Below are 461373 nucleotides of genomic sequence, written 5' to 3'. Positions count from 1 at the left end.
GGAAGAGTACACCGTCGATAACACCACCAAATGCTCGGTGTTCCGCACCTTCCAGGGCTGGACGGCGCTGTCGGATATGATCCCCGGCCAGGGGCTGCTGCACGTGGTGCCGATCCCGGAGGCAATGGCTTACATTCTGCTGCGTCCGCTGCTGGACGACGTGCCGGAAGACGAGCTGTGCGGCGTGGCGCCGGGGCGCGTGCTGCCGATTTCTGAGAAGTGGCACCCGCTGCTGATCGAAGCGTTAACCAGCATTCCGGCGCTGGAAGCCGGTGATTCCGTGTGGTGGCACTGCGATGTGATCCACTCCGTCGCGCCGGTGGAAAATCAGCAGGGCTGGGGCAACGTGATGTACATTCCTGCCGCGCCGATGTGCGAGAAGAATCTCGCCTATGCGAAAAAGGTCAAGGAAGCGCTGGAAACCGGCGCGTCACCGGGCGATTTCCCGCGCGAGGATTATGAGAAAAGCTGGCAGGGCCGCTTTACCGTGAACGATCTCAACATCCACGGCAGGCGCGCGCTGGGCATGGCTTAACCGTCATACAGCCCTTCCCGCTCAACGGCGGTGCGTCGTTTCCCCTGACGTATCCGCCGTACCGACTCCCGCACGGTCAGCGTGCCGTTTAGCAGCAATGTTCCCACCGGCGCATCCGGGCGCATCAGCCGCTGCTGGAGCATATGCACCGCTTCCGTTCCCAGCTCATCACGCGGAACATGTACCGCGGTTAAGGGCACATCCTGAATCGCCGCGAGATTAAAGCCGTCGATGCTCATCACCGAGACATCATGCGGCACGCGCAGACCGTGGTTTTGCAGCGCGCTGATGGTCCCCGCCGCCATAAAATCGCCACCAACCAGGAACGCCGTCGGCAGGTCCTTCCCTTTCTGCTGGTGAAGCCACTCGCTTACCAGCTGCTCCGTCTCTCTGGCGCTGAAGCTGGACACCATCAGCAGGTCGCGCCTGTCGCTGAACCTGAGGTTATGACCGTGCCACGCGTCGCGGATCCCGGACAGGCGCAGCTCCATGGTGTAGCGACGCAGGCACAGCACGTTCATCACCTCCCGGTGCCCCATCTCGAACAGGTACTCCGCCGCCCGCTTGCCAATCGCGCGATGATCCGGCGCGACGGCGGGCAGGCGCATGTGGCGGTCCCGGCAGTTAATCAGCATACAGGGTTTGCCCACGTCTACCGCCAGATCGTGAATATGCGGATCGTCGATACCGAGGAGGATCGCCGCCTGGGTGTCCACTTCGTTCATGCGGGCCAGAAACAGCTGGGCATCGCTGTCGTTCTCCTCCAGCGCACAGTAACGCAGGCGAACTTCGTGCGAGGCCAGCCCTTTGCTCACGCTCTGGATGACGCGGTAGTAAAAGATGTCGGACCGCTCGTCAAACGCCCGCTGCGGGGCAAACACCACCAGGCTGTTAAGCAGCAGACGCCCCGCCGCCATGCCGTCCATTACCCCCAGCTCCCGCGCGCACGCCAGCACCTTTGCCCGTGCTTTTTCGCTGGTGTTTGCCTTCCCCGCCAGCACGCGAGAAACGGTGCTGATGGAGAGCTGCGTCCGGGCGGCGATTTCGGTGATTTTAAGCCTTTTGTCCATTTTGTGATCTGGCTCCGGATGTGAAATGAAAAAATTTTCACAACTTGTTTATCAGGTAATAACTTGCAAGAAGGCCATAATGCCGAAAATTAAACCTCGGTTATGAGAAAGTTTGCACAAAATACACTATTCCCTGCCCAATTTCTTTCTTAAGGTGAACCTGTCACACAACTTCCATACTAGTTGTATAGCAGCTTAGCGCTCTAAAACAGATAACTTTCAAACGCCTGACGCTGTGTGACACCTGAACCTTTGTCCCCTTACCGTCCGTCTTGTGGAGAAGAAAATGAGTCAGGACATCAATAACACCGTAGCGACAAGCAAAACACGTCGCGTCATCAGGAACCTGCGCTGGTACGTACTGGTGCTGTTTCTTCTCGGCGTGACCGTTAACTACATCACCCGTAACTCGTTAGGTATTCTCGCCCCTGAACTGAAAGAGAGCCTCGGGATCACCACCGAGCAGTACTCCTGGATCGTCGGCGCGTTCCAGATCGCCTACACCATTTTCCAGCCCCTGTGCGGCTGGCTGATTGACGTTATCGGCCTGAAAATCGGCTTTATGGTCTGCGCCGGGATCTGGGCGCTGATGTGTATCTTCCACGCGGGTGCCGGAAGCTGGCTGCACCTGGCGATTCTGCGCTTCTTTATGGGTGCGTCCGAAGCCGCCGCCACGCCAGCGAACGCCAAAACCATCGGTGAATGGTTCCCGAAATCAGAGCGCCCTGTTGCCGCAGGCTGGGCGGGGGTAGGCTTCTCCATTGGGGCCATGCTGGCCCCGCCTATCATCTACTTTGCTCACGCGTCGTTCGGCTGGCAGGGTGCGTTTATGTTTACCGGCGTGCTGGCGCTGCTGTGGGTGATCCTGTGGTGGGCGTTTTATCACAACCCGGAACAGCACCCAAACCTGAGCCGCGATGAGCTGGCGTTTATCAAGCAGGATAACGAACCTGCGCCGGTCAAACTGCCCTTCCTGACCGCGCTGAAAACCGTCTCGAAGAACAAACGGTTCTACGGTATCGCCATCCCGGCCTTTATGGCGGAACCGGCCTGGGCCGTGCTGAGCTTCTGGGTGCCGCTGTACCTCGCCAAAGAGCACGGTATGGATTTGAAACAGATCGCGATGTTCGCCTGGCTGCCGTTCCTGGCCGCCGACCTCGGCAGCGTGGCGAGCGGCTACCTGACCCGGCTCTACACCCGCTGGTTTGGCTGCACCCGCGTTAACTCGGTGGTAGCCAGCTCCGTCACCGGCGCGTTTCTGATGATTTCTCTGGCCGTCGTGGCCGTGACCCGCGACCCGTATATCACCATCGTGCTGATCTCTATCGGCGGCTTCGGGCACCAGATCATCTCCTGCATGCTGAGCGCCCTGGTCGTGGAGTCGTTCGACAAAGGCCAGATGGCGACCGTCAACGGCATGCGCGGCTCGGCGGCGTGGATCGCCAGCTTCCTGTTCTCACTGTTAATCGGTGTGACCGCCGACAAAATCGGCTTTAACCCGCTTTTTATTGCCATGGGCTTCTTTGACCTGATTGGCGCTGTCTTCCTGGTAGCATTTATTGCTGAACGTCGCGCCAAGCGCGCCTGATAGTGGATGTATTGCATATGAAAACCCTGAAAAACTGGACCGTAGATAAGCAGTCAGCAAACCATCTGGAACTGCTGATCGATAATCAGCACCGCCTGTGTCTGTATGTGCTGGAAGAGAATCTGTTCCGTGTGCTGATCAAACGTAAAGGCGAGCTGGCGCTGAACCGCACCTGGAGCATCGCGCCGGAACAAGATGTGCCGTGGGAAGGCCGCCGTCGTGACGATGTCAGCGGCTTCACCTGCCCTGCCTGGACGCTGACGCAGCAGGACGACACGTTAACCGTAGCGACTGAACAGCTGCGCGTCACCGTCCACCAGCCGCTGTGGCTGGAGTGGCACTACCGCAATGAGGCGGGCGAGTGGCAGCCGCTGGTCAATGACCGCCCGACCAGCGCCTACCTGCTGAACGCCCACGGTGACGGCGTGGCGCACTATCTTAGCCGTCGTAAGGATGAACGTTTTTACGGTCTGGGTGAGAAAGCGGGTGATTTACAGCGCAACGGCAAACGCTATGAGATGCGTAACCTGGACGCGATGGGCTATAACGCGGCCAGCACCGATCCGCTTTACAAGCACATCCCGTTCACCCTCACCCGTCGCGATGACGTGAGCTACGGTCTGTTCTACGATAACCTGAGCAGCTGCTGGCTGGATCTGGGTAACGAGATCGACAACTATCACACCGCCTACCGCCGCTGGCAGGCGGAAGCGGGCGATATTGACTACTACCTCTTCACCGGCAAGCGCGTGCTGGACGTGACGAAAGCCTTCGTGCGCCTGACGGGGAAAACGCTGTTCGGACCGAAGTGGAGCCTGGGCTACAGCGGCTCGACCATGCACTACACCGACGCGCCGGACGCGCAAAACCAGCTGATGAACTTCATCCGCCTGTGCGATGAGCATGCCATTCCGTGCGACTCGTTCCAGCTCTCCTCCGGCTATACCTCGATTAACGGCAAGCGCTACGTCTTTAACTGGAACTACGACAAAGTGCCGCAGCCGAAGGTGATGAGCCAGGCGTTCCACGACGCGGGGCTGCGGCTTGCGGCCAACATCAAGCCGTGTCTGTTGCAGGATCATCCCCGCTACAGCGAAGTGGCGGAACGCGGCCTGTTCATTCGTGATTCAGAAACCGATGCGCCTGAACGTTCCAGCTTCTGGGATGACGAAGGATCGCATCTCGACTTCACCAACCCGCAGACGGTGCAGTGGTGGCAGAACGGCGTGACCACGCAGCTGCTGGAGATGGGCATCGACTCCACCTGGAACGACAACAACGAGTATGAAGTGTGGGACGGGGAAGCGCGCTGCTATGGCTTCGGTCAGGAGATCGCCATCAAGCACATTCGCCCGGTGATGCCGCTGCTGATGATGCGCGCCTCGCTGGAAGCGCAGCAGCGCTTTGCGCCGGAGAAACGTCCGTATCTGATCTCCCGCTCCGGCTGTGCCGGGATGCAGCGCTACGTTCAGACCTGGAGCGGCGACAACCGCACCAACTGGGACACCCTGCGTTATAACATCCGCATGGGGCTGGGCATGAGCCTGTCCGGATTGTTCAACGTCGGTCACGACGTCGGCGGTTTCTCCGGCGACAAGCCGGATGCCGAGCTGTTCGTGCGCTGGGTACAGAACGGCGTGATGCACCCGCGCTTTACCATTCATTCGTGGAACGATGATCACACGGTGAACGAGCCGTGGATGTACCCGGGTGTCACGCCTGCGATTCGCAGCGCCATTGAACTGCGCTACCGCCTGCTGCCGTACCTCTACACCCTGCTCTGGCAGGCGCACGCCGACGACGAGCCGATGCTGCGCCCGACCTTCCTCGATCATGAGCACGATGCGCAGACCTTTGAAGAGTGCGACGACTTCCTGCTGGGCCGTGACCTGCTGGTGGCCAGCGTCGTCGAAGCCGGGCAGCGCGAGCGCCGCGTCTGGCTGCCGGATAACGAAACGGGCTGGTACGATTTTTACACCCACGCGTGGTATGCGGGCGGCCAGGCGATCGTCCTTGATGCGCCGCTGGAAAAGCTGCCGCTGCTGGTACGCGCCGGGGCCGGTTTGCCGCTCAGCGAACGCATCCGTCACGTGAGCGCCGATAAAGACGATACCCGTGAGCTGAAACTGTTCCCGGTGAAAGGCGTCGGCACCACCGCCGGGCTGCTGTTTGAGGATGACGGCGAAAGCTGGGGCTACCAGAACGGCAACGCGCTGTGGGTGGAATGGGAGATGGAGTGCGACGGCGCAAGTATCAACCTGAAGGTGAATGCGCGCGGCGACTATCGTCCGGCATGGAAGGCGCTGAAGGTGTCATTACCGGCGGGGGAAAAACGTACGTTGCGGGTGAACGGAGTTGAAGGGGGCGAGTGGGTGGTGTAGTGCGGCCTGTTGCCCTCACCCTAACCCTCTCCCACAGGGAGAGGGGATAGAACGTAGGCCGGGTAAGGCGAAGCCGCCACCCGGCTATTTTTTTAACTCTCGATACCTTTACTGCGCAGGTAATCTTCGTAGTTACCGGTGAAGTCCACCACGCGCTCTGGCGTAATTTCGATCACGCGGGTCGCCAGCGAGCTGACGAACTCCCGGTCGTGAGAGACGAAGATCAGGGTGCCCTGATACATCTCCAGCGCCATGTTCAGCGACTCAATAGATTCCATATCCAGGTGGTTAGTCGGTTCGTCCATCACCAGAATATTCGGTTTTTCCATCATCAGCTTGCCGAACAGCATACGGCCCTTTTCACCACCGGAGAGCACTTTGGCGGGCTTTTTGATGTCGTCCTGGCTGAACAGCAGACGCCCCAGAATGCTGCGTACCGCCTGCTCGTCGTCGCCTTCCTGCTTCCACTGGCTCATCCAGTCGAAGACGGTCAGATCGTTTTCAAACTCATATTCATGGTCCTGCGCGTAGTAACCAATCTGCGCGTTTTCAGACCATTTCACGGTACCGTTATCCGGTTGCAGTTCACCCACCAGGGTTTTCAGCATAGTGGATTTACCCACGCCGTTGGCGCCGAGGATGGCAATCTTCTCGCCCACTTCCAGCAGCAGGTTGAAGTTTTTGAACAGCGGGCCTTCATCGAAGCCTTTGGTGAGGGCTTCCACTTCCAGCGCGTTACGGAACAGCTTCTTGTCCTGCTCGAAGCGGATGAACGGGTTCTGACGGCTGGAGGCTTTAACCTCTTCCAGCTTGATTTTGTCGATCTGACGGGCACGCGACGTTGCCTGGCGCGATTTAGAGGCGTTGGCGCTGAAGCGGCTGACGAAGGATTGCAGGTCAGCAATCTGCGCTTTCTTCTTGGCGTTGTCGGCCAGCAGACGCTCGCGCGCCTGGGTTGCCGCCGTCATGTACTCATCGTAGTTGCCCGGATAAACGCGCAGCTCGCCGTAGTCCAGATCCGCCATGTGGGTACACACCATGTTCAGGAAGTGACGGTCGTGCGAGATGATGATCATGGTGCTGTCGCGATCGTTCAGCGTCTGCTCCAGCCAGCGGATGGTGTCGATGTCCAGGTTGTTCGTCGGTTCGTCGAGCAGCAGGATGTCCGGGTTAGAGAACAGCGCCTGTGCCAGCAGCACACGCAGCTTCCAGCCTGGCGCGACTTCGCTCATCGGGCCGTAATGCTGTTCAACCGGAATACCGACGCCCAGCAGCAGTTCGCCCGCACGCGCTTCCGCAGAGTAGCCGTCCATTTCGCCGTATTGCGTTTCCAGGTCGGCCACTTTGTAACCGTCTTCTTCGCTCATCTCAGCGAGACCGTAGATACGATCGCGCTCCTGCTTCACTTCCCACAGCTCCGCGTGCCCCATGATCACGGTGTCGAGCACGGTGAACTCTTCGAAGGCGAACTGATCCTGACGCAGCTTACCGATGCGCTCGTTAGGGTCGAGCGACACGTTACCGAGCGTTGGCTCCAGGTCACCGCCGAGGATCTTCATAAAGGTGGATTTTCCGCTACCGTTGGCACCAATCAGGCCGTAACGGTTGCCGCCGCCAAATTTGACGGAAATGTTTTCGAACAGCGGCTTACTGCCAAACTGCATAGTGACGTTGCTGGTAACTAACACGGAGAGATTCCTGCGAAAAGTGTGATAAACGCGGCATTATGCCACAATTCCGAATTGAGATCCCCTGTTGCGGTAATCCACTAAACTTTAACAAAATCGAAAAAAATGTGATTTCGTACACATCTGAATTCCCAGTTAACGGGAATGCACATATAATGCGCTCCCATTACCGATTCAGACTTATCAACTCATCGCCAGAATGGCTTAGATACCTCGCATAACATGAACATGAAATTAACAACGCTTTTTGCGGCGGCGTTAGCCGTAGTAGGTTTTTGTAAGACCGCGTCTGCGGTGACGTATCCCCTGCCGACAGACGGAAGCCGTCTGGTGGGTGAAAACCAGGTGGTGACGGTGCCGGAAGGGAACTCTCAGCCGCTGGAATACTTCGCGGCGCAGTATCAGCTCGGTCTGTCGAACATGCTGGAGGCGAACCCGGGCGTTGACCCGTATCTGCCGAAAGCGGGTACCGTACTCAACATTCCACAGCAGCTGATCCTGCCGGATACCGTGCACGAAGGTATCGTGATTAACAGCGCCGAAATGCGTCTGTATTACTACCCGAAAGGCACCAACACCGTGATCGTGCTGCCTATCGGTATCGGTCAGCTGGGTAAAGACACTCCGCTGAACTGGACCACCAAAGTGGAGCGTAAGAAAGCGGGCCCAACCTGGACGCCGACCGCCAAAATGCACGCTGAGTACATTGCTGCCGGCGAACCGCTGCCAGCCGTTGTGCCTGCCGGCCCGGATAACCCGATGGGTCTGTACGCGCTGTACATTGGACGTCTGTATGCCATCCACGGTACTAACGCCAACTTCGGTATCGGCCTGCGCGTAAGCCACGGCTGCGTGCGTCTGCGTAATGAAGACATCAAATTCCTGTTCGATAACGTGCCGGTCGGTACGCGCGTGCAGTTCATTAACGAACCGGTGAAAGCGACGTCAGAGCCGGACGGCAGCCGTTACATTGAAGTGCATAACCCGCTGTCCACCAGCGAAGATCAGATCAACAACAACGAAATCGTACCGATTAAGCTGACCAGCGCGGTGCAGTCTGTCACCTCTCAGGCGGATGTTGACACGACCATTGTTGACCAGGCGATTCAGAACCGTTCCGGTATGCCGGTGCGTCTGAACTAATCGTGAGAATAAAAAAAGCGGGCCGCGGGGCCCGCTTTTTTTTATCCGTTATTCACGATAACGATGCCGCCATGGTCATAGCGATAGTGACAATGGGCGTACTCCAGCGGCGTACCATCTTCAAGATAGATCACCTGCTCTACCTCCAGCACCGGGTCGGTTGGCTCGCAGACAAGGTGTTGCATATCCAGCGCACTGGGCTTCAGCGCCCGCACCACCCGATACGATCCCATGATCTTCAGCCCCAGCGTCTCCTGTACATACCGGAATACCGAACTTTCAAGATGGGTTTTGTTCAGACCGGGCACCAGATTGAGCGGCATTACCGTAGCGTCCAGAGACATCGGCTCACCGTTCAGTAAACGCAGACGGATAAAGTCATAGATCGGCGTATCCGGATTTATCATCAGCGATGCCTGCTCTTTCTCGTTCGGGAAGCGCAGTTCGAAGTGCACCACCTGACTCGTCACCGTGCCTAAATGTTCCCAGGTTTTGGTCGCCCCGAAGTAGTCGCTGCCGGAGAGATCCCACTGGGAAAGCTGGAGGAAATTTTTGCGGATGAACGTGCCCTGCCCCTGTCGGGTATAGACCAGCCCTTCTACGATCAGCTGACGCATCGCCTGCTGAATGGTCATCCGGCTGGTGCTGAACTCCGCCGCCAGCGCAAACTGGTCCGGCAGAGGTTCATTGGCGGCGTACTGCTGGGTGATAATGCGTTTCTTAATTTCCCGCGCTATGGTGATGTACTTCGCCGCCATCGTCCTTCCTTAAATTAGTGTTCTGTCCCGCTGTTTTTCAACGCCACTCGCTCGGCAACTTTGAGGAAAGGCAGGTAGAAGAATACACCAAATACGATGATTGCCAACTGCACCACCACCGCCCGCCAGTCCCCCGCCGTTGCCAGCCAGGCGCTGAGGATCGGCGGGGTCGTCCACGGGATCATCACCACGCAGCGCGACATGAGCCCCAGCGTGGTACAGAGCCACGCAAAGTAAATCCCGATAGCGGGCAGCAGCACAAACGGGATCATTAGCGGCAGGTTAAAGACTATCGGCAGGCCGAAAATCACCGGCTCGTTGATGTTAAACAGACCCGGCGCCAGCGACAGACGCGCCACCTGCTTCGCTGATTTCTGTCTTGAGAAGATGAAGATAGCAATCAGCAATGAGATTGTGCTGCCCGTCCCGCCCACCATGCCAAAGGTCGGCACAAAGATGTTGTTGATGATGTGCGGGATCGGCTGGCCGTTGGCAAAGGCCAGCATATTCTCATTGGTATTGATCAGCAGGAATGGCTCCAGCACCACGCTGTTGACCACCGACTGATGAATACCGAGCGTGAACAGGAAGTTACCGAAGCTGTAAATGAAGATCGTCCCGGGCAGGCTGGTGTTGATCAGCCGCAGCGGCTGCTGAATAAATGTCGTAATGAGATGGATCAGATCCGTGTGCAGCACGTTCGCCAGTATAGCCGCCAGCACCGCAAACAGGGAGAGCGTGAGGATCGTCGGGATCAGCGCGGTAAAGGATTTGCTCACCGCTGGCGGTACGTTCTCCCCCAGCGAAATGTGCAGCGCCTTCAGCCGTGAAATGGCGATAAACAGCTCGGTTGAGAGCAGCCCAATCAGCACCCCGGCGAAAATCCCGGTGGAGCCGATATTGGCGAACGTCAGCACCTGGGTAACGTTTACCGTGGCGTCGCTGCCGACGGGGGTAATCTGTAAGCGCATCGGCATCATGATGATGAAACTGCTGACGGCGATAACCACTGCCGAGACCGGATTGTCGAAATCTTTGTTGCGCGCCAGCGACCAGGCGATCATCGGCGCCAGCAGCAGCGCGGCGATGTTCAGCGTGCCGTTGATGATCGCCTCGCCCCACACCTTAAACTGCGTGAGCGTGTCGCCCTCTAAGATCCAGGGGAACACCACGTTATTCACCAGCACAGCCAGACCGGCGAGGATGAAAATCGGCATTACCGTGGCGAAGGCATCGCGCAGGGAGCGAAGATGCACCTGGTTTGCCAGGCGCGCCGAGAACTCAACAAATTTATCGACAAAAGACTGCATGTGCGGTGTTATTTTTGTTTCAGACATAGCGGATAGTTCCCATCAATCAGTCACAAAAACGGCCCGGCAGCGTACGGCTTACATCTCGCGTCCGTTGGTATGGATAACCTGTTTTAACCACGCATAGCTCTTCTTCGGCACGCGCTTCAGGTCTTTCAGGTCGTGATTTTCACGGTTGACGTAGACCACGCCGTAGCGCTTGCGCATGTCACCCTGGGAGCTGAGAATGTCAATCAACCCCCAGCCGAGATAGCCCAATACCTCTGCCCCGTCCTCGAACATCGCCTCTTTCATGGCCTCGATATGCGCCCGGTGGTAGTCGATGCGGTAGGTATCCTCTATGGGGTTTACGCCATCCCAGGACTCAATCACCCCAATGCCGTTCTCAATCGGGAATACTGGCATCCGCCAGTCGTTGGCATAGCGGGTGATGATGGTGCGAAAGCCCAGCGGATCGATCTGCCAGTTCCACTCGGTGGCCTTCAGGTACGGATTGTTTTTCTCGCCGTGCAGCAGGTAATAGCTCACCGGCGTGCCTTCCGGGATGGCATCGCTGTCCAGCGTTTTGCTGGCGTAGTAGCTGAAGGCCATAAAGTCGTTCTTCGTTCGCGCAAACAGCGCGAGATCGTCTGCGCGGTAGATATCGCCGAAGCCTTCCTGCTCCACCACCGCCATCACCGCCGGGCTGTAGCCCTGGCCCGCGAAGACGCGCAGCAGGTTCTGGTTGAGGAATTCGTCGTACTGCTGGGCGCAGAAGATGTCACGCGGTTTGCAGGTGGCCGGATAAATCAGCTGGTGCGCCAGCATGCCGCCCATCAGCTTGCCCGGCTTAGTCTGGTGCAGGTACTCGGTCAGCGCCATGTGCGCCACCATGGTGTGATGCTGCACTTCGTACAGCTCGCGCAGGGTTTCCTCCCCCTTCATATAGCCGGAGATGCGAAAGGCTATCGGCATGTGGAAAATATTCTGCTCGTTAAAGGTCAGCCAGTACTTCACCCGGTCACCAAAGCAGTCGATCATCTTTTTGCCGTAGCGGATAAACGCCTCCACGACGCGACGATCGTTAAATCCGTTGTACTCCTGCGCCAGCGCCAGCGGCATATCGAAGTGGTAGAGGCAGACCATCGGCTCGATACCGCGGGCGATCAGATCGTCGATAAAACGGTCGTAAAAGGCGATACCCTCGTCGTTAAAATCGCCGTCACCCTGCGGGCAGACGCGGCTCCAGGAGATCTGGAAGCGGTAGCAGTTCATGCCCAGATCCTGCATCAGGTCGAAATCTTCCCGGTAGCGGTGGTAGGAGTCGGTGGCCACTTTCCAGTCAGAGATATTTTCACCGGCTTCGCGAATGTCGTACACCGACATCCCCTTTCCGCCCTCATTCCAGGCCCCTTCCGTCTGCATGCTCGACACCGAGTTGCCCCATAAGAAGTTGGCTGGCAGTGATTGATTCATGGTTGCCTCCTATATGACTAGTCATTTAAATGATATGACTAGTCATATAGCCGGAGATGAAATTTCGATCAAAGGGGAGGAACGATTTTTGTGAGATGGGTTTGAATAATGACGAGGGATGTCTTGCGAACTGCGCCCTGGCAGCAAGTCATATTGCTGCCAGACGTAAATGAGTCTGCGCAATTCAGGGGAAAGATACCGAACCGCCGAACTCCATATAGATTTTTGCCAGATTATTTAACTGGTTAAAGCGATTTTCATACAGTGCCAGTTCGGCCTGACGGCGTTTCTCCTGAGCATCAAGCCAGAAAGAAATTCGCACCGCGCCCTGGCGATAGCGAACTTCGTTTAGCCTCTCTGATTTTTTCGCCAGTTCCAGGCCTTCACGTAGAAGCGTCTCCTGTTCCAGGAGTTGATGACGCAAAGCAAGCGCATCTTCTATGCTACTCATCGCCTTGTAAAGTTCCTGTTTAAACTCCAGAACCCGTTGCTCGTAGTCGTTTCGGGCAATCTTCACGTCCATGCCCCTTTCTCTCCATTCCAGGAACGGCAGGGTCAGGTTTGCTCCAACAGAGCCTACAGGATTTTCCAGGAAGGCCATAAGGCTGCTGCTGCTGGTGCCAAGCGAGCCGGTCAGACTAAACGCTGGATAAAATGCAGTACGCTGGACATCAACGGTGGCCAATGCTTCCCGTACCCGCCACTCTTTAGCGCTGATATCGGGTCGATGCCGCAGCACGTTGACCGGGATCTTTCCACTGACCTGCGGCAGTGGTCCCATTGGTAACGCTTTCGGTTCGACTATCGCGCTGCCCGGCGCGGTTCCAAGCAAAACGGCTTGCTGATTGAGCGCCTGTAAACGTTCATTCTTCAACGCCGCCAGCCTGTTTTCCTGCGAAAGCACGCCCTGCTGAGCATCCACAACATCCAGAGAGGAGGCACCGCCCGCGGCATAGCGCGCGTTAGCCAGGCGCAGCGTCTCTTTTGCATAGTCGATGCTTTGTTGCAGGACAGACAACTGCTGGTTAATAAAGCCTAAGCGCCAGTAATTATTACTGGCATTTGAAAGCAGCGTCAGGCGTGCAGAACGCAGATCCTCTTCCGAGGCAAAACGTGCCCACGCCTTCGCATCGCGCTGCCGCGCTATTTTGCCCCACAGATCCAGCTCATAGCTGGTATTAATACTGGCAACGCTGCCCCTGCTCCAGTGGGCTGAGCTGTTCAGCTGTTTTTTACCGTCAAGCGCGAGCGAACCTTTTAGTCCCGGATCGTTTGTGATGCCAATCCGCTCTTCTTCCAGGCGGGCGCGATAAACACGCAATACCGCTCCAGCGACATCGTTATTGCGCACCATCACCTGCCGCAGCCAGCCGTCGAGGTCTGGATCGTTAAAGGCCTGCCAGTCGAACGGCATCCTCTCCTCCGCAGCATCCGCCTGATACCAGTTGGCAGGGTATTTCACCTCAGGAGGCTGATAGTCGCTTTTCAGAGAGTCGGCGCAGCCAGCACTAAGCAGGACAGCAAGGCATACCGTTAAAGGGGATAATATTTTCATGGGTTACTCGCTGGCCAGTGAAACGACCGGATCCATCCTTGCTGCCTTGCGGGCAGGGAGATAACCAAAGATCATGCCGATTAAAGTTGAGCAGAAGAATGCGGCAGCAGCGGCCTGCCACGAATAAATGGCGGTGAAAATGCCCCCTGCCAGCGCGGTGAACAGCGCTCCGGCGGCATACGACAGTGCAATACCTAACACTCCTCCTATTAGACATACCAGCACAGCCTCAATCATAAACTGCTGCATGATATCGCCCTGACGCGCACCGACCGCCATTCGTACGCCAATCTCATGGGTCCGTTCCGTGACCGACACCAGCATGATATTCATCACCCCAATGCTGCCGATCATCAGCGAGATGCAGGCCACCATCAGAATCAGGATGCTAAAGGTCATTGAGGTCCGTTCGATTGATTGTCGAATCTGCTCGAAATTATAAAGCTGGAAGTCTTTCACGCCGTGGCGTTGAGTGAGAAGCTGAGAAATAGCGCTGACCGCTGCCTCGTTGGCAACATCATCCTTAAGCCTTACGCTGATGCTGGTCAACACCGGTTTTCCTGTCATTCGATACATCACCGTGCTGTAAGGCATCCAGACGTTAATGCGATTAGGCGCATAGCTTCGGCTGTTCCCTTTGGCGATGCCGACAACCCGTGCAGGCACGGAACCCAGAAAAACGATTTGCCCAAGTGCCTTGAGTCCCGCATCGTCAAATAACGCCTTGCGGGCGTTTTCATCAATGATGACTTCCTGCGAGGCATTTCGATCGTCCTGGAAAGTTGATCCCTGCAACAGTTCAATACCGTTTACGCGAAAATGATCGCGCCCAACGCCATTGATCGTGGCGGTAGCGGATTTACCCAGAAAGCGAATGTTGTCGGAAGCGTTAACTTCGGGGCTGACGCTGTCAACAAACCCCTGCTTTGCTAATGCTTCGGCGTCTGCCGGGACCAGTGTACGAATGGCTTCAGTGCTGTCGTCAAAGAAATCCCTTCCCGGGTAGATGCTCACCACGTTGGTTCCAAGCTCCTTGATATTATCAAGGGTTCGCTGTTTCGCGCCTTCTCCCAGTGCCACCACCGTAACAACCGCGGCGATACCAAAAATAATGCCCGTCATGGTTAACGTCGTGCGCAGGCGATGCGCATTCATCGCTTTTAACGCCATGTGCAGGGATTCACGGGTACGGTCAACAATACTTTGCACCAGCTTTGCTGAACGCTGTCAGGTCGTTTAAGGGCAACCCCGGAGGTAACACGACTGCCGGTATCAGAAATAATTTCACCGTCACGCAGCTCAATAATACGGTTAGCATGCTGCGCTACCTTCATATCATGTGTCACCATAACCACGGTATGGCCACGCTGATTCAGTTCACTGAGTATTGACAGTACCTCCTGACCGGACTGCGTATCCAGCGCGCCGGTGGGTTCATCCGCCAGAATGATTTCACCGCCGTTAATCAGCGAGCGGGCAATACTCACACGCTGCTGCTGGCCGCCTGAAAGCTCTCCCGGTTTATGATGTTCACGACCTTCCAGCCCGAGTCTTCCAAGCAATGTCGCCGCGCGCAGACGGCGCTTTTCGCGCTCACTATTGGCATAAATCGCCGGAATTTCAACGTTACTTAACGCGCTCAGGTCGGGCATTAAATGATAACGCTGGAAGATAAAACCGATGTGCTCACGGCGGATCCTTGCCAGATCGTCAGGTGAAAGCTGGGCGGCATTTTGACCGCTGATAAAGTAATCGCCACAATCAGGGACATCGAGACAGCCCATAATATTCATCAGGGTTGACTTACCGGAACCGGAGGCGCCGATGATCGCGACCATCTCCCCAGCAGCGATAGTCAAATCAATCCCTTTAAGCACGGTGAGCTCCTGTCCACCGTTCCTGTAGGTGCGGCTGATGCCCTTGAGTTCTATGATATTACTCAAGATACAAACCCTTCCCCGGGCGCTTTTTCACCCGGCTGCGATAACACAACATGTTCCCCGACTTTTACACCGTCCAGGATCTGGATATCCACACTGTTAGTAATGCCGGTTTTGACCTCACGGGTTTCCAGCCGGTTATCACTGGTCAATATCTGCACCTGCTGTTTGTTGCCACTCACCTTGTGCACAGCCTGAATCGGCACCAGTAACGTATTTTTAGCTTCTCCAGCCAGCAAGGTCACCTGTGCTGTCATGGCAATTCGCAGTCGATTTTCTGGATTGGGGACATCCAGCAGCGCGTTGTAGTACACCGAAGCATTTGACGTGCCTGACCCTGAGGCTGAGCTACTGCTGGCAAGGCTATCATCTTTCATAACCGACTCAGGTGCCAGTTCAACGGTACGTAACGTGGCGTCATAATGCTTATCCGGCTCAGAGAAAATGGTGAATCTGGCTTTCTGTCCCGGTGAAATTCGCGTGATATCCGCCTCAGAGATCTGGGCTTTAATTGTCATCACGTCCAGACGTGCGAGTTTGATAATGGTCGGCGCACTTTGGCTGGAGTTAACCGTTTGGCCCTGTTGGGTGACAACGGCAATAACAATGCCGTCCATGGGAGCAACAACTTTTGTATAACCCAAATCGACCTTTTTCTTGTCGACATCAATTTGCGCCTGGACGAGTTTGGCGTTCAGTGCCGATAGCTCAGCGCGGGTACTGGCCAGCGTGGTTTCAGCCGTTTCGAAATCTTCTCTCGAGCTGGCATCCTCATTTAACATCTGGCGCTGGCGCTTAAAACGCAATGAGGCTTGCTTCAACTGCGCCTGCTTAGCCTGAAGGTCCGCTTTTACCACGTTGAGAGCAGCTTCTGCGTTGCGTAAATCATTCCGCTGCGGCACGTCATCAATTTCAGCGATGAGCTGTCCTTTAGTGACACGATCGCCTAACTTCACCTTCAGCGACTTAACCTGGCCAGAAACCTGTGCCCCAACGTTGACCCGCTCAATCGCATCAATTCGACCGGTAGCAAGTACGGCGTTTTCAATATCGCCGATGCGTACTGGAGCGGTAACATACTCAGGAACCTCGGGGCTTCTCAGGAAGAAGAACAAGGCGATGCTAAAAATAATTAGCAGAGCCGCAGCACAGGTCATTACGCGTCGGGGAGGGAATTTTGTTAACATTACGCAGGTTTTCCATAACGATAAACAGCAGTGAATCAGGCATCATAGTAACATCGCCAGTATTTACGGGAGGTAAACCCGCGCTATTTGGTGAAGTAGCGTCATCGTAGACCCCCGCCATCAATTACACAGAATCACCAGGTCCGCCTGTAAACCGCCGCAAGCGTGGGATTTTGTGCCTAAATCCACAGAGTCCCCTTTTGCTGAGCCCCACCTGCGATTTTTCCCATAATCGATTCATTGTGCATTAAGTGCTTAATTATAGTTGCAACTCACATATGATAATAGTAATTATTATCATTAGCATTTGCACTGATGGTTTATCTGGCAAGGTATACAGAGGTATCAGGAAACAAGCCTCTCCAGGTTTGTTGAACGGTCTCACACTCAACAAATGCATCTGAACACCGCGGCGTGGCATCACGACGCCGCCTGGGCTGTTCAAAAGGACAACGGCGCGTAAGCGTTAATGGAAGCCGGGACAAGGAATTCCCGATTCACCAGCCTACGTCACGGAATAGTCAGCGACAGGACCGTTCGTAAGGCTGATGAAACTCAAAAAGGACGCAGCGTCTGTCAAAGCAGGCTTAACGAAAATTAACGTCCTGCTGCTGGCATATGACTGCGTCGACTTCCTGATTTAGTTCGTCAAGCGGAGAGGGATTTTCTCATGCGTATTTTGTTTGTAGGCCCGCCTCTCTATGGGCTGCTGTATCCTGTGCTGTCTCTGGCACAGGCGTTTCGCGTTAACGGCCATGAAGTGCTGATCGCCAGCGGAGGAAAATTCGCCCAAAAAGCGGCAGAAGCAGGGCTGGTGGTATTTGACGCCGCACCCGGTTTTGATTCTGAAGCTGACTATCGCCGCCGCGAGGCACAGCGAAAAGAAAGCAACATCGGCACAAAAATGGGCAACTTCTCATTCTTCAGCGAAGAGATGGCCGACCACCTGGTGGAGTTTGCCGGACACTGGCGGCCCGATCTCATCATCTACCCGCCGCTCGGCGTCATCGGGCCTCTGATTGCCGCCAAATACGATATACCGGTCGTAATGCAAACCGTCGGCTTCGGCCATACGCCCTGGCATATCAAAGGCGTAACGCGTTCGCTCGCGGACGCCTATCATCGCCACGGCGTTGGGGCCGCACCGCGCGATATGGCCTGGATCGACGTAACACCACCGAGCATGAGCATTCTTGAAAACGACGGAGAACCCATTATTCCCATGCAGTACGTCCCGTACAACGGCGGCGCGGTGTGGGAACCGTGGTGGGAGAGGACGCCCGACCGTAAACGTCTGCTGGTGAGTCTCGGTACCGTCAAACCGATGGTCGACGGCCTTGACCTGATCGCCTGGGTGATGGATTCCGCCAGTGAAGTCGATGCCGAGATCATCCTGCATCTTTCGGCCAATGCGCGGTCGGATCTGCGCTCACTGCCCTCAAATGTTCGCCTGGTCGACTGGATACCCATGGGAGCCTTCCTGAACGGCGCAGATGGCTTCATTCATCATGGTGGCGCGGGCAATACCCTGACGGCGCTGCACGCCGGTATTCCACAGATCGTCTTCGGCCAGGGTGCCGATCGCCCGGTAAATGCCCGCGCTGTTGTCGAACGCGGCTGCGGGATCATCCCCGGCGACGACGGCCTGTCGAGCAGCATGATCAATGCTTTCCTCGACAATCGCGCGCTTCGCGACGCCTCTGAAGAGGTAGCGGCGGAAATGGCAGCGCAACCCTGTCCGAGCGAGGTGGCGAAAAGCCTGATCGCGAGGGTACAGAAAGGGTAGCCACTACGCCGTCATGACGATCATACGCCAGCACGCATCCAGGAGATACGCCCGTAACAATGCGGGACCGGATCGGGCTGGCGCTTTTTTTTGCACAGCGATCCGACATGGATCCTATTGTTTACAGACGGAGGAGGCTTAATGCCTGCGACTCACTCTCCCACTCCTGCGCGGTCCTGGATAGTTCGCCTGGCACGCGTGTGCTGGGAACGTAAGAAACTTAGCATCATCGTAGTGGTAGCGTCGGTCTCGACCATTCTGCTGGCCGCGCTGACGCCGTTGCTGACAAGGCAAGCGGTGAACGACGCGCTGGCGGGCAATCCGACTCGTCTGCCGTGGCTGGCCTGCGGGCTATTGCTGATTGCCTTTTTTGATTTCATCGGTAACTACGTGCGCCGCGGTTATGCCGGGGAGCTCTCGCTCTGGGTGCAGCACACCCTGCGAGGACGGGCATTCGACAGTATTCAAAAACTTGACGGCGCAGGCCAGGACGCACTGCGCACCGGGCAGGTGATTTCACGGACCAACAGCGATCTGCAGCAGGTGCATACCCTGCTACAGATGTGTCCGGTGCCGCTGGCGGTGTTCACTTATTACATTGCCGGCATTGCCGTGATGCTGTGGATGTCACCCGCCATGACGCTCATCGTCGTGTGCGTACTGGCATGCCTGGCTATCACTGCGCTGCGCGCGCGTCGCCGGGTCTTCGCGCAAACCGGGCTGGCCTCGGACCGACTGGCAAATCTCACCGAACATATGCGCGAGGTGCTGGCGCAGATCTCAGTGGTAAAATCCTGCGTGGCGGAGCTGCGTGAAACGCGCTGGCTGGATCGCCAGTCGCGGCAGATGGTGCGGGTACGCATCGGCGCGGCCATCTCGCAGGCGATGCCAGGTGCCACCATGCTGGCGCTACCGGTGCTCGGGCAAATCGTCCTGCTGTGCTACGGCGGCTGGTCGGTTATGCACGGGCGCATCGATCTCGGCACCTTCGTGGCGTTTGCCAGCTTCCTCGCGATGCTGACCGGGCCAACCCGTGTACTGGCATCGTTTCTGGTTATCGCCCAGCGCACCCAGGCGTCCGTGGAGCGCGTGTTTGCTCTGATCGACACCCGTTCGCAGATGGAAGACGGGACGGAGGCGGTTAACGGTCAGGTTATCGGGCTGCAACTGGAGAATATGAGCTTCGAGTACCGTGGCGGCAGACGCATCCTCAGCGATGTCTCCTTTTCCCTGCACGCCGGTGAAACGGTGGCGGTAGTGGGCGCATCGGGTTCCGGGAAATCCACGCTGCTGATGCTGCTGGCGCGTTTTTACGATCCCAGCGCCGGAGAGATATGGCTCAACACCAGCGCAGGCCGACAGAACCTCCGCGATCTCAGGCTGGAGGCGCTTCGTCGTCGGGTAGGCGTTGTGTTTGAGGATGCTTTTCTGTTTGCCGGTACGGTGGCGGAAAATATCGCCTACGGGCACCCTCAGGCAACGGCGGACGACATTCGCCTCGCGGCGAGGGCAGCAGGAGCCAGCGATTTTATCAACGCCCTGCCGAAAGGCTTCGATACCCAATTAACCGAACGCGGTAAGAATCTTTCCGGCGGACAGAGGCAGCGAATCGCGCTGGCGCGGGCGCTCATTACCGCGCCGGAAGTGTTGATCCTCGATGACACCACCTCTGCGGTCGATGCCGGTACTGAAGCGGAGATCAACACCGCGCTGAGTCGCTATGCTGACGAAAAGCATATGCTGCTGGTGATTGCCCGACGCCGTTCGACGCTTCAGTTAGCCAGCCGGATTGTGGTGCTGGATAAGGGCCGGGTGGTGGACACCGGAACCCAGGCAGAACTTGAAGCGCGCTGTCCGGCGTTCCGCGCGCTGATGACCGGCGACGGCGATTTCCTCGCGCCTTCCCACAGTGGGCCTAACGGATTGTGGCCGACCGTACCAGCGGCACAAGACGATGCGGCGCAGACGGGGGATAAAGGCTTTGTCGCCCGTATGACGCGCGTGCCGGAAAATGCAGTACAGCAGGCGCTGGCCGGTAAAGGCCGCAAAGTCACGTCGCTGCTGAAGCCCGTGGCGTGGATGTTCGTCATCGCCGCCCTGCTGATCGCCCTCGATTCGGCGGCAGGCGTCGGGGTACTGATACTGCTGCAGCGCGGCATTGACTCCGGCGTTGCCACAGGCGATATGTCGACTATCGGCCTCTGTGCCCTATTCGCCCTGTGCCTGGTGGCCGTGAGCTGGTGCTGTTATTCACTACAGACTGTCTTCGCCGCCAGAGCGGCAGAGTCAGTCCAGCATACGGTGCGCTTGCGCAGCTTCGGCCATATGCTGCGTCTTGGTCTCCCCTGGCATGAAAAGCATGTCGATTCACGTCTGACCCGCATGACCGTAGATGTGGACTCTCTCGCCCGCTTTCTGCAAAACGGCCTTGCCGGTGCAGCCACCAGCCTGGTGACAATGTTCGCCATCGCCGCCGCCATGTTCTGGCTCGACCCGCTCCTGGCGCTGACGGCATTAAGCGCGGTGCCAGTGGTCGCACTGGCAACCTGGATTTATCGCCGCCTCAGCTCCCCTGCTTATGCGCAGGCGCGGCTGGAAATAGGCAAAGTCAACAGCACCCTGCAGGAGAAAGTCTCCGGCTTGCGCGTTGTGCAATCGCATGGCCAGCAGGAACAGGAAGCCGCCCGGCTGCGCGCGTTATCGGATCGGTTCCGTGCGACCCGCGTACGTGCGCAAAAATACCTTGCCGTCTATTTCCCGTTCCTGACCTTCTGCACCGAGGCCTCCTATGCCGCCGTTCTTCTGGTGGGTGCATCGCGAGTCGCCGAAGGCGAAATGACCGCCGGGGTGCTGGCGGCTTTCTTCCTGCTGCTGGGGCAATTCTATGGGCCAGTGCAGCAGTTATCAGGAATTGTCGACGCCTGGCAGCAGGCGACGGCCAGCGGCAAACATATCAATGAACTGCTGGCGACCGAAGGCACAGAGAACATCGAGCCCTCTTCCGCACCGCCCGCCACCGGCGCGCTGCATCTTGATGAGGTCACGTTCAGTTATCCCGACAGTCCTCAACCCGCGCTGAACAAACTTACCCTGACAATCCCTGAGGGAAGGGTCGTCGCGGTCGTTGGTCGCAGCGGTGCGGGTAAGTCAACGCTGATTAAGCTGATCGCCGGATTGTATTCCCCCACCCACGGCAGGATCAGCATTGGCGATCGGATAATTGATGATGCCTCGCTTGCCGATTACCGTCGCCAGATTGGGCTGGTCGATCAGGATGTGGCGTTGTTTAGTGGTGATATCGCGGAAAACATTCGTTATTCACGGCCATCCAGTACCAATGACGACGTTGAGATTGCCTCTCAACAGGCAGGGCTGTATGAGACGGTGCGCAATCTGCCGCAGGGATTCCGCACACCGGTGAATAACGGCGGTGCCGATCTGTCCGCAGGTCAGCGCCAGCTGATTGCGCTGGCCCGCGCACAACTGGCGAATGCTCACATCCTGCTGCTCGATGAAGCCACGTCACGCCTGGATCGCACATCCGAAGAGCGATTGATGTCATCGTTAACAGACGTCGCGCACACCGGGAAGCACCTGGCGCTGATTGTGGCGCACCGTCTGACCACCGCGCAGCGCTGCGATCTGATTGCCGTTATCGATAAGGGGCAGCTTGCGGAATACGGCACCCACGAACAGCTGTTAGCGGCCGGCGGCCTCTACACCCTCTTGTGGCATGACAGCGTCGGCAGCTCTGTTCCCCATCGCCAGCACGACATCACGGGGGAAATCGTGGAAGAGTAATTGCGCACGTAAGACATTACAAAACACGCGCTAAAGCGGCTGTTCCCGGAATAGCCGCTTTAGCTATTTATACTGACACCCTTCATATTCAAAGAGAGTGAATGCTGAACATGCAACAACATCCCTCTGCTATCGCCAGGCTGCGCAGCCAGCTGGCAGCAGGCCACATTGCTAACCTTTCTGACTTCTGGCGAGACGCTGAGTCGCTAAATGTACCGCTGGTGACGCCAGTCGACGGAGCGAAAGACGAGCGTGATGTGACATTTCTGTGGCGCGCCAGGCACCCTCTACAGGGCGTTTATCTGCGTCTGAATCGGGTGACGGATAAAGAGCACGTGGCGAAAGGGATGATGACCGCCCTTCCCGCGACGGATATCTGGACTCTGACACTGCGTTTACCCGCAAGCTACTGCGGCTCCTATTCGCTGGTGGAAATCCCCCCCGGCACCCCGGCCGAGACGATTGCACAGTCCGGAGGCCGCTTTGCTACCCTCGTCGGGCACGCCGATCCGCTAAACAAAACGCCGGGGATCAACGTTCGGGGAAGCACACAGGAGTCGGTGCTGGCGCTTGATAAAGCCCCCGCCCAGTCCGAATGGCGCGGCGGGTCACCCAGCGGGCAATTGCTTACCTCGGCGCGCACTCTCGCCGGGGAATCGCGCCGGGTTCGGCTCTATCTGCCGGACGTTGATGTTTCGCAGCCCCTCGGCCTGGTGGTACTGCCCGATGGTGAAACCTGGTTCGATCACCTTGGCGTATGCGCGGCAATTGACGCCGCCATAAACAACGGACGCATCGTGCCTGTGGCTGTACTTGGCATCGACAATATCGATGAACACGAGCGAACTGCGATACTCGGCGGGCGCAGCGAGCTGATAAAGGATATCGCCGACCAGTTGTTGCCGACGATCCGCGCCGAACACCCGCAGCGGCGGTGGGCAGACCGTTCGCGCACCGTGCTGGCCGGACAGAGCCTCGGCGGGGTCAGCGCGCTCATGGCCGCTCGTTACGCACCGGAAACGTTCGGGCTGGCGCTCAGCCACTCCCCTTCGATGTGGTGGACGCCAGAGGGTGCCAGCCGGCCAAACGTGTTCAGCGAAACCGATACGTCATGGGTGAGCGAACATCTGCTTTCTGCCCCGCCGCAGGGTGTGCGCATCCGCCTGTGCGTGGGATCGCTGGAAGGTTCGACGGTACCCCACGTTCAGCGGCTGCATCAGCAGTTGCTTACCGCTGGCGTCGACAGCCATTGCGCAATGTATACCGGGGGTCACGATTACGCATGGTGGCGCGGCGCACTGATTGACGGGCTTGGTTTACTCCAGGGTTGACTTGACCCGCGAACACTTTCAGGCAACTGTACAGGCTTCCTGAATAAAGAAAATGTCACCTGCGGAAAAGGAATAAACATCAGATGTATGCCCGCGAGTATCGCCCAACACGCTCACGCAAGGCGCTTGTCACTCTTCTTTCTGGTCTCACCCTTATCTGGAATGCGCACGCTTTCGCAAAGCCGGATATGCAGCCACTGGGGCCGAATATCGCCGATAAAGGCTCTGCGTTTTACCATTTCAGCGTCAACTCGTTCGACTCCGCCGATGGCAGCCGCCATTATCGGGTATGGACGGCCGTGCCAAATAAAGCCGCACCGGCGTCGGGCTACCCGATTTTATATATGCTCGACGGCAACGCAGTTATGGACCGCCTGAACGACGACCTGCTCAAACAGCTGGCAGAAAAATCACCGCCGGTGATTGTGGCTGTCGGGTATCAGACCAACCTCCCCTTCGATCTCAACGGCAGGGCCTACGACTATACGCCAGCAGCAGAAAGCGGCAAAACGGATACCCGCAGCCGTAAGAGTGGGGGTAGCAACGACTTCCGCCAGTTACTGGAAACGCGTATAGCGCCAAAGGTGGAACAGGGATTGAATATCGATCGGCAGCGTCGCGGCCTGTGGGGGCACTCCTACGGCGGCCTGTTCGTGCTGGATGCATGGCTGTCTTCCCCTTATTTCCGGACGTATTACAGCGCCAGCCCGTCGTTGGGCAGAGGCCATGATGCGCTACTGAGCCGCATCACGGCGGTTGAGCCGTCGCAATACTGCGCCAGGCGCCTGATGATAATGGAAGGTTCGGCGACACCGGGCGATAACCGGGAAACGCATGCTGCCGGAGTGCTGACGAAAATTCATGCCACCCTCGCCACGCTGGAAGATAAAGGCGTCAATGCCGCCTTTTGGGATTTCCCAAACCTGGGACACGGGCCGATGTTCAACGCCTCCTTCCGCGGAGCGCTGTTAGATATCAGTGGTGAAAACGCAGGTAACACAGCAGGCTGTCATTCATTAAGCCGCTAAACACTGCCCGCCTTGACGCGGGCAGTACACCTGTAACACTACGATCAAAATGACGCGGTAACACCGGCATAATAAGCCCGGCCAGGCTCGTTATAGGTATTCGCCCCTTCGGAAGATCGGTAAATCTGTTTATCTAAGATATTGCTGACACCAACGTTAAGACGCAGATTTTTATTAATATCGTAATTGAAGTTCGTCCCCACCAGCGAATAAGCGCCCAGCTCTTTACCTGACAGACCGCCAGTATCTTCACTACGAGTTTCCGAATGAGTACGCGGTTTTTGTCTGCCGTATAACGTCCAGTTGACGCTGGCAGAGAACGCCTGGGTGATGGTCCAGTCAAGCGAGTTATTAATGGTGTATTTCGGGATGATCGACAGCGGATTACCGGTGTCTTTTTGCTCCGAGGTGATCATCCAGGTGGCATTGGTATTCCAGTTCAGACGATCTTTCACCAGCGGGAACGCCATGCTGGCTTCGATACCGTCCACCAGCGCTTTCCCGCCGTTCTGCCACTGGAGAATATATGCGCCGGAAGCGGTTTGCCCGATAACATTATCGCCGGCCACGATCTTATTCTGGTAGTCATTGCGGAAGTAGGTCACGCTGGCATGGTAATCTTCCCAGGCGAACTCCAGCCCAATTTCTTTATTGATGCTAATTTCCGGATCGAGATCTTTATTACCGATCAGGTAGCAGCCGCCCGATGTAATATCTTTTGGACAACCGTTGCCTTTCGAGTAGAGCAGATAACCTTCGCTGGATTGATACAGGTTTGGTGCTTTAAAGGTTCGGGCAATCCCCGCTTTGACTTTGAAGTAATCGCCCAATTCCTGCGAGAGGTTCAGGCTGGGGCTGAAGTTACCGCCGGACTCGTTGAGATAATCAAAGCGCAGGCCGGGAATGATATTCGTGCCGGGAACCGGCTCAATATTATCTTCAATATACAGCGCACTGATTTGGGAATGGTTTTTACTGCTGCGATCCGCAGCCGAGCCAGAAATGCCGCCGATATCACTGTCATCCACGGTCAGGCTGGTAGAGGAAGGATCGTCGAGCTCATCGCGGCTCCACTCCGCACCCACGGTCAGCGTTTGATCGACCAGCGCATTCAGCGGAATATTAAGCTCGCCGCTGGTTCGCCAGGAGCTCAGGCGATTGGTCGTGAACTTTTCATCCGCCGAAATACGCCCTTCACCGCCACCGGATAATCCTTCATTCATGCGGGTGTTATTGGTTTTCTCATAATAGACACCAAAACGGCTTTGACCCCAGTCCCAGATACCATTATGTGTAATGCCATAATTCTGCCGGTACAGGCGGTTCGTCTCTTCGCCGGATTTCGCCAGGCTTTCAGTGACGGCACTGGAAGAACTGTTTTGCGTATCGCCTGCATAGATATTCCCCTGGCGGCTATATCCGGCTTCGAAATCGATAATTTGCTGCGGATTTAATTTCCACGAGACAACGCCGTTAATATCTTTGTTGCGCACCCCTTCATGCCCGGCCGCGTTTTTCGTACCGGCCGAGGAGTTAATATCCCAGCTGTCGGCATCGGTTTTATTCAGGTTTCCGTACAGGCGCATGGTCAGCGCATCGCCAGCCAGCGGCCCGCTAAGGCTGAAGTTGGCGCGACGCGTAGCGCCTTCGTCGCTGCTTTCCGGCTGGTTGGTGTATAACGACAGCGAACCGTGCCAGTCGTTGGTAGGGCGTTTGGTAATGATGTTCACCACCCCGCCCGCTGCGCCCGAACCGTAGCGTGCCGCCGCAGGGCCGCGGATCACTTCAATACGCTCAACCTGTTCCGGTGGCACCCAGTTGGTGTCGCCGCGGGTATCACGCTCTCCACGCCAGCTATAACGCACGGCGTTGCGCGACGTCACCGGCACACCATCAATTAAAATTAAGGTGTTCTCCGGCCCCATGCCGCGAATGTCGATCTGGCGGTTATTACCACGTGTACCCGAGGCGCTGTTGCCGGTCAGATTGACACCGGGCATTTTGCGAATAATATCGGAGAGATCGTTGACCGGAGGGTTCTTTTTAATATCTTCGCTGGTAATAATCGACACGCCCGGCTGCTGTTTGAGTACCTGCTCAGCGGTGGCTTCCACCACCAGGGTCTCGTCGTTATCATCGGAGGATTTTGCCAGTGATACCTGACTGTTCAACCCTGCCAGGAGCGCAGTGAGCGGCCAGAAGATCTTGATAATTCTCATACCCATTCCCTAATACATGCCTAACGTAAAAGTGATCGATCGTTAAGCTCACATCCTTGCCAGATATTTTAAACTGCCATTATTTTTATAATAAGAATGATAATTAATATCATTTGGAGAGGATTAAGGCAATCCTTAATACACGGATGCGCGCATTAATGAAACGCACGCATTGGCCCGGAGTGATTCTTCCCGGGTACCACCCTGTGCGTTCGTAAAGCTGGCATACTGAAACAGCGGAAGAAGAGAACAGCCCATTGGTATTTCGTGTAGTGACATAACGTTAATATGTCATTACAAGGGAACGCAGCCCCGGTAAGCGCAAGCGCCACCGGGGAAAGAAAGGTTATTGTTGCGCTAACTGATTGCGACGGTACTCGCCCTGGCGCTCCAGCATCCAGCCAGGATACTCGCGCGGCAGCGCGCTGACCGCATCCAGCTGTTTCAGCTCATCATCGCTCAGCTGAATGCCGGTTGCGGCAATGTTGTCATCCAACTGATCGACCCGTTTCGCCCCGATGATGACGCTGGTCACCGCTTTCTGGTGCAGCAGCCACGCCAGCGCGATTTGCGCCACGGAAACGCCTTTACTTTCGGCGATGGTACGCATCACGTCCACGCAGTCGAAGGCGCGATCTTTATTCACCGGCGGGAAGTCGAACGCCAGGCGACGACTACCGGCCGCGCTCTGCCCGTCGCGATCGTATTTTCCGCTCAGCAGACCACCCGCCAGCGGGCTCCATACCATCAACCCGACGCCTTCGCTCTGCATCATCGGCACCAGTTCGCGCTCAAGGTCGCGCCCGGCGATGGTGTAGTACGCCTGCAATGAGGCAAAACGCGCCAGCCCCAGACGCTCAGAGATGCCGAGCGCTTTGGCAATCTGCCATGCCGCCCAGTTCGAGACGCCGATATAGCGTACGTGACCGTGCTGCACAAGATTATCCAGCGCGTAAAGCGTCTCCTCGATGGGGGTCGCGGGGTCGAAACCGTGCAGCTGATAGAGATCGATATGATCCAGCTGCAAGCGACGCAGGCTCTCCTTCACGCCGCTGATGATGTGATAGCGCGAGCTACCGCGCGAGTTCACCCCCGCTGTGCCGGTTTCACCGAACACCTTGGTGGCAACGACCATGTTTTCGCGCGGAATTTTCAGGTTCTTCAGCGCCTGCCCGGTGATCTCCTCTGAACGCCCTTCCGAGTAGACATCTGCCGTGTCGATAAAATTGATCCCGGCGTCCAGCGCGCGGCCCACCAGCTGCTCGGCGTCGCTTTGCTGAAGCTGACCAATTTTGCCCCACATGCCGCCTTCACCGCCGAAGGTCATGGTGCCGAGGCAGAGTTCAGAAACAAACAGTCCGGTATTGCCCAGTTTTTGATAACGCATAACGCTTTCCTCGCATGTCGATTGGATGTCTGTTAGTTATACCCGCCCCCCAGCCATCGCGAATGTGGCGTTCCTGTCCGTTTCTTGCCCAATCCTCTGAATCTATCCGCGTGGGGCGTCGCCAAAGACGCTGTAGTCTGGCAGCCGCACCTGCTGATACGGCTCCCAGCCGCCGCCGAGGGCTTTGTAGAGCGCCACCAGGTCAAGCGCGCTCTGCACCTGCGCCTGCGCCCGCTGCTGTTCGGCCTGAGCGAGCTGACGCTGGGCGTCCAGCACGTCAATAAAGCTGGCGATCCCCTGCCGGTAGCTGTCGCTGGCGAGATCAAAGGCGTTTTGCAGCGCGTCGATGGTTTTCGCCAGGCCCGCTTCACGCTGCTGGTCGGTGCGATAGCTCACCAGCGCGTTTTCAACGTCGCCGAGCGCCGTCAGTACCGTCTGGCGATAGTCCAGCACTGCCGCCCCCTGCTGCGCGCGCGCCACCTTGACGCTGGAGACCAGCCGACCGCCCTGGAAAATCGGTATGAAAACCTGCGGGCCAAAGCTGTAGAAGTGGCTGCTCCAGTCGGTCAGCCAGTTAGATTCACTGTTGCGCAGGCCAAACTGTCCGGAGAGGGTAAAGCTCGGGAACAGTTCTGCCACCGAGACGCCAATCTGCGCCGTGGCGGCATGGAGATTCGCCTCGGCTTCGCGCACGTCCGGGCGACGGCGGGCCAGCGTCGACGGAATACCGGTCTGCACAATATCTGGCAGGGCAGGCATCGGCTGCACGGATTGCAGTTCGGCATCCAGCGCGCCCGGAGGTTTGCCGAGCAGGATCGCCAGCCCGTTCATCGCCTGGCGTTCCTGCGCCTGATACTGCGGCAGCTGCGCTTCAAGATTGCCCAGCTGCGCCCGGGCGTTCTCCACGTCCATCTGCGGCGACAGCCCGCCCCGCTGGCGGCTTTCGGTCAGATCCAGCGTCTGCTGTGCGCTTTCAATTTGCGTATTAAGCGTGGCAATGATGCTCTGCGCCCCACGCAGCTGTAGCCACGCCCGCGCCACTTCGGCTTCCAGCGAGACCAGCGCATCGTTACGCTGCTCGATCGCCGCCCGCTGCTGCGCCTCAGCCGCTTCTACCTGACGGCGCACCTTGCCCCACAGGTCGATTTCCCACTGGGCGTCGAAGCTGCCCTGATAGAGGTTTATCGGCTGCGTCAGCGGGCCTAACGCGCCCCGCAGTTCAGGATCGACATTATTCAACTGGTCATACACGCCGTGGGATTTCAGCTCCCCTTCCAGCCCAAGCTGCTGGCGCGTCGCCTGCACATTGCCATTCACCGACGGGAAAAACGCCCCGCCGGCCTGGTTAATCTGTTCGCGCGCGCCGGCAATGCGTAATACCGTTTGCTGTAGCGTCAGATTCCCGGCGATGGCGCGTTCAATCAGGCTGTCGAGCTGCGGCGAGCCGAAGGTTTTCCACCAGCGCGGGTTAGTGGCCGCGGAGGAAGTTTGCGATTTCACCGCGCTGTCGCCCTTATCGTTCCAGTGCGTGGTGGCGGGCGGTGCAGGCTGTTGGTAGTCCGGCCCGACGGCGCAGCCCACCAGCAGCATCATTATCATCAGAGGGTGTAAACGTCTGTGTATCATCAGTGTGCTCCTGCACTCCCCTCGCTCTTAACCGGCGAGAGCAACAAACAAAACGGAATCAGTAATAGGGCCACCGCGCTCAGAATGGTGAAGACGTCGATGTAGGCCAGAAAGCGCGACTGCTCGATCATCGTCTGGTACATCCGCCCGGTGGCAATGCCGGTCGGATCGCCCACCTGAGTGGTGAAGTTCTGGATCGCCTGGGCGCTTTCGCGAATCGCCAGCTGGAACTGCTCGTTAAACGGCGAAGCGTGGTAAGCCAGATGCGCGCTGTGCGCCTGCGAGCGCTCGGTGATCGCCGCCGTCGAGAGCGAAATCCCAATCGAGCCGGCCACGTTGCGGAACATGGTAAACAGCGCCGCCGCGTCGGCGTTAAGCCGCCTCGGGATCGAGATAAAGGCGATGGTGGTGAGGGGCACAAACAGGAACCCCAGTCCAATCGACTGGGCGCTGCGGAACAGCACCAGCGTTTCGAAGTCGATATCCGGCGTCAGCGTGCGGGACCAGAAGAACGACACCGCCAGGCAGGTAAAGCCGAAGGCGATGATCCAGCGCGTCTGCACCACCGGCATCAGCTTCAGCACCAGCGGGATGGTCAGCACAATCAGCACCGCGCCGGGCGAGAGCACCAGCCCGGACCAGGTGGCGGTATAGCCCAAATCCTGCTGCGCCAGCTGCGGAATAACCACCGAGCTGCCGTACAGGATCATCGCCATCCCCGCCATCAGCAGGCTGGAGATCGCAAAGTTGCGGTCCTTCATACAGTGCAGATCCACCACCGGCTTTCTGGCATACATCAGCCAGTAGATCGCGCCGATAATGCCGACCAGCGTCAGTACTGCGAAGGTGCGGATAAAGTTCGAATAGAACCAGTCATCATCTTCGCCCCGGTCGAGCATCACCTGCAAACAGCCAAGACCGAGGGCGATCAGGCCGATCCCCGTCCAGTCGACGGTGAGCTTCTCTTCCGACTTTTTCTCCCACGGCGGATCTTCCAGCAGCTGATAGATGGCCAGCACCGTCACAATCCCTACCGGGATATTGATAAAGAACACCCAGCGCCAGGAGTAGTTATCGGTGATCCAGCCCCCCAGCGTGGGACCGAGTACCGGCGCGACGATAATGGCAATGGATGAAAGGCCAAAGGCTTTGCCCCTGTCCTCCGGCTTGAAGTAGTCGAGTAGCACCGACTGCTGGGTAGGCTGCAATCCGCCGCCAAAGAACCCCTGCATCACGCGGAACAGGATGATTTGCCATAGCTCGGTGGCGATGCCGCACAGGAACGAGCAGATGGTGAACATCACAATGCAGATCAGGAAGAACTGCTTGCGACCAAACAGACGGCTCAGAAAAGCCGAAATTGGCAGCACGATGCCGTTCGCCACCAGGTAGCTGGTGAGCACCCAGGTGGATTCGTCATAGCTGGCCGAGAGCGACCCTGCGACGTGGGGCAGCGCCACGTTGACGATGGTGGTGTCCAGAATTTCCATAAACACCGCCAGGGTGACCACAATCGCCACCGCCCACGGGTTACTGGCGGGCTTCCAGTTATCGTGGCTGTGATCCGTCATTCCACGGTGACCTTCGGTTCAACCGACAGCCCCAGCGGCAGCGGCTTGTTCGGATCCAGCCCTTTATCAATGACGATTTTCACCGGCACGCGCTGAACGATCTTCACAAAGTTACCGGTGGCGTTTTCCGACGGGAAGGCGGAGAAGCGCGAGCCGCTGCCCTGCTGGATGCTGTCGATATGGCCTTCCAGCTCCATATCCGGCCAGGCATCGACGGACACGGTCACTTTGTCGCCCGGCTTCATGCGCTCAAGCTGCGACTCCTTGAAGTTCGCCACCACCCACACGTTCGGGGAAACCAGCGAGAACAGCGCCGTACCTGCCTGCACCAGCGTACCGGGCTGGACGTTGCGTTTGGTGACAAAACCGTCGAACGGGGCGCGGACTTCGGTATAAGAGAGGTTAAGGTTGGCGGTTTCCAGCTGCGCTCTGGCCTGATCGACCTGCCGTTCGCGGGCTTCGACGTTGGTCTCCTGCTGGCGGATTTGCAGCTGAACCTGCTCCGCCACTTCCAGCTGCGCCTGCGCGCTGGCCAGACCCGCCTGGGCACTCCGCAGTTGAGCGTTCGCGGCATCGATACTTTGTTGCGTGGTCGCGCGCGGGTCAACGCCGCGCTGACGGCGGTACTCCGCCTGCGCGTTGGCCATATCCGCCTGAGCTTTCAGTACCTGGGCTTTGGCTTCATCGCGCTGGGCGGGATATTGCACCTTCGAGAGCGCCAGCTGCGCCTGCGCCTGGTGCAACTGCGCAACCGCCAGCCCAAGCTGGGCCTGGGCCTGATCGCGCTGGGCGGTGGTATCACGCGGATCGATCACCACCAGCACATCCCCTTTCTTCACGCGCTGGTTATCCCGCACGCGAAGTTCGGTGACGTAGCCTGCCGTTTTTGGGGCAATGGTCACTACGTCGCCGTCGGTGAAGGCGTCGTCGGTGGTCTCTTCGTTACGGGTTAAAAACCACCAGACCAGCGCCACAATCACCATCACGATGACCACGATACCAAGGATAATTAACGGTTTTTTCCCCGGGCGCTTGCGCTCGTTATTGTTTTGATCCTGCTCGTCAGCAGGTGGGTTTTGATCTTCTGCCATAGTTCAGCAACGGTCCTGTCAGTGAGCGGCATCACACTATGCCGTTCACTAAAGCTAGGACGTTGCTATACATTTGCCAGGAAAAACTGACAAATTGCGCACTATATGAGAAGGAATAGTCCGAAACCCACCGCCGCTGACCAGAGCAGCATCGGGATTGACCATAAATGGAAGCGCCACCAGATGCGGCGATCGTTGGCCATCCGCAGGGCGATGAGGTTAGCCAGCGAGCCAGGCAGCAACCCAAAGCCGCCGACGTTGACCGCCCACGCCAGCAGTACCGTTGGGGGAACATAGTTAAGCAGCAAAATGGTGGACGGCACGTTACTGATCACCTGCGAGAGACCAATCGCCGTCAGCCATAATCCCGGCTGTGACAGACCGCTGACGCTATGGAGAACGTTCTGCAATACAGGGAGCTGGATCAGGAGATGGACGTCAATAAACATCGCCATAAACACCAGCAGCAGCGTCCAGTCAACGCTCACCAGCACCCGCCGGGCGAGGAACAGGAAGCCGCACGCCACCAGCAGCGCGCCCGCCAGCGCCTGGTTTAACTCCAGCGCGATAAGGAAAACGATATACAGCCCCAGGCAGCTCCAGACGAGACGCGGCTGCCACTGGGGGCCGGTTGTACCGCTGTGGTACTGCAACGATTTATTCGGGAAAGCAAACCAGCCCACCGCCAGCAGCGACGCCACGATCGCCAGCGCCAGCGGCGCCATCTGCCCGGTAAACGCGGTAAACGACAGGCCGGAGCGTCCCCACAGCAGAATGTTCTGCGGGTTACCGATAGGCGTGAGCAGCGAGCCCGCATTGACGGCCAGCGCTTCAAAGATAATCAGACGGGTAACCGGTATTTCGCACAGCTTACGCAGCGTGAGCGTAAGCGGCACCACGATAAAAAGCGCCACGTCATTAGTGAGAAACGTCGACAACAGCGCCGCCGAAAAGACCATAAACAGGGCCAGCTTGCGCTCGGTGGCGAAGCGGCGCACCATTTTGCGCCCCAGCACGTCAAAATAGCCGCTCAGCTCCACGCCTTTGGTGAGCATCATCAAACCGCTCAGAGTAATAATGGTGCGCCAGTCTATGGCCGCCGGCCAGGTGTGCGGCGTGAAGGGCACAAAGACGCTGAGCCCAACGCCAGTGATCAGTAAAAGATGGAAAAAGCGATCGCGTTTCAGGGCCTGCAAGCCGGGGATGTTCATTCAGCGGAGGGACCGTATTTGAGCGTAAACTCGCGGAACTTCAACAGCGTCTCTTCACTGACGTGGTGTTCCATACCTTCGGCATCCCGACGGGCAATTTCCGGGCTGACGCCCAGCACCAGTAAAAAATTCTCGACGATCTGGTGGCGCTCGCGGCTCTCCTGCGCCAGCTTTTCGCCCTCAGCGGTGAGAAACACCCCGCGCCAGGGGATCATCTCGATCAGCCCGACCGACGCCAGACGTTTTAACATTTTTGCAACGGTTGGCTGCGACACCCCAAGGCGTGCGGCCATATCCACCTGGCGCGCTTCTCCAACCTCACGGATCAGATCAGAGATCAGTTCGACATAATCATCAATCAGCTCCCGGCGGTGCGCCTCACGCACCTGGCGGAAGCCTTCCACATGCTCTTCAACGTTCACCAGTTGCGTCGTTTTTTTTGTTGTTGGCTTACCTGCGCGACGGTTCATTGTGCTTCCTCAATGGGGTTGACGCTTCCAGCGCCCTGTAACGGAGCGCACATTGTAAACCATAGCTCTACAAGCACAAAAAATTAACGAATTAGCCATAGCTATACAATATAGCCTGTGCTATATCTGTATGTAATGCAGTCACCCTTCACGGATCGAAGGGATCATGAATCAGGAGGTCTTATGAATGAATTCAAGAGGTGTATGAACGTGTTTACCCACTCTCCTTTTAAAGTGCGCCTGATGCTGTTGAACATGCTGTGCGATATGTTTAACGCCAAACCGCAGCAGGACGACAATTCTTCCCACTAAGCGGCGTCGCGGTACGCCGCTTCATTTTCCCGTCACACTTACGTTGTAAACTGGCCTGTTCCCGATTATTTTTGCGGATTTGCAGCCCCCTTCGCAAAACATCTGTTTAGCAACTGTTGACCTTAATTCACGCTCGCACTATCTTCTTGCAGCCCTGCACAATTTGCGGCTCGCTGAAGCGGACCTCTCATTCCCTTTCCACGCACTGTCCGGCAGGCTTTGACCCTTGACGCCAGGGTGAGCACATGGCGTTTTCGTGATAGTGATCTATGAACGTAACCCTGATTGATACACTTGTTACCCGCAGCCGGGCCTTAAGCCCGTGGACGGGATTCTATTTTTTGCAATCGCTGTTGATTAACTTTGCTCTTGGCTACCCCTTTAGCCTGCTTTATGCCGTCGGATTCACCTGTATTCTTCACCTGCTCTGGCGAAGCGCACCGCGCGTGCAGAAAGTGCTTATCGGGATCTGTTCTCTGATTGCTGCCGCCTATTTCCCGTTTGGCCAGGCCTATGGCGCGCCGAACTTTAATACTCTGCTGGCGCTCCACTCCACCAATATGGAAGAGTCCACAGAGATCCTGACGATCTTTCCGTGGTACAACTACGTGGTTGGCCTTTTCATTTTTGCCCTCGGCGTGATTGCGGTTCGTCGTAAGCCCGTCGGGAAAAAGGCATGGGGTAAAATTGAAAGCCTGTGCCTGGCCTTTAGCGTGGTGACGTTTTTTGTTGCACCGGTACAAAATCTGGCCTGGGGCGGCGTGTTTAAGCTTAAAGATACCGGGTATCCGGTGTTTCGCTTCGTCAAAGACGTGGTGGTGAATAACGAGGAAGTGCTCGACGAGCAGGCGCGTATGGCCGAGCTTTCCACCATGAAAGACACCTGGAATGTGCTGGCGGTGAAACCGAAGTATCACACCTACGTGGTGGTGATCGGTGAAAGCGCGCGTCGCGATGCGCTCGGCGCGTTTGGCGGTCACTGGGATAACACGCCGTTTGCCAGCGCCGTTAACGGTACGCTGTTTACCGACTACGTGGCGGCCAGCGGCTCGACGCAGAAATCACTCGGTCTGACGCTCAACCGCGTGGTGGATGGAAAACCGCAGTTTCAGGATAATTTTGTCACCCTGGCCAACCGGGCAGGTTTTCAGACATGGTGGTTCTCTAACCAGGGACAGATCGGCGAGTATGATACCGCCATCGCCAGCATCGCGAAGCGTGCCGACGAGGTACAGTTCCTGAAAAGCGGTGATTTCGAAGCCGATAAAAACACAAAAGATGAAGCGTTGCTAAAAATGACGGCGCAGGTCTTTGCTACTCAGCGCACCCAGCCGCAGCTGATTGTCCTGCACCTGATGGGGTCACACCCGCAGGCATGCGATCGTACCGGGGGAAAATATGCGGAGTTTGTGCAATCCAAAGAGACCTCGTGTTATCTCTACACCATGACGCAAACCGACGATCTGCTCAGCAAGCTGTACGCACAGCTGCGCAACAGCGGCGACAGCTTCTCGATGGTCTATTTCTCTGACCACGGTCTGGCATTTAAGGAGCGCGGTAAACAGGTGCAGTATCTGGCACACGATGACAAGTTCCAGCAAAACTTCCAGGTACCGTTTATGGTGCTGTCGAGTGATGACAAAACGCATCGCATCATCAAAGCGCGCCGTTCCGCGAACGATTTCCTGAAATTCTTCTCACAATGGACGGGGATTAAGGCGAAAGAGATAAAAAATGATTACCCGTTTATCTCCGGGAAGAAGGGCCCGCCAGTTTACATTACCAACTTTAAGTTACAGAAAGTCGACTATAACCATCTTGGGACGGATATTTTCGATATTAAGAGTAAGTAATTTCTGCCGTTTCGTGCGGGCTGATGCCCTCACCGGCCCTCTCCCACGGGGAGAGGGTACAAACAAAAAAAATCCGCCACATTGGGCGGATTTTTTACTGGCTCACCGAAGTGATTAGAAGCGGTAACCTACGCCCGCGATCCAGGTGCCAACGTCAACGTTGCGGATACGGCTCTGCTCATAGGAGAAGTCCAGAGCAACGTTTTCGATTGGGTTGAACTGCATACCTGCGCCATAGGAGAAACCATAGTCGCTGTTGCTTGCAGTACGGTTCAGACCCTGGTTTTCGGTCTGCTGGAATTTACCGTAGCCAACACCTACAACACCGTAGATGCTTGCCCAGTCATTCAGGCGGTAAGCAGGACCCGCGGTGATGCCGTAGTACTGACCTTTATTGTAAGAGCCATTTTCAGTACGATCTTTCTCGGTGTAAGTGAAAGAACCGATCACACCCAGCGGGTTGTTGTCTTGCTCGTAACGGTACTTCAGGTTGAAACCGTTGGTTTTGTTCATCACGCCCTGCATATCGCTCTGAGCGTAACCACCGGTTACAGTAGAAGTTGCCGCTACAGCGGTACCTGCGGAAACAGCCAGAACAGCTGCCAGTGCTGAAAGACATGCAATTTTTTTCATAACCACCTCAAATGTGCTTCAAGTAAGTCCGTAAGTTTTAAATATATCAAAAAATTCTGTGAAACTCTTTGTCATTCACGATGTCTAATGCGACCTTTCCTGTAACAGAACATTTCCAGCACCAGCTATCTCGTTCAAATAACTCCAGATTTTCACCTGTAAATGCTAATAGTGCGCGTCATCGCCATTTAGTTCATCCAGATTATTCCTAATCTTTCGGGCGATAAAATCATCAACGTTTTCTCATTTTACGGATTTTCCCTGGATTTTTTTCAACAGTAGCTCAACCGTTGCAGCTTATTTCCATTACACTGCGACTTTTACCTCATTTGACATAAATTGACAGGAGAAAGGATGCCAGGTTTACCTCGTAAATCGTCGGTCTGGATGCCGGTGGCAGTCATACTTATCGCGATGATGTCCATACAAAGCGGCGCGTCGCTGGCAAAATCGCTGTTTCCGCTGGTTGGTGCGCCCGGCGTCACGGCGCTGCGTATCGCATTAGGCACCCTGATCCTCGTGGTTGTTTTTAAACCCTGGCGGCTACGGTTTAAAAAGGAGCAGCGACTGCCACTGCTTTTTTATGGGCTGGCGCTGGGAGGGATGAACTACATGTTCTATCTCTCTATTCAGACGATCCCGCTGGGGATCGCGGTCGCGCTTGAATTTACCGGCCCGCTGGCGGTTGCCCTCTTCTCTTCTCGTCGTCCGGTAGACTTTATCTGGGTCGTACTGGCCGTGCTGGGGCTATGGTTCCTGCTGCCGCTCGGGCAAAGCGTTTCACAAATCGATCTGACAGGGGCAGCTCTGGCGCTGGGCGCGGGGGCATGCTGGGCGGTGTATATTCTCACTGGCCAGCGTGCGGGGGAAGAGCACGGCCCCGCGACGGTCGCCTTAGGCTCGCTAATTGCCGCCGTTATCTTTGTCCCGATTGGAATGGCACAAGCGACAGACTCAATATGGCAATGGTCAATCCTGCCGGTTGGGCTGGCGGTTGCCATTCTCTCCACGGCGCTGCCCTACTCTCTGGAGATGATCGCCCTGACGCGCCTGCCCACACGCATTTTTGGTACGCTCATGAGCATGGAGCCCGCGCTGGCCGCCATCTCAGGAATGATTTTCCTCGGTGAAACCCTGACCCTGGTACAAACGCTGGCGCTCTGTTCCATTATCGCGGCGTCAATGGGCTCCACCCTGACCATGCGTCCGGAACCTAAAGTGGAAAAAATAGACCTCAACTAAGCCTTAAATTCTGCATGGCTAACCCGCCATGCAGAATATACGCCACGTCAGTAGCTCAAATAATTTCTTACAAACTCTCTCATATTGCCAAAATATTTCACCTGCTCGCCTTCCGGGAAAACGAATTAAGATTGATCTGCATCAATTTAAATAAAACACTTATTTTTCAAAGGATTGAGAATACAACCTTCCTTTCACTATTAAACCAATAGGCAGAGCCAAATCGCAGAGAAAAAATCCGGTGCTATACTTAGTCCCGTAATTACCTGGGACACAAACATCAAGAGGATATGAGATTATGAGTACCGCTAAACTGGTGAAAACGAAAGCGTCTAATCTGCTTTATACCCGTAACGATGTATCGGATAGCGATAAAAAAGCGACCATCGAGTTGCTGAATCGCCAGGTGGTCCAGTTCATCGATCTTTCGCTGATCACCAAACAGGCCCACTGGAATATGCGCGGTGCAAACTTTATTGCCGTTCATGAAATGCTGGATGGCTTCCGCACAGCACTGGTGACTCACCTGGATACCATGGCCGAACGCGCCGTACAGCTCGGTGGCGTGGCACTGGGTACCACACAGGTGATCAACAGCAAAACGCCACTGAAAAGCTATCCGCTGGATATCCATACCGTTCAGGATCACCTGAAAGAGCTGGCGGATCGTTATGCGATTGTGGCGAACGATGTTCGTAAAGCGATTGGCGAAGCCAAAGATGAAGATACCGCTGATATCTTCACTGCCGCATCACGCGACCTGGATCAGTTCCTGTGGTTCATCGAGTCCAACATCGAATAATCCCTGCGGATTGTCCGAATAACCCTCGCCCCTGGCGGGGGTTTTGCACATTTATGGTGCGCACTTTTGCCCGCAATGGCCGCAAAAGTGAATAAAATGTAATTATCACCTCACACAACCGTTAACGGAAGATTGTTTTTTCGTCAGATTCTGCGCTAAATATCCCCCTGTCAGAAGACCTTAACGAAGCGCACCAAAACGGTGCTCCATTCTGGTGCAACCTGGCAGAATTGCCACGCTTTTTGTGCAATGCGTGACATCATCCCCTTTGCAAAACAACAGCTTGTAAAATTGGCACGATTTTTTCATTGTGCCTGAGGTTCTCGCAGGGGATCGCCCCGTGGATATAAAAGGAAATGCTATGAAGTCTGTATTAAAAGTTTCACTGGCTGCACTTACCCTGGCGTTTGCGGTGTCCTCGCAGGCTGCCGACAAACTGGTTGTGGCGACTGACACGGCGTTCGTACCGTTTGAATTCAAACAGGGTGATAAATACGTTGGTTTTGACGTGGATCTGTGGGCCGCTGTCGCAAAAGAACTCAAACTGGATTACACCCTGAAGCCAATGGATTTCAGCGGCATTATCCCGGCACTGCAAACCAAAAACGTTGACCTGGCGCTGGCAGGCATCACCATTACCGAAGAGCGTAAAAAAGCCATCGACTTCTCTGACGGCTACTACAAAAGCGGCCTGCTGGTGATGGTGAAAGCGGATAACAACGACGTGAAAAGCGTGAAAGATCTCGACGGTAAAGTGGTCGCCGTGAAGAGCGGCACCGGCTCCGTTGATTACGCGAAAGCCAACATCAAAACCAAAGACCTGCGTCAGTTCCCGAACATCGACAACGCTTACATGGAACTGGGCACCAACCGCGCTGACGCGGTGCTGCACGACACGCCTAACATCCTTTACTTCATCAAAACCGCCGGTAATGGCAAGTTCAAAGCGGTAGGTGATTCCCTGGAAGCTCAGCAGTACGGTATTGCGTTCCCGAAAGGCAGCGACGACCTGCGTAACAAAGTTAACGGCGCGCTGAAAACCCTGAAAGAGAACGGCACCTATAACGAAATCTACAAAAAATGGTTCGGTACCGAGCCTAAATAATTTCACCTGACTTCAGGTTTGTAACGCCCGGTGGCGCTTCCGCTTACCGGGCCTACGTTTTTTGTTTTTCACCACGGTATACAGGAATACATCATGCAGTTTGACTGGAGCGCCATCTGGCCTGCCATTCCTCTCTTGCTTGAAGGCGCTAAAATGACCCTGTGGATTTCGGTCCTCGGTCTGGTTGGCGGGTTGATTATCGGTCTGGTGGCCGGTTTCGCCCGCACCTACGGCGGCTGGATTGCAAACCACATCGCACTGGTTTTCATCGAAGTGATCCGCGGCACCCCCATTGTGGTGCAGGTCATGTTCATCTACTTCGCCCTGCCGATGGCCTTCACCGACCTGCGCATCGACCCGTTCAGCGCCGCCGTTGTCACCATCATGATCAACTCCGGCGCCTACATTGCGGAAATTACCCGCGGTGCGGTGCTGTCGATTCATAAAGGCTTCAGCGAAGCCGGCCTGGCGTTAGGTCTTTCCCGTCGCGAAACCATTCGTCACGTGATCCTGCCGTTGGCGCTGCGCCGCATGCTGCCGCCGCTGGGTAACCAGTGGATCATCAGCATTAAAGACACCTCGCTGTTTATTGTTATCGGCGTGGCCGAACTGACCCGTCAGGGCCAGGAGATCATCGCGGGTAACTTCCGCGCTCTGGAAATCTGGAGTGCGGTCGCCGTTGTCTATCTGATTATCACGCTTGTCCTGAGCTTTGTTCTGCGTCGTCTTGAAAGAAGGATGAAAATCCTGTGATTGAATTTAAAAACGTTTCCAAGCACTTTGGCCCAACCCAGGTGCTGCACAATATCGATTTGAACATCAGGCAGGGCGAAGTGGTGGTGATCATCGGGCCGTCCGGTTCCGGCAAATCCACCCTGCTGCGCTGCATTAACAAGCTTGAGGAGATTACCAGCGGCGATTTGATCGTCGATGGTCTGAAGGTTAACGATCCGAAAGTGGACGAGCGCCTGATCCGCCAGGAAGCGGGCATGGTGTTCCAGCAGTTCTACCTGTTCCCGCACCTCACGGCGCTGGAAAACGTGATGTTTGGTCCTCTGCGCGTGCGCGGGGCCAGCAAAGCGGCAGCGGAAGCGCTGGCAAAAGATCTGCTGGCGAAGGTTGGTCTGGCGGAGCGTGCCCACCACTATCCTTCCGAGCTTTCCGGCGGCCAGCAGCAGCGCGTGGCCATTGCCCGTGCGCTGGCGGTGAAGCCAAAGATGATGCTGTTCGATGAGCCAACGTCGGCACTCGACCCGGAGCTGCGTCACGAAGTGCTGAAAGTTATGCAGGATCTGGCGGAAGAAGGCATGACGATGGTGATCGTTACCCACGAAATCGGCTTTGCCGAAAAGGTGGCGTCCCGTCTGATCTTCATTGATAAGGGCCGTATCGCGGAGGACGGGAATCCGCAGGCGCTGATTGCGAACCCACCAAGCCAGCGCCTCCAGGAGTTCCTGCAACACGTCTCCTGATAGCCACACCCAGAGCCGGGCATGCCCGGCTTTTTTACGCCGGATTGTTCCCAAAAACTCCCCTCCGCTCCCCGCGCTCTATACTTATCATTTTGCACGATATTTTTGTCGGAGGACGCCGTGCCGTGGATCCTGTTGCTACTGTTTAGCCTGTTTAGCGCGCCATCACTTGCTGTAACCCTTCCCGGCGTTACCACCGGAGCCACCGCCACCCAGCAAAATGCGCCGCCAGAGCCAGACGCTGAAAAGAAAAAAGCCGCCTACGGCGCGCTGGCCGACGTGCTTGAGAACGACACGTCCCGACAGGAGCTGATCGATCAGCTGAGGAAGGTGGCCGCCACGCCGCCTCAGGATCCGGTTCCTGCTATTGCGCCGCCGGAAGCCGAAGAAGAAAAAACGGTGCTGGAAAACGTCACCGACATCAGTCGCCGCTACGGGGAAGCCCTGTCGTCGCGTTTTGCCCAGCTCTATCGCAACCTGGTTGGCACCTCACATAAGCCTTTTAATCCTCACACCTTTTCCGCAGCCGCCACCCAGTTTGCTATTCTGGCTGGCGCCGTCTTCATTTTTTACTGGCTGTTGCGCCTGTCTGTCTGGCCGCTTTACCGGAAAATGGGCCAGTGGGGACGCAAAAAGAATCAGCATAAAAGCAGCTGGCTGCATCTTCCGGCAATGATTACCGGGGCGTTTGTCATCGATTTGCTGCTGCTGGCCCTGACGCTGTTTGTCGGCCAGATGCTGGCCGACCGACTTAATACCGGAAACAAAACCATCGCGTTTCAGCAGGCACTGTTCCTCAATGCCTTTGCCCTGATTGAGTTCTTTAAAGCCCTCCTGCGGTTGATCTTCTGCCCGCGCGTGCCGGACCTTCGCCCCTTCGCCATTTCGGATCAGAGCGCCAAATACTGGGCGGTGCGGCTCAGCGTGCTGAGCGGGTTGATCGGTTATGGCCTGCTGGTTGCCGTGCCGATTATTTCCAACCAGGTTAACGTGCAGTTCGGGGCGCTGGCGAACGTGCTGATCATGCTGTGCATTACCGTCTGGGCGCTGTACCTCATCTTCCACAATAAAAAAGCGATCACCGACAGCCTGCTGCACCTGGCCGATCGCTCCCTCTCCTTTTTCAGCCTCTTTATTCGCGCCTTTGCGCTGGTGTGGCACTGGCTGGCCAGCGCCTATTTTATTGTGCTCTGTTTCTTCTCCCTGTTCGATCCGGGCAATAGCCTGAAATTTATGATGGGGGCGACGTTCAAAAGCCTGGCGATTATCGGCATCGCGGCCTTTGTCTCTGGCCTGCTTTCCCGCTGGCTGTCGAAAACGATCACCCTGTCGCCGCAGGTTCAGCGTAACTACCCGGAACTGCAAAAGCGGGTAAATGGCTGGATGACGGTATCCCTGAAGGTGGCGCGTATTCTGACGGTCTGCGTGGCAATTATGCTGCTGCTGAACGCGTGGGGGCTGTTTGATTTCTGGAACTGGCTGCATAACGGCGCGGGGGAAAAGACCGTTGATATTCTTATTCGTATCGCGCTGATCCTGTTCTTCTCCGCCGTCGGCTGGACGCTGCTGGCAAGCCTTATCGAAAACCGTCTGGTGTCGGATGTCCACGGCAGGCCGCTGCCGAGCGCCCGCGCCCGCACGCTGCTGACCCTGTGCCGCAACGCGCTGGCGGTGATCATCAGCACCATCACCATCATGATTGTACTGTCGGAAATCGGCGTGAATATCGCCCCGCTGCTGGCGGGTGCCGGTGCCCTGGGGCTGGCGATCTCCTTTGGTTCGCAGACGCTGGTGAAGGATATTATCACCGGCATTTTTATCCAGTTTGAGAACGGGATGAACACCGGGGATCTGGTGACCATCGGACCGCTCACCGGCACGGTGGAGAGGATGTCCATTCGCTCCGTCGGCGTACGTCAGGATACCGGCGCGTACCACATTATTCCGTGGTCATCGATCACCACCTTTGCCAACTTTGTGCGCGGCATTGGTTCGGTGGTGGCGAATTATGATGTCGATCGTCATGAGGATGCAGATAAGGCGAAGCAGGCGCTGCGGGATGCGGTGAGCGAACTGATGGAGATGGAGGATATTCGCGGGCTGGTGATTGGTGAACCGTCGTTCGCGGGCATCGTCGGGCTAACGAACACTGCCTTTACCCTGCGCGTGTCGTTCACCACCCAGCCGCTGAAGCAGTGGACGGTGCGCTTCGCCCTCGACAGCATGGTGAAAAAACACTTCGATCTGGCGAACGTGAGAGCGCCGGTGCAGACGTATCAGGTATTATCGCCGCCCGCTTCGCCGCTCCCTCCGCAAGAGCCGACGCTGTAACCGAGCCGGGTGGCGGCTTCGCCTTACCCGGCCTGCGATGGGGGGCTATTTGCGGCGTTTGTTATCGTCCATAAAGGTCCAGGCGATAAAGCGGCTCTGCTTCTGGCCCTGCGCCATCTCTTTTTTGATTACCTTCACCGCGCCGACGTCGGTCAGCGCGCGGTAAAGCGGCGGCAGGTTATCGCCGCGGGAGACCAGCGTGGTAAACCATTTCACCTGACGACCGAAGCCCTTACTCTCGGCAATCATGCGCAAAATAAATGCCACTTCCCCTCCCTCGCACCACAGCTCCTGCTGCTGGCCGCCAAAGTTCAGCGCGCCGTCTTCAGCCTGGCCCAGGTTACGCCGCTTGCGTTCACTTCCCGCACGTGCGGAGGCGGCGGAGTCGTGGAAGGGCGGGTTGCACAGGGTGGCATCATATTGTTCGTTCTTGTGAATAATGCCGTTGAAAATAGCAGCGGCATCCTTTTGACGACGCAAACGAACGGCCCGGCTTAACCCCGGGTTAGCGTTGATAATGGCCTGCGCGCTGGCGAAGGCTTCGGCGCCGATCTCGCTGCCGGTAAACCGCCACTGGTACTCATGTGCGCCTATCAGGGGGTAGATCAGGTTCGCGCCCGTACCGATATCAAGCACGGTGGCCTGTTTCGGCACCACGCCGCCATTGTCATCCGCCAGCAGATCGGCAAGATGATGGACATAATCCGCACGTCCTGGCACCGGTGGGCAGAGAAAGCCATCCGGGATGTCCCAGTGCGTAACGCCATAAAAATGGGCCAGCAGCGCTTTGTTCAGCGTCTTAACCGCCAGCGGATCGGCAAAGTTTACCGACGGTTCACCGGCTGGTGTCTGAACGATAAAATCCTGCAATTCCGGGCAGCTCAGGCACAGGGCTTTCATGTCGTAGCGGCTACGGTGGCGGTTACGCGGGTGCAATCCCGGCTTTTGGGAAGTCATGGCATTCTCCTTTAGACAGCCGCGTAAGATACCCTGTGACGGCGCGGGGGTAAATATCTGTCTGCGCTGCACAAAAAACCGACGAAAATCAGCAACCTGTATGTCTATGATCTGTCAGCAAATTGTCAGAATTTATCGTTCAAAAAATAAGCAGATCATCATCAAATTTTTGCGCTAAATCACGCGCGTCAGGCTTCTAAACTTAAGAGGAATCACCTGTTGTTTCCCCTGAGGATGTGATTATGAAAAAGTATCTGACCTTTATTATTGCGGGTGCGCTGGCAGGCGCATCGTTCTCAGCCTGGTCCGTTCAACCTCTGACCGACAGCAACGACACCAGCCAGCTACGTGCGGCCGGGACGGTCTCTGTCAGCCGGGCAAGCAACCTTGATGACCTTCAGGACAAGCTGGCCGAAAAAGCGCGTCAGGAAGGGGCTAAAGGCTTCGTGGTGAACGCCGCCGGTGGCGATAACCATATGTACGGCACCGCGACCATCTATAAATAACGCCCTCTTTTCCCACACTGCATCTGCCAGGCAGATGCAGTTCTCATTTCCTTCCTTCGCCTTGACTGTGCGTTTTTTAACCCCATATTAAGATGAATGGCTTAAACAGATCAGGAGAACATGATGGCTTCCGGCTGGGCGAATGACGACGCCGTTAACGAACAGATCAACAGTACCATTGAAGATGCGGTCGCGCGTGCTCGCGGTGAAATTCCGCGCGGCGAAAGTTTGACGGAATGCGAAGAATGCGGGGATCCGATTCCTGAAGCACGGCGTAAAGCCATTCCTGGCGTACGGCTATGCATTGCCTGTCAGCAGGAGAAAGATTCAAAAAATGCGGCACATTCAGGATATAATCGTAGAGGATCGAAAGACAGCCAGTTACGTTGACTTTCCTTTACCGAAGTTAACCGCGCCAGCCGTTTACTTTACGCTCACGACTTTTAGCGAAACGCGTAGCAAAACGTGCCCTTCCGATGGCTTCTGTAAAGCGCATCCCCAAGAAATGTCAATTGCGCTTCTGAATTTATTAATAATCAATAAGTTATTTGTCATTCAATTTTTTTGAGCAACCACGTCAATTCTCTTCGATTTTATCTTCCACTAAAAACCGTGATACTTATCACATCGACGGAACATCGTCCCCTTAACAGAATAACCTGCGAGAATTGACCTATGAAAACCATCAAATATGCTGTTGCCGCTGTTGCCCTGTCCGCTCTGTCTTTCGGCGCTTTCGCCGTAGAGCCAGTCTCCTCTACTCAGGCACAGGATCTGAACAAAATCGGGGTGGTGAGTGCTGAAGGCGCGACCACGCTGGACGGTCTGGAAGCCAAACTGGCGGAAAAAGCTGCCGCTGCCGGCGCAAGTGGATACACCATCACCTCCACTAACGGTAATAACAAACTGAGCGGTACTGCGGTTATCTACAAGTAATCGAACGAATTATGCTCCACCCTCACCCTACCCTCTGGTGAGATGCTCCAACCCTCATTGACCCTGTTGTTGTTACCCTTGTTTGCCCGTCCGCCACTGGACGGGCTTTTTTTTGCTTAAAAAGACTGCGCCACGCGCTGCAACCCGGCGTCCACAGACGCCACTTCCCCTGCCGCCAGCAGACAGCAGGCCATTTGCAGCTTGATAGACTGCGGAACCGGCACCTTTCCGGCCAGACACTGTACGATCCAGTGCGCGGTGACTTGCGGATCTTTCGACTCAGGCAGGATCACATCGCTGTTCTCTTCCCCACGTTCCAGCACGACCCGCGTCCCGGCAGGCTCAATTAGCATCAGCTGTGGACAACGCTGCGGGTTGGCGTAAACCTCCCCTTCAGTCCCGTGCATCAGCAGCGCTCGCCCGCCGATTTCGGCAAAGAATTGACCGACCCGCGTCACGTACTCCGGATGGGAGACGCTGGAAAGACGCAGCGCGGCGTCTTCGGCAAACGGCGTCGCCAGCTTCGCCAGGGTATGGGCGCTGTTACGTACCCCCATGCGCCAGCGCATGCCCAGCTGCTTTTCCAGCGGCGGGCAGAGCGCGCGCACGGGAATATAGACCGGCTGGTTCCCCTCCAGCTTTGCCTGCGCCTGGCCAGCATGGAGAGTGGGTTCGATGCCTAATAATTCCAGAATGGTTTCTGTCAGCACGCGCGTCGGATCTTCGCTCACGCCATGCACCACCACCGGGAAACCGAGTTTCTGCAACAGAATAGCCAGCAGCGGCGTGAGGTTTGCCTGCTTACGCGCGCCATTGTAGGTCGGGATCACAATCGGCATCGGCTTCGTGACGGGCGGGGTTAAACGCATCGTCTGCGACTGCATGGCCTCATAAAAACCGCGCATCTCCGCCTCACCTTCCCCTTTGATGCGCAGCGCAATCAGAATGCCGCCCATTTCCAGATCCGGCACGTCGCCATTCAGCATATGCGTGTACAACGCACGGGCCGTTTCCTGATCCAGATCGCGAGCATGGTTTTTCCCACGCCCTACCTCTTTGATAATTTTGCGGTAATCCACGACATTTCTCCTGACAGCATCATCTTGTTAACAATATAGCCCGATGAACACGCACCCGATAGTGTTTTGTGATCATTATCAACCTGCTGTTTTCAGGTAAAAAAATAAACTCAAGCACTATTTGCATTATTTGTGATTGGAACTAAAGATTCGTACCTGCCCTTTTTTTGATTAAATAAACATCGGAAAGTTATTAAGGGTCAACGGTAAAAACTTCCAGGCAACGTTTTTGCCAGTAACACATTGGGATTTACTATGAACAAGGTTGCATTAGGGTTGTTTATCGCCACAACGGTGGGATGTTCTGCATCCGCATTTGCGGCAACCAACGGTGAAGGGCAGATTAATTTCACCGGAGAAATTATCGATTCTGCTTGCCAGGTCGTGAATGGATTAAGTAATCCATTAGATGTTCAGTTAGGAAAAGTATCTAAAACGGTATTTACCGGCGCAGGCTCTACCAGCACACTCACGAAGTTTGATATTAAGTTAACCAATTGTCCGGAAACCGTAACCTCGGCTGCGATTAACTTCGGTGGTACCCCGGATGCGGATAATAATGCCACGCTGGCATTAACGCCCGATACCGATGCGGCTACTGGTGTAGCTATTCAGCTAATGGATGCTTCCGGGCAGCCTGTCACTCTGTATACCCCTTCGAAGCAATATCCTTTAGCCTCCGGAACGGAGGTTAACGACCTGGAGTTCGGTGCGCGTTATATTCAAACTCAGGCGGCAGTTACTGCGGGCCCTGCTAACTCTGTATCGACCTTCACCGTTATTTATAACTGATCTTATCAATCCTGAGATATTAATGCTCTTGCGGGCATTAATATCTCATCTTTTTATTGAGAAATCTTTATGCGCCACGGTTATTTACTGAGCACTCTTTTACTGGTAGCAGCCTCGGCACAGGCGGGTGTCGTGATCAATGGCACCCGTCTGGTCTATCAGGGAGATAAAAAGGAATCATCTCTTGGTCTTTCAAACCCAGATACCACGGATTATCTGGTGCAGTCCTGGGTCGATTCCGGCGGTAAAAACCTGGCCAAAGCCCCGTTCCTGATCACCCCGCCGCTTTTCCGACTGGATGCGAAAGAAGATAACGTACTACGCGTGGTGCGTACGGGAGGAAATTTACCGGAAGACAGGGAATCTCTGTACTGGCTGAATATTAAAGCGATCCCTTCCTCAAAGCAGGTTGAAGGCGTAAATACGCTGCAAATTGCCATTAACACCCGAATTAAATTGCTCTATCGCCCGTCAGCGGTAAAAGGCAAACCAGAAGATATGGCCGATAAACTTGAATGGCATCGCGAAGGGAATGATTTAGTGGTGAACAATCCCACGCCTTTCTATATGAATTTTCAGGCCGTCACCCTGAATGGTCAGAAAATCACGAAAGCCACCTGGGCTGTGCCGAAAACTGAAACGCATTTTGCTTTACCTGGCAATGTCGGAGGCTCGACCGTCGTGTATTCCATTATTACGGATTACGGCAGCATCAGCCAGACATGGTCTAAACCCGTTCATTAATAATATTGCCCGGTAATAAAATCATCATGTACCGCCATAAAAAGCCGTTCACCTGCCGATTTTCGTCATTGCTGATGACTTTTTGTTGCCTGGCAATGGCGATCTTTGCGCAGCAGGTTTTGGCTGATGATTATTTTAACCCTGCCCTGCTGGACATTGATAACCCGCAGCAGGAAAAGACCGATCTGTCTGTCTATGAAAAAGGTCCCGGTCAGGCGCCAGGTAAATATCAGGTCGCGGTATTTATCAATAACAATAAAATTGATACCCGTGACGTGACCTTTAACGTAGTTAAAGATCCGCAGGGCACCAGCACGCTTCAGCCTTGTTTTACACTGGACGAATTAAAGAGCCTCGGGATCAAAACGCAAAAATATCCGCAGCTGAGGGCAGAAGGTCAATGCGCCGATCTACACGCCATCCCTTCGGCATCCGCGACCTTTCGCGTGCGCAATCAGCAGCTGCTGCTGAGCATTCCGCAAAAGGCGCTCGGACAGGTGCCACGCGGTTACATCGACCCGAAAGAGTTTGACGAAGGGATCAACGCGGGCCTGCTTAATTACAGCGTCAACGCCAGCCAGAGCCATGCGCGCCAGCAGGGTGAAGAGGATAGCAGCAGCCAGTACGTTAACCTGCGTCCCGGCTTCAACCTCGGGGCATGGCGCGTTCGTAACTACTCCACCTGGAATCGCAGCACCACGGGCCACGAGGAGGAACAGAAATTCACCTCCGTTTATACCTATGCGCAACGCGATATTGTGGCAATGAAAAGTGACGTGACGGTGGGCCAAAGCACCTCACCTTCCGACGTTTTTGACAGCGTCCCCTACACCGGCGTGGAGCTGAAATCCGACAACGACATGCTGCCGGACAGCGAAAAAGGCTATGCCCCTATTATTCGCGGCACCGCCCACAGTAACGCGCTGGTGATGGTCCGCCAGAACGGGTACGTGATTTATCAGAACACGGTCGCGCCGGGCGCATTCGAAATTAACGACCTCTACCCCACCGGCAGCAGCGGCGACCTCCAGGTCACGGTGAAAGAAACTGACGGCAGCGAAAGTCATTTCGTGGTGCCGTTTGCCTCCGTGCCGGTATTGCAGCGTGAAAAAAACCTGCGCTACAGCGTAACCGCCGGGCGTTATCGCTCTTATGACAAAGACGTTGAAAAGACCCCGTTTGCCCAGGGAAGCGCCATCTACGGTTTACCTCACGGCTTCACGGCCTACGGCGGCGTGCAGCAGAGCAGCCACTATCAGTCCCAGGCGCTCGGCGCCGGGAAAAACATGGGCGATCTCGGGGCGTTCTCCATTGACGTGACCCGCGCCAGAGCCCTGCTGAAAAAACAGCAGACCAGCAAGGGCCAGTCGTGGCGCGTACGCTACAGCAAAGATTTCGCCGGTTCAGGCACCAACTTTTCGCTTGCGGGCTATCGCTATAACAGCAAGGGGTTTTATACCCTGGACGACACTATGGAGTCGTATACCCGCGCCGACGACTGGTCTGCTCCCCAGCAGCGCCGCGCCCGTACAGAAGCCACCATTGACCAGACGCTGCCAGAAGGTTGGGGGTCGGTGACGCTGAGCATGGTGAAGGAAACTTACTGGAGCCAGAGCCAGAACATGACCTCCCTGAGCGTCAGCTACAACAACAGCTGGCACGGCGTGAGCTACAGCCTCAGCTACAGCATGAACAAAAACACCCACGACAGCGATGAAGACGGTAATGAGGTAACAAACGACAACCAGTTCTCGCTGAGCGTTTCGGTTCCGCTGGATCGCTGGATGCATAACACCTGGGCCACGTACAACCTGAACAACACCAAAGATGGCACCACGCAGAACATCGGTCTTAACGGTACGGCCCTGAAAGAAGACAACCTGAACTGGAATATCCAGGAAGGGCTCAGCAGCACCGGCAGCGGTAACTCCACCAGCATCAACGCCGATTACAAAGCGACCTACGGCGAAGTGAGCGCAGGCGTCAGTCAGGATAAGTATCAGCAGACCCTGAACGTCGGTTTGCAGGGCGGCGTGGTGGCCCACGCTAACGGGGTAACCCTGAGCCAGCCGCTCGGTGAAACCATCGCGCTGGTGAAAGCGCCAGGTACGCACGGCACCCATATCACCAACCAGACAGGCGTGGAGACTGACTTCCGCGGCTATACCGTCGTGCCGTTCGTGACCGCGTATCGCCATAACACCATCGCACTGGATACCGAAACGCTGCCGGAGGATGCCGACGTCACCCACGCGGCGCAGATCGTGACGCCGACCCGAGGGGCCGTGGTGCGCGCCAGCTTTACTACCCGCGTGGGTAATCGCGTCCTGATGACGCTTACACAAAATGGTAAACCGCTGCCCTTCGGCGCAACGGTCACCACCGGGGATAAGGACAGCGAATTTATTGTCGGAAATGACGGCCAGACTTACCTCTCGGGTCTTCCACAGCAAGGGCATCTCAACGTTTCCTGGGGAAAGGAGGTGAGCGAGCACTGCGTCGCTGACTATGCGCTAACGGATGAGAAAGAGAAAACCAGCATCATTAACGCTGCCGCGCAGTGTCATTGATTACCGTTCAGGCTAACGATTATGCAAATGATTAAACAGTGCTTTTTCTTACTGGTTCTGGGAACCGCCGCGTTATTTATGCCGCATGCGAAGGCGACCTGCACCACGCCGGATCTGCCCAAAATGATTAACGTGGCCTCCATCTCTGTCCCCACGACGCTGGCCGTTGGCGCAACTATCCCGGGTACAGAGCAAAGCGTTCATGTTGCCGGGCACTGCGATCAGAGTATCGACAGCGGTCTGGAAATTGTTTCCTGCTACTACGGCACCGGCGCGGAAATTCCTGGGCTCAGGGGCGTTTATGATTCCGGCGTACCGGGAATTGGGGTCGCACTAATGAACGATCAGGGTCAGCGAATCAGCGGAGCCGGCGGAGTACAGTGCGATTCACGCGGAACGCCTGTTGCCTATGTTTCTACCGATGGCACACAGTCGTTTAACTTTGACGTCACGCTTGAACTGGTGAAAACAAGCGACGCCGTGACATCCGGCACGCTGGTGCAGTCTCAGACCGAATTCGGCATTGGCGTTTTTGGCCATGAAGGGATCGGCAGCCCTAATCATATTGCGTATGCAGGTAACGTCATTTTGCATCAGGTCACCTGCTCTGTTTCGCCAAAAAATCTCACCGTTAATTTGGGCGATTTTCCCGTCAGTGATTTTATGAGCGTGGGGTTTTTATCCAGCCCCGCTCAGACGTTTAATATCACCGTTAACTGTGACACAACCGTTCAGCCTGAGCTAAAAATCACCAGTGCTAACGGGTACGAAACGGCATTTGAGGGAGTGATCAAACTGACGAAGCAGACGGGCATGGCAAGGGGCGTCGGGGTAAGAATGCTGTTTGATGACCATATCGCGACCTTTGACTCCTACGTCAACACCCAAAGCCAGGCCGTTGCCAATGAAACGCTGGATATCCCCTTTCAGGTTCGCTACGAGCAGACCAGCGATGTGGTGACGCCCGGCCCCGCCAACACCGTAGCAACCATCACTCTCGCCTATAAGTGACAAACATGAAAAAGACAATCGCGTTTCTGGCGGTGGGCTTACTGGCCCGGGCTCACGCAGACGACATTCAGATCCAGATGACGGGAAATATTTACGCCAATACCTGCGTTATTGACAGCGCCAGCCGCAACCTGACGGTGGACTTAGGCCAGGCGGTGTCGGGCAGTTTTAGAGACGTGGGGGATACCGGCGAGTGGAAAGACTTTTCCCTGTCAGTATCGCACTGCCCAGCCACGCTGGCGCTTGCCACGGCCTTTTTCTATGGCCAGGCAGACAGCGTTCATCCGACCAAATTTGCCAATATCGGTAGCGCAAAGGGACTGGCGCTGGAGCTGGCAGACCGACAGGACAAAATACTGATTGCCCCGCAGGCCGCCTTTAACGCCGCCATCAATCCGGGCGACCACACGGCAACCTTTCCTCTGTCCGCACGCTACTACGCCACCTCAATGCCCGTCACTGCCGGGACGTTCAGCAGCGTGATTCAGGTGACATTCACTTACCAGTAGGACCGCGCCTCTTTGCACGGATGCTTTTTGTACGCCCGGCAGAGGGTTTTGCCGGGCGTTTTTTTACCTCCGGCACTTCTGGCTGCTCAATCGGGAAGATCGGCAGCGCATTCAGCAGCCGCTGGCCATAGTTTTTGGTAAGCAGGCGTTTGTCATAAATCACCACCTCGCCCCAGCAGCCGTGGCTACGGATCAAGCGCCCGACCTGCTGGATCAGGTTAAACGACGCCGCAGGCAGGCTTTGCACTTCAAACGGATAACGGTTAAGGCTTTTCAGCCATTCGCCTTCGGTGATCACCACCGGGCTGTCGATGGGCGGGAAGGCAATTTTATGGATATGCACCTGCGTCAGGTAGTCGCCTTTTAAATCCAGCCCTTCCGCAAAGGACTGTAGCCCCACCAGCACGCTACGCTCGCCGTTATCAATGCGTTTACGGTGGGTTTCCACCAGCCGATAGCGCGGCTGATCGCCCTGCACCAGCAGGAGTAAGCGCAGATCGGTGACGTGCTCCAGAAAGCGTTGCATCGCGCGGCCGCTGGCAAACAGCACCAGCATACCGGGGTATTTTTTACTCTCAACCTGCTCGCGGAAGTAGGCCGCCATTTCCGCAATATGCTGCTCTTCGTTATCGATAAGCGGCTCATAGTTCATGCGCGGGATCACCAGCTTGCCCTGCTCACAGTGGTTGAACGGCGAGTCCAGGGCCACAAAACGGTCCCCCGCTTTCTCTTTCAGGCCGCTCATTTCCTGCAACCTTGAGAAGCTGTTCAGTGAACGCAGGGTCGCCGACGTCACTACCACGTGCGGCACGCTGCGCCAGATCAGCTTTTCCAGCTGATCGGCCACGCGGATGCCCACGCAGTGGAAGAACAGATGTACCTGCCCGTCTTGCACTTCGCGGGTGGCCCACTTTGTCACTGGCGCCCCGGACGCCTGCGCCATCGAGGCCAGCCGCCAGAGTTTGCTCTGCGCCTCAAACATGCCCAGCGCGCGGTTCATTTGCAGCAGAATGCGGTGCAAGCGCACCACGTCATGGGTACCGGTTTTCTCGCTGAGATCGTTGAGGAACATCTCCGCCAGCCCGCGCAGCTTTTCAAGGTGCTTCGCCAGCTGCTGGCAAATCTCCATCACTTCCTGTGGCAACTCACCCATCGCAAAGCGGTGTTCCGCTTCCTGGGTGGCGGGGAGATACAGGTTGAGAATGTTATTCAGCGAGGCGATGAGGCCGTACACCTCTTCACAGTGCTCGCTCAACCGCTCCGGGACCGCCAGCGGCGGCGTGGTTTTCGGGCGGAACTGCTCCATGCAGGTTGCCACCAGCTTGCAGAACAGATCGAGTTGCAGGCGAAACCACGGGGCGGTAATTTCCGCACTCATCTCCAGCGCATCCCGCGCCACGTCGGGCAGATGATGACCTTCATCCAGCACCAGCAGCAGGTTTTTGGGCTCCGGCAGGACCGCTTCACTCTCCAGGGCAGCCATCACCAGCGCATGGTTGGCGACAACCACCTCCGCTTCCTGAATCTCACGCCGGGCGACAAAGAACGGGCACTCGCGATAGTAATGACAGTTGCGGTTCAGGCAGCTCGCTTTATCGGTGCTGAGCCTGCGCCACAGGTCGTCGCCGATCGCCTGGCTGGTGTGATCCCGCAGGCCGTCCCACCTGTAGCCGTCGAGATCGGCCTTTAGCTTTGCGCACTGCTCCTGCTCCGCCTTGTTGTTTGGCGTCAGCTCGTCATCAAGAAACGCGAGCAGATCCTGCTGGGAGGGTTCACTGCTGGCCAGCGCCGCCAGATTGCGCGGGCAGACGTAGCGCCCGCGACCAAAGGCGGCGGTGAACCGTAAATCGGGGATAATTTTGCGCAGCAGCGGCAAATCTTTGCTGAAGATCTGATCCTGCAAGGCCACGTTAGCGGTACTGACCACCAGCGTTTTGTCTTCTTCCCGCGCGATGGCAATGCCGGGAATGAGATACGACAGGGTTTTCCCGACGCCGGTCGGGGCTTCAATCGCCAGATGTCGTCCGTCGTCCCCGGCGAGCGTTTTGGCCACGTCGGCAATCATCTGCCGCTGCGGGGCTCGGGGGATAAAGTCGGGGATCTGCTGTTGTAGCGCCTTATACCATGCGCCAATTTGCGCCTTGAGCGCAGCGGTTAAAGCCATCGGAAAACCTGAAATACTGTATAAACAGCCACTATTGTGGCACTTTCTCTCCGCTGCCGCAAAAAGAAAAGCCCGGCTTTACGACCGGGCTTCCAGATTACTGCGGGTTAGCAGGTTTACGCGGGCGGCGTCGGCGCTGCCCCTCGCCTGCCGGTTTCCCTTCGCCGCTACGCCACGGGTTTTCACCGGCTGGTTTGCTGTCGTTATTACGACGCGGCGGTTTGCCCGAAGATTTCGGCGCGCCACCTTCGGCACGACGCGGCTGCTGACCGCGACCGCCGCCGCCCTGACCGCGACCGCCGCCCTGACGACCGTTCTGAATTGGCTCGGCTTTGATCGACGGATCCACTTCATAACCCGGGGTCTCAATGCGCGGGATCTCTTTCTTCAGCAGGCGTTCGATGTCGCGCAGCAGCTTGTGTTCATCCACGCAGACCAGAGAGAGCGCTTCCCCGGTTGCCGCCGCACGGCCGGTACGGCCGATACGGTGCACGTAGTCTTCCGGCACGTTTGGCAGCTCGTAGTTCACCACGTGCGGCAGCTCTTCAATGTCCAGGCCACGGGCGGCGATGTCGGTTGCCACCAGCACACGTATGTCGCCGGATTTAAAATCAGCCAGCGCGCGGGTACGCGCACCTTGACTCTTGTTGCCGTGGATCGCCGCGCTGCGAATACCGTCTTTATTGAGCTGTTCCGCCAGGTGGTTAGCGCCGTGCTTGGTGCGGGTAAAGACCAGTACCTGCTGCCAGTTGCCCTGGCCGATCATCTGGGAGAGCAGTTCCCGCTTGCGCTTCTTATCCACAAAGTGCACGTGCTGCGTCACCTGCTCGGAGGCGGTATTGCGGCGCGCGACTTCCACTTCCAGCGGGTTATGCAGCAGCTTTTCCGCCAGTGCCTTGATCTCGTCGGAGAAAGTCGCGGAGAAGAGCAGGTTCTGACGACGCGTCGGCAGCTTCGCCAGCACGCGGCGAATGTCGTGGATGAAGCCCATATCCAGCATACGGTCGGCTTCGTCCAGCACCAGAATTTCGATGTTATCGAGCTTCACCGCGTTCTGGTGTTCCAGATCCAGCAGACGCCCCGGCGTTGCCACCAGCACGTCCACGCCGCCGCGCAGCTTCATCATCTGTGGGTTAATGCTTACCCCGCCGAAAACCACCAGCGAACGAATGTTGAGGTAGCGGCTGTATTCACGCACATTCTCGCCAATCTGGGCCGCCAGTTCGCGGGTTGGGGTGAGGATCAGCGCACGCACCGGACGACGGCCTTTGGCGTGCGGCTGGTTTTTTACCAACAGCTCCAGCAGCGGCAGGGTAAAGCCTGCGGTCTTACCGGTACCGGTCTGCGCGCTTGCCATCAGGTCACGGCCCTGCAAAACGGCCGGAATGGCCTGCTGCTGGATAGGGGTTGGCTCAACGTAGCCCTGCTCTGCGATGGCGCGCAGAATTTCCGGGTTCAGACCAAGGGAATCAAAAGACATAAAAACTCCGAACCGCCCCGACCATCACAGGTGTAGTTTTCAGGGAGATATAGCGAATAGAAGGACAAAAACCACAATGTCGCGAAGGTGCGGAGTGTAGCAGCTTTTGTGACGTGGCGCATAAAATATCCCCGGCGATGACTCGACGCAGGCAGGAATCAGGCATAATCTTAATCAATCGATTGATTAATTTTTAGTGCTGCTATGAATACAACCCCAACGACAACCAAAGGCGAACAGGCGAAAAGTCAGCTTATCGCCGCTGCGCTGGCGCAGTTTGGCGAGTATGGTCTGCATGCCACCACGCGGGATATCGCCGCTCAGGCCGGGCAGAATATTGCGGCCATCACCTACTATTTTGGCTCAAAAGAGGATTTATACCTCGCCTGTGCCCAGTGGATCGCGGATTTTATCGGCACCAGCTTCCGCCCGCACGTGGAAGAAGCCACCGCGCTGTTCAGCCAGCCAGAGCCGGACCGGGCTGCCATCCGCCAGTTGATCCTTAACGCCTGTCACAACATGATCCGCCTGCTGACGCACGACGATACGCTGAACCTGAGCAAATTTATCTCCCGCGAGCAGCTCTCCCCCACTGCCGCGTACCAGCTGGTGCACGATCAGGTGATCGCCCCGATGCACAGCCATCTGACCCGGCTGATCGCCGCCTATACCGGACGGGACGCCAGCGATACCGACACCATTTTGCATACCCACGCCCTGCTGGGCGAAGTGCTCGCCTTCCGTCTGGGGCGTGAGACCATCCTGTTACGTACGGGCTGGACACAATTCGATGAGGATAAAGCCGCGCAAATTAGCCAGGTCATTACCTGTCACGTTGATCTGATCCTGCAAGGCTTAACGCAAAGGAGCCAGAAGTCATGAAAAAACCTGTCGCCATCATTCTGGTGGTTGTTGTGTTACTTGCTGCGGGAATCGGTGGCTGGCTGTGGTATCAGAGCCAGCAGGATCGTGGCCTGACGCTGTACGGCAACGTGGATATCCGCACCGTGAACATGAGCTTCCGCGTCGGCGGACGGCTGGCCTCGCTGAACGTTGACGAAGGCGATGCCATCAAAGCCGGGCAGACGCTGGGAATGCTGGACAAAGCCCCGTTTGAGAACGCGCTGATGCAGGCAAAAGCAGGCGTCTCCGTCGCACAGGCGCAATACGACCTGATGCTGGCGGGCTACCGTGACGAAGAGATCTCCCAGGCGGCCGCTGCCGTTAAGCAGGCAAAAGCCGCCTATGACTATGCGCAGAATTTCTATAACCGTCAGCAAGGCTTATGGAAAAGCCGTACTATTTCCGCCAACGACCTGGAAAACGCGCGCTCATCCCGCGACCAGGCACAGGCGACGCTGAAATCTGCCCAGGATAAGCTAAGCCAGTACCGCACCGGTAACCGTGCGCAGGACATTGCCCAGGCGAAGGCCAGCCTTGAGCAGGCACAGGCGCAGTTAGCCCAGGCGGAGCTGGATCTGCACGACACCACGTTAGTCGCCCCGTCTGACGGCACGCTGATGACCCGCGCCGTGGAGCCGGGCAGCATGCTCAGCGCGGGCAGCACCGTGTCAACGCTCTCCTTAACCCGTCCGGTGTGGGTGCGCGCTTACATTGATGAGCCAAATCTGGGCCAGATGCAGCCGGGCCGCGAACTGCTGCTCTATACCGACGGTCGCCCGGACAAGCCGTATCACGGCAAAGTGGGCTTCGTCTCCCCTACCGCCGAGTTCACGCCAAAAACCGTTGAAACCCCGGACCTACGTACCGACCTGGTGTATCGCCTGCGCATCATCGTCACCGATGCGGACGACGCGCTGCGTCAGGGCATGCCTGTTACCGTGACTTTAAACGACGGGGAACGACATGAATGATGCGGTTATCCAGCTCAACAATCTGGTCAAACGCTTCCCGGGAATGGCTAAACCGGCGGTCGCGCCGCTGAATTGTACGATTCAGAAAGGCTATGTGACCGGGCTGGTGGGGCCGGACGGCGCGGGTAAAACCACGCTGATGCGGATGCTGGCGGGATTGCTGAAGCCGGATGAAGGCAGTGCCAGCGTGCTTGGCCTCGATCCGATCAAAGACGACGCGGCGCTCCACGGCATGCTCGGCTATATGCCGCAGAAGTTTGGTCTGTACGAAGATCTGACGGTAATGGAAAACCTCAACCTGTATGCCGATCTGCGCAGCGTTACCGGCGAAACCCGGCAGAAAACCTTCCAGCGTCTGCTGGCGTTTACCTCCCTCGGCCCGTTCACCGACCGGCTGGCGGGCAAACTTTCCGGCGGGATGAAGCAGAAGCTGGGGCTGGCCTGCACGCTGGTGGGCGAACCGAAGGTGCTCTTGCTGGATGAACCCGGCGTGGGTGTGGACCCGATTTCCCGCCGCGAGCTGTGGCAGATGGTGCACGAGCTGGCGGGTGACGGCATGCTGATCCTCTGGAGTACCTCTTACCTTGATGAAGCAGAGCAGTGCCGCGACGTGCTGCTGATGAATGAAGGCGAACTGCTCTATCAGGGCGAACCCACCGAGCTGACGCAAACCATGGCCGGGCGCAGTTTTCTGCTGCACAGCGCGCAGGAGTCCAACCGCAAGCTGCTGCAACGGGTACTGAAGCTGCCGCAGGTGAGCGATGGGATGATTCAGGGCCGTTCGGTGCGCGTGATCCTCAAAAAAGAGACTACCGCCGACGATATCCGCCGTGCGCAGGGTATGCCTGAGATCGACATGACAGAGACCGCGCCGCGCTTTGAAGATGCGTTTATCGATCTGCTGGGCGGGGCGGGAACCTCAGAATCACCGCTTGGCGCCATCCTGCACACGGTGGAAGGCACGCCGGGCGAAACGGTCATTGAAGCAAAATCGCTCACCAAAAAATTCGGCGATTTCGCCGCCACCGATAACGTCAATTTTGCCGTGAAGCGCGGCGAGATATTTGGCCTGCTCGGGCCGAACGGCGCGGGGAAATCCACCACCTTTAAAATGATGTGCGGCCTGCTGGTACCGACCTCCGGCAAAGCGCTGGTGCTGAACATGGATCTCAAAGTCAGCTCCGGCAAGGCGCGCCAGCACCTGGGCTATATGGCGCAGAAGTTTTCGCTCTACGGCAACCTGACGGTGGAGCAAAATCTGCGATTTTTCTCCGGCGTCTACGGCCTGCGGGGACGGGCACAGAATGAGAAGATCGGCCGCATGTGCGACGCCTTCGGCCTGACCGATATCGCCTCACACGCTACCGAAGCGCTGCCGCTTGGCTTCAAACAGCGGCTGGCGCTGGCCTGCTCACTGATGCACGAGCCGGATATCCTGTTTCTTGATGAACCGACTTCAGGCGTGGACCCCCTCACCCGCCGAGAATTCTGGTTGCATATCAATAGCATGGTGGAAAAAGGCGTGACCGTGATGGTCACCACCCACTTTATGGACGAGGCAGAGTATTGCGACCGCATCGGGCTGGTCTATCGCGGCAAGCTGATTGCCCACGGCACGCCGGATGACCTGAAAGCGCAGGCCGCCGACGACGCGCAGCCAGACCCGACCATGGAGCAGGCGTTTATCACCCTCATCCAAGACTGGGATAAGGAGAATACTCATGCGCAGTAACACCCTTTCCTGGCGCCGGGTGCGCGCCCTGTGCGTCAAAGAGACGCGGCAGATTGTGCGTGACCCCAGCAGCTGGCTGATTGCGGTGGTGATCCCCCTGCTGCTGCTGTTTATTTTCGGCTACGGGATTAACCTCGACTCCAGCAAGCTGCGGGTCGGGATTTTGCTGGAGCAGCAGAGCGAAGAGGCGCTGGACTTCACCCACGCCATGACCGGCTCGCCCTACATCGATGCCACCATCAGCGACAACCGGCAGGAACTGATCCAGAAAATGCAGGCCGGAAAAATTCGCGGTCTGATCGTCATTCCGGTCGATTTTGCCGCCAATATGGCACGCCCGGACGCCGATGCGCCAATTCAGGTGATCACCGACGGCAGCGAGCCGAACACCGCCAACTTCGTGCAGGGCTACGCGGAGGGTATCTGGCAGCTCTGGCAGATGCAGCGCGCCGAAGACCGGGGGGAGGAGTTTGAACCGCTGATTGACGTGCAGACGCGCTACTGGTTTAACCCCGCCGCCATCAGCCAGCATTTTATTATTCCGGGGGCGGTCACCATCATCATGACGGTGATTGGCGCGATCCTCACCTCGCTGGTGATCGCCCGCGAATGGGAGCGCGGCACCATGGAGGCGCTGCTCTCGACCGAAGTAACGCGCGTCGAGCTGCTGCTCTGCAAGCTGATCCCCTACTACTTCCTCGGCATGCTGGCGATGCTGCTCTGTATGCTGGTCTCGGTATTTATTCTTGGCGTGCCGTACCGCGGCTCGCTGGTGCTGCTGTTCTTTATTACCAGCCTGTTTTTGCTCAGCACGCTGGGGATGGGGCTACTCATCTCCACCATCACCCGCAACCAGTTTAACGCCGCGCAGGTGGCGCTTAATGCCGCCTTCCTGCCGTCGATTATGCTCTCCGGCTTTATCTTCCAGATAGACAGTATGCCGGCGGTGATCCGCGCCGTGACGTACATCATTCCGGCGCGCTACTTTGTGAGCACCCTGCAAAGCCTGTTCCTGGCGGGAAATATTCCGGTGGTGCTGATTATCAACACCCTGTTTTTGCTGGCGTCGGCGGTGATGTTTATCGGGCTGACGTGGATGAAAACGAAAAGAAGATTAGATTAGCCATCGGATTTTGTAGGTCGGGTAAGCGCAAGCGCCACCCGACAGGAGGACGACGCGATGTTTCACCGTTTATGGACATTGATCCGCAAAGAGCTGCAATCCTTGCTGCGCGAGCCGCAGACCCGCGCCATTCTGGTGCTGCCGGTGCTGCTTCAGGTTGTACTGTTTCCGTTTGCCGCCACGCTGGAGGTCACCAACGCCACCATCGCCATTTACAACGAAGACAACGGCAAGCATTCCGTCGAGTTGACGCAGCGTTTCGCCCGCGCCAAAGCCTTTACCCATGTCCTGCTTCTGGAAAGCCCGCAGGCGATCCAGCCCACCATCGACACGCAGAAAGCATTATTGCTGGTGCGCTTCCCGGCGGACTTCTCCCGCAACCTGGACACATTCCAGACCGCGCCGATGCAGCTGATCCTCGACGGACGTAACTCCAACAGCGCCCAGATTGCGGCGAACTATTTGCAACAGGTGGTGAAGGATTACCAGCAGGAGCTGATGGCAGGCAAACCCAAACCCAACAACAGCGAGCTGGTGGTGCGCAACTGGTACAACCCGAACCTGGACTATAAATGGTTTGTGGTGCCGTCATTAATCGCCATGATCACCACCATTGGCGTGATGATTGTCACCTCGCTGTCCGTGGCGCGCGAACGTGAGCAAGGTACGCTGGATCAGCTGCTGGTCTCACCGCTCGCCACCTGGCAGATATTTGTCGGCAAGGCGGTGCCGGCACTGATTGTCGCGACGTTCCAGGCCACCATCGTGCTGGGAGTGGGAATATGGGCGTACCAGATCCCGTTTGCCGGATCGCTGGCGCTGTTTTACTTCACGATGGTAATTTACGGCCTGTCGCTGGTGGGGTTTGGGCTGCTGATTTCCGCGCTCTGCTCAACGCAGCAGCAGGCGTTTATCGGGGTGTTTGTCTTTATGATGCCGGCGATCTTGCTTTCAGGGTACGTTTCGCCAGTGGAGAACATGCCGGTGTGGTTACAGGATTTGACGTGGATAAACCCGATTCGTCACTTCACGGATATCACCAAGCAAATCTATCTGAAGGATGCGAGTCTGGATATTGTATGGGGAAGTTTGTGGCCGCTACTGGTCATCGCGGCCACAACGGGCTCAGTGGCCTATGCGATGTTTAGACGAAACATCGCGTAGTTTTTTCTCTTTGGTGAGCAATGACACCACCGCAGGCCCTGCGAGGATAGCCAGACCCGCCAGGGCCAGCAGCAGGTTGTTTTGCAGCACGCGTGACAACAGCCACAGGACGATCATTGCCGCACCAAAATACCAGGTGGTGGTGAGCTCTTCGAGCACATCACCCACTTCACGCCAGCGCGCGTCGTGGTGACGCTGTAAAAACAGCATCGACAGCACGGTCACGCCGTAAACCACGCATAACCCTAAGCCGACACGCACCAGCGTGCCGCTCATCCAGCCCATCACCAGTACGGCCACGACCAGTAAATGCAACATTATCTGCCAGCAACTCAAACCGGTTGCGACACGAACGCGTTGTTGCCACTTCATGGCTTCTCTCCTGAAGGATTTTTCTCTGCTAATTCAGACTACCGCACTTTACGGAAAATTCCGTAACGCCGCATCTTTTTGTGACGCCTACTACACTTTATTTTCATCGGGATAGTCACCCAGGAAGGTGTTTATGAGCAAAAAAACGCAGCATTTCTCGCTTAAGGTGCTGACGATAAACATTCATAAGGGCTTCACAGCATTTAACCGCCGCTTCATTTTACCGGAGCTGCGCGACGCGGTGCGCACCGTCAGCGCCGATATTGTCTGCCTCCAGGAGGTCATGGGCGCGCACGAAGTGCACCCTATGCATTTCGAAAACTGGCCCGACACGCCCCACTACGAGTTTCTGGCGGATACCATGTGGAGCGATTACGCCTACGGGCGCAATGCGGTCTACCCGGAGGGGCATCACGGTAACGCGGTGCTGTCGCGTTTTCCTATCGAGCATTATGAGAACCGCGACGTCTCCGTTGGCGAGAGCGAAAAACGCGGGCTGTTATACTGTCGTATCACCCCCCCGGCGCTCGATTTTCCCATTCATGTGGGCTGTGTTCATCTTGGCCTGCGTGAAGCCCACCGTCAGGCCCAGCTACAGATGCTGGCAGACTGGACCAATGCGCTGCCGGAGGGCGAGCCCGTCGTGGTGGCCGGTGATTTCAACGACTGGCGACAGCGGGCCAACCATCCGCTGAAGGTGAAGGCGGGGCTGGAGGAGATCTTTACCCGCTCACGCGGTCGTCCCGCGCGGACGTTTCCGGTGCGCTTCCCCCTACTGCGCCTTGACCGCATTTACGTAAAAAATGCCCACGCCAGCAGCCCGACTGCGCTGGCTTTACTCAACTGGCGACATCTCTCCGACCATGCCCCACTCAGCGCGGAGATTCACTTATGAAATGCACATGGCAGGAAGGTAACCGTATTACGCTGCTGGAAAATGGCGATAACTTTTATCCGGCGGTTTTTGAGGCGATTAGCCACGCACAGCAGAAAGTCTTTCTCGAAACGTTTATCTGGTTTGAAGACGATGTGGGCAGGCAGTTGCACAGCGCACTGCTGCATGCCGCCCGTCGCGGTGTAAAAATCGAGGTTCTGCTCGACGGATATGGTTCGCCGGATCTCAGCGACGAATTTGTTAACGAGCTCACCGCCGCAGGTGTGGTGTTCCGCTATTACGATCCCGGCCCGCGTCTGTTCGGCATGCGCACCAACCTGTTCCGCCGAATGCACCGCAAAATTGTGGTGGTGGATGAAACGGTGGCCTTCGTTGGCGGCATTAACTACTCCGCCGAGCATATGTCGGATTACGGTCCCGAAGCTAAACAGGACTACGCGATCCGTATCGAAGGACCGGTGGTTCAGGACATCCAGCTGTTCGTGCTGGAAAACTTACCCGGCAAAGAGGCCGCTCGCCGCTGGTGGCGACGCCGTCATCGCCCGGAAGAGAACCGCAAGCCCGGCGAGGCGCAGGCGCTGTTCGTCTGGCGGGATAACGAGGAGCACCGGGACGATATCGAGCGTCATTACCTGAAGATGCTGGCGAATGCGAAGCGTGAGGTGATTATCGCCAACGCCTATTTCTTCCCCGGTTACCGGATTTTGCACGCCATGCGCAACGCGGCCCGACGCGGCGTGAGCGTGAAGCTTATCGTGCAGGGTGAGCCCGATATGCCGATTGTGAAGGTCGGCGCGCGTCTGCTCTATCGCTATCTGGTCAAAAGCGGCGTGCAGATCTATGAATATCGCCGCCGCCCGCTGCACGGCAAAGTCGCCGTGATGGATGACCACTGGGCGACCGTTGGCTCCAGCAACCTCGATCCGCTGAGCTTATCGCTCAATCTGGAAGCGAACCTGATCATCCACGATCGCCAGTTTAATCAGACCCTGCGCGATAACCTTCAGGGACTTATCAATAAAGACTGCGTGCGTGTGGATGAGTCTATGGTGCCAAAACGGAGCTGGTGGAACGTGGGCATCGGCGTGGTGGTGTTCCACTTCCTGCGCCACTTCCCGGCCATGGTGGGCTGGCTGCCCGCGCATACGCCGAAACTGGCGCTGGTGGATCCGCCTGTGCAACCCGAAATGGAAACCCAGGACCGCGTAGAGGCGGAAGATGGAGGGAAAACCTGATGTCGAAATCTCATCCTCGCTGGCGGCTGGCGAAAAAAATCCTGACCTGGCTGTTCTTCATTGCCGTCGCGGTCCTGCTGGTGGTGTATGCCCAAAAGGTGGACTGGGAAGAGGTGTGGAAAGTTATTCGCAACTACAACCGGACAGTCCTGCTGGGGGCCGTTGGGCTGGTGATTGTGAGCTACCTGATGTACGGCTGCTATGACCTGCTGGGACGTGCCTACTGCGGACATAAGCTTGCCAAACGGCAGGTTATGCTGGTGTCATTCATCTGCTATGCCTTTAACCTGACGCTGAGCACCTGGGTGGGCGGGATTGGTATGCGCTATCGCCTGTACTCCCGCCTTGGCTTACCGGGCGGCACCATCACGCGTATTTTCTCCTTAAGCATCACCACCAACTGGCTGGGGTATATCCTGCTGGGCGGGGTGATTTTCACCATCGGCGTGGTGCAGCTGCCTGCGCACTGGTACATCGATGAGGCTACCCTGCGCATCCTGGGCATCGTACTGCTGCTGATCATCGCCGCCTACCTATGGGCCTGCGCCTTTGCCAAACGTCGTCACATGACCATTAAAGGCCAGAAGCTGGTGCTGCCGTCATGGAAGTTTGCCGTCCTGCAAATGGTGGTTTCCAGCGCTAACTGGATGGCGATGGGGGCCATTATCTGGCTGTTGATTGGCGAAGATGTGAACTACTTCTTCGTGCTGGGCGTGCTGCTGGTAAGCAGTATTGCCGGGGTGATTGTGCATATTCCGGCGGGTATTGGCGTACTGGAGGCGGTGTTTATCGCGCTGCTTGCGGGGGAGCATGTGTCTCACGGGACGATTATCGCCGCCCTGCTCGCGTACCGCATGATCTACTACTTCCTGCCGCTGGCGCTGGCAACGGTCTGTTATCTGGTGCTGGAGAGTCGGGCGAAGAAGCTGCGCGCGAAGAACGAGAGGATGTTGGCGAAGTGAGTTGTGTCGGGTAGCGCTGCGGTCTGATGCCCTCACCCCGGCCCTCTCCCACGGGGAGAGGGAGAAAAGCCCGCACCGTGCAATCCCCTCTCCCTGAGGGAGAGGGTTAGGGTGAGGGGGAAATAACTAGCGACGGTTGCCGAAGATACGCAGCAGCATCAGGAACAGGTTGATGAAGTCCAGATAAAGCGTCAGCGCGCCCAGAATCGAGTATTTGCGCAGATTTGAACTGTCGCGAACATCAATTTGTTCACCGATGTTTTTCAGCTTCTGGGTATCGTAAGCGGTTAAGCCCACGAAGATCACCACCCCGATATAGGTCACCGCCCACATCAGCGCGTCACTCTTCAGCCACAGGTTCACCAGCGACGCCAGCACAATCCCAATCAGCCCCATAAACAGCATGTTGCCGAAGCCGCTCAGGTCACGTTTGGTGGTGTAACCGTACAGGCTCATCACACCGAACATCCCGCCGGTCACCACAAACGTGCTGGCGATGGAAGAGTAGGTGTAAACGATGAAAATACTGGAAAGCGTCAGCCCGGTCAGCGCCGAATAGAGCATAAACAGCGTGGTCGCCATACCCGCGCTGAGCTTGTGCACCAGCCCGGAGAGCACGAACACCAGCGCCAGTTGCGCAATAATCAGCCCAAAGAAGGTGATTTTGCTTGAGAAGATAAACATCATCAGTTCAGGCGTATTTGCCGCATACCACGCGATAAACGCGGTAAGCAGCAGGCCAACCGTCATCCAGCCATACACCTGAGCCATGTAGGTTTGCAGCCCGCTACGGGTCTGCTGAACTATCGAATCGGAACGCGGAAATCGGTCCATGATTCACTCCTGATTAAGTAAACACACACGTTAAGAGTAACACATCCGCGTAAACCAACTACCAACGGCTGGCGGCATGTTTATCGCTGTCGCGTGATTCCACCCAGCGCTCACCTTCCGGCGTCGCTTCACGCTTCCAGAACGGCGCTTTGGTTTTAAGGTAATCCATGATGAACTCCCCCGCCGCAAAAGCACTCCCGCGATGGGCGCTGGTGACGCCGACAAACACAATCTCTTCGCCGGGCCACATTTCGCCGATGCGATGGATAACCGTAACGCGCCCTAGTGGCCAGCGGCCTCGCGCCTCTTCCACAATGGCCGCCAGCGATTTTTCGGTCATTCCCGGATAGTGCTCCAGCGTCAGCGCTTTTACGCTGTCGCCGAGATTATGATTACGCACTTTCCCGGTAAACGTCACGACCGCGCCGTCTTGGTCGCGCCCGGCCAGCCAGTCATATTCCGTGCCCACGTTAAAAAGCTCATGGCCGACCAGAATTCGGGTTTCCGTCATCTTAACCCCCTGTGACCGGCGGGAAGAAGGCCACTTCGTCCCCATCGGCCAGCGGGTGGGTCAACTCCACCAGCGTCTGGTTCACGGCGGCCAGCAGTTTGCCTTCGTCCAGCGCCAGCGCCCAGCGGTCGCCTTGCGCCGCCAGATGCGCACGCAGGGCGGCGACATTTTCGAAAGAGCCGTCCAGCGTCAGGCTGTCGGTATTGACCAGCTCACGGACCTGGGCAAAAAAGAGCACCTTAATCATGGCTTTCCACCTTAAAATCACCGGATTTGCCGCCGCTTTTTGCCAGCAGACGCACCGGGCCAATCACCATATCTTTCTGTACCGCTTTACACATGTCGTAGATGGTCAGCGCCGCCACGGAGGCCGCCGTCAACGCCTCCATCTCCACGCCGGTTTTCCCGGTTAAGCGGCACAGGGACTCGATACGCACACGGTTATGCGCCGGCTGCGCCTGCAAATTTACCTCCACTTTGCTGAGCATCAGCGGATGGCAGAGCGGGATGAGGTCCCAGGTACGTTTAGCGGCCTGAATACCGGCGATGCGGGCGGTGGCAAACACGTCACCCTTGTGATGGCTGCCGTCGATAATCATCGCCAGCGTCTCCGGCAGCATGGTGACGAACGCTTCAGCACGCGCCTCGCGCACCGTTTCGGCTTTGGCGGAGACATCCACCATATGCGCTTCGCCAGCGGCGTTTATGTGGGTCAGTTGTGACATAGCTTATTTCTTTAAATGGGGATGAAAATTACACGGACGGGTACGGGCATCCAGCTGCGGGGCAATAATGTTTTCCCACGCGGTGCGGCAGGCTTTGGTCGACCCCGGCATGGCGAAGATCAGCGTCTTATTCGCCACCCCCGCGACGGCACGGGACTGAAGCGTAGAGGTGCCAATCTCTTCAAAGGAGAGCATGCGGAACACTTCGCCGAAGCCTTCCACTTCGCGATCGAACAGCGGGAGCAGCGCTTCCGGTGCCTGGTCGCCTGCGGTAAAGCCGGTGCCGCCAGTGATCAGCACCACCTGGACGTCATCACCCGCAATCCACTGTGAGACCTGAGCGCGAATGGCGTAACGGTTTTCTTTGACGATCGCTTTATCAACAATCTGGTGTCCGGCTTCGTGTGCCGCCTCGCGCAGCCAGTGGCCAGAGGTATCATCCTCTTCACCACGACGTTCGGAAACGGTAAGAATAGCAATGCGTGTCGGGATAAATTCCGCGCTTACCTGACTCATCTTCTGGTTCCTTCTAAAGCCTGATTACCCGCCGATATAGGACAGGTTCTGAGTAATGCCGGTGTTGCCCTGATGCAGGAAATGGGTCTGCTTTTTGTGCGTCAGCGCCTCGGAAATACGTGCTTCAAGCGCGTCCTGCTGGGCGTCATCTTCCAGCAAATCGCGTAGATCGACGCCGCCATCCCCGAACAGGCAAAGATGGAGCTTGCCGACGGAGGAGACGCGCAGGCGGTTGCAGCTGGCACAGAAGTCTTTTTCATAGGGCATGATCAGGCCGATTTCGCCTTCATAATCCGGATGACAAAAGACCTGCGCCGGGCCATCGCTGCGCTGGCGGATCTGGTGGATCCAGCCGCGTTTCAGCAGTTCGTCGCGCAGAACCATGCCGGAGATATGATGGCGACGGAACAGCTCGCTACCCTCCCCGGTCTCCATCAGCTCAATAAAACGCAGTTGAATGCGGCGCGGTTTGATCCACGCCAGGAAAGTGTCCAGCTGATGGTGGTTCACATCACGCATCAACACGGTATTGACTTTGACCTTGTCGAAACCGGCGGTGAACGCGGCATCGATGCCGTCCATCACCTGCTGGAACTTATCCTGGCCGGTAATGGCGTGGAACTGACGGGCGTCCAGGCTATCGACGCTGACGTTGATCGCCGTCAGCCCCGCATCGCGCCAGTTCGCCACGTCACGCGCCATGCGGTAACCGTTGGTGGTCACCGCGATCTGGCGGATACGTTCGTTTTCACGCACGGCGGCAATGATGTCAGGGAAATCACGGCGCAGGGAGGGCTCTCCCCCGGTAAGACGCACTTTTTCCGTGCCAAGTTCAGAGAACGCGCGCGTGACGCGGCGTACTTCATCCACGGAGAGAAAGCCATTATTGGTGACGCTGCCCGGCTTGTAGCCATCGGGCAGGCAGTAGGTGCAACGGAAGTTACACACGTCGGTAATCGACAAACGTAAGTAGAAAAACTTACGCGCGAAAGCATCAGTAAGTTGTGAAGCCATGTACACCTTTCCAGATCGGGAGGCACAGTCATTTCTTTCTGTACCCTGGTGGCAAATCCGCCACGGCCAGGGCGCCATATCTCTCGACACAGGCGCCAGGGCTAGAGTGTATGTTTTCAGTTTTGAAAACGGGGTTATGGCGATAGTAGCGTGGAAATCGCCACTTCGCCATTGTCGCTTTTCGCTATATAAATTTATATATAACGATGTTATCGTGCATTTTCACTACAGAATACGCAAAAACAGCGCTTTCGCATTGATATACGTCATTATGGTTTGTGAGAGGCATCGTCTTTTAGGAGTAGTTGCGTTACTGTGACGCAAGCTTAACAGGATAAGGAATAGGTATGCGCAATCGCACTTTTGCGGATCTGGACCGTGTGGTCGCTCTTGGCGGAGGTCACGGTCTGGGACGAGTGATGTCGTCGTTATCGTCACTGGGCTCGCGCCTGACGGGCATCGTGACAACAACGGACAACGGCGGCTCAACCGGGCGGATCCGACGTGCTGAAGGCGGGATAGCCTGGGGTGACATGCGCAATTGCCTCAACCAGCTCATCACGGAGCCAAGCGTGGCCTCGGCAATGTTTGAGTACCGTTTTGGCGGAAATGGTGAACTTTCAGGCCATAACCTTGGAAATCTGATGTTAAAGGCGTTGGATCACCTGAGCGTGCGCCCTCTGGAAGCGATCAATTTAATTCGTAACCTGTTAAAGGTGGATGCATTCCTGATCCCGATGTCCGAACAGCCGGTGGATTTAATGGCGATCGATGCCGACGATCACGAAGTGTATGGTGAAGTGAATATCGACCAGCTTCTTCTTCCGCCAAAAGAGCTAATGACCTACCCCAGCGTACCCGCAACGCGTGAAGCGGTAGAAGCGATTGCCGAGGCCGATCTGATCCTGATTGGGCCGGGAAGTTTTTATACCAGCCTGATGCCGATCCTGCTGGTGAAAGAGCTGGCGCAGGCGCTGCGCAGAACGCCTGCGCCCATGGTCTATATCGGTAATTTAGGCCGCGAACTCAGCCCGGCGGCGGCAAGCCTGTCGCTGGCGGATAAGCTGGACCTGATGGAACAGTACGTTGGTAAGAAAATTATCGATGGTGTCGTGGTCGGGCCGAAAGTGGATGTATCGGGGATTGGCGATCGCGTGGTGGTGCAGGAGCCGCTGGAAGCAAGCGATATTAAATATCGCCACGACCGCCATCTGCTGCGCGAGGCGCTGGAGAAGGCGATTCAGGCATTAGGTTAGGTTCGTTTTGTGCGGCCTGATGCCCTCACCCCGGCCCTCTCCCACAGGGAGAGGGAGAAAACGCCACCGGGCAAAAAACTACGATGCCGCAATAAACAGATCCCGCAGCTGATGCAGCTGATCGCGGATTTGCGCGGCCTCTTCGAACTCCAGGTTCTGCGCGTGCTGCATCATCTGCCCTTCCAGCTCGTGGATCTTCTGCTGCAACGCTTTCGGCGTCAGCGCGACGGTATCCTCTTCCACCACTGAACGGGCCTTGCTGCGGCCTTTCGCTTTGGTCTTCGCAATGTTCTGACCCAGCGCCAGGATATCCACCACCTTCTTGTTCAGCCCCTGCGGCGTGATGCCGTGCTCTTCGTTGTAGCGCTGCTGCTTCTCGCGACGACGTTCCGTTTCGCCAATCGCTTTGGCCATCGACGGGGTGATTTTATCCCCGTACAGGATCGCCTTCCCGTTGACGTTACGCGCGGCGCGGCCTATGGTCTGGATCAGCGAGCGCTCGGAACGCAGGAAGCCCTCTTTGTCCGCGTCCAGAATCGCCACCAGCGACACCTCAGGCATATCCAGCCCTTCTCGCAGAAGGTTAATACCGACCAGCACGTCGAACTCGCCCAGACGCAGATCGCGGATGATCTCCATACGCTCCACGGTATCGATATCCGAGTGCAGATACCGCACCTTCTCACCGTGTTCTTCCAGATACTCCGTCAAATCTTCCGCCATACGTTTGGTGAGCGTGGTAACCAGCACGCGCTCGTTGATGGCGGAACGGGCACGTATTTCCGAGAGCAGATCGTCCACCTGCGTCGCCACCGGACGAACCTCGATAATTGGATCCAGCAGCCCGGTCGGACGCACCACCTGGTCCACCACGTCATCACCGGATTTTTCCAGCTCGTAGTTGCCCGGCGTCGCCGATACGTAGATGGTCTGCGGAGCAAGCGCCTCAAATTCTTCAAACTTCATCGGACGGTTGTCCAGCGCTGACGGCAGTCGGAACCCGTACTCCACCAGCGTCTCTTTACGCGCGCGGTCACCGCGGTACATCCCGCCGATCTGGGGGATCGTAACGTGGGATTCGTCGATCACCAGCAGGCCGTCCGCCGGAAGGTAGTCAAACAGCGTCGGCGGCGCTTCGCCCGGCCCGCGCCCGGAGAGGTAGCGCGAGTAGTTTTCGATGCCGGAGCAGTAGCCCAGCTCGTTCATCATCTCCAGATCGAACTGGGTACGCTGGCTCAGGCGCTGCTCTTCCAGCAGCTTATTGTTCGCCAGCAGCACCTTACGGCGGTCCGCCAGCTCGGTTTTGATCTCTTCCATCGCCTGCACAATACGCTCGCGCGGCGTTACATAGTGCGTTTTCGGGTAGATGGTGAAGCGCTGGATCACCGACTCGACGTGACCGGTCAACGGATCGAACAGCGACAGGCGTTCAACCTCTTCGTCGAACAGCTCCACGCGCAGCGCCATATCGTCCGACTCCGCCGGGAAGATATCAATCACCTCGCCGCGCACGCGGAAGGTCCCGCGCTGGAACGCCTGATCGTTACGGGTGTACTGCAACTCCGCCAGACGGCGCAAAATCGCACGCTGATCGATGATCATCCCCTGCGTCAGGTGCAGCATCATCTTGAGATAGAGATCCGGATCGCCCAGGCCGTAGATCGCCGACACCGAGGCCACCACCACCACATCACGACGCTCCAGCAACGCCTTGGTCGCCGACAAACGCATCTGCTCGATATGTTCGTTCACCGAGGCATCTTTCTCGATAAACGTGTCGGAGCTGGGAACGTAGGCTTCCGGCTGGTAGTAGTCGTAGTAGGAGACGAAATACTCCACCGCGTTTTCCGGGAAGAACTCTTTCATCTCACCATACAGCTGCGCCGCCAGCGTTTTGTTCGGCGCGAGAACCATCGTCGGACGCTGGAGATCGGCAATGACGTTGGCAATGGTGAAGGTTTTGCCCGAACCGGTAACCCCCAGCAGGGTCTGGTGCGCCAGCCCGTCCTCCAGCCCCTCTTCCAGGCGACGAATAGCCTCGGGCTGATCCCCGGAAGGACGGAAAGCAGAATTCAGTTTAAACGGTTTACTCATGGGCGACGACCTGATGACAGAATAAGCGGCAGGTGAGTAATTTTACTCGTTGTGGCCAGGATTGCCAGTAAAAAACACTGGATGAAAAACCAGTAGCGTGTCAGGATATTTAGCGTAGCGCAGAGAGGATTAGTGCGTTCGCGAGCCAAATTTCGACTGTGACAAAATAAAACACCAGCCTCAGGGGGTTATCCCCAGAACTATTACTTTTTTAACATTTGTCAAGGGCGGTTATGAAAGTTTTATGGCAACAGGTCTCGCTGGCGTTGAGGGAATTGCTTTTATCTAATTCGTTAAAAAATAAAGACTAATTTATTAAGCCGCGTTTCGCATCAATTTGGTTGTAACCCGCGTATTCTCTCGCTTATCGCGGGTTTTCTAACTCTAATGCACAAGGTTATCCACAGGAATAGTGGATAACTGCCTCCAGCCCGTACAGCATGCACTCCAGCAAATTCCCGGTTTTTCCCACGAAGCGGCAGTAAAAAATTTTTATCACTCTTTTTTGCCTGGAAAACGTTCATTTTTTCATAAGCGGCTGGCGAGATCTTAATCACAATTCTGTCATTTCTCCTGCACCACGATTCGACATACGCAGCACCGGGAGTGTGCAATTCGTATAAACGTTCAGCTTTTGGTAGAGAGTTATTCCTAAAAATGGCCTTTTTTTAATCATTATGAAGTTCCTGGCAGGCGTTTTGCAGACATCACTCTGTGCATCACCCCACACATTTTTAAGGAGAGAAAGATGTTGAGTCTGCGTGCTGTAAATCAGTTTTACGGAAGCCAACATACGCTATGGAACGTGAATATCGATTTCCCGCAAGGCATCTGTACGGGCATTGTTGGCCTGCCTGGCATGGGCAAATCCACGCTTATGAACTGCATTACCGGAAAGGTGCCCGTCGAGAGCGGCACCATCATCTGGCATGAGGCTGGCGCGCCGCCGCATAACTTGCTCAACCCTGCGTCAGCATTCCCGGCGCCGCCGACGATAGGCTACGTCCCGCAGGATCGGCGAATATTTTCCCAGCTCACCGTCGATGAAAATCTGCATATCGCTATGCGGGCGACGGGGAAACCCGACCCGGCATCAAAAAGTGACGTGTATGCCCTGTTTCCGGAGCTCTATCCGCTGCGACAGAGCCGTGCCTCTGCGCTGTCCCCTGACGACCAGTATCAGCTGGCCCTCGCCAGTGCGCTGGTTAATCGTCCGCGCGTGTTGATTCTGGATGAGCCCATGCATGGCGCAGGGCACGGTTTCGCGCGCAGGCTGGGGCAGTTGCTGGTGCGGTTGAATCGGGAGCTGGGAATGACGGTGCTGTTAGCGGAGCAACAGCTGTCGTTTATCCGCCGGGTAGCGGATCGTTTCTGCATGCTCTATCGCGGACGTAACGTGGCACAGGGCCACGTTAACGAGCTGGATGACGACCTTATTGCGCACTGGATGGCGCGGGACATAAGGCGCTGAGGTCGAGATAGCGTCCGGTTTCCGCCTGCTCTGCGCCGTCGGCAAGCCACGGGATCTCGCCGAGAAACGGCGCAGGCAGCACCCGCTTCAGCGTCGCCAGATACTCAGCATGACGTTTACCCGGCGCTACCACGTCATTGGCAATCCACCCTGCCAGACGCAACCCGGCCTGCTGCACGGCCTGGGCGGTCAGCATGGCGTGATTGATACAGCCAAGCTTCACGCCAACCACCAGAATGACCGGAAGCTGCTCGGCCTGCACCCAGTCAGCAAATGTCTGCTCGTCGGACAGCGGGGTAAACCAGCCGCCAGCCCCCTCCACCAGCACCCAGTCGGCCTGCGTTTCCAGGACGCGTAACCCGGAAGAGAGCACCGAAAAATCAATCGGACGATCTTCATCGACGCTGACGATGTGCGGCGAGGTGGGTTCAGCAAAGGTATAGGGGTTCACCGCAGAATAGGCCAGCGTAAGGCTGCTGTTACGCTGTAGCGCCAGCGCATCGGTATTACGTAAGCCTTCCGGCGTCATCTCGCTGCCGGAGGCTACGGGCTTATACCCGGCCGTAGTTTTCCCCAGCAGACGCGCCGCCTGCAACAGCGCGGCGCTGGCAACCGTTTTACCGACTTCAGTGTCCGTGCCGGTAACAAAATAACGTTCAGTCACGTTCAATAATCCCATGAAAAAGATGATAAGAGAGCGGGAACCGGCCCCGCTCCTGCGGCCAGGCCAGCTCGAGACGCTGGAGTTGGCCACGGGTAAGGGGTTTCTTCTCCCGTCCGGCGTGCAGGTGCGTCGCGCCTATGCCCTTAAGCGATCGCATGGCGCTTAACGCATCGCTAAATTCGAGGGTGACGGTCTGGACCACGCTGCGATAGCGCCAGCCTGCCAGCGCCTGAGTGACCTGTACGTGCGAGAGAAACCGGTTGGCGTGCGGCTGCGCATCCACTGCCCTCCACGCCTGATTCAACTCTGGCAACGAACTTTCCAGCAGGGTGGTAAAGGCCACCGCTCCGCCGGGCCGCGCCACGCGGTACAGCTCGCGTAGGGCCTGCGGCAGGCTGGCGCACCACTGCACCGCCAGATGGCTCCAGACAAGGTCAAACAGCGCATCCTCCAGCGGGATGGCCTCGATATCGGCCACCAGATAACGGTCTGCTGACTGCTGCTGGCGGGCCTCATCCAGCATCTGCGCGGATAAATCCAGCGCCGTGACGTGGCTACCCGTTGCGCGCCAGTAGCGGCTATTGCCGCCAGGCCCGCAGCCAGCGTCGAGCACCTGCGCAAAACGCCCCTCACCGAGCGCGGCCAGCAGCCCGCGGGCGCTCAGGCGTTGCAGCTCATCGTGCTGTGAATAGCTTTGCGCAGCCCGGCCAAACGCGGCGGCAACGGCCTGTTTATTGACGGGAGACATACAGTGCCTCCAGAAGCGTATCGATATCCTGCGGCTCGTGCGCTGCCGTGAGCGTCAGACGCAAGCGCGCGGTGCCTGGCGGCACGGTGGGTGGGCGGATCGCCGTGACCCACTGCCCGCGTTCTCGTAGCGCCTGTGCCAGCATCAGCGCCCGATGGTTTTCACCCACAATCACGGGCTGAATGGCGCTGTGCGAGTCGGTAAGCCGGTAAGGCAGTGCGCTTACCCCCCGGCGAAAACGCTGAATATGGTCGGCCAGGCGCGCCCGGCGTTCAGCGCCGTCTTCGCCGCGGATCACCGCAAGCGACGCAGAGAGCGCCACGGCCTGCGCCGGGGGCATGCTGGTGCTGTAGATCAGGTGCCGGGCGAACTGCACCAGGTAATCGGCCACCGGCTCGCTGCACAACACCGCGGCGCCGCTGACGCCGAAGCCTTTGCCGAAGGTGACCACCAGCAGTTCCGGCCTGACGCGTTGCTGGTGCGCGCTTCCGCGCCCCTCCTCGCCGGTGACGCCAATGCCGTGGGCATCGTCGACCAGCAGCCAGGCGTTCTGCTGTTTTGCGACGTCATGCAAAGTGGCAAGCGGCGCGCTGTCGCCGTCCATGCTGAATACCCCTTCCGTCACCGCCAGCTGAAGCCCTGAACAGGGTTTACCCAGCAGGACGTTCAGCTGAGAGGCATCGTTATGGGCAAAACGCCGCAGCTGCGCCGGGCTGAGACTGGCCGCTTCAAGCAGGGACGCGTGGCTCAGGCGGTCCGCGATGATGCGGTCGTCTTTGCCCATCAGGGCGGTAATCACCGCCTGATTCGCGGCAAAACCGGAGATAAACAGCAGCGCCCGCGGGTAGCCCAGCCAGTCGGCCAGCTCTTCCTCCAGCGCCTGATGCGCCGTGGTGTAGCCGCTGACGTGCCCGGAGCCACCGCTGCCCACGCCGTAACGATCCGCGCCCTGCTGCCAGGCGCGAACGATCTGCGGGTGCTGGCTCAGGCCCAGATAATCGTTGCTGGAGAAATTACAGAACCGCTCTCCTTCCCGGGAGAGAAAACGGCCTGCACCGTTTTCCACTACCCTGCGCACCCGAAACGCATCCGCCGCCCGCCGCTCGTCGAGCGCGGTCCTGATACGTGCCTGCCAGGTCATACGGCTGCCGCGTTGTAGAACTGGTCGGTGTCGGCGTTAAAAATCTGCTGCTCCAGCTGCTGCTGTTGCTCGTTATCCCCCGCCTGTACCTCGGTCTGGTGTGGGTTCAGCCCCAGCTTACGGAACAGCTGGACATCTTTGTCCTCTTCCGGGTTTGGCGTGGTCAGCAGTTTGCAGCCGTAGAAGATGGAGTTGGCCCCGGCCATGAAGCACATCGCCTGGGTCTGCTCGCTCATCTGCTCGCGACCGGCAGAGAGGCGAACGTAAGAGGTCGGCATCATGATGCGCGCCACCGCGATGGTGCGGATGAAATCGAAGGCATCCACGTCCTCGTTATCCGCCAGCGGCGTCCCTTTTACCTTCACCAGCATGTTGATGGGCACGCTTTCCGGCGGGGTCGGCAGGTTTGCCAGCTGTAACAGCAGGCCGGCACGATCTTTTACCGTCTCGCCCAGTCCCACGATCCCGCCGGAACAGACCTTGATCCCCGCATCACGCACTTTATCCAGCGTGTCCAGACGCTCCTGATAGGTGCGCGTGGTGATGATGTTGCCGTAGAACTCCGGCGAAGTATCGAGGTTGTGGTTATAGTAATCCAGCCCCGCCGCCGAGAGACGCTGCGCCTGCTCTTCGTTCAGAGTACCAAGGGTCATGCAGGCTTCAAGCCCCATCTCCTTCACCCCCTTCACCATCTGCTCCAGATAGGGCATGTCGCGGTCATGCGGATTTTTCCACGCCGCGCCCATGCAGAAGCGGGTCGAGCCAGCGTTTTTGGCCTTGCGCGCGGAGTCGAGCACTTGCTCGACTTCCATCAGGCGCTCGGATTCGAGACCGGTTTTATAGCGCGCGCTTTGCGGGCAATATTTGCAGTCTTCCGGGCAAGCCCCGGTTTTGATCGACAGCAGCGTGCTGACCTGAACATGACGCGGATCGAAGTGCTGGCGGTGCACCTGTTGCGCCTCAAACATTAGCTCCAGGAAAGGTTTGTTGAATAATTCAGTGACTTGCGACATCGTCCAGCGTGCGTGGTGAGCCATCGGGCTTCTCCAAAGGGTTTTGTTAATTGTCGGTTCGGTTTATACTTGTAAACCTAAAACTTTTCAAAATGGTTTACAAGTCGATTATGACCCAGGACGATCTCGCCTTCGACAAGCAGCATATCTGGCACCCTTACACCTCCACGACCCGCCCCCTTCCCGTCTATCCGGTAGCCTCGGCCCACGGCTGCGAGCTGCATCTTGCCAGCGGCGAGCGGCTTGTTGACGGGATGTCCTCCTGGTGGGCGGCGATCCATGGCTACAACCACCCGCGACTGAACGCGGCGATGAAAGCGCAGATTGACCAGATGTCACACGTGATGTTTGGCGGGATCACGCATCAGCCCGCGGTGGATTTATGCCGTCGCCTGGTAGCGATGACGCCTGAATCGCTGGAGTGCGTTTTCCTGGCCGACTCCGGCTCGGTGGCCGTGGAAGTGGCGATGAAAATGGCGTTGCAGTACTGGCATGCGAAGGGCGAAACGCGCCAGCGGTTCCTTACCTTCCGCAACGGCTATCACGGCGACACTTTCGGCGCGATGTCGGTATGTGATCCGGACAACTCCATGCACAGCCTGTGGAAAGGCTATCTGCCGGAAAACCTGTTTGCGCCAGCCCCGCAGAGCCGCTTCGACGGCGAATGGGACGAGATGGACATGGTGGGCTTCGCGCGGCTGATGGCGGCCCATCGCCACGAGATTGCCGCCGTTATTCTCGAACCGATTGTGCAGGGCGCGGGCGGAATGCGGATGTACCATCCCGAGTGGCTGAAGCGCATTCGGAAGATGTGCGACCGCGAAGGGATCCTGCTGATTGCCGATGAGATCGCCACCGGCTTTGGCCGCACCGGGAAATTGTTCGCCTGCGAGCATGCGGGGATCGCGCCGGATATTCTGTGCCTGGGGAAAGCGCTCACCGGCGGCACCATGACGCTCTCCGCCACGCTTACCACCCGCCAGGTTGCCGATACCATCAGCGACGGCGACGCGGGCTGCTTTATGCACGGCCCGACGTTTATGGGCAACCCGCTGGCCTGCGCCGTGGCAAGCGAAAGCCTCGCCATTCTGGAAAGCGGCGCATGGCAGACGCAGGTGGCGGCGATTGAGGCGCAGCTGAAGCAGCAGTTAAGCGCGGCGGCGGAGGCGGAATACGTCGCGGACGTCCGCGTACTGGGCGCCATCGGGGTAATCGAGACAACGCATCCGGTGAACATGGTCGCGTTGCAGCGCTTCTTCGTTGACCAGGGCGTGTGGGTGCGACCTTTCGGTAAGCTGATTTACCTCATGCCGCCGTACAGCATTTCTGCGGATCAGCTCCGCAAGCTGACCGGGGCAGTGGTTGAAGCCGTTAACACTTCAGCGCATTTCGCGATTTAACCCCATGCGTTACACTTTCTGAATGAGTGAGTAACGAGGGAAATCGGATGAAAATCATCAGTAAAGATTTGCGCGACGGCGAAAAACTGCCGGAACGTCACGTGTTTAACGGGATGGGTTATCAGGGGGATAATATCTCTCCCCATCTGGCGTGGGACGATGTGCCAGCGGGAACCAAAAGTTTTGTCGTGACCTGCTACGATCCGGATGCGCCAACCGGGTCGGGCTGGTGGCACTGGATCGTGGCAAACCTGCCCGCCGACACGCGCGTGCTGCCGCAGGGCTCCGGTTCCGATCTGGTTGCTCTGCCTGACGGTGCGATTCAGACGCGCACTGACTTTGGCAAAGCGGGCTACGGCGGCGCGGCGCCGCCAAAAGGGGAAACGCACCGCTATATCTTCACCGTGCACGCGCTGGATGTGGACAAGATTGAGGTCGACGAAGGGGCGAGCGGCGCGATGGTAGGCTTTAACGTGCATTTCCATTCGCTGGGCAGCGCGTCGATTACGGCGATGTATTCGTAAAAAAAGCCGGGTGGCGGCTACGCCTTACCCGGCCTACATTTCGCACTCGTAGGCCCGGTAAGCGCAGCGCCACCGGGCATAAAATCACAGCACCGAAGGTAACAGCCCCACCAGCCGACCTTCCTCCAGAAGCTGCATCGCCTTATCAATATCCGGCGCAAAGAAGCGGTCGTCATCGTAGTGCGTAACGTGCTCGCGCAGTTCCTGGCGCGCCTGCTCCAGCAGCGGGCTGGATTTTAGCCCTTCGCGCAAATCAATACCCTGACACGCCGCCAGCCACTCCACCGCCAGCACGCCGCGGGTGTTAGAGGCCATCTCCCAGAGGCGACGCCCGGCAGCCGGGGCCATCGAAACGTGATCTTCCTGGTTGGCTGAGGTTGGCAGGCTGTCCACGCTGTGCGGATGCGACAGGGCTTTGTTCTCGCTTGCCAGTGCCGCGGCGGTGACCTGGGCTATCATGAAGCCCGAGTTCACGCCGCCGTTGCGCACCAGGAATGGCGGCAGCTGGGACATGTGCTTATCCATCATCAGCGCGATTCGACGCTCAGACAACGCCCCGATTTCGGCAATCGCCAGGGCGATATTATCTGCGGCCATCGCCACCGGCTCGGCGTGGAAGTTACCGCCAGAAACCACCTCGTTTTCCTGAGCAAATACCAGTGGGTTATCGGACACCGCATTGGCCTCCACCAGCAGCACTTCTGCCGCCTGGCGCAGCTGCGTCAGGCATGCGCCCATCACCTGCGGCTGGCAGCGCAGGGAATACGGATCCTGCACCTTCTCACAGTTGTGATGCGAATCGGCAATGTCGCTGGTATCGGTAAGTACGTGGCGGTACATGGCAGCGGCATCAATCTGCCCGCGCTGGCCGCGCACCTCGTGGATGCGGGCATCGAACGGACGACGCGAGCCGAGCACCGCCTCAGTGGTCAGTGCACCGCACACCACCGCCGAGGCGAACAGATCTTCCGCTTCAAACAGACCGCGCAGCGCGAAAGCGGTCGACGCCTGCGTGCCGTTGAGCAGCGCCAGCCCCTCTTTTGCCGCGAGGGTGATCGGCGTTAAGCCAGCTTTTTTCAGCGCCTCTTTCGCAGGCAGCCACTCCCCTTGCCAGCGCGCCTGGCCTTCACCCAGCAGGAGCAGCGACATATGCGCCAGCGGCGCCAGATCGCCGGAGGCGCCGACGGAGCCCTTCGCCGGGATCCACGGATAAACTTCCGCATTGACCAGCGCCATCAGCGCCTGGATCACGCTCAGACGAATGCCGGAAAACCCACGCGCCAGGCTGTTGATTTTCAACACCATCATCAGGCGGACGATCTCATCGTCCAGCGGCTGGCCAACCCCCGCCGCGTGCGACAGCACCAGCGAACGCTGTAAATTCTCCAGATCGTGCGTGGCGATGCGGGTCTGCGCCAGCAGGCCAAACCCGGTGTTGATGCCGTAGGCGGTGCGCCCCTCCGCCACAATCGCCTCCACGCAGGCCACGCTGTCGTTAATGGCACGGTGGGCGCTTTCATCAAGGGAGAGTGTCACCGGATGACGCCAGACGTGACGCAGCTGTTTGAGCGTCAGCGAGCCGGGAGTAAGTGTTAACGCGTTCATGCAGGCTTTCCTTGTGTGGCGGGGATCATCGGCAGGTTCAGGCCCTGCTCTTTGGCACAATCAATGGCAATCTCGTAACCCGCATCCGCGTGACGCATCACGCCGGTTGCCGGGTCGTTGTGCAGCACGCGAGCGATACGCGCGGCCGCTTCATCAGTTCCGTCACAGACGATGACCATCCCGGAGTGCTGGGAGAAGCCCATCCCGACGCCGCCGCCGTGGTGCAGCGACACCCAGGTCGCGCCGCTGGCGGTGTTCAGCAGGGCATTCAGCAGCGGCCAGTCGGAGACCGCATCCGAGCCGTCGCGCATGGCTTCGGTTTCACGGTTCGGACTGGCGACAGAGCCGGAGTCCAGGTGGTCGCGGCCAATGACGATCGGCGCGGAGACTTCGCCGCTGCGCACCATTTCGTTAAAGGCGAGGCCGAGTTTTTGCCGCCACTCCAGCCCGACCCAGCAGATACGCGCCGGCAGGCCCTGGAAGTTAATGCGTTCGCGCGCCATATCCAGCCAGCGATGCAGGTGTTCGTCATCGGCGACAATCTCTTTCACTCTGGCGTCGGTTTTGTAGATATCCTCCGGGTCGCCGGACAGGGCAACCCAGCGGAACGGCCCGATGCCGCGGCAGAACAGAGGACGAATATAGGCGGGCACGAAGCCGGGGAAGTCAAAGGCGTTATTCACCCCCATCTCTTTCGCCATCTGGCGGATGTTATTCCCGTAATCAAAGGTCGGAATACCCATCTTACTGAAGGCCAGCATCGCGGAGATGTGTTCCGCCATGGCGCGTTTAGCCGCCAGTACCGTGCCCTCAGGATCGGTTTCCGCTTTTTGCTGGTAGTCTTCCCACGTCCAGCCTTTTGGCAGATAGCCGTGGAGCGGATCGTGAGCGCTGGTCTGGTCGGTGACCAGATCCGGACGCACGCCGCGCGCCACCAGTTCCGGCAGAATATCCGCCGCGTTGCCGCACAGGGCAACCGACACGGCTTTGCCTTCAGCGGTGTACTTTTTGATGCGCGCCAGCGCGTCATCGAGGTTGTCGGCCTGTTCATCAACATAGCGGGTACGCAGACGGAAATCGATGCGGCTCTGCTGGCACTCAATGTTCAGGGAGCACGCGCCCGCCAGCGTCGCGGCCAGCGGCTGCGCGCCGCCCATGCCGCCCAGTCCGGCGGTGAGCACCCAGCGGCCTTTCAGTGATCCGTTATAGTGCTGACGGCCCGCTTCCACGAAGGTTTCATACGTGCCCTGCACAATCCCCTGGCTGCCGATGTAGATCCAGCTACCCGCGGTCATCTGGCCGTACATGGCCAGCCCTTTTGCGTCCAGCTCGTTGAAGTGTTCCCACGTCGCCCAGTGCGGCACCAGGTTGGAGTTGGCAATCAGCACGCGGGGCGCATTTTTATGGGTTTTGAATACGCCAACCGGTTTGCCGGATTGCACCAGCAGCGTTTCGTCGTTTTCGAGATTCGTCAAAGACTCAACAATCGCGTCATAGCACGCCCAGTTGCGCGCGGCGCGGCCAATGCCGCCGTAGACCACCAGCTCGTGGGGATTTTCTGCTACCTCAGGATCAAGGTTGTTCATCAACATGCGCAGCGGTGCTTCGGTGAGCCAGCTTTTTGCGGTGAGCGTGGTGCCGCGCGCGGCGCGGACATCCTGCTTGCGGTATTTATCTGACGACATTGTGTGTTCCTCATAAGGGACAGGTGATGCATTTAGATATACTTGTATAGACAAGCACACACAAGGTCGTATTTAACAAAAAAGATACAATTTTGCTATATTGCGTTAGCGATCACGCTTATAAAACTTATGACATAAAGTGGCCCTGCAACCGGTAGCGATTCCCCGGGAATAGCAGCTTCGCATGCGACACAATTTGCGAGGACGACCAGGTACGACGGCGGATCAGCAGACAGGGATCGTGCTCTTTAATACGCAACAGCTCGCACTCCTGCGGCGTGGCGCGCACGGCTTCCACGATATGCTCCCCTTCCGTCAGCGGGGCGACGAGCGAGAGATACGCATGCGGTGTGGTTTGGGTGTAATCCTGGCTCAGGTAATCCGGTATCCGCTCCGCGTTGACGCAGCGGTCTTCAATCTGGACCGGAATGTCGTTCTCATAATGCACCATCACCGAATGGAAAATCCGGGTGCCCTCGGTAACGTTCAGCTCGATGGCCTGTTCGGCGCTGGCCTGCGTCTCTTCAAGCACCAGCACCTCGCAGTGGTGCTGATGCTTGCGGGCGGCAATTTCATCGGCAATGCTGCGGATTTCAAACAGCGCCGACTGTCCTTTTGGCTCGGCGACAAAGGTTCCGACACCCTGTAAACGCACCAGCAACCCTTCATCGGTCAGTTCACGCAGTGCGCGGTTGATGGTCATTCGGCTAAAGCCAAACTGCGCCACCAGCTCGGCCTCGGACGGAATGCGGTCGTGCGGGCGCCAGACGCCGGCGGCGATTTTTTCGCTGATCGCCTGCTTCACCTTTTCGTAAAAAGGCGCGGGAGGGCTCGGCTGCGGCAGGGGCGAGCGTGAAAACATCATGACTCCTTGAATGTTGTTATGCCCACCAGTGAGCAATTTGCCAGGCCAGTCGGGCGGCGAGCTTAGCGCCCTGACCGTCCCGATCGTAGTGCGGATTGAATTCCACCAGATCCGCCGCCTGTAGTTTACCGCTTCGGCAGATACGCTCAATCACCGGGAACAGATCCAGCGCCGGGATCCCCAACGCCGCAGGGGCGGACACGGCGGGCATTTCTGCGGCAGGCAGCACATCAAGGTCAACGGTGAGATAAACCCGGTCTGCCTGCGCAAGCACGCTATCCAGCGCGGATAGCGCATCCCGGCGAAAATCGAGATCTTCAACCAGCGTCACGTTCAACCGCTCAGCTTCCTCCCACAGCGCCTGAGTATTCGCCGCACGGCTTACCCCCAGGCAGGCGTAGTGAAACACCCGCGACTGAGACGCGCAGTAGTGCGCCAGCTGGCGGAACGGCGTGCCGGACGTTGCCCGTTCGGCCTTGCGTAAATCGAGGTGCGCATCCAGGTTGATCACCGCAAGGCGATCGTTCGGAAAGGCGTCCAGCACGCCGCGCCCGTGCGCCCAGGCGGTTTCATGTCCACCACCGAAAACCAGAGTACGCATCCCGGATTGCTGGCACGCGGTTATGGCCTCGCTCAGCGCCTGCTGTGCCGCCTCCAGCGCGTGGCCTTCAACATAAATAGCGCCCATATCCACGAGGCGCGCATGCCCCTGATGGCTCGCCATATTCGCCAGCGCGCCACGCAACACATCGGGCGCGTGTGCAGCACCGGGCCTGCCCTGGTTACGCTTAACCCCTTCATCACATTCAAAGCCCAGCAGGGCGATGCCTGACGGCGCGGGAGAAAAGTGTTCGCGCTGCTGTATGGTCTGGAAGAGACGTTTCGCGGTGCTGGACTCGGCGCTGTCGTCACGACCCTGCCAGACCTGCGGAGAGACGGGATGCCACAGTTTCATGCTACCTGCCCCCGAAACACGCGTTGATACATAGGATTCCGCCCCGGCTCGTAAACCATCTCAACCGGATGATTCGCGTCCCAGACGACGAAATCAGCCACATAACCGGGCTTTAACTGCCCGTGCGTCGCACCACGTCCTAGCGCCTGCGCCGCATGCCGCGTCACGCCAGCCCAGGCCTCTTCCGGCGTGAGGCCAAACTGGACGCAGGCCATGTTCATTGCCAGATGCAGGCTGGCAAACGGGCTGGTGCCCGGATTGTAGTCGGTAGCCACCGCCATCGGCACGCCCTGCTCTCTCAGCTGCGCCACCGGTGGACGCTGGCGCTCCTGAAGAAAATAGAACGCGCCGGGGAGCAATACCGCCACCGTGCCGCTTTGCGCCATCGCCTGAATACCTTCATCATCAAGATACTCAATATGATCGGCCGACAGCCCTTTATACTGGCTGACCAGCGCCGCGCCGCCGAGATTCGACAGTTGTTCTACATGCCCTTTTACCGGGATCCCGAGCGCGGCGGCGGCCCGGAACAGGCGCTCGGTTTGCGCCGGGGTAAAGCCGACGTTTTCACAAAACACGTCCACCGCTTCAAATAACTCTTTTTGCCACAGCGTGGGCATGATCTGCTCACAGACCAGCGCCAGATAGGCATCCGGATCCTGTCGGTACTCGGCAGGAACGGCGTGCGCGGCCAGCAGCGTCGGGCTGATATCGACCAGATTATTCAGGCTGAGCTGGCGGGCAACCAGCAGCATTTTCTCTTCGGCTTCGGCATTCAGTCCGTATCCCGATTTGATTTCAACGGTCGTTACGCCTTCATTCATCAGCCGCTGGAGTCGCTGCTGCGCCACCGTCAGGAGCGTTTCCGGCGAACTGTTGCGGGTGGCCGTGACCGTGGCGTTAATTCCGCCGCCCTGCGCGCTAATGGTCTGATATGACACGCCGTTAAGCCGTTGCTCCCATTCCGCTGCGCGATCGCCGCCGAACACCAGATGGGTGTGGCAATCGATCAGGCCGGGGGTAACCAGACGCCCGTCGAGATCGACACACTGACGATGCCCGGAGGGGATCTCGGATTCAGGAATAATGGCCAGAATCGTCTGGCCGCGCACAACGAGGGCATGTTGTTCTCTCAGGCCGTAGGGCTCCGCCTCCCCTGTCGCCAGGGTTGCCAGTCGCGCATTTCGCCATATCACATCATCGGGATGAAGCTGCTGCATGTGCCTTCCACTTGTCATGGGTTGTATAGACATTTATTTTCATCTGCCGCCTGCTGTCAACCGCATTGGGGGAAAATGTTATTTATTTGTGATGACTTTCCCGTCGCCTGCGGGCAAAAATGCAACTTTTCCGGTTTTTATCTTCCCGTTTCGCTCAACTTAGTATAAAAAAGCAGGCTATTTCGTCTATCCAGATAAGACTTGCATACCCAGGAGCATTACCTTGAATATTTCCAGGATTTCCCGTCTGGCGTTGGCACTCGCCTTTGGCGTGACTTTATCCGCTTGCAGTTCAACACCACCGGATCAGCAACCTTCTGAGCAGGTTGCTCCGGGCACCGCTTCCCGTCCGATCCTGTCAGCGGCTGAAGCGAAGAACTTCACCCGTGCGCACTATTTCTCGGCGATGGATCCCAATGCAGCCCCGTGGACGCCTTCTTCTATTAACCTGCCGAAACAGCCAGACTTCGTTGTCGGCCCGGCCGGGGCAGAGGGCGTTACACACACCTCTATTCAGGCAGCCGTTGATGCCGCAATTACCAAACACAGCGCATCTCGTCAGTACATTGCCATCCTGCCGGGTGAATACGAAGGAACCGTTTATGTTCCGGCGGCACCGGGAAGCATTACGCTTTACGGCCTGGGCGAAAAAGCGGTCGACGTAAAAATTGGCCTGGCGATTGATTCAGAGATCGACAGCACCACCTGGCGCCATCTGGTGAACCCGGCCGGTAAATACATGCCAGGTAAACCGGCGTGGTATATGTTTGATAACTGCCAGCGCAAGCGTGCCGCCACCATTGGCGTGATGTGTTCAGCGGTATTCTGGTCACAGAACAATGGCCTGCAATTGCAGAACCTGACCATTCAGAACACCCTGGGCGACAGCGTTGACGCAGGTAATCATCAGGCCGTGGCGCTGCGTAGCGATGGCGACAAGGTACAGATTAACAACGTCAATATCCTGGGCCGCCAGAACACCTTCTTCGTGACCAACAGCGGCGTGCAGAATACCCTTCAGAACAACCGTCTGACGCGTACTTTGGTCACCAACAGCTACATTGAAGGCGACGTGGATATGGTCTCTGGCCGCGGCGCGGTGGTATTTGATAACACCGACTTCCGCGTGGTGAATTCACGTACGCAGCAGGAAGGTTACGTCTTTGCCCCGGCCACGCAGTCTAACCTGTTCTATGGCTTCCTGGCCGTGAATAGCCGCTTTACTGCTGCTGGCGATGGCGTGGCGCAGCTTGGTCGCTCTCTGGACGTGGACTCCGCCACTAACGGCCAGGTCGTGATCCGCGACAGCGTGATTAACGAAGGCTTTAACATGGCAAAACCGTGGGCGGATGCGGCGATCTCGAAACGTCCTTTCTCCGGCAACACCGGCACGGTGGATGAGAAAGACAACGTGCAGCGTAACCTGAATGACGCTAACTTTAACCGCATGTGGGAATATAACAACCGCGGTCTGGGTAGCAAAGTGGTTGCTGAGCCGAAGCAGTAAAATGCCTGCTGCCGGGTGGCGGCTGCGCCTTACCCGGCCTACCTCATGCATTAACCGCGCATAAAAAAACCTCGCATTTGCGAGGTTTTTTTTCGTCTACGGATCAATGAGCGTTAATCACAACCCACATCGGCCCTTGTCCGACCGCATAGCGTCCTTTCTCTTCCAGTAGACCCTGCACGCCCTGGATTTCATAGAGCGCAATGTGGTGGGATTTCTGCCCCGCCGCAATCAGGTATTTGCCGCTGTGATCGACATTAAAGCCGCGCGGCTGGGTTTCTGTCGGCTGGAAGCCTTCAACTGCCAGAACGCTGCCGTCTTCAGAGACGCTGAAGATGGTGATCAGACTGGAGGTACGGTCACAGGCATACAGGTGACGGCCATCCGGCGTAATGTGAATGTCTGCCGCCCAGCGTGTGTCGGAGAAATCAGATGGCATCATGTCCAGCGTCTGTACGCACTCGATCTGTCCGTTAGGATCGTTCAGCTCCCACACGTCTACCGAGCTGTTCAGCTCGTTAACGACATAGGCATACTGCTGATTCGGGTGGAAGACCATGTGGCGCGGGCCTGCGCCTTCCACGGTGGTGACTTCCGCCGGGCTCTGCGCGACCAGATGGCCGTCATCGCTCAGGGTGAACAGGCAGATGCGGTCCTGCTTAAGCGCTGGCACCCACAGCGTGCGGTTATCCTGCGAAATGTTGGCGGAGTGGCAACCTTCTAGCCCTTCTACCACGTCGACGGTTTCAACGGGAATACCGTCTTCCAGGCGGGTGACGCTCACGCAGCCTGCATTGTAGGAGCCGCTGAAGATAAAGTTGCCTTTATGGTCAGTGGAAATATGGGTCGGGCTGCCCGGCAGCGGGGCTTCTGCGGTATAGGCCAGCGCGCCGTCATCCGGGGAGATACGGTATGCCAGTACGCGGAATTCCGGGCGTACGCCGACATAAAGAAAACGTTTATCCGGGCTGACGACCATCGGCTGCACCTGGCCTGGCACATCAACAACCTGAACCAGCGTAAGCGAACCTTCTGTATTCAAACGCCAGACATGGATCTGCTGACTTTCAGGACTGGCGGTATAAACGGTTTGTTTCATGAATACTCCTGATTATTTTTAACGGTGAATGCTGAATTGTAGTCCGGGATTTTGCAGGGTTCCGCTCTCGGTGTACCATCCCGACAGACCTTAAATTCAACATTAACCCGGAAGAAAAAATGACCTCGCGAGTGATTGCCCTGGATTTAGACGGAACACTGCTTACCCCTCAGAAAACCCTGCTCCCCTCTTCTCTTGAGGCCCTCAAACGAGCCCAGGAAGCGGGGTATCAACTTCTCATCGTAACGGGTCGACATCACGTAGCCATTCATCCTTTTTATCAGGCACTGGGCTTAGATACACCTGCAATTTGTTGTAATGGCACCTATTTGTATGATTATCAGGCAAAAAAGGTTTTAGCCTCCGATCCGCTTCCCGTTACGCAGGCGCTGCAATTAATTGATTTACTGGATGAGCACGCCATTCACGGCCTGATGTATGTGGATAACGCCATGGTGTATGAACGCCCTACCGGCCATGTGATCCGCACCAGCAACTGGGCTCTGTCTCTGCCGGAAGCGCAGCGTCCGGTGTTCACTCAGGTTTCCTCCCTGCGCCAGGCGGCGGAAGACGTCGACGCAATCTGGAAATTTGCCCTGACCGATGAAGACACCGCCAAACTGAATACCTTCGCAAAACATGTCGAGCATACGCTGGGTCTGGAATGTGAATGGTCCTGGCACGATCAGGTGGATATCGCCCGCAAAGGCAACAGCAAAGGAAAGCGTCTGACCCAGTTCGTTGAATCGCAGGGCGGATCAATGCAGGACGTGATTGCTTTCGGCGATAACTATAACGACATCAGTATGCTGGAAGCGGCCGGAACGGGCGTGGCGATGGGTAATGCCGATGACGCGGTGAAAGCGCGCGCTGACGTGGTGATTGGCGATAACACCACCGACAGCATCGCGCAGTATATTTATACCCACCTGCTGTAATCAGGCGGTGATGGAGACGCTCTTGATTTGCGCGTAAAGCCACAGGCCAGGCTTGATGCCCAGCTCATCCCTGGCCCACGGGCTGATGCGCGCCCACAGCGTTCTGCTGCCCACTTCCAGCTGCACTTCCACCTGGCCGTTATCATCAAAACACTGCGCTACTTTTGCGCGCAAAATATTGCGGATACTGGTTTGCAGCGGCGGTTGCAGGACCAGAGAGACATCCGACGCCTGAATGCGGATCCGTAACGTGGACTGAATCGGCGTATCGATTTTATTCACCCACAAATGCTGATCGCCCAGCGCCAGCGCAGTCATCGCGTAGTGCGGATGGTGCTCCAGCACGCTCACCTTCAGAATGCTGCTCTGCTGCTCCTTTGGCAGCCATGGATGCATAACGCTGCTGCCCCACACCTCCTCCAGATTGCCGAATGCCTTCACCCTGCCCGCTTCCAGCACCAGCACTTTGTCGGCCAGATGTAAGATCTCATCCAGCGAATGGCTGACGTAGAGCATGGGCACGTTGATTTCCCGCGCCAGACGTTGCAGATACGGCAGCAGCTCGCGCTTGCGCGGAATATCCAGCGAGGCCAGCGGCTCATCCAGCAGCAACAGTTCCGGCGCGGTTAACAGGGCGCGGCCAATCGCCACGCGCTGTTTTTCACCACCCGACAGCGACGACGGCAGACGATCCAACAGCGGTTCGATGCCCAGCAGCGCCACCAGCTTATCGAACTGTCCGGCCATGCTTTTTGCCATGCCGTAACGCAGGTTCCCGCGTACGCTGTAGTGCGGGAACAGGCGCGCATCCTGAAACACATAGCCGATGCGACGTTTGTCCGGTGACAGGCAGACCTTCTTCTCCGCGTCATTCAAGACGCGGTTATTTAACACAATACGGCCAGACTGGGGACGCGTCAGGCCGCTAATCGCATTAATCAGCGACGTTTTCCCCGCCCCGGACACGCCAAAAATGGCGGTGATACCGCTGGCAGGCAGCGTTTCGTTCAGCGTCAGCGTGTGGCTGCCCAGGGTTTGCGTAAAGTTGAGTTCCAGCATCACGGTTTCCCCATCCGTTCACGGCTGAGGCGCGCCAGCCACTCAGACACCAGCAGCGAGACCAGAGCGAGCACAATTGAAATAATACACAGCCGGGCCGCCGCACCTTCGCCGCCTGGGGTCTGAATCAGGGTATACATGGCCGACGGGATGGTCCGCGTCTCGCCGGGAATGTTCGACACAAAGGTGATGGTCGCGCCAAACTCACCCAGCGAGCGGGCGAAGGCTAACACCGTACCGACGATAATGCCCGGTAACGTCAGCGGAAGCGTAATGGTCAGGAATACCCGCCAGCGGCCTGCGCCCAGCGTGCGGGCGGCCTGTTCTAACCGAGTATCCACCCCTTCCAGCGCCAGACGGATAGCGCGCACCATCAGCGGGAAGGACATCACCGCCGCGGCCAGAACCGCGCCGCGCCAGCTGAAAGCAAAGGTCAGGCCGAACCAGTCGTACAGCCATTCGCCGATAAAGCCGCGTCGACCCATGGAGATCAGCAGCAGATATCCGACCACCACAGGCGGTAAGACAAGCGGAAGATGGAGAACACTGTCGAGCAGGGCTTTGCCTGGAAACTTCACGCGAACCAGTAACCAGGCAAAGAACACCCCAAAGGGCAAACTCAGCGCAACCGCCAGGGAAGAGACTTTCAGGCTCAGCAGCACGGCCTGCCATTCAGGTTCGGTCAATATCATTCGTGAGTCGTAAATCCGTAACGTTTAAAGATCGCGGACGCTTCCGGCCCCTTCAGGTAGTCAACGAAGGCCGTCACGCTCGCATTTTTATGTCCATCAACTATCGCAACAGGATATTCCACTTTCTTATGCGAGTCTTCCGGGAAGGTGCCTACCACCTTCACACCTTTACTGGCGACGGCATCGGAGCCGTAAACGATCCCGAGTGGCGCTTCGTTACGCTCCACCAGCGCCAGCGCGCCACGCACATCTTCTGCGGGAGCCAGCTTCGGCGATAAGGTCTCCCACGCGCCCAGTTTTTGTAGCGCTTCTTTCGCATAAATCCCGGCAGGAACATGCTCCGGATCGCCTACCGCCAGACGGCCACCGTTGAGCAGCCGGGTCCAGTCCGTCTGTTTGTTGATGGCGATGTCGTCCTGCTTGCTGTTTGCGGGCGCGACCACCACCAGGCTATTTCCCAGCAGCGTTTCGCGGGTAGCCGTATCAACAGCTTTTTTCTCCACCGCGTAATCCATCCATTTCTGATCGGCAGAGATGAACAGATCCGCGGGCGCCCCCGCTTCAATCTGGCGGGCCAGCGTGGATGAGGAGGCAAACGACGAGACCACCTCGACGTTTTTCTCTTTTTTGTATACCGCAGCAATATCCTGCATCGCGTTAGTCAGCGACGCCGCCGCAAAGACCGTGATTTTTCCTTCATCCGCCAGCGCGTGGCCGGTGAGTGAGAGAGTCAGCGTGGCCCCTGCGAAAAGGCGTACCCATGAACGTGCCATTTGAAGCTCCTGTGCGCATCGTTATATACAAATAAATATAACGACATATCGCAGGCGTTCCTAGCGCTAAATCGTACCCATTAATGCGTAAACTCAAGGAACGTTGTAAAAGATATCGGCGGGAGAGGAATAAACTTGAGAGCAAAACGCCCGGGCTGGCCGGGCGTTTTGGAGGAAATCATTGCTGCTTTTTAGGCTGGTCACGACGATGACCAATGTTCGAAAAGACGTTGAACACTTCACCCAGGCCGTAGATGGCACCGAGGATGATAGCCATCACTACTGGCACCATGATTACCGCGAATACCAGACTTTTCAACAACTCTAACATGGTTTTCTCCAGATCTTGTGAACGGCTTATTCTACCCTGAAAAGTAAGAAAAACATCCCCTTTTGTGCGGTGCGCTTTCCGCCCCCGGGCATTTGGGTCACAATAGCCTTTTTGCCGGGACACTGTTATGCAGGCCGAAATTCTCCTCACCCTACGACTTCAGCAGAAGCTTTTCGCCGATCCGCGACGTATCGCCCTGTTAAAACAAATAGAACAAACTGGCTCGATTAGCCAGGGAGCTAAAAACGCCGGCATCAGCTATAAAAGCGCCTGGGATGCAATTAACGACATGAACACCCTGAGCGAACACACGCTGGTTGAGCGCGCCACCGGCGGGAAAGGCGGCGGCGGCGCCGTGTTGACGCGTTACGGGCAACGTCTGATCCAGCTCTACGATTTACTGGCGCAGATCCAGCAAAAAGCATTTGATGTGCTGAGCGATGACGACAATCTGCCGCTGGACAGCCTGCTGGGCGCCATCTCCCGTTTCTCTTTGCAGACCAGCGCCCGCAACCAGTGGTTTGGTACGGTGACGGGGCGCGATCATTCGCAGGTGCAGGAGCATATCGAGATCCTGCTCGCGGACGGTACGACGCGTCTGAAAGCCGCCATCACCGCGCAAAGTGGTCAACGCCTTGGGCTGAACGAAGGTCAGGAGGTGCTGGTATTACTCAAAGCGCCCTGGATCAGCATCGCACTCAACCCTGAGCAGGCCGCAGAGGCCGACAACCAGCTACGCGGGCGTATCAGCCACATCGAGCGCGGCGCAGAACAGTGTGAAGTGCTGATGACCCTGCCGGATGGACAGTTGCTCTGCGCCACCGTTCCGGTGAACGACGCGACCGAATTAGACGAAGGTGCTGTGGTGACCGCATATTTCAATGCAGACCGGGTAATTATCGCCACATTGTGCTAAGCGCATTGACAACCCCGTTAACACTGAGTATCCCTGACATCTCTTGCTGCAAAAAATGGGATAACACATGTCATCATTGCATATTTCGCAAGGCACGTTTCGTCTTAGCGATACCCGTACCTTATCGCTGCCAGAGTTAACCCTTCGCGCCGGAGAAAGCTGGGCGTTTGTGGGCACGAATGGCAGCGGAAAATCCGCGCTGGCCCGCGCCCTGGCAGGCGAATTAACCCAACTGAAGGGTGAACGTCGGTGCACCTTTACCCGGCTGACGCGCCTTTCCTTCGAACAGCTGCAAAAGCTGGTCAGCGATGAGTGGCAGCGTAACAATACCGATTTGCTCAGCCCCGGCGAAGAAGATACCGGCCGCACGACGGCGGAAATTATCCAGGATGAGATAAAAGATCCTGCCCGCTGCCAGCAGCTGGCGGAACAATTTGGCATTACCGCCCTGCTTAATCGCCGCTTTAAATACCTTTCAACCGGTGAAACGCGCAAAACGCTGCTGTGTCAGGCGCTGATGAGCGAGCCGGAACTCCTGATCCTGGATGAACCGTTTGACGGACTGGATGTGCAATCCCGCGCGCAACTGGCAGCGTTGCTGGCGTCGCTTAACCAGCAGGGATACACGCTTGTGCTGGTTCTTAACCGCTTTGATGAGATCCCGGATTTCGTACATTATGCGGGCGTGCTGGCGGACTGTAGCCTGACCGAAACCGGCGAGAAAGCCGTACTGCTTCGGCAGGCGCTGATTGCGCAGCTGGCGCACAGCGAGAAACTGGACGGTATTGCCCTGCCGGAGCCGGATGCGCCTTCAGCACGCCACGGGCTGGAGCCTGACCAGCCGCGCATTGTGCTGCGCGATGGGGTGGTTGCTTACGACGATCGCCCTATTCTTAATCACCTCAGCTGGACGGTTAATCCTGGTGAGCACTGGCAGATCGTCGGCCCCAACGGGGCGGGTAAATCCACGCTGCTGAGCCTGATCACCGGGGATCACCCGCAGGGATACAGCAACGATCTCACCCTGTTCGGCCGTCGCCGCGGCAGCGGGGAAACCATCTGGGATATCAAAAAGCACATCGGCTATGTCAGCAGCAGCCTGCACCTGGACTACCGGGTGAGCACCACGGTGCGAAACGTGATCCTCTCTGGCTTCTTCGACTCCATTGGTATTTATCAGGCGGTATCCGACAAGCAGCACAAGCTGGCGCAGCAGTGGCTGGATATTCTGGGTATGGATAACCGGGTCGCCGATGCGCCATTCCACAGCCTGTCGTGGGGGCAGCAGCGGCTGGCATTGATCGTCCGCGCGCTGGTCAAGCACCCTACGCTGCTGATTCTTGACGAACCGTTGCAGGGGCTGGATCCGCTCAACCGTCAGCTGATCCGCCGCTTTGTGGATGTCCTGATTAGCGAAGGTGAAACCCAGCTGCTGTTTGTGTCCCACCATGCTGAAGATGCCCCGTCCTGCATCACCCATCGGCTGGAATTTGTCCCTGACGGCGAGCAATACCGCTACCTGCTGAGCAAAATCGATTAACACATGGAGGGCGCTGCCCTCCGCTTTTCAGACAACCTGCAACAATACATCTCTATCTCTTTGATCTACAATGCACTCAGTCTGTGAAAAAGCGCGTGTGAAAACCAGTGTAAACGATACCACTATTTTATCCCATGTCACACTTTTCGCGTCTCTGATATGCTATGGTTAATTCATACCATAAGCCTAATGGAGCGAAATATGCGAGTTCTGGTAACAGGTGGTAGCGGTTACATAGGAAGTCATACCTGTGTGCAACTGCTGCAAAGCGGCCACGATGTCGTCATTCTTGATAACCTGTGCAACAGTAAGCGCAGCGTGCTGCCGGTCATTGAACGCCTTTCGGGTAAACAGCCGACTTTCGTGGAAGGCGACATCCGCAATGAAGCGTTGATGACTGAAATCCTTCACGATCACGCGATTGAAACCGTTATCCACTTCGCGGGCCTGAAAGCGGTTGGCGAATCGGTGGCAAAACCGCTTGAGTACTATGACAACAACGTTAACGGTACCCTGCGTCTGATCTCCGCCATGCGAGCGGCCAACGTTAAAAATTTTATCTTCAGCTCCTCCGCGACCGTCTACGGCGATCAGCCAAAAATTCCTTACGTTGAAAGCTTCCCGACCGGTACGCCGCAAAGCCCGTATGGCAAAAGCAAGCTGATGGTAGAGCAGATCCTGACCGACCTGCAAAAAGCCCAGCCTGAGTGGAGCATCGCATTGCTGCGCTACTTCAACCCGGTTGGCGCGCATCCGTCAGGGGATATGGGCGAAGATCCGCAGGGCATTCCTAATAACCTGATGCCGTATATCGCGCAGGTTGCCGTAGGGCGCCGCGATTCCCTGGCGATTTTTGGTAACGATTATCCCACCGAAGATGGCACCGGCGTGCGCGATTACATTCACGTCATGGATCTGGCCGACGGCCACGTGGCGGCGATGCAGCAGCTGGCGGATAAACCGGGCGTGCATATTTACAACCTCGGCGCCGGGATCGGCAGCAGCGTGCTGGACGTGGTGAATGCCTTCAGTAAAGCCTGCGGCAAGCCGGTGAAGTATCACTTCGCTCCCCGCCGTGATGGCGACCTCCCGGCTTACTGGGCCGATGCCACCAAAGCGGATAAAGAGCTTAACTGGCGTGTCACCCGCACGCTTGATGAAATGGCACAGGATACCTGGCACTGGCAGTCACGCCATCCGCAGGGTTATCCGGATTAAGGATTTGTCATGACGCAATTCAATCCCGTCGATCACCCGCATCGTCGTTTTAACCCGCTCAGCGGGCAATGGATTTTAGTTTCACCGCATCGCGCCAAGCGCCCCTGGCAGGGGGCGCAAGAGACGCCTGCCAAACAGACGCTGCCGCAGCATGATCCGGACTGTTTCCTCTGCCCGGGCAATACGCGCGTGACGGGCGATAAAAACCCGGACTACCAAGGCACCTTCGTGTTTACTAACGACTTTGCCGCGCTGATGACCGATACGCCAGACGCGCCGGAAAGCCATGACCCGCTGATGCGCTGCGAAAGCGCCCGCGGCACCAGCCGCGTGATCTGCTTCTCGCCCGATCACAGCAAAACGCTGCCGGAGCTGAGCGTGGAGGCCCTGAAAGAGGTGGTCAGCACCTGGCAGGCGCAAATCGCGGAGCTGGGGCAGAGCTATCCCTGGGTGCAGGTGTTCGAAAACAAAGGCGCGGCGATGGGCTGCTCCAACCCGCATCCGCACGGTCAGATCTGGGCGAACAGCTTCCTGCCGAATGAAGCCGAGCGTGAGGACCGACTGCAAAAAGCGTATTTCGCCCAGAACGGTTCGCCGATGCTGGTGGATTACACCCAGCGTGAGCTGGCGGATGGCAGCCGTACCGTGGTGGAAACCGAGCACTGGCTTGCGGTGGTCCCTTACTGGGCGGCGTGGCCGTTTGAGACGCTACTGCTGCCGAAAGCCCATGTACAGCGCATTACCGAACTCAGCGACGCCCAGCGTGACGACCTAGCGCTGGCGCTGAAAAAACTGACCAGCCGCTACGACAACCTCTTCCAGTGCTCCTTCCCCTACTCCATGGGCTGGCACGGCGCGCCGTTTAACGGCGAAGAGAATCAACACTGGCAGTTACATGCACACTTCTACCCGCCGCTGCTGCGTTCTGCGACGGTACGTAAATTCATGGTGGGCTATGAAATGCTGGCGGAAACCCAGCGCGACCTGACGGCGGAACAGGCGGCAGAACGTCTGCGTGCCGTTAGCGACGTCCATTACCGCGAATCAGGAGTCTAAAAATGAGTCTGAAAGATAAAACACAATCCCTGTTTGCTGAAAAATTTGGCTACCCTGCCACCCATGTTATCCAGGCGCCAGGCCGCGTTAATCTGATCGGCGAGCACACCGACTATAACGACGGTTTTGTCCTGCCGTGTGCCATCGACTACCAGACGGTGATCAGCTGCGCGAAACGCGACGATCGTCAGGTGCGAGTGATGGCCGCGGATTACGGCAACGAAATTGACGAATTTTCCCTCGATGCGCCGATCGTGACCCACGACAGCCAGCAGTGGTCGAACTATGTTCGCGGCGTGGTGAAGCACCTGCAAAAGCGTAACAAGAATTTCGGCGGGGCCGATCTGGTGATCAGCGGCAACGTGCCGCAGGGGGCGGGATTAAGCTCTTCCGCATCGCTGGAAGTGGCGGTCGGCACCGTGTTCCAGCAGCTTTATCATCTGCCGCTGGACGGGGCGCAAATCGCCCTCAACGGTCAGGAAGCGGAAAACCAGTTCGTAGGCTGCAACTGCGGCATTATGGATCAGCTGATTTCCGCGCTGGGCAAGAAAGAACATGCTTTGCTGATTGACTGCCGCTCCCTCGGGACCAAAGCGGTTCCGCTGCCTAAAGGGGCGGCTGTGGTGATCATCAACAGCAACTTCAAACGCACCCTGGTGGGCAGCGAGTACAACACCCGTCGCGAACAGTGCGAAACCGGCGCGCGCTTCTTCCAGCAGCCAGCCCTGCGTGATGTCTCACTTGATGAATTTAACAAGGTTGCCCACGAGCTGGACCCGGTTGTCACGAAGCGCGTGCGTCATATACTGACGGAAAATGCCCGTACCGTAGAAGCCGCCTCCGCGCTGGCAAAAGGTGACCTGAAGCGGATGGGCGAGCTGATGGCCGAATCGCATGCCTCCATGCGTGACGATTTCGAAATCACCGTGCCGCAAATCGACACCCTGGTTGAAATCGTGAAAGCCACGATTGGCGACAAAGGCGGCGTGCGTATGACCGGCGGCGGATTCGGCGGGTGCGTCGTCGCCCTGGTGCCGGAAGAGCTGGTCCCTGCCATTCAGGACGCGGTGGCTAAACAGTACGAAGCCAAAACGGGCATCAAAGAAACTTTCTATGTCTGTAAAGCATCACAAGGAGCCGGACAGTGCTAAACGAAACACCGACACTCGCACCGGATGGTCTGCCGTATCGCCTGTTAACCCTGCGCAACAGCGCCGGGATGGTGGTTACGCTGATGGACTGGGGCGCAACGTTACTTTCTGCCCGCGTACCGATGCCTGACGGCAGCGTGCGCGAAACCCTGCTTGGCTGCGCATCGCCGGAGCAGTATATCGAGCAGACTGCTTTTCTGGGCGCATCCATAGGCCGCTACGCTAACCGCATCGCCAGAAGCCGGTTTACGCTGGACGGCGTAACGTATTCCCTGCTTGCCAGCCAGGGCGAAAATCAGCTGCACGGCGGCCCGGAAGGGTTTGATAAACGTCGCTGGAAGATTGTGCAGCAAAATGACGGTGAGGTCTGGTTCTCTCTGGACTCCCTCGATGGAGACCAGGGCTTCCCGGGCAATCTCACCGCAACCGCGCGCTTCACCCTGACCGAAGATAATCGCATCGCCATTGAGTACCGCGCGACCGTCGATAAGCCGTGCCCGGTCAACCTGACTAACCACGCCTATTTCAACCTTGACGGTAATCAGACCGATGTCCGCAGCCACAAACTCCAGATCCTGGCGGATGAGTATCTGCCGGTCGATGAGATGGGTATCCCTTATCAGGGGCTGAAACCAGTAAGCGGAAATAGCTTTGATTTCCGTCAGCCGAAAACCATTGCTCAGGATTTCCTGAGTGATGACGATCAGCGCAAGGTGAAAGGCTACGACCACGCGTTCCTGTTGCAGGCGAAAGGCGATCTTTCTCAACCTGCCGCACAGGTCTGGTCTGCTGATGAGAAGTTACAGATGACGGTCTACACCACCGCCCCTGCCCTACAGTTCTACTCCGGTAACTATCTGGAGGGTACTACGGCGCGTGAACATGACGCCTACGGCGCCTGGCAAGGACTGGCGCTGGAGAGCGAGTTCCTGCCGGACACGCCTAACCATCCTGAATGGCCGCAGCCGGACTGCGTGCTACGTCCGGGTGAAGAGTACGTAAGCGTCACCGAGTATCATTTCATTCCGCGCGCTTAATGTCCGGCGGCGCACGGGCCTACGAATATAGGCCTGATAAGCGAAGCGCCATCCGGCAAAAAAGACTGGCCCTCATCGCGAGGGCTTTTTTATCTCCGCCTTGCTGAAAATAGCGGCGATCGCAGACAAAATCATAACCCTGGATTCACATGCATCTTACACTCTCGAACTATTTTCGCTATGGTTAGGGTTAAGCGTTGCTGCTGGCACAGTCACAGCAATATAATGAGAATTGTTATCATTCAAAATGCTTGAGGAGTAAGAAATGGCTAATACTAAGCTTGTCCTGGTGCGCCACGGCGAAAGCCAGTGGAACAACGAAAACCGCTTCACCGGTTGGTATGACGTTGATCTGTCCGAGAAAGGCGTGAGCGAAGCAAAAGCGGCAGGTAAACTGCTGAAAGAAGAAGGCTTCACCTTTGACTTTGCTTACACCTCTGTGCTGAAACGTGCCATCCATACCCTGTGGAACGTTCTGGACGAGCTGGATCAGGCCTGGCTGCCGGTTGAGAAATCCTGGAAACTGAACGAGCGTCACTACGGTGCGCTGCAAGGTCTGAACAAAGCGGAAACCGCAGAAAAATACGGTGACGAGCAGGTTAAGCAGTGGCGTCGTGGTTTTGCGGTCACGCCTCCAGAGCTGAGCAAAGATGACGAGCGCTACCCGGGCCACGATCCGCGTTACGCGAAGCTGACTGAGGCTGAACTGCCGCAGACCGAAAGCCTGGCGCTGACCATCGACCGCGTTGTGCCTTACTGGAACGAAACCATTCTGCCACGCCTGAAAAGCGGCGAGCGCGTCATTATCGCTGCTCACGGTAACTCCCTGCGTGCGCTGGTGAAATACCTGGACAACATGGGTGAAGATGAAATCCTCGAGCTGAATATCCCTACCGGCGTGCCGCTGGTGTACGAGTTCGACGAAAACTTCAAGCCAGTTAAACATTACTACTTGGGTAACGCCGACGAAATCGCTGCAAAAGCGGCGGCCGTGGCGAACCAGGGTAAAGCGAAGTAATATTCGCCGGACATAAAAAAAGCGTGGAGCAATCCACGCTTTTTTATTGCCCGGGACAAACTTAGCCGCGACGCGCTTTAACCGCATCCGCCAACTGACGCAGGATCGCATCGGTATCGTCCCAGCCAATGCAGGCATCCGTCACGCTCTTACCGTAGACCAGCGGCTCACTGCCCTCCAGGTTCTGGTTGCCTTCCACCAGATGGCTCTCAATCATCACCCCAATCACTGCGCGTTCACCGCTGGCGATTTGCTGACACACATCTGCGCCGACTTCCATCTGCTTTTTGAACTGTTTGCTGGAGTTGGCATGGCTGAAATCGATCATCACCTGCGGTGCCAGACCCGCTTTCTCCAGCCCTGCTTTTACCTCCGCTACGTGTTTAGCACTGTAGTTAGGCTCTTTACCGCCGCGCAGTATAATATGGCAATCGCCATTACCGCTGGTATTCACGATAGCGGAGTGGCCCCACTTGGTCACCGACAGGAAGCAGTGCGGCGCGCCAGCCGCATTAATGGCGTCAATAGCGACTTTAATGGTGCCATCAGTGCCATTTTTGAACCCCACCGGGCATGACAGGCCAGACGCCAGCTCACGGTGAACCTGAGATTCCGTCGTACGCGCGCCAATAGCGCCCCAGCTCATCAGGTCAGCCAGATACTGCGGGGTGATCATATCGAGGAATTCTCCGGCAGCAGGCAGCCCGCTGTCGTTGATCTCCAGCAGCAGCTTACGCGCAATGCGCAGGCCGTCGTTGATCTGGAAACTGTTGTCCATATGCGGATCGTTGATCAACCCTTTCCAGCCCACGGTGGTACGCGGTTTTTCGAAATAAACGCGCATCACGATTTCCAGTTCGCCTTTCAGCTCTTCACGCAGGGCGAGCAGACGGGACGCATACTCTTTGGCCGCAGCAGGATCGTGAATGGAGCACGGCCCAATGACCACCAGAAGACGATCGTCGCTACCTTTCAGGATCTTGTGGATCGCCTTGCGGGCATGAGACACCGTGTTGGCGGCATTTTCGGTGGCGGGGAATTTTTCAAGGAGCGCTACGGGAGGTAATAACTCATTGATCTCTTTAATGCGTAAATCGTCGTTCTGATAATTCATCTTCTTTCCGGCTCTGCCATATCTTTAGTAATGAAAGCAATCCTTTCAATCTAACTTGTCGGCCACGAAGTGTAAACGGGCTTTTACACTTCGCGCAGATAATTCCTGGAATTCGCCTAAAATACACAACAAAATAGCGAAAAATGAGATCTGGCCTAAGCTTTTTACTTGTAACGACTGTTTTTAAATATTTATACGCGATTCCATCCTGACATAAATCAGGAAACTGGGATCTTTCGCCACTGAACAAGATGCACTGTTGGAGAATGTTATCCAGCGTAACGATAAGAACAGGAGCACCATGATGAAAATGACGAAACTGACTACGCTTTTCCTGACGGCAACCCTTACTCTGGCAAGCGGTAGCGTACTGGCTGCTGACGCAGGCTCATCCGGCAGCAACGGCGACGCGAATGCCGCTGCCGAAGCAGGCCAGGTTGCGCCGGATGCAAAACAGAATATTGCGCCAAACAATGTTGATAACAGTAATATCAACACGGGCAATACCAACACCGGCGGGACGAGCACAGGCACGATGAACCATGAGGGTATGACCACCGACGAGGTTCATAAAAACTCTGTGTGTAAAGACGGGAAATGCCCGGACCCGAATGACAAAGTAGGCAGCGATGCCAATACCAAAACGGACGGTACTACCCAGTAACCTTCCGTAAGGTAAAACAGGGAGAGCGAATGCTCTCCTTTTTTATTTAAGCTCTTAAAAACGCTACACTAAAAATAATAATAAATCAGGAACGATACCATGGCGCACTCCCACTCCCATTCCCACTCCACTGGCGATGAAAATGCCAAACGGCTTCTGCTGGCTTTTGGCGTCACTGCCACCTTTATGATAATTGAGGTAACAGGCGGGCTGATATCCGGATCGCTGGCGCTGCTGGCCGATGCCGGGCATATGCTGACCGACGCTGCCGCGCTCCTGTTTGCTCTGCTGGCCGTGCAGTTTGCCCGTCGCCCTCCCAATACTCGCCACACCTTTGGCTGGCTCAGACTGACCACGCTTGCCGCCTTTGTGAATGCGATTGCACTGGTGGTCATTACTCTTCTTATCGTCTGGGAGGCTTTTCAGCGCTTTCGGCATCCACAACCGATAGCCGGGACGACAATGATGGTTATCGCCATTGCCGGGTTGGTCGCCAATATTCTGGCGTTCTGGATATTGCACCGCGGCAGCAGTGAAAAAAATCTGAACGTACGGGCCGCGGCGCTTCATGTGCTGGGCGATCTGCTGGGTTCCGTAGGGGCCATCGTAGCCGCGCTGATCATTATGGGCACGGGCTGGACTCCCATCGACCCGATTCTTTCCGTGCTGGTATCGTGCCTTGTATTACGCAGTGCCTGGCGGCTGTTGAAAGAGAGCGTCAATGAGCTGCTGGAAGGCGCTCCCACGTCGCTGGATATTGGCGAGCTAAAACGCAATCTGTGTCGTTCCATTCCTGAAGTCCGTAACGTTCACCACGTTCACGTCTGGCTGGTGGGTGAGAAACCGCTTATGACGCTGCACGTTCAGGTTATTCCGCCCCACGATCACGATGCGTTGCTTGAACGTATTCGGCACTTCCTTGAGCATCACTACGAAATTGCGCACGCCACCATCCAGATGGAGTATCAGCCATGTAACGGGCCAGACTGTCACCTGAACGAGGCGCAGTCCGGCCACTCACACGCCCATCACCATTAACGGGAAAGCGCGCGCGAGCCACGCTCACGCGCGCTGTTAATCCACATGCGGCTACCGTTCAGGGCAATGACCGTCAGCAGCATGTACTCCAGCGACATGGCATAAACACCCTGGCGGGCAAAAATCACCACGCTAATGACGTTGATGACCACCCACAGCAGCCAGTTCTCAACGTATTTACGGGTCATCAGGATCATTGCGGCAATCGACAGTACCATCATGCAGGAATCCCAGAACGGGAAGGCATCCGGCTGAAGCTCAGCCATCGTCACGTTTAATCCCAGACCCGACATGACCGAGACCGCCACGCGCGTCAGGAAGGCAAATACCGGATCAATAAAGACGGTCATAAAGCCGATAGCTACCACGCAGGCCGCGAACCAGGTGATGGCTTTTGGCAACGGCAGCCAGCGGATTTGCAGTTCCGCCTCCTGCTGACTGTTTTGCCGAGACCAGGCGTACCAGCCATAGATATTGGCTGCGAAGAAGAACAGCTGTAGAAGCAGGCTGGCGTAGAGCTGGATCTGGAAAAAGATGATCGCAAACAGCGTGACGTTTATCAGCCCGAACGCATAGTTGCTGATCTTCTCAAGGCTGGCCAGCCAGATACAGAGTAAACCGGCCAGCGTACCCACCGCTTCAATCCACGACAGGTCATAGCCGCCCGCACCAATCGGGATATGAACCAGGATGTTCTGTGTGCTAAAAAAATCCATTTTTTCTCCGGGGCGTAATAAGTTAAGTACGTAGTGTAGCCGCAAAATCCAGCATACGGTTAAGTGGAATTAACGCGCCTTCACGCAGAGCGGCATCCACGTGGATCTCATGCGCTGCGCCACCGTTTTCCAGCCCCTCCGCAATCGCTTTGAGCCCATTCATCGCCATCCACGGGCAATGCGCGCAGCTTCGGCAGGTCGCCCCTTCTCCGGCGGTCGGCGCTTCGAGCAACGTTTTTTCCGGCACGGCCTGCTGCATCTTGTAGAAGATACCGCGATCGGTCGCCACAATGAGCTGCTTGTGTGACAGGGTTTTCGCAGCATGAATGAGCTGGCTGGTTGACCCGACGGCATCCGCCATGTCGACGATGGACTGCGGGGATTCCGGGTGCACCAGAATCGCGGCGTCTGGGTATAACCCTCTCATGCGCGTCAGGGCCTGGGTCTTAAACTCGTCGTGAACGATACAGGCGCCCTGCCAGCACAGCACATCCGCACCGGTTTGTTTTTGTACATAGTTTCCCAGGTGACGATCGGGCGCCCAGATGATTTTCTCCCCCAGGCTGTCCAGATGCTCAATCAGCTCAACGGCGATACTGGAGGTCACTACCCAGTCTGCCCGGGCTTTCACCGCCGCAGACGTGTTGGCATAGACCACCACGGTACGATCAGGGTGGGCATCACAGTAGGCGGTGAACTCATCAATCGGGCAACCGAGGTCAAGGGAGCATTCGGCATTCAGCGTCGGCAACAGTATGGTTTTTTCCGGGCTGAGAATTTTTGCCGTTTCGCCCATGAAGCGCACACCTGCAACCAGCAGCGTGGAGGCAGGATGTTTTGCACCGAAACGCGCCATTTCCAGGGAGTCTGAGATACAGCCGCCCGTCTCTTCTGCCAGCTGCTGAATTTCCGGGTCGGTGTAGTAATGCGCCACCATCACCGCATCACGCTCTTTAAGCAGGCGCTTAATTTTTTCACGATAGAACTGTTTTTCATCCCGGCTTAGCGGAGCGGGCTTCGGCGGGAAGGGATAGATTGCGGTTTCGGGATCAAACATCACACTCATTATGGCTTCTCGTTTTACTGGCTTAACAATATTGCCTTTGTTTTGCATGAGATAACAAAAATGAGGCAATGGTGTTTTGTATACTAAACAAGATAGCGAATTTGAGGGGGAATGTCATCGGGAATTGATGCCGGTAGCATCTGTCGGGTGGCGGCTTCGCCTTACCCGACCTATAAGGCACTGGCGAACGACAGATAGCAAAAAGGCGCCTTTAGGGCGCCTTTCAACACTGGTGGGTCGTGCAGGATTCGAACCTGCGACCAATTGATTAAAAGTCAACTGCTCTACCAACTGAGCTAACGACCCCTTGCGGGATGTACTTCAAATCTATTCAGGCTGGTGGGTCGTGCAGGATTCGAACCTGCGACCAATTGATTAAAAGTCAACTGCTCTACCAACTGAGCTAACGACCCGTTCGGGTGTTGCCTGAATTATCACTCGGAACCAATAAAATTGGTGGGTCGTGCAGGATTCGAACCTGCGACCAATTGATTAAAAGTCAACTGCTCTACCAACTGAGCTAACGACCCGAGTGGTGGGTGATGACGGGCTCGAACCGCCGACCCCCTCCGTGTAAAGGAGATGCTCTACCAACTGAGCTAATCACCCACTCTGTACTGCCAGAACTGCTTTAAGTGGTGGGTCGTGCAGGATTCGAACCTGCGACCAATTGATTAAAAGTCAACTGCTCTACCAACTGAGCTAACGACCCACTTTTGCGCTGCTTTCACGTTGTTTGATATCCCGTGGCAACGGCGGCATATATTACTGATTTAAGAATTCTGCGCAACAAAAATTTCGATGAAGATCACTTAACTGCTTAGGAATCATGCTGCACGACCAGAAATGACGCGATTTCTGGTCATGCGATAATCAACCCATCGAACTTAAACGTTTTTGCGCTTGTTTGGCGCCGTCTGTACCCGGGAATTTTGCAACCACCTGCTGATAAACCGCTTTGGCTTTTGCAGTGTCGCCTTTGTCCTGCATGATCACGCCGACTTTATACATCGCATCAGGCGCTTTCGGTGATTTCGGGTAATTTTTCACCACAGAGGCAAAATAAAACGCCGCATCATCCTTTTTACCCTTGTTGTAATTCAACTGACCCAGCCAGTAGTTCGCATTTGGCTGGTAAGTGGAATCAGGGTACTTCTTAACGAAGTTCTGAAACGCAACGATAGCATCGTCCTGGCGCGATTTGTCCTGCACCAGGGCAATGGCCGCGTTGTAGTCCGTATTCGCGTCACCGCTCTGTACAGGCGCACCAGACGACGCGGAGGCATCTGCCGCAGGTGCAGGCGTTGCCGCACCGCTTTGATCGCCTGCTGCTGGCTGTGCTGCTGCTCCGCCGCTGTTAAGGCTATCCATCTGCAACAAAATTTGCTTCTGGCGCTCCACAACCTGATTAAGCTGATACTGACTCTCCTGGATCTGACCACGAAGGGAATCAATATCATTCTGGTTATCGGAAAGCTGCTGCTGGAGTTGAGTTAAAAGCTGGCTGTGAGCGTTAGAAATACGCTCGAGTTGAGTGACCCGGTCTTCTACCGAGCCTGAGCCGACACTACTGATTGGTGCCTGAGCAAAAGCGGCCCAGGGGGCCGCTATTCCAACCAGTAACGACAGACTCATCAGATGATGTCTGAAGTTACTGCTCATGCAATTCTCTTAGTAAACGAGTACGGCACGACGGTTTTTGGAGTAAGCCGCTTCGTCGTGACCCAGTACTGCTGGTTTTTCTTTACCGTAAGAAACGATGGAGATCTGGTCAGCAGAAACGCCTTTACCCTGGAGGTACATTTTAACAGCGTTTGCACGACGTTCACCAAGGGAGATGTTGTACTCCGGAGTACCACGTTCGTCCGCATGACCTTCTACGGTGACTTTGTAAGACGGGTTGCTACGCAGGAAGTTTGCGTGCGCATCCAGCATTGCAGCGAAGTCAGAACGGATGTCGTATTTATCCAGATCGAAGTAAACGATGTTGTTCTGCTGTAACTGCTGCATCTGAAGACGCGCTTGCTCTTCAGAAGACATATTGCCATTGCCGTTAGCGTCCATACCGGTGCCGGCACCCATCATGCCTTCGCCGCTCTGGTCATTGCTTGCGTTCTTGTTAGAAGAACACGCTGCGATTGCCATAACAGGCAGAGCGATCATCAGCCCCTTCAGCACTTTGTTCAGTTGCATTTCTAAGATTCCTTTAGTAATCAATTAATTATTATTACAGATACGGCGACCAGGCAGGTGATTTTACCTGTCCATCAGTTGCCGGAAGACGCGCTTTGAAACGCCCATCTGTAGAAACCAGATTCAGCACGGATCCCATCCCCTGAGAAGAGCTGTAGATTACCATGGTGCCGTTAGGTGCCAGACTTGGCGTTTCATCCAGGAACGTTGACGACAGTACTTGTACGCCCCCCGTTACCAGATCTTGTTTGGCAATGTGCTGCTGACCACCCGCAGTACTGACCATTACCATTGTTTTACCATCGGCACTGACGTCAGCATCCTGGTTCTGAGAACCTTCCCAGGTAATACGCTGCGCTGCTCCGCCGTTGATATTCACTTTATAAACTTGTGGACGACCTGCCTGGTCAGACGTAAAGGCCAGATTCTGGCTGTCCGGGAACCAGGTTGGCTCAGTGTTGTTGCTACGACCATCCGTGACCTGACGGATCTGACCAGAACCAATATCCATCACGTACAGGTTCAGGCTACCGGTTTTAGACAGGGCAAACGCCAGTTTGGTACCGTCCGGAGAGAACGCAGGCGCACCGTTGTGACGCGGGAATGACGCAACCTGACGCACAGCACCGTTAGAGAGCGTCTGGATAACCAGCGCGGAACGGCCGCTTTCGAAGGTCACGTACGCCAGCTTAGAGCCGTCCGGAGACCATGCCGGAGACATCAGCGGCTGTGGTGAACGGTGTACGGTGAACTGGTTGTAGCCATCGTAATCAGAGACGCGCAGCTCATAAGGGAACTGGCCGCCGTTGGTCTGTACTACGTACGCGATACGAGTACGGAACGCACCTTTAATACCGGTCAGCTTCTCAAACACTTCGTCACTCGCCGTATGGCCTGCGTAACGCAGCCACTGCTTGTTCACCTTATACGTGTTTTGAGCCAGAACGGTACCCGGCGCACCGCCGGTATCCACCAGCTGATAAGCGACGTTATAGCCGCCGTCTGGCGCAGGAGTAACCTGTCCGACAACCACGGCATCAATACCCAGTGCAGACCATGCAGCAGGTTGAACTTCCTGAGCGGTACCCGGCTGCTGCGGCAGACGAGAACGATCTAAGGGGTTAAATTTACCGCTGTTACGCAGGTCAGCTGCAACAATGCCGCCAATGTCTTCAGGCGCAGCGCCCGGGCCTGCCCACTGGAACGGAACGACACCGATTGGACGCGCTGAGTCGTTCCAGTCGGTAATGTCGATGCTTACTGTGGCATGCACTGCTGACGTCAACAGTACTAAAAAACCAAAAGCTAATCGTAATGCCTGCTTCATCATATCTCCCTTATCCGAACAATAAGTCCTGGATAATTTAGCAGAAGGTTAACAAACTCAAATACACAAAACTATCAGAACCCGATAACCGCAGCTCTGCTTATGGCTTAAAGTTCAGCGAAGCGTCTTTGAACACTTCATAGACAGCCTGTGACGGAGGTTTTGGCAGTTTTGCCTGATTCACTGCCACAAGTGCAGCCTGGCATAATGCGTCATCGCCTCCTTCAGACTCAACGCTCAGCACGGTACCATCAGTATGCAGTTTAATATGCAGTCTGCATGTTTTCCCTGTATACAATGATTTATCGTTAAGCCTGCTGGATATAGCCGCAGCAATCTGGTTCTTGTAGTCGTTAATCTCAGCGCCAGAAGCACCGTTGTTCTTAGTGTTACCGCTTCCCGCCGGGGCTGCATTACTCCCTTTTGCCCCACCGCCAGTTTTCGGCGCATTCTTACCAGAACTCAGGTCGCCAATGATATCGTCAGCGGTGGCTGCTTCAGCGGCAGCTTTTTCAGCAGCGGCCTTCCTGGCAGCGGCTTTTTCAGCGGCAGCTTTCTTGTCGGCTGCGGCTTTTTCGGCAGCAGCTTTTTTATCAGCCGCAGCTTTTTCAGCGGCAGCCGCTTTTTCAGCCGCAGCCTTCTCGGCAGCAGCCGCTTTCTTCGCAGCATCGGCAGCAGCTTTCTTCTCTGCTTCCTGAGCGGCTTTCTTCGCGGCTTCTGCTTCCGCTTTCTTCTGGGCATCAGCAGCGGCTTTCTTCGCAGCTTCTGCTTCCGCTTTCTTCTGGGCATCAGCAGCGGCTTTCTTCGCAGCTTCTGCTTCCGCTTTTTTCTGAGCATCAGCAGCGGCTTTCTTCGCCGCGTCAGCCGCTAATTTCGCCTGTGCGTCAGCCTGCGCTTTTGCATCAGCCGCGGCTTTGGCTGCCGCCTCTTCCGCCTGCTTCTGCTGTTCCTGCGCCTTCTTCGCAGCGGCTTCAGCCTGCTTCTGCTGCTCTGCCTGCTCTTTCGCCGCTTCCTGCGCCTGCAAACGCTCTTTCTCTAGCTGCTTCAGACGTTCCTGCTCAGCGGCCTGCTTTTCACGCAGCTCTTCCGCCTGCTGTTGCGCCTGTTTTTCTCGCTGCTCTTCAGCACGTTTAGAGCTCGCCTGCTGCTGTTGCTGACGATTATAGTTCTGAACGATCGCACCAGGATCCACCATAACGGCGTCGATGGAGGACCCCCCACCGCCGCCTGATGCATCAAGGTGCTCATCGAACGAACTCCAGATCAGCGCTGCAAAAAGAATTACGTGCAGCACTGCGGAGACGATTATCGCTCGCTTAAGCTTGTCGTTCTGTTCGGTTGCCTTTGACACTATCGGTTCCCAAAAACTACGCAGATGATCAAATAGGCTGAGTCATTAAGCCAACTGACTTAACGCCCGCGCTATGTAGCAAGTTCAGCGCTTTGATAATTTCATCATATGGTACGTCTTTCGCACCACCGATTAAGAAGACCGTCTTCGGATTTGACTCCAGGCGTCGTTGCGCTTCAGCAATAACCTGCTCTGGCGGAAGCTGATCCATACGATCTTTCTCTACCACCACGCTGTACTGCCCTACGCCGGAAACCTCAATGATGACCGGAGGATCGTCATTGGTGCTTACCGCCTGTGATTCTGTCGCATCCGGCAGATCAACTTCCACGCTCTGGGTGATGATGGGCGCCGTCGCCATAAAGATCAGCAGCAGCACCAGCAGCACGTCCAGTAACGGAACGATATTGATTTCGGACTTGAGCTCGCGACGACCTCGTCCACGCGATCTGGCCATGGTTTACCCCTTGTTGCTCTCGGTGCTGGTAAACGCCTGACGATGCAGAATCGCGGTGAACTCTTCCATAAAGTTGTCGTAGTTCAGTTCCAGTTTGTTCACGCGCTGGTTCAGACGGTTGTACGCCATTACCGCCGGAATTGCGGCGAACAGACCGATTGCGGTCGCGATCAGTGCTTCTGCGATACCCGGCGCAACCATCTGCAACGTTGCCTGCTTCACCGCCCCAAGGGCGATAAAGGCGTGCATGATCCCCCACACCGTACCAAACAGGCCGATATACGGGCTGATGGAGCCAACGGTTCCGAGGAAAGGAATATGCGTTTCAAGATTTTCCAGTTCGCGGTTCATGGAGATGCGCATCGCACGCGACGCTCCTTCTACCACGGCTTCCGGCGCATGGCTGTTAGCGCGATGTAAGCGAGCGAACTCTTTGAAACCGCTATAGAAAATTTGTTCGGAGCCTGAAAGGTTATCACGGCGTCCCTGGCTTTCCTGGTACAGACGAGAAAGCTCAATACCCGACCAGAACTTATCTTCAAACGCTTCGGCTTCGCGGCCAGCGGCATTGAGGATACGCGTTCTCTGGATGATGATGGCCCAGGATGCGATTGAAAAACCAATCAAAATCAACATGATAAGTTTAACCAGAAGGCTTGCCTTCAGGAACAAATCAAGGATATTCATGTCAGTCACTGCTTAAACTCCGCGACAATAGACTTAGGAAGCGCACGAGGCTTCATTATGGTTGGATCAACACAGACAATCAGGACTTCAGCTGAGTTCAGTACCGTATTCTCTGCATTGACTATCCGCTGCGTGAAAACCAGTGAAGTTCCGCGCATTGATGTAATTTCTGTTTGAACTTCGAGCATATCGTCGAGTCTGGCAGGCGCAAAATACTCAAGCGTCATCTTGCGTACCACGAAGGCAACTCGCTCAGCCAACAGCACCTGTTGACTAAAGTGATGATGGCGCAGCATCTCTGTGCGTGCCCGTTCATAAAAAGCAACGTAGCTGGCGTGGTAGACCACACCACCGGCATCAGTATCTTCGTAATAGACACGTACCGGCCATCGAAACAGCGTTGTATTCACTTTACATCCCGGTAATACAAGAAAAGTTGGAGCTTTCAAACTTCGCTACTATACGCGCGGGAATGATGGTTTGGAATGGGGGAAAGTAAACGGAGAGTAAATTTTTATGGGCCAGGGTAAGCCCATAACGTTAACGGACATTTCTTATTCAGAAGAAGAAGAAAATCAAACCGGCGAGGAGAACCAGATCGGCAATCAGTGGGCAGAAGATGCCCTGCCAGTGAAGCGCTTTCGGACGAAAGCCGACACCGTGAATCACGCCTGCGCACACCGCCCACATAATCAGGAAGCCGTGCCAGATTTCAAGCTCGCTGGTTTTCGCCGCGAAGCGCGACGGGTCCCAGAAGATACAGCCTGCCAGCAGTAATGCCATAATGAGGGAAAGCGCCCTCAAGGGGCGCTTATCCATTACCGCATATAACGTTGCGATAATATTCATTAGTGCTTTTCTTCACCTGCTTTGGTCGCTTCTACATGCTCAAGCGCCAGGGCAGTGATGACACCAAACGCACAGGCAAGAAGCGTCCCTAAAATCCATGCGAAATACCACATATTCAGCTCCTTACTTAGTACATAGAGTGGGTGTTGCTTTCGATATGTTCTTTAGTGATACGACCGAACATTTTCCAGTAACACCAGATGGTGTAAGCCAGAACAATCGGAACGAACACGCAAGCAACATAGGTCATTAAGTTAAGCGTCATATGGCTGGACGTTGCATCCCACATGGTCAGGCTGGCATTCATCATGGTGCTGGATGGCATCACGAACGGGAACATCGCAATACCGGCCGTCAGGATGATGCACGCCAGCGTCAGGGAAGAGAATACGAACGCCAGAGCGCCTTTCTCCAGACGAGACGTCAGCACGGTCAGCAGTGGCAGCAGCACACCCAGAGCCGGGATAGCCCACAGCACAGGGGTATTGTTGAAGTTCACCAGCCATGCACCGGCCTGACGCGCCACCTCTTTGGTCAGCGGGTTAGACGGCGCAGCATGGTTGATAGCAGACGTCACCACGTATCCATCAATACCATACACCACCCACACGCCTGCCAGCGCGAAGCAGACCAGCGTCACCAGCGCCGCCACCTGAGCGGTAGCGCGGGAACGCAGGTGCAGTTCACCTACGGTACGCATCTGGAGATAGGTTGCGCCCTGGGTGATGATCATCGCCACGCTCACCACGCCTGCCAGCAGACCAAACGGATTCAGCAGCTGGAAGAAGTTACCGGTGTAGAACAGACGCATATATTCGTCGACGTGGAACGGTACGCCCTGCAACAGGTTACCAAACGCCACACCAATGACCAGCGGTGGAACGAAGCTACCGATGAAGATGCCCCAGTCCCACATGTTACGCCAGCGGGTGTCTTCAATCTTGGAACGGTAGTCGAAACCCACCGGACGGAAGAATAAAGAAGCCAGCACCAGAATCATCGCCACATAGAAGCCGGAGAACGCAGCCGCGTAGACCATCGGCCAGGCAGCGAACAGCGCGCCGCCTGCGGTGATCAGCCACACCTGGTTACCGTCCCAGTGCGGGGCGATGGAGTTGATCATGATTCGACGCTCGGTGTCATTACGACCGAGGAAACGGGTGAGCATGCCCACGCCCATGTCGAAACCATCGGTGACCGCGAAACCAATCAGCAGAACACCGATCAGCAGCCACCAGATAAAACGCAATACTTCATAATCGATCATTTGATGACTCCTGTCTTAGCGTGCCGGCTGAGTAGTCGCAACAGACTGCTCGTAGTGGTAGCGACCGGTTTTCAGGCTGCTTGGGCCAAGGCGCGCGAACTTGAACATCAGGAACAGTTCAGCCACCAGGAACAGGGTGTACAGACCGCAAATGAGCAGCATGGAGAAGATCAGGTCGCCTGCGGTCAGGGAGGAGTTTGCTACCGCTGTTGGCAGCACCTCACCGATCGCCCACGGCTGACGGCCATATTCCGCAACAAACCAGCCGGACTCGATAGCAATCCATGGCAGTGGGATACCGTACAGCGCGGTGCGCAGCAGCCATTTTTTCTCACCGATACGGTTACGAATGACTGACCAGAACGAGGCCGCGATGATCAGCAGCATGATAATGCCGCAACCCACCATGATGCGGAACGCGAAGTACAGCGGCGCAACGCGTGGAATAGAGTCTTTGGTTGCCATCTGGATCTGCGCTTCCGTCGCGTCGGAGACGTTCGGGGTATAGCGTTTCAGCAGCAGACCGTAACCGAGGTCTTTCTTCACGTCGTTAAATTGATCGCGAACGGCCTGGTCGGTAGAGCCGGCGCGCAGCTGTTCCAGCAGCGAGTAAGCTTTCATCCCGTTACGGATACGCTCTTCATGCTGCACCATCAGATCTTTCAGGCCAGTCACCTGTTTGTCGACGGAGCGCGTGGCGATAATACCCAGCGCGTAAGGAATTTGAATGGCGAAGCGGTTTTCCTGCGCTTCCTGGTCAGGCACACCGAACAGGGTAAACGCTGCCGGTGCCGGCTGGGTTTCCCATTCAGCTTCAATTGCGGCGAGTTTGGTTTTCTGCACGTCGCCCATTTCGTAACCGGATTCATCACCCAGAACAATAACGGACAGAATCGCGGCCATACCGAAGCTTGCTGCGATAGCAAAAGAACGCTTGGCAAAGGCGAAGTCGCGGCCGCGCAGCATATAGTAGGAGCTGATGCCCAGCACGAACATCGCGCCGCACACATAGCCAGACGCCACGGTGTGAACGAATTTAACCTGAGCAACCGGGTTCAGGACCAGCTCAGCGAAGCTGACCATCTCCATACGCATGGTTTCGAAGTTGAAATCAGATGCGATTGGGTTTTGCATCCAGCCGTTCGCCACCAGGATCCACAGTGCGGACAAGTTGGAGCCTAATGCCACCAGCCAGGTTACCGCCATATGCTGGACTTTACCCAGACGGTCCCAACCGAAGAAGAACAGACCTACAAAGGTGGATTCGAGGAAGAAGGCCATCAGACCTTCAATGGCCAGCGGCGCACCGAAAATATCCCCCACATAATGGGAATAGTAAGACCAGTTTGTCCCGAACTGGAACTCCATGGTCAGACCGGTTGCCACGCCCAGCGCAAAGTTGATACCAAACAACTTGCCCCAGAACTTGGTCATATCTTTATAAATCTGTTTGCCGGAGAGGACGTAAACCGTTTCCATGATGGCCAGCAGGAACGCCATACCGAGCGTCAGCGGCACAAACAGGAAGTGGTACATCGCGGTCAAGGCAAACTGTAAGCGCGACAGTTCGACTACGTCTAACATTATGACTCCTTGCTCATCGCATGAAGACTCCGAGAGTGAACCCCGTTAGATAAGGATCCACACGCATGCCCCAATACAAAGTTATCTGCTTCCCTTCTTCGTTGCTTATTCTCTTCAGGAGGAAAAAGCAATGATGAAAGGTTACAAATACGTTAAGAAAAAACCAAATTGATCCCGTAAATATAATACGCTGCAAAACCCTTACAATAAACAGGTTTTTATTCGAACAGATTTACGTTTTTCGACGGCGATCAATTTATAGCAAAATTACCACTTTTCGGCCATTTTGATCGGGAACAATTTAACGCCTTTCGAAGCCTTTTTCCAAGTATTAAACATTGATTTAAATCAAAAACAGTCAGAGCTGTTAATGATGTTTCTTTGTGGTGCGGATAGTAAAAACCTTGTTAACAATATGTATATTTAAAGGCGTTATTGGTTATAAAAGCCAGAAGATAATATAAACAGTTGTGATTTTTATTAACGCGCAAGAAAAAACGCATTTTGCCGGAAGATAAACATATAATGTTATCTGCTTCACAGTATTTTTCTTTCGCTTTGCTACCCGCCGAAGCGATTACATTTCATTCACCTTTAATAATCTTAAAATTAACACCCTTTCGTGACTATTTGATGAAATAAAGGCCGCATTCCTGCGGCCTTTATTTTGTTCGGAGGATTACCTTTCAATTTTTATGCTAAAGGTGCGTGACTGGCATGGCCGGAACGACCCCGTAATGGCTGACCCCTCCTCCCCTTGCGCCTTGCGCACCTCATTCATGTCCGTTTCGCAACAGGCCTGGACCTCACGGTTCACAGACAAAGCCACGTCACCGGAGCGGGTCTCCGCAGGGTTGTACAGACGAAGAATCATCTCGTCACGATCCTCCGCTTTTTTCAGCGCACTGAGTACGCATCCGTTAGGCGCCAGCGTTAACAGGCTATAGCTACAAGGGGTGGTGAAAGAGGCGCGGTTAAGCTTCATCGCATCCCACGGGATTTTGTTATAGCAGTGCACTGGCGTTAACCACGACTTCGCCTGCTGCGCAACGCCAGCACTGACGGGCGTACCATTAAAACTGAACAGGCTAAAGCGACAGGTTAACTGGCCCCGCATCTGCGAATCAGGCACCGGCATTTTGATCCCGGACGGTCTGCCGGGGCGCAGCAGTAAATCTTCCTTCCCAAGCACCCCCACGCCGCGAAGCAACGTCAGGGCAAACGTTTTTTGACGCTCGCCAGTCACTTCAAATTCGCGCAACCCTTCGGTAAACAGCGCCATCCCGTTACGCCGTTCCTGGAGCACAGCGTAGTTAAGCAGATTCCACACCGGCAGCGGCGCTTCCTTCCAGCCCTCCTCCTGCCAGTTCGCCATCGCTTCATCCTGTACAGGACGCGTCAGCGAACCGAACTGGGTATCGGCTAACACCGTGTCTGTGGTAAATGGCGTCGGGATCAGCACCCGCACACGGTGGTCATCCGCGTGATTTCCGAGACGCGCCTCAACGTCGATACGTCGGCTGTTATGGCTGAGCGTGACCGTGAGTTCTGCCTCAAGCGTTCCCGTCTGCTGACGCGCAGAACGTTCGGCGAGATCCGCCGGCACCGCCATGCGATGGCGGATCACCGCCCTGCTCTGCCAGGCCTCGTGGATCACCTCAACCTCATGCTCGCCCTGAGCGGAAGTGAGTCTCCACTCTTCCCGTGAAGGCGAGTAGTCGTACTCATCGCCATCATCCGAGCTCTCTTCTATTTCCAGCGCGCGGTCATAGATAAGCCCGGACGCTTTATCGAGCAGACGCAGGGTGCCGTCGTCGTTTAACGTTATTTCCCAGAAAGCATTTTCCAGCAACGCCTCCGACGATTTTTCTGCCGCCAGCAGCTTGCCGGCCACGTGCGGCTCGATATAGAGCGTGCGGTAACCCATTGATGGCAGGATCTGATTGAGCTGGATATCAAACTCCATAAAGGGATCGTAGTTGCCGTAATGCACAATTTGCCGGTCAATCAAGCCGGGGTCGATTTCACGCGCGCTGCGCAGGCAGTAAGGGATTTCATTCCCCCTATCGTCCAGCAGGCGGAACTGGCTGGCGCGCAGACGTATCGTGGTGTTAATCACTTCCTCACGCGGCCAGGGCGTGAGGTTAAACATCACCAGTTTGTCTTCCTCGCTCTGCGGCATGTTGTCGACAATCTTGCGCATATAGAAGCATGTCAGGTTATCGGCCATGTCTTCCGCCAGCTCGAAGCGTGACATCACCTCACGATGCACTTTGTCACTACAGCAGCAGCCGATACTGTCGTGGGCGTGATTCTTGAGGATCTCTTTCCACATTTTTTCCAGCAAGCCGTGGTGATACTCAAAGCCCAGCGTCCAGGCAAGCGTGGCCAGCGGCTCAAGGACGTTGACGATTTTATTCTCTATCCGGGCGTGGGCGATTTTGATATCCATCCGCGTGGAGCCTATCGTCCGGTGCACTCGCATATATTTACCGTCAATAAACTCCCCTTTCAGCGTCGCCAGTTCATCGCGGTGCGCGTCAATGTGGTCAAACACCTCCTCGAAGCGGCTCATCACAAACTGACGCTGCGGATAGATTTCGCGCAGCTTATCCATCACCGCAAAGATGTTCTGCTGGAGCGGCATCTGATCATGGCCGTTAGGCAGTAAAATTTCTTTCGTCACGGAGGCTTTTTCCAGCACCTCGAAGTACGTGTCGAGCCGTTTGCGCAGCCCGGCCTCATCCTCCGGTAAGTACTTACCAATCGCGTAGCCCAGCGGCAGCACCTGTGCCGTCACTTCGCTGCCGTCCTGGCTTTGCCAGAGAAATTCGGTTTTATCGGTACCGTGCCGCTCGGAACACCCGCGCCAGAACATGGTGCGCGTGATGCCAAAACCGTTGTAAATGTGCGGCAGCTGGGAAGACATGCCGAAGGAGTCCGGCAGATAGCCAATTTTCATCGGCTCGCCAAAGGCCAGACAGTCGCGAATACCGTACATCAGATTTCGGACAATCGACTCGCCGGAGACAAGGGTGGTGTCCGTCTGGGTATACCACGGCCCGATAATCAGCTTCCCGGCCGCCACCAGCGCCTTCACGCGTGGCCTGTTTTCCGGTTTCACGGCAAAATAATCTTCCAGCACCGCCGTCTGGCCGTCGAGAACGTAGTATTTATACTCTGCGTCCTGCTCAAGACGGGTGAGGATCTCTTCCATATTATTGACCAGAAGAATACGTGACGCTTCGGTGGTGAAGTACCACTCCCGGTCCCAGTGCATATGTGGCGTGATATGAACGCGAGATACAGCTTTCATCTTCGTTTCCTGTCAGTGCGTGTTTACGATGGTATGTCTTCAGTCACGTAGGTGCCGCTCTTCACGGCCTGGCGTCGCCAGAGCAGTAAAATGAGCGTAGAGATTGCGGCGCCAGCCAGCGCGGCGCCAAACCAGCCGACAGCGGCCATCACGCCGCCCAGCCCGGCATCATGCAGTAAGAAGAGCGAGAAAATGCCCGCGCCGGGGGTGGATAGCCCAATCCCCATCGCCCCGACAATCGCTCCGGTCACCATTGACCCCAGAACAAATGAGCCAATGACCCGCAACGGATCCTCGATAGCCATCGGAATTGCCCCTTCGGTGATGCCCGCCAGCCCCAGCAGCCAGGTGGACTTGCCGGTTTCAATTTCGAACTGTTTGAACAGGTTCGGAGCCAGCATCGTTGATGCCGTCACGGTAAAGGCCGATACCATTTTGACGGAGGCAAAAATCGCATAAGGCCCGTATACGCCATTGGCCATCGCTCCCAGACAGAACGCGTAAGAGGCTTTGTTGACCGGACCGCCCAGATCGAACGAGCACATAAAGCCCAGGATCGCCCCCAGCAGCAGCGCATTCGCGCCGGACAGACCGTTAAGCCAGGCGGTCAGGGCGTTATTGATCCAGGCCACCGGTTCGCCGATCACAAACAGCATCAGGCTGCCTGCGCCCAGCACGCCAATCACCGGATAGAGATAAAAGGTCAGAAAGCCGTTGTAGCGGCTACTCAGCCGGATGTGGTTTTTCACCCAGCGCATCAGGTAGCCCGCAATCAGCCCGCCGACGATGGCCCCGAGAAAACCAGAGCCGATCATATTGGCGGCAAGACCCGCCGCAAAGCCCGGCGTTAGCGCAGGTTTATCCGCCAGCGAGTAAGCGGTATAGGCCGCCAGAACAGGCACCATCAGAATACCGAGCATCCCGCCGCCCAGTTTGCGGTACATCCACAGCCACGAGTTTTCCTGATCGAACAGATGCTGCAAGCCCAGGATTTGCGCAAGCAGTACCGACACCGCCAGCACCGTACCGCCGGCGACAATCAGCGGTACCGCAAAGGAGATACCGCTGAGCAGCGCCTGCTTGAGTTCGGTTTTAACGCACTTTTTCGCGTCCGTGTCGACGTGCGCAGGACGCGCATCGGATACAGGCTGTAGCGCCAGCGCACGCTCAATGAGCGCTTCCGCATGGCGTAAGGGTTCCGCGACGGGCACGGAAATGGCGGGCATCCCCTGAAAACGCTCACGCTCTTTGATCGCCACTTCCGCCGCGAAGATACACGCTTTTGCCTCCTGCAACTGCTGCGCGGTGATGCGCCCCTCAATACCATTTGCCCCCTGCTTTTCGACCACCACATTGACGCCGAGCTTACGTCCCGCTTTTTCGAGATACTCCGCTGCCATGTAGGTATGGGCGATCCCGGCCGGACAGGCGGTAACGCAGACGATCGTCGGGGCATTCTCCGCAACGGCGGTTTCTTGTGTGTCAGGCGCTGTTTCCAGCGCCGCAAGCACCGCTTCCGCGCTGGTCGCCGTCATCACGCGCGCCCTGAGCTCGTCATCCGCCAGGCGAGACGTCAGTTCCGTCAGGACCTGAATATGCGTTGATCCCGCTTGTGCGGGAGGAATGGCGAGCAGAAAAATCAGCTCGACCTCCTCCGGTCCGTCCACACCTTCCCAGGCCAGCGGCTCACGCAGTGTGGCCACGGCAAAAGCCGCTTCGTTTACCGCCACTGATTTACCATGAGGTACGGCCAGCCCCTCGCCCAGCGCCGTCGGGCCAAGCGATTCCCGATGGAAAACGTCTGCCAGAAACGTATCGGCGTTGGCTATTTTGCCCAACGCCACCAGCCGCGTCGCAAGCTGACGGATTGCCTCATCACGGCTGGTAAACTGCGCCTGCACGCAGACAGCACGGGGGTCGGTCAGAGTCGTCAGGTTCATAAGATCCTCACCTATCCAAAGTTATTGTCTGGGCAGGATTGTGGCAGACCGGATAATACATTTATGTGATCATTTTCACTAACACCGATATTTGTATCTTATTTGTATTATTTACAAATTTACCACTGAAGGCATAATTCCCTGAAAACGTATTAAAAAGGCGCGACACAATGGGCAATAAACCGATGTACCGGCAGATCGCCGATGCGTTCCGCGAGAAAATTAATGCCGGTGAGTTAAAACCTGGCGACGCGCTGCCGACGGAATCCAGCCTTCAGCAGGCGTTTAGCGTCAGCCGGGTCACCGTGCGGCAGGCTTTGAAGCTGCTCGCCGACGAGCAGATCATCGAAAGTATTCAGGGCAGCGGCTCGTATGTAAAAGAGGAGCGGGTGAATTACGATATTTATCAGCTCACCGGTTTTTACGAAAAGTTAGCGGATCGCAACGTCGATACGCACAGCGACGTCAGCGTCTTCGAAGTGGTGAAAGCCGATGAGCGGCTCGCGGCAAAACTTGCGCTCAATCCGGATGATAAGGTCTGGCACGTCAAGCGCGTACGCTTCATCAGGGAAAAGCCGGTGAATCTGGAAGAGACATGGATGCCGCTGGCGATGTTCCCCGACCTCACCTGGGAAGTGATGGAACAGTCGAAATACCATTACATTGAGCAGATCAAAAAGATGGTGATCGATCGCAGCGAGCAGGAGCTGGTGCCAGTCATGCCATCGGATGAGGCGATTGCCGCCCTGGCGCTCGATCCGGCAAAACCGATTCTGGAAAAAGTCTCTCGTGGCTTTCTGAAAGACGGCCGGGTATTTGAATACAGTCGCAACGTGTTTAACACCGACGACTATAAATTCACTCTGGTGGCTAAACGCAGGCAATAAAAAAAGGCCGCTTTACAGCGGCCAACCATGTCGAAACGGACATTTTTTTATACTTCAACGCGCCCCATTCGGGGAGCAGAGAGGACTTACTTAATGATGGATTTCAGTGCTTCACCGATATCCGCCAGGCTGCGAACGGTTTTCACGCCTGCGGCTTCCAGTGCTGCAAATTTCTCATCAGCCGTACCTTTACCGCCTGCGATAATCGCGCCCGCGTGACCCATACGTTTGCCTTTCGGCGCGGTCACACCCGCGATGTAACCCACCACCGGCTTGGTCACATGATCTTTGATGTAAGCAGCCGCTTCTTCTTCCGCGCTACCACCGATCTCACCGATCATCACGATCGCTTCGGTCTGTGGATCTTCCTGGAACAGCTTCAGGATGTCGATGAAGTTAGAGCCCGGGATCGGGTCACCGCCGATGCCCACGCAGGTGGACTGGCCGAAACCGTAGTCGGTGGTCTGCTTAACCGCTTCATAGGTCAGGGTACCGGAACGGGACACGATACCCACTTTGCCTGGGCGATGAATGTGGCCCGGCATGATACCGATTTTGCATTCGCCTGGAGTGATAACGCCTGGGCAGTTCGGGCCGATCATGCGCACGCCTGCTTCGTCCAGCTTCACCTTCACGGTCAGCATATCCAGCGTCGGGATGCCTTCGGTGATGGTGATGATCAGCTTAATGCCTGCGTCGATCGCTTCCAGAATAGAGTCTTTGCAGAACGGCGCCGGTACGTAGATCACGGTCGCGGTTGCGCCCGTCGCTTCTACCGCTTCACGCACGGTGTTGAACACCGGCAGGCCCAGGTGCGTGGTGCCGCCTTTACCTGGCGTTACGCCGCCAACCATCTGCGTACCGTAGGCAATCGCCTGTTCGGAGTGGAAAGTCCCCTGGCTACCGGTGAAGCCCTGGCAGATAACCTTGGTATCTTTATTAATTAAAACGGACATTATTTCCCCTCCACTGCGGCAACAACCTGCTGAGCTGCATCCGTCAGACTTTTCGCTGCAATAATATTCAGGCCGCTGTCAGCCAGTTTTTTCGCGCCGAGTTCAGCGTTGTTCCCTTCCAGACGTACAACAACCGGAACGTTAACGCCCACTTCTTCTACCGCGCCGATGATACCGTCGGCGATCAGGTCGCAACGTACGATACCGCCGAAGATGTTCACCAGAACCGCTTTCACGTTGCTGTCAGAGAGAATGATTTTGAACGCTTCGGTTACGCGCTCTTTGGTTGCGCCACCGCCCACGTCGAGGAAGTTCGCTGGCTCACCGCCGTGCAGCTTAACGATGTCCATGGTGCCCATTGCCAGGCCCGCACCGTTAACCATGCAGCCGATGTTGCCATCCAGCGCCACGTAGTTCAGTTCCCACTGTGCAGCCTGCGCTTCACGCGGATCTTCCTGAGACTGGTCGCGCATTTCGCGCAGATCGGACTGGCGGAACAGCGCGTTGCCGTCAGCGCCCAGCTTGCCGTCGAGGCAGATCAGGTCGCCCTGGGTGGTGATCACCAGCGGGTTGATCTCGATCAGCGCCAAATCGCGCTCCAGGAAAATGGTCGCCAGACCCATGAAGATCTTGGTGAACTGCTGAACCAGCTTGCCTTCCAGACCAAGTTTGAATGCCAGCTCACGACCCTGGTAAGGCATTGGGCCCGCCAGCGGATCGATAGCCACTTTGTGGATCAGGTGCGGGGTTTCTTCCGCCACTTTTTCGATTTCCACGCCGCCTTCGGTAGACGCCATGAACACCACGCGACGGGAGCTACGGTCTACGACTGCGCCGAGGTACAGTTCTTTCGCGATGTCGGTTGCCGCTTCAACCAGGATCTGGTTAACCGGCTGGCCGTTCGCATCTGTCTGGTAGGTTACCAGACGCTTGCCGAGCCAATGTTCAGCAAACGCACGGATCTCTTCTTTGCTCTTAACAACCTTCACACCGCCCGCTTTACCACGGCCACCAGCGTGAACCTGACATTTAACTACCCACGGGCCGGAACCGATTTTAGACGCGGCTTCTTCTGCTTCACGCGGGGTAGTACAGGCATAACCCACCGGAGCCGGTAAGCCATACCGGGCAAACAGCTGTTTGGCCTGATATTCATGTAAGTTCATGTGTTCTATCCATCCTTCAGGTAATCGTTAGGTAGTGCTTTTGTAGGCCCGGCAAGCAACGCGCCGCCGGGCAAGACTGCAAAAAACTAGACGTCCAGCAGCAGACGCGTTGGATCTTCCAGCAGCTCTTTAATGGCAACCAGGAAGCCTACGGACTCGCGGCCGTCGATCAGGCGGTGATCGTAAGAGAGCGCCAGGTACATCATCGGCAGGATCTCAACTTTACCGTCTACCGCCATTGGACGATCTTTAATGGCGTGCATACCCAGGATCGCGCTCTGCGGCGGGTTGATGATCGGGGTAGACATCAGCGAGCCGAACACACCACCGTTGGTAATGGTGAAGTTACCGCCAGTCAGGTCCTCAACGGTCAGCTTGCCGTCGCGGCCTTTCACGGCCAGCTCTTTGATTTTCTTCTCGATGTCAGCCATACCCAGGGTATCCACGTCACGCAGAACCGGGGTAACCAGGCCGCGCGGGGTAGAAACCGCCATGCTGACGTCGAAGTAGTTGTGGTAAACCACGTCATCGCCATCGATAGACGCGTTCACTTCCGGGTAGCGTTTCAGCGCTTCAACTACCGCTTTCACGTAGAAGGACATGAAGCCCAGACGGATACCGTGACGTTTTTCAAACGCGTCACCGTACTGCTTGCGCAGATCCATGATTGGCTTCATGTTGACTTCGTTAAAGGTGGTCAGCATCGCGGTGGAGTTTTTCGCTTCCAGCAGACGCTCGGCCACGCGCTTACGCAGGCGGGTCATCGGCACGCGTTTTTCGCTACGTGCGCCCAGAGCGGGCTGTGCCGCTGGTGCTGCCGCAGGGGCTTTCGCTTCCGCTTTCGCCTCAGAAGGCGCTTTTGCCAGATGCTTGTCGATGTCTTCGCGCGTCAGACGGCCACCCACGCCGGTGCCTTTGATGGCTGCCGGATCGAGGCTGTGCTCAGCCAGCAGGCGACGGATCGCCGGGCTGAGCGCGTCGTTGGTCTGATCGGACAGAGACGCCTGCTGGCGCTGGGCCGGGGTAGACGCTTTTTCTTCAGATTTGGCGCTGGACTCTTTGCCCGCGCTATTGCCTTCACGCAGGCGACCCAGGATCTGGCGAGAAGTGACGGTCGTACCTTCATCTTCCAGGACTGCATCCAGAATGCCATCCGCTGAAGCCGGTACTTCCAGTACCACTTTGTCAGTTTCGATTTCTACCAGCACTTCGTCACGGGTTACCGCGTCGCCTGGTTTTTTGTGCCAGGTGGCGACGGTTGCATCTGCTACGGACTCAGGCAGGTCGGGAACAAGAATATCTACGCTACTCATTATGTATCCTTTAATTAATCGACGTTCAGCGCGTCATTGACCAGATCTTGTTGCTGCTTCTGGTGAACGGACATATACCCTACCGCCGGAGAGGCGGAGGCCGGGCGACCTGCATAACGCAGGGCAGACCCAAATGGAATCACTTCACGGAAATGATGCTGGCTGCAATACCATGCGCCCTGGTTGAGCGGCTCTTCCTGGCACCAGACAAAATCATGAACGTGAGCGTACTGTTTCAGCACTTCCTGCATCGCCTGATGCGGGAACGGATAAAGCTGTTCGATACGCACGATGGCGACATCTTTCTGATCGTTCTTACGGCGCTGTTCCAGCAGGTCGTAATAAACCTTACCAGAACACATTACGACACGCTTAACGGCCTGCGGATCCAGCTCGTCAATTTCACCGATGGCCGGCAGGAAGGTGCCGTTTGCCAGCTCTTCCAGGCTGGAGACCGCCAGTGGATGGCGCAGCAGGGATTTTGGCGACATGACCACCAGCGGACGGCGCATACCGCGCAGCGCCTGACGACGCAGCATGTGGTAAACCTGAGCCGGAGTGGACGGCACGCAAACCTGCATATTCTGCTCGGCGCAGAGTTGCAGATAACGCTCCAGACGCGCGGAGGAGTGCTCCGGACCTTGTCCTTCATAGCCGTGCGGCAGCAGCATCACCAGACCGCACATACGGCCCCACTTCTGCTCACCGGAGGAGATGAACTGGTCGATGACGACCTGCGCACCGTTGGCGAAGTCACCGAACTGCGCTTCCCAGATGGTCAGGGTGCGGGGTTCTGCGGTGGCGTAGCCGTATTCGAAGGCCAGAACCGCTTCTTCTGACAGCACGGAGTCCCAGACCTTGAACTGGCCCTGACCGTTATGCACGTGCTGAAGCGGAGTGTACGTTGAACCGTTAGACTGGTTGTGTACAACCGCATGACGGTGGAAGAAGGTGCCACGACCCGCATCTTCACCGGACAGACGAACCGGAATACCTTCGTCAACCAGCGTCGCATAGGCCAGCGTTTCCGCGCCGCCCCAGTCGAACAGCTTCTCACCCGCCGCCATTGCCTGGCGATCGCCATAGATCTTGGCCACGCGGGACTGCATCTCGATCGCTTCCGGCACGGTGCTGATGCGTTTAGCCAGTTCCTGCAAACGCTTCATCTCAACCTTGTTCGGGTAGCTCTCGTCCCACTCGTGGTTGAGATACGGCGACCAGGTAAAGGAGTGCATGTTCATTGGGCGCAGCTCTTTCACTACGCATTCACCCGCATCCAGCGCGTCGCGATAAAGATTGACCATCTCGGTCGCATCTTCCAGCGTCGCCACTTTTTCGCTTTCCAGCTTGTCAGCGTAGATTTTACGCGGCGTCGGGTGTTTTTTGATTTTCTGGTACATCAGCGGCTGGGTTGCACTTGGCTCATCCGCTTCGTTGTGGCCGTGACGGCGGTAGCAGAAGAGGTCAATGAACACGTCGCGCTTGAAGGTGTTACGGAAGTCCAGCGCCAGACGGGTAACGAAAGCAACGGCTTCAGGGTCATCCGCGTTAACGTGGAAGATGGGTGCCTGAACCATTTTACCGATGTCGGTGCAGTACGGGGTGGAACGCGCATCCAGCGGGTTAGAGGTGGTGAAGCCCACCTGGTTGTTGATTACGATGCGAACGGTACCGCCCACTTCATAACCACGCGCTTTCGACATGTTCAGGGTTTCCTGAACCACGCCCTGCCCTGTGACCGCCGCATCACCGTGAATGGTGATTGGCAGCACTTTATTGCTGCTCGGCTCGTCCAGACGATCCAGACGCGCACGCACGGAACCGATAACCACCGGGCTGACGATTTCCAGGTGCGACGGGTTAAACGCCAGCGCCAGGTGAACCTGACCGCCCTCGGTTTCGATATCTGACGAGAAGCCCATGTGGTACTTCACGTCACCGGTGCCGAGGTGCTCTTTATGTTTACCCGCAAATTCGTCGAACAGATCCTGCGGCTTTTTACCCAGCACGTTAACCAGCACGTTCAGGCGACCACGGTGCGCCATGCCCAGCACCACTTCGCGCGTGCCGCTCTTACCGGCATGACGAATCAGCTCTTTCAGCATCGGGACTAACGCATCGCCGCCCTCCAGTGAGAAGCGTTTTGCGCCAGGGAATTTCGCGCCCAGATAGCGCTCAAGGCCTTCCGCTGCGGTCAGTTCGCTGAGGAAACGTTTTTTCTCTTCTGCTGAGAAATTCGCGTGGCCTGCCACGGATTCGATACGCTGCTGGATCCAGCGTTTCTCTTCGGTGGAGGTAATGTGCATATATTCCGCGCCGATGGAGCCGCAGTAGGTTTGCTTGAGCGCGTCAATCAGATCGCCCAGCTTCATCGTGTCTTTGCCGATGGCAAAGGAACCTACGTTAAAGCTTTCCTGGAAATCGGCCTCGGTCAGATCGTGATAAGCCGGATCGAGATCCGCCACACGTTCCTGCTGCCACAGTCCCAGCGGATCGAGATTCGCATGCTGGTGACCACGGAAGCGATAAGCGTTGATAAGTTGCAGGACTTTAACCTGCTTCGCATTGGTGTCAGGGTCGGAAATCGCAGAAGAGTAACGTGAGGCATCCTTCGCCAGACGACGGAAATAATCACGTGTTTTTGAATGGAATTGATCCGGTTTGACCCCTGTACCAGGCAACTGCTGGAACATGGAACGCCAGTTTGCGTCCACTGAGTCAGGATCGGTTAAGAAGTCTTCATAGAGCTGTTCTATCCAGCTCTGGTTTGAACCAGAGAGGTAAGAAGAGTCCAGCCAGGCTTTCATTGCGCCGTTCTGCATCGTGATCCCTTAAGCATTTTTATGCTTACTTTCGCCGTAGAAACTACCACGCACACCACGTGTACGTGCCGGGGTTCACCTGCGAGCTCTTTGTGGCCCGCGAAGGAACCTTTAGAAACTGTCTAAATAATCTTCGTCGTTCCGGCTGCGACTGCGTTGCGGCTTTCACTCACCCCAGTCACATAGTCAACTATGCTCCAGGGGATTCGTTCAACCGCGCCTTGTCTCGCGCTGAACGTCTCGATTATTTACTTATCTGGCAGTTTTTAAAGGTTTCTGCAATTTGCCCGGTGGCGCTACGCTTACCGGGCCTACTGTTACGTAGGCCGGATAAGCGCAGCGCCATCCGGCGTTGTTACTTACGCACTGCGCTGCAACAACATCGACTTAATATGGCCGATGGCGCGCGTCGGGTTCAGCCCCTTAGGACACACACTGACGCAGTTCATGATGCTATGGCAGCGGAATACGCTGAAAGCGTCACTTAGCCCTTCCAGACGATTCTCGGTTTCGGTATCGCGGCTGTCGATCAGGAAGCGATAGGCAGCCAGCAGACCCGCAGGGCCGATAAATTTATCCGGGTTCCACCAGAAAGACGGGCATGACGTTGAACAGCATGCACAGAGAATACACTCGTACAACCCATCGAGTTTTTCACGCTGCTCAGGAGACTGTAAGTGCTCGCGAGCGGGTGGATTTTGCCCATTATTCAATAAGTAAGGCTTAATCTTCTCATATTGTGCATAGAATTGCCCCATGTCCACCACCAAATCACGCACGACCGGCAGGCCAGGCAAAGGACGGATCACAATTTTCTGGCCAGAACGCTGTAGCGCTGAAATTGGCGTAATACAGGCCAGACCGTTTTTGCCGTTCATGTTTACACCGTCAGAGCCACACACCCCTTCACGGCAGGAGCGGCGGAACGACAGCGTAGGATCTTTCTCTTTCAGCTGGATTAAGGCATCCAGCAGCATCATGTCACGACCTTCTTCCGCTTCGAGGGTGTAATCCTGCATACGCGGAGCATCGTCTACATCCGGGTTATAACGATAAACTGAGAATTCGAGTTTCATTATCCTGTCTCCGCATTAGTAGGTACGAATCTTCGGCGGGAACGCCGGACGCAGTTTCGGTTCCATGTTAACGCTACGACGCGTCATGGTTTCCGACTCTGGCAGATACAGGGAATGGCACAGCCAGTTTTCGTCATCACGATCCGGGAAGTCGAAGCGGCTATGGGCGCCACGGCTTTCGGTACGGAAGTTTGCCGACATCGCAGTGGCGAACGCGGTTTCCATCAGGTTATCCAGCTCCAGGCACTCAACGCGCTGGGTGTTGAACTCGCTTGAGGTATCGTCCAGACGGGCATTCTTCAGACGCTCACGGATCGCTTTCAGCTGCTCAAGCCCTTTGGCCATCGCGTCACCTTCACGGAATACCGAGAAGTTGTGCTGCATACACTCCTGCAACGCCTTACGGATCTCCACCGGATCTTCGCCGTTACGATTACCGTTCCAGCGATTGAGGCGCTCAAGAGAGGCATCTATTTCGTCATCGGTCGCATCACGCAGCGCGCCCTGCTCGGCAATAGATTCCTGGAGATGCAGCCCCACCGCACGACCAAATACCACCAGGTCCAGCAGGGAGTTGCCGCCCAGACGGTTTGCGCCGTGCACGGATACGCAGGCAATTTCGCCTACCGCGAACAGGCCAGGGATGACCACGTCTTCGCCCTGCTCGTTCACGGTCAGCGCCTGACCGGTCACTTTGGTCGGAATACCGCCCATCATGTAGTGACAGGTTGGGATAACCGGAATTGGCTCTTTCACCGGGTCGACGTGCGCGAAGGTGCGGGACAGCTCCAGAATGCCCGGCAGACGGGATTCCAGCACTTCTTTACCCAGATGGTCGAGTTTCAGCTTCGCGTGTGGACCCCAAGGGCCGTCACAGCCGCGGCCTTCACGGATTTCGATCATGATGGAACGCGCCACCACGTCACGGCCCGCAAGGTCTTTTGCGTTTGGCGCATAACGCTCCATGAAGCGCTCGCCATGTTTGTTCAGCAGGTAACCACCTTCACCACGGCAGCCTTCTGTCACCAGTACGCCTGCACCGGCGATACCGGTTGGGTGGAACTGCCACATCTCCATGTCCTGCACCGGCACGCCAGCGCGGATCGCCATCCCAACGCCGTCACCGGTGTTGATATGGGCGTTGGTAGTGGACTGATAGATACGGCCTGCGCCGCCGGTCGCCAGCACGGTTGCGCGGGCTTTGAAGTAGACCACTTCACCGGTTTCGATGCACAGGGCGGTACATCCCACCACGGCGCCATCGGCGTTTTTCACCAGATCCAGCGCATACCACTCGGAGAAAATTGTGGTGTGGTTTTTCAGGTTCTGCTGATACAGCGTGTGCAGCAGCGCGTGGCCGGTACGGTCAGCCGCCGCTGCGGTACGTGCCGCCTGCTCGCCGCCGAAGTTTTTCGACTGGCCGCCAAACGGACGCTGATAGATGGTGCCATTTTCCAGACGAGAGAACGGCAGACCCATGTGGTCCAGCTCCAGAATCGCTTCCGGGCCGGTTTTACACATATATTCGATGGCATCCTGGTCACCGATGTAATCGGAACCTTTTACCGTATCGTACATATGCCATTCCCAGTTATCTTCATGGGAATTACCCAGCGCAACGGTGATACCGCCCTGCGCAGACACAGTGTGGGAACGGGTCGGGAATACTTTAGAGAGCAGCGCACAGGTCTGGCCGCTCTGGGAAATTTGTAGTGCGGCGCGCATACCTGCGCCACCCGCACCAATCACAACAGCATCAAATTCTCTGACTGGCAGTTTCATTACACACCCCACACCACAACAAATCCATAAATGACGTAAACCAGCAGAGCAACAACAATAATCAGTTGCAGCGGAAGGCGAATCGCCAGCGGTTTAACGTAATCGGTCAACACCTGCCACATGCCAATCCAGGCATGAATAAGGATGGAGAACAGGGCCAGCAGGGTGAACACTTTGGTGAAGGCCGATCCGAAGAAACCACTCCAGATTTCCCACGTCAGCGTGCCGCTGGTCGCGAAGAAACCGATCATATAGATGATGTAAAGGGTGAGAACGATGGCGGTAGCACGGACCAGGATGAAGTCATGTACGCCGTTGCGTCCTAATGCGGAGGCGTTGCTTACCATACGAGAACTCCTGCGAGAAGTGAAAGCACGACAGTGATCACAAATGAAATGTTAGCGGTACGTTTACCGGCCTCGAACGTCTCTTCCAGGTAGCCAAAGTCCATCAGCATATGGCGAACGCCGCCAACCACGTGATAGGCCAGCGCGGTCAGAATGCCCCACATGATAAATTTCACGAAGAAGCTGTTCATAATGGCTGAGGCCTGGAGGAATCCTTCAGGGGATGAGAGGCTGGTTCCCAGTAACCACAGCAAGATACCGACCGCCACAAACGTAATCACACCAGAAACACGGTGCAGAATGGACGCTATTGCTGTTACAGGGAATCGGATCGTTTTCAGATCCAGATTGACAGGTCTTTGTTTTTTCACATTTCTTATCATGAATAACGCCCACATGCTGTTCTTATTGTTTCCTTCCTCCGGACTGCGATGCGGGTCAGACAGCGTTCCTTTTCTATAACTGCGCGTCATGCAAAACATTGCTTCCAAATGCTAAAACGACACGTTACAACGCTGGGTGGCTCGGGATTGCAGGGTGTTCCGGAGACCTGGCGGCAGTATAGGCCGTTCACAAAATCATTACAATTAACCTACATACAGTTTGTTGGGTTTTCTCTGGAACAGTGATCGGGGTCACGATAACAACATCTTTTTAATTTTTAATCATCTGATTTGACAAATGTTAAACAATATTGTTACAAACGTCATCAGAAAAGGCATATAATGCGCAAAAGTTATGAGGTCTCTCTTTCACCTGACAAATAGTTATGTAACAGTGTGATGGTATTGACCGAAGTTATCAGGACAGTTATTAGTGATATACAGGTTTGAATAATTCGGACTGCAAAAACGCTGATTTGCTGTTGTTTCACTGATATTTCATTCGTTTACCTGCAAGGCGCCATAGCTCTGTACCCTGGTTTCTCCTCGTGAGCTGAGCGGTAAGCCAAATAACAATCTGGTAACGATGATTAACAGCTGAAAGCAAATCCGGTAAAGCGCAGTCTTAAGCATAAGGCGCTAAGGAGACCGTAAATGGCTGATACAAAGGCAAAACTCACCCTAAATGGTGATGATGCTATTGAACTGGATGTGCTAAAAGGCACGCTCGGTCAGGATGTTATTGATATCCGTACGCTGGGTTCCAAAGGGGTATTCACCTTTGACCCTGGATTCACCTCCACCGCATCTTGCGAATCCAAAATCACCTACATTGACGGTGACGAAGGTATCCTGCTCCATCGCGGCTTCCCCATCGATCAGTTAGCCACCGAATCCAACTATCTGGAAGTGTGCTACATCCTGCTGAACGGCGAAAAACCGACGCAGGCCCAGTACGATGAATTTAAAACCACCGTGACCCGTCACACCATGATCCATGAGCAGATTACCCGTCTGTTCCATGCGTTCCGTCGTGACTCTCATCCGATGGCGGTCATGTGCGGTATTACCGGTGCGCTGGCGGCGTTCTACCACGATTCTCTGGACGTGAATAACCCACGTCACCGTGATATCGCGGCGTTCCGTCTGCTGTCTAAAATGCCTACCATGGCGGCGATGTGTTACAAATACTCTATCGGTCAGCCGTTTGTGTACCCACGCAACGACCTCTCCTACGCGGGTAACTTCCTGCGTATGATGTTCTCCACGCCGTGCGAAGAGTACGAAGTGAACCCGGTGCTGGAACGCGCGATGGACCGTATTCTGATCCTGCACGCTGACCACGAACAAAACGCCTCGACCTCTACCGTCCGTACCGCGGGCTCTTCCGGCGCGAACCCGTTCGCCTGTATCGCTGCGGGCATCGCCTCCCTGTGGGGACCGGCGCACGGCGGCGCGAACGAAGCGGCACTGAAGATGCTGGAAGAGATCAGCTCCGTTGAGCACATTCCTGAGTTCGTGCGTCGCGCGAAAGACAAGAATGATTCTTTCCGCCTGATGGGCTTCGGTCACCGCGTTTACAAAAACTACGACCCGCGCGCGACCGTCATGCGTGAAACCTGCCACGAAGTGCTGAAAGAGCTGGGAACGAAAGATGATCTGCTGGAAGTGGCGATGGAGCTGGAACACATCGCGCTGAACGACCCGTACTTCATCGAGAAGAAACTCTACCCGAACGTCGATTTCTACTCTGGCATTATTCTGAAAGCGATGGGTATTCCGTCTTCCATGTTCACCGTAATCTTCGCCATGGCCCGTACCGTGGGCTGGATTGCGCACTGGAACGAAATGCACAGCGAAGGCATGAAGATCGCCCGTCCTCGTCAGCTGTATACCGGCTACGAGCAGCGTGATTTTAAGTCTGACATTAAGCGCTAAAAAACACGCCCGGCGGCGCTTCGCTTGCCGGGCCTACAAGTGCGAGATGTAGGCCGGGTAAGGCGTAGCCACCACCCGGCTTTTTTACATCTGGCACCCAGGACACCAGTAAAACGGCCTGGAAGAGATCGTCGCCTTCTCAATCACCCCGCCGCACCGCTCACACTTTTTACCTGCCCGATGAAACACCCTGAAGCGGAACAGCGCCCCGTGATGCTTGTTCTCATCCACCACGCCGCGCGTGTTGTACGACAGCCGTGGAAGATCCAGTAACGCGTGCGACAGCGCCTCCAGCTGTTCATCGCTCAGCTGCGACGCTTTGCGCTGCGGCGCCAGCCCCACTTCCCAGAGGATCTCCACCCGCAGGTAGTTTCCCAGCCCCGCCAGAAATGCCTGATCGAGCAACAGCCCGGAAAACTGCCGGTTGCGGAATGTGGCGGATAACAACCGGGCTTTCACATCGCTTGCCGTCAGACGCATGTCGAGCACGTCCGGCCCGACCCGCTGTAAGAACGGATGCGTCAGCAGCTGCTCCGGCGTTAACATTTCGATATCAGAGGCGCTGTAAAGCAGGATCGCCTTATCCGCCGTTTGTAGCCGCACGCGCAGCACGCGGGTCGTTTGCGGCTGCTCGTCCGCCTCCACCACCCGCCAGACACCGTAAAGCTGATTATGGCTGTATAACGTCAGGTTATGGGAAAAGTGGGTGAGTAACGCCTTGCCGCGCGTTTCAATGTGGGTCACCGTCTGCCCCACCAGCTGCGATTCAAACGGCTTGAGTTGAGGAAAGGCAAACCAGACGTGTGTCAGAGGTTTGCCCTTTATCGCCGCCTCCAGGCTATCCGCCGCGCGGCGGATCTCCGGACCTTCTGGCATGTTATTGTCCTTTCATGATTATTCTGCGCTGACAACAATGCCCTCTTCCGAGAACGCCGCCCGCAGGCGTCGCGCAAACTGGAGCGCATGCTCGCCGTCACCGTGTAAGCACACCGTATCAGCCTGAACGTTTGCCGTTGTCCCCTCCGTTGAGGTTACTCGCCCGAAGCGCACCATCTCCAGCGTCTGCGCCAGTGCTTTACCTTCGTCGGTGATCAGCGCACCGGCCTGCGTACGCGGAACCAGACTACCGTCCGGCAGGTATCCCCGATCGGCAAACACTTCCTGCCGCGTAGTCAGCCCCAGCCGTTCTCCGGCACGAATAAGCTCGCTGCCCGCCAGGCCTACCAGAATCAGTTGCGGATTACAGTCCCGCACCGCGCGGGCAATGGCGTCTGCCAGCACCGGATCTTTCGCCGCCTGGTTATAGAGCATGCCGTGCGGCTTGACGTGGCGCAACACGCCATTCTCAGCGCGCACTATCGCCTCCAGGGCGCCGATCTGGTAGAGCATTTGCGCGTAAACCGTCTCAGGCGGCAGAACCATCACCGTGCGACCAAAGTTTTCCCGGTCGGGAAAGCTGGGGTGAGCGCCAATCGCCACGCGGTTTTTCATGGCATTGCGCACGCTCGCCAGCATGGTCTGCGCATCGCCGGCATGAAACCCGCAGGCGATGTTCACCGAGGAGACCAGCGTCATCAGCGCCGCATCGGCGCTGCTGCCCTCCCCCAGATCGGCGTTTAAATCAATCTTTACCATCGAGCCTCCACGCCAGCTGATCGAGATAACGCTGCTGATCCTGCCGGGCTTTCAGCGCCTCCTCCAGCGAACACTGCACAAAATGAATGGGCTGACCTAGAGGAATTTGCGCCAGATGGTAGCGATCCGCTTCGATAATGCAGGCAATACGCGGATATCCCCCCGTGGTTTGCGCATCGTTCATCAGTACGATGGGCTGCCCGTTGCCCGGCACCTGAATCACCCCGGGCAACAGACCATGGGAAAGCAGTTCCCGGTCAGTCGTGCGGGTCAGCGGCTGCCCCTGAAGCCGGTAACCCATGCGGTTACTCTGCGGGCTGATCTTCCACGGCGAGCGCCAGAAAGACTCTTTCGCGGCTTCATCAAACTCATGGTATTCCGGTCCTGGTAAGGCGCGGATCACGTTCCCCCACAGCAGCTGTTTCACGCCCTGCGTGGTGGTGAAATGGCGCGTTGAGGTCTTTATCCGCAGACGATCGCCGTCACGCAGCAGCCGTCCTTCATGGCCGCCCATTCCCGCTTTCTGGTCGGTGCTGGATGAGCCCAACACCTCCGGCACGTCGATCCCCCCCGCCACCGCAAGATAGCTGCGCACGCCGTGCAGAGGACGCTTGAGCGTCAGACGCTGCCCGGCCTTCGCCCGCAGGCGCCAGCCGGTCCACACCGCTTTGCCGTCCAGCATCGCGTCACAGCCCGCGCCGGTTAAGGCAAACCAGGTTTCCTGACCAAACTCAATCACGCACTGACCCAGCGTAATTTCTAACGCCGCCGTGCTGCCTGCGTTACCTACCAGCAGGTTGGCAATCTCCAGCGAAGGGCGATCGAGCGCACCGCAGTAGCTTACGCCCGACTGACGCAACCCAAAACGCCCGGCATCCTGTACCGAGGTGTAAAGCCCTGCGCGAATAAGCGTTAACATACCCCCTCCTTCTGCGGGATAAAGCGCAGGGTATCCCCCGGACGCAGGAGTATGGGCGCGTCCTGGCCTGGTTCAAATAACGGCGTGGACGTGTGCCCAATCAGCTGCCAGCCTCCCGGTGAGGCGAGCGGATAAATTCCCGTTTGCTCGCCACCAATCGCCACGCTGCCCGCCGGTACGCTCAGGCGCGGCTCAGCCCGGCGCGGCGTATGCAGCTGGGGCGATAACCCGCCCAGATAGGGGAAACCCGGCTGAAATCCCAAAAACCAGACAACATAGTCGACTGAGCTATGCAGCTCCACAACCTGCTTCTCCGTTAATCCACAGTGTTCGGCCACCACGCCAAGGTCGGGACCTCCCTTGCCGCCATAGACAACCGGGATCTCAATCGTCCGCGATTCCGGCTCCAGCGCCTCGCTCTCCTCCCACCAGCGTTGCAGACGCTCAATGGCATCCAGCGCCCCCGTGTGCGGATCACGCAGCACCACGGTGATATTATTCATACCCGGAATAGCTTCAACCACGCCGGGTAGCTCGGGCAGTCGCTGAGCCAGACGCCAGATACGCTTTTGCGTGGCAAGCGTCACCGGAGGCTCAAGCTCCAGAACTACCGCGGTTTCACCCAGAAGATAACAACGCGCTCGCTGCACTTAACTACCTCTCATCAGGCCGGATTAGGGATATCAATAAACGTCACATCCAGATCGGTATTTTCCGTCAGCCACTCGCTGAGGGCGCGGATGCCGCCACGCTCGGTGGCGTGATGGCCCGCCGCGTAAAAATGCAGGCCTTGTTCACGGGCTGAGTGAATGGTCTGCTCGGAGACTTCGCCGGTAATGAAGGCGTCGACACCAAAACGCGCCGCGCTGTCAATAAAGCCCTGGCCGCCGCCGGTGCACCATGCCACGCGCTTCACGGTATCCGGCCCGGTGTCGCCGCACCACAGCGGACGACGCCCCAGGCGCGCTTCGATCCACGAAGCCAGCTCCAGACCCGGAACCGGCATCGACAGTTCGCCCCACGGCACCAGAGGTTCAATTTCGCCCATCACGGTAATCCCCAGCAGCTGCGCAAGCTGAACGTTATTTCCCAGTTCAGGATGCGCATCGAGCGGCAGGTGATAGCCGTACAGATTGATGTCATTCGCCAGCAGCGTTTTGAGTCGGTTGCGCTTCATGCCGCGAATAATCGGTGATTCGTTTTTCCAGAAATAACCGTGGTGGACAATCACCGCATCGGCTTCCTGACGCACCGCCTCATCCAGCAGCGCCTGGCTTGCCGTCACGCCGGTGATGATTTTTTGCACCGCCTCGCGCCCCTCCACCTGCAAGCCATTCGGGCCGTAGTCGCTAAACGAAGCCGTGTTGAGTTTTTCGTTAATCAGGCGTTCCAGTTCACTGTTTTTCATCATCATTCTCTCAAACTTTTCGGGCGGCTTCGTACGCCGCCAGCGTGGCGACGCGCGCCTGTTTATGGTCGACAATGGGACGGGGATAGTTCAGGGTAACACGCTGTTTATCCGCCCATACCCAGGGCTCATGAATGGCTTTGGCCGGGACATCCTTTAGCTCAGGCAGCCAGCGACGGATAAACTCGCCGTCGGCGTCAAATCGTTGTCCCTGCGTGGTCGGATTGAAGATCCGAAAATAGGGAGCCGCATCCGTTCCGGTGGAGGCCGCCCACTGCCAGCCGCCGTTATTCGCCGCCAGATCGCCATCGATCAGCTGAGAGATAAAATAACGCTCTCCGGTTCGCCAGTCGATAAGCAGATCCTTCACCAGGAAGCTGGCGGTAATCATACGCAGGCGGTTATGCATCCACCCGGTTTCATTGAGCTGCCGCATAGCCGCATCAACAATCGGGAAGCCGGTGAGCCCACGCTGCCATGCTTTAAGCAGCTTCTCATTCGACTGCCACTGTACCTGTTCGGTCCAACGAATAAAGGGCCGATGTTTACACAAATCAGGATGATACGTCATCAGATGGCGATAAAACTCACGCCAGATCAGTTCGTTCAGCCACACTGCGCCCGCCCCCCCGTCTAAGGCCTGAGGCTGTTCCGCCAGCAGGCGATGTAAACACTGGCGCGGAGAGAGCGCGCCCAGCGCTAAACAGGCCGACAAGCGGCTGGTGCCTTCAGTCGCTGGAAAATCCCGACGCGCCTCGTACTCTGCCGCCCCCTGCGTGCAGAACTGACGCAACCGGTCAATAGCTGCTTTCTCACTGGCGGGGAATACTGTTTCATCGAACGACTGCTGGGGATAATTCAGCCTGATCGCCGGCAGATCCGTTATCGTTTCCCCTCTCACGGTCGGGGCGGTAACGCACTCAGGTAGTCCCTCTTTCAGGCGTTTGATAAAGGCATTTTTAAACGGCGTGAAAACTTTATACATTTCGTGGCTACCGGTCATTACGCTGCCCGGCGCGAGCATCACGCTGTCATCAAAGCCTTCACAGACCACGCCCGCAAGGGTTTTCTCCAGCTGACGATCCCGCTGTTGCTCGTTGAATTCATACTGATAGTTGTAATAAAGATGCGTTACTGCGTGCTGCTGGCAGATTGCCTGCACCGTCTGGCGCTGCGCGGCAAAATCATGGGCCTCTTTATAGATCAGCGGAATGCCTTTTTCAGCCAGTGAATGTTGCAGGTCATTCAGATACGCGCTGAGTAGTGCCGCTTGCCGGGGCGCCATGTCGTGCTGCCGCCACTGTTCAGGCGTGGCGATAAACAGGGCCAGCACATTCGCGTCTTTAGCGCGGCAGGCCGCCGCGAGAGCGAAGTTGTCGTGAATGCGTAAATCCGCGCGAAACCAAACCAGATGGGTGGGCATAAAACTCCAGGCAATTGTCCATTATGTCCGTAAGGGCATGCCGTAAAAGGAAAAAGGCATGCATTGAACTACTTTGCCATGAAGTGTAGACGGGATGAAATAAAAAAGGCCGCCCGAGGCGGCCTTAACGCTACTTGTCCTGCGCTATCAGGGTAAAGGCAATAAACACATCCGGTTTATCACTCTTTACAACGAGTGCGCTGGCGACAATGAACGCGATGCATAAATAGCGTTTCACTATGCGGTCCCTGCTGCTAACCGCTCCACCTATCACCACCGGTGATAAATCGGTGGACACAAGCTCTGTGTGGAGCCTGACTCACGGTTGTGGTAACACCTTTCCCGGGACCGGTGCCCATTTGCGAGATGGCGGAAAGGGACGCTGCATAGTAGGCATCACGTGAGCAAAACGTCATCCATTGAACCTGTTTTTAAGAATTTATTTAGGAGTGAAGCGTTTGCTTATTAAACCAGCAGAAGTATGCTTGTAAGCCTCTGTGTGAGAGCTTGAAAACTACCCAACGGACCGCGAATCCCGAGGGACAAAAAAACCGCCACATTGCTGTAGGCGGTTTTTTTATGGCTACGATGTCACACCGTATCAGTAGAAATCGCAGGTCGCTTTCTCGGCCTGATCCATCCACACCGGCTTCTCGCTGGTTTTCGCCCAGACGCGGTGCAGGTAACTGTAGAAACGTGCGCGATCTTTCCAGAACAGCATCACCGGCAGGGCCAGCACGCCAGCCACTACGGCGAAAGTGCGACGCATGAAAATGATATGAGCCGGAAACTCTTTATAAAGATCCATAATTTTCTCCCCTGTAGTTGGCCGGAAACCGTCTCCGGAAAATGTGAAATCTGTGACCTGGTTAAAATAATACCGCTTTGTTTGTAATTTTACTACTCATCCGACCACTTATTTTCATTCATTTCGTGAATATTTACATTCCCGCCTGTAATTAAGTTACAAAAAAGTTAACGATTTACTTACCAATAGTTAAATTGTGGTCTTTCCCTTTTTATACTTTTTTTACACCTGCCCTTCTGATTTTTGCGAAATCTTTGCGCCATAAATCCTACCGTTTGTACAACAACAAAAGTCACCCGGAGGTGGATTGTGAGTGCAGGTCTGATTGCCGGCATCGTGCTGGTGTTCCTGTTATTGGGTTATCTGATTTATGCCCTGATTAATGCGGAGGCATTCTGATGGCTGCTCAGGCGTTTTTGCTTATTGCCAGCTTTTTACTGGTGCTGTTTGTGCTCGCCAGGCCGCTGGGAACAGCGCTGGCGCGTCTGATAAACAACGTGCCATTGCCGGGCACGCGAAATATTGAAAACGTGCTCTGGCGCATTTCAGGTATCAGCGATCGGGAAATGAACTGGCGCCAGTACCTAATGGCGATACTGCTTCTGAATATCCTGGGGCTTATTGCCCTCTTTACGCTGCTGATGCTCCAGGGCAGTCTGCCGTTGAACCCGCAGCAGTTACCGGGTTTATCCTGGCATCTGGCGCTGAACACGGCGGTCAGCTTTGTCACCAACACCAACTGGCAGTCTTACGCTGGTGAAACCACGCTCAGCTACTTCAGCCAGATGGCCGGGTTAACCGTGCAAAACTTTCTTTCTGCGGCCAGCGGTATCGCGGTGATCTTCGCCCTGACGCGCGCGTTTGCCCGTCAGAATGTCAGCACCCTCGGCAACGCCTGGGTTGATGTCACGCGCATCACCCTTTGGATCCTGGTGCCTGTTGCGCTGATTATTGCCCTGTTCTTTATTCAGCAAGGCACTCTGCAAAACCTGCTGCCTTATACCCCTTACACCTCGCTTGAAGGGGCCAGGGAACTCCTTCCTATGGGGCCGGTGGCGTCGCAGGAAGCGATCAAGATGCTGGGCACCAACGGCGGCGGCTTCTTCAACGCCAACTCATCGCATCCGTTTGAAAACCCAACGGCATTAACCAATTTTGTACAGATGCTGGCGATCTTCCTGATCCCCGCCGCGCTCTGCTTCGCCTTTGGCGATGTGGTTAACGATCGCCGCCAGGGACGTACGCTGCTGTGGGCGATGTCGTTGATCTTCGTGGTCTGCGTAGCACTGGTGATGTGGGCCGAATGGAACGGCAACAGCCACTTCATGCAGCTGGGGGCTAACAGCAATATCAACCTGGAAGGCAAAGAGAGCCGCTTCGGCATTCTTGCCAGCAGCCTCTATGCGGTGGTCACCACGGCGGCCTCCTGCGGGGCAGTGAACGCCATGCACGACTCTTTTACCGCGCTCGGCGGCATGATCCCGATGTGGCTGATGCAGATTGGCGAGGTAGTTTTCGGTGGGGTCGGTTCGGGGCTGTACGGCATGCTGTTGTTCGTTCTGCTCGCCGTGTTTATCGCCGGGCTAATGATCGGTCGCACGCCGGAGTATCTCGGCAAAAAAATCGACGTCCGCGAAATGAAATTAACCGCGCTGGCAATTCTGGTCACCCCCACCCTTGTGCTGCTCGGTACCGCGCTGGCGCTGATGACCGACGCCGGGCGCAACGGCATCTTTAACACGGGCATTCACGGCTTTAGCGAAGTGCTTTACGCCGTTTCGTCTGCCGCCAACAACAACGGCAGCGCCTTTGCAGGATTAAGCGCCAACTCGCCGTTCTGGAACTGTTTGCTGGCGTTCTGCATGTTCATCGGACGTTTCGGCGTGATTATTCCCGTCATGGCGATCGCTGGAACACTGGTGAATAAGAAGATCCAGCCGACCACCACCGGTACGTTACCGACTCACGGCGCGCTGTTCGTCGGCCTGCTGATTGGCACCGTTTTGCTGGTGGGTGCCCTGACCTTTATCCCCGCCCTCGCGTTAGGCCCGGTTGCGGAATATCTCTCTTTACGCTGATTTTGCGGAGAATTTGTCATGAGTCGTAAACAACTGGCCCTGCTCGAACCGACGTTAGTTCGTCAGGCCCTCATGGATGCGGTAAAAAAACTGAGCCCGCGCGTGCAGTGGCACAACCCGGTGATGTTTATTGTCTGGACTGGAAGTTTACTCACCACCGCACTGGCGATTGCCATGGGAACGGGACAGCTTTCAGGGAATGCAACCTTTACCGGCGCCATCAGCCTGTGGCTGTGGTTTACCGTGCTGTTCGCCAACTTTGCCGAAGCGCTGGCGGAAGGCCGCAGTAAGGCGCAGGCCAACAGCCTGAAAGGGGTAAAAAAAACCGCCTTTGCGCGCAAATTACGCGAACCTAAATACGGCGCGCAGATGGACCACGTTCCGGCGGATGAACTGCGCAAAGGTGACGTGGTGCTGGTGGAAGCTGGCGACATCATCCCCTGCGACGGTGAGGTGATCGAGGGCGGCGCGTCGGTAGACGAAAGCGCCATTACCGGGGAATCCGCACCGGTGATCCGTGAGTCGGGCGGAGATTTCGCCTCAGTTACCGGCGGAACGCGCATTCTTTCCGACTGGCTGGTGATCCAGTGCAGCGTTAACCCGGGCGAAACCTTTCTCGACCGGATGATCGCCATGGTGGAAGGCGCACAGCGTCGTAAAACGCCGAACGAGATCGCCCTGACCATTCTGCTGGTGGCGCTCACCATTGTCTTCCTGCTGGCAACGGCGACCCTGTGGCCCTTCTCCGCCTACGGCGGTACAGCGGTTAGCATCACCGTACTGATCGCCCTGCTCGTCTGTCTGATCCCCACCACTATCGGCGGCCTGCTTTCCGCGATTGGCGTGGCGGGGATGAGCCGGATGCTGGGCGCGAACGTCATCGCCACCAGCGGACGCGCCGTTGAAGCGGCGGGTGACGTAGACGTGCTGCTGCTGGATAAAACCGGGACCATCACCCTGGGCAATCGTCAGGCCTCTGACTTTCTACCTGCTCCCGGCGTGGATGAAAAAACGCTGGCTGACGCGGCGCAGCTTTCCTCGCTGGCCGATGAAACGCCGGAAGGCCGCAGTATCGTGATCCTCGCCAAGCAGCGCTTTAACCTGCGCCAGCGCGACGTTCAGAGCCTGCACGCCACGTTCGTGCCCTTCACAGCGCAAACCCGAATGAGCGGAATTAACATTCAGGACCGGATGATCCGTAAAGGGTCCGTTGATGCCATTCGCCGTCATATTGAAGCCAATAATGGACACTTCCCCCCGGAAGTCGACCACCTGGTGGAAAGCGTGGCGCGTCAGGGAGCAACCCCGCTGGTGGTGGCGGAAGGTGCAAGCGTTCTGGGGGTTATCGCCCTGAAGGATATCGTTAAAGGCGGTATTAAAGAGCGTTTCGCCCAGATGCGTAAGATGGGCATTAAAACAGTGATGATCACCGGGGATAACCGTCTGACTGCGGCGGCCATTGCCGCCGAAGCGGGCGTGGATGATTTCCTTTCCGAAGCGACGCCGGAAGCGAAGCTGGCACTCATTCGCCAGTATCAGGCGGAAGGCCGTCTGGTGGCGATGACCGGCGACGGCACCAACGACGCCCCGGCGCTGGCGCAGGCCGACGTGGCGGTGGCGATGAACTCCGGTACCCAGGCGGCAAAAGAGGCGGGCAACATGGTGGATCTCGACTCGAACCCGACCAAGCTGATCGAAGTGGTACATATCGGGAAGCAGATGCTGATGACGCGCGGCTCGCTGACCACGTTCAGTATCGCCAACGACGTGGCGAAGTATTTCGCCATCATTCCGGCGGCTTTTGCGGCAACCTACCCGCAGTTGAATGCCCTGAACGTGATGCACCTGCACTCTCCGGCCTCGGCCATTTTGAGCGCGGTGATCTTCAACGCGCTGATTATTGTCTTTCTTATTCCGCTGGCGCTGAAAGGGGTGAGCTATAAGCCGCTGACGGCCGCCGCCATGCTGCGCCGTAACCTGTGGATTTACGGTCTGGGTGGGCTGGTGGTGCCCTTTATTGGGATCAAGGTTATCGACATGCTGTTAACGCTGTTCGGGCTGGTTTAAAAGGTGGATCCAATGACGATGTTACGTCCCGCTATACTGTTGTTTATTCTGCTGTCTCTGATTACCGGCGGGCTTTACCCGCTGATGACTACCGCGCTGGGCCAGTGGTGGTTTAAAGATCAGGCCAACGGCTCGCTGATTATCCAGAACGGTGAAAACCGCGGCTCGCGTCTGATTGGGCAGAACTTTACGGACCCGCGCTACTTCCAGGGACGCCCTTCCGCCACTGCGGAAAGCCCGTATAATCCAATGGCCTCCGGCGGCAGCAATCTGGCTGGCAGTAATCCTGACCTGGACAAAGCCGTTGCTGAACGCGTTGCCGCCCTGCGCGCCGCGAATCCGCAGGCCAGCCGTGAGGTGCCGGTTGAGCTGATCACCGCTTCCGCGAGCGGGCTGGATTACAGCCTGACGCCGGATGCGGTGGTGTGGCAGATCCCACGCGTGGCAGCCGCCCGTCAGCTGACCGTCGAGCAGGTGAGCCAGCTGGTCGCAGAACATACGCAAAAGCCGCTGGTCAGCTTCATCGGCATGCCGGTAGTGAACATTGTTGAGCTGAATCTGGCGCTGGACGCGCTAAGGAAGAACTAAATGACCGACGAGCCCATGCGCCCGGATCCGGACAGGCTGCTTGAACAGACGGCTGAAGCCCACCGCGGCAAGCTGAAAATTTTCTTCGGCGCCTGCGCGGGCGTCGGGAAAACCTTCGCCATGCTGACGGAAGCCCAGCGGCTTCGGGCGCAGGGGCTTGATATTCTCATCGGCGTGGTGGAAACCCACGGTCGCAAAGAGACGGCTGCGCTGCTGAAGGGGCTGGCGACGCAGCCGCCCCAGCGTATCAGCCATCGCGGGCGGCTGGTCACGGAGTTTGATCTTGATGCCGCCCTCGCCCGCCGCCCTGCCCTGATCCTGATGGACGAACTGGCGCACAGCAATGCGCCAGGCTCCCGCCATCCGAAGCGCTGGCAGGATGTTGAGGAGCTGCTTGAGGCAGGCATTAACGTCTTCACCACGGTGAATGTTCAGCATCTGGAAAGCCTGAACGACGTAGTGAGCGGCGTAACCGGTATCCAGGTGCGGGAAACCGTCCCCGATCCGTTTTTTGATTCTGCCGATGAAGTCGTACTGGTTGACCTGCCGCCGGACGATCTACGCCAGCGCCTGCACGAAGGCAAAGTGTATATTGCCGGCCAGGCCGAACGCGCCATCGAACATTTTTTCCGCAAAGGAAACCTGATTGCCCTGCGCGAGCTGGCCCTGCGCCGCACCGCCGATCGCGTTGATGACCAGATGCGCGCCTGGCGAGACCTACAGGGACAAGAGCGCGTCTGGCACACGCGGGACGCCATTCTGTTATGCATTGGTCACGGCAGCGGCAACGAAAAACTGGTTCGCACCGCCGCCCGGCTGGCAGCGAAATTTGGCAGCGTCTGGCACGCGGTCTACGTCGAAACGCCGCAGCTGCATGGCCTGCCAGAAAATCAGCGTCGCGCCATTTTGAGCGCGCTGCGGCTGGCGCAGGAGCTGGGTGCCGAAACCGCCACCCTTTCCGAACCGCAGGAAGATAAAGCCATTCTGCGCTACGCGCGCGAGCACAACCTGGGCAAGATTGTCATTGGACGTCGACAGCATCGCCGCTGGTTTAGCCGCGAATCTTTTGCCGACAGGCTGGCCCGCCGCGCGCCGGATCTTGATTTAGTCATCGTCGCGCTGGATGACAAGCCCGCCCCTCTGCCCAACCGTACGCCGGATGCTCGCACCTTTGGCGATAAATGGCGCATTCAGATCCGGGGTTGCCTGGTGGCCGTGGTCCTTTGCGCCCTGATTACGGTGATTGCCAGCCAGTGGCTCATCGCCTTCGACGCCGCCAATCTGGTCATGATTTATCTGCTCGGCGTCGTTGTGGTCGCGCTCTTTTATGGCCGCTGGCCGTCGGTGCTGGCAACGGTGATCAACGTCATCAGCTTCGACCTTTTTTTTATCGCTCCGCGCGGGACGCTTGCTGTCTCGGACGTGCAGTACATTCTGACCTTTGCCGTGATGCTTACCGTCGGGCTGGTGATCGGGAATCTGACGGCAGGCGTACGCTACCAGGCACGCATTGCCCGCTATCGCGAGCAGCGCACGCGCCATCTGTATGAAATGTCAAAATCGCTGGCGGTTGGCCGCACGCAGCGGGATATCGTGCAGACCAGCGAGCAGTTTATCCGTTCGACCTTTCATGCCAGTAACCTGATTTTGCTCCCCGACGAACAGGGGCGCCTTCGCCCGCTGACCTCCCCTTCGGGGATGACGCCCTGGGATGAAGCGATTGCCCGCTGGAGTTTCGATAAGGGGTTACCTGCCGGCGCCGGCACCGACACGCTGCCCGGCGTGCCTTACCAGATCCTGCCGCTGCGCAGCGCGGATAAGAATCACGGGCTGGTCATCGTCGAGCCGTCTAACCTGCGTCAGCTGATGATCCCAGAGCAGCAGCGCCTGCTGGAAACCTTCACCCTGCTGGTCGCCAGCGCCCTTGAACGGCTGGCGCTCACCGCCAGCGAAGAGCAGGCGCGGCTGGCAAGCGAGCGCGAAAGTATTCGCAATTCGCTGCTGGCAGCGCTGTCTCACGATTTGCGCACCCCGCTTACCGTGCTGTTTGGCCAGTCCGAAATTCTGACGCTGGATCTGGCAGCGGAAGGATCAAAGCACGCGATGCAGGCCAGCGAAATTCGCCAGCACGTGCTGAATACCACGCGCCTGGTGAACAACCTGCTGGACATGGCGCGCATTCAGTCCGGCGGGTTTAACCTCAAAAAAGAGTGGCTCACCCTTGAGGAGGTTGTCGGCAGTGCGCTGAAGATGCTGGAGCCGGGTCTCGGCGGGCGACATATTGAGCTGGACATGCCGGAACCCCTGACGTTAATCCATGTGGATGGCCCGCTGTTTGAGCGCGTGCTGATTAATCTGCTGGAAAACGCGGCTAAATACGCCGGGACAAAGGCCCGGCTGGGGATTGCTGCCAGGGTGGATAAACGTGTGCTGCGGCTCGACGTCTGGGATAACGGGCCGGGTATTCCGGCCGGTCAGGAGCGCGCCATATTCGAAAAATTTGCGCGCGGTAATAAGGAATCCGCCATTCCGGGCGTTGGGCTGGGTCTGGCGATCTGCCAGGCGATTGTCGACGTGCATGGTGGCACCATTTCCGCAGAGAACCGCCCGGAAGGTGGGGCACGCTTTTGTGTTACACTTCCTCTTGAAACCCCACCAGAACTTGATGAATTACCAGAGGATTTGTGATTAACGTTCTGATTGTTGAAGATGAGCTCGCTATCAGCCGATTTCTGCGTACCGCGCTGGAAGGCGACGGCTTGCGCGTGCATGAAGCCGGTACGCTTCAACGGGGGTTAATTGAAGCCGCCACCCGCAAGCCAGATCTGGTGATCCTGGATCTGGGACTTCCGGATGGCGACGGCATCGATTTTATTCGTGAGGTGCGTCAGTGGAGCCAGATGCCCATTCTGGTGCTCTCTGCCCGCACCGAAGAGACGGATAAAATCGCCGCGCTGGATGCCGGAGCGGATGATTATCTGATCAAACCGTTTGGCATTGGCGAGTTACAGGCCCGGCTTCGTGTGGCGCTGCGTCGACACAGTGCCACGTCCCCTTCCGATCCGGTGTACGCCTTTGGCGATATCCGCGTCGATCTTGCCGCCCGCCGCATCGTGCGTGGGGAAGAAGAGATCCACCTTACGCCTATCGAATTTCGTCTGCTGGCCGTGCTGCTCAATAACCACGGAAAAGTGTTAACGCAGCGACAGCTGTTAAGCCAGGTCTGGGGACCGAATGCTGTCGAGCATAGTCACTATTTACGCATTTATATGGGACACCTTCGCCAGAAACTTGAAGCCGATCCCGCGCGTCCTCGTCATTTATTAACAGAAACCGGTATCGGATATCGGTTTATGATCTGAATAAGTATTCACTTTAATTTTAAATAAAAAACATACCAGCCTTAATATAGCTATGAAAATAACGATGAGTTTATTTTCATAGCTATACCCGCCCTCTTTAAACACAATTAAAACATCAATTTAACACCGAACCAACAAAACAGCATTTTGATCTGCGTTATTCACTCAAAACGACTAATTATTTCTGAAATGATCGGTTATTGGTGATCTGTTTCACAGTTAATCCCTTTCTCCTGGATAAAATGACCATGCTTTCAATTACTGAAAGGAAACTGAACATGGAAAACAATAATCGTTTAATGCCCCATATAAGGCGGACAACACATATCATGATGTTTGCCCACCGTAACTGTTTTGACTTTCATCTCTTTAACGCCCGGTAGTCCTTCGACTTCTGGCGCATCTGCTTACAGGTTATCCTGAAAAACGCTATTTTACAGGCTGTTGCCTGTGAACACCTGCGCTCATTCCTTGTGATTCAGATTCTCCGCAACCGGGCGGACTGAATTCTACTCAGCAAAAAAGCAATTAACTGATTTCGTATCAGCGGACACGCTTTGCTTTTTTTTCCGGAAATAATCGATTTCTTTACCGCAAGAAGTCGAGGGCCCCATATTGCCTGAAATAAAGAGATAAAGATGAAAACGTTAAAAATTGCCGTCAGCCGTGCCTGCCCTGAATGCTTTACCACTTCGCGCGACATCGTGGATATCACCGCATCAGATTATATTGATGTGGCAGCCGTGGTTCTGGCCGTCAGCGATATTTTCAATGGCGCCATAGAAGAAATAGAAGCCACGGGATTCGGCATCCCGGTGTTTATTGCCACGCATAAAGAAGAAAGGGTTCCGGCTGAATTTCTGTCGCGTATTCACGGCGTTTTTGAGTACTCCGACACCAGCAATGCGTACTACGGACGCCAGCTTGAAGCGGCTGCGCAGAAGTACGAAACCCAGCTCCGCCCGCCGTTCTTCCGCGCGCTGGTCGATTACGTCCAGCAGGGGAACAGCGCGTTTGACTGCCCCGGACATCAGGGAGGCCAGTTCTTCCGCCGCCATCCGGCCGGAAACCAGTTTGTCGATTTCTTTGGCGAAACGCTTTTCCGCGCCGATCTGTGCAATGCCGACGTGGCAATGGGCGATCTGCTGATCCACGAAGGCGCGCCATGCATCGCCCAGCAGCATGCGGCAAAAGTCTTTAATGCGGATAAAACCTACTTCGTGCTGAACGGCACCTCCTCTTCCAACAAGGTGGTGCTCAATGCCCTGCTCACGCCAGGCGATCTGGTGCTGTTCGATCGCAATAACCATAAATCTAATCACCACGGGGCGCTGTTACAGGCGGGCGCGACGCCGGTGTATCTGGAAACGGCGCGCAACCCGTACGGATTTATCGGCGGTATCGACGCACACTGTTTCGACGAGAGCTACCTGCGGGAGCTGGTGTCAGAGGTCGCGCCTGGCCGTGCGCGGGATGAACGTCCGTTCCGTCTGGCGGTGATCCAGCTGGGCACCTACGACGGTACCATTTATAACGCCCGTCAGGTGGTGGATAAGATTGGTCACCTGTGCGATTACATTCTGTTTGACTCCGCCTGGGTGGGTTACGAGCAGTTTATCCCGATGATGGCCGACTGCTCGCCGCTGCTGCTGGAGCTGAACGAAAACGATCCGGGCATTCTGGTGACCCAGTCGGTGCATAAGCAGCAGGCGGGCTTCTCGCAAACCTCGCAAATCCATAAGAAGGACAGCCACATAAAAGGCCAGCCGCGCTATGTCCCGCATAAACGCCTCAACAACGCCTTTATGATGCACGCCTCCACCAGCCCGTTTTATCCGCTGTTTGCCGCCCTGGATATCAACGCCCGCATGCACGAGGGGCAAAGTGGGCGCAACATGTGGATGGACTGCGTGGTGACGGGTATTGAAGCGCGGAAACTGATCCTTCAGAACTGTCAGTTTATTCGTCCGTTCGTGCCGGAGACGGTGGATGGCCGTCCATGGGAAAGCTGGGATACGGCAGAGATTGCTACCGATCTGCGCTTCTTCCATTTCGTTCCGGGCGAACGCTGGCACGCCTTTGAGGGATATGCCGAGCATCAGTATTTTATCGATCCCTGCAAACTGCTGCTGACTACGCCGGGCATCAACGCCCGCACCGGTGAGTACGATGATTTCGGCGTGCCCGCCACCATCCTCGCCAACTTCCTGCGTGAAAACGGTATCGTGCCGGAAAAATGCGACCTCAATTCCATTCTGTTCCTGCTCACCCCGGCGGAGGACATGGGCAAATTGCAGCAGCTCGTCGCCCAGCTGGTGCGCTTCGAAAAACTGCTCCAGAGCGATGTGCCGCTGAAAGAGGTTCTGCCCTCTCTTTATAAGCAACATCCGGAACGTTATGCGGATTATACCCTGCGTCAGATTTGTCAGGAGATGCATGACCTCTACGCCCGCCATAACGTGAAGCAACTGCAAAAAGAGATGTTCCGCAAGTCTCACTTCCCACGCGTCATGATGAACCCGCAGGAGGCGAACTATGCCTATCTGCGCGGTGAGGTCGAGCTGGTGTCCCTGCGCGACGCGGAAGGCCGTATCGCCGCGGAAGGCGCGCTGCCTTACCCACCGGGGGTGTTGTGCGTGGTGCCGGGAGAAGTCTGGGGCGGTTCCGTGCTGCGCTATTTCGCCGCGCTGGAAGACGGGATCAATCTGCTGCCGGGTTTTGCGCCGGAGTTACAGGGGGTTTACGTCGAGGAGTGTGACGGTCGCAAACAGGTGCGCTGCTACGTCATCAAACAACCTGCCGCTCAGCCATCGCTGCTGAAAGGAGAAAAATTATGAGTAAGGCCAACAAGATGGGCGTGGTGCAACTCACTATTCTCACCATGGTGAATATGATGGGTTCGGGGATCATCATGCTCCCCACCAAGCTCGCTGAAGTGGGGACGATTTCGATTATCTCCTGGCTTGTTACCGCCGTGGGTTCGATGGCGCTGGCGTGGGCGTTTGCCAAGTGCGGTATGTTCAGCCGCAAGTCCGGCGGCATGGGCGGCTATGCCGAATATGCGTTTGGTAAGTCCGGTAACTTTATGGCGAACTATACCTATGGCGTGTCGCTGCTGATCGCCAATGTGGCGATTGCCATTTCCGCTGTCGGTTACGGCACAGAGCTGTTTGGCGCGACGCTGACCCCGGTGCAAATTGGGCTGGCGACCATCGGCGTGCTCTGGATCTGCACCGTCGCTAACTTTGGCGGCGCGCGCATCACCGGACAGCTCAGCAGCATCACCGTCTGGGGCGTCATCATCCCGGTTGTCGGCCTGTGCATCATCGGCTGGTTCTGGTTCAGCCCGACGCTGTACGCCAATTCCTGGAATCCGCATCACGTACCGTTCTTCACCGCCGTGGGATCGTCCATCGCCATGACGCTGTGGGCCTTCCTCGGGCTGGAGTCGGCCTGTGCGAATGCGGAAGTGGTGGAAAACCCGGAGAAAAATGTGCCGATCGCGGTACTCGGCGGGACGCTGGGGGCGGCGGTGATCTATATCGTCTCAACCAACGTGATTGCGGGAATTGTGCCCAACATGGATCTGGCTAACTCCACGGCGCCGTTCGGACTGGCGTTTGCGCAGATGTTTACGCCGGAGGTAGGGAAAGTGATCATGGGACTGATGGTGATGTCCTGCTGCGGCTCGCTGCTGGGCTGGCAGTTCACCATCGCCCAGGTATTCAAATCTTCCGCTGACGAAGGTTATTTCCCGAAAATCTTCTCCCGCGTCACCAAAGCGGATGCGCCGGTGCAGGGTATGCTGGCGATTGTGATTTTCCAGAGCGGTTTGTCGCTGATGACCATCAGCCCGTCACTGAACAGCCAGTTTAACGTGCTGGTCAACCTGGCGGTGGTGACGAACATCATTCCGTACATTCTGTCGATGGCGGCGCTGGTGATTATTCAGAAGGTGGCGAAGGTGGATCCGCGCAAAGCCCGGGCGGCCAATATCGTGGCGCTGATTGGGGCGATTTACAGCTTCTATGCGCTCTACTCGTCCGGTCAGGAGGCGATGCTGTATGGGGCGATGGTGACCTTTATGGGCTGGACGCTGTACGGTCTGGTGTCGCCGAGATTTGAATTGAAGAACAAACATAGCTAAAAAAAGCCCGGTGGCGCTAACGCTTACCGGGCCTACGATCGCTGTTGTAGGCCGGGCAAACGCAGTGCCGCCCGGCACACAAACCGCACTTACGCGTTTTTCAGCACTTCGCTGACAATCTCTACCGCTTCTTTCTCAATCTGCTGACGGTGCTCAGCGCCGAGGAAACTTTCGCAATAGATTTTGTACGCATCTTCCGTACCGGATGGACGCGCGGCGAACCAGCCGTTTTCGGTCATCACTTTCAGGCCGCCGATGGATGCGCCGTTACCCGGCGCCGCCGTCAGACGCGCGGTGATCGGGTCACCTGCCAGGGTACTGGCACTGACCATCTCCGGAGAGAGTTTTGACAGAGCTGCTTTTTGCGCAGACGTGGCGCTAGCCTGAATACGGTTATAGCTTGGCGCACCAAAACGTTCCGCCAGCTCGTTGTAATGTTCCTGCGGGTTCTTACCGGTGACCGCGGTGATTTCCGCCGCCAGCAGGCACATGATGATGCCGTCTTTATCGGTTGACCATGGGGTGCCGTCGAAGCGCAGGAAGGATGCCCCCGCGCTCTCTTCACCGCCAAAGCCGAAGCTGCCGTCGTGCAGACCATCAACAAACCACTTAAAGCCCACCGGCACTTCCACCAGCTTGCGACCCAGCGCGTCGACCACACGGTCAATCATAGCGGAAGAGACCAGCGTTTTACCCACCGCGACCTCTTTGCCCCACTGCGGACGGTGCTGGAAGAGATAATTGATTGCAACAGCCAGGTAGTGGTTCGGGTTCATCAGCCCTGCCGGGGTGACGATACCGTGGCGGTCGTAGTCCGGGTCGTTGGCAAACGCCAGATCGAACTTGTCGCGCAGCGCCAGCAGGCCAGCCATTGCGCATTCGGAGGAGCAGTCCATACGGATCGCGCCGTCTTTGTCCAGGTGCATAAAGCGGAAGGTCTGATCGACGTGATCGTTCACGATGGTCAGATCCAGCTTGTAGTGCTCGGCAATGCGTTTCCAGTATTCAATACCGGAGCCGCCCAGTGGATCCACGCCCAGCTTCAGACCGGCTTTCTGGATAGCGGCCATATCGACGATATCCGCCAGCCCTTCCACGAACGGCTGCACCAGATCCTGCTCTTTCACGTGGCCGGAGGCCATGGCTTCATCCAGCGAGATGCGTTTCACACCGTTCAGACCGTTAGCCAGTAACGCGTTGGCACGATCTTCCACCACTTTCGTGACGTTGGTATCCGCCGGGCCACCGTTAGGTGGGTTGTACTTGATGCCGCCATCTTCCGGTGGGTTGTGGGACGGGGTGATCACAATGCCGTCAGCCTGCGCGCCACCTTTTTTGTTGTGTACCAGAATAGCGTTAGAAACCGCTGGCGTTGGCGTAAAACCGTTGTTCTCCTGAACAATCACGTCTACGCCGTTCGCCGCCAGCACTTCCAGCACGGAGATAAAAGCAGGTTCAGACAGGGCGTGGGTATCTTTCCCTACATAGCACGGACCGGTGACGCCATTTTTGGCGCGCTCTTCCGCGATGGCCTGAGCAATGGCCAGAATGTGCGGTTCGTTAAAGCTGTGGCGCGCCGCACTACCGCGGTGGCCAGATGTACCAAACTTCACTGCGTGTTCTGCGTTGCCCACCACCGGCTTCAGCACGTAGTACTGCGCGGTCAGTTGAGCGACGTTAATCAAATCGCGTTGTTGTGCAGGTTGTCCTGCACGGCTGTGATTTGCCATTGCCTGGTCCTTCTGATGCAAGGGTTAAATTGTACCGCAAACCTTTTCGATCAATTCCGCCGGGAACTGCATGGACTGCATGATATGTTCGATCATGCTGCACTTACGGCCCGTATTGGTGTTGGTGATCACCCAGTATGGTGTACCGGGAACGTGTTTGGGTTTGGTTTGGTTGCCATTTTGCAGCAGGGTCTGCTCGTCGCCTGCGAAGTAAACGCGCGTGCGACCGTGCAGCGACTCTGTCGCTTCTGCAAATGCGTTGTTATCCAGTGAGTAAAGTGTAGACAGCACCAGCATAAAGCGGTTAACCGCCTTTTTCTGCTCGGCATATTCATCGGACAGCAGCAGCTCGCGCATCGCTCGCACTTTGTCTTTTGCCGGCATGACGGCAGGTTTTACTTGTGCAACAACGCTCGGCTGAGACACGACATCTTTAGTGACAGGAGTGGGCTGTGAGGCGGCGGAAATTTTGAGCATGCGCCGTAAAATGTCGGACGCGCTCTCCCCAATATGCCGCGTCTGGCTGGCAATATACTGATAGAGTTCGTCATCAACTTCGATTGTTTTCATCTTAATCCAGTGCGATATCTTATCTGAATACAAGTCGTTGAGATTATAAGGTCAAATCCCAACAGCGGATAGCGTCAAACCAGGTTGGCGGCAAAAGTCAGATTAAACTGGATCCTTGCCCCCGGGCGGCAGAATGGTCAACATGATACCCTAACCTGACAAACCTAAAAAAAGAACTTTGCCATGAAATTGAATACCCGAGCGCAAACTGCACAATCGCCGAACAATAATTCTCCCATCGTACTGGTTCACGGCCTGTTTGGTAGCCTGGATAATCTGGGTGTGCTTGCGCGCGATTTAGTGGCCGATCACGCGATCCTCCAGGTTGATATGCGCAATCACGGTCTTTCTGGGCGCTCGGAGGAGATGACCTACGCAGCCATGGCGCAGGATCTGCGGGACACCCTCGATGCGAATAATATCCAGAAAGCGACGCTTATCGGGCATTCAATGGGCGGCAAAGCGGTGATGGCGCTCACTGCGCTGGCCCCTGAGCGAATTTCCGGGCTGGTGGTCATCGACGTTGCGCCCGTCAATTACGACGTTCGCCGTCACGATGAGATTTTTGCCGCCATCAATGCGGTCACCGAAGCGGGTGTCGCAACCCGCCAGCAGGCGGCTGCCGTTATGCGTGAGCATCTTGATGAGGAAGGCGTGGTCCAGTTCCTGCTGAAATCGTTTGTTGACGGACAATGGCGCTTTAACGTCCCGGTATTGTGGGATCAGTATTCGCATATTGTGGGCTGGGAAACCGTCCCCGCCTGGCCGCACCCTACCCTTTTTATTCGCGGCGGCAACTCCCCTTACGTCACTGATGCATACCGTGACACGCTGCTGGCGCAATTCCCGCAGGCTCGCGCTCACGTTATTGCGGGTGCCGGGCACTGGGTACACGCGGAAAAACCGGATGCCGTCCTGCGCGCCATTCGCCGCTATCTTACTGATACAGCGAATTGATTAAAAAGCCAGCGACCGGAAGACGACGGGCTTCCAGTCGTTGGCGTGTGGATTTGGGTGATGTATGATGGCGCGCTTATCGCCCGGGCATTAGCAGGGCGGCGTGTTTCCCCCGAAGTCTCAGAATCATGGCCAAAGAACAAACGGACCGTACGACACTAGATCTGTTCGCGAATGAGCGTCGACCGGGACGACCGAAAACGAATCCGCTTTCGCGCGATGAACAGCTGCGTATCAATAAACGCAACCAGCTTAAACGCGATAAAAATCGTGGGCTTAAGCGTGTCGAACTGAAGCTGAATGCCGATGCCGTCGATGCGCTTAACGAGTTAGCTGACGCGCGCAACATCAGCCGCAGCGAACTGATCGAAGAGATGCTGATCGCCCAGCTTGAGACGTTACGCGGCAAGGCGTGAGTCAGAAAATCCCCAATATTACCTTTTTCATGTAGCACAGAGTGCAGTCCTGCGTGATAGCTGTTTCCGCAGGGTTGCCTGTTCTGCTATTATTGCCCTTATCCGTGGACAATTTGCGCCACCATACCATTAAGTTTCAAGAGGTTATTTTACTCATGGCAATCATCGGCATTTTCTTTGGCAGTGATACCGGCAATACTGAAAATATCGCAAAAAACATTCAAAAACAGCTCGGTAAAGACGTTGCTGATGTGCATGACATCGCCAAGAGCAGCAAAGAAGATCTCGAGGGCTATGACATCCTGCTGCTGGGCATCCCGACCTGGTACTACGGTGAAGCACAGTGTGACTGGGACGATTTCTTCCCGACGCTGGAAGAAGTAGACTTCAACGGCAAGCTGGTTGCCCTGTTTGGCTGTGGCGATCAGGAAGACTATGCTGAGTATTTCTGTGATGCGCTGGGCACTATTCGCGACATCATTGAGCCACGCGGTGCGGCGATCGTCGGTCACTGGCCAACGGCGGGTTACCATTTCGAAGCGTCCAAAGGTCTGGCAGATGACGATCACTTCGTTGGCCTGGCCATTGATGAAGACCGTCAGCCAGAGCTGACCGCTGAGCGTGTAGAAAAATGGGTTAAGCAGGTTCGTGAAGAGCTGAACCTGGACGATATCCTTAACGCCTGATATCCCTGCGGCGCAACTCCGGTTGCGCCCGTTTTCCAGGTAAAACCGATTAAATTAATTGCTACAAACTTTTAACTTTTTCGCCCAGACCTGTACAATATCCCCCTGGTAAAAAGTGGGTGCCATCGAACAAGTTTGTTGGTGATACCACGTTTTTATAAGCATACTTTGCTTGAGACTTGCAGTTTTCATTTAGCCATGGCAGTTCTATAATGAGACGCATTATCCCAAGTGCATTTTCTGTCACTTCTTCTTTTGAAGTGAATCGTTTAGCAACAGGACAGATTCCGCATGACTGACAACAATACCGCATTAAAGAAAGCTGGCCTGAAAGTAACGCTTCCTCGGTTAAAAATCCTTGAAGTGCTTCAGGGGCCAGACAATCACCATGTCAGTGCGGAAGACCTTTATAAGCGTCTTATCGATATGGGTGAAGAGATTGGGCTGGCAACCGTCTATCGTGTGCTGAACCAGTTTGATGACGCGGGCATTGTTACTCGTCATAATTTCGAAGGCGGTAAATCCGTGTTCGAGCTGACTCAGCAGCATCACCACGATCACCTGATCTGCCTCGACTGTGGCAAGGTCATTGAATTTAGCGATGATTCCATTGAATCACGCCAGCGTGAAATCGCCGCCCGTCATGGCATCCGCCTGACCAACCACAGCCTGTACCTGTACGGTCACTGCGCTGAAGGCGATTGCCGCGAAGACGACCACGCGCACGACGCGAAATAATATCGTGTTCATACTCTGAGCCAGCCGTAAGGTTGGCTTTTTTTTGCCTGAAAAAAGTCCGGTGGCGCTGCGCTTACCGGGCCTACGGGCTGTGACACCGTTGTAGGCCCGGTAAGCGCAGCGCCACCGGGCATAAAGCAACTTATTTATTGTTATTGCGAATCTCGTCCCAGATCTTATCGCAACGCTTCGCCACTTCCTGATCGTTACCGCTTTTCCGCGCCTGGATACAGGCCTGGTAATCCATCACGCGAACATTTTCCTGCGTCGCAAACTGCTCATGCGCTTTCTCTTTTTTCAGCACATTCAGCACGCTCTGGCAGGCTTCAATCTTCTCTGGCGATCCTTGTGCTGTATTGATGCAGGCGCTATACGCCTCCTTCAGACGGGAGTCTTCTTTCTGCGCCTGATCCTGCGCACACGCCACCAGCCCCGATGCCAGCAGCGCAACGATTACCATTTTTTTCATCATATGCAGTCTCCATGCAGGCGGGATTTCGCCCGCCTGCGTATTCATCAGAAGATTGTGAATGGCGCAATGACCATGAATTTCACGTCACGTTCATCCTGGAAGATGTTGCCGTAACCGCCCGCGTAGCTCGGGATATCGGAGTGGTTGTCATACTGGGTGAAGTGCAGTTTGAACATCGTGCCTTTCGCACGGCCCTCCTGAAGGGTGTAAATCGCATCCAGACTGTATGAAGACTCTTTCAGACGGTAATTCGGATCGTAGTAGGCGTCTGGCGTAGCCATATCTGCTGGCTTCGCGTCCCAGGCGTACGCGTAGGACGCACCCACTGCCCAGCCAGGCAGGTTCCAGTTCTTCAGGTCATACATTGCGCCGAAGAAGACCGCCTTTTCGCCGTCGGCGTTGAAGTCAGAGCGGTTATCCCACCAGATATCCAGACGACCATTGGAAGAGGCGTAGGTTGGCGTCATACGTTGCAGGAAGTAGCCCTGCTGCCCTTCTGCCTTGACCCATGTTCCCTCCAGACGTAAATCAACCTGACCTACCTTGTAGCCGAAGGTCAACGCCTGTAACCACGCGGTGCCGTCATAGATATCATTTACGCTGCCATCACTGACTTTGTCGCGCGTACCGTAGAACTGATAGCTGGTGCTCAGCGGGCTACCCGCGATATCAAATTTGTAGCTGGCTTTAGCAAAGTACTGATCGATATAGCCTTCAGCCTGACCAAAAGCAGCTTCCAGCACCAGATCGTTTTTGAAGTCGTACTTCGCCCCCAGCGAGTGGAGATAATCAACTTTGGTTTTTTTATCATTCTGATAGAACTTGTCCATCTCAATGTGCCACGGCGCTTTGTACTCGTTGGTCCACATATAGGAGAAGCTCAACGCCCCCGCATCGCCGTAGTCAAAATTAGCACCGGCTTCCGCACCCTGATAGGTACCTGGCATAAAGCTCCAGTGCGGTGCTAACAGCGTCTGGCCGGTTGGCTGGATATAACCTCCACGCGCCCAGACCGGACCATATTTGAATTTTGCAGCCGCTTTATACAGGCTGATTCCGCTTTTATCGCCGGACCAGTCTTCGTCGTAGGCTTTATTGCTGGAGGAGAACGCAATTTCGTTCGGATGGCCGCTGTCGCCATTTTCGGCCATTTCAATTGCGGTGAACGCTGCAATATCGATCCCGAACATATCGGCGGCATATCCCGACTGGAAATCAAGGTTAGCGTTCCAGGTCGAGTGAGAAAGGTTGGTTTTGTATTTATCTTCAGTGACGTCTTTACGGTCACGCTCACGCTGCCAGTAATAAATACCGCCCGTGAGGGTGGAATCTTCGATGAAACCTGCTGCTTTTGCCTCTGGCGCAACCACCAGGCCCGACATTGCTGTCACACCGGCGATAGCCAGCGCCAGCGCACTACGTTTGCCACTGAACGTACGCATAGATTATTCCTCTTTGACGAATTAAAACGCCTTAAACGGCGAAAAACAGAAAAGACCAAGTGGTCAGGGGGTAGTCAGAAATACCCTCGAATTAACTACCGTCTTTAGGTTATTTTTCGCGACGCGAATTATCAATGCTTTTAATCAGGCAAAAGTCAGGATTATGACGAAGAGCACATATTTCGTAGTGCTTTGTAACATTTACCGGGAAGCAAGTACTGGCGGGGGAATACGCTAATTTTCAGTAAGTAACATTGATATTGTGAATATATTTTTCAGCGTTTCTGTTTTTGGAAAACAACAAACTTTTTTAAATAAAATAAGTAGCACCACATTGACCTGGAATGTTGGCTTTAATTCATCATCCCGATGCTTAACGACATGATCGTTAAATAAAAAAACGCCGCATTATGCGGCGTTTGTTTCTCATTGACCATGCCAGCGTGATTATTCGCCGATCTTAGTCCAGGTATCACGCAGACCGACGGTACGGTTAAATACCGGTTTTTCCGCCGTGCTGTAACGGCTGTCCAGGCAGAAGTAACCCTCACGTTCAAACTGGAACGCTTTACCGGCTTCAGCGGCTTTCAGAGACGGCTCGGCATACCCCTGCTTGATAATCAGCGACTCAGGGTTGATAACCGCCAGGAAGTCCTCCGCAGCGCCTGGGTTAGGTACGCTGAACAGACGATCGTAGAGACGGATCTCAACCGGCAGCGCATGCTGCGCGCTCACCCAGTGGATCACACCTTTCACTTTACGGCCATCCGCCGGATCTTTACTCAGCGTCTCTGCGTCGTACGTACAGAAGATGGTCGTGATGTTACCTTCCGCATCTTTCTCTACGCGCTCGGCTTTGATCACATAGGCGTTACGCAGACGCACTTCTTTGCCCAGCACCAGACGCTTGTACTGCTTGTTCGCTTCTTCGCGGAAGTCGGCGCGATCGATCCAGATTTCACCGCTGAACGGCACGTCGCGGGTGCCCATTTCCGGTTTGTTCGGATGGTTAGGCATCGAGACCAGTTCGCTTCCACCCTGCGGATAGTTTTCGATGACCAGTTTCACTGGATCGATCACTGCCATCGCGCGCGGCGCGTTTTCGTTCAGGTCTTCGCGAATGCAGGATTCCAGAGACGCCATTTCGATGGTGTTGTCCTGCTTGGTAACGCCAATACGTTTGCAGAACTCACGAATGGACGCCGAGGTGTAGCCACGACGACGCAGGCCAGAGATGGTCGGCATACGCGGGTCGTCCCAGCCTTCAACGTGCTTGTCGGTGACCAGCAGGTTCAGCTTACGCTTGGACATCACGGTGTATTCCAGGTTCAGACGAGAGAATTCGTACTGACGCGGATGCACAGGAATGGTGATGTTATCCAGCACCCAGTCGTACAGACGACGGTTGTCCTGGAATTCCAGCGTGCACAGAGAGTGCGTAATGCCTTCCAGCGCATCGCTGATGCAGTGGGTGAAGTCGTACATCGGGTAGATGCACCACTTGTTACCGGTCTGGTGGTGTTCAGCGAACTTAATGCGGTACAGCACCGGATCGCGCATCACGATGAACGGAGACGCCATATCGATTTTGGCACGCAGACACGCTTTACCTTCTTCGAAGCCACCGGCACGCATTTTTTCAAACAGCGCCAGGTTCTCTTCCACGCTACGATCGCGGAACGGGCTGTTTTTACCAGGCTGAGTCAGCGTACCGCGGTATTCACGGATTTCGTCACCAGACAATTCGTCGACGTATGCCAGACCTTTGTTAATCAGTTCAACCGCATAGGCATACAGCTGATCGAAATAGTCTGAGGAGTAGCAGATATCGCCAGACCAGTTGAAGCCCAGCCATTGCACGTCGTTTTTAATCGACTCAACGTATTCGATGTCTTCTTTTACTGGGTTGGTGTCATCGAAACGCAGGTTGCACTGCCCCTGGTAATCTTGCGCAATACCAAAGTTCAGGCAGATCGATTTGGCGTGACCAATGTGCAGGTAGCCATTTGGCTCCGGCGGGAAACGCGTGTGGACTGTGGTGTGCTTACCACTGGCCAGATCTTCATCGATGATCTGACGAATAAAGTTACTCGGGCGGGCTTCTGCCTCACTCATCGTGGATTCCTCAAAGCGTAAACAACGTATAACGGCATATGATCTTATAAGCCGGACGTAGTGACAACCCTTAAAACGTCCCGGAAGAAAATAATGGGGGCAATTGCTGCAAAAAAAAGCGGCGGAGGATATCCCCCGCCGCTAAAGGCATAACTCTACTCAGGAGCGATTACTTGCCTTTAATCTCATACAGTGGCGTCTGGCCTGCAACCACCTGCCCCTGCGCCTGGATCACCAGACCGCTGAAGTCGTCGATGTTGCTGCACACGACCGGGCTTATCATGGAGCGCGCGTTGGCGTTCAGGAAGTCCAGATCCATTTCCAGAATCGGCTGACCTGCCGCCACTTCAGCACCCTCTTCCACCAGACGAGTAAAGCCCTGACCGTTCAGCGCAACGGTATCGATACCCATATGGACAACGATCTCCGCGCCTTTTTCCGTTTCCAGGCAGAACGCGTGGTTGGTGTTGAAGATTTTCACGATAGTACCGGCAGCCGGAGAGACCACGGTTTTGTCCGTTGGTTTCACCGCCACGCCGTCACCGACCGCTTTGCTGGCGAACGCTTCGTCAGGCACCTGCTCAAGCGCAACAACGTCACCTGTCACCGGAGAAACCAGCGCAGCGATGGTCACCGCGTTTGGCACAGCCTGCGGTTTTGCAACCGGCGCGTCAGCCACTGGCGCGTTATCCGTTGAGGCGGCAGCGACCGGCCCACGGGCAACCACTTTTTTCATTTCATCGCCGATAGATTCGGCTTTCGCACCCACGATAACCTGGATGGTTTGTTTGTTCAGTTTCACCACACCAGACGCACCCAGGCGTTTGCACATTGCATCGCTCACGCGCGCGGAGTCACCTACGGTCAGACGCAGACGGGTAATACAGGCATCGATCGCTTTCAGGTTGTCGGTGCCACCCACAGCGGCAATGTAGTTGGTTGCCAGCTGGGTTAAACCCTCTTCGGTATTGCTGTTGGCTTCACTGGTCACAACATCATCTTTCGTATCTTCGCGGCCCGGCGTCTTCAGGTTAAACATACGAATAACCGCGCTGAACAGAACGAAGTAGATAACGAAGAAGATCAGGCCCATCACCATCAGGATCCAGACGTTGCTGCTTGCCGCCGGCAGGTTGTACATCAACACATAGTCGATGGCGCCTGCGGAGAAGGAGAAGCCAGCATGGATACCCAGAAGGGTGGCGACGAACAGACTGATACCGGTCAGGATCGCGTGCATCAGATACAGCAGCGGAGCCAGGAACATGAACAGGAATTCCAGTGGCTCGGTCACGCCGGTCAGGAAGGCGGTGATCGCAACGGACAGCAGCATCCCGCCAACCATTGAGCGACGCGCTTTCGGCGCAGCCAGGTACATTGCCAGCGCCGCGCCAGGCAGACCAAACATCATGATTGGGAAGAAGCCAGACATGAACATGCCCGCGGTGCCGTCGCCTGCGTAGAAGCGGTTGATATCACCGTGGAATACCGCGCCGGCCGCGTTGGTGAACTCACCAATCTGGAACCAGGCGATGGTGTTCAGTACCTGATGCAGACCGGTTGGGATCAGCAGACGGTTAATGAAACCGAAGATGCCCGCGCCCATTGCGCCCGCAGACACGATCCACTCGCCACCCGCATGGATAGCATGCTGCACCGGTGGCCAAACGTAGCCAAAGATGGCGGCGAGGATCAGACAGAAAAAGCCCGTCGCAATCGGCACAAAACGTTTACCGCCGAAGAAGCTCAGGAAGTCAGGAAGTTTGATACCTGCCCAACGGTTGTACACGGCGCCACCCACCAGGCCGGTAATGATACCTGCCAGCACACCCATATTGATTTCAGGGTTGATGGTTACCATCGCTTTCGTGAGGATGAAGTAACCGACAGCCCCTGCCAGTGCCGCGGCACCAGCGCTGTCTTTTGACCAGCTTGACGCCACACCGATGGCGAAAATCAGCGCCAGGTTGTCAAAAATTGCGCCGCCTGCCTGGGCGATAAACGGCACGTTAAGAAGATCGGGTTGCCCGAATCGCAGCAGCAACGCTGCAACCGGTAGCACGGCGATAGGGAGCTGCAAAGCCCTACCGAGGCGCTGGAAAAAACCTAAAATATTCATCCTATTCCCCCTACGAGACCCTTTGTTAAGACTCGCGCATAAACTATGTTTTTATTGTGTCACGAACGATAGATACAGTTGATGATTCACTGGCAGTGTGAGTGTGTGAAAAATTAATTCGTATCGCAAATTAAACACCTATTTTTTGTGATTATTGTCACCAAATATCGTATTAAACCCTCCCTTTCACTGGCTAACGACGAAAACTTATTTTATCATTCAAAAAATCAAGACGGATTGATCCGGCCTGAAAGGTTCCAGGTTACGCTTAGTTCAGGTTGCACTAATCATCCGCCCACTTTTACTTAAACTTTAGAGGTGAATAATGAGACTGATTCCCCTGGCAACAGCTGAACAAGTCGGAAAATGGGCTGCTCGTCATATCGTTAACCGCATCAACGCGTTCAAACCAACAGCCGATCGTCCTTTCGTTCTCGGTCTTCCAACCGGTGGCACGCCCCTGACCGCGTATAAAGCTCTGGTTGAAATGCACAAAGCGGGCCAGGTTAGCTTTAAACACGTTGTGACCTTCAACATGGACGAATATGTCGGCCTGCCGAAGGAACATCCGGAAAGTTACCACAGCTTTATGCACCGTAATTTCTTCGATCACGTTGATATTCCGGCTGAAAACATTAACCTGCTGAATGGAAACGCGCCTGATATTGACGCAGAATGCCGTCAGTATGAAGAAAAAATCCGTTCCTACGGTAAAATCCACCTGTTTATGGGCGGCGTAGGCAACGATGGTCATATCGCGTTCAACGAACCGGCATCTTCACTGGCTTCCCGTACCCGTATTAAAACGCTGACCCATGATACGCGCGTGGCTAACTCCCGCTTCTTTGACGGCGACGTCAATCAGGTGCCTAAATACGCGCTGACCGTAGGCGTGGGCACGCTGCTGGATGCCGAAGAAGTGATGATTCTGGTGCTGGGCGCGGTGAAAGCGCAAGCGCTTCAGGCTGCCGTTGAAGGCAACGTGAACCATATGTGGACGATCAGCTGCTTACAGCTGCATCCAAAAGCGGTTGTCGTGTGTGACGAACCGTCCACCATGGAGCTGAAAGTGAAAACGCTGAAATACTTCAACGAGCTGGAAGCTGAGAACATCAAAGGTCTGTAATTGAATAACCGCCTCTTTTATCCGAGGCGGTCGCTTTTTTTAACCGGGGGTCGATATGTACGCTTTAACCCACGGTCGGATTTATACCGGCCATGAAATTCTGGATGACCATGCGATTGTAATCGCCAATGGCCTGATTGAACGTGTTTGCCCGCTGGCGGAACTGCCGCCGGAGATCGAACAGCGTTCCCTCAATGGAGCAGTAATCTCCCCCGGTTTCATCGACGTACAGCTTAACGGCTGCGGCGGTGTCCAGTTTAACGATACCGCAGAGGCGGTATCGGTTGAAACGCTGGAAATCATGCAAAAAGCCAACGAGAAATCGGGCTGCACCAGCTATCTGCCAACGCTGATCACCAGCAGCGATGACCTGATGAAACAGGGTATCCGCGTCATGCGCGAATACCTGGCAAAACATCCGAATCAGGCGCTGGGCCTGCACCTGGAAGGACCATGGCTGAATATGGTCAAGAAAGGCACCCATAACCCAAACTACGTGCGCAAACCGGATGCCGAGCTGGTGGATTACATGTGCGCCAATGCCGATGTGATCACCAAAGTAACGCTGGCCCCGGAAATGACCGGCACGGACGTTATCAGCAAACTGGCCGCCGCCGGGATTGTGGTGTCTGCGGGCCATTCGAACGCGACGCTGAAAGAGGCGAAGGCCGGTTTCCGCGCAGGCATTACGTTTGCCACACACCTTTATAACGCGATGCCCTATATTACTGGCCGCGAACCGGGACTGGTTGGCGCCATTCTGGATGAACCAGACGTCTACTGCGGCATTATCGCCGACGGCTTGCATGTCGATTACACCAACATCCGCAACGCCAAACGCCTGAAAGGCGACAAGCTCTGCCTTGTGACGGATGCTACCGCTCCGGCAGGGGCGAATATTGACCAGTTCATTTTTGCTGGTAAAACAATATACTACCGGAATGGACTGTGTGTGGATGAGAACGGCACGCTGAGCGGTTCTTCTCTGACGATGATCGAAGGGGTACGTAACCTCGTTGAACATTGCGGCATCGCGCTTGAGGAAGTGCTGCGCATGGCCACGCTTTATCCGGCGCGCGCCATTGGCGTCGATAAACAGCTCGGCGGTATTGCGCCAGGTATGGTTGCAAACCTGACGGCGTTCACACACGATTATAAAATTATTAAGACCATCGTTAATGGTAACGAGGTCGTCACTGAGTAAGTAAAAGTATGACACCAGGCGGACAAGCTCAAATCGGTAATGTCGATCTCGTTAAACAACTTAACAGCGCGGCGGTTTATCGCCTGATTGACCAGCACGGGCCAATCTCACGCATTCAGATAGCCGAACAAAGCCAGCTTGCTCCCGCCAGCGTGACAAAAATTACACGTCAGCTCATTGAGCGCGGCCTGATCAAAGAAGTCGATCAGCAGGCCTCCACCGGGGGCCGCCGCGCGATTTCCATCGTCACGGAAACCCGCAATTTTCAGGCCATTGGCGTTCGCTTAGGACGTCATGACACCACGCTTACGCTCTACGATCTGAGCAGCAAGGCCATTGCCGAAGAACACTACCCCCTTCCTGAGCGCACGCAGGAGACGCTTGAACACGCGTTGCTGAATACCATTGCGCATTTCATCGAAAGCTGTCAGCGCAAGATCCGTGAACTCATCGCCATCTCGGTGATTTTGCCCGGCCTGGTTGACCCGGAAAGCGGCGTTATTCGCTACATGCCGCATATTAAGGTAGAGAACTGGGGGCTGGTTGAGGCGCTGGAAAAGCGCTTCAAGCTGACCTGCTTTGTTGGTCACGATATTCGCTCGCTGGCGCTGGCGGAGCACTACTTTGGTGCGAGCCAGGACTGCGAAGACTCTATTCTGGTGCGCGTTCACCGTGGTACAGGTGCGGGCATCATCTCGAATGGCCGCATTTTTATTGGCCGTAACGGTAACGTAGGCGAGATTGGTCATATCCAGGTGGAACCGCTTGGCGAGCGCTGCCACTGCGGTAACTTTGGCTGTCTTGAAACCGTTGCCGCCAATGCCGCCATTGAACATCGCGTTCGCCATCTGCTGGAGCAGGGTTACCAGAGCCGCGTCACGCTGGACGATTGTAAGATCGGCGCCATCTGCAAAGCGGCAAACAAAGGCGATGCGCTGGCCTGCGAAGTGATCGAACAGGTAGGACGCCACCTGGGTAAGACCATCGCCATTGCCATCAACCTGTTTAATCCGCAGAAAGTGGTGATTGCCGGCGAGATCGTTGAAGCCGAAAAAGTGTTACTGCCCGCCATTGAAGGCTGCATCAATACCCAGGCGCTGAAGGCATTTCGCCAGAATTTGCCGGTGGTGCGATCTACGCTCGATCACCGCTCGGCAATTGGCGCATTCGCCCTGGTAAAACGTGCCATGCTCAACGGGATCCTGCTGCAACATTTGCTGGAATCCTGATCGGACCTTATAGTAACGCCTTCTTTTTTTGATGTCGGATTGTCCATGACCATTAAGAATGTAATTTGTGATATCGACGGCGTGCTGATGCACGACAACGTTGCCGTGCCGGGTGCTGCGGAGTTTCTTCACCGCATCATCGACAAAGGAATGCCACTGGTTCTTCTCACGAACTACCCTTCACAGACTGGTCAGGATCTGGCAAACCGCTTTGCTACCGCAGGCGTCAACGTCCCGGACAGCGTGTTCTATACCTCTGCGATGGCGACCGCGGATTTCCTGAAGCGTCAGGAAGGCAAAAAAGCCTATGTCGTTGGTGAAGGTGCGCTGATCCACGAGCTGTATAAAGCGGGCTTCACCATCACCGACGTGAACCCGGACTTTGTCATCGTGGGCGAAACGCGCTCCTTTAACTGGGAGATGATGCATAAGGCAGCCTACTTTGTCGCCAACGGTGCGCGTTTTATCGCCACCAACCCGGACACGCACGGTCGTGGTTTTTATCCCGCCTGCGGTGCGCTTTGCGCCGGTATCGAAAAAATCTCGGGTCGTAAGCCGTTTGTTGTCGGTAAACCGAGCCCGTGGATCATCCGCGCCGCACTGAATACGATGCAGGCACACTCAGAAGAAACCGTCATTGTGGGCGACAACCTGCGTACCGATATTCTGGCTGGCTTCCAGGCGGGGCTTGAAACCATCCTGGTGCTTTCTGGCGTTTCACAGCTTGATGACATTGATACGATGCCGTTCCGGCCAAGCTGGATTTACCCTTCTGTCGACGAAATCGACGTTATTTGATTCAGAACCACGCCTAAGGGCGTGGTTTTTCATTTCTGCCGTCTGAAAACATCACTTCATCTAACGAAATCAGCCCTTCATTGAGAAATCATCAATAGAATTGCTTAAGACATACTCTTTTTTTAAGATTCGGCAATCGCCATTGCACTTTTTACGTTTTCATCGGTAAAACGCTTGCGCCCCCTCCCCCTTTTACGGCATTTTCATAAGCAAGCAACATCACAACGCAACAGGGTTAACGGAGAAGGTTATGTGTTCTATTTTTGGCGTACTGGATATTAAAACTGACGCGGGCGAACTGCGTAAAAAAGCACTCGAATTGTCCCGCCTGATGCGCCATCGCGGTCCGGACTGGTCAGGCGTATACGCCAGCGATAAAGCGATTCTGGCTCATGAACGTCTCTCCATTGTTGATGTCAACGCTGGCGCACAGCCGCTGTATAACGAGAAAAAAACGCACGCGCTGGCTGTTAACGGTGAAATTTACAACCATCAGGCGCTGCGCGCCGAGTACGGCGATCGCTACGCGTTTCAGACCGGCTCAGACTGCGAAGTGATCCTGGCGCTGTATCAGGAGAAAGGCCCGGAGTTCCTCGACGATCTGCAAGGTATGTTCGCCTTCGCGCTGTACGACAGCGAAAAAGACGCTTACCTGATTGGCCGCGACCATATCGGTATTATCCCGCTGTACATGGGACACGATGAGCACGGCAACTTCTACGTTGCCTCAGAGATGAAAGCCCTGGTGCCGGTGTGCCGCACCATCAAAGAGTTCCCGGCAGGTAGCTACCTGTGGAGTAAAGACGGCGAGATCCGCCCGTACTACCAGCGCGACTGGTTTGATTATGAGGCGGTGAAAGACAACGTGACGGACAAAGCCGAACTGCGTCAGGCCCTGGAAGAGTCAGTGAAAAGCCACCTGATGTCAGACGTACCTTACGGCGTACTGCTTTCCGGCGGTCTGGACTCCTCCGTGATCTCCGCGATCACCAAGAAATTCGCCGCACGTCGCGTGGAAGATCAGGAGCGCTCTGAAGCCTGGTGGCCGCAGCTGCACTCCTTTGCCGTGGGTCTGGAAGGGGCACCTGACCTGAAAGCCGCCCAGGAAGTGGCAAATCATCTCGGCACGGTGCACCATGAAATTCACTTCACCGTACAGGAAGGTCTGGATGCGATCCGCGATGTGATCTATCACATTGAAACCTATGATGTGACCACCATTCGCGCCTCCACACCAATGTATTTGATGTCGCGGAAGATCAAAGCGATGGGCATCAAGATGGTGCTCTCCGGCGAGGGTTCTGACGAAGTGTTTGGCGGTTACCTCTATTTCCACAAAGCGCCAAACGCCAAAGAGCTGCATGAAGAAACGGTGCGTAAGCTACAGGCGCTGCACATGTTTGACTGCGCGCGCGCCAACAAAGCGATGTCCGCCTGGGGTGTGGAAGCCCGCGTGCCGTTCCTCGATAAGAAATTCCTTGATGTGGCGATGCGCATCAACCCGCAGGACAAAATGTGCGGCAACGGCAAAATGGAGAAACATATCCTGCGAGAATGTTTTGAATCCTACCTGCCGGCGAGCGTGGCGTGGCGTCAGAAAGAGCAGTTCTCGGATGGCGTGGGTTACAGCTGGATCGACACCCTGAAAGAGGTGGCGGCGAAACAGGTTTCTGATCAACAACTGGAAACTGCGAGCTTCCGTTTCCCGTACAACACGCCAGCCTCGAAAGAAGCGTATTTGTACCGTGAGATCTTTGAGGAGCTGTTCCCGGTTCCAAGCGCAGCAGAGTGCGTACCGGGTGGCCCATCGGTCGCCTGCTCTTCTGCTAAAGCCATTGAATGGGATGAATCATTCAAAGCGATGAACGATCCGTCAGGACGCGCGGTGGGCGTTCACCAGTCTGCCTATAAATAATGTTCAGAGTATCATCAGGCCCTCCGGGGCCTGATTTTTTTGCCTCTCTTTTCTCCGCATAAAATCGATTAATAACCAATAATTGTCGAATATTCGGCCTCGCTGTTCGCAACCTAACCAAACAGTCACATTCCGGCTATTTTCATTGAAAAAGGTGTTGACGCTGCAAGGGTCTATACGCATAATGCGCCCCGCAACGCCGATAAGGTAACGCGAAAAAAAGATGGCTACGTAGCTCAGTTGGTTAGAGCACATCACTCATAATGATGGGGTCACAGGTTCGAATCCCGTCGTAGCCACCATCTTTTTTGCGGGAGTGGCGAAATTGGTAGACGCACCAGATTTAGGTTCTGGCGCCGCAAGGTGTGCGAGTTCAAGTCTCGCCTCCCGCACCATTCCCAGGTAAGCGTTGCACGGATGGGGTATCGCCAAGCGGTAAGGCACCGGTTTTTGATACCGGCATTCCCTGGTTCGAATCCAGGTACCCCAGCCATATTTCTTCGATTATGCGGTTCTCCGCGGTATTGGGGTATCGCCAAGCGGTAAGGCACCGGTTTTTGATACCGGCATTCCCTGGTTCGAATCCAGGTACCCCAGCCATCGAAGATTGCAGTACTGGCTACGTAGCTCAGTTGGTTAGAGCACATCACTCATAATGATGGGGTCACAGGTTCGAATCCCGTCGTAGCCACCATATTTATGTTATCGAATACGATTCGGTAAACTGAACATTGTTGGGGTATCGCCAAGCGGTAAGGCACCGGATTCTGATTCCGGCATTCCGAGGTTCGAATCCTCGTACCCCAGCCACTTTAAAGTCGTTAAGCAGTTTGTTTAACGCAATTGGGGTGTCGCCAAGCGGTAAGGCTCTGGTTTCTGATACCAGCATTCCGGGGTTCGAATCCCTGCACCCCAGCCACTTAAAACAAACAAGCCCGCTCTGCGGGCTTTTTTGTTTTTGTTGCTCAGAATAGTGCGGCCTGATGCCCTCACCCTAACCCTCTCCCACGGGGAGAGGGAATAAAGATCAGAGTCCGAGGGCATATTTCAGGGCCTGACGCTTCAGACCACCGGCACGCTCCGCCGCCATCAATCCAATATTGCGCACTATACGCACCGGACCAACATCATTGCTGAACCCGGCATAGAACAGATCCATCCCCGACTGCATAATGAAGTTATCCGCCATACGGCGCGTCTGGTAGCGCTTCAGTACCTGATGGCTGGCCCAGGCTTCCGCGTGGGCGCGAGCGTTACCCAGCACATCCAGTAACGCATCGACGTCACGGTATCCCAGATTCACCCCCTGCCCCGCCAGCGGATGAATGGTGTGCGCCGCGTCCCCCACCAGCACCAGTCCTTCACGGGCATACTGTAACGCATGGCGTCGCATCAGCGGGAATGCGCCGGCGGCAACCGGGGTCACGTTACCCAGACGACTCGGGAAGTGCTGGCGAATTTCGCGCTGCAACTGATCCATGGACAGCCCCTGCAACTGTCGAATGCGCGCCGGTTTGTCGTACCACACCAGCGAGGCCCAGTTATCAAACAGCGGTAAGAATGCATGCGGGCCGTTCGGCGTAAAATGCTGCCAGGTGCTTTCGCCCGGCGCGTTTTCTGACTGAACGGTGATCAGCATGCAGGACTGCTGGTACTGCCAGGCATGGATCCCAATGCCTGCCATCTGCCTGACCTGCGAGTTCGCGCCATCCGCCCCCACCACCAGCTTCACGGCCAGCTCATCGTCGTTGTCCAGCGTCAGGAGATACCCGCCATCATGACGATGCAGGGCTTTCAGCGAGTCCGGAACGCGCAGCGTCACCTTCGGGTGCGCCTCCAGCGCCTGCCAGAGTGCCTGCTGGAGCACGTTGTTTTCCACCATATAGCCCAGGCGCGGCAGTTTCAGCTCGGCGGCATCAAACGACACGTGAGCATTTTCCCACTCCCAGGTTTCAAGACGGCTGTATGGGTGCGCGCGCATCGCCAGCACCGCCTCCCAGACGCCCAGCCCGCGAAGCAGATCAACAGAGGCCGCGCTGATGGCGGAAATACGCACGTCCGGTTGGCTGGCAGGATCGAATGCCGGCGGAGCCGCCTGTTCAATAACGGTTACGTCAAATCCCTGCTGCGCCAGCCCCAGCGCCAGTGCGCCGCCGACCATACCGCCGCCAACAACGGCAACTTCGGTGTTCAGGAGTGTCATGGTCACTATTCCTTATTGAAGAATACCTTAAGTTTACCGGATTTTTGCGGCCCTGAGGTTGACAACCTTCATACTGGTCACAACCGCACCAAAGCATTACAATACGCGGCTTGCAATCCTGAGCTGAGCAAGTCGATGACTAAAAAACTCCATATAAAAACCTGGGGCTGTCAGATGAACGAATACGATTCATCGAAGATGGCCGATCTGCTGGATACCACCCACGGATACCAGCTGACTGAAAATGCGAAAGAAGCCGATGTGCTGCTGCTGAACACCTGTTCAATTCGTGAAAAAGCACAGGAAAAAGTTTTTCATGTGTTAGGCCGCTGGAAGCTTCTCAAACGGAAAAATCCGGACCTGATTATTGGCGTGGGTGGCTGCGTCGCATCGCAGGAAGGTAAGCTGATCCGCCAGAGAGCCCCCTATGTGGATATCGTTTTTGGCCCTCAGACCCTGCACCGCCTGCCAGAGATGATTAATCAGGTTCGCGGCAGCCGTAGCCCGGTGGTTGACGTGAGCTTCCCGGAGATCGAGAAATTTGACCGTCTGCCAGAGCCGCGCGCTGATGGCCCGACCGCCTTCGTCTCCATCATGGAAGGCTGCAACAAATACTGTACTTACTGCGTGGTGCCTTACACCCGCGGTGAAGAAGTGAGCCGCCCGGCAGACGATATCCTGTTTGAAATCGCGCAGCTTGCCGCGCAGGGCGTTCGTGAAGTGAACCTGCTGGGTCAGAACGTGAACGCCTGGCGCGGGGAAAACTACGACGGTACCACCGGCAGCTTTGCTGAACTGCTACGTCTGGTGGCGGCGATTGACGGCATCGACCGCATTCGCTTTACCACCAGCCATCCGATGGAATTTACCGACGACATTATTGACGTCTATCGCGATACGCCAGAGCTGGTGAGCTTCCTGCACCTGCCGATCCAGTGCGGTTCTGATCGCGTGCTGAACCTGATGGGTCGTCCACATACGGTGCTCGAGTATAAGTCCACCATCCGCAAGCTGCGTGAAGCGCGCCCGGATATCCAGATTAGCTCCGACTTTATCGTCGGCTTCCCTGGCGAAACCGCTGATGACTTTGAGCGCACCATGAAGCTCATCGGCGAGGTGAATTTCGACGTCAGCTACAGCTTTATCTTCTCTGCGCGCCCGGGCACCCCTGCGGCCGATATGGTTGACGATGTGCCGGAAGAAGAGAAAAAGCAGCGTCTGTATATTCTACAGGAGCGTATCAACCAGCAGGCCAACGCCTGGAGTCGTCGTATGCTCGGTACTGTCCAGCGTATTCTGGTGGAAGGCACCTCCCGTAAGAGCGTCATGGAACTGTCTGGTCGAACCGAAAATAACCGCGTGGTGAATTTTGAAGGCACCCCGGACATGATCGGTAAGTTTGTGGACGTCGAGATTGTCGAAGTACTCACGAACTCGCTGCGCGGGAAGGTGGTACGCACTGAGGACGAAATGGGTCTGCGAATTGCACAGACTCCGGAATCCGTTATCTCTCGCACCCGCAAAGTCAACGACTCTGGCGTGGGTATTTACCAGCCTTGATCCTTCTGGCCTGCCTGTCCGGCAGGCCTTGTATTTCCTCTCATCACCCCCAATATCTACCGCAACGCTTGCGCCTTTATTGTGTGGCGTGAATAATTTCGGTAATGACCGTTTTATTACGCCGTGTGGCGGCGAGTCAGTTAACTACTCAAAGAGGAACAGTTTGAACATAGATACGCGTGAAATTAGCCTTGAGCCAGCAGACAACGCTCGCCTGCTGAGCCTGTGCGGGCCGTTTGATGACAACATCAAACAACTTGAGCGACGTCTGGGTATCGAAATCAATCGTCGCGATAACCATTTCAAACTCACCGGACGCCCAATCTGCGTCAACGCCGCGGCGGATATTCTCCGCAGCCTGTATGTTGATACCGCCCCGATGCGCGGTGAGATCCAGGATATTGAACCTGAACAGATCCACCTGGCCATTAAAGAGGCGCGCGTGCTTGAGCAGAGCGCGGAGAGCGTGCCGGACTATGGCAAAGCCATCAACATCAAAACTAAACGCGGCGTGATTAAGCCTCGTACCCCGAACCAGGCGCAGTACATCGCCAACATTCTCGACCACGACATCACCTTCGGTGTAGGCCCGGCGGGTACGGGTAAAACCTATCTGGCGGTTGCCGCTGCGGTTGATGCGCTCGAGCGTCAGGAGATCCGCCGTATCCTGCTGACCCGCCCTGCTGTTGAAGCCGGTGAAAAACTGGGCTTCTTGCCGGGTGATTTGAGTCAGAAAGTAGATCCCTACCTGCGTCCGCTGTATGACGCGCTGTTCGAAATGCTCGGCTTCGAGAAAGTTGAAAAGCTCATCGAGCGTAACGTGATTGAAGTTGCTCCGCTGGCCTACATGCGTGGCCGTACGCTTAACGACGCGTTCATCATTCTGGATGAGAGCCAGAACACCACCATCGAACAGATGAAGATGTTCCTGACGCGTATTGGCTTTAACTCGAAAGCGGTTATCACCGGTGACGTCACCCAGATTGACCTGCCGCGTAACACCAAATCGGGTCTGCGTCACGCCATCGAAGTCCTGGCCGAGGTAGAGGAAATCAGCTTTAACTTCTTCCACAGTGAAGACGTGGTACGCCATCCGGTCGTCGCGCGTATCGTTAACGCTTATGAGGCCTGGGAAGAGGCAGATCAGAAGCGCAGGGCCGAACTGGCCGCAGAACGTAAGCGCGAAGCGCAGGAGCATGAACAGAAATGAGTCAGGTGATCCTCGATTTACAGCTGGCCTGTGAAGATAATTCCGACATGCCAGAAGAGGCACAGTTTCAGAAATGGCTGGATGCCGTTATCCCCCAGTTTCAGGAAGAATCAGAGGTCACGATTCGCCTGGTGGATGAAGCAGAAAGCCATGAGCTCAACCTGACCTACCGCGGGAAAGATAAGCCGACCAACGTGCTCTCTTTCCCGTTCGAAGCCCCTCCGGGCATTGAGATGCCGCTGCTGGGCGATCTGATCATCTGCCGTCAGGTGGTTGAGCAGGAAGCCAAAGAGCAGCAAAAGCCGCTGGAAGCGCACTGGGCACACATGGTGGTGCACGGTAGCCTGCATCTTCTGGGTTACGACCATATTGAAGATGACGAAGCGGAAGAGATGGAATCCCTCGAGACAGAGATAATGCTTGCTCTGGGCTATGAGGATCCGTACATTGCCGAGAAAGAATAGTCAGTCACTGACTACCATGCCGCCGCGCAGGGACATAGCGCGGCGGTTAACATTGAACTAACAAGAGAACCCTTAACAAACGCCATGAGCGACGACAATTCACACAGTAGCGACACGACAACCACTAAAAAGGGATTTTTCTCCCTCATTCTGAACCAGCTTTTCCACGGCGAACCGAAAAACCGTGATGAACTGCTGGAGCTGATTCGTGATTCCGGGCAGAACGACCTTATCGACGAAGATACACGCGAAATGCTCGAAGGGGTGATGGACATCGCCGACCAGCGCGTCCGCGACATCATGATCCCCCGCTCGCAGATGATTACCCTGAAACGCAACCAGACGCTGGACGAGTGCCTCGATGTGATTATCGAATCGGCTCACTCACGTTTCCCGGTCATCAGCGAAGACAAAGATCACATTGAAGGGATTTTGATGGCGAAAGATCTGCTGCCGTTTATGCGCAGCGATGCCGAAGCCTTCAGTATGGAAAAGGTGTTACGCCCGGCCGTGGTTGTGCCGGAAAGTAAACGTGTGGATCGGATGCTGAAGGAGTTTCGCTCCCAGCGCTATCACATGGCGATTGTTATTGATGAATTTGGTGGCGTTTCCGGTCTGGTCACAATCGAAGATATCCTTGAGCTGATCGTGGGCGAAATCGAAGATGAGTATGACGAAGAAGAGGATATCGACTTCCGTCAGCTGAGCCGCCACACCTGGACCGTGCGCGCGCTGGCCTCCATTGAAGACTTCAACGATACCTTTGGCACCAGCTTCAGCGATGAAGAAGTGGACACCATTGGTGGTCTGGTGATGCAGGCCTTCGGCCATCTTCCGGCCCGCGGTGAAACCGTTGACATCGATGGTTACCAGTTCAAGGTCGCAATGGCTGACAGCCGACGTATTATTCAGGTTCACGTCAGAATGCCGGACGACTCACCGGTGCCAAAACTGGAAGATTAATGTAAATGGCATTTGCCCCACTCTTTGAACGCCAGCGCGTCCGTTTGCTGCTGGCGCTGTTACTCGGAGCCAGCGGTACGCTGGCTTTTTCTCCTTACGATATCTGGCCGGCCGCTATTCTCTCCCTGATGGGGCTACAGGGTCTTACCCTGAACCGTCGTCCGGTACAGGCCGCGGCCATTGGCTACTTCTGGGGGCTGGGGCTGTTCGGCTCTGGTATCAACTGGGTCTACGTCAGTATCGCGCAATTTGGCGGAATGCCGGGGCCGGTTAACGTCTTCCTGGTTGTGCTGCTCGCCGCCTATCTCTCACTCTACACCGGCCTGTTCGCGGGCATCCTGTCTCGCCTGTGGCCAAAAACGACCTGGCTGCGCGTGGCGATAGCGGCACCCGTTGTCTGGCAAATCACCGAATTTCTGCGCGGCTGGGTACTGACCGGCTTCCCGTGGTTGCAGTTCGGCTATAGCCAGGTAGACGGCCCGCTGAAAGGCCTGGCCCCGGTCATGGGCGTGGAGGCGATCAACTTCCTGCTCATGGCGGTCAGCGGCCTTCTGGTGCTGGCTCTGGTGACACGTAACTGGAAGCCGCTGGTTGCCGCGTTGATCCTGTTTGCCCTGCCCTTCCCGCTGCGTTATATCCAGTGGTTTACGCTGGAGCCCGCGCGCGCCACGCAGGTTTCTCTGGTACAGGGCGATATCCCGCAGTCCCTGAAATGGGATGAGAATCAGCTGCTGAACACGCTGAAAATCTACGCCAACGCCACTGAAAAGGTGATGGGCAAATCGCAGCTCATCATCTGGCCTGAGTCTGCGATCCCGGACCTGGAGATCAATCAGCAGCCCTTCCTGAAGATGATGGACGATCTGCTGCGCGCGCGCGGCAGTACGCTGATCACCGGAATTGTGGATGCGCGTCTCAATCAGCAGAACCGCTATGACACGTACAACACGATCATTACGCTCGGTAAGGACAGCGAATACAGCTATACCTCCACCAATCGCTACAACAAAAACCACCTTGTACCGTTTGGCGAATTTGTTCCGCTGGAGTCTATTTTGCGCCCACTGGCACCGTTCTTTGATTTGCCGATGTCCTCATTCAGCCGGGGCCCTTACGTTCAGCCGCAGCTGCATGCGCACGGTTTTGCCCTGACGGCCGCCATTTGCTACGAGATTATCCTCGGCGAGCAGGTGCGCGATAATTTCCGCCCGGACACCGACTATCTGCTGACCATCTCAAACGATGCGTGGTTCGGTAAATCGATTGGCCCGTGGCAGCACTTCCAGATGGCGCGAATGCGTTCTCTGGAGCTGGCACGTCCGTTGCTGCGCAGCACCAATAACGGCATTACCGCCGTGATTGGTCCGCAGGGTGAAATCCAGGCCATGATCCCGCAATTTACCCGTGAGGTGCTGACTACTAACGTCACGCCAACTACCGGGCTTACGCCTTACGCGCGCACCGGGAACTGGCCGCTGTGGATTTTGACCTTGCTCTTCGGCTTTGGCGCAGTACTGATGAGCCTGCGTCAGCGTCGTAAATAACCTTACCTTCTGTTGCCGGGTGGCGGCTACGCCTTACCCGGCCTACTCTCCGCCGCCCCCACCCGACAATTTCCTCCCAAACTTCAATTCTGGCACGCCTGTTGCTTTGTTTATTCATATCAACGCTGTCTGGCTTAACGTGCAACTTTGTCGCACAAGCGTAGATCATCGGTAGCACCGAAACGGTGCAACGAGGGATTATTGCCTCTGAATGGTGCGGCGCGCTTCGCAAAAATAAACAATAACGCAGCAAAATCTTTACATTAAGCCAGACTAAATGTTAACAAGCTTGCATAACACTGCACTCGCATTGCGCGAGATATAACAACATCACAATGGGTATCTATGCGTCACTGGCGCTGATAAGAAAGGAGTTGGGTATGCAATTACGTAAACTGGCCACAGCAATGCTGGTTATGGGAATGTCTGCGGGGGTTGTCCACGCTGAAGACGCTCCGGCAGCAGGAAGCACTCTCGACAAGATTGCCAAAAACGGCGTGATCGTGGTCGGCCACCGTGAATCTTCTGTCCCGTTCTCTTACTACGACAACACGCAAAAAGTCGTGGGCTATTCACAGGATTACTCCAACGCCATCGTTGAAGCCGTGAAGAAAAAGCTGAACAAACCTGACCTGCAAGTGAAGCTGATCCCCATCACTTCACAGAACCGTATTCCTCTGCTGCAAAACGGCACATTTGATTTTGAATGTGGCTCAACCACCAACAACCTTGAACGTCAGAAACAGGCCGCTTTCTCGGACACCATCTTCGTTGTGGGCACCCGCCTGCTGACGAAGAAAGGCGGCGACATCAAAGATTTTGCTGACCTGAAAGGCAAAGCGGTTGTCGTGACCTCCGGTACCACGTCCGAAGTGCTGCTGCACAAGCTGAACGACGAGAAGAAAATGGACATGCGCATCATCAGCGCGAAAGACCATGGCGACTCCTTCCGTACCCTGGAAAGCGGCCGTGCTGTCGCGTTTATGATGGATGACGCCCTGCTGGCGGGCGAACGCGCGAAAGCGAAGAAACCAGACAACTGGGAAATCGTCGGTACCGCCCAGTCGAAAGAAGCCTACGGCTGTATGCTGCGTAAAGGTGACGAGGACTTCAAGAAACTGATCGATGACACCATCGCTCAGGCGCAAACCTCCGGCGAAGCGGCAAAATGGTTCGACAAATGGTTCAAGAACCCAATTCCACCAAAAAACCTGAACATGAACTTTGAACTGTCTGACGACATGAAAGCGCTGTTCAAATCACCAAACGACAAAGCTCTTAACTAATTAGAACGACAGGGGCGGGATCTCCTGCCCTCTCGATTGTCGGGAAGCATGGACAGACTATACGTTGAGTGGTCGTTCCCCACTCAGCGCAAAAATTGAGCTTCTCACCAATCTTCGAGGGTAGCGCTGCTACCCTTTTTTTTCTGGAGTTTACTATGTCAATTGACTGGAACTGGGGCATCTTTCTGCAACAAGCCCCGTTCGGCAACACCACCTATCTCGGCTGGCTGTGGAGCGGCTTTCAGGTTACCGTTGCGTTATCGATAACGGCGTGGATTATCGCGTTTCTTGTCGGTTCGCTGTTCGGTATTCTGCGTACCGTCCCTAACCGTTTTCTCTCTTCGATTGGCACGCTCTATGTGGAACTGTTCCGTAACGTTCCGCTGATCGTGCAGTTCTTTACCTGGTATCTGGTGATCCCGGAACTGCTGCCGGAAGATCTCGGCATGTGGTTTAAGGCCGAGCTGGATCCTAACGTACAATTTTTTGTCTCCTCTATGCTGTGTCTGGGGCTGTTCACCGCTGCGCGCGTCTGCGAGCAGGTACGTGCCGCCATACAGTCACTGCCGCGCGGGCAAAAGAATGCGGCACTGGCAATGGGCCTGACTCTGCCCCAGGCCTACCGTTACGTACTGCTGCCTAACGCTTACCGCGTCATCGTTCCGCCGATGACGTCCGAGATGATGAACCTGGTAAAAAACTCGGCTATCGCCTCAACCATCGGTCTGGTGGATATGGCGGCACAGGCGGGCAAACTGCTGGATTACTCCGCTCACGCCTGGGAATCCTTCACGGCGATCACGCTCGCCTATGTTCTGATTAACGCTTTCATCATGCTGGTGATGAACCTGGTTGAACGCAAAGTACGCCTGCCGGGCAATCTGGGGGGCAAATAAATGTACGATTTTGACTGGAGTTCCATTGTTCCCTCCATGCCCTATCTGCTGGATGGACTGGCAATCACCTTAAAGATCACCGTTATCGCCATTATCGTCGGTATTGTCTGGGGCACCCTGCTGGCAGTGATGCGCCTGTCGAGCTTTAAGCCGCTCGCCTGGTTTGCCACGGCTTACGTTAACGTATTCCGCTCCATTCCACTGGTCATGGTGCTGCTGTGGTTTTATCTGATTGTTCCCGGCTTTTTACAGAACGTACTGGGACTGTCGCCAAAGACCGATATCCGCCTGATCTCTGCCATGGTGGCGTTTTCCATGTTTGAAGCCGCCTACTACTCAGAGATCATCCGCGCAGGTATTCAGAGTATCTCTCGCGGGCAGTCCAGCGCTGCGCTGGCGCTCGGTATGACGCACTGGCAGTCCATGAAGCTCATTATTTTGCCGCAGGCGTTTCGCGCCATGGTTCCGCTGCTGCTGACGCAGGGCATCGTCCTGTTCCAGGATACCTCCCTGGTCTACGTGCTGAGTCTGGCAGACTTCTTCCGTACCGCCTCCACCATTGGCGAACGTGACGGAACGCAGGTTGAGATGATCCTCTTCGCGGGCGGGGTCTATTTTGTGATTAGTTTAAGCGCATCGCTGTTGGTCAGCTGGCTGAAGAAAAGGACGGTATAATGATTTCCCTGAAAAATGTTTCTAAATGGTATGGGCACTTTCAGGTGCTGACCGACTGCTCAACGGAAGTGAAAAAAGGCGATGTGGTGGTGGTATGCGGCCCGTCCGGTTCCGGTAAGTCGACGCTTATCAAAACCGTTAATGGGCTGGAACCTGTCCAGCAGGGCGAGATTGTCGTTAACGGTACCAAAGTAAATGACCGCAAAACCAACCTTGCCCAGCTTCGCTCTCACGTAGGGATGGTGTTCCAGCATTTTGAGCTGTTCCCTCACCTGTCCATCATTGAGAACCTGACGCTGGCGCAGGTCAAAGTGCTGAAGCGCGACAAAAAAGCGGCGCGCGAAAAGGGGCTGAAGCTGCTGGAACGCGTCGGGCTGTCTGCGCATGCGAATAAGTTCCCGGCCCAGCTTTCGGGCGGCCAACAGCAGCGTGTGGCAATCGCGCGTGCGCTGTGCATGGATCCGGTGGCAATGCTGTTTGATGAGCCGACGTCCGCGCTCGACCCTGAGATGATCAACGAAGTGCTGGACGTCATGGTGGAGCTGGCGCACGAAGGGATGACCATGATGGTGGTGACGCACGAAATGGGCTTCGCCCGTAAAGTGGCCAACCGCGTGATCTTCATGGATGAAGGGAAAATTGTTGAAGACTCACCAAAAGAAGAGTTCTTCGCAAATCCTAAATCTGAACGTGCAAAAGACTTCCTCGCCAAAATCCTGCATTAATCTTTTTAGTGCGCAATCTGCGGATTGCGCACTGCTTCACGCTTTAGATCTCTTTTTCTATTCGGCGTCACATCGCAGCGTTAACCTTGTCACAAATAATGCTGAGAATGGAGAACGCTATGGCACAGCCAATTATTCTCGACTGCGATCCGGGTCATGATGACGCGATCGCACTCGTCCTTGCTCTTGCTTCCCCTGAACTGGACGTAAAAGCTGTCACCTCCTCCGCCGGGAACCAGACGCCGGATAAAACCTTGCGAAACGTGTTGCGCATGTTGACGCTGCTGAAACGCACCGATATTCCGGTCGCAGGTGGCGCCGTTAAGCCACTGATGCGCGAGCTGATCATTGCGGATAATGTTCACGGTGAGAGTGGGCTGGATGGCCCGGCGCTACCGGAGCCGAATTTCGCACCGCAAAACTGCACTGCCGTCGAGCTCATGGCGAAGGTGCTGCGTGAGAGCGCAGAGCCCGTGACGCTGGTGGCGACCGGCCCGCAGACCAACGTTGCGCTGCTGCTGAACAGCCATCCTGAACTGCACAGCAACATCGCCCGTATCGTCATCATGGGCGGGGCAATGGGGCTGGGGAACTGGACGCCAGCAGCAGAGTTCAACATCTTCGTTGACCCGGAAGCCGCGGAAATCGTCTTCCAGTCGGGCCTGCCGATTGTGATGGCGGGGCTGGACGTGACGCATCGGGCACAGATTATGACAGACGATATTGAACGCTTCCGCGCCGTGGGCAACCCGGTTGCAACGACCGTGGCCGAGCTGCTCGACTTCTTTATGGAGTATCACAAAGCCGAGAAGTGGGGCTTCCACGGCGCCCCGCTGCATGACCCATGCACCATCGCCTGGCTGCTGAAGCCGGAAATGTTTACCACGGTCGAGCGTTGGGTTGGTGTGGAAACACAGGGGAAATATACCCAGGGAATGACGGTGGTGGACTATTACTCGCTGACGGGAAACAAGCCGAATACCACGGTAATGGTGGATATCGATCGGGAAGCGTTTGTGGATTTGCTGGCGGAGCGGCTGCCTTATTATTCTGCGGCCTGATGCCCTCACCCCGCCCCTCTCCCACAGGGAGAGGGTGCAAACAGTTTTGCTTTTACCTACGGCTCAAATGGCCGACGCTGGAACTGGTCGTGCCCGCACTTCGGACACAGCGACAGCACCTCCGGCGTATAAACGGCGATATGGTGGTGGCACTTCTCACACACCAGGTTCCCCAACCCCACTACTTCGCCGCTGTGATAGACACCGTGGTGGTTTAAATCCTGAAACACCTCACGCCATTCCAGCTGAGTTTTATCGGTAATATCCGCCAGCTCCTGCCACAGGCTCTCTTTGATGACCCGCATAAAAACGCTGTCGGCGATCTCGTCCTGGCTCTCTTCATAGCTTCGCGCGAACTCCTCCAGGTCACGGCGCACGGCGCGCGTCACCTCTTCCACTTCGGTTCGCGTTAACTCACCCGTTTGCGTCACGCGTGCGCGTGCCTGTTCGACCAGCGCGTCGATATCACGCTCGCCGTTACGCAGCCGTTCCGTCAGAGTCGCTACCAGTTCACGGTAAAATTGAGCAACCTTGTTCATCATTTTGCCTCCCGGGTAAGTAACTGTCTCTAATAATAGACCTTATTTCGCCGCCGCTTTGTCAGGTGAAGCACAGACCCGGTAAATTCCTGCAAAGTGCATTTGCGTGAAAGGCTGTTTTGACGCGGGCGTTTGGGCTATGCTATGCGGATCTGAATTACCACATCCATTGGCTACATTTGTAGCTGTATTGAACACAGGACCACTGGCTGCCATGCAAGAGCAATACCGCCCGGAAGAGATAGAATCAAAAGTCCAGCAACACTGGGACGAGAAGCGCACCTTTGAAGTAACCGAAGACGAGAGCAAAGAGAAGTATTACTGCCTGTCGATGCTTCCCTATCCTTCTGGTCGACTACACATGGGCCACGTGCGTAACTACACCATCGGAGACGTGATTGCGCGCTACCAGCGTATGCTGGGCAAAAACGTTCTTCAGCCTATCGGCTGGGATGCGTTCGGCCTGCCTGCTGAAGGCGCGGCGGTGAAAAACAACACGGCACCGGCTCCGTGGACGTACGACAACATTGCGTACATGAAAAACCAGCTGAAAATGCTGGGCTTTGGCTATGACTGGAGTCGCGAGCTGGCAACCTGTACCCCGGAATACTACCGCTGGGAGCAGAAATTCTTTACCGAGCTGTATAAAAAAGGCCTGGTGTACAAGAAGACCTCTGCCGTTAACTGGTGCCCGAATGACCAGACCGTTCTCGCGAACGAACAGGTTATCGACGGCTGCTGCTGGCGCTGCGACACCAAAGTAGAGCGTAAAGAGATCCCGCAGTGGTTTATCAAAATCACCGCCTACGCTGACGAACTGCTGAACGATCTGGATAATCTGGACCACTGGCCAGATACCGTTAAGACCATGCAGCGCAACTGGATCGGCCGTTCCGAAGGTGTGGAAATTACCTTCAACGTTGAGAACTACGACCAGACCCTGACCGTCTATACCACCCGTCCGGACACCTTCATGGGCGCGACCTACCTGGCCGTGGCCGCAGGTCACCCGCTGGCGCAGAAAGCGGCAGAAAACAATCCGGAACTGGCGACCTTCATCGACGAATGCCGCAATACTAAAGTGGCCGAAGCCGACATGGCGACGATGGAGAAAAAAGGCGTTGATACCGGCTTTAAAGCCATTCACCCGCTGACGGGCGAAGCGATCCCTGTCTGGGCAGCCAACTTCGTACTGATGGAATACGGCACAGGCGCAGTGATGGCCGTGCCGGGTCACGACCAGCGCGACTACGAATTTGCCACCAAATACGGCCTGACCATCAAGCCTGTTATTCTTGCCGCTGACGGCTCTGAGCCCGATCTCTCTGAGCAAGCGCTGACTGAAAAAGGCACCCTGTTTAACTCCGGTGAGTTCAGCGGCCTGAGCTTCGAAGAAGGCTTCAACGCCATCGCCGACAAGCTGGCCTCCCTGGGCGTGGGCGAGCGTAAAGTGAACTACCGTCTGCGCGACTGGGGCGTTTCCCGTCAGCGTTACTGGGGTGCGCCAATCCCAATGGTGACTCTGGAAGATGGCACCGTGATGCCAACGCCGGAAGATCAGCTGCCGGTGATCCTGCCGGAAGACGTGGTCATGGACGGCATCACCAGCCCGATCAAAGCCGATCCTGAGTGGGCGAAAACCACCGTCAACGGTCAGCCAGCGCTGCGTGAAACCGACACCTTCGACACCTTTATGGAATCCTCCTGGTACTATGCGCGCTACACCTGCCCGCAGTACAAAGAAGGCATGCTGGATTCCGATGCAGCAAACTACTGGCTGCCGGTAGACATCTACATCGGTGGCATTGAACACGCCATCATGCACCTGCTCTACTTCCGCTTCTTCCACAAACTGATGCGTGACGCAGGCCTCGTCAACTCCGACGAGCCGGCAAAACAGCTGCTGTGTCAGGGTATGGTGCTGGCAGATGCGTTCTACTACGTTGGCGCGAACGGCGAGCGTAACTGGGTTTCTCCGGTTGATGCGATTGTGGAGCGCGACGAGAAAGGCCGTATCGTGAAGGCGAAAGACGCCGAAGGTCATGAACTGGTGTATACCGGCATGAGCAAGATGTCCAAGTCGAAAAATAACGGTATCGACCCGCAGGTAATGGTTGAGCGTTACGGCGCTGACACCGTGCGTCTGTTCATGATGTTCGCCTCCCCGGCAGATATGACGCTGGAATGGCAGGAATCCGGAGTTGAAGGGGCAAACCGCTTCCTGAAACGCGTCTGGAAACTGGTGTACGAGCACACCTCTCAGGGTGATGCGCCAGCGCTGAACGTGGCTGCACTGAGCGAAGATCAGCAGGCGCTGCGTCGTGATGTTCATAAAACCATTGCGAAAGTCACCGATGATATTGGTCGTCGTCAGACCTTCAATACCGCAATTGCGGCTATTATGGAACTGATGAACAAGCTGGCGAAAGCCCCGCAGGACGGCGAGCAGGATCGCGCCTTAATGCGTGAAGCGCTGCTGGCGGTCGTTCGCATGCTTAACCCGTTCACGCCGCACGTTAGCTTCACCCTGTGGCAGGAGCTGAAAGGCGAAGGCGATATCGACAACGCGCCGTGGCCAGTGGCGGATGAATCCGCTATGGTGGAAAACACCACGCTGGTGGTGGTGCAGGTTAACGGTAAAGTGCGCGGTAAAATTACCGTCGCGGTCGACGCAACCGAAGAACAGGTTCGCGAGCGCGCAAGCCAGGAGCATCTGGTCGCGAAATACCTTGAGGGCGTTACCGTACGTAAAGTGATCTACGTACCTGGTAAACTGCTGAATCTGGTCGTTGGCTAAGCGCGGGAGGAAACGTGCGACAACTGGCAACAATACTCTTATCTCTGGCGGTGCTGGTCACCGCTGGCTGCGGCTGGCACCTGCGCAACACCACGGCAGTGCCTGCTCAGATGAAAACAATGATCTTCGACTCATCCGATCCGAACGGACCGCTGAGCCGGGCCATTCGTAACCAGCTGCGTTTGAACGATGTTGAGCTGATCGAGAAGGGAACCCTGCGTCAGGATGTTCCTTCGCTTCGCGTCCTGAAATCAACGCTGTCACAAGATACGGCCTCGATCTTCCAGGATGGGCGGACGGCGGAATATCAGATGGTGCTTACCGTTGATGCGGCCGTCTTGATGCCAGGTAAAGATATTTACCCTATCAATACCAAAGTCTACCGCTCGTTCTTCGATAACCCGCAGACGGCGCTGGCAAAAGACGCCGAACAGCAGATTATCATCAAAGAGATGTACGATAAGGCCGCGGAACAGCTGATCCGCAGACTGCCTGCCATTGCCGCGTCGACGAAAAAAGGCGCTGACGTCATCGAAACACCGGATGCCAGCACGCCGGATATGCCAACGTCTCTGGGTAACTGATGATCAGGTTGTATCCTGAACAACTCCGCGCGCAGCTCAACGAAGGGCTGCGCGCGGCCTATCTGCTACTCGGCAATGACCCCCTGTTACTTCAGGAAAGCCTTGATGCGGTTCGCCATGCGGCAGCCGCGCAGGGTTTCGATGAGCATCATACGTTCCAGATCGATAACAGTACCGACTGGAACGCTATCTTCTCGCTTTGTCAGGCCATGAGCCTGTTTGCCTCTCGTCAGACAATCCAGATCCTGCTGCCAGAGAATGGACCTAACGCTGCTATCAATGAACAGCTGGCCATGCTGGTAAGTTTGTTACACGACGATCTGCTGCTTATCGTACGCGGCAACAAACTCACAAAAGCGCAGGAAAACGCGGCCTGGTTTACCCGGCTAGCCCCCAGTGCGGTGCTGGTCACCTGCCAGACGCCAGAGCAGGCGCATCTGCCAAAATGGGTTGCCGCGCGAGCAAAGCAGCACAATTTGCAGCTGGATGAGGCCGCCAGTCAGCTCCTGTGCTACTGCTACGAAGGCAACCTTCTGGCACTGGCGCAGGCGCTGGACAGGCTCGCCCTGCTGTGGCCCGATGGTAAGCTGACGCTGCCGCGCGTGGAACAGGCGGTGAATGATGCCGCGCACTTTACCCCCTTCCACTGGGTTGATGCGCTGCTGTCGGCGAAAAGTAAGCGTGCCCTGCACATCCTGCAACAGCTGCGCCTGGAAGGGAGTGAGCCGGTCATCCTGCTCCGTACGCTCCAGCGCGAATTACTGCTGCTGAACAACCTTAAACGCCAGTCAGCACACACGCCCCTGCGCGCCTTATTCGACAAACATCGCGTCTGGCAAAACCGTCGGGCGATGACCACGGAGGCGATAAACCGCCTGAGCCAGGAGCAGTTGCGTCAGGCAGTACAACTTCTGATGCGCGCCGAACTGACGTTAAAACAGGATTACGGCCAGTCTGTCTGGGCGGAGCTGGAGAGCCTCTCTTTGCTGCTCTGCCATAAGGCGCTGGCAGACGTATTTATCGATGGGTGATATGCATTCTTTACAGGCAATGTATGGCGGGACCTTCGACCCGGTACACTATGGGCATCTTAAGCCGGTAGAAATCCTCGCGAATTTGATTGGGTTGCAGCGGGTAATCATCATGCCCAACAATGTTCCGCCGCACCGTCCTCAGCCAGAAGCAACCAGCGAGCAGCGTAAAGCGATGCTCGCGCTGGCTATCGCCGATAAGCCTCTCTTCACGCTGGATGAGCGTGAACTGCGCAGGGATACCCCTTCCTGGACATCGCAAACGCTGCGGGAGTGGCGCGCTGAGCAAGGGCCCATGAAACCGCTGGCGTTTATTATCGGCCAGGATTCCTTGCTCAACTTTCCCAGCTGGTACCAGTACGAAACCATTCTGGAAAACAGTCATCTGCTGGTCTGCCGCCGTCCGGGCTACCCGCTGACCATGCGCGACGCACAGCATCAGCAGTGGCTTGACGCGCATCTGACGGACAATATAGAAGACCTGCACAGTCTCCCCGCCGGGAAAATTTATCTCGCTGAAACGCCGTGGTTTGATATTTCCGCAACCCTCATCCGCGAGCGTCTCCAGCAGGGTTTAGACTGTGACGATCTCCTCCCCTCGCCCGTGCTGGCCTATATCCACGCACACGGTCTGTATCAGAAAAGTACAGATGTCTGAGCATCGCCGGCGAAATTGTCCGTTAATGATTATCCTGCCTTGACAGGCTAAGCCATACTGATATCCTCCGCTGCCAGACTTTCCCGCCGATCGCTGCTTTACAGAAATTGTTTTACAAAAATGGCGATGCAATATCAGGCGGAGGGTGGGATGATACCCGCCTTCAAAAGCCGGGCGGTGACATTTGTCCCGCGACTGGCGTCAGTTCAGGTATACTGACTGACCACGAATTCATAGTTGTACAATCTCATTCACCCAGGGGGAAAACTTGCAGGGTAAAGCACTCCAGGATTTTGTTATCGACAAAATTGATGACCTGAAAGGTCAGGACATCATCGCTATCGACGTTAAGGGTAAATCCAGCATCACCGACTGCATGATCATCTGCACCGGGACCTCAACTCGTCACGTTGTTTCGATTGCTGACCATGTTGTTCAGGAATCGCGCGCGGCAGGGCTGCTTCCGCTGGGCGTTGAAGGTGAAGCGACCGCTGACTGGGTGGTTGTCGATCTCGGCGATGTGATTGTCCACGTCATGCAGGAAGAGAGCCGTCGCCTGTATGAGCTGGAAAAACTCTGGGGTTAATGCGTGAAGTTGCAACTGGTCGCCGTCGGCACCAAAATGCCGGACTGGGTACAAACCGGTTTTACTGAGTATCTGCGTCGTTTTCCAAAAGATATGCCGTTCGAACTGGTGGAGATCCCAGCAGGAAAGCGCGGCAAGAACGCAGATATCAAACGTATTCTCGATAAAGAGGGAGAACTGATGCTGGCTGCCGCAGGCAAAAACCGCATCGTGACCCTCGATATTCCGGGCAAACCCTGGGATACGCCGCAGCTGGCGCACGAACTGGAGCGCTGGAAGCAGGATGGTCGGGACGTCAGTCTGTTGATTGGCGGACCAGAGGGGTTATCTCCCGCCTGCAAAGCGGCAGCAGAACAAAGTTGGTCACTCTCGGCGCTGACGCTGCCCCACCCGCTTGTACGGGTTCTCGTGGCAGAAAGTTTGTATCGCGCATGGAGCATCACTACCAACCACCCTTATCACCGCGAGTAATGACTGACCAGGGTAATTTAAGCAGCGGATGAAACTACAGAATTCTTTTCGCGACTATACAGCTGAGTCCGCGCTGTTTGTGCGCCGGGCGCTGGTCGCCTTTACGGGGATTTTGCTGCTTACCGGCGTGCTGATCGCCAACCTCTATAATCTGCAAATTGTCCGCTATACCGATTACCAGACCCGCTCAAACGAAAACCGTATCAAGCTGGTGCCCATCGCGCCCAGCCGCGGCATTATCTACGATCGTAACGGCACGCCGCTGGCGCTTAATCGCACCATCTACCAGATAGAGATGATGCCCGAGAAAGTGGATAACGTGCAGGATACGCTGAACGCGCTGAGAAGCGTTGTCGACCTGACTGATGACGATATCGCTGCGTTCAAAAAAGAGCGCGCACGTTCTCACCGCTTCACCTCCATTCCGGTAAAAACCAACCTGACGGAAGTGCAGGTCGCCCGTTTTGCCGTTAACCAGTACCGTTTCCCCGGTGTGGAAGTCAAAGGCTATAAACGCCGCTACTATCCTTACGGCTCCGCGCTGACGCACGTCATTGGTTACGTCTCCAAAATCAACGATAAAGACGTCGAACGCCTTGATAAAGACGGCAAGCTGGCTAACTACGCCGCAACCCATGATATTGGCAAGCTGGGGATCGAACGTTATTACGAAGACGTGCTGCACGGTCAGACCGGGTATGAAGAGGTTGAAGTTAACAACCGTGGCCGCGTGATCCGTCAGCTGAAAGAGGTTCCCCCGCAGGCGGGGCATGACGTCTATCTGACGCTCGACCTGAAGCTACAGCAGTATATCGAGACGCTGCTGGCGGGTAGCCGTGCTGCGGTTATTGTGACCGACCCGCGTACCGGCGGCATTCTGGCGATGGTTTCGATGCCAAGCTACGATCCGAACCTGTTCGTGGATGGCATCTCCAGCAAGGATTACTCCGGCCTGCTCAACGATCCAAACACGCCGCTGGTGAATCGCGCGACGCAGGGGGTTTATCCTCCAGCTTCAACGGTTAAACCGTATGTCGCCGTGTCTGCGCTAAGCGCGGGCGTCATCACCCGCAATACCAGTCTGTTTGACCCCGGCTGGTGGCAGTTACCTGGCTCTGAGAAACGCTACCGCGACTGGAAAAAATGGGGCCACGGCCATCTGAACGTGACCAAATCACTGGAGGAGTCGGCGGATACCTTCTTCTATCAGGTCGCCTACGACATGGGTATTGATCGTCTGTCTGAATGGATGAGCAAATTCGGCTACGGGCATTACACCGGTATAGATTTGGCGGAAGAGCGTTCCGGCAACATGCCAACCCGCGAATGGAAGCTGAAGCGCTTTAAAAAACCCTGGTATCAGGGTGACACCATTCCGGTAGGGATCGGCCAGGGCTACTGGACGGCAACGCCGCTGCAAATGAACAAGGCGATGATGATCCTCATTAACGATGGCGTTGTGAAAGTGCCGCACCTGCTGCAAAGCACCGTTGAAGACGGCAAAAAAGTGCCGTGGATACAGCCGCACGAGCCGCCGGTGGGTGACATTCATTCCGGCTACTGGGAAATCGCGAAAGACGGCATGTACGGTGTAGCCAACCGTCCTAACGGGACGGCGCACAAATATTTCGCCGGCGCACCGTATAAGGTTGCCGCGAAATCAGGTACGGCTCAGGTCTTCGGTCTGAAAGCGAATGAAACTTATAACGCACATAAAATTGCCGAACGTCTGCGTGACCACAAGCTCATGACGGCGTTTGCCCCTTATGATAACCCGCAGGTTGCGGTGGCGATGATTCTTGAGAACGGCGGCGCAGGCTCGGCGGTGGGTACCATCATGCGTCAAATCCTCGACCACATCATGCTGGGTGACAACAACACCGAACTGCCAGCTGAAAACCCGGCAGCCGCTGCGGCGGAGGACCAATAATCATGACGGATAATCCGAATAAAAAATCGCTGTGGGACAAGATCCACATCGACCCTGCCATGCTGCTGATCCTGCTGGCTCTGCTGGTCTATAGCGCCCTCGTTATCTGGAGCGCCAGCGGCCAGGATATCGGCATGATGGAGCGTAAAATCGGCCAGATCGCCATGGGTCTGGTCATTATGGTGGTGATGGCGCAAATACCGCCGCGCGTGTACGAGGGCTGGGCGCCCTATCTCTATATTTTCTGTATCATTTTGTTGGTGGCAGTAGATGCTTTCGGCGCCATCTCGAAAGGGGCGCAACGCTGGCTGGATCTGGGGATTGTCCGCTTCCAGCCGTCGGAAATCGCCAAAATCGCCGTCCCGCTGATGGTGGCGCGCTTTATTAACCGCGACGTCTGCCCCCCGTCGTTGAAAAATACCGCCATTGCGCTGGTGCTGATTTTCCTGCCGACGCTGCTCGTGGCCGCACAGCCGGACCTCGGTACTTCAATTCTTATCGCCCTCTCCGGCCTGTTCGTCCTGTTCCTGTCCGGCCTGAGCTGGCGTCTGATCGGTATCGCCGTGGTGCTGGTTGCCGCGTTTATCCCCATCCTCTGGTTCTTCCTGATGCATGATTACCAGCGTCAGCGCGTTATGATGCTGCTCGATCCCGAGACCGATCCGCTGGGCGCAGGCTATCATATTATTCAGTCGAAGATTGCGATTGGCTCCGGCGGCCTGCGCGGTAAAGGCTGGCTGCACGGTACGCAGTCGCAGCTCGAATTTTTACCGGAACGCCACACCGACTTTATCTTTGCCGTTCTGGCTGAGGAGTTAGGGCTGGTTGGCATCCTGGTGCTGCTTGCACTCTACGTGCTGCTGATCATGCGAGGTTTGTGGATTGCCGCGCGCGCGCAAACCACCTTTGGTCGCGTGATGGCAGGCGGATTAATGTTGATTTTGTTCGTTTATGTCTTCGTAAATATTGGTATGGTGAGTGGTATTCTGCCGGTTGTTGGCGTACCGCTGCCGCTGGTGAGTTACGGGGGCTCGGCACTGATCGTGTTGATGGCCGGGTTTGGTATCGTCATGTCGATCCATACCCACAGGAAAATGTTGTCCAAAAGCGTATAAAAATAAGGGGATCGCAATGCGTAAGCAGTGGCTGGGGATCTGCATCGCAGCAAGTTTACTTGCCGCCTGTACAAGTGATGATGGTCAGCAACAGGCAACCGTCGCGCCGCCGCAGCCTGCGGTCTGTAATGGCCCGATTGTTGAGATTAGCGGTGCCGATCCCGTTTATGAACCGCTGAACGCCAGCGTGAATCAGGATTATCAGCGCGACGGTAAAAGCTATAAAATCGTTCAGGATCCTTCCCGTTTCAGCCAGGCTGGCTTTGCTGCCATCTATGACGCTGAGCCCGGCAGCAATCTGACCGCGTCGGGTGAAACCTTCGATCCGATGCAGATCACGGCGGCACACCCGACGTTGCCTGTCCCGAGCTATGCACGCATCACTAACCTGGCGAATGGCCGAATGATCGTGGTGCGTATCAACGATCGCGGTCCTTACGGCACCGATCGCGTGATCTCCCTGTCCCGCGCGGCTGCCGACCGTCTGAACACCTCAAACAATACTAAAGTGCGTATCGACCCGATTATCGTGGCGCAGGATGGTTCACTGTCTGGCCCGGGCACGGCCTGTACCACGGTCGCGAAACAGACCTATGCCCTGCCCGCTCGCCCGGATCTGAGCGGTGGTATGGGGGGCGCTTCAACGCCGGCAGAGCCCGCACAGCCGCAGGGTGAAGTGCGTGCTATCAGCAACGATACGCTGCAAAGTGAAGACGCGACAGGCGCCCCGGTGAAAAGCAGTGGTTTCCTTGGCGCACCCACCACGTTAGCGCCGGGCGTGATTGAATCAAATGAACCTGCCCCAGCGCCTGCGCCCGTCGCTGCTGCACCCGCTACACAACCCGCCCCGGTGACCGCGCCTGCTGCTACGCAGACGGCGGCGCCTGCGACGGCGAGCGGCAGCTACGTGGTTCAGGTTGGCGCCGTCAGCGATCGGACCCGTGCAGAGCAATATCAGCAGCGTTTAAGCAAGCAGTTTGGCGTGCCAGGCCGCGTTGAGCAAAACGGTGCGGTATGGCGTATCCAGATGGGTCCATTTGCCAGCAAATCGCAGGCAGCGTCCCTGCAACAGCGTTTGCAGAGCGAGGCGCAGCTCCAGTCGTTTATCGCTGTTGCAAAATAATTATTCGGTGGTATCCGAAATGTCAGTTTGTGTAAAGCACGTTAACACTCTCATGATGAAAGTCGGATGCCTGCCCGTATAGCATTTGCTATAGTAAGGCACTTTTTTTAATTCCATCACGGATGTCGTAGTTCTGACCATGAAGACCACTTTTTCTGCTCGTTTTGTGCAGCGCATGGCGCTGACCACGGCCCTTTGCGCTGCTGCGTTCTCCGCAGCTCACGCGGACGACCTGAACATCAAGACCATGATCCCTGGCGTTCCGCAGATCGACGCGGAATCCTACATCCTGATTGATTACAACTCCGGCAAAGTTCTGGCAGAACAGAACGCCGATGCCCGCCGCGATCCGGCCAGCCTGACCAAAATGATGACCAGCTATGTTATCGGCCAGGCCATGAAAGCAGGCAAATTCAAAGAAACCGACCTGGTGACTATCGGTAACGATGCGTGGGCAACCGGCAACCCGGTGTTCAAAGGTTCATCGCTGATGTTCCTGAAGCCAGGCATGCAGGTTCCGGTCTCTCAGCTTATCCGTGGCATCAACTTGCAGTCCGGTAACGACGCCTGCGTGGCCATGGCCGATTTTGCAGCGGGCAGCCAGGACGCGTTTGTGGGCCTGATGAACAGCTACGTCTCCGCCCTGGGCCTGAAAAACAGCCACTTCCAGACCGTTCACGGCCTGGACGCCGAGGGTCAGTACAGCTCCGCGCGTGACATGGCACTGATCGGTCAGGCGCTGATCCGCGACGTGCCAAACGAGTACTCTATCTACAAAGAGAAAGAGTTCACCTTCAACGGCATTCGTCAGACCAACCGTAACGGCCTGCTGTGGGACAACAGCCTGAACGTCGACGGCATCAAAACTGGCCACACCGATAAAGCCGGCTATAACCTGGTGGCCTCCGCCACTGAAGGCCAGATGCGTCTGATCTCTGCCGTGATGGGGGGACGTACGTTTAAAGGCCGCGAAACGGAAAGCAAAAAGCTGCTGACCTGGGGCTTCCGCTTCTTCGAAACCGTGAACCCGCTGAAAGCCGGTAAAGAATTTGCCTCTGAACCTGTCTGGTTTGGCGATAACGACCGCGCTTCCCTGGGCGTGGACAAAGATCTCTATCTGACGATCCCACGCGGTCGTATGAAAGATCTGAAAGCCAGCTACGTGCTGAATACCACCGAGCTGCACGCCCCGCTGCAAAAGAATCAGGTCGTGGGTACCATTAACTTCCAGCTGGATGGCAAAACCATCGATCAGCGCCCGCTGGTGGTGCTGGAGGAAATTCCTGAAGGCAATTTCTTCGGCAAAATCATTGATTACATTAAGCTGATGTTCCATCACTGGTTTGGTTAAAAATTGAACACTTGAAAGTGTGATTTTGATCCCCATATACTACGTATCAGTAAAACTCCCGCCCCGTGGCGGGAGTTATTATTTTTTATACACACGCCGGAGCTGACATGAAAACCAAACTTAACGAACTGCTTGAATTCCCTACCCCTTTTACTTACAAAGTAATGGGTCTGGCGAAACCTGAGCTGGTTGATCAGGTGGTTGAAGTGGTACAGCGCCATGCGCCGGGTGACTACTCTCCATCAGTCAAACCGAGCAGCAAAGGTAACTACCACTCGGTCTCAATCACCATCACTGCGACACACATTGAGCAGGTTGAGACGCTGTACGAAGAGCTCGGCAATATCGAAATTGTTCGTATGGTGCTGTAGTCCCCCTGCGGTTACCCGGTTTGCCGGGTAACCCACTTCCCCGCTGTGATATACTCCCCGTTACCTATTCTCCCTTGTCTTCGGAGACGTCCTTTTGTACCAGGATAAAATTCTTGTCCGCCATCTTGGGCTACAGCCTTACGAGCCAGTCTCTCAGGCTATGCATGAATTTACCGATATGCGCGATGACACCACCCCTGATGAAATCTGGCTGGTTGAACACTTGCCGGTGTTTACTCAAGGCCAGGCAGGAAAAGCCGAACATTTATTGATGACGGGTGATATCCCGGTGATCCAGAGCGATCGCGGTGGACAGGTAACCTACCACGGCCCGGGCCAGCAGGTAATGTATGTCCTGCTTAACCTGAAACGCAGAAAGCTGGGCGTGCGTGAGCTCGTGACCTTACTGGAACAAACCGTGGTGAACACGCTCGCTGAGTACGGTATCGATGCTCACCCTCGCGCCGATGCCCCGGGCGTCTATGTTGGAGAGATGAAGATCTGTTCGCTGGGGCTGCGTATCCGTAAAGGCTGCTCGTTCCACGGGCTGGCGCTGAATATCAATATGGATCTGACCCCTTTCCAGCGCATCAACCCATGCGGGTATGCCGGTATGGAAATGACGCAAATGCGCCAGTGGGTCGATACCGCCACCCCTGAGAATATCCGCCCCGTGCTTCTGAAGAAGTTTTTAGCGCTGCTTAACAATCCTGACTACGAATATATTGCTGCTTAACACACTTCCGGCAGTGGTTCGGTTATTTGACCAGCCACTGCTTAATTGCCGCATTTACGCTTTACAATAAACCGCATATTCTATATTTTCGAGTCGCCCATATATTAGCGTCCCATATTAATTAGAACCTTAATAGTACCATCACCGGGTATCGTGTAACGTGCGTGATAATCACCCAACTGCTTGTTTTCGATAAACAAGGGAAACTTGCGAAACACTTTACGAATCTCTGCAAGCATAATAAATAAATTCAACTATCATTCATATTGTGAATGGATACGGAGTAAGAGCGTGGAGCCTACTAATTTACCAGCCAAACGCCTGAATGAAACCAGCGGCGAAGATAAGCCGCAAATTTTCCGGACTTTACGTAATATTGATCTCAATTTATTGACTATTTTTGAGGCGGTATATGTCCACAAAGGTATCGTTAATGCTGCGAAAATTCTTAATCTCACGCCCTCCGCTATTAGCCAGTCAATTCAAAAATTGCGCGCGATATTTCCCGATCCCTTATTTATTCGTAAAGGCCAGGGCGTAACCCCCACCGCGTACGCCACCCATCTGCATGAGTACATCAGCCAGGGTCTGGAATCGATTCTGGGCGCGCTGGATCTCACCGGCAGTTACGATAAGCAACGAACCATCACCATAGGCACCTCTCCCTCTGTGGGCGTTCTGGTCATGCCCGCTATTTACCAGGCTGTTAAACAGCATGCGCCACAGCTGCTGATCCGCAACGTGCCCGTTAACGATCCGGAAACTCAGCTGGCACAATTCCAGACGGACCTGATCATCGACAGCAACAGCTTCGCGGCCAGGGCATTAGGGCATAACGTTCTCTATACCGACTCTCTGGCGCTCGTGTGTCGTCAGAATCATCCTGCATTGGGCGCAGCTTTGACGCCTGAAAATTTGCGTCATTACGAACATGCAACCTTTATGTCCGAGGGACAGGGTCCGGATCCGCTGCGCCAGCGTATTGACGAACTGTTCCCGGACCGTCTGATCAGCTTCAGCAGTTACAATATGTTTACCCTTGCGGCCCTGATTGGCAGCAGCGATTTGCTCTGTATTATGCCTGTGCGTCTCTTCACTCTGCTTCAAAAGTGCTGGCCGCTGGAGAGCATTCCATTGAGTCAACTTACGACGGAATCTGTTGAAATCTCACTGCATTACAACAAGCTAAGCCTGCGCGATCCGGTGCTGGAAAACGTCATTAACGTGATCCGCCAGGCGTTCTGATCCCGCCTTTCAGCACAAGCCCCTGCCGCAAGCGGGGCAAAAGGCACAAAACAACAACTATTTTACAAATTGGCGACCTGGCAGGCTGCTTTATCGCCCCTTTAAATGATATACTGCCTGTCGTTCGTTCAAAAATAGTTGATAATTACAACATTCCCTTGAATTGAAACGCTTTCCTTCGATATTCGCAACTGGAACACGCACGCTATGAGTAAACCCATTGTGATGGAACGCGGTGTTAAATACCGCGATGCCGATAAAATGGCCCTTATCCCGGTTAAAAACGTGGCTACAGAGCGCGAGGCGCTGTTAAGAAAACCGGAATGGATGAAAATCAAACTTCCGGCCGACTCTTCGCGTATCCAGGGGATCAAAGCGGCGATGCGCAAAAATGGCCTTCACTCTGTCTGTGAAGAGGCCTCCTGCCCTAACCTTGCTGAATGTTTCAATCACGGTACCGCGACATTTATGATTCTGGGTGCCATCTGCACCCGCCGCTGTCCGTTCTGTGACGTTGCCCATGGCCGTCCTGTTGCGCCTGACGCAAACGAACCGCAAAAACTGGCGCAGACGATTGCCGATATGGCGCTGCGTTATGTTGTTATCACCTCCGTTGACCGTGACGATCTGCGCGATGGCGGTGCTCAGCATTTTGCTGACTGTATTACCGCCATCCGCGAAAAAAGCCCGAACATTAAGATTGAGACGCTGGTGCCGGACTTCCGTGGCCGTATGGATCGCGCGCTCGATATCCTGACCGCGACGCCACCAGACGTATTCAACCACAACCTGGAGAACGTACCGCGTATCTACCGTCAGGTACGTCCCGGTGCAGACTACAACTGGTCGCTGAAGCTGCTGGAACGCTTTAAAGAAGCCCATCCGCATATTCCTACCAAGTCTGGCCTGATGGTCGGCCTGGGTGAAACCAACGCTGAGATCATTGAAGTGATGCGCGATCTTCGCCGCCACGGCGTCACCATGCTGACGCTGGGCCAGTACCTCCAGCCAAGCCGTCACCACCTGCCTGTACAGCGTTACGTGAGCCCGGATGAGTTCGATGAAATGAAAGCCGAAGCGATGGCGATGGGCTTTACCCATGCCGCGTGCGGTCCGTTTGTTCGCTCCTCTTATCACGCCGATATGCAGGCGAAGGGCGAAGAAGTGAAATAAAGCTGTAAAATTTATTTACAGTAAAACAAAAAACCGGCCTCGTGAGCCGGTTTTTTATGCAAGCCTTGCAGCATTGCCATTACTCTTTGTGTGAAAGCTTCTGTGCAGTGATGTCATCTTCGGCACTTTTCTTCGCTGCCGCGTCGTCATCGTTCATTGCTTTCTTAAAGCCCTTAATGGCAGCACCCAGGTCTCCACCCAGCGTGCGTAACTTCTTGGTACCGAACAGCAGGACGACCAGTGCGGCAACCACCAGCAGTTTGGTAATACTAATCTCACCCATAAATACCTTCTTTACATGAAACAGGCTGCATTCCGCCAAAAAACCTGAACGTATTAACGGTCATTTGGCGCGTGCACACAATAGCAATCTGTAACAAGGTGAATCAAGCATTGTTGAAAAAAACATCACATTAATTGCGGTGGCGCAAACCTGCGGTTGCGCAGAACAGGTAATTGCTGACGCGCAAGCGCTATTCGGGCGGAAATTATCTCCGTCAGCAATAACGCAGGCGTCTCCGCTGCTGCCGCAACCGTCACCCCCAGCGGATCGACAACCCTGCTCTGCCCGATATTTTTGTTACCACATTCACCCGCGGCTACCACGTAACAGGTGGTATCCAGCGCACGTGCTGCCAGCAGCGTCGCCCAGTGATGCTCCTTAAGCGGTCCTTTGACCCACGCGGCGGGCAGAACCAGCACCTCTGCCCCCTGCAATGCCAGGTTCAGCGCCAGCTCGGGAAAACGGATATCGTAGCAGGTCATCAGGCCAATCTTAACACCCTCGACCTCAATCAGCGGCGGAATTACACTCCCCGGATCGACCAGGCGCGACTCCTGAACGCTGAACGCATCATACAGATGAAGTTTGGCGTAGCTCGCGACGATGGCACCCTCACGTATCGCCACCAGCGTGTTTACCGCGCGCCCCGGCGAGGACGGAATATGGACCGTCAAGATGGTGGTGAGCGTGTTGCCAACGCTTTCGGCCAGCAGTCGTTTCAGAAACGCCCCTTCCAGCGTTTGCGCAGACTTTACCGACAGGTCTGGATCGCCATCATCACGGGCCAGTAACGCCTCAGGAAGTACCAGCAACGACGCCCCTTTTTGCTTCGCCTGATGCATCAGGGAGACGCATTTTTCCGCGTTTTCATTCCAGTCCGGCGTCACCGCGAACTGCCCTACTGCAACATACATAATTGTCTCCCGGTTAAAAACAGCGTTACACTCGACGCACTTACACAGCAAATAGCAGGTATTGACAGTGTTACAACTACTTATAGCCGTTTTTATTGGTGGAGGCACGGGTAGCGTTGCGCGGTGGCTCTTAAGCATGCGGTTTAACCCCCTGCATCAGGCCATTCCGATGGGGACACTGGCGGCAAATCTGATCGGGGCGTTTATTATTGGGATGGGGCTGGCCTGGTTTAATCGCATGGCCAACATCGACCCTATGTGGAAGGTTCTGATTACAACTGGTTTCTGCGGCGGCTTAACAACGTTTTCTACCTTCTCTGCGGAGGTAGTATTTCTGTTTCAGGAAGGCCGGATGGGCTGGGCGCTGACCAACATTGCCGTTAACATGCTTGGCTCGTTTGCGATGACTGCGATCGCATTCTGGTTATTTTCCTCCGCCAGCGGACATTAAGCGCGGCAACCTTAATGTTGGCTTAATTTTTCTCTGTCACTCTTGGCTCAATATTGAACGAGGGTGATAGCATGAAAGAAACTCTGTCAGGCGTGGTTATGGTATTGCTAAGCGTCGCGATTGTCGCCAGCTTCCTGAAGATCTATCTTATTGGTTGATTCAGAACGAAAAAAACCCGCTCATTGAGCGGGTTTTGAAATTCTTGCTGACGCGTCTGAATTACAGAGCGATTACGTTAGCAGCAGAAGGGCCTTTGGCACCGTTAGTGATTTCGAACTCTACGCGCTGACCTTCAGCCAGAGTTTTGAAACCATTAGACTGGATTGCAGAGAAGTGTACGAACACGTCTTTGCTGCCATCTTCAGGAGTAATGAAACCGAATCCTTTGGACTCATTAAACCACTTAACGTTACCTTTAATCTTAGACATCAAAATTACCTTTACATTAAAAAACGACACAAATGCTGTGTCGGGTATCAGTACAACAATTGTGAGGCGTTTTGTCCAGCGGATCTTTGATAAAAAGTGACAAAAGTCGCGTTAATTTTCGCTGTTCGATTTTTATCCTTTACATTTCAATGTCTGTGCGTTTTTTGGCCGATTTAGCAGAAAAATTCAGTTAAAACTGAAACCGCATCCAGGCAAAGTAAACGTTACCGTTGTTATAGGTACCCGGTATGTAGGTCATTTGAAACGTTGCCGGACCATAGCCGATGGAGGCAAGCGGCAGCAGTACCGGAACAGGAATGTATTTCCAGTTATCACGCGCCGTGAACCCTGCCGTATAGCCCAGCCCCAGACGGAAGTTGTCGTCTGATAACGGACGCCAGGTTTTTTCCCAGCCGTAGCCACCAATAGGCTCCCATTTATTGTAGGAGTCCTTAAACGCCATCAGGTACAGGCCATGCCAGTTACCTTTTTCATCCCAGCGAGACTGACCGAAGCCGGCCCCCCACGGACGCTCGTTATAACGGTCAGTTTTTTCTTTATCGTAGGCAAAACGTGCATGCCACGTAATGGCCGGAATATAGAGATCGTAATGCTCAGGCTCATTCCATGTTTGCGCGACGTTATCCGTGAAGGTGGTGAACCAGCCTTTATCCGCTGTATTGCTGTCTGCATTAACCGCAGACGCAAACGATAACTGCCCAATAATAAACAATAAAATCAGGGGAAATTTAATTCGTACAATCACAATGCCATTACCATATTTAGTATTCGGTGCAGACCTTAACACAGAATACTTGAATGAACGCTTAACAGCATGGGTGTTATTCCTAATTACCATCCCGTTCCTGGGAATAATCTGAGGATACATAAACTGCATGCCTCAATAAGCACATGCAGTTGACATATTTAACGTTGATGTAACAATTTGTAGAGTGCGGGAATAACTAACATCGACAATAACGGTGCCGTTACCATGCCACCAATCATCGGCGCGGCAATACGTTGCATCACCTCCGAGCCACTCCCACTCCCCCACATGATGGGCAGCAGTCCTGCCATAATAGTGGCGACCGTCATCACCTTCGGACGCACGCGCAGCACGGCACCTTCGTGGATCGCCCGCATCAGCACCGTATTTCCCCCTTCTGGCTCCAGCCTGTGATATTTATCGAGCGCATGATTCAAATAAAGAACCATAATTACGCCGAATTCTGCCGCCACTCCGGAAAGGGCGATAAAGCCAACGGCCCCCGCCACTGACAAATTATATTCAAGCAGCCACAGTAACCACACGCCCCCAATAAGCGCGAACGGCAATATCCCCATTATTATCAGGACATTTGATATCCGCCTGAAGGTTAACCATAAAAGGACGAATATAATCATCAGCGTGACAGGTAAAACTATTTTGAGCGTCGCGGTCGCCCGTTTCAGATATTCAAACTGCCCGGACCAGGAGAGAGACACGCCCTGCGGCAATACCACCTTCTCCTCCACCCGTTTTTGCATTTCATCCACGGCGGACTTCAGATCGCGCCCGCGCAAGTCCACGTAGATCCAGCTGGAAAGGCGCGCGTTTTCACTTTTTAGCATCGGTGGGCCTTCCGTCACGACGATATCGGCCAATTCCCCCAGCGCCACTTGGCTACCGCTGGCGGTCACTACCGGCAACACCCGCAACGTGTCGACGTTATCACGCAAATCGCGGGGATAACGCAGGTTGATGGGATACCGCTCGCGTCCCTGGATCACCTCGCCAATGTTTTCACCCCCGACCAGCGTGGAGACCAGGCTTTGCAGTTCATCGACGGAAACGCCGTAGCGCGCGGCTTTTTGCCGGTCGATACGAATATCCACGTAGCGTCCGCCTTCCAGACGCTCCGCCAGCGCAGAGGAGACGCCAGGAACGTCCTTCACCACCTGCTCAATCTGCCGGGACACGCGCTCAATGTCGGCAATATTATTGCCGTTCACCTTAATGCCGACCGGGCTTTTGATCCCGGTTGCCAGCATGTCCAGGCGGTTACGGACAGGCGGCACCCACACATTGGCAATACCCGGCAGCGACACGGTTTTATCAAGCTCCTCCACCAGCTTTTGCGGCGTCATTCCTGGCCGCCACTGCTCGCGGGGCTTAAAGTGAATGGTTGTTTCCAGCATGGTTAATGGCGCGGGATCGGTTGCCGACTCCGCGCGACCGGCTTTGCCAAACACGCTCGCGACCTCCGGTACGCTTTTGATCAAGCGGTCCGTCTGCTGAAGCAGCCGCGATGCCTCGCGAGCAGAGATCCCCGGCAGCGTGGAGGGCATATAGAGTAAATCCCCTTCATCCAGCGGCGGCATAAATTCGCTTCCCAGGCGGCTCAGCGGCCAGAGCGTGGCGATCAGCAGCAGACATGCCAGTGCCAGCGTCATTTTCGGGAAGGTCAGTACCTTGTCCAGCAGCGGCTCATACAGGCGGATCAGGAGGCGGTTGATCGGGTTTGCCTTCTCATCCGGGATTTTCCCGCGAATGAAAAAGCCCATTAGCACCGGCACCAGGGTGATCCCAAGCCCGGCGGCCACGGCCATCGACCAGGTTTTGGTGAACGCCAGCGGCGAGAACATTCGCCCCTCCTGCGCTTCCAGCGAAAAAACCGGTATAAATGACAGCGTGATGATTAACAGGCTGCAAAACAGCGCTGGTCCCACTTCAACCGCCGCCTTTTCCGCCAGACGCCAGTATTCCCCCGGCGCGGGCTCCTTGCCCGGATTATCATGCCGCCACTGCTCCAGCACCTTGTGCATGTTTTCAATCATCACAATTGCCGCATCCACCATCGCCCCGATGGCAATGGCGATCCCGCCGAGCGACATCATATTCGCGTTAATGCCCTGATAGTGCATCACCACAAAAGCACCGAGGATCCCCAGCGGCAGAGAGACCATCGCCACCAGCGCGGAGCGCAGGTGGAACAGGAACAGCGCGCACACCAGTACCACCACGGCAAACTCTTCGAGCAGCTTGTGCGTCAGCGTTTTGACCGATTCCTCAATCAGCGTGGAACGATCGTAGACCGGAACAATCTCGACGCCCTGCGGCAGCGTTTTTTGCAGCTCGCTCAGTTTCGCTTTTACCGCACGAAGCGTTTCCAGCGCGTTCTGCCCGTAGCGCATCACGATCACGCCGCCAGCGACCTCCCCTTCACCGTTAAGCTCCGCCACGCCCCGGCGGATCTCCGGGCCAATGCCAATGGTGGCGACATCTTTCAGCAGGACAGGTACGCCATCGCGGGTGGCGATCACCACATTGCGAAAATCCTCCAGCGAGCGCAAATAGCCCGTTGTCCGCACCATATACTCCGCTTCGCCCATCTCCAGCAGGGCGCCGCCGCTCTCTTTATTGGCGGCCTGCACCGCGCCGGATAGCTGGCTGTGGGTAATATTCAGCGCGCGCATCTTCGCCGGGTCCGCCACGATCTGATACTGACGCACCATTCCGCCAATACTTGCCACTTCAGATACATTCGGTACCGTCTTAAGCTCGAACTTAAGCGTCCAGTCCTGAAGGGCCCGCAGATCTGCCAGGCTGTGTTTTCCACTACGGTCGATCAGCGCATATTCGTAGATCCAGCCCACGCCCGTCGCATCTGGCCCCAGCGACACCTTCACGCCCGGCGGAAACTGCGCCTGTACCTGGCTTAAATATTCCAGTACCCGGGATCGCGCCCAGTAGAGATCGGTGCCATCCTCAAACAGCACATACACATAAGCGTCACCAAACATTGAAAAACCACGCACGGTTTTAGCTCCCGGCACAGACAACATGGAGGTTGTCAGGGGCCAGGTCACCTGATCTTCAATCACCTGCGGCGCTTTTCCGGGGTAACTCGCTTTGATAATGACCTGCACATCAGACAGATCGGGCAACGCGTCCAGCGGCGCGCGCTGCACCGCCCACCAGCCCCAGCCGGCCATCATCAGCGCAGCCAGGATCACCAGCAGGCGGTTACGCAACGAGGCGCGAATCACAGCGGCAATCATGGCGTCACCTCCGGCATCACGCTACGCAGGCTGGCTTCGGAATCAATGAGGAATTGCCCGGACGTCACCACCTTATCGCCCTCTTTGACCCCGGACAGGATCGCCGTCCAGCCCTGCGCCGTCAGGCCGGTTGTCACCGTCACAGGCTGGAAATAACCGTCCCCGGTGGCCAGCAGCAGACGCGCAGACTCTCCGCTGTTAATCACCGCCTCTTCCGGCACCGCCAGCACCGGCGGGCCTTTCATCTCTTCCGCACGCCTGACGGAGAGGTACATGCCTGGCTTCAGCTTATGTGCGGTATTTTCCAGCACGATACGGGCTTTCAGGGTTCGCGTGGTCGCCTCCATCTGCGGCAGCAATTCGCTGACCGTGCCGTGGAATTGCTCCCCCGGCCAGCTTTCTGACGTTGCTACCACGTTGCTGCCCACTGCCAGAGACTGCGCCTGGGTTTGCGGGTAATCGACCACCAGCCAGACCGGATCGAGGCTGGCGATCTCAAACAGCGGCGCCGTTGCGGTGATTTGCGCCCCTTCCCGCACGTCCAGCTTCACCACATAGCCCGCCCGGTCAGCGCGCAGGGTGAGCGTGGTCTGCGGCTTACCGCTACGCTCCAGCAAACGAATGACCTCTTCCGGCATAAACTGCAACGCCAGCCGCTCGCGTGCGGCGCGGGTCAATGCGGCATCGCCAAGCTGACGAACCGCGAGATACTCCTGCTGGGCGGTGGTCCATTGCGGGATCCACAGTTGCGCCAGCGCCTCTCCGGCTTTCACCTGCTGCTGTGGCGCATTAACAAACAATTTTGACACCACGCCATTGGCCGGGGCTGACACCACCGAGACGTTACGTTCATCCGTTGCAACCGTGGCAAAGGCCGAGAACGGCGAAACCAGCTGGCGCATCTCAACGTTGGCGGTTTTCATCCCCAGGTTTTGCTGCTGTTGAGTGCTGATGGCCACGCCCGACGCCGCCTGTGCTTCATCGGCGTAGCGCGGGACCAGATCCATATCCATAAAGGGGGATTTACCCGGCTTATCGAAGCGCTGACCGGGCACCATAGGGTCGTACCAGTAAAGCACCTTACGTTCAGAGGGTTGTGCAGCCGCAGCCGGCTGATGCGTCTGCTTCTTTCCGACAAAATAGCCGCCAGCGGCAGCTATCGCGATGGCAATCGCCATTAACGTTGTTTTTTTCATTGCGCCAGCTCCTGCGGGATCAGCCAGTTCACGGCAGCCCAGGTTCGCGCCATTTCGCGCTCCGCCTGGTTCACCGCCAGTTCCGTATCCAGTACGCCACGACGCGCCTCCAGCAGGGCCGGAAGCGCCGACTGTCCAGAGCGATATTGCGCCGTCAGTACCGCCAGCCGTTGACGCTGCAACGGTAGTACCTCGTCCCGCTGTCGCTGCCACACCGTTTGCGCAGCCTGATACTGCGCCACCAGCGTTTGCACCTGGGCAATGTGTTCACGTTTGAGCAGCGTCAGTTGATCCACCGCCTGCATTGAGCGGGAAACATCGGCGGCGTAATCCTTGTCCTGACGTTTTGACTGGAACAAAGGCAGATCCACGCTGAACATCACGCCAGCCATATCGTCATAGCCTTCGGCGCGGTGGGCGTAATAGACCTCCACATCCACATCGGGTATCGCCGCCACGGCAGATTGCGCTGAACGCGCTTTCGCGGTCTCGGCTTCACGTCGTGCGGCCTCCACTTCCGGGTGCCTGACGATCCCCTCCTGCAACGTTTTTTCATCGGCAGGAAGACGCTGATAGCGCGGCAGCGGACCGCGAACCGCCGTAATCGCGTGCCCCGTAAGCTCCAGCAGACGGCTTTGCGCCAGCTGCACATCCCGCTGCGCCAGCGTCTCTTTGTCGCGCATGGCGCTGAGGATCATTTGCAGGGCCAGTACGCTGTCCGGCGTGGCGCTTCCCGCCCCGACGCTCGCCTTCTGCACGCCCCGCTGGCGTTCCGTTTCGCGGACCAGCGTTCTGGCCGTGTTCAGCGCCTGCTGGGCCAGCGCCAGATCCAGCCAGGCCTGGGCGGTATCACGCTGAAGCGCGGCGCGGACGGCCTCGGATTTTGCCAGCACGCTTCGCGCCTGCGCCTGAAAGGTCTGCGCTTTACGTTCCCGCTTCTCTGAGCTGACGTAGCTTTGCATGATGCCAACCTTCTGCATGGTCATCCCTTCGCGCGTCAGCCGCCGATCGTTGCTGCCCTGTACCGGCACGTTTTCGATACCGAACTTCAGTTTTGGGTCAGGTAATTGCGTGGCGGAATCCGCCATCGCATCCAGCGCCTGCGCTTCATTACGGCTGGCAGAGAGTTCTGCCGAGTAGCGCTGGGCTTCGGTCAGGGTGTGTTCGAGCGTCCACGGCTCCGCCTGCGCGGCGGAGGTTAACAGGCCGAACAACACCCCACCGAGCCACAGGCTCAGTGTGTGTTGTTTCATGGTGACCTCGCTTAGCGTGCTGGCGTCAGCGAGATAATCTGGAAACCGTCACCCGCACGCTCAAGCGTGAAGGTCACTTCATCCCCTGGTTTGGCGTCATTCAGCGTGGCGCCGGCAGATAAAGTAAACGGCATGGTCATTGCTGGCCATTTTAGTTCCGGTATGGCCTCGTGCCGGAGCATGACGGCGCTGTCAGAGATCGACTGAACCACGCCGTGGCCCTGCCAGGTCTGGTTTGCCTGAACGGTATAAGAAGCGAAAGAGACGGACGCGCCAACCAGCGCGGAAAGGAATATAGTACGCATGAAAAAACTCCTGTTAAACGTTAAGTAAATGAAAATAAACGAATTAACAGGTTTTTACTCCCGAAACCGGCAGTAGCGGATCGTTGCCGGCGGCCCCACAGCAGGAGGGGTAACGGACCACGCAGAATGGCTTGCAGACGAGCACTCTGGGGTCGTTAAGGTCAGGGTCATGGCGGCAGGCAGCGCCACCAGATGCGGCTGGGCAGGATCTTTTTGTACCTGATCCGGCACACAATGTTTTTCACACAGCGGTGAAGCACCGGCAGCATAATGCGGCCCCGGTTGCGCCATCATCTCCATATGCTGGATGGTGGCCACCTCGCCGCGCAAATCCATTGAACATTGATGGGAGGCGACGGCCACCTGACTCTGGATCAACAGCCAGCCAAACGCCAGCAAAAACATCAGCAGATGTTTTTTGATAAAGCGCAGGCGATATGTCCAGCTGGCGTGCATATTCAGATCGTCGGATAGGGTAAAAGTGAACCGAGTATAAGCAGGCAAAAGAATGAAAGAGAAGTGGTTTTAAAGAGATTTACGTTTTAAATCGATTGTCGGCAAGTAATACTCAAAACCTTAACACTTCACCATCATTTTAATGACATATAATATCTATTCATCAGGTCAATAACGTCTTAATATAAATGACGCAGGGTTAGCAAAAATATCGTCATCAGTGCCTTTAGTAGTCTCTTTCTTGATTTTAATCAGCAAGGACTGGACATTTATTCGGCACATTTCAGCTTCTTTTTTATTGATTATTTGTCTCTCGGGCAGCAAGGATACAGGGGAAATCATGCTTACTTTTCTCGAACTCCTCATTGGAGTCGTGGTCATTGTTGGTGTAGCACGCTACATCATTAAAGGTTACTCAGCCACCGGCGTGCTATTTGTCGGCGGCCTGACGCTGCTGATCATTAGCGCGCTAATGGGTCATCAGGTTTTACCCGCCAGCGAAGCCAGCACCGGATATACCGCTACCGATATTGTGGAATATATAAAAATTCTGCTGATGAGCCGCGGCGGCGATCTGGGCATGATGATCATGATGCTCTGCGGATTTGCTGCCTATATGACCCATATCGGCGCGAATGATATGGTGGTAAAGCTGGCTTCTAAGCCGCTGCAATATATTAATTCCCCCTATCTGCTGATGGTCGCGGCCTATTTCCTGGCCTGTCTGATGTCATTAGCCGTTTCCTCAGCAACGGGCCTTGGCGTGCTGTTAATGGCAACGTTGTTCCCGGTAATGGTTAACGTCGGGATCAGCCGTGGCGCAGCGGCGGCTATTTGCGCCTCTCCGGCGGCGATTATTCTCTCCCCTACTTCCGGTGACGTAGTGCTGGCCGCAAAAGCCGCGGAAATGTCGTTGATTGACTTCGCCTTCAAAACCACACTGCCGATCTCCATCACCGCTATTCTCGGCATGGGCGTGGCGCATTTCTTCTGGCAGCGCTATCTCGATAAGAAAGAGAACGTCAGCCACGAAATGATGGACGTCAGCGAAATCACCACTACCGCCCCGGCGTTTTATTCCATCCTGCCCTTCACGCCGATTATTGGCGTGCTTATTTTCGACGGCAAATGGGGCCCGCAGCTGCACATCATCACTATCCTGGTGATCTGTATGCTGCTGGCGGCCATCTTGGAGTTCGTTCGTGGTTTTAATACCCAGAAAGTGTTCACGGGTCTGGAAGTTGCCTTCCGCGGTATGGCGGATGCCTTCGCGGGCGTGGTGATGCTGCTGGTTGCCGCGGGGGTGTTTGCCCAGGGGCTGAGCACCATCGGCTTTATTCAGAGCCTGATCTCTATCGCCACCTCGTTCGGCTCGGCCAGTATTATCCTGATGCTGGTGCTGGTGGTGCTGACCATGCTGGCGGCGATGACGACCGGCTCCGGTAACGCGCCGTTCTACGCCTTTGTTGAGATGATCCCTAAGCTGGCGCACTCCTCCGGCATCAACCCGGCTTACCTGTCCATTCCGATGCTTCAGGCCTCCAACCTGGGCCGTACCATTTCTCCGGTATCGGGCGTGGTGGTTGCGGTTGCGGGGATGGCGAAAATCTCTCCGTTTGAAGTGGTAAAACGCACGTCAGTGCCGGTGCTGGTTGGCCTGATTATCGTTATTATCGCCACCGAAGTGCTGGTTCCCGGCGCTGCCTAAGCGAAATTCCTGATTTCCAAAAAGCGCCTGCGGGCGCTTTTTGTGCTTTAATAACCCCCAGAAATTAATCGCGCCCAACCAATCAGGAAAGCAAATGTTCAGGAAGGATATCGTTATCCCGTCTGGCGCAGTAGCGCTTGCACTCTGTGTCTTCTCAATTCAGGCAGATCCGCTTAAGCCAACCCAGTACGGCGATTTCGATCGCTACGTTCTGGCCCTTTCCTGGCAAACCGGATTTTGCCAGAGCATGGTCGAACGTAACCGTGACGAACCGGAAGAGTGTCGCCTGCAAAAAGAGAGCAGCAACAAAACCGATTTTCTGACCGTCCACGGCTTATGGCCCGCGCTGCCGAAATCTATTGCCGCTCGCGGAGTGGATGAACGCCGCTGGATGCGCTTCGGCTGTGCCACTCGTCCGGTTCCGAATATGCCGGAAGCAAAAGCCAGCCGCAAATGTGACGCCGCAGAGACCGGACTATCGCTAACCGGCGCGGCGAAGCTGAACAGCGTGATGCCCGGCGCGGGCGGCAACTCCTGCCTTGAACGTTATGAATACGCGAAACACGGCGTCTGCTTTGGTTTTGATCCCGACGCTTACTTCGGCACCATGGTGCGCATGAACCAGGAAGTGAAGCACAGCGCGGCAGGAAAATTTCTGGCGGAAAATTATGGCAAAACCGTCCGCCGCAGCGACTTCGATGCAGCCGTGGCCAAAAGCTGGGGGAAACAGAGCGTAAAAGCGTTCAAGCTTACCTGCCACGGCAATCCGGCTTATCTGACCGAGATGCAGATCTCGCTGAACGCCAGCACCATCAACAACCCGCTCTCTGCCGGCTCCTTTGCGCCACAGCCGCATCCGGGCAACTGCGGCAAACAGTTTGTCATTGATAAAGCCGGTTACTGATGCTGCGCCGGGCACCTTTTTGCCCGGTTTTTCATTGATTTCCGTGATATGACGATTAACCTCACACTTCCGCTCACACGCATCATTTTTCCAGCTAAAGCATTATTAATCCGGTAAACATCACTGAAACCTCCCCGCCATAATCATGGCGTTATCTACAGGAGGAATTTCACATGGCTAAAAAACTGATTGCACTGTGCGCCTGCCCGATGGGCCTGGCACATACCTTCATGGCAGCCCAGGCGCTGGAAGACGCAGCGACGGAAGCCGGTTATGAGGTAAAAATTGAAACCCAGGGCGCGGACGGGATCCAGAATCGCCTGACCCCACAGGATATTGCCGACGCTGACATTATTATCCACGCCATCGCGATCACCCCGGAAGACAATGAGCGCTTCGAAACGCGCGACGTGTATGAGATTACGCTTCAGGACGCCATTAAAAACGCGGCAGGCACCCTGAAAGAGATCGAAGAGATGATTGCAGCAGAACAATAATAATCCTCACACCCAGGGGTTTTCGTCATGGCTATTAAAAAACGCAGCGCGGTTCGCCCGGACAGTCACGAGGGTGACACACTTGCCATCAAATCCGCACCGGTTGCCGCCAGTGCGTCTTTCTGGAAAGAGCTTCCACAGCACATTATGTCGGGGATATCCCGCATGGTGCCAACGCTTATCATGGGCGTGGTTATCCTCGCCATTTCACAGCTCATCGCCTACGTCTGGCTGGAGATCCCGCCTGACACCGGTATTCTCGACGCGCTTAACTCAGGCAAATTCACCGGTTTCAATCTCTCGGTATTGAAATTTGGCTATCTGACCGAATCGTTCGGCGGGCTGCTGTTCAGCTTCGCCATCCCGATGTTTGCCGCCTTTGTTGCCAACTCTATCGGCGGAAAGCTGGCCTTCCCGGCCGGGTTTATCGGTGGCCTTGTCGCCACGCAGCCGACGCTGGTGCTGAACTTTGATGCGGAAAAACTGACCTGGCTTGCCACCAAACCCGTGCCCTCCACGTTTATTGGCGCGCTGATTATCGCCATAGCCGCAGGCTATCTGGTCAAATGGCTGAATAGCCGTATTAACGTACCGCAGTATCTGCTGGCCTTTAAAAGCACCTTTCTGATCCCAATCCTCTCGGCGCTGTTTGTGATGCTGGCGATGTATTACATCATCACGCCGATTGGCGGCTGGCTGAATGCAGGTATGCGGACCGTACTGCTGGCGGCGGGTCAGGCGGGCTCCATGATGTACGCCATCGGGATGGCGGCGGCCACGGCGATCGATCTCGGCGGCCCCATTAACAAAGCGGCGGGATTTGTTGGCCTGGGGCTGACAACCGATCATGTCCTGCCCATCACCTCCCGCGCCGTGGCGATTGTTATTCCGCCCATTGGTCTGGGGCTGGCCACGCTGATTGACCATCGTCTGACCGGCAAACGCCTGTTTAGTCCGCAGCTTTATCCGCAAGGCAAAACGGCCATGTTCCTCGCCTTTATGGGCATCAGTGAAGGGGCCATCCCGTTCCTGCTGGAAAATCCGCTTGCGACGCTGCCGGCGTATATGGCGGGTGCGATCGCGGGTGCGATGACCGCCACCGCGCTCGGTGCCGTGCAGTGGTTCCCTGAATCGGCGATCTGGGCGTGGCCGCTGGTCACCAATCTGGGGGCGTACATGCTCAGTATTGTGGTCGGGGCGGCGATCACCGCGCTGTTGGTCGTGATTATTCGTAACAGTCTGCACAAGCGCGGAAAACTCGCTATCGACACGCTGTAACGGGGTGAACCATGGAATTACTGAGAAGGCTTCATGCCTGGCTGGCTGCGGAAAAACTGGACGGCGTGCTCATCTCTTCGCGCCAGAATAAACAGCCGCATCTGGGCATTTCAACCGGTTCGGGATATGTGCTGGTGACACAAACCGCGGCACATATCCTGGTGGATTTCCGTTACTACAGCGATATCGCTTCACGAGCGGCGGGCTATGAGATGCACCTGCTTAACACGGAGAACCCGTTTGCGCAGGCGGTGAATCAGATTATTGCGAAGGAAGATCTCACCCGTCTTGGCTTTGAGGGTGAATACGTGAGCTGGCAAACAGGCGTGCTGTGGCACGATACGCTAAATACCAACCTTTGCAGCACCTCGCTAGACGCGCTGCGGCAGATAAAAACCGCTGACGAAATCGACCGTATCCGTGCAGCGTGCGGCATTGCCGACCGCGCCGCACAGCACATCCGGCGTTTCATTCAGCCCGGTATGCGCGAGCGTGAAGTCGCTGCCGAGCTGGAGTGGTTTATGAAGCAGGAGGGTGCGGACAAGCCCTCTTTCGACACCATTGTCGCCAGCGGGCCGCGCGGTGCGCTGCCCCACGGCAAAGCCTCTGACAAAGTGATTATGCCTGGCGAGATGATCACCCTTGATTTCGGCGCCCAACACCAGGGGTATTGCTCGGATATGACAAGGACCTTTCTTGTCGCCGGGCAAAACACGCCGCCGGAGGAGCACCCTCTCTATGCGGTGTACCAGATCGTTCTGGCGGCACAACAGGCGGCCATTGATGCCATCCGCCCCGGCGTTTCCTGTCATCAGATCGATAGCGCCGCACGTTCCGTGATTGAACGTGCAGGTTACGGTCCGCAGTTCGGGCATAACACCGGTCATGCCATTGGTATTGATGTCCATGAAAATCCACGTTTTTCCCCTACCGACCGCACCCCGTTGCAGCCCGGCATGGTGCTGACCGTTGAGCCGGGGATCTACCTTGAACACCAGGGCGGGGTACGAATTGAAGATGTGGTGCTGGTGACGGAAACGGGCGCCGAGGTGCTTTATACCCTCGACAAACGGCTATTGCTGACGGGAGAACAAGAGTGGACAGAGATTTACTGCACGCCCTGAGCGAAGCAGACGCCATTGCGGCCTCAGAGCAAGAGGTGCGCGACATCCTGCTCAGTGAGGCGCAAAAATACCATAAAGAGGTTCAGTTTGATGGGCTGGGTTCCGTGCTTATCCGCGTCAACCAGAGCCGGGGCCCGAAGGTGATGGTCTGCGCCCATATGGATGAAGTCGGTTTTATGGTGCGTAGCGTCTCGCGCGAAGGGGCCATTGATGTCCTGCCCATCGGCAACGTGCGCATGATGGCCCGTCCCCTTCAGCCGGTGCGCATCACCACGCGTAACGGGGAAAAAATACCGGGCCTGCTGGATGGAGATCTGAAAGGAGAAAACGTTGACAATTTGCGTGTCGACATTGGCGCGACGTCGGCGGAGGAGGTGTTCGCCGCCGGTATCGACGCAGGCGACCGCGTGACGTTCGATACACCCTTTCAGACCCTTCCCCACAATCGGGTGATGGGTAAAGCCTTCGACGATCGTCTCGGCTGTTACCTGCTGATTGCGCTGCTGCACGAGCTGCACCAGACGCCGCTCGACTGCGAGCTTTGGCTGGTGGCCAGCTCAAGTGAAGAGGTCGGCCTGCGCGGCGGCCAGACCGCCACGCGCGCCATTCATCCTGATATCGCGCTGGTGCTGGATACCGCCTGCTGGTCAAAAAATTTCGATTATGGCAGCGCCAACCATCGCCAGATCGGTGCGGGCCCGATGCTGGTGCTGTACGACAAAACGCTCATCGCCCCAGCCAAACTGATTGCGCTGGCTGAGACGATCGCGCGCTCGCAAGGGATCCCGCTGCAAAAAGACATGTTCAGCAACGGCGGAACGGACGGCGGGGCGATCCATCTCTCCGGCACTGGCGTGCCGACTCTTGTGCTTGGTCCCCCGACCCGACACGGGCACTGCGCGGCATCCATTGCCGACGAAAAAGACATTCATCACACCCAACAACTGCTTGTCGCGCTTGTGGCATGCATGAACCGTGAGACCGTGGATCATCTGACGGACTTCAGATGCTGATCTCACGCGGCCAGGAGGAAGTATGCTTTCAATTGAATTTTTCTGCCCACTGCCCAACGGCCTGCATGCGCGTCCGGCCTGGGCGTTAAAAGAGCAGTGCAGCGCATGGCGCAGCGACATCCGTTTTATCAACAGAAGGCTTAACACTCACGCGGATGCCAAAAGCTCGCTGGCGCTGATCAGTACCGGTACGCTGTTTAATGACAGCTGCGTGCTGGAAATTAACGGCAGCGACGAGGAGCAGGCCCGACGCGTGCTGGAGGCGTATCTCACCGGCGCGTTTATCGACAGCGACAGTATTCCCTCCGGCGACGCGCCGCACGTTGCGCATCCCCTGCCCCGTTCGCTTGTAAGGCTTGCTCCCCACCTTCAGCACGGCATTACGCTCGCCAGTGGCATCGGGGCTGGCACTCTGCGAGGCTGGCAGAGCGATAACCTCAAACGTTATTGTCAGATCCCCGCCTCGCCGGAAGATATTACCCGCCTGGAACACAGCCTGGCGACGCTGGCTGAACAGCTCAACCACCGTCTGCGCGGGCTGGACGGCGAGAGTAAAACCATTCTCAGCGCGCATCTTTCGCTGATCCAGGATGAGGAGTTTGGCGGCACCATACGCCGACTGATCGCCGAGGAGCGGCTAAGCCTTGCGGAGGCGATCATTCGTAACATGGAGCTGATCTGCGACAAGCTGTCGCTCTCCGCCAGCGACTACCTGCGTGAACGCGTCAGCGATATTCGCGACATCAGCGAGCAGCTTCTTAACATTACCTGGCCGGAGTTACAGCAAACCTCCGCATTCACCCTCAGCGCCCCCACCATTCTGGTGGCGGAAGATCTGACGCCCAGCCAGTTTCTCAGCCTCGACACGCAGTACCTGAAAGGCATGGTACTTGAAAAAACAGGCCGGACGTCGCACACGCTGATCCTGGCACGCGCGGCCTCCGTGCCTGTGCTGAGTGGTTTAACGGTCGCCTCGCTGGCGCCGTTGATGGGAAAAGAGGTCATTCTGGACGGCATCTGTAGCGTGCTGGTCGTTGAACCCAACGACGCGGTGAATGATTACTACAGCGTGGCGCAGCGCCTTGCCGACCGACGCCACCAGCAGCAGATCAAAGATGCGGGTCTTCCAGCGCTCACCCGCGACAACGTACCGGTAGAGATTGCCGCCAACATCGGCAGCGCGCTGGAAGCGCCCGGGGCGTTTACCTGCGGCGCGCAGGGTATCGGGCTGTTTCGCACTGAAATGCTGTATATGGACAGAGACTCCGCGCCGGACGAGCAGGAGCAATTCGAAGCCTATCAGCAGGTGCTGCTCTCCGCGCAGGGCAAGCCGGTCATCTTTCGCACAATGGACATCGGCGGCGATAAGCAGATCCCTTACCTGAACATACCCCAGGAAGAAAACCCGTTCCTCGGCTATCGTGCCGTTCGTATTTATCCTGAATTTGCCGATCTCTTCCGCACCCAACTGCGCGCGATCTTACGCGCAGGTGCCAGCGGCAATGCGCTGTTGATGATCCCGATGGTGCACAGTCTCGATCAGATTTTATGGATCAAACAGGAGCTGCAAAACGTTCGTGACGCCCTGGCCTCACAGGGGTTACGTCACACCGCGCACCTGCCGCTGGGGATCATGGTTGAAGTGCCTTCAGTCTGCTTTATCATCGATCACTTCTGCGAAGAGGTGGATTTCTTCAGTATCGGCTCGAACGATATGACTCAGTATCTCTACGCTGTCGATCGCAACAACCCGCGCGTTTCGGCGCTGTATAACCCCATCACACCATCTTTTTTACGCATGGTTCGCCAGATAGTCACCGCAGCGCATCGTCACGGGAAATGGGTCGGCATTTGCGGGGAACTTGGCGGAGAGCAGCGCTACCTCCCTCTTCTGCTTGGTCTGGGCTTAGATGAGTTCAGCATGAGCGGGCCGCGCATCCCTGCGGTAAAAACCCAGCTGCGTCAGCTGGACATGGCGGCCTGCCGGGCGCTGGCAGATAAGGCCTGCGACAGCCGCAGCGCAGAGGAAATTGAAGCCCTGCTGGCGGATTTCACACCGGAAGCGCCGCCGCGTCCCTTGCTGGCGCTGGAGACTATCGTGGTCAATGAGCCGCTGACCTCAAAAGAGCAGGTGCTTCAGTTCTTATGCGGAAATCTTGCGATTCATGGCAGGACCGAAAACCCGCTGGAGCTTGAAGAAGATCTCTGGCAGCGCGAAGAGATTGTCACCACCGCCGTCGGGTTTGGCGTGGCGATCCCTCACACCAAATCGCAATGGATACGCCACTCCAGCATCAGCATTGCACGCCTGGACAGGGCGATTGACTGGGAGTCGGATTTGGGCGACGTCGAGCTGGTGATCATGCTGACGCTCGGCGCTCAGGAAGGGATTAATCACGTGAAGGTCTTTTCCCAGCTGGCGCGGAAGCTGGTCAATAAAACGTTTCGCGAGTCGCTGTTTGCAGCAACGACGCCGCAAAGTATCCTGGATCTGCTGAACGCTGAAATCACGTTCTGACTGTCACTGAAAGCGTGCGCGATACTCCCCCGGCGTCAGGCCAAACTGGCGCCGGAACAGACGGCTAAAATAGTCGCTATCGGCATAGCCGCAGCGCTTCGCCACTTCCCCCACCGGCAGGTGGTATTTTTGCAGGATGGTTCTCGCCTTCGCCATACGCACCCAACGAACGTAATCCACAAAACTCATCGTCCCCTGTTGGGAGAACAGGCGTGACAGATGGTTAGCCGAAATATTAAACAGCGCGGCGACGCTGTCCCGCGACAGGGATTCAGCATAGTTTTCCTGCACCCAGTTACAAATGCTCTGATAGAGGAAATCCCCGCGCGACAGTCCCGGTTCAGGCAGCGAAGACACCACTTTCCGGCACCAGTGCAGCAGGCTCAGCACCAGCGGTTGAATAATGGCCTGATCCTGCGGGGAAGCGCTCAGGTGCGTCAGGGCCATCAGCATCGCAGCACATTCGCCTCGTTCAGGGTGAGGAAGCTCAACGTGTCGCTGTGCAGGCACCGATTGGCCGTGACGGGAATCATGAAACACCAGCCCCAGCCACGACGGCGCAAAAAGGATGCTCAGCAGCATGACCGGTCGTTCAAACACCGGGACGCTGGCGGCCTGGGCGGGAAGGAACAGCATTTCCCCCTGGCGGAGGGTCTGCTGCCCGGCAACCAGTCTGTTGCCATATTCCCCGCGAAGAACGACGTCAAGCCGTGGCCAGTCGCGGCTCACGCTTCCGACAGCGTCAGACGCGCCACGATGAGCAAACCAGACTCGCCCCAGCTGCTGTGGGTTGAGCACCAGGCCGCTCAACAGATCGGCAAAAAACTGCTGATCGGCGGGCAACAGGGTTGCGCGCATATCACCCCCTGCGCGCATCCGGGCGTACCAGGTCGAAGCGATGGCTGTCACTGATGGCGTAGTAGGCCGTCGGTCCACCCGCACGCAGAATGGGCTGCGCTTTCGCGGTCTGGTAAATCCCCTCTTCCAGCAAACTTTCGGCGATATGGACGCCCACGACTTCGCCGAGCACCAGCCAGGTATCAATCGGCGTCCCATCCGCGCCGGTAAGCTGAATGCACTGTGACAATCGACACTCGAAATTCACCGGGCTTTCCGCCACGCGCGGCGAGCTCACAAGCTGGCTGGCTACGGGCGTCAGGCCTGCAAAGGTAAATTCATCCTCGCCATGAGGGAGCGTGGCGGAGGTTTCATTCATCGCCTCGGCCAGATCGCGCGTTGCGAGGTTCCAGACAAACTCCCCCGTTTCGGTAATATTCCGCACGCTATCCTTCCAGCCGTTGCTGGAAAAACCAATGATCGGTGGGCGATAGTTAAAGCAATTAAAGAAGCTGTACGGGGCAAGGTTCAGTTGACCGGCCTTATCACAGGATGAGATCCAGCCAATCGGACGTGGACCGATAATGGCGTTCAGCGGGTCGTGCGGCAGGCCGTGCCCCTGAGACGGTTGGTAAAAGTACATATCGCTCTCTCTACGCTGGGGCTGCAACGCGCATTGCCCGGGTTCAGTTTTTCCAGCGTAACGAAATTTCCGTTCAGCGTGAATCGGGACGCCGGGTTTATTGCCAAAAATTCATATGGCGCATGATTGTGACCTTCATCACTTCAAACTTACGGTTTCAGACAGTATCATCAGATAAGTTAAACCCTCGCTGCCAGACGGCGAGGGTTTTCTTTTGGATTGGTTTCTGCGTTACACGCAGCATTAACGACATGGAGTAAAAATGTCCAGACCTACGATTATCATCAATGAACTCGACGCAGAACGTATTGACCGACTGTTGGAGAAACCAGAATTCGCCTCGCTGCCGGTAGCCGATGCGCTGAACGAAGAGCTCGACCGGGCGCAGATGTGTACGCCTGAGACCATGCCGCATGATGTGGTCACCATGAACAGCCAGGTGAAGTTCCGCAACCTGACCACCGGAGAGGAGCTCACTCGTACGCTGGTCTATCCGGCGCAGATGACCGATAGCAGCACGCAACTGTCGGTGCTGGCACCCGTGGGCGCAGCGCTGCTTGGACTGCGCACGGGCGATACCATCCACTGGGAACTCCCGGGCGGCGCCTCAGCTCACCTGGAAGTGCTTGAGCTGCTCTACCAGCCCGAAGCCGCTGGCGATTACCTGCGTTAATCCCTTCTGAACAAGCGACCCCGCTTTGCACAGAGGATGCACCCGCATCCTCTTTCCGCAAATTCACCCTATTGTGCTATACCGGACAAAAACCGCTTAATCCACGCTTAGTCTGTTGTAGTGCCGTGGGGACGGTCATGGGTGAGATACTTGTTATCACACTGGTTTTTCTCATCATCCTGGCGATCCTCGTCGTGGCGGTGCTGTATCTTGAGCGCCACTGGTGAGTGAGGAACCTCACACAACGCCGCCGGGGAAGGCATTCACCAGTCCCTTCACTTTCTGCTGCGCTGCCTCCGGGGTGTCTGCGCCAGGCACCAGGATCACCTTGCGGCACTCCTCCTCCCGTTTTTCGAAGATCTTATAGGCGCGTTCCGCATCAGCCAGCGGAAGATAGTGGGTCACAATATCTTCTGGGGTAAGCAGCCCTTTTTCGATGAGCGGCAGCAGCTCTCCCAGCCAGGCATGGACGTGGGTCTGCCCCATCTTAAAGCTCAGCCCTTTATCGAAGGCATCGCCAAACAGGAAGCCGTGAATAAAACCGGCGTACACGCCCGGCACGCTGACCACGCCGCCGCGCCGCACCGCAGCAATGCACTGGCGCAGGGCTTTGCCGCTGCTGCCTTCAATTTTCAGGTTACTGAGGATCGTTTCCGTGGTGCTGCCTTTGGCCTCAAACCCGACGGCATCAATCACCGCATCCACTCCGCGCTGTCCGGCCGTTTGCTCAATGATTTTCTCCGCCGCGTCGTTATCGTCATCAAAGTTAATCGGGATCGCGCCGTAGCGCTCCTGGGCAAACCGCAGTCGATAGGGATGATGGTCAACCACGAAAATCTGCTCTGCGCCGAGAAGCCGCGCGCAGGCAATGGTCAGTAACCCCACCGGCCCGGCCCCGAATACGGCGACGCTGGAGCCTTTCTGGATCTGCGCATTTTTTACCGCCTGCCAGGCGGTAGGCAGAATATCTGACAGGAAAAGCGCTTTGTCGTCAGACAGCAGCTGGGGCACTTTAAACGGCCCCACGTTGCCTTTCGGGACGCGCACATACTCCGCCTGTCCGCCCGGCACGCCGCCGTAAAGATGGCTGTAGCCAAACAGCGCGGCAGGGGCGGGAATTTGCTTTTTGTTCAGCGCCGCGCCCTGCCCGCGATTCGTGTTTTCGCAGGCCGCGTACTGTTGCATCTGGCAAAAGAAGCAGTCACCGCAGGCAATCACAAACGGGATCACCACCCGGTCACCTTTCTGCACGTTTTTCACTTCGCTCCCGCACTCCACCACCTCGCCCATAAATTCATGACCAAAGATATCGCCGTGCTGGACCTTGGGAATTTTTCCGCGATAAAGATGCAAATCAGAACCACAGATCGCCGTGGCCGTTACGCGCAGGATGATATCGTCAGGCTGTTCGATGCCCGGATCGGGGACATTATCGACCCGAACATGATGTGGACCGTGATAGGTGAGAGCTTTCATGCAACCTCCGAAAGGGTGTGGGTAAGCTTATAAAAGGGTAGCTACCTCTCGGGATCTGCCCCGGAATCCGGCTGTTTTGAGATTTATCCTGGCGAGATAAAAAAGTGCTGTCGGGATTACAGAAACCTTTTATATTTTGTGGTTGAATGATTACAGCGTTTATAAACAAGGAGAAACGGTTATGTATCAAACAATCATTATGCCGGTTGATGTTTTCGAAATGGAACTGAGTGATAAGGCTGTACGTCACGCGGAATTTCTCGCGCAGCAGGACGGAGTTATTCATCTTCTGCATGTTTTACCGGGCTCTGCCAGCCTGAGCCTGCATCGTTTCGCTGCTGATGTGCGTCGTTTTGAAGAGCATTTACAGCATGAAGCCGAGACACGCCTGCAAACCATGGTCGGGCACTTCAGCATCGATCCTTCCCGCATCAAAACCCACGTCCGGTTCGGTAGCGTGCGCGACGCCGTTAATGAGCTGGCGGGGGAATTAAATGCCGACGTGGTAGTGATTGGTTCACGTAACCCTTCCATCACCACTCACCTGCTGGGGTCGAACGCCTCCAGCGTGATCCGCCACACCCACATTCCGGTGATGGTCGTGAGATAAAAAAAGAGGCCACCTTTTGGTGGCCTCTGGCATTGCAGGTGTCGTCTTGCTTTCTTTTATTATGCGGTTTTGGTGCGGATCAGATAATCAAACGAGCTCAGCGACGCTTTCGCACCTTCGCCAGTGGCGATGATGATCTGTTTGTACGGCACGGTGGTGCAGTCGCCCGCCGCAAATACGCCCTTCACGCTGGTTTCGCATTTCGCATCAATGATGATCTCGCCCATGCGGTTGCGCTCAATCGCGCCTTCCAGCCAGGTGGTGTTTGGCAGCAGGCCAATCTGAACAAAGATCCCTGCCAGCGCCACGCTGTGAATATCGCCACTCACGCGGTCACGGTATTCCAGACCGGTCACTTTGCTGCCGTCGCCTTTCACTTCTGTCGTCTGGGCATTGAGCACAATATCGACGTTATTCAGGCTACGCACCTTATCCTGCAACACCTGGTCCGCTTTCATCTCCGGGGCGAATTCCAGCAGGGTAACGTGTTCAACAATTCCCGCCAGATCGATAGCCGCTTCCACGCCGGAGTTACCGCCGCCGATCACCGCTACGCGTTTACCTTTGAACAGCGGGCCGTCACAGTGCGGGCAATAGGTCACGCCTTTGGTGCGATACTGATCTTCGCCCGGGACGTTCATGTTGCGCCATTTCGCGCCGGTGGCAATGATCACGCTGCGCGCCTTCAGCACCGCGCCGGACGCCGTTTCAATCTGGTGCAAACCACCCTCGACCGCGGCCGGAACCAGTTTGCTGGCGCTCTGGCTATCAATGACATCCACGTCGTAGTCGCTGACGTGCGCTTTCAACGCCCCGGCCAGCTTCTGGCCTTCGGTTTTCGGCACGGAAATGTAGTTTTCAATGTCAACGGTATCCAGAACCTGACCACCGAAACGCTCGCCCATCAGACCGGTACGGATCCCTTTACGTGCGGAGTACACCGCCGCCGCTGCGCCCGCCGGGCCGGAGCCAACAATCAGTACGTCGTACGCATCGCGTTGGTTCAACTCTTCCGCCGCACGTTTTTCTGCGCCGGTATCCACTTTGGCGACGATTTCGGTCAAGGTCATACGCCCCTGGCCGAACTCCTGACCATTCAGGTAAACCGCCGGAACGCCCATCACGTTGCGCTCGGTGATTTCGTTCTGGAACGTACCGCCGTCAATCGCCGTGTGCTTAATGCGTGGGTTGAGGACTGACATCAGGTTCAGCGCCTGCACCACGTCCGGACAGTTATGGCAGGAGAGTGAGTAATAGGTTTCAAACTCAAAATCACCGTCGATATCGCGGATCTGCTCCAGCAGCGCCTGCGCTTCTTTTGACGGATGACCACCGGTCCACAGCAGCGCCAGCACCAGGGACGTAAATTCGTGCCCCAGCGGAGAGCCCGCGAAACGCGGCCCCTGGTCAGACCCTGGGTTGGCGATCAGGAAAGAAGGCTTACGGACTGCCAGCGTGTTGTCTTCTTTGAAGGTCACCTTCGGCGACAGCTCAGCAATCTCTGTCAGCAGCGCTTTGATTTCTGCCGATTTCGCGCTGTCGTCCAGCGTGGCAATCAGCTCAACAGGTTTGGTCAGTTTCTCAAGGTAGGCCTTGAGCTGGGTTTTCATGTTAGCGTCGAGCATTATTCTTCCCTCTCTTAAAACGTCATCATGCAAGCCGCCTTATACGGGCTGCCTGAATGCAACTTGCATCATGGTGCTGGAATGAAATGGGCGCGGGGAGCGCCCATTGATTGCCGGGTGGCACTTCGTTTACCCGGCCTACGATACTGTAGGCCTGTGCAAGCGTAGCGCCGCCAGGCTTTACAGACTTAGATCTTGCCGACCAGGTCCAGAGATGGAGCCAGCGTCGCTTCGCCTTCTTTCCATTTCGCCGGGCACACTTCGCCTGGGTGAGAAGCAACGTACTGAGCCGCTTTCACTTTGCGCAGCAGGTCAGATGCATCACGGCCGATACCTTCAGCGGTAACTTCGATAGCCTGGATAATGCCCTGCGGGTCAACAACGAAGGTCGCGCGGTCTGCCAGGCCTTCATCTTCACGCATGTTGTCGAAGTTACGGGTCAGGGCGCCAGTCGGGTCGCCGATCATCGCGTATTTGATTTTCGCGATAGTTTCAGAGCTGCTGTGCCACGCTTTGTGGGTGAAGTGGGTATCGGTAGAAACAGAGTAAACGTCTACGCCCAGCTTTTGCAGTTCTTCGTAGTGGTCTGCCACGTCGCCCAGTTCGGTCGGGCAAACGAAGGTGAAGTCAGCCGGATAGAAGAAGAACACGCTCCAGCGGCCTTCGGTATCTTTCTCAGTTACTTCGATGAACTCACCGTTTTTGAACGCCTGGTTTTTGAAAGGTTTAATTTTGGTGTTAATCAAGGACATCTGTACTTCCTCCGTGTTTTCGTTGAGATGTAAGGTAACCAACTTTGTTCATCGGGGCTAATGCGTATGCTTTATCAAATCAATCAGCCAAACCTTACAACAGCAACAAGACAGCAAGGTGAACCTTTTACAGGAAAGCCTGAAAGTAAAAAGGCCGCCTCAACGGGCGGCCCTGATACCTGAATTCCCCGCAGGTACATTCAGTGCCAGCCGAAGCTGGCGTTGCGTTGCGCTCTACATACCTTGTATCAAGGCCGTAACAGCGGTTTGATTACAGCATCCGTGCGCGCATTGAGCAATGCATAAGAGAGATAGTCCTGCCTATGGTTGTGATAGGCAGAATCGAACAGGTCTCAGAAACGTTATAAATTTAATTTCATTATAAATTTCGCGCTATATATAAATGCCAGTTGTCATTCAAATAATTCAATCACACTTTAAAGATAAAATTATCTTAATAAATCTTGAAATTGTGTTTCAATAATCCAAAGCCGTGATATATTAAGATCACTTAATTTTTAAATTAAGCGAGTTACCCCCACGGATTGTTAAAGGTAACTTCCCTCTGTCGTACTCCATGATGTGATAACGACAGCAAACACAGCACACTCAGGACGAAACATGGCCAACCTCTACGACCTAAAAAAATTCGATCTCAATCTGTTAGTCATCTTCGAATGCATTTACCAACATCTCAGTATCAGTAAGGCTGCCGAGACACTTTATATCACGCCATCCGCCGTGAGCCAGTCGCTGCAACGTCTGCGTGGCCAGCTCAATGACCCCCTGTTCATCCGCTCAGGTAAGGGAATTACGCCGACCACGGTGGGCACCAACCTGCATCATCATCTTGAACAGAATCTCAACCAAATTGAGCAGACGATCAACATGATGCATCACTCGGACATCAAGAAAAAGTTCGTTATCTATTGCTCTCAAATGATGTCGCCCGGCTATATGCTCGAACCAATGAAGCTGCTAATGTCAGAGGAAAATTACGAGATAGAACAACGAGATATGCTTATCTCTCCGGAATCCGCAGAGGACCTGCTCGCCTACCGTAAAGCCGACCTGATCTTTACTATTGCCCCAATTAAGAATCGCTCTGTGGTGTGTTCTCACTTTGCCACGGTGCCAATAGCGTTAATCTGCCGAGAAAACCATCCAAGACTCGCCGATACGGTCAGTCTTGAAGCGTTATACCGGGAAAAATTCACCTTTTACCAGAGTGCGCACCCGGGCGTTAAAGAGTTCCAGAATCGTGCCAATGACCTTTTCCCGGAAAGAGATATTGCTTTTCGCACGGACTCCATCATTTCGCTAATCTCCATGGTCAGTTCATCTGATCTGTTAGGCTTTATACCCGTATCAATCTATGAAGCCTATAAAGAGACGTTAAAAATAAAACGGATCGCCGACCCATTTGAATTGCCCGAAATACATGTCTATATGCTTTACAGCCGTTCATCGCTGAACAGCAGCGTTTTTTCAACGTTCATTGAGAAAATGCATAAACTCTGTCTTTCCGCTCCATCTGCGTAAAATCATTTATATGATGAATATAAAAATCGCAAACTGAAAAAATGATCCCGTGAAAATAATGAAAAAAGATTTCATAATATCGTCTTAATTTTTTCCAGACATTTAGCACGCAGGATGCGATTAACCATGTCGATCTATAAAATCCCTTTACAGGAAAATGTTTTAGACGCTTCAGCGGAACGCATAGACTGGACGCTAAACAATTTCTCCAGGGTATGCGTTTCCTTTTCCGGTGGAAAAGATTCTACCGTGATGCTGCATCTCGTTGCCCAGCAAGCACGGCAATTAAAGCGAAAAATAGATGTCATCTTTCTGGACTGGGAAGCGCAATTCTCCTCAACCATTCAGCATGTTGACACGATGAGAACGCAGTATCGGGATGTTATCCATCAGTTCTGGTGGGTAGCGCTTCCGCTCACGACCCAGAACGCCCTGTCACAGTTTCAACCTGAATGGCAGTGCTGGGAACCCGGGACAAACTGGGTTCGCCAGCCACCGGAAGATGCCATTACCGATTATCACTATTTCGATTTTTATCAGCAGGGAATGACGTTTGAAGTCTTCGTGCGAGAGTTTGCCGAATGGTATGCGCAAAAACGTCCTGCCGCCGTCATGGTGGGGATCCGCGCCGATGAATCCTACAACCGCTTTCTGGCTATCGCGTCGGCACGTAAGCAGCGCTTTTCTGACGATAAACCCTGGACGACCGTCGCACCGGGCGGGCACACCTGGTATATCTACCCTTTGTACGACTGGAAAACCGCCGACATCTGGACGTGGTTCGCGAAATCGAAATGTTGCTATAACCCGTTATACGACCTGATGTACAAGGCGGGGGTGCCGCCGCGTTATATGCGCATCTGCGAACCGTTTGGCCCGGAACAGCGTCAGGGCTTGTGGCTCTATCATGTCATTGAACCCGAACGCTGGGCGGCGATGTGTGAGCGTGCCTGCGGGGTGCGCAGCGGCGGTATTTATGCCGGGCACGATAACCATTTTTATGGCCACCGGAAGATCCTGAAACCAGACCATCTTGGCTGGCGCGAATACGCCATGCTGCTACTCGACAGCATGCCGCAAAATACGGCGGAACATTACCGCAATAAAATCGCGGTTTATCTCCACTGGTATCAAAAGCGAGGCATGAACGATATTCCCGATACGCAGGAGGGTGACATTGGTGCAAAAGATATCCCCTCCTGGCGACGCATTTGTAAGGTTTTACTCAACAATGACTATTGGTGCCGGGCACTTTCGTTTAGCCCAAATAAGCCCAAACACTATCAGCGCTACAGCGACAGAGTGAAAGCAAAACGCAAGGAATGGGGGATTTTATGCAACAACGAATAATCACCGAAATGGAAACGTACCTTCAGGCACTTTCTGAGGAAGAGCGAATAGCCGCTATTAATGCGTTTCGTCAGGCATTACATGAAATCAGCCCTTTTCGCGATCAGCCCGTCGATTGCGTATTGTGGATAAAAAAGACAAACATCAGCGCTAACGATTACAACCCAAATAACGTCGCGCCACCGGAAAAGCGGCTGCTCAGCAAGTCACTGGAGCTGGATGGATTCACACAGCCTATCGTGGTGACGGAAAATGCGCCACAGCACTACGAAATTGTCGATGGTTTTCACCGCCATGATATCGGCAGTAACCGGGCGACCCTGAAGCGCCAGCTTAAGGGTTACCTTCCTGTCACCTGCCTGCGTAAAGCGCGGCAGGAAAAGTTCGACCGCATGGCTGCGACCATTCGCCACAACCGCGCGCGCGGACGCCACCAGATCAACGCCATGTCAGAAATCGTGCGCGAGCTGGTGCTTATGGGCTGGAGTGAGCAGAAAATTGGCCAGGAGTTGGGTATGGACAGCGATGAAGTACTGCGTCTGAAGCAGATCAACGGTCTGCTCGAACTCTTCGCAGACCGTCGTTTTTCTGAAGCCTGGACGGTGAAATAGTCAGAGCGCGTTTAACCGCGCTGCCGCTGCCAGCAGCGTCGATTCCTGCTTCGCAAAGCAAAGTCGGATCAGCTTATGCGGGAAGGGATCGGCGCAGAACACCGACAGCGGAATGGCCGCCACGCCCACCTCTTTCGTCAGCCACTGGCAGAAACTCACGTCGTCCAGATCGGAAATCGCGCTGTAGTCGGCCAGCAAGAAATAGGTCCCTTCACAGGGTAAAATCTCCAGACGGCTTTTGCTCAACGCAGCCACAAACCGATCCCGACGCGCACGGTAGAAATCCGGTAGCTCACGGTAGTGTCCGGGTTCGCTGCGCAGCATATCCGCCAGCGCCAGCTGAGCGGGTGTGTTCACCGCAAACGTCAGATACTGATGCACTTTACGCAGCTCAGCGCTGATGGCGGCGGGCGCCACGCAGTACCCGACCTTCCAGCCGGTCATATGGTAGGTTTTGCCAAATGACGATACCGCGATTGCACGCTCACGAAGCTGCGGATGCGCCAGCACGCTGGCATGCCCCTCTTCGGCGAAGCAGATATGCTCATACACCTCGTCGCTCAGAACATAGATTTCACGTTCGGCGATGGCCTGCCACAGGGCGGCAAAATCGCTCTTCTGCCACACCGTCGCCGATGGGTTGTGCGGCGTATTCAGGATCACCAGCCGGGTTTTATCGCTCAGCAGCGCGGCAAACGCCTGCCAGTCCGGACGAAAATGCGGCGGCTGGAGCGCCACGCGTTTCACTACGCCGCCGGCCAGTTCAATCGCCGGGGCGTAGCTATCGTAGCTCGGGTCAAAACAAATCACCTCATCGCCCGTACGCACCAGGGCGGTTATCGCCGCATACAGCGCTTCGGTCGCCCCTGCGGTTACCGTGATATCGCTGTTCGCATCAGGTTTATAGCCATACAGCTCAGCCGTTTTATCCGCAATGGCTTCACGCAACGCCTGCACGCCGGTCATCGGCGCGTACTGGTTGGCTCCCTGCGCCACGTGGTACGCCAGACGCTCCTGCAAATATTTCGGCCCGTCAAAATCCGGGAAACCTTGTGAGAGGTTAATGGCGTTGTGCTGCTGCGCCAGGGCGCTCATCTGGGTAAAAATCGTCGTGCCGAGATTTGGAAGTTTACTCTGTAGGATCAACGGGTTATTGCTCATTGTAGTGTGCCTGCCTGTAATACTTATGTTGCTGACACTATAACACGATGTTAGTCTTTGGCAATCAAGACGCTTAGACGTCTAAACGATATAAATATTCCTGACCGAGAGGGTAAAAGGAAATGACAGACAACCTGCAACTCACACACCTGGTCGAGGCCTGCCGCTGGATTGGCGCTAAAGGCTGGGCGCCCGCTACCGGCGGCAATATGTCCGTGCGTCAGGATGAACACCTGTGCTGGCTGAGCGAATCCGGAAAAGATAAAGGCAGCCTGACCACCGCCGATTTTCTACAGGTTGAAATCGCCACCAACCGTGCGCCGTCTGGCCGTAAACCGTCGGCAGAGACCGGGCTGCATACCCTCATCTATCGCCTGTTTCCCGAGGCTAACGCCGTCCTGCACGTTCACACTGTCAATGCCACGGTGCTGTCGCGTCTGGTCAACGAGGCCGAGCTGAAGATCACCGGTTTCGAGATGCAAAAATCCCTTACCGGGCAGACCACGCACCAGGATACGGTGGCCATCCCGGTGTTTGATAACGACCAGGACATCGACGCCCTCGCCTCGCGCATCGCCCATTACGCGCAGGAACGCCCGCTTAATTATGGTTTTCTTCTGCGCGGTCATGGCTTAACCTGCTGGGGACGCGACGTGGCCGAAGCCCGCCGTCATCTGGAAGGGTTAGAATTCTTATTTGAATGCGAAATGCGTTTACGACAATGGGAGAGAGTATGATTCGCGCGATTGTGACGGATATTGAAGGGACCACCAGCGATATCCGTTTTGTCCATGATGTTTTGTTCCCCTACGCGCGTGAGCGGCTGGCGGCCTTCGTGACCGCGCAGCAGTACGCCGAGCCGGTCAAATCGATTCTGGACAACCTGCGCGATGAAATCAGCGCTCCGCATGCCAGCGTCAGCGATCTCATCAACGTACTGTTTACCTTTATGGATGAAGACCGCAAATCGACGGCGCTCAAAGCCCTGCAAGGCATCATCTGGCAGGACGGTTACGTCAACGGTGACTTTACCGGACACCTCTATCCTGACGTACTGCCCGCGCTGGAAAAATGGAAGGCGCAAGGGATTGATCTCTATGTTTATTCCTCTGGCTCCGTCACCGCGCAGAAACTGTTATTTGGCTACAGCGACGAAGGTGATATTACTCATCTGTTCAGCGGCTATTTTGATACCCACATTGGCGCCAAGCGCGAGATGCAGTCTTATCAAAATATTGCGGCGCAAACGGGCATTGCCCCGTCGCAGATCCTGTTTCTGTCGGATATTCATCAGGAGCTGGACGCAGCTGAGCAGGCGGGTTTTCGCACCCTGCAACTGATTCGCGGTGAAGATGACGGCGCAAGCCATCATCATCAGATCCACCAGTTTGACGAGATTAATCCGGAGCAAATCCCTTCATGAGCGCATTGACCATTTATTCCGATAAAGACGCCAGTCAACACCAGTGGCACAGCGCCGACGCCGCCGAGATTGCCCAACAGCTCAACGCCAAAGGCGTGCGGTTTGAACGCTGGGCGGCGGATCGCGATTTAGGGCACGATCCCGCGCCTGAAGCCGTGATCGCGGCCTATCAGCATGCGATCGACAAGCTGGTGGCAGAGAAAGGTTACCAGAGCTGGGATGTGATCAGCCTGCGCGCCGACAATCCGCAGAAAGAGGCGCTGCGCGCGAAGTTTCTGAACGAACACACTCACGGTGAAGACGAAGTGCGCTTTTTCGTGGAAGGGGCGGGATTGTTCTGCCTGCACATCGGCGATGAAGTGTATCAGGTGCTGTGCGAGAAAAACGACCTGATTTCCGTTCCCGCGGGCACGCCGCACTGGTTTGATATGGGCTCAGAGCCGAACTTTACGGCGATTCGTATTTTCGATAACCCGGAGGGTTGGGTGGCGCAGTTTACCGGGGATGCGATTGCGGATGCATACCCACGCCTAAAATAATATCCAAATAAACAAGTACAGTTCCTTCAAGATGAAGGAACTTTTATAAATTATATCTTATTCTTAAATTTGCGAAGCAAATCACAAATACTTTACTTCATTCAATAAAAAACACAACTAATATTCTATAAAAATAAATTATCGTTAATGATTATTACTTATTCCCAAAGAGATTAACATGGCAAAAAATCCAATAATAATACGACAAAACTTGAGGATTGGCGAACTCGATGCCGAATCCGATACACAATTACTTGATGAATGCTTTGTAGATAGTGGATATCTATCAAAATTACTAGATACTAATGATACATCGTCTATTGTTGTAGGAAGAACTGGAGCAGGGAAAAGCGCATTATTGCACAAAGTAATGAATAAAGCATATAGATACAAGAAGCTAGATCCTAACGATATATCAATCCGTTTTCTTGAGCACTCTGATATTATTTCTTTTTTTGAAGCGCTAGACATAAATTTAGATTTATTCTATAAAATACTCTGGCGACACATACTTATAATGGAGTTTTTAAAAATACGTCATGATATAAGCAGCGAGAGTGACACAAGAAATTTCCTCACCAGCTTAGCTAGTTTTTTAAGAAAAGATGAAATCAGGAAACGCGCATTAGAATATTTTAGAGAATGGGGTGATAAATTTTGGATTGACACAGACACACACCTGAGAGAAATAACAAAAAAACTTGAGAATGACACTAAAGCCAAAATAGGAGCAGCACTTCATGGCATTGAATTAAATGCTGAGGCAGCCAAGAGAATATCTGAGGAAGATAAGCATGAAATAAAGAAAAGAGCTTCTGAGGTTGTTAGTGGAATGCAAATTCAAAAATTAAATGAAGTTCTCGATATGCTTGCAGAACATTCATTCTCAGATCTTCAAAAGAAACATTACATTGTTATAGATCAGCTTGATGAAAACTGGGCCGAAAACAACACTCGATATAAATTCATAAGAGCATTAATTGAAGAGATAAAAGTATTCAGACGTATCAAGAACGTCAAGATAATAGCTGCTTTAAGACATGACCTTCTTAAATCTGTATTCAATATCACAAGAGGCTCTGGATTTCAAGAGGAGAAGTACGAATCATATATTCTTGATCTTCAATGGACCGCAAATCAACTTAATGAGTTAGTTTCAAAGAGAATCCAAGAGGTTTTCAAAAAACAATATACAAGAGAAAACGTCGAAATTAATGATCTTTTCCCATCCCCCAAAGGAGGGAGTAAGGGAATGTTGCCAATCGAGTATATTATAGAGAGAACACTATATCGGCCAAGGGATGTTTTACAGTTCGTAAATGAATGTTTTAAAATAGCACTCAACAGAGAACGAATCTCCTGGGATTCCATTCATAAAGCTGAAAGTGTTTATTCAGAAAAAAGATTGCGTTCTTTAAAAGAAGAATGGGGAGATATATATCCATCTTTCGAAGAAACTATAGAAATCCTCAGAGAGGTTCCAGAAAAATTCACCCGAACACTTATTCCTAAAAACAACATAGAATCTGTAGCATCGGAACTCGCCATTCAAAATACTAATGACCCATGCGCAATCATCGCTTCTAAAATGCTCAATAGCGAAGTAAGAGAATCTGATGTCATTAACGAGATATTTTTATGCTTATACAATATTAGTGCGATAGGATTCAAAGTTAGCCCCTTAACTCCATATAAATGGTCTTTCAGAGATAGTGGTCCTGTAAATAAAGCTGAAATAAAGAGGGCAAGTCATATCAAAGTACATAAAATGTTGCATAAAGCATTAGATATAAAAATTGCGATATCTGATATTTATAATAAAGATGATAGAGATGACGAGATAGATTGAGTAATTTTTGAGTTAGGGCGCTAAAAATATAATGCGCCCATAATTTTAACATATTAAAGATTGTAAAATAGTAAGGACCTCTTCGTTACTTAAGCTAAGTAATCTCGCCAGATGCACAAACTCCACCACGTCTAACCTGCGTTCACCACTTTCCACTTTAGCGATAAACGATTGGGGTTTCCCTAAAGCCTCCGCAAGCTGGGCCTGAGTAATCCCCTTCTCTTTACGAGCTTTCTTCAACGCATTGATAACACGCTGGTATTCATCCGAGTAAACTGAGGCCATTGTTCCGATTCCATACAAATATCCTGAAATCGAATATCCTCCCGTTGTGTTTTTATCCCAAAACAGGATAATTGAGTGCGTAACAAACACACCTAAGGAGGACAAAATGCGTCAGCAGAACTGGCACTCAGCCGATATTATCGCCGCACTAAAGAAACATGGAACAAGCCTCGCAGCCTTGTCTCGAAAGGCTGGGCTTTCATCATCCACACTGGCAAATGCGCTTACCCGACCATGGCCTAAAGGTGAATTGCTTATCGCTCAGGCGCTAGACATTCCGCCTGATGTGATATGGCCGGAAAGATATTTTGATGAAAAGGGAGCGCCAGTATTTCGTCAGATGAGGAATACAAAAAAGAGAAATCTGTCTTCAACATGATCAACGCCTTCTCCCCCTCACCCCAACCCTCTCCCTCAAGGGAGAGGGGGTTGAAGAGACTTCACATACCCCACCAGCTGATCCAGCACCACGCCCCACCCCTCGTGGAAGCCCATTTGCTCATGCTGCTCACGGATTTCCTTCGTCGGATGACGCGCAATCGCCGTGTAGCGGGTTTTGCCCTCCCCAACGTCCTCCAGCAGCAGGATCGCCGTCATAAACGGCTTTTCGGCAGGCTTCCAGCCCTCGGTATAACCGTCGGTAAAGACCAGCTTGTTCCCCGGGTCGATTTCAAGAAACACGCCCCGGTTATCCATCCGCTGCCCATCCACCTCAAATATGGTATTGAACCGCCCACCCACGCGCAGATCGAGGTCGCAGTCGATCACCTTATGCGGTGCAGGGATGAAGAAGTTTTTGATGTGGTCCGGCGTGGTCCAGCAGAGCCACAGCAGGTCGCGCGGTGCATCCACCACGCGCTCCAGTTTTAAGTCTGTGTCAGGATCGAGCGTCACGATGTTGTCCTCTCAGGGAACGCCCTTAAAGGATAGCCGGACTCAGGCAAATTTCCCTTTCGCTACCTCGTCCGGTGTGACCACGCCTGTATCCAGCACCCAGCCGCTAATCAGCGAGGCGGGGGTGACGTCAAACGCCGGGTTATAGACCTGCGCCTCTTGCGGCGCCCACTGCACCGCGCCAAAGCTCCCCGCCACGCCCGTCACTTCACTGGCCGCGCGCTGCTCAATCGGGATTGCGTCACCGTTCGGGCAGTCCGGGTCGAGGGTCGTTTGCGGGGCAGCGACGTAGAACGGAATGCCGTGAAACTTCGCCAGCACCGCCAGGGAATAGGTGCCGATTTTGTTCGCCACGTCGCCGTTGGCGGCAATGCGGTCTGCACCCACCCACACGGCGTCCACCTGCCCTTTTGCCATCAGGCTGGCGGCCATGGAGTCGGTAATCAGCTGATACGGTACGCCCAGCTCGCCGAGTTCCCACGCGGTCAGCCTGCCGCCCTGCAATAGCGGACGGGTTTCATCCACCCAGACGTTGCTTACCTTGCCTTCCTGATGCGCGCGAGCAATCACCCCCAGCGCGGTACCGACGCCCGCCGTCGCCAGCCCGCCGGTGTTGCAGTGGGTCAGCAGACGGCTGCCGGGCTTCACCAGCGCGCTGCCCGCACTGGCAATAGCGTCACAGAGCCGTTTGTCTTCGTCAATCAGCCGCAGCGCTTCAGCCACCAGCGCCGGAATATAATCTTCCTGCCACAGCGCAATCTTCATGCGATCGAGGTTATTCATCAGGTTCACCGCCGTCGGGCGGGAGGCGCGCAGGGTTTCCAGCGCCACCGCCAGCTCGTCGCGGCTTTTGCCGCTTTCCGCTAACAGCGCCAGCAGCAGGCTTGCAGAGAGTCCAATCAGCGGCGCGCCGCGCACCCGCAGGGCGTGGATGTGCCCGACCAGCGCCTCGACCGTCGAGGCATCCAGCCAGCGTTTCTCCTGTGGAAGCGCCTGCTGGTCGAGAATAAAGAGCTGATTATCCGCCACCCGCAGGCTGGTCGTCTGTAATGTCTGCATGTCGTTAATTCCCTGTTGCGTTGTTGTAGCACATTGTGTCAGGATGAAATCCAGATGTATAGACGTCTACATGTCTTAATTAGCAAAACTGAGGAGCAGTCCATGTCGCAATACCGTACCTTTACCGCTCAGGACGCCGTGGAGTATGCCAGGCAGTTTGGCGGACTTGACGATCCTTCATCGCTGGTAGAGGCGCAGGAAATCGGCGACGGCAACCTCAACCTGGTCTTTAAAATTTTCGACCGCGCGGGCGTGAGCCGCATCGTCGTTAAGCAGGCGCTGCCCTATGTACGCTGCGTCGGCGAATCCTGGCCGCTGACGCTGGATCGTGCCCGTCTTGAAGCGCAAACCCTGGTCGAGCATTACCAGCACAGCCCGCAGCACACGGTGAAAATCCACCACTTTGACCCGGAACTGGCGGTGATGGTGATGGAAGATCTCTCCAGCCATCGCATCTGGCGCGGCGAGCTGATTAACAACATTTACTACCCCCAGGCGGCGCGTCAGCTGGGGGAATATCTGGCTCACACCCTGTTTCACACCAGCGATTTTTATCTGCATCCGCACGATAAAAAAGCGCAGGTAGCGAAATTCATCAACCCGGAGATGTGCGAGATCACCGAAGATCTGTTCTTTAACGATCCGTACCAGATCCACGCGCGCAACAGCTACCCGGCCGAGCTGGAAAACGACGTTGCCGCCCTGCGCGACGACGCCCAGCTTAAAATCGCCGTGGCCTCCCTCAAGCACCGCTTTTTCTCGCACGCCGAAGCCCTGCTGCACGGAGACATTCACAGCGGTTCGATTTTTGTGGCCGACGGCAGCCTGAAGGCCATCGACGCTGAGTTCGGCTATTTTGGGCCGATTGGCTTTGACGTTGGCACCGCCATCGGCAACCTGCTGCTGAACTTCTGCGGCCTGCCTGGGCACCTCGGCATTCGCGATGCCGCCGCCGCGCGCGAGCAGCGCCTGACCGATATTCAGGAACTGTGGAACACCTTCGCGGAGCGCTTCCAGGCGCTGGCAAACGAGAAAGCCCGCGACGCGGCACTCAGCGCGCCGGGCTATGCCTCCGCGTTCCTGAAAAAGGTCTGGCATGACGCCATCGGGTTCTGCGGCACCGAGCTGATTCGCCGCAGCGTCGGGCTTTCACACGTGGCGGATATCGATACCATCCAGGATGAAGCCATGCGCCACGAATGCCTCCGCCATGCAATATCCCTCGGTAAAGCGCTGATTGTCATTGCCGACCGCATCGACAGCGCGGAAGAGCTGGTGGCGCGAGTGCGGCAGTACAGTTGAGAACGTTTGCCCGGTGGCACTGCGCTTACCGGGCCTACGGGTGCAAAATGTAGGCCGGGTAAGGCGAAGCTGCCACCCGGCAAAAACTCACCCCAGATACTCAATCACCGACATCCCGCCGTTATAGTCCGTGCTGTAAATAATCCCCTGCGCATCCACAAACACGTCGCACGACTGGATCACCTGCGGGCGGTTGGGCCGCGTATCCATCATCTTCTCCGGCGCGGCGGGCACCAGCGCCCCCGTTTCCACCGGTCGATACGGGTTCGAAATATCGTACGCCCGCACGCCCGCGTTCTGATACGTCGCAAAAATTAGCGTTGAGCTGACGAAGCTCCCCGGCCGGTTTTCGTGCAGGTTGTGCGGGCCGAAATGCGCCCCTTTCGCCACGTAGTCGGTTTCATCCGGCTGCGGGAAGGTCGAGATGCTGACCGGGTTCGACGGCTCGCGGATATCAAACAGCCAGATCAGCTTTTCGCCGTCTTCCTGATTGTCGAGCACCGCTTCGTCCAGCACCACCAGCAGGTCGCGGTCCGGCAGCGGCAGCGCGGTGTGCGTTCCGCCGCCAAACGGCGGGCTCCAGTTGCGATGGCTAATCAGCTTCGGCTGCGCGCGGTCCTTCACGTCCAGCAGCGTCAGGCCGCCGTCGCGCCAGCTGCCGTAGGCGGTGTCGCCGGCAATAATCGCATGGTGCAGGGCGTAACGTTTTCCTTCCGGCCAGTCCGGCTTCTCACCTTCGGCCTGGTTCATCCCGGGCAGCCACCAGCGCCCCGCGACTTCAGGCTTACGCGGGTCCGCCAGATCGATAGTCAGGAAAATGTAATCGGTAAAGCCGTCGATCAGCGCTGAAACGTAGGCCCAGCGGCCACCGACGTACCAGATGCGGTGAATGCCGATGCCGCTCAGCGACAGAAAGCCGATTTCGCGTGGCCTGTCCGGCGTGGAGATATCAAAGACGCGAAGCCCGGCGCTCCAGCCTTTATCCTGCACGTCGCTGACGGTCTCCCCCACCTGGCGGGTGTAGTAGACCTTCTCATCGGCAAAACGCGCATCGGCAAACAGATCCCGGGCGTTGATCACCAGCAGCAAATCGTCGTGCGCCTGGAGGTGTACGTTCCAGGTACCCGGCGGCGCGGGCACGTAACCTGCGGCTTTTGGTTTTTTCGGATCGCGCACGTCAACAATGGAAAAGCCCTGCGACACCATATGACCGATATAGGCGAAACCACGGTGCACCATCAGCTGTACACCGTCCGGACGACCGCCCTGGTCGCTATGGCCAATCAGCCGCATATTGCGGCTGTATTCGGGAGGGGGTAATTGAGACACCTTATGCTCCTTACGCCCGGTGGCGCTACGCTTACCGGGCCTACGGGTGCGAAATGTAGGCCGGGTAAGGCGCAGCCGCCACCCGGCTTGGTTTACTTGTTTTTAGCGGCAAGCGTCGCAAACCACGGCGCGATAAAATCTTCCGTCTGGCCCCAGCCCGGAATGATTTTCCCCAGAGACGCCACGTTCACCGCACCCGGCTGGGCGGTCAGCAGCGCCTGCGGAATAGCCGCCGCCTTGAAATCGTAGGTGGCAGGCGTCGCTTCTCCGGCAATCTTATTGGCGATCAGGCGTACGTTGGTCGCGCCAATCAGCTTCGGATCTACCGCCACGCTCACCTTCCACGGGCTACCCGGCTCGCGCATCAGCTGGAGATCCTGGTTGGAGATGTCGATGCTGTAGAGCTTGATCTCGGTGCGGCCGTTCTCTTTCAGCGCCTTATACGCGCCCTGACTGAAGGCATCCCAGGTCCCCCAGATGGCGTCGATTTTACCTTTCGGGTATTTCGCGAGGATCGCCCCCACCTTGTTGGCGGTGTCGCCCTGCACGTCAGAGGAGACCGCGCCGATGGACTCCAGCTCTTTAATCTCCGGATACTGTTTTTGCAGTTCTTTGTAGGCCGCCTGACGGCGCTCCATCGGCGGGAAGCCCGCGACCCACAGCTTGACGATATTGGCCTTGCCGTTGAAATCTTTCGCCAGTTGACCAAAAGAGAGGTTGGTCAGGGAGGCATCGTCCTGCTGGGTAACGGTTACGCCCGGGATCTCGCCGTTCACGGCGGTATCAAACACCGAAACTTTAATCCCGGCATCCACCGCCTTCTTTACCAGCGCGGTGGAGTACGGATCGCGCCCCTGAGAGAGAATAATCCCGTCGTATTTCTGGCTGATGGCCTGGTTCACGAAATCCTGGAATCTGGCGTCGTCCCCGTTACTTAAAAACGTGCTGACCTTAAAGCCGAGCTTTTTCCCTTCCTGAATCGCCCCGGCAACAAACTGCGTGGTGTTGTCGTCCGAGCCCAGGTTGCGGATCACCGCAATGCGAATGGGGCCGTCATGGCTGGCAATGGCGGCCGGAACCGGCGCGGGGGTAGCCGCCAGGCCCGGCAAAGAAGTGAGTAATCCAAGAGCTACCAAAGAGAGCGCAATCTTTTTCATTTATTATCCCGTTGTGTTGTCAGCGTTTTTGTATGTAAGTAATCGCCAGTGCCATCGCGAGCACCAGCCCTTTTATAATGTCCATGGCGTAATACGGCACGGAGAGCATCACCAGCCCGTTCGACAGCACGCCGAGGATCACCGCCCCCACCAGCGTGCCCAGCGCGTTCGGCTTGCCGGACCCGGCCAGCGAGAACCCGATCCACGCCGCCGCCACCGCATCCATCAGGTAGCCGCCCCCCGCATTCACCTGCGATGAACCGATACGCGAAGCCAGCAAAATTCCGCCCAATCCCGCCAGCAGCGAGGCGATCACGTAGGCCGCCACCTTGTAGCGCGTGGTGCGAATACCGGAGAGACGCGCGGCTTCCGGGTTGCCGCCAATGGCGTACATCCGGCGTCCGTGGGTGGTCAGCGACAGGCCCAACTGCGCCAGAATCGTCACCACCAGCATGACGATCACAATGGTCGGCACCTGCCCCAGCAGGCTGAACGCCGCCGGAATGGTCCCTTCCGCCATGTCGCCGCTCGGCAGCACCATGTTCTCGGTAATCGACCCGCCGTAGCTGTAGGTCATCGCCACGCCCTGGATGACAAACAGGCTGGCAAGGGTCGCGAGCATGTCCGGAATGCGCAGGATGACGATCAGAAAGGCGTTAAACAGGCCGACCAGCGTGCAGAGCGCAAGGGTCAGCAGAATCGACTCGGTGGTGCCGAAGCCGTGCCAGACGAAAAGCGAAATCACCAGCGCGTTCGCCAGCGACGCGGTTGACCCCACCGAGAGATCGAACCCACCGACGGTCAGCGAAATCGAGACGCCGATGGCAATCACCGTCACGATGGCAATCGCGCGCAGAATGTTGATGATGTTGTTCGGATCGAGGAAGCTGTCCGACGCCAGGCCAAACACCGCCACCAGCGCGACGACGGTCAACAGCATGCCCCACCTGTAGAGAAAATCGAAAATCTGCTGACGGCCAGACGCCGCCGCGATCACTGAAAGGGCCTTGCTCACGACGCCGTTCCTCCGGTTGAATAATAAAGTAGTGTCTCTTCCCGGGCCTCGGCTCCGGCGATTTCCGCCACGATGCGTCCGTCCCACAGCACGCAGATGCGGTCGCACAGCCCGACCAGCTCGGCGAACTCGCCCGAGGCGTAAATGACCCCTTTGCCCTCGCGCGCCAGGCCGTCGATCAGCTGAAACAGATCGGTTTTGGCCTTCACGTCCACGCCTTTGGTCGGCTCGTCGAATATCAGCACGCTGGCGTCATTGCGCAGCCATTTGCCGATGGCGACCTTCTGCTGGTTACCGCCGGAAAGCCGACGCAGCACCTGCCCCGGCCCGCGCGTGCGCACACCGACGCGGGCGATCACCTCTTCTGCCCAGCGCCACGCCTGACGATGACCAAACAGGCTCCAGCGCGAGAAGCTGTTATCGGCACACACGGCAAGGTTCATGCTCACCGGCTCGTCGATAAAAATGCCCTCTTTGCGCCGCTCCTCCGGCACCAGCGCCAGACCGCGCAGTACCGAGTCTGCCGGATCGCGCGGTTTCCAGGCCTGATGGTTCAGCTCGCCGCGCGCGACGCGGCTTTTGCTGGCGCCAAACAGCGCCTTGCAGAGTTCCGTTTTCCCCGCCCCCGCCAGCCCGGCAATGCCGAGGATTTCACCTTTGCGCAGGTGCAGGGAGATATCTTTCAGCAGCGCATCGTCGTGCAGCCCTTCCACCCGCAGCAGCGTCTCCTCACCGTGCGGCGGGCGCGGGGGCGGATAGATATCGCTCAGCTCGTGGCCGAGCATCTTCTCAACAATCGCTTCGCCGCTCAGATCCGCCATCGGGCCGGACTCAATCAGCCTGCCGTCGCGCAGCACCGTCAGGGTGTCGCAGATGGCCTTCAGCTCGTGAATGCGGTGAGAGATAAACACCACGCCGATACCCTGCTGTTGCAGACGTCTTACTACCGCAAACAGACGCTCACTCTCGTGCGCGTCCAGCGGCGCGGTGGGCTCATCAAGGATGAGAAAACGGCAGTGGTGCGACAGCGCCCGCGCCAGCAAAATCTGCTGTTTTTCAGCCAGCGTGCAACTGTCGATGGAGCGGCGTACGTCGAGCGAAACATCCAGCTGCGCCAGCGCCTGCCGCGCCTGCTGGCGGATGTCGCGCCAGCTGTAGCGATGCCCCGGATGCGCCAGCTGGTCGAGCATGATGTTTTCGGCAATGCTTAACCCGGGAATGAGCGCAACATCCACCTCCTGCTGCACAAGGTGGATACCCAGCCGTTTGGCGTCCAGCGGCTCGCGGATACTTACCGGCTGGTTGTTAATGCAAATTTCGCCTTCATAACGATCGTGCGTCCCGCACAGCACCGCCATCAGCGTCGATTTCCCCGCGCCGTTGGCGCCGGTCAGCGCATGCACCGACCCGCCGTTCAGGGTGAAATCCACGCGCGACAGGGCCTGAAAGCCGGAAAAGGCCAGGCTGATACCGCGCATCTCAAGGCGACTGGAAACCATCCGCGTAAATCCTTCATTACTCTTCTGATTTAGCGAATTTTTCACAGCTCTTGTTGACTGACAACGACGTAAAAGGCATAAGTTAAAGCAAAATATTATTAGCCATCCGGATGTCCAGACATAACATCGGGTTAGCGCTTGCTAAAAAAGGACAACTTCATGAGCAACACCGATATCCGCGTCGTGCCCGGCCCGGCGAACTACTTCTCTCATCCGGGAAGCCTTGCCCACCTGGATGATTTCTTTACTCCGGAACAGCTTTCCCGCGCGGTGTGGATCTACGGCGAGCGGGCAATCGAGGGCGCACGCCCTTATCTGCCGCAGAGTTTTAACGCGACGGGGGCAAAACATCTGCTGTTTAAGGGCCATTGCAGCGAGCGTGACGTCACCCATCTGGTGAACGAGTCGGGTAGTGAAACCAGCGTGGTGATTGGCGTGGGCGGCGGTGCGGTAATGGATACCGTCAAGGCCGTGGCGCGTCGTCTGGGCGTGCCGTTCGTAGGCATTCCCACTATCGCCGCCACCTGCGCGGCGTGGACCCCGCTCTCCGTCTGGTACAACGATGCCGGTCAGGCGCTACAGTTTGAGATTTTTGACGACGCCAACTTTCTGGTGCTGGTGGAGCCGCAGATCATCCTTAACGCCCCGGCGGAATATCTGCTGGCGGGCATCGGCGATACGCTGGCGAAGTGGTACGAAGCGGCGGTGCTCGCCCCTCAATCTGAGAGTCTGCCGCTGACCGTGCGTCTTGGCCTGAACGGTGCGCTGGCGATCCGTGACGTGCTGCTGGCACGCAGCGAAGAAGCGCTTGCGGATCAGCAGCGCGGCGAACAGACGCAGGCGTTCCGGGACGTGGTGGATGCGATTATTGCCGGAGGCGGAATGGTCGGCGGTCTGGGTGAGCGCTATACCCGCGTGGCGGCGGCGCACGCGGTGCACAACGGCTTAACCGTGCTGCCGCAGACGGAAAAATACCTGCACGGCACCAAGGTGGCCTACGGCATTCTGGTGCAGAGCGCCCTGCTCGGTCAGGACGACGTGCTGGCGCAGCTGGTGGCGGCGTACCAGCGCTTCAATCTGCCGACCACGCTTCGCGAGCTGGACGTCGATATTCACAACCGCGACGAGCTGGATAAGGTCATTGCCCACACCCTGCGCCCGGTGGAGTCGATTCACTATCTGCCGGTGACGTTAACGCCTGAGGTTCTGCGCGCCGCGTTTGCGAAGGTGGAATCCTTCAGCCGTTAATCGCGCCGACGGGCTATACCTAATGATGATTCTCTCCACTCTTGCAACGAGGTCATCATGCAGATCGATTTAACAGGTAAAAAGGCGCTGGTTACTGGCGCCAGTCGTGGGCTGGGTCGGGCGATTGCGCTGTCGCTGGCACGCGCCGGTGCCGATGTGGTTATCACCTACGAAAAATCCGTCGATAAAGCCCAGCAGGTTGTCGATGAGATCAACGCGCTGGGGCGACACGGCGAGGCGATTCAGGCCGACAGCGCCAGCGCGCAGGCGATTCAGGATGCGGTCACGCAGGCGGCGCGCTCCCTCGGCGGGCTGGATATTCTGGTCAATAACGCCGGGATTGCGCGCGGCGGCCCGCTGGAGTCCATGACCCTGGCGGACATCGACGCTCTGATCAACGTCAACATCCGCGGCGTGGTGATCGCCATTCAGGAAGCGCTGGTGCATATGTCTGACGGCGGACGCATCATCAACATCGGTAGCTGTCTGGCGAACCGCGTGGCACAGCCGGGGATCGCCGTCTACTCGATGACCAAGTCTGCCCTTAACTCCCTCACCCGAGGTCTGGCCCGCGATTTAGGCCCGCGCGGCATTACCGTCAACCTGGTCCACCCCGGCCCGACCAACAGCGATATGAACCCGGAAGACGGCGAGCAGGCTGACTCTCAGCGTCAGCTTATTGCCCTGGGCCATTACGGCCAGCCGGAGGATATCGCAGCGGCGGTCACCTTCCTCGCCAGCCCGGCTGCGGGGCAAATTTCCGGCACCGGTCTGGATGTCGACGGCGGTCTGAACGCCTGATCGCAAATTTACTGTATGCCTCTGTCGCCCGGCAGAGGCCTGTTCGAGCCGCCTCGACGATTCGCGGTTTGCCGCTTTCTCGCGGTTTTTCTCCGCTCTACAGTAACCCATAAGAAATTCGGAATTTATCTAATAGTCTTATTATTTCCTTATAATTTGTGTGGGCGTACAGTGGAGGTACGGATGAAGATTGTCTGGTCAAAGAATGCAAAGAAAGAGTTTTCCAAAATCGATGGCCGATATCAGCGAAGAATCAAAGCAAAACTTGCTGAGCTGGACGATCGCTCAGCTCCCCGGCCCGATATCAAAAAAATATCGGCAACAGAAAATCATTTCCGGCTACGCGTTGGCGATTACCGCATTCTGATTACACTTCGGGACGATCCCGATAACCATTGTTATGTTTTGGCCGTCAAGCGCAGAACATCAACGACCTACCTTCACGAGGAGAAAGCCCCCTATGGCTGTTCAGCTAATTAAGGACGATGACGGAAAAGCGCAGTACGTCGTTATTCCCTATGATGAATACTTTCGTATGTGCTTACAGATGGCAGAAATTGACGACGAAACCGATGATGATCTAGAGGATATTGAAGTCGAACACGATTGTTATGATGACGTAGGATTACCTGGTGAAGTATGCGACATCATGCATAGCGAGAACGTCAGCCTACAGGCCGCCTGGCGCATTTTACGCGGCATGTCCCAGCAGGAGGTGGCGGAGAAGCTTGACATCAGCCAGTCCGCCGTATCACAGCTTGAGGCGCTGGACTCCCGACCGCAAAAGCGCACCCGCGAAAAGCTGGCGGCAATTTACGGCTGTAAACAGGAGCAGATCAGCCTCTATTTACCAAAAGAGGGTTAACAGCACTTCGCCCCGCCCTTGCCGCCGTAGCGGGCGTCCTGACGGTCGCGGAAAAATTCTTCGTAGGTCATGGGCGTCTGGTCCGGGTGGTTGACGCGCATATGCTCGACGTAGTTGTCGTAATCCGGCACGCCAATCATCATTTTAGCGGCCTGGCCCAGGTATTTACCTGCTTTGGAAAGGGTGTCGAACATAGTTCTGATCTCACAGGAAATGTAGGCCGGGTAAGGCGAAGCCGCCACCCGGCACACGGGTTAATGCGCCCCTTTCGCCTGGGTGACAATCTCGTCCAGGTTCTCAGGCATTGGCTCATACGGCGTCTCTTTCGCCGTCGGTTTGTCGACTTTCAACGCCGCCAGCGCGGTTTTCAGAGAATACAACGCCAGCACCACAACCACCACCATAAAGAAGATGGTCAGCCCGGCGTCCAGACGGTTGTTAAACACCAGCTGCGACAGTTGAGATTCGGTGTACTGTGCCGGGATCTTACCGCTGTCGATCATCGCCTGGAACTTGTTGGCGATCGCCAGGAAGCCCACCTTATTGTCCGGGCTGAAGGCTTTCTGCCAGCCCGCGGTCAGGGTACAGATCAGCAGCCACGCCGTTGGCACCAGCGCCACCCATGCGTAACGCTGGCGCTTCATCTTGAACAGGACTACGGCACAGAGCATCAGGGCCATGCCCGCCAGCATCTGGTTGGCGATACCGAACAGCGGCCACAGGGTGTTAATCCCGCCGAGCGGATCGACCACGCCCTGATGCAGGAAGTAGCCCCACGCCAGCACGCACAGCGCCGTCGCCAGCAGGTTAGCCGGGAGTGAATCGGTACGCTTCAGGTTCGGGGAGATCACCCCCAGCAGATCCTGCAACATAAAGCGCGCCGCACGCGTACCGGCATCCACCGCCGTCAGAATAAACAGCGCCTCGAACAGAATGGCGAAGTGATACCAGAACGAGACATCCATCAGCCCGCCCAGCGCGCCGTGCAGAATGTAGGCCATGCCCACCGCCAGCGTTGGCGCCCCGCCTGCGCGGGAGATAATTGACTGCTCGCCGACCTCATTAGCGATATGCGTCAACGTTTCAGGGGTAATCGTAAAGCCCCAGCCGCTGACCACCTGCGCGGCAGAGGCAACCACGTCAACGGTGCCGGCCGGGGCCAGTACCGCCATTGGGCTGTTCATCGCAAAGTAAACGCCCGGGTCAATAATACAGGCCGAAACCAGCGCCATAATCGCCACGAAGGATTCCATCAGCATGCCGCCGTAGCCAATCAGGCAGGCCTGATTTTCATTCGCCAGCATCTTCGGCGTGGTTCCGGAGGCGATCAGCGCGTGGAAGCCCGACACCGCGCCGCAGGCGATGGTGATAAACAGGAACGGGAACAGGTTACCGGTCCAGACCGGGCCGGTGCCGTCAATAAATTTGGTCAGCGCAGGCATGGTCAGGGTCGGGCGCATAATCAGAATGCCGATCGCCAGCCCGACGATGGTGCCGATTTTCAGGAAGGTGGAGAGGTAGTCACGCGGGGCCAGCAGCAGCCACACCGGCAGCACCGCCGCCACAAAGCCATAGCCCACCAGCATCCAGGTCAGCTGCACGCCGGTGAAGTCGAAGAACGGCGCCCAGGTCGGGCTTTCCGCTACCCAGCCGCCGGAGATAATGGCAAACACCAGGAACACCAGGCCAATAACTGAAACTTCACCAATGCGCCCCGGACGCAGATAGCGGATATAGATCCCCATAAACAGCGCCAGCGGAATGGTGAAGGCGACGGTATAGGTTCCCCACGGGCTGTGGGTCAAGGCTTTCACCACGATCATCGCCAGCACCGCGAGGATGATCACCATGATCATAAAGGTCGCCACCAGCGCAATCACCCCGGCGGTTGCGCCCATCTCCTCTTTCACCAGCTCACCCAGTGAACGACCGTCGCGGCGGGTGGAGACGAACAGCACCATGAAGTCCTGCACCGCGCCCGCCAGCACCACCCCCGCGAGGATCCAGATCATCCCTGGCAGGTAGCCCATCTGCGCGGCCAGTACCGGCCCCACCAGCGGGCCTGCCCCGGCAATCGCCGCGAAATGGTGACCGAACAGCACTTTTGTATCGGTCGGCACGTAGTCCAGACCGTCGTTATGACGCACGGCCGGCGTCATGCGCGTGCCGTCTACGCCCAGTACCGTCTTAGCGATATAGCGGCCATAAAAACGGTATGCGATCAGATAAATGCAGACGGAGGCGACGACGATCCACAGCGCGTTGATCTGCTCCCCCCGGTTGAGGGCGATATAGCCCAGGGCAAAGGCTCCCACCACGGAGAGCACCGCCCACGTAAGGTATTTCCCTGAGTTGTTCATAGTTGTTGTCCGTTGTTGTGAAACAGTGAGATGTTACATTTTGTTTCTAGAACAACGGATAAAATTTAACAACTTTGAAACGCAATAATGCGTGGTCAAACCAGAGATTTACACCACAGTGTTAAGCCGATCACTTTCAGCTGAATGACTTACCCCAACACCATCGTACTCAACCGACAGGTACAGCACCGCCGCCCCTGCTCGTCGAACACCACGATCTCCCAGCTCTGGCTGGAACGGCCCAGATGCAGCGGCTGACACACGCCGCGTACCTTACCGTGAGAGACCGCGCGGTGGTGCGTGGCATTCAGTTCCGTGCCCACCACGTTCTGCCCGTCACGGGTCATCAGAAAACCGGCCATTGAGCCCAGCGTTTCCGCCAGCGCCGCCGAGGCGCCGCCATGCAGCAGGCCAAACGGCTGGTGGGTGCGGGCATCCACCGGCATCTCTGCTTCCAGCGTATCGTCCCCGAGGCGGGTATAGACGATGCCAAGGTGCCCCACCATCGTATTCAGGCTGGTGGCGTTCAGCTCCTCGAGCGTTAAATGACGTTTCCAGATCATTACGCCCCCAGCGTGGAGCCGCCGTCCACCACGATATCCTGCAAGGTGATATGGCTGGCGGCATCGGATGCCAGGAACAGCACGGTCGCAGCAATCTCCTGTGGACGGGCAATTTTACCGAGCGGAATGCCGAGCTTGAACTGCTCGCCAAAGCCGCGAATGCGCCGCTGTTCCGCATCATCGCTGGTCCACAGGGTGCGCTGCATGTCGGTATCCGTTGAACCCGGCGACACCAGGTTACAGCGTACGCCGCTGCCCGCCAGTTCCAGCCCGACGGTCAGCGCCAGGCTTTTCAGCGCCGCTTTCGACGCGCCGTAGGCGCTCATGCCGATGCGCGGCGTGTGCGCCGCGTCAGAGGCCACCGTCACAATCGCCCCCCCCTGCTGATGACGGAACTGGCCCATCGTCTGCTGGAACAGGTTGAACGCGCCGCCGACGTTGACCGCAAAGGTCTGCTGCCAGTCCTCCTGCGAGAGCTGATCCGTCGCGCCCATACGCAGAATGCCCGCCGCGTTAACCAGCACATCGAGCCGCTCAAGGCTGCTGAGCAAACGCCCGCAGACGTCACTCGCCTGCGCCGCATCCGCCACGTCCAGCGTTTCGGTGGCAAACGGATATTCGCCGTGAGGGAAAGCCAGATCGAACCCGGTCACCTGCGCCCCGGCCTCCACAAATGCCAGCGCGGTCGCATAACCAATGCCCTTACCCGCGCCCGTCACCCAGACCGTTTTACCGGTGAAATCAAAAACCATCACTTCACCTCGCGGGAGAGCAGCGCCCACCAGGCATCGAGGGTCGGATTTTTTGCCAGCATCACGAAATCAATGTCGCCGTGCACTTTGCGCCAGCGGGCGGCCAGCGCCATCATGCGCACTGAATCCAGACCGTAGTCGATCAGGTTTTCGTCATCCATCGGCTCGTCGGACTCGTCCAGCAGCGGCAGGATCAGCTCACGCAGCGCGGCTTTCGTTGTCGGAACGGACGGCAGCAGTTCGTCGGTCATCACCACGCGGCCCGAACGTCCTGCCACGTATTTCAGCGACATCAGGTGCTCGTCGCGGGTGAAATCCGCCAGCGCGTCGGCGATAAAGAACGGTTTGATGTCGCGCATAAAGGCGTCGGTGGCGGTGGTCATGCAGCCGATGTGGGCGTACACGCCGGTGATCAAAAGCTGGTTGCGCCCGGTCTCTTTAAGCATCTGCTCCAGCGGCGAGCGGTGAAACGCGCTGTAGCGCCACTTCACCAGCACGGTGTCCGCTTCGTCCGGGGTCAGCTCAGCGACGATGCGCTGCTGCTCCGGCGAGCGAGTCAGGCCCGGCCCCCACATATCGTTCAGCAGGGCGCGGTCTTCATCGCTCTGATCTTTCGGCTGCGCGGTGTAGTACACCGGAATATTGTGCTCTTTGCAGTACGCGCGCAGTTTAGCGATGTTCGCCACTACCTGCTGCATCATGTCGCTATTTTCGCCCCAGAAGTTCAGGAAGTACTCCTGCATATCGTGGATCAGCAGCGCGGCGCGCTCCGGTTCAAACGCCCAGTTCACTTTACTGGTCGGCAGTTCGGCGGCGGTTGGCAGCGCGTATGCGGTTAATTTTGGAATGGCCATTATCTGTTCCTCAGCCCCGGGCGCGTTCAGCAAGCCACAGGCGCAACTGTTTCTTATCAACTTTGCCGACCGGCGTGAGCGGAAGCGCATCCACGCTCTCAACGCGGTCCGGCAGCTTAAATTCGGCGACGCCCTGCTCGCGCAGGAAGCGGCGCACCTCCACCGCGCGCAGGGGCTGTTTCACCACCAGGTACGCGCAGCTTTTTTCGCCCAGCAGGCTGTCCTCCATGCTCACCAGCGCGGCGTGGATCACCGCGTCGTGGCGCAGCAGCAGGTTTTCGATCTCTTCGGCGGCGATCTTCTCGCCACCGCGGTTGATCTGATCTTTCTCGCGCCCCTGCACGGTGATGTAACCCTGCTCATCGATGGCGATCAGATCGCCCGAGCAGTAGAAACCGTTGGCATCAAAGGCGCTGGCGTTGTGTTCCGGGCTATTGAAATAGCCGCGGAAGGTGTAAGGGCCGCGCGTCATCAGACGCCCGACTTCCCCGCGCGGCAGCGGGTTGCCGTCCTCGTCCGCCACCCACACTTCATCGTCCGGGCACATCGGGCGGCCCTGGGTATTGATGATGCGCTCCGGCGCATCGTCGAGGGCGGTGTAGTTCACCAGCCCTTCCGCCATGCCAAACACCTGCTGAAGCTGGCAGCCAATTTCCGCCGGAATACGTGCCGCAAGCGTGGCGGAGAGACGTGCGCCGCCTACCTGGAGCAGTTCGAGGGATTTCAGCTGGGCGTTCCCCGCGCCGTCGGCAATCGCCTGCAACCACAGGCTGACCGCGGGCGGCACCAGTGAGGTGACGTTTATCTGATGCTGCTCAATCAGCGGGAAGCAGAGCGTGGCGCTCGGATCGTTCGCCAGCACCACGCAGCCGCCCGCCGTGAAAACGCCTAACGATCCCGGCGAGCTCATGGCGTAGTTATGCGCCGCGGGAAGCGCGTTCAGATACCGGGTGCGCGCAGTGATACCGCAGATTTCGTTGCTGCGGCGAATGCTGTAGTCGTAATCGTTATGCGTACGCGGGATCAGCTTCGGCGTGCCGGTGCTGCCGCCGGAGAGCTGGAAGAACGCCACTTCGTCGGCGGGCGTCGGGTTTGGGATGAAATTGTCCGCCGGGCGCGCAATCGCCGCCTCCAGCGCGTGTTCGCCCTTATCGCCGCGCAGCAGCACGACGCGTACCGAGCGATGCGTATCCACAAAGGTATTGAGAAAATCATCGCCCGCGAACAGCGCGTGGTCGCGATCGGCAATCAGCACGGCGGGTTTGATCTGCTCCGCGTAGGCGTTGAGTTCGCTGCGCTGATGGCTAAAGAGCGCGTTGACCGGTGCGACGCCGATTTGCAGCAGCGCGAAGAAGGTGATGTAGAACTCGGCCACGTTGCCGAGCTGCACCAGCGCGGTCTCGCCGCGATGCAGCCCCTGCGCCTGAAGGACAGACGCCAGATTCGTCACCGCCTGATTAAACGCGCGGTAGGTGATGCGGCGATCGCCGTCAATTATCGCGACCGCATCGTTGTCCGCATGGTCCGTCAGGATGTGGGTCAGCGGCCGATCCTGCCAGTAGCCTTTTTCACGGTAGCGGCGGGCAAACTCCTCAGGCCAGCGGGTAAAAGGGATGGTCATGAGTATTCCTTAGTGCAAACCAAACACGTTGAGCATGGTGGAGAGCTTCACGCCCGTCTCGCGCCACTCGCCTACCGGAGAGGAAGCAGGCACAATGCCCGCGCCGGCAAACAGGCGAACGGTATTTTGATGCAGTCGCGCGCAGCGGATAGTTACCACCCACTCGCCGTTCCCTTCGCTGTCGCACCAGCCGACGATGCCGCCGAACAGCTCACGATCGAACGGCTCCAGCTCGGCAATCAGCTCTTTTGCCGCCTGATGCGGGAAGCCGCTCAGCGCTGGCGTCGGGTGCAGCAGACAGGCCAGCGTCAGGGCGTTCTCGTTTTCACGCGCGTCACCTTCTACCGGCGTCGCCAGATGCCACAGCGTCGGGGTGGTGATGAGCTGCGGGGAAGCCGGCATGGTCAGATGATGGCTGCGCGGTTCCAGAATGGTTTTCATCGCCTGCGTTACCAGGTCGTGCTCGTGACGGTCTTTTTCGGAGGCCAGCAGCTTAGTGCCCGCTTCGCGATCCAGCACATCGTCCGGCTGACGGCGCGCAGAGCCCGCCAGCGGCAGCGAGCTAAAGTGCGCGCCCTCTTTACGCAGCAGCAGTTCCGGGCTGGCGCCCAGCAGCACGCCGCCGTCTTCCAGCGGTACGTGGAAGTTAAAGCTCGCCGGGTTCTGGGCGATAAGACGCTCCATCAGCGCGCTGCTATCAATCTGTTTGTCGGTGGCGATATCAATCAGGCGCGACAGTACCACCTTATTCACCTGCGGCGTGGCGGTGAGCGACGCGGCGCGAGCGACCATCTCCTCGAAAACCGGCTGCGGCGGGATCTCGGTGCGTTGTTGCACGTTCAGCGTCTGCGCGCCGGAGGCGTAGCGTGCGGACTGCTGACGCGCCGGGCGGGAGAAGGTTTGCCAGCGTTGCGGAATAAACAGCGATGACGGTTTGCGGGTATCGAAGGGGATCGCCCCTACCATCACCGGATGGGCAATGCCGCTGTTTTTCGCATTCTGGAAAGCCTGAGCTAATTTCTGCTGAAAGGGGCCCGCCGGATCGTCACCGCCGACGGCGGGTTCAGAAAAACGGGCAAAACAGCCTGACGTGGTAAAACTGCGATAGGGCGACATAAAGAAAAAGCTGTCTGATTGCAGCGTGGTCGCGGTGTGCTGAAGGTCCTCAGCCAATGACGTATCCATATCATCCTCCTAAAATGATAAAAGCAGTAATAATGATTATCATTTATATTTTCGTCGGCTAACCTAATCCCACATCGCCCTGGTGTCAACCGCAGAGCAAACAACTTGTGCGACTAACGCTTGCATCCCTTCCCCGCAATCATGAAAATGAGAAGCATTAACTTCAACAAAAACAGGATGCCGCTCTGTGAAACTCCCTGCCGTTTGCCGTAATGCCTTTCTTTTAACAGGACTTTTTGTTTTAGGACTAACCTCAGCGACGGCCGCCGACTGGCCGCGTCAGGTCACAGACAGCCGCGGCGTACATACGCTTGAGAGCAAACCGACGCGCATTGTCTCCACCAGCGTGACCCTAACCGGCTCCCTGCTGGCCATTGACGCCCCGGTTATTGGCAGCGGAGCCACCACGCCAAACAACCGCGTGGCGGATGCACAGGGCTTTTTACGTCAGTGGGGCGATATCGCGAAACAGCGTAAGGTTGCCCGGCTGTACATCGGCGAGCCGAGCGCCGAAGCCGTCGCGGCCCAGATGCCGGACCTGATTTTGATCAGCGCCACCGGCGGGGATTCCGCGCTGGCACTCTACGATCAGCTTTCCGCCATCGCCCCGACGCTTATCATTAACTACGACGACAAAAGCTGGCAGGAACTGCTGACCCAGCTGGGGACGATCACCGGGCAGGAAACACAGGCCGCAGATCGCATCGCTGCCTTCGATAAACAGCTCGCCCAGGTGAAGCAGCAGATGAAACTGCCGCCGCAGCCGGTGAACGCCATCGTCTACACCGCCGCGGCGCACACGGCGAACCTGTGGACGACAGACTCGGCTCAGGGCAAGCTGCTGCACCAGCTGGGCTTCACGCTGGCGGCGTTACCTGATGGATTGCACACCTCGAAAAGCCAGGGCAAGCGTCACGACATTATTCAGCTGGGCGGGGAAAACCTGGCGACGGGGCTGAACGGCGAAGGGCTGTTCGTGTTTGCCGGCGACCAGAAAGACGTGGACGCGATTTACGCCAATCCGCTGCTGGCGCATCTGCCGTCGGTCAAGAACAAGCGTGTCTGGGCGCTGGGAACGGAGACGTTCCGCCTGGATTATTACAGCGCGATGTTGGTGTTGCAGCGTTTGAATTCAATTTTTAAATAAGAGGCACGTTTCCCGTAGGCCCGGTAAGCGCAGCGCCACCGGGCTTTTTGTCGGGTGGCGGCTACGCCTTACCCGACCTACAGGTTCTGCCTGAACCGACGCAACTCCACCAAAACCGCCAATAAAATTACGCCAACCACGGCTAACACAAACCCGCTGCTGCTCGCCGACGCCACCGGGGTCATTATCGCCCCCAGCCCGCCGAGGATCGCTGCGCCAATCGCATCGCCCGTGACGTTCTGCGCCGTCCACAGGCCGTTAATGCGCCCGAGCATCCCTTCCGGCGTCTGGGTCTGGATCAAGGTGTACTGTAAAAGAGAGCTGACCGCGCTCAGCCAGCCAAAAATCACCAGACACATCACCCCCAGCGCCCACACCGGCATCAGGCTGAAGAAACCAATCGCGATAAACGAGGCCAGCGTCGCCACCAGCATGATTAACCCCGGTCTCGCGCTCTGCGCCAGGTTTCCGCTGGTCAGCGCCCCGCACGCGGCGCCGAGCGGAATGGCGGCGTACAGCACGCCAATCTCTGAGGCGCTCATCTGCCACTCGCCCGCCAGCGCCGGGTACAGCACGCGCACGGCGCTCGCCATCGTCAGCAGGCCGCCGAGCAGCGCAATGCCGCCAATCAGCGGGTTGCTGAACAGGAAACGAATCGCGGCCATCAGGGACTTCAGCGGATGCTCGCGCGGCTGCGGCGGGGGTGGCAGGAGCGGCAGACGCAGCAGCGTCAGGGTGGTGATAAAGGTTCCCGCCGCGGCAAGGCCGTAGTTCCACGCCACGTTGCCGGTCGCCAGCAGCAGACCGCCGACCATCGGCGAAATCACCGAACCGAGGCGCACGGTGAGCATGGTGATCGCCCCCGCCTGCATCAGGTTTTCGCGCCCGACCAGCGCGGGCGTGGCCGCCAGCAGCGCCGTCACGCCTAACGAGGCAAAAAAGCCGTCCCACAGGCCCAGGGCATAAATCGCCATCAGCGACGGCTCCGGCAGCATTGCGTTCAGACACAGCCCGAAAAAGCCCACCCCGCAGGTGCCGCGCGCCAGCAGGATCAGTTTTTTACGCTCGTAGCGGTCCGCCAGCACGCCGCCCACCATCAGGCCGATAAACATCGCCCCGCCGGTTAAGGTGACGGATAACCCCACCAGCCAGCTGGAGTGGGTCATGGTCTGGATCTGTACCGGCACGGCGACCCCGAGCAGGCCGAGGGATAAAATGGAGATAAAGCGGGCGATAAAAACCGCTCGAAACGCCGGGTGCGTTTTCAGCAGGCTGAGGTTGAGCAGCCAGGATTTTTGATTCATGACAAGGCCTTGAGGTATCGGTCTACCATTTCCATGGGCGCACATGCTAACATAGCCAAATAAGATAGATAACGATAATTACTATCATTATCACATCATGGACGTTGCTATGTCGTTTTCCTCTTCCGCGGTGCGCGCCGTAGCCGTGCCCGTTTTATTGCTGCTGTTGATCCTTGCGATTGCACTCAGTTTGCTGGTTGGCGCGAAGCCGCTGCCCGCGTCCGTTATTGTCGATGCGCTCTCCGGTACCTGCCAGAGCGCCGAGTGCATTATCGTGCTCGACGCCCGCCTGCCCCGCACCCTTGCCGGCCTGCTGGCCGGTGGCGCGCTCGGGCTTGCCGGTGCCCTGATGCAAACCCTCACCCGCAACCCGCTGGCGGACCCTGGCATTCTCGGCGTGAACTCTGGTGCCAGTTTCGCCATTGTGCTCGGCGCGGCGCTGTTTGGTTTCACCTCTCCGTCTGAACAGCTGGTGATGGCCTTCTGCGGCGCGCTGGCCGCCTCGCTGGTGGTGGCCTTTACCGGCAGCCAGGGCGGCGGACAGCTCAGCCCGGTACGTCTGACACTGGCGGGCGTGGCGCTCGCGGCGGTGCTGGAAGGCTTGTCCAACGGCATCGCCCTGCTCAACCCGGACGTGTATGACCAGCTGCGCTTCTGGCAGGCCGGTTCGCTGGATATCCGTACCCTTGATACCCTGAAAGTGGTGGCATTCCCGGTGTTTATCTCTGCCGCCGTAGCGCTGTGTTTAAGCCGGGCGCTCAACAGCCTGAGCCTCGGCAGCGACACCGCGACCGCCCTCGGCAACCGCGTGGCGCGCACGCAGCTGACGGGCCTGCTTGTCATCACCGTGCTGTGCGGCAGCGCGACCGCCGTCGTCGGGCCGATTGCCTTTATCGGCCTGATGATGCCGCACATGGCGCGCTGGCTGGTGGGGGCGGATCACCGCTGGTCACTACCGGTCACGCTGCTGGCGACCCCTGCCCTGCTGCTGTTTGCCGACGTACTGGGCCGCCTGCTGGTGCCGGGTGAATTGCGCGTCTCGGTGGTCAGCGCCTTTATCGGCGCGCCGGTGCTGATCTTCCTGGTACGACGCAGACGCGGGGGTGGCGCATGATGGCCCCGTCCCGTCGATTACTCACCAGCGTCGCCCTGCTGGTCGTCGCCAGTCTGCTGCTGGCGGTCTGGAGCCTGCAAAGCGGTGCCGTAACGCTTGATTTCGCGCAGGTCTTTCATGCTCTCACCGGCAGCGCGCCGCGTAACATCACCATGGTGGTCACCGAATGGCGACTGCCGCGCGTGGCGATGGCGATCCTGGTTGGCGCAGCGCTTGGCGTCAGCGGCGCAATATTCCAGTCGCTGATGCGTAACCCCCTCGGCAGCCCGGACGTGATGGGCCTGAATACCGGCGCGTGGAGCGGCGTGCTGGTGGCGATGGTGCTGTTCGGGCAGCATCTCACGGCCATTACCTTTACGGCGATGGCGGGCGGCATTCTCACCTCCCTGCTTATCTGGGCCCTGGCCTGGCGCAACGGCATCGACACCTTCCGCCTGATCATCATCGGGATCGGTATCCGCGCGATGCTGATGGCGTTTAACACCTGGCTTCTGCTACAGGCGTCGCTGGAAACCGCACTCTCCGCCGGGCTGTGGTACGCCGGTTCCCTCAACGGTCTGACGTGGGGAAAAACCTGGCCCGCCGCGCCGCTGATTATCCTGATGTTTATTGGCGCGCTGCTGCTGGTCAGGCGCATGCGGCTGCTGGAGATGGGCGACGACAGCGCCTGCGCGCTGGGCGTGAGCGTAGAGCGCTCGCGCCTGATGCTGATGCTGGTGGCGGTCTTGCTGACCGCAGCGTCTACCGCCATCGCCGGGCCGATCTCGTTTATTGCCCTTGTCGCGCCGCATATCGCGCGGCGACTTAGCGGCACCGCGCGCTGGGGATTAACCCAGGCAGCGCTGTGCGGCGCAGTATTACTGCTGGCCGCCGATCTCTGCGCTCAGCGGCTGTTTACGCCTTATCAACTGCCGGTGGGCGTGGTGACCGTCAGCCTCGGCGGGATTTACCTCATCGTCTTGCTCGTTCAGGAGTCACGCAAGAAATGACAGATTCAACACCCCGCTTGCGCGGCGAAAACTTGACCCTCGGCTACGGTAAAAAAATCATTGCCCGGGACTTATCCGTTGCCATTCCGGACGGCCACTTCACCGCCATTATCGGGCCAAACGGCTGCGGCAAATCGACATTGCTGCGCACGCTGAGCCGCCTGATGTCGCCGGTTGAGGGCAGCGTGTTCCTCGACGGGGAGCAGATCCAGCGCTTCGCCAGCAAAGAGGTGGCGCGCCGAATTGGGCTGCTGGCGCAGAACGCCACCACGCCGGGAGACATCACGGTGCAGGAGCTGGTCTCGCGCGGACGCTATCCGCACCAGCCGCTGTTTACCCGCTGGCGTAAAGAGGATGACGAGGCGGTGAACCGAGCGATGCAGGCGACGGGTATTACCGATCTGGCCCAGCAGAGCGTGGACACCCTTTCCGGCGGACAGCGCCAGCGCGCGTGGATTGCGATGGTGCTGGCGCAGGAGACCTCCATCATGCTGCTGGACGAGCCGACGACCTGGCTCGACATCAGCCATCAGATTGACCTGCTGGAGCTGCTGAGCGAACTGAACCGTACGCAGGGGTACACCCTGGCGGCAGTGCTGCACGACTTAAACCAGGCGTGCCGCTACGCGACGCATCTGATTGCGCTGCGCGACGGCGAGATTGTGGCGCAGGGCGCGCCGAAAGAGATTGTGACGCCGGATCTGATCGCGCGGATCTACGGCATGCGCTGCATGATTATTGAGGATCCGGTGGCGGGTACGCCGTTGGTGGTGCCGTTGGGTCGGCGGTAATTGCCGGGTGGCGGCTACGCCTTACCCGGCCTACATTCAGCTCCCGTAGGCCCGGTAAGCGCAGCGCCACCGGGCATTTGCACTATCCAAAAATTTCCTTCAGTACCGGCCCAATCTTTTCAAACGCCTGCGGTGAAATAATATCCACGTGGGCGCAGTCCTGGCTGTATACCTCCAGCTCACCCACCCACGGCGCCCACGCGGCCTGCGGATCCAGGGTTCGCGTTCGCTCGGCGACAAACAGCGTCGCTTTACCGTCAAACCGCGCGCTGTGCGCCGTGGTGAGCAGCCGCACCGCGTCGGTGTAGTTGCCTTCGATAGCGTTAAACAACTCGCTGGAGCCCTGCCCCTGCTGGGCAGCGATAAACGCCTGGCGTTCGCGCTCAATTTCCGCCAGCACCTCCGGATCGAGGCCGTTGGCCTCTTTCTCCGCCCAGTTCTGGGTTTCCGGTGGCCAGGTATCCAGCAGGCCGAGGAACGCTACGTCTTCACCCTGCTCGCGCAGACGCGCCGCAATGCCCTGCGCCAGCGTGCCGCCGAGGGAATAGCCGAACAGATAATACGGCCCCTGCGGCTGTTGCTTACGCAACGTGTTCAGATGATGTTCGATCACCGCATCGAGATCCGCACACTGCTGCATCGGCCCCTCAGGCCGGGGAGACTGAATGCCGACGATTGACCAGCGCGGGCTGAGGTAGCGCGCCAGGACGCTAAACTGCCAGGCAAAGCCGGACGCCGGATGGAAGCAGAACAGCGTGGGGCCGTTGCTTTCACGCAGCGGGAGAACGGTTTCATACCCCAGACGCTGCGCCTGCTCGTCGCTCATCTGCGAGTCCAGCAGGGCGCTAAGCTTGCTCACCGTCGAGGCGACCATAATCTGCCCCGGCGTGACCTTGCGGCTGAACGCACGGCTGAGCTGAGCCGCAAGGCGCATCGCCAGCAGCGAGTGGCCGCCGAGGGCAAAGAAATCGGCCTCGATATCGTTCACCGCGCAGCCCAGCAGGGCAGAAAACGCCTGCGCCACGGTGACTTCAGTTTGCGTCTCGGGCGCGCGACCGGAAGTTTTGCTGGTCAGCTCCGGCAGCGGCAGCGCCTTGCGATCCAGCTTGCCGTTGGCGCTTAACGGCAGCGCGCTGATTTGCAGCAGCACCACCGGCACCATATGCGGCGGCAGCTGGGCTTTGAGTGATGCAAGCAGCGCGTCGCGATCCAGCGGTAAGCCGGATTCAGAGACAACGTATCCCACCAGCTGGCGGGCATCGCCGCCCGTGGCAGCCGCCTGGTTGAACACGCAGGCGTGCGCCACCGCCTGGGCCACATCCGGCAGCGCGAGCATCGCCCGGTCGATTTCGCCCAGCTCAATGCGCTGGCCGCGGATTTTCAGCTGATCGTCGCTGCGGCCCAGATATTCCACCGCGCCGTTGTCCAGCCAGCGGGCAACGTCCCCGGTGCGGTACATTCGCTCGCCGGGGGCAAACGGATCGGCGATAAAGCGGCTGGCGGTAAGGTCGGGGCGTCCCAGATACCCCTGCGCCAGCTGAATGCCGGTGAGATAGAGATCCCCCGCCACGCCGAACGGCACTGGGCGCATCATCGCGTCCAGAATGCGCAGCCCCGTATTCCACACCGGGAAGCCGATAGGCACGCTGTTGCCTTCCACCGCCGCCAGCTCGGGGCCGTACGCCGGATACCAGCTGACGTCCACCGCCGCTTCGGTCGGGCCATAGAGGTTGTGCAGCGGCGCATGGGTGAGCTGTTCCCACTCGCGACACAGCGCAGTCGGCAACGCCTCGCCGCTACAGAACACCTGCTTCAGCGTCCTGCAACAGTCGACGTTTTCCGGCGTCAGCGAGGCGACGAACGCCGCCAGCATCGACGGCACGAAGTGGGTGGTGGTTACGCCATATTCTGCGAAGAAGCCCTGCATCGCCTGCGGATCGCGGTGCGCGTCCGGCTCGGCCATCACCAGCTTCGCCCCGGCGATAAACGGCCACCAGAACTCCCACACCGACACGTCAAAGCTGCACGGCGTTTTCTGCGCCACCACGTCATGCGCCGCCAGTGGATAATGATCCTGCATCCACTTCAGGCGGTTAACGATGGCGGTATGGCCGACCATCACCCCTTTTGGACGCCCCGTCGAACCGGAGGTAAATATGATGTACGCGGTCTGCTCCGGCTTCGCCAGTCGCAGAGGTTCAGCATCGGTGGCCGGTAATAGTGTGTTGTAACTAAAGGTGGCGATCGGCAGATCGTTAAAGCGCGGAAGCTGCTCGTCGGTGGTAATGAGCAGCGACGGCTTCGCGTCCTCCAGCATCATCCGCAGACGGTCATCCGGGTAACCGGTATCCAGCGGCAGCCAGGCGGCGCCTGCTTCAACAATCCCGTGCAGCGCCAGGGTCAGGAACACCGAGCGCGGGAGCGCCACCGCCACGCTGTCGCCCGGCTTCACGCCGCGCGCGCGCAGCAGGTTTGCCAGCGCGACCACCTGCTCGCGCAGCTGGCGGTAGTTCAGTTCAGTATGGGCATCCGCCAGCGCGGGGGCGTCCGGCGTTTTGCTCGCCTGCTCCGCCACAAGATCCGCCAGCGTGGTGGACGGCAGCGCCAGCCCGGTATCGTTGATGCGCGCCAGCCGGGCGTATTCCTGCTCTGATACGGTTTCCACGTCGCCACAGCGCAGGTCCGGATTGGCGGCAAACTGCGTCAGCATTGCGTTCAGGCGCGCCGCGTGCCCCTTCAGCGTCGCCTCGTCGTAACGCTGCCCGTTGGCGAGGATCTCAATGCTCAGTCCGCCCTGCTCGTCCGGGAACAGCGCCAGCTCCAGATCGTTCACCGGGCCGGTTGCCAGCGTGTGGGTAATGGCCTCCACGCCGTCGATATTCAGCTGATAATCGAACACCTTGACGTTCAGCACCGGACCAAAAAGGGCTTCGTCGCCTGCGGCACGTCCGCTGTCGCGCACGATCTGCTCGGCGTCGTAACGCTGATGGCGGCGCATCTTTTTCAGCTGGTTCGCCAGGCGCAGCGCCAGTTCCGGCAGGCTCTCCTGCGGGCGAATATTCACCGCCAGCGGCAGGACGTTGAGCACCGGTCCGGTCGCGGTCAGCGCGGCGGAGCCCATGCGGCGCATAAAGATAAACCCGGCGGCGTAGTCCAGCCGTCCGGTCAGGCGGCCCAGCCACAGCGCCACCAGCGCAAGGGCCAGATCGGTACGCTGCGCCTGGCCTGCCTTCTGTGCAAGCTGGCTGAACGCACGGCCGTCCATCGCAATTTTCAGGCGCAGGATATCGGTGGTGGCGGCGCGTCCCGGCAGCGGCGCGGAAGAGAGCGAGACCGGAGAAGGAAGCTGTTTGCGTTGTTCGGCCCAGAAAGCACCGTCGCGCTGATACGCCTCGCTGTCGCGATAGCGCTGATACTCCTCCACCACCTCGGCGAACGGGGTGAACGGCGAGGCCGGCGTGGATTCACCTTTCTGCCACGCAGCGTAAATGGCGGTGATCTGACGGGTAATAGCCGGGAAACTGAAGCCATCCACCACCAGATGATGATACCGCTGATACCAGTACCAGTGGCTTTCTCCCACCTGGATCAGCTGGTGAAACGCCAGCGGCTGACCGCTGTCGACGCGCAGGTTCTGGTTGAGATCGGCCTCCATCAGCGCCACGGCGGCGTCGTGGGAGTCAACGCGCACGATGGACGGCTCCGGCAGGAGCATGGCCTCATCGATCCACTGCCACACCTCACCGTTATCTTCGGCAAAACGCATCCGCAGGGTGTCGGCCTGCATCATGCCTTCAGCGATGGCTTTTGCCAGCAATGACGCATCGATAGCGCCTTTCAGCTCGGTGTAGTGCGCGACGCTCCAGGCGTTTGGCAGGGAGGAAAGCTGCTCTGCCATCCAGATCCCCGGCTGGGCGGCGACAAGAGGGAGACGGTTCATGCGCGCTCCCCCGCAAAATAAGACGGCTCAAGCGACTGCCACTGTTCCGCCAGCCACTGCTGGCACGCCTCCTGAGATTGCGGTTCGCAGACCACGCGCCAGCCCGCGGGCAACTCGCACTGCTGCGGCCACAGGCTGTACTGCCCCTGGTCATTTTGCAAAATGGCGAACTGTCCCTGCGGATTATCGAAAGGATTGCTGAATTCCATACAGACTCCGTTATTGAATAAGCGGCTGCCAGAGGGTCATCAGCCCCTGCGTCAGCCCACCGCGCCAGCAAAGCGCATCGTGTCCGCCGTCAACCTGACGCCAGAAAACCGGTTGCTGAGTGTGTAGTTCGGCGAGGATCGCCTGGTTTGCGCGCAAAATAAGCGGCTCGTTGCGCCCGGCCTCAAGGACGATGCGCAGCCCGCGAGCGGTTTTGTCACCCGCTTTGAGTTGTTCGATGAGCAGCCCGTCCTGCTGCGCGCCGCGGTGCGGCCACCAGTAGGATCCGGACTGGCTGAGGATGCAGCCAAAACGCTGCGGCCAGTTGAGGCCCGCATAGAGGGAAGAGAGCCCGCCGAAGCTCTGACCCGCCACCACGGTATGGTCGGCGCGGTCGCTGAACGGGGCCATGCTTTTCACCTGCGGGAGAAGTTCGTCCTGCACCGCCAGCCAGAAATCAGGGTTACACGGCAGCTCGCGGCTGCGGTGTGCGGTGTCAATCACGTCGATTAAGACATAGACCGCAGGCGGCAGTTTGCCTTCAAGGGTGAGCGACGCCAGCGCAGGCCAGACGGGCATGCTTTCGGCCCAGAACTGCCCGTCGAGCAGCACCGCCAGCGGGCGCTCGGGGCTTTCATCCCCGGTGGTAAAAATCCACACGCGGCGACGGTTCTTCAGACGCGCGCTGTGCCACTCAATGCAGACAGGCTTTTTGTAAGGGGTATCGGGATGGTTCCAGCCGGGCTGTACGGGCGCCTCCGGCATCTCCAGCGCCGAGACTGCGTGCCCGCGCCCGCCGCGCCAGCTCTGGGCGTTCAGCGGGTCGGACACCGCGTGCGGCAACAGTTTGCGCCAGCCTTCGCGCAGCGCCATGCGGTCCGGCTGATCGCCTTCAAACACTGCGCTGGCAAAATCGTTTTCATTGTCGGAGGGGATAAAACAGTAGCTGCCGCGCCATTCGGGGCTGAACTCGCCCTGCCACTGCCAGACGTCGGTATCCGGGATACGTTCAAGGGACTGCGGACGGGCATTTTGATGGTGATCGGTCACACCGGTGACGTAGAGCCAGACGCGTTTAACCGTCGACGTTTTCTGCGTTCCCGCCGGGTCCCGCCACCAGAATGTCACGCGATAGTTTTCCTGATGACGTTCCCGTTCCGGCCCGTCTTTCGCCTGCCACCACGCTTCACTTCCGGTTGTTAACGCCGTCACCCTTATAACCCCATGTTTAACAGTCTTTTTTGTTTCAGAGCAAATTTTATTGATAATATTATTGATAACTATTTGCATTTGCAATAGCGTAATGCCCGCGCTGTGGGAAGCGCGCTCATTAAATAACCATAAAAGCGGGACGTACAATGAATAAGAAGATTCACTCTCTGGCCTTGCTGGTCAATTTAGGGATTTATGGTGTCGCGCTGCCCGTCATGGCAGACGACAACACCGCCTCCGCGCAGCATGAAGACACCATGGTGATCACCGCCGCCGAGCAGAATTTGCAGGCGCCGGGCGTGTCGACCATCACCGCCGACGAGATCCGCAAAAACCCGCCCGCGCGGGACGTGGCGGAAATCATCCGCACCATGCCGGGCGTTAACCTGACCGGCAACTCCACCAGCGGCCAGCGCGGGAATAACCGTCAGATTGACATTCGCGGCATGGGCCCGGAAAACACCCTGATCCTGATCGACGGCAAGCCGGTCACCAGCCGCAACTCCATCCGTCTGGGCTGGCGCGGCGAGCGTGATACCCGCGGCGATACCGGCTGGGTCCCGCCGGAGATGATCGAGCGCATCGAAGTGATCCGTGGCCCGGCTGCTGCCCGCTACGGTAACGGCGCGGCGGGCGGCGTGGTGAACATCATCACCAAAAAATTTGACGACCAGTGGCACGGCTCCTGGAACACCTACCTGAATGCGCCAGAGCATAAAGACGAAGGTTCCACCAAACGCACTAACTTCAGCCTGAGCGGCCCGCTGGGCGGGGATTTCAGCTTCCGCATGTACGGTAACCTGGATAAAACTCAGGCCGACGCCTGGGACATTAACCAGGGCCATCAGTCTGACCGTACCGGCACATATGCCGACACGCTGCCGGCAGGCCGTGAAGGGGTCGAGAATAAAGACATCAACGGCGTGGTGCGCTGGGACTTTGCGCCTATGCAGTCCCTGGAGTTTGAGGCGGGATACAGCCGCCAGAACAACCTTTACGCGGGCGATACCCAGAATACCAACAACGACAACAGCTCCAGCGGGCTGGTGAAGAAGAACTACGGTAAAGAGACTAACCGTATCTATCGTCAGAACTTCGCCGTGACCTGGAACGGCGGCTGGGATAACGGCATTACCACCAGCAACTGGGCGCAGTACGAGCACACCCGCAACTCACGTCTGGGCGAAGGCCTGGCGGGCGGTCTGGAAGGCCTGTTCAACAGCAATAAATTCACCGATACCGACCTGGCCGACGTGATGCTGCACAGCGAAATCAACCTGCCGATTGATTTCATTGTGAATCAAAACCTGACGCTCGGCACCGAGTGGAACCAGCAGCGCATGAAGGACTCGACCTCCTTCACGCAAACCCAGCAGGGCGGCACCATTCCGGGCATGAGCGAAGACCGTAGCCCGTACACTTCAGCGGAGATCTTCTCCCTGTTTGCCGAAAACAACATGGAGCTGACCGACAGCACCATGCTGACCCCTGCCCTGCGCTTCGACCACCACACCATTGTGGGTAATAACTGGAGCCCGTCCCTGAACCTGTCGCAGGGTCTGGGGGATGACTTCACCCTGAAGATGGGCATCGCGCGCGCCTATAAAGCGCCAAGCCTGTATCAGACCAACCCGAACTACCTGCTGTACAGTAAAGGCCAGGGCTGCTACGCCAGTTCCGACGGCGTGGGCTGCTACATGATGGGTAACGACGATCTGAAAGCGGAGACCAGCATCAACAAAGAGATTGGTCTGGAGTGGAAACGCGATGGCTGGCTGGCGGGTGTGACCTGGTTCCGCAACGACTACCGCAACAAGATTGAAGCGGGCTACGCGCCGATTGGCCAGACGTCCACCGGCAAAGTCACCACCGATATCTACCAGTGGGAAAACGTGCCGAAGGCGGTAGTAGAAGGTCTGGAAGGCTCCCTGAACGTGCCGGTCAGCGACACCATCAACTGGACCAACAACATCACCTACATGCTGCAAAGCAAGAACAAGGAGACCGGCGATCGTCTGTCGATCATCCCGGAGTATACGCTGAACTCTACCCTGAGCTGGCAGGTACGTCAGGATGTCTCATTGCAGTCGACCTTCACCTGGTATGGCAAGCAGCAGCCGAAGAAGTACAACTACAAAGGTCAGCCGGTGACCGGGTCTGAGAAAGACGAAGTCAGCCCGTACAGCATCGTTGGCCTGAGCGCGACCTGGGACGTGACCAAAAACGTCAGCCTGACCGGCGGCGTGGACAACGTCTTCGACAAGCGCCAGTGGCGTGCGGGTAACGCCCAGACCACGGGTAATACCACCACCGGCGCGTATATGTACGGTGCGGGCGCGTATACGTATAATGAACCGGGCCGTACCTGGTATATGAGCGTGAATACGCGTTTTTAAGGCACTGAAGTCAATCCTTCCCTCTCCCCTCCGGGGAGAGGGTCAGGGTGAGGGGAAAAACCATGCACACCACCCACAGCACATTTTCTCTCGCCGGCCACACCCTCCACCGCATCACTTTCGACCCCGCCACCTTTACCGACGCCGATCTCCTCTGGCTCCCCCACCACGCCCAGCTCGCTGACGCCGGACGCAAACGCAAGGCCGACCACCTGGCAGGCCGCATCGCCGCCGCGCACGCCTTACCTGACCACACCATGCCCGCCATCGGCCCCAGCGGGGAACCGCTCTGGCCGCAAGGTATTTCCGGCAGCATCACCCACAGCGGCACGCAGGCGATAGCCGTCGTCACGCAATACCCGGCGCTTATCGGCATCGACTGTGAAACGATCCTCTCCGAAAACGAAGCCAGGGAAATCAAAGACGGCATTATTGATACGCAGGAAGAACCTGTGCTTTCCCGCCTGGGATACCCGTTCGCCCTCGCCCTGACGCTGGTCTTCAGCGCCAAAGAGAGCCTGTTTAAGGCCCTCTTTCCGCAGGTACAGGCCTGGATGGGTTTTGACTGCGCCCGCGTTACCAAGCTCGACGACAAGACGCTCACGCTGGCGTTGACCCGTCAACTGGCAGGCTTTGAAGAAGGCACCGCCTTCCGCCTGCACTGGCAGCAGCACGGCGAACAGGTCATCACCCTGCTGTCACACGCTCCTGGCGACGAGCCTTCACGCTGGTCACCACAAACGTCACGATAAACACCATCGCGAACAGGACCACAATGGTCGGCGCAGGCGCGCTGTCGAGATAAAACGAGGCATAAACGCCGCTTACCGACACCAGCGCTGAAACGGCGACCGCCACCAGCAGTGCCATGTGAAAGCGTCGGGTAATCAGCACCGCCACGGCGCCGGGCGCAATCAGCAGGGAAATCGACAGAATGATCCCCACCGCTTTCAGCGTCGCAACGATGGTCAGCGAAACCATGCACAGTAAGCCGTAGTGCAGCCAGCGGGTGCGCAGGCCACTCGCCTGCGCCTGCTGATAGTCAAAGCAGAACAGCAGAAAATCGCGCCACTTCAGGCCAATCACCAGCGCAATCAGCCCCGCGACGAGACCGCTTTGCAGAATGTCCATCCCGTTAATACCCAACATATCGCCGAACAGAATGTGGTCGAGATGCACCTCAGGTTTGACGGCGATATAGAGGATCAGCCCGGCGCCGAACATGCCGGAAAAGACGATCCCCATGACCGTATCCTGTTTGATGCGGCTGTTATCCTTCAGATATCCGGTGGCGACCGCGCAGAAAAGACCGGCCACGAATGCACCCAGCGCCAGCGGCAGGCCCATCATCCAGGCCAGCACGACGCCGGGAAACACCGCGTGGCTCATGGCGTCGCCCATCAGCGCCCAGCCTTTCAGCACCAGAAAAACCGACAGCAGCGCGCAGGGCACGGCCACCATGAGTGAAATCAGCAGCGCGTTGTTCATAAACGCAAACTGGAACGGTTCGAGAAGCAGCGTCAACATGGGTGTGCCTCCCGCGCCCGACGGCGGCTGGCAAGCAGTCCGTGCTTCGGCGCAAAGACGAACGCCATCAGGAACAGCAGCGTCTGGGCGACCACGATAATGCCGCCGGTGGCGCCGTCCAGGTAATAGCTGGCCCACGCGCCGAGGAAGCTGGTGATGCTGCCAATGGCGACCGCAATCATCAGCAGGCGCGGGAAGCGGTCGGTCAGCAGCCACGCGGTCGCGCCGGGCGTGACCACCAGACAGATCACCAGAAATGCGCCGACGGTTTGCAGCGCCGCCACGGTAGAGACCGCCAGCAGCGTGAAGAAGAGAATTTTCAGGCGTTCAGGACGCAGGCCGATGGCGCGGGCGTGGTTCTCATCAAAAAAGGTCACCATCAGATCTTTCCATTTGAACAGCAGGATAACTATCGACACCACGCCGATAATCGCCAGCTGGACGATATCTTCCGGGGCGATAGCCAGAATATTGCCGAGGACGATGGTCTGAATGTTCACCGAGGTCGGGTTGAGCGAGACCATAAACAGCCCCAGCCCGAAAAACGAGGAGAAGATCAGCCCGATAATGGCGTCCTCCTTCAGGCGGCTGCGCTGGTTGAGAAACAGCATGCTGCCCGCCGCCAGCCCGCCCGATAAAAACGCCCCCAGCGAGAACGGCAGCCCGAGCATGTAGGCCCCCGCTACGCCCGGCACGATGGAGTGCGACAGCGCATCGCCGATCAGCGACCAGCCTTTGAGCATCAGATAGCAGGAGAGAAACGCGCACAGCCCGCCCACCATCGCCGAGACCCACATCGCGTTGAGCATGTACTCGTAGCCGAAGGGTTCGAGAAGCACGTTCATTTGGCCTCCTGACGGTGCGTGACGAAGGGGCGTTCGTCATCGGTAATAATGCGATCTTCCGAGCCGCTGAGCACCACGTGGCGCAGCACGCCGCTAAAGGCGCGCTCGAGATTCTCGGCGGTAAAGGTGATATCCGTCGGGCCGCTCGCCAGCACGGTGCCTTTGACCATCACCGTGTAATCGCAGAATTCCGTGACCGAGCCCAGATTGTGGGTCGAGACCAGCATCGTTTTACCCTCGTCGCGCAACTCCCGCAGCAGGCTGATGATCCTGGCTTCGGTTTTGACGTCCACGCCGGTAAACGGCTCGTCGAGCAGGATCACCTCGCCCTGCTGGGCAATCGCACGGGCCAGAAACACGCGCTTCTTCTGCCCGCCGGACAGCTCGCCAATCTGCCGATGGCGCAGCTCGAGCATATCTACACGCTTCAGGGCGTCGGTGACGATCTGCTTATCGCATTCTTTGGGACGACGCATAAACCCCATATGCCCGTAGCGGCCCATCATCACCACGTCCTCGACGAGCACCGGAAACGACCAGTCGACCTCTTCCGACTGCGGCACGTAGGCGACCAGGTTCTGACGCAGCGCCCGGTGAGGCGGCAGCCCCAGAATGGAGATAGTGCCGCTCGCCGCCCGCACAAACCCCATCACCGCCTTAAACAGCGTGGACTTGCCGGAACCGTTCACCCCCACCAGGGCGGCAATCGATCCGCCCGGCACGCTGAACGATGCGTCGCGCAGCGCCGTGTGGCCGTTGCGGTAGGTCACGGTCACGTCGGTTACAACAATCCCCTCGTGCATGGTTACTCCTTCATGCCGTCACGGATGCCCTGCACCAGCGTGCGGGTGGTGACGTTCAGCAGATCGATATAGGTCGGCACCGGGCCGTTTTCCGCGCTCAGAGAGTCGACGTACAGCACGCCGCCATAGTGGGCGCCGGTTTCACGCGCCACCTGACGGGCGGGCTTATCCGAGACCGTACTTTCGCTAAACACCGCCGGAATGTGATGTTTTTTCACCATGTCGATAACCTTGCGCACCTGCTGGGGCGTGCCCTGCTGATCGGCGTTGATCGGCCACAGGTAAAGCTCTTTCATCCCCAGATCCCGCGCCAGATAGGAGAAGGCACCTTCGCTGGTTACCATCCAGCGCTTGTCTTCCGGGATCTCCGCAACCTGCTTACGCAGCGGTTCGAGAGTGGCGGTGATCTTCTGCTTGTAGGCTTCTGCGTTGCGCTGGTACGTCTGCGCATTGGCCGGATCGTACTTCACCAGCGCGTCGCGGATGTTATCGACGTAAATCAGGGCGTTGTCCGGCGACATCCACGCGTGCGGATTGGGCTTGCCGTTATAGGGCCCTTCGCTGATGCCCATCGGGGTGATGCCTTTGGTGACAATCACCTCCGGCACGCCGTTCAGATGCTGATAAAAGCGCTGGAACCACAGCTCCAGATTCATGCCGTTCGCCAGGATCAGCTGTGCCTTCTGCGCGCGTTTGATATCGCCCGGGGTGGGCTGGTATTCGTGAATTTCCGCGCCCGGTTTGGTGATGGAGGTGACCTCAGCGGCATCCCCCGCCACGTTTTTCACCATATCAGCAATAACGGTAAAAGTGGTGATGACCTGGAACTTTTCAGCCGCCAGCGCGCCGGTAGTAGTCGCGGTCATGAGCAGCGCGCCGAGCAACAAACGCTTCAATCCTTGCCGTGGATGCATCGCAGAAGTCTCCTGAGGTGATTAAATTCAAAGCAAAATTAGCCTGTGCTATAAGGTATAGCACAGGCTATGTTTAAATGAAAATAATTATCATTAAAGTTATGTCAACCTGGACTGTCAGGCGGAATTTTTAGGAAATGTGCTTTCTTTTTTCTCTCACGGTCAGGAGTATTATTTACGGCCAATACCCATATTAACAAAAGGGAATTGACATGCCGGTTAATGAAAGAATTCACCCCACTTCGGGAACCCCGATTAATCCGGGCGGGATCCGACAGCTCACAATTGGTGAAATCGCCCTTGCGAAGACGCTTTACGGTTACAGCATCCGTTATCATCTGGTGTGGGTACACAGGGAAAGCTATCTTCCTTTTAATCTGCAACCCGTTGATGTGGCGATGAGTCCCAACGGGGAGATGTGGTACAGAGAGGAAACGTATTCGCCGGATTTTTCGCTAGAGGATGACATTGTTAAAAAACATCGATTCATGCATGAGATGATGCATGTCTGGCAAACTCAAAAAGGGATGTTTGTCAGAACAAGAGGATTATTTTCCGGTATTGCTGACTATACTTATAGCTTAGATAAAGTAGATTTATTGCATTATGGGTTAGAGCAGCAAGCGTCAATTGTAAGCGATTACTGGTTATTGAAATACTTTGGTTTGGAGAGGAATGAAGAATTATTACAATACAGAGACTTAAAACTTAGGGAAAGCTTGTATTTCCTTCTGCAAAAATACAAAAATGTCTTAAAGGGATTTCGAGGATGAAAAACATATTTGTCATCTTTATCCTCTGCATTTTAATCACTGGATGCCCGGGAGGTAATCGCGCCCCCAAAAATAGATTTACATTTATTAATGGTAACCGCCTATGTTTTAGCATAGATAAAAATGACGTCCTGAACTTTTACACTATTTATTCAAGTAAAGATCATAAAATCACTATCGTAACAGGGTCGGGATATAATAATTTAGACATCTCCTACCCGGATACATGTTTAAATATAAAATGGGAAAATGGTCGTACTTACGTTATTCATTACGGATTAAACAATAAAAAATATGTACACCAATTCGATGTTGATAATAACGGAAAACAAATCAACTTAGGAGAATTATAATGTCATTACCCGCTTACTTATTTCTCTTCGATGAGAACGGAATGCAGGTTCAGGGCGACTGTATGATGCCAGGCCGGGAAGGTGCTATTGAAATCATGAACAGCAGTTATGGCATTAAGCAGGCAGTGGACAGTCATACCGGAAATATGACCGGAACACGGCAGCATAGTCCGGTTACCGTGCATAAGCAATTGGATAAAGTGAGCCCTTATCTTGCCGTTGCCGCCTGCGAGGGCAGACGGCTGCAAAAAGCCATTATCAAATATTATGAAATTGTTGAAGCGGGAGCAGAAAGAGAGATCTACACCATTACGCTTGATAGCGTGGTGATCTCATCTCTGGATTTCACGCATGTTTATTACCCGGGCAGCTCAGCCCCGAATATGCATGAAGTTGTTGGGCTTCGATTCCGGGGCATTCAGTGGAATTATGTGAAAGGTAATATTCTTTATGGCGATGCATGGATGAAACCCGCTCAGAAAGAGAAGAGTAACGCATAATTTACCTGGCTCATAAAGATCAATGTATGCTGCTGCTCAGAAACGGCGATCCTGGTATTCCCTGGATCGCCTGGTTAATCTTAAGCGCTACCCTTTTCCACTTTCGTTCACGGGCAAATCCCCCGTATCAATTAACGCTCCCGGAAACGTCTCCAGCCACTTCATCATCTTCAGTTTGTTGGTATACGTTGCACTGACGCCTTCCAGACAGCCCCACAGCTCACGGGAATTTTGCGGCGTAATCACAATACAATCCGGCATCACGCGGATCTTCACTGCTATTCCTGCTTTAAACCCTGCGCGGGTTAACCACGCGCCGGTTAACGGCAGATAGTTGCGCTCCATTCGAGTATAAAGTTCCACACAGGCGTAATCCGCCTCTCCTCTTTCATGAAGATACGCAGAGTGAACCGGCTCGTCATGCAACGCCCGGATGCGTTTTTTGCGTAGCTTCTCGCGATTTTCTTGCTGAATCTCTAGATCTGCATTTTCTGTTTGGGCAATAGCCCGCTCTGGCATAGAATTCTTCGCAGCCATAATCAACTCCCTTTTAGTTGTTTGTGGTTAGCGGTATGAAGGTGGTCGCACACCTTTGTACCGCGATTCCTTTTCTTACCTTTTTACCTATTCTTTCAAGATCTCAGTGCTGGCTTAACTGCCGCTATTATACTGCCATGGATAAATGTACAGGGGTCGAATATTAGGGAAATGCGAGGCGGCTCGAGTAAATAAAGAAAAATAAAATGGTGAATATAAAGAAAGGAAATATTGCCCTTCAGATCCAATGCTCATTAAACGCCTGATGGCGCTTCGCTTATCAGGCCTACGATAAACCGGTTTTGTAGGCCGGGTAAGGCATCGCCGCCACCCGGCATGAGGGCAGCGGCGCTGCCTTTGTAGGTTCTTCAGATCAAGCCTCAAACATCCGGAAACATCACGCTATTCCCCGGCGCTTCCCTGTGCAGATGGATAAAGTTCAGGTGCCGTTCATACTGGTCCAGAATGTCCGTGATCACCTGCTCCTTGCTGTAATCCATCAAATCATTCCCCTGGCTGCCTTCCAGCAGGAAGGTCTCCAGCCGGTAGTAGGTCGACTTCCCACTGCGCGCCCGGTAGGTGAACCCGGGCACCGAATACTGCTGCGGCCAGATCTGATAGACAAAGTTCTGCTCGTCGCCCATGTGCACCAGCAGATCCAGGTGCCCCAGATTTTCGCCCTCTTCCGGGGGCAGGTTTTTCAGCTCCACGTAGGCGCCACGCAGCTTCAGCTCCTGGGCCACCTCTTCCATCGCCGGGAAACAGACCGTCTCCATCATCTGGCTGGTGTAGCGCGTGCCGGGGTAGTTCATCAGGCGCGAGAGGCGTTTCTTCCAGCTCAGCCTGTCCTGCGCGCCCAGCGGACGCGGGGCGGTGTCGCGGCTGGCGCTGACGCGGCGGTAGTCTTCCACCTTAAGCGATTTATACAGCCCGGCCATCACGAAGAAGATCACGAAGCTGAACGGCAGGCCCATGATCACAGTGGTGTTCTGCAACGCCGAGATACCATTGGTCATCAGCATGCCGAGCGTCAGCAGGCCGATGGCGACGGACCAGAAGATGCGCAGCCAGTTCGGCGCGTCGCTGTTAATGTCCTTGAGCTTCGAGGTGAAGTTCCCCAGCACCAGCGCGCCGGAGTCCGCCGAGGTGACGTAGAACAGCAGGCCGGTAATGGTCGCTACGGACGCGCTAAAGGTAAACGCCGGATACTGCGCCAGCAGGCTGTAGAAGCCGCGCTCCGGGTGCGCCATCGCTTCCTGGGCAAAAGTCGCATTGCCGTGGATGATCTCGTGCAGCGCGCTGTTGCCGAAAATCGACAGCCACAGCAGGGTAAAGGTGAATGGGATGATCAGCGTGCCCATCACGAACTGACGGATGGTGCGCCCACGCGAAATACGCGCCAGGAACAGGCCGACAAACGGCGACCACGCCACCCACCACGCCCAGAAGAAGAGCGTCCAGTTGTTCATCCACTCTGTCGGACGGTCAAAGGCGAAGCTGTTCAGCGTCATGCCCATAAAGCGGTTCACGTAATCACCCACGTTGAGCACTAAGGCATTGAGCAGGAACGAGGTGTCGCCCATAAACAGCACGAACAGGATCAGCCCCAGCGCCAGCGCGACGTTCAGCTCGGAGAGCACGCGAATCCCTTTATCCACGCCGGAGGTCACCGAGATGGTGGCGATAATCACCGACAGCGCAATCAGCGCCGCCTTCGCCGCCATCGAATCCGGGATGTCAAACAGCACGCTCAGCCCGTAGTTAAGCTGCACTACGCCAATTCCGAGCGTTGTCGCGATACCAAAGATGGTGCCGATCACCGCCGCGATGTCTACCGTGTGCCCAATAGGGCCGTTGATCTTTTTGCCGAAAATCGGGTACAGCGCGGAGCGGATGGTAAGGGGCAAATTATAACGATAGCTAAAGTATCCGAGCGCCATGCCCATCAGGGCGTACATCGACCAGCCCGTCAGGCCGTAGTGGAACAGCGTCCAGACCATCGCCTGGCGCGCGGCCTCCATCGTCTGCCCTGCCCCTTCCGGCGGCTGCATATACTGCGTGACCGGTTCCGCCACGGAGAAGAACATCAGGTCGATGCCGATGCCCGCGGCAAACAGCATCGCGGCCCAGCTCAGCAGGCTGAATTCGGGCTTGGACTGCTCAGGCCCGAGCTTCACCGAACCGAAGCGCGAGCAGGCAATGCAGACCACGAAGACAATATAGAGCGTCGCCGCCAGCAGATAGTACCAGCCGAAGGTCTTCGACACCCAGTTCAGGGTGCGCCCAATCCACTCGGCAGAAAAATCACGAAAGAAAATGGTCGTCAGGGGAAAACAACAAAATCAGCCCGGCGGACGTATAAAAAACGACCGGGTTGATTTTGTCTTTTTTTCTCTGTCCTGTGAAAGGTCTGTCATCCAGTATCCCCACTGTTTTTGTAACTATTGAAATCCAAATCCGCAACAATTAAGACACATTTTATATTGAACGTCCAATCAAAAACCGCTTTAATAGTTAACCAACGCTGATGAATGGAGTGGCAAAAATGCCCAAAGTGGGGATGCAGCCGATCCGGCGCAGGCAGCTAATCGATGCCACGCTGGAAGCAATTAATGAAGTGGGAATGCATGACGCAACCATCGCGCAAATCGCCCGTCGGGCGGGCGTGTCCACGGGGATCATCAGCCACTATTTCAAAGATAAAAACGGTCTGCTGGAAGCGACCATGCGTGACATCACCGGTCAGCTGCGCGACGCGGTATTAAGCCGTTTACGCGCCCTGCCGGACGGCAGCGCAGAGCAGCGATTGCAGGCGATTGTCGGCGGCAATTTTGATGAAACCCAGATCAGCGGCGCGGCGATGAAGGCCTGGCTGGCCTTCTGGGCCAGCAGCATGCATCAGCCGATGCTCTACCGTTTGCAGCAGGTCAGCAGCCGCCGATTGCTCTCAAACCTGGTGTACGAGTTCCGCCGCGAGCTGCCGCGTGAACAGGCTGAAGAGGCGGGCTACGGGCTTGCCGCACTGATTGACGGGCTATGGCTGCGCGCTGCGCTCAGCGGCAAACCGCTGGATAAAACCCTGGCCCAGTCGCTCACCAGCCACTTTATCAGCCAGCATTTACCGACCGATTAACCGAGGAGAATTTATGTCCCGAATGGCAGAACAGCAGCTTTATATCAGTGGTGGTTATACATCGGCCACCAGCGGTCGTACCTTCGAGACCATCAACCCGGCGAACGGTGAAGTTCTGGCGACCGTGCAGGCGGCCGGGCGCGAAGACGTCGACCGCGCCGTGGAAAGCGCAAAACGCGGGCAAAAAATATGGGCGGCGATGACCGCCATGGAGCGCTCGCGCATCTTGCGCCGCGCCGTCGATATCCTGCGCGAGCGCAACGACGAGCTGGCAACGCTGGAAACCCTCGACACCGGTAAAGCGTTTTCTGAAACCTCAACCGTCGACATCGTCACCGGCGCGGATGTGCTGGAGTACTACGCGGGGCTGATCCCGGCGCTGGAAGGCAGCCAGATCCCGCTGCGCGACACCTCGTTCGTCTACACCCGCCGCGAGCCGCTGGGCGTGGTGGCGGGCATCGGCGCGTGGAACTACCCGATCCAGATCGCCCTGTGGAAATCCGCCCCGGCGCTGGCGGCGGGCAACGCGATGATCTTCAAGCCGAGCGAAGTAACTCCGCTTACCGCCCTGAAACTGGCGGAGATCTACACCGAAGCAGGCGTGCCGGACGGCGTGTTTAACGTCCTGCCGGGCGTGGGCGCAGAGACCGGCCAGTTCCTGACCGAGCATCCGGGCATCGCCAAAGTCTCCTTCACCGGTGGCGTGGCCAGCGGCAAAAAGGTGATGGCGAACTCGGCGGCCTCGTCCCTGAAAGAGGTGACGATGGAGCTGGGCGGTAAATCTCCGCTGATAGTGTTTGACGACGCGGATCTGGATCTCGCGGCAGATATCGCCATGATGGCGAACTTCTTCAGCTCCGGTCAGGTGTGCACCAACGGCACCCGCGTGTTCGTGCCCGCGAAGGTCAAAGCCGCGTTTGAGCAAAAAATCGTTGAGCGCGTGGGCCGCATCCGCGCGGGCGACCTGTTCGATGAAAACACCAACTTTGGCCCGATGGTCAGCTTCCCGCACCGCGACAGCGTGCTGCGCTACATCGCCAAAGGCAAAGAGGAAGGCGCGCGCTTGCTGTGCGGCGGCGACGTGCTGAAGGGTGACGGCTTTGACAACGGCGCGTGGGTGGCCCCGACCGTGTTCACCGACTGCACCGACGAAATGACCATCGTGCGCGAAGAGATCTTCGGCCCGGTGATGTCCATTCTTACCTATGACACTGACGAAGAAGCCATTCGCCGCGCCAATGATACCGACTACGGTCTGGCGGCGGGCATCGTCACTGCCGATCTGAACCGCGCCCACGGCGCTATTCATCAGCTCGAAGCGGGCATCTGCTGGATCAACACCTGGGGCGAATCCGCCGCAGAGATGCCGGTCGGCGGCTACAAACACTCCGGCATTGGCCGTGAGAACGGCGTCATGACGCTTCAGAGTTACACCCAGGTGAAGTCCATCCAGGTTGAGATGGGTAAATTCCAGTCCATATTTTAACCGGGAGGTTTATTTGCAATTTGACTACATCATTATCGGAGCCGGCTCTGCCGGCAACGTTCTGGCAACACGACTGACTGAAGATCCGAACACCACCGTCCTGCTGCTTGAGGCGGGCGGGCCGGACTACCGCTTTGACTTCCGCACCCAGATGCCTGCCGCGCTGGCCTTCCCGTTGCAGGGCAAGCGCTACAACTGGGCGTATGAAACCGAGCCTGAGCCTTTCATGAACAATCGCCGCATGGAATGCGGACGAGGTAAAGGGCTGGGCGGCTCGTCGCTGATCAACGGCATGTGCTACGTGCGCGGCAACGCAATGGATCTGGATAACTGGGCGAAAGAACCGGGTCTGGAGCACTGGAGCTACCTCAACTGCCTGCCCTATTACCGCAAGGCAGAGACCCGCGACGTGGGGCCGAACGACTACCACGGCGGCGACGGTCCGGTGAGCGTCACCACCTCTAAGCCGGGCGTGAACCCGCTGTTTGAAGCGATGGTAGAGGCGGGCGTGCAGGCGGGCTACCCGCGCACCGACGACCTTAACGGCTATCAGCAGGAAGGCTTTGGCCCGATGGACCGCACGGTCACGCCGCAGGGCCGACGCGCCAGCACCGCGCGCGGCTATCTGGACCAGGCCAAACCGCGCCCGAATCTGACCATCCGCACCCACGCCATGACCGATCACATTATCTTTGACGGCAAGCGCGCGGTGGGCGTCGAGTGGCTGGAAGGCGAAAGCACCATTCCGTCAAAAGCGACGGCGAAGAAAGAGGTGCTGCTGTGCGCGGGCGCCATCGCGTCTCCGCAGATCCTCCAGCGCTCCGGCGTGGGCAACGCTGAACTGCTGAAGCAGTTTGATATCCCGCTGGTACATGATTTACCCGGGGTGGGTGAAAACTTGCAGGATCATCTGGAGATGTACCTTCAGTATGAATGTAAGGAGCCGGTCTCCCTCTACCCTGCCCTGCAATGGTGGAACCAGCCGAAGATTGGCGCGGAGTGGCTGTTTGGCGGCACAGGCGTGGGCGCTAGCAACCACTTCGAAGCGGGCGGATTTATCCGCAGCCGCGAGGAGTTCGAGTGGCCAAACATTCAGTATCACTTCCTGCCGGTGGCGATTAACTACAACGGCTCGAACGCGGTGAAAGAACATGGCTTCCAGTGCCACGTTGGCTCCATGCGCTCGCCGAGCCGCGGCCACGTGCGCATCAAGTCGCGCGATCCGCACCAGCATCCGGCGATCCTGTTCAACTACATGTCCCACGAGCAGGACTGGCAGGAGTTCCGCGACGCGATCCGCATCACCCGCGAGATCATGCACCAGCCTGCGCTGGACAAGTATCGCGGTCGTGAAATCAGCCCGGGCATCGAATGCCAGACCGACGAACAGCTGGACGAGTTCGTGCGCAACCACGCCGAAACCGCCTTCCACCCGTGCGGCACCTGCAAAATGGGCTACGACGAAATGGCGGTGGTTGACGGCGAAGGCCGGGTTCACGGGCTGGAAGGGCTGCGCGTAGTGGATGCGTCGATTATGCCGCAGATTATCACCGGCAACCTGAACGCCACCACCATTATGATTGGCGAAAAGATTGCCGACGCCATTCGCGGGCGCGAGCCGCTGGCGAAGAGCACGGCGGCGTATTATGTGGCGGATGGGGCGCCGGTTCGCCGCTGAGTGCGAACTTCTCCCCTCACCCCGGCCCTCTCCCAAAGGGAGAGGGTGTCATCGTCCCCTCTCCCTCTGGGAGAGGGTTAGGGTGAGGGGAAATTATTGCCGAAATGCTTCAAGCCGCTTAACCTGCCGTCCTTCCCCGTCAAAATTCTCCGCCGCCAGCCAGGCGCGCAGCTCTGCATCGCGCTGCGGCCATTCGCCGTCAATAATCGAAAGCATATCGCTGTCGCGGTTGCGTCCTTTACGCACCAGCTTCTGGCGCAGGCGCCCTTCCAGGACAAACCCCAGCCGCTCCGCCGCGTTGCGTGAGGCGATGTTCATCGAATCGCACTTCCACTCCAGCCGGCGATATTGATGCTCAAAGGCATTTTTCAGCAGCAGCCACACCGCTTCGGTACCCACGCGGGTGCCCTTCATTCTGCGCGACCAGGTGACGTGGCCGATCTCAACCGAGCCCTGAAAGCGTTCTATCGCCATATAGCTGACCAGCCCTACCGCCTTTTCGGTGCGCAGATCGATAACGGCAAAGGGCACCAGGTCGTCATCCAGCACCTTTCCCAGCACCCAGTGCGCAGTGGCCTCAACGCTCACAGGCTGGGTGCTGGCAAGCCACGTCCAGTCGCTGTCGTCACCCAGCGCATAGGCTTCAAACAAATCAGCCGAATGGCGGTCAGCATCCAGCGGCTCCAGGCGGCAATACTGCCCGGTGAGCAGGGTACGGGTTAACGCGCGGGCGCATTTCCAGTCCGGGACAATATCATTAACGGTTTGACCATGTTGATTGATTTCGGGCACGGCGGTGACTCCCTGAAAGGTAAGGAGTTTGTTATAGCAGGTTAAAAAGCGAACGAAAAGAGAGGTGATTCATAACCAGACCGAATGCGTTATTCCCGGAGGGCATAAGCAAAGCAGAATTTCGACTTTGAGGAAATCCTCAGCCAGCCTACCGTAACGGTGCATAAAACAATCACAATATATTTTCTTCAGGGATCGCTATGAATAAAAAACTGCTGCCGTTACTGGTGCTGGCTGCGCTCTCAAGCGCTGCTCACGCCGCTACCCCGCCCAACACGCTGGTTGTCGCCCAGGGTCTGGATGATATCGTGAGCCTTGACCCGGCCGAAGCCAACGAACTTTCCAGCATCCAGACCGTACCGAGTTTGTATCAGCGTCTGGTACAGCCGGACCGCGATAACCCGGAAAAAATCACCCCGGTTCTGGCCGAAAGCTGGGAAGCGGACGCGGCAGCAAAAACCCTGACCATCAAACTTAAGCCCGATGCAAAATTTGCCTCCGGCAACCCGCTGCGCCCGGAAGATGTGATCTTCTCATATACCCGCGCCGTGACGCTGAACAAATCCCCGGCGTTTATCCTCAACGTACTGGGCTGGGACGCCAGCAACATCGCCAGCCAGCTCAAGAAAGTGGACGACCATACCCTCACGCTTCGCTGGACGGCGGACGTCAGCCCGTCGGTAGCGCTGAATATACTCTCCACGCCGATTGCCTCCATCGTCGATGAAAAGCAGGTTGCGGCGAACGTGAAGGATAACGACTTCGGCAACGCGTGGTTAAAAATGCACTCTGCGGGCAGCGGCGCGTTCAAAATGCGCGTTTACCAGCCGCATCAGGCCATCGTGCTGGAAGCCAACGAATCCGCACCCGGCGGCGCGCCGAAGCTTAAAAGCATCATCATTAAAAACGTCCCCGATCCCGCTTCCCGCCGCCTGCTGATCCAGCAGGGTGATGCGGACGTGGCGCGCGATCTGGGTGCAGACCAGATAATCGCCCTCAGCGGCAAGCCGGGTGTGAAGGTGCTTAGCATCCCTTCTGCCGAGCAAAACTATCTGGTGTTTAACACCGGCAACAGCGCTAACCCGCTGCTGAATAATCCAGCGTTCTGGGAAGCCTCGCGCTGGCTGGTGGATTATGAAGGCATCACCAAAGATCTGCTGAAAGGCCAGTATTTTGTTCATCAGAGCTTCCTGCCGGTCGGCCTGCCGGGCGCGCTGGAGGACAATCCGTTCACGTTTGACCCGGCAAAAGCAAAAGCGATCCTCGCCAGGGCGGGCATCAAAGACGCGCATTTCACGCTGGACGTAGAGAATAAACCGCCGTTCATCACCATCGCGCAATCCATGCAGGCGAGCTTCGCTCAGGGCGGCGTGAAGGTGGATCTGCTGCCCGCGGCGGGTAGCCAGGTGTACGCCCGCGTGCGTGCGAAACAGCATCAGGCGGCCATACGTCTGTGGATCCCGGACTACTTCGATGCACACTCCAACGCCAGCGCCTTCGCATGGAATGACGGGAAATCCAGCACCGTGGCCGGGCTTAACGGCTGGAAAATTCCGGAGCTGAACAACGCTACGCTGGCGGCGGTTGCCGAGCCGGATCCGGCAAAACGTCTGGATCTGTATAAGAAGATGCAGGAACAGTTACAGCATAACTCGCCGTATGTGTTCGTTGACCAGGGCAAAACCCAGATCGTGGTGCGCGATAACGTGAAGGGGTATCAGCAGGGGCTGAACGCGGATATGGTCTGGTACGATCGCGTTACGAAGTAGCCCTTGTTGCCGGGTGGCGCTGCGCTTACCCGGCCTACGTTCCTGGTTTTTGCAGGCCGGGTAAGGCGAAGCCGCCACCCGGCATAAAGAGATTTCCCATGCCACATCTTTCCACCCGCGTGCTTCAGGGTCTGCTGACTCTCCTGCTCACGCTGTTCGGGCTACTGCTGGTCACGTTTGCGCTCTCTGCCTTTTCCCCGGTCGATCGCGTATTGCAGATCGTCGGCGATCACGCCAGCCAGTCCACTTACGATCAGGTTCGCCACCAGCTTGGGCTGGATCGGCCTCTTCCCGTACAGTTCTGGCACTACCTGCAAAACCTCGCTCACGGTGATTTAGGCACCGCCAGCGCTACCGGTCAGCCGGTATTGCAGGACCTGCTGCACGCCTTTCCCGCCACGCTGGAACTGGCAACGCTGGCGCTAATTATCGGCACGGTACTCGGCGTGATTGCGGGTGTACTGTGCGCCCGCTACGCCGGTTCGCCACTGGACTTAGCGATCAGAACGCTCACCCTGCTCGGCAATTCGGTGCCAATATTCTGGCTCGGACTGCTGATGCTGGCTCTGTTCTACGCGAAACTACAGTGGAGCGCTGGCCCCGGCAGGCTGGACGACATCTGGCAATTCACCGTTGAGCCACGAACCGGATTTGCGCTGGTTGATACCTGGCTTTCCGGCGACCGCGAGGCGTTCCGCAACGCCATCAGCCACCTGGTGCTGCCGGTACTGCTGCTGGCCTACTACTCGCTGGCAAGTATCACCCGACTGACGCGCTCCGCCTGTCTGAGCGAGATGAACAAAGAGTACATATTGCTCGCCCGCGCCAAGGGCGCTGGAGAGATGACCATCCTGCTGCGTCACGTGCTGCCGAACATTCGCAGTACCCTATTGACGGTGATTGCGCTGGCCTACACCAGCATGCTGGAGGGCGCGGTATTAACCGAAACCGTCTTCTCGTGGCCGGGCATCGGGCGCTACCTCACCACGGCCCTGTTCGCCGGTGACACCACCGCCGTGATGGGCGGCACGCTGCTGATTGGCGTCTGCTTTGTTCTGATCAATAACCTTACCGACCTGCTTGTGCGGGCGACCGATCCCAGGGTGCGCTAATGCCGTTTTATCTCTTCTTACGCCGCCTGCGCCGCTCCCCTGCCGCGTTTTGCGGGCTGATCGCCATCGCGCTGCTGGTGCTTATTGCCCTGCTAGCACCGTGGCTTGCGCCGCATGACCCCAACTGGCAGGACGCCGCCGCGCGTCTGCAACCGCCCAACGCGCAGCACTGGCTGGGTACCGATAGCTATGGGCGGGATCTGCTCTCCCGATTAATCTACGGCACCCGTCCGGCACTGGGGCTGGTGGCCTTAGTCACCGTTATTACCCTCCCCGCTGGTCTGCTGGTGGGGATTTTGTCAGGCTACTACGGCGGCTGGATGGAGCGCATCCTGATGCGCTTTACCGACGTGGTGATGTCGATGCCGCGCCTGATCCTCGCCTTCGCGTTTGTCGCGATGCTCGGCCCCGGTCTGGTGAACGGCGCGCTGGCGCTGGCCTTAACGACCTGGCCTGCCTATGCGCGCCAGGCGCGCAGTGAAATCCAGCGTCTGCGCCACAGCGATTATCTGGCCGCCGCGGAGATGATGGGCATTCGCGGCCCGCGCCTGCTGGTCGGCCATATTCTGCCCCTGTGCCTGCCCTCCGCGATTGTACGGCTGGCGCTGGATCTGGCCGGGATCATTCTGGCCGCCGCCGGGCTGGGCTTCCTTGGCCTGGGCGCACGTCCACCGATGGCGGAATGGGGCGCGATGATCGCCGACGGCATGCAGGTCATTTTTGACCAGTGGTGGATTGCCGCCATTCCAGGCGGGGCGATTCTGTTTGCCAGCCTGGCCTTTAACCTGCTGGGCGATGGCCTGCGCGACGTACTGGAGCCACAGCATGACTGAACACCGCGTCATCGTCGATGCGCTGAATATCGACTACCCCGCCGCGCGCGTGGTCCACAACCTGAGCTTTACGTTAGGCAACGAGCGGCTGGCGCTGGTGGGAGAATCCGGCTCCGGCAAGTCCATGTCTGCCCGCGCCCTGATGGGGCTGGTGCGCAAGCCCGGCATCGTGAGCGCTAAGCGGCTTAACGTGCTTGGCAACGACCTGCTGACCCTGAACAGCCGCCGCTGGCAGGCGCTGCGCGGCAACGGCATTGCGATGGTTCTACAGGACCCGCGCTACGCGCTAAACCCGGTGAAAACCGTCGCCGCCCAGCTTGATGAAGCGCTGACCCTCCATCAGCGCCTGCCCCGCGCCGAACGCCTGGCGCGCATTCACGATATCATCCGCGCCGTGGGGCTGAACGAGCACGTGCTCCAGCGCTATCCCGGCGAACTCTCCGGCGGCATGGGCCAGCGCGTGATGATCGCCATTGCGCTCGTCAACAACCCGCAGGTGCTGATCGCCGACGAACCGACTTCCGCGCTGGACGCACGCCTGCGCAACCAGATCCTGGAGCTGCTGGTACAGCAGTGCGAGGCGCGGCAGATGGCGATGCTGTTAATCAGCCACGACTTGCCGCTCGTCGCGGAACACTGTGACCGCGTGCTGGTGATGTATCAGGGTGAGAAAGTTGATGAAATGGCGGCGAGCCAGTTGCCGCAGGCAACCCATCCCTACACGCGCACGCTCTGGACCTGCCGCCCGAACGCCGGGACGTTTGGCCAGATGCTGCCGACGCTCGACCGTTCGCAACCGTGGAAGGAGGCCGACAATGGCACTCGTTGAGGTTAACCAGCTCCGGGTGAGTTTTAGTGAAAAAACGGCGGTTTCCGCCGCCAGTTTTGCGATCGAAAAAGGCGAAACCTTCAGCCTGATCGGTGAATCCGGCTGCGGCAAATCGACTCTTCTGCGCGTGCTGGCGGGGCTGCTGCGCGAGTGGAATGGCCACATTTCCGTCCTCGGGGAAAATTTACGGCCAGGACGACGTTTTGAAGGCGCGCTTCGCCGTAACGTGCAGATGGTGTTCCAGGATCCGTGGGCGTCTTTGCACCCGAACCACACCATTGCCCGCACCCTGTCGGAGCCGTTAAACATCCACGGCGAACCCCAGGTTGCCGAAAAGGTGGCGGATGCGCTGCAACAGGTGGGTCTGGCTGCCGACGCCAGCAGGCGTTACCCGCATCAGCTTTCCGGCGGACAGCGTCAGCGCGTGGCCATTGCCCGCGCGCTGCTGCTGCGCCCGCAGCTTCTGCTGCTGGATGAACCGACCTCGGCGCTGGATATGTCGGTACAGGCGGAGATCCTGAACCTGCTCAACCGCCTGAAGGCGCAGCACGGCATGACCTACCTGCTGGTGAGCCACGATGCGGACGTGATTGCGCATATGTCCGACCGGGCGGCATTTATGGCGCACGGGAAGATCCAGCGGGTATTTGACCGTGAAGCAATGTTGCGGGGGGAGCACAGGATGGGGTAAACCGTGCGGCGGCGAGTGCCGCACGCATTTCGTAGGCCGGGTAAGGCGTAGCCGCCACCCGGCAAAACGTTACTTCAGCAGCTTCACCGTGGCATCGATGTCGATCTCATCTTCAGTGAAGATCAGCGTCGTGTTCTGGAAGGTAGTGATCGCCAGCTTCTTCACCGTGCGCATTTCGCCCGGCTTTTTCTCGGTTTTGGGTTTGATGCTGTTCATCAGCAGCCCCACCGACAGCACCGCATTCTCTTTGTCGATTTTGGTCTCAACGGGCTCTTCCTCGCTGAACACCACGAAGGATTTAATTGAGGTGAGCTTCACGCGCTCGCCCGCAATATAAAGATGCTTACTCTCCGGGATCACCTTCACCGCATACGCGGAAAGGCCTTTGCTGTTGGTGGTTGGCTCGAAGGTCACCGCCGCATCTTTCTTAATCAGATCAGGGTTGGCGACCTTAATCACATGAAAATAGCGGTTGTCGCCGTTTTCATCTTTGATAAATCCAAAGCCTTTATCTTTAAACCACGTTGTGATTGTACCGTTCATCGCTGTTACCGCCTGTCAGATCTCAAGACTAAAGTTTTGCAGCGCGCAGTGTAATGCACAATGGCTGACGAGACAAAAAGAAGCCCCTGCACGGGAGCAGGGGAAAGTTCATGTCAGAGCTTTTTGGTATTGTGTATTTAGTTGAACACCATCCCACCATCAATCAGCAGCGACTGACCGGTCATGTAGTCGGAATCCGGCCCGGCGAGGTAAGAGACGCAGGCGGCCACGTCTTCCGGTTCGGACAAACGGCCAAGCGTGATGCGTTTGGCAAAGGTTTCCGTCCCGTAGCCAAGCGGTTTACCCGCCGCCTCGGAGACCTGACGGTCGATTTCCGCCCACATCGGCGTTTTGACGATCCCCGGGCAGTAGGCGTTAACAGTGATCCCCAGCGGCGCGAGATCCCGCGCGGCGGTCTGGGTTAAGCCACGCACCGCGAACTTGCTGGAGCTGTAGACCGCCAGCTCCGGGTTGCCGGTGTGGCCCGCCTGAGAGCAGGCGTTGATAATTTTGCCGCCGTGCCCCTCTTTACGAAACGCGTCAATCGCGGCCTGAATGCCCCAGATCACCCCTTTCACGTTGATGTTGTAGACCTTGTCGACAATCTCCGGCGTGATGGATTCGATGGGCGTGGACGGCGCCACCCCGGCGTTATTGACGATGACGTTAAAACCGCCCAGCGCGGTGCGGGCTTTTTCCACCGCCGCGAACACCTGCTCGCGGTCAGAGACGTCCACCTTCACGGCGACGGCCTTCCCGCCGTTACGGGTGATCTCATCCGCGACCGCTTTCGCCGTCTCTTCGTTGTAATCCGCAATAGCAACGGCAAAACCATCCTTCACCAGGCGAAGCGCGATCGCTTTGCCAATCCCCTGACCGGAGCCGGTTACGAGAGCCACTTTTTGCATTTCTCTGTCCTTATATTGATTCACAAAATCTGGCTGAGATGGAGCTGGCCCATCAGCAGCGGGTTATCGCTGTAGTCGACGGGAATGGCCACCACGGCCGGGCCATCGACATCCATTGCCGCACGCAGCGTCGGCTCAAGCGCGTCCGCGCTCTCGACGGCAAAGCCTTTCGCACCGAACGCGTCGGCATAGGCTTTGAAATCGACCGGGCCGAACTCGACGCCGGAAAGCCTCTGGTATTTTTTCTCTTCCTGGATGGCCACCATGTTGTAGGCGTTATCCACCCAGATGATGTGCAGCACGTTGGCGTTCAGGCGTACGGCGGTTTCCAGCTCCATGCTCGACTGCAAAAAGCCGCCGTCCCCGGAGACCGAGACCACCTTGCGCCCCGGGTTGACCAGCCACGCGCCAATCGCCCACGGCAGCGCCACGCCCATGGTCTGCTGACCGTTGGAGATCATCACCTGACGCGCCCGGAAGCTGTAGAGGTAGCGGGCGATCCAGATGTGGAAGCTGCCCATGTCGACGGTGAGCGTTACGTCGTTATTCACGATGTCCTGCATGGCGCGCACAATGCGCAGCGGATGCAGGGCAAACTGGTTAAGCGATGCGCCGCGACGGTCGAGGAGGTCCCGCTGATGCTGGCGATCGACAAGAATTTCCGAGGCGCGCTGGCTGAGTTCAAGTTTGTGCTCGATTCGACTGGCAAGCAGATTCAGCGTGGCGGCAATATCCCCGACCAGTTCCAGATCGGGAACATACTTGCGCTCCTCATAAGCGGGCAGCACGTCAATGTGCACCAGCGTGGCGTCGCCGCTGTTCCACATGGACGGCTCGTACTCCACCGGGCTGTAGCCGATGCAGATAATCAGGTCCGCCAGATGCAGCAGCCGGTCGCCCGCCTGGTTGTTAAAGAGGCCGACGCGTCCGGCGAAGCGGGTGAAGTGTTCCTGATTCACCGCCCCGGCGGCCTGATAGGTGCTGGTGACCGGAATACGGCTTCTCTCCAGCAGCTTATGCAGCGCGGCGCTGTTGGCGGGCTGGCTGGCCATCAGGCCGAGTAAGATGACCGGGTTTTTGGCCTTCGCGATAAGCTTCGCCACGTCGTTGATGGCTGACTCCGGCGCCGGGCCCATCAGCGCCGCGGTGCTGGCGGGTAAAATCGCCCCCGTGGTGGGCTGGTCGACAATATCCTGCGGCAGGCTGACAAACGCCCCGCCCGGCCTGCCCTGCTCGGCAGCGCGAAACGCGTTCGACACCACCTCGGCAATCGCGTCCGGTGAATTAACTTCGACGGCGTATTTGGTGACCGGGCTGAACATGGCGACGGTATCCATGCTCTGGTGCACCAGTTTCGCTTTATCTGCCCGCTTCACCGCCCCGCCCAGCGCCACCACCGGGTCACCTTCGCTGTTGGCGGTGGCGATGCCGGTGATCAGGTTGGAGCAGCCCGGCCCGGAGGTGACCAGCGCGACCCCGGCCTTACCGGTTAGCCGCCCTACCGCTGCCGCCATAAACGCCGCGTTCGCCTCGTGACGCACCGGGATAATCTCGATGGAGGAGTCCAGCAGGGAGTCAAAGACCTTGTCGATTTTTGCGCCCGGTATGCCGAACACCTGCTTCACACCCTGCGCTTCCAGCTGGCCGACAACCATATCGGCGCCGTGCGCCCACTGACGTGACTGTTTCTCACTGTTCACGGTAGTTCTCCTGTTAGTTTTCGACGGCGCGGATAGCCGCATCAAGGTTGCTGGGGTGCAGGTTGGCCTGTAAAAACGCGCTGTCGGCGGGCAGGTCAATCATCAGCTTGTGGATTTCGCCGAAGGTGAGCACGCCGTTCTCCAGCTGATAGTCGAGCAGGTGGCCCCCGCCCTGACGGTCGTCGGTGATAAAGTGTTCGTGATAGCCCGCCACGTTAATGCCCTGCATATGCTGCGGGGTGCGGAACCCGACCAGTACGCCCTCGCGCTGGTTAAAGCGGAACACCGGCTGGTCATCCAGCACGTCGGTCATCGCCCGGTACGGCGGTGTCTGGCGCGGTACGGTGCGGGTGTGCGCGTGGCGGAAATTGCCGTCGATGCGCAGCGCGCAGAACAGGTTATCGGAGGGGATTTGCTTGTCGATCACGTCGTGGATCTGCTGACGGCTGACCGGCCCGTCGAAGGCCTTGCGGTACTGCGGCTGGAACCAGGTCATCACCGCGAACGGCGTTTTTTGCTCCGGCTTCGCGGCGCGGGCGCTGCCGTCGGCGCGCAGCTGGTACACCTGGCTGCTGAAGGCAATCATTTCACCGTCCAGCTCGTTAAAGGTACCGAGACCAAAATCACCGTGTGCCAGCAGGTCGGCGATGGTCGTCTCCCCTTCGTAGACGCCGCTTAGCAGGGCGCTCATTAGCGATGTCTGATAGATCACGCTGTCAGGATGCTGAGCCGAGAACCCACGCAGGGTCTCGCATAAACTCGCCTCACAGTCGCATGCAGATGAATGCATCATCATGCCCGTCCTCTTCAACTTTATTTATAAAGGTTAAATAAATGTTGACCCGATTCAGCAGAGAGTTCCAATATAGAATCCATGCTGGTTTGAGACGTTTTTGATATGGAACTTCGTTATCTGCGCTATTTTGTCGCGGTAGCACGCGAGCGACACTTCACCAGGGCGGCCAAAGCGCTGGGTATTTCACAGCCTCCTCTGAGTCAGCAGATCAAACGGCTCGAAGAGGAAGTGGGCACGCCGCTGTTCAGGCGCCTGACGCGGGGCGTGGAGCTGACCGAAGCGGGAGAGGCCTTCTATGAGGACGCCTGTAAGATCCTGGCGCTGAGCGATGCCGCGCTGGAGAAAGCCCGGGGCATCGCGCGCGGGCTGAACGGCAGCCTGTCGATTGGCATCACCAGTTCAGATGCTTTTCATCCCAAAATCTTCGCCCTGATTCGCCAGTTTCAGGTGCAGAACATGGCTGTGCAGGTTCACCAGGTGGAAGCCAATATGTCGTCGCTGACGACGATGCTGGCGGAGGGTGAGCTGGATATCGCCTTTGTGCGCCTGCCGTGCGAAAGCAGTAAGGTGTTCGAATTAAAAATCCTCGATCGGGAGCCGATGGTGGTGGCGCTGCATCGCGATCATCCTCTGGCGGCATGTGGCGATCTGGCGCTGGATGAGCTGCGGGATACGCCGGTGGTGCTGTTCCCCCAGGAGGTAGCACCGGGGCTGTATGACCGCGTTTACGGCAGCTGCGAGCGGGCCGGGATCGATATGCAACACACGCTGCAATCTTCACAACTTTCCTCTTCCCTGAGCATGGTCTCCGCTGGCGGCGGGTTCGCGCTGGTGCCGAAATCCATGGCCGCTATTTCTCCGCCGAATGTCACCTACCATGCGCTGCGCTCGCCGGAGCTTTATACCGATATCGCGCTCTGCTGGCGGCGCTTTGAGCGTTCGCGGACGGTGAAGCGGTTTCTGGCGATGATGAGCGAGGAGTAGCTACGGTGTGGCTGTGCCCGGCGGCGCTGCGCTTGCGCGGGCCTACGGTTCGTGTCGCGGGTTGGTTGGCTTGTTGGCGGTTTTGTAGGCCGGGTAAGGCGCAGCCGCCACCCGGCAATGCCCTTTGGAAGCCGCCTCGCAAACTTTTAAGCAACCTTATGTAATTCAGGGGCATCCCTTTTCATCCCTTCTTCACCTGCAACTTCCCGATTCTGCGGATCTCTTTGAACTGGCTGGCACCTGTGCGGCATACGTGAGCGTACTGGTGGAAACGGACGATGCGGTGACATTTTCCACGCTCTGTAAGCAACTGCTGGGTTGTTAGCGGAGTTTGTGAAGGAGCCTTATATAACGGCTCACTGAGTCGGCCTTACACAAAGGACAACGTTGTTTGATGAATGACTGTTAAGAGCGTTCAGCAGGCTTCGATGCCAGATCGACTTTCAGCCATCACATGACTAAAAATTACTGTTCGTGCCGGGTGGGGCATGCAATTGTTAGAGGAATGCACAGGAAGGCGGTCACGCCACAGAGGGCGTGACATAAAATCAGGCCTGGTCGTCTTCTTTACCGTAGTAAAGCTTACCGATCTGAATGAGAGGACGGCCCTGGGATTTGCGGTGCAGGTTGCTGTCACGCAGTGAATAAACGCAGCCGCAGTATTCCTGCTGGTAGAACTGCTCGCGCTTGCTGATTTCAATCATGCGCGACGAACCGCCCTGTTTCCGCCAGTTATAGTCCCAATAGACCATACCCGGATAGTGGGCGGCGGCTCGCTGACCGCAGTCGTTGATTTGCTGCATATTTTTCCAGCGAGAGATGCCCAGTGAGCTGCTAATCACGTTGAAGCCATTTTCAGCGGCGTAAAGCGCAGTCCGCTCAAAGCGCATGTCAAAACACATGGTGCAGCGAATGCCGCGCTCGGGTTCCCATTCCATGCCTTTGGCGCGCTCAAACCAGTTATCTGTATCGTAATCCGCATCAATAAACGGTACGCCGTGCTGTTCGGCAAAGCGAATATTCTCATCCTTACGAATCAGATACTCTTTCTGCGGATGAATGTTCGGATTGTAGAAGAAGATGGTGTAGTCGATCCCTGAGGCCTGGATCGCCTCCATTACCTCACCAGAACACGGAGCGCAACAGGAGTGCAGCAGCAGTTTATCTGCCCCGTTTGGGAGTTCTAGTTTAGGGCGTTTGAAATCAGCGGTAGTCATAAATTTATTTGTTGAGGTAATGAGGACTGAAAACAGTGTAGCATCAGAGCTGTGCTATCGGGAATGGCGGCCAGTCTCATACATATCCCGCAATGCCTGTTATTGACACATAGCGGACGCATCTTTCACACGTTTCTATATAACCTGGTTAGCAAAACTATCTCCGCTGCACTTCTTCTCAGCAAGCAATTCCTGAATACGCTACGCAAATTAAACAAATATTTCAGGCCAAGATAGATCAGGCACGTTAACGCTGGATCATATGCGCGCTGGCGAAGCGTTTTGGTTTGCCGGTGAGCGCATTTGTGGGGAACTGATGCGAGGTTTTCACCCAGACCAATTCCCCAGACGTTAATACCACTATCTCTCTCACCCCGGCCCCTCGCTCCCCGCCGCCAGCAGCGGCACCACCACATCGCTGACGGGCACCGCAATCCCGTGCCTGCGGCCATAGCGCTGGATCACGCCGTTGCGTATGTCCCACTCCATCAGGCGATCCGCCTGACGGTCGGACAGGATCGACAGCATTAAAGATCTGCACTGGGACATTCGCCCCAGCCCGCACATTAGCACCATGCAGGTGCGGTCGACGGATAAGCCGCTGACGCTCAACAACGCGATTAATATCGCCTGGCTGATCCAGGCCACGTCACACTGGCTGCTGACCACGCGGCCTTATAAGCATCAGGAACGGGATTTTCTGCGGTACCTCTTTACCGTTTTCAGGTGTGTCGCTACGGATAGGTGGATATTCAGACGAGCCGTTATGAGTTTTTAAACAATTAATAAAGAGTCAAATAGACAGAATACCCAATAAACATTCAAGTATTTATTACATCTTCAATTAATATTCACTTAATTATTATTTAAGCAAAACCACCGTATTAATCATTAACAATTTATCCAGATCCAAACCATAAGCCCCCATACTTTCTTAATTTGCATCAACGAAACCGCAGATCGTTTTATATCCACCCTGTACAAAATTGACGGCCAATTTTGTACGCGCTAGCGTTGCACTAGTTACGTAACTAGCTAAACCATAAGGTCTTTTCAGGATTTCCTTAAATGGAGTTTTAAACAAATGGCTATTCCCGCTTATTTATGGCTTAAAGATGACGGCGGCGCCGATATAAAAGGCTCTGTCGATATATATGGACGTGAAGGTAGCATCGAGATTATCGCCTTAAATCACGCCATAATGCAGCCCACGGACAAGCATAACGGCAAGGCGACAAGTCTTCGCATCCATTCCCCCTATTCTTTCGATAAAGAGATCGACGCTTCCAGCCCCTATTTGTACAAGGCTGTTAGCACGGGCCAGAAGCTAAAATCCGCAGAGATAAAGTTTTACCGTATCAACGATGCTGGTCAGGAAGTGGAATATTTTTCCACCCTTCTGGAAGGCGTGAAGATCGCCAGCGTCTGTCCAATGATGCTTGATATCAAAGATCCTGACTATGAGAAGCATAACCATCTTGAGCTGGTAGAGCTGCTCTATGAAAAAATTACCTGGCGCTACGTGGACGGTAACATCATGCATTCAGATAGCTGGAATGACCGTAAGACGGCATAAGGAGAACGTTATGGGATGGAAGTATGAGCAATCAACTGGCAAGATGTATAAAGACGGCAAATTAATTGAGACAGGATATTCCGGTGCCCTTACCAATAAAAATAATCCGGACCGTCAGCATGTGAAGGGTCTGGGTCCATTGCCGCGCGGAACATATAAAATTGCGGGACATTCGAATTCTAAAGGACCCATTACCATTATCCTTGAGCAAACTTCGGGAGAGAGTTTTGGTCGTTCAGAGTTCCGCATTCATGGTGACCATAAGTACGGTCCAGCCGGATTTGCTTCGGAGGGGTGCATCATTCTCTCACTGTCAACGCGACGTAAAATCCTTCGTGACGGCGGTGAGCTTGAGGTAGTGCGATGAAATACCCAATCGTTCTGCTGCTTTGTGCGCTCACTGTCCCAGCCATTGCAGCCAGCACTGACTGGCCATCAGCACTTCATGGAATCGCCTCAGGTGACACACACTGGATTGAGCAAGCCCCAACGCTGGCTGCCACGGCTGACGCCAGGCAGGCGCAACTGCTGGAGGATGCTTTGGCCGCAGCGCTCACAACAAACACCAGCGCCACACTGAAAGCGCTCCAGACCATTGACGCGGGAAAGTGGCCGCACATGGTTGGCAGCGATATCGTCTGCACGCCGCCTCTAGAGAAATCCCCCGCCGAAGTCGACGCGTTCTATCAGCGCACCCGCCGGGCGCTGCTGGATACGGTTGAGGGTGCTCAGTGCCTCTGGATCCTGGAAGCAACAATGGAAGAGCTAAACGCTGAGAAAGCCCGTCAGGGTAAGTAAGAGTTACCCGGCGCACAACGGCCGGGTCTTCCTTCTCGCCAGACCCTGGCTCACCCCGGCCCCTCGCTCCCCGCCGCCAGCAGCGGCACCACCACATCGCTGACGGGCACCGCAATCCCGTGCCTGCGGCCGTAGCGCTGGATGACGCCATTACGGATATCCCACTCCATCGGGCGATCCGCCTGACGGTCGGCGAGGATCGACGTGCCCAAATCCACTGGCGCGCGCTGAAAGTTCGCCAGAATCTCCTGCGCCACGTCATCGGCCAGCTTCGCCCCCTCGGCGCGGGCGACGGCCAGCCCCTCGCGCAGGTAGGCCAGCGCCAGTTCGCTGATATCCTCGCGCCTGAACATCCCGGCGCGGCGATTGGCCAGCACCATCAGCCCGGCGACCGCGTTTTGCAGCAGCTTGCGCCAGGCGACGGTGGGGAAATCAGCCGAGAGTTCAACGTCACAGCGCGTGCCGCGAAGCGCCTCCCCCACCCGCTGCGCCTGCGGCACGTCCGGCAGCGTAAGGCGCGGTTTGGCGCGCAGCCAGACGGAGGCATCCGGCTCGCGCTGGGCAGGGAACCAGACCACCGAGGGCAGCACCGTTGCGCCATTGACCAAAGGCGCAAGCTGGGCTTTCTGCTCCACGCCGTTTTGCAGCGCGCAGACCACGGTGTTTTCATCGCACAGAGCGCGCAGCCACCCGGCGCTGTCGGCATTTTGCGTCGTTTTGACCGCCAAAAAAACAAGGTCAACGGGGCGCGTAATGACGCTGGGATCGGTGAGTACCGGACCGGGCACCACAATTTCACCCTCATCATGACGCAGGCGCAGTTCCGGATGCGCGGTGCGCCCACACAGCAGCGGCGTGCGGCCCGCTTCATGCAGCACCGCGGCGATGGTGGTCCCAATCGCACCGGGTCCTGTCAGCGCAATGGTTGGATAGTCAGACATGGATCACTCCCCTTTTGCTAAGCCTGCTATCAGTTATACCACCCTGAAAAGAGCGCGCCACGCCCATTGTCTATACTCAACTCATAACAGACAACGGAGTGCGCCATGCCTTTACCCGACTTCAAATCCTCTGAACCTTATACCCTCGGCATTGAGCTCGAACTCCAGGTGGTTAACCCGCCGGGTTACGATCTGAGCCAGGACTCCTCTGCCCTCATCGCCGCCGTCAAAGACGACATCAAAGGGGGGGAAGTCAAACACGACATCACCGAAAGCATGCTCGAAATCGCCACCGGCGTGTGCCAGACCATCGACCAGGCAGCGGCGCAGTTTTCAGTGATGCAGCAGAGCATCCTGCGCGCGGCGGAAGATCAGCATATCCAGATCTGCGGCGGTGGGACGCATCCGTTCCAGAAATGGCAGCGGCAGGAAGTGTGCGACGACGAGCGCTATAACGTCACGCTGGAGCGCTTTGGCTATCTGATTTTGCAGGCGACGGTGTTCGGCCAGCACGTACACGTCGGCTGTCGGACCGGGGACGACGCCATTTACCTGCTGCACGGCCTGTCGCGCTTTGTGCCGCACTTTATCGCCCTGGCCGCCGCATCACCGTATATGCAGGGCACGGACACGAAGTTCGCCTCATCGCGTCTCAACATCTTCTCGGGCTTCCCGGATAACGGTCAGATGCCGTGGGTCAACAGCTGGCAGGAGTTCGAGGGGCTGTTCCGCCGCCTGAGCTCCACCAGCATGATCGACAGCATTAAGGATCTGCACTGGGACATCCGCCCCAGCCCGCACTTCGGCACCGTCGAGGTGCGGGTGATGGATACGCCGCTGACGCTCAGCCACGCCATTAACATCGCCGGGCTTATTCAGGCGACGTCGCACTGGCTGCTGACCGCGCGGCCGTATAAGCATCAGGAACGGGATTTTCTGCTCTATCGCTTTAACCGTTTTCAGGCCTGTCGCTACGGGCTGGAAGGCATTCTGACGGACGTACATACCGGCGAGCACAAAACCGTGGCGGAAGATATCGCCTGGCTGCTCGAGCAGGTTGCGCCGTCGGCCGAGAAGCTCGGCGCGACAAGCGCAATCAATGAGATTGCCCTGCTGTTAAAGCAGGGCAAGAGCGAGGCGCAGCGCATGCGGGACTTTATCGCCGATGGCGGCTCGCTGATTTCTCTGGTGCAGAAGCACTGTGAGCTGTGGGCGACGAGTCCGTAAGGCCGTGGCCCCACTCGCGCAGGCGCTGGAACAGCACGAACAGCGCCGGGATGAACACTATCCCCACCACGGTCGCCACCAGCATGCCGCTGAACACCGTAGTGCCGATGATGCGGCGGCTCTGGGCACCCGCCCCGGTCGCCAGCATCATCGGCAGGACGCCGATAATGAACGACACGGCGGTCATCATTACCGCGCGGAAGCGGCGCGATGCCCCCCTCCCGTGCGGCATCGACAATCGCCATTCCATCCATGCGCCGGGCGCGGGCAAACTCCACGATAAGAATTGCGTTCTTGGCGGCGAGGGCTATCAGTAGCACCAGACCTATCTGCACATACACGTCGTTGGCGTAGCCCGCCAGCCACAGCCAGACCAGCGCCCCGCCGATGGCGAACAGCACCGAGAGCATCACGCTCGCCGGCAGCGTCCAGCTCTCTCGTACTGGGCGACGAGGAACAGCCACGCCATCACCACCGCCGCCAGCACGATCCATATCGCCTGATTGCCGGTCTGCTGCTCCTGATACGACATGCCGCTCCAGGCGTAGTCGTACCCGGCTGGCAGGTTTTCCGCCAGAATCTCGCCCATCGCCGCCATTGCGGTGCTGCTGCTCACCCCTTCCGCTGCCGAGCCGCTCACCGATACCGACGGGAACTGGTTGTACTGCTGTATAAATGGCGCGCCGACGGTCGGTGTGATGGTGATGAGGTTGCTCAGACGCACCCGCTCGCCGCTGTTGCTGCGCACGAACAGCTCGCTGATTTGCTCCGCGCGCTCGCGCCACTGCATCTCGTTCTGCATCACTACGTGGTAGACGCGGTTGTTGACGCTGAAATCCCCGGCGCGCGTGCCGCCAAAGGCGGTTTGCAGGCTGCTGAAGATGCGTGACACCGGCACGTCGAGGCGGGCCGCGCGCTCGCGGTCAACGGTGAGCGTCATCTGCGGCACGTTGCTGCTCCAGGTGGTGAACACGCGGCTCAGCTGCGGGTGCTGGTTGGCTTTCGCCAGCACCTCACGCGTCACGCGCTCCAGCTCCGCCGGACTTTGCCCCGCCTGCGCCTGAATGCGCAGGTCGAAGCCGGAGGCGTTGCCCAGCCCCGGCAGCGTCGGCGGCGCAAAGGTCATGATGGTGGCTTCCGGCAGGGCCAGCAGCTGGCGCTGAAGGATGCCCATCACCTCATCCAGCGGCGGACGCTCGCTCCAGTCTTTGAGCATGATGGAGATAAACCCGCCGTTCGATGCGCTGGTGCCGTTGAGGATGTTAAACCCGGAGACCTGAATCACGTCTTCTACCGCCGGGTTGTTAGCGATCAGCTCGCGCGCGGTGGTCATCACCGCTTCGGTGCGCTCCAGCGAGGCTGCCTCCGGCAGCTGGACGCTGGCGAAGAAGTAGCCCTGATCCTCCTGCGGCAGGAAGCCCTTTGGCATCGACATAAAGCTGAATACCACCACCGCCGCCGCGCCTGCGGTGGCCAGCAGCGCCAGCCACGGGCGCAGGTTTAAAACGTTCACGATGCGGGTGTAGAAACCGCGCGTGGCGTCCAGCCCGTGGTTAAAGGCGCGATAGAGTGCCGCAGGTTTCTCCGGTCGCGGGCGCAGCAACAGCGCGCACAGGGCGGGCGTAAGAGTCAACGCCACCAGGCTTGAGAGCGTGACGGCAGTCGAGAGCGTCACCGCGAACTGGCGGTACAGCTCGCCGACAATCCCCGGCAGGAGCGCCACCGGCACAAACACCGCCAGCAGCACCAGCGTGGTGGCAATCACTGGCCCGGCGATCTGGCGCAGCGCCAGCGCGGTCGCCGCCGTACGGCTCTGCCCTTCCGCCATCAGCGTTTCGACGCTCTCCACCACCACGATGGCGTCATCCACCACCATGGTCAGCGCCAGAATGATAGCGAACAGGCTCAGCGTATTGGCGGAGTAGCCGAGCGTATAGAGCACCGCGAAGGTGCCCACCAGCGACACCGGAATGGCAAGGGCAACAATCAGCGTCGCGCGCCAGCTTTGCAGGAACAGGGACACCACGACCACCACCGCCAGCATCGTCAGCGCCAGCGAGACGCCAATCTCTTTGATGGTGGCGGCCACAAACGAGGTGGTGTCGAATTTGACTTCATAGACCAGATCGTCCGGGAAGCGCGTGGATAACCGTTCCAGCTCCGCGCGCACCGCATCGGCCACGCGCAGGGCGTTAGCGGACGGCGTCGGGTAGATGCCGAGGTAGGCGGAGTCGTGCCCGTTCAGCTGCGCGCCAGAGCTATAGCTGCGCGAGCCAAGCTCGATGGTGGCGACGTCCTTCAGGCGCACCAGTTGACCCATCTCCCCGGCGCGGATAATGATGTTGGCAAAGTCGTCGGCCTGATTTAAGCGCCCCAGCCCGTTAATGGTCAGGGTCTGCTGCTGGCCGTTAAACACCGGCGGCGTGCCGACCTGGCCTGCCGCCCCCTGCACGTTCTGCTCGCGCAGCGCCTGCGCCACGTCATCGCTGGTCACGTTCAGGGCGTTCATGCGGTCCGGGCGCAGCCAGATGCGCATGCTGTAGTCCCGTGCGCCAAACATCTGTACCTGCCCGACGCCCGGCAGACGCGACAGCGCCTCGCGCACCTGGGTGCTGGCGTAGTTGCTGACGAACAGCGGCGTGTGGGTGTTGTTCGGTGAGTAAAGGCTTACCCCCATCATCAGGTTGGTGGCGCGCTTGCGCACCTGCACGCCGTTTTGCTGCGCCTCGGTCGGCAGCTGCGCCACGGCCTGCGCCACGCGGTTCTGCACGTCGATGGCGGCGAGATCCGGGTCGGTGCCTGCCGCAAAGGTAATGTTCAGGCTATAGCTACCCTCGTCCGAACTGGTGGACTCCATATAGAGCATATGATCCACCCCGTTCAGCTGGGTTTCCAGCGGCGTGGCGATGGCCTCCGCCACGTCAGCCGAGCTGGCGCCCGGCCATGACGCTGACACATTCACGACCGGCGGGGTGATCTGCGGGTACTGCTCCACCGGAATAATCCTCAGCGCGATGGCCCCCAGCAGGGTGATGACCAGCGCAATCACCATCGCAAAGCGCGGGCGTTTGATGAAAAACGTCAGCATGATGGCTCCTTAATTCAGTATCTGGACGGCAACGCCTGGCTGCACGCGCTGCGCACCGTCAGTAATCGCTCGCTCACCGGGCTTCAGGCCGGAGGCAATCTGGAACTGCTGGCCGATCTGTACGGCGACCTTCAGCGGACGCATTTCGGCTTTATCCTCGGCGTTAACCACCCATGCGAAGAACCCGTCGCCATTCTGCTGTACGGCAGCGGCGGGCAGAGTCAGCACTGGTTGCTCACTTGACGGACGCAGGTAGACGTTCACGTTGCCGCCGGGCAGCAGCTGATGGCGCGGGTTGGCGAACTCGGCGCGCAGCATCACGCTGGCGGTGCGCGGGTCGATGCGGTTGTCCACGGAGGTGAGTTCCCCGCTGATGCGCTGGCCGTTGCTGTCAATCAGCGCCTGCCAGGCCTGCTTCATGGCGCTGATATCCGCATGCTGTCCGGCTTTAGTGGCAAACGTGCCCTCTTCCAGCGCAAAGGCAATGCGGATGGGATCGAGCTGTACCACCTCCACCAGCACACCGCTGGCAGGATTCACCAGGCTGCCGACGTGAAAGTTGCTGTGCCCCACGCGCCCGTCAATCGGTGAGGTAATGCGCGTGTAGTTGAGGGTGACGCTGCGGGTGTCGAGCCGGGCTTTCGCCTGCTCCAGCGCGGCGCTCGCTACGTCGCGCTGCATGCGGGCGTTGTCCACGTCGTGGCGGCTGATGGCGTTGCTGCTGCCCAGGCTTTCGAAGCGTGACAGCTGCTGCTGCGCCTGACGCAGCGTGGCTTCGGCGCTTCTCACTTCGGCCTGCGCCAGACGCAGGGCGGCGCGCGGCTCGGCGTCGTCCAGTTCGAACAACACGTCGCCTTTTTTTCACGTACTGCCCGTCGCGGAAGTGGATTCTGGTGATGACGCCTTCCGTGCGGGCGCGCAGTTCAACGGTGTGGATAGCTTCAATGCGACCCGGGATCTGACGCTCGGCGGCGTGGGCGGTCTGCTCCACGGTGGCGACACGCACGGGAATGGCCGCGGCGAATGCGGGTGGCAGGGTGCAGGCGAGGAGCGCGAACAGGAGTGGGAATTTCATGGGAGTACCTCGGCGTTGTTTTCCCTCACCCCGGCCCTCTCCCACAGGGAGAGGGAGGTCAGAGTTCCCTCTCCCTGTGGGAGAGGGTTAGGGTGAGGGCAAAAGGTTATGCAGCCTTACGGAACCTGCGGGTCAGTCGCTTCTCGATTTCGACGACGAAGAACATCACGCCCGCCACCGCCAGCGTCACGAACCAGTAGCGCAGCGGCAGCGCTTCGGTGCCGAACAGCATCTGCATAAACGGCAGGTAGATAATCGCCGCCTGGAGCAGGAACAGTACGCCCGTTACCAGCCAGATCCCTTTGTTCGCCAGCAGGCCGCGGTTCAGGGGAGAACCCGTCGGTGTTGCGGCAGTTAATCATGTATACCCACTGGGCGCAGACCAGCATCTGCAACAGCACGGTGCGGATGAACTCCGCGCTGTGGCCGCGCGGGGCCAGCCAGGCTTCCAGCGCAAAGGCGGCGATGGCAATCATGGTGCCGACGAAGGCCACGCGCCAGACGGCGTAGGCGTCCATCACGTGCTGCCCGGTCTGACGCGGCGGGCGGCGCATAATGTTGCGCTCGGCGGCCTCGAAGGCCAGGCCGAAGGAGAGCGTGGCGGAGGTCGCCATGTTCATCCACAGGATCAGCACTGGCGTCAGCGGAATGATGTTCCCCGCCAGCAGCGCAATCACAATCAATAGCCCCTGCGCCAGGTTGGTCGGCATGATGAACAGAATGGTCTTCTTCAGGTTGTCGTAAACGCGACGTCCCTCTTTCACCGCGCTGGCGATGGTGGCGAAGTTATCGTCCGTCAGGACCATGTCCGCCGCCTCTTTGGTCACTTCCGTGCCTTTGATGCCCATCGCGATACCCACGTCCGCCTGGCGCAGCGCCGGGGCATCGTTCACGCCGTCACCGGTCATGCCGACGATTTCGCCTTTGTCCTGCAACGCTTTCACCAGGCGCAGCTTATGCTCCGGGCTGGTACGGGCGAAGATGTCATACTTCACCGCCGCTTCCGCCAGCTCGGCGTCGTCCATCTTCTCCAGCTGGTAGCCGGTAACCGCCTGCTCGCTGTTGGTGATCCCCAGCATCTGGCCGATGCTCATCGCCGTCTGCGGGTGATCCCCAGTGATCATCTTCACGCGGATCCCCGCCTGCTGGCAGGCGTTAATCGCCTCAATCGCTTCCGGACGCGGCGGATCCATCATCCCGGCAATGCCGAGGAAGATCAGACCGTGGCTCAGGTCGTCGTGAGTTAATGCCTGCTCGCCGTTCGCTGGCTTGAACGCCGCGGCGACCATGCGCAGCCCCTGACGCGCATAGCGCTCCATCTCCGTTTCCCAGTACGCGCGGTCAAAGGCTTGCGCACCGTTGCGGGTCTGCTGCTGCTCACACAGGGCGAAAATCACGTCCGGCGCGCCGGTAATCAAAATCTGCTCCTCACTGCCAATCTGGTAGTGGGTGCTCATGTACTTGTACTGAGAGTCGAACGGGATCTTGTTAACCAGCGTGGTCACGACCGGCTCGAGGTGGGCCTTGGCCGCCAGCACCTTCAGCGCGCCCTCGGTTGGCCCGCCGGTGATGCCCCACAGGCCACGCTCGTCCTGAATCAGCTGGCTGTCGTTACACAGGTCGATGGTGCGCAGATACTGCTCCAGCACGGTGCCCGGCTGGATCTGCACCGGCTCGTCGCTGCCTTCGAGGTAGATGTTGCCCACCGGCTCGTAGCTGTTGCCGTCCACGCGATAGCAGGTGTCGGCGGTGATGATGGCTTTCACCGTCATCTCGTTCATGGTCAGGGTGCCGGTTTTATCCGAGCAGACCACGGTCATCGCGCCCAGGGTTTCAACCGTCGGCAGCTTGCGGATGATGGCCCGCTTGCGCGCCATCGCCTGTACGCCCAGCGAGAGGATGATGGAGATAATCGCTGGCAGACCTTCCGGTACGGAGGCTACCGCCAGGCTAATCAGGGAGAGCAGCAGCTCGCCCATCGGGATCTCGCGGAACACCAGGCTGAAGACAAACAGCGCGGCCATCATCGCCAGAATGATGGCGAAGATCGCTTTACCCAGCTTGTCCATCTGCACCAGCAGCGGGGTGCGGTGTTTTTCAATGCCCGCCATCATCTGGTTGATGTGGCCGAGTTCGGTCTCCTGGCCCGTGGCAATGACCACGCCAACGCCGCCGCCCGCGCTTACCGTCGTACCGGAAAAGACCAGGTTCGTGCGGTCGCCCAGCGGTAATTCGCCGTTCAGCGGGTTCGTGTGTTTATCCACCACGGTGGATTCACCGGTCAGAATTGCCTCTTCCACGCGTAAATTATGCGCTTCGATTAAGCGCATATCCGCCGGTATACGATCTCCTGCGCGCAACACAATAATATCGCCCGGGACGATTTCCGTCGTCGGGATAGTTTCATGGTTGCCGTTACGAATAACGCGCGCCTCGCTGGAGAGCATATTGCGAATACTCTTCAGGGATTTTTCCGCGTTACTTTCCTGAATGTGGCCAATTAAGGCATTGATTACCGCCACGCCCAGAATAACCAGCGTATCAACCCAGTGTCCCATTACTGCCGTTAATACGGCGGCTGCCAGCAGGACGTAAATCAGGACATCGTTAAAATGCGCGAGAAAACGCAGCCAGCCCGGCTTGCCTTTTTTCTCCGGCAGCGCGTTCGGGCCATGCTTCTGTAAACGCGCCTGCGCCTCGGCACGGTCCAGGCCATTAGCCTGGCTCTGCGCCTGAGCAAGCACCTGCTCTACGGTCTGCTGGTACGCCTGCCCGCCTGCGGGTGGCATATTCTGCGAGAAATTTTTTTTGGTCATGGTATTTTTCCTTCAATATCCGGTGGACGGAAGCCGGAATTCCTTTCTGGCTTTAAATAATTCATTTTTAAGTCTTGCGGGTTAAATTGATCTACCGCAATATATTGACTACCCGGTTATTCAAAACTGATTAAAATTATTTCGACGCGTTGATTTTTACAAAATATTTCTAAACCAACACTAAACGAGGAGGAAGCATGTTTGGTATTTATCGCGGACGGCGTCTGGCGTTATACATTGTCGCAGCCATTGTTATTGCGACGTTAATTGGATATAGCACCTATAGCTTTGTAAAATTATTTTCGTGAGAAAGACGTTTATTTACATAACGCGATATTAATTTAATCGCCCCGAAAATATTATCTATTTTCTGTTATTAATTCGCAGAATAACGGTGGCCTTTTACCCAATTTTGCCAGCGGGGATGATATTGCTTTACGTTTCAGGATGCCGGACAATGACATTTTTAACTGACGATTAACATTACGATGAAACACCCGTTAGAATCGCTGCTCACCGCAGGGGGCATTTTGCTGATGGCCCTGCTCTCCTGCCTGCTGTTACCCGCGCCGTCGCTGGGTCTGGTGCTGGCGCAGAAGCTGGTTCAGACCTTTCATATGGTCGATCTGAATCAGCTGTACACCATTCTGTTCTGTCTGTGGTTTTTGGTGCTCGGCGCCATCGAATTCTTTATCCTGCGTTTCATCTGGCGCCGCTGGTTTTCACTGGCGTCGTAAGCCAGTGAGATCGCGCATCCCGTGGATCAGCGCTTCACACCAGGCCGCGTAGTCGTGGCCGCTGGATGAGGGGTGGAAGCTGACGCGGTAGCCTTTATTCCTCAGCACCTGTTCAAAATCCTGCGTGGTGCGATAGATGCCGCCGCCCGGTCCCGTGGTTTCAAACTTCCCGGCCTGTAACCAGAAGCGCACCGGATACGGTGGAGACTGTTGGTACTGACGCGTCAGCCAGCCGGGAGCGTCACCTTCTGGTGCCCACCAGTAAGAACCGGAAAGGCTCAGCACGTTGCCAAACAGGCGCGGATAGCGCAGCGCCACCCATGAAGAGGCAATTCCCCCGTAGCTTGATCCTGCCAGTACGGTTTTCTGCCGCTGCATGCCGATGCCCTTCCCCCGCAGCCACGGCAGCAGCTCGTGCGCCATAAAGTCAGCAAAATCCGGGTTCGGCGGCAGCTCGTTGCCGCGACGGGCGTGATCGAGGCTGTCGATAAACACCACGTTAATCGGAGGCAGGTGATGTCGGGCAATCAGACCGTCCAGCACGTTGGCAAAATGGTATTCGTCCTGATAAACCTGTCCGTCGAAAAGGATGAGCGTCCAGCGTGCAGGCTGTGCGCCGCGCGGTTGGTAGATCATCACGTCGCGGGCATTGCCGAGGATGTTGCTGCTCAGCCTCTGGCGGCTCAACGTCCCGTGTAACAGCGGCTGTGCCGTAGCCCGAACGGAGCAGTAGCGCGCCGGGCTGAGATCGAGCAGAGAATAGCGATTCCAGCGATCGGTCTTCTGCTCCCCAAAGCTATTCGGGTTAAGCGGATCGGCCTGCGCGCTTACCAGGATGGCGCGGCGTTGATCGCGGGCAGAGCCTTCAACGATCGGCACATCGGGGGCGAGCTTGTACTGCATCACCGTATCAGCGGGGACCACGTAGCTGCTGAACCAGACGTCGCTGTTGCCCAGACGGAACAGCGGATCGTGATCCCCCGCCGGAGAGCCGAGAATGAAGACGTTATCCCGCGCGCCGCGCCACAGAAAGGTCACCCGCTTATGGCTCGCATCTACCGGCTCCACCATCGGCGTTCCCTGTCGACGCTGCGCCTGCCAGAACGCCTCGGTACTTCCACCGGCAGAAATGACGTTTGCCAGCGCCTTCAGCGTCGGGCTTTCTGGCGCCAGCATCTGCACGCGTGGTAACGGAGAGGTCTCTTTCATCCGCCACTGAAAACGCCACGGCTTGCCAGCTTCGCCGTGTAGCACCAGCGAGGTGTTCTGTTTCACCGGCAGGGCAAACAGCAGCGTGTGTTCCCCGTCCGCAGGACCGTTTTCGATCAGCGTGCGGATGCGACGGTTTTGCCCATCCAGCAGGCGCGCATCCGTCACGCCATGCAGCGTGGCGGAAACGTAATTTTCATCCAGCTCGGGCAGGGAGAAGCAGACTTCGCCGCTGGCATCAAACTTTCCCTGAACATCGCCCTGCCGGGACGACTGCTCGCACGTTGCCGCCACGGCGGGCAGCGCGCCGATCCCCAGCAGCAACCCACTCCATACCCTCTTCATTACCGCTTGTTCCCCAACGAAATTTGTTAACAACGCTAATGCAAATGGTAATAATTTGCAATATCATCAACGGCGTTTTACCGGTGTTTTTATGGCGATAGCAACCAAGGATGTTCAATAAAAATGTTTAAAAATAATAAGATAATGCAGCTCTGGCTGCTGAGTCTGGCGACGACCAGCGTCGCGGCTCAGGCAGAAACGAAAGAAGAAACGATTACGGTGACGCAGGGCGTGAGTGAAGAGCCCACTGCGCCCGTAAAAGGCATTGTGGCGACGAAAACGCTCTCCGCCACCAAGACCAGCGCGGAGATCGTGAAGACACCGCAGTCGGTATCGGTGATCACCCGCGATCAGATGAACATGCAGGACGTCACCTCCGTTTCGCAGGCGCTGCGCTACTCGGCGGGCGTGTTTACCGAGTACCGGGGCTCGTCTAACCGTAACGACGAGGTGTTTGTGCGCGGCTTTAGCTACGTGCCGAAATTCCTCGACGGCTTAAGCTTTGGCGCAACGGCTTCCTCACAGACGGGCACAGTTGACCCGTGGCTGCTGGAGCGCGTGGAGCTGGTGCGCGGCCCGGCGTCGGTGCTGTTTGGACAGGTGAATCCGGGCGGGTTAATCAGTATGACCAGCAAGCGCCCGACGGCGGAGGCCATTCACAACGTGCAGTTCCGCACCGGCAATAACGATCTCGCCGAAGGTGCGTTTGATTTCGGCGGCAAGCTGAGCGACGACGGCCGCGTGCTGTATCGCGTGAACGGTATCGCCCGTACGCAGCATAATCAGGTGGACGATTATAAAGAGACGCGGATGGCGATCGCCCCGGCGATCACCTGGTACCCGAACGATCAGACCCGCTTTACGCTGCTGACCAGCTACCAGAAAGATCCGGATGCCGGATACCGCAACTTCCTGCCCGCGTATGGCACGGTGAAAAGTGCCGACGGGAAGTACATCCCGCGCGACTTTAACGTCAGCGATCCGAATTACAATCAATCCTGGCGCGAGCAGACGATGATTGGCTACGAGCTGGAACACCAGTTCGCCGACAACCTCACCTTCCGCCAGAACGCCCGTTACGCCACCATCAAGCAGAAATATCGTTATCTGGTTTACGCCAACAGCGCGGCCAACAGCACGGTGTTGACCCGTCGCGCCCAGCGTGAAGAGCGCACGACCAACGAATTTGGCCTTGATAACCAGCTGGAATATCTGCTGGAGACCGGAAGCGTCAACCACACCCTGCTCGGCGGGTTTGATTACAAGACCAGTAAGGATAAACAGCTGCTGGCGCGCGGGAGCGGCTCACAGTATGACCTCGACTGGACAAACCCGGTTTACGGCGTGAACGTGGATGAAAGTACCTTCAAAACGGCCACCGACGAGCAGCAAAATCTCGACCAGATGGGCCTGTATCTTCAGGATCAGATGAGCTGGAACAACTGGGAGTGGCTGGTTTCCGGGCGCTACGACTGGAGCGAAGTGCGTACTAACGACTACACCGACAACAGCTTTACGCAGCAGAACGACAGCAAATTTACCTGGCGCACTGGCCTGCTGTACGCGTTTGATTCTGGCCTGTCGCCGTACATCAGCTACAGCACCTCGTTTGAACCGAACCTGCAAACCAACCGTGCGCCGGGCGTTGCGCCATTCAGGCCTACTACCGGGGAGCAGACCGAGATTGGCGTGAAATATCAGCCGGTCGACACCACGCTGATGACCCTGGCGCTGTACGATTTGACTCAGGACAACGTAGCGACCTATAACAGCGCTGAAGGCTGGTTCGAAAATGCGGGCAAGGTGCGTTCGAAAGGCGCTGAAGCGGAAATCCACGCCACGCTGATGGATAACATCAACCTGATTGGCTCCTACACTTACACCGATGCAAAAACCGAAAGCACCACGGTGGCGGGAACTGAAGGCAAAACGCCTGCGCGCATTCCAGCGCATATGGCATCGGCGTTCGCCAGCTATACCGTTCCGGGCGGAGCGCTGAAGAGCCTGACCGCTGGCGTGGGGATGCGCTACATCGGCACCAGCTACGGCGATGCGAAGAACACCTTCAAGGTGCCATCGGTGGATCTGTATGACGCGATGCTGCGCTACGATCTGGGCGAGATGAACCGCAGCCTGAAAGGGGCAAGCGTGCAGTTCAACGTCAATAACGTGGCAGACACGAAGTATGTGGCGTCATGCGCAAGCGATACGGCGTGCTTCTACGGGATTGGCCGGACGGTGACGGCGACGGTGAATTACAGCTGGTAAGCATGGTGCTGTCTGATCCCCTCACCCCGGCCCTCTCCCCAAAGGGGCGAGGGTGTAATCGTCCCCTCTCCCCTTTGGGGAGAGGGTTAGGGTGAGGGGATGTTTTTCAGTGCGCCCGACCGTGGTTTTCTTTGCGATACGCCCCGGGCGGCTGGTTGAAGGTGCGGGTAAAGATGCGGGTAAACGTCTGCTGCGAGTCAAACCCGTAGCGCAGGCAGATATCGTACACGCGCTCGTCTGACTCACGCAGATCGCGCGCCGCCATCAGCAGCTTGCGTTCGCGGATGTAGCGCCCCAGACTTTCGCCTTTGTACTGCATAAACAGCCGCTGTAAATGCCATTTTGAGTAACCCGCATGGCGGGCAATCTCTTCGATGCGTAACGGCTGGTGTAGATTGTCATCAATCCATTCGACAATCGTATCAATGACCTGAGCGGAAATCGTCATACTGCTCTCCCCCTCTGCTTCTCGCTTAAACATTATTCCCACCACTCGCGAAATTGTTGCGTGGTATCACTCACCCGCACGGGCTCGCCCAGCTCCGGCGTCAGCAGCCGGTAGTTTTTATCCTTACTGGCTTTCGCCAGCTGGATCAGTGGATCGTTCCAGGTATGTTTCGCCAGCACAAAACGCCCGTTATGTCCCGGCACGACCGCTTTGGCATTGAGATCTGCCGAGGCCTGCGCCGTTTCTGCCGGGTGCATATGGATGTACTTCCAGTCCTGGTCGTACTGGCCGTTTTCCATGATGGCTAAGTCAACTCCGCCAAACTGCTCGCCAATCGCTTTGAAGTGCGGGCCGTAACCGGAGTCTCCGCTGTAGTAGACCTTTCGCTCTGGGGTGACAAACATAAAGCTGCCCCACAGGGTCTGGTTACGCTTAATGCCGCGCCCGGAAAAATGGCGCGCCGGCAGAACGTGCACCGTCAGCGTATCGCTGATATGCACCGACTGGTTCCAGTCCCGCTCGTCGATAATCTCAGGGTTCATCCCCCAATAGCGCAGATGCGACCCCACGCCCAGCGGGGTGACCACGCGCTTAACCTTCGGCAGCAGCGCCTTGATGGTGGCGTAATCCAGATGGTCATAGTGATCGTGGGAGATAATCAGCAGGTCGATCTCCGGCATGCTCTCCGCACGCCACGGGTACTCCCCCGCAAACGCTTTATTGAGGAAGGAGAACGGTGCGGCGTAGCTACTCAGAACCGGATCGATCAGGATGCGTTTCCCCGCCAGCTGCATATACCAGGAGGAGTGGCCGAGCCACACCAGCGTGTCCTGTTCAGGCGACAGGCTCGCCAGATCGGTTTTCACCAGCGGCAGCGGCTGCGCAGGACGGGCGTTTTCGGTTTTACGGGTAAGGAACTGCCACCACGCCACCAGCATATTTTGTTGCCCGGTAAAGCCCGGCGTAGGGAGCGTGTTATGGAATTGCCCGTCGCGATAGTGCGGAGAGGCTTCCACTTCAGAGAGCTGCGCACCCTGCGGTGGCTGGCCAAATCCGGCATTCAGTACAAACGGTAAACTGGCAGCTGAAGCAATAATCATGACTAACACCACGCAGATGAATAGAGGCTTTTTCATTTCCTGACCCGCCTACGCGCCCCATCCGATGGTTTGCGCGGGTGACACTTGATTATGAGTGAGTAAGCACTCATTATAGATAGGATGATTACGCCGTCAAGAAGGTTTTCGTTCTTTGACATTCCGCGTTGCAGCGTATCAAGGCTCGTGTTTCAATCAGGGCTTTTACAATTGACGGGAGGAAAAATTTAGTGGCACGTCCGAAGAGTGAAGATAAAAAACAGGCCTTACTGGAAGCAGCAACGGCTGCGTTTGCGCAGTCAGGTATTGCCGCCTCAACGGCGTTAATTGCCCGTAATGCGGGCGTCGCTGAAGGGACACTGTTTCGCTACTTTGCTACCAAAGACGATCTGCTGAATGCCCTCTACCTGCATCTGAAGCAGGATCTCTGCCAGACCATGCTGGCGAATCTCGATCGCACCATCACCGAGCCAAAAGAGCATACCCGCAATATCTGGAACAGCTATGGAAGGTGCGAACAAGTCCCTGATATGAGATCATGTTTGTCATCTGGAGCCATGGAACAGGGTTCATCATGAGTCATCAACTTACCTTCGCCGACAGTGAATTCAGCAGTAAGCGCCGTCAGACCAGAAAAGAGATTTTCTTGTCCCGCATGGAGCAGATTCTGCCATGGCAAAACATGGTGGAAGTCATCGAGCCGTTTTACCCCAAGGCTGGTAATGGCCGGCGACCTTATCCGCTGGAAACCATGCTACGCATTCACTGCATGCAGCATTGGTACAACCTGAGCGATGGCGCGATGGAAGATGCTCTGTACGAAATCGCCTCCATGCGTCTGTTTGCCCGGTTATCCCTGGATAGCGCCTTGCCTGACCGCACCACCATCATGAATTTCCGCCACCTGCTGGAGCAGCATCAACTGGCCCGCCAATTGTTCAAGACCATCAATCGCTGGCTGGCCGAAGCAGGCGTCATGATGACTCAAGGCACCTTGGTCGATGCCACCATCATTGAGGCACCCAGCTCGACCAAGAACAAAGAGCAGCAACGCGATCCGGAGATGCATCAGACCAAGAAAGGCAATCAATGGCACTTTGGCATGAAGGCCCACATTGGTGTCGATGCCAAGAGTGGCCTGACCCACAGCCTAGTCACCACCGCGGCCAACGAGCATGACCTCAATCAGCTGGGTAATCTGCTGCATGGAGAGGAGCAATTTGTCTCAGCCGATGCCGGCTACCAAGGGGCGCCACAGCGCGAGGAGCTGGCCGAGGTGGATGTGGACTGGCTGATCGCCGAGCGCCCCGGCAAGGTAAGAACCTTGAAACAGCATCCACGCAAGAACAAAACGGCCATCAACATCGAATACATGAAAGCCAGCATCCGGGCCAAGGTGGAGCACCCATTTCGCATCATCAAGCGACAGTTCGGCTTCGTGAAAGCCAGATACAAGGGGTTGCTGAAAAACGATAACCAACTGGCGATGTTATTCACGCTGGCCAACCTGTTTCGGGCGGACCAAATGATACGTCAGTGGGAGAGATCTCACTAAAAACTGGGGATAACGCCTTAAATGGCGAAGAAACGGTCTAAATAGGCTGATTCAAGGCATTTACGAGAGAAAAAATCGGCTCAAACATGAAGAAATGAAATGACTGAGTCAGCCGAGAAGAATTTCCCCGCTTATTCGCACCTTCCCTATGTAGACTGGGGCATTCGTAACCCCCTGGCGCATGCGGCTATCCGCCAGATTGGCGTCAGTGAAAAGCTGAACGCCGAAACCGAGCAGGCGGTGAAAGACATGTTCCCGGAACTGCATGAACTGTGTCGTCGTTCGATCCGCCCGGTGTTTATGTCTGACGAGTTTAAGACCTTCGGTGATGCAATGTTCTTATCGCTGGCTGAAACCACCATGGAGTTTGCCGCCCGCGATCCGTCCCGTGCCGTCGATTTTAAAGCGCTGGGCTTTGAAGCCATGTGGCGCGGGCTTGCTGAGGAAGATAACCATGGACAGTAAATCCTTGCAGGAACATGCCAGACGCGTCGCGCTGGAGATGCCTTTTACCGAACATTGCTGGCCGTTTGGCCCGGAGTATGACGTGTTTAAGGTGGGCGGGAAAATTTTTATGCTGATGGCGACCGCACACGGTCGGGCCCACGTCAGCCTGAAATCCGATCCGGAAAAATCGCTGCTCAATCAGCAGATCTACCGTGGCGTGGAGCCCGGTTACCATCTGAATAAAAAACACTGGATCTCACTTTATGGCACGGACGACATCACGCCTGAACTGGTCACCGACCTGATTACGGATTCGTGGAATCTGGTCGTTGATAAACTGCCGAAAAAAGATCAGAAGTGGATTCGGCCAGCCTGATTGTTCGTCTGAGACGAACAGAATAAGCGCTCGAATCGCACTTATCTTTTCCCGCTTCGCGCGGTAATCTGCTTTCCTTTCACGCCCGCCCGCGGGCGAATTTCATCACCAGGAGTTGTTATGGATATTATTTCTGTCGCCCTGAAACGCCACTCTACCAAGGCGTTCGACCCAGCCAAAAAACTGACCGCAGAAGAAGCGGAAAAAATCAAAACGCTGCTGCAATACAGCCCGTCCAGCACCAACTCCCAGCCGTGGCACTTTATTGTTGCCAGCACTGAAGAGGGTAAAGCGCGCGTGGCAAAATCCGCGGCGGGCACCTATGTGTTTAACGAACGCAAAATGCTGGATGCCTCTCACGTGGTGGTGTTCTGCGCGAAAACCGCGATGGACGATGCCTGGCTTGAGCGCGTTGTCGATCAGGAAGAGGCTGACGGCCGTTTCGCCACACCAGAAGCAAAAGCCGCGAACCACAAAGGCCGCTGCTATTTTGCCGACATGCACCGCGTGGATCTGAAAGATGACGACCAGTGGATGGCGAAGCAGGTTTACCTGAACGTCGGCAACTTCCTGCTGGGCGTGGCCGCGATGGGCCTGGATGCGGTACCCATCGAAGGGTTTGACGCCGCGATCCTCGACGAAGAGTTTGGCCTGAAAGAGAAAGGCTTCACCAGCCTGGTGGTGGTCCCGGTCGGGCATCACAGCGTGGAAGATTTCAACGCCACGCTGCCGAAATCTCGCCTGCCGCTGAGCACGATTGTGACTGAATGCTAAGCGCTTCTGGCACGCCGGCTATCGGCGTGCCCGTTTTCAGTAAAGCGTTATCTGCGGATGCTTTACCCCGCACACCAGCGCATAACGCGTTAATGTATCGAGACTCGCCCGGGTAATATTTGCTTCCATTCGTGATACCGTCGGTGCGCTGACGCCCATCCGCTCCGCCACCTGGGCGCGCGTCAGACCAGCATGATTGCGCCATTGCGCCAGCATCTCCCGCAGGCGTTCCTTGCGCTCTTCTGCATCAAAGGAAGCCTGAACTTCTGAATCGCTTAACAGTTCAGCTCTGAGTTCGTCCCAGTCAATAATCTTTTTGCTCATCCAACATCTCCTGTTGTCGTTTCAGTGCCAGACGGAGTTCAGCAGAGGGCGTTTTTTGCGTCTTCTTGATAAACACCCGCAGCAGAAAAATGGTTCTTTCCCGCTGATAAACGTAGATCCCACGAGTATGGATCAGCCCGACGGTTCGGATTTCGAACAAACCATTGGGTAAGGGTTTGCTGTCAGGTTCACGCAATACTGTCGGGTTGTTGCGTAATTTATCAAGCTGGCGAATCAGCTTCGCCTGTACTCCCGCAGGCAATGAGAGGATCTCCTCCCTGACTGCCGCATGAACGATAAGTCTGAACACTGTATTTCATCCCTGATAATATTAGCATGTAAGGCAATTTGCATTAAAGGCTAATTTTGCCTTTCGTGATTCACCTTACCAGCTTATTCCAGGCAGGACCGGATCCGCGTTGATTCCCTGAAAGCCCCTCGCAAAAAACTTATTTCCCCTGCTCCGCCAGCCACGCCATCGCCCTCTCCCCTGCCTCATCCACGGGTAAATAGACCAGCAGCCGCGATCCGTTTCGCGGCGCGGAGTACCAGTACATCTGCTGGAGATGAAAATCCCCCAGCTCGGGATGGGTGAACAGCTTGAGCTGGTTCTCCACGCCGCGCACGTCGTTACGCTGGTGCCACAGGGTTTTGAACTCTTCGGACACCGCAAAAAAACGCGCCAGCTTCGCTTCCCAGAGCGGGTCGCCACGGTGCTCAGCCATGGCCGCGCGGAAGTAGGAGACGAAAATCGGCAGCACGTCGTCACGTTTGCCGAGCCGCGCGCGCCACGCCGGATGGGTGAGGAACAGGTAAATACAGTTGCGATCTTCCGGCGGGATGGCGTTGAAATCGACGCCCATCAGGTGGCCGAAGCTGTCGTTCCACGCCACGATATCGAAATTCGGTTTCTGAATACTGGCAGGTTTCGGCATCAGGGTATCCAGCAGGCGACGCGTGCCTTCGCTGATCCCCTCGCAGCACACCGCCTGCGGGGCTTCGCCCGGCGGCAAACCGGCGAGCACAAAAAGATGCCGGGCTTCGGTCGGGGTGCATTGCAGCGCTTTTGCGATGGCGGCCATCACCGCGCTGGACGGATTGACGTCCCGGCCCTGCTCCAGCCAGGTGTACCAGGTCACGCCGACATCCGCGAGCATCGCCACCTCCTCCCGACGCAGGCCCGGCGTGCGGCGGCGGCCGCTGCGCGGTAAGCCGAGGCGCTGCGGATCGAGGCTTTCGCGCCGGGCTCGCAAAAACGCGCCCAGCTGCTTGCGGGTGTCATCCTGGAGAGAGGTGACAGGTTCAGACATCAGCGTCATAACATCTCCTGCATGGTAGTGTCAGTACCAGTATAAGCAAGAACTGGTACCCGTTTATCAGATGGTTGATGCTACGACTCTACGCTGTTTGACGCAATGGAGTCACCATGAATACGTCAGTTGTTTCACCGGGTCGTGCGGGCCTGATACTGCTGTTAACCGGCCAGATGCTGCCGCTGATTGATACCTCAATCACCAACGTGGCGCTGGATTCCATCACCCATTCATTACACGCCACCGCCACCGAACTGGAGCTGATCGTCGCCCTCTACGGCGTGGCCTTTGCCGTCTGCCTGGCCCCCGGCAGCAAGCTGGGCGATAACCTTGGCCGCCGTCGCCTGTTTATGTGGGGCGTGGCGTGTTTTGGCCTGGCCTCGCTGCTGTGCGGCATGGCGGGCAATATCGAACAGTTGCTTGGCGCGCGCATTCTTCAGGGCGCGGGCGCCGCGCTGATCATGCCGCAAATTCTCGCGACGTTGCATGTGACGTTAAAAGGATCGGCACACGCCAGAGCGATCAGCCTGTTTGGAGGTATCGGCGGAATTGCGTTTATCGTCGGCCAGATGGGTGGCGGCTGGCTGGTGTCGGCGGACATCGCCGGGCTGGGCTGGCGCAACGCCTTCTTTATCAACGTGCCGATTTGTCTGGTGGTGCTGGCGCTGAGCCGTCGCTACGTGCCGGAAACCCGCCGCGACACGCCGTCGCGCATTGACTGGACCGGGACTGTCCTGCTGACGGCAATACTGTGCTGTCTGCTGTTCCCGATGGCGCTCGGCCCGCAGTGGCACTGGTCGTGGCCGCTGAAGGCCGCACTGCTGGCGATTGTGCCGCTGGGCTGTTTGATGGTGCTGAACGCGCGCAAAAAAGAGCGTGAGAATGCCCACCCGCTCATCGCGCCACGCCTGTTACAGCTGCGCAGCATCCGCTTTGGCGTGCTGATCGGGATACTCTTTTTCAGCGTCTGGTCCGGGTTCATGTTCTGTATGGCGCTGACCATGCAAAGCGGTCTGGGGATGGCGCCGTGGCAGTCCGGGAACAGCTTTATCGCGCTTGGCGTCACCTATTTTATTTCTGCCTGGTTCGCCCCACGCCTGATTGCCCGCTACAGCACCAGCGCCATCCTGCTGACCGGGCTTGCGATTCAGCTTGTCGGCCTGGTGGCGCTGATCGCCACGTTCCGTCACTGGGGAATGCAGAATACCGCGCTGACGCTGGCCCCGGCCACCGGGCTGGTGGGTTACGGGCAGGCGCTGATTGTAAACAGCTTCTACCGTATCGGGATGCGCGATATTCAGCCTGACGACGCGGGGGCCGCGAGCGCGATTTTAAGCACGCTGCAACAGGCTGCGCTGGGGCTTGGCCCGGCCATTTTCGGCGCGATTTTGCTGCACGGGCTGCAAAATCATCACGGAGATTATACCCAGGCGGTCAACGTCTTCCTGATGGTGGAAACGGCCATGATGGTGGTGCTGGCGCTGGTCACGCTGCGTATGCGTCATCGTCTGTGTTTACCGGTCGTCAAGGCCTGTCCGGCGACAAAATAAAACTGCCTGAATTTGCATAATAGATCCGCAGCCGCCATTATGGGGCTGCATCAATACAGGAGACGTTATGCAGGAATTAATTGCTCAGGTTGAAGAGTTAGGGATTGAAATTAATCACACCACCTCTTTAGTGATTATCTTTGGTATTATTTTTCTTACGGCCATTATCGTTCATTTTATTCTGCACAAAGTGGTGCTGCGCGCATTCGAGAAACGCGCCCAGGCCAGCAGCCATTTATGGTTGCAGATCATTACGCAGAACAAATTATTTCACCGTCTGGCGTTTACCCTCCAGGGGATAATCGTCAACGTTCAGGCGGTTCTGTGGCTGCAAAAAGGCAGCGAAGCGGCGGAATTACTCACCACCTGCGCGAAATTGTGGGTGATGGTTTATGCCCTGCTCTCCTTCTTCTCGTTGCTGGACGTGATTTTCAATCTGTCGCAGAAAATGGCCACCGCCTCGCAGCTGCCGCTGAAGGGGATATTCCAGGGCGTTAAGCTGGTGAGTGCCATTCTGGTGGGGATACTGATTATCTCCCTGCTGATCGGTCAGTCACCCGCCATTCTGATAAGCGGCCTGGGTGCGATGGCTGCCGTTCTGATGCTGGTCTTTAAAGACCCGATACTGGGCTTAGTGGCGGGCATTCAGCTCTCCGCCAACGACATGCTCAAGCTCGGCGACTGGCTGGAGATGCCGAAGTACGGCGCCAACGGCACGGTGACCGACATCGGCCTGACCACCGTTAAAGTGCGCAACTTCGATAACACCATCACCACCATCCCGACCTGGGCGCTGGTGTCCGATGCGTTCATCAACTGGAGCGGCATGTCCGCCTCCGGTGGTCGCCGCATCAAGCGTAGCCTGAATATCGATACCACCAGCATTCATTTCCTCGACGAGCAGGAGCAGCAGAAACTGATTCAGGCGAAACTGCTGAAGCCGTATCTGGCGGCGCGTCATGAGGAAATTAACCTGTGGAATCAGCAGAACGGCGAAGGGGAATCGGTATTAAACCTGCGCAAGATGACCAATATCGGCACCTTCCGTGCCTACCTGAATGAATATCTGCGTAACCACCCGCGCATTCGCAAAGATATGACGCTGATGGTGCGCCAGCTCGCGCCGGATGCCAACGGGCTGCCGATTGAAATATATGCCTTTACCAACACGGTGATCTGGGCGGAATACGAAGATATTCAGGCCGACATCTTCGATCATATTTTCGCGGTGGTAGATGAATTTGGCCTGCGTATTCACCAGTCGCCAACCGGAAACGATATTCGCTCGCTGGCTGGCGTCATCGCCAGATAATCAGGAGCTGGCGCGGGAAATAAAGCGCCAGTCCATCATGACCCTTTCCGTGGGCGCATCCGGGTTGTCGATCTTATTTAACAGCAGATTGACCGCCTTGCGCCCGATATCCCGCGACGGCTGTTCAATAGTGGTGAGTGAAATCATCTCCGCCAGCTCAGTGCCGTCAAAGCCGACCACCGCGATATCTTCTGGCACCCGCAGCCCTGCCTGCTGAATGGCGCGCAGCGCCCCCGCCGCCAGCGTATCGGAAACGGCAAACACCGCATCCGGCGGGTTTGCTTTTAACAGATTTTGCATCGCCGCCATGCCCGCACCAGAGCTGAGCTCACTGGCGTACTCCACCGCCTGATAATCCAGATCCCGCAGGTGTATGACGCTCTTATAGCCGCGCTCGCGCAGACGGGCATATTTGTAGCTGAGGTCGTGGTTGATGAGCGCAATGCGTTTGCGTCCCCCGTCGGCAAGCTGGCTGACAACGTGCTGGGAGGCATCAACATCATTAATCCCCACGCAGGAGACCGCGCCCGCATCGGCGTATTCAGCGCACTGCACCCACGGCGCGTTGCCAATCAGCGCGGCCAGCTCCGGCAGTTTCGAGAATGCATCCATGGTGATAATGCCGTCGACGATTTTGCCGGAGAGCAGGCTTAAGCCCGAGCGGGAGCGCTCAATATCCGAGCCGGAGTTGCAAAGCAGAATGCGATAGCCGTTCTTTTCTGCCTCGGCTTCAATGCCCTTCACCACTTCGGCGCAGAACGGGTTGGCGATGTTCGAGACCATCACCAGGATCATATAGCTGCGGGCAGTGCGCAGCTGACGCGCCAGCAGATTGGGCTGATAGTTACTCTCCTGGATCGCCTGCAAAACGCGCTCGCGGTTTTTCGCCTTCACGGTATCGCTGTTATTCAGTACGCGGGAGACCGTTGCTACGGATACCCCGGCCAGTTGAGCGATTTTCTGAATTGACATAGCGACGATACATCCTGCGGTTAGCGTTTTGTGCAGGCTACCATAAATTGATTGCCCGGCGAACCGGGCAATGCGTCAGTATTCCACGCGCACCCAGCGCTGCTGCTGATGACTTTTCATAATCGCATCAATGATATACATCACACAGGCGCCATCGTGGAAGGTGGCAAACTGCGGATTATCCGGCATCGCGCCCGCCTGCACGGCACGGTAAAACTGCGCCATCATATTTTTAAAGGCATCCGGCCAGCCTTCAATGTGCCCGCCGGGGAAGTGGGCGCTGTCGGCCACGTCACGGTTCATAAGGCCCGGATCGTCGCAGAGTATCTGGTTTGCCCTGGCGCGATGGCCGACCCACAGCTGCTGCGGGATTTCCTGATCCCACGCCACCGACTGCTCGCTGCCGTTAATTTCAAAGGTCAGGCGATTTTTTCGCCCCGCGCTCACCTGCGAGACGCTAAAGCTGCCCTTGCTGCCGTCGTCAAAGCGGAACAGCACCGAGCCAAAGTCTTCGGTGGTGACCGGTTTGTCTTCATACTCCGCCTGCTCGTCATGGGAGAAGGTCTGATGACCGCCCGCGCTGGCCTTGCGCGTCGGCCAGACGGTGGATAAATCAGCCATCACCCCGGTAATACGCCTGCCGGTCACATACTGTACCGTATCGCACCAGTGGGAGCCGATGTCCGCCACCGCCCGCGACGCGCCGCCGAGCGCGGCATCCACCCGCCAGTTGTAGTCGGTTTCCAGCAGCATCCAGTCCTGTAAATAGCTGCCGTGCGAAGCAAACAGCCGCCCGAGGCTGCCCGCACGCATCATGCTCGCCGCCTGGCGCACCATCGCAAACTGGCGATAGACAAAACTCACGCCATGCACCACGCCTGCCTGCTCCGCCAGCGCCACCAGCTCGCGCGCCTCGTCCGGCGTCATGCACAGCGGCTTTTCGGAAAACACGTGCTTGCCCGCACGCAGGATCTGGCGGTTAATCTCCGCGTGCAGGTGGTTCGGCGTGCAGTTGTGCACCGCGTGCAGATTAGGGAGCGCGAGCAGTTCCTCCACGCTGGCACAGGCGTGCGGCACATTGAGCTGGTGCGCCTTTTCCTGCGCCTTAACGAGCGAGCCGTCACAGAGCGCGACCACCTGCACAAACCCGAGACGCCTGAGCGCCTCGATATGCGCCGGGCCAATAAACCCGCTGCCGATAATCCCGACGTTAATCATGGCTGCCCCCTGCGGCGAAATCATCAAACGCCCGTCCGGAAACCGGGATGATATGACGGCGGATAAATTCGCTGCCCTCACTCGCGCCGGTATCGCCATCCTTCAGGCAGCACTCCCACTCCAGCACCGCCCAGCCGTCGTAGTCGTACTGGGTCAGCTTGCTGAAAATGCCCTTAAAGTCGATCTGTCCGTCGCCGGGCGAGCGGAAGCGTCCGGCGCGGTTGATCCACGGCTGGTAGCCGCCGTAGACGCCGCTGCGCCCGCTGGGGCGGAACTCGGCGTCCTTCACGTGGAACGCTTTAATGCGCGCATGGTAGATATCGATAAAGGTCAGATAGTCCATCTGCTGGAGCAGCATATGGCTTGGATCGTAGAGAATATTACAGCGCGGATGGTTGTCGACCAGCGCCAGAAAACGCTCGAAGGTGACGCCGTCGTGCAGATCTTCCCCCGGATGCAGCTCAAAGCAGACGTCCACGCCCTGCTCGTCGAAGGTATCCAGAATCGGCCGCCAGCGGGTTGCCAGCGCCTGGAACGCCTCCTGAAAGCGCTGCTCGTTGTGCGGCGGCCACGGATAGAAAAACGGCCAGGCCAGCGATCCGGAGAAGGTGGCGTGCGCTTTCAGGCCTAATCGGGCCGAGGCGACCGCCGCCTGCTTCAGCTTTTCCGTCGCCCACGCCTGACGCGCCGCCTCGTTACCGCGCACGGAAGCAGGGGCGAAGTGGTCAAACGCCTCGCTGTAAACCGGGTTTACCGCCACAAGCTGCCCTTCCAGATGGGTCGACAGCTCGCTGATGACCAGCCCGTGCGCGGCCAGCTTGCCCGCGATTTCATCGCAGTAGGCCTGACTCTCTGCGGCTTTCTCCACATCAAAGATATGCGGATGGTTGCAGGGGATCTGCACCGCTTTGTAACCCTTCCCCGCCGCCCATCCTGCCAGCCCGTCGAGCGTGTTGAAGGGCGCTTCCCCGCCAATAAACTGCGACAGAAAAATGCCAGGTCCTTTCATTGTCCTCATACCACCTCCTGAACATTACGCCTTGTCATCGTCATACTTAAACGTGAGAAGGAAAATCAGCGCGATCGCCGCGGCAGCCACCGCCGGGATCCACCAGAATGTGACCCACGCCTGCGGCACGGTCTGCCCTGCCACCAGACGGTTGTAGAGCGCGCCGGAAATCTGCGAGCCGAGCAGCATGCCGATGCCGTAGGTGAACATCACGATCATGCTCTGCGCCTGACCTTTCACCTTTTCGCCCGCCACGCGGTCGGTGTAGATAAAGCCGACGACAAAGAAGAAATCGTAGCAGACGCCGTGGAGCAGAATGCCGAGATACAGCAGAATGCGCCCCTCCTCGCTGACGCCCAGCGCGAACATGGCATAACGCACGAACCACGCCAGCATGCCGATCAGCAGCATATATTTCACGCCCAGGCGGCGGAACAGCAGAGGGATGACCAACATGAAGACGATCTCAGACATCTGCCCGAAGGACATGGCGGTGCTGACGTCGGCAATCCCGGCATCCGCCAGATACGAGGCGGTGTAGGCGTAGTAGGTGCCGAGCGGGACGGAGATCAGCATCGCGCAGACGGAGAAGACGAAGAAGTGGCGGGTTTTAAGCAGCGCGAAGGCGTCCGCGCAGAAGAGATCCCGCACCTTTACCGGCAGGCCTTTCGCCGGGGCGGGCGTGTGCGGCAGCGTCAGGCTGTAGATCGCCAGCAACACGGAGCTGACCGCCGCCACCTGGAAGATGGTGACGCTGGACGCCACGCCGGTGACGCCGATGAAAATGCCCGCCGCGATCCAGCCGATGGTGCCGAACACGCGCACTACCGGGAAGGTTTTATCCACGTTCGCCAGACTGTGAAACGCAATGTTGTTGGTCAGCGCCAGCGTCGGCATATAGCAGAGCGTGTAGCCAAACAGCAGGCCAATCAGCAGCGCGCCGTTCTCAGCAATCAGCGCCCCCGGCACGAACCAGAGGATCGCCGCGCCCGCGAGGTGCATCACCGCCATCACCTTCTGCGAGGCAAAGAAGCGGTCCACCAGCATCCCGAGCACGAACGGCGAAAGAATGGAAGCGATGGGTCCGGCAGAGAACGCGTCGCCAATCAGCAAAGACATGTTGTGCCGGGTCATCACCAGGCCAAGCGTGACCGACCAGCTACCCCAGATAAAAAATTGCAGAAACATCATCAGCGACAGACGCGGCACCAGCAGCCGGTGCTGCGTTATCGCCTTTTCACTACTCTCAGTTGACACCATGATAAGCCTCACCCGGAAAAAGTAATCGATTACAAATTCGTTCAAATGAAAAGTAATCGATTACAAAACAAAGATCCTGTGGATCAAAACAGAATTGGGAGGGGAGTCACGATAAAGGTGAAGGGGAGGTGCCGGGTGACGGCTGCGCCTTACCCGGCCTACTAAATAACGTCCCCGAACATGTAGGCCCGGTAAGCGCAGCGCCACCGGGCGTGAAGGCGGGTGCGGTCTGGTTTGGTGCGGTCTGGTGCCCTCACCCCGGCCCTCTCCCACAGGGAGAGGGAGAAAACCGCGCTACTTTTTGCGTGAAAGCTTAAACGCGATAAACAGGAACACCACCCACACCGGCAGCAGCATCGCTGACAGGCGCATCTCATCCATGGTGCACATCAGCACCAGAATCAGGCCGAGGAAGGCGATACAGAGGTAGTTCCCCGCCGGATAGAGCAGCGCTTTAAACTGCGTCTCGCGCCCCTTGCGTCGCATCGCCGCGCGGAAGCGAAGGTGCGCCAGGCAGATCATGATCCAGTTCAGCAGCAGCGTGGCGACAACCAGCGCCATCAGCAGGCCAAACGCCTCTTTCGGCAGCAGATAGTTAATCAGCACCACCAGCGAGGTGATAGCGCCAGAAAGGAACAGCGAATTGATCGGCACGCCGCGACGGCTGACGCGGGTGAGGAACTTCGGCGCGTTGCCCTGTACGGAGAGGCCAAACAGCATGCGGCTGTTGGAGTAAACCCCGCTGTTGTAAACCGACAATGACGCCACGAGAATGACGAAGTTGAGCGCCGAAGCCACCACGTTGCTGTTCAAATCGTGGAAGATCATCACGAACGGGCTACTGTCAGATTTCACTTCCACCCACGGATAGAGCGCCAGCAGCACCACCAGCGAGCCGATATAGAACAGCAGGATACGGTACACCACCTGGTTGACCGCTTTCGGAATGCTTTTGTGCGGATCGCGCGCTTCAGCCGCGGTGATGCCAATCAGCTCCAGCCCGCCGAAGGAGAACATAATGACCGCCAGCGACAGGATCAGCCCTTTCCAGCCGGTCGCCAGAAAGCCGCCGTGCTGCCACAGGTTGTCGATGCTTGCACGCTCGCCGCCGTGACCGGAGAACAGCAGCCACAGGCCAAAGCCGATCATGCCAATAATCGCCAGCACCTTGATCAGCGCAAACCAGAACTCGGTCTCGCCATACAGGCGCACGTTCACAAGGTTAACGGCGTTAATGATGATGAAGAAGGCCGCGGCCCAAATCCACGTCGGCACGTCCGGGAGCCAGTACTGCATATAGATGCCAGCGGCGGTCAGCTCTGCCATGCCCACCAGCACGAACATCACCCAGTAGTTCCAGCCGGAGAGGAAGCCTGCGAACGGCCCCCAGTATTTATAGGCAAAGTGTGCGAAGGAGCCGGACACCGGCTCTTCAACGACCATCTCGCCGAGCTGGCGCATGATCAGGAAGGCGATAATCCCGGCGATAGCGTAACCCAGCAGAACCGCCGGGCCAGCCATTTGAATGGCGGGGCCGATGCCGAGAAACAGCCCGGTACCGATCGCGCCGCCAAGGGCAATTAACTGAATATGTCGATTTTGCAAACCACGTTGCAGCGTCGGACTCTGATCCGACGAAGCTTCAGCGCTACCATGGCCTGAAGCGGATGACGCGTCTTTCACGCCCTACCCCTGTCTCTTTTTTAGAAGGGGCACGTTTTAACACTTCATGCTGGTGGTAGCAAGCTTAACGCCGGGCCAGCGCATGCGCCCGGCGGATAAACGTCACGACCCGATGATCCCGCCGTCCGCTTTGGTAATCACCACCGTTGACGATCGCGGACGCCCGTTCGGGCTGGCGTCTGGCCAGTTGGAAACAGCGCGCGGATTGGCCGGGTCGGTAATATCATCCCCGCCCTCCCCCGGATGCTGAATGTTGATAAACAGCGTGCGGTTGTCCGGCGTAAACGCAATGCCGGTGATTTCACATCCGCGCGGCCCGGTCAGAAAACGGCGATACTCGTTGGTGCCCGGAATGGTGGCGACCATCTGGTTATTGCCCATCCCCTCGTACGCTTTCTTATTGATGGTGCTGGAGGAGACGTCGGTCTGGATCCACAGGACGCCCTGGTGATCGAACGACAACCCATCAGGGCTGCCGAATGCCGCGCCCTGCATGGAGCCTTTGGCCTTCGGATCGTCGCCGTCGGTACGCCCGGCCATAACCAGAATATCCCACTTAAAGCGTGCGGCGGCAGGATCGGCACCCTCTTCGTGCCAGTGCATGATGTGACCAAACACGTTGTTGGCGCGCGGGTTAGCGGCATCGACCGGTGCCTTCCCCTCTTTACCGCGATCGCTGTTGTTGGTGAGCGTACAGTAGACGCTGCCGCTGGCGTGCGGATCGACGGCAATCCACTCGGGACGATCCATTTTCGTTGCCCCCACCGCGTCGGCCGCCAGGCGGGTTTTGATCAGCAGATCGCCCTGGCTTTCAAACCCGTTGCTTTTATCCAGGCCATTTTGCCCGAAGATCAGCGGCAGCCAGTCGCCGCTTCCGTCCTGGTTGAACCTGGCGACGTACAGCGTGCCGGACGTCAGCAGCTGCATATTGGCTTCCCGGTTCGCGGGATCGTATTTTTTGTCGGAGACAAACTTATAGATGTACTCAAACTTCTGGTCGTCGCCCATGTAGACCACCACGCGATTATCGGCGGCGAGCGTGACGGCGGCCCCCTCATGCTTGAAGCGGCCCAGCGCGGTGTGCTTGCGCGGGGTGGAGGTCGGGTTGTAGGGATCGATCTCCACCACCCAGCCGAAACGGTTGGGTTCGTTAGGGGTTTTATCGACGCTGAACCGCTCATCCACCTCGTTCCAGCGATAGGACTCATCGCTGTCGCTAATGCCGTAGCGTTTTTCCAGCGGATTGAGATCGGCTTTTTTCACAAAAATGTCCGACCAGTTCTCCTCGCAGGTGAGATAGGTGCCCCAAGGCGTGTGGCCGTTGGCGCAGTTCTGCATGGTGCCCAGAACGCGTTCCCCCTGCGGATCGGCGGCGGTTTTCATTAAATCCTGATGCCGCGCCGGGCCGGTAAGCTGCATCGGCGTATTGACGGTAATACGCCGGGCGAAGGAAGACGGACGCACCACCTCCCAGCCGCTGCCCGTTTTTTTCACTTCCACCACCGACACGCCCATCGCGTTCTGCCCCTTGCGGGCTTTATCGAGGCTCCAGTTCGCCGTACCGTCGGTAAACAGCATCCCGTTATCGATGTATTCATGGTTCAGCGCCAGCAGGCCATGTTCCGGGTTTTGCGCCCCCTGCGGCAGGCTAAACCACGCCATGCCATCGTGGTGCATACCCGCCTGCACAGCCTGTTCGTCTGTGGTATTGCTGGCGTCCGGCTTAAATGCCGGCATGTTGTCTTTGATTCCCGTCGGATCACCCCAGCGATAGAACGGGCGGGCAATATAGCCTTCTGGCACCCTGACCGTGTCTTCCGTGGAGACGTCGATGCTGGTAAAGCCCAGGGAAACCGCTTTTGCCAGCGCGGAAGACTTCGATACCGCGGCAATGGCATTTTCGGGTGTGATCAGATACGGGAATGATACGGCGGCCCCCGCTACGGCCCCCATCTGGAGAAAACGGCGGCGGGAGAGGAACACCTCTGCAACCTCGGAGAATACCGGGTTAGCGCTGCGGTTACTGATATCGTCGCGATGTTCTTTTTTAAATACGGATTTGAGGGGTCTGCCCATAGCGGCTTCCTGTCATTGGCCAAGAGGTAAGGATGTGGCGACCAGTGTAAGAAGCTTTTATTACAATTTTATAACACGACAACGAAGGGATTGGGGCGTCCCTGCCCCGGATAACGAGGTGGAACGCTTAGAACTCGTAGCCAACCGAGACCTTAAAGGTACGCGGCTCGCCCTGAGTGATGTAAGTACCGGAATCATCCACGCTTGACCAGTAGTTCTCGTTGGTCACGTTGTCGATGCCTGCCCGCACGGTCATCTGGTTTTCATTGTGGTTCACCGCGAAGCGATAGCGCATGCCCAGATCCAGCGTGGTGTAGCTGTCCAGCTTTTTGGTGTTCGCAAGATCGGCATACTGCGTGCCGGAGTGGTTAACGCGTGCGGTCGCCGTCAGGCCTTCAATCGGCTTGATATCGTACTCTGCGCCCAGCACGGCGTAGAAGCTCGGAATACCGATCGCATCGTTGCCCTGATTGACGCCGTTTTTGGTTTTGGTCAGCTCGGCCTGCAACCAGGTGGCGCTGGCATTCAGACGCATCCCAAGCATTGGCTCGCCGAAGACGTTCAGCTCCACGCCGCGGTTACGCTGTTCTGCATCCAGGCCGTAGTGACCGCTGTCGTCAAGGATCGCCGACGGCATTTTGATCTCAAACAGCGCCAGGGAGCCGCCCACGCGGCCAAAGTCCGCCTTTACGCCCACTTCGTTCTGCTTAGAGTGCACGATACCGGTGCTCTGGCCGTAGTTAGTAGCAGTGTTCGGCGCAGTTTCACCGGGCTGTAACGCCTCGGTGTGGTTGGCGTAGAGGGAAATTTCCTCCCACGGTTTATAGACTACGCCGTAGGTTGGCATCCAGCGGCTGCCGTCGAAACCGTCCGCGTCGTTTTCCGCGCCGGTGATTTTGTTGTACCCGCGGATGACAACTTTCTGATGACGTGCGCCTGCGGTGAACAGCAGCTTGTCATCCAGCACGCCCAGGGTATCACTCAGCAGCCAGCCCTGCGTGCGGGTGCGCCCGCTGGTCAGCGGATCGCTGTATTTACCGCCTGAGCCGCTGAAGTTACTGCTGTCCGGCATATCAACGCCGGTGTTGTGGTAGATGTTGGTGGTCGGATTATCCGCCGCGGCCGACATTTTCCACGCGATTTTTTCGTTTTTGGTCATCGCCGAATACCCGACGTTCACCTTGTGCGAGACGAAGCCGGTAGTGAAGTTACCGCGAATGCCCGCCATGCCGCTGACGGAATCGCTGATGCGGTTGGTATCAAGGCGGCTGACCGTCGCATTACCGCTCTTATCGAGGAGCTTCGGCGCGCTGTAGATCCCTTCTTCGTGCGCGTGCTGCGCGCCGAGACCGGTATATGCCGTCCAGCTATCGGTGATGTCATACTCGCTGCGCCACATCCCGAACTCGTTTTCGATATCGCTGTAGGCCCACTTCTGCGAGAAGTTGCGATCGTTCTTCGGCGGCTCAGGCACAAAGTCCACCGCCGAGATGTTGACGCTGGTTGGGCTGCCGTGGAAGGTTTTTTTCTGGTAGCCCAGGTCCAGCGAGGTGCGGAAGCGGTCGCCTTTGTAATCCAGGCCGGTGGAGAGCAGCGTGGTGCGGCGGCGGTCGTTCGGCACGCCGGTTTCCCCTTCGCGATGCACGAGGTTCACGCGCGCGCCAAACTGGTCGTTATCGCCAAAGCGACGACCCGCATCCAGCGTGGTGCCAATCTGGGAATCCGAGGTGTAGTCAACGCCCACTTTCGCCTGCGGGGTGTCGCCCGCGTGTTTTGGCTCAAGGTTGATCATCCCGCCCACGCCGGAGCTTGCGGCGCCGTTCATCAGGGAGTTGGCCCCTTTGAAAATCTCGATACGGTCAACCATCTGGGCATCCACCACCTGACGCGGCAGCACCCCGGACAATCCGCCAAAGGTCATATCGTCGCCGTCAAACTTCAGGCCGCGAATGCGGAAGGTTTCCGCGCTGTTGCCGTAACCCTGAACAAATTGCACGCCCGCGTCGTTGGCAACCACGTCAGCAATGGTTTTTGCCTGCTGATCTTCCACCAGCTTCGAGGTGTAGCTGATGATGTTGAACGGCACGTCCATGGCGTTCTGCTGACCGAGCATACCCATGCGCCCGCCGTTCGCCACCTGGCCCTCGAGGAAGGCTGGAAGCAGCTGGTCACCACCGGGGTTTGAAATCACTCCCCGCCGTGGACTGGACCACGATGGTGTCCTCTTTTTTCTCATCCGCCGCAAAAGCGGAGTGTGTAACCGCGCCGATGGCAATCGCCAGCAGCGTTTTGTGCATTGTGGTGTTGTTCATAATGAGCTCTTAACGTGCGCGCAAAAATGACCCGTTGTCGGGCCTTAAAAGTTATTAAAAGAAATGCAAATGAGAACTATACGCATTATGAATGCGTAATCAAGTGTCAACGGACATCTCTGAGCGAGAAGAGACAAGAAACAAGGCTGGCGGGAGGTATGGCGCGCAACCACCCCGAAACAGGGGTGGTTGCTAAGGCATTATTTTTTCTTGAAAATATCGGCGGCACCGTGAATTTTGTTGTTGGTGTTGCCGGAAGTCAGCACCAGAACATCAGCACCTTCTTTATCGGCTTTCTCGATCAGCTCTTTTTTCGCGTCGTCTACCGAGACTTCATTGGAAGTGCTAACCGTACCGATTTTTTCATACTGTGATTCCACTTTCTCAAACTCGTTTTTCGTCAGCAGTTCAGCCGCAAAGGTATTGGTGGTAAACAGAAATGCAGCGCCCATCAAAATAGCAGTCGTTTTTTTCATAACCTTTTTCCTTGAGATTAATCAGCAACTACGAAAAGCCCCACGAGTAAGAGTGAGGTGATATGAGCATGGTAGAGGAATAGCAAAATTGCCATAGGGTAAGAAAAATACTGTTATAACAGTCAATTGTGCTGTGAAAAATGTTCGTTAACGCTACTTTCGCGAGGGGTGTTTCATGGAGAAAATCAGCAGGGCATCGCGCAGGCGGCAATCTGTGAAATTTAATGGCACGCCCTGTAGGATTCGAACCTACGACCTACGGCTTAGAAGGCCGTTGCTCTATCCAACTGAGCTAAGGGCGCACGGAGAAGAGTGTACTTCGCGGTGGTGAAACGCCTGGAATTATACGGTCAATGCGTAGTGAGTCAATGCCTTTTCCGCCTTCTCTGGCGATAATGACTAGCTGATTGTAAATACGGCTGTTTTTTCAACATTTATCCCTCTTTTACGGGCTGCGAAAAGGCTTAGCCGCTTTTAAGTAACGCCTGCTGTTTTCCTGTTTACTTCACCTTCACACTGTCCAGCGGTAACCCGGCCGCCTGGAGGCTGGAAGTGAACAGGACGACGGAGTGACAGCGCCAGACCAGACAGGTTTTCCCTCGTGCGTGCAGCACATCTCACACGATATTACAGGCATTAAGCTTGAACCCATTGTCGCCCTCTCATCTTCGCGCACGGTGGGGGCCGAAGTGCTCAGCGTGCTGTCGCCGCATCAGCAAAACGAAAGCTTTTTCCAGGACTGGTCCGCCGCCCGGGCGCTTATGCTGCTGGAAGCACAGATCGCCGCGTTAAAAAACCCCTTCCCCTGTGACAACCTTTTCATTAATTTGCCGATAACCGTTCTGACCATACCGGAAATGTTCCAGCGTTTACTGCAACTTAACAGCCCACCGCTGAACATTGAACTCGTGGAGCCTGCCTCGTTCTTTACACTCTCAGACCCGGCGCGTCTGAGGGTGAGTTGTGCGCTTCAGCAGTTGACCGCGCGAGGACACCGGATCTGGCTGGATGATATTGATGAAGCGTCAGGACAAGCATTTTTATCCTGCCGCCTGCCATTAAGCGGAATAAAAATCGATAAGTTCGCTTTCTGGCGTTTACGTGAAACTCAGGCGCTGACACAGCTGGTCACCCTTTGTTCAAAAATCGCTGCGAATGTGCTTATTGAAGGCATTGAAACAGAACGGGACCGTACTTGCGCGCTTCATGCTGGCGCGCGCTTCGGTCAGGGATATTATTGGCCATCCTGGAGATGGCAGGAGGACTGAACGGTCATCGCCAAGAGGGAAGCTATGCGAATGACAGTGCGCCGTTACCGGCGTCGTCGGACAGGAAGTGATTCACTGGGTTCTACGCACTCGCCTTTTGCTCTCCCATTTTTTGATCGTCTCGAATATTTGAGCCAGTCAATCAACCAGACCCGCAAAACCGATGCTCCCTTTATCATTCTGGTCACACAGGATAATTTTTTCCGTTCCGGTTTACTGAGCGGGCAGTCGCCCCTGAGCAATTGCTGCGACTATTCCACGCTGGAAGCCGCCCTCAGTGATTTAAATCACTGGCCTTCATCGCGTCTGGTAATAGACATTGAGAGCCGCGCCTCGCCGCTCATCGACCTGCTGGACCGATTACGCCGCCACAGCCTGTTCGCCCCCTACCTGACACCCTACCTGCTCGTCCGCGCCGATGATTATGATGCTCGCCTGTTTTGTAAAGCGGCTGGCCCTTTTCATGTGCTTGAACGCCAGCTAACGGCGCTGGCTATGCAACAAACCTTGCTGGAAGCACCGTCACCCGCCGGCAACCGCAAAGAGTGGTTTTCACGGGATGAATGGCCGATCTTACAGGCGCTGTCGCAGGGGAGCTCCTTGCGGCAGATCGCGCAGTTACAGAACCGCCCCTACAGCCGCATTATTTACCGTCTCAGCTGCATCCTGGCGAAACTTGGGCTGAATCATCGTCATGAGTTGCTACATCTTCTCAACAACCTCTCAGATTTCACGTATTAACGTATTCAGTAACTTCTTAATTCCTAAAGACCTTTAGGAAATTACTTAGGATGTATGTTAAATTTTTGTGTTTTTTAACAAAACTTTCGATTTTATAACTATTCCTAATTCCAGGCCTTAAACCATGCGAAATGCTGCCGGTACGCTCAACGAGAGTGATTTTATCCATGCGTTAAGGTTCTGGCGCTTCAGTTAACAGGATGATAATGGTGTAAAAACAAGCGATTCACCTGTAAAAGAATGCGATGAGAGGTGAAGAAAACAGCAGATAGTACTGTTCTGTTGTTGGGAACGGCAATTTGCCAGGAGGCGTTTGAAACGGAGAGATGACGCACGAAATGGCGGATTTCAGGGATGGCAGGCAGGCGGGATGTTGGTTGTCACAGCCTGCCCGCTGTTAACATTCATTTAACATACAGTAAAATCGTTTATTTTTTGTTATTACATAAAGATGAAAGTGTGTGGTAAATGCAATATCAGGACATTTTTGCTAATTTTAAAAAGTTAGTGATTCAGATCCAGAACATAATAATCAGCAATATATGGATATTAATTTACAGGCTTTTCGGACAATACTTAAACGGTATAATAAGACGTGTTTGACACGCGAATAAGAAAAATCATTTTGCCATAACCAGCCTTATGAGATAACTGCGCTGAGGCATTGATATCACCACTACGTAAACAAGGATGCTTTCGCTCTTCCCAGGGACATTTACCGTACAAGGATCTGCGCAATTATCCTTCCGGCTTTTCGAGAGTTTTAACAAAACTCAGCATAACGCTTTTAACAATCTGAGGCATAAAAAATGAAACCGGCATCCGTTATCATTATGGACGAACACCCTATCGTCAGAATGTCGATAGAAGTCCTGCTACAGAAAAATAAAAACATCCAGGTCAAACTGAAGTCAGGCGACAGCCACGAGGTGCTTGACTGTATACGCAACCACCCCATTGACCTGGTCATTCTCGATATTGAAATGACGGGCACGGATGGGTTCGTATTACTGAAAAGAATCAGGAACTTAAATAAAGACATTAAGGTTCTTTTCCTCTCTTCGAAATCTGAAGCCTTCTACGCAGGACGCGCCATCCGCGCCGGGGCAAATGGTTTTGTCAGTAAGCGAAAAGATCTGGGGGAAATTTATAACGCGGTGGAAATGATCCTGACGGGCTATTCCTTCTTCCCCTCAGAAACATTGAGTTTTATAAACCATCTGGGCTCGCGGACGGGCGCCGCTGTGGATATGCCATTATCAAATCGTGAAGTGACGGTTCTGCGATATCTGGCGAACGGATTATCTAATAAGGAGATTGCGGATCAATTATTACTTAGCAACAAAACAATTAGCGCCCATAAGTCTAATATCTTTTCCAAGCTGGGCGTGCAAAGTATCGTTGAATTAATTGATTACGCGAAGGCGCACGAATTACTATAATCCTACCCTCTCCCTGCAACATATAACCGTTACAGGGAGAGTGGATACGATTAATTATAATTAATCATGAAAGTTGCATCGGCGTCAGCCCGTCCCGGCTGCGGGTTATCCGCCGTGGCGATATAATTGGCATAAAACGACAGTTCGGCATTTCCCTGCGCATCTACCGCCACCGTCTGGCTGGTCTGCTGCAACGCGAGGCGCGTTTTATCCCGGTCGAGGATCTCCACGGCCACGTTGCTGGCCGCGCTGGCATCATTCAGCGCCAGCAGGCTATTATCATGCCCGTCCATCTTCCCCGTAAATGTGACCGAAGCCGCCCCCGGCGGACATCCGGTCAGCTTCAGGGTGAACGGTACAGGCTGCGTCCGGCTCCCCGTTGTGCGAAGCTGTTTCGTGGGCCAGGTGCCGAGCGTGACGGTTTTATTGCTGTCGTCCCCCTCCGCCACGCAGGTAAAATCCACGATATTGCCGTAGAGCTGAATGTTAATTTCCCCAAGCGCCGTCTCTGCGTGTGCAGGGGAGCAAAGCGCAAAGAGCGCGACGGCTAAATACCGCATTCCGTTTCGCATACCTGCTCCTTAGTCGTAGTCGACGCGTAAATAGCCGCGAGAGGTAAAACGCCCCTCGGCAGGTTTTTTACCGGTTACGCTGACGGGCCACGCGCGGATCCCCACCTGCGCCTGAGCGCTGTCGTCCAGACGGAACGGGATTTTGCTGGTCAGGTTGTTGGGCGTCAGCGGCACGCCATTACTGTTGGCAATCACAAAACCCACATCCGCGTTATCGGAAACCAGCGCACTGCCTGAAACCTTCTCCGCTTCAACACGCATCATGAGCATGGCGTTCGCCTCGACGTTGGTGCATTTGATGGCGATGGTTTTGCTTTGCGCTGAGATCCCCTCCGGCTTATTCCCGATGCCTGCTTTACTGAACAGGGAGGCGCCGATGTCTCCGAAATCGAACTCCACCACATTCCCGGCATTGATTTCACAGCTCTGAGGCACCTGAATAGTCCCGCTGTAGCTGATGGTATAAACCGGCGTGGTGAGCGGATCCGAGGAGGTCGTGGTGACGTAAACCCGGAACATGGTCGCCCGGGGGAGCACCACCATATTGATAAAGCGTCGGGTCACTTTAAGCCGGAAGACGAGGCTGGAATCCTGTACGCCAAACGGTTTGTTTTTAGACACATTCGGGTGGCTCCCCATCTGGATGTAGCTTTTGGGCGGATAAAACGTGCCAGCGTAGCTGTCGGTAATTTTCATCGCCCCGTCCAGATAGTCGTTTAGCTTCAGATACTGGTAGCCATCGCTGGTGCCCGTAACAGGGAAATCGGTAACATAGCTGCGCTTGGTGGTGTTCCCGGACGTTCCCTTAGGGCAGACGGCGTTGACGCCCACCCACTGGGACTTATCGCTGAGCGTGACAATCTGCCCCACCTGGTTATTGGAGCTGTTAAATTTATCCGTCAGGTCGTAATACACCTCCGTCGGCACGCCATTTTCATTGACGCAGACCGCGGCGAAGGCCTCAGATAGCGGAAAAAACGCCAGCAGGGATAGCCCCAGATAATGGATTTTATTCACAGCGGATCCCCTTAAGTGTGATCGCCTGTTGCAGGCTTTGTTCTGGCAGGCTGTAGGGCGCACGACACTGGGACTGTTTCCCGTCTCCCCACTGAATCAGCAATTCTCCGCTCAGCGGCAGCCCGCTCAGGTAAATCTGACCGTCATCTCCCACCATGCTGGTTACGCCGCTCTGCGTCTCACGCACCACCGCCCCAAACGGTACAGGCTGGCTATCACGCTTCACGGTGAGCAGCGCACGCACGCCGATGCGGGTGTCAAAACTGGCGCGCACCAGCGCACCGTTCGTCGGCACGACGCTGGAAACGTTATTTTCAATGTCGGTGTTGTTGCTCATAGTGTTGGTGTCGAGCGCCACGCGGTTGTAACGGTACACCGTGGCGTACGGCATCACCGCATAGCCACGCCAGTCTGTTTTGACGCCGGTCTGGTTTTCGACGCTCACGCCTGACGCGCCCGGCGCTTTGATCAAGACGTTGGTATCGCCCAGCGGCTGACTGAATGTGATGCCGTCTGAATGCCCTACCACGCCGCCGGAGAGCTGCCAGTTGAGGTCGTGCTGATCCCGGGCGTAGTTGTAGCCCACGCCCAGCGTGCCGTACGTCGCCTGCCAGTTAGCGCTGGCGCTGCCGCTGGCACCGTTATTGCTGGTGTGACCCTGCGTGACGCTGTAGTTCAGGTTACGATCCTGGAGCAGCGTTCCGCTGATCCCGGTCTGCCAACTGGTATCACCGTCGCTGTTACGGCTGGCAGAGGCTGTGGCATAGGCCCGGTCGATCGCGTTATCGCGACGGTAGCCGTGACGGGTGAACAGGCTGAACGGGACGGAGACGTTGAACGAGGCGATCCGGTCGGTTCCGTCAATGCCGACGGCCTTGTTCCACGACCAGGATAAGGCGTAGCTGACCCCTTTCACCCCGCCCGCGTAGCCAAGCTGATACCAGACGTTGGATTCGCTGGTGCCCCAGTAACTCTGCTGGCTGCCCGACACGTACACCGAGCCATAATCGCCGAGAGACTGGGAGATATTGAGCTGGAAACGCCCTTTTTTATTCAGCGTCAGGTTGTGATAGCTCTGCACGTCCGGCACGCCGTCATCGTCCTGATCGTCGCCATACTGGTAGCCTTCCATTGTGCGCCAGGCCACATCGTCGAGGGTGTAGAAGCCTTTGGTCGAGTAGCGATAGCCCAGCAGCTGGAAGTTGGTGCCGAATCCGTTAAGGGATTTTGCGTACAGGAACCGCAGGGACTGCCCTTCATGGCGGCTGTCATCGGCAAGCTGGCTGCGGGCATGGGTGAGATCAAGTGAAACCGCTCCCCAGTCACCGAGGTTTTTACCCGCGCCAATGGCGATGGCGGTATAGCGCGAGGCCAGCTGCGTTCCGCCGTATAGCGTGTAGCCGTCGGCAAGACCCGCAATCATCGTACCCTGAGTAAAGAACGGCGTGTCCTGCTCGCTGTTGCCGCTGCGATAGTCCCCTGCCACCAGATCGTATTTCCAGCGTCCTTCACGCTGGAGCAGCGGAACGGTGGAATACGGGACGGTGTAGCGCTGCTGGCTGCCGTCCTTCTCTTCCACCGTCACCTCCAGATCACCGCTTGAGGAGGTCGGGTTAAGATCAGTTATCGCAAAGGCCCCCGGCTGCACATAGCTCTGGTAAATCACGTATCCGTTCTGGCGGATCACCACTTTGGCAGGGGTGCGGGCGATTCCGCGCACGGTAGGCGCGTAACCTTGCAGGCTGTCCGGGTACATACTGTCGGACGAATAGAGGCGACCACCGCGAAAACCGACGCTGTCGAAGACATCGTTACCGGTGTTGCTGTCGCCAAGCACCAGCTCGCTTTTCAGCGGGATGATCGTACGCTGCGCCCAGGTACCAATATTTTGCCAGCTGCTGTGCCGCTGGCCGTTGCTTTCGGTATAACGCCACGCGCCGTTATTGCGTAATCGCCAGGCGCCATAGTTCAACCCGCTTTGCAGGTTCAGATAGTAGCTGTCGTCGTCGCTGCCCCGGTTGCCGGTAAAGCTGTAGTTCAGCAGCGCGGCGGGGATGCCTTCATCCCACTGTTCAGGCGGAATATACCCGCGGGCGCTGTTTTGCATCGCCACCTGAGGCAGGCTGACGTTCAGGCGCAACGAGGCGAAGTTGAACGCCGTTTCGCTGCCCGGAATAGCCGTGGTGAGCGGAACGCAGGTATCGCCCTGCACGTTGCTCAGTTCCGGGAAGGCGGCGATATTGACGCCAAAGCGATCGAGCATCGCGCGCGTAATGCACGGCGACAAACCACCCGCGACCGGCGGCGTGTTGTCAGCTTGCTCAAACCGCACGTCCTGCGTGCCGATAAACTCATCGTTACGCCAGATATCGACGCGATAGACGCCCGGTGCCTGCTGGTGGCCTTTTTCAAAACGCGACAAATCCGCCACGTTCGCCGTGTCATCGGAGAGAAACGCCGGGTTAAAGTAGCTTTCGCCCCAGCCAGCGAGTGGCCAGAGCGTTGCCATCAGTGCCAGCGCAACCGGGCAGTAACGCCATTGAGTGTTCATCGCCCTGTCTCTGCTCACAGGCTGACGCTACGCGCCGGCGTAATGGCGCCATAGTCATTCACACTCTGCCAGGAGAGCGTGCCGCTCGCAGCGGCAGGCAGCACCTGCTGCGCCGAGCTTTTAGGAGCAACCATCAGGTTATCCAGCGTCTGACCGCCGAGCTTCAGATTGACCAGCGTGACGTAATACGGCGAGGCATTGCTCACCTTAAGATGGTTGCCGACGCGCTCAAAGCGCAGCTGTGAGAGCGCCTCTTCCGGCGGCATCGCCAGGTTAGCCGGGCGAACAAACAGCTTGATACGTGACAGAATAGCCAGTTGCAGGACGTTGTTGCCGTCCTGATGTTTTTTGCTGACGGAGGGAATCGCTTTGACGTTCATGTAAAAGAGTGATTCGCGATCGGCAGGCAGCGCCGGGCCTGCGTAGATAATGCGCAGGGTGTTTTCGCTGGCCGGCTCGCTGACAAACAGCGGCGGCGTGACGGCAAAGGTTTTTTCCTTTTGCCCGTTGGCATTTTCTATCCACGCGTTAATTAAATAGCGCTCTTGTTTATTGCTGTTGGTGATCGCCAGCGACGTTTGTTTGGCATCGGCCGGATAAATAACGCGCGTCGCGCCCAGCGCAATTCCGCCGGACGCATTCGCGCTGGCAGAAACCATCATCAAAATAAAAGCTAAAAACAGTCCAGGTTTAATCAGGGTGTTCATCACAACCGTACCTTTAATAATTAGTTCGCAGGCGTCAGGGATAAATCAACGTAAACCAGACATTCGACTGAATAGTGCCTGGTACAAGGTGTTCGGAAATTGCCCGGTAGCGGGCGCTGAAATGAAATACCAGCTCGCGGGTGTCAATGGGTAACCAGCTCACCGCCGTCGCGTTCGGAATGATCTGACGTTGCTGTTCGTCAAAAAGCGCCAGCCCGACACCGCTGCTGACCGCATTTTCCCCCGGCCGCGATGTCGCCAGGAAAACCTGCGGATCTTCTGCCGGTGTCACTCCCTGGAACTGGATCCCCACGGTGCGGGAGACGTCCACGCTGCAATCCAGCAGACGTACGGTGAAAGGCACATTAACCGTGGAAAAGCTGCCGACGCCGGAAAAGGCGTTTGTGCGGTATTGCCCCATATCCACGCGCATATTCTGGCTGTCCGGGGCCACGGCGCAGCCGCCGTTCACCAGCTCTCCCCTGAGGTGTACTTTGCCGCCGTCTATGACCACGGTATGTGCGTTTACCGCTGAGGCAATCGCAAGGGCACACAGCAGTATCCCAGTCCTTGTCATCCTTCGCTCCCGGTATAGGCGATCAAAAGACCTCTTCCCTGAGGCCAGCCACATCCCTGTACTCAGGCATTACTCGTATTTCATTACGAATGTTGCGTCCGCGTTTGCCTGGCCTGGCTCGGTGGTCGCCGCCGTGGCTTTATAGCGCGCGGTGAAGTTCAGGGTGTTAGTCCCTTCAATCAGGTTCTGCGCCGCAGAGAAGGTGGCGCCGTCCGGGGTCAGCGTGGAGGATTTGCTGTCGAGGATCTCAATACCCACGCCCTTCGCGGAGTTGTCGTTATTACCGGAGCTTACCGCCAGCAGCGTTTTGTCGGTGGCGTCGATCTGGCCGGTAAACGCGACAGCAGCGGTTTTCGCTACCGCAGGATCGCAGTCGTTCAGTTCGATGGTGAACGGAATATTGGAGGTGGTGTCACCTACTTTAGTGAATTTCGCGGTACGGTACTGGCCAAGATTAACCGTCTGCTCTGAAGAGTCAGTATTCACTGAGCACGCGGCATTCACTAATTCACCTTTAAAATGCACCGTACCACCGTTTACAGATACAGGCGTGGTAGTATCTTCTGCGTGAGCGGCACCCGCGACCAGGGCCAGAGTTGCAATAACAGTAGAAGCAATGTTGCTGAGTTTCATGTCTATTCCTTTAAAATGTAAATAACCCTTCCCGCGCATATTCGGGAATAAGAAATACGATCAATTAAAAAATTGAAGGCTTATTTCGGAGAGGACAAAGTAGCTCAGGAATTTATTTTGTAATATGTCAAAACGCTGCCATTTTGCCAGGTCACATCCTAATCACCTCTAAGAAATTGACCATGCCCTGAGAAGGGATTTTGCGGGACATCGATGAAATCTCGTAAAGGGTGACTGACAGCGGCGCTCGCTTCTGACAAAATACAGGCAATCCCTCCTTTCTAACGTTACAGACGGAATCTTCTCTCTGATGGCAGCAAAGATTATTGACGGTAAAACGATTGCGCAGCAGGTGCGCTCTGAGGTTGCGGAAAAAGTGAAGGCGCGTAAAGCCGCCGGATTTCGCGCCCCCGGGCTGGCCGTTGTGCTGGTTGGCAGCAACCCGGCTTCGCAAATTTATGTCGGCAGCAAACGCAAAGCGTGTGAAGAGGTGGGGTTCGTCTCCCGCTCTTACGATCTGCCGGAAACCACCAGCGAAGCGGAACTGCTGGAACTGATCGACACTCTGAATGCCGATAAAGAGATCGACGGCATCCTGGTTCAGCTGCCGCTGCCTGCGGGCATTGACAACGTGAAGGTGCTGGAGCGCATCGCGCCGGACAAAGACGTTGACGGTTTCCATCCGTATAACGTAGGCCGACTGTGCCAGCGCGCGCCGCGCCTGCGTCCGTGCACCCCGCGCGGCATCGTGACGCTGCTGGAGCGTTATAACATCGATACCTATGGTCTCAACGCCGTGGTGATTGGCGCCTCCAACATCGTGGGCCGCCCGATGAGCATGGAGCTGCTGCTGGCGGGCTGTACCACCACCGTTACCCACCGCTTCACTAAAAACCTGCGTCACCACGTCGAAAACGCCGATCTGCTGATCGTTGCGGTCGGCAAGCCGGGCTTTATTCCGGGCGAGTGGATCAAAGAGGGCGCAATCGTCGTGGACGTGGGTATTAACCGTCTGGAAAACGGCAAAGTGGTCGGCGACGTGGTGTATGAAGATGCCGCAGCGCGCGCATCCTATATTACTCCGGTCCCGGGCGGCGTAGGCCCGATGACGGTAGCAACACTGATTCAGAATACCTTGCAGGCGTGCGAGGAGTATCACGACGTAGAGGACGCGTAATCATGGCAACTTTTTCTTTAGGTAAACACCCGCACGTTGAGCTGTGCGATCTGCTGAAGCTGGAAGGCTGGAGCGAAAGCGGCGCGCAGGCAAAGATCGTCATCGCCGACGGGCAGGTAAAAGTAGACGGCTCGGTGGAAACCCGCAAGCGCTGCAAAATTGTCGCGGGTCAGACCGTGAGCTTCGCAGGACAAAGCGTGACCGTGACGGCCTGAGCTGTCTGATGCCCGGTGGCGCTGCGCTTACCGGGCCTGCGTACTGTCTCCGTTTGTAGGCCGGGTAAGGCGAAGCTGCCACCCGGCAATTTCTCTCACAATCCCCTCACACCCATCACGGTTAATTATCGATCAACTTCAAATAATCACTATTCCCTCTGGCGAAATGTGAAAATTAAGTTGCGCGATTTTCAGACTTTCCCCACGATAAGTAGAACGTTCTACTAAAACGTTCTACTTAAAAATAACAGCGCGAAAAAGCGCTACTCGGGGGAAATCAGCATGAGCCTGATATCAGGGTTTGTTAAATCGCTGTCTAAGTTATCGATGATTGGTCGCGCCTTAATGCTGCCAATTTCACTGCTTCCCGCTGCGGGCCTGCTGCTGGCCTTCGGCGATAAGTTCCATCTGCCGCTGATGATGAACGCCGGCGGGGTTATCTTTGATAACCTGCCGATGCTGTTCGCCATCGGCTCTGCCGTCGGACTGGCTTCGGAATCCGGCATTGCCGCACTCTCTGCGGCGGTCTCCGTGTTTGTCACCAACATCACCATCAGCACCGTGCTGAACATCACGCCGGAAATGGCCTCTCAGGGCGGCAAATACGCCATGGTCGTTGGCATTCCGACGTTGCAGATGGGCGTCTTTGGCGGCCTGATCTGCGGTATTCTTGCGGCCTGGTGTTACAACCGCTTCCACACCATGCAGCTGCCGGAGTTCCTCGGCTTCTTCTCCGGCAAGCGCTTTGTGGCGATTGCGACGGCGTTTCTGTCGTTCCTGCTCGGCCTGCTGCTGCCGTACGTCTGGCAGCATATTCAATCCGGGATCGACGCCCTGTCCGTGGTGGTAAACGGCGATAACCAGGCGGCCTCGACCTTTATCTTCGGGCTGGTGGAGCGCGCGTTGATCCCGCTCGGCCTGCACCATATCTGGTATCCATCCTTCTGGTATTCCTTCGGGGATTACACTACCCAGGCGGGTCAGGTGATCCACGGTGACCAGACCATCTGGTTCAAGATGCTGGAAGAGGGAGTGAAATCCTTCAGCAGCGACACCTACCAGAACGCCGGGAAATTCATGCAGGGCGAGTTCCCGCTGATGCTGTTCGCACTGCCCGCGGCGTGTCTGGCGATGTACCACGAAGCGCACACGAAGAATAAGAAAATCGCGGCCGGTATTCTGTTCTCTGCGGCCCTCACCTGCTTCCTGACGGGCATCACCGAGCCGGTAGAGTTCACCTTTATCTTCGTGGCGCCGATCCTTTACGTCTTCAACGCCATCATGGCGGGCCTGGCGTACATGACCATGTACCTGCTGCATGCGCACATCGCCAAGTCGTTCTCGGCGGGCTTTATCGACTACCTGTCGTTCGGGATCCTGCCGTCGTTTAACGGCTATCAGACCAACTTCCTGAGCGCCATTATCATCGGCATTCCAATGGCATTGATCTACTACTTCACCTTCCGCTTCGTGATCCGTCGCTTCGACGTGAAGACGCCGGGCCGCACCGAAGTGACCGCCAGCGCGAATGACAAGTCCGATTCCGAACTTGCCACCGAAATCATCGGCCTGCTGGGCGGTGCGCAGAACATTGATTCCGTTGGCTCCTGCATCACGCGTCTGCGTCTGGAAGTGGCGAAGAGCGAAGCGGTGGACCGGGACGGGCTGAACGGGCTTGGCGCGCGCGGCGTGGTGTTCGTTGGCGATAACGGAATACAGGTGATTTTCGGGGCCAGAGCACAGTTTATCGCCCAGACCATGTCCACGATGATTGGCAAATAATAAGATGCCTGAAGGAGGCGTCTCCTGTACGCTGGGGGACGCCTCTTATCTGGCTGATAATCGGGAAATTTCAGGGAGCGGTTTTGAAGAAAGTCAGCATCATTGATGTCGCAAAGCATGCGGGCGTGTCGGTTTCTACCGTTTCGCTGGTGCTGCGCCAGAAAGGGAAGATCTCAGAGGCGACGATCGGGAAGGTCAATGCCGCCATCACAACGCTGGGCTATGTTCATAACGTCGCCGCTGCCAATCTTCGCGCCAACACCTCCAACTTAATCGGCCTGATCCTGCGCGACTTCAGCGACAGCTTTTCCATCAAGGTGATGGCGAGCATCGTTCAGGAGCTGGAGAAACAGGGTTATATGGTATTTCTCGGTCAGCCGCTGAACGACGGCGAACATCTTGAGCGTACCCTGCTCTCATTTAAGCAGCAGGGCGTGGCGGGCGTCATCTACCTGGCGTCGGACACCCGCGCCGCCTCTCTTCCGGAACACATTCGTCACTGCCCGCTGCCGCTTGTGGCGGTTTCGCAGTCGTTGCTGGAAGAGAAATGCAACCTGGTGATGCGCGATAACCGCCAGGCGGCGAACCTGGCCGCGCGTTATCTTATCGAGCGCGGGCACCGTAACATCGCCTACATTGGCGGGCGCGACGGGTGCCGTATCCGCGAGCAGCGCCTGCTTGGTTTTCGCAGCGCGATGACGCAGAGCGGCCTGGTCTGGCGTGAGGAATATTCTCCCGCCTGCACCGATGACACGCAGGCGGCGGCCATGGCGACTCGTCAGCTGCTGGAGAAGAACAACACGATTACCGCCCTGCTCTGCCATTCACCGGACGCGATGATCGGTTCAATCTCAGGTATTCACCAGGTGGGGCGCACGGTGGGTAAAGACGTGTTTTTAACCCAGCAGGTGGCGCTGATTGGTTTTGAAGATATGCTCCACGTTAATCTCACGTCGCCGTCACTGACTTACGTTTCGTCTGCCAGCGAAGAGACCGGCCGCCAGGCGGCAGGGCTGATGATCCGCAGGCTGAAAGAGCCGGATCTGCAAACGCAGCGCATTACCCTCTCCGGGCAGCTTATCGCGCGGGAATCGGCGTAAAATCAGAATTTAGCACAGGTTTGCTGCGGCGGATCTGCTGCTATATTCCCATGATTTGCCATGGATAAATGCAATGCCTACCATTATCACCCACGCTGCCGTACCTCTGTGTCTGGGCTTAGGGCTCGGAACCAAAGTCATCCCACCCCGCCTGCTGTTTGCCGGGATCGTCCTCGCCATGCTGCCCGATGCCGACGTACTGGCGTTTAAATTCGGTGTCGCCTACGGGAATATTTTCGGCCACCGCGGTTTCACTCATTCGCTACTGTTTGCCCTGGTGGTGCCGATACTCTGCGTGCTGGCAGGCCGATGTTGGTTCAGGGCCAGCCTGACGCGGTGCTGGCTGTTTTTAACCGTATCATTGCTGTCGCACAGCCTGCTGGATTCAATAACGACAGGCGGGAAAGGCGTCGGCTGGCTGTGGCCCTGGTCAGATGAGCGCTTCTTTGCGCCGTGGCAGGTGATCAAGGTCGCGCCGTTTGCGCTGTCGCGCTACGCCACGCCCTACGGGCATGAGGTCATTATCTCGGAACTGCTGTGGGTGTGGCTGCCGGGGATGGTGCTGATGGGGTTGCTGTGGTGGAGGCGGAGGTAAAAGAAAAGCCGGGTGGCGGCTACGCCTTACCCGGCCTACGGTCGTGATTTTGTAGGCCCGGTAAGCGTTAGCGCCACCGGGCGTTACGGACCTACTTACGACGCCAGGTGGTTCCCTGCGGGCCGTCTTCCAGAATAATGCCCATCTCGGTCAGACGGTTACGCGCCGCATCCGCCGCCGCCCAGTCTTTCGCCTGACGCGCTTCGAGACGTGCTTTGATCAGTGCTTCAATTTCCGCCACTTCACCGTCGTCCGCCTGCGCGCCGCTTTGCAGGAACAGGTCCGGCTCCTGCTCCAGCAGGCCGAGCACGGAAGAGAGCTTACGCAGATGAGACGCCAGCGCATTGGCCGCCGCCATATCTTCTGACTTCAGGCGGTTCACCTCACGCGCCATGTCGAACAGCACGGAGTAGGCTTCCGGGGTGTTGAAGTCGTCGTTCATGACCTCAACGAAGCGGGCCTCGAACGCCTCACCGCCTGCGGCCGGAACAGATTTATCGGTGCCGCGCAAGGCGGTATACAGACGCTCCAGCGCAGCGCGAGCCTGCTTCAGGTTCTCTTCGCTGTAGTTCAGCTGGCTGCGATAGTGGCCAGACATCAGGAAGTAGCGCACGGTTTCCGCGTCGTAATACTTCAGCACGTCGCGCACGGTGAAGAAGTTACCCAGCGATTTCGACATCTTCTCGCGGTCAACCATCACCATCCCGGAGTGCATCCAGTAGTTCACGTACTCGCCGCCGTGTGCACAGGTGGACTGCGCGATTTCGTTTTCATGGTGCGGGAACATCAGATCCGAACCGCCGCCATGGATGTCGAAATGGTTGCCCAGCTGCTTGCAGTTCATCGCGGAACATTCAATGTGCCAGCCCGGACGCCCTTCGCCCCACGGGGATGGCCAGCTCGGTTCGCCCGCTTTGGACATCTTCCACAGCACAAAGTCCATCGGATTACGCTTCACGTCCACCACGTCCACGCGCGCACCGGCCTGGAGCTGGTCCAGATCCTGGCGGGAAAGCGCACCGTAGGTTGGGTCCGTCGGCACCGAGAACATCACGTCGCCGTTGTCCGCCACATAGGCGTGACCGCGCTCGATCAGCTTTTGGGTGATATCAATGATTTCATGGATATGGTGGGTCGCACGCGGCTCGCTGTCCGGGCGCAGAATATTTAAGGCATCAAAATCCTTGTGCATTTCGGCGATCATGCGATCCACCAGCGCGACAAAGCTTTCGCCATTTTCATTAGCACGTTTAATGATTTTGTCGTCGATGTCGGTGATATTGCGCACGTACTTCAGGTTGTAGCCCAGGAAGCGCAGGTAGCGTGACACCACGTCGAACGCGACAAAGGTACGGCCATGGCCGATATGACAGAGATCGTAAACCGTAATACCACACACGTACATGCCGACTTCCCCGGCATGGATAGGTTTAAATTCCTCTTTTTGGCGCGTCATTGTATTAAAGATTTTTAACATCGAAGATTCCATGTAAACACGTGTGTGGATTGTTTGTTCCTTATAATACCCATAATTCGGAGTACGGTCAGCACACAATGCAAGGTGATCGTGTCCTGTGGTTATGCTATAACAAGCCCCTATATGTGACCCGAGCATGGGTCGACGCACCACAATAACGGAACAGGATGCAAAAATGGTTACTTTCCACACTAATCATGGCGATATCGTAATCAAAACCTTTGATGACAAAGCGCCTGAAACAGTTAAAAACTTCCTGGACTACTGCCGCGAAGGTTTCTACAACAACACTATTTTCCACCGTGTGATCAACGGCTTTATGATCCAGGGCGGCGGTTTCGAGCCTGGCATGCGCCAGAAAGAGACGAAAGAAGCGATCAAAAACGAAGCGAACAACGGCCTGAAAAACACCCGTGGTACGCTGGCAATGGCCCGTACTCAGGCGCCACACTCTGCGACCGCACAGTTCTTCATCAACGTAGCGGACAACGACTTCCTGAACTTCTCTGGCGAAAGTCTGCAAGGCTGGGGCTACTGCGTATTCGCAGAAGTGGTTGAAGGGATGGACGTGGTCGACAAGATCAAAGCCGTTTCTACTGGCCGCAGCGGTATGCACCAGGACGTTCCTAAAGAAGACGTTGTGATCACAAGCGTGACCGTCAGCGAGTAATTCGTGGCGACACTCTTTATTGCGGATCTGCATCTGCAAACAGAAGAACCGGCGATAACCGCCGGTTTTCTGCGTTTTTTACGCGGTGAAGCGAAAAGCGCCGACGCGCTGTACATTCTGGGCGACCTGTTTGAGGCCTGGATTGGCGACGACGATCCGAACCCGCTGCACCGTGAGATGGCGGCGGCCATTAAAGCACTGGTGGATTCCGGCGTCCCCTGCTATTTCATTCACGGCAACCGTGATTTCCTGATCGGCCAGCGCTACGCCCGCGAGAGCGGTATGACGCTGCTGCCGGAAGAGCAGGTGCTCAACCTCTATGGCCGCAATATTCTGATCATGCACGGCGACACGCTCTGCACTGACGATACCGGCTACCTGGCGTTTCGCGCCAAAGTTCACACCCCGTGGATCCAGAAAGTGTTCCTCGCCCTGCCGCTGTTTATCCGCAACCGCATCGCCGCCAGAATGCGCGCGGGCAGCAAGGCCGCCAACAGCAGCAAATCGATGACCATCATGGACGTCAATCCGCAGGCGGTGGTGAAGGTGATGGAGAAGCATCGCGTTCAGTGGCTGATCCACGGCCATACCCATCGTCCCGATGTACATTCCCTTATCGCCAACGGCGAGCCCGCCCATCGCGTGGTTTTAGGCGCCTGGCACAGCGAAGGATCGATGGTCAAAGTCACGCCGGAAGGTGTTGAACTGATCGCCTTCCCGTTTTAACGCCTCCCCGTCTTTTCGCTCATTTCCCGACCACGCAACCGTTTTCCTTGCCGGTATTACATGCTATTCTCTGTGCCCTCGAAAGCAGTGTGTTCCGCACCACAGGAGTTTTAAGACGCATGTCTTCCCGCAATAATCCGGCGCGTGTCGCCATCGTGATGGGGTCCAAAAGCGACTGGGCTACCATGCAATTCGCCGCCGAAATCTTTGAAATCCTGAATGTTCCGCACCACGTCGAAGTGGTTTCCGCGCACCGTACGCCGGATAAACTGTTCAGCTTCGCCGAAAGCGCCGAAGAGAACGGTTACGAGGTGATCATTGCCGGTGCGGGCGGCGCAGCACATCTGCCGGGCATGATTGCCGCCAAAACGCTGGTGCCGGTACTGGGTGTTCCCGTGCAAAGCGCCGCGTTAAGCGGGGTGGATAGCCTTTACTCTATCGTCCAGATGCCGCGCGGTATTCCCGTCGGTACGCTGGCGATTGGTAAAGCGGGTGCGGCAAATGCCGCCCTGCTGGCCGCGCAGATCCTGGCGACGCATGATAAAGAGTTACATCAGCGTCTGGCGGAGTGGCGTAAAACCCAGACCGATGAGGTGCTGGATAACCCGGATCCGCGGGGTGCAGCATGAAGCAGGTTTGCGTTCTTGGTAATGGTCAGCTTGGCCGGATGCTGCGTCAGGCCGGTGAGCCGCTGGGTATTGCCGTCTGGCCCGTCGGGCTGGATGCCGAGCCGGAAGCCGTGCCGTTCCATCAGAGCGTGATCACCGCCGAAATTGAACGCTGGCCGGAAACCGCCCTGACCCGCGAGCTGGCGCGCCATAACGCCTTTGTGAACCGCGACGTCTTTCCGATCATTGCTGACCGTCTCACGCAAAAACAGCTTTTCGACAAGCTCGGCCTCGCGACCGCGCCGTGGCAGCTGCTTTCCGATAAGCGCGAGTGGGATGACGTCTTTGCGATGCTGGGAGACCTGGCGATTGTGAAGCGTCGCGTCGGCGGCTACGACGGCCGCGGGCAGTGGCGCCTGCGCGCGAACGACACCGCCGAGCTGCCGGACGACTGCTACGGCGAGTGCATTGTTGAGCAGGGCATTAACTTCAGCGGTGAAGTGTCGCTGGTTGGCGCGCGCGGGCATGACGGGCACACCGTTTTTTACCCGCTAACGCATAACCTGCATCAGGACGGCATTCTGCGCACCAGCGTCGCCTTCCCGCACGCCAATGCTGACCAGCAGACGCAGGCGGAAGAGATGCTGTCTGCCATTATGCATGAGCTGGGCTATGTGGGCGTGATGGCGATGGAGTGTTTCGTCACGCCGTCGGGTCTGCTGATCAACGAACTTGCGCCGCGCGTGCACAACAGCGGCCACTGGACGCAAAACGGCGCCTCCATCAGCCAGTTCGAGCTGCACCTGCGCGCCATCACCGATCTGCCGCTGCCGCAGCCGGTGGTGACCAGCCCCTCGGTGATGATCAACCTGATCGGCACCGATCTGAACTACAACTGGCTGAAGCTACCGCTGGTGCACCTGCACTGGTACGACAAAGAGGTGCGTCCGGGACGTAAGGTCGGCCACCTGAACCTGAACGATACCGACACGGACCGACTGAGCGCCACGCTGGAAGCGATTGTTCCCCTGCTGCCGCCAGAATATGCGAGCGGTATTGTCTGGGCGCAGTCAAAACTGAAGTAAGTATCCCTCGCCGGGGAGTTGACCTTCCCCTTCCCCGGCGTACAATCCCCGCCCATTGCTGCTCAGTTTTCTTCTGGAACCACCATGAACGATGGAACGGACTATCGCGCGATCCTCGCGTCCGATACCCCTTTAATCGACGTTCGCGCGCCGATCGAATTTGCCCAGGGTGCGATGCCCGCCGCACTCAACCGGCCATTAATGAACGACGATGAGCGTGCCGCCGTCGGCACCTGCTATAAACGCCAGGGTCCGGACGCCGCGCTGGCGCTCGGCCATAGCCTGGTCAACGGCGAGACGCGCGAGGCGCGCATCAGCGCCTGGCGGGAAGCCAGCCTTGCCCATCCTGAGGGCTACCTTTGCTGCGCGCGCGGTGGCCAGCGCTCACACATCTCCCAGGCCTGGCTGAAAGAGGCGGGAATCGATTATCCGCTGATCCGCGGCGGCTATAAGGCCCTGCGTCAGACGGCGATTCAGGTGACCATTGAGCAGTCACAAAAGCCGATGGTGCTTATCGGCGGCTGTACCGGTAACGGTAAAACGCTGCTGGTGAAGCAGCATGCGCAGGGCATCGATCTGGAAGGGCTGGCGCACCATCGCGGCTCGTCGTTTGGTCGCACGCTCACCCCGCAGCTTTCTCAGGCGAGCTTCGAGAATCACCTTGCGGTTGAGCTATTGAAAAAAGACGCCGCGCGCTGGGTGCTTGAAGACGAGGGCCGGATGATTGGCTCTAACCACCTGCCGGAGTGCCTGCGCGACCGCATGGCTGAAGCGCCTGTCGTAGTGGTCGAGGATCCGTTTGAGATCCGTCTTGAGCGCCTGCGCGAAGAGTATTTCGTCCACATGTGGGCCGACTTTTCTGCCGCCTACGGTGAAGAGGCGGGCTGGAAAGCGTACAGCGAATATCTGCATCACGGCCTGTACGCCATTCGTCGCCGTCTGGGGCTGCAACGCTTTGCGGAATTTACCGCCCTGCTGGATGCCGCGCTTGTCGAGCAACAGCGTACTGGCAGCACTGACGCGCACTTCAGCTGGCTTGTGCCGTTGCTGAAGGACTATTACGACCCGATGTACGGCTATCAGCTGGAGAAAAAGGCGGAGAAGATTGTGTATCGCGGGACGTACGAAGAAATTGCTGAGTGGCTCGATCGCTGAAAAATAAAGCCGGGTGGCGAGGTAAAAGCAAAACGGCAACCTGGGTTGCCGTTTTTAATGTTTTTTCCCTCTCCCCGTGGGAGAGGGTCAGGGTGAGGGCATCAGGCCGCACCCTACATGACAACTTAGAAGTCGTAACGCAGACGCACCAGGTTCATATCGCCCAGGTTGTCGGTGCTGGAGGTGAACACGTGTTCGTAATCCACGCGGAAACCGTAATCCAGCTGGAAGCTGATACCCACACCGTTGTCGATGCGCTGGTAGTTACGGCCATTCACGTACTCAATACGGTCGCCCATGAAGTACGGCTGGATGGATTTCACCGCATACTGACCAACCGGGAACTTGTAACCCGCAAAGTATTCAATACCCCATGCATCACCGGCGAAGTAGTCGTTAACGGACACTTTTTTGGTGGTCAGGAAGTTCTGATACCAGCCGCCGCCTGCGGAGAAGGTCCAGTTATCCGGCGTCCAGCTCAGGGCGGTACCAAGGATATTCTGGTCGTAGGATTTGCTGTCGCCGTTGTCCGGGTTACGCATGTCCGCGCGGGTGTAGTTCCACGCTGCGCCCCAGGTCAGATCGGTAGTCAGGTGATAATCGATACCCAGTGAACCGCCGCCTTTACGTTTGTAACGCAGGCCGTTGCCCGGCAGGTATTCGCTGTCTTCAAACAGGTAAGAGGCGTAGATGTCAGCATCGCCCACGGTTTTCTTGTACTTCAGCATCTGGCGTGAACGGTAAGAGCCGTCATAGTCGCCGTTGATCCCGTTACCTGGCGCCTGACCAATCATGTCGTAGTCCCAGATATCGGTTTTTGCGCCCACTACGTCATAGTACACGCTGTTCTGCTGGCCGAAGGTCAGCGTACCCAAGGTGTCGCTCTTCAGACCGGTGTAGAGCATACGACGAGAGGTGTCGTGCGCGCCGTCGGCGTAGTGATGATCCCAGTTGAACTGCGCCGGAATGTTCACACCCAGCTCGTAGTAGCTGATCCAGCTGATGTCATCGAACAGGTAGTAATCCGCAGCGAAACGGAAGCGGGTGCCGCCGTCAAAGCCGTTGCGCTTGTAGCTGTTTTTGCCGTCATCACCGGTCATATTCTGGAACTGAGGACGAATACTGCCGCCAACGGTAAAGTTCAGGCGGCTCAGCGGGTTACCCGCCTGCGGATCCTGTTTCAGAAGGGTGATTTCCGCCTGAGATGCGAAAGAAGCCAATGCCACTGCTGCGCCGATCGTTGTCGCCAGCGCTGTTTTTCTTATAGTCATTCTTTTTCCTTGATAGACACGCTGCTAAATATTTAGCTGGTGAATATTAACCGGAAAAATTCGGGCTGTGTGGGCGGTTTTTTAATGTTTTGTGCTACTAAATGCAGGGGCATTAACGATTTGTGCCGTTAAGCAATGACGCACCAGCAGAAATGCCGGTGCGTCATCATCACGTCAGTAAACTAGCTGACAAACTGGCGGAATAGCGCTTTACCTTTCAACAGCCGGGTTCCGAGCCAGCCGCCGCACAGGGACAGCAGCACGGCGCCGCAGACGGGCAGCGTGAGCCACAGCCGCCAGTCGGGCTCCCACGGGAAGTCGAAGACTTTGCTCTGGAGTACCGCCAGCGCGGTTTCCGCCCCGATGGCCGCCACCAGGCCCGCCACCAGACCGAGCAGAGCAAATTCGCTCCACAGCGTGGCGCGCAGCAGCCGTTTACTGGCTCCCAGCGTGCGGTAGACCACCAGCTCTTGATGACGCTGACGCATGCCCACCTGCACCTGCGCCAGCAGCAACAGCACGCCGCAGACGGTCACCAGCACTACCATCACCTCCAGCGCGCGGCTCACCTGCTCCAGCACCTGCCCGACCTGTTTGAGGATCGCGCCGATATCCAGCAGGCTCACCGTCGGAAATTCCCGGTTAAGCTGCGTCAGCATGCCGTTGCCGTTTTCCCAGCGGAAGCTGGTGAGCCAGCTCTGCGGCTGTCCGTCCAGCGCACCCGGCGGGAAGATGAAGAAGAAGTTTGGTCGCAGGCTTTCCCAGTCCACTTTGCGCAGGCTGGTGACTTTGGCGGTGAAATCCTGGGTATCGCCGGTGAAGGTCACGCTGTCTCCGAGCTTCACGTTCAGGCGTGTCGCCAGCCCCTCTTCCATCGACACTTCCCCCGCTTTCGGCGGCCAGGTGCCGGCAACGATCGGGTTATGGTCCGGACGTTTCGCCTGCCAGGTCAGGTTGAGTTCGCGATTGAGCGATTCATCCTTATTTCCCTCCGTCGACTGGCCGTTGATCTGCGTCAGGCGGGCGCGCACGATCGGATAGAACGATTCCGGAATAATGTGATGCTCAGACAGGAAACCCTTCAGCGGCGTCACCTGTTCGGGAGCAATGTTGATCAGGAAATAGTTCGGGCTTTCCGGCGGAAGCTGTTGCTGCCAGCGATCCAGCAGATCCCCGCGCAGCACCAGCAGAAGCGCCAGCAGCATAAACGACAGCGAAAATGCCGAGAGCTGGCTGAGGGTAGACCACGGCTGGTGCAGCAGTCGGTTAACCGCTAACCGTATGGGGAGTGATTTAACTGTCAGCTTTCTCAGGACATTAAGCAGTATCCAGCCCACTACGCCGCACAGCAGCGCCAGCACCACCGCGCCCGCCAGCACCGCCCACAGCAACGTACTGCCGCCCATCAGCCAGGCCAACAGCCCGACCGCCACCGCAATAATCACCGGCAGGTAGAACTTCAGCGGCCAGACGCTGGCCACCACATCGCGGCGCAGCACGCGCAGCGGCTGGGTGGCGAGCAGCAGCCGGTACGGGCGTAACCCTACCAGCAGGGAGATCGTCGTCATCGCGCCGATGGCCCACAGCCACGGCCAGAGGCTGGCAGGCGGTAATGCGGCGGGGAGTACCGGTTTGAGCAGCACCATCAGCAGCTTTTCAAACAGCAGCCCTATCGCCCCGCCGGTCAGAGCCGACAACGCCAGCACCATCAGCCACTGGCCGACAATCAGCTTGCGCAGCTGCGCGCGGCCCGCGCCGAGGGTTTTGAGGATCGCCGCCAGATCGTAACGGCTGCGGCAGTAGTGCCCCATCGCCACGGCAACCGCCGCAATGGCAAGCAGCAGAGTTAACAGCGCCGACAGCAGCAGGAACTGCTGGGAACGTTCGAGGGATTTGCCGAGCGCCCCGTCATCCTGCTCCAGCCCGTACCAGCGGTGTTCCGGCTTGAGCTGCGGCAGGAGCCATTTTTCGTACGCCTCCAGCTGCGCAGGCGTCCCGCCAAACTTATACCGCCAGGTGACACGGCTTCCCGGCTGGACGGCGTTGGTTTTCGCCACATCAGCGCTGTTCATCAGCAGGCGCGGCGCAAGCTGGAACGGATTAAATCCAGAGTCGGGCTCCTGCACCACTTCCCCGGCAATTTTGAGTGTCGCGTCGCCGACGTCGATACTGTCGCCGGGTTTCAGGTTCAGCAGCGCCATCAGTCGCGATGCCAGCAGGACCGTACCGGCCGTCGGTTTTAGCCCCGGCGGGCTGGTTTGTAAGTCACCGTACATCGGGTAGATGTCATCCACGGCTTTTACGCTTGCAAGCTGCGGCGTGTCGCCCGCAAAGGTCATAGTCTGAAAGGTGATCTGCTCCCCTACCTTCAGCCCCTCTTTGCGCGCTTCCTCAATCCAGCCCGGCGGCACGGGGCGAGAACTTTGCAGAGCCCGGTCCCCGGCCATAAATTCCCGACTCTGCTGGCTAAGCCCTTTCTCCATACGATCGCTGACGCTACCGAGCGCCAGCACGCAGGCCACCGCCAGGCTCAACGCCAGCCAGACAATCAGCAGCGAGGGCGAGCGCCACTCGCGCCAGAACCAGCGGGCAATCATGCTTCCTCCTGAAGAATACCGTTCACCAGCCGCAGGCGGCGGTCGCAGCGGGCGGCCAGCTGCGGATCGTGGGTAACCAGAATCAGCGTGGTGCCGTGCTCGCGGTTGAGGGAAAACAGCAGATCGGCAATTTTGTCCCCGGTTTTACGGTCGAGATTGCCCGTTGGCTCATCGGCAAACAGCACTTCCGGGCGGCCGTTAAACGCCCGGGCCAGCGCCACGCGCTGCTGCTCACCGCCGGAAAGCAGTGCCGGAAGGTGGTCGAGACGTTTGCCCAGCCCCAGCTGTTCCAGCAACGCCTTCGCGTGATCGCGGCTTTCACGAGTATTGTCACCGCGCAGCAGGCCGGGCAGCTCAACGTTTTCCAGCGCGTTCAGCGTCGGGATCAGCATGAATGACTGAAAGACAAACCCGATATGCCGGGCACGCAGCGCGGCGCGGGCCTCTTCATCAAGCGCGTGGAGGGGCTGGCCGACCAGGTTCACTTCCCCACTGCTGCCATCGTCCAGACCGGCGAGAATGGCCAGCAGCGTGGACTTACCGGAACCGGATTCACCAATCAGGGCGATGGTTTCGGCACGTTTGACAACGAGTTCAACTCCGGTGAGGATGGAAAGCTCGTGTTCTCCCTGACCGACGGACTTCTTAAGACGATGAACTTCAACAATGTTTTCCGCTGGCATTTGCCCTTCCTGTTTTTGATGCTGATGACCTTCCGCGCGGCGGCTGCGGACACGTTATTGATTCTGGGCGACAGCCTGAGTGCGGGCTATCGTATGGCCGCCAGTGCGGCCTGGCCCGCCCTGCTCAATGATAAATGGCAGTCCCGGGCGTCTGTCGTGAACGGCAGCATCAGCGGCGATACGTCGCAGCAAGGCTTATCGCGCCTGCCTGCCCTGCTTAAGCAGCATCAACCGCGTTGGGTGCTGGTTGAACTGGGCGGTAATGATGGTTTGCGCGGCTTCCAGCCTCAGCAAACGGAGCAAACGCTGCGGACCATTTTGCAGACCATTAAGGCCGCCAATGCCCAGCCGCTGCTGATGCAAATTCGCCTGCCCGCCAACTACGGCCGTCGGTATAATGAGGCGTTTAGCGCGATCTATCCTAAGCTTGCCAAAGAGTTTGATATTCCGCTGCTGCCATTTTTCATGGAAGAGGTCTATCTGAAACCCCAGTGGATGCAGGATGATGGCATTCACCCCAATCGCGATGCCCAGCCGTTCATTGCCGACTGGATGGCAACCCGGCTGGCTCCTTTAGTAAAACATGACTCGTCAAACAGCTGAGAACCTGACAGGTAAAGTTATGCAAAAATCGGTCTTAATAACAGGATGTTCCAGCGGAATTGGCCTTGAAAGCGCCCTTGAACTGAAACGTCAGGGGTTTTGGGTACTGGCAGCCTGCCGCAAACCCGAGGATGTCGAACGCATGCGAGGGCTGGGATTTACCGGCATTCTGCTGGATCTCGATTCGCCAGAGAGCGTAGAGCAGGCCGCCGATGAGGTTATCGCCCTGACCAACAACCGTCTTTACGGTCTCTTCAACAATGCGGGCTACGGCGTGTACGGCCCGCTACAGACTCTCTCACGGGAACAGCTGGAGCAGCAGTTCTCCGCAAACTTTTTCGGGGCGCATCAGCTTACCATGCGCCTTCTCCCCGCCATGCTGCCGCACGGCGAAGGGCGCATCGTGATGACCTCCTCGGTCATGGGCCTGATCTCCACGCCGGGCCGCGGGGCTTACGCCGCCAGCAAATATGCGCTTGAAGCCTGGTCCGATGCGTTGCGCATGGAGCTGCGCCACAGCGGTATTAAGGTCAGCCTGATTGAACCGGGCCCGATCCGCACCCGCTTTACGGAAAACGTTAACCAGACGCAGGCGGACAAACCGGTCGAAAACCCCGGCATCGCGGCGCGTTTTACGCTTGGGCCAGAAGCCGTCGTTGCCAAAGTGCGCCACGCGTTTGAGAGCGATACCCCTAAAATGCGCTATCCGGTCACGCTGGTAACCCATGCCGTCGGCTGGTTGAAACGCCTGCTGCCGGGGCGGATGATGGACAAAATTTTGCAGGGTTGAGTTGAAGCGACGACGCTTACCCCCATGTAAAGAGTAAACCGATAAAAGAGAATGCCGCATGTCCGTACAGAATATCGTCAACATAACTGAAGCTAACCTGCAACAGACGCTCGAACAGTCAATGATTAAACCGGTGCTGTTCTACTTCTGGTCTGAACGCAGCCAACACTGCCTGCAACTGACGCCGGTCCTGGAAAGCCTTGCCGCGCAGTACAACGGTCAGTTCATTCTGGCGAAGCTGGATTGTGACGCCGAACCAATGGTGGCTTCCCAGTTTGGCCTGCGCGCGATCCCAACCGTCTACCTGTTCCAGAACGGTCAGCCGGTGGATGGCTTCCAGGGGCCGCAGCCGGAAGAGGCGATCCGCGCCCTGCTGGATAAAGTTCTGCCGCGCGAAGAAGAGCTGAAAGCGCAGGAAGCCATGGCGCTGATGCAGGAAGGTAAGTACGACGAGGCGCTGCCGCTGTTAAAAGACGCGTGGCAGCTGTCGAACCAGAACAGCCAGATTGGTCTGCTGCTGGCAGAGACCCAGATTGCGCTGCACCGCCCTGAAGACGCGGAAGCCGTGCTGAAAACGGTGCCGATGCAGGATCAGGATACCCGTTATCAGGGTCTGGTGGCGCAGATTGACCTGCTGAAACAGGCGGCCGATACCCCTGAAATTCAACAGCTTCAGCAGCAGGTTGCGGACAACCCGCAGGATGCCGCGCTGGCAAGCCAGCTGGCGCTTCAGCTTCATCAGGTGGGGCGTAACGAAGAGGCGCTGGAGCTGCTGTTTAGCCATCTTCAGAAGGACCTGGGCGCCGCAGACGGACAGGCGCGGAAGATGTTCCAGGAGATCCTGGCCGCGCTGGGTACCGGTGACGCGCTGGCGTCGAAATATCGTCGTCAGCTGTACGCGTTGCTCTACTAGTAAAAAAATGCCCGGTGGCGCTAACGCTTACCGGGCCTACAAAAGCCGATATTACCCCGTCTTTTTCAACTGCGTCACCACCAGCTGGTGGCGCGCGTTGTAAAACTTCCGATAGGTCAGGTAGCAGGCAATGATGGTGGACAGGCTCGCCGTAGAGAGCAGCATAAACGTCACCATAATCTGGTACTTAATCGCTTTTACCGGATCGATACCGGCAAAAATCAGCCCCGACATCATGCCCGGCAGGCTCACCAGACCCACCGTTTTGGCGGAATCCACCGTTGGGATCAGCGAAGAGCGAATGCTGTCGCGGATCAACCGCGCAGAGGCCACCTTCGGCGTCGCGCCCAGGCTTAGCTTCTCCTGAAGCTGCTGCTGTTCACTGCTGAACCGTTGCCCCAGATTGTTGTAGCACAACCCGACCGCCACCATCGCATTGCCCGCAATCATCCCGGAAATGGGGATCACCTGCATCGGCGTAAATTCTATCGAGCCGGAGAGTACCAGTACCGCCAGCGTTAACGCGGTCCCGGTAGTGATGGCGATCAACGACGAAATGAACGCTTTATCGATGTATTTACTGCGTTTCTGCGCGTTCCATGCCGCGTTAAAGCAGATAAACAGCACCATCAACAGGGTCAGCACGGCATGATTGACGTTGAAGATGTATTTCAGCACATAGCCGACGATGATGAGCTGAATGACCGCGCGGGCGATACTCCAAAGAATATCTTTTTCCAGCCCCAGCTTTTCCCGGTAGCTGACCACAATCGCCACCAGCACCAGGACCATCGACAGCGCCAGCGATTCGTTGGTTATGTTATGTTCACCCACGATGAGCCTCCTCCATTTTCCCGCCCTGCGGCCTGAGCGTGATGACATCATCCGCATGGGTAATTTCATTTGAATCATGCGTCACCCACAGCACGGCAATATTCTGCTCCCGGGCGTAGCGATGGATAATGTCATTGACGTTGCGCTTGTTAGCGTCATCCAGCGCGCTGGTGATTTCGTCCAGCAACAGCGCCTTCGGCAAGAATTGCAGGTTACGGATCAGCGAGACGCGCTGCTTTTCCCCTCCCGACAGTTCGGCGATCGATTTGGTCAGCGTCTCCGGCGAAAGCCCGAACCGAGTCAGATCGTCGGTAAACTTTTTTGGATCAGGCGTTTGGTTGCGGATGTGCCAGGGGAAAACCAGATTGTCGTACACCGTGTCGCCAAACAGGGACGGCGTTTGCACGCAGTATGACACCTGCTGGCGATAGCTTTCCGGTGAAAGCGTGGCGATATCTTTTCCTGCAAACAGGATGGTTCCCTCCGTTGGGCTCAGTAGCGAAGCCACGATTTTCAGGAGGGTGCTTTTGCCGCAGCCGGAGGGGCCAGTTATCAGTTTAAATTCGCCCGGAGAGAGACAAAAATCAACGTGCTGAAGGATGGTGTTATCACCCACACGAAAGCCAACATCCCTGATATCCAGAAGATTTTTTTTATTATTCATTCCGATTCCATTAACCGCTGTAATAAGAACAGCCTTTAGCATAATCCTTTCCGCTACGCAGCGCGAATAGCCTTAACCTATAGCAAGTGTTAAACTTTTTGCTCGCTAATTGTCACCTCTATAACTACAGGAAGTCAGCAACATGACACATATCTTTTATGAGTTCTCTTCCCTGAAGCCTGGTGTTCCTGATGTGGAAACATTAATGGAAGTCATCAATTCTTCTGAACTCACGCGTTTTGTCATGGGTGCAGAGGTGGTCGATTTTGTTAAGAAGGCGCTCATCGTTAACACCACAATCGGTAGCTTTAAAAACTGCTATTTTGCTTTCGATGATGGGGCTTACTTTCTCGAGTTTGACGGCAAGGGTAAATCCAGACGCTTTACTGAGGTGCCGGACTGGTTCGTTTCCCCCGCGGAATTTGCCCGCTCGCAATGGCTGATTAACCATGATCTGGCCGATGTGAAGGCGACGGCGTTTATTGACGTGCTGATGTCCTATCCGCTTAAAGAGCGCCGGGCGCACTGCAATCTGCTGTTTGGTCTGGATCTGCATAAGGTCAATGTGGTTCCGGCGCCTACAGCCCCTGCCGGAAAAATGGGCAATAAAAACGGAAAAACCACCAAGCCTCGCGTCACAGACCTCGGCTCTTTTGAGCTTTTTACCGCGTTCTTTGCGCGTATGAAAACCGCCGTCAATGCTAATGAATTCCCTACCCTACAGGTGCTGACCGGCCAGGAGGATCTTACAAAAGCGCCGCACAGCTTAAAGCAAGGGATCAGAACCTGGTTTAAGGCGATTACCGGCGATCTGCCGCCGAACAACAAACGTGTCGGGGCGGGCAATGCGGTATTGTTCTGCGCTCCCGTTCGCGAGCAGATCCAGCAGATAGAGGCCATCGGCCTGGAAAAATACTATCAGGGCTTATCAAAAGCTATCGCTGACGCCGGGGATGGGTTTATCACTGACTTCAGCTATACCTGGTCTGAAAAGTAACGCTTTGCGCCCCGCATCCCGAACGGGGCGTTTTATTTCTGCCAGTCCGGTTCCCACCTCTTTACAGGGGCGAAATCCTGTTCGTTAGCCGATATACTTACGTTCAACAAATACGCAGTTTTTCTCGTTACGGCATGCAAAACAGGAGGTTTTTATGCTCATCGTTGTTCCTGTCCTTATATTCGTTGCGCTGGTTATCGTGGGCGCAGGCGTCAAAATTGTCCCGCAGGGTTACCAGTGGACCGTCGAACGCTTCGGTCGCTACACCAATACTCTTCAGCCGGGTTTAAGCCTGATCGTCCCGTTCATGGACAGAATTGGGCGTAAGATCAATATGATGGAGCAGGTGCTGGATATCCCTTCCCAGGAAGTCATCTCCAAGGATAACGCCAACGTCACCATCGATGCGGTTTGCTTTATTCAGGTGATTGATGCGCCGAAAGCGGCCTATGAGGTGAGCAACCTGGAGCTGGCGATCGTCAACCTGACCATGACCAACATCCGTACCGTGCTTGGCTCAATGGAGCTGGACGAAATGCTCTCCCAGCGCGACAGCATAAATACCCGCCTGCTGCACATTGTGGATGAAGCCACCAATCCGTGGGGGATCAAAGTGACCCGCATTGAGATCCGCGACGTGCGCCCACCGGCAGAGCTGATTGCTTCCATGAACGCGCAGATGAAGGCCGAGCGTACCAAGCGTGCCTATATTCTTGAAGCCGAAGGGGTGCGTCAGGCTGAAATCCTGAAAGCGGAAGGGGAAAAACAGTCGCAGATCCTGAAAGCCGAGGGCGACCGTCAGTCTGCCTTCCTCCAGGCGGAAGCGCGTGAACGTTCGGCAGAAGCGGAAGCCCGCGCGACGCAAATGGTCTCCGAGGCGATTGCCGCCGGGGATATCCAGGCCGTGAACTACTTCGTCGCGCAAAAATATACCGATGCGCTGAAGGAGATCGGCTCCGCGAACAACAGCAAGGTGGTAATGATGCCGCTGGATGCCAGCAGTCTGATGGGATCTATCGCCGGAATTGCCGAGTTGATCAAAGACGGCGGAAACGAGCGTAAAAAATGATTGAGCTCATCGTTGCACATCCTCATGCGTTCTGGCTAAGCCTTGGCGGTTTACTGCTGGCCGCCGAGATGCTTGGCGGCAACGGTTATCTGCTGTGGAGCGGGGTTGCCGCGGTGATTACCGGGCTGGTCGTCTGGCTGCTGCCTGTCGGCTTGGAGTGGCAGGGCGCGCTGTTTGCCGTGCTGACGCTGCTGGCCGCCTGGCTGTGGTGGCGCTGGCTGAACAAACGGGTGAAGGCGCAGAAGCCGGTCGACGCGCACCTCAACCAGCGTGGGCAGCAGATCGTGGGTAGACGCTTTACGCTTGATAACGCGCTGATCAACGGACGCGGTCATATGCGCGTGGGGGACAGTTCGTGGCCGGTGGTGGCCGACGATGACCTCAGCGCCGGCACGCGGGTTGAGGTCATTGCGGTGGAAGGCATTACCCTGCGGGTTAAAGCCTGTTAGGCGTGGGTTTTACGGTGGCAGCAGCCGGAAAGATTGTCGATAATCGGGCACTCGGCGCTGTCATCTCCCGGGCAGGATTCTGCCAGCTGTAACAGTTGCTCACGCATCGCCTGTAATTCGATGATATGGCGTTCGATCTCCGCCACTTTTTCCAGCGTACGTTTTTTCACGTCGGCACTGTGGCGTTTCGGATCGTTAAACAGGTTAACCAGCTCGCCGCACTCTTCAAGGTTAAATCCTACCTGTCTTGCCTGGCGCAGTAACGTCAGTTCATCAAGATGCAGCTGCGTATAGCTGCGGTAGCCGTTCTCACTGCGCAACGGTGGCGTCACCAGCCCTTTTTCCTCATAAAAGCGAATCGCTTTGCTGGTTAAGCCGGTTTTTTTCGCAACATCGCTGATATTCACATTTCCCCCTTGACCTTCCCCTTGATGGAAGGTTTAACCTTCATAACAGTTAGCGAAAAGCAGAGTGAAGGTCAACAATTGACCAGAACATTATACGGGAGTTTTGTTATGTCTCACACTATTGACCTGACACTGGACGGCCTCTCCTGCGGCCACTGTGTCAAACGCGTTAAAGAAAGCCTGGAGCAGCGTCCTGACGTGGAAAGCGCTGAGGTGAGTATCGATCATGCCGCCGTGACCGGCAGCGCCAGCGCCGACGCGCTGATTGATACCATTAAACAGGCCGGTTACGGGGCGGAGTTAAGCCACCCAAAGGCTAAACCGCTGGCAGAGTCATCATCCCCGTCGGAAGCACTGACAGCGGCCACTCCTGAGCTTCCGGTAGCTGATGATATTGATGACAGCCAACAGCTGCTGATCAATGGCATGAGCTGCGCCAGCTGCGTCTCCCGGGTACAAAACGCCTTACAGGCGGTACCGGGCGTCGCACAGGCACGGGTAAACCTGGCGGAGCGTACTGCGCTGGTGATGGGCAGCGCCTCCGCCTCAGAGTTAGTGCAGGCCGTGGAGAAAGCGGGCTACGGGGCGGAGGCCATCGAAGATGATGCCGAGCGCCGCGAGCGCCAGCAGGAAACGGCTGTCGCCACTATGAAGCGTTTCCGCTGGCAGGCGATTGTCGCCCTGCTGGTCGGTATTCCGGTGATGGTGTGGGGCATGATGGGTGACAACATGATGGTCACCGCTGACAACCGCACCCTGTGGCTGGTGATTGGTCTGATTACCCTTGCGGTGATGGTGTTTGCTGGCGGACATTTCTATACCAGCGCCTGGAAGAGCCTGAAAAACCGCACCGCGACGATGGACACGCTGGTCGCGCTCGGTACCGGCGCGGCGTGGCTGTATTCGATGAGCGTGAACGTCTGGCCGCAGTGGTTCCCGATGGAGGCGCGCCATCTCTATTATGAAGCGAGTGCGATGATTATCGGTCTGATTAACTTAGGCCATATGCTCGAAGCCCGCGCGCGTCAGCGCTCGTCGAAAGCGCTGGAAAGATTACTCGATTTAACCCCGCCGACGGCCCGCGTGGTCACGGACGACGGGGAAAAAAGCGTTCCGCTCTCAGAGGTACAGCCGGGAATGACGCTGCGCCTGACCACCGGCGACCGCGTGCCCGTCGACGGTGAAATCACCCAGGGCGATGCCTGGCTGGATGAAGCGATGCTGACCGGCGAGCCGATACCCCAGCAGAAATCTCAGGGCGATGCGGTGCATGCGGGTACGGTGGTACAGGACGGCAGCGTACTGTTCCGCGCCAGCGCGGTCGGGAGCCATACCACGCTGTCACGCATCATTCGCATGGTCCGCCAGGCGCAGAGCAGTAAGCCGGAGATTGGTCAGCTTGCCGATAAAATCTCCGCCATTTTTGTGCCGGTGGTCGTCGGTATTGCCCTGCTGAGCGCGGCGATCTGGTATTTCTTCGGCCCGGCGCCGCAGATTGTCTACACCCTGGTGATCGCCACCACGGTGCTGATCATCGCCTGCCCTTGTGCCCTTGGCCTGGCCACGCCGATGTCGATTATCTCTGGCGTCGGACGCGCCGCCGAATTTGGCGTACTGGTCCGTGATGCTGACGCCCTGCAACGGGCAAGCACGCTGGACACCCTTGTCTTTGATAAAACCGGCACGCTCACCGAGGGCAAACCGCAGGTGGTGGCCGTCAGTACCGTTGGCTGTACGGAGACGGACGCCCTGCGCCTTGCCGCCGCGCTGGAACAAGGTTCCAGCCACCCGCTGGCGCGCGCCATCCTGGAGAAAGCCGGTGATGGCCGTCTGCCGCAGGTCAGCAACTTCCGCACCCTGCGCGGTTTAGGGGTCAGCGGTGAAGCCGAAGGCCATACGCTGCTGCTGGGCAACCAGGCACTGCTGACTGAACACGGCGTTGATACGTCCGCGCTGGACGCAGAGCTAAACGCGCAGGCCTCTCAGGGCGCGACGCCGGTTCTGCTGGCGAGGGATGGTCAGGTGGCGGCGCTGCTGGCCGTGCGCGATCCGTTACGCCAGGACAGCGTAGATGCCTTACAGCGCCTGCACCGCGCGGGCTATCGTCTGGTGATGCTGACCGGGGACAACCCGACCACCGCCAACGCCATTGCGAAAGAAGCCGGTATTGATGAGGTGATCGCGGGCGTGCTGCCGGACGGCAAAGCGGACGCCATCAAGAACCTGCAAAGTCAGGGTCGCCAGGTGGCGATGGTGGGCGACGGCATCAACGACGCCCCGGCGTTGGCGCAGGCTGACGTAGGCATTGCGATGGGCGGCGGGAGCGATGTCGCCATTGAAACCGCGGCGATCACCCTGATGCGCCACAGCCTGATGGGGGTGGCGGATGCGCTGGCGATTTCGCAAGCCACGTTGCGCAACATGAAGCAGAACCTGCTGGGGGCCTTCGTCTATAACTCGCTCGGCATTCCGATTGCCGCCGGGATTTTGTGGCCGCTGACCGGTACCCTGCTGAACCCGGTTGTTGCGGGTGCGGCGATGGCGCTCTCGTCAATTACCGTGGTGAGCAACGCTAACCGTCTGCTGCGGTTTAAACCGAAGGATTGAACCTTGTACCCGTACGCGCTAGCATGAACCTTTCCGATCATGGAGCGCGTATGGGTCTGTTTAATCGTCTAAAAACATCGTTTCGCGCCCTTTTTCCCCGCCGTTATGCCTGGCCCGGTATGGATATTTCGCTTCCGGGCGGGCAGCATCTGCACCTGGTGGGAAGCATTCATATGGGCACGCAGGACATGTCCCCCCTGCCCTCCGGCCTGATTAAACTGCTGAAGCGCGCCGACGCGCTGATCGTCGAAGCCGACATCTCCGGCCATGAATCGCCGTTTGCCGGGCTGGAAAGCGATCGCCCCCTGGCGGAACGTCTTAACGGGACGCAGCTGGCTGAGCTTACCCGTCTTGCGGATGAGACCGGCGTCTCGCTCTCAATGCTCGACACTCTGCCCCTGTGGCAAATTGCCATGGTGTTACAGGCCACCCAGGCGCAGCGCCTGGGGCTGCGCGGCGATTACGGTATCGATTATCAACTGCTGAATGCGGCAAGGGCGCGCAACCTGTCCGTCATTGAACTGGAAGGCACGGACAGCCAGATTGCGCTTCTTCGCCAGCTTCCCGATGACGGCCTGATGCTGCTGGATGATACCCTGACCCACTGGCACACCAACGCGCGTCTGCTGCAAACGATGATTGGCTGGTGGCTGGATGCGCCGCCCGCAGACGGTAAGCTGGCGTTACCGTCGACGTTCAGTGAATCGTTGTATGATGTGCTGATGAACGCGCGCAACCAGGCGTGGCGGGAGATACTATATGCCCTGCCTGCCGGTCGTTATGTTGTCGCGGTTGGCGCGTTGCATTTGTACGGAGAAGGGAATTTGCCGTCGCTGCTGAAATAAAAAAATGGCCAATATCTCTATTGGCCCGTCAAAGAGGAATTTCATCGTTTTTATTATACCGAAGTGACCTTCGGCTACGCCGATTGTCGCTCAAAGTAACCATCACTGCCAATACTATTGCGCAAGATGGTGCTATTTTTTAGACAAACGTCAGGCGTATGCTGCTGGTATGAATCGTCTGTCGTAAGAAGGATAGCCATGACTCCCGCCGTTAAATTACTCGAAAAAAACAAAATTTCTTTCCGGATCCACACATACGATCACGATCCGAACGAAACCAACTTTGGTGATGAAGTGGTGCGCAAGCTGGGGCTGAACGCGGACCAGGTCTACAAAACGCTGCTGGTCGCGGTGAACGGCGATATGAAGCACCTCGCCGTGGCAGTGACGCCCGTCGCCGGACAGCTTGATCTGAAGAAAGTGGCCAAAGCGCTGGGAGCGAAAAAGGTCGATATGGCTGACCCGATGGTTGCGCAACGCACAACGGGTTATCTGGTCGGCGGGATCAGCCCGCTCGGCCAGAAAAAGCGTCTGCCGACGCTGATCGATGCGCCTTCGCAGGAATTTGAGACGATCTATATTTCTGGCGGCAAACGCGGGCTGGATATCGAACTGGCCGCAGGCGATCTGGCGAAAATGCTGGACGCGAAATTTGCGGATATTGCGCGCCGGGATTGAGAAAATTGCCCGGTGGCGCTGCGCTTACCGGGCCTACGATTCAAATGTAGGCCGCGTAAGGCGAAGCCGCCACCCGGCAAAAAAACGCACTACTGCCAGCTCACCTCGCCTTTCGGCTCATACATGTTCACGTCAATCGGTGAATTTTGCTGGATAAACTGCTTCAACACTTCCGCATCAATAAACCCGGTATTTACATAGCCCGGTTTGTTATCGATATGCGGATAGCCGTCGCCGCCGGTGGCGTTAAAGCTTAACGTTGCCAGGCGGTAGGTTTTCGCCGGATCAACCGGTTCGCCTTTGATTTTGAGATCGTTAAGCTTGCCGTCCTTCGCGACGAAGCTGACGTTAGCAAACTGCGGATACGCCCCGGAATCCGGCTTCATCTGCGCCACGGCGGTCAGGTAGTCAATCACCTCCTTCCCGCTCATGTCCGCATAGACCACCACGTTGCCAAACGGCTGCACTTTGAGCACGTCTTTATAGGTGATGTCTCCGCCTTCAATGGAATCACGAATACCGCCGCCGCTCATCACGCCGAAATCAGCATTCGTGCGCGCCATCTGCGCGGCCAGCACCAGACGCCCCATGTTGGTCTGTACAAAGCGGACTTTGCTGCGGTCCCCTTCCAGTCGTCCGTTAAGCGTGCCAATCTTCACGTCCAGCTGCGCTTTCCCTTTGCTCTGGAACGGCGTCAGCAAAGAGAGCATCTGCTGGTTTTCAGCGATCTCTGGCGTGTAGAGTACCCGCTCGCTTTTGCCATCCGGGTAGGTCACTTTCTTCTTCAGGTTGACCGGGATGAGCTGATAGTGCACCAGCTTCATTTCACCGTTACGGAATTCGAAATCCGCGCGGCCAACGTATTTACCCCACTCGTGGGCCTGTACAATCCAGATTCCGTTCTGACGATCAGGCGCGCACGGCGTGCCGGGCACATAATCTGCCTGCTTTTTATTCTCAGAAGCCATGCAGACCGGATCCTGTGAGTGACCGCCCACAATCATCGCCAGCGAGCCCGCAGGAAGGCTGCGCGCCATCTCCACGTCGCCCGGCGCGTTAGAGCCGTGCTGACCGTTATCGTAATGCCCCATGTGGGTGGTCGCGATAATCACATCCGGTTTTTCATTCTGCTGCAACTCCTGGATCACCAGCTTCGCTTCGTCCGCCGGTTTACGAAATTCGATGTCGGTGAAAAATTCAGGGTTGCCAATTTTGGCCGTATCGTCGGTGGTTAAGCCGATGACCGCGATCTTCAGATCCTGACGCTTAAACAGCGCCCACGGTTTAAACAGGCGCTCGCCGGTGCTTTTCTGATAAATATTGGCGGAAAGGAACGGGAATTTGGACCACTTCTCCTGCTGGCGCAACACGCTCAGCGGATTATCAAACTCGTGGTTTCCGACCGCCATCGCGTCGTAACCAATTAAATTCATGCCGCGGAAATCAGGCTCGGCATCCTGTAAATCAGATTCCGGCACCCCGGTATTAATATCCCCGCCCGACAGCAGCAGGACGCTGCCGCCCTGGGCCGCGACCTCTTTACGAATGCCGTCCACCAGCGTTTTTTGCGCCGCCAGGCCATATTCACCGTATTCGCTGCGCCAGAAATGGCCGTGATGATCGTTAGTATGCAGAATGGTAATTTTATAGGTTTTATCTTTTTCATACGCCTGCGCGGGCTGGCTTGTCAGCCCCCATGCGGCGATGAGCGCCAGCGCGACGCCACGCTTCATTAACTTCATCTTCTCTCTCCCTGACCCATAGACAAACGCAAAAATTACAGTGACTCACAAGAATAGACAAATAAGTTTTCAGAATTGCGACTTTCTTCAAATGTCACGGACGGGTATGTTAGTCGGATAATAATTACTCCCTGCATCTCTAATAACAAATCGACGTGGTATTTATGGCAATCAGTGAATCAACCCAGCCCGTCCAGGGCGCTCCGGCGTCGCCGCCGAAATCGCGCACTTCCTTTAAAGTATTAGGCGCAATCAGTCTCTCTCATCTGCTCAACGACATGATCCAGTCGCTGATTCTGGCGATCTACCCGCTGTTGCAATCTGAGTTCTCATTAACCTTCGTGCAGATCGGGATGATCACCCTGACCTTCCAGCTGGCCTCTTCGCTGCTACAGCCGGTGGTGGGCTACTGGACGGACAAATACCCGATGCCATGGTCGCTGCCCATTGGGATGTGCTTTACCCTGAGCGGGCTGGTGCTGCTGGCCATGGCGGGCAGCTTTGAGGCGGTACTGGTTGCCGCGGCGCTGGTGGGAACCGGTTCATCGGTGTTCCATCCGGAATCGTCCCGCGTGGCACGTATGGCCTCCGGCGGACGTCACGGGCTGGCGCAGTCTCTGTTCCAGGTGGGGGGTAACTTTGGTAGCTCCCTCGGTCCTCTGCTGGCGGCGGTAATTATCGCGCCTTACGGCAAAGGCAACGTGGCGTGGTTTGTGCTGGCCGCGCTGCTGGCGATTGTCGTCCTGGCGCAAATCAGCCGCTGGTATGCCGCGCAGCATCGCGTACATAAGGGAAAACCTGCCGCGAAGATAACCAATCCCCTTCCGCGCAATAAGGTGATCCTTGCCGTCAGCGTGCTGCTGGTGCTGATTTTCTCGAAATATTTCTATATGGCGAGCATCAGCAGCTATTACACCTTCTATCTGATGCAAAAATTCGGATTATCAGTACAAAACGCCCAGTTCCACCTCTTTGCCTTCCTGTTTGCGGTGGCGGCAGGCACGGTGATAGGCGGCCCTGTAGGGGATAAAATTGGACGTAAATATGTGATTTGGGGCTCTATCCTCGGCGTCGCGCCGTTTACGCTTGTTTTACCGTACGCAACGCTGGAATGGACCGGAATATTGACGGTGATTATTGGTTTTATTCTCGCATCGGCATTTTCAGCCATCCTGGTCTACGCGCAGGAGCTGCTGCCGGGACGTATCGGTATGGTTTCCGGCCTCTTTTTCGGTTTTGCCTTTGGCATGGGCGGCCTTGGCGCAGCCGTGTTGGGGATGGTTGCAGACCACACCAGCATCTTCCTGGTCTATAAAATCTGCGCTTTCCTGCCACTTCTGGGGATGTTGACCATATTCCTGCCTGACAATCGTCATAAAGCGTGACTTCACGGCTGCCAAAGTTAAACTTTGGCAGCCGGATAACCTGATGCCATAAGGCTTTCCTCTCCCTCCCCTCAGCAAATTTATCAAAATCTGCCTTTTTTCATGCTTATTGCCTTTTTATTGTGATTTCAACAATTATTCATAAACATAAGCGTAAAAATTGTCATAAACTATTAATCGGCTTTTTGGTATTTGCACCAAAAATGGATCACCCATCGCGAAAGGAGACGGAATGCACCACGCCACACCGCTTATCACCACCATTGTTGGTGGACTTGTGCTCGCTTTTATTCTCGGCATGATTGCCAATAAACTGCGTATTTCGCCCCTTGTAGGCTATTTGCTGGCGGGCGTGCTGGCAGGGCCCTTTACGCCGGGTTTTGTCGCAGATACCAAACTGGCGCCTGAGCTGGCGGAATTGGGCGTGATCCTGCTGATGTTTGGCGTCGGACTGCATTTTTCCCTGAAGGATCTGATGGCGGTAAAGTCGATCGCCATACCGGGAGCGATCGCCCAGATAGGGGTGGCGACGCTGCTGGGCATGGCGCTTTCGGCGGTGCTGGGCTGGTCAATCATGACCGGTATCGTATTTGGGCTGTGTCTTTCAACCGCCAGTACCGTGGTGCTGCTGCGCGCGCTTGAAGAGAGACAGCTGATAGACAGCCAGCGCGGACAAATCGCGATAGGCTGGCTGATTGTTGAAGATCTGGTAATGGTGTTGACGCTGGTTCTGCTGCCTGCCGTTGCCGGGATGATGGAAAAAGAGAATATCGGCTTCGCCTCGCTGGCGCTGGATATGAGCATTACCATCGGTAAAGTCGTGGCGTTTATCGCCATCATGATGCTGGTGGGCCGCCGTCTGGTGCCGTGGATCATGTCCCGCAGCGCCGCCACGGGCTCGCGTGAACTGTTCACGCTTTCGGTCCTTGCGCTGGCGCTGGGCATTGCCTTTGGCGCCGTCGAGCTGTTTGACGTCTCCTTTGCGCTGGGCGCGTTCTTCGCCGGGATGGTGCTGAACGAGTCCGAGCTGAGCCACCGTGCCGCGCACGATACCCTGCCGCTACGTGATGCATTCGCGGTGCTGTTCTTTGTCTCCGTCGGGATGCTGTTCGACCCGCTGATCCTCATTCAGCAGCCGCTGGCCGTGCTGGGTACGCTGGCAATCATCATCTTTGGTAAGTCCGTTGCCGCCTTCTTCCTGGTACGGATGTTCGGTCACTCGCCGCGCACGGCGCTGACCATCGCCGCCAGCCTGGCGCAGATTGGCGAGTTCGCCTTTATTCTTGCTGGTCTGGGGATGGCCCTGAACCTGCTGCCACAGGCGGGGCAAAATCTGGTGCTGGCGGGGGCGATCCTCTCCATCATGCTAAACCCGGTATTGTTTGCCCTGCTGGAGAAATATCTCGAGAAGACCGAAACCCTCGAAGAGCAAACCCTGGAAGAAGCGATTGAGGAGGAGAAACAGATCCCCGTAGATATCTGCAACCACGCGCTGCTGGTCGGTTTTGGCCGCGTCGGCAGCCTGCTCGGTGAGAAGCTGATGGCCCAGGGGATCCCCCTGGTAGTGATTGAAACCTCCCGCACTCGCGTCGACGAGCTTCGCGAGCGCGGCATCCGCGCGGTGCTGGGCAACGCGGCTAACGAAGAGATTATGAATCTGGCGCATCTGGACTGCGCTCGCTGGCTGCTGCTCACTATCCCGAACGGTTACGAGGCTGGCGAGATTGTCGCCACAGCCCGTGAAAAATGCCCACATATCGAAATCATTGCCCGCGCCCATTATGATGACGAAGTGGAGTACATCACCGAGCGCGGCGCGAATCAGGTGGTGATGGGTGAGCGTGAGATTGCGAATACGATGCTGACAATGCTGACGAAACCGCCGGTTGAAGAGGCGGTGACGGGGTAAGTTTTGTGCGGCCTGATGCCCTCACCCTGGCCCTCTCCCACAGGGAGAGGGAACAAAAACTAAAAACGGCAACCACAGGTTGCCGTTTTGCTTTTACCTGTCCCAATACGCCTCTTCGAGGCTGTCTTCCCGTTCCGGCAGCCCCCGCGTTAAGCGCGGTGAATGCTGGTTCAGCACCTGATAACTCACGCGGTTCGCGTACTTGCAAACCTGCGCCAGCGAGGAGTAGGTCAGCCAGTTGAAGGTGTGCTTGCTGGAATTCGGCACATTGGTTTTGTGGTAGGCGTTGGCGGTGATGTCGTGCAGCAGCGCGGCCAGCGCGCCGTCGCCCGCGCCGTTGGTGTTCATGATCTTCTCGGGGCCACCCATATACGGTGCGATGTGGGAGAAGATACGCAGCGGGTTGATGCAGTCTTTATGACGCATGGCGCGGCTGAACTCGTACTGGTTAAATTCGGCGATTGCGCCCGGCAGCAGCGGGTGCTGGGTTTTCCGCTTGCTCTCTTCTTCCGTGAAGCCCGCCATATACAGCCCGACCGGCCCGGCGGTGCAGAGCACCAGATCTAGCCAGTCCAGCGCCTTATCAGACGCCAGCAGCGGATCGCTTTCGCCGGTCAGCGCTTCGGCTTCTTCTTCATTCATCGCCAGAATCGAGACGTGTTCTTTCAGGAAGGCCTGCCACCACTCCGGGTTGTCGGCAATGACGAATTTGGTGCCCAGCGTCAGAACCACAGGCACGTTGTATTTCTTCGCGTACTCAATTGCCTTCATGGTTGCGTCCGGCATTGGTTCGCCCGGCTTGCAGCGCACCAGATAGGAGGTCAGTACCAGCGCAGACGCGCCCGCGATCACCTCTTCCGGGATACTTTCAGCGCGCAGCTTATTCATATGGCCGGGGCTGATGGCAAAGGTACGCTCGCCGGAATCGCTTATCAGCGTAAAGCAGCGGCCAATCGGCCCGTCAACGCCCTGCAAATAGTTCAGATCGGTGCGGCTGGAGGTATTGCACAGGTAGCGGTAGGCATAGCCACCGATTTCGATATTGCTGCACATCACGCCAAGCAGCACCGAGCGGTCGTCTGCCAGTACGGAGTAGTTGTGCATGGTGTTGCCGATGGTGCCGCCGGCAAACTGGTGGGTGATAAGATTTTCGCGCACCAGCTCCTGATACAGCACTTCAGCAACGTCATCCTCAATCACCAGCGAGTGCCCGGCGCTCAGACCGTAACGTGCGACAAACGCATCATCCACTTTGGCTTCAATGTCCACCAGCGTCTGATCGATACCGACCACCCAGGCAGCGCTGGTTTCGCTTTCCTGCTGAATTTGCTGTAACAGCGGATCGCGGGCATCGACGGGGAAATAGTGTTTGGACTTACGTTTACCGGGAAATTTCATGGTCTGAACTGTGCAAAGAATACGGGCCGGGAATGGTAGCACAAACCCGGCCCGTAACGCGATCAGCGGCGGGTGGTGACCAGTGAGACCATCATGTCGATGTGTTCAGGGGAGTCGTTAAGCGCAGGAATGTATTCGTATTTCGTTCCGCCCGCCTCCATAAAGAACTCTTTGTTCTGGACGGCAATCTCTTCCAGCGTTTCCAGACAGTCCGCCGAGAAGCCCGGCGACATCACCTGAATGTGCTTCACGCCCTTCTCGCCCAGCATCTTAAGCGTTTCATCAGTATACGGGGTGAGCCACGGTTCACGGCCGAAGCGCGACTGGAAGGTCATCATCACCTTCTCAGGCGGCAGGCCGAGGGCGGAGACCAGCTCGCGGGTGGTATCGCGGCAACGCTGGGGGTAATCATCCCCTTCGTTCGCGAAACGCTGCGGAATACCGTGATAGGAGAGCAGCAGCAGATCCGGCTCGCCGTGTTTTTCAAACGACGCGCGCGCGCTGCTGGCAAGCGCCTGAATGTACAGCTCGTTATCGGCGTAGTCGCGGATAAAGGTGATACCCGGTATACGGCGGCGGGTCGCCAGAATGCGCGCCAGTTCGTCCCAGACGGCAGCTACCGTGGAGCACGAGTACTGCGGATAAAGGGCCAGCACCACAATGTGTTCAACGCCCTGCGCCAGCAGAGAGTCGACGGCGCTTTCCAGGGACGGCTTACCGTAGCTCATGCCGAGCGCAACGGGCATGTCCGGCAGGCGGGCGGCCAGCGCCTTCTCCTGACGACGGCTGTACACCATCAGCGGCGAGCCCTCTTCCATCCACACGGACTGATAGAGCTTTGCCACACGCGGGGAACGAATCGGCAGAATGACGCCACGCAGCAGTGGCCACCACAGCAGTCTTGGGGTATCCACGACGCGCGTGTCGCTTAAAAATTGTCGCAGGTAGCGTTTGACCGCCGCTGGAGTAGGTGCTTCTGGGGTGCCCAGATTGGCAAGCAGGATGCCGGTTTTCGCCTGACTCATTCACGCCTCTTAACCATTTGATAGGCTGTCAATTGTAGCGGAAATGCGTTTAAACGAAACCCATTGCTGTAATAGGTAAGATGAGAATTTTTCTCACCCGGGGCTCCGGGTGAGAGAGGTGCGCTTAGCCGAGGATTTTTTCCAGCTCTGCACGTACGTCAGCCACGGCTTTGGTGCCGTCCACTTTCGCGTATTTGGTGTTACCCGCCTGCGCTTCTTTGGTGTAGTAGCCGATCAGCGGTGCGGTCATCTGATGGTATTCCACCAGGCGTTTACGCACGGTTTCTTCCTGATCGTCTTTACGGGTGGTCAGCTCTTCGCCGGTCACGTCGTCTTTGCCTTCAACCTTAGGTGGGTTGAATTTGATGTGGTAAACGCGGCCAGAAGCAGCGTGTACGCGACGGCCAACGATACGGTCAACGATCAGCTCGTCTGGTACGTCGAACTCCAGCACGTAATCCACGTTGATGCCCGCTTCTTTCATGGCGTCAGCCTGAGGAATGGTGCGCGGGAAGCCGTCCAGCAGGAAACCGTTACGGCAGTCTTCCTGAGCAATGCGCTCTTTAACCAGCGCGATAACCAGTTCGTCGGTCACCAGTTTGCCTGCGTCCATGATGTCTTTCGCTTGTTTACCCAGCTCGGAGCCAGATTTAACAGCGGCGCGCAGCATGTCACCGGTGGAGATTTGCGGAATACCGTATTTCTCCATGATGAACTGAGCCTGAGTTCCTTTACCCGCGCCCGGAGCGCCAAGCAGAATAATACGCATTGCGAAAATCCCCTCAAAAGTCGATTCAATTTTTCAAAAAGCGCTAAACAATACCACCAGAACGGGTATGGCTCAAGGAAGGCGGGAAGGCTGAAACGGTTAACGGGGGGGGAGATAATTTGGGAGAGTGCGGTCTGGTGCACTCACCCTAACCCTCTCCCACAGGGAGAGGGAACTCTTTCACCCTCTCCCTGTGGGAGAGGGCCGGGGTGAGGGAAGATTACGCCAGCAGCAGCGCATTCACACGTTTAATGAACAGGTTAGGATCTTCCAGCGTACCGCGCTCGGCCAGCAGGGACTGATCCAGCAGCAGTTCAACCCACTCCGCAAAGCGGGCGTCGTCCTGGGTATCCGCCGCGCGTTTCACCAGCGGGTGATCCGGATTAAGCTCAAAGATATATTTCACATCCGGCACGGCCCTGGCCCGCCGCAGCGAACAGTTTCGCCATCTGGGTGCTCATTTCGTCCGCATCGGTGGTGACAATGGCTGGCGTATCGGTCAGACGGTGCGTGAAGCGCACCTCTTTCACGCGGTCGCCCAGCAGCGTTTTAACGCGCTCAACGAACGGCTCCAGCGCCTTCTCGGCTTCTTTCGCGCTGTCGTCCACTTCATCCGCCAGCTTATCGATAGACTCGTCGGCTTTGGCAACGGACTGGAAGGATTTACCGTCGAACTCGGTCAGGTAGTTCATCATCCACTCGTCGATGCGGTCAGACAGCAGCAGCACTTCGATGCCTTTCTTACGCAGTAGTTCCAGATGCGGGCTGCTCTTCGCTGCCGCATAGCTGTCGGCGGTGATGTAGTAGATCTTCTCCTGCCCTTCTTTCATGCGGGAGACGTACTCTTCCAGCGACACGGTCTGGGCGGAGGAGTCGTTGTGCGTAGAGGCGAAGCGCAGCAGTTTAGCGATAGCTTCCACGTTCGCAGTATCTTCCGCCGGACCTTCTTTCAGCACCAGGCCAAACTGTTTCCAGAAGGTCTGGTATTTTTCCGCATCGTCCTTCGCCAGTTTTTCCAGCATCTGCAACGCACGTTTGGTCAGGGCGTTGCGCAGGTTACGGGTGACGGTGCTGTCCTGAAGAATTTCACGGGAGACGTTCAGCGGCAGATCGTTGGAGTCTATCAGGCCACGCACAAAGCGCAGGTAGTTCGGCATGAACTGCTCGGCGTCGTCCATGATGAAGACGCGCTGCACGTACAGCTTCAGGCCGTGCTTGTGATCGCGGTTCCACATGTCCCACGGCGCCTGCGCCGGAATGTACAGCAGGCTGGTGTACTCCTGTTTCCCTTCCACACGGTTGTGGCTCCAGGTCAGCGGATCGGTGAAGTCGTGGGCGATGTGCTTGTAAAACTCGTTGTACTCGTCGTCTTTAATTTCAGCTTTATTACGCGTCCACAGCGCCTGCGCCTTGTTGATTTTCTCCCAGGAAACCACGGTTTCGCCGTCTTTCTCTTCCTGTTTTTCAATCTCTACCGGCAGCGCGATATGGTCGGAATATTTGCTGATAATGGAGCGTACGCGCCAGTCGTTCAGGAAATCGTCTTCGCCTTCACGCAGGTGCAGGGTGATTTCGGTGCCGCGATCCGCTTTGGTGATGTCATCAACGGTGTATTCACCTTCACCTTTAGACTCCCACAGCACGCCGTTCTCGACGCTGTCGCCCGCGGCGCGGGTGCGCACGGTGACTTTGTCCGCCACGATGAACGCCGAGTAGAAGCCTACGCCGAACTGACCGATCAGCTGGCTGTCTTTCGCCTGGTCAGAGCCCATGGACTCAAGGAACGCTTTGGTGCCGGATTTGGCGATGGTTCCGAGGTGGTCAATCACCTCGTCGCGGTTCATCCCGATGCCGTTATCGGCGATGGTCAGGGTGCGGTTCTCTTTATTAAACGAGACGCGCACGCGCAGCTCGCCGTCGCCTTCATACAGATCCGGGTTAGACAGCGCGCGGAAGCGCAGCTTGTCCGCCGCATCAGAGGCGTTGGAAATCAGCTCACGCAGGAAGATTTCTTTGTTGGAATACAGGGAATGGATCATCAGGTGCAGAAGCTGTTTTACTTCTGACTGGAAACCACGGGTTTCTTGTCCTTTCATCTAAGTCGACCTCAACAATGCCATTTAATGGGGTTGTAAAACGTTGAGTGAGAGATGGGGATAAGGGGAGGAATTTTCAAGCGGAGGCCGCGCGCGCAGCCTCCGTTTGGTCAGAAAATAATCTTGTGACGTCCGGCCAGCGAGTGTGACAGCGTGGTGCCGTCGACCATCTCCAGCTCACCGCCGACCGGCACGCCGTGGGCGATGCGGCTGGCGTCAACGCCGTACTGCGCGCACAGTTCGGCGATGTAGTTGGCGGTTGCCTCCCCTTCCACCGTCGGGTTGGTGGCGAGGATCACCTCTTTGATGGTTTCCGACTCCAGGCGCTGCTCCAGGCGATCGAGACCGATATCGTCCGGGCCGATGCCATCCAGCGGGGAGAGATGCCCCATCAGCACGAAATAGCGGCCGGAAAACTGCCCGGTTTGTTCGATGGCGTAGATGTCCGCCGGACTCTCCACCACGCAAATCTGACCGTTTTCCTGACGACGCGGGTTCGTGCAGATGTTACATACGTCCTGCTCGGTAAAGGTCCGGCAATCCGCACAGTGGCCAATTTCTGACATGGCGCGGGTCAGAGCCTGCGCCAGGCGCATCCCGCCGCTGCGGTCGCGCTGCAATAGCGTAAACGCCATACGCTGCGCCGACTTCGGGCCAACGCCCGGCAGGCAGCGCAGTGCTTCCATTAACTGCGTGAGCAGCGGACTGGTTTGCATCAGAATGGCATCTTAAAGCCCGGCGGCAGTTGCATACCGCTGGAAACAGAGGCCATTTTCTCTTTCTGGGTTTCGTCGATACGGCGAGCGGCATCGTTAAACGCGGCTGCAACCAGATCTTCCAGCATCTCTTTGTCGTCTTCGAGCAGGCTCGGGTCGATTTCAACGCGACGGCAGTTATGCGCACCGTTGATAGTCACCTTGACCAGACCGGCACCGGATTCACCCGTGACTTCCAGCTGAGCGATCTCTTCCTGCATCTTCTGCATTTTTTCCTGCATCTGCTGAGCCTGCTTCATCAGGCCACCCAGACCGCCTTTTCCACCAAACATAGGCTTCTCTCTTCTTTCACGTTAAGGATTACAACCGTAAGTCAGACTCACGATCAAATGGGGCGAATACTCTCTTCATCCAGATCGGCGTCGAAGAACCGACGCAGGGTCTGGATGTTGTTATCCGCAATTATCGCCTCGCGCGCCTGCGCGAGCTTCTCTTCATAAATGGCCTGACGCCACTCGAGCGGCGTTTTCACCGCCGGATTATCATCTTCAATGATAGTCAATTCAACCGGTACACCCTGTAATGCGGTAAGCGCCTCGGCCAGCGCCTTTTGCGCGCCAGGGGAGTTGAGGTGCCGCTGGCAAGGGCGCAGGTGCAGACGCACCTGATTACCGTCCTGCTCTTTCCAGGCGTTCAGCGCGACCTGCTCCACCAGCTTCGGCAGTTGCAGTTTGCTGACCTCGGCGGCCCAGGCATCGCGCTCGATGGACTCTTCCGCGAGCTTCGCGGATAGCTCCGGCGTTTTTTTCATGCTCCAGCGCCTTTTTCAGCGCTTTTGGCGTGGCGACCACTTCCTTGACCGTTTCAACAACGGTGGTCGCCTTCCAGCGGTATGCCTCTTCTTTCGCCGGGGCTTTTTGCTCGAGCGCGGACGGTGCCGGACGCGACTGCACGCGCTCCGTTACCGAGGCCAGTCGTTCAAGCGCGGCGTTGTTCACCGGCCGCGCTCTTGCAGGCGCTGCCGGTTCACTCTTTTTTGGTTTGGTTGCTCCCCTGCGCACGTTGCAACTGGCTTCGTGCGGCAAGCACCGAACTGGTGGCATCCGACAGCGGCACGTTTTGCGGCGGCGGCGATGCCGGTTGCGGTGGCACCTGCTGCGGTGACATTACCGCGGTCGGCGCAACCGGCGCAAAGGACTGCCGGGGCGTTTCCGGCTCCGGCAATGGCTTGCGCGGATGGAAGGCCAGCGCGCGCAGCAGCGTCATTTCAACGCCCATCCGGCGATCCGGTGCAAACGGCAGCTCTTTGCGGCCAATCAGCAGCGTCTGATAATAAAGCTGAACGTCAGCCGGCGGCACGGTGCGCGCAAGTTCACGCATCCGCTGTTCAATGGTCGCCATGTCCGCGCCAATGGCCGACGGAGACAGTTGCAGCATCGCCACGCGGTGCAGCAGGCTGAGCATCTCGACAAGCAGCGCTTCCCACTCAATGCCACGGGCAGCGGCGTCGTTGACGAGCGCCATCACTCGCTCACCGTTGGCGGCAATCATCGCTTCAATAAGCGACAGCGCCTGATCGTCATCCAGCGTGCCGAGCATGGTACTGACCGCGTCGGTGGAGAGTTTACCGTCACCGCTGGCAATCGCCTGGTCGGTCAGGCTCAGCGCATCGCGCAGGCTGCCGTCCGCGGCACGGGCCAGCAGTTGCAGCGCACGCGGCTCGTGGACAATGTTCTCTTCATCGAGGATATGCTCAAGCTGAGCGCGGATCTGCTCAACGTCGAGCGCCTTCAGGTGGAATTGCAGGCAGCGCGAGAGGATCGTGACCGGCAGCTTTTGCGGATCGGTGGTCGCCAGCAGGAATTTGACATGCGCAGGCGGCTCTTCCAGCGTTTTCAGCAGGGCGTTGAAGCTGTGGCGCGACAGCATGTGCACTTCATCGATCAGATAGACCTTGAAGCGGCCGCGCGCCGGGGCGTACTGCACGTTGTCGAGCAGATCGCGGGTATCTTCCACTTTGGTGCGCGAGGCGGCGTCGATCTCAATCAGATCGACAAAACGCCCCTGCTCGATCTCACGACAGTTGTCGCACACGCCGCACGGGGTGGCGGTGATCCCGGTTTCGCAGTTCAGACCTTTTGCCAGCAGACGGGCAATAGAGGTTTTACCGACGCCGCGGGTGCCGGAGAAAAGATAGGCGTGATGGATGCGACCTAGCGACAAGCCGTTCGCCAGGGCCGTCAGCACATGTTCCTGACCGACAACGTCAGCAAAGGTTTGTGGTCGCCATTTACGGGCTAACACCTGATAACTCATGGGCAGGCTCTGCAACGCTGGAAGGTGAATTAATGGAGGGGAATGCTATCACAACCTCACCCATTGAGCGAGGTTGTGAGATACGGGATTAATGTCCCGGGAATGGCACCAGGCTGTAGCTGGTAATACCCTGTTTTTCCAGGCGCTGCTCGCCGCCGAGATCGAACAGGTTGATGATGAATGCCGCGTCGGTCACTTCCCCGCCCAGACGACGGATCAGCTTCACGGTCGCTTCGATGGTGCCGCCGGTTGCCAGCAGATCGTCCACCACCAGCACTTTGTCGCCTGGCTTGATGGCATCAACGTGAATTTCCAGCTGATCGGTGCCGTATTCCAGCTCATAGCTCTCAGCAATGGTTTCACGCGGCAGTTTGCGCGGCTTACGCACCGGCACAAAACCCACGCCCATCGCCAGCGCAACCGGTGCGCCAAACAGGAAGCCACGGGCTTCAGTACCTACTACTTTGGTGATCCCGGCGTTTTTATAACGCTCAACCAGCAGTTCAATGCTGAGGGCGTACGCTTTCGGGTCTTCCAGCAAGCTGGTGACATCGCGGAAAAGAATGCCAGGTTTTGGATAGTCCTGGATACTTTTGATGCTATTTTTCAGATATTCAAGCTGCTGTGCAGTTGCGGTCATCGGTTTGTGCCTAAATGAAACAGTGTTACTCACGGCGCGCGACGAGTCGGTCAAAGTAACAGTTGTTTAACCTTTGACCAGGCGCACCTGTGCTCGAAAACGGTCGAATTTACTGGCTGTGCGCCATAATTGCAACCGCCATGATGAGGCTTCAGTGCTTTTGTTGCTTTTCATCAACCACGGGGATCCGCCACATAAAGATCAGCAGGCAAACCAGGATCGCCAGCAGCAGAATGCGCACCCACATCATTTTCACCAGCCATAACGAGACGGCGAAGGTGATAAGGATGAAGGCAATGGCGCGCGGCTTAGCCCCGGGCGGCATGGCCCGGTGTTTTTGCCAGTGCCGCAGGTAGCCGCCAAACCACGAGCGGTACAGAAGCCAGTGGTGAAAACGCGGCGACGAGCGGGCGAAGCACCAGGCGGCCAACAGGATAAACGGGGTGGTCGGCAGCAAGGGTAAAACCACACCCAGCGTGCCCAGCACTACCGCGAGCCAGCCAATGATGATTAAAATAGTACGCTGCATAATGCGAATCGTTATCAAACTGAACGGCTACTTTACCACTGGAGAGCGCCTTGAAAACAGCACTGCTTCTTGAGAGGCTGCAAAATCAGCTGATCGCGCTGCGGGCGCAGGCCACGCCGTTGATGGGCCACGCCACGCTGAAACCGCGCTTTGACCGACAGCTCTTCCGCACCCGCAGCACCGTCATTGAGGATTATCTTGCTGAAGCGCAGACCAATCTCGACGAGCTTCGTCACGCGGTTGAGAGTGAACAGCAGGAACAGGTCGCGTGGCTTGCGGAGCATCTTACCGAGCAGATCACCGCCCTGCACCGGGAAATCGCCGCCTGGCCGTTACGGGCGTGGGACAGCGCCTCGCCGGGACTCGGAAAATGGCAGCGCAAGCGGCTGGAGAACCAGGAGTTTGAGCGCCGTCTGTTTGAGATGAAGCGCGAGCGCGAAGCCCGCCTGAACACCAGCGAAACGCTGGAAGAGCAGCAGTTATTAATGCGTGAAATCAGCGCGCTGGAAGGCCGCATCGTCCGCTGCCGTCAGGCGCTGGATGAGATTGAACGCGTCATCGAACGCCTGACCCGTTAACAGGAGCCACTGATGTCACTGGAAAATGCCCCCCGACGAGGTCAAGCTGGCCGTCGATTTAATTATGCTGCTGGAGAATCACGAGATCCCGGCGGAGACGGTGCTGAAAGCGCTGGAGATTGTGCGACGAGATTTTGAGGGGAAACTTCCCCCTCACCCTACCCTCTCCCCAGAGGGGAGAGGGAAATAGATTAGGCGGGAGTAGGGTCGTCCCCCCTTAATCTCGCGCTTCACTTCCGTATGCTCATCGCCTTTCTCGTTGCGCAGATGAACCTCAAGCTGGTTAAAGGCGATATTAATATCGTTTTCACGACACAGACGGTCAATGGTGCGGTTCAGCTCATCGACGGTGTAGCTGCGATCGCGCAGTTCGCGTACGTACAGGCGCAGCTCATGATCCAAAGTGCTCGGCCCGAAGGTGGTGAAGAATACCGCTGGCGCAGGATCGTGCATCACTTTTGGATGGTCGGCTGCCGCCTTCAGCAGTACCTCTTTCACCTTGTCCAGATCCGAGCCATAGGCCACCCCGAGTCGGATCACCACGCGAGTGGTGGTATCCGAGAGCGACCAGTTGATCAGACGCTCGGTCACAAACGCTTTGTTCGGGATGATCACCTCTTTACGATCGAAGTCGGTAATGGTGGTCGCACGAATGCGGATCTTGCTGACGGTCCCGGAGAAAGTACCGATGGTGACGGTATCGCCGATACGCACCGGACGTTCGAACAGGATAATCAGGCCAGAGACAAAGTTACCGAAGATCTCCTGCAAGCCGAAGCCCAGACCCACCGACAACGCCGCCGCCAGCCACTGGAGTTTATCCCACGAGACGCCCAGCGAGCCGAATACCGTCATCGCCCCGACAATAATAATGACATAGTTCAGGATGGTGGTAATGGCGTACGACGCCCCCTGACGCAGGTTCAGCCTTGAGAGCACCAGCACTTCCAGCAGACCCGGCAGGTTGCGGATCAACGCCCAGGCAACCACTGACGACACCAGCGCAAAGAGCAGGCTGCCCATGGTGACGCTTTTCATTACCGCAGCGCCCGCTTCGGTACCGTTGTATTGCCAGAGCGTGATACTGTCGAGGTAGGCGAAGACGGTAATTAAATCAGACCAGATGGCCCAGAACATCACCGCAAACAGGGCGATCATCACCAGCATGGTAATACGCATCGTTTGCTGGTTAACCTGCTCCAGAGCAATGGTCGGCTCTTCCTGCGGCTCTGCCCCTTCAGCCCCCTCTTTCACCTGATGCTGCCGACGGGCAACAGCACGACGATAAGCAATGCGGCGCGCCGCCACGCTCAAACCACGCAGCACGGTCTGGAACAGCAGGTTCCATACAATCACCAGATAAACCGTTTCGATCCAGCGACCGGACAGACGCAGCGTGGTATAGAAGTAACCCGTCGCCGTCAGCACCATCAGCGCCAGAGGAATGATCGCCAGTACCGTTACGGTAGCCAGACGAAGATTGTGGGACTCTTTATCCCGCCAGCTGTCGCGGCACATTGGCCACATCAGAACGGCAATCAGCAGCAGGTTCAGCATAATCACCAGTTGCCCCAGCACGTCATCCATCAGGTGCAGCGGGGAAAGCTCCGCCACAACTGACCAGAAGTGCAGCGGCAGCAGCGCGAGGCTGATGCGCACAATCTGGCGACGCCAGTGGCTGGTGAGTTTTTCCGGCATGTTGAAGTGGCGGACGGCGACGCCATCTTTTTCCAGCACTTTCCAGCACAGACCAAACACCAGCCAGAACAGCGCCAGCTTCTTGCTGAACGCCCACAGCAGATCGCTGATATTCAGCTGCATGGTCAGCAGGATCAGGCCCACGGCGAGTATCAACAGGCAGACCGGCAGAGCACGGATCAGATCGATCAGGATCGCTTTCGGGGTGTGCAGTTGGCTGTCGTTACGCAGTTGCCCCACTTCCGAGGCCAGCTTCGCCTGGTACTGTTTCAGCCATTTCAAACGCCAGCGTATGACGCCAGCGATGAGCAGCAAAGGCAGCCCCGTCAGGAAGGCAATCATCACCGCAGGCCAGGCTTTCTCCCAGTTCACGGTAATTTTCATGCTTTTGATCTGGGATTTCAGCGTTTCCGGGAAAGATTTAAACCAGTCCCAGTCCATGGGTTTATTGCTGTTCACCCAGAAAATCTGCTGGGTCAGGATCTCCTGGAGGCTTTTAGAAACGCTCACCAGCTGCTGCTGGTTGATTTGCAGGTTAATCGCCATCATCAGCTGGTTGCCCAGCTGCTTGTTAAGCTGATCGAGCAATTCGCGGCGCATGTCCACCACCTGCAACAGCGCGTCGTGAACTTCAGCATTCACTTCACCTGAATGGCCCTCTTCCACTTTGGCAACGAAGGTATCGCTCTGAAATAGCGCATCGCGCTGCTGGTTAACGTCAAACTGTTCAAGACGCAAATCCGCAATGCGGTTGGTCATGTCTTCCAGCTCGTCGGCGGAAGGCAGCGTCTGCTGTTGCTGGTAGAGAATGCGCGACAGCAGCAGGCTGCCCTTCAGGACGGCAATCTGCTCCTTGACGTTGCGCTCGGCCTGCAAAGCGCGATCCAGCCAGTTTTTGACCTTAATATTCTGCTGCACCAGCGCGCTGCCGCTTTCAGTCGCCTGAATCAGACGCTCGCTCAGTTGGTGGTTAATCTCCAGCTCCTGCTTCACCAGCGGGTTGGCCTGAATACGGGCCGTCTCGTCTGGCGAAACCGCTTCCTGCGCCGTTTTTTCAGTCAGCGTCAGGCGCTTGCTGTTCACCGCTTCCTGCAACAGCTGAAGCTGATGCTCAAGCCGGTTGATATTCGCGGTCACGTAGTCACGCTGTTTTTGCAGCGCATCCTGTAGCACCGTGTTGCCTTCCAGGCTCTTACGCTGCTGTTCAATCTCCGCGTTTAGCAGCGTCTGCTGGATGTTCAGCAGCGTTTGCTGGGTGGGACGAAGCGCCCCTTCCCCCACGGTGATGCCATTCAGACGGTTACGTATCTGCTGTAGCTGTTGCGACGCCGAGTACATAGCGTTCTGCACGCGCTCAGGCTGGGTTTGCAGCGAAACCAGCTGGCTGTTGTAGGTTGAGAGATCGGACTGCGCCGTTTGCAGATCGTCCAGCAGCTGCGCCACGCGCGACTCAAGCTGGCGCAACGACAGCGTGGCAAGCGTTTTTCGGGTTTCATCGTCGTTATCGACGTCGCTGAGCGCACTCAGCGCCTCCGTTGCCTTACGCATGTTCTCCGGCGCCTGAGCGACCTTCTGCCGTAGCTGGGCCGTTTCGGCTTTGATGCGATCGATCTTGTCCAGCGTTTCCAGGGTTTCCGTCAGATCCTGCTGAACGAGTTTTTCCTGGGCGGAGAGATCTTTTTGCTTATTCAGGGTGTCGAGTTGCGACTGAACATCAGCACGCGTGGGAATGTCACTGCCGTTGTCTGCACGGGCCCATGAAAGCGGCGCGGCTGCAAAGTAAAACAGCAGGATCAAAAACAGGGCCAGAACAGGATGTTGCGAGCGATTGATGTGCAGCATAGTTGTGAATGTGATGTGAGAAATGACCGGAAATAGTCGGGCATGAAGGATATCACGCCCGGCTGAAGCAGAATAGTACGACGGAAAGGGTCTACGATTTTTCCCATGCCCGATCAGGCAGAGCGCGGGCTAAGTTTACTTTGAAGGGTCGGACAGAGCTGGCACATCTCAAGAAAAATTTCGACGTAGCTGCGCGCCTCTGATCTGAGATCGAACGACTCCGGAGCAAAAAGCCAGTTTTCCATCAGGCCGGAAATATAGCTGCGCATCAGGATCGCCGCCCGGCGGGTGAGTAATGTGGCAGGAAGCATTTTGGCCTGCATGCACTCCGTGAGGACCTGTTCGATGCGATCGTAGCTTTCCAGACACAGGTCGCGCTGCGCCTGTTGAACCACCGCCATTTCACCAACGAACTCACATTTATGGAAGATGATTTCCATCATCAGACGACGACGCTCTTCAACAACCGTCGCTTCAAGGATATATACTAGAATTTCTCTTAACACTGAGAGTGGATCGTGAGGGAATTTTGCCCGATACTCACTCTCAAGATCGCTAATGCTGGACTCTGAAAGCTCCCAGATTTCACCAAACAGATCGGACTTGTCTTTGAAATGCCAGTAAATCGCTCCCCGCGTGACGCCCGCGGCCTGAGCAATCTGTGCCAGCGAGGTTGCCGAAACACCCTGCTGTGAGAACAAACGCATTGCCACATCCAGAATGTGTTGTCGGGTTTCCAGCGCTTGTTGTTTGGTTTTTCGTGCCATACGTTGATGAATTTACAGGAGTCAGATTTACATACATTTATGAATGTATGTACCATAGCATGACGATAATATAAACGCAGCAATGGGTTTTTAGACTCAGGACCCTTGATCAATTTGAAATCGGACACTCGAGGTTTACATATGAACAAAAACAGAGGGTTAACGCCTCTGGCGGTCGTTCTGATGCTCTCAGGCAGCTTAGCGCTTACAGGATGTGACGACAAACAGGCTCAACAAGGAGCTCAGCAGGTGCCAGAAGTTGGCGTCGTGACGCTCAAATCCGAACCTCTCCAGATGACAACAGAACTACCGGGCCGCACCAGCGCCTACCGCATTGCGGAAGTGCGTCCGCAGGTGAGCGGTATCATCCTGAAACGTAACTTCACCGAAGGCGGTGATGTCAAGGCAGGCGAGTCTCTGTATCAGATTGATCCAGCAACCTATCAGGCGTCTTATGAGAGCGCTAAGGGCGATCTGGCTAAAGCCGAAGCGGCAGCCAAAATCTCGCAGCTGACGTTGAATCGTTACAAGAAACTGCTCGGCACGCAGTACATCAGCCAACAGGATTACGATTCTGCCCTGGCCGATGCACAGCAAGCCAACGCAGCCGTTGTGGCGGCGAAAGCGGCGGTAGAAACCGCGCGTATTAACCTGGCCTACACCAAAGTGACCTCCCCTATCAGCGGTCGCATTGGTAAATCAGCCGTCACCGAAGGTGCGCTGGTGCAGAACGGTCAAACCAACGCGCTGGCCACCGTGCAGCAGCTCGACCCGATCTACGTTGACGTCACCCAGTCCAGCAACGATTTCCTGCGTCTCAAACAGGAGCTGGCTAACGGCACCCTGAAACAGGAAAACGGTAAAGCCAAAGTGGAACTGGTTACCAACGACGGTATCAAGTTCTCACAGACTGGCACACTGGAATTTTCTGATGTGACCGTCGATCAGACCACCGGCTCTATCACCATCCGGGCCATTTTCCCCAATCCGGATAAAACCCTGCTGCCCGGTATGTTCGTACGCGCCCGTCTTGAGGAAGGGACTAACCCAAGCGCCATTCTGGTTCCTCAGCAAGGTGTGACCCGTACGCCACGCGGTGATGCGAGCGCACTGGTTGTGGGTGCCGATAACAAAGTCGAAACACGCAATATCACTGCAACGCAGGCGATTGGCGACAAGTGGCTGGTAACGGAAGGTCTGAAAGATGGCGATCGCGTAATTATTACTGGTTTGCAAAAAGTTCGTCCTGGTGCGCAGGTCAAAGCTCAGGAAGTGAAATCTGACGACAAACAACAAGCGTCGGCCGCTGGCCAGTCAGAACAAACCAAGTCTTAACTTAAACAGGAGCCGTTAAGACATGCCTAATTTCTTTATCGATCGCCCCATATTTGCGTGGGTGATCGCCATAATCATCATGCTGGCCGGGGGACTTGCGATCCTGAAGCTGCCTGTCGCGCAATATCCAACGATTGCGCCGCCGGCAGTGACGATCTCCGCAACCTATCCGGGCGCTGATGCCAAAACGGTGCAGGATACCGTTACGCAGGTTATCGAACAGAACATGAACGGTATCGATAACCTGATGTACATGTCCTCAAACAGTGACTCAACCGGTACGGTTCAGATCACACTGACCTTTGAATCCGGTACGGATGCGGACATTGCACAGGTTCAGGTGCAGAACAAATTGCAGCTGGCGATGCCTCTGCTGCCGCAGGAAGTACAACAGCAGGGCGTGAGCGTCGAGAAATCGTCCAGTAGCTTCCTGATGGTTGTCGGCGTGATCAACACCAACGGCACCATGACGCAGGAGGATATTTCCGACTACGTGGGCGCCAACATGAAGGACGCCATCAGCCGTACGTCTGGTGTGGGTGACGTTCAGCTGTTCGGTTCCCAGTACGCGATGCGTATCTGGATGGATCCGAATAAACTGAACAACTTCCAGCTGACGCCGGTTGACGTGATCAGCGCAATTAAAGCGCAGAACGCCCAGGTTGCCGCCGGTCAGTTGGGTGGTACACCGCCGGTGAAAGGCCAGCAGCTTAACGCGTCGATCATCGCGCAAACGCGTCTGACCTCCGCCGATGAGTTCAGCAAAATTCTGCTGAAGGTGAATCAGGACGGTTCGCAGGTTCGCCTGCGTGACGTGGCGAAGGTTGAGCTGGGCGGTGAGAACTACGACATCATTGCGAAGTTCAACGGTAAACCGGCTTCCGGTCTGGGTATCAAACTGGCGACGGGCGCGAACGCCCTGGACACCGCGACGGCTATCCGTGCAGAACTGAAGAAGATGGAACCGTTCTTCCCGTCAGGTCTGAAAATCGTTTATCCGTATGACACCACGCCATTCGTTAAAATTTCGATTCACGAAGTGGTGAAAACCCTGGTTGAGGCGATCATTCTCGTCTTCCTGGTGATGTACCTGTTCCTGCAAAACTTCCGCGCAACGCTGATCCCAACCATCGCCGTGCCGGTTGTACTGCTCGGGACCTTCGCGGTGCTGGCGATATTTGGCTACTCGATAAACACCCTGACGATGTTCGGGATGGTGCTCGCCATCGGCCTGCTGGTGGATGACGCCATCGTGGTGGTCGAAAACGTCGAGCGTGTCATGGCGGAAGAAGGCCTGCCGCCGAAGGAAGCAACCCGTAAATCAATGGGCCAGATCCAGGGCGCGCTGGTCGGTATCGCGATGGTACTGTCTGCGGTATTTATCCCGATGGCCTTCTTTGGTGGCTCTACCGGTGCGATTTACCGTCAGTTCTCCATCACCATAGTTTCGGCGATGGCGCTGTCGGTACTGGTTGCACTGATCCTGACGCCAGCCCTGTGCGCGACGATGCTGAAGCCGATTCAGAAAGGTGGTCACGGCGAGCATAAGGGCTTCTTCGGCTGGTTCAACCGCATGTTTGATAAGAGTACGCACCACTACACCGACAGCGTGGGTAACATCCTGCGCAGCACCGGTCGTTACCTGCTGCTCTATATCATCATCGTGGTGGGGATGGCTTTCCTGTTCGTTCGTCTGCCAAGCTCGTTCCTGCCAGATGAAGACCAGGGCGTGTTCCTGAGTATGGCGCAGCTTCCGGCCGGTGCGACGCAAGAGCGTACGCAAAAGGTGCTGGATGAGATGACCGACTACTTCCTGACCAAAGAGAAAGACAACGTCGAATCCGTGTTTGCGGTTAACGGCTTTGGCTTCGCGGGTCGTGGTCAGAACACCGGTATCGCCTTCGTTTCTCTGAAAGACTGGTCTGAACGTCCGGGCGCAGAGAACAAGGTAGAAGCCATTACCGGCCGCGCGATGGGCACCTTCTCACAGATTAAAGATGCGATGGTCTTCGCCTTTAACCTGCCAGCGATTGTTGAACTGGGTACGGCGACCGGCTTCGACTTCCAGCTGATTGACCAGGGCGGTCTGGGCCACGAAAAACTGACTCAGGCGCGTAACCAGCTGTTTGGCGAGGTGGCAAAACACCCTGACCTGCTGGTGGGCGTTCGCCCTAACGGTCTGGAAGATACGCCGCAGTACAAGATCGATATCGACCAGGAAAAAGCGCAGGCGCTGGGTGTTTCCATCAGCGACATTAATACCACGCTGGGTGCAGCCTGGGGTGGCAGCTACGTCAACGACTTCATCGACCGTGGTCGCGTGAAGAAAGTCTACGTGATGTCCGAAGCGCAATACCGTATGCTGCCGAACGATATCAACAACTGGTATGTTCGCGGCAGCGATGGCCAGATGGTGCCGTTCTCCGCCTTCTCAACCTCGCGCTGGGAATACGGTTCACCGCGTCTGGAGCGTTATAACGGCTTGCCATCGATGGAAATCCTCGGTCAGGCAGCGCCGGGCCGAAGCACCGGTGAAGCCATGAACCTGATGGAAGAACTGGCCAGCAAACTGCCTGCGGGTGTCGGCTACGACTGGACCGGCATGTCCTATCAGGAACGTCTGTCCGGTAACCAGGCCCCTGCCCTGTACGCCATTTCACTGATTGTGGTGTTCCTGTGTCTGGCGGCATTGTATGAGAGCTGGTCGATTCCATTCTCCGTTATGCTGGTGGTTCCGCTGGGGGTTATCGGTGCGCTGCTTGCCGCAACGTTCCGTGGGCTGACCAACGACGTTTACTTCCAGGTGGGCCTGCTGACAACCATTGGCTTGTCGGCGAAGAACGCGATACTAATCGTCGAATTCGCCAAAGATCTGATGGAGAAAGAAGGAAAAGGCCTGATTGAAGCAACGCTGGAAGCCGTTCGTATGCGTTTGCGTCCAATCCTGATGACGTCCCTGGCATTTATCCTCGGCGTTATGCCGCTGGTTATCAGCTCCGGCGCGGGCTCCGGCGCACAGAACGCAGTAGGTACCGGCGTAATGGGTGGGATGGTAACCGCGACCGTTCTTGCGATCTTCTTCGTACCGGTGTTCTTCGTGGTGGTTCGGCGCCGCTTCAGCCGTAAGAATGAAGACGTTGAGCACAATCATTCGGTAGAACATCACTGATACCGGTTTCACATGATAAAAAGGCCGCATTTGCGGCCTTTTTCTTTTTCAGAAAAAATCATAAAATAGACCTATTGCCTTTCTATTTATTTTCCTCCTTTTTAATAAGGCCTATCATAATAGGCCGATAACTTACACCAGGAACTCAGCATTCTTTTATTATCATTTCGTGACGTAAATTATTCGGACTATTCCTAAGCAATGGAAAATATCTGAAGATATCTGGTTTCGGACTTCACATGAAACTTTGCGCTAACTCAATGAATTCTAAGGAACCGATAAAAATCGTCTTTTTTATTGATTAACGCGTTCGCTGCAAAAGGTAGATTTGCGTAAAGGCTCGAACAGTAACGATTTAATTGTAATTTTTCGTAATAGCGCGATGAAATCTTGATCAGAGTGGCTTATAGTTAGAGTTATCAGGAACACAGCTCCCGTGTGGCTAAGCAAGTTGTATCCATCCCGACATGATGTTCGGTGAGTAAAAAATCACTCAGAAGGGGATGCGCTATGGACGAGTACTCGCCAAAAAGGCATGATATCGCGCAGTTGAAATTTCTCTGCGAATCCTTGTACCATGACTGCCTTGCCAATCTTGAAGAAAGTAACCATGGCTGGGTGAACGATCCAACGTCTGCTATCAATTTACAGCTTAACGAGCTGATCGAGCATATCGCCACCTTCGCACTTAATTATAAAATTAAGTACAATGAAGATAATAAGTTGATAGAGCAAATTGATGAATACCTGGACGACACCTTTATGTTGTTCAGCAGCTACGGCATTAACGCACAGGATTTGCAGAAATGGCGTAAATCAGGAAACCGTCTATTTCGCTGCTTCACTAATGTCAGCAGAGCTAATCCGGTTAGTCTTTCCTGTTAAAATTATTACAATTACTAAGGTGAATTTATGTCTGATAAACCATTAACAAAAGTCGATTATTTGATGCGCCTGCGACGCTGCCAGTCAATTGACACCCTTGAACGAGTTATTGAGAAAAATAAATACGAGCTGTCTGATAATGAACTGGCGGTATTTTATTCAGCTGCCGACCATCGTCTTGCTGAGCTGACCATGAATAAACTGTATGACAAGATCCCCTCTTCGGTGTGGAAATTTGTTCGTTAATCGTTGAAGAGAGACTGTAAAGGCATTACGCCCGTTGTTAAGCTGAATTTACCTTTCGAATTACGCTTCAAATGCAAACGCCAGGTTCCCGTATAAAACGTATTTATGCGCAAGAATGTTGTGACTCCCGTCACAGCCACTTTTAGGGAACGTTCCCTTTCTGGTTAATCCTCTTTACGCTGCGTAAAACGATTCCAGAGAGGTTCCCATGAGTGAAGAAAAACAGAAGATGATTGCAGGTGAATATTACCGCCCTGGCGATGACACGCTGAGGGCTGACCGTTTACGCGCGCGTCATCTTGTTCACCGCTATAACCATACCGCACCCGATGAGAAGGCCGAACGTCGCGCCTTATTAGCTAACCTGCTGGGTCAAAGCGAAGGTGCCTATATAGAGCCAAGCTTCCGCTGCGACTACGGGTATAACATCTATCTGGGCAACAATTTTTACGCTAACTTCGATTGCGTCATGCTGGACGTCTGCCCTGTCCGCATTGGCGATAACTGTATGCTTGCGCCGGGAGTGCACATTTATACGGCCACGCATCCTCTGGATGCGACTGAACGTAACAGCGGGCTGGAGTACGGTAAACCGGTCACCATTGGTGATAATGTCTGGATCGGCGGACGCGCGGTGATTAATCCAGGCGTGACCATTGGCGATAATGCGGTTATCGCTTCCGGCGCGGTAGTGACCAAAGACGTGCCGGCCAATGCGGTAGTGGGCGGGAATCCGGCGAAAATCATTAAAATGCTCTAAGCGTATCCTGAGTAACTGTTATGCTTTTTCCTGGCATAACTGTTACTTTCATCGCGTAAACCCCTCTCATAAAATAGGCAGATCACCTGTATTTTCAACAATCATAAAGGCAAAAAATGACAGAGATACAGCGCCTGCTTACAGCCACCATCGACGATCTCAATACCCGCGAAAAGCGCGACAATCGCCCGCGCTTTAGCATCAGCTTTATTCGCAAACACCCCGGGTTGTTCGTCGCCATGTACGCCGCCTGGCTGGCAACGCTTATCGTCATGCTGAAGTCTGAAACGCTGGTCGATTCCGTCTGGCTGCTGGTTGTGCTGTTCGTGGTGTTTAACGCGTTTTTCTTTTTCGACGTCAATCCACGTTACCGGTATGAAGATATCGACGTACTCGATTTCCGCGTGTGCTACAACGGGGAGTGGTACAACACGCGTTACGTGCCGAAAGAGCTGATCGACAGCATCCTGCACTCGCCGGCCGTCGAAGCCGGGCAAAAAGAGAAGTTGCAGAAAATGGTCACCACCAAGGGCCAGCTCTCTTTTTATGATGTCTTTACCCTTTCCCGCTCCACTGCTGCGTAATGAGCGCCTGAAGACGTCGGATACCCGGCGCAAACTGCGAAGCAGAGGTATTGCCGTAACCTAAAACCAGACCGGTTTGCCCCAGCTTCGTCTCAAGGTAATACCCGCTCAGCGCAGCGGGTGCCAGCTGAAACGCTCTCGCCTGCTCTACCAGCCGCTGGTCGTCGATACCGTCAATTGCCAGCGTCAGATGCATTCCCCCTTCCCCGGCAAGAACACGGTGCGGCGTATGAAGCTCTGCGCTCAGCACCTCCCGCAGCTGGCGGTAACGCTTACGATAAAGGCGGCGCATGGCGGCAAGATGTCGTGCATAGTGGCCTTCCTCAATAAACAGCGCCAGGGTGCGCTGTTCAGCGCGATGCCCGCCGCGCAGCAGCGAGCCGATGGCCGGACGCGCCGCCTTCGCCAGCGCTGGCGGTAACACCATGAACCCCATCCGGAGCGATGGAAACAGCGTTTTGCTGAACGTCCCCAGATACACAACGGGCGCATTGTTGACCATTCCCAGCATCGCCGGGACGGGCTCACCGGTATAACGAAATTCGCTGTCGTAATCATCCTCAATGATCCACGCGCTGTACTGCCGGGCCAGTTCCAGCAGCGCCAGACGCCGCCGCGCGCTGAGCACGCTTCCGCAAGGGAACTGATGCGATGGCGAGGTAAAAATCAGCGTGGGTGAAGGCGCAGACAGCCCTTCCCAGCACATCCCCTCGTCATCCACCGGTATGCCTGTCATCGCCAGGCCGGTTTTGACAAAAGCGCTTTTGGCGCCGCTATAGCCGGGATTTTCCACCCAGGCGACATCCCCCGGCTCGCTTAACAGCATCGTGCAGAGATTGACGCCCTCCAGCGCCCCTTCGGTTATCACTATCTGGCTGGCATCGCAGTCAATGCCGCGGGAGAGCGCAAGATGGCGGGCAATGGCGGCCCGCAGCGTCGGCTCGCCGGCCGGGTCGCCATACCCTAACAGGGCGCTTCCCTCCTCGCGCAGGACGCGATCGTACAACCGCCGCCACAGCGGCAAGGGGAAATAGTTGATGGCAGGCGTTCCCGGCGTAAACGCCATCACCGGAGTGTCGCGCGGCACAGGCGCGGGCAGCAGGGCGACACGTTTTGTCAGCCTGACGTCCGGGTCCGGTAATGTCCGGGCAATCGTCCGAGGAGCGAATTGCCCCACCCGCGTGCCCTGGCGGCTACGCAGCAAATAACCTTCGAGCGTGAGCTGGTCCAGCGCCGCGTTGACGGTATTTCGGGACACAGAGATCTGCTGCGCCAGCGTTCGTGAGCCGGGCAAATGGCTGCCGGATCGAAGCCTTCCGCACAGTATGGCCTCCCGCAAAGCAAGATAGAGCGCACGCTGGAGCGTCTCTTCCCCACGTTTTTTCAGCGCAGCATGGAGCAAGGTGTAAAGCTCATCACCCGGTATATTCATCTTTCCTCCTCGTGGTACCAGAAAAACATAGCCTGGTGGTTCTTTTTAAGGAACCAGCAATTCATTAATCTGGAGATCTTTTCAATGTGACGGGAATAAAGATGAATACATTCAATGAGTTTGGACAACCTGTAGGCGAAAGCCTCATCGACTGGCAGCCTCGCCCGCACCCGTCCCGGGTGATACTTCAGGGTCGCTATTGTCGGCTTGAGCCTCTGCGCGTGGAGCATGCCCCGGCGTTGTTCTCTGCGTATTCCCTAGCCGGAGATACCCGAAGCTGGACGTGGCTGCTGCGTGAACCCGATGCCACCGCAGAGGAGTTTGCCGAATGGGTGGCGAGCGTGAGCGAATTAGCCGATCCCATCCACTTTACCGTTATCGATAACCAGACCCAGTCTCCTGTCGGGACGCTGTCCCTGATGCGGATCGATCCTAAAAACGGCGTTGTGGAAGTGGGACATGTTCACTTCTCGTCACTGTTAAGTCGCACGCCCATGTCGACAGAAGCGCAGTATCTGCTGATGCGGTACGTGTTCGATACCCTGGGCTACCGGCGTTATGAATGGAAGTGCAACAGCCTGAACGAACCATCCCGCAAAGCGGCTCTGCGTCTGGGCTTTCAGTTTGAAGGGCGTTTTCGCCAGGCGCTGGTCATTAAAGGCCGAAACCGGGACACCGACTGGTTTTCAATTCTCGACAAAGAGTGGCCAGCGCTGGCGAGCGCGTTTGAAAGCTGGCTTGCCACCGACAATTTTACCGCCGATGGCAAACAGAAAAGCTCCCTGGAAAGCTGGCGAGAGACGCGCGTTTAGCGTCTTTTTTTACGTCCCTGCACCGCCTTAAAGCGCGGGTTGGATTTGCAGATCACGTATAAGCGTCCCTTGCGTTTGACTATCTGGCAATCCGGGTGACGCTGTTTTGCACTGCGTAATGAGTTCAGCACCTGCATGATTAGCCTCGCTTCGCATCAAGAAAGCCACCAAAACGCTTGCGGAAGCGTGCCGCGCTGCCATCCGTCGAGAAGGTCTTCTGCTTCCCGGTATAAAACGGATGTGATTTAGAGGAGACATCAAGGGTAACGTAGGGATACGTTTTCCCCTCCAGCTCAATTTCACGGTCTGTCTTAATTGTTGAGCCGACTTTAAAGTATTCATTAGCCGTGGTGTCGTGAAACACAACGGTGCGATAGGTTGGATGGATATTCGGTTTCATCTCTGGCCTTCATTTATTGTTATAACATAACAAAATACTATCTGAGCTTTGCTGCAAAAACAACCCCTGTCACGCACAGCCTGTTTTTGAAAGGTTGATTCAGATACCTGCCTGAGACTGTCACATGCTATAACTATATCATTTAGCGATAAAAAACTTTTTCTTCTGGCGCGCAAACTCCAGGCCCAAGGTGGGCATATGGAAAGGATAAAGCAGCATGCGAACCCGACATCTGGTCAGCCTGGTAACAGGCATACTGATCTTCTCTGTGCTGGTCCCTGTGTGCCTCAGTATCTGGCTGGCGCATCGTCAGGCAGAGGATAAATTTGTGGACGCTCTGGACAGCTATGCCTCGCGCGTCCTGATCCGTACCGACAGAGTCGTTGCGCAGGCAAAACAGGCGCTCACGCACCTACAGACATTCCACGCCCCACCCTGCACTCCCCCGCATTTACGCGAAATGCGTCGGGTTGAATTCTCATGGCGCTATATTCAGGAAGTGATGTATATCGATAACCTGAAGCCGCTCTGCTCATCCCTTGAACAATCCATTAATACGGCGATCTTACCGCCCCCGATGCGGATCACCGCAGACGGGTATAGCGCGTGGCTCACCTCGCAAAACGACCTCGGCATTCACCGCTATATGGCCGTTCTGGGGAAAGGACATTATCTGGTGATGGTTGATCCTGCCTCGCTTGTGGATGTTGTCCCGTTTGGTGAAATTTCGATGGATGCCGCCCTGGTGGGCAGTGAAACCCATCGGATATTTGCCAGAAGCAATATTGTCGACCCGTATATTCTTTCTGTCGTTAAGGAGCAGCAGGACGTTACGCGCGTACAATACAACGGCTCGATGTACGTGTTGAAACCTGTACCCGAACTGGGTTTTACGGTGATCGCGTGGGCGTCGTTAAAACCGCTGGCGGAATCGTGGCACCAGCAGCTGATCATCTGGCTACCGGCTGGCATCTTGCTAAGCCTGGCTGGTGCCCTTATTGTCCTGCGCATCCTCCGCCGTTTGCTGTCACCGCGTAACCGCCTGATCGACGCAATCAACAACCGGGAGATCGAGGTTTACTATCAGCCCATCGTAGCGCTGTGCAGTGGAAAACTGGTGGGTGCTGAAGCGCTGATGCGCTGGCCGCAGCCAGATGGCAGTCACCTGTCGCCCAATCTCTTTGTGCCGCTGGCTGAGCAGACGGGGCTTATTTCAACGCTGACGCAGCTGGTGGTGAATAAGGTGTTTGAGGATTTAGGCGCCTGGCTGCATCATCACCCGGAACTGCACATTTCTGTCAACCTTGCGCCATCGGATTTAACGTCCCCCGAGCTGCCTCGCCAGCTGAGTCAGTTGCTCAACAAATGGGGCGTCCACCCGCGCCAGATCGCCCTTGAATTAACCGAGCGCGGCTTTGCCGATCCCGCCGTCAGCGTGCCTGCCATCGCTGCGTTTCGCCGCGCCGGACACGCTATCTACATTGATGATTTTGGCACGGGTTACTCCAGCCTGAGCTATTTGCAGGATCTGGATGTCGATACCCTGAAGATTGATAAATCCTTTGTGGATGCGCTGGAGTACAAGAACGTGACTCCCCACATCATCGAAATGGCCAAATCGCTTAAACTGGCGATGGTCGCAGAAGGCATTGAAACTGAAGGGCAGATCGAATGGTTGCATCGCCACGGCGTGCAGTACGGCCAGGGCTGGTATTTCAGCAAGGCGCTGCCTAAAGAGGATTTCATTCTCTGGGCCGGGCACAACCTGGAGAAGCACATTACTTAAGGTACGATTTGATCACCTGCATCACGACCCCGAGATCGGCCTCGCGCTGCGCTTCCTCTGGCTCTTTCACCACGTGATCGGTTAAATGCCCCTCAATCACTTGCATCATCATACCGTTTACCGCGCCCCTGATCGCCGCCAGCTGCTGTAACACCTCGGCGCATTCATGATCGCTGTTAAGCATTTTTTCCAGCGCAGCGCTTTGCCCCTGAATTTTTTTCAGGCGGGTCAATAACTTCTTTTTATCACGAACTGTGTGTGACATCGCTTAGCTCCTCTTTGGTGGCGTAAAAAGCATATCACGCTCTACTCCCTCTGGGTATTTTTCTACTGGGGGGTAGTATTATACTACTGGGGGGGAGTAGTATTCTCGGCATGTTTTCCACCCCGGAATGTTCAATGAACGATTTTTCTTCTCTTCTACAGCAGGGTAACGCCTGGCTGTTTGTCCCCAGCGCCATCCTGCTTGGCGCGCTCCATGGCCTTGAGCCAGGCCATTCAAAAACAATGATGGCGGCTTTCATTGTGGCGATCCGCGGTACGCTGAAACAGGCTGTGTTGCTTGGGTTGTCCGCAACGCTGTCTCATACGGCGGTCGTCTGGATCATTGCGATGGCGGGATTATGGTTTGGTCGGGGATGGGATGCAGATACTTCTGAGCCCTGGTTTCAGTTGATTTCCGGGGTTCTGATCGTGTTGATCGCCCTGTGGATGGCGTGGCGAACCTGGCATGAGAGCCAGCCGCATCACCACCATGATGATCATCATCACCATCATGATCATCACGACCACGCGCATCATCACGACCACACGTCTCCTCTGGTTGAAGAGGAGTGGCAGGATGCCCACCAGCGCGCACACGCCCAGGACATTAACCGACGCTTCAACGGTAAAGAGGTCACCACCGGGCAAATCGCGCTATTCGGCCTGACCGGTGGGCTTATCCCCTGTCCGGCCTCCATTACGGTGCTGCTGATCTGCCTGCAACTGAAACATTTCGCGCTCGGCGCCACGCTGGTGTTCAGTTTCAGTATCGGACTGGCGCTCACTCTCGTCGCCTCTGGCGCAATTGCCGCATTAAGCATGAAACATGCGGCGAAGCGCTGGCCCGGCTTTAGCGCCTTTTCGCGCAAGGCGCCGTGGATCTCAGCGGCACTGATCGCGGTAGTCGGGATTTATATGAGCATTCACGGCGCAAGCGGGATCCTGAGATAAGCATTGCGGCCACGGCAGTGGCCGCACGTGTCGGCTCAGCCGTTCTGCTGCCAGCTAAACGTGTAGCGCAGCCGGCGGTTTTGCAGAATGAAGGCCGGGGCTACGCTCGGGCTCCATGAGTCGTCCCCCCCTACGCCCATGTGAAACGCATCAAGATTCAACCAGCAGCCAGCCTCTTCCCGCAGCAAGTGCTGATGCGTTGTCTCATGCAGCTGCCGCTGGCTATAACGGCTCAGGGAGAAATGGAACTGTCCCTGCAACTGATGGGAGCCAAACGTCAGCTCGCGGGTGTCGCAGCGCAAACCGTTCTCCGTCGGGAAGATATACGGCGTCTGCATCTCTTCCAGCGGTAACGCCCAACGCCCCTGCTGCGCCGCCAGTTTTCTGTCCGGATAGTTCTCCAGCGGGCCTAGCCCCAGCCAGCGCACCGTTTCCGGGATATCCGCCAGCATAACGCTCAGGCCCACGCGAGCGGGCTCAGGAATGTCAGACGCCACCGTCACCTGCACATCACCGTGCAGCACCCCGTGGTCATCAATCCGCCAGAGCTTGCAGCTGATAAACAGCGCTTTACCCTGATGCTCCCACACGTGCTGCGTGGTCACCACCACCTCACGGGCATGCTGCTCCGCTTCACACTGGAGGAGGCGCGCGGACATCCCATACATCCCTGCCGCTTTCCAGCGTTCCACCCACGCGTTCGGATCGATGCGGGTCGCCTCGCTGACGCCAATGTCATTGTCCAGCGGCGCGCGGGTGAAGTTATCCGTTAGCGGGGAACGGAGCGTTTCAGCGCCCTCGTTCCACCACTGGGCCAGGTTTCCGGTGAGAAGGCTAAACTGCCAGCGCTGCTGCTGATGAGTAATGTCCAGCGCCTCGTCCTGCACCGTTAGCTGCGGAGGGGTTCCGCCTGCTTTCGGTGGCGCAAGGTACAGCGGAGCCGGGAGCGGCCACTGATCCCAGGCACAACGGTGGCCGGGCGGCGACCACGGCGTGGCCTGCGGCTGAACGATCTCCACGTTGAGCCAGACCTCGCCCGGCTCAGCGTCAAGCTCAGGCAGCGGGATCTCAACGCGCTGCGTCTCCTGAGGCGCAACAGAAAGGGGTGTTTCGCCGGAGGTCAATACCGCACCGTCACGCGCCACCGACCATCGCAGATATTCGTTGTCAGTATGACGGAACAGATATTCGCTCTGGATCTCGACGACCAGCGGAACGGTGCTCACCAGCGTAAAGGTAAAGAACTGCTGGGCACGCTGCGCCTCGTAAAGGGCGGGGTGCGGAGTGCGATCGGGAAACACCAGCCCGTTGAGGCAGAACTGACGGTCGTTGGGCTTATCGCCAAAATCGCCGCCGTAGGCCCAGAATGCCGTGCCGTCTTCCGCTTTTTTCGTCAGCGCCTGATCGACCCAGTCCCAGACAAATCCGCCCTGCAACCGGGGATGGCTGCGGAATGCCTGCCAGTAGCTGGCAAAGCCGCCAAAGCTGTTGCCCATCGCGTGAGCATACTCGCACAGGATCAGCGGACGGGTTTCGTCCGGCATGCCGATCCACTTTTTAATCGACCACTTTGGCACCGCCGGGAATGGCTGATCCTGATCGACGCGGGCATACATCGGGCAGACAATATCGGTAGCGGCCGTACTGGCGCCACCGCCTTCGTACTGCACCGGCCGCGTGGGATCGGCGGTTTTCAGCCAGCGGTACAGCGCATCGTGATTCGCCCCATGCCCGGACTCATTCCCCAGGGACCAGATGATGATGGACGGATGATTCCGGTCCCGCTGCACCATACGCGTTACGCGTTCGCTCATGGCAGGCAACCAGCGCGGATCGTCCGCCAGGCGGCTCATCGGCACCATGCCGTGGGTTTCAATATTCGCCTCATCGACCACGTACAGGCCGTAGCGATCGCAAAGCGTGTACCACAGAGGATGGTTCGGATAATGCGAGCAGCGCACGGCGTTGAAGTTATGCTGCTTCATCAGTTCGATGTCGCGGCGCATGGTCGCCTCATCCATCACCTGCCCCTTCTCAGGATGATGTTCGTGACGGTTCACGCCGCGGATCAGCAGCGGTTTGCCGTTAAGCTTCAGCAGGCCGTTGCTGATTTCGACGCGTCTGAAACCGACATCGCAGGCTTCAGTCTCCAGCACGTTACCCTGCGCATCCCGAAGCGACATTGTCAGCCGATAGCATTCCGGTGTTTCAGCGCTCCACAGCGCGGGAGCGTTCACGGGTATCGCCACCGTAAGCCGTTCAGCCCAACTGCCGCGTTCGTCCACGATGGCCGATCCGGGCTGCTGCGTGGTTTGCGCGCAGGCTTCGCCATTACGCCACAGGGTAAACGCCACCTCGCATTCGGCGTAGCGTGAGCCTTCCAGCGCAACGTCAACCCGGAGTATCGCCCGATCGCATTCGGCATTCAGATCGGTCACGATCTGATAATCGGCAATTCGCGTTTCCGGCTTGTGCAGCAGCGAGACGTCGCGGAAAATGCCGCTCATCCGCCACATGTCCTGATCTTCCAGGTAGCTTCCGTCGCACCAGCGTAACACCATCACCGCCAGACGGTTCTGCCCCGGTCGCAGCACCGCGCTGAGATCGAACTCCGCAGGCAGACGGCTGTCCTGCGAATAACCCACCCACTGGCCGTTACACCACAGATGAAAAGCTGAATTCACCCCGTCAAAAATAATGCGGGTTTGCCCGCTGCACAGCCAGGCGTCATCCATATCAAATGTGAGCGAGTAACAACCGGTTGGGTTTTCAGCCGGAACATACGGCGGGTTCACATTTATCGGATAGGTGACGTTGGTATAGATGGGAGTATCAAATCCCTCCATCTGCCAGTTCGACGGCACGGGCATCTCAACGGCGTCAGCCAGATCGTCCGTTAACCATGTCTCGGGAACCTGCTCTGGCGCCGGGAAAAAGCTGAATCGCCAGACGCCATTAAGCAGACGCTTGCTCAGCGAAGGCTTATCCTCGCGGGCGAAGGTATCATCGCGCCAGCTATGAAAAGGCGCGTGTGCGGCCAGACGATTCCACTGCGTCACGCCCGGGTTTTCCCAGTCACGACGCGCCAGAAGTGCGCTGAGGGTCAGCGGCAATGTAGAAGACATATCAACCTCTTTGCGAAGCGCTCACAATTTTAGCCAACATGCCCTGGTAAACGGTGGCGGTAAAGACTTTGATCGTCACCAGGCGAGCACGATCACAAAAGTGCTAGCTGCGCGCCAGCTTCTCCGCCAGCAGCGCCAGAGTTCTGAGCTGTTGCGCCAGATCTTCACGATCGGCCTGCTGTGCGGCGCGCGGCGCGGTGGAATGACGCACGATCAACGTAACGGGAAGTTGTTCCTGCCAGCATTCGTCGTGATGGGCAGGTGCCATCAGCCGCTCCACGCTGCGCTCACCGGCCTCGCGGAACGCCTGCCGAACGGTGGTGAGCGGAGGTGAAAACCACGCGCTGTCAGCCGTATCATCAAACCCGACAACCGAGATCTGCCCCGGTACCGCAACGCCTTTTTCCGCACAGGCGCGTAAAACGCCAAGCGCCATCTGATCGTTAGCGACGAGGATCGCCTCCGGCAGCTGCGCGCCCGCCAGGAGCTGATGCCCTTTCTCATAGCCCGAGGCCGCGCTCCAGTCGCCCTGCGCCACCGCAAACGCCTCCACGCCGGCCCGGGCCAGCGTGGTTTTCCATCCCGCCAGACGAGCCCGGGCAGAGACAGAACTTTCCGGCCCGGCGAGCAGCGCAATTCGCTGGTGCCCCAGCGAAAGCAGATGCTCTGCCCCCAGGCCAGCGCCCTGTTCGGCATTGAAAACAAGGCTGTTAACCCGAGCTGTGGGGGAAACATCGAGAAAAAGAACCGGGGTCGGCGAGGCCATTTCCTGAAGCATTTCTGCCTGTGCATCTTCCAGCGGAACGTTCACCAGCAGCGCCTCCACGCGCTGCGCCAGTAATTCCTGCAAAGCAGCCTGACACTGCGCGGGTTGCTCCACCATGGAGATGAGTACGCTAGCCCCCTGCTCCACTGCCCGGGATTTTACAGCTGAGGCGATTTGCGACGGCGCATGCAGCGCCAGATCGCTGGTCATCAGCCCCAGCGTGCGGGTACGTTTCCCGGCCAGCTGCTGCGCGCCACGGTTAGGCACATAGTGTAGCGCCGCCATGGCCTGCCGGACCTTTTCCCGCGTACGGGCAGAAACGTGTTCTGCGTCGTTAATCACCCGGGAAACGGTCTGATAGGAAACGCCCGCCACGCGGGCAACGTCATAAAGAGTGATCGCTTTCATACATTCTGGCGTCGTAAAAGAGAAGTCTCTATTCTGACACAGTTACGCCATCATAGCCTGTGAGCGCTTCGCAAAATTAAACAATCCGCTCCGGCCGCGCGGCTTTCTGAATGCGCGGTCTCTGCCGAAACCACGGCAAACAGAGCTGGATCAGCGGGCCGATGGTTAATGCATACAGTACGGTTCCAACGCCAAACGCTCCCCCGAGGAGGTAGCCGACGATCAACACGGTCACCTCGATCGCGGTACGCACGCTGCGGATCGACCAGCCCAGCCGGGTATGTATGCCGGTCATCAGACCGTCGCGCGGGCCTGCGCCAAAACCCGCGCCGATATACATCCCGGTGGCAAGGGCGTTAACCACAATGCCGGAAACCAGCAGGGTGATGCGCACGGGCAGCGAGGTGAGCTCAGGGATCAGCGCCATTGACGCATCGGCCGCCAGACCAATACAAATCACATTACTGATAGTACCCAGTCCCGGCAGCTGACGCAGCGGGATCCACAGCAGCAGCACCGCGGCCCCGGTTAAAATAATCACCGTGCCGATACTCATCCCGGTCTGGATGGCGACGCCAAGGTGAAAGACATCCCACGGGTCGACACCCAGATCCGAACGAATAAACATCGCGGTTGAAAGCCCATACAGGCCTAAACCGACATAAAGTTGTACCAGACGACGTACCATTTTCTCTTCTCCGAAGAACCAGGTTCCATCTTCGGTGAAAATGGCACTATGATTAATGTCCAGTTTTCAAATAGTGGACTGCATATGTCATCACGTCGTTTTGGAAGCCAGTCTCTGGTACGCCTGTTAGGGCACTGGCAGCAAGCCTCTTCCCGCACCCCGCTGTGGCGCCAGCTGGCTGACGCGTTACGCCTGTTAATTCTGGATGGCAGGCTGGCGTTAAACACGCGCCTGCCCGGAGAGCGGGAACTGGCCGCCGCTCTGAGCGTAAGTCGTACCACCATCAGCAGCGCGCTGGCGCATCTGCGGGAAGAGGGTTATCTGGAGAGCCGTCACGGCAGCGGTTCGCGGGCGATCCTGCCAGACAGCTGCGCCGTGCCCACGCTTTCTACTGCCAGCGCGGCGCTGGATCTCTCAACCGCCGCACTCAACGCGGGACCAGAGATCCACCAGGCCTACGCCCACGCGCTGACGGCCATCACGCCGAATCTGGCGCTGACCGGGTACGATCAGCTTGGGCTTCCGGCGCTGCGTGAAGCTATCGCCGCCCGCTACACCGCACGCGGTCTGCCCACCCGGGCAGACGAAGTGATGGTGGTGAACGGCGCCGTCAGCGGCTTCGCCCTGATCTTAAGAATGATGACCGGTCCCGGGGATCGCGTGGTGGTGGATCATCCCACCTACCCGCTGGCGATAGCCGCTATTCAGGGGGCGCTATGCCGGCCCGTGGGCGTCTCGCTGCCTGAAACGGGCTGGGATACCGACGGTTTTGCCGCAACGCTTGCCCAGACCGCCCCGCGTCTGGCCTATCTGATGCCGGATTTTCATAATCCGACCGGACGTTGCATGGATGCCGTGACGCGCCAGACCATAACCGACATCGCCGCGCAGACCCGCACCACGCTGGTGGTGGATGAAACCATGGTCGATCTCTGGTTCGATGTTCCCCCGCCGCCGCCGCTGGCCGCCTTTAACCCGGAGGCCACGGTGATGACGCTGGGTTCCGCAGGCAAAAGCTTCTGGGGTGGGCTGCGTCTCGGCTGGATCCGCGCCTCGTCACGCACTATCGCCACCCTCGCGCAAACGCGCGACACGCTGGATCTGGGCTCTCCGGTGCTGGAACAGCTGGCCACGCTGTGGCTTATCGAAAACAGTGCAACCTTCCTGCCTGCCCGGCGGCAAATGCTGGCAGAACGGCGCGACCGCTGCGGCCAGATGCTGCGGGAACATTTCCCCGAATGGCGGTTTCAGGAAGCGGAGGGAGGGCTTTCATACTGGATTGAATTACCCGGCATGCTGGCGACACAGCTGGCGGCACGCGCCGAAACGACAGGCATCATTATGGGCACCGGCACGCGTTTTGGACTATCAGGCGCGTTTGACCGCTACCTGCGTATGCCCTTCTCACTCAGTTCACCAGAACTTGAAGAGGCATTATTGCGGATCAAACCGCTGTGGCGTGCATTAAATAAAAGTGTAGCGCCAGTAAAACGGAGCCTGGTGTAAATTATTCGCCAGAAACAATAAAAACTGCTGACTGTATCGCATGCAGTCAGCAGTTTTCATGAAGAACAACTTAATGTTGAGGTGGAATCGGGAAGCCTTTCAGCGAAATAATGAAATTATCCCCTTCTTTCTTTATTTTTGCACCGGTATCACACCAGTCAGACGCAATACGAAAGAACTCATCACTTCCTACATTCCAGCCAAGACGAACATGTTTCACGTAGCCGGAACGTAACAGATTGCAGGCCTCGTTGTAGTCACTGGCAGTCGATAGTTGTTGTTTCATTTTCTCTTCTTCAGAAGTTTACGTAGTGCTTTGATTTCTTTAGGAGTAAATGGAGTTACGCTCTCTTCTTCCGTATGCTGATTATCAACATCCTCTTCCGATACTCCCGCCTCTTCTACTGCTTCAAATGCCAGCAGCAGCAGTTTCTCTGTGGTCACGCTTAAATTCTCATTATTGTCTTCCGCATAGTGGCGAAGTCTTTCTTTTAGCGCTTCATCAATTTTAACGTTTAAAACCGCAGTAACCATGATTGTCACATCCTTTCGGAACACGTGTTTAATTTAATACACGAAGATAAGTTTGTTATCCAGATATATATTTTTTAGCTTATAACAGAATAAAGGCATCGAAAAATAAAATGACAGTCTATTATTACAGGTTTATGACATTATTATTTCAGTTAAATGAAGGTTGCATTACAAAAAATACAATAGTCACATTATTTAGAAGGTTTATTCAGGGGAACGACTGGAGAGGAGCTCAAATGGGTGGGGGCCCTGCCAGCTACATCCCGGCACCCACGTCGTCTGCCCTGGCTGCTTCCTTCCGGACCTGACCTGGTGAACAGAGTAGCGTTGCGGGAGAACCAACAGAGCCCCCATTGAGAGCGTTGATAACCAACGCGCTGGCGCATTATCCCTGTGGAGCACCTCAATTGCAAGCCGCTAGCAACCGGATGCTGGATTATTGCGCAAACTGCCCCGACAATCTTCTTTATCTTCGTATAACATTACCCTTCGCTGATTTCCCGCAGGAGAAACAATGGACGAACATGACACTTTCCCACAGCGAGTGTGGCAAATCGTAGCCTCGATCCCGGAAGGCTGTGTCACGACCTATGGGGAAGTTGCCCGGCTGGCGGGTTCTCCGCGCGCGGCGCGTCAGGTAGGCGGCGTGCTAAGGAGGCTACCAGAAGGAAGCACGTTACCGTGGCACCGGGTCGTCAATCGCCATGGCGCCATTTCCCTCACCGGGCCAGACTTGCAGCGCCAGCGTCAGGCTTTACTTTCAGAAGGGGTGCAGGTGTCCGGGGCAGGACAAATTGATATGCAGAAGTATCGCTGGGAGTACTGACGCCCTCTCCCGTCAACATGGAGAGGGCGAAAGAGAATTACAGCTGTGTTGGCGGTGTAGGCAGAGTCGGCTGATTGTTCTGCGTTGCAACAGGTACTTCAGTTTGCTGCACCGGTACCAGGGTCAGGTCGATTTTGGTGCCGCCTTTGTTGACCGCTTCCTGCACGGTATCGGTGATAAAGACCAGCTTATCGTTGATCGTTACCGCCGCGCTCAGGAGGATACGCGCATTGGGTTGCACGTCAGACGGGTTGTACGGCAGCACAAAGCTGAACGGCGCCTGTTTACCCTCTGTACGAACCGCGCGCTGCGCAAGCACTTTGGAAGGCGCATCCGCCAGGGAAGCATCAGACAGCGTGACCGTTAAAACCGCATCCGGCGGCAGCGCAACCTTCTGTTTGATCCAGATCGTACCGGAAACATTTGGCTGCTGAATAGCTTGCTGTGAAAGGGTGTTAATCCCGTTTGCGCTTGCTGTTGGCACCGGTACATCGGCACTCTTACCAGCACAGGCGGACAACGCTACCGCAATTGCTACACCACTGAGCATAGGCACGAGTTTCATTGAAGTCTCCTTATCATCAATGCACCAGCGGGATCGATCCCATCTGATGTCGTTTTATTCACATAACGAATACAAGTGTGGCACAAATCACGGATTTATGCCTAATTTCGTCCGGATATTAAGATTATTCTACCCATCGGACCACTTTCATTTCTGGGTTATACTCAGCGTATCTTTCGCCACGGCGTTTATTGAGGACCACTATGAGTCAGGCACTGAACAATCTGCTGACATTACTGAACCTGGAAAAAATAGAAGAAGGGCTATTTCGCGGACAGAGCGAAGATTTAGGCTTACGCCAGGTTTTTGGCGGCCAGGTCGTGGGGCAAGCGCTGTATGCCGCCAAGGAGACCGTCCCGGCAGACCGTCTGGTGCACTCGTTTCACAGCTACTTTTTACGCCCCGGTGACAGCGCTAAACCGATTGTTTACGACGTGGAAGTTCTGCGTGACGGTCAAAGCTTCAGCGCCCGTCGCGTGGCGGCCATCCAGCATGGCAAACCCATCTTCTACATGACCGCCTCGTTCCAGGCGCCAGAGCCGGGCTATGAGCATCAAAAAAAGATGCCGTCTGCCCCGTCGCCGGACGATCTGAAATCGGAAACCGAAATTGCCCGCGCTCTCGCGCATCTGCTGCCGCCGCAGGTAAAAGAGAAGTTTCTGTGCGATAAACCGCTGGAGATCCGCTCGGTCGAATTTCATAACCCAATGAAGGGGCATACCGCTGAGCCCGCCCGCCAGGTGTGGATCCGCGCCAACGGCAGCGTACCCGCAGATTTACGCGTGCATCAGTACCTGCTGGGGTATGCGTCGGATTTCAACTTCCTGCCGGTTGCGCTACAGCCGCACGGTGTGGGCTTCCTCGAAAAAGGGATGCAGGTAGCCACAATTGACCATTCCATGTGGTTCCACCGTCCATTCGATATGAACGAATGGCTGCTTTACAGCGTGGAAAGTACCTCTGCGTCCAGCGCGCGCGGCTTTGTACGTGGGGAGTTTTACACTCAGGATGGCGTGCTGGTGGCTTCTACCGTGCAGGAAGGTGTGATGCGTAATCGCGGGTGATGTAAAAAGCCCGGTGGCGCTGCGCTCACCGGGCCTGCGAATTGTGCTTTTTCAGGCCGGGTAAGGCGAAGCCGCCGCCCGGCAAGGCACTCAAATTATGCGTTATAGGCATTCTCGCCGTGGCTGTTGACGTCCAGGCCTTCGCGCTCCTGCTCTTCCGGCACGCGCAGCCCAACGGTCATATCAGCCAGCTTGTAACCGATAAAGGCCACAACACCGGACCAGACAACGGTGATCGCGATGCTTTCCAGCTGTACCAGCACCTGATGCATCATGGTCACGCCTTCTGCGTAACCCACACCGCCCAGAGATTGGGCAGCAAAGATACCGGTCATGATACAGCCGACGATGCCGCACACACCGTGTACGCCGAATACATCACACGGATCGTCAACGCGCAGAACACGTTTCAGTGCGGTAACGCCCCACAGCCCCGCCAGTCCTGCGACGATACCGATCAGCAGCGCACCGCCCACGCCCACGTAACCGCACGCTGGCGTAATACCTACCAGACCGGCAATCGCCCCGGAACAGGCACCCAGCAGCGATGGCTTGCCGCGAACGGCCCACTCGCCAAATACCCATGAGAGGATAGCGCCGGCGGTTGCCACAACGGTATTCACGAAGGCCAGCGCGGCGATTTCGTTAGCGGCGCTGGCTGAACCTGCGTTGAAGCCGAACCAGCCAAAATAGAGGATGGCGGTGCCGGTAAAGACCATCGGCAGATTGTGCGGCTTAAATGCTTCCTTCCCGAAGCCCACGCGCTTACCAATCAGGTATGCGCCTACCAGACCTGCTACCGCGGCGTTGATGTGCACAACGGTACCGCCCGCAAAGTCCAGCGCGCCATGGGAAGCCAACAGACCACCTCCCCAGACCATATGCGCAATCGGGATATAGGAGAGCGTCAGCCAGACCACCACGAAAATCAGTACCGCAGAGAAGCGGATACGCTCAGCCAGCGCGCCCACAATCAGCCCCACGGTGATGCAGGCGAATGAGCCCTGGAACGCGACATGAATATACTGATAAAAACTGCCCATCACCGCGGTCAGTTCGATATTTTTCAGCATCGCCCAGTTAACGTTGCCGAAGAAGGCGTTGCCCTCCCCGAAGGCCAGCGAGTAACCGTAAACCACCCACAGCACACACACCAGCGCGAACGTGACGGCAACCTGCGTCAGCATGGAGAGTACGTTCTTGCCGCGGATCAGGCCGCCGTAAAACAGCGCGATCCCCGGAATCGTCATGAACAGCACCAGCGCGGTGCAAATCATCATAAAGGCGTTATCGGCTTTGTCTGCCACAGCAGGTGCAGCCATTGCCAGGCCCGGCAGCAGTGCCAGCGAACCCAGACCTGTTTTCATTGTTGCTTTCTTCATTTTCTCGATCCCTATCACTGTGTGCCAGGAGTTACTTACAACGCCGCTTCGTCAGATTCGCCGGTACGGATGCGAATGACGCGCTGTAGTTCGGCAACGAAAATTTTGCCGTCGCCAATTTTTCCGGTGTAGGCTGCTTTGCTGACGACATCAATCACCTCATCAAGCTGATCGTCGGCAATCGCCACATCAATCTTCACTTTTGGCAGGAAGTTAACGCTGTATTCCGCCCCGCGATAAAGCTCGGCATGACCTTTCTGACGCCCAAAGCCTTTCACTTCGGTGACAGTCAGTCCCTGAATACCCATGGAAGACAGCGCTTCACGCACGTCTTCGAGTTTGAATGGTTTGATTACCACCGTAACCAGCTTCATATATCCCCTCCAGTCAGAATTCGGTAATGGCCGCAGCTAACACGAAAGGGATATTGCAAAGGGTGTGCCAGAAGTGAAAGGTGAGGAGGAAAGCGCCGCGGCGCGGATGCGCCGGGAAGAGGCGAAAAAAAACGCACCATGGCAGTGCAGGGTGCGTTTCAGTTTTGCACCAACGGTTAAATCTGTTAGCGCATTGCCTTGTTATGGTGCATCAGGCGCTGAGTGACTCTTCCTCGCGCGCGCTGGCGGCCAGTTCGTCGCCTGCCAGCTGCAACTGATACATCTGCCAGTAGCGTCCTTTTGCCTCAAGCAGCGCTCTGTGCGTCCCCCGTTCAACGGCCTGGCCACGGTGCAGCACCAGAATGGTATCGGCATCGACGATGGTTGAGAGGCGGTGGGCGATTACCACCAGCGTAGTGCGATCCCGCACGGCAGCCAGCGCCTGCTGGATCGCCTGCTCGGTACCGGAGTCAATGCTTGCGGTCGCTTCATCCAGAATTAACACCTGTGGCGTCTCAATCAGCACGCGCGCCAGCGCAAGAAGTTGCTTTTGCCCGACCGAGAGATTATTGCCCTGCTCACCCAGCCGGGTATGGATCCCCTCGCTTAACCCGCGCGCCAGATCCGCAAGCTGTACCGTTTCCAGCACCTCCCATACCTGCTCAGGCGTGAAAGGTCGTCCCAGCGTCACGTTGGCATAAAAGGTATCCGCCAGTACCACCGGATCCTGCTGCACCATCGCGACGCCCTTACGTAACGCGTTGTGGCTAAGCGCGGCAAGCGGCCGTCCGTCCAGACGGATCTCCCCTTGCGTCAACGGATAGTAGCCCATCAGCAAACTGGCGAGCGTGCTTTTGCCGCTACCGGTATGCCCAACCAGGGCGACAAAACCGCGCGACGGTACCTCGAGGTTGATATCCTGCAAGACAAGCTGGTCGTCGCGGTAGGCAAACGAGACATGATCAAACGCTATGGATCCACTTTCCAGCGGGCGTTCGTCATCGCCATAGGTCTGACGCGGCCTGTCCATCAGCTCGAATACACGTTCGCCCGCGACCACTGCCTGTTGCAGCATCGATTGCTGCGTGGTGAGTTCAATCAGCGGTTCGTTAAGGCGTCCAAGGTAGCTGATAAATGCGTACAGTACCCCCACCTCGATGGTTCCGCGCGTCGTCAGGCCAAACAGCATCAACAGCCCGCACAGCACCAGCGCAGAGAAGAGGCTCAGCAGCGGGCGTAACAGGAAGCCATCCAGCCGTAACGTCTGCATCCGCGCCATATAATGCGAGCGGCTGGCTTCTCCCATTCGCTCGCCAAAACGCGCCTGCTGGCGAAACTGCTGGATAACGCTCATGCCGTTGATCACTTCGTTGAAGCCATCATTGATATCTGCGAGGTAAGCGCGCACGCGACGAACAATCGGCGTGCTGTAGCGCTGGTAAATTACCATCACAATCAGCACCGCCGGGAAAATAGCGATCGCCACCAGCGCCATACGCCAGTCCAGGCTGAACATCGCCACCAGCATCGCGCCAATTAACGCGGCACTGCGCAGAACCGTTGCGACAACGGTTACATAGAGGTCGCGGATCACCTCGGTGTCATTGGTGACGCGCGAAATAACCTGCCCGACCGGCTGAGTATCAAACTCGCTCAGCGGCTGGCGCAGCGCGGCATCCATCACATCCGTGCGAAGCTGCTGGACCACGCCCACGGCGGCCCGGTTAAACAGCAGCGACTGCGCATAGTGCAGCCCCGCCGCCGTCAGCTGTAGGCCGACATACGCCACGCCCAGCCCCGCCACCAGCCCCAGCGGCAGATAGTTTTTCGCCACCATATTGTCGATGAAATAACTGATAAGCAGCGGACCGGTCACCTCCGCAATCGCGGCGATCCACAGCAACAGCACGGCGATGGAAAGCGGTTTGCGCCACGGCGAGCCATAGGCCAGCAGCCGTTTTAACGTCGGCCACATCTGTCCAAACTTACGCATCGGCGACCTCCTCATCCAGCGCGGCTTCAAGCTGTTGATAGCGGTACATATCCCGATACCATCCGGTCTGCCCGGCGAGCTGCTCATGCTGACCACGCTGAGCAATATGCCCGTGCTGAAGCACCAGAATTTCACTGGCTTCGGTAAGGGCCGACAGACGGTGCGCGCTGATGATGACCGTGCGCCCCTCTCCCCACTGGCGAAGGTTATGCAAAATTTGATGTTCAGTACGCCCGTCAACCGCGGACAGCGCATCATCCAGTATCAGGATCTCAGCGTCCAGCAGCAGCGCGCGGGCAATAGAGATACGCTGTTTTTGTCCGCCGGAGAGCATAACGCCCCGCTCACCCACTTCCGTGTCGTAGCCCTGCGGCAGGCGCAGAATATCCTCGTGGACGCTGGCCAGACGCGCCACGTGCTCGATCTGGTCCTGTGTCGCCGTCGGACACCCGAGCGCGATATTGTTGGCAATGGTGTCTGAAAACAAAAACGGCGTCTGGCTGACGACCGCCAGGCGGCTGCGCCAGTCATCCAGCAGCAGACGTGGCAGAGGGACGTCGTGGAAACGGATATCGCCTTCGCTCACGTCAAAATGGCGCTGAATCAGTGACAGAATGGTGCTTTTACCGGAACCCGTCGGGCCACAGATGCCCAGCATCTGACCAGGACGCAGCGTGAAACTGACGTTCTCAAGCACCGGATGTTCCGTTTGCGGGTAGATAAAGGCGCGGATATCAGCCTTGAGAATACCCGGACCTTCCGATACCGGCTCGCTGCCATCGTTCACGACCGGCACTTCCGCCAGCATGGCGCGGATACGGCTGTAAGCGGCGCTCCCGCGTTCAACGATATTAAACATCCAGGCCAGCGCCAGCATCGGCCAGATCATCAGCCCAAGGTACATCGCAAAGCTGGTTAACTGCCCGAGGGTCATCGTGCCTTGCACCACCATCCAGCTGCCGCCGCCCACTGCCAGCAGGTTCGCCATGCCAATCGCAATATAAATTGTCGGATCGAAACGGGCATCAATACGCGCCACGCGCATGTTTTTCGCGCCGGTATCGGCGGCGTCGGCGGCAAACAGCGCGGACTGGCGGTCTTCCAGACCAAACGCTTTAATCATGCGGATGCTGGTCATGCTCTCCTGGGTGCGATCGTTCAGCGACGAGAACGCCGCCTGCGCCAGCTTAAAGCGTTCATGGAGCTGCTCGCCGTAGCGGTTAATTGCCAGCGCCATCAGCGGCATCGGCAGCAGCGCCAGCAGCGTGAGCTCCCAGCTAATTTGCGTAGACATCACAATCAGTACCGCACAGCCCATCACCAGGGAATCCACCAGCGTTAGCACCCCTTCACCGGCGGCAAACACCACGCGGTCTACATCGTTAGTGGCGCGGGCGATGAGATCCCCGGTACGGTGACGCAGATAAAACTCAGGGTGCTGGCGGCTCAGCTGGCGGTAAAAGTCCTCGCGCAGCTCAACGGCAAGCTGATAGGACGCGCCGAACAGCAGCACGCGCCAGACATAACGCAGCAGGTAAACCACCACGGCCGTCAGCACCAGCGTACCGCCCCACATCATCACCCGTGCGGCGGTGTAATGTTGTTCCGTAACGCCATCCACGACGTAACCCACCACTTTGGGCGGGATTAGTTGCAGAATGGCAATGATAATAAGCAGGGCCACCGCGCCGAGGTAGCGTTGCCACTCCCGACGAAAGTACCAGCTTAATTGGGCAAATAATCGCACGCGGTCTTTTCCTGAAGGTATTTTAAGAAGTTATTCAATGGGTAACGCTGTGGTGTATTTAATCTGTTCCATGGCGAAACTGGAGGTGACATCGGACAAGCCTGGTACGCTATTGACCAGCCGCTTGTAGAAATCATCGTAGCGCTTCATGTCTGCCACCTGAACGCGCATCAGATAGTCGTATTCCCCCGCCATGCGCCAGAAGCCGAGCACTTCGGGCATGTCGGAAACCTGGGTGACGAAGCGGCAGTACCATTCGCTACTGTGATGCTGCGTTTTTATCAGGACGAAGGCGGTCAGTCCAAGCCCCAGTTTTTCGGGATCCAGCAACGCCACGCGTCCCAGCAGAATGCCATCATCTTCCAGCTTCTTGAGGCGCTTCCAGCACGGTGTGGTGGTCAGATTAACGGCATCTGCCAGCGCCTGCAAAGAGAGGGTGCAGTCGCTTTGCAGCAAAGAAAGCAGCTTACGATCAATTTTATCTAACATAGCCACCTCGAAGAGAAAATTATTCTCCTTACATTCTATTTTAAAGGTCAGATAGCAACAATTTTTTCTGTGCTTTTCGCTATGCTGGGCACAAAATGACAAACGGATAACTACGATGAATAGCACCTGGGTTAAACATGCCATCAGCGAAATAAATGCCGACTATCAGCGCTCGGCAGACACCCACTTGATCCGCCTGCCTCTGCCTGGATTTCCCGGCATTCAGCTTTACCTGAAGGATGAAAGCACCCATCCTACCGGCAGCCTGAAGCATCGCCTGGCGCGTTCACTCTTTTTATACGGTTTATGTAACGGCTGGATCAAAGAAGGCACCACGATTATTGAATCGTCGTCCGGATCAACTGCCGTCTCCGAAGCCTACTTTGCCCGCCTGCTGGGCCTCCCGTTTATCGCCGTGATGCCCTCCTGCACGGCGAAACGTAAAGTCGAACAGATCGAATTTTACGGCGGACGCTGCCACTTTGTGGAAAGCGCCTGCGAAATCTATGCGGCCTCCGAAATGCTGGCCCGCGAACTGAATGGTCACTATATGGACCAGTTTACCTTCGCCGAGCGCGCCACCGACTGGCGCGGCAATAATAACATTGCGGACAGCATTTTCCGCCAGATGACCCACGAGCCGCATCCTGTTCCCTCTTACATTGTCATGAGCGCGGGCACGGGCGGAACCTCCGCCACCATCGGACGTTATATCCGCTGTCAGGGTTATGATACGCAGCTGATGGTGGTTGACCCGCAAAACTCGGTGTTCCTCGATTACTGGCAATCCCGCGATGCCAGCCTGCGCAGCCCCGTGGGGAGCAAGATCGAAGGGATTGGTCGCCCGCGCGTCGAACCCTCGTTCATTCCGGACGTTGTGGATGAGATGCTCCGCGTGCCGGACGCCGCCAGCGTCGCGACGGCGCACTGGCTGGAGACACAGCTTGGCCGTAAAGTCGGGGCTTCCACCGGCACCAATATGTGGGGCGCGCTACAGCTGGCCGCGAGGATGCGCGAAGAAGGCCGTACCGGCTCTGTCGTCACGCTGCTGTGCGACAGCGGGGAGCGCTACCTGGACACCTATTACAACGCAGAATGGGTACAGGCCAATATTGGCGATGTAGAACCGTGGAAAGCGCAGATTTCACAGCTGGTGAAATAAAAAAAAGCCAGGCTTTAGCCTGGCTTGCTGGAAGGGTCTCACTATTCGGGGGAATATGGGAGGTTATTTTTGTCCAGCCAATGCGTCAAAAAATGGGACACCGCTTCGTTACGACAGTGTCCGATAACCGGTAAATGCGGGAGCGCGGCGATAAGTTGCGGCATCGCGTTCCCCATAATCAGTCCACGACCCACGCTGCTCAGCATCTCGTGGTCGTTCATGGCGTCACCAAAGGCCATACAGTCCTGCATCGTCAGCCCCAGATGATCGCTCAGCACCGCCAGCGCAGATCCTTTGTTACAGCCCACCGGCAGCACTTCAAGGCAGTCCACCGCCGAGAAGGTCAGGTGCGCCCGGTCGCCCAGCGCCTCGTTAAGCTGAATACGCAGGCGGCAGAGATCGTCGTGATCGCCGCAGAAGCAGATCTTGGTCACCTTGTGTGCCGGAATGCGGCGCAAATCGATAAGCTGATATTTAAAGCCGCTGTAAACGTGAGCGTGCAGCAAGGCCGGGATCTCACGCCCGGTAAACCAGCCTTCATCATTAAAAACATGCACGCTGGCCTGCGTATCCCAGGTGCTGTGCAGGACAATGTCCGCCACTTCCGGATTCAGATCCTGACGGTGCAGCATATTGCCGTCGACGGAGTGAATGCGCGTCCCGTTGCCGGTGATCAGGAACGCATCGAGGGCAAATGTTCCCAGCAGATGGCGCATCTCGAGAACATGACGACCAGTGGCAAACGTCAGGGTGACTTCACGCTCGCGCAGGCGCTTAAGTGTGTTCAGGGTTTTCTCCCCTAAACGGTGATCCGGCATTAACAGCGTGCCGTCCATATCAAATGCAGCGAGCCGAGCCATAATTACTCCCGAAATGTGATGCGGTTAACTTGTGCATCAGTATTACGTGAGATATACGGAAGTAATAGTGAATAGATGATAATTATTGTTCCGGGTTTTTCATGCGCCAGCTTAATCGTCTTAACCAGTATCAGCGTCTGTGGCACCCCTCCGCCGGCGCACCGCAGCAGGTTACCATCAGTGAACTTGCCAGCCGCTGCTTTTGCAGCGAGCGACATGTTCGCACCCTGCTGCGCCAGGCGCAGGAGGCGGGCTGGCTAAGCTGGCACGCCCGCTCCGGACGAGGTAAGCGTGGGGAATTACGCTTTCACGTCACCCCGGACTCGTTGCGTAATACGATGATGGAAGAGGCCCTGAAAAGTGGACAGCAGCACAACGCGCTGGAGCTGGCCCAGCTCGCGCCTGAAGATTTGCGATCGCTGCTGCATCCGTTTATGGGCGGGCAGTGGCAGAACGATACGCCGACGCTGCGTATTCCCTACTATCGCTCGCTGGAGCCGCTCCAGCCAGGGTTTCTCCCTGGCCGGGCGGAGCAGCATCTGGCGGGACAGGTATTCTCTGGTTTGACGCGTTTTAATGGTAACAGCAGTGAACCCACGGGCGATCTGGCGCATCACTGGGAAATCTCCGCTGACGGCCTGCGCTGGCATTTCTACATTCGCTCCACCCTGCACTGGCATAACGGCGATAAAATAGAGACGGCACAGCTCCGGAAAAGCCTGACGGCGCTGTTATCGCAGCCCGGCATGGGCACGCTTTTCCGCAGCGTCTTACGTATCGAAACCACGCATCCGCAGTGCCTGACGTTTATTCTCCATCAACCTGACTACTGGCTGGCGCACAGGCTGGCAACCTACTGTAGCCGTCTGGCGCATCCCGATTACCCCGTGGTGGGCAGCGGTCCCTTTCGACTGAGCGTTTTTGAGCCTGAACTGGTGCGTCTGGAAAGCCACGAGCAGTATCACCTTGGCCATCCGTTGCTTAAGGCTATCGAGTACTGGATCACGCCCCAGCTTTTTGACTACAGTCTGGGCACCAGCTGTCGCCACCCGGTGCAAATCGCCATTGGCGAGGCCGACGAGCTGGCCAGCCTGCGGCTGGTGAGTAACAGCACCAGTCTGGGTTTCTGCTACCTCACGCTGAAACAGAGCCCACGTCTGAGCGAACTTCAGGCAAAGCGGCTGATTAATATCATTCATCTCTCAACGCTGCTGCACACGCTTCCCCTGAACGAAGGGCTCATCACCCCTACCGAGGAACTGCTTCCCGGCTGGGCGATCCCCCAATGGCCTGATTTAACCGACGTTGCGCTGCCAGAGGCATTGACGCTCGTCTACCACCTGCCGGTTGAGCTTCACACCATGGCCAGCCAGTTAAAAGCATACCTTGCGCGGCAGGGTTGTGAACTGACCGTCATCTTTCACGACGCCAAAACGTGGGACGGGTGCCAGCAGCTTGCCGATGCAGACATCATGATGGGAGACAGACTGATTGGCGAAGCGCCAGCGTACACGCTTGAGCAGTGGCTCCGCTGCGATGCGCTCTGGCCGCATCTGCTGAGCGCACCGGCATACGCCCATTTGCAGGCCACGCTGGATGCGGTGCAGACGCAGGCCGACGAACGTGACCGACACGCAGGACTTCAGGCTATATTCAGCCGGTTAATGGAGACAGCCGTCCTGACGCCGCTCTTTAACTACCAGTATCAAATCAGCGCGCCTCCGGGCGTCAACGGCATACGCCTTAACACTCGCGGCTGGTTTGACTTCACCGAAGCCTGGCTTCCTCCCCCAAACGCGTGAAGAAGCTGGTCGCCGCTTTAGCCAGGCGTTAACATGACGCTTTTACTGTAACTGTCGAGATGATCTATGAAACGTGCCGTCGTCGTGTTCAGCGGAGGACAAGATTCCACCACCTGCCTGATTCAGGCGCTTCACCAGTATGATGAAGTGCACTGCGTCACTTTTGATTATGGTCAGCGTCATCGCGCTGAAATCGATGTCGCTCGTGAACTGGCCCTCAAACTGGGCGCCCGCGCTCATAAAGTGCTGGACGTGACGCTGTTAAATGAACTGGCCGTCAGCAGCCTCACCCGCGACAGCATTCCGGTGCCTGATTACGAACCGGATGCCAGCGGCATTCCGAACACCTTCGTACCGGGCCGCAACATTCTCTTCCTGACCCTGACGGCGATCTATGCCTACCAGGTGAAAGCCGAAGCGGTGATCACGGGCGTATGTGAGACCGACTTCTCTGGCTACCCGGACTGCCGGGATGAATTCGTGAAAGCACTCAATCACGCTGTCGATCTGGGAATGGCAAAAGAGACCCGCTTCGAAACGCCGCTGATGTGGCTGGATAAGGCTGAAACCTGGGCCCTGGCCGACTACTGGGGCAAGCTGGATGTTGTTCGCAACGAGACCCTGACCTGCTACAACGGCATTAAAGGGGACGGCTGCGGGCAGTGTGCCGCCTGTAACCTGCGCGCGAACGGTCTGAATCATTATTTTGCGGATAAAGCGGGCGTGATGGCCGCGATGCAGAAAAAGACCGGGCTGAAATAAGGGCTACCTGACCGTGCTGTCGAACGGTAAGTGTCGACAGCACAGTTATCCCTGAACATTTCTTACGCGATCATCAGCTCCAGCTTTTCGCGCAACTCCCCTTCCAGCGGCAACGCTTTCTGGGTTTTGAGATCGATACAGACAAAGGTGATCAGCGCATCGGCCACCACCTGCCCTTCTGGCTCCAGCATAACGACCTGGCTCAATACACCACTTTTGCCATTCAGTTGTTGGACCTCACTGGTCACGGTGAGCACATCCCCCAGCACAGCCGGGCGGCGGTAGTTAATGTTGATATTGACGACCACAAACGCGATGTTGTGTGCGGTCAGCCACTGGAAGCTTTCGCTGTTCTCCAGGCCGTCCCAGCGCGCCTCTTCAAGAAATTCAAGGTAGCGGGCGTTATTGACGTGCTGGTAAACATCGAGGTGATAACCACGGACTTTGATTTGTGTCTGCATAGCGCAATAGCCTTACGTTGTTATAGGTTCAGAGGTCATAACTGGTATGACCTCTTTATCCTGGCAAATTTTTGCCGCAGTGCAAGTGATTACGCGATTACAGCGTCAGGTGTGCGAGATTGCGCTCAACCAGCGCGCTGCCCATACCCGGCACCTGCTTGAGATCGTCAAGGGTTTTGAAAGGGCCATACTCTTCACGATAGCTGACGATGGCCTGCGCTTTTTTTAGACCCACGCCATTCATAACGCGGGCAAGATCGTCCGCAGAGGCAGTATTGATACTGACCCGCGTACCCTCGTCCTCAATGGCTTTCGTGCTGACCGTCGCGTTGGCTTTAACATGACCTTGTAACGTTGCATCGGCCTGGTTTTGTGCGGCCTGCGCTTTAACCGAGGGGGACGCCGCCAGCGCGCCCGCACTCATCCCGGAAGTGGCAATAGCCAGTGTAATTAACAGTGCTTTGATTCCACATTTCATGCTGTTTTCTCCTTGTTTGTTGACAGCCACGCCACGATAACCGCACGGGAAAACAGGGACAAACAACAGATTGCAGAAATGGAAAAGGCCGCGAAAGCGGCCTTTAGTTTTTGCAGAGCGTTACGAAAATCTGCGAGCAGATACGTAATTATTGCTCCTGAGTGACCACATCACCCAGTTTGATTTTGGCTTCTTTACGCAGGTTGCTCATCATCGCTTCGAAAGCAATCTGGGCATTGTTCTGGGTAATTCCCTGAACCATGGCCTTCTTCTGCGCGTCTGGCAGCGTACCGGCTTTTACTTCATCCAGCGCCAGAAGCACCACATTACCCTGCATATCGGTCGTGGTACCATAGACAGGTTTGTCTTTCGCCGGCAGGCTCAGGCCAAACGCCGCCTGGCTGACAGGATCCTGACCGGTACGGCTCAGCGTTTTTGCTTCGCCAAAGCTCAGGCCAGCCGCTTTCAGCGCATCGTTCTTACCGGCTTTCAGATCGGCCAGAATTTTCTCTGCATCCAGTTTTGCCTGCTGTGCCGCTTTGTTGTGTTTGACCAGCGCCACCACCTGATCTTTCACTTCCGCCAGGGGCTTCACTGCCTCGGCTTTGTGCTCGCTGACGCGCAGTACGAACGCTCGGTCACCGTCAACGGTAATGATGTCTGAGTTGCTGCCCGGCGTACCGTTCTCACCGACCAGACCACCATTGAAAATGGCATCTGAAACTGGTTTGAAGTTCAGTTCTTCCGGCAGGTTTTCGTGGCTGAACCAGCCCGTCTCAACCGCTTTAACGCCAGCAGCCTGCTCAGCACCCGCCAGTGATTCATTGTCGTTGCTTGCGGCATCGCTCACTTTCTGTTGCAGAGCATAGAAGGCGTCCAGCGCTTTCTCCTGCTTCACTTTCGCAGCGATATCATCACGAACGTCAGCCAGCGGCTTGGTTTTCGCCGCCACAATATCGTCCAGACGCGCCACCAGGAAACCAACGGAGGATTTGATTACACCAGACAGTTGGCCTTTCTCTTTCAGGCCTGCATTTTTCAGCTCGTCCGGGGTAGTGGACTCTTCCAGCCAGCCCATATCACCGCCGTTTTTGGCAGAAATAATGTCGGTGGATTTTGCTTTCGCTAAGGTGGCGAAATCAGCGCCTTTGTTCAGCTCGTCCAGCACGGCTTTCGCTTCTGCTTCCGTTTTGGTCTGGATCACGCTGTAACGGTTACGCTGCGGCTGAGTGAACTGATCCTGATGCTGGTCGTAATAAGACTGGATCTCGGCGTCAGTCGCGTTTTCCTGCATCGCAGCTGCATCCAGCTTGATATAGCTTACGCGGAACTGTTCCGGAGAGATGAAGTTGTTCTTGTTTTGCTCGTAGTAAGCATTAACTTCAGCGTCGCTAACCTGCTGTTTCGCTGCCAGTGCGTTGACATCAATCGTCGCTTCACGCACCACGCGTTGCTGCGCCACCAGTGCCGCCAGCTCTTCAGTTTCGCCTTTCAGCATGAAATCGGTGCCCACCACCGCGTTGATCAGCTGTTGCGTGGTCAACTGGTTACGCAGCGCCTGAGCGTACTGGTCAGCCGTCATACCCATCTGGTTAACAATGCTGTTGTAACGCGCGTTGTCGAACTTTCCATTAGACTGGAAAGCCTGCGTCGAGAAGATGGCTTTTTTAACCTGCTCATCGCTGATGCCCAGACCCAGGCTTTTCGCGTACTGATCCAGCAGCGCTTCGTCGATAAGGCGGTTCAGCGTCTGCTGACGCAGGTTTTTCATATAGCCTTCGTTGGCTGCAAGTTCAGAGTATTGGTCGCCCAGCTGTTGCTGCATGCGGTTACGTTCACCAGCAAAAGCGTTCTCGAACTGCCCACGGCTAATTTCCTGGCCATTCACTTTTGCGGCGTAGTTCGCGCCACCGCCGATGAGGTAACTACTCACACCGGTCAATATGAACGACACGATAATGATACCGAAAATAATCTTGAGCACGAGACTGTTAGCAGCCGTGCGTAAGCTGTCCATCATGGTGTAACAACACTCCGCTGTAGGTGACTGGTTACCTGACGCTGACGGAAAATCCTGACCGTCGCGCGTAAAGGCGTATTGTGACAAGAAAACAGGGCAATTGTCAGCCCACAACTCGCATAAACTCGCACAAATCAGGTCTGGACAAACAAAAAAGGCACATCAAACGATGCGCCCTTGTACTTTTCAGCTTCCCTGGAGCGGGAAAGCAATCAGTTTACTGCGTCTTTCAGCGCTTTACCTGCACGGAAACCCGGCACTTTAGCGGCAGCAATGGTGATCTCTTTACCGGTCTGAGGGTTGCGGCCAGTACGGGCTGCACGCTCTTTAACCGCAAAAGTACCGAAGCCTACCAGTGCAACGTCGTCCCCAGCTTGCAGAGATTCAGTAACAGAAGCAATTAAAGCATCTAAAGCACGTCCCGCTGCAGCTTTAGAAATATCAGCACCCGCAGCAATTTTGTCAATCAGTTGAGATTTATTCACTGTTCTCTTCCTCTCTTTATAATTTATATCGCACCTGAATCCTTCACAGCGCGACCGCGCAGCAGTTATATCAGTCCTGCTATGACCTTACAACACCCGTTGTTGATGGCTAACCCAATCAGCAATCTAAATTAGCTATACAAAAAAAGGCTGGCAAGTACGAAATGACTTACCAGCCTTGTTTTTATTGGCGCTCTTTGCGCGAGGTCACTATTTTGCGGTTACAACCTGCATTCCGGACGGTTCATTTTGCAGTGCGAGAGTCAGAACTTCCTCAATGCGTTTCACCGGATGGATCTGCAAATCGGCAATAACGTTGTCCGGAATCTCTTCCAGATCGCGTTTATTTTCGTAAGGGATCAATACGGTTTTGATCCCACCGCGGTGTGCCGCCAGCAGTTTTTCTTTTAACCCGCCGATAGGCAGTACCTGACCACGCAGCGTAATTTCACCGGTCATGGCCACATCAGCACGAACCGGGTTCCCTGTCAGGCAGGAAACCAGCGCCGTACACATGGCAATACCCGCGCTTGGGCCATCTTTCGGCGTCGCCCCTTCCGGAACGTGAACGTGAATGTCGCGTTTTTCGTAGAAATCCGGGTTGATACCCAGTTTTTCCGCACGCGCGCGCACCACGGTCAGCGCCGCCTGGATGGACTCCTGCATCACTTCACCCAGTGAACCGGTGTAGGTCAGCTTGCCTTTGCCCGGGACACAGGCGGTTTCGATGGTCAGCAGATCGCCGCCCACTTCCGTCCATGCCAGACCGGTCACCTGACCAACGCGGTTTTCGTTGTCCGCACGACCGTAGTCGAAGCGCTGAACGCCAAGGTAAGCATGCAGATTGTCGCCGTTAATCACAATGTGCTTCAGGCTCTTATCCAGCAGCAGCTGTTTCACCGCCTTACGGCACAGCTTAGAGATCTCACGCTCGAGGCTACGAACGCCCGCTTCACGGGTGTAATAGCGAATGATGCCAATAATCGCGCTGTCCTCGACGGTCAGCTCGTTGGCTTTCAGCGCGTTACGCTCAATCTGTTTCGGCAGCAGGTGCTGCTTAGCAATGTTCAGCTTCTCATCTTCGGTATAACCGGAGAGACGGATCACTTCCATACGGTCCAGCAGCGGGGCCGGAATGTTCATGGAGTTGGAGGTCGCCACGAACATCACATCGCTCAGGTCGTAGTCCACTTCCAGGTAGTGATCGCTGAACGCCACGTTCTGTTCTGGATCAAGCACTTCCAGCAGCGCCGACGCCGGATCGCCACGCATGTCCGAAGACATTTTGTCGATCTCATCGAGCAGGAACAGCGGGTTTTTAACTCCCACTTTCGCCATCTTCTGGATCAGCTTGCCCGGCATAGAACCGATGTAGGTACGGCGGTGACCGCGGATTTCCGCTTCATCGCGTACGCCGCCCAGCGCCATACGGATATACTTACGTCCGGTCGCTTTGGCGATGGACTGGCCCAGAGAGGTTTTACCCACGCCTGGAGGCCCTACCAGGCACAGAATTGGACCTTTGATTTTGTTCACACGGCTCTGTACCGCGAGGTACTCAAGAATGCGGTCTTTCACGCGTTCCAGGCCGTAGTGGTCGGTATCGAGGATTTCCTGCGCCTGACGCAGGTCTTTTTTGACCTTGCTGCGGGCATTCCACGGAACCTGCACCATCCACTCAATATAGCCGCGCACGACGGTCGCCTCTGCCGACATCGGAGACATCATTTTCAGCTTCTGCAACTCAGCTTCGGCTTTCTCTTTCGCCTCTTTCGGCATCTTCGCCGCGTCGATCTTACGCTTCAGCGCTTCGTTTTCATCCGGCGCATCGTCCATCTCGCCGAGCTCTTTCTGAATGGCTTTCATTTGCTCGTTCAGATAGTACTCACGCTGCGATTTTTCCATCTGCTTTTTGACGCGGTTGCGAATGCGCTTCTCAACCTGGAGCAGATCGATCTCAGACTCCATCATCGCCATCAGGTATTCCAGACGTTCGTTAACGTCGGACATTTCCAGCACGGACTGTTTGTCAGCAAGCTTCAGCGGCATGTGCGCAGCGATGGTATCCGCCAGACGTGCAGGATCGTCGATGCTGTTCAGCGACGTCAGCACTTCAGGTGGGATTTTCTTATTCAGCTTGATGTAGCCTTCGAACTGGCTGATCGCGGTGCGTACCAGCACTTCCTGTTCGCGCTCATCAAGTTCCGGTGAATCAAGGTACTCTGCCTTCGCAGAGAAGTGCTCGCCATCGTCTGACAGAGTGGTAATACGCGCACGCTGTAAGCCTTCCACCAGCACCTTCACGGTGCCGTCTGGCAGCTTCAGCATCTGCAAAATAGAGGCCACGGTCCCGACGGTGAAAAGATCGTTTACACCCGGCTCATCCGTTGATGCTTCCTTCTGCGCGACCAACATGATTTTTTTATCATGATCCATGGCGGCTTCGAGGCAACGGATAGATTTTTCCCGCCCTACAAATAAGGGTATGACCATGTGCGGATAAACCACCACATCGCGCAACGGCAATACGGGGATTTCAATGCGTTCAGAACGCTCAGGATTCATAGAGCTCTCTCTTAGTTTAGTGTCCGCCAGGTAAACTGGTCATGTAACTGTGCTTCACACAACCATTAACATGTAATCCAGTATATGGGGATGTTTCCCATACATTCAACGCCATGAATACGGAAAAAGTAAAGGGGAGATAAAATCCCCCCTTTTTGATTAACTGATTGTATGAAATGGTGAATTATTCGCCAGATGCCTGCTGCGCTTCCGGTTTACCGTAAATCAGTAACGGCTTGGACTGGCCACCAATGACGGACTCGTCGATCACGACTTTTTCAACGTCTTCCATAGAAGGAAGATCGTACATCGTGTCGAGCAATGCTGCTTCTACGATAGAACGCAGGCCACGGGCACCGGTTTTACGCGCCATCGCTTTCTTGGCAATCGCGTCCAGTGCTTCGTCACGGAATTCCAGCTCAACGCCTTCCAGATTAAACAGCGCCTGATACTGCTTGGTCAGCGCGTTTTTCGGCTCTTTCAGGATCTGAATCAGCGCGTCTTCGCTCAGTTCGTTCAGGGTCGCCACAACCGGCAGACGGCCGATAAATTCCGGAATCAAACCGAATTTGATCAGATCTTCCGGTTCAACCTGCGCCAGCAGCTGGCCTTCGTTTGGTTTTTCAGACGTGGCTTTCACCGTTGCGCCAAAACCAATGCCGGAGCCGGTTTCCACACGGTGAGAGATCACTTTATCCAGGCCTGCAAACGCACCACCACAGATAAACAGGATCTTGGAGGTATCAACCTGCAAGAATTCCTGCTGCGGATGTTTACGTCCACCCTGCGGTGGAACAGCCGCAACCGTACCTTCAATCAGCTTCAGCAGCGCCTGCTGCACGCCCTCGCCCGAGACGTCACGAGTGATCGACGGGTTGTCTGATTTACGGGAGATTTTGTCGATCTCATCGATATAGACGATCCCGCGCTGGGCTTTCTGTACGTCGTAATCGCACTTCTGGAGCAGCTTCTGGATAATATTTTCAACGTCTTCACCCACATAACCGGCTTCGGTCAGGGTGGTGGCATCCGCCATGGTGAACGGAACATCCAGCAGGCGCGCCAGCGTTTCCGCCAGCAGGGTTTTACCAGAACCCGTAGGCCCGATCAGCAGAATGTTACTTTTGCCCAGCTCTACGCCATTGCTGGTATCGCCGTTACGCAGACGTTTGTAGTGGTTGTATACCGCCACCGCCAGCACTTTTTTCGCCTGCTCCTGACCAATGACATAGTCGTCCAGGTGGTGGCGAATCTCGTGTGGCGTTGGTAACGCGCTGCGCTCACGGTGCGGCGCGACTTCTTTAATCTCTTCGCGAATGATGTCGTTACATAAATCGACGCATTCGTCGCAGATATACACGGACGGCCCGGCAATCAGTTTACGCACTTCATGCTGGCTTTTGCCGCAAAAAGAGCAGTACAGCAGTTTGCCCGAACCATCTTTGCGTTTATCTGTCATGAGTCCAAACCTCTTTTTAAGTTCTATGTGCCGCACATGACGACGCAAATGCCATTCTCAGACGCAAGCTGCTTACAGGCAACGTTCCGCCCTACCTTAGTATAGCGGCACACTCGCGTCGCGGGCATCAATTACGATGGGTCAAAATGGAGTCGACTAAGCCGTACTCAACTGCCTCTGGTGCAGAGAGGAAGCGATCGCGCTCGGTATCGCGCTCGATCTGCTCGAGAGGTTGACCCGTATGCTGCGCCATAAGTTCATTCATGCGCGCTTTTACTTTCAGAATTTCTCGGGCGTGGATTTCAATATCCGTCGCCTGGCCCTGGTAACCACCCAGCGGCTGGTGAATCATCACGCGGGAGTTAGGCAGGCAGAAACGCTTACCTTTCGCCCCTGCGGTTAACAGGAAAGCACCCATGGACGCCGCCTGCCCCATACAGATGGTGCTGACATCCGGCTTGATGAATTGCATGGTGTCATAAATTGACATGCCCGCCGTAATCACACCGCCTGGCGAGTTGATGTACAGGTAAATGTCTTTTTCCGGGTTTTCCGCTTCCAGGAACAGCATCTGCGCCACGATCAGGTTAGCCATATGGTCTTCCACCTGGCCGGTCAGAAAGATAACGCGTTCCTTGAGCAGACGGGAATAGATATCGAAAGAACGCTCACCGCGTGAGGTCTGTTCAATAACCATTGGCACCAGCGCCATATGGGGTGCAAAGTTATCTCGTTCGCCACTGTATGACATTTCCGTCTCCTGGTTCAAAATTGAAAACACCTGCTGTACTGATTGTAACCTTATGGACGGATTATCAGCCAGTCTCAATCATCGTGATTACATACTAATGGGGGTCGTCATGCCCTATTTCAAGCATAACAACGTTTTGTTGTAACGCTAACACTGAAAGGGCGTTTTAGCACCCTTCCAGGACTAAAGCTGTGATAAAAAAAACCCGTCGCCGGAGGGCAACGGGTTTTTTGTTCAAACTTTAAACCGTCGGGGCGAAATTACGCCTGCTGGTTCATCAGTTCGGTGAAAGAGGTCTCTTTTTCGGTCACTTTCGCTTTCGCCAGTACCGCTTCAACAGCCTGCTCTTCCAGTGCGACGTTGCGCATGTTGTCCATCAGCTCTTTGTTCTTACCGTAGAACTCGATCACTTCTGATGGGTCTTCGTATGCAGAAGCCATCTCTTCGATCAGGCCTTTCACACGCTCTTCGTCAGCTTTCAGCTCGTGGGTACGAATCACTTCGCCCAGCAGCAGGCCGACAACAACGCGACGTTTCGCTTGCTCTTCGAACAGCTCGCGTGGCAGTTCCATCGCTTGCTGCTGGTTGCCACCGAAGCGCTGTGCAGCCTGACGGCGCAGAACGTCGATTTCGCTGTCGATCAGGGCAGCAGGAACGTCGATGTCGTTCGCTTTCACCAGACCTTCAATCGCCTGAGACTTCACGCGGTTACGTACAGCGCCGTTCAGCTCGCGCTCCATGTTTTTACGCACTTCGGTACGCAGGCCCGCAACAGAACCATCTTCCACGCCGAAACGCTTGATGAATTCTTCAGTCAGTTCTGGCAGTTCGCGCTCTTCCACTTTCTTCAGGTTGATAACGAACTTCGCTGCTTTACCTTTCAGGTTTTCAGCGTGGTATTCTTCAGGGAAGGTCACGTCAATGGTGAACTCTTCGCCCGCTTTGTGGCCTTTGATACCGTCTTCGAAGCCTGGGATCATACGACCCTGGCCCATCGCCAGTACGAAGTCAGACGCTTTACCGCCTTCGAACTCTTCGCCGTCTACAGAACCGGTGAAGTCGATGGTTACGCGGTCTTCCGCGTCAACAGCGCCTTCTTTCTCTTTCCAGTTCGCCTGCTGCTTGCGCAGGGTATCCAGCATGCCGTCAACGTCTTCGTCAGTCACGGAAACGATCGGTTTTTCAACTTCGATAGATTCCAGACCTTTCAGCTCAACTTCCGGGTACACTTCGAACTCTACGGAGTAGGTGAAGTCTTCGCCCTGCTTGTATTCACCTGGAACGTAGTTCGGCGCGCCGGCTGGATTGATTTTTTCTTTGATGATCGCGTCGATAAAGTTGCGGCTCATCAGTTCACCCAGCACATCTTGACGCACGGAAGCGCCATAACGCTGAGCAACAACATTCATTGGTACTTTGCCCTTGCGGAAGCCGTCAATACGTACTTTTTTTGCTACGTTGACCAGCTCGCTTTTCACAGCAGTTTCGATGCTGTCAGCAGCGATAGTAATCGTTACACGGCGGCCAAGGCCTTGAGTGGTTTCAACTGAAACTTGCATCTTGTTACCTCAAAAAAATCACAGTGCTCGGTCAACTCTGAATCTGTCTGTTATACCGGGATGCTCTCTTATGTGCAGATTCACATTCCCTGTCGCCAGAATCATCCCGAAGACATTCAATAAGACGCGGCATTATAGCGGCATCACTTAGGTGAGTCGAGAACGGTTGGAGCATGTTGCTGCGGCTTTTTTCACACTTTAAGGCTATTTTTAGCCTTAAAAACGCGCCATCCGCTCAAAACTCAGACAAAACAAAACGGCCTGAAGGCCGTTTTGACGAAATCTGTAAGCAACATACTGGAAAAACTCCGGCGGTTGCAAATCCGATTTATCAGGCGATGGTGCCTGCACCCCGACAAGGCGGTGATGCGAATACCGTATCCTGTAGCCCTTCCCATTCCTTAATGGTGTAGGTATGCAGCGCCAGCGCATGTACGGTTGTGGAGAGTTCTTCCGTCAAGGTGCTGTAGATCAAGCGGTGTCGGTTCAGGAAACGTTCTCCCGTGAAGCGATCGCTGACCAGAACCACTTTAAAGTGGCTTTCAGAACCTGCCGGCACGTTATGACGATAGCTTTCGTCGACAACTTCGAGAAACACAGGGTTGAACGCTGCCCTTAATTTTTCTTCTATCTGTTCACGTATCATCATGAAATCACTCCTCCGACAACGCTAAGGTGTCACCCATCCCTTTAAATATTAGCCGCTTTTACCGGTTCCATTACACCTTGACAACAAATATTTAGCTTTCGTCTGATTTTCTCATCCAAACGAATGAAGTTCACTATGAGGTTCATACGTTTTGTCACTTACAGGCAGAGAAAAGCGGAAAGGTGGTCAGTTTTCGGACAAGGCGATGAATTTACATGCGTTGACCACTTCCCCTGGCCGTTAGCGATGTTATGATGGCGGCAATTTTTCTCTCTTTGCTTACGATTCGTTGAGAACCCGAAAATGTTAAAAAAACTCTTCTTTCCGTTGGTAGCACTCTTTATGCTCGCCGGCTGCGCGACTCCGCCGACGACCATTGACGTTTCACCAAAAATTACCCTGCCTCAGCAGGATCCAAGCCTGATGGGCGTCACAGTCAGCATTAATGGCGCCGATCAGCGTCAGGACCAGGCGCTGGCGAAAGTGACTCGCGACAACCAGCAGGTCACGCTGACCGCCTCCCGCGACCTGCGCTTCCTGTTGCAGGAAGTGCTGGAAAAACAGATGACCTCCCGTGGCTACATGATTGGCCCAAGCGGCGCGGTTGATCTGCAAATCATCGTGAACAACCTGTACGCTGACGTCTCCCAGGGTAACGTTCGCTACAACATTGCGACCAAAGCCGATATCGCCATCATTGCTACCGCGAAGAACGGCAATAAAATGAACAAAAACTACCGTGCAAGCTATTCCGTTGAAGGCGCATTCCAGGCCTCCAACAAAAATATCGCTGACGCGGTTAACAGTGTGCTGACTGACACCATTGCCGACATGGCACAGGACACCAGCATTCACGACTTCATCAAGCAGAACGCCCGTTAATCCTGCTGACTGACCCGGTGCTTCACCGGGTCAGTTCATAAGAACATGTCCAGTCACTACTTACGTATTTTCCAGCAACCGAAATCAGCTATTCTGCTGATCCTTGGTTTCGCCTCCGGTTTACCCCTTGCGCTCACCTCCGGCACGTTACAGGCGTGGATGACGGTTGAGAACATCGATCTTAAAACCATTGGTTTCTTCTCGCTCGTCGGCCAGGCTTACGTCTTTAAGTTCCTGTGGTCGCCGGTGATGGATCGCTATACCCCACCGTTCCTCGGGCGCCGTCGCGGCTGGTTAGTGATGACGCAGGTGCTGCTGTTGCTGGCCATTGCCGCAATGGGTTTCCTTGAGCCGTCAACACAGCTGCGCTGGATGGCCGCGCTTGCGGTGGTCATCGCCTTCTGCTCCGCTTCGCAGGACATTGTTTTTGACGCCTGGAAGACGGACGTCCTGCCAGCAGAAGAGCGTGGCGCCGGTGCGGCAATCAGCGTGCTTGGCTACCGCCTGGGTATGCTGGTTTCCGGCGGGCTGGCCCTCTGGCTTGCCGACCGCTATCTCGGCTGGCAGGGAATGTACTGGCTGATGGCCGCTCTGCTGATCCCCTGCATTATTGCCACGCTATTCGCGCCTGAACCGAGCGATGTGATTCCGGTCCCCCGCTCGCTGGAGCAGGCCGTCGCCGCACCGCTCCGCGATTTCTTTGGTCGCAATAATGCCTGGCTGATCCTGCTGCTGATTGTCCTTTATAAGCTTGGCGACGCTTTCGCCATGAGTCTGACCACCACCTTCCTGATCCGCGGCGTCGGGTTTGATGCGGGCGAAGTCGGCGTGGTGAACAAAACCCTGGGGCTGTTTGCCACGATCGTCGGCGCGCTGTACGGCGGTGTATTGATGCAGCGCCTGACGCTGTTCCGCGCTCTGCTGATCTTCGGCATCCTTCAGGGCGCATCGAATGCCGGTTACTGGCTGCTGTCGATCACCGACAAGCATATGATCAGCATGGCGACGGCGGTATTCTTTGAAAACCTGTGTGGCGGTATGGGCACTGCGGCATTTGTCGCCCTGCTGATGACGCTGTGTAATAAGTCATTTTCCGCCACCCAATTTGCGCTACTGTCTGCCCTTTCTGCCGTCGGGCGCGTATACGTTGGCCCCGTCGCGGGCTGGTTTGTTGAAGCTCACGGCTGGCCGACGTTTTATCTCTTCTCGGTGGTGGCGGCGGTGCCGGGGATTTTATTGCTGCTGGTCTGTCGCCAGACGCTGGAATATACCCAGCGGACGGAACACTTCATGCCGCGCACGGAATATCAGGCTGCCTATCGGTTTGCCCTGCGTCTGCTGATGGCTGGTTGTCTTGCGCTGGTAGTGTGGCTCGCGGTACTCATCTTGAATGCGACGACCACCTTGTCGCTTCCGTTTGAAACCCAGCTGCTTGATGCAGGGGTGTTACTCGCCATCGTGGGTATCCTGACCGGTGGGATGCTGGATTTCATGTCATTGCGGAAAACGCAGATGACATGAAGTAAAAAGCGAAAGGTTATTTCCCGTTGTAATAACGACACGAAATTATAACGGCGAAATAACCGCCATCGGCAAAAAAAATATTTGTTGTTTTGTGCGGGATAGCATTCGGAAATTATTGGAGCTTATTTCGCTACGCTATTTTCCGTTAAACGATTCAGCATTCGAAAGATTGAATTTTCGTTTTTTAGTTGTCTTTTTATTGATAATTAATTGTTAATTATTTGTGTATTTTTCACAATGGTTATACCAATTGTCCCTTTTGCGGTATGCTGGGGCACCCTTTCGTTATAACGCCCGCTCCGTGCGGCTTCCCCCGGAAAACGCGACATAATTTGCAACACTTGTGACATGTGCGGCAGAACCCGGTAACACCTTCCTGACACAGGCCTAATGATGTTTACAGTAATGTAACCTTCCCGTAAAATGCCCCCACACTTTAAACGCCACCAGACTCCCGTGGAATTGAGGTCGTTAAATGAGACTCAGGAAATACAATAAAAGTTTGGGATGGTTGTCATTATTCGCAGGCACTGTATTACTCAGTGGCTGCGATTCTGCACTACTAGACCCCAAAGGACAGATTGGACTGGAACAACGTTCATTGATACTGACGGCTTTTGGCCTGATGTTGATTGTGGTTATTCCTGCCATCTTGATGGCTGTTGGTTTCGCCTGGAAGTATCGTGCGAGCAATAAAGATGCGAAGTATAGCCCTAACTGGTCACACTCCAATAAAGTGGAAGCTGTGGTCTGGACGGTACCTATTCTGATCATCCTGTTCCTTGCTGTACTGACCTGGAAAACCACTCACGCACTTGAGCCGAGCAAACCGCTGGTTCACGATGAAAAACCTATTACCATTGAAGTGGTCTCCATGGACTGGAAATGGTTCTTCATCTATCCAGAACAGGGCATTGCTACCGTGAATGAAATCGCCTTCCCGGCGAACACTCCGGTTCAGTTCAAAGTGACCTCCAACTCCGTAATGAACTCCTTCTTCATCCCACGTCTGGGCAGCCAGATTTACGCGATGGCCGGTATGCAGACTAACCTGCACCTGATCGCGAATGAAGCAGGCACCTACGACGGTATCTCCGCCAGCTATAGTGGCCCGGGCTTCTCGGGTATGAAGTTCAAAGCTATCGCTACGCCAGACCGCGCGACTTTCGACCAGTGGGTTGCAAAAGCGAAGCAGTCTCCAAACACCATGTCTGACATGGCGGCGTTCGAAAAAGTGGCTGCACCTAGCGAATACAACAAGGTGGAGTACTTCTCTAACGTGAAACCGAATCTGTTCAAAGACGTTATTGGCAAATTTATGGATCACGGCATGAGCATGGACATGACCCAGCCTGAAGGCGAGCACAACACGCACCAGGGTATGGAAGGCATGGACATGAGCCACGCGGAAACCGCTCACTAAGGGGCCGAGGAAGAAAATGTTCGGAAAATTGACACTGGATGCAGTGCCCTACCATGAACCGATTATTATGGTTACGGTGGCTGCAATTATCATTGGTGGCGCGGCCTTAGTTGGCCTGATCACTTACTTCGGTAAGTGGAGCTACCTGTGGAATGAGTGGCTGACTTCGGTTGACCACAAAAAACTCGGTATCATGTACTGCATCGTCGGTATCGTCATGTTAATTCGTGGCTTTGCGGATGCAATCATGATGCGTAGCCAGCAGGCGCTTGCGTCTGCGGGCGAAGCCGGCTTCCTGCCACCGCACCACTACGATCAGATCTTTACCGCCCACGGCGTTATCATGATCTTCTTCGTGGCGATGCCGCTGGTAATCGGTCTGATGAACGTGGTCGTTCCGCTGCAAATCGGCGCGCGCGACGTTGCGTTCCCGTTCCTGAACAACCTGAGCTTCTGGTTCACGGTTGTCGGCGTTATCCTGGTTAACCTGTCACTGGGTGTGGGCGAATTTGCTCAGACTGGCTGGCTGGCCTACCCGCCGCTGTCGGGAATTGAGTACAGTCCGGGCGTGGGCGTTGACTACTGGATTTGGGCGCTTCAGCTCTCCGGTGTCGGTACCACCCTGACCGGTATTAACTTCTTCGTGACCATCCTGAAGATGCGTGCACCAGGTATGACGATGTTCAAGATGCCAGTATTTACCTGGGCATCTCTGTGCGCCAACGTCCTGATTATCGCGTCGTTCCCAATTCTGACCGTCACCATCGCGCTGCTGACCCTGGATCGCTATCTGGGTACCCATTTCTTCACGAATGATATGGGTGGCAACATGATGATGTACATCAACCTGATTTGGGCCTGGGGTCACCCGGAAGTGTACATCCTGGTTCTGCCGGTGTTCGGTGTGTTCTCCGAAATCGCGGCAACCTTCTCGCGCAAACGCCTGTTTGGTTACACCTCTCTGGTGTGGGCAACCGTATGTATTACCGTCCTGTCGTTCATCGTCTGGCTGCACCACTTCTTCACCATGGGTGCGGGTGCCAACGTAAACGCCTTCTTCGGTATTACCACCATGATTATCGCGATCCCGACCGGGGTTAAGATCTTCAACTGGCTGTTCACCATGTACCAGGGTCGTATCGTGTTCCACTCAGCTATGCTGTGGACCATCGGCTTCATCGTGACCTTCTCCGTAGGTGGGATGACCGGCGTACTGCTGGCGGTACCAGGTGCTGACTTCGTTCTGCACAACAGTCTGTTCCTGATTGCGCACTTCCATAACGTTATCATCGGTGGCGTGGTCTTCGGCTGCTTCGCTGGTGTGACCTACTGGTGGCCAAAAGCGTTCGGTTTCACCCTGAACGAAAAATGGGGTAAACGCGCGTTCTGGTTCTGGATCATCGGCTTCTTCGTGGCGTTTATGCCGCTGTACGTGCTGGGCTTCATGGGGATGACCCGTCGTCTGAGCCAGCAGATCGATCCGCAGTTCCACCCAATGCTGATGGTTGCAGCGGGCGGCGCAGCGCTGATTGCCTGCGGTATTCTGTGCCAGCTGATTCAGTACTACGTGTCTATCCGTGACCGTAACCTGAACCGCGACCTGACCGGTGACCCATGGGGTGGCCGTACGCTGGAGTGGGCGACCTCTTCTCCGCCTCCGTTCTATAACTTTGCCGTAGTGCCGCACATTCACGAGCGTGATGCATTCTGGGAAATGAAAGAAAAAGGTGAAGCGTACAAGCAACCTGAGCATTACGAAGAGATCCATATGCCGAAAAACAGCGCCGCGGGCATGGTTATTGCCGCTTTCGCAACGGTATTTGGTTTCGCAATGATCTGGCACATCTGGTGGATGGCGATTGTTGGCTTCGCTGGCATCGTAATCAGCTGGATTGTGAAGAGCTTTGACGAGGACGTGGACTACTACGTACCAGTCCGTGAAGTTGAAAAGCTGGAAAACCAGCATTTTGACGAGATTTCTAAAGCGGGGCTGAAAAATGGCAACTGATACTCTGGCGCACTCAACTGCCCACGCGCATGAACATGCGCACCATGATACAGGACCGACGAAAGTCTTCGGTTTCTGGATCTACCTGATGAGCGACTGCATCCTGTTCTGCTGTCTGTTCGCAACCTATGCCGTTCTGGTGAACGGCACAGCGGGCGGCCCGACCGGTAAGGACATCTTTGAACTGCCGTTCGTTCTGGTTGAAACCGCACTGCTGTTATTCAGCTCCATCACCTACGGCATGGCGGCTATCGCCATGTACAAAAACAACAAGAGCCAGGTTGTCTCCTGGCTGGCGTTGACCTGGCTGTTTGGTGCTGGCTTTATCGGGATGGAAATCTATGAATTCCATCACCTGATCATGGAAGGTTTCGGCCCGGATCGTAGCGGCTTCCTGTCAGCGTTCTTCGCGCTGGTAGGCACCCACGGTCTGCACGTGACCTCGGGTCTGATCTGGATGGCGGTGCTGATGTTCCAGATCTCCCGTCGCGGCCTGACCAGTACTAACCGTACCCGTATTATGTGCCTGAGCCTGTTCTGGCACTTCCTGGACGTGGTATGGATCTGTGTGTTCTCTGTTGTCTATCTGATGGGGGCGATGTAATGAGTCATTCTAACGATCATGGCGCTTCCCACGGCAGCGTAAAAACCTACATGACAGGTTTCATCCTGTCGATCATTCTGACGGTGATCCCGTTCTGGATGGTGATGAACGGTTCTGCATCTAAGCCGGTTATCCTGGGCGCAATCCTGGTGACCGCGGTGATTCAGATTCTGGTGCATCTGGTTTGCTTCCTGCACATGAACACCAAGTCCGATGAAGGCTGGAACATGACGGCCTTTATCTTTACCGTGATTATCATCGCTATCCTGGTAGTCGGTTCCATCTGGATTATGTGGAACCTTAACTACAACATGATGGTTCACTAAGAGCGGCGAGTATGTTTAAGCAATACCTGCAAGTCACGAAACCAGGCATCATCTTTGGCAACCTGATCTCCGTAATCGGAGGGTTCCTGCTGGCCTCTAAAGGCAGCATTGATTACACCCTCTTTATTTACACGCTGGTCGGTGTGTCACTGGTGGTTGCGTCCGGTTGTGTATTTAACAACTACATCGACATGGATATCGACAAGAAGATGGAAAGGACCAAAAATCGGGTGCTGGTTAAAGGCCTGATTGCTCCTTCCGTCTCGCTGGTGTACGCCACCTTGCTGGGTATTGCTGGCTTTATGCTGCTGTGGTTTGGTGCTAACCCGCTGGCCTGCTGGCTGGGGGTGATGGGGTTCGTGGTATATGTGGGCGTCTACAGCCTGTATATGAAACGTCACTCCGTCTACGGCACGCTGATTGGTTCTCTCTCCGGCGCGGCGCCGCCGGTGATTGGCTACTGCGCCGTCACGAACGAGTTCGACAGCGGTGCGCTCATCTTGCTGGCTATCTTTAGCCTGTGGCAGATGCCGCACTCCTACGCCATCGCGATTTTCCGCTTTAAGGATTATCAGGCGGCGAACATTCCGGTTCTGCCGGTCGTGAAAGGCATTTCGGTTGCCAAGAACCACATCACGCTCTACATCATCGCTTTTGCCGTGGCAACGCTGATGCTCTCTCTGGGCGGTTACGCCGGATATAAATATCTGGTGGTAGCAGCTGCGGTGAGCGTATGGTGGCTCGGCATGGCCCTGCGCGGTTATAAAGTGGAAGATGACAAGGTCTGGGCACGCAAGCTGTTTGTGTTCTCGATTGTCGCCATCACCTCCCTGTCCGTGATGATGTCCGTAGACTTCATGGTGCCAGATTCACAACACCTGCTGACTTACGTCTGGTAAGAAGACTGATGTAAAAACGCCGGGTTTAGCCCGGCGTTTTTTTATGGGTACGGCGTAACCCCTTTCTTTAACAGTATATTGCCGTATTTCGCGGTCTCGCCCGTCACCACGATGGCGTACGCTTTCTGTGCCCGCGCATAAAACGCATAACGGTCAATACGCGTAATCCCCTCCCCTTCCGCCTCACCAAAGAGTGCGTTGCGATAGCGCGCTTCTACCTGTATATCGAGCGTATCCCCGTCGACAGGGGCCATCATCACCAGCGGTGGCGCATAGCTGTCCAGTTCAAACAGCGGTATCACCGCGGCCAGCAAATCGCTGATGAGCAGGCCATCTGCGCGGATCGTCTTTGGCCCCAGGCTGTGCGCGGGAAAGTGAGCATCTGCAAAAATAATCTCGTCACCATGACCCATTTCTGCCAGCGTTTTCAGCAGCTCGGGTGAAATCAGAGGGGATATCGTTTTAAGCACAAGGTTGCTCCTCAGGATAGAAATAACGGTAACGATAGTGGACCCGATCGCGAGCAGCCTCAGCGCTGGCCGTTTCTCCGACGCCCCACCATCCGTACAAAGACGCCCCCAGCACGGTCGTATCAGCCTCTTCAAGAACCTTCACCGGGATCCCAAGCGCATTGGACTTGAGCTGATTCCACAGCATATTGCGGCTACCTCCCCCCACCAGCAGGAGTTCACGCGCCTTAAATTGCGCGATCGCCTCCAGCGCCAGGCATTTTTCTTGCAGATGCACCGTGAGTCCTTCCAGGGCTGCGCGGTAAAAATGGGCTGGCGTTGTGGTGAGCGTAACGCCCTGCCAGCCGGCGAGTGGAGAATCGAGCAGTTGGGTATTCATCGTGACGCCATCCGCGCCGTTCGGAATTGCCGCCGCCTGAGCCAGAATAGTGTCCCAGTCGGTACCAGGCGACCAGAACAGCGCGCGGATCCACTCCAGTACGCCAGACGCCAGATATTGCATTCCCGGATTATAGAGCCCCGTCCGGCTATCCAGTTCGCAGGTCGCACCCGGGTATTGCCCCAGTAAAGCGGTATCAACCTGCGAGGTGCGCGCCATTAAAATCTCCCAGGTACCCGAAGAGAGAACTGGCTCATTAATTCCCGCCCCGGCGCCAAAAAGGGCAAACTGCGTGTCGTGCCCGGCGGAGATCACCGGCACTCCGCAAGGCAATCCGAGCCTGGATGCAGCGTCGGGCCGCAATTCACCAATCCTTTCTCCGGGGGAAACCAGCGGCGGGAAAAGGGAATGAGGCACGCCGATCTTGCTTAAGATCGTTTCACTGAAGCGCTGCTGATGCAGATCGAACATCTGACTGGTACCGGCCATCGTGAGATCGGTCGTCATCTTTCCGGTCAGGCGATGGTTGATTAGCGAGGAGATAAAAAGCCAGGCGTGAGCACGCTGTAACAGATCGGGATGGTTGTCCTGAAGCCAGCCTAGCTTATACAACGTGTTAAAACTAAACTGCCCAACGCCGGTGATCTGCTGTAGTTCTGCCGGGGAGCATGAACGGGCAACCGCTTCCATCACCGGCACGGTTCGCGGGCACTTCCAGCTAATGATCGGGTAAAGCAGTTCTCCCCGCTCATCTACCAGTGCGCCATCCACGCCAAAGGTCGTCACACTCATTCCGCACAGGTGATGCTCGCTCAGCGCTGCGCTGATTTTCTGACAACAGACGGCAAACCGTTGCATGATGGCGTCGAGCGACCACTGGTGCCAGGCCGGATTTTCAGCGGCGCTTTCGCTTTCGTTCGCCACCGCGGCGCGCGCCACAATATTCCCTTCGGGATCCAGCGCAATGGCGCGCACGTTCGTCGCGCCACAATCGAGAACCAGAAAACATTTTTTCATCGCGGTCCCCACAGGCTGCCAGCCCGCCGGAGCAGGCTGGCAGGCCGGATTAATGTTTGTATAACGGTCCGTAATTTTCACAGGCGCGGTAATCCTGCCCTTCCGGATCCATACCGTGAGCGCCCCAGGCCGTCGGCCGATAAATCAGCGCCTCCGGTACGTTATGCATGCATACAGGGATGCGCAGCATGGACGCCAGGGTGATGAAATCAGCGCCGACGTGCCCGACGGTTAATACCCCGTGGTTAGCGCCCCAATTCGCCATCACTGAATAGACGTCGCTGAACGGGCCTTTACCGGTCAGGCGTGGGGCAAACCAGGTGGTGGGCCAGGTTGAATCGGTGCGCTTATTCAGAATGTCATGTACGTGTTCCGGCAGCTCAACACTCCAGCCTTCCGCTATCTGTAATACCGGACCCACACCCTTGATGAGGTTTACGCGGGTCATGGTAAATGGCACGCCACCCCGGGTGAGGAAGTTTGATGAGAAACCGCCCCCGCGGAAGTATTCATGCACCGCCGGACACCAGTGGGTTGCGGCCAGGCACGCGTTGGCTTCCTGCTCAGTAATGTCCCAGTGTGGTTTCAGGGTCGGTTTCCCCTCGGCGTCTTTCTGCTCCGCTGTACCGTCCAGCGCCGCCGAGCCGGAGTTGATCAGATGAATAATGCCGTGCTCAGCCCGTCCAGTGAGCTTCTGGCCGGTAACACGCTCAACCGACTCCGGCGACCAGTAGGTGCGTACATCAGCAAAAATCTGCGCGGTGCCGGTCATCAGATGCCCAAACAGCATCGCTACCCCGTTAAGGCTGTCATTTTCCGTCGCCACTACCAACGGCTGGCGAATACCGTTCCAGTCGAAAGAGCTGTTCAGCAGCGCCTCTGCGGTATCGCCATTTGGATACTGATCCGTCCAGTGGCGCTGCCCCTGGAAACCGGACGCAATGGCGTTATAGCCCAGCGATTCCTCCACGCGGCCCATCGCAGCGAGTTTAGGGTTGCCCTGCATCATGTCGCGGATGCACATCGCCATTAGCAGGCTCTCCCGCAGGATCGCGGCATTTTCCTGTTCATTGCGACGATACTGCTCTGCGTTTTTATCCTCGCCGAAACGGAAATGTGCCTTCGCCCAGCTCAGGGCCAGCTCAAGTTCTTGTTCGTCGTAAATCTTATGATCGATGCGGCGACGCAGTTCGGTCATATCCACCGCCTGCACCTTCATCCCCAGCCAGGATTCAAAGAAGTTGTGATCGACAATCGAGCCCGCGATCCCCATTGAGACACCGCCCACCGACAGATAACTTTTCCCCTTCATGCTGGCGACCGCCAGGCCCGCCCGGGCGAAGCGCAACAATTTTTCCTCAACGTCTGCCGGGATGGTCTCGTCGCCCGCATCCTGTACATCGTGGCCGTAGATGGAAAACGCCGGGATCCCTTTCTGGTTATGCGCTGCCAGCGCCGCTGCGAGGTATACCGCCCCCGGACGCTCGGTGCCATTAAAGCCCCAGATCGCTTTCGGGCGCAGCGGATCCATATCAATGGTTTCACTCCCGTAACACCAGCAGGGGGTGATGGTGATCGTCAGACCAACGTGGCACGTGCTGAACTTCTCTTCGCAAGCGGCGGATTCCGCCATTCCGGCAATGCAGCTGTCGGCAATTACGCACTCTACGGGCGTACCGCAGGGGTGGCGTAATTTTTCACTGAGTAGCGCCGCCGTGGCTTTCGCCATGTTCATGGTCTGCTCTTCCAGAGACTCGCGTACGCCCATTCGGCGGCCGTCAATAACAGGTCGAATGCCAATCCGGGGTAACGCTTTTATCGTTTTCATAGCCCTTCCTCACGTTGGTTAACCTATCCGTCTCAGGAGCATAGCCGTGAAAAAGCGCCCGGGCAGCACCGTGAACGGAAAGCGGTGAAATTTGCTAACTCGAATTAGCTTAGGGTTCTCACTAAAAATGAGACAAGATAAATGTGCAGGATCTGTGAGCAGTTTCACGATGAGAGGTCAAAATTCGATCAGTGTCAGGTATTACGATTCAGCAAAATCTAAACATATCGTTTGAATTCAATTAAATAACAAAATACCTTTGCACGACGTCACAATTTGAATACAAATGATTTGGCTAAATTATGACCCTAAAATAGCTTTTAAGGACGAAAGCTAAGTCGAGTTAGCTTAATAACTAAATCACTGTGGCTTGTGATTCATTGCCTTTCCAACACAGGAATTTTGCAATGTCAGAGACTCTTATTCAGATGACGCGCATCACCAAACGCTTTCCCGGCGTGCTGGCGCTGAATCAGGTTGATTTCGATTTACGCCGCGGCGAAGTTCATGCCCTGTTAGGTGAAAACGGTGCCGGCAAATCGACGCTGATGAAAATATTATCCGGTGTTTACCAACCCGATTCCGGTGAAATTCGCTTTGAAGGGCAATCCGTATCATTCAGCGATCCGCTAAGTGCTCAGCACGCAGGTATTACGATTATCCATCAGGAATTTAATCTCTTTCCCGATTTAACCGTGGAAGAGAATATCTTTATTGGCCGTGAATTCTGCAAAAATAGTCGCTGGCAGTTAGATAAACGCGCCCAGCGACAGGCGGTTGAGAAAATACTGCACACGCTGAATTTAAAAATCGCCCCGGACGCCCGCGTCAGTGAATTAACCGTAGCCCAGCAGCAGATGGTTGAAATTGCCAAAGCGATTTCGGTCAATGCCAAAGTGCTAATCATGGATGAACCCACCGCCGCGCTGACCGAAAGTGAAATCGAGAGTTTATTTGACGTCACGCGGATGCTCAAGGCTCAGGGCACGGGGATAGTCTACATCTCGCACCGTCTGGAAGAATTGGCGCTGATCGCCGATCGCGCGACCGTCATGCGCGACGGACAATACATCGCCACCGTAGATTATGAAACGGTTCAGATCGGCGAGCTTATCGCCATGATGGTTGGCCGCAATCTCGATAACATCTACCCAAAACGCCCGCCGCATCAGCGCAGAGAAAAAGTGCTGGAGGTGAATGGCCTGACGCGAAATGGTGTACTGCACGACATCAACTTTACCCTCTGGCGCGGAGAGATCCTCGGCCTCGCTGGCTTAATGGGCGCAGGCCGAACGGAACTGGGCCGGGCCCTGTTTGGCGCCGATGCGATCGACGCCGGTACCCTGACGCTGAACGGCACCCCCACACGGATTAAAGACGTGGCTGACGCCATTGAGAAAGGCATCAGCTATTTAACAGAAGACCGCAAAAAAGAGGGACTCGCCCTCGGCCTTTCCGTTGAGATGAACATTATGCTCGGCAATTACCCGGACTACGCCGGCGCCGCGGGTAATGTCGATGAAAAGCGCTGCCGGGAGTCCAGCCAGAAACTGGTGGATGCGCTGCGAATAAAAACGCCGCATCTGGAACAGGCGGCACTGAATTTAAGCGGCGGTAATCAACAGAAGATCATTATTGCCCGCTGGGTCTGTAAAGATACCGATATTTTAATTTTTGATGAGCCAACCCGGGGAATTGATGTTGGCGCCAAGCTGGAAATTTATGAACTAATGAACCGCCTTGTCGCTAAAGGTAAATCGATCATCATGATTTCATCCGAACTGCCGGAAGTATTAGGAATGTGCGACCGCATACTTGTGATGCGCAGCGGCCACATTGCCGGCGAAATAGAGGCTGAGCACGCCACCCAGGAAAAAATCATGCAATACGCCACGCTGGAGGATTAATCATGTCCGTTACCGTTCCATCGCCGCAAAGCGGAAGTCATACGATGAAAATAAATAAAGCGCTCCTGATGCGTCTGGCACCTCTTTTTAGCCTGGTATTGCTGGTTCTGTTTTTCAGCTTCAGCTCACCGTTCTTCTTTAATACTGAAAATATCATGACTATCGCCTTGCAAACGGCGGTGATTGGCATCATGGCCATTGGCGTAACCTTTGTGATTATTACCGCCGGGATCGACCTGTCGCTCGGATCGGTGGTGGCGTTCTCAGGGGTTGCGGTGGGCATCGCCGCCGGGTTTGGTATGCCGCTGCCGGTCTGTATTCTGGCAGGCGTGCTCGCCGGCGGGCTTTGCGGCTATGTGAACGCGTTTCTGGTCACCAAAATGACCATACCACCGTTTATTGCCACCCTCGGCTTAATGATGTCGGTACGCGGCATCAATATGGTGATGACCGATGGCCGCGCGATTTATTTTTCTGACTACCCGCAGTTCAAGCTGCTAGCGCAGGGTCGCCTGTTCGACGTCCTGCCTTACCCGGTGTTCTACCTGGTCATCGTGGCACTGATCGCCATGTGGATCCTGAAGAAAACGGTGATGGGCCGCTATATCTACGCTGTCGGCAGCAATGAAACGGCGGCACATCTTTCCGGGATCAAAGTCCAGCGAGTGAAAATTTTCGTTTACGCCTTATGCGGCCTGTTAACCGGCGTGGCCGGGGTGATCCTCGCCTCTCGTCTCAATTCAGGCCAGCCAACCGTAGGCGTGGGTTATGAGCTGGAAGCCATTGCGGCGGTAGTGATCGGCGGTACCAGTCTGATGGGCGGCGTGGGCACGATTGGCGGCACCATCATAGGCGCGTTCATTATGAGCGTGCTGAAAAACGGCCTCAATCTCATGGGCGTGTCCCAGTTCTGGCAGATGGTGGCGATGGGCGTGGTCGTCGTTGCCGCCGTCTACCTGGACACGTTACGTAAAAGAATGCGTTAGGTTCTCGATACAACAAGCCCTGCCAACCCTACAACGGAGCAAAATAATGAAAACCAGCCATATCCTGAGCGCCCTGTCGCTCGTTGCCATCCTGTCCAGCAGCGCGCTGGCAAAAGATTTAAACCTGCCGGTAGTCAGTAAAGGTTACCAGCACGAATTCTGGCAGACGGTCAAAATGGGGACGGAAGCTGCCGCAAAAGAGTTGGGTGACAAAACCAGCTACGTTGGCCCTGCCGATGAAACGCAAATCGCCGAGCAGATCCAGTTAGTCGAAAACACCATGGCACAAAAGCCAAACGGCCTGTTGCTGGCCGCGCTTGATGCAAACGCCCTTGCCCCGCTGGTCGAAACCGCCAACAGCCGGGGGATCAAAGTGGTGACCTTCGACTCGGGCGTGAACTCCGATATCCCGGCCAGCTTTGTCGCCACCAATAACCGTAAGGCGGGCGCACAGGCTGCGGATGCGCTGGCGGAGCAGGTAGGCCAGAAGGGGAAAGTGGGTATTATCGCCCACGTAGCCGGAACGACGTCCGCCATTGAGCGCTCTGAAGGATTCAGCGAGCGAATGAAAGAGAAGTACCCGAATATTCAGGTACTGCCGGTGCAATATAGCGATGGCGACCCGCAAAAGGCGATGGATAAAACCATTGATATGGTTCAGGCCAACCCGGATATCGCCGGTATTTATGCCACCAACGAAGGCTCAACCCTGGGCGTTGCGAACGCGATCGACAGCCAGAATTTGAAGGGCAAAGTGAAAGTCATCGGTTTTGACAGCACCGAAGCCATCATTAACTTCCTCAAAAACGGCGTGATTCAGGGCTTCGTGGTGCAGGACGCGTACCAGATTGGTTATCAGGGCATAAAGGCGCTGAACGCGGTGATTTCCGGACAGACGGTGGCTAAGGAAATTGATATTCCAGTGAAATATGTCAATGCGCAGAATATCAACACCCCTGAAATTGATAAACTGTTACATCCGTTTGGTAAAAAATAAGGAAGTTCATGATGAGTGACGGCTATTTCCTCGGAGTCGATGTGGGTTCAGCCAGCGTTCGTGCTGGGCTTTACTCTGCGCAAGGCGAGCGTTTGAGCTTCGCGACCCGTCCGATTTCGCAGTTTCACGCCAGCAACGCGCGCGTGGAACAGTCCTCCGCGGAGATCTGGCAGCAGGTTTGCGCGGTGGTGCGGGAAGCCGTCGACTCCTCTGGGATCTCACCCGACGCCATTTGTTCGATTGGCTTCGACGCCACCTGCTCGCTGGTCGCGCTGGATGCTGAGGGTAACGGCCTGAGCGTGTCCCCCGACAGTCCGGCATCGCAGGACATCATTATGTGGATGGATCATCGTGCTCACGAAGAAACTGTTCGCATCAATGCCACACGCGATCCTGCCCTGTGCTACGTGGGCGGCGAGGTGAGTATTGAAATGGAACTGCCAAAACTGCTGTGGTTGCAGCGACATCATCCTGAAACATGGAATCAGGCCTGGCGCTTTTTCGACCTTGCCGATTTTCTGGTCTGGAAAGCGACGGGCCAGGACGCCGCCAGCCTGTGCACCCTCACCTGCAAATGGAACTACCTTGCGCATGAGGCGCAGTTCAGCGAATCGCTGCTCAGGGAGGTAGGGCTGGAGACCTTACTGACAAAAATTCCCGATACTATTCTGGACGTCGCTGAATGCGTCGGGAAACTCAGCCCACAGGCAGCGCAAGCTCTGGGGTTGCCCGAAGAGGTGGTTGTGGCAAGCGGCATGATCGATGCCCACGCGGGTGGCGTGGCGCTGACGGGCTCACACCCGGAGGGCACGCTGGCGCTCATCAGCGGAACCTCGAACTGCCATATGCTTGCCAGTCAGACGGAGATCCATACGCCCGGCGTCTGGGGGCCTTACTGGAGCGCCATGCTGCCGGGCTACTGGCTGACGGAAGGCGGGCAAAGTGCTGCCGGGGCGCTGGTCGACTGGACGTTGCGCGAGCACGGAGCCAGCGCAGACCTGTTTGCAAAAGCAGAAGCGGCGCAACGCCATCCGGTGGCGCTGCTCAACGACTGGGTAGCCGCGCTTGAACAGGAAGAAAAATATCCCACCCGCAACCTGCACATTCTGGCCGATCACCACGGCAACCGCTCGCCGCGTTCGCGTCCGGATGCGCGGGGCAGCGTGGTCGGTCTGACATTAGAAACCGGTGAACGTGCGCTGGCGAGGCTCTACCTGGCCACGCTACAGGCCATAGCCTATGGCACACGACATATTATGGATACCCTGAAACATCACGGGCACACCTTGTCGCGTATTGTCATTTGTGGAGGAGCCACCCATAACCGGCTCTGGCTGCGGGAGTATGCCGATGCCACGGGCTGCGATATTCATCTCTTAGCCGAAGAAGATGCCGTCACTCTCGGCGCGGCCATTTGCGGCGCTGTGGCGAGCGGTGCATGGGCAACGCTCACCGATGCCACCCGGGAAATGGTCAAAGCCGGCGACATCATCACCCGTCGGCCGGAAACCGCGGCTTTCCACAGGCAAAAATATGAGGCGTACCTGATGCTGTGGACCCAGCAGCAGGCGCTTAATCTCCTGATGCAGCAGGAAATGTAATGGCAGGATGCGTATGCTTTATCAGCAGTTTTTTACGTACGTTAAGGATTGAGGCGTAGCGATGGCCAAAACAGTTGAACAGATAGCGAAGGATCTGAATTTATCCGTCACCACCGTGCGGCTGGTACTGAGCGGGAAAGCCGAACAGTATCGGATCAGCGTGAAAACACAGTCCCGAATTAATGAACACGTCGAGCGCTTCGGCTATACCCTCAACCATTCGGCGCGCAGTCTTAAGCTAAACAAAACCGAGACGCTGGGACTCATCGTGCCCAACATCTCGAACGTGTTCTTTGCAACGCTCGCCGAGAAACTCGAACTGCGCTGCCGCCGTTCGGGCTACCAGCTGATGATCAGCTGTACTTACAACGATGTGGATTACGAAAATAAGCTGGTCAAAGCCCTGATGGCGCGCAACGTGGACGGCTTGTTTATCGTTCCCTCGACGCTGGAAAACCAGCAGCATCATTTGCGGCAGATCCAAAAACCACTGGTGCTCCTCGACCGGGATTTTGGCTTTACTGACAACGCGCTGGTTGAGAGTCATAACGAGGCCGGGGGGGATGAACTGGCCCGCAACATGCTGGCAGAGAGAAAAACGCCGCTCTGGTTCCTTGTGGGCGATACCGCACTGCCCAGTATTACGGACCGTCTGAACGGCTACTTACAGGCCCTGAAAACAGCCGGTATTCACCATCGCGAGTGGGTCATCGAAGGGCCGGACAATACGCCGGAGGGCGGATATGCCCTGATGGATTCGCTTATCGACAGCCAGGGTGTTCCGCAGGCGTTTATCGCCTCATCGTTACCCGTTCTGGAAGGGGCAATTGAAGCCCTGCGGACGCGTACCGGCACCGTGCCCCAACACATCAATATCGGCACCTTCGATGAGCACCCCATGCTGGGGTTCCTGCCTAACAGCGTCTGGTCCATGCAGCAGGATGAAGATACCTGGGCGGAAAAAGCGTTTGAACTGATGCAGCGAGCCATCGACGGCGAAGCGGTCAACGAGACGGCGAAAGTCGATATGAAGCTGGTCAAACGTTCCCGCCAGTAAAAATAAAACTGTACCCGGAGAATAAAAAATGGAACGAGCCCGATTAGCCAGAGACATTATCGACACCTGCCTTGAGATGACCCGCATGGGGTTAAATCAGGGCACCGCCGGCAATATCAGCGTTCGCTATCGCGACGGCATGCTGATTACGCCGACCGGAATTCCCTACGAGCATCTGACCGAAGAGAGTATCGTCTATGTAGATGCACAGGGGCGGCACGAAGAAGATAAACTGCCCTCCAGCGAATGGCGTTTTCATCAGGTTGTGTATCAGACCCGCCCGGATGCTAACGCCGTCGTCCATAACCATGCGGTTAACTGTACCGCCGTCTCGATACTCAACCGCCCCATTCCTGCTATTCACTATATGATTGCCGCCGCCGGGGGAAACTCCATTCCCTGCGCCCCTTACGCGACCTTCGGGACGCGCGCGCTGTCAGAGCATGTCGCGGTCGCATTACGCGATCGCAAAGCGACGCTCTTACAGCACCACGGCCTGATAACCTGCGAAGAAAATCTTGAAAAGGCACTGTGGCTGGCGCAGGAGGTAGAGGTGCTGGCAAAACTCTACCTGGCCACGCTGGCGATAGTAGATCCCGTTCCTGTACTCAGTGACGATGAAATTGCCATTGTTCTTGAGAAATTCAAAAGCTACGGATTGCGCGTCGAGGCGTAATTTTTTATCCGGGGGTGCTTTTATCACACCCTCGTAATATCTCTTAAACAAACACCTATTTACCGCACTTATCACCCCGCCTAAACTATGGCCTGCTTTTTGGTAGAGGTGGTAATGAACGATTATAAAATGACGCCAGGCGAACTGCGTGCGACCTGGGGTTTAGGGACTGTTTTCTCGCTGCGGATGCTTGGCATGTTTATGGTCCTGCCCGTTCTGACCACATATGGCATGGCGTTACAGGGTGCTAGCGAAGCGCTGATTGGTCTGGCGATTGGTATCTACGGCCTGGCGCAGGCGATATTCCAGATCCCCTTTGGCCTGCTCTCCGACCGCGTGGGTCGCAAACCGCTGATTGTCGGCGGGCTGCTGGTGTTTGTACTTGGCAGCATCATCGCCGCCCTCTCCCACTCCATCTGGGGAATTATTCTTGGGCGCGCCCTGCAAGGTTCCGGGGCGATTGCCGCCGCCGTGATGGCGCTGCTGTCAGACTTAACCCGCGAGCAAAACCGCACCAAAGCCATGGCGTTTATCGGCGTCAGCTTCGGCGTCACGTTTGCCATTGCCATGGTGCTGGGGCCTGTTATCACTCATGCGCTCGGCCTGCACGCCCTGTTCTGGATGATTGCGGTGCTGGCGACCATTGGGATCGCACTCACGCTGTGGGTTGTGCCTGACAGTAAAAACCACGTCCTCAACCGTGAATCCGGGATGGTGAAAGGCTGCTTCAGCAAAGTCATCGCCGAGCCGCGCCTGCTTAAGCTGAACTTCGGCATTATGTGCCTGCACATTCTGCTGATGTCCACCTTCGTCGCCCTGCCCGGTCAACTTGCCGCAGCAGGTTTCCCGGCGGCAGAGCACTGGAAAATTTATCTGGTCACAATGCTGATCTCGTTTGTCTCCGTTGTGCCCTTCATTATTTACGCCGAAGTGAAGCGCAAAATGAAACGCGTCTTCGTGGGCTGCGTGGCGTTATTGCTGATTGCCGAGATTGTGCTGTGGGGCGCTGGCCCGCATTTCTGGGAACTGATCGCCGGCGTACAGCTGTTCTTCCTGGCGTTTAATCTGATGGAAGCCCTGCTGCCGTCGCTTATCAGCAAAGAGTCTCCGGCAGGATACAAAGGCACCGCGATGGGCATTTACTCCACCAGCCAGTTTCTCGGCGTGGCGATCGGCGGGTCGCTCGGCGGCTGGGTGGACGGTCTGTTTGACTCCCAGACCGTTTTCCTCGCCGGTGCGCTGCTGGCGATGCTCTGGCTGTTTGTTGCCAGCACCATGAAAGAGCCGCGCTATGTAAGTAGCCTGCGGGTAGAAATTCCCGATGACGTGGCAATCGGTGAAGCGTTAAAACAGCGTCTGGAAGCGACAGAGGGCGTGAGCGAAGTGCTGATTGTCCCGGAAGAGCGCAGTGCGTATGTCAAAATTGACAGCAAAGTGACTAACCGCTTTGAGGTGGAGCAGGCGCTGAAGGCCTGAAAAAATGCCCGGTTTAGCCGGGCATGATTGTCTTAATCGCGGAAGTTTTTAAACTGGAATGGCTGACCGAGATCGCCGCCACGCACCAGCGCCATCACGGATTGCAGGTCATCACGGGATTTTCCGGTCACGCGGATCTCTTCACCCTGGATCTGCGCCTGCACTTTGAGCTTACTGTCTTTGATAAGCTTAACGATTTTTTTCTGTACCGCGCTCTCAATCCCCTGCTTCAGCTTCGCTTCCACAAACCAGGTTTTGCCGCTGTGAACAAAATCTTCCGGTACATCGAGTGAGGTCCCTTCAATGCCGCGCTTGAGCAGCTTGGCGCGCAGGATATCCAGCAACTGGTTGACCTGGAAATCAGACTCGCTCAGGACTTTGATCGTCTTGTTCGCGTCGTTCAGTTCAATGGTCGCCTCAACGCCACGAAAATCGAAACGTGACTCAACCTCACGGACAGCATTTTCTACGCCGTTACGCGCTTCCTGCAAATCAACTTCAGAAACAATATCGAAAGATGGCATCTTTTCTTCTCCCTTCATTTTTGTTGCGTTGCATAATACCCGCAACGAGGCATAACGAGAAGCTTAGCTGATGGCGCTATACTTAGCGTCATAGCACCTGGCGCCGTTGCAGGTGAGGAGGAACGATGAAAGTAACAGTGCTTGGATGCGGAGCCCTTGGCCAACTCTGGCTTACAGCGCTATGCAAACAGGGACACGACGTTCAGGGCTGGCTGCGAATTCCCCAGCCCTATTGCAGTGTGAACGTAATTGGTACAGACGGTTCAATTTTCAACGAGTCTTTGACGGCAAACGATCCGGAATTTCTTGCCACCAGCGATTTGCTGCTGGTCACGCTGAAGGCCTGGCAGGTCTCCGATGCGGTGAAAAGCCTGGCCGCCCAGTTACCTGAACGCACGCCAATCCTGCTGATTCACAACGGTATGGGTACCATTGAAGAGCTAAAATCTGTCCGGCAACCGCTGCTGATGGGGACAACCACCCACGCGGCACGTCGCGACGGTAACGTCATTATCCATGTTGCCAGTGGTATCACCCATATCGGTCCTGCGCGTGAACAGCCCGGCGATTACAGCTATCTTGCGGATACCCTGCAAAGCACGCTGCCTGACGTCGCCTGGCACAATAACATTCGCGCGGAACTGTGGCGCAAACTGGCGGTCAACTGCGCGATCAATCCGCTGACCGCCCTGCTGGATTGCCCTAACGGTGAGCTGCGCAAGCATCCCGATCGGGTAGCGCTGATTTGCCGGGAAGTTGCCGCCGTCATTGAACGCGAAGGCTACCACACCTCAGAGTCCGATTTACGTTATTATGTCGACCAGGTCATTGAGAGTACGGCAGAAAATATCTCCTCAATGTTGCAGGATATCCGGGCTATGCGGCATACCGAAATTGATTACATTACCGGTTATCTGTTAAAACGCGCCCGGGCACACGGTATTACCGTTGCGGAAAACAGCCGTCTGTTTGAGTTAGTAAAACGAAAGGAGAGTGAGTATGAGCGCATCGGCACTGGTATGCCTCGCCCCTGGTAGCGAAGAGACAGAAGCGGTCACCACCATTGATTTGATGGTGCGTGGTGGTATTAAGGTTACTACCGCCAGCGTCGCCAGCGACGGAAGTCTGGCGATTACCTGCTCGCGTGGGGTGAAGATCCTGGCGGATGCACCGCTTGTACAGGTGGCGGACGGTGATTACGACATGATCGTTTTGCCGGGTGGGCTGAAGGGTGCAGAGTGTTTCCGCGACAGCCCGCTGCTGGTTGAAACCGTTCGTCAGTTTCATCTTTCCGGGCGTATCGTCGCGGCAATCTGTGCGGCCGCAGGTACGGTGCTGGTTCCGCACGACATTTTCCCCATCGGGAATATGACCGGCTTTCCTGGCCTGAAGGACACAATTCCGGAAGACCAGTGGGTGGATAAACGCGTGGTCTGGGATCCGCGCGTTAACCTGCTCACCAGCCAGGGGCCGGGCACCGCCATTGATTTTGGCCTGAAGATTATTGACCTGCTGGTTGGGCGCGAAAAAGCGTACGAAGTGGCGTCATCGCTGGTGATGGCGGCGGGGATTTATAATTTCTACGAAGCCTGATGTCCTCCCGGGCTGGCAACGCGCTGGCCCGTCTGCCCTACAGAAATAGTGCAGCCAGCGTCACAGTTCTGCGATTCATTTTCCTGCCCTGAAGCGTCTCCCCACCGTTTTACCCTTTCAAAAACCCTTTATTTTCAGACAAATAATCAAATCTGCACCGCATTGCATGCCTGTTTGACAGGCTAAAAGAACCGTGAAAAACTGTATTCAACTGGTATATACCAGTTTAAAAATCCGCCAGCAAAGCCTGATAACATCAACAGCGGCGGGAGAGCAGAAATCTCTTCTGGAGTAAGCAATGTGATTACATTTCTTGAGCACAGAGTCATTCCTGTACTGATTCGCGTAGGCGAAAATAAAATACTGGTCGCCGTGCGCAACGGTATTGCGCTGACCTTACCCTTCACCATCATCGGTAGCCTGTTTCTCATTCTCGCCAATCTACCGATACCCGGCTGGAGTGAATGGCTTGGCCCGTTTGCCGAAAAGCTCAGCGCCCCGGTGGGCGTTACCTTTGGTGCGATAGGGCTGATTTCTGCGGTGGGTATCAGCTACAACCTCGCGAAGGAGTACAACCTCAACGCTATCACCTGCTGCATAGTCACGCTGGTGGTTTTCTTACTGGCGCAACTCAACGACAGCTATCAGCTCAACGTTGACAATCTTGGTGCGGCGGGGCTGTTTTCTGCCATCATCCTGGCGATTTTGACGGTGCACATCGTGCGATTTTTTATCCGGCACAACGTCGTGATCACCCTGCCGGAGGGCGTGCCTCCTGCCGTGGCGCAATCTTTTGCGAGCCTGATCCCCGCCGCGGTAGCAATCACTCTGATCTGGCTGATTAGGGTCATCCTGAATTTTGATATCAACCACTTCTTCACCCTGCTGCTCAGCCCGCTCGTCTCCGGCCTCGGTTCGCTGCCGGGCATGCTGGTGCTTATTTTTCTGATTTCGCTGCTGTGGTGCTGCGGCATACATGGCGACAACGTGCTTTCCGGCATCACCAGTCCCATTTTCCTGAAATACATCGCTGAAAATACTCAGGCCTATCTGCATCATCAGCCCATTCCCCATATTACCGCCGACGGGTTTTATATCGTCTTTATGTGCCTGGGCGGAACGGGCGCGACCATGGGGCTGGTCATTGCCATGCTGCGTTCCCGCAGTCGGCTGTACAAATCAGTGGGCAAGCTCTCCCTGCCCTCCGCGATATTTTGTATTAACGAACCTGTCATTTTCGGTTGCCCGATAGTCTTCAACCCACTGCTGATGATCCCGTTTACCCTGACGCCGATGATCCTGTGCATCTCAACCTGGTCGCTGATGTACTTCGACATCATTGGTCGCCCCGTCTTACAGATCCCCTGGACCATGCCGCCGATTTTCGCCGCATGGTTCGTGACCGGCGGCAATATCCCTGCCGTGATCTGGTCCGTCTGCACGCTGGTTATTTCCGCCCTGGTCTGGCTGCCGTTTTTCAAACTGGCCGAGCGCAAACAACTTGAAACCGAAGCGGCCGAAGAGAATGCCCGCCGCAACGCGGACACGCTTTCCGACCCCATCTTGTAAAAAGGAACCACGATGAAAAAGCTCAAGGTTGTCACTATTGGCGGCGGCTCCAGCTACACGCCAGAATTGATCGACGGTTTTATCAAACGCTACGCAGAGCTGCCGGTCACCGATTATTATTTGCTGGATATTGAAGAGGGAAAAGAGAAGCTGGAGATTGTCGGAAAGCTGGCCCAGCGCATGGTAGCTGAAGCCGGGCTCCCAATGAATATCCACCTGACGCTCGATCGGGAAGAGGCGCTGAAAGATGCCGATTTTGTCACCACGCAGCTGCGTGTCGGCTTTCTTGATGCCCGCATCAACGATGAAAAAATCCCGCTAAAATACGGCGTTCTGGGGCAAGAGACGACAGGTCCCGGCGGGTTTATGAAAGCTCAACGCACGATCCCGGTCCTGCTGGATATCTGTAAGGACATGGAAAGATGGTGCCCGAACGGCTGGCTGATTAACTTCACCAACCCGGCCGGGATTGTCACCGAGGCAATCACCCGCCACTCGGCCATTCGGACCATAGGCATTTGCAGTGGCGCAAATAGCATGATGATGGACATCGCCAAAGCCTACGGCGTGCAGAAGTCGGACGTTTACGCACGCATTATTGGTCTGAACCATCTTATTTTTGCCGACCAAATTTTCCTCAAGGGAGAGGATTATACCGACGACTTTATTGAAAAACTGGCCGAGGGCAGCGCAAATAACTCCCTGAAAAATATACCGGACATTGGGTTTAGTGCCCGCTTTGCCAGGGCACTCCACATGTACCCTATCTCCTACCTCAAATACTATTTTTTGACCCGCGAGATGACCGACGCCGCGCTGCGCGATGCAAATACTAAGGGAACCCGCGGCGAGCAGACGCGCGAAATTGAGCAACGGCTTTTTACGCTTTATCAGGACCCCCATCTCGCGCACAAGCCGAAAGAGCTGGAGCAGCGCGGAGGCGCCTGGTACTCCGATACTGCATGCTCGATCATCAGCGCTATTTATAACGATAAAAAAGAGATCCACGTCGTAAATGTTCCTAACAGGGGCACAACACCCGATCTGCCGGATCACGTTACGCTGGAAACCAACGCCATGATCGACCGAAACGGCGCGCATCCCCTCGCCTATGGCAGGCTGCCCGTGAAGATCCGCGGCCTGATCCAGAGCGTGAAGGCCTATGAAGAGCTCACCGTTGAGGCCGCTGTCACTGGAAATTACGACACGGCGCTGCTGGCGCTGAGCGTAAATCCCCTTGTGCCTTCTGCCGCCGCGGCAGAACAGATCCTTAATGAATATCTTGAGGTCAACCACCGTTATTTACCCCAGTATGCTAAACGTAAGGACGCACAATGAACGTAGAACAGACAGACGATTATGCGGCGCTGAGTGACGCCGTGGCGAAAGCGGTCATTGAAACCGTTACGCAAAAACCCGATGCGCTGATTTGCATCGCGGGTGGAGATACGCCGCTGGGCGTTTTTGCCGCGCTGGTGCACGCCAGCAAACAGGGTAAGGTCGATTTTTCCCGTGCGGCATTTGTTGGCCTGGATGAGTGGCTGGGGCTCGGTCAGGCCGATAAAGGCAGCTGCCGGGAGATGGTATGGGGCCATTTCTTCAGCCACCTGGCCCTGCGCGACGATCAGATCTGTTTCTTTGATGGCCTGACGCAATCCCCCGAGGAAGAGTGTCAGCGTGTGGATAACTTTATTACGGCCCACGGTGGGCCTGACATCATTGTGTTGGGGATCGGTATGAACGGCCATATCGGCTTCAATGAACCGGGCGCCGCCCTCGATACCGGTTGCCACATCGTGGACCTGGATGCGGTGACGCAGGCCGTTTCGGTTAAATACTTCGGCCAGCAGCGTCATATCCGTCAGGGCATTTCGCTGGGGATGAAGACTATCCTGGCCTCACGGGCCATTATTTTGATGGCAAGCGGCGAGAAAAAAGCCGACATCATCGCAACAACCGTCAATTCCGCACCGGACCCGGCGGTTCCCGCGACGCTGCTAAAGCCGCACCCACGGTTAAGGATCATTGTCGATAAAGCGGCAGCCGCTAAGCTGTAAAAGAGAAACAGGCGCTGATGCGCCTGTTATCGTTTGATGTGCATATTCTTGACGCGGAAAATATCTGCCCGGTTGTAGCTGATGGAGAAGTTAAATGCTCTACCGTCATCGAGGCGCGTGACTTCGGTAATTTTCAACATCGGCTGGCCTTGCAGAATATTGAGATGGGCCGCCAGCTCCTCATCAAAAAGATCCGCTTCAATCAGTGAATCGGCGTCGCTGATTTTCTTACCGGTAAAGTCTTCAATATAGCCATACAGCGATCCCACTTCGAGAATAGCCTGCGGAACAGTGGCAACCACCTTGTGAGGAATATTGCTGTCTTCAATTAACACCGGCTGTCCGTCCAGTAAACGGATACGGCGAATAAACCAGACATCATCACCCTGCGCAATTTCGAGGTGCTGTGCCAGCGCCGCGTCGGCGTGAAGGGTCGTCAACGTCAGCAAGCGGCTGGTTACGTTGACCCGCCCCTGAAATTCACGGGAAAACCCGAGAATACTGTCACTCTTTTCATTATTCAGAATGTAAATATTGCTGGCAGTATTCTTTAAAACAAACATGCCCTTGCCGTGGATACGCTCGATATACCCTTCCTGTACCAGCATCGCCATGGCTTTCTGAACCGTTACGCGCGTAACGTCATAAATACCGGCAAGATCGCGCTCCGACGGAATGCTTTCGCCCTTTTTGTAGACTTCATTGAGAATATCTTTTTTGATTCTCTCTTTGATTTCCCAGTACTTATGTTTTTTTTCCATTGTCGATTACCCGGCCAAAAAGAGCATAGAATCGCAGGCCCGGTAGCGCTCGCGCCACCGGGCGAGAAACTACGGGCGATACACCTTCACGTTCGCGAAGCCCTGCTCACGCAGATACAGCGCCTGCAAACGGCTCATGACCCCACGTTCGCACCACAGCAGATACGTTTTGCTCTGGTCGAGATCGCCAAACTGGGTGCTCAGCTTGTAGAACGGCAGCGAAACCACCTCGACGCCTTCCACCTGCAACGGCTTGTCATCCTGCTCATCAACAGAACGGATATCCAGAATCGTATCGTTAGCACCGAAGCCGCTGACCGTCTCCACCTCAACCACTTCCTGCTCGGTCTGCTGAGCGATCTCACGGATATCGATGTTGGACGCTTCCGCCACCACTTTTTCCAGGATGCTGAAATCGAAGTTCTCTTCTTCCGCTTCGATCTTCGCCTTCACCGCTTTGATGGTTGGACTTTTTGAGATCACACCGCAATATTCCGGCATGGTGCGGGCAAAATCTTCAGTACCGATTTTACGCGCCAGATCGATGATGTGCTCTTTATCGTGAGAGATCAGCGGACGCAGGATCAGCGTATCAGACACGTTATCGATAAGACGCAGGTTGGTCAGCGTCTGGCTGGAGACCTGCCCCAGCGCTTCACCGGTGACCAGCGCCTGCACGCCGTAGCGCTCAGCCACTTTAGACGCCGCACGTACCATCATGCGCTTCAGCACCACGCCCATCTGACCGTCGTCCACTTTTTCGAGGATTTCGCCGACCACCGGCTCAAAGTTGATCGCCACAAAACGCACGCGGTGAGAGCTGCCGAAGCGGTTCCACAGGTAATGCGCCACCTGACGTACGCCGATTTCATGCGCCGCGCCGCCCAGGTTAAAGAAGCAGTAGTGCACGCGGCAGCCACGACGCATCAGCATATAGCTGGACACGCCGGAGTCGAAACCACCGGAGATCAGCGACAGCACATCTTCCTGAGTGCCGATAGGGAAACCGCCAATACCTTCATAACGACCCTTGACCAGCAGCAGGCGATCGTTTTCGATCTCAAGGTTAACGGTGACGTCCGGGTTAGTCAGGCGCACGCGCGCCGTTTCAACGTGCTGGTTCAGACCACCACCGACGTAGCGCTCAACCTCAATAGAGCTAAACTCATGCTTACCCCGGCGCTTCACGCGCACGCAGAACGTTTTCCCTTCGATCTGGTCGCGGTACTGCACCAGCGCCTTTTCGAAGATATCGTGCATATCGGTGAAGGGAACGTCTTCCACTTCCAGAATATGGTGAATACCCGGGATACGGGTCAGCGCGTCGCGAATATCAAGACGTTTGTTTTCGTCTTTCGCGCGGACTTCTACGTGGTCCCAGTGACGCACCACGGCGAGCGTTTCGTCGTAGTGTTTTAATACGTTACGAATGTTCCCGGTGAGAATTTTAATAAAGCGCAAACGCACGGATTGGCTTTTGATGGTGATTTCAGGGAACAATTTAATGATAAACTTCATGGCGGCAATGTTTCTTAGGCAAGCTTATAAAGGCTTGTAGTGGAAAATGATACAGCAGCCCACACCCGTGGCTGCATCCAGGCGCGCAAGTATACCACCATCGCGCCACTCGCGTTATTTGATAATTGCCCCGAGTCCGTTACCATGTCAGGGCGAAAAATTTAAGAGTCAATTCACTATGCCGAAGAAAAACGACGCACCGGCCAGTTTCGAAACTGCGCTGAGTGAACTGGAGCAGATCGTTACCCGTCTTGAGAGTGGCGATCTCCCGCTGGAAGACGCGCTCAACGAATTTGAACGCGGCGTGCAGCTCGCGCGCCAGGGGCAGGTAAAACTCCAGCAGGCCGAGCAGCGTGTGCAGATCCTGCTTTCCGACAGCGAAGACGCTAAAACCACGCCATTCACACCGGACGCCGAGTAAATGGATTTTTCCAACGCGCTTCAGGCGCGCGTCATCCGCGCCAACGATGCGCTGCGCCGATTCATTGAGCCGCAGCCTTTTCAGAACACTCCACTGGTTGAAGCCATGCACTATGGCGCACTCTTGGGGGGTAAACGCCTGCGTCCGTTCCTGGTGTATGCCACGGGCAATATGTTCGGTATCAGCGATAACACGCTGGACGCCCCGGCAGCCGCCGTGGAGTGTATCCACGCCTATTCGCTGATCCATGATGATTTGCCGGCCATGGACGATGACGATTTGCGTCGCGGTCAGCCAACCTGCCATATCAAATTTGGCGAAGCGAATGCCATTCTGGCGGGGGATGCGCTGCAAACCCTGGCCTTCTCCATTCTGAGCGATGCGCCGATGGTTGAGGTGAGCGATCGCGATCGTCTGGCAATGGTGTCCGAACTGGCAATGGCCAGCGGCGTCGCCGGGATGTGCGGCGGCCAGGCGCTGGATTTAGAGGCTGAAGGGCGTCAGGTTACTCTGGAACAGCTGGAGCGCATCCACCGTCACAAAACGGGCGCACTGATTCGTGCAGCCGTTCGCCTGGGCGCGTTGAGCGCGGGTGAACGCGGGCGTAAAGCCCTGCCGGTTCTGGACAGATACGCAGAAAGTATCGGTCTGGCATTCCAGGTTCAGGATGACATTCTGGATGTGGTGGGCGATACTGCAACATTGGGAAAACGTCAGGGTGCGGATCAGCAGCTTGGCAAAAGTACCTACCCCGCCCTGTTGGGCCTTGAGCATGCCCAACGTAAAGCCCGGGATCTGATAGACGATGCCCGCCGGTCGCTGAATGAGCTGGCCGCGCAATCGCTGGATACCTCGGCACTGGAAGCGCTAGCGGACTACATAATCCAGCGTGATAAATAAACTATAAATCTCGATGAGCCTTTGATGAGTTTTGATATTGCCAAATACCCGACACTGGCGTTAGTTGACTCCACTCAGGAGTTACGTCTGTTGCCGAAAGAGAGTCTGCCGAAGCTGTGTGACGAGCTGCGTCGCTACCTGCTCGACAGCGTTAGCCGCTCCAGCGGCCACTTCGCCTCCGGACTTGGCACGGTTGAGCTGACCGTGGCGTTGCATTACGTCTATAACACGCCGTTCGATCAGCTGATCTGGGATGTAGGCCACCAGGCCTATCCGCACAAAATTCTGACCGGACGTCGCGATAAAATTGGCACCATTCGCCAGAAAGGGGGCCTGCACCCGTTCCCGTGGCGCGGCGAGAGTGAATATGATGTGTTAAGCGTCGGCCACTCTTCCACCTCCATTTCTGCGGGCATTGGTATTGCCGTTGCCGCCGAAAAAGAGAATAAACAACGCCGCACCGTCTGCGTGATTGGCGACGGGGCGATCACCGCCGGGATGGCCTTTGAGGCCATGAACCACGCGGGCGATATCAAACCGGACATGCTGGTGATCCTCAACGATAACGAAATGTCGATCTCCGAGAACGTCGGCGCGCTGAATAACCATCTGGCGCAGCTGCTGTCCGGCAAGCTTTACTCCTCACTGCGTGAAGGCGGTAAAAAAGTCTTCTCCGGCGTACCGCCGATTAAAGAGCTGCTTAAGCGTACCGAAGAACACATCAAAGGCATGGTCGTGCCGGGTACGCTGTTCGAAGAGCTGGGCTTTAACTATATTGGCCCGGTGGACGGCCACGATGTGCTGGGCCTGGTGACGACGCTTAAAAACATGCGCGACCTGAAAGGCCCGCAGTTCCTGCATATCATGACCAAAAAAGGGCGTGGTTACGAACCGGCGGAAAAAGATCCGATCACCTTCCACGCGGTGCCTAAGTTCGACCATACCAGCGGTTGTCTGCCGAAAAGCAGCGGCGGGATGCCAAGCTACTCAAAAATCTTTGGCGACTGGCTGTGCGAAACGGCGGCGAAAGACAACATGCTGATGGCGGTGACGCCTGCCATGCGTGAAGGCTCCGGCATGGTGGAGTTTTCCAAAAAATACCCGGACCAGTATTTCGACGTGGCTATCGCCGAGCAGCACGCGGTAACTTTTGCTGCGGGCCTGGCGATTGGCGGCTACAAGCCGGTGGTAGCGATCTACTCTACCTTCCTGCAACGCGCCTACGATCAGGTTATCCATGACGTTGCCATTCAGAAGCTGCCGGTGCTGTTTGCTATCGATCGCGCGGGCATTGTGGGGGCTGATGGCCAGACGCACCAGGGCGCGTTTGATCTCTCCTTCCTGCGCTGCATCCCTGATATGGTGATCATGACGCCAAGCGACGAAAACGAGTGTCGTCAGATGCTGTATACCGGTTACCACTATCAGGACGGCCCCTGCGCGGTACGTTACCCGCGCGGTAATGCCCTTGGCGTTGAATTACAGCCGCTGGAAAAACTGGATATCGGTAAAGGTCTGGTGAAACGCCGTGGTGAAAAAGTGGCGATCCTGAACTTTGGTACGTTGATGCCGGAAGCGGCAAAAGTCGCTGAAAACCTGAATGCGACGCTGGTCGATATGCGCTTCGTGAAGCCGCTCGATGAATCTCTGATTCTGAGCATGGCGGAAAGCCATGACGTGCTGGTCACGCTGGAAGAGAACGCCATCATGGGTGGCGCGGGTAGCGGCGTGAACGAAGTGCTGATGGCGAACCGTAAAGCCGTTCCGGTGCTTAATCTCGGCCTCCCTGACCACTTCATCCCGCAAGGCACCCAGGATGAGGCGCGCGCCGACATTAGTCTGGACGCCGCCGGTATCGAAGCTAAAATCCGCACCTGGCTGGCCTGATCCTTCCCCTTTTCTGCTCCTGCTATGCTTAAACGTATTGTTTAAACAGCAGGAGCGGAACCATGCAATACACGACATTAGGAAAAACGGACCTTAAGGTGTCCCGGCTTTGCCTGGGATGCATGACGTTTGGCGAGCCTGACCGGGGAAATCATGCCTGGACGCTGCCGGAAGAGAGCAGCCGCCCTATCATCAAGCGCGCCATTGACGGCGGCATCAACTTCTTCGATACCGCCAACAGCTACTCAGACGGCAGCAGCGAAGAGATTGTGGGCCGCGCCCTGCGAGATTTTGCTCGTCGTGATGATATTGTGGTCGCCACTAAGGTGTACTACCCGTCAGGCGATCTGGCGGAAGGCCTTTCTCGCGCGCAGATCCTGCGTTCCATTGATGACAGCCTCAGACGCCTGAACATGGATTACGTCGACCTGCTGCAAATCCACCGCTGGGATTACAACACCCCGATCGAAGAGACGCTTGAAGCGTTAAACGACGTTGTGAAAGCCGGTAAAGCGCGCTACATCGGCGCATCGTCCATGCATGCCTCACAGTTTGCCCAGGCGCTCGATCTCCAGGCGCAGCACGGCTGGGCGCGCTTTGTCACTATGCAGGATCACTACAACCTGATTTACCGGGAAGAAGAGCGCGAGATGCTGCCGCTCTGCTACCAGGAAGGCGTGGCGGTGATCCCGTGGAGCCCGCTGGCGCGCGGAAGGTTAACCCGTCCGTGGGGGGGGAAACTACCGCCCGGCTGGTATCGGATGAAGTGGGTAAAAACCTGTATGACGATACAGAAGCCAGCGATGCGTTAATTGCCGAACGCTTAGCCGGGATCGCCGACGATATCGGTGCAACGCGCGCGCAGGTGGCGCTGGCGTGGCTGCTGAGCAAGCGCGGTGTCGCCGCGCCGATTGTGGGCACGTCGCGGGAAGAACAGCTGGATGAGTTGTTAAGTGCGGTGGACTTATCGTTGACGCCGGAGCAGATTGCCGAGCTGGAGACGCCGTATCAGCAGCATCCGGTGGTAGGGTTTAAATAAACACTTGCCGGGTGGCGGCTTCGCCTTACCCGGCCTACAAATAAAGTGCGATCGTAGGCCGGGTAAGGCGAAGCCGCCACCCGGCAAAACACTCACCCAAAGTGATCGTACCCTTTCCAGTCAAGCGTAACCGGGGGCGCCGTCGCGGACAAACAGCAACCCTTCACTTTCCGGCATCACCTGCCCGATGCAGGTAAATTTCGCGCCGAGATGCGCTAGCGCCACATCCAGCGTCCCGCGATTCAGCTCAGGCACGGTGAAGCACAGCTCATAATCTTCTCCACCGGATAACGCCCAGCGCAGCGCCTGTTCAGGTTCGACATGGCGAAGCAGTTGCTCCGACAGCGGGAACAGATCCAGGTCAACGCGTGCGCCCACGCCGCTGGCCTTCAGGATATGGCCGAGATCGGAGATCAGCCCGTCAGACAAATCGATAGCCGAACTGGCCCGCTCTCGCAGCGCCTGACCGTGCAGAATACGCGGCGTTGGCCGCAGATGGCGCTTCACCAGATACGCCGCATCGTCAGCATCTTCAACCGTTAAACGGTTCTGAAGGATCGCCAGCCCTGCCGCGCTGTCGCCCGGCGTACCGGTCACGTAGAGCCAGTCGCCTGGTTTTGCACCCGAGCGCTTCAGCGCGCGCCCGGCAGGCACATAGCCGTGGATTGCCAGGGTCATGGACAGCGGACCGGCGGTGGTATCACCGCCAATCAGCTGCATATCGTAATAATTCAGCTGTTCAAACAGGGCATCGCTGAAGGCTTCAAGCCAGGCTTCATCCACCTCCGGCAGGGTCAGAGCCAGCGTCAGCCAGGCCGGGTCGGCGCCCATTGCCGCCAGATCGCTGACGTTCACCGCCAGCGCTTTATACGCCAGATCGGCAGGATCGATATCCGGCAGGAAATGACGCCCACACACTAAGGTGTCGGTGCTGATTGCCAGCGTCTGTTTTTCGGGAATATTGAGAAGTGCGCAGTCATCGCCAATGCCGGTTTCAACATCAAGACGAGAGGTTCTGACACGGTCGAAATAACGGGCAATCAGGGAGAATTCGCCGCATGCCATACGTTATGCCTCAGCAAATTAAATAAAAAAACCGGAGCCGCACTGCCAAAAAGGCAATGCAAGACTCCGGTTTGCGGATCACTTTTTGTGGGGACGGATCGCAGGTGCGGCTTTATCCAGCACGCCGTTAACAAACTTGTGGCTGTCTTCAGCGCCGAAGGTTTTCGCCAGTTCGATCGCTTCGTTGATGGCCACTTTGTACGGCACATCATCACGTTTAGACAGCTCAAACAGCGCGATACGCAACACTGCTTTTTCGACCTGGCCCAGCTCTTCGAGCAGACGGGACAGGTATGGCTTCATCAGACCATCGAGATACGCGCTATTAGTCGCCACTCCCGACAGCAGTTCACGGAAGTACAGAACGTCAACGTCTTTCACGTCCTGTTCTGACAGGAACTGGTATTCAACATCAGCGATGTCGTTCTGGGACAACTGCCAGGAGTAAAGTGCCTGGACGGCACATTCACGGGCGCGGCGACGAGCAGCAGGTTTCACGGAATTCCCCTTACAAAAAAATCAGGCCTTGATGGCTTTCAATACATTGATCATTTCAAGCGCGGTCAGTGCAGCTTCTGCACCTTTGTTACCGGCTTTAGTGCCAGCACGTTCGATGGCTTGTTCAATACTTTCGGTGGTCAGCACGCCGAACGCGACAGGGATTTCAGCATCCTGTGCAACGTGTGCCAGACCGTTGCTTGCACCGCCCGCAACGTATTCGAAGTGCGCAGTGCCGCCACGAATAACGGTACCCAGCGCAATCACCGCGTCGTATTTACCGGTTTTTGCCAGCGCGCCCGCCGCCAGTGGCAGTTCGTAAGCGCCTGGAACCCAAACGACGGTAATGTTGTCATCTTTAACCTGACCGATACGTTTCAGGGCGTCAACCGCACCTTCCAGCAGGCTATCGTTGATGAAGTTGTTGAAACGCGCAATGGTGATGGCGACGCGAGCGTCCGGGGTAGCTACAGCAGCTTCAATAATGTTCATACTCTTCCTTTACGGGTTCATTTGGCCCCGCAGGGGGGCGGATTTTATCATAATACTTTGCGCACTGCTTCCCTATTTCAGGAGCAATTACGCTGTCGTTAAATGGAGGCAGACATCCGGGCCTACCGGACGAATCTCGCTGAATGAGAGTTGCGGCGCATCGGCCAGTTTTTCAAGGCCGGGCAGCACAAACAGGCCGCGCGCGTCATTACCTAACAGTTTAGGCGCAACGTAGACGAGAAGCTCATCCACCAGCCCCGCCTGAAGCAGTGCGCCGGCGAGCGTCGGACCGGCTTCAACCCAGATGCTGTTGACCTGCTGTTTGCCGAGCAACATCATCAGCACCACGAGATCGAGATGCCCGTTATGTTCCGGCACCATAATGCTGCGCACGCCTTCCGGCCACTCGCGCGTATCTTCTTTGGTGCGGGCAATCCAGGTTTCACCCGGCTGCTGCACGATGCGGTGCTCCGGCGTCACGCGGTTCTGGCTATCAATAATAATGCGCAGCGGCTGACGCAGGTTCTCCTGCGGATAGAGCGCCTGCGTATCCGCATTCAGCTCTTCCCAGCGCACGGTCATGGCCGGATCGTCAGCCAGTACCGTTTCACTGCTGGTGAGAATAGCATGGCTTTGCGCGCGCAGACGTTGCACATCGCGCCTTGCCTGCGGCGAGGTGATCCACTGGCTCTCGCCGTTCGCCATCGCCGTGCGGCCATCCAGTGACGCGCCAAGCTTAAGCTGGATAAACGGGAAGCCGGTGCGCATACGCTTCAGGAAGCCTTTGTTGATGTTTTCGGCATCCTGCATCATCAGGCCGTGGCTGACGTCGATGCCTTCCTGTTGCAGACGATACAGCCCGCGGCCCGCCACCTGCGGATTAGGATCCTGCATGGCGGCGACAACGCGCGAGACGCCCCCCGCAATCAGCGCCTCACAGCACGGCGGCGTACGTCCGTGATGGCTGCATGGCTCCAGCGTCACATAGGCCGTCGCGCCACGCGCTTTCTCACCCGCCATGCGCAGGGCATGCACTTCAGCATGCGGCTCGCCTGCGCGGTAGTGAAAACCTTCCCCCACGATCTCGCCATCTTTAACAATGACGCACCCGACATTGGGGTTAGGGTGAGTGGTAAACCGACCGCGCTGCGCCAGCTTCATGGCGCGCGCCATGTACATCTCATCGTGCATGGGCTTAATCCTGTAAGCGGGCGATCTCTTCGCCAAACTCTTTGATGTCTTCGAAGCTGCGGTAAACGGAGGCAAAGCGGATATAGGCGACTTTATCGAGCTTCTTCAGCTGTTCCATCACCAGATTGCCGATCATTTTGCTCGGCACTTCGCGCTCGCCTAACCCCCGCAGATAAGATTTAATATGGTTTAACGCCATTTCGACGTCATCGGAGCTGACGGGCCGTTTTTCCAGCGCCTTGAGCATCCCGCTACGCAGTTTCTCTTCATTGAACGGTTCGCGCACATCGTTACTTTTTACCACGCGCGGCATTACCAGCTCTGCCACTTCAAAGGTGGTAAAACGCTCGTTGCACACCAGACACTGCCGACGACGACGCACGGAAGACCCTTCGCCTACAAGACGCGAGTCGATGACTTTGGTATCCACAGCGGAGCAAAATGGGCAATGCATACGATGTCCCTGTTATCTGGTTAACTGATTTCTATTTTACCCTGAACTGGCCCGACAACAAAGGAAGAGCTTTTTGAGACAAAGGATCTATGCCTGACGGCAATATCCTGTCTACCATTGCAGCAATCTGTGATTTCAAGGAATTAAACGCAATGACAAGACGTTACCTGAAAATAGTGCTGGTGGGGAGCCTGTTCACGCTCAGCGCCTGCGCACAGCAAAGCGAAGTCCGCGAGATGAAACAAAGCGTGAATACGCTTAACGTGGCGATGGACAAACTTAATAAAGAAACCGTGAAGATCACCCAGCAGAACGCGCTGAATGCCAAATCCAGCAATGGCGTTTATTTATTGCCAGGTGCAAACACGCCCGCGCGTCTGAACAGCCAGATTGGCACCCTAAAGATGTCTCTGGTGAATGTTGCAGCGAATGCCGATGGTACTCGCGCAACATTACGCATTCAGGGTGAGTCCAACGATCCGCTTCCCGCGTTCAGCGGCACCGTAGAGTGGGGCCAGATTCAGGGCACCACGGAGAGCTATCAGGAAGTGAACGTGAAGAATCAGCTCTTCACCGCCCCCGCCAGCACGCTGGCGCCGAGCGATGTTGATATCCCGCTCCAGCTGAGCGGACTGACCCCAGAACAGCTGGGCTTTATCCGTATTCACGACATTCAACCCGCCGCGCAATAACCCGCCCTTCTAGCGGAGTGAAATGTCACTCCGCTAACATTTACATTTCGTATGGATTGGCAACATAAATGATTGCCGCTACAATCCCGCCCGTCTAAAGTACGCAAACGTGAACGCAATCGATTACGTATGTGAGAGATATGTGAAACAACACATATTTTTGTGAGCAAGGATTCCTATAATAGGCTCCGCAGAAATACGAAATATTTAGAAACGCAATTCGCGCATTTTTCACTCCCGGAAGGGAATTTCAATCAGTGGCATGATTATGAAAAAAACATTACTCGCAGCCGGTGCAGTTCTGGCACTCTCCACCTCTTTCACTGTTAACGCAGCGGAAAACGACAAACCACAATACCTTTCCGACTGGTGGCATCAGAGCGTTAACGTTGTAGGCAGCTACCATACCCGTTTCGGACCGCAGATCCGTAACGATACCTACCTCGAGTACGAAGCATTCGCTAAAAAAGACTGGTTTGATTTCTATGGCTACATGGACGCACCGGTATTCTTCGGCGGTAACACCGACGCGAAAGGTATCTGGAACCACGGTTCCCCACTGTTCATGGAGATCGAACCCCGCTTCTCCATTGATAAACTGACCGGTACCAGTCTGGCGTTTGGTCCGTTCAAAGAGTGGTATTTCGCAAACAACTACATCTACGACATGGGTCGCAACAAGTCCGGTCGCCAGAGCACCTGGTACATGGGTCTGGGTACAGACATTGAGACTGGCCTGCCGATGAGCCTGTCCATGAACGTCTACGCAAAATACCAGTGGCAGAACTACGGCGCCGCGAACGAGAACGAGTGGGACGGCTACCGTTTCAAAGTGAAATACTTCGTGCCAATTACCCAACTGTGGGGCGGTAACCTGAGCTATATCGGCTTCACCAACTTTGACTGGGGTTCAGACCTGGGCGATAACGATTTCCGCGACCTGAACGGCAGAAAAGCGCGCACTAACGACTCCATCGCGTCCAGCCACATCCTGGCGCTGAACTACGATCACTGGCACTACTCTGTTGTTGCGCGTTACTGGCACAACGGTGGCCAGTGGAACGACGACGCCAGCCTGAACTTTGGCAACGGCGACTTCAGCGTTCGCTCTACCGGTTGGGGTGGTTACCTGGTCGTGGGTTACAACTTCTAATCAGTGCGGATTCCGCCCGGTGGCGCTACGCTTACCGGGCCTACGATCCGAATGTAGGCCGGGTAAGGCGTAGCCCCCCCCCCCGGCTTTTTACTGCCTCACCTTGCGCAAAAAATCTGCCAATGACCTGTCCGCACTCTCGCTAAACCGCCTCTCCGTCTGCACAATATTGAGGCATCGGTCGAGCCGGAAACAGCGGTAGTCATCGCGTCGCTCGCACCACGCAGCCAACAGCCAGTGCTCCCCCCAGAAGAACAGCCCAAGCGGCTGCACCTCACGCCAGGTTAACTGCCCGGCCTCATCACGATAATGCAGCGCCAGCACGCGCTGGGCGGAAATCGCCTGATGGATCACGTCGAAACCACTACGGGAATGGGGCTGAAGGGCAATATCCGGCGCGTAAATCCGCGTCTGCTCAGCTTTGCGGCGGCTCTCTTCTGGCAGGATCGCCAGCACTTTTTCCTGGGCCGACTCCAGCTCGCGCGACAGCGATTCCCCGCCCCAGGTTTTGAGCAGGCGAATCGCCACCATCAGCGCCTCGGACTCTTTGTTGGTCAGCATCAGCGGGGGTAAATCAAAACCCGACATCAGCCGATATCCGCTTCCCGCCTCGCCTTCCACCGGCACGCCGGAAAGCGACAGGTCGCGGATATCGCGGTACACCGTGCGCTCGGACACGCCAAGCCTTTCCGCCAGATGCGCTGCCGTTGTCAGACGCCTGCCCCGAAGGATCTGCACAATCTGGAACAAACGGTCAGCGCGTCGGGTCATCGGTTTACTCTCATACCGGTTGATGGAGGCCGACGCGATTACCTTCGCTGTCGGTAAACAGGGCTATAGTGCCAATGTCTTGCGGCAGTTCCAGCGGGCCAAACACGCACTCACCGCCCGCAGAAGCAATACGATCGAGCGTGGCCGCCAGATTGTCAGTATGCAGGTAAATAATAGCGCCCTGCGAAGACGGTGTAACGCCGTCAAATTTCGCCAGCGCGCCGCCGGTGGCCGGATCCTCGTGCGGGAAAATCGCCAGATCAGCCACGTCCATCTTCTCGCGCCGCAGCGCGACCTGCATCACCGACTCATAAAATTTGATGGCGCGATCCATATCGGCGACCGGAATTTCAAACCAGTTAATAACACTTTTCATACGTCCTCCTGCCTGTTGTTAGGGTTCAGAAGGAGTCTACGACAGGGCTCCTGACAGCATACTGTCAGGAGTGTTTGTGAGATGCAGACAAAAAAAATCCCGGCCAACAGGCCGGGATTTCGATACTACATAAGACTCTTACGGCAGAATGGACGGCTGATCCGCCCCTTCTTTCTCGACTTTCTGCTGGATCAGATGCTCGCGCTTCATGCCCAGCTTCAGCGCCAGTGCGGACGCGACGTAGATAGACGAGGCCGTACCGATAGACACACCGATCAGCATGGTCAGCGAGAAGCCTTCCAGCACCGGGCCACCGAACAGGAACAGCATCAGGATCACCATCAGGGTGGTGCCGGAGGTGATCAACGTACGGTGCAGCGTCTGGGTCAACGACACGTTAAAGATTTCGTACGGCGTGCCGCGACGGATCTTACGGAAGTTTTCACGAATACGGTCAGATACCACGATACTGTCGTTCAGTGAGTAACCGATAACGGACATCAGGGATGCCACAATCGTCAGGTCAATCTCAATGTGGAACAGAGACAGTATGCCCATGGTGATCACCACGTCGTGCGCCAGGGCGATAACCACGCCTGCCGCCAGTCGCCACTCAAAGCGGAAACCGACGTAAATCAGGATCGAGATCAGCGCCACCAGCAGCGCCATCGCACCGGTCTGCGCCAGGTCAGCACCAACGCTCGGGCCGACAAACTCAATACGCTTAACCGTTGCATCCTGGCTGGTCGTTTCGTTAATAACCTGGACGACCTTGCTGCCCAGCTCCTGGCTGCCGTTGGCATCGTGTACCGGCGGCATACGCACCATGATGTCGCGGCTGCTGCCGAAGTTCTGTAGCAGCGGCTCTTCAAAGCCCGCTTTTTGCAGAGACTCACGCATCTGGTCCATATCGACCGGTTTTTCC

General features: G+C 56.4%; 407 protein-coding genes, 13 tRNA genes, 1 other RNA gene, 16 pseudogenes, 1 riboswitch and 1 other annotated feature (2 of these 439 running past the window's edge). Of the genes and pseudogenes, 221 read left to right on the top strand and 216 right to left on the bottom strand.

Annotation, left to right across the window (positions count from 1 at the left end):
- A protein-coding gene (locus tag KTH07_RS04610; protein ID WP_032620020.1) for a DUF1479 domain-containing protein crosses the window boundary here: on the top strand, positions 1-535 show its 3' end. 722 nt of this gene lie to the left of the window's left edge; the window shows 535 of its 1257 coding nt (coding positions 723-1257); its start codon lies beyond the left edge, outside the window; it ends in the stop codon at positions 533-535.
- On the opposite strand, the gene KTH07_RS04605 is transcribed toward KTH07_RS04610, so the two are convergent.
- Positions 532-1605: a LacI family DNA-binding transcriptional regulator gene (locus KTH07_RS04605; protein WP_023303349.1), complete on the bottom strand. Its 1074-nt coding sequence runs from the start codon at positions 1603-1605 to the stop codon at positions 532-534. The genes KTH07_RS04610 and KTH07_RS04605 overlap by 4 nt on opposite strands.
- 286 nt (positions 1606-1891) lie before the next feature.
- On the opposite strand from KTH07_RS04605, the gene KTH07_RS04600 reads away from it, so the two are divergent.
- Together KTH07_RS04600 and KTH07_RS04595 are read left to right on the top strand one after the other, a co-directional pair.
- Positions 1892-3193: an MFS transporter gene (locus KTH07_RS04600; RefSeq protein WP_015571039.1), complete on the top strand. Its 1302-nt coding sequence runs from the start codon at positions 1892-1894 to the stop codon at positions 3191-3193.
- A gap of 17 nt (positions 3194-3210) precedes the next feature.
- Positions 3211-5574, top strand: coding sequence for a TIM-barrel domain-containing protein (locus KTH07_RS04595; RefSeq protein ID WP_032620022.1), 2364 nt, complete (start codon positions 3211-3213; stop codon positions 5572-5574).
- A 92-nt stretch (positions 5575-5666) separates the two neighbouring features.
- Here KTH07_RS04595 and KTH07_RS04590 read toward each other — a convergent pair whose 3' ends face one another.
- Positions 5667-7262, bottom strand: coding sequence for an ABC-F family ATPase (locus KTH07_RS04590; RefSeq protein ID WP_003858434.1), 1596 nt, complete (start codon positions 7260-7262; stop codon positions 5667-5669).
- A 222-nt stretch (positions 7263-7484) separates the two neighbouring features.
- Between KTH07_RS04590 and ldtB the strand changes: the two genes are divergently transcribed.
- A complete protein-coding gene (ldtB, locus tag KTH07_RS04585; RefSeq protein ID WP_015571042.1) occupies positions 7485-8405 on the top strand; it encodes a L,D-transpeptidase in 921 nt (306 codons plus the stop codon).
- Positions 8406-8446: 41 nt separating this feature from the next.
- Here ldtB and KTH07_RS04580 read toward each other — a convergent pair whose 3' ends face one another.
- The 6 genes and pseudogenes from KTH07_RS04580 to KTH07_RS04555 form a co-directional block, all read right to left on the bottom strand.
- Positions 8447-9163 carry a GntR family transcriptional regulator gene (locus tag KTH07_RS04580; RefSeq protein WP_015571043.1) on the bottom strand — a complete coding sequence of 239 codons (717 nt, stop codon included), beginning with the start codon at positions 9161-9163 and terminating at the stop codon, positions 8447-8449.
- Between the two features lie 14 nt (positions 9164-9177).
- Positions 9178-10500, bottom strand: coding sequence for a PTS sugar transporter subunit IIC (locus KTH07_RS04575; protein ID WP_023296170.1), 1323 nt, complete (start codon positions 10498-10500; stop codon positions 9178-9180).
- 51 nt (positions 10501-10551) lie between these two features.
- Positions 10552-11928, bottom strand: coding sequence for a glycoside hydrolase family 1 protein (locus KTH07_RS04570; protein WP_023303346.1), 1377 nt, complete (start codon positions 11926-11928; stop codon positions 10552-10554).
- A 184-nt stretch (positions 11929-12112) separates the two neighbouring features.
- Positions 12113-13483, bottom strand: coding sequence for an efflux transporter outer membrane subunit (locus KTH07_RS04565; protein WP_032620024.1), 1371 nt, complete (start codon positions 13481-13483; stop codon positions 12113-12115).
- Positions 13484-13486: 3 nt separating this feature from the next.
- Positions 13487-15426: pseudogene (locus tag KTH07_RS04560) on the bottom strand (MacB family efflux pump subunit).
- A complete protein-coding gene (locus KTH07_RS04555) occupies positions 15423-16610 on the bottom strand; it encodes an efflux RND transporter periplasmic adaptor subunit (RefSeq protein ID WP_023303343.1) in 1188 nt (395 codons plus the stop codon). The pseudogene KTH07_RS04560 and the gene KTH07_RS04555 overlap by 4 nt, the downstream one beginning before the upstream one ends.
- A 670-nt stretch (positions 16611-17280) precedes the next feature.
- On the opposite strand from KTH07_RS04555, the gene iroB reads away from it, so the two are divergent.
- The 4 genes from iroB (at position 17281) to KTH07_RS04535 (ending at position 24556) form a co-directional block, all read left to right on the top strand.
- The gene (gene iroB, locus KTH07_RS04550) at positions 17281-18396 is read left to right on the top strand and encodes a salmochelin biosynthesis C-glycosyltransferase IroB (RefSeq protein WP_017384908.1); all 1116 of its coding nucleotides are present in this window, start codon (positions 17281-17283) and stop codon (positions 18394-18396) included.
- Between the two features lie 141 nt (positions 18397-18537).
- Positions 18538-22197 (top strand): salmochelin/enterobactin export ABC transporter IroC, encoded by a 3660-nt coding sequence (gene iroC, locus KTH07_RS04545; RefSeq protein ID WP_023303342.1) that lies wholly within the window; start codon positions 18538-18540, stop codon positions 22195-22197.
- Positions 22198-22298: 101 nt separating this feature from the next.
- Positions 22299-23528 carry an esterase family protein gene (locus KTH07_RS04540; protein WP_017384910.1) on the top strand — a complete coding sequence of 410 codons (1230 nt, stop codon included), beginning with the start codon at positions 22299-22301 and terminating at the stop codon, positions 23526-23528.
- An 83-nt stretch (positions 23529-23611) separates the two neighbouring features.
- Positions 23612-24556 carry an alpha/beta hydrolase gene (locus tag KTH07_RS04535; protein ID WP_015571052.1) on the top strand — a complete coding sequence of 315 codons (945 nt, stop codon included), beginning with the start codon at positions 23612-23614 and terminating at the stop codon, positions 24554-24556.
- A gap of 44 nt (positions 24557-24600) precedes the next feature.
- Here the strand turns inward: KTH07_RS04535 and iroN are convergent, their stop codons facing one another.
- The 7 genes from iroN to mntR all read right to left on the bottom strand — a co-directional run bounded on the left by iroN (position 24601) and on the right by mntR (position 34131).
- On the bottom strand, positions 24601-26775 hold the full coding sequence (gene iroN, locus KTH07_RS04530; protein ID WP_023303341.1) for a siderophore salmochelin receptor IroN: 2175 nt from the start codon (positions 26773-26775) through the stop codon (positions 24601-24603).
- Between the two features lie 346 nt (positions 26776-27121).
- Entirely contained in the window at positions 27122-28162 is a 1041-nt protein-coding gene (locus KTH07_RS04525) for an aldo/keto reductase (protein ID WP_032620033.1), read from the bottom strand.
- Positions 28163-28264: 102 nt separating this feature from the next.
- Entirely contained in the window at positions 28265-29788 is a 1524-nt protein-coding gene (locus tag KTH07_RS04520) for an efflux transporter outer membrane subunit (protein WP_032620035.1), read from the bottom strand.
- Positions 29788-31359: a DHA2 family efflux MFS transporter permease subunit gene (locus tag KTH07_RS04515; RefSeq protein ID WP_015571056.1), complete on the bottom strand. Its 1572-nt coding sequence runs from the start codon at positions 31357-31359 to the stop codon at positions 29788-29790. The genes KTH07_RS04520 and KTH07_RS04515 overlap by 1 nt, the downstream gene beginning before the upstream one ends.
- A complete protein-coding gene (locus tag KTH07_RS04510; RefSeq protein WP_015571057.1) occupies positions 31356-32450 on the bottom strand; it encodes an HlyD family secretion protein in 1095 nt (364 codons plus the stop codon). The genes KTH07_RS04515 and KTH07_RS04510 overlap by 4 nt, the downstream gene beginning before the upstream one ends.
- 101 nt (positions 32451-32551) lie before the next feature.
- Positions 32552-33661, bottom strand: a complete 1110-nt coding sequence (locus tag KTH07_RS04505; protein ID WP_017384914.1) for an anion transporter — start codon at positions 33659-33661, stop codon at positions 32552-32554.
- On the bottom strand, positions 33658-34131 hold the full coding sequence (mntR, locus tag KTH07_RS04500) for a manganese-binding transcriptional regulator MntR (protein WP_015571059.1): 474 nt from the start codon (positions 34129-34131) through the stop codon (positions 33658-33660). Before mntR ends, KTH07_RS04505 begins: the two co-directional genes overlap by 4 nt.
- Before the next feature lie 183 nt (positions 34132-34314).
- Here mntR and mntS point away from each other — a divergent pair, with 183 nt between their 5' ends.
- Positions 34315-34443 (top strand): manganase accumulation protein MntS, encoded by a 129-nt coding sequence (gene mntS, locus KTH07_RS04495; RefSeq protein WP_017384915.1) that lies wholly within the window; start codon positions 34315-34317, stop codon positions 34441-34443.
- Between the two features lie 269 nt (positions 34444-34712).
- Complete coding sequence (locus tag KTH07_RS04490; protein ID WP_017384916.1) at positions 34713-36296, top strand: phosphoethanolamine transferase; 1584 nt, start codon at positions 34713-34715, stop codon at positions 36294-36296.
- 114 nt (positions 36297-36410) lie between these two features.
- On the opposite strand, the gene ompX is transcribed toward KTH07_RS04490, so the two are convergent.
- Positions 36411-36929, bottom strand: coding sequence for an outer membrane protein OmpX (ompX, locus tag KTH07_RS04485; protein WP_003858450.1), 519 nt, complete (start codon positions 36927-36929; stop codon positions 36411-36413).
- A gap of 354 nt (positions 36930-37283) precedes the next feature.
- Here ompX and rhtA point away from each other — a divergent pair, with 354 nt between their 5' ends.
- The 6 genes from rhtA (at position 37284) to ybiO (ending at position 43881) form a co-directional block, all read left to right on the top strand.
- Positions 37284-38171: a threonine/homoserine exporter RhtA gene (gene rhtA / locus KTH07_RS04480; protein WP_017384917.1), complete on the top strand. Its 888-nt coding sequence runs from the start codon at positions 37284-37286 to the stop codon at positions 38169-38171.
- A 298-nt stretch (positions 38172-38469) separates the two neighbouring features.
- A complete protein-coding gene (gene dps / locus KTH07_RS04475) occupies positions 38470-38973 on the top strand; it encodes a DNA starvation/stationary phase protection protein Dps (protein WP_000100801.1) in 504 nt (167 codons plus the stop codon).
- Positions 38974-39334: 361 nt separating this feature from the next.
- Positions 39335-40078, top strand: a complete 744-nt coding sequence (gene glnH, locus KTH07_RS04470) for a glutamine ABC transporter substrate-binding protein GlnH (protein ID WP_003858455.1) — start codon at positions 39335-39337, stop codon at positions 40076-40078.
- A 93-nt stretch (positions 40079-40171) separates the two neighbouring features.
- Positions 40172-40831 (top strand): glutamine ABC transporter permease GlnP, encoded by a 660-nt coding sequence (gene glnP / locus KTH07_RS04465; protein ID WP_003858462.1) that lies wholly within the window; start codon positions 40172-40174, stop codon positions 40829-40831.
- Positions 40828-41550 (top strand): glutamine ABC transporter ATP-binding protein GlnQ, encoded by a 723-nt coding sequence (glnQ, locus tag KTH07_RS04460; protein WP_006809503.1) that lies wholly within the window; start codon positions 40828-40830, stop codon positions 41548-41550. Before glnP ends, glnQ begins: the two co-directional genes overlap by 4 nt.
- 120 nt (positions 41551-41670) lie before the next feature.
- Entirely contained in the window at positions 41671-43881 is a 2211-nt protein-coding gene (ybiO, locus tag KTH07_RS04455; protein ID WP_032620037.1) for a mechanosensitive channel protein, read from the top strand.
- A 45-nt stretch (positions 43882-43926) separates the two neighbouring features.
- Here ybiO and rlmF read toward each other — a convergent pair whose 3' ends face one another.
- Positions 43927-44838: a 23S rRNA (adenine(1618)-N(6))-methyltransferase RlmF gene (rlmF, locus tag KTH07_RS04450; RefSeq protein ID WP_032620039.1), complete on the bottom strand. Its 912-nt coding sequence runs from the start codon at positions 44836-44838 to the stop codon at positions 43927-43929.
- Positions 44839-45080: 242 nt separating this feature from the next.
- Between rlmF and mcbA the strand changes: the two genes are divergently transcribed.
- The 3 genes from mcbA (at position 45081) to ybiJ (ending at position 46280) form a co-directional block, all read left to right on the top strand.
- Positions 45081-45344: a DUF1471 family periplasmic protein McbA gene (gene mcbA / locus KTH07_RS04445; RefSeq protein ID WP_003858470.1), complete on the top strand. Its 264-nt coding sequence runs from the start codon at positions 45081-45083 to the stop codon at positions 45342-45344.
- A 123-nt stretch (positions 45345-45467) separates the two neighbouring features.
- Positions 45468-45734: a DksA/TraR family C4-type zinc finger protein gene (locus tag KTH07_RS04440; RefSeq protein WP_017693765.1), complete on the top strand. Its 267-nt coding sequence runs from the start codon at positions 45468-45470 to the stop codon at positions 45732-45734.
- Between the two features lie 285 nt (positions 45735-46019).
- Positions 46020-46280, top strand: a complete 261-nt coding sequence (ybiJ, locus tag KTH07_RS04435) for a DUF1471 family protein YbiJ (RefSeq protein ID WP_003858474.1) — start codon at positions 46020-46022, stop codon at positions 46278-46280.
- A 116-nt stretch (positions 46281-46396) separates the two neighbouring features.
- Here ybiJ and ybiB read toward each other — a convergent pair whose 3' ends face one another.
- Entirely contained in the window at positions 46397-47359 is a 963-nt protein-coding gene (gene ybiB / locus KTH07_RS04430; protein ID WP_023303333.1) for a DNA-binding protein YbiB, read from the bottom strand.
- A gap of 255 nt (positions 47360-47614) precedes the next feature.
- On the opposite strand from ybiB, the gene KTH07_RS04425 reads away from it, so the two are divergent.
- The 5 genes from KTH07_RS04425 (at position 47615) to KTH07_RS04405 (ending at position 52985) form a co-directional block, all read left to right on the top strand.
- On the top strand, positions 47615-48151 hold the full coding sequence (locus KTH07_RS04425) for a fimbrial protein (RefSeq protein WP_023303332.1): 537 nt from the start codon (positions 47615-47617) through the stop codon (positions 48149-48151).
- Positions 48152-48220: 69 nt separating this feature from the next.
- Entirely contained in the window at positions 48221-48895 is a 675-nt protein-coding gene (locus KTH07_RS04420) for a molecular chaperone (protein WP_017693767.1), read from the top strand.
- A gap of 26 nt (positions 48896-48921) precedes the next feature.
- The gene (locus tag KTH07_RS04415; protein ID WP_148103716.1) at positions 48922-51465 is read left to right on the top strand and encodes a fimbria/pilus outer membrane usher protein; all 2544 of its coding nucleotides are present in this window, start codon (positions 48922-48924) and stop codon (positions 51463-51465) included.
- Positions 51466-51486: 21 nt separating this feature from the next.
- Positions 51487-52476 (top strand): fimbrial protein, encoded by a 990-nt coding sequence (locus tag KTH07_RS04410; protein ID WP_017384925.1) that lies wholly within the window; start codon positions 51487-51489, stop codon positions 52474-52476.
- Between the two features lie 5 nt (positions 52477-52481).
- A complete protein-coding gene (locus KTH07_RS04405; protein ID WP_032620047.1) occupies positions 52482-52985 on the top strand; it encodes a fimbrial protein in 504 nt (167 codons plus the stop codon).
- On the opposite strand, the gene dinG is transcribed toward KTH07_RS04405, so the two are convergent.
- Positions 52972-55149 carry an ATP-dependent DNA helicase DinG gene (gene dinG / locus KTH07_RS04400; RefSeq protein WP_032620048.1) on the bottom strand — a complete coding sequence of 726 codons (2178 nt, stop codon included), beginning with the start codon at positions 55147-55149 and terminating at the stop codon, positions 52972-52974. The two genes, KTH07_RS04405 and dinG, sit on opposite strands and share 14 nt — an antisense overlap.
- Before the next feature lie 97 nt (positions 55150-55246).
- The gene (rhlE, locus tag KTH07_RS04395; protein WP_017693771.1) at positions 55247-56629 is read right to left on the bottom strand and encodes an ATP-dependent RNA helicase RhlE; all 1383 of its coding nucleotides are present in this window, start codon (positions 56627-56629) and stop codon (positions 55247-55249) included.
- A gap of 204 nt (positions 56630-56833) precedes the next feature.
- Here rhlE and cecR point away from each other — a divergent pair, with 204 nt between their 5' ends.
- Genes cecR through KTH07_RS04370 form a run of 5 tightly spaced genes read left to right on the top strand, consistent with a single transcriptional unit; the run spans position 56834 to position 62522 of the window.
- Positions 56834-57511 carry a transcriptional regulator CecR gene (cecR, locus tag KTH07_RS04390; protein ID WP_003858489.1) on the top strand — a complete coding sequence of 226 codons (678 nt, stop codon included), beginning with the start codon at positions 56834-56836 and terminating at the stop codon, positions 57509-57511.
- On the top strand, positions 57508-58503 hold the full coding sequence (hlyD, locus tag KTH07_RS04385) for a secretion protein HlyD (protein WP_032620049.1): 996 nt from the start codon (positions 57508-57510) through the stop codon (positions 58501-58503). Before cecR ends, hlyD begins: the two co-directional genes overlap by 4 nt.
- Positions 58496-60235: an ATP-binding cassette domain-containing protein gene (locus KTH07_RS04380; protein ID WP_015571076.1), complete on the top strand. Its 1740-nt coding sequence runs from the start codon at positions 58496-58498 to the stop codon at positions 60233-60235. The genes hlyD and KTH07_RS04380 overlap by 8 nt, the downstream gene beginning before the upstream one ends.
- Entirely contained in the window at positions 60225-61358 is a 1134-nt protein-coding gene (locus tag KTH07_RS04375) for an ABC transporter permease (RefSeq protein WP_032620050.1), read from the top strand. The genes KTH07_RS04380 and KTH07_RS04375 overlap by 11 nt, the downstream gene beginning before the upstream one ends.
- Positions 61359-61415: 57 nt before the next feature.
- The gene (locus tag KTH07_RS04370; protein ID WP_017384932.1) at positions 61416-62522 is read left to right on the top strand and encodes an ABC transporter permease; all 1107 of its coding nucleotides are present in this window, start codon (positions 61416-61418) and stop codon (positions 62520-62522) included.
- On the opposite strand, the gene KTH07_RS04365 is transcribed toward KTH07_RS04370, so the two are convergent.
- Positions 62484-62894: a YbhQ family protein gene (locus tag KTH07_RS04365; protein ID WP_003858499.1), complete on the bottom strand. Its 411-nt coding sequence runs from the start codon at positions 62892-62894 to the stop codon at positions 62484-62486. The two genes, KTH07_RS04370 and KTH07_RS04365, sit on opposite strands and share 39 nt — an antisense overlap.
- Positions 62895-63027: 133 nt before the next feature.
- Here KTH07_RS04365 and KTH07_RS04360 point away from each other — a divergent pair, with 133 nt between their 5' ends.
- The 3 genes from KTH07_RS04360 to KTH07_RS04350 are packed head-to-tail and all read left to right on the top strand — an operon-like array spanning position 63028 to position 65986.
- The gene (locus KTH07_RS04360; protein ID WP_017384933.1) at positions 63028-63789 is read left to right on the top strand and encodes an endonuclease/exonuclease/phosphatase family protein; all 762 of its coding nucleotides are present in this window, start codon (positions 63028-63030) and stop codon (positions 63787-63789) included.
- A complete protein-coding gene (gene clsB / locus KTH07_RS04355) occupies positions 63786-65024 on the top strand; it encodes a cardiolipin synthase ClsB (protein ID WP_015571079.1) in 1239 nt (412 codons plus the stop codon). Before KTH07_RS04360 ends, clsB begins: the two co-directional genes overlap by 4 nt.
- Positions 65024-65986 (top strand): YbhN family protein, encoded by a 963-nt coding sequence (locus tag KTH07_RS04350; RefSeq protein WP_015571080.1) that lies wholly within the window; start codon positions 65024-65026, stop codon positions 65984-65986. The genes clsB and KTH07_RS04350 overlap by 1 nt, the downstream gene beginning before the upstream one ends.
- Before the next feature lie 126 nt (positions 65987-66112).
- On the opposite strand, the gene KTH07_RS04345 is transcribed toward KTH07_RS04350, so the two are convergent.
- From KTH07_RS04345 to moaA, 6 genes are all read right to left on the bottom strand, one after another.
- On the bottom strand, positions 66113-66820 hold the full coding sequence (locus KTH07_RS04345; RefSeq protein WP_015571081.1) for a Bax inhibitor-1/YccA family protein: 708 nt from the start codon (positions 66818-66820) through the stop codon (positions 66113-66115).
- A gap of 58 nt (positions 66821-66878) precedes the next feature.
- Positions 66879-67331, bottom strand: coding sequence for a molybdopterin synthase catalytic subunit MoaE (gene moaE / locus KTH07_RS04340; RefSeq protein ID WP_075606768.1), 453 nt, complete (start codon positions 67329-67331; stop codon positions 66879-66881).
- Between the two features lies 1 nt (position 67332).
- Positions 67333-67578 (bottom strand): molybdopterin synthase sulfur carrier subunit, encoded by a 246-nt coding sequence (gene moaD, locus KTH07_RS04335; RefSeq protein ID WP_003858510.1) that lies wholly within the window; start codon positions 67576-67578, stop codon positions 67333-67335.
- A complete protein-coding gene (gene moaC, locus KTH07_RS04330; protein WP_017384934.1) occupies positions 67571-68056 on the bottom strand; it encodes a cyclic pyranopterin monophosphate synthase MoaC in 486 nt (161 codons plus the stop codon). Before moaC ends, moaD begins: the two co-directional genes overlap by 8 nt.
- A gap of 3 nt (positions 68057-68059) precedes the next feature.
- Entirely contained in the window at positions 68060-68572 is a 513-nt protein-coding gene (moaB, locus tag KTH07_RS04325) for a molybdenum cofactor biosynthesis protein B (RefSeq protein WP_015571084.1), read from the bottom strand.
- 24 nt (positions 68573-68596) lie between these two features.
- Complete coding sequence (gene moaA / locus KTH07_RS04320; protein ID WP_017384935.1) at positions 68597-69586, bottom strand: GTP 3',8-cyclase MoaA; 990 nt, start codon at positions 69584-69586, stop codon at positions 68597-68599.
- Positions 69574-69707, bottom strand: a riboswitch (molybdenum cofactor riboswitch). It overlaps the preceding gene by 13 nt.
- Before the next feature lie 226 nt (positions 69708-69933).
- On the opposite strand from moaA, the gene yvcK reads away from it, so the two are divergent.
- Positions 69934-70842, top strand: a complete 909-nt coding sequence (yvcK, locus tag KTH07_RS04315) for a uridine diphosphate-N-acetylglucosamine-binding protein YvcK (protein WP_017384936.1) — start codon at positions 69934-69936, stop codon at positions 70840-70842.
- A gap of 78 nt (positions 70843-70920) precedes the next feature.
- On the opposite strand, the gene uvrB is transcribed toward yvcK, so the two are convergent.
- On the bottom strand, positions 70921-72936 hold the full coding sequence (gene uvrB, locus KTH07_RS04310) for an excinuclease ABC subunit UvrB (RefSeq protein WP_023303330.1): 2016 nt from the start codon (positions 72934-72936) through the stop codon (positions 70921-70923).
- A gap of 748 nt (positions 72937-73684) precedes the next feature.
- On the opposite strand from uvrB, the gene KTH07_RS04305 reads away from it, so the two are divergent.
- Complete coding sequence (locus tag KTH07_RS04305; protein WP_015571086.1) at positions 73685-74407, top strand: ABC transporter ATP-binding protein; 723 nt, start codon at positions 73685-73687, stop codon at positions 74405-74407.
- Here KTH07_RS04305 and bioD read toward each other — a convergent pair.
- Genes bioD through bioB form a run of 4 tightly spaced genes read right to left on the bottom strand, consistent with a single transcriptional unit; the run spans position 74370 to position 77997 of the window.
- Positions 74370-75071 (bottom strand): dethiobiotin synthase, encoded by a 702-nt coding sequence (gene bioD, locus KTH07_RS04300; RefSeq protein ID WP_023303329.1) that lies wholly within the window; start codon positions 75069-75071, stop codon positions 74370-74372. The genes KTH07_RS04305 and bioD overlap by 38 nt on opposite strands.
- Positions 75064-75819, bottom strand: a complete 756-nt coding sequence (gene bioC / locus KTH07_RS04295) for a malonyl-ACP O-methyltransferase BioC (RefSeq protein WP_017694114.1) — start codon at positions 75817-75819, stop codon at positions 75064-75066. The genes bioD and bioC overlap by 8 nt, the downstream gene beginning before the upstream one ends.
- Complete coding sequence (bioF, locus tag KTH07_RS04290) at positions 75803-76960, bottom strand: 8-amino-7-oxononanoate synthase (protein ID WP_017694115.1); 1158 nt, start codon at positions 76958-76960, stop codon at positions 75803-75805. The genes bioC and bioF overlap by 17 nt, the downstream gene beginning before the upstream one ends.
- Positions 76957-77997: a biotin synthase BioB gene (gene bioB / locus KTH07_RS04285; protein WP_023303328.1), complete on the bottom strand. Its 1041-nt coding sequence runs from the start codon at positions 77995-77997 to the stop codon at positions 76957-76959. The genes bioF and bioB overlap by 4 nt, the downstream gene beginning before the upstream one ends.
- A gap of 68 nt (positions 77998-78065) precedes the next feature.
- Here bioB and bioA point away from each other — a divergent pair, with 68 nt between their 5' ends.
- Together bioA and KTH07_RS04275 are read left to right on the top strand one after the other, a co-directional pair.
- Entirely contained in the window at positions 78066-79373 is a 1308-nt protein-coding gene (gene bioA, locus KTH07_RS04280) for an adenosylmethionine--8-amino-7-oxononanoate transaminase (protein ID WP_023303327.1), read from the top strand.
- A gap of 47 nt (positions 79374-79420) precedes the next feature.
- On the top strand, positions 79421-79897 hold the full coding sequence (locus tag KTH07_RS04275; protein ID WP_003858531.1) for a kinase inhibitor: 477 nt from the start codon (positions 79421-79423) through the stop codon (positions 79895-79897).
- A gap of 84 nt (positions 79898-79981) precedes the next feature.
- On the opposite strand, the gene hutH is transcribed toward KTH07_RS04275, so the two are convergent.
- The 5 genes from hutH to hutI form a co-directional block, all read right to left on the bottom strand.
- Positions 79982-81502, bottom strand: coding sequence for a histidine ammonia-lyase (gene hutH, locus KTH07_RS04270; protein ID WP_023303326.1), 1521 nt, complete (start codon positions 81500-81502; stop codon positions 79982-79984).
- A complete protein-coding gene (gene hutU, locus KTH07_RS04265; protein ID WP_023303325.1) occupies positions 81499-83187 on the bottom strand; it encodes a urocanate hydratase in 1689 nt (562 codons plus the stop codon). The genes hutH and hutU overlap by 4 nt, the downstream gene beginning before the upstream one ends.
- 127 nt (positions 83188-83314) lie before the next feature.
- Complete coding sequence (locus tag KTH07_RS04260; RefSeq protein ID WP_023303324.1) at positions 83315-84049, bottom strand: histidine utilization repressor; 735 nt, start codon at positions 84047-84049, stop codon at positions 83315-83317.
- A gap of 19 nt (positions 84050-84068) precedes the next feature.
- Positions 84069-85007 (bottom strand): formimidoylglutamase, encoded by a 939-nt coding sequence (gene hutG / locus KTH07_RS04255; RefSeq protein ID WP_023303323.1) that lies wholly within the window; start codon positions 85005-85007, stop codon positions 84069-84071.
- A complete protein-coding gene (gene hutI, locus KTH07_RS04250; RefSeq protein ID WP_023303322.1) occupies positions 85004-86227 on the bottom strand; it encodes an imidazolonepropionase in 1224 nt (407 codons plus the stop codon). The genes hutG and hutI overlap by 4 nt, the downstream gene beginning before the upstream one ends.
- Before the next feature lie 223 nt (positions 86228-86450).
- On the opposite strand from hutI, the gene KTH07_RS04245 reads away from it, so the two are divergent.
- Entirely contained in the window at positions 86451-87734 is a 1284-nt protein-coding gene (locus KTH07_RS04245) for a putative acyl-CoA thioester hydrolase (protein ID WP_023296146.1), read from the top strand.
- A gap of 103 nt (positions 87735-87837) precedes the next feature.
- Here the strand turns inward: KTH07_RS04245 and pgl are convergent, their stop codons facing one another.
- Positions 87838-88833 carry a 6-phosphogluconolactonase gene (pgl, locus tag KTH07_RS04240; protein ID WP_023303320.1) on the bottom strand — a complete coding sequence of 332 codons (996 nt, stop codon included), beginning with the start codon at positions 88831-88833 and terminating at the stop codon, positions 87838-87840.
- A gap of 119 nt (positions 88834-88952) precedes the next feature.
- On the opposite strand from pgl, the gene KTH07_RS04235 reads away from it, so the two are divergent.
- A complete protein-coding gene (locus KTH07_RS04235; protein ID WP_032620056.1) occupies positions 88953-89771 on the top strand; it encodes a pyridoxal phosphatase in 819 nt (272 codons plus the stop codon).
- Here KTH07_RS04235 and modC read toward each other — a convergent pair whose 3' ends face one another.
- The 4 genes from modC to KTH07_RS04215 all read right to left on the bottom strand — a co-directional run bounded on the left by modC (position 89772) and on the right by KTH07_RS04215 (position 92626).
- Positions 89772-90830: a molybdenum ABC transporter ATP-binding protein ModC gene (modC, locus tag KTH07_RS04230; RefSeq protein WP_023303318.1), complete on the bottom strand. Its 1059-nt coding sequence runs from the start codon at positions 90828-90830 to the stop codon at positions 89772-89774. It abuts the gene before it with no gap.
- Entirely contained in the window at positions 90830-91522 is a 693-nt protein-coding gene (gene modB / locus KTH07_RS04225) for a molybdate ABC transporter permease subunit (RefSeq protein WP_015571097.1), read from the bottom strand. The genes modC and modB overlap by 1 nt, the downstream gene beginning before the upstream one ends.
- Positions 91519-92295: a molybdate ABC transporter substrate-binding protein gene (modA, locus tag KTH07_RS04220; protein WP_015571098.1), complete on the bottom strand. Its 777-nt coding sequence runs from the start codon at positions 92293-92295 to the stop codon at positions 91519-91521. Before modA ends, modB begins: the two co-directional genes overlap by 4 nt.
- Before the next feature lie 178 nt (positions 92296-92473).
- Complete coding sequence (locus KTH07_RS04215; RefSeq protein WP_003858549.1) at positions 92474-92626, bottom strand: AcrZ family multidrug efflux pump-associated protein; 153 nt, start codon at positions 92624-92626, stop codon at positions 92474-92476.
- A 127-nt stretch (positions 92627-92753) separates the two neighbouring features.
- Between KTH07_RS04215 and modE the strand changes: the two genes are divergently transcribed.
- The 7 genes from modE to gpmA all read left to right on the top strand — a co-directional run bounded on the left by modE (position 92754) and on the right by gpmA (position 100562).
- Positions 92754-93542 (top strand): molybdenum-dependent transcriptional regulator, encoded by a 789-nt coding sequence (gene modE / locus KTH07_RS04210; RefSeq protein ID WP_015571099.1) that lies wholly within the window; start codon positions 92754-92756, stop codon positions 93540-93542.
- A gap of 67 nt (positions 93543-93609) precedes the next feature.
- On the top strand, positions 93610-95082 hold the full coding sequence (gene modF, locus KTH07_RS04205) for a molybdate ABC transporter ATP-binding protein ModF (protein ID WP_017384953.1): 1473 nt from the start codon (positions 93610-93612) through the stop codon (positions 95080-95082).
- 201 nt (positions 95083-95283) lie between these two features.
- On the top strand, positions 95284-96300 hold the full coding sequence (galE, locus tag KTH07_RS04200) for a UDP-glucose 4-epimerase GalE (RefSeq protein ID WP_003858554.1): 1017 nt from the start codon (positions 95284-95286) through the stop codon (positions 96298-96300).
- Positions 96301-96309: 9 nt separating this feature from the next.
- Positions 96310-97356 (top strand): galactose-1-phosphate uridylyltransferase, encoded by a 1047-nt coding sequence (galT, locus tag KTH07_RS04195; RefSeq protein WP_032620058.1) that lies wholly within the window; start codon positions 96310-96312, stop codon positions 97354-97356.
- Positions 97357-97358: 2 nt separating this feature from the next.
- On the top strand, positions 97359-98507 hold the full coding sequence (galK, locus tag KTH07_RS04190) for a galactokinase (protein WP_017384955.1): 1149 nt from the start codon (positions 97359-97361) through the stop codon (positions 98505-98507).
- Positions 98501-99544 (top strand): galactose-1-epimerase, encoded by a 1044-nt coding sequence (gene galM, locus KTH07_RS04185; RefSeq protein ID WP_023303316.1) that lies wholly within the window; start codon positions 98501-98503, stop codon positions 99542-99544. Before galK ends, galM begins: the two co-directional genes overlap by 7 nt.
- A 265-nt stretch (positions 99545-99809) precedes the next feature.
- Complete coding sequence (gene gpmA, locus KTH07_RS04180) at positions 99810-100562, top strand: 2,3-diphosphoglycerate-dependent phosphoglycerate mutase (RefSeq protein WP_006809557.1); 753 nt, start codon at positions 99810-99812, stop codon at positions 100560-100562.
- A 61-nt stretch (positions 100563-100623) separates the two neighbouring features.
- Here gpmA and aroG read toward each other — a convergent pair whose 3' ends face one another.
- Complete coding sequence (gene aroG, locus KTH07_RS04175; RefSeq protein WP_003858564.1) at positions 100624-101676, bottom strand: 3-deoxy-7-phosphoheptulonate synthase AroG; 1053 nt, start codon at positions 101674-101676, stop codon at positions 100624-100626.
- 304 nt (positions 101677-101980) lie between these two features.
- Between aroG and KTH07_RS04170 the strand changes: the two genes are divergently transcribed.
- On the top strand, positions 101981-102340 hold the full coding sequence (locus KTH07_RS04170; RefSeq protein ID WP_017384957.1) for a protein YbgS: 360 nt from the start codon (positions 101981-101983) through the stop codon (positions 102338-102340).
- 99 nt (positions 102341-102439) lie between these two features.
- A complete protein-coding gene (gene zitB / locus KTH07_RS04165) occupies positions 102440-103378 on the top strand; it encodes a CDF family zinc transporter ZitB (RefSeq protein WP_015571102.1) in 939 nt (312 codons plus the stop codon).
- Here zitB and pnuC read toward each other — a convergent pair.
- The 20 genes from pnuC to mngA all read right to left on the bottom strand — a co-directional run bounded on the left by pnuC (position 103375) and on the right by mngA (position 120131).
- Positions 103375-104094 carry a nicotinamide riboside transporter PnuC gene (gene pnuC, locus KTH07_RS04160; protein ID WP_023303313.1) on the bottom strand — a complete coding sequence of 240 codons (720 nt, stop codon included), beginning with the start codon at positions 104092-104094 and terminating at the stop codon, positions 103375-103377. The genes zitB and pnuC overlap by 4 nt on opposite strands.
- Before the next feature lie 22 nt (positions 104095-104116).
- Positions 104117-105160, bottom strand: coding sequence for a quinolinate synthase NadA (gene nadA / locus KTH07_RS04155; protein ID WP_032620062.1), 1044 nt, complete (start codon positions 105158-105160; stop codon positions 104117-104119).
- Between the two features lie 230 nt (positions 105161-105390).
- Positions 105391-105466: transfer RNA gene (locus tag KTH07_RS04150), tRNA-Lys, on the bottom strand.
- A gap of 31 nt (positions 105467-105497) precedes the next feature.
- Positions 105498-105573: transfer RNA gene (locus tag KTH07_RS04145), tRNA-Lys, on the bottom strand.
- A gap of 41 nt (positions 105574-105614) precedes the next feature.
- Positions 105615-105690: transfer RNA gene (locus tag KTH07_RS04140), tRNA-Lys, on the bottom strand.
- Positions 105691-105693: 3 nt separating this feature from the next.
- Positions 105694-105769: transfer RNA gene (locus tag KTH07_RS04135), tRNA-Val, on the bottom strand.
- 27 nt (positions 105770-105796) lie between these two features.
- Positions 105797-105872 (bottom strand) — tRNA-Lys (locus KTH07_RS04130).
- A gap of 161 nt (positions 105873-106033) precedes the next feature.
- The gene (gene cpoB / locus KTH07_RS04125) at positions 106034-106822 is read right to left on the bottom strand and encodes a cell division protein CpoB (RefSeq protein WP_003858574.1); all 789 of its coding nucleotides are present in this window, start codon (positions 106820-106822) and stop codon (positions 106034-106036) included.
- A gap of 9 nt (positions 106823-106831) precedes the next feature.
- Complete coding sequence (gene pal / locus KTH07_RS04120; RefSeq protein ID WP_003858578.1) at positions 106832-107353, bottom strand: peptidoglycan-associated lipoprotein Pal; 522 nt, start codon at positions 107351-107353, stop codon at positions 106832-106834.
- 34 nt (positions 107354-107387) lie between these two features.
- Positions 107388-108680: a Tol-Pal system beta propeller repeat protein TolB gene (tolB, locus tag KTH07_RS04115; protein ID WP_017384962.1), complete on the bottom strand. Its 1293-nt coding sequence runs from the start codon at positions 108678-108680 to the stop codon at positions 107388-107390.
- 100 nt (positions 108681-108780) lie between these two features.
- The gene (gene tolA / locus KTH07_RS04110) at positions 108781-110031 is read right to left on the bottom strand and encodes a cell envelope integrity protein TolA (RefSeq protein WP_017384963.1); all 1251 of its coding nucleotides are present in this window, start codon (positions 110029-110031) and stop codon (positions 108781-108783) included.
- Between the two features lie 28 nt (positions 110032-110059).
- Entirely contained in the window at positions 110060-110488 is a 429-nt protein-coding gene (gene tolR, locus KTH07_RS04105) for a colicin uptake protein TolR (RefSeq protein ID WP_003858589.1), read from the bottom strand.
- Positions 110489-110491: 3 nt separating this feature from the next.
- Positions 110492-111184, bottom strand: coding sequence for a Tol-Pal system protein TolQ (tolQ, locus tag KTH07_RS04100; RefSeq protein ID WP_003858590.1), 693 nt, complete (start codon positions 111182-111184; stop codon positions 110492-110494).
- Entirely contained in the window at positions 111181-111585 is a 405-nt protein-coding gene (ybgC, locus tag KTH07_RS04095; protein ID WP_003858593.1) for a tol-pal system-associated acyl-CoA thioesterase, read from the bottom strand. Before ybgC ends, tolQ begins: the two co-directional genes overlap by 4 nt.
- 148 nt (positions 111586-111733) lie before the next feature.
- Complete coding sequence (gene ybgE / locus KTH07_RS04090; protein ID WP_003858596.1) at positions 111734-112024, bottom strand: cyd operon protein YbgE; 291 nt, start codon at positions 112022-112024, stop codon at positions 111734-111736.
- On the bottom strand, positions 112024-112137 hold the full coding sequence (cydX, locus tag KTH07_RS04085) for a cytochrome bd-I oxidase subunit CydX (RefSeq protein WP_003858598.1): 114 nt from the start codon (positions 112135-112137) through the stop codon (positions 112024-112026). The genes ybgE and cydX overlap by 1 nt, the downstream gene beginning before the upstream one ends.
- A 14-nt stretch (positions 112138-112151) precedes the next feature.
- The gene (cydB, locus tag KTH07_RS04080; RefSeq protein WP_023303309.1) at positions 112152-113291 is read right to left on the bottom strand and encodes a cytochrome d ubiquinol oxidase subunit II; all 1140 of its coding nucleotides are present in this window, start codon (positions 113289-113291) and stop codon (positions 112152-112154) included.
- Positions 113292-113306: 15 nt separating this feature from the next.
- Positions 113307-114875: a cytochrome ubiquinol oxidase subunit I gene (cydA, locus tag KTH07_RS04075; protein WP_003858601.1), complete on the bottom strand. Its 1569-nt coding sequence runs from the start codon at positions 114873-114875 to the stop codon at positions 113307-113309.
- Positions 114876-115554: 679 nt separating this feature from the next.
- Positions 115555-118191 carry a mannosylglycerate hydrolase gene (mngB, locus tag KTH07_RS04070; protein WP_017694135.1) on the bottom strand — a complete coding sequence of 879 codons (2637 nt, stop codon included), beginning with the start codon at positions 118189-118191 and terminating at the stop codon, positions 115555-115557.
- Positions 118192-118214: 23 nt separating this feature from the next.
- Positions 118215-120131 (bottom strand): PTS 2-O-a-mannosyl-D-glycerate transporter subunit IIABC, encoded by a 1917-nt coding sequence (mngA, locus tag KTH07_RS04065; RefSeq protein ID WP_023303308.1) that lies wholly within the window; start codon positions 120129-120131, stop codon positions 118215-118217.
- Between the two features lie 170 nt (positions 120132-120301).
- Between mngA and KTH07_RS04060 the strand changes: the two genes are divergently transcribed.
- Positions 120302-121018: a GntR family transcriptional regulator gene (locus tag KTH07_RS04060; RefSeq protein ID WP_015571111.1), complete on the top strand. Its 717-nt coding sequence runs from the start codon at positions 120302-120304 to the stop codon at positions 121016-121018.
- An 86-nt stretch (positions 121019-121104) separates the two neighbouring features.
- Here the strand turns inward: KTH07_RS04060 and sucD are convergent, their stop codons facing one another.
- The 8 genes from sucD to sdhC form a co-directional block, all read right to left on the bottom strand.
- Positions 121105-121974, bottom strand: a complete 870-nt coding sequence (gene sucD / locus KTH07_RS04055; protein WP_003858609.1) for a succinate--CoA ligase subunit alpha — start codon at positions 121972-121974, stop codon at positions 121105-121107.
- On the bottom strand, positions 121974-123140 hold the full coding sequence (gene sucC, locus KTH07_RS04050) for an ADP-forming succinate--CoA ligase subunit beta (RefSeq protein WP_017384968.1): 1167 nt from the start codon (positions 123138-123140) through the stop codon (positions 121974-121976). Before sucC ends, sucD begins: the two co-directional genes overlap by 1 nt.
- Before the next feature lie 86 nt (positions 123141-123226).
- The gene (gene odhB / locus KTH07_RS04045) at positions 123227-124453 is read right to left on the bottom strand and encodes a 2-oxoglutarate dehydrogenase complex dihydrolipoyllysine-residue succinyltransferase (protein WP_003858613.1); all 1227 of its coding nucleotides are present in this window, start codon (positions 124451-124453) and stop codon (positions 123227-123229) included.
- Between the two features lie 14 nt (positions 124454-124467).
- Positions 124468-127275 (bottom strand): 2-oxoglutarate dehydrogenase E1 component, encoded by a 2808-nt coding sequence (gene sucA, locus KTH07_RS04040; RefSeq protein ID WP_003858615.1) that lies wholly within the window; start codon positions 127273-127275, stop codon positions 124468-124470.
- 359 nt (positions 127276-127634) lie between these two features.
- Positions 127635-128351: a succinate dehydrogenase iron-sulfur subunit gene (locus KTH07_RS04035; protein WP_023303307.1), complete on the bottom strand. Its 717-nt coding sequence runs from the start codon at positions 128349-128351 to the stop codon at positions 127635-127637.
- A gap of 15 nt (positions 128352-128366) precedes the next feature.
- Positions 128367-130133: a succinate dehydrogenase flavoprotein subunit gene (sdhA, locus tag KTH07_RS04030; protein ID WP_003858619.1), complete on the bottom strand. Its 1767-nt coding sequence runs from the start codon at positions 130131-130133 to the stop codon at positions 128367-128369.
- On the bottom strand, positions 130133-130480 hold the full coding sequence (gene sdhD / locus KTH07_RS04025; protein WP_003858621.1) for a succinate dehydrogenase membrane anchor subunit: 348 nt from the start codon (positions 130478-130480) through the stop codon (positions 130133-130135). The genes sdhA and sdhD overlap by 1 nt, the downstream gene beginning before the upstream one ends.
- The gene (gene sdhC / locus KTH07_RS04020) at positions 130474-130878 is read right to left on the bottom strand and encodes a succinate dehydrogenase cytochrome b556 subunit (protein ID WP_026080740.1); all 405 of its coding nucleotides are present in this window, start codon (positions 130876-130878) and stop codon (positions 130474-130476) included. Before sdhC ends, sdhD begins: the two co-directional genes overlap by 7 nt.
- Before the next feature lie 639 nt (positions 130879-131517).
- On the opposite strand from sdhC, the gene KTH07_RS04015 reads away from it, so the two are divergent.
- Complete coding sequence (locus KTH07_RS04015) at positions 131518-132801, top strand: citrate synthase (protein WP_006809584.1); 1284 nt, start codon at positions 131518-131520, stop codon at positions 132799-132801.
- An 84-nt stretch (positions 132802-132885) separates the two neighbouring features.
- Here the strand turns inward: KTH07_RS04015 and nei are convergent, their stop codons facing one another.
- The 7 genes from nei to KTH07_RS03980 all read right to left on the bottom strand — a co-directional run bounded on the left by nei (position 132886) and on the right by KTH07_RS03980 (position 138994).
- Positions 132886-133677: an endonuclease VIII gene (gene nei, locus KTH07_RS04010; RefSeq protein ID WP_023303305.1), complete on the bottom strand. Its 792-nt coding sequence runs from the start codon at positions 133675-133677 to the stop codon at positions 132886-132888.
- An 18-nt stretch (positions 133678-133695) separates the two neighbouring features.
- The gene (gene pxpA, locus KTH07_RS04005) at positions 133696-134436 is read right to left on the bottom strand and encodes a 5-oxoprolinase subunit PxpA (RefSeq protein WP_023303304.1); all 741 of its coding nucleotides are present in this window, start codon (positions 134434-134436) and stop codon (positions 133696-133698) included.
- Positions 134423-135355 carry a 5-oxoprolinase subunit PxpC gene (gene pxpC, locus KTH07_RS04000; protein ID WP_017384973.1) on the bottom strand — a complete coding sequence of 311 codons (933 nt, stop codon included), beginning with the start codon at positions 135353-135355 and terminating at the stop codon, positions 134423-134425. Before pxpC ends, pxpA begins: the two co-directional genes overlap by 14 nt.
- Entirely contained in the window at positions 135349-136005 is a 657-nt protein-coding gene (gene pxpB / locus KTH07_RS03995) for a 5-oxoprolinase subunit PxpB (protein WP_003858633.1), read from the bottom strand. Before pxpB ends, pxpC begins: the two co-directional genes overlap by 7 nt.
- Positions 136006-136019: 14 nt before the next feature.
- Positions 136020-136763 (bottom strand): type 2 GTP cyclohydrolase I, encoded by a 744-nt coding sequence (locus tag KTH07_RS03990; protein WP_026094364.1) that lies wholly within the window; start codon positions 136761-136763, stop codon positions 136020-136022.
- A 10-nt stretch (positions 136764-136773) separates the two neighbouring features.
- Positions 136774-138186: a deoxyribodipyrimidine photo-lyase gene (gene phrB, locus KTH07_RS03985; RefSeq protein WP_023303302.1), complete on the bottom strand. Its 1413-nt coding sequence runs from the start codon at positions 138184-138186 to the stop codon at positions 136774-136776.
- 601 nt (positions 138187-138787) lie between these two features.
- On the bottom strand, positions 138788-138994 hold the full coding sequence (locus KTH07_RS03980; RefSeq protein WP_003858637.1) for a YbfA family protein: 207 nt from the start codon (positions 138992-138994) through the stop codon (positions 138788-138790).
- A gap of 309 nt (positions 138995-139303) precedes the next feature.
- On the opposite strand from KTH07_RS03980, the gene kdpF reads away from it, so the two are divergent.
- From kdpF to potE, 9 genes are all read left to right on the top strand, one after another.
- The gene (kdpF, locus tag KTH07_RS03975) at positions 139304-139393 is read left to right on the top strand and encodes a K(+)-transporting ATPase subunit F (protein WP_003858638.1); all 90 of its coding nucleotides are present in this window, start codon (positions 139304-139306) and stop codon (positions 139391-139393) included.
- Positions 139393-141072, top strand: a complete 1680-nt coding sequence (gene kdpA, locus KTH07_RS03970; protein ID WP_017384977.1) for a potassium-transporting ATPase subunit KdpA — start codon at positions 139393-139395, stop codon at positions 141070-141072. The genes kdpF and kdpA overlap by 1 nt, the downstream gene beginning before the upstream one ends.
- Before the next feature lie 18 nt (positions 141073-141090).
- The gene (gene kdpB, locus KTH07_RS03965; RefSeq protein ID WP_023303301.1) at positions 141091-143139 is read left to right on the top strand and encodes a potassium-transporting ATPase subunit KdpB; all 2049 of its coding nucleotides are present in this window, start codon (positions 141091-141093) and stop codon (positions 143137-143139) included.
- A 12-nt stretch (positions 143140-143151) separates the two neighbouring features.
- Positions 143152-143727 (top strand): potassium-transporting ATPase subunit KdpC, encoded by a 576-nt coding sequence (gene kdpC, locus KTH07_RS03960; RefSeq protein ID WP_015571119.1) that lies wholly within the window; start codon positions 143152-143154, stop codon positions 143725-143727.
- Entirely contained in the window at positions 143728-146415 is a 2688-nt protein-coding gene (gene kdpD / locus KTH07_RS03955) for a two-component system sensor histidine kinase KdpD (RefSeq protein ID WP_023303300.1), read from the top strand.
- Complete coding sequence (gene kdpE / locus KTH07_RS03950) at positions 146412-147089, top strand: two-component system response regulator KdpE (RefSeq protein WP_003858643.1); 678 nt, start codon at positions 146412-146414, stop codon at positions 147087-147089. The genes kdpD and kdpE overlap by 4 nt, the downstream gene beginning before the upstream one ends.
- Positions 147090-147367: 278 nt before the next feature.
- Entirely contained in the window at positions 147368-147472 is a 105-nt protein-coding gene (gene speFL / locus KTH07_RS03945; RefSeq protein ID WP_003858645.1) for a leader peptide SpeFL, read from the top strand.
- Positions 147473-147727: 255 nt separating this feature from the next.
- Positions 147728-149926, top strand: a complete 2199-nt coding sequence (speF, locus tag KTH07_RS03940) for an ornithine decarboxylase SpeF (RefSeq protein WP_015571121.1) — start codon at positions 147728-147730, stop codon at positions 149924-149926.
- Positions 149923-151236, top strand: a complete 1314-nt coding sequence (gene potE, locus KTH07_RS03935; protein WP_003858648.1) for a putrescine-ornithine antiporter — start codon at positions 149923-149925, stop codon at positions 151234-151236. Before speF ends, potE begins: the two co-directional genes overlap by 4 nt.
- Before the next feature lie 89 nt (positions 151237-151325).
- Here potE and pgm read toward each other — a convergent pair whose 3' ends face one another.
- Both pgm and seqA read right to left on the bottom strand, forming a co-directional pair.
- Positions 151326-152966 carry a phosphoglucomutase (alpha-D-glucose-1,6-bisphosphate-dependent) gene (pgm, locus tag KTH07_RS03930; protein WP_017384980.1) on the bottom strand — a complete coding sequence of 547 codons (1641 nt, stop codon included), beginning with the start codon at positions 152964-152966 and terminating at the stop codon, positions 151326-151328.
- Between the two features lie 24 nt (positions 152967-152990).
- Positions 152991-153536 (bottom strand): replication initiation negative regulator SeqA, encoded by a 546-nt coding sequence (gene seqA / locus KTH07_RS03925; RefSeq protein WP_003858650.1) that lies wholly within the window; start codon positions 153534-153536, stop codon positions 152991-152993.
- Between the two features lie 183 nt (positions 153537-153719).
- On the opposite strand from seqA, the gene ybfF reads away from it, so the two are divergent.
- From ybfF to fur, 4 genes are all read left to right on the top strand, one after another.
- A complete protein-coding gene (gene ybfF / locus KTH07_RS03920; protein WP_015571124.1) occupies positions 153720-154493 on the top strand; it encodes an esterase in 774 nt (257 codons plus the stop codon).
- Positions 154494-154621: 128 nt separating this feature from the next.
- On the top strand, positions 154622-154909 hold the full coding sequence (ybfE, locus tag KTH07_RS03915; RefSeq protein WP_003858652.1) for a LexA regulated protein: 288 nt from the start codon (positions 154622-154624) through the stop codon (positions 154907-154909).
- Positions 154910-155064: 155 nt separating this feature from the next.
- A complete protein-coding gene (fldA, locus tag KTH07_RS03910; protein WP_003858653.1) occupies positions 155065-155595 on the top strand; it encodes a flavodoxin FldA in 531 nt (176 codons plus the stop codon).
- A 291-nt stretch (positions 155596-155886) separates the two neighbouring features.
- Entirely contained in the window at positions 155887-156333 is a 447-nt protein-coding gene (fur, locus tag KTH07_RS03905; protein ID WP_010428651.1) for a ferric iron uptake transcriptional regulator, read from the top strand.
- Between the two features lie 142 nt (positions 156334-156475).
- On the opposite strand, the gene chiQ is transcribed toward fur, so the two are convergent.
- Positions 156476-156802, bottom strand: a complete 327-nt coding sequence (gene chiQ / locus KTH07_RS03900; RefSeq protein ID WP_032102682.1) for a ChiQ/YbfN family lipoprotein — start codon at positions 156800-156802, stop codon at positions 156476-156478.
- Between the two features lie 47 nt (positions 156803-156849).
- Complete coding sequence (gene chiP, locus KTH07_RS03895; RefSeq protein WP_017694280.1) at positions 156850-158247, bottom strand: chitoporin; 1398 nt, start codon at positions 158245-158247, stop codon at positions 156850-156852.
- A gap of 127 nt (positions 158248-158374) precedes the next feature.
- On the opposite strand from chiP, the pseudogene KTH07_RS23575 reads away from it, so the two are divergent.
- Positions 158375-158443: pseudogene (locus KTH07_RS23575) on the top strand (hypothetical protein); the annotation flags it as partial.
- A gap of 251 nt (positions 158444-158694) precedes the next feature.
- Here the strand turns inward: KTH07_RS23575 and glnS are convergent.
- Positions 158695-160362: a glutamine--tRNA ligase gene (gene glnS, locus KTH07_RS03890; RefSeq protein ID WP_023303298.1), complete on the bottom strand. Its 1668-nt coding sequence runs from the start codon at positions 160360-160362 to the stop codon at positions 158695-158697.
- A 169-nt stretch (positions 160363-160531) separates the two neighbouring features.
- Positions 160532-162481 (bottom strand): PTS N-acetyl glucosamine transporter subunit IIABC, encoded by a 1950-nt coding sequence (gene nagE, locus KTH07_RS03885; protein WP_023296120.1) that lies wholly within the window; start codon positions 162479-162481, stop codon positions 160532-160534.
- 325 nt (positions 162482-162806) lie between these two features.
- Between nagE and nagB the strand changes: the two genes are divergently transcribed.
- From nagB to KTH07_RS03825, 12 genes are all read left to right on the top strand, one after another.
- On the top strand, positions 162807-163607 hold the full coding sequence (gene nagB, locus KTH07_RS03880; RefSeq protein WP_003858663.1) for a glucosamine-6-phosphate deaminase: 801 nt from the start codon (positions 162807-162809) through the stop codon (positions 163605-163607).
- A gap of 55 nt (positions 163608-163662) precedes the next feature.
- Positions 163663-164811 carry an N-acetylglucosamine-6-phosphate deacetylase gene (gene nagA / locus KTH07_RS03875; protein WP_023296119.1) on the top strand — a complete coding sequence of 383 codons (1149 nt, stop codon included), beginning with the start codon at positions 163663-163665 and terminating at the stop codon, positions 164809-164811.
- Between the two features lie 8 nt (positions 164812-164819).
- Positions 164820-166040, top strand: a complete 1221-nt coding sequence (locus KTH07_RS03870; protein ID WP_006809613.1) for an N-acetylglucosamine repressor — start codon at positions 164820-164822, stop codon at positions 166038-166040.
- 45 nt (positions 166041-166085) lie between these two features.
- Entirely contained in the window at positions 166086-166838 is a 753-nt protein-coding gene (gene nagD / locus KTH07_RS03865; protein ID WP_003858667.1) for a ribonucleotide monophosphatase NagD, read from the top strand.
- 250 nt (positions 166839-167088) lie between these two features.
- Positions 167089-168753: an asparagine synthase B gene (asnB, locus tag KTH07_RS03860; protein WP_015571128.1), complete on the top strand. Its 1665-nt coding sequence runs from the start codon at positions 167089-167091 to the stop codon at positions 168751-168753.
- Positions 168754-168978: 225 nt separating this feature from the next.
- Positions 168979-169055: transfer RNA gene (locus tag KTH07_RS03855), tRNA-Met, on the top strand.
- A gap of 8 nt (positions 169056-169063) precedes the next feature.
- Positions 169064-169148 (top strand) — tRNA-Leu (locus tag KTH07_RS03850).
- A gap of 23 nt (positions 169149-169171) precedes the next feature.
- Positions 169172-169246 (top strand) — tRNA-Gln (locus tag KTH07_RS03845).
- 32 nt (positions 169247-169278) lie between these two features.
- A tRNA-Gln gene (locus KTH07_RS03840) sits at positions 169279-169353 on the top strand.
- Between the two features lie 17 nt (positions 169354-169370).
- Positions 169371-169447, top strand: a tRNA-Met gene (locus KTH07_RS03835).
- Positions 169448-169488: 41 nt separating this feature from the next.
- Positions 169489-169563 (top strand) — tRNA-Gln (locus tag KTH07_RS03830).
- Positions 169564-169597: 34 nt separating this feature from the next.
- Positions 169598-169672, top strand: a tRNA-Gln gene (locus KTH07_RS03825).
- Between the two features lie 108 nt (positions 169673-169780).
- Here the strand turns inward: KTH07_RS03825 and ubiF are convergent.
- Positions 169781-170956 carry a 3-demethoxyubiquinol 3-hydroxylase gene (gene ubiF, locus KTH07_RS03820; protein WP_015571129.1) on the bottom strand — a complete coding sequence of 392 codons (1176 nt, stop codon included), beginning with the start codon at positions 170954-170956 and terminating at the stop codon, positions 169781-169783.
- A 135-nt stretch (positions 170957-171091) separates the two neighbouring features.
- Here ubiF and miaB point away from each other — a divergent pair, with 135 nt between their 5' ends.
- The 10 genes from miaB (at position 171092) to rihA (ending at position 181340) form a co-directional block, all read left to right on the top strand.
- On the top strand, positions 171092-172516 hold the full coding sequence (gene miaB / locus KTH07_RS03815; RefSeq protein WP_015571130.1) for a tRNA (N6-isopentenyl adenosine(37)-C2)-methylthiotransferase MiaB: 1425 nt from the start codon (positions 171092-171094) through the stop codon (positions 172514-172516).
- Between the two features lie 163 nt (positions 172517-172679).
- Complete coding sequence (locus KTH07_RS03810; RefSeq protein WP_003858674.1) at positions 172680-173726, top strand: PhoH family protein; 1047 nt, start codon at positions 172680-172682, stop codon at positions 173724-173726.
- A complete protein-coding gene (ybeY, locus tag KTH07_RS03805) occupies positions 173723-174190 on the top strand; it encodes an rRNA maturation RNase YbeY (protein WP_023296118.1) in 468 nt (155 codons plus the stop codon). Before KTH07_RS03810 ends, ybeY begins: the two co-directional genes overlap by 4 nt.
- Positions 174191-174274: 84 nt before the next feature.
- Positions 174275-175153 (top strand): CNNM family magnesium/cobalt transport protein CorC, encoded by an 879-nt coding sequence (gene corC, locus KTH07_RS03800; RefSeq protein ID WP_003858679.1) that lies wholly within the window; start codon positions 174275-174277, stop codon positions 175151-175153.
- Positions 175154-175158: 5 nt separating this feature from the next.
- Positions 175159-176697, top strand: a complete 1539-nt coding sequence (lnt, locus tag KTH07_RS03795) for an apolipoprotein N-acyltransferase (RefSeq protein ID WP_017382463.1) — start codon at positions 175159-175161, stop codon at positions 176695-176697.
- A gap of 380 nt (positions 176698-177077) precedes the next feature.
- Positions 177078-177983, top strand: coding sequence for an amino acid ABC transporter substrate-binding protein (locus KTH07_RS03790; protein ID WP_003858681.1), 906 nt, complete (start codon positions 177078-177080; stop codon positions 177981-177983).
- Between the two features lie 155 nt (positions 177984-178138).
- Positions 178139-178879 carry a glutamate/aspartate ABC transporter permease GltJ gene (gene gltJ / locus KTH07_RS03785; protein ID WP_015571133.1) on the top strand — a complete coding sequence of 247 codons (741 nt, stop codon included), beginning with the start codon at positions 178139-178141 and terminating at the stop codon, positions 178877-178879.
- Positions 178880-179554 (top strand): glutamate/aspartate ABC transporter permease GltK, encoded by a 675-nt coding sequence (gene gltK, locus KTH07_RS03780; protein WP_003858686.1) that lies wholly within the window; start codon positions 178880-178882, stop codon positions 179552-179554.
- On the top strand, positions 179554-180279 hold the full coding sequence (locus tag KTH07_RS03775) for an amino acid ABC transporter ATP-binding protein (RefSeq protein ID WP_017382465.1): 726 nt from the start codon (positions 179554-179556) through the stop codon (positions 180277-180279). The genes gltK and KTH07_RS03775 overlap by 1 nt, the downstream gene beginning before the upstream one ends.
- Before the next feature lie 119 nt (positions 180280-180398).
- Positions 180399-181340, top strand: a complete 942-nt coding sequence (gene rihA, locus KTH07_RS03770) for a pyrimidine-specific ribonucleoside hydrolase RihA (protein WP_023296115.1) — start codon at positions 180399-180401, stop codon at positions 181338-181340.
- A 56-nt stretch (positions 181341-181396) separates the two neighbouring features.
- Here rihA and KTH07_RS03765 read toward each other — a convergent pair whose 3' ends face one another.
- Positions 181397-181879 (bottom strand): zinc ribbon-containing protein, encoded by a 483-nt coding sequence (locus KTH07_RS03765; protein ID WP_003858689.1) that lies wholly within the window; start codon positions 181877-181879, stop codon positions 181397-181399.
- A 214-nt stretch (positions 181880-182093) separates the two neighbouring features.
- Between KTH07_RS03765 and leuS the strand changes: the two genes are divergently transcribed.
- From leuS to lipA, 14 genes are all read left to right on the top strand, one after another.
- The gene (gene leuS, locus KTH07_RS03760) at positions 182094-184676 is read left to right on the top strand and encodes a leucine--tRNA ligase (protein ID WP_023303296.1); all 2583 of its coding nucleotides are present in this window, start codon (positions 182094-182096) and stop codon (positions 184674-184676) included.
- 14 nt (positions 184677-184690) lie between these two features.
- On the top strand, positions 184691-185260 hold the full coding sequence (lptE, locus tag KTH07_RS03755) for an LPS assembly lipoprotein LptE (protein ID WP_006809628.1): 570 nt from the start codon (positions 184691-184693) through the stop codon (positions 185258-185260).
- Complete coding sequence (gene holA / locus KTH07_RS03750; protein WP_015571137.1) at positions 185260-186291, top strand: DNA polymerase III subunit delta; 1032 nt, start codon at positions 185260-185262, stop codon at positions 186289-186291. The genes lptE and holA overlap by 1 nt, the downstream gene beginning before the upstream one ends.
- Complete coding sequence (gene nadD / locus KTH07_RS03745) at positions 186284-186949, top strand: nicotinate-nucleotide adenylyltransferase (protein WP_003858694.1); 666 nt, start codon at positions 186284-186286, stop codon at positions 186947-186949. The genes holA and nadD overlap by 8 nt, the downstream gene beginning before the upstream one ends.
- Before the next feature lie 268 nt (positions 186950-187217).
- Positions 187218-187535 carry a ribosome silencing factor gene (gene rsfS / locus KTH07_RS03740; RefSeq protein WP_003858696.1) on the top strand — a complete coding sequence of 106 codons (318 nt, stop codon included), beginning with the start codon at positions 187218-187220 and terminating at the stop codon, positions 187533-187535.
- A 3-nt stretch (positions 187536-187538) separates the two neighbouring features.
- Positions 187539-188006, top strand: a complete 468-nt coding sequence (rlmH, locus tag KTH07_RS03735; RefSeq protein WP_003858701.1) for a 23S rRNA (pseudouridine(1915)-N(3))-methyltransferase RlmH — start codon at positions 187539-187541, stop codon at positions 188004-188006.
- Positions 188007-188034: 28 nt separating this feature from the next.
- Positions 188035-189936: a peptidoglycan DD-transpeptidase MrdA gene (gene mrdA / locus KTH07_RS03730; RefSeq protein WP_217304903.1), complete on the top strand. Its 1902-nt coding sequence runs from the start codon at positions 188035-188037 to the stop codon at positions 189934-189936.
- Positions 189937-189938: 2 nt separating this feature from the next.
- Complete coding sequence (gene mrdB, locus KTH07_RS03725; protein WP_015571139.1) at positions 189939-191051, top strand: peptidoglycan glycosyltransferase MrdB; 1113 nt, start codon at positions 189939-189941, stop codon at positions 191049-191051.
- A 16-nt stretch (positions 191052-191067) separates the two neighbouring features.
- Complete coding sequence (gene rlpA, locus KTH07_RS03720; RefSeq protein ID WP_023303295.1) at positions 191068-192174, top strand: endolytic peptidoglycan transglycosylase RlpA; 1107 nt, start codon at positions 191068-191070, stop codon at positions 192172-192174.
- A gap of 139 nt (positions 192175-192313) precedes the next feature.
- On the top strand, positions 192314-193525 hold the full coding sequence (gene dacA, locus KTH07_RS03715; protein WP_003858714.1) for a D-alanyl-D-alanine carboxypeptidase DacA: 1212 nt from the start codon (positions 192314-192316) through the stop codon (positions 193523-193525).
- Positions 193526-193632: 107 nt separating this feature from the next.
- Positions 193633-193896 (top strand): DUF493 family protein YbeD, encoded by a 264-nt coding sequence (ybeD, locus tag KTH07_RS03710; protein WP_003858718.1) that lies wholly within the window; start codon positions 193633-193635, stop codon positions 193894-193896.
- Positions 193897-193990: 94 nt separating this feature from the next.
- Positions 193991-194632, top strand: coding sequence for a lipoyl(octanoyl) transferase LipB (gene lipB, locus KTH07_RS03705; protein ID WP_017694313.1), 642 nt, complete (start codon positions 193991-193993; stop codon positions 194630-194632).
- A 291-nt stretch (positions 194633-194923) separates the two neighbouring features.
- Positions 194924-195877 (top strand): YbeF family transcriptional regulator, encoded by a 954-nt coding sequence (locus KTH07_RS03700; RefSeq protein WP_017694314.1) that lies wholly within the window; start codon positions 194924-194926, stop codon positions 195875-195877.
- A gap of 207 nt (positions 195878-196084) precedes the next feature.
- Positions 196085-197050, top strand: a complete 966-nt coding sequence (lipA, locus tag KTH07_RS03695) for a lipoyl synthase (RefSeq protein WP_006809637.1) — start codon at positions 196085-196087, stop codon at positions 197048-197050.
- 79 nt (positions 197051-197129) lie between these two features.
- On the opposite strand, the gene tatE is transcribed toward lipA, so the two are convergent.
- Together tatE and KTH07_RS03685 are read right to left on the bottom strand one after the other, a co-directional pair.
- The gene (tatE, locus tag KTH07_RS03690) at positions 197130-197333 is read right to left on the bottom strand and encodes a twin-arginine translocase subunit TatE (protein ID WP_003858723.1); all 204 of its coding nucleotides are present in this window, start codon (positions 197331-197333) and stop codon (positions 197130-197132) included.
- Positions 197334-197458: 125 nt separating this feature from the next.
- Positions 197459-198247, bottom strand: a complete 789-nt coding sequence (locus tag KTH07_RS03685) for a deaminated glutathione amidase (protein WP_023303294.1) — start codon at positions 198245-198247, stop codon at positions 197459-197461.
- Between the two features lie 67 nt (positions 198248-198314).
- Here KTH07_RS03685 and crcB point away from each other — a divergent pair, with 67 nt between their 5' ends.
- Positions 198315-198698, top strand: a complete 384-nt coding sequence (gene crcB / locus KTH07_RS03680; protein WP_023303293.1) for a fluoride efflux transporter CrcB — start codon at positions 198315-198317, stop codon at positions 198696-198698.
- A gap of 219 nt (positions 198699-198917) precedes the next feature.
- On the opposite strand, the gene cspE is transcribed toward crcB, so the two are convergent.
- From cspE to KTH07_RS03645, 7 genes are all read right to left on the bottom strand, one after another.
- A complete protein-coding gene (gene cspE / locus KTH07_RS03675; protein WP_002439184.1) occupies positions 198918-199127 on the bottom strand; it encodes a transcription antiterminator/RNA stability regulator CspE in 210 nt (69 codons plus the stop codon).
- 190 nt (positions 199128-199317) lie between these two features.
- Complete coding sequence (gene pagP / locus KTH07_RS03670; protein ID WP_017382475.1) at positions 199318-199893, bottom strand: lipid IV(A) palmitoyltransferase PagP; 576 nt, start codon at positions 199891-199893, stop codon at positions 199318-199320.
- A gap of 161 nt (positions 199894-200054) precedes the next feature.
- The gene (locus KTH07_RS03665) at positions 200055-203171 is read right to left on the bottom strand and encodes an efflux RND transporter permease subunit (protein WP_023303291.1); all 3117 of its coding nucleotides are present in this window, start codon (positions 203169-203171) and stop codon (positions 200055-200057) included.
- Complete coding sequence (locus tag KTH07_RS03660; protein WP_023303290.1) at positions 203168-204367, bottom strand: efflux RND transporter periplasmic adaptor subunit; 1200 nt, start codon at positions 204365-204367, stop codon at positions 203168-203170. Before KTH07_RS03660 ends, KTH07_RS03665 begins: the two co-directional genes overlap by 4 nt.
- Positions 204364-205620: a TolC family protein gene (locus KTH07_RS03655; RefSeq protein ID WP_023303289.1), complete on the bottom strand. Its 1257-nt coding sequence runs from the start codon at positions 205618-205620 to the stop codon at positions 204364-204366. The genes KTH07_RS03660 and KTH07_RS03655 overlap by 4 nt, the downstream gene beginning before the upstream one ends.
- An 11-nt stretch (positions 205621-205631) precedes the next feature.
- Complete coding sequence (locus KTH07_RS03650) at positions 205632-205925, bottom strand: copper-binding protein (protein ID WP_017694319.1); 294 nt, start codon at positions 205923-205925, stop codon at positions 205632-205634.
- 54 nt (positions 205926-205979) lie between these two features.
- Positions 205980-206381: a hypothetical protein gene (locus tag KTH07_RS03645; protein WP_032620077.1), complete on the bottom strand. Its 402-nt coding sequence runs from the start codon at positions 206379-206381 to the stop codon at positions 205980-205982.
- Positions 206382-206721: 340 nt separating this feature from the next.
- Here KTH07_RS03645 and dcuC point away from each other — a divergent pair, with 340 nt between their 5' ends.
- From dcuC to ptsP, 7 genes are all read left to right on the top strand, one after another.
- Positions 206722-208089 carry an anaerobic C4-dicarboxylate transporter DcuC gene (gene dcuC, locus KTH07_RS03640; protein WP_017382481.1) on the top strand — a complete coding sequence of 456 codons (1368 nt, stop codon included), beginning with the start codon at positions 206722-206724 and terminating at the stop codon, positions 208087-208089.
- Between the two features lie 94 nt (positions 208090-208183).
- Positions 208184-208993 (top strand): ribonuclease I, encoded by an 810-nt coding sequence (rna, locus tag KTH07_RS03635; protein WP_003858741.1) that lies wholly within the window; start codon positions 208184-208186, stop codon positions 208991-208993.
- A gap of 173 nt (positions 208994-209166) precedes the next feature.
- Positions 209167-209490, top strand: a complete 324-nt coding sequence (locus tag KTH07_RS03630; protein ID WP_017382483.1) for a PTS fructose transporter subunit IIB — start codon at positions 209167-209169, stop codon at positions 209488-209490.
- A 27-nt stretch (positions 209491-209517) separates the two neighbouring features.
- Positions 209518-210768, top strand: coding sequence for a PTS fructose transporter subunit IIC (locus tag KTH07_RS03625; RefSeq protein ID WP_063161957.1), 1251 nt, complete (start codon positions 209518-209520; stop codon positions 210766-210768).
- Positions 210769-210779: 11 nt separating this feature from the next.
- Positions 210780-211892: an aminopeptidase gene (ypdF, locus tag KTH07_RS03620; RefSeq protein WP_023303287.1), complete on the top strand. Its 1113-nt coding sequence runs from the start codon at positions 210780-210782 to the stop codon at positions 211890-211892.
- Complete coding sequence (gene ypdE / locus KTH07_RS03615) at positions 211865-212905, top strand: aminopeptidase (protein WP_032620081.1); 1041 nt, start codon at positions 211865-211867, stop codon at positions 212903-212905. Before ypdF ends, ypdE begins: the two co-directional genes overlap by 28 nt.
- Before the next feature lie 22 nt (positions 212906-212927).
- Entirely contained in the window at positions 212928-215423 is a 2496-nt protein-coding gene (ptsP, locus tag KTH07_RS03610) for a phosphoenolpyruvate--protein phosphotransferase (protein WP_032620084.1), read from the top strand.
- A gap of 3 nt (positions 215424-215426) precedes the next feature.
- Here ptsP and KTH07_RS03605 read toward each other — a convergent pair whose 3' ends face one another.
- Together KTH07_RS03605 and KTH07_RS03600 are read right to left on the bottom strand one after the other, a co-directional pair.
- A complete protein-coding gene (locus KTH07_RS03605) occupies positions 215427-216281 on the bottom strand; it encodes an AraC family transcriptional regulator (protein WP_023303284.1) in 855 nt (284 codons plus the stop codon).
- Position 216282: 1 nt separating this feature from the next.
- On the bottom strand, positions 216283-216903 hold the full coding sequence (locus KTH07_RS03600; protein ID WP_003858756.1) for a flavin reductase family protein: 621 nt from the start codon (positions 216901-216903) through the stop codon (positions 216283-216285).
- A gap of 262 nt (positions 216904-217165) precedes the next feature.
- Here KTH07_RS03600 and rnk point away from each other — a divergent pair, with 262 nt between their 5' ends.
- Positions 217166-217576 (top strand): nucleoside diphosphate kinase regulator, encoded by a 411-nt coding sequence (gene rnk / locus KTH07_RS03595; RefSeq protein ID WP_006809650.1) that lies wholly within the window; start codon positions 217166-217168, stop codon positions 217574-217576.
- A 137-nt stretch (positions 217577-217713) separates the two neighbouring features.
- Complete coding sequence (yldA, locus tag KTH07_RS23535; protein ID WP_015571155.1) at positions 217714-217803, top strand: small membrane protein YldA; 90 nt, start codon at positions 217714-217716, stop codon at positions 217801-217803.
- Between the two features lie 10 nt (positions 217804-217813).
- Here the strand turns inward: yldA and KTH07_RS03590 are convergent, their stop codons facing one another.
- Positions 217814-219052: a zinc-dependent alcohol dehydrogenase gene (locus tag KTH07_RS03590; protein WP_023303283.1), complete on the bottom strand. Its 1239-nt coding sequence runs from the start codon at positions 219050-219052 to the stop codon at positions 217814-217816.
- Between the two features lie 181 nt (positions 219053-219233).
- Between KTH07_RS03590 and uspG the strand changes: the two genes are divergently transcribed.
- Complete coding sequence (uspG, locus tag KTH07_RS03585) at positions 219234-219662, top strand: universal stress protein UspG (RefSeq protein ID WP_006809652.1); 429 nt, start codon at positions 219234-219236, stop codon at positions 219660-219662.
- Positions 219663-219721: 59 nt separating this feature from the next.
- On the opposite strand, the gene ahpF is transcribed toward uspG, so the two are convergent.
- Together ahpF and ahpC are read right to left on the bottom strand one after the other, a co-directional pair.
- Positions 219722-221287, bottom strand: coding sequence for an alkyl hydroperoxide reductase subunit F (gene ahpF / locus KTH07_RS03580; RefSeq protein WP_017382489.1), 1566 nt, complete (start codon positions 221285-221287; stop codon positions 219722-219724).
- 188 nt (positions 221288-221475) lie between these two features.
- Positions 221476-222039 (bottom strand): alkyl hydroperoxide reductase subunit C, encoded by a 564-nt coding sequence (gene ahpC, locus KTH07_RS03575; protein WP_014882974.1) that lies wholly within the window; start codon positions 222037-222039, stop codon positions 221476-221478.
- A 621-nt stretch (positions 222040-222660) separates the two neighbouring features.
- Here ahpC and KTH07_RS03570 point away from each other — a divergent pair.
- The 3 genes from KTH07_RS03570 to KTH07_RS03560 all read left to right on the top strand — a co-directional run bounded on the left by KTH07_RS03570 (position 222661) and on the right by KTH07_RS03560 (position 225542).
- Entirely contained in the window at positions 222661-223581 is a 921-nt protein-coding gene (locus KTH07_RS03570; RefSeq protein ID WP_032620085.1) for a LysR family transcriptional regulator, read from the top strand.
- Between the two features lie 126 nt (positions 223582-223707).
- Entirely contained in the window at positions 223708-224931 is a 1224-nt protein-coding gene (locus tag KTH07_RS03565) for a phosphoadenosine phosphosulfate reductase (RefSeq protein ID WP_032103104.1), read from the top strand.
- The gene (locus KTH07_RS03560) at positions 224916-225542 is read left to right on the top strand and encodes a ParB/RepB/Spo0J family partition protein (protein ID WP_023303279.1); all 627 of its coding nucleotides are present in this window, start codon (positions 224916-224918) and stop codon (positions 225540-225542) included. Before KTH07_RS03565 ends, KTH07_RS03560 begins: the two co-directional genes overlap by 16 nt.
- Here KTH07_RS03560 and KTH07_RS03555 read toward each other — a convergent pair whose 3' ends face one another.
- Entirely contained in the window at positions 225543-226703 is a 1161-nt protein-coding gene (locus tag KTH07_RS03555) for a pyridoxal phosphate-dependent aminotransferase (protein ID WP_063161958.1), read from the bottom strand.
- A gap of 122 nt (positions 226704-226825) precedes the next feature.
- On the opposite strand from KTH07_RS03555, the gene KTH07_RS03550 reads away from it, so the two are divergent.
- From KTH07_RS03550 to KTH07_RS03535, 4 genes are all read left to right on the top strand, one after another.
- Positions 226826-227440 carry a methylthioribulose 1-phosphate dehydratase gene (locus tag KTH07_RS03550; RefSeq protein WP_017382494.1) on the top strand — a complete coding sequence of 205 codons (615 nt, stop codon included), beginning with the start codon at positions 226826-226828 and terminating at the stop codon, positions 227438-227440.
- Positions 227437-228126, top strand: coding sequence for an acireductone synthase (gene mtnC, locus KTH07_RS03545; RefSeq protein ID WP_017382495.1), 690 nt, complete (start codon positions 227437-227439; stop codon positions 228124-228126). Before KTH07_RS03550 ends, mtnC begins: the two co-directional genes overlap by 4 nt.
- Positions 228123-228665 carry an acireductone dioxygenase gene (locus tag KTH07_RS03540; RefSeq protein WP_017382496.1) on the top strand — a complete coding sequence of 181 codons (543 nt, stop codon included), beginning with the start codon at positions 228123-228125 and terminating at the stop codon, positions 228663-228665. The genes mtnC and KTH07_RS03540 overlap by 4 nt, the downstream gene beginning before the upstream one ends.
- A gap of 178 nt (positions 228666-228843) precedes the next feature.
- Positions 228844-230514 carry a P-loop ATPase, Sll1717 family gene (locus KTH07_RS03535; protein WP_032620090.1) on the top strand — a complete coding sequence of 557 codons (1671 nt, stop codon included), beginning with the start codon at positions 228844-228846 and terminating at the stop codon, positions 230512-230514.
- A gap of 45 nt (positions 230515-230559) precedes the next feature.
- Here the strand turns inward: KTH07_RS03535 and KTH07_RS03530 are convergent, their stop codons facing one another.
- On the bottom strand, positions 230560-230799 hold the full coding sequence (locus KTH07_RS03530) for a helix-turn-helix domain-containing protein (protein WP_017382498.1): 240 nt from the start codon (positions 230797-230799) through the stop codon (positions 230560-230562).
- A gap of 106 nt (positions 230800-230905) precedes the next feature.
- Between KTH07_RS03530 and KTH07_RS03525 the strand changes: the two genes are divergently transcribed.
- Positions 230906-231178, top strand: coding sequence for a helix-turn-helix transcriptional regulator (locus KTH07_RS03525; RefSeq protein WP_017382499.1), 273 nt, complete (start codon positions 230906-230908; stop codon positions 231176-231178).
- 35 nt (positions 231179-231213) lie between these two features.
- On the opposite strand, the gene KTH07_RS03520 is transcribed toward KTH07_RS03525, so the two are convergent.
- Together KTH07_RS03520 and mtnA are read right to left on the bottom strand one after the other, a co-directional pair.
- A complete protein-coding gene (locus tag KTH07_RS03520; RefSeq protein WP_017382500.1) occupies positions 231214-231693 on the bottom strand; it encodes an SRPBCC family protein in 480 nt (159 codons plus the stop codon).
- Between the two features lie 42 nt (positions 231694-231735).
- Positions 231736-232752: an S-methyl-5-thioribose-1-phosphate isomerase gene (gene mtnA, locus KTH07_RS03515; RefSeq protein ID WP_017382501.1), complete on the bottom strand. Its 1017-nt coding sequence runs from the start codon at positions 232750-232752 to the stop codon at positions 231736-231738.
- A gap of 102 nt (positions 232753-232854) precedes the next feature.
- On the opposite strand from mtnA, the gene mtnK reads away from it, so the two are divergent.
- Positions 232855-234054 carry an S-methyl-5-thioribose kinase gene (gene mtnK / locus KTH07_RS03510; RefSeq protein WP_017694331.1) on the top strand — a complete coding sequence of 400 codons (1200 nt, stop codon included), beginning with the start codon at positions 232855-232857 and terminating at the stop codon, positions 234052-234054.
- Positions 234055-234141: 87 nt separating this feature from the next.
- On the opposite strand, the gene KTH07_RS03505 is transcribed toward mtnK, so the two are convergent.
- From KTH07_RS03505 to KTH07_RS03490, 4 genes are all read right to left on the bottom strand, one after another.
- Positions 234142-235383: an LVIVD repeat-containing protein gene (locus KTH07_RS03505; RefSeq protein ID WP_023303275.1), complete on the bottom strand. Its 1242-nt coding sequence runs from the start codon at positions 235381-235383 to the stop codon at positions 234142-234144.
- A 92-nt stretch (positions 235384-235475) separates the two neighbouring features.
- On the bottom strand, positions 235476-236540 hold the full coding sequence (locus tag KTH07_RS03500; protein WP_015571167.1) for a sugar ABC transporter substrate-binding protein: 1065 nt from the start codon (positions 236538-236540) through the stop codon (positions 235476-235478).
- A gap of 19 nt (positions 236541-236559) precedes the next feature.
- Complete coding sequence (locus tag KTH07_RS03495) at positions 236560-237555, bottom strand: ABC transporter permease (protein WP_017382505.1); 996 nt, start codon at positions 237553-237555, stop codon at positions 236560-236562.
- Positions 237552-239054: a sugar ABC transporter ATP-binding protein gene (locus KTH07_RS03490; protein WP_015571168.1), complete on the bottom strand. Its 1503-nt coding sequence runs from the start codon at positions 239052-239054 to the stop codon at positions 237552-237554. The genes KTH07_RS03495 and KTH07_RS03490 overlap by 4 nt, the downstream gene beginning before the upstream one ends.
- A 159-nt stretch (positions 239055-239213) precedes the next feature.
- Between KTH07_RS03490 and KTH07_RS03485 the strand changes: the two genes are divergently transcribed.
- From KTH07_RS03485 to KTH07_RS03470, 4 genes are all read left to right on the top strand, one after another.
- Positions 239214-240302: an oxidoreductase gene (locus KTH07_RS03485; protein ID WP_023303274.1), complete on the top strand. Its 1089-nt coding sequence runs from the start codon at positions 239214-239216 to the stop codon at positions 240300-240302.
- A gap of 57 nt (positions 240303-240359) precedes the next feature.
- Positions 240360-241103, top strand: a complete 744-nt coding sequence (locus tag KTH07_RS03480; protein WP_017382507.1) for an SDR family NAD(P)-dependent oxidoreductase — start codon at positions 240360-240362, stop codon at positions 241101-241103.
- A gap of 183 nt (positions 241104-241286) precedes the next feature.
- The gene (locus KTH07_RS03475; protein WP_023303272.1) at positions 241287-241583 is read left to right on the top strand and encodes a type II toxin-antitoxin system RelE/ParE family toxin; all 297 of its coding nucleotides are present in this window, start codon (positions 241287-241289) and stop codon (positions 241581-241583) included.
- Positions 241564-241968 (top strand): helix-turn-helix domain-containing protein, encoded by a 405-nt coding sequence (locus KTH07_RS03470; RefSeq protein WP_023303271.1) that lies wholly within the window; start codon positions 241564-241566, stop codon positions 241966-241968. The genes KTH07_RS03475 and KTH07_RS03470 overlap by 20 nt, the downstream gene beginning before the upstream one ends.
- Here the strand turns inward: KTH07_RS03470 and KTH07_RS03465 are convergent.
- The 7 genes from KTH07_RS03465 to entC form a co-directional block, all read right to left on the bottom strand.
- The gene (locus KTH07_RS03465; RefSeq protein WP_006809671.1) at positions 241965-242162 is read right to left on the bottom strand and encodes a YbdD/YjiX family protein; all 198 of its coding nucleotides are present in this window, start codon (positions 242160-242162) and stop codon (positions 241965-241967) included. The two genes, KTH07_RS03470 and KTH07_RS03465, sit on opposite strands and share 4 nt — an antisense overlap.
- Before the next feature lie 60 nt (positions 242163-242222).
- Positions 242223-244328: a pyruvate/proton symporter CstA gene (cstA, locus tag KTH07_RS03460; RefSeq protein ID WP_032620100.1), complete on the bottom strand. Its 2106-nt coding sequence runs from the start codon at positions 244326-244328 to the stop codon at positions 242223-242225.
- A gap of 149 nt (positions 244329-244477) precedes the next feature.
- Entirely contained in the window at positions 244478-244891 is a 414-nt protein-coding gene (entH, locus tag KTH07_RS03455; RefSeq protein ID WP_015571173.1) for a proofreading thioesterase EntH, read from the bottom strand.
- Positions 244891-245643 (bottom strand): 2,3-dihydro-2,3-dihydroxybenzoate dehydrogenase EntA, encoded by a 753-nt coding sequence (gene entA / locus KTH07_RS03450; RefSeq protein ID WP_017694337.1) that lies wholly within the window; start codon positions 245641-245643, stop codon positions 244891-244893. The genes entH and entA overlap by 1 nt, the downstream gene beginning before the upstream one ends.
- Positions 245643-246497, bottom strand: coding sequence for an isochorismatase (locus KTH07_RS03445; protein WP_015571175.1), 855 nt, complete (start codon positions 246495-246497; stop codon positions 245643-245645). Before KTH07_RS03445 ends, entA begins: the two co-directional genes overlap by 1 nt.
- Before the next feature lie 10 nt (positions 246498-246507).
- Positions 246508-248118, bottom strand: coding sequence for a (2,3-dihydroxybenzoyl)adenylate synthase EntE (entE, locus tag KTH07_RS03440; protein WP_023303269.1), 1611 nt, complete (start codon positions 248116-248118; stop codon positions 246508-246510).
- 9 nt (positions 248119-248127) lie between these two features.
- On the bottom strand, positions 248128-249303 hold the full coding sequence (gene entC, locus KTH07_RS03435) for an isochorismate synthase EntC (protein ID WP_017382512.1): 1176 nt from the start codon (positions 249301-249303) through the stop codon (positions 248128-248130).
- 187 nt (positions 249304-249490) lie between these two features.
- Here entC and fepB point away from each other — a divergent pair, with 187 nt between their 5' ends.
- Positions 249491-250450 carry a Fe2+-enterobactin ABC transporter substrate-binding protein gene (gene fepB, locus KTH07_RS03430; protein ID WP_023303268.1) on the top strand — a complete coding sequence of 320 codons (960 nt, stop codon included), beginning with the start codon at positions 249491-249493 and terminating at the stop codon, positions 250448-250450.
- 77 nt (positions 250451-250527) lie between these two features.
- Here the strand turns inward: fepB and entS are convergent, their stop codons facing one another.
- Positions 250528-251754: an enterobactin transporter EntS gene (gene entS / locus KTH07_RS03425; protein ID WP_023303267.1), complete on the bottom strand. Its 1227-nt coding sequence runs from the start codon at positions 251752-251754 to the stop codon at positions 250528-250530.
- A 109-nt stretch (positions 251755-251863) separates the two neighbouring features.
- On the opposite strand from entS, the gene fepD reads away from it, so the two are divergent.
- From fepD to fepC, 3 genes are read left to right on the top strand one after another with little or no spacing between them, the layout of a single operon-like run.
- Positions 251864-252868 carry a Fe(3+)-siderophore ABC transporter permease gene (gene fepD, locus KTH07_RS03420; RefSeq protein ID WP_023303266.1) on the top strand — a complete coding sequence of 335 codons (1005 nt, stop codon included), beginning with the start codon at positions 251864-251866 and terminating at the stop codon, positions 252866-252868.
- Positions 252868-253857, top strand: a complete 990-nt coding sequence (gene fepG, locus KTH07_RS03415; protein WP_026080545.1) for an iron-enterobactin ABC transporter permease — start codon at positions 252868-252870, stop codon at positions 253855-253857. Before fepD ends, fepG begins: the two co-directional genes overlap by 1 nt.
- A complete protein-coding gene (fepC, locus tag KTH07_RS03410; RefSeq protein WP_032620103.1) occupies positions 253854-254648 on the top strand; it encodes an iron-enterobactin ABC transporter ATP-binding protein in 795 nt (264 codons plus the stop codon). The genes fepG and fepC overlap by 4 nt, the downstream gene beginning before the upstream one ends.
- Positions 254649-254730: 82 nt before the next feature.
- On the opposite strand, the gene entF is transcribed toward fepC, so the two are convergent.
- The 3 genes from entF to fes are packed head-to-tail and all read right to left on the bottom strand — an operon-like array spanning position 254731 to position 260007.
- Positions 254731-258588 carry an enterobactin non-ribosomal peptide synthetase EntF gene (entF, locus tag KTH07_RS03405; RefSeq protein WP_023303264.1) on the bottom strand — a complete coding sequence of 1286 codons (3858 nt, stop codon included), beginning with the start codon at positions 258586-258588 and terminating at the stop codon, positions 254731-254733.
- A complete protein-coding gene (locus KTH07_RS03400) occupies positions 258585-258797 on the bottom strand; it encodes an MbtH family NRPS accessory protein (RefSeq protein ID WP_023303263.1) in 213 nt (70 codons plus the stop codon). Before KTH07_RS03400 ends, entF begins: the two co-directional genes overlap by 4 nt.
- Positions 258798-258807: 10 nt before the next feature.
- Positions 258808-260007, bottom strand: a complete 1200-nt coding sequence (gene fes, locus KTH07_RS03395) for an enterochelin esterase (protein WP_017694342.1) — start codon at positions 260005-260007, stop codon at positions 258808-258810.
- 146 nt (positions 260008-260153) lie between these two features.
- Here fes and KTH07_RS03390 point away from each other — a divergent pair, with 146 nt between their 5' ends.
- Positions 260154-262403: a TonB-dependent siderophore receptor gene (locus KTH07_RS03390; protein ID WP_032620108.1), complete on the top strand. Its 2250-nt coding sequence runs from the start codon at positions 260154-260156 to the stop codon at positions 262401-262403.
- A gap of 62 nt (positions 262404-262465) precedes the next feature.
- Positions 262466-263155 (top strand): enterobactin synthase subunit EntD, encoded by a 690-nt coding sequence (entD, locus tag KTH07_RS03385; protein WP_032103084.1) that lies wholly within the window; start codon positions 262466-262468, stop codon positions 263153-263155.
- On the opposite strand, the gene KTH07_RS03380 is transcribed toward entD, so the two are convergent.
- Genes KTH07_RS03380 through KTH07_RS03365 form a run of 4 tightly spaced genes read right to left on the bottom strand, consistent with a single transcriptional unit; the run spans position 263091 to position 266492 of the window.
- Positions 263091-263930 (bottom strand): metal ABC transporter permease, encoded by an 840-nt coding sequence (locus tag KTH07_RS03380; protein WP_023303259.1) that lies wholly within the window; start codon positions 263928-263930, stop codon positions 263091-263093. The two genes, entD and KTH07_RS03380, sit on opposite strands and share 65 nt — an antisense overlap.
- A complete protein-coding gene (sitC, locus tag KTH07_RS03375; RefSeq protein WP_023296090.1) occupies positions 263924-264775 on the bottom strand; it encodes an iron/manganese ABC transporter permease subunit SitC in 852 nt (283 codons plus the stop codon). The genes KTH07_RS03380 and sitC overlap by 7 nt, the downstream gene beginning before the upstream one ends.
- A complete protein-coding gene (gene sitB, locus KTH07_RS03370) occupies positions 264772-265578 on the bottom strand; it encodes an iron/manganese ABC transporter ATP-binding protein SitB (RefSeq protein ID WP_032620113.1) in 807 nt (268 codons plus the stop codon). The genes sitC and sitB overlap by 4 nt, the downstream gene beginning before the upstream one ends.
- Positions 265579-265580: 2 nt before the next feature.
- On the bottom strand, positions 265581-266492 hold the full coding sequence (locus KTH07_RS03365) for a metal ABC transporter substrate-binding protein (RefSeq protein ID WP_023303256.1): 912 nt from the start codon (positions 266490-266492) through the stop codon (positions 265581-265583).
- Positions 266493-266704: 212 nt separating this feature from the next.
- Here KTH07_RS03365 and KTH07_RS03360 point away from each other — a divergent pair, with 212 nt between their 5' ends.
- Genes KTH07_RS03360 through KTH07_RS03350 form a run of 3 tightly spaced genes read left to right on the top strand, consistent with a single transcriptional unit; the run spans position 266705 to position 268118 of the window.
- Positions 266705-267265: a type IV secretion protein Rhs gene (locus KTH07_RS03360; protein WP_217310884.1), complete on the top strand. Its 561-nt coding sequence runs from the start codon at positions 266705-266707 to the stop codon at positions 267263-267265.
- Entirely contained in the window at positions 267262-267618 is a 357-nt protein-coding gene (locus KTH07_RS03355) for a putative T6SS immunity periplasmic lipoprotein (RefSeq protein ID WP_017382527.1), read from the top strand. The genes KTH07_RS03360 and KTH07_RS03355 overlap by 4 nt, the downstream gene beginning before the upstream one ends.
- On the top strand, positions 267618-268118 hold the full coding sequence (locus KTH07_RS03350) for a type VI secretion system tube protein Hcp (protein WP_032620116.1): 501 nt from the start codon (positions 267618-267620) through the stop codon (positions 268116-268118). The genes KTH07_RS03355 and KTH07_RS03350 overlap by 1 nt, the downstream gene beginning before the upstream one ends.
- Positions 268119-268205: 87 nt before the next feature.
- On the opposite strand, the gene KTH07_RS03345 is transcribed toward KTH07_RS03350, so the two are convergent.
- Together KTH07_RS03345 and betT are read right to left on the bottom strand one after the other, a co-directional pair.
- Complete coding sequence (locus tag KTH07_RS03345) at positions 268206-268655, bottom strand: SymE family type I addiction module toxin (RefSeq protein WP_023303254.1); 450 nt, start codon at positions 268653-268655, stop codon at positions 268206-268208.
- Positions 268656-269035: 380 nt separating this feature from the next.
- A pseudogene (gene betT / locus KTH07_RS03340) lies at positions 269036-271072 on the bottom strand (choline BCCT transporter BetT).
- Positions 271073-271200: 128 nt separating this feature from the next.
- On the opposite strand from betT, the gene betI reads away from it, so the two are divergent.
- From betI to betA, 3 genes are read left to right on the top strand one after another with little or no spacing between them, the layout of a single operon-like run.
- Positions 271201-271788 (top strand): transcriptional regulator BetI, encoded by a 588-nt coding sequence (gene betI, locus KTH07_RS03335; protein WP_017382531.1) that lies wholly within the window; start codon positions 271201-271203, stop codon positions 271786-271788.
- Positions 271789-271801: 13 nt separating this feature from the next.
- On the top strand, positions 271802-273274 hold the full coding sequence (gene betB / locus KTH07_RS03330; RefSeq protein ID WP_063161959.1) for a betaine-aldehyde dehydrogenase: 1473 nt from the start codon (positions 271802-271804) through the stop codon (positions 273272-273274).
- 13 nt (positions 273275-273287) lie between these two features.
- Positions 273288-274952: a choline dehydrogenase gene (gene betA, locus KTH07_RS03325; protein WP_023303251.1), complete on the top strand. Its 1665-nt coding sequence runs from the start codon at positions 273288-273290 to the stop codon at positions 274950-274952.
- Positions 274953-275045: 93 nt separating this feature from the next.
- Here the strand turns inward: betA and KTH07_RS03320 are convergent, their stop codons facing one another.
- Positions 275046-275744, bottom strand: coding sequence for a GNAT family N-acetyltransferase (locus KTH07_RS03320; RefSeq protein ID WP_017382534.1), 699 nt, complete (start codon positions 275742-275744; stop codon positions 275046-275048).
- 200 nt (positions 275745-275944) lie between these two features.
- Here KTH07_RS03320 and KTH07_RS03315 point away from each other — a divergent pair, with 200 nt between their 5' ends.
- The 5 genes from KTH07_RS03315 (at position 275945) to KTH07_RS03295 (ending at position 280978) form a co-directional block, all read left to right on the top strand.
- The gene (locus KTH07_RS03315; protein ID WP_023303250.1) at positions 275945-277513 is read left to right on the top strand and encodes an ABC transporter substrate-binding protein; all 1569 of its coding nucleotides are present in this window, start codon (positions 275945-275947) and stop codon (positions 277511-277513) included.
- A 98-nt stretch (positions 277514-277611) separates the two neighbouring features.
- On the top strand, positions 277612-278625 hold the full coding sequence (locus KTH07_RS03310) for an ABC transporter permease (RefSeq protein WP_023303249.1): 1014 nt from the start codon (positions 277612-277614) through the stop codon (positions 278623-278625).
- Positions 278625-279458 carry an ABC transporter permease gene (locus tag KTH07_RS03305; RefSeq protein WP_023296077.1) on the top strand — a complete coding sequence of 278 codons (834 nt, stop codon included), beginning with the start codon at positions 278625-278627 and terminating at the stop codon, positions 279456-279458. Before KTH07_RS03310 ends, KTH07_RS03305 begins: the two co-directional genes overlap by 1 nt.
- Positions 279451-280287, top strand: coding sequence for an ABC transporter ATP-binding protein (locus tag KTH07_RS03300; protein WP_023303248.1), 837 nt, complete (start codon positions 279451-279453; stop codon positions 280285-280287). The genes KTH07_RS03305 and KTH07_RS03300 overlap by 8 nt, the downstream gene beginning before the upstream one ends.
- Positions 280274-280978: an ABC transporter ATP-binding protein gene (locus tag KTH07_RS03295; RefSeq protein ID WP_032620123.1), complete on the top strand. Its 705-nt coding sequence runs from the start codon at positions 280274-280276 to the stop codon at positions 280976-280978. The genes KTH07_RS03300 and KTH07_RS03295 overlap by 14 nt, the downstream gene beginning before the upstream one ends.
- Before the next feature lie 69 nt (positions 280979-281047).
- Here the strand turns inward: KTH07_RS03295 and KTH07_RS03290 are convergent, their stop codons facing one another.
- The 4 genes from KTH07_RS03290 to budA form a co-directional block, all read right to left on the bottom strand.
- The gene (locus KTH07_RS03290) at positions 281048-281521 is read right to left on the bottom strand and encodes a cold-shock protein (RefSeq protein WP_015571193.1); all 474 of its coding nucleotides are present in this window, start codon (positions 281519-281521) and stop codon (positions 281048-281050) included.
- Between the two features lie 137 nt (positions 281522-281658).
- Positions 281659-282429, bottom strand: a complete 771-nt coding sequence (locus KTH07_RS03285; RefSeq protein ID WP_003858846.1) for a (S)-acetoin forming diacetyl reductase — start codon at positions 282427-282429, stop codon at positions 281659-281661.
- Positions 282430-282449: 20 nt separating this feature from the next.
- Complete coding sequence (alsS, locus tag KTH07_RS03280) at positions 282450-284084, bottom strand: acetolactate synthase AlsS (RefSeq protein WP_226877298.1); 1635 nt, start codon at positions 284082-284084, stop codon at positions 282450-282452.
- A 58-nt stretch (positions 284085-284142) separates the two neighbouring features.
- A complete protein-coding gene (gene budA, locus KTH07_RS03275; RefSeq protein ID WP_026094386.1) occupies positions 284143-284922 on the bottom strand; it encodes an acetolactate decarboxylase in 780 nt (259 codons plus the stop codon).
- 105 nt (positions 284923-285027) lie between these two features.
- On the opposite strand from budA, the gene KTH07_RS03270 reads away from it, so the two are divergent.
- Positions 285028-285909 (top strand): LysR family transcriptional regulator, encoded by an 882-nt coding sequence (locus KTH07_RS03270; RefSeq protein WP_015571195.1) that lies wholly within the window; start codon positions 285028-285030, stop codon positions 285907-285909.
- A 548-nt stretch (positions 285910-286457) separates the two neighbouring features.
- On the opposite strand, the gene KTH07_RS03265 is transcribed toward KTH07_RS03270, so the two are convergent.
- Together KTH07_RS03265 and KTH07_RS03260 are read right to left on the bottom strand one after the other, a co-directional pair.
- On the bottom strand, positions 286458-287126 hold the full coding sequence (locus tag KTH07_RS03265) for an epoxyqueuosine reductase QueH (RefSeq protein ID WP_023296073.1): 669 nt from the start codon (positions 287124-287126) through the stop codon (positions 286458-286460).
- Positions 287127-287495: 369 nt separating this feature from the next.
- Positions 287496-287648 (bottom strand): annotated as a pseudogene (locus KTH07_RS03260) (ketopantoate reductase C-terminal domain-containing protein); the annotation flags it as partial.
- Between KTH07_RS03260 and KTH07_RS03255 the strand changes: the two are divergent.
- The 4 genes and pseudogenes from KTH07_RS03255 to KTH07_RS03240 form a co-directional block, all read left to right on the top strand.
- Positions 287644-287867 (top strand): annotated as a pseudogene (locus KTH07_RS03255) (glutamate-cysteine ligase family protein); the annotation flags it as partial. The pseudogenes KTH07_RS03260 and KTH07_RS03255 overlap by 5 nt on opposite strands.
- Positions 287868-288210: 343 nt before the next feature.
- Positions 288211-288702: an Hcp family type VI secretion system effector gene (locus KTH07_RS03250; protein WP_017694361.1), complete on the top strand. Its 492-nt coding sequence runs from the start codon at positions 288211-288213 to the stop codon at positions 288700-288702.
- Between the two features lie 10 nt (positions 288703-288712).
- A complete protein-coding gene (locus KTH07_RS03245; RefSeq protein ID WP_006809708.1) occupies positions 288713-289069 on the top strand; it encodes a tlde1 domain-containing protein in 357 nt (118 codons plus the stop codon).
- Positions 289066-289500, top strand: a complete 435-nt coding sequence (locus KTH07_RS03240; protein ID WP_017694362.1) for a hypothetical protein — start codon at positions 289066-289068, stop codon at positions 289498-289500. Before KTH07_RS03245 ends, KTH07_RS03240 begins: the two co-directional genes overlap by 4 nt.
- A 50-nt stretch (positions 289501-289550) precedes the next feature.
- On the opposite strand, the gene KTH07_RS03235 is transcribed toward KTH07_RS03240, so the two are convergent.
- Positions 289551-290441, bottom strand: coding sequence for an oxidoreductase (locus KTH07_RS03235; protein WP_023296070.1), 891 nt, complete (start codon positions 290439-290441; stop codon positions 289551-289553).
- Between the two features lie 105 nt (positions 290442-290546).
- Between KTH07_RS03235 and KTH07_RS03230 the strand changes: the two genes are divergently transcribed.
- Entirely contained in the window at positions 290547-291668 is a 1122-nt protein-coding gene (locus tag KTH07_RS03230; protein WP_015571201.1) for a YbdK family carboxylate-amine ligase, read from the top strand.
- On the opposite strand, the pseudogene KTH07_RS03225 reads toward KTH07_RS03230, so the two are convergent.
- From KTH07_RS03225 to KTH07_RS03215, 3 pseudogenes are all read right to left on the bottom strand, one after another.
- Positions 291598-294756: pseudogene (locus tag KTH07_RS03225) on the bottom strand (efflux RND transporter permease subunit). The gene KTH07_RS03230 and the pseudogene KTH07_RS03225 sit on opposite strands and share 71 nt — an antisense overlap.
- 9 nt (positions 294757-294765) lie before the next feature.
- Positions 294766-295831, bottom strand: a pseudogene (locus KTH07_RS03220) (efflux RND transporter periplasmic adaptor subunit).
- A gap of 106 nt (positions 295832-295937) precedes the next feature.
- A pseudogene (locus KTH07_RS03215) lies at positions 295938-298647 on the bottom strand (cation-transporting P-type ATPase).
- 488 nt (positions 298648-299135) lie between these two features.
- Between KTH07_RS03215 and KTH07_RS03210 the strand changes: the two are divergent.
- Positions 299136-299384 carry a DUF1158 domain-containing protein gene (locus tag KTH07_RS03210; RefSeq protein ID WP_003858875.1) on the top strand — a complete coding sequence of 83 codons (249 nt, stop codon included), beginning with the start codon at positions 299136-299138 and terminating at the stop codon, positions 299382-299384.
- Here the strand turns inward: KTH07_RS03210 and KTH07_RS03205 are convergent.
- Positions 299370-300938, bottom strand: coding sequence for an alpha/beta hydrolase-fold protein (locus KTH07_RS03205; protein ID WP_063161960.1), 1569 nt, complete (start codon positions 300936-300938; stop codon positions 299370-299372). The genes KTH07_RS03210 and KTH07_RS03205 overlap by 15 nt on opposite strands.
- Positions 300939-301061: 123 nt before the next feature.
- Between KTH07_RS03205 and KTH07_RS03200 the strand changes: the two genes are divergently transcribed.
- A complete protein-coding gene (locus tag KTH07_RS03200; RefSeq protein ID WP_023303240.1) occupies positions 301062-303206 on the top strand; it encodes a TonB-dependent siderophore receptor in 2145 nt (714 codons plus the stop codon).
- 106 nt (positions 303207-303312) lie between these two features.
- Here the strand turns inward: KTH07_RS03200 and KTH07_RS03195 are convergent, their stop codons facing one another.
- Together KTH07_RS03195 and KTH07_RS03190 are read right to left on the bottom strand one after the other, a co-directional pair.
- Positions 303313-303654, bottom strand: coding sequence for a RamA family antibiotic efflux transcriptional regulator (locus KTH07_RS03195; protein ID WP_003858880.1), 342 nt, complete (start codon positions 303652-303654; stop codon positions 303313-303315).
- 32 nt (positions 303655-303686) lie between these two features.
- Positions 303687-304790, bottom strand: a complete 1104-nt coding sequence (locus KTH07_RS03190) for a RomA family MBL fold metallo-hydrolase (protein ID WP_017382551.1) — start codon at positions 304788-304790, stop codon at positions 303687-303689.
- A 191-nt stretch (positions 304791-304981) separates the two neighbouring features.
- Between KTH07_RS03190 and KTH07_RS03185 the strand changes: the two are divergent.
- The 5 genes and pseudogenes from KTH07_RS03185 to nfsB form a co-directional block, all read left to right on the top strand.
- Positions 304982-305257: pseudogene (locus KTH07_RS03185) on the top strand (TetR/AcrR family transcriptional regulator); the annotation flags it as partial.
- 68 nt (positions 305258-305325) lie between these two features.
- Positions 305326-306306 carry an IS5-like element IS5 family transposase gene (locus tag KTH07_RS03180; RefSeq protein ID WP_000019402.1) on the top strand — a complete coding sequence of 327 codons (981 nt, stop codon included), beginning with the start codon at positions 305326-305328 and terminating at the stop codon, positions 306304-306306.
- A 147-nt stretch (positions 306307-306453) separates the two neighbouring features.
- Positions 306454-306771 (top strand): annotated as a pseudogene (locus tag KTH07_RS03175) (TetR/AcrR family transcriptional regulator); the annotation flags it as partial.
- Positions 306761-307129, top strand: coding sequence for an MmcQ/YjbR family DNA-binding protein (locus tag KTH07_RS03170; protein WP_003858883.1), 369 nt, complete (start codon positions 306761-306763; stop codon positions 307127-307129). The pseudogene KTH07_RS03175 and the gene KTH07_RS03170, both read left to right, overlap by 11 nt.
- A gap of 120 nt (positions 307130-307249) precedes the next feature.
- The gene (nfsB, locus tag KTH07_RS03165; protein ID WP_003858884.1) at positions 307250-307903 is read left to right on the top strand and encodes an oxygen-insensitive NAD(P)H nitroreductase; all 654 of its coding nucleotides are present in this window, start codon (positions 307250-307252) and stop codon (positions 307901-307903) included.
- Positions 307904-307939: 36 nt separating this feature from the next.
- Here the strand turns inward: nfsB and KTH07_RS03160 are convergent, their stop codons facing one another.
- The 3 genes from KTH07_RS03160 to KTH07_RS03150 form a co-directional block, all read right to left on the bottom strand.
- Positions 307940-308227, bottom strand: a complete 288-nt coding sequence (locus KTH07_RS03160; protein ID WP_015571209.1) for a helix-turn-helix transcriptional regulator — start codon at positions 308225-308227, stop codon at positions 307940-307942.
- Positions 308208-308537, bottom strand: a complete 330-nt coding sequence (locus tag KTH07_RS03155; protein ID WP_017382553.1) for a type II toxin-antitoxin system RelE/ParE family toxin — start codon at positions 308535-308537, stop codon at positions 308208-308210. The genes KTH07_RS03160 and KTH07_RS03155 overlap by 20 nt, the downstream gene beginning before the upstream one ends.
- Before the next feature lie 139 nt (positions 308538-308676).
- The gene (locus KTH07_RS03150) at positions 308677-309546 is read right to left on the bottom strand and encodes a helix-turn-helix transcriptional regulator (protein ID WP_023296063.1); all 870 of its coding nucleotides are present in this window, start codon (positions 309544-309546) and stop codon (positions 308677-308679) included.
- A gap of 107 nt (positions 309547-309653) precedes the next feature.
- Here KTH07_RS03150 and KTH07_RS03145 point away from each other — a divergent pair, with 107 nt between their 5' ends.
- Both KTH07_RS03145 and KTH07_RS03140 read left to right on the top strand, forming a co-directional pair.
- The gene (locus KTH07_RS03145) at positions 309654-311090 is read left to right on the top strand and encodes an MFS transporter (RefSeq protein WP_023303238.1); all 1437 of its coding nucleotides are present in this window, start codon (positions 309654-309656) and stop codon (positions 311088-311090) included.
- Positions 311091-311157: 67 nt separating this feature from the next.
- Entirely contained in the window at positions 311158-312402 is a 1245-nt protein-coding gene (locus KTH07_RS03140; RefSeq protein ID WP_015571212.1) for a mechanosensitive ion channel family protein, read from the top strand.
- Here KTH07_RS03140 and KTH07_RS03135 read toward each other — a convergent pair whose 3' ends face one another.
- The 9 genes and pseudogenes from KTH07_RS03135 to KTH07_RS03095 form a co-directional block, all read right to left on the bottom strand.
- Positions 312403-313374, bottom strand: coding sequence for a LacI family DNA-binding transcriptional regulator (locus KTH07_RS03135; RefSeq protein WP_015571213.1), 972 nt, complete (start codon positions 313372-313374; stop codon positions 312403-312405).
- A gap of 75 nt (positions 313375-313449) precedes the next feature.
- A complete protein-coding gene (locus KTH07_RS03130) occupies positions 313450-314592 on the bottom strand; it encodes a Gfo/Idh/MocA family protein (protein ID WP_032620131.1) in 1143 nt (380 codons plus the stop codon).
- On the bottom strand, positions 314585-315610 hold the full coding sequence (locus KTH07_RS03125) for a sugar phosphate isomerase/epimerase (RefSeq protein ID WP_032620133.1): 1026 nt from the start codon (positions 315608-315610) through the stop codon (positions 314585-314587). The genes KTH07_RS03130 and KTH07_RS03125 overlap by 8 nt, the downstream gene beginning before the upstream one ends.
- Before the next feature lie 15 nt (positions 315611-315625).
- Positions 315626-316861: an MFS transporter gene (locus tag KTH07_RS03120; protein ID WP_015571216.1), complete on the bottom strand. Its 1236-nt coding sequence runs from the start codon at positions 316859-316861 to the stop codon at positions 315626-315628.
- Positions 316862-317155: 294 nt separating this feature from the next.
- Positions 317156-318544: a phenylalanine transporter gene (pheP, locus tag KTH07_RS03115; protein ID WP_017382559.1), complete on the bottom strand. Its 1389-nt coding sequence runs from the start codon at positions 318542-318544 to the stop codon at positions 317156-317158.
- A 102-nt stretch (positions 318545-318646) separates the two neighbouring features.
- Positions 318647-320620: a PhoX family phosphatase gene (locus KTH07_RS03110; RefSeq protein ID WP_023303235.1), complete on the bottom strand. Its 1974-nt coding sequence runs from the start codon at positions 320618-320620 to the stop codon at positions 318647-318649.
- Between the two features lie 127 nt (positions 320621-320747).
- Positions 320748-322932 (bottom strand): annotated as a pseudogene (locus KTH07_RS03105) (TonB-dependent receptor).
- A gap of 200 nt (positions 322933-323132) precedes the next feature.
- The gene (gene yahO, locus KTH07_RS03100; RefSeq protein ID WP_032620138.1) at positions 323133-323408 is read right to left on the bottom strand and encodes a DUF1471 family periplasmic protein YahO; all 276 of its coding nucleotides are present in this window, start codon (positions 323406-323408) and stop codon (positions 323133-323135) included.
- Between the two features lie 225 nt (positions 323409-323633).
- Positions 323634-323710 (bottom strand) — tRNA-Arg (locus KTH07_RS03095).
- A gap of 303 nt (positions 323711-324013) precedes the next feature.
- On the opposite strand from KTH07_RS03095, the gene KTH07_RS03090 reads away from it, so the two are divergent.
- From KTH07_RS03090 to fimZ, 3 genes are all read left to right on the top strand, one after another.
- On the top strand, positions 324014-324676 hold the full coding sequence (locus tag KTH07_RS03090; RefSeq protein ID WP_032620140.1) for an EAL domain-containing protein: 663 nt from the start codon (positions 324014-324016) through the stop codon (positions 324674-324676).
- A gap of 24 nt (positions 324677-324700) precedes the next feature.
- On the top strand, positions 324701-325417 hold the full coding sequence (locus tag KTH07_RS03085; RefSeq protein ID WP_017383240.1) for a response regulator transcription factor: 717 nt from the start codon (positions 324701-324703) through the stop codon (positions 325415-325417).
- Positions 325418-326226: 809 nt separating this feature from the next.
- Positions 326227-326859: a fimbria biosynthesis transcriptional regulator FimZ gene (gene fimZ / locus KTH07_RS03080; RefSeq protein ID WP_003858901.1), complete on the top strand. Its 633-nt coding sequence runs from the start codon at positions 326227-326229 to the stop codon at positions 326857-326859.
- 50 nt (positions 326860-326909) lie between these two features.
- On the opposite strand, the gene sfmF is transcribed toward fimZ, so the two are convergent.
- From sfmF to fimA, 6 genes are all read right to left on the bottom strand, one after another.
- Entirely contained in the window at positions 326910-327431 is a 522-nt protein-coding gene (gene sfmF / locus KTH07_RS03075) for a fimbria assembly protein (RefSeq protein ID WP_017383239.1), read from the bottom strand.
- Between the two features lie 9 nt (positions 327432-327440).
- Complete coding sequence (gene fimH / locus KTH07_RS03070; protein WP_217310882.1) at positions 327441-328448, bottom strand: type 1 fimbria D-mannose specific adhesin FimH; 1008 nt, start codon at positions 328446-328448, stop codon at positions 327441-327443.
- Positions 328441-330999, bottom strand: coding sequence for a fimbrial biogenesis usher protein (locus KTH07_RS03065; protein ID WP_023303218.1), 2559 nt, complete (start codon positions 330997-330999; stop codon positions 328441-328443). The genes fimH and KTH07_RS03065 overlap by 8 nt, the downstream gene beginning before the upstream one ends.
- 14 nt (positions 331000-331013) lie before the next feature.
- Complete coding sequence (fimC, locus tag KTH07_RS03060) at positions 331014-331706, bottom strand: type 1 fimbria chaperone FimC (RefSeq protein WP_015571222.1); 693 nt, start codon at positions 331704-331706, stop codon at positions 331014-331016.
- 34 nt (positions 331707-331740) lie between these two features.
- Positions 331741-332283, bottom strand: a complete 543-nt coding sequence (gene fimI / locus KTH07_RS03055) for a type 1 fimbrial protein subunit FimI (RefSeq protein ID WP_017383235.1) — start codon at positions 332281-332283, stop codon at positions 331741-331743.
- Positions 332284-332352: 69 nt separating this feature from the next.
- Complete coding sequence (gene fimA / locus KTH07_RS03050; RefSeq protein ID WP_015571223.1) at positions 332353-332916, bottom strand: type 1 fimbrial major subunit FimA; 564 nt, start codon at positions 332914-332916, stop codon at positions 332353-332355.
- Between the two features lie 310 nt (positions 332917-333226).
- Between fimA and folD the strand changes: the two genes are divergently transcribed.
- The 5 genes from folD to KTH07_RS03025 all read left to right on the top strand — a co-directional run bounded on the left by folD (position 333227) and on the right by KTH07_RS03025 (position 337785).
- Entirely contained in the window at positions 333227-334093 is an 867-nt protein-coding gene (gene folD, locus KTH07_RS03045; RefSeq protein WP_006809817.1) for a bifunctional methylenetetrahydrofolate dehydrogenase/methenyltetrahydrofolate cyclohydrolase FolD, read from the top strand.
- A gap of 2 nt (positions 334094-334095) precedes the next feature.
- A complete protein-coding gene (ybcJ, locus tag KTH07_RS03040; protein WP_015571224.1) occupies positions 334096-334308 on the top strand; it encodes a ribosome-associated protein YbcJ in 213 nt (70 codons plus the stop codon).
- Positions 334309-334590: 282 nt separating this feature from the next.
- Positions 334591-336090, top strand: a complete 1500-nt coding sequence (locus KTH07_RS03035) for a PTS transporter subunit EIIC (RefSeq protein WP_023303217.1) — start codon at positions 334591-334593, stop codon at positions 336088-336090.
- 83 nt (positions 336091-336173) lie between these two features.
- Complete coding sequence (gene malI / locus KTH07_RS03030) at positions 336174-337190, top strand: Mal regulon transcriptional regulator MalI (protein ID WP_023303216.1); 1017 nt, start codon at positions 336174-336176, stop codon at positions 337188-337190.
- A gap of 73 nt (positions 337191-337263) precedes the next feature.
- Positions 337264-337785 carry a metal-dependent hydrolase gene (locus tag KTH07_RS03025; RefSeq protein ID WP_023296050.1) on the top strand — a complete coding sequence of 174 codons (522 nt, stop codon included), beginning with the start codon at positions 337264-337266 and terminating at the stop codon, positions 337783-337785.
- Between the two features lie 91 nt (positions 337786-337876).
- Here the strand turns inward: KTH07_RS03025 and cysS are convergent, their stop codons facing one another.
- Positions 337877-339262, bottom strand: a complete 1386-nt coding sequence (gene cysS / locus KTH07_RS03020) for a cysteine--tRNA ligase (RefSeq protein WP_017383232.1) — start codon at positions 339260-339262, stop codon at positions 337877-337879.
- Positions 339263-339437: 175 nt separating this feature from the next.
- Here cysS and ppiB point away from each other — a divergent pair, with 175 nt between their 5' ends.
- The 5 genes from ppiB (at position 339438) to mnmH (ending at position 343506) form a co-directional block, all read left to right on the top strand.
- The gene (ppiB, locus tag KTH07_RS03015; RefSeq protein ID WP_000256009.1) at positions 339438-339932 is read left to right on the top strand and encodes a peptidylprolyl isomerase B; all 495 of its coding nucleotides are present in this window, start codon (positions 339438-339440) and stop codon (positions 339930-339932) included.
- Positions 339933-339935: 3 nt separating this feature from the next.
- Positions 339936-340658: a UDP-2,3-diacylglucosamine diphosphatase gene (lpxH, locus tag KTH07_RS03010; RefSeq protein WP_023303214.1), complete on the top strand. Its 723-nt coding sequence runs from the start codon at positions 339936-339938 to the stop codon at positions 340656-340658.
- Between the two features lie 119 nt (positions 340659-340777).
- Positions 340778-341287 carry a 5-(carboxyamino)imidazole ribonucleotide mutase gene (purE, locus tag KTH07_RS03005; protein ID WP_023303213.1) on the top strand — a complete coding sequence of 170 codons (510 nt, stop codon included), beginning with the start codon at positions 340778-340780 and terminating at the stop codon, positions 341285-341287.
- On the top strand, positions 341284-342351 hold the full coding sequence (gene purK / locus KTH07_RS03000) for a 5-(carboxyamino)imidazole ribonucleotide synthase (RefSeq protein WP_023303212.1): 1068 nt from the start codon (positions 341284-341286) through the stop codon (positions 342349-342351). Before purE ends, purK begins: the two co-directional genes overlap by 4 nt.
- 84 nt (positions 342352-342435) lie before the next feature.
- Entirely contained in the window at positions 342436-343506 is a 1071-nt protein-coding gene (gene mnmH / locus KTH07_RS02995; protein ID WP_023303211.1) for a tRNA 2-selenouridine(34) synthase MnmH, read from the top strand.
- A gap of 125 nt (positions 343507-343631) precedes the next feature.
- Here mnmH and KTH07_RS02990 read toward each other — a convergent pair whose 3' ends face one another.
- The 3 genes from KTH07_RS02990 to ybbA all read right to left on the bottom strand — a co-directional run bounded on the left by KTH07_RS02990 (position 343632) and on the right by ybbA (position 348057).
- Positions 343632-344777 carry a porin gene (locus KTH07_RS02990; RefSeq protein ID WP_101429135.1) on the bottom strand — a complete coding sequence of 382 codons (1146 nt, stop codon included), beginning with the start codon at positions 344775-344777 and terminating at the stop codon, positions 343632-343634.
- Between the two features lie 182 nt (positions 344778-344959).
- A complete protein-coding gene (gene ybbP / locus KTH07_RS02985) occupies positions 344960-347374 on the bottom strand; it encodes a putative ABC transporter permease subunit YbbP (protein ID WP_017383227.1) in 2415 nt (804 codons plus the stop codon).
- Positions 347371-348057, bottom strand: a complete 687-nt coding sequence (ybbA, locus tag KTH07_RS02980; protein ID WP_032620376.1) for a putative ABC transporter ATP-binding protein YbbA — start codon at positions 348055-348057, stop codon at positions 347371-347373. The genes ybbP and ybbA overlap by 4 nt, the downstream gene beginning before the upstream one ends.
- Here ybbA and tesA point away from each other — a divergent pair.
- The 3 genes from tesA to KTH07_RS02965 are packed head-to-tail and all read left to right on the top strand — an operon-like array spanning position 348028 to position 350363.
- Complete coding sequence (tesA, locus tag KTH07_RS02975; RefSeq protein WP_003858933.1) at positions 348028-348660, top strand: multifunctional acyl-CoA thioesterase I/protease I/lysophospholipase L1; 633 nt, start codon at positions 348028-348030, stop codon at positions 348658-348660. The genes ybbA and tesA overlap by 30 nt on opposite strands.
- Complete coding sequence (locus KTH07_RS02970; protein WP_006809829.1) at positions 348641-349450, top strand: SDR family oxidoreductase; 810 nt, start codon at positions 348641-348643, stop codon at positions 349448-349450. Before tesA ends, KTH07_RS02970 begins: the two co-directional genes overlap by 20 nt.
- 58 nt (positions 349451-349508) lie before the next feature.
- A complete protein-coding gene (locus tag KTH07_RS02965) occupies positions 349509-350363 on the top strand; it encodes a co-chaperone YbbN (RefSeq protein WP_017383224.1) in 855 nt (284 codons plus the stop codon).
- Between the two features lie 51 nt (positions 350364-350414).
- Here the strand turns inward: KTH07_RS02965 and fetB are convergent, their stop codons facing one another.
- Both fetB and fetA read right to left on the bottom strand, forming a co-directional pair.
- Positions 350415-351197: an iron export ABC transporter permease subunit FetB gene (gene fetB, locus KTH07_RS02960; protein ID WP_017383223.1), complete on the bottom strand. Its 783-nt coding sequence runs from the start codon at positions 351195-351197 to the stop codon at positions 350415-350417.
- Positions 351190-351861: an iron ABC transporter ATP-binding protein FetA gene (fetA, locus tag KTH07_RS02955; protein WP_015571235.1), complete on the bottom strand. Its 672-nt coding sequence runs from the start codon at positions 351859-351861 to the stop codon at positions 351190-351192. Before fetA ends, fetB begins: the two co-directional genes overlap by 8 nt.
- Positions 351862-352003: 142 nt before the next feature.
- Here fetA and KTH07_RS02950 point away from each other — a divergent pair, with 142 nt between their 5' ends.
- The 3 genes from KTH07_RS02950 (at position 352004) to KTH07_RS02940 (ending at position 354376) form a co-directional block, all read left to right on the top strand.
- Entirely contained in the window at positions 352004-352858 is an 855-nt protein-coding gene (locus tag KTH07_RS02950) for a hypothetical protein (protein WP_015571236.1), read from the top strand.
- A 154-nt stretch (positions 352859-353012) separates the two neighbouring features.
- Entirely contained in the window at positions 353013-353927 is a 915-nt protein-coding gene (locus tag KTH07_RS02945; protein ID WP_003858941.1) for an SPFH domain-containing protein, read from the top strand.
- On the top strand, positions 353924-354376 hold the full coding sequence (locus KTH07_RS02940; protein ID WP_063161963.1) for an NfeD family protein: 453 nt from the start codon (positions 353924-353926) through the stop codon (positions 354374-354376). The genes KTH07_RS02945 and KTH07_RS02940 overlap by 4 nt, the downstream gene beginning before the upstream one ends.
- Here KTH07_RS02940 and cueR read toward each other — a convergent pair.
- Positions 354373-354783 (bottom strand): Cu(I)-responsive transcriptional regulator, encoded by a 411-nt coding sequence (gene cueR, locus KTH07_RS02935; protein WP_017383222.1) that lies wholly within the window; start codon positions 354781-354783, stop codon positions 354373-354375. The two genes, KTH07_RS02940 and cueR, sit on opposite strands and share 4 nt — an antisense overlap.
- Before the next feature lie 108 nt (positions 354784-354891).
- On the opposite strand from cueR, the gene copA reads away from it, so the two are divergent.
- The 3 genes from copA (at position 354892) to ybaK (ending at position 358913) form a co-directional block, all read left to right on the top strand.
- The gene (gene copA, locus KTH07_RS02930; RefSeq protein WP_063161964.1) at positions 354892-357390 is read left to right on the top strand and encodes a copper-exporting P-type ATPase CopA; all 2499 of its coding nucleotides are present in this window, start codon (positions 354892-354894) and stop codon (positions 357388-357390) included.
- 50 nt (positions 357391-357440) lie between these two features.
- A complete protein-coding gene (locus KTH07_RS02925) occupies positions 357441-358235 on the top strand; it encodes a TraB/GumN family protein (protein ID WP_023303208.1) in 795 nt (264 codons plus the stop codon).
- 198 nt (positions 358236-358433) lie between these two features.
- Positions 358434-358913, top strand: coding sequence for a Cys-tRNA(Pro)/Cys-tRNA(Cys) deacylase YbaK (gene ybaK, locus KTH07_RS02920; RefSeq protein WP_010428207.1), 480 nt, complete (start codon positions 358434-358436; stop codon positions 358911-358913).
- Between the two features lie 89 nt (positions 358914-359002).
- Here ybaK and ushA read toward each other — a convergent pair whose 3' ends face one another.
- The gene (gene ushA, locus KTH07_RS02915) at positions 359003-360655 is read right to left on the bottom strand and encodes a bifunctional UDP-sugar hydrolase/5'-nucleotidase UshA (protein WP_023303207.1); all 1653 of its coding nucleotides are present in this window, start codon (positions 360653-360655) and stop codon (positions 359003-359005) included.
- A 164-nt stretch (positions 360656-360819) separates the two neighbouring features.
- Here ushA and KTH07_RS02910 point away from each other — a divergent pair, with 164 nt between their 5' ends.
- Both KTH07_RS02910 and ybaL read left to right on the top strand, forming a co-directional pair.
- On the top strand, positions 360820-362040 hold the full coding sequence (locus tag KTH07_RS02910) for an MFS transporter (protein WP_063161965.1): 1221 nt from the start codon (positions 360820-360822) through the stop codon (positions 362038-362040).
- A 232-nt stretch (positions 362041-362272) separates the two neighbouring features.
- Entirely contained in the window at positions 362273-363949 is a 1677-nt protein-coding gene (gene ybaL, locus KTH07_RS02905; RefSeq protein ID WP_017383218.1) for a YbaL family putative K(+) efflux transporter, read from the top strand.
- A gap of 93 nt (positions 363950-364042) precedes the next feature.
- Here the strand turns inward: ybaL and KTH07_RS02900 are convergent, their stop codons facing one another.
- The 9 genes and pseudogenes from KTH07_RS02900 to KTH07_RS02860 form a co-directional block, all read right to left on the bottom strand.
- Positions 364043-365347, bottom strand: a complete 1305-nt coding sequence (locus KTH07_RS02900; protein ID WP_063161966.1) for an inosine/guanosine kinase — start codon at positions 365345-365347, stop codon at positions 364043-364045.
- 62 nt (positions 365348-365409) lie between these two features.
- On the bottom strand, positions 365410-366372 hold the full coding sequence (gene hemH / locus KTH07_RS02895; RefSeq protein WP_017383216.1) for a ferrochelatase: 963 nt from the start codon (positions 366370-366372) through the stop codon (positions 365410-365412).
- A 124-nt stretch (positions 366373-366496) separates the two neighbouring features.
- Complete coding sequence (gene adk / locus KTH07_RS02890; protein ID WP_006809841.1) at positions 366497-367141, bottom strand: adenylate kinase; 645 nt, start codon at positions 367139-367141, stop codon at positions 366497-366499.
- Positions 367142-367361: 220 nt separating this feature from the next.
- Positions 367362-369237 (bottom strand): annotated as a pseudogene (htpG, locus tag KTH07_RS02885) (molecular chaperone HtpG).
- 110 nt (positions 369238-369347) lie between these two features.
- Positions 369348-369953, bottom strand: coding sequence for a recombination mediator RecR (gene recR, locus KTH07_RS02880; RefSeq protein WP_006809843.1), 606 nt, complete (start codon positions 369951-369953; stop codon positions 369348-369350).
- Positions 369953-370285: a YbaB/EbfC family nucleoid-associated protein gene (locus KTH07_RS02875; RefSeq protein WP_003858972.1), complete on the bottom strand. Its 333-nt coding sequence runs from the start codon at positions 370283-370285 to the stop codon at positions 369953-369955. Before KTH07_RS02875 ends, recR begins: the two co-directional genes overlap by 1 nt.
- A 53-nt stretch (positions 370286-370338) precedes the next feature.
- Positions 370339-372269 (bottom strand): annotated as a pseudogene (dnaX, locus tag KTH07_RS02870) (DNA polymerase III subunit gamma/tau).
- Positions 370946-371011, bottom strand: a sequence feature (DnaX frameshifting element). (Overlaps the previous pseudogene by 66 nt.)
- 88 nt (positions 372270-372357) lie before the next feature.
- Positions 372358-372909 (bottom strand): adenine phosphoribosyltransferase, encoded by a 552-nt coding sequence (gene apt / locus KTH07_RS02865; protein ID WP_000127359.1) that lies wholly within the window; start codon positions 372907-372909, stop codon positions 372358-372360.
- Between the two features lie 151 nt (positions 372910-373060).
- Entirely contained in the window at positions 373061-373438 is a 378-nt protein-coding gene (locus KTH07_RS02860) for a DUF454 family protein (RefSeq protein ID WP_015571246.1), read from the bottom strand.
- Between the two features lie 50 nt (positions 373439-373488).
- On the opposite strand from KTH07_RS02860, the gene priC reads away from it, so the two are divergent.
- Together priC and rsmS are read left to right on the top strand one after the other, a co-directional pair.
- Positions 373489-374016: a primosomal replication protein N'' gene (priC, locus tag KTH07_RS02855; RefSeq protein WP_017383213.1), complete on the top strand. Its 528-nt coding sequence runs from the start codon at positions 373489-373491 to the stop codon at positions 374014-374016.
- A 12-nt stretch (positions 374017-374028) separates the two neighbouring features.
- A pseudogene (rsmS, locus tag KTH07_RS02850) lies at positions 374029-374206 on the top strand (pleiotropic regulatory protein RsmS).
- Here rsmS and mscK read toward each other — a convergent pair.
- Entirely contained in the window at positions 374170-377607 is a 3438-nt protein-coding gene (gene mscK / locus KTH07_RS02845) for a mechanosensitive channel MscK (RefSeq protein WP_371822126.1), read from the bottom strand. The pseudogene rsmS and the gene mscK overlap by 37 nt on opposite strands.
- Positions 377608-377669: 62 nt before the next feature.
- A complete protein-coding gene (gene acrR / locus KTH07_RS02840; protein ID WP_015571247.1) occupies positions 377670-378323 on the bottom strand; it encodes a multidrug efflux transporter transcriptional repressor AcrR in 654 nt (217 codons plus the stop codon).
- Positions 378324-378464: 141 nt separating this feature from the next.
- Here acrR and acrA point away from each other — a divergent pair, with 141 nt between their 5' ends.
- The 6 genes from acrA (at position 378465) to KTH07_RS02810 (ending at position 385302) form a co-directional block, all read left to right on the top strand.
- A complete protein-coding gene (gene acrA / locus KTH07_RS02835) occupies positions 378465-379658 on the top strand; it encodes a multidrug efflux RND transporter periplasmic adaptor subunit AcrA (RefSeq protein ID WP_017694395.1) in 1194 nt (397 codons plus the stop codon).
- A gap of 22 nt (positions 379659-379680) precedes the next feature.
- A complete protein-coding gene (gene acrB / locus KTH07_RS02830; RefSeq protein ID WP_015571248.1) occupies positions 379681-382827 on the top strand; it encodes a multidrug efflux RND transporter permease subunit AcrB in 3147 nt (1048 codons plus the stop codon).
- Between the two features lie 510 nt (positions 382828-383337).
- Positions 383338-383712 carry an Hha toxicity modulator TomB gene (gene tomB / locus KTH07_RS02825; RefSeq protein WP_006809850.1) on the top strand — a complete coding sequence of 125 codons (375 nt, stop codon included), beginning with the start codon at positions 383338-383340 and terminating at the stop codon, positions 383710-383712.
- 27 nt (positions 383713-383739) lie between these two features.
- Entirely contained in the window at positions 383740-383958 is a 219-nt protein-coding gene (locus KTH07_RS02820) for an HHA domain-containing protein (protein ID WP_015571250.1), read from the top strand.
- Between the two features lie 208 nt (positions 383959-384166).
- Positions 384167-384718: a maltose O-acetyltransferase gene (maa, locus tag KTH07_RS02815; RefSeq protein WP_023303203.1), complete on the top strand. Its 552-nt coding sequence runs from the start codon at positions 384167-384169 to the stop codon at positions 384716-384718.
- 116 nt (positions 384719-384834) lie between these two features.
- On the top strand, positions 384835-385302 hold the full coding sequence (locus KTH07_RS02810; protein WP_017383209.1) for a YlaC family protein: 468 nt from the start codon (positions 384835-384837) through the stop codon (positions 385300-385302).
- On the opposite strand, the gene KTH07_RS02805 is transcribed toward KTH07_RS02810, so the two are convergent.
- Positions 385274-386734 carry a PLP-dependent aminotransferase family protein gene (locus tag KTH07_RS02805; RefSeq protein ID WP_032620143.1) on the bottom strand — a complete coding sequence of 487 codons (1461 nt, stop codon included), beginning with the start codon at positions 386732-386734 and terminating at the stop codon, positions 385274-385276. The two genes, KTH07_RS02810 and KTH07_RS02805, sit on opposite strands and share 29 nt — an antisense overlap.
- A 101-nt stretch (positions 386735-386835) precedes the next feature.
- On the opposite strand from KTH07_RS02805, the gene KTH07_RS02800 reads away from it, so the two are divergent.
- Positions 386836-387546 (top strand): GNAT family N-acetyltransferase, encoded by a 711-nt coding sequence (locus KTH07_RS02800; RefSeq protein ID WP_023303201.1) that lies wholly within the window; start codon positions 386836-386838, stop codon positions 387544-387546.
- Here the strand turns inward: KTH07_RS02800 and ykgO are convergent.
- Both ykgO and KTH07_RS02790 read right to left on the bottom strand, forming a co-directional pair.
- Complete coding sequence (gene ykgO, locus KTH07_RS02795; protein WP_003859006.1) at positions 387543-387683, bottom strand: type B 50S ribosomal protein L36; 141 nt, start codon at positions 387681-387683, stop codon at positions 387543-387545. The two genes, KTH07_RS02800 and ykgO, sit on opposite strands and share 4 nt — an antisense overlap.
- Before the next feature lie 2 nt (positions 387684-387685).
- Positions 387686-387946: a type B 50S ribosomal protein L31 gene (locus tag KTH07_RS02790; RefSeq protein ID WP_015571255.1), complete on the bottom strand. Its 261-nt coding sequence runs from the start codon at positions 387944-387946 to the stop codon at positions 387686-387688.
- Positions 387947-388163: 217 nt separating this feature from the next.
- On the opposite strand from KTH07_RS02790, the gene KTH07_RS02785 reads away from it, so the two are divergent.
- Positions 388164-389732: an EAL domain-containing protein gene (locus tag KTH07_RS02785; protein ID WP_032620145.1), complete on the top strand. Its 1569-nt coding sequence runs from the start codon at positions 388164-388166 to the stop codon at positions 389730-389732.
- Here the strand turns inward: KTH07_RS02785 and KTH07_RS02780 are convergent.
- Positions 389725-389997: a metal-sensing transcriptional repressor gene (locus KTH07_RS02780; protein ID WP_015571258.1), complete on the bottom strand. Its 273-nt coding sequence runs from the start codon at positions 389995-389997 to the stop codon at positions 389725-389727. The genes KTH07_RS02785 and KTH07_RS02780 overlap by 8 nt on opposite strands.
- 134 nt (positions 389998-390131) lie before the next feature.
- On the opposite strand from KTH07_RS02780, the gene KTH07_RS02775 reads away from it, so the two are divergent.
- Positions 390132-390947, top strand: a complete 816-nt coding sequence (locus KTH07_RS02775; RefSeq protein WP_017694400.1) for a nickel/cobalt efflux protein RcnA — start codon at positions 390132-390134, stop codon at positions 390945-390947.
- Between the two features lie 35 nt (positions 390948-390982).
- Here KTH07_RS02775 and KTH07_RS02770 read toward each other — a convergent pair whose 3' ends face one another.
- From KTH07_RS02770 to KTH07_RS02760, 3 genes are all read right to left on the bottom strand, one after another.
- Positions 390983-394072: a beta-galactosidase gene (locus KTH07_RS02770; protein WP_217310880.1), complete on the bottom strand. Its 3090-nt coding sequence runs from the start codon at positions 394070-394072 to the stop codon at positions 390983-390985.
- A 103-nt stretch (positions 394073-394175) separates the two neighbouring features.
- Entirely contained in the window at positions 394176-395246 is a 1071-nt protein-coding gene (locus KTH07_RS02765) for a LacI family DNA-binding transcriptional regulator (protein ID WP_017694402.1), read from the bottom strand.
- Positions 395247-395322: 76 nt separating this feature from the next.
- Positions 395323-395934, bottom strand: a complete 612-nt coding sequence (locus KTH07_RS02760) for a YitT family protein (protein WP_017694403.1) — start codon at positions 395932-395934, stop codon at positions 395323-395325.
- A gap of 84 nt (positions 395935-396018) precedes the next feature.
- Here KTH07_RS02760 and KTH07_RS02755 point away from each other — a divergent pair, with 84 nt between their 5' ends.
- Positions 396019-397440, top strand: coding sequence for a PLP-dependent aminotransferase family protein (locus tag KTH07_RS02755; RefSeq protein WP_017694404.1), 1422 nt, complete (start codon positions 396019-396021; stop codon positions 397438-397440).
- 70 nt (positions 397441-397510) lie between these two features.
- Here KTH07_RS02755 and KTH07_RS02750 read toward each other — a convergent pair whose 3' ends face one another.
- The 3 genes from KTH07_RS02750 to ffs all read right to left on the bottom strand — a co-directional run bounded on the left by KTH07_RS02750 (position 397511) and on the right by ffs (position 398318).
- Entirely contained in the window at positions 397511-397726 is a 216-nt protein-coding gene (locus KTH07_RS02750; RefSeq protein WP_015571263.1) for a hypothetical protein, read from the bottom strand.
- Positions 397723-397974: a hypothetical protein gene (locus tag KTH07_RS02745; protein WP_006809862.1), complete on the bottom strand. Its 252-nt coding sequence runs from the start codon at positions 397972-397974 to the stop codon at positions 397723-397725. The genes KTH07_RS02750 and KTH07_RS02745 overlap by 4 nt, the downstream gene beginning before the upstream one ends.
- Positions 397975-398221: 247 nt before the next feature.
- Positions 398222-398318, bottom strand: an RNA gene (gene ffs / locus KTH07_RS02740) — signal recognition particle sRNA small type.
- 170 nt (positions 398319-398488) lie between these two features.
- Here ffs and KTH07_RS02735 point away from each other — a divergent pair.
- The gene (locus tag KTH07_RS02735) at positions 398489-398800 is read left to right on the top strand and encodes an MGMT family protein (protein WP_003859016.1); all 312 of its coding nucleotides are present in this window, start codon (positions 398489-398491) and stop codon (positions 398798-398800) included.
- Positions 398801-398837: 37 nt separating this feature from the next.
- Here KTH07_RS02735 and KTH07_RS02730 read toward each other — a convergent pair whose 3' ends face one another.
- Positions 398838-399365 (bottom strand): YbaY family lipoprotein, encoded by a 528-nt coding sequence (locus KTH07_RS02730; RefSeq protein ID WP_017383199.1) that lies wholly within the window; start codon positions 399363-399365, stop codon positions 398838-398840.
- Positions 399366-399568: 203 nt separating this feature from the next.
- On the opposite strand from KTH07_RS02730, the gene tesB reads away from it, so the two are divergent.
- Positions 399569-400429 carry an acyl-CoA thioesterase II gene (gene tesB / locus KTH07_RS02725; RefSeq protein WP_017694406.1) on the top strand — a complete coding sequence of 287 codons (861 nt, stop codon included), beginning with the start codon at positions 399569-399571 and terminating at the stop codon, positions 400427-400429.
- 95 nt (positions 400430-400524) lie between these two features.
- On the opposite strand, the gene amtB is transcribed toward tesB, so the two are convergent.
- The 5 genes from amtB to KTH07_RS02700 all read right to left on the bottom strand — a co-directional run bounded on the left by amtB (position 400525) and on the right by KTH07_RS02700 (position 406414).
- Complete coding sequence (amtB, locus tag KTH07_RS02720) at positions 400525-401811, bottom strand: ammonium transporter AmtB (protein ID WP_015571265.1); 1287 nt, start codon at positions 401809-401811, stop codon at positions 400525-400527.
- A gap of 35 nt (positions 401812-401846) precedes the next feature.
- Positions 401847-402185, bottom strand: coding sequence for a P-II family nitrogen regulator (glnK, locus tag KTH07_RS02715; RefSeq protein ID WP_006809867.1), 339 nt, complete (start codon positions 402183-402185; stop codon positions 401847-401849).
- A 211-nt stretch (positions 402186-402396) separates the two neighbouring features.
- Complete coding sequence (locus KTH07_RS02710; RefSeq protein ID WP_015571266.1) at positions 402397-404178, bottom strand: SmdB family multidrug efflux ABC transporter permease/ATP-binding protein; 1782 nt, start codon at positions 404176-404178, stop codon at positions 402397-402399.
- Positions 404171-405925 (bottom strand): SmdA family multidrug ABC transporter permease/ATP-binding protein, encoded by a 1755-nt coding sequence (locus KTH07_RS02705; protein ID WP_023303195.1) that lies wholly within the window; start codon positions 405923-405925, stop codon positions 404171-404173. Before KTH07_RS02705 ends, KTH07_RS02710 begins: the two co-directional genes overlap by 8 nt.
- Positions 405926-405955: 30 nt before the next feature.
- A complete protein-coding gene (locus tag KTH07_RS02700) occupies positions 405956-406414 on the bottom strand; it encodes an Lrp/AsnC family transcriptional regulator (RefSeq protein WP_015571267.1) in 459 nt (152 codons plus the stop codon).
- 115 nt (positions 406415-406529) lie between these two features.
- Between KTH07_RS02700 and KTH07_RS02695 the strand changes: the two genes are divergently transcribed.
- On the top strand, positions 406530-407576 hold the full coding sequence (locus tag KTH07_RS02695; RefSeq protein WP_017694408.1) for a PLP-dependent cysteine synthase family protein: 1047 nt from the start codon (positions 406530-406532) through the stop codon (positions 407574-407576).
- A gap of 41 nt (positions 407577-407617) precedes the next feature.
- Here the strand turns inward: KTH07_RS02695 and cof are convergent, their stop codons facing one another.
- A complete protein-coding gene (cof, locus tag KTH07_RS02690) occupies positions 407618-408436 on the bottom strand; it encodes an HMP-PP phosphatase (protein WP_017383195.1) in 819 nt (272 codons plus the stop codon).
- A 101-nt stretch (positions 408437-408537) separates the two neighbouring features.
- On the opposite strand from cof, the gene KTH07_RS02685 reads away from it, so the two are divergent.
- Both KTH07_RS02685 and queC read left to right on the top strand, forming a co-directional pair.
- The gene (locus tag KTH07_RS02685) at positions 408538-410238 is read left to right on the top strand and encodes an SgrR family transcriptional regulator (RefSeq protein WP_015571270.1); all 1701 of its coding nucleotides are present in this window, start codon (positions 408538-408540) and stop codon (positions 410236-410238) included.
- Positions 410239-410304: 66 nt separating this feature from the next.
- Complete coding sequence (gene queC, locus KTH07_RS02680) at positions 410305-411000, top strand: 7-cyano-7-deazaguanine synthase QueC (protein ID WP_015571271.1); 696 nt, start codon at positions 410305-410307, stop codon at positions 410998-411000.
- Between the two features lie 62 nt (positions 411001-411062).
- On the opposite strand, the gene KTH07_RS02675 is transcribed toward queC, so the two are convergent.
- From KTH07_RS02675 to bolA, 9 genes are all read right to left on the bottom strand, one after another.
- Positions 411063-411461, bottom strand: coding sequence for a YbgC/FadM family acyl-CoA thioesterase (locus tag KTH07_RS02675; RefSeq protein WP_015571272.1), 399 nt, complete (start codon positions 411459-411461; stop codon positions 411063-411065).
- A gap of 97 nt (positions 411462-411558) precedes the next feature.
- Positions 411559-411939: a helix-hairpin-helix domain-containing protein gene (locus tag KTH07_RS02670; RefSeq protein ID WP_015571273.1), complete on the bottom strand. Its 381-nt coding sequence runs from the start codon at positions 411937-411939 to the stop codon at positions 411559-411561.
- Between the two features lie 148 nt (positions 411940-412087).
- Positions 412088-413959 carry a peptidylprolyl isomerase gene (ppiD, locus tag KTH07_RS02665; RefSeq protein WP_015571274.1) on the bottom strand — a complete coding sequence of 624 codons (1872 nt, stop codon included), beginning with the start codon at positions 413957-413959 and terminating at the stop codon, positions 412088-412090.
- A 212-nt stretch (positions 413960-414171) separates the two neighbouring features.
- Entirely contained in the window at positions 414172-414444 is a 273-nt protein-coding gene (gene hupB, locus KTH07_RS02660; RefSeq protein ID WP_002444653.1) for a nucleoid-associated protein HU-beta, read from the bottom strand.
- Between the two features lie 210 nt (positions 414445-414654).
- Positions 414655-417009, bottom strand: a complete 2355-nt coding sequence (lon, locus tag KTH07_RS02655; RefSeq protein WP_014882775.1) for an endopeptidase La — start codon at positions 417007-417009, stop codon at positions 414655-414657.
- Between the two features lie 184 nt (positions 417010-417193).
- Complete coding sequence (gene clpX, locus KTH07_RS02650; protein WP_015571275.1) at positions 417194-418468, bottom strand: ATP-dependent protease ATP-binding subunit ClpX; 1275 nt, start codon at positions 418466-418468, stop codon at positions 417194-417196.
- A gap of 127 nt (positions 418469-418595) precedes the next feature.
- On the bottom strand, positions 418596-419219 hold the full coding sequence (gene clpP / locus KTH07_RS02645; RefSeq protein WP_006809880.1) for an ATP-dependent Clp endopeptidase proteolytic subunit ClpP: 624 nt from the start codon (positions 419217-419219) through the stop codon (positions 418596-418598).
- 260 nt (positions 419220-419479) lie between these two features.
- The gene (tig, locus tag KTH07_RS02640; RefSeq protein WP_015571277.1) at positions 419480-420778 is read right to left on the bottom strand and encodes a trigger factor; all 1299 of its coding nucleotides are present in this window, start codon (positions 420776-420778) and stop codon (positions 419480-419482) included.
- A gap of 331 nt (positions 420779-421109) precedes the next feature.
- Positions 421110-421427 carry a transcriptional regulator BolA gene (gene bolA / locus KTH07_RS02635; protein ID WP_003859051.1) on the bottom strand — a complete coding sequence of 106 codons (318 nt, stop codon included), beginning with the start codon at positions 421425-421427 and terminating at the stop codon, positions 421110-421112.
- Between the two features lie 303 nt (positions 421428-421730).
- On the opposite strand from bolA, the gene KTH07_RS02630 reads away from it, so the two are divergent.
- From KTH07_RS02630 to cyoE, 7 genes are all read left to right on the top strand, one after another.
- Positions 421731-422309: a lipoprotein gene (locus tag KTH07_RS02630; protein WP_003859052.1), complete on the top strand. Its 579-nt coding sequence runs from the start codon at positions 421731-421733 to the stop codon at positions 422307-422309.
- A gap of 45 nt (positions 422310-422354) precedes the next feature.
- Positions 422355-423830, top strand: coding sequence for a muropeptide MFS transporter AmpG (gene ampG, locus KTH07_RS02625; protein WP_017383190.1), 1476 nt, complete (start codon positions 422355-422357; stop codon positions 423828-423830).
- Between the two features lie 478 nt (positions 423831-424308).
- On the top strand, positions 424309-425256 hold the full coding sequence (cyoA, locus tag KTH07_RS02620) for a cytochrome o ubiquinol oxidase subunit II (protein ID WP_006809886.1): 948 nt from the start codon (positions 424309-424311) through the stop codon (positions 425254-425256).
- A 16-nt stretch (positions 425257-425272) separates the two neighbouring features.
- Complete coding sequence (gene cyoB / locus KTH07_RS02615; protein WP_017383189.1) at positions 425273-427264, top strand: cytochrome o ubiquinol oxidase subunit I; 1992 nt, start codon at positions 425273-425275, stop codon at positions 427262-427264.
- The gene (locus tag KTH07_RS02610; protein ID WP_003859057.1) at positions 427254-427868 is read left to right on the top strand and encodes a cytochrome o ubiquinol oxidase subunit III; all 615 of its coding nucleotides are present in this window, start codon (positions 427254-427256) and stop codon (positions 427866-427868) included. Before cyoB ends, KTH07_RS02610 begins: the two co-directional genes overlap by 11 nt.
- Positions 427868-428194 carry a cytochrome o ubiquinol oxidase subunit IV gene (locus KTH07_RS02605; protein WP_006809888.1) on the top strand — a complete coding sequence of 109 codons (327 nt, stop codon included), beginning with the start codon at positions 427868-427870 and terminating at the stop codon, positions 428192-428194. Before KTH07_RS02610 ends, KTH07_RS02605 begins: the two co-directional genes overlap by 1 nt.
- 11 nt (positions 428195-428205) lie before the next feature.
- Positions 428206-429093: a heme o synthase gene (gene cyoE / locus KTH07_RS02600; RefSeq protein ID WP_017383188.1), complete on the top strand. Its 888-nt coding sequence runs from the start codon at positions 428206-428208 to the stop codon at positions 429091-429093.
- Between the two features lie 41 nt (positions 429094-429134).
- On the opposite strand, the gene fucU is transcribed toward cyoE, so the two are convergent.
- Genes fucU through fucI form a run of 3 tightly spaced genes read right to left on the bottom strand, consistent with a single transcriptional unit; the run spans position 429135 to position 432787 of the window.
- Positions 429135-429563, bottom strand: coding sequence for an L-fucose mutarotase (fucU, locus tag KTH07_RS02595; RefSeq protein ID WP_022650472.1), 429 nt, complete (start codon positions 429561-429563; stop codon positions 429135-429137).
- Positions 429556-430959 (bottom strand): L-fuculokinase, encoded by a 1404-nt coding sequence (fucK, locus tag KTH07_RS02590; RefSeq protein WP_032620378.1) that lies wholly within the window; start codon positions 430957-430959, stop codon positions 429556-429558. Before fucK ends, fucU begins: the two co-directional genes overlap by 8 nt.
- A gap of 49 nt (positions 430960-431008) precedes the next feature.
- Positions 431009-432787, bottom strand: a complete 1779-nt coding sequence (fucI, locus tag KTH07_RS02585) for an L-fucose isomerase (RefSeq protein WP_017383185.1) — start codon at positions 432785-432787, stop codon at positions 431009-431011.
- 407 nt (positions 432788-433194) lie between these two features.
- On the opposite strand from fucI, the gene KTH07_RS02580 reads away from it, so the two are divergent.
- From KTH07_RS02580 to KTH07_RS02550, 7 genes are all read left to right on the top strand, one after another.
- Positions 433195-434694, top strand: a complete 1500-nt coding sequence (locus tag KTH07_RS02580) for a sugar ABC transporter ATP-binding protein (RefSeq protein ID WP_017383184.1) — start codon at positions 433195-433197, stop codon at positions 434692-434694.
- 2 nt (positions 434695-434696) lie between these two features.
- A complete protein-coding gene (locus KTH07_RS02575; protein WP_017383183.1) occupies positions 434697-435680 on the top strand; it encodes an ABC transporter permease in 984 nt (327 codons plus the stop codon).
- A 46-nt stretch (positions 435681-435726) separates the two neighbouring features.
- A complete protein-coding gene (locus KTH07_RS02570; protein WP_000858088.1) occupies positions 435727-436677 on the top strand; it encodes an ABC transporter substrate-binding protein in 951 nt (316 codons plus the stop codon).
- An 11-nt stretch (positions 436678-436688) separates the two neighbouring features.
- Entirely contained in the window at positions 436689-438278 is a 1590-nt protein-coding gene (locus KTH07_RS02565) for an FGGY-family carbohydrate kinase (protein ID WP_017383182.1), read from the top strand.
- A gap of 61 nt (positions 438279-438339) precedes the next feature.
- Positions 438340-439335, top strand: coding sequence for a LacI family DNA-binding transcriptional regulator (locus KTH07_RS02560; protein ID WP_015571284.1), 996 nt, complete (start codon positions 438340-438342; stop codon positions 439333-439335).
- 28 nt (positions 439336-439363) lie between these two features.
- Positions 439364-440011, top strand: a complete 648-nt coding sequence (gene fucA / locus KTH07_RS02555) for an L-fuculose-phosphate aldolase (protein WP_017383181.1) — start codon at positions 439364-439366, stop codon at positions 440009-440011.
- Positions 440012-440125: 114 nt separating this feature from the next.
- On the top strand, positions 440126-441487 hold the full coding sequence (locus KTH07_RS02550; protein WP_017383180.1) for an MFS transporter: 1362 nt from the start codon (positions 440126-440128) through the stop codon (positions 441485-441487).
- A gap of 32 nt (positions 441488-441519) precedes the next feature.
- Here KTH07_RS02550 and KTH07_RS02545 read toward each other — a convergent pair whose 3' ends face one another.
- Positions 441520-442011, bottom strand: a complete 492-nt coding sequence (locus KTH07_RS02545) for a YajQ family cyclic di-GMP-binding protein (protein WP_017383179.1) — start codon at positions 442009-442011, stop codon at positions 441520-441522.
- Between the two features lie 125 nt (positions 442012-442136).
- On the opposite strand from KTH07_RS02545, the gene panE reads away from it, so the two are divergent.
- The 5 genes from panE (at position 442137) to KTH07_RS02520 (ending at position 447230) form a co-directional block, all read left to right on the top strand.
- Complete coding sequence (gene panE / locus KTH07_RS02540) at positions 442137-443048, top strand: 2-dehydropantoate 2-reductase (protein ID WP_017383178.1); 912 nt, start codon at positions 442137-442139, stop codon at positions 443046-443048.
- Complete coding sequence (gene yajL, locus KTH07_RS02535; RefSeq protein WP_015571288.1) at positions 443011-443604, top strand: protein deglycase YajL; 594 nt, start codon at positions 443011-443013, stop codon at positions 443602-443604. The genes panE and yajL overlap by 38 nt, the downstream gene beginning before the upstream one ends.
- Positions 443605-443904: 300 nt before the next feature.
- Positions 443905-445173: a PTS sugar transporter subunit IIC gene (locus KTH07_RS02530; protein ID WP_023303189.1), complete on the top strand. Its 1269-nt coding sequence runs from the start codon at positions 443905-443907 to the stop codon at positions 445171-445173.
- A gap of 12 nt (positions 445174-445185) precedes the next feature.
- Positions 445186-446511, top strand: coding sequence for a 6-phospho-beta-glucosidase (locus KTH07_RS02525; RefSeq protein WP_015571289.1), 1326 nt, complete (start codon positions 445186-445188; stop codon positions 446509-446511).
- A complete protein-coding gene (locus tag KTH07_RS02520) occupies positions 446508-447230 on the top strand; it encodes a glucosamine-6-phosphate deaminase (protein ID WP_023303188.1) in 723 nt (240 codons plus the stop codon). Before KTH07_RS02525 ends, KTH07_RS02520 begins: the two co-directional genes overlap by 4 nt.
- 26 nt (positions 447231-447256) lie before the next feature.
- Here KTH07_RS02520 and KTH07_RS02515 read toward each other — a convergent pair whose 3' ends face one another.
- Positions 447257-447991 (bottom strand): GntR family transcriptional regulator, encoded by a 735-nt coding sequence (locus KTH07_RS02515; protein WP_032620151.1) that lies wholly within the window; start codon positions 447989-447991, stop codon positions 447257-447259.
- Between the two features lie 69 nt (positions 447992-448060).
- Positions 448061-449509 (bottom strand): tRNA uracil 4-sulfurtransferase ThiI, encoded by a 1449-nt coding sequence (gene thiI / locus KTH07_RS02510; protein WP_006809903.1) that lies wholly within the window; start codon positions 449507-449509, stop codon positions 448061-448063.
- 178 nt (positions 449510-449687) lie between these two features.
- On the opposite strand from thiI, the gene xseB reads away from it, so the two are divergent.
- From xseB to KTH07_RS02490, 4 genes and pseudogenes are all read left to right on the top strand, one after another.
- A complete protein-coding gene (xseB, locus tag KTH07_RS02505; protein ID WP_003859094.1) occupies positions 449688-449930 on the top strand; it encodes an exodeoxyribonuclease VII small subunit in 243 nt (80 codons plus the stop codon).
- Complete coding sequence (gene ispA / locus KTH07_RS02500) at positions 449931-450830, top strand: (2E,6E)-farnesyl diphosphate synthase (RefSeq protein WP_017383172.1); 900 nt, start codon at positions 449931-449933, stop codon at positions 450828-450830.
- Positions 450831-450854: 24 nt separating this feature from the next.
- Complete coding sequence (gene dxs / locus KTH07_RS02495) at positions 450855-452717, top strand: 1-deoxy-D-xylulose-5-phosphate synthase (protein ID WP_017694421.1); 1863 nt, start codon at positions 450855-450857, stop codon at positions 452715-452717.
- A 62-nt stretch (positions 452718-452779) separates the two neighbouring features.
- Positions 452780-453756 (top strand): annotated as a pseudogene (locus KTH07_RS02490) (aldo/keto reductase).
- Between the two features lie 92 nt (positions 453757-453848).
- Here the strand turns inward: KTH07_RS02490 and thiL are convergent.
- The 5 genes and pseudogenes from thiL to nrdR all read right to left on the bottom strand — a co-directional run bounded on the left by thiL (position 453849) and on the right by nrdR (position 457456).
- A pseudogene (thiL, locus tag KTH07_RS02485) lies at positions 453849-454821 on the bottom strand (thiamine-phosphate kinase).
- Positions 454822-454899: 78 nt separating this feature from the next.
- Positions 454900-455319 carry a transcription antitermination factor NusB gene (nusB, locus tag KTH07_RS02480; protein WP_006809908.1) on the bottom strand — a complete coding sequence of 140 codons (420 nt, stop codon included), beginning with the start codon at positions 455317-455319 and terminating at the stop codon, positions 454900-454902.
- A gap of 21 nt (positions 455320-455340) precedes the next feature.
- Positions 455341-455811: a 6,7-dimethyl-8-ribityllumazine synthase gene (ribE, locus tag KTH07_RS02475; RefSeq protein WP_003859098.1), complete on the bottom strand. Its 471-nt coding sequence runs from the start codon at positions 455809-455811 to the stop codon at positions 455341-455343.
- An 87-nt stretch (positions 455812-455898) separates the two neighbouring features.
- Positions 455899-457002: a bifunctional diaminohydroxyphosphoribosylaminopyrimidine deaminase/5-amino-6-(5-phosphoribosylamino)uracil reductase RibD gene (gene ribD / locus KTH07_RS02470; protein WP_023303184.1), complete on the bottom strand. Its 1104-nt coding sequence runs from the start codon at positions 457000-457002 to the stop codon at positions 455899-455901.
- 4 nt (positions 457003-457006) lie between these two features.
- Complete coding sequence (gene nrdR, locus KTH07_RS02465) at positions 457007-457456, bottom strand: transcriptional regulator NrdR (RefSeq protein ID WP_003859099.1); 450 nt, start codon at positions 457454-457456, stop codon at positions 457007-457009.
- A 152-nt stretch (positions 457457-457608) separates the two neighbouring features.
- On the opposite strand from nrdR, the gene KTH07_RS02460 reads away from it, so the two are divergent.
- Both KTH07_RS02460 and KTH07_RS02455 read left to right on the top strand, forming a co-directional pair.
- The gene (locus tag KTH07_RS02460; RefSeq protein WP_003859100.1) at positions 457609-458148 is read left to right on the top strand and encodes a DUF3251 domain-containing protein; all 540 of its coding nucleotides are present in this window, start codon (positions 457609-457611) and stop codon (positions 458146-458148) included.
- 268 nt (positions 458149-458416) lie between these two features.
- On the top strand, positions 458417-459301 hold the full coding sequence (locus KTH07_RS02455; RefSeq protein ID WP_026080602.1) for a nucleoside-specific channel-forming protein Tsx: 885 nt from the start codon (positions 458417-458419) through the stop codon (positions 459299-459301).
- 90 nt (positions 459302-459391) lie between these two features.
- Here the strand turns inward: KTH07_RS02455 and KTH07_RS02450 are convergent, their stop codons facing one another.
- The 3 genes from KTH07_RS02450 to secF all read right to left on the bottom strand — a co-directional run.
- Entirely contained in the window at positions 459392-460072 is a 681-nt protein-coding gene (locus tag KTH07_RS02450) for a YafY family protein (RefSeq protein WP_017383166.1), read from the bottom strand.
- Between the two features lie 10 nt (positions 460073-460082).
- Positions 460083-460448, bottom strand: coding sequence for a VOC family protein (locus tag KTH07_RS02445; protein WP_023303182.1), 366 nt, complete (start codon positions 460446-460448; stop codon positions 460083-460085).
- Positions 460449-460586: 138 nt separating this feature from the next.
- Positions 460587-461373 carry the 3' portion of a protein translocase subunit SecF gene (secF, locus tag KTH07_RS02440; protein ID WP_003859105.1) on the bottom strand. It continues 185 nt past the right edge of the window, so 787 of the gene's 972 nt are visible here — the last part of the coding sequence; its start codon lies off the right edge, out of view; its stop codon occupies positions 460587-460589.

The sequence above is a fragment of the Enterobacter cloacae complex sp. ECL72 genome (assembly GCF_019056635.1).
GTDB classification, from domain to species: Bacteria; Pseudomonadota; Gammaproteobacteria; order Enterobacterales; family Enterobacteriaceae; genus Enterobacter; species Enterobacter hormaechei_C.
This window is presented reverse-complemented; position numbering and strand designations above follow the sequence as displayed.

Coding starts and splice junctions, on each gene's coding strand:
- KTH07_RS04605 (WP_023303349.1), bottom strand. CDS start 1,605: ATGGACAAAAGGCTTAAAATCACCGAAATCGCCGCCCGGACGCAGCTC.
- KTH07_RS04600 (WP_015571039.1), top strand. CDS start 1,892: ATGAGTCAGGACATCAATAACACCGTAGCGACAAGCAAAACACGTCGC.
- KTH07_RS04595 (WP_032620022.1), top strand. CDS start 3,211: ATGAAAACCCTGAAAAACTGGACCGTAGATAAGCAGTCAGCAAACCAT.
- ldtB (WP_015571042.1), top strand. CDS start 7,485: ATGAACATGAAATTAACAACGCTTTTTGCGGCGGCGTTAGCCGTAGTA.
- KTH07_RS04580 (WP_015571043.1), bottom strand. CDS start 9,163: ATGGCGGCGAAGTACATCACCATAGCGCGGGAAATTAAGAAACGCATT.
- KTH07_RS04575 (WP_023296170.1), bottom strand. CDS start 10,500: ATGTCTGAAACAAAAATAACACCGCACATGCAGTCTTTTGTCGATAAA.
- KTH07_RS04570 (WP_023303346.1), bottom strand. CDS start 11,928: ATGAATCAATCACTGCCAGCCAACTTCTTATGGGGCAACTCGGTGTCG.
- KTH07_RS04565 (WP_032620024.1), bottom strand. CDS start 13,483: ATGAAAATATTATCCCCTTTAACGGTATGCCTTGCTGTCCTGCTTAGT.
- KTH07_RS04555 (WP_023303343.1), bottom strand. CDS start 16,610: ATGTTAACAAAATTCCCTCCCCGACGCGTAATGACCTGTGCTGCGGCT.
- iroB (WP_017384908.1), top strand. CDS start 17,281: ATGCGTATTTTGTTTGTAGGCCCGCCTCTCTATGGGCTGCTGTATCCT.
- iroC (WP_023303342.1), top strand. CDS start 18,538: ATGCCTGCGACTCACTCTCCCACTCCTGCGCGGTCCTGGATAGTTCGC.
- KTH07_RS04540 (WP_017384910.1), top strand. CDS start 22,299: ATGCTGAACATGCAACAACATCCCTCTGCTATCGCCAGGCTGCGCAGC.
- KTH07_RS04535 (WP_015571052.1), top strand. CDS start 23,612: ATGTATGCCCGCGAGTATCGCCCAACACGCTCACGCAAGGCGCTTGTC.
- iroN (WP_023303341.1), bottom strand. CDS start 26,775: ATGAGAATTATCAAGATCTTCTGGCCGCTCACTGCGCTCCTGGCAGGG.
- KTH07_RS04525 (WP_032620033.1), bottom strand. CDS start 28,162: ATGCGTTATCAAAAACTGGGCAATACCGGACTGTTTGTTTCTGAACTC.
- KTH07_RS04520 (WP_032620035.1), bottom strand. CDS start 29,788: ATGATACACAGACGTTTACACCCTCTGATGATAATGATGCTGCTGGTG.
- KTH07_RS04515 (WP_015571056.1), bottom strand. CDS start 31,359: ATGACGGATCACAGCCACGATAACTGGAAGCCCGCCAGTAACCCGTGG.
- KTH07_RS04510 (WP_015571057.1), bottom strand. CDS start 32,450: ATGGCAGAAGATCAAAACCCACCTGCTGACGAGCAGGATCAAAACAAT.
- KTH07_RS04505 (WP_017384914.1), bottom strand. CDS start 33,661: ATGAACATCCCCGGCTTGCAGGCCCTGAAACGCGATCGCTTTTTCCAT.
- mntR (WP_015571059.1), bottom strand. CDS start 34,131: ATGAACCGTCGCGCAGGTAAGCCAACAACAAAAAAAACGACGCAACTG.
- mntS (WP_017384915.1), top strand. CDS start 34,315: ATGAATGAATTCAAGAGGTGTATGAACGTGTTTACCCACTCTCCTTTT.
- KTH07_RS04490 (WP_017384916.1), top strand. CDS start 34,713: ATGAACGTAACCCTGATTGATACACTTGTTACCCGCAGCCGGGCCTTA.
- ompX (WP_003858450.1), bottom strand. CDS start 36,929: ATGAAAAAAATTGCATGTCTTTCAGCACTGGCAGCTGTTCTGGCTGTT.
- rhtA (WP_017384917.1), top strand. CDS start 37,284: ATGCCAGGTTTACCTCGTAAATCGTCGGTCTGGATGCCGGTGGCAGTC.
- dps (WP_000100801.1), top strand. CDS start 38,470: ATGAGTACCGCTAAACTGGTGAAAACGAAAGCGTCTAATCTGCTTTAT.
- glnH (WP_003858455.1), top strand. CDS start 39,335: ATGAAGTCTGTATTAAAAGTTTCACTGGCTGCACTTACCCTGGCGTTT.
- glnP (WP_003858462.1), top strand. CDS start 40,172: ATGCAGTTTGACTGGAGCGCCATCTGGCCTGCCATTCCTCTCTTGCTT.
- rlmF (WP_032620039.1), bottom strand. CDS start 44,838: ATGACTTCCCAAAAGCCGGGATTGCACCCGCGTAACCGCCACCGTAGC.
- mcbA (WP_003858470.1), top strand. CDS start 45,081: ATGAAAAAGTATCTGACCTTTATTATTGCGGGTGCGCTGGCAGGCGCA.
- KTH07_RS04440 (WP_017693765.1), top strand. CDS start 45,468: ATGGCTTCCGGCTGGGCGAATGACGACGCCGTTAACGAACAGATCAAC.
- ybiJ (WP_003858474.1), top strand. CDS start 46,020: ATGAAAACCATCAAATATGCTGTTGCCGCTGTTGCCCTGTCCGCTCTG.
- KTH07_RS04425 (WP_023303332.1), top strand. CDS start 47,615: ATGAACAAGGTTGCATTAGGGTTGTTTATCGCCACAACGGTGGGATGT.
- KTH07_RS04420 (WP_017693767.1), top strand. CDS start 48,221: ATGCGCCACGGTTATTTACTGAGCACTCTTTTACTGGTAGCAGCCTCG.
- KTH07_RS04415 (WP_148103716.1), top strand. CDS start 48,922: ATGTACCGCCATAAAAAGCCGTTCACCTGCCGATTTTCGTCATTGCTG.
- KTH07_RS04410 (WP_017384925.1), top strand. CDS start 51,487: ATGCAAATGATTAAACAGTGCTTTTTCTTACTGGTTCTGGGAACCGCC.
- KTH07_RS04405 (WP_032620047.1), top strand. CDS start 52,482: ATGAAAAAGACAATCGCGTTTCTGGCGGTGGGCTTACTGGCCCGGGCT.
- dinG (WP_032620048.1), bottom strand. CDS start 55,149: ATGGCTTTAACCGCTGCGCTCAAGGCGCAAATTGGCGCATGGTATAAG.
- rhlE (WP_017693771.1), bottom strand. CDS start 56,629: ATGTCTTTTGATTCCCTTGGTCTGAACCCGGAAATTCTGCGCGCCATC.
- cecR (WP_003858489.1), top strand. CDS start 56,834: ATGAATACAACCCCAACGACAACCAAAGGCGAACAGGCGAAAAGTCAG.
- hlyD (WP_032620049.1), top strand. CDS start 57,508: ATGAAAAAACCTGTCGCCATCATTCTGGTGGTTGTTGTGTTACTTGCT.
- KTH07_RS04380 (WP_015571076.1), top strand. CDS start 58,496: ATGAATGATGCGGTTATCCAGCTCAACAATCTGGTCAAACGCTTCCCG.
- KTH07_RS04375 (WP_032620050.1), top strand. CDS start 60,225: ATGCGCAGTAACACCCTTTCCTGGCGCCGGGTGCGCGCCCTGTGCGTC.
- KTH07_RS04370 (WP_017384932.1), top strand. CDS start 61,416: ATGTTTCACCGTTTATGGACATTGATCCGCAAAGAGCTGCAATCCTTG.
- KTH07_RS04365 (WP_003858499.1), bottom strand. CDS start 62,894: ATGAAGTGGCAACAACGCGTTCGTGTCGCAACCGGTTTGAGTTGCTGG.
- KTH07_RS04360 (WP_017384933.1), top strand. CDS start 63,028: ATGAGCAAAAAAACGCAGCATTTCTCGCTTAAGGTGCTGACGATAAAC.
- clsB (WP_015571079.1), top strand. CDS start 63,786: ATGAAATGCACATGGCAGGAAGGTAACCGTATTACGCTGCTGGAAAAT.
- KTH07_RS04350 (WP_015571080.1), top strand. CDS start 65,024: ATGTCGAAATCTCATCCTCGCTGGCGGCTGGCGAAAAAAATCCTGACC.
- KTH07_RS04345 (WP_015571081.1), bottom strand. CDS start 66,820: ATGGACCGATTTCCGCGTTCCGATTCGATAGTTCAGCAGACCCGTAGC.
- moaE (WP_075606768.1), bottom strand. CDS start 67,331: ATGACGGAAACCCGAATTCTGGTCGGCCATGAGCTTTTTAACGTGGGC.
- moaD (WP_003858510.1), bottom strand. CDS start 67,578: ATGATTAAGGTGCTCTTTTTTGCCCAGGTCCGTGAGCTGGTCAATACC.
- moaC (WP_017384934.1), bottom strand. CDS start 68,056: ATGTCACAACTGACCCACATAAACGCCGCTGGCGAAGCGCATATGGTG.
- moaB (WP_015571084.1), bottom strand. CDS start 68,572: ATGAGTCAGGTAAGCGCGGAATTTATCCCGACACGCATTGCTATTCTT.
- moaA (WP_017384935.1), bottom strand. CDS start 69,586: ATGGCTTCACAACTTACTGATGCTTTCGCGCGTAAGTTTTTCTACTTA.
- yvcK (WP_017384936.1), top strand. CDS start 69,934: ATGCGCAATCGCACTTTTGCGGATCTGGACCGTGTGGTCGCTCTTGGC.
- uvrB (WP_023303330.1), bottom strand. CDS start 72,936: ATGAGTAAACCGTTTAAACTGAATTCTGCTTTCCGTCCTTCCGGGGAT.
- KTH07_RS04305 (WP_015571086.1), top strand. CDS start 73,685: ATGTTGAGTCTGCGTGCTGTAAATCAGTTTTACGGAAGCCAACATACG.
- bioC (WP_017694114.1), bottom strand. CDS start 75,819: ATGTCTCCCGTCAATAAACAGGCCGTTGCCGCCGCGTTTGGCCGGGCT.
- bioF (WP_017694115.1), bottom strand. CDS start 76,960: ATGACCTGGCAGGCACGTATCAGGACCGCGCTCGACGAGCGGCGGGCG.
- bioB (WP_023303328.1), bottom strand. CDS start 77,997: ATGGCTCACCACGCACGCTGGACGATGTCGCAAGTCACTGAATTATTC.
- bioA (WP_023303327.1), top strand. CDS start 78,066: ATGGTTTACAAGTCGATTATGACCCAGGACGATCTCGCCTTCGACAAG.
- KTH07_RS04275 (WP_003858531.1), top strand. CDS start 79,421: ATGAAAATCATCAGTAAAGATTTGCGCGACGGCGAAAAACTGCCGGAA.
- hutH (WP_023303326.1), bottom strand. CDS start 81,502: ATGAACGCGTTAACACTTACTCCCGGCTCGCTGACGCTCAAACAGCTG.
- hutU (WP_023303325.1), bottom strand. CDS start 83,187: ATGTCGTCAGATAAATACCGCAAGCAGGATGTCCGCGCCGCGCGCGGC.
- KTH07_RS04260 (WP_023303324.1), bottom strand. CDS start 84,049: ATGTTTTCACGCTCGCCCCTGCCGCAGCCGAGCCCTCCCGCGCCTTTT.
- hutG (WP_023303323.1), bottom strand. CDS start 85,007: ATGAAACTGTGGCATCCCGTCTCTCCGCAGGTCTGGCAGGGTCGTGAC.
- hutI (WP_023303322.1), bottom strand. CDS start 86,227: ATGCAGCAGCTTCATCCCGATGATGTGATATGGCGAAATGCGCGACTG.
- pgl (WP_023303320.1), bottom strand. CDS start 88,833: ATGAAACAAACCGTTTATACCGCCAGTCCTGAAAGTCAGCAGATCCAT.
- KTH07_RS04235 (WP_032620056.1), top strand. CDS start 88,953: ATGACCTCGCGAGTGATTGCCCTGGATTTAGACGGAACACTGCTTACC.
- modC (WP_023303318.1), bottom strand. CDS start 90,830: ATGCTGGAACTCAACTTTACGCAAACCCTGGGCAGCCACACGCTGACG.
- modB (WP_015571097.1), bottom strand. CDS start 91,522: ATGATATTGACCGAACCTGAATGGCAGGCCGTGCTGCTGAGCCTGAAA.
- modA (WP_015571098.1), bottom strand. CDS start 92,295: ATGGCACGTTCATGGGTACGCCTTTTCGCAGGGGCCACGCTGACTCTC.
- KTH07_RS04215 (WP_003858549.1), bottom strand. CDS start 92,626: ATGTTAGAGTTGTTGAAAAGTCTGGTATTCGCGGTAATCATGGTGCCA.
- modE (WP_015571099.1), top strand. CDS start 92,754: ATGCAGGCCGAAATTCTCCTCACCCTACGACTTCAGCAGAAGCTTTTC.
- modF (WP_017384953.1), top strand. CDS start 93,610: ATGTCATCATTGCATATTTCGCAAGGCACGTTTCGTCTTAGCGATACC.
- galE (WP_003858554.1), top strand. CDS start 95,284: ATGCGAGTTCTGGTAACAGGTGGTAGCGGTTACATAGGAAGTCATACC.
- galT (WP_032620058.1), top strand. CDS start 96,310: ATGACGCAATTCAATCCCGTCGATCACCCGCATCGTCGTTTTAACCCG.
- galK (WP_017384955.1), top strand. CDS start 97,359: ATGAGTCTGAAAGATAAAACACAATCCCTGTTTGCTGAAAAATTTGGC.
- gpmA (WP_006809557.1), top strand. CDS start 99,810: ATGGCTAATACTAAGCTTGTCCTGGTGCGCCACGGCGAAAGCCAGTGG.
- aroG (WP_003858564.1), bottom strand. CDS start 101,676: ATGAATTATCAGAACGACGATTTACGCATTAAAGAGATCAATGAGTTA.
- KTH07_RS04170 (WP_017384957.1), top strand. CDS start 101,981: ATGAAAATGACGAAACTGACTACGCTTTTCCTGACGGCAACCCTTACT.
- zitB (WP_015571102.1), top strand. CDS start 102,440: ATGGCGCACTCCCACTCCCATTCCCACTCCACTGGCGATGAAAATGCC.
- pnuC (WP_023303313.1), bottom strand. CDS start 104,094: ATGGATTTTTTTAGCACACAGAACATCCTGGTTCATATCCCGATTGGT.
- nadA (WP_032620062.1), bottom strand. CDS start 105,160: ATGAGTGTGATGTTTGATCCCGAAACCGCAATCTATCCCTTCCCGCCG.
- cpoB (WP_003858574.1), bottom strand. CDS start 106,822: ATGAGCAGTAACTTCAGACATCATCTGATGAGTCTGTCGTTACTGGTT.
- pal (WP_003858578.1), bottom strand. CDS start 107,353: ATGCAACTGAACAAAGTGCTGAAGGGGCTGATGATCGCTCTGCCTGTT.
- tolB (WP_017384962.1), bottom strand. CDS start 108,680: ATGAAGCAGGCATTACGATTAGCTTTTGGTTTTTTAGTACTGTTGACG.
- tolR (WP_003858589.1), bottom strand. CDS start 110,488: ATGGCCAGATCGCGTGGACGAGGTCGTCGCGAGCTCAAGTCCGAAATC.
- ybgE (WP_003858596.1), bottom strand. CDS start 112,024: ATGAATATTATCGCAACGTTATATGCGGTAATGGATAAGCGCCCCTTG.
- cydX (WP_003858598.1), bottom strand. CDS start 112,137: ATGTGGTATTTCGCATGGATTTTAGGGACGCTTCTTGCCTGTGCGTTT.
- cydB (WP_023303309.1), bottom strand. CDS start 113,291: ATGATCGATTATGAAGTATTGCGTTTTATCTGGTGGCTGCTGATCGGT.
- cydA (WP_003858601.1), bottom strand. CDS start 114,875: ATGTTAGACGTAGTCGAACTGTCGCGCTTACAGTTTGCCTTGACCGCG.
- mngB (WP_017694135.1), bottom strand. CDS start 118,191: ATGAAAGCTGTATCTCGCGTTCATATCACGCCACATATGCACTGGGAC.
- mngA (WP_023303308.1), bottom strand. CDS start 120,131: ATGAACCTGACGACTCTGACCGACCCCCGTGCTGTCTGCGTGCAGGCG.
- KTH07_RS04060 (WP_015571111.1), top strand. CDS start 120,302: ATGGGCAATAAACCGATGTACCGGCAGATCGCCGATGCGTTCCGCGAG.
- sucD (WP_003858609.1), bottom strand. CDS start 121,974: ATGTCCGTTTTAATTAATAAAGATACCAAGGTTATCTGCCAGGGCTTC.
- sucC (WP_017384968.1), bottom strand. CDS start 123,140: ATGAACTTACATGAATATCAGGCCAAACAGCTGTTTGCCCGGTATGGC.
- odhB (WP_003858613.1), bottom strand. CDS start 124,453: ATGAGTAGCGTAGATATTCTTGTTCCCGACCTGCCTGAGTCCGTAGCA.
- sucA (WP_003858615.1), bottom strand. CDS start 127,275: ATGCAGAACGGCGCAATGAAAGCCTGGCTGGACTCTTCTTACCTCTCT.
- KTH07_RS04035 (WP_023303307.1), bottom strand. CDS start 128,351: ATGAAACTCGAATTCTCAGTTTATCGTTATAACCCGGATGTAGACGAT.
- sdhA (WP_003858619.1), bottom strand. CDS start 130,133: ATGAAACTGCCAGTCAGAGAATTTGATGCTGTTGTGATTGGTGCGGGT.
- sdhD (WP_003858621.1), bottom strand. CDS start 130,480: ATGGTAAGCAACGCCTCCGCATTAGGACGCAACGGCGTACATGACTTC.
- sdhC (WP_026080740.1), bottom strand. CDS start 130,878: ATGTGGGCGTTATTCATGATAAGAAATGTGAAAAAACAAAGACCTGTC.
- KTH07_RS04015 (WP_006809584.1), top strand. CDS start 131,518: ATGGCTGATACAAAGGCAAAACTCACCCTAAATGGTGATGATGCTATT.
- nei (WP_023303305.1), bottom strand. CDS start 133,677: ATGCCAGAAGGTCCGGAGATCCGCCGCGCGGCGGATAGCCTGGAGGCG.
- pxpA (WP_023303304.1), bottom strand. CDS start 134,436: ATGGTAAAGATTGATTTAAACGCCGATCTGGGGGAGGGCAGCAGCGCC.
- pxpC (WP_017384973.1), bottom strand. CDS start 135,355: ATGTTAACGCTTATTCGCGCAGGGCTTTACACCTCGGTACAGGATGCC.
- KTH07_RS03990 (WP_026094364.1), bottom strand. CDS start 136,763: ATGAAAAACAGTGAACTGGAACGCCTGATTAACGAAAAACTCAACACG.
- phrB (WP_023303302.1), bottom strand. CDS start 138,186: ATGCCCACCCATCTGGTTTGGTTTCGCGCGGATTTACGCATTCACGAC.
- KTH07_RS03980 (WP_003858637.1), bottom strand. CDS start 138,994: ATGGATCTTTATAAAGAGTTTCCGGCTCATATCATTTTCATGCGTCGC.
- kdpA (WP_017384977.1), top strand. CDS start 139,393: ATGGCTGCTCAGGCGTTTTTGCTTATTGCCAGCTTTTTACTGGTGCTG.
- kdpB (WP_023303301.1), top strand. CDS start 141,091: ATGAGTCGTAAACAACTGGCCCTGCTCGAACCGACGTTAGTTCGTCAG.
- kdpC (WP_015571119.1), top strand. CDS start 143,152: ATGACGATGTTACGTCCCGCTATACTGTTGTTTATTCTGCTGTCTCTG.
- kdpD (WP_023303300.1), top strand. CDS start 143,728: ATGACCGACGAGCCCATGCGCCCGGATCCGGACAGGCTGCTTGAACAG.
- speFL (WP_003858645.1), top strand. CDS start 147,368: ATGGAAAACAATAATCGTTTAATGCCCCATATAAGGCGGACAACACAT.
- speF (WP_015571121.1), top strand. CDS start 147,728: ATGAAAACGTTAAAAATTGCCGTCAGCCGTGCCTGCCCTGAATGCTTT.
- potE (WP_003858648.1), top strand. CDS start 149,923: ATGAGTAAGGCCAACAAGATGGGCGTGGTGCAACTCACTATTCTCACC.
- pgm (WP_017384980.1), bottom strand. CDS start 152,966: ATGGCAAATCACAGCCGTGCAGGACAACCTGCACAACAACGCGATTTG.
- seqA (WP_003858650.1), bottom strand. CDS start 153,536: ATGAAAACAATCGAAGTTGATGACGAACTCTATCAGTATATTGCCAGC.
- ybfF (WP_015571124.1), top strand. CDS start 153,720: ATGAAATTGAATACCCGAGCGCAAACTGCACAATCGCCGAACAATAAT.
- ybfE (WP_003858652.1), top strand. CDS start 154,622: ATGGCCAAAGAACAAACGGACCGTACGACACTAGATCTGTTCGCGAAT.
- fldA (WP_003858653.1), top strand. CDS start 155,065: ATGGCAATCATCGGCATTTTCTTTGGCAGTGATACCGGCAATACTGAA.
- fur (WP_010428651.1), top strand. CDS start 155,887: ATGACTGACAACAATACCGCATTAAAGAAAGCTGGCCTGAAAGTAACG.
- chiQ (WP_032102682.1), bottom strand. CDS start 156,802: ATGAAAAAAATGGTAATCGTTGCGCTGCTGGCATCGGGGCTGGTGGCG.
- chiP (WP_017694280.1), bottom strand. CDS start 158,247: ATGCGTACGTTCAGTGGCAAACGTAGTGCGCTGGCGCTGGCTATCGCC.
- glnS (WP_023303298.1), bottom strand. CDS start 160,362: ATGAGTGAGGCAGAAGCCCGCCCGAGTAACTTTATTCGTCAGATCATC.
- nagE (WP_023296120.1), bottom strand. CDS start 162,481: ATGAATATTTTAGGTTTTTTCCAGCGCCTCGGTAGGGCTTTGCAGCTC.
- nagB (WP_003858663.1), top strand. CDS start 162,807: ATGAGACTGATTCCCCTGGCAACAGCTGAACAAGTCGGAAAATGGGCT.
- nagA (WP_023296119.1), top strand. CDS start 163,663: ATGTACGCTTTAACCCACGGTCGGATTTATACCGGCCATGAAATTCTG.
- KTH07_RS03870 (WP_006809613.1), top strand. CDS start 164,820: ATGACACCAGGCGGACAAGCTCAAATCGGTAATGTCGATCTCGTTAAA.
- nagD (WP_003858667.1), top strand. CDS start 166,086: ATGACCATTAAGAATGTAATTTGTGATATCGACGGCGTGCTGATGCAC.
- asnB (WP_015571128.1), top strand. CDS start 167,089: ATGTGTTCTATTTTTGGCGTACTGGATATTAAAACTGACGCGGGCGAA.
- ubiF (WP_015571129.1), bottom strand. CDS start 170,956: ATGACACTCCTGAACACCGAAGTTGCCGTTGTTGGCGGCGGTATGGTC.
- miaB (WP_015571130.1), top strand. CDS start 171,092: ATGACTAAAAAACTCCATATAAAAACCTGGGGCTGTCAGATGAACGAA.
- ybeY (WP_023296118.1), top strand. CDS start 173,723: ATGAGTCAGGTGATCCTCGATTTACAGCTGGCCTGTGAAGATAATTCC.
- corC (WP_003858679.1), top strand. CDS start 174,275: ATGAGCGACGACAATTCACACAGTAGCGACACGACAACCACTAAAAAG.
- lnt (WP_017382463.1), top strand. CDS start 175,159: ATGGCATTTGCCCCACTCTTTGAACGCCAGCGCGTCCGTTTGCTGCTG.
- KTH07_RS03790 (WP_003858681.1), top strand. CDS start 177,078: ATGCAATTACGTAAACTGGCCACAGCAATGCTGGTTATGGGAATGTCT.
- gltJ (WP_015571133.1), top strand. CDS start 178,139: ATGTCAATTGACTGGAACTGGGGCATCTTTCTGCAACAAGCCCCGTTC.
- gltK (WP_003858686.1), top strand. CDS start 178,880: ATGTACGATTTTGACTGGAGTTCCATTGTTCCCTCCATGCCCTATCTG.
- KTH07_RS03775 (WP_017382465.1), top strand. CDS start 179,554: ATGATTTCCCTGAAAAATGTTTCTAAATGGTATGGGCACTTTCAGGTG.
- rihA (WP_023296115.1), top strand. CDS start 180,399: ATGGCACAGCCAATTATTCTCGACTGCGATCCGGGTCATGATGACGCG.
- KTH07_RS03765 (WP_003858689.1), bottom strand. CDS start 181,879: ATGAACAAGGTTGCTCAATTTTACCGTGAACTGGTAGCGACTCTGACG.
- leuS (WP_023303296.1), top strand. CDS start 182,094: ATGCAAGAGCAATACCGCCCGGAAGAGATAGAATCAAAAGTCCAGCAA.
- holA (WP_015571137.1), top strand. CDS start 185,260: ATGATCAGGTTGTATCCTGAACAACTCCGCGCGCAGCTCAACGAAGGG.
- nadD (WP_003858694.1), top strand. CDS start 186,284: ATGGGTGATATGCATTCTTTACAGGCAATGTATGGCGGGACCTTCGAC.
- mrdA (WP_217304903.1), top strand. CDS start 188,035: ATGAAACTACAGAATTCTTTTCGCGACTATACAGCTGAGTCCGCGCTG.
- mrdB (WP_015571139.1), top strand. CDS start 189,939: ATGACGGATAATCCGAATAAAAAATCGCTGTGGGACAAGATCCACATC.
- rlpA (WP_023303295.1), top strand. CDS start 191,068: ATGCGTAAGCAGTGGCTGGGGATCTGCATCGCAGCAAGTTTACTTGCC.
- dacA (WP_003858714.1), top strand. CDS start 192,314: ATGAAGACCACTTTTTCTGCTCGTTTTGTGCAGCGCATGGCGCTGACC.
- ybeD (WP_003858718.1), top strand. CDS start 193,633: ATGAAAACCAAACTTAACGAACTGCTTGAATTCCCTACCCCTTTTACT.
- lipA (WP_006809637.1), top strand. CDS start 196,085: ATGAGTAAACCCATTGTGATGGAACGCGGTGTTAAATACCGCGATGCC.
- tatE (WP_003858723.1), bottom strand. CDS start 197,333: ATGGGTGAGATTAGTATTACCAAACTGCTGGTGGTTGCCGCACTGGTC.
- KTH07_RS03685 (WP_023303294.1), bottom strand. CDS start 198,247: ATGTATGTTGCAGTAGGGCAGTTCGCGGTGACGCCGGACTGGAATGAA.
- cspE (WP_002439184.1), bottom strand. CDS start 199,127: ATGTCTAAGATTAAAGGTAACGTTAAGTGGTTTAATGAGTCCAAAGGA.
- KTH07_RS03665 (WP_023303291.1), bottom strand. CDS start 203,171: ATGATTGCCGCTGTGATTCGCGCCTCGTTGCGTAACCGCCTGCTGGTG.
- KTH07_RS03660 (WP_023303290.1), bottom strand. CDS start 204,367: ATGAAAAAAACAACGTTAATGGCGATTGCCATCGCGATAGCTGCCGCT.
- KTH07_RS03655 (WP_023303289.1), bottom strand. CDS start 205,620: ATGAAACAACACACACTGAGCCTGTGGCTCGGTGGGGTGTTGTTCGGC.
- KTH07_RS03650 (WP_017694319.1), bottom strand. CDS start 205,925: ATGCGTACTATATTCCTTTCCGCGCTGGTTGGCGCGTCCGTCTCTTTC.
- KTH07_RS03645 (WP_032620077.1), bottom strand. CDS start 206,381: ATGCACGCCAGCTGGACATATCGCCTGCGCTTTATCAAAAAACATCTG.
- dcuC (WP_017382481.1), top strand. CDS start 206,722: ATGCTTACTTTTCTCGAACTCCTCATTGGAGTCGTGGTCATTGTTGGT.
- rna (WP_003858741.1), top strand. CDS start 208,184: ATGTTCAGGAAGGATATCGTTATCCCGTCTGGCGCAGTAGCGCTTGCA.
- KTH07_RS03630 (WP_017382483.1), top strand. CDS start 209,167: ATGGCTAAAAAACTGATTGCACTGTGCGCCTGCCCGATGGGCCTGGCA.
- KTH07_RS03625 (WP_063161957.1), top strand. CDS start 209,518: ATGGCTATTAAAAAACGCAGCGCGGTTCGCCCGGACAGTCACGAGGGT.
- ypdF (WP_023303287.1), top strand. CDS start 210,780: ATGGAATTACTGAGAAGGCTTCATGCCTGGCTGGCTGCGGAAAAACTG.
- ptsP (WP_032620084.1), top strand. CDS start 212,928: ATGCTTTCAATTGAATTTTTCTGCCCACTGCCCAACGGCCTGCATGCG.
- KTH07_RS03605 (WP_023303284.1), bottom strand. CDS start 216,281: ATGCGCGCAACCCTGTTGCCCGCCGATCAGCAGTTTTTTGCCGATCTG.
- KTH07_RS03600 (WP_003858756.1), bottom strand. CDS start 216,903: ATGTACTTTTACCAACCGTCTCAGGGGCACGGCCTGCCGCACGACCCG.
- rnk (WP_006809650.1), top strand. CDS start 217,166: ATGTCCAGACCTACGATTATCATCAATGAACTCGACGCAGAACGTATT.
- yldA (WP_015571155.1), top strand. CDS start 217,714: ATGGGTGAGATACTTGTTATCACACTGGTTTTTCTCATCATCCTGGCG.
- KTH07_RS03590 (WP_023303283.1), bottom strand. CDS start 219,052: ATGAAAGCTCTCACCTATCACGGTCCACATCATGTTCGGGTCGATAAT.
- uspG (WP_006809652.1), top strand. CDS start 219,234: ATGTATCAAACAATCATTATGCCGGTTGATGTTTTCGAAATGGAACTG.
- ahpF (WP_017382489.1), bottom strand. CDS start 221,287: ATGCTCGACGCTAACATGAAAACCCAGCTCAAGGCCTACCTTGAGAAA.
- ahpC (WP_014882974.1), bottom strand. CDS start 222,039: ATGTCCTTGATTAACACCAAAATTAAACCTTTCAAAAACCAGGCGTTC.
- KTH07_RS03570 (WP_032620085.1), top strand. CDS start 222,661: ATGGCCAACCTCTACGACCTAAAAAAATTCGATCTCAATCTGTTAGTC.
- KTH07_RS03565 (WP_032103104.1), top strand. CDS start 223,708: ATGTCGATCTATAAAATCCCTTTACAGGAAAATGTTTTAGACGCTTCA.
- KTH07_RS03560 (WP_023303279.1), top strand. CDS start 224,916: ATGCAACAACGAATAATCACCGAAATGGAAACGTACCTTCAGGCACTT.
- KTH07_RS03555 (WP_063161958.1), bottom strand. CDS start 226,703: ATGAGCAATAACCCGTTGATCCTACAGAGTAAACTTCCAAATCTCGGC.
- KTH07_RS03550 (WP_017382494.1), top strand. CDS start 226,826: ATGACAGACAACCTGCAACTCACACACCTGGTCGAGGCCTGCCGCTGG.
- mtnC (WP_017382495.1), top strand. CDS start 227,437: ATGATTCGCGCGATTGTGACGGATATTGAAGGGACCACCAGCGATATC.
- KTH07_RS03540 (WP_017382496.1), top strand. CDS start 228,123: ATGAGCGCATTGACCATTTATTCCGATAAAGACGCCAGTCAACACCAG.
- KTH07_RS03535 (WP_032620090.1), top strand. CDS start 228,844: ATGGCAAAAAATCCAATAATAATACGACAAAACTTGAGGATTGGCGAA.
- KTH07_RS03530 (WP_017382498.1), bottom strand. CDS start 230,799: ATGGCCTCAGTTTACTCGGATGAATACCAGCGTGTTATCAATGCGTTG.
- KTH07_RS03525 (WP_017382499.1), top strand. CDS start 230,906: ATGCGTCAGCAGAACTGGCACTCAGCCGATATTATCGCCGCACTAAAG.
- mtnA (WP_017382501.1), bottom strand. CDS start 232,752: ATGCAGACATTACAGACGACCAGCCTGCGGGTGGCGGATAATCAGCTC.
- mtnK (WP_017694331.1), top strand. CDS start 232,855: ATGTCGCAATACCGTACCTTTACCGCTCAGGACGCCGTGGAGTATGCC.
- KTH07_RS03500 (WP_015571167.1), bottom strand. CDS start 236,540: ATGAAAAAGATTGCGCTCTCTTTGGTAGCTCTTGGATTACTCACTTCT.
- KTH07_RS03490 (WP_015571168.1), bottom strand. CDS start 239,054: ATGGTTTCCAGTCGCCTTGAGATGCGCGGTATCAGCCTGGCCTTTTCC.
- KTH07_RS03485 (WP_023303274.1), top strand. CDS start 239,214: ATGAGCAACACCGATATCCGCGTCGTGCCCGGCCCGGCGAACTACTTC.
- KTH07_RS03480 (WP_017382507.1), top strand. CDS start 240,360: ATGCAGATCGATTTAACAGGTAAAAAGGCGCTGGTTACTGGCGCCAGT.
- KTH07_RS03475 (WP_023303272.1), top strand. CDS start 241,287: ATGAAGATTGTCTGGTCAAAGAATGCAAAGAAAGAGTTTTCCAAAATC.
- KTH07_RS03470 (WP_023303271.1), top strand. CDS start 241,564: ATGGCTGTTCAGCTAATTAAGGACGATGACGGAAAAGCGCAGTACGTC.
- KTH07_RS03465 (WP_006809671.1), bottom strand. CDS start 242,162: ATGTTCGACACCCTTTCCAAAGCAGGTAAATACCTGGGCCAGGCCGCT.
- cstA (WP_032620100.1), bottom strand. CDS start 244,328: ATGAACAACTCAGGGAAATACCTTACGTGGGCGGTGCTCTCCGTGGTG.
- entH (WP_015571173.1), bottom strand. CDS start 244,891: ATGATCTGGAAACGTCATTTAACGCTCGAGGAGCTGAACGCCACCAGC.
- entA (WP_017694337.1), bottom strand. CDS start 245,643: ATGGTTTTTGATTTCACCGGTAAAACGGTCTGGGTGACGGGCGCGGGT.
- KTH07_RS03445 (WP_015571175.1), bottom strand. CDS start 246,497: ATGGCCATTCCAAAATTAACCGCATACGCGCTGCCAACCGCCGCCGAA.
- entE (WP_023303269.1), bottom strand. CDS start 248,118: ATGACCATCCCTTTTACCCGCTGGCCTGAGGAGTTTGCCCGCCGCTAC.
- entC (WP_017382512.1), bottom strand. CDS start 249,303: ATGGATACGTCATTGGCTGAGGACCTTCAGCACACCGCGACCACGCTG.
- entS (WP_023303267.1), bottom strand. CDS start 251,754: ATGAATCAAAAATCCTGGCTGCTCAACCTCAGCCTGCTGAAAACGCAC.
- fepD (WP_023303266.1), top strand. CDS start 251,864: ATGTCGTTTTCCTCTTCCGCGGTGCGCGCCGTAGCCGTGCCCGTTTTA.
- fepG (WP_026080545.1), top strand. CDS start 252,868: ATGGCCCCGTCCCGTCGATTACTCACCAGCGTCGCCCTGCTGGTCGTC.
- fepC (WP_032620103.1), top strand. CDS start 253,854: ATGACAGATTCAACACCCCGCTTGCGCGGCGAAAACTTGACCCTCGGC.
- entF (WP_023303264.1), bottom strand. CDS start 258,588: ATGAACCGTCTCCCTCTTGTCGCCGCCCAGCCGGGGATCTGGATGGCA.
- KTH07_RS03400 (WP_023303263.1), bottom strand. CDS start 258,797: ATGGAATTCAGCAATCCTTTCGATAATCCGCAGGGACAGTTCGCCATT.
- KTH07_RS03390 (WP_032620108.1), top strand. CDS start 260,154: ATGAATAAGAAGATTCACTCTCTGGCCTTGCTGGTCAATTTAGGGATT.
- entD (WP_032103084.1), top strand. CDS start 262,466: ATGCACACCACCCACAGCACATTTTCTCTCGCCGGCCACACCCTCCAC.
- KTH07_RS03380 (WP_023303259.1), bottom strand. CDS start 263,930: ATGTTGACGCTGCTTCTCGAACCGTTCCAGTTTGCGTTTATGAACAAC.
- sitC (WP_023296090.1), bottom strand. CDS start 264,775: ATGAACGTGCTTCTCGAACCCTTCGGCTACGAGTACATGCTCAACGCG.
- sitB (WP_032620113.1), bottom strand. CDS start 265,578: ATGCACGAGGGGATTGTTGTAACCGACGTGACCGTGACCTACCGCAAC.
- KTH07_RS03365 (WP_023303256.1), bottom strand. CDS start 266,492: ATGCATCCACGGCAAGGATTGAAGCGTTTGTTGCTCGGCGCGCTGCTC.
- KTH07_RS03360 (WP_217310884.1), top strand. CDS start 266,705: ATGCCGGTTAATGAAAGAATTCACCCCACTTCGGGAACCCCGATTAAT.
- KTH07_RS03355 (WP_017382527.1), top strand. CDS start 267,262: ATGAAAAACATATTTGTCATCTTTATCCTCTGCATTTTAATCACTGGA.
- KTH07_RS03350 (WP_032620116.1), top strand. CDS start 267,618: ATGTCATTACCCGCTTACTTATTTCTCTTCGATGAGAACGGAATGCAG.
- KTH07_RS03345 (WP_023303254.1), bottom strand. CDS start 268,655: ATGGCTGCGAAGAATTCTATGCCAGAGCGGGCTATTGCCCAAACAGAA.
- betI (WP_017382531.1), top strand. CDS start 271,201: ATGCCCAAAGTGGGGATGCAGCCGATCCGGCGCAGGCAGCTAATCGAT.
- betB (WP_063161959.1), top strand. CDS start 271,802: ATGTCCCGAATGGCAGAACAGCAGCTTTATATCAGTGGTGGTTATACA.
- KTH07_RS03315 (WP_023303250.1), top strand. CDS start 275,945: ATGAATAAAAAACTGCTGCCGTTACTGGTGCTGGCTGCGCTCTCAAGC.
- KTH07_RS03310 (WP_023303249.1), top strand. CDS start 277,612: ATGCCACATCTTTCCACCCGCGTGCTTCAGGGTCTGCTGACTCTCCTG.
- KTH07_RS03305 (WP_023296077.1), top strand. CDS start 278,625: ATGCCGTTTTATCTCTTCTTACGCCGCCTGCGCCGCTCCCCTGCCGCG.
- KTH07_RS03300 (WP_023303248.1), top strand. CDS start 279,451: ATGACTGAACACCGCGTCATCGTCGATGCGCTGAATATCGACTACCCC.
- KTH07_RS03295 (WP_032620123.1), top strand. CDS start 280,274: ATGGCACTCGTTGAGGTTAACCAGCTCCGGGTGAGTTTTAGTGAAAAA.
- KTH07_RS03290 (WP_015571193.1), bottom strand. CDS start 281,521: ATGAACGGTACAATCACAACGTGGTTTAAAGATAAAGGCTTTGGATTT.
- KTH07_RS03285 (WP_003858846.1), bottom strand. CDS start 282,429: ATGCAAAAAGTGGCTCTCGTAACCGGCTCCGGTCAGGGGATTGGCAAA.
- alsS (WP_226877298.1), bottom strand. CDS start 284,084: ATGGTTGTCGGCCAGCTGGAAGCGCAGGGTGTGAAGCAGGTGTTCGGC.
- budA (WP_026094386.1), bottom strand. CDS start 284,922: ATGATGCATTCATCTGCATGCGACTGTGAGGCGAGTTTATGCGAGACC.
- KTH07_RS03270 (WP_015571195.1), top strand. CDS start 285,028: ATGGAACTTCGTTATCTGCGCTATTTTGTCGCGGTAGCACGCGAGCGA.
- KTH07_RS03265 (WP_023296073.1), bottom strand. CDS start 287,126: ATGACTACCGCTGATTTCAAACGCCCTAAACTAGAACTCCCAAACGGG.
- KTH07_RS03250 (WP_017694361.1), top strand. CDS start 288,211: ATGGCTATTCCCGCTTATTTATGGCTTAAAGATGACGGCGGCGCCGAT.
- KTH07_RS03245 (WP_006809708.1), top strand. CDS start 288,713: ATGGGATGGAAGTATGAGCAATCAACTGGCAAGATGTATAAAGACGGC.
- KTH07_RS03240 (WP_017694362.1), top strand. CDS start 289,066: ATGAAATACCCAATCGTTCTGCTGCTTTGTGCGCTCACTGTCCCAGCC.
- KTH07_RS03235 (WP_023296070.1), bottom strand. CDS start 290,441: ATGTCTGACTATCCAACCATTGCGCTGACAGGACCCGGTGCGATTGGG.
- KTH07_RS03230 (WP_015571201.1), top strand. CDS start 290,547: ATGCCTTTACCCGACTTCAAATCCTCTGAACCTTATACCCTCGGCATT.
- KTH07_RS03210 (WP_003858875.1), top strand. CDS start 299,136: ATGAAACACCCGTTAGAATCGCTGCTCACCGCAGGGGGCATTTTGCTG.
- KTH07_RS03205 (WP_063161960.1), bottom strand. CDS start 300,938: ATGAAGAGGGTATGGAGTGGGTTGCTGCTGGGGATCGGCGCGCTGCCC.
- KTH07_RS03200 (WP_023303240.1), top strand. CDS start 301,062: ATGTTTAAAAATAATAAGATAATGCAGCTCTGGCTGCTGAGTCTGGCG.
- KTH07_RS03195 (WP_003858880.1), bottom strand. CDS start 303,654: ATGACGATTTCCGCTCAGGTCATTGATACGATTGTCGAATGGATTGAT.
- KTH07_RS03190 (WP_017382551.1), bottom strand. CDS start 304,790: ATGAAAAAGCCTCTATTCATCTGCGTGGTGTTAGTCATGATTATTGCT.
- KTH07_RS03180 (WP_000019402.1), top strand. CDS start 305,326: ATGAGTCATCAACTTACCTTCGCCGACAGTGAATTCAGCAGTAAGCGC.
- KTH07_RS03170 (WP_003858883.1), top strand. CDS start 306,761: ATGGACAGTAAATCCTTGCAGGAACATGCCAGACGCGTCGCGCTGGAG.
- nfsB (WP_003858884.1), top strand. CDS start 307,250: ATGGATATTATTTCTGTCGCCCTGAAACGCCACTCTACCAAGGCGTTC.
- KTH07_RS03160 (WP_015571209.1), bottom strand. CDS start 308,227: ATGAGCAAAAAGATTATTGACTGGGACGAACTCAGAGCTGAACTGTTA.
- KTH07_RS03150 (WP_023296063.1), bottom strand. CDS start 309,546: ATGACGCTGATGTCTGAACCTGTCACCTCTCTCCAGGATGACACCCGC.
- KTH07_RS03145 (WP_023303238.1), top strand. CDS start 309,654: ATGAATACGTCAGTTGTTTCACCGGGTCGTGCGGGCCTGATACTGCTG.
- KTH07_RS03140 (WP_015571212.1), top strand. CDS start 311,158: ATGCAGGAATTAATTGCTCAGGTTGAAGAGTTAGGGATTGAAATTAAT.
- KTH07_RS03135 (WP_015571213.1), bottom strand. CDS start 313,374: ATGTCAATTCAGAAAATCGCTCAACTGGCCGGGGTATCCGTAGCAACG.
- KTH07_RS03130 (WP_032620131.1), bottom strand. CDS start 314,592: ATGATTAACGTCGGGATTATCGGCAGCGGGTTTATTGGCCCGGCGCAT.
- KTH07_RS03125 (WP_032620133.1), bottom strand. CDS start 315,610: ATGAGGACAATGAAAGGACCTGGCATTTTTCTGTCGCAGTTTATTGGC.
- KTH07_RS03120 (WP_015571216.1), bottom strand. CDS start 316,861: ATGGTGTCAACTGAGAGTAGTGAAAAGGCGATAACGCAGCACCGGCTG.
- KTH07_RS03110 (WP_023303235.1), bottom strand. CDS start 320,620: ATGGGCAGACCCCTCAAATCCGTATTTAAAAAAGAACATCGCGACGAT.
- yahO (WP_032620138.1), bottom strand. CDS start 323,408: ATGAAAAAAACGACTGCTATTTTGATGGGCGCTGCATTTCTGTTTACC.
- KTH07_RS03085 (WP_017383240.1), top strand. CDS start 324,701: ATGCGAATGACAGTGCGCCGTTACCGGCGTCGTCGGACAGGAAGTGAT.
- fimZ (WP_003858901.1), top strand. CDS start 326,227: ATGAAACCGGCATCCGTTATCATTATGGACGAACACCCTATCGTCAGA.
- sfmF (WP_017383239.1), bottom strand. CDS start 327,431: ATGCGAAACGGAATGCGGTATTTAGCCGTCGCGCTCTTTGCGCTTTGC.
- KTH07_RS03065 (WP_023303218.1), bottom strand. CDS start 330,999: ATGAACACTCAATGGCGTTACTGCCCGGTTGCGCTGGCACTGATGGCA.
- fimC (WP_015571222.1), bottom strand. CDS start 331,706: ATGAACACCCTGATTAAACCTGGACTGTTTTTAGCTTTTATTTTGATG.
- fimI (WP_017383235.1), bottom strand. CDS start 332,283: ATGACAAGGACTGGGATACTGCTGTGTGCCCTTGCGATTGCCTCAGCG.
- fimA (WP_015571223.1), bottom strand. CDS start 332,916: ATGAAACTCAGCAACATTGCTTCTACTGTTATTGCAACTCTGGCCCTG.
- folD (WP_006809817.1), top strand. CDS start 333,227: ATGGCAGCAAAGATTATTGACGGTAAAACGATTGCGCAGCAGGTGCGC.
- ybcJ (WP_015571224.1), top strand. CDS start 334,096: ATGGCAACTTTTTCTTTAGGTAAACACCCGCACGTTGAGCTGTGCGAT.
- KTH07_RS03035 (WP_023303217.1), top strand. CDS start 334,591: ATGAGCCTGATATCAGGGTTTGTTAAATCGCTGTCTAAGTTATCGATG.
- KTH07_RS03025 (WP_023296050.1), top strand. CDS start 337,264: ATGCCTACCATTATCACCCACGCTGCCGTACCTCTGTGTCTGGGCTTA.
- cysS (WP_017383232.1), bottom strand. CDS start 339,262: ATGTTAAAAATCTTTAATACAATGACGCGCCAAAAAGAGGAATTTAAA.
- ppiB (WP_000256009.1), top strand. CDS start 339,438: ATGGTTACTTTCCACACTAATCATGGCGATATCGTAATCAAAACCTTT.
- purE (WP_023303213.1), top strand. CDS start 340,778: ATGTCTTCCCGCAATAATCCGGCGCGTGTCGCCATCGTGATGGGGTCC.
- purK (WP_023303212.1), top strand. CDS start 341,284: ATGAAGCAGGTTTGCGTTCTTGGTAATGGTCAGCTTGGCCGGATGCTG.
- mnmH (WP_023303211.1), top strand. CDS start 342,436: ATGAACGATGGAACGGACTATCGCGCGATCCTCGCGTCCGATACCCCT.
- KTH07_RS02990 (WP_101429135.1), bottom strand. CDS start 344,777: ATGACTATAAGAAAAACAGCGCTGGCGACAACGATCGGCGCAGCAGTG.
- ybbP (WP_017383227.1), bottom strand. CDS start 347,374: ATGATTGCCCGCTGGTTCTGGCGCGAGTGGCGCTCGCCCTCGCTGCTG.
- tesA (WP_003858933.1), top strand. CDS start 348,028: ATGAACTTCAACAATGTTTTCCGCTGGCATTTGCCCTTCCTGTTTTTG.
- ybbA (WP_032620376.1), bottom strand. CDS start 348,057: ATGCCAGCGGAAAACATTGTTGAAGTTCATCGTCTTAAGAAGTCCGTC.
- KTH07_RS02970 (WP_006809829.1), top strand. CDS start 348,641: ATGACTCGTCAAACAGCTGAGAACCTGACAGGTAAAGTTATGCAAAAA.
- KTH07_RS02965 (WP_017383224.1), top strand. CDS start 349,509: ATGTCCGTACAGAATATCGTCAACATAACTGAAGCTAACCTGCAACAG.
- fetA (WP_015571235.1), bottom strand. CDS start 351,861: ATGAATAATAAAAAAAATCTTCTGGATATCAGGGATGTTGGCTTTCGT.
- KTH07_RS02950 (WP_015571236.1), top strand. CDS start 352,004: ATGACACATATCTTTTATGAGTTCTCTTCCCTGAAGCCTGGTGTTCCT.
- KTH07_RS02945 (WP_003858941.1), top strand. CDS start 353,013: ATGCTCATCGTTGTTCCTGTCCTTATATTCGTTGCGCTGGTTATCGTG.
- KTH07_RS02940 (WP_063161963.1), top strand. CDS start 353,924: ATGATTGAGCTCATCGTTGCACATCCTCATGCGTTCTGGCTAAGCCTT.
- copA (WP_063161964.1), top strand. CDS start 354,892: ATGTCTCACACTATTGACCTGACACTGGACGGCCTCTCCTGCGGCCAC.
- KTH07_RS02925 (WP_023303208.1), top strand. CDS start 357,441: ATGGGTCTGTTTAATCGTCTAAAAACATCGTTTCGCGCCCTTTTTCCC.
- ybaK (WP_010428207.1), top strand. CDS start 358,434: ATGACTCCCGCCGTTAAATTACTCGAAAAAAACAAAATTTCTTTCCGG.
- ushA (WP_023303207.1), bottom strand. CDS start 360,655: ATGAAGTTAATGAAGCGTGGCGTCGCGCTGGCGCTCATCGCCGCATGG.
- KTH07_RS02910 (WP_063161965.1), top strand. CDS start 360,820: ATGGCAATCAGTGAATCAACCCAGCCCGTCCAGGGCGCTCCGGCGTCG.
- ybaL (WP_017383218.1), top strand. CDS start 362,273: ATGCACCACGCCACACCGCTTATCACCACCATTGTTGGTGGACTTGTG.
- KTH07_RS02900 (WP_063161966.1), bottom strand. CDS start 365,347: ATGAAATTTCCCGGTAAACGTAAGTCCAAACACTATTTCCCCGTCGAT.
- hemH (WP_017383216.1), bottom strand. CDS start 366,372: ATGAGTCAGGCGAAAACCGGCATCCTGCTTGCCAATCTGGGCACCCCA.
- adk (WP_006809841.1), bottom strand. CDS start 367,141: ATGCGTATTATTCTGCTTGGCGCTCCGGGCGCGGGTAAAGGAACTCAG.
- recR (WP_006809843.1), bottom strand. CDS start 369,953: ATGCAAACCAGTCCGCTGCTCACGCAGTTAATGGAAGCACTGCGCTGC.
- KTH07_RS02875 (WP_003858972.1), bottom strand. CDS start 370,285: ATGTTTGGTGGAAAAGGCGGTCTGGGTGGCCTGATGAAGCAGGCTCAG.
- apt (WP_000127359.1), bottom strand. CDS start 372,909: ATGACCGCAACTGCACAGCAGCTTGAATATCTGAAAAATAGCATCAAA.
- KTH07_RS02860 (WP_015571246.1), bottom strand. CDS start 373,438: ATGCAGCGTACTATTTTAATCATCATTGGCTGGCTCGCGGTAGTGCTG.
- acrR (WP_015571247.1), bottom strand. CDS start 378,323: ATGGCACGAAAAACCAAACAACAAGCGCTGGAAACCCGACAACACATT.
- acrA (WP_017694395.1), top strand. CDS start 378,465: ATGAACAAAAACAGAGGGTTAACGCCTCTGGCGGTCGTTCTGATGCTC.
- acrB (WP_015571248.1), top strand. CDS start 379,681: ATGCCTAATTTCTTTATCGATCGCCCCATATTTGCGTGGGTGATCGCC.
- tomB (WP_006809850.1), top strand. CDS start 383,338: ATGGACGAGTACTCGCCAAAAAGGCATGATATCGCGCAGTTGAAATTT.
- KTH07_RS02820 (WP_015571250.1), top strand. CDS start 383,740: ATGTCTGATAAACCATTAACAAAAGTCGATTATTTGATGCGCCTGCGA.
- maa (WP_023303203.1), top strand. CDS start 384,167: ATGAGTGAAGAAAAACAGAAGATGATTGCAGGTGAATATTACCGCCCT.
- KTH07_RS02810 (WP_017383209.1), top strand. CDS start 384,835: ATGACAGAGATACAGCGCCTGCTTACAGCCACCATCGACGATCTCAAT.
- KTH07_RS02805 (WP_032620143.1), bottom strand. CDS start 386,734: ATGAATATACCGGGTGATGAGCTTTACACCTTGCTCCATGCTGCGCTG.
- KTH07_RS02800 (WP_023303201.1), top strand. CDS start 386,836: ATGAATACATTCAATGAGTTTGGACAACCTGTAGGCGAAAGCCTCATC.
- ykgO (WP_003859006.1), bottom strand. CDS start 387,683: ATGCAGGTGCTGAACTCATTACGCAGTGCAAAACAGCGTCACCCGGAT.
- KTH07_RS02790 (WP_015571255.1), bottom strand. CDS start 387,946: ATGAAACCGAATATCCATCCAACCTATCGCACCGTTGTGTTTCACGAC.
- KTH07_RS02785 (WP_032620145.1), top strand. CDS start 388,164: ATGCGAACCCGACATCTGGTCAGCCTGGTAACAGGCATACTGATCTTC.
- KTH07_RS02780 (WP_015571258.1), bottom strand. CDS start 389,997: ATGTCACACACAGTTCGTGATAAAAAGAAGTTATTGACCCGCCTGAAA.
- KTH07_RS02775 (WP_017694400.1), top strand. CDS start 390,132: ATGAACGATTTTTCTTCTCTTCTACAGCAGGGTAACGCCTGGCTGTTT.
- KTH07_RS02770 (WP_217310880.1), bottom strand. CDS start 394,072: ATGTCTTCTACATTGCCGCTGACCCTCAGCGCACTTCTGGCGCGTCGT.
- KTH07_RS02765 (WP_017694402.1), bottom strand. CDS start 395,246: ATGAAAGCGATCACTCTTTATGACGTTGCCCGCGTGGCGGGCGTTTCC.
- KTH07_RS02760 (WP_017694403.1), bottom strand. CDS start 395,934: ATGGTACGTCGTCTGGTACAACTTTATGTCGGTTTAGGCCTGTATGGG.
- KTH07_RS02755 (WP_017694404.1), top strand. CDS start 396,019: ATGTCATCACGTCGTTTTGGAAGCCAGTCTCTGGTACGCCTGTTAGGG.
- KTH07_RS02750 (WP_015571263.1), bottom strand. CDS start 397,726: ATGAAACAACAACTATCGACTGCCAGTGACTACAACGAGGCCTGCAAT.
- KTH07_RS02745 (WP_006809862.1), bottom strand. CDS start 397,974: ATGGTTACTGCGGTTTTAAACGTTAAAATTGATGAAGCGCTAAAAGAA.
- KTH07_RS02735 (WP_003859016.1), top strand. CDS start 398,489: ATGGACGAACATGACACTTTCCCACAGCGAGTGTGGCAAATCGTAGCC.
- KTH07_RS02730 (WP_017383199.1), bottom strand. CDS start 399,365: ATGAAACTCGTGCCTATGCTCAGTGGTGTAGCAATTGCGGTAGCGTTG.
- tesB (WP_017694406.1), top strand. CDS start 399,569: ATGAGTCAGGCACTGAACAATCTGCTGACATTACTGAACCTGGAAAAA.
- amtB (WP_015571265.1), bottom strand. CDS start 401,811: ATGAAGAAAGCAACAATGAAAACAGGTCTGGGTTCGCTGGCACTGCTG.
- glnK (WP_006809867.1), bottom strand. CDS start 402,185: ATGAAGCTGGTTACGGTGGTAATCAAACCATTCAAACTCGAAGACGTG.
- KTH07_RS02710 (WP_015571266.1), bottom strand. CDS start 404,178: ATGCGTAAGTTTGGACAGATGTGGCCGACGTTAAAACGGCTGCTGGCC.
- KTH07_RS02700 (WP_015571267.1), bottom strand. CDS start 406,414: ATGTTAGATAAAATTGATCGTAAGCTGCTTTCTTTGCTGCAAAGCGAC.
- KTH07_RS02695 (WP_017694408.1), top strand. CDS start 406,530: ATGAATAGCACCTGGGTTAAACATGCCATCAGCGAAATAAATGCCGAC.
- cof (WP_017383195.1), bottom strand. CDS start 408,436: ATGGCTCGGCTCGCTGCATTTGATATGGACGGCACGCTGTTAATGCCG.
- KTH07_RS02685 (WP_015571270.1), top strand. CDS start 408,538: ATGCGCCAGCTTAATCGTCTTAACCAGTATCAGCGTCTGTGGCACCCC.
- queC (WP_015571271.1), top strand. CDS start 410,305: ATGAAACGTGCCGTCGTCGTGTTCAGCGGAGGACAAGATTCCACCACC.
- KTH07_RS02675 (WP_015571272.1), bottom strand. CDS start 411,461: ATGCAGACACAAATCAAAGTCCGTGGTTATCACCTCGATGTTTACCAG.
- KTH07_RS02670 (WP_015571273.1), bottom strand. CDS start 411,939: ATGAAATGTGGAATCAAAGCACTGTTAATTACACTGGCTATTGCCACT.
- ppiD (WP_015571274.1), bottom strand. CDS start 413,959: ATGATGGACAGCTTACGCACGGCTGCTAACAGTCTCGTGCTCAAGATT.
- lon (WP_014882775.1), bottom strand. CDS start 417,009: ATGAATCCTGAGCGTTCTGAACGCATTGAAATCCCCGTATTGCCGTTG.
- clpX (WP_015571275.1), bottom strand. CDS start 418,468: ATGACAGATAAACGCAAAGATGGTTCGGGCAAACTGCTGTACTGCTCT.
- clpP (WP_006809880.1), bottom strand. CDS start 419,219: ATGTCATACAGTGGCGAACGAGATAACTTTGCACCCCATATGGCGCTG.
- tig (WP_015571277.1), bottom strand. CDS start 420,778: ATGCAAGTTTCAGTTGAAACCACTCAAGGCCTTGGCCGCCGTGTAACG.
- bolA (WP_003859051.1), bottom strand. CDS start 421,427: ATGATGATACGTGAACAGATAGAAGAAAAATTAAGGGCAGCGTTCAAC.
- KTH07_RS02630 (WP_003859052.1), top strand. CDS start 421,731: ATGTTAAAAAAACTCTTCTTTCCGTTGGTAGCACTCTTTATGCTCGCC.
- ampG (WP_017383190.1), top strand. CDS start 422,355: ATGTCCAGTCACTACTTACGTATTTTCCAGCAACCGAAATCAGCTATT.
- cyoA (WP_006809886.1), top strand. CDS start 424,309: ATGAGACTCAGGAAATACAATAAAAGTTTGGGATGGTTGTCATTATTC.
- cyoB (WP_017383189.1), top strand. CDS start 425,273: ATGTTCGGAAAATTGACACTGGATGCAGTGCCCTACCATGAACCGATT.
- KTH07_RS02610 (WP_003859057.1), top strand. CDS start 427,254: ATGGCAACTGATACTCTGGCGCACTCAACTGCCCACGCGCATGAACAT.
- KTH07_RS02605 (WP_006809888.1), top strand. CDS start 427,868: ATGAGTCATTCTAACGATCATGGCGCTTCCCACGGCAGCGTAAAAACC.
- cyoE (WP_017383188.1), top strand. CDS start 428,206: ATGTTTAAGCAATACCTGCAAGTCACGAAACCAGGCATCATCTTTGGC.
- fucK (WP_032620378.1), bottom strand. CDS start 430,959: ATGAAAAAATGTTTTCTGGTTCTCGATTGTGGCGCGACGAACGTGCGC.
- fucI (WP_017383185.1), bottom strand. CDS start 432,787: ATGAAAACGATAAAAGCGTTACCCCGGATTGGCATTCGACCTGTTATT.
- KTH07_RS02580 (WP_017383184.1), top strand. CDS start 433,195: ATGTCAGAGACTCTTATTCAGATGACGCGCATCACCAAACGCTTTCCC.
- KTH07_RS02575 (WP_017383183.1), top strand. CDS start 434,697: ATGTCCGTTACCGTTCCATCGCCGCAAAGCGGAAGTCATACGATGAAA.
- KTH07_RS02570 (WP_000858088.1), top strand. CDS start 435,727: ATGAAAACCAGCCATATCCTGAGCGCCCTGTCGCTCGTTGCCATCCTG.
- KTH07_RS02565 (WP_017383182.1), top strand. CDS start 436,689: ATGAGTGACGGCTATTTCCTCGGAGTCGATGTGGGTTCAGCCAGCGTT.
- KTH07_RS02560 (WP_015571284.1), top strand. CDS start 438,340: ATGGCCAAAACAGTTGAACAGATAGCGAAGGATCTGAATTTATCCGTC.
- fucA (WP_017383181.1), top strand. CDS start 439,364: ATGGAACGAGCCCGATTAGCCAGAGACATTATCGACACCTGCCTTGAG.
- KTH07_RS02550 (WP_017383180.1), top strand. CDS start 440,126: ATGAACGATTATAAAATGACGCCAGGCGAACTGCGTGCGACCTGGGGT.
- KTH07_RS02545 (WP_017383179.1), bottom strand. CDS start 442,011: ATGCCATCTTTCGATATTGTTTCTGAAGTTGATTTGCAGGAAGCGCGT.
- panE (WP_017383178.1), top strand. CDS start 442,137: ATGAAAGTAACAGTGCTTGGATGCGGAGCCCTTGGCCAACTCTGGCTT.
- yajL (WP_015571288.1), top strand. CDS start 443,011: ATGAGCGCATCGGCACTGGTATGCCTCGCCCCTGGTAGCGAAGAGACA.
- KTH07_RS02525 (WP_015571289.1), top strand. CDS start 445,186: ATGAAAAAGCTCAAGGTTGTCACTATTGGCGGCGGCTCCAGCTACACG.
- KTH07_RS02520 (WP_023303188.1), top strand. CDS start 446,508: ATGAACGTAGAACAGACAGACGATTATGCGGCGCTGAGTGACGCCGTG.
- KTH07_RS02515 (WP_032620151.1), bottom strand. CDS start 447,991: ATGGAAAAAAAACATAAGTACTGGGAAATCAAAGAGAGAATCAAAAAA.
- thiI (WP_006809903.1), bottom strand. CDS start 449,509: ATGAAGTTTATCATTAAATTGTTCCCTGAAATCACCATCAAAAGCCAA.
- xseB (WP_003859094.1), top strand. CDS start 449,688: ATGCCGAAGAAAAACGACGCACCGGCCAGTTTCGAAACTGCGCTGAGT.
- ispA (WP_017383172.1), top strand. CDS start 449,931: ATGGATTTTTCCAACGCGCTTCAGGCGCGCGTCATCCGCGCCAACGAT.
- dxs (WP_017694421.1), top strand. CDS start 450,855: ATGAGTTTTGATATTGCCAAATACCCGACACTGGCGTTAGTTGACTCC.
- ribE (WP_003859098.1), bottom strand. CDS start 455,811: ATGAACATTATTGAAGCTGCTGTAGCTACCCCGGACGCTCGCGTCGCC.
- ribD (WP_023303184.1), bottom strand. CDS start 457,002: ATGCACGATGAGATGTACATGGCGCGCGCCATGAAGCTGGCGCAGCGC.
- nrdR (WP_003859099.1), bottom strand. CDS start 457,456: ATGCATTGCCCATTTTGCTCCGCTGTGGATACCAAAGTCATCGACTCG.
- KTH07_RS02460 (WP_003859100.1), top strand. CDS start 457,609: ATGACAAGACGTTACCTGAAAATAGTGCTGGTGGGGAGCCTGTTCACG.
- KTH07_RS02455 (WP_026080602.1), top strand. CDS start 458,417: ATGAAAAAAACATTACTCGCAGCCGGTGCAGTTCTGGCACTCTCCACC.
- KTH07_RS02450 (WP_017383166.1), bottom strand. CDS start 460,072: ATGACCCGACGCGCTGACCGTTTGTTCCAGATTGTGCAGATCCTTCGG.
- KTH07_RS02445 (WP_023303182.1), bottom strand. CDS start 460,448: ATGAAAAGTGTTATTAACTGGTTTGAAATTCCGGTCGCCGATATGGAT.